The sequence below is a fragment of the Nocardioides dongkuii genome, from assembly GCF_014127485.1.
GTDB classification, from domain to species: domain Bacteria; phylum Actinomycetota; class Actinomycetes; order Propionibacteriales; family Nocardioidaceae; genus Nocardioides; species Nocardioides dongkuii.
Genome location: NZ_CP059903.1, coordinates 2,824,524 through 3,155,000, shown reverse-complemented (window position 1 = coordinate 3,155,000; position 330,477 = coordinate 2,824,524). Strand labels below are relative to the sequence as shown.

Here is a 330,477-nt window from a genome sequence, read left to right as displayed (position 1 = left end):
ATGCGCCGCCCGTACCCCAAACCGACTCAGGTGATCAGGTAGAGAATACCAAGGCGATCGAGCGAACCACGGTTAAGGAACTCGGCAAAATGCCCCCGTAACTTCGGGAGAAGGGGGGCCGGATCCGTGAACCCACTAGCTGGGGGAAGCGGTGATGGCCGCAGAGACCAGGCCCAAGCGACTGTTTACTAAAAACACAGGTCCGTGCGAAGTTGTAAGACGATGTATACGGACTGACTCCTGCCCGGTGCTGGAAGGTTAAGAGGACCTGTTAGGTGGTAACACCGAAGCGGAGAATTTAAGCCCCAGTAAACGGCGGTGGTAACTATAACCATCCTAAGGTAGCGAAATTCCTTGTCGGGTAAGTTCCGACCTGCACGAATGGAGTAACGACTTGGGCGCTGTCTCAACCGTGGACTCGGCGAAATTGCACTACGAGTAAAGATGCTCGTTACGCGCGGCAGGACGGAAAGACCCCGGGACCTTTACTATAGTTTGGTATTGGTGTTTGGTTCGGCTTGTGTAGGATAGGTGGGAGACTGTGAAGTGCTCACGCCAGTGAGTGTGGAGTCAACGTTGAAATACCACTCTGGTCGTACTAGATGTCTAACCTAGGTCCGTAATCCGGATCAGGGACAGTGCCTGATGGGTAGTTTAACTGGGGCGGTTGCCTCCTAAAATGTAACGGAGGCGCTCAAAGGTTCCCTCAGCCTGGTTGGCAATCAGGTGTTGAGTGTAAGTGCACAAGGGAGCTTGACTGTGAGACAGACATGTCGAGCAGGGACGAAAGTCGGAACTAGTGATCCGGCGTCGGCATGTGGAAGCGACGTCGCTCAACGGATAAAAGGTACCCCGGGGATAACAGGCTGATCTTCCCCAAGAGTCCATATCGACGGGATGGTTTGGCACCTCGATGTCGGCTCGTCGCATCCTGGGGCTGGAGTAGGTCCCAAGGGTTGGGCTGTTCGCCCATTAAAGCGGCACGCGAGCTGGGTTTAGAACGTCGTGAGACAGTTCGGTCCCTATCCGCCGCGCGCGCAGGAAACTTGAGAAAGGCTGTCCCTAGTACGAGAGGACCGGGATGGACGAACCTCTGGTGTGCCAGTTGTCCCGCCAGGGGCACGGCTGGTTAGCTACGTTCGGAAGTGATAACCGCTGAATGCATCTAAGCGGGAAGCACGTTTCAAGATGAGGTTTCCCACCCGCTAGACGGGGTAAGGCCCCCAGCAGAACACTGGGTTGATAGGCCGGAGGTGTACAGCAGCAATGCCTAGCCGACCGGTACTAATAGGCCGAGGGCTTGTCTTACAACCACTCAGCTAGACCTACAACGATCTGCGCATGTTCGCGTCCACGAATCCAAGAACCACCCACCAATGACTTGCAATCTAATTGCATAGAGCTTGGTGCCCGGTTCCCCACCACCCCGCATGCGGGATGGTGTGCGAGAACCCGGTACCGCAAGAGTTACGGCGGCCATAGCGAAAGGGAAACACCCGGTCCCATCCCGAACCCGGAAGTTAAGCCTTTCAGCGCCGATGGTACTGCAACCGAGAGGTTGTGGGAGAGTAGGACGCCGCCGGACATACACTCCGTAGGGGCCACCGTTCTCGGTGGCCCCTACGTGCATTTCCCGTCGTACCCGACGCCCCTCTCGGGGGCAGGACCAGGAGCAGGACGCCGTGGCTGAGCAGCGCCGCAACCAGCGACCGTCGCGAGACGGGGGCCGGGCCGGACGCCCGGACTCAGGCAAGCCGCAGGGCCGGGGCTCGACGAGCTCCGGGACCCCGCGCTCCAGTGAGCGTTCCACCGAGCGCTCGAAGAAGTGGACGCCCGGTAGTGACAGTGCGCCCAAGAGCGGCGACCGCCGGGGTCCGAAGCGTGACGACCGCCCGGCTCGCAGCGGTGACCGCCCGGCTCGCAGCGGTGACCGGCTGGCTCGCAGTGGTGACCGTGCGGGTCGCAAGAGCGACTGGAAGCGGCCGTCGGACAGCCAGGCGGACCGCACCAAGGAGCAGGCCCTGTACGACGGGCCCGAGCTCCCCGCGGAGATCACCGGCGCCGAGCTGGACCGCGCCATCACCGCGCAGCTGAAGGGTCTCCCCGAGAAGCTCGCCCAGCGCGTGGCCCGGCACCTCGCCGCCGCCGGCGCGCTGATCGACGAGGATCCCGAGACCGCCTACCAGCACACGCTGGCTGCGCGGGCCCGCGCTCCGCGCCTGGCCGTCGTGCGCGAGGCGTCCGGCGAGGCCGCGTACGCCGCGGGCCACTACGCCGAGGCGCTGGCCGAGCTGCGCGCCGCGAAGCGGATGAACGGCGCCACGGCGTACCTGCCGATCATGGCCGACTGCCACCGCGCTCTCGGTCAGCCGGCGCAGGCGCTCAAGCTCGCCAAGAGCCCCTCGGTGCCGAACTTCAGCCCGGAGGCCAAGGCCGAGATGACGATCGTCGAGGCCGGCGCCCGCCGCGACCTCGGTCAGCTCGACGCCGCCCTGCGCACGCTCGAGCTCGCACCGCTGCAGTCGAAGAGCCGGGCGCCCTGGGTGGTGCGGCTGCGGTACGCCTACGCCGACACCCTCGAGACCGCCGGCCGGCTCAGCGACGCGCTGACCTGGTTCCACCGGACGTACGGGATCGACAGCGAGCAGATCACCGACGCGGCCGAGCGCGCCGAGGCGCTCGAGAAGCGCCTCGAGCAGTCCTGACTCCCGGGGCGGGGCTCAGCGGTCGAGCACCGTGACCTCCGCCGGGGCGCCCGCCTCGCGGGTGCCCCACCGGACCCCCTCGCGGTAGCCGAGCCGGACCCGGTCGACCGAGACCGTGCCCGGCGACGGCGCGACCACGCGCAGCACGATGCTGTCGTCGCCGCCCAGCACCTCCCCGTCGGGCTCCACCAGGTGGGCGCAGAACACCTCCGGGTCGGTGGTGACCCGCACCGATCCCCCCAGGCACAGCAGCGGCGTGACCTCGGCGGCGACGTCGGCGACCACGTGCACCTGGACGCCCGCGAGGTGCAGGGTGCGGCCGGCCTCGCCGCGAGCGACTCCGAGGTAGACGCCCTCGCCCGCGGGGGTCGAGCCCGCGACGGTGTCGTCGGAGGTGGCCAGGGCGGTGGGGCTGTTGACGAACCAGAAGACCAGCCCGAGGACCGCGGCCACCGTGACCACGGAGGCCGCGAGGGTGGCGCGCGGGCGGCGCCGTACCTCCAGGGAGGGTGCCTCGTTCATGCGGTGAGGGTAAGGCAGGCCACGTCCTCGACGCCTTGACCCGCCGGGGACGGCAGGATTCACTGCGGACGAAAAGTCAGGGAGGTGCGGAGTGCTCCGATTCTCGGGGGCCGGGGTGAGCGACGTGGGGCGGGTGCGCCCGCACAACGAGGACTCCGGGTTCGTCGGGCCGTACGTCGCCCTCGTCGCGGACGGGGTCGGGGGCGCGGCCGCGGGGGAGGTCGCGTCGGCGACCGCGGCGTACGCCGTCTCCGCGACCGCGCTGGGCCGCCCCGGCGAGGATCCCGAGGCGGTCATGGTCGCCGCCGCCGAGGCCGCCCGGGTCAGCGTCCGCCGCGGGGTCCAGCGCGACCTCGACCGGCTGGGGATGGCCACGACGCTGACGGCGCTGGTCTGCGACGGCGCCCGCGTGGTGCTCGGCCACGTGGGGGACAGCCGGGCCTACCGCTACCGGAGCGGCGAGCTCGTGCAGCTCTCCACCGACCACACCTACGTCCAGCAGATGATCGACACCGGGAGGCTGCGCCGGGAGGCGGTGGGCACGCACCCGTGGCGCAACGTGGTGCTCCGCTCGATCGACGGCGATCCCGACGACGAGGGCCTGGACGTGGTGCCCGTCGACGCCGTCCTCGGCGACCGGTTCCTGGTCTGCAGCGACGGCCTGACCGACCTGGTCGCCGACGCGCGGATCGCGGAGCTGGTCGCGGCCGGCGACCCCTGCACGGCGGCGGCCGCCCTGACCGAGGCCGCGCTCGAGGCGGGCGGCAGGGACAACGTGACCTGCGTCGTCCTCGATCTCGTCGAGGGACCCGTGTCGGCGGGGGACGGCGAGCTCCTGGGCGCGGTCGGGGACCGCTCGAACATCGTCGACGAGAGTTCCGTGCGGCTGGGCTGAGCCCGTGCCACACTGCGGGGCCATGAGCACCGTGGCTCGTCCCGCCCTCGAGGGCAGCGTCGCCGTCCGAGGCGACCGGCGCTTGAGCTTCGCCGAGTACGGGCACACCCGTGGCCCGGCGATCGTGTGGATGCACGGGACGCCCGGGGCCCGACGGCAGATCCCGCTCGAGGTGCGGGCGCTCGCCGAGGAGCACGGCCTGCGGATCATCGGCATCGACCGGCCGGGGATCGGCTCCTCGACGCCGCACCTCTACGAGGACATCCTGGACTGGACCGCCGACCTCGAGATCCTGATGGACACCCTCGCGATCGACACCGTCCGGCTGATCGGCCTCTCGGGCGGGGGCCCGTACGTGCTCGCGGCCGGCGCGGCGCTGCCCGACCGGGTGCACGGCATCGCGGTGCTCGGCGGCGTGGCGCCGACCCGGGGCCCGGACGCCGCCGAGGGCGGCCCGATCCAGCTGGCGGTGCGCCTGGCGCCGCTGCTGCAGCTGACGCGCGTGCCGCTGGGCCTCGGGCTCACCGCGGCGATCCGGGTGGTCCGGCCGTTCGCCGGCCTGGTGCTCGACGCGTACGCCGTGCTCCAGCCGCCCGGGGACAAGGCGCTGCTGTCCCGGCCGGAGTTCCGGGCGATGTTCATCGACGACCTGCTGAACGGCAGCCGCTTCCAGACCTCCGCGCCGCTCAACGACCTGCTGCTCTTCACCCGCCCCTGGGGCTTCGACCCGGCCGACGTGGCGGTGCCGGTGCGCTGGTGGCACGGCGACGACGACCACATCGTCCCGGTGCACCACGGCCGGCACGTCGTGGATCGGCTGCCCGACGGGGTCCTGACCGTCGTCGACGGCGAGAGCCACCTCGGCGGTCTCGGCATCGCCGAGCAGGTCATCGAGACGCTCCTCGAGCTCGGCCCCCGGCGTACGTCGGCGGCCGGCGGCTGACCGGTCACCCGTCGGGACGGACGGCGCGCCGTGGTCCATACCGCTGGTGCTCAGGCGTCCCATGCGTCACAATGGGGTCACAACGTCACAGATGTCACCACTCTGACTTCGCTCCATATCGAGACCGCTGGGGAAGGCGTAGCTCGCGCCGGAGATCGAAGGAGGTCACGGTGACCGCACGCACTGCCACCCGCACCACGACGAGGGGCGTCCTCTACGTGCACTCAGCGCCGTCCGCGCTGTGCCCGCACATCGAGTGGGCCGTCGGCGGCGTCCTCGGCGTACCCGTGAGCCTCGACTGGACCCCGCAGCCGGCGCAGTCCGGCAGCTACCGCGCGGAGCTGTCGTGGAACGGCGAGGCCGGCTCGGCCGCCGCCGTCGCCTCCGCCCTGCGCGGCTGGAACCACCTGCGCTTCGAGATCACCGAGGAGGCGACGTCCTCGACCGAGGGCAGCCGCTACTCGTTCACCCCCGAGCTCGGGGTCTTCCACGCCGTGACCGGCATGCACGGCGACATCATGATCCCCGAGGACCGGCTCAAGGCCGCGGTCGTCAAGGCCGCGCTCGGCGAGACCACCCTGCTGCTCGAGATCGACAAGCTGCTCGGCAAGCCGTGGGACGACGAGCTCGAGACGTTCCGGCACGCCGGGGACGGCGCCCCGGTGCGCTGGCTGCACCAGGTCGTCTGAGACCTCCGCGAGGGTCCTCCGGGCTCCGGAGGACCCCCACGGGTCAGAGCGGGATGTTGCCGTGCTGGCCCCGGCGTACGCCGACCTGCTGGACCGCGTCGTCGATGGCCCGGGCGATCGCGGAGCGGGTGGCCGACGGCTCGACGACCTCGTCCACGACCCCGATCTCCACGGCCCGCTCCACGCCGCCCGCGATCCGCTCGTGCTCGGCGGCCAGCTCGGCCTCGACCTGCGGGCGGAGCTCGGGGGCGACCTCGGCGAGCTTGCGCCGGTGCAGGATCCGCACCGCGGCGACCGCGCCCATCACCGCCACCTCGGCGCCCGGCCAGGCGAACACCTTGGTGGCGCCGAGCGAGCGGGCGTTCATCGCGATGTAGGCGCCGCCGTAGGTCTTGCGGGTCACGAGCGAGACCCGGGGGACCACGCACTCGCCGAAGGCGTGCAGCAGCTTGGCGCCGCGGCGTACGACGCCGTCCCACTCCTGTCCGACGCCCGGCAGGTAGCCGGGGACGTCGACCAGCACGATCAGCGGCACCCCGAAGGCGTCGCACATGCGCACGAACCGGGACGCCTTCTCCGCGGACAGCGAGTCCAGGCAGCCGCCGAGCCGCAGCGGGTTGTTGGCGACCACGCCGACGGTGCGGCCGCCGAACCGGCCCAGGGCGGTGACGATGTTGGGCGCCCAGCGGGCGTGCAGCTCCTGGGTGGTGCCCTCGTCGAGGACGGCGTCGACGAGCGGGTGGACGTCGTACGCGCGCTTGCGGGACTCCGGCAGCAGCGCCTCCAGGTCGCGGTCGTCGACGTCCTGGACGCGCAGGCTGCCCTGGGCGCCGAGGAGCGAGGCGACGTCGCGCGCCCGGTCGAGGGCCTCGCGCTCGGTCTCGGTGAGGATGTGCACCACGCCGGAGCGGCGGCCGTGCGGCTCGGGCCCGCCGAGGCGCAGCATGTCGACGTCCTCGCCGGTCACCGAGCGGACGACGTCGGGACCGGTGACGAAGATCCGGCCCTCGGGGCCGAGGATGACGACGTCGGTGAGCGCGGGCCCGTACGCCGCGCCGCCGGCCGCCGGGCCGAGCACCACGGAGACCTGCGGGACCTGGCCGGACGCCTGGGTCATCACCTGGAAGATGCGGCCGACCGCGTGCAGCGACAGCACCCCCTCGGCCAGGCGGGCGCCGCCGGAGTGCCAGAGCCCGATGATCGGGACCCGGTCGGTCATCGCCCGGTGGTAGGCGTCGACGACGACCCGGCAGCCCTGGTCGCCCATCGCGCCGCCCATGACGGTGGCGTCGGAGCAGAACGCCACGACGCGGGTGCCGTCGACCTCGCCGACCGCGGCGAGCATGCCCGACTCGTCGTCGGGGGAGATCAGCTCGAGCGTGCCGGCGTCGAGGAGGGCGCCGAGCCGGTGCACCGGGTGGCGCGGGTCCTCCTCGCGCGGCGGCTTCGCCGTCCTCGAGGTGGACCGCTCCGGGGCGACCGTCATCAGACGGTCCCGAACGCGACCGCGACGTTGGCGCCGCCGAAGCCGAAGGAGTTGTTGAGGGCCGCGAGGTCGCCCGCCGGCAGCTCGCGCGGCTTGGTGGCGATGTCGAGCTCGACCTGCGGGTCGAGGTCGTCGAGGTTGATCGTCGGGGGCACCAGCCGGTGGTGGAGGGCGAGCACCGTCGCGATCGACTCCAGCGCGCCGGCGCCGCCGAGCAGGTGGCCGGTCATCGACTTGGTCGAGGTGACCACCACGTCGGAGACGTGGCTGCCGAGGGTGGCGTGCAGCATCAGCCCCTCCGCGATGTCGCCCTGCGGCGTCGAGGTGGCGTGCGCGTTGACGTGGGCGATCGCTTCCGGACCGATCTCGGACTCCGCGAGGGCGCGCAGGATGGCGCGCGAGCCGCCGCGGCCCAGCGGGTCGGGCTGCGCGATGTCGTGGGAGTCGGCGGTGATCCCGGCACCCAGCAGCTCGGCGTAGATCCGGGCGCCGCGGGCCTGGGCGTGCTCCAGGGACTCCAGCACCAGCACACCGGCACCCTCGCCCAGCACGAAGCCGTCGCGGCCGGTGTCCCACGGACGGGAGACCGTGGTCGGGTCGCCGCCGGCCTCGCCGCTCGCGGTCTTGGACAGCGCCATCATGTTGGCGAAGGCGGCCATCGGCAGCGGGTGCACCGCCGCCTCGGTGCCGCCGGCCAGCACCACGTCGGCGCGGCCGAGGCGGATCTGGTCCAGCGCGAGGGCGATGCCCTCGTTGCCGGAGGCGCAGGCCGAGATCGGCGTGTTGACCGCGGCCCGCGCCCCGACGTACAGGCTGATGTTCGCGGCGGGCGCGTTGGGCATCAGCATCGGCACCGCGAGCGGGGAGACCCGCCGCGGCCCCTTCGCCTTGAGGATGTCGTAGTTGTCCAGCAGCGTCGTGACGCCTCCGATGCCGGAGGCCATCGCGACCCCGACCCGGTCCCCGTCGAGGCCGCCGTCCTGGACGGCGCCCTCGAGGCCGGCGTCGCGCCAGGCCTCCATCGCCGCGACCATCGCGAACTGGGAGGACCGGTCGAGCCGGCGGGCCTTGACCCGCTCGAGGACCTCGGTGGGCTCGACCGCGACCCGCGCCGCGATCTTGACCGGCATCTCCTCGGCCCAGTCATCGGTGAGGCGGCGGACTCCGGAACGGCCGTTCACGAGACCGTCCCAGGTGCTCGCCACGTCACCGCCGAGCGGGCTGGTGGTGCCGAGGCCGGTGACCACGACGCGGGTGCGACTCATCTGCTGTTCGACTCCTTAGGAAGGGGTGGCCTCAGGCCTGGGCGCGCTCGATGAAGGCCACGGCGTCGCCGACGGTCTTGAGGTTCTTCACCTCGTCGTCGGGGATCGAGACGCCGAACTTCTCCTCGGCGGCCACGACGACCTCGACCATGGAGAGCGAGTCGACGTCGAGGTCGTCGACGAAGGACTTGTCGAGCTGGACGTCGTCGGCGTCGATGCCGGCGACCTCGTTGACGATCTCGGCGAGGTCGGCGCGGATCTCTTCGGTGGTGGCCATCTGGCGGGGTTCCTCTCGGTGGTGGTGGGTGCTGCTGGGTGGTGCGGTCAGGGGACGGTGACGACCTGGGCGGCGTACGCCAGGCCGGCGCCGAAGGCGATGAGCAGGGCCGTGTCGCCGGGGCGGGCGTCGCCCTCGCGGATCATCCGCTCGAGGGCGAGCGGGACCGAGGCGGCCGAGGTGTTGCCCATGTCGGCGACGTCGCGGGCGATCCGGACGGTGTCGGGAAGCTTCATGGAGCGCGCCAGGGCGTCGATGATGCGCATGTTGGCCTGGTGGGGGACGAAGCAGTCGAGCTCCTCGGCGGTGATGCCGGCGCGGTCGAGCGCCTGCCGGCCGACCTTGGCCATCGCGAACGAGGCCCACCGGAAGACCGGGTTGCCCTGCATCACCAGGTGCGGCATGCGCGGGGACTCCGAGGCGATCACCTCGCGCCAGTCCTCGCGCTGCCGGATCAGGTCGTACTGCTCGCCGTCGGAGCCCCACACCAGCGGGCCGATGCCGGGGGTCTCGCTCGGGCCCACGACCGCCGCGCCCGCGCCGTCGGCGAAGATGAACGCCGTCCCGCGGTCGCCGACGTCGGTCAGGTCGGAGAGCCGCTCGACGCCGATGACCAGCACGTGGCCCGCCGAGCCGGCCCGCACCATGTCGCTGGCCATGCCGACGGCGTGGCAGAAGCCCGCGCAGGCCGCGGAGACGTCGAACGCCGCCGCCTGGTCGGTGCCGAGCTCGTGGGCGATCAGGGTCGCGACGGCGGGGGTCTGCAGCATGTGGCTGACCGTCGCCACGATGACGCAGTCGATCTGCGGGGCGTCGACGCCCGCCTTCGCCAGCGCGTCGCGGGAGGCCGCCACCGCCATCGACTGGACGGTCTCGTCCGGCGTGGCCCACCGGCGGGTCTTGATGCCGGAGCGCTGCTGGATCCACTCGTCGCTGGACTCGATCGCCTCGACGAGCTCCGCGTTGGGGACCACGCGCGAGGGGCGGTAGGCCCCGACGCCGAGGATCGCGGTGTGCTCCGCGCCCCGGCTGGGCCGGATGGTCGCCATCAGGCCGCACCCTCGGGGTGCAGGCGCAGCAGCGGCTGCCCGGGGGAGACCAGGTCGCCGTCCTCGACCAGCCACTCGACGACCTGCCCGCCGTGGGCCGCGGTCACCAGGATCCGGTCGCGGAGGCTGGCGACGTCGCCGATGGCGGCGCCGGCCGGCAGCACGTCGACGTCGGCGGCGTCCCCGGCGATGTGGAAGGTCCCCTTGGCGGGGGAGACCACCATCCGCCAGGTGGGGGAGGTGCCCATCTCGGAGGCCTCGCCGTGCTTCGCGCAGAAGTCGCGGGCGTCGTGGAGCTGGTCGGGGGTCTTCAGCGCGAAGGTCTCGACGCCCTTGAGCGCCCGCTTCGCGATGCCGGTGAGGGTGCCGGCGGGCGGCATCTCGAGGATGCCGGTGACGCCGAGGTCGGCCATCGTCTCCATGCACAGGTCCCAGCGGACCGGGTGCGCGATCTGGCCGACGATCCGGCGCAGCACCTCCTTGCCCTCGTGCACGACCTGGCCGTCGCGGTTGGAGATCAGCCGGGTGCGGGGGTCGTGGACCGAGACCGAGCGGCCCAGGGTGCCGAGGTGCTCGACCGCGGGCGCCATGTGCTCGGTGTGGAAGGCGCCGGCGACGCTGAGCGGGACCAGGCGGGCCTTGGCGGGCGGCGCGGCGGCCAGCGCGGCGAGCTGGTCGCGGGTGCCCGCGGCGACGACCTGGCCGGGACCGTTGTCGTTGGCGGCGGTCAGGCCGTGGGTGGCCAGCGCCGCCAGGATCTCCTCGCGGTCGCCGCCCAGGACGGCGGTCATCCCCGTCGGGGTGGCCGCGGCCGCGTCGGCCATCGCCCGGCCGCGCTCCCGCACCAGGACCATGGCCTGCTCCGCGGTGATGGTGCGGGCACCGGCGGCGGCGGCCAGCTCGCCGACGCTGTGACCCGCGACCGCGCCGATCTGCGCGAAGGCGTCGGAGGGGTGGGGGAACAGCTCGAGGGCCGCGACCAGGCTGGTGGCGACGAGCAGCGGCTGCGCGATCGAGGTGTCCCGGATCGTCTCCGCGTCGGCCTCGGTGCCGTAGTGGGCCAGGTCGAGGCCCGCGACGGTCGAGAGCCACGCGAACCGGGAGGCGAACGTGGGGTCCTCGAGCCACGGGACGAGGAAGCCGGGTGTCTGGGCACCCTGGCCGGGAGCGACGATGACGAGCACGTGCCCCACTGTGCCGGGCCGGGTGGGTCGCGATCTCCTCCAGCACGCACGAAACTTGCCCGCGGAACTTTGTGAGAACCCGACAAAGGTCCTCTCAGTCCGCGGGGGTACCGGTCCGGCCGGACTGGCGACCGAGCACCAGGGCGATCTGCAGCGTGAACGCGTCCCGCGGATGCGTGGGGGAGTACCCGGTCGTCTCCCCGGCCTGGCGCAGCCGGTAGCGCACGGTGTTGGGGTGGACGAACAGTGCGCGGGCGGTCGCCTCGATCGACGACCCCGAGCCGAAGTACGCCGTCAGGGTGTCGATCATCGTGCCCCGCGCGCCGGTGAGGGGCAGGTAGACCGCCTCGACGAGGTGCCGCCGGGCATGACCGTCGCCGGCGAGGGCGCGCTCGGGGAGGAGCTCGTCGCTCAGCACCGGTCGCGGCGCGTCGGGCCAGCCGCTCGCGGCACGGTGGGAGGACGCGGCCGCGCGGGCCGAGGCGTGGGCGCCGGCGAGGTCGGCCGCCACCGGTCCCGCCACCACGGGACCGTCCCCGAACAGCGGGCTGACGGTCTCGGCGGCCAGACGCGGGTCGGTGACGCCGCCCAGCAGCACCACCAGCCGGTCGCCCTGCACCGCGCAGAGGGCGTCCATGCCCGCCGACCGCGCGCGGCGGCGTACGTCGTCGAAGAGGTCGGTCTCGGTGCGGCGTACCGGTGCGCCGCCGAGGACGACGGCCACCTGGCCACCGGCGGACCAGCCGAGCGCGCTGGCGCGGGAGAGCAGCGACTCGTCGGTCTCGGCACGCAGGACCGCGTCGACGACCAGTGCCTCCAGGCGGGCGTCCCACGCGCCGCGCACCTCGGCGGCCCGGGCGTAGACCTCCGCGGCCGCGAAGGCGACCTCGCGGGCGTACCGGAGCACCGCCGCGTGGACGGTCGCGGCGTCGTCGGGCTCGAGGAGGTCGTCGATGTTGGCCTCGACGACCTCGATCGAGAGCCGGACCAGGTCGACGGTGTGCTGCAGGTTGATCACGCCGGCGAGCGCCCGGGGTGCGGCGCCGAAGACCGAGGCGGCCAGGGCGTTCTGGGCGCCGGGCGCCTGCACGGCGTCCTCGCGATACCAGTCGACGAAGCTCCGGATGCCGGCCTGCACGATCGAGCCGACCCAGGACCGGTCCTGGGCGCTGAGGTCGCGGAACCAGGCGAAGTCGGACTCCATCCGGCCCATGGCGGCGGTGCTCAGCGACCCCGTGGCGCGCTGGAGCGTCTCCGACACGCGTGATCGGGGTACGGCGGGGTCGCGGAGAGCCACGGACCGAGGCTAGCCCCCGTGCGACACCGGGCTCGGGGACCGGTCGGTCCGAGCGCCGTCCGACTGAGCGGCGTGGAGCCCGATCCCCCACAGGGCAAGGGGAAACTCTTCCACCGGGCACGCGGGATCCCCTGCCGCAGGGGGTACCGGTCTGGTTGAATCGTCCATCTCACCGCCGTCGAGGAGGACCCCTGTGTCCGAGCAGCGTCACGAGGTCCAGTACCTCACCGTCCACGGGCACCGACGCGCGTTCGTCAAGGTCGGTGAGGGTCCGGCGCTGCTGCTCCTGCACGGCCTCGGCTGCGACCACACGACGTGGGAGCCGGTGATCGACGGGCTCGCCCGGCGCTACACCGTCATCGCGCCCGACCTGCTGGGTCACGGGCAGTCGGCCAAGCCCCGCGCCGACTACACGCTGGGCGGCTACGCCAACGGCATGCGCGACCTGCTGACCATCCTTGGCATCGACACGGTGACCGTCGTCGGCCACAGCTTCGGCGGCGGGGTCGCGATGCAGTTCGCCTACCAGTTCCCCGAGCGCACCGAGCGGCTGATGCTGGTCGCCTCGGGCGGTCTCGGGCCGGAGGTGTCCCCGGGCATCCGCGCGATCACCACCCCGGGCTTCCACCAGGTCATGGGCCTGCTGACCCTGCCCGGCATCCGGCACGCGGGGGTCGCCGGCCTGCGGATGCTCGCGGCCACGGGGGTCAAGGCGGTCCGCGACCTCGACGAGGTCGCGGACATCTACGACTCGTTCAAGGACCCCCAGGCCCGCGCCGCCATCCGGCACGTCGTCAGCGCCGTCGTCGACTGGCGCGGCCAGGTCGTCACGATGGCCGACCGGGCCTACCTCACCGAGGCGATGCCGATGGCGGTCGTGTGGGGCCGCGACGACGCGGTGATCCCGGTGCGGCACGCGAGCAATGCCGCCGCGCTGGCGCCCGCCGCGCGGGTCGAGGTGATCCCCAACGCCGGGCACTTCCCGCACAAGGACCACCCGCAGCGGTTCGTGAAGATCCTCCACGAGTTCATCCGCTCCACCCAGCCCGCGTCGTACTCGCGCGCCCGCTGGCGCCGCCTGCTCGAGGGCGGGCCCGTCGCGCCGGCAAGCCCACTGGCCGCGGTGCCCGACATCGACACCGCCTGACCCCGAAACGCCGAGTCGGCGTGAGTTGACGCCCAGGGCCTCAACTCACGCCGACTCGAGCGTCAACTCACGCCGGCTCGGCGTCAGGCGTCGCCACCCTCTTGCTTCACACCGGCGACGGCGGTCGGGTCGTCGATGCGGTACGTCGCGAACGCCTTCTCGACCTGCGAGCGGTCGATCTGGCCGGCGTCGGCGAGCGCCTGCAGCGCCTGGACGACGACCGACTGGGCGTCGATCTGGAAGAACCGGCGCGCGGCGGGGCGGGTGTCGGCGAAGCCGAACCCGTCGGCGCCGAGCACCCGGTAGTCGCCGGGCACCCAGCGGGCGATCTGCAGCGGGACGGCCCGCATGTAGTCGGAGACCGCCACGACCGGACCCTCGACGTCGACCAGCCGCTCCTCGACGTACGACGAGCGCGGCTCCTCGCCGGGGTGCAGCAGGTTCCAGTGCTCGGCCGAGATCGCGTCACGCGCGAGCTCGTTCCACGAGGTCACCGACCAGGTGTCGGCCTGCACGCCCCACTCCTCGGCGAGCATCCGAGCGGCGTCCTCGATCCACGGGTAGCCGACGCCCGAGCCGAGCAGCGTGACCCGCGGGCCCTCGCCCTCGGCCCGCGTCACCTGGTGCATGCCGCGCAGGATCCCCTCGACGTCGACGTCGTCGGGCTCGGCGGGCTGGTTGATCGGCTCGTTGTAGACGGTGAGGTAGAAGATGACGTTCTCGGCGTCCTCGCCGTACATCCGCTCCAGGTCGGAGCGCATGATGTGCGCGACCTCGTAGGCGTGCGCGGGGTCGTAGTGCACGACGGCCGGGTTGGTCGCCGCGATCAGCGGCGAGTGCCCGTCGGCGTGCTGGAGCCCCTCGCCGGTGAGCGTGGTGCGGCCGGCCGTGGCGCCGATCAGGAACCCGCGCGCCAGCTGGTCGGCCATCGCCCAGATCGAGTCGCCCGTGCGCTGGAACCCGAACATCGAGTAGAAGATGTAGAACGGGATCATGTGCTCGCCGTGGGTGGCGTACGCCGACCCGGCGGCGGTCGCCGAGGCCACCGCGCCGGCCTCCGAGATGCCCTCGTGCAGCATTTGGCCCTGGGCGGACTCCTTGTAGGAGAGCAACATGTTGCGGTCGACCGACTCGTACTGCTGGCCGCCCGGGTTGTAGACCTTCGCGCTCGGGAACATCGCGTCCATGCCGAACGTGCGGTACTCGTCGGGCGCGATCGGGACCAGCCGCTTGCCGATCTCGGGGTCCTTCATCCAGTCCTTGAGCAGCCGGACCGCGGCCATGGTCGTGGCGACCGGGTGCTTGCCGGAGCCCTGCTTGAGCTCGCGGTAGGTGTCGTCCCCGGGGAGCTTGAGGGACTTGGCGCGCTGCACGCGGCGGGGCAGCGAGCCGCCCAGCTGCCGACGGCGCTCCATCATGTACTCGATCTCGGGGGAGTCGGCGCCGGGGTGGAAGAACGGCGCCGCGCCGGTCTCCTCGTAGGCCCGCTCGAGGTCGCGGTCGGAGATCGGCAGGTAGAGCCGGTCCCGGAAGCGCTTGAGGTCCGCCGGGGTCAGCTTCTTCATCTGGTGGGTGGCGTTCTTGCCCTCCAGGGCGTCGATCGTCCAGCCCTTGATGGTGTGCGCCAGGATCACGGTCGGCTGCCCGACGTGCTTGGTGGCGCTGTCGAACGCGGCGTACACCTTGCGGTAGTCGTGGCCGCCGCGCGGCAGCTTCTGGATCTGGGTGTCGCTCATGTGCTCGACCATCTTGCGCAGCCGCGGGTCGCCGCCGAAGAAGTTCTCGCGCACGTAGGCGCCGTCCTCGACCGAGTAGCTCTGGAACGCGCCGTCCGGGGTGGTGTTCATCTTGTTCACCAGCACGCCGTCGACGTCCCGGGCCAGGAGCGGGTCCCACTCACGCCCCCACACGACCTTGATGACGTTCCAGCCGGCGCCGCGGAAGTTGGCCTCGAGCTCCTGGATGATCTTGCCGTTGCCGGTGACCGGGCCGTCGAGCTGCTGGAGGTTGCAGTTGATGACCCAGGTGAGGTTGTCGAGCTCCTCGCGGGCCGCGATCCGGATCGCGCCCAGCGACTCCGGCTCGGCCATCTCGCCGTCGCCGAGGAAGGCCCACACGTGCTGCTGCGAGGTGTCCTTGATGCCGCGGTTCTGCAGGTAGCGGTTGAACCGAGCCTGGTAGATGGAGTTGATGCCGGTGAGGCCCATCGAGACGGTGGGGAACTCCCAGAACTCCGGCATCAGGCGCGGGTGCGGGTAGGACGGCAGGCCCTTTCCGGGACCGTGCTGCACCTCCTGGCGGAAGCGGGAGAGCTGGCCCTCGTCGAGGCGGCCCTCGAGGAACGCGCGGGAGTAGACGCCGGGGGACGCGTGGCCCTGGATGTAGACCTGGTCGCCACCGCCCGGGTGGTCCTTGCCGCGGAAGAAGTGGTTGAAGCCGACCTCGTAGAGGCTGGCCGAGGACTGGTACGTCGCGATGTGGCCGCCGACCTCGAGCCCCTTGCGGTTGGCGCTGGAGACCATCACCGCGGCGTTCCACCGGATGAAGGCGCGGATGCGCCGCTCGGCCTCCTCGTCACCGGGGAACCACGGCTCGCGCTCGGGCGGGATCGTGTTGATGTAGTCGGTGCTGCGCAGGGCGGGCACGCCGACCTGCGTCTCGCGAGCCCGCTCGAGGAGCCGGAGCATCACGTAGCGGGCGCGCTCGCGCCCGCGCTCGGCGACCATGGAGTCGAAGGAGTCCAGCCAGTCGCTGGTCTCGTCGGGGTCGATGTCGGGCAGCTGGGTGGGCAGTCCCTCGTGGATCACGGCCGGGGTGGGGCCGGGACGAGTGCCAGAAGGAGTGGGTGATTCTTCGGTCACCCGTCCATCGTGTCACGCCCCCGGGGACGGAGGAATTTACCCGCCAGTAGGCCCGAATCCCGGTCGCGGGGGGCCTCGGAGGGCGCTCGGGGAGGGCCTCGGCGGGGGCAGACCTGCGGACAGAGGTTGCGCCTGGGCCGCGACTCCGCTGGACTACTCCCCACATCGGGCCGCGAACGGCGGTCGAACCGATCAGGCTGGAGGACGTCAGTGAGCGCGACCGCGGGTGGCGGGTCCACCCAGACAGGAGCTGCAGGGGCGGCCGAACGGCTGGGCTTCAAGCCCGGCATGGTCATCCAGGAGCTCGGCTGGGACGACGACACCGACGACGCCCTCCGGGTCGCCATCGAGGACGCCATCGACGCCGACATGGTGGACGGTGACTACGGCAACGTGGTCGACGCCGTGCTGCTGTGGTGGCGCCGTGACGACGGCGACCTCGTCGACGGCCTGGTGGACTCCCTCACCGACCTCGTGGGCGGCGGTGCGATCTGGCTGCTGACCCCGAAGGTGGGCCGGCCCAGCTCCGTGGACCCCGCCGACATCGCCGAGGCCGCGCCGATCGCCGGCCTCTCGCAGACCACGACCGCGGCCGTGAGCAAGGACTGGGCCGCGACCCGGCTGGTGGCACCCAAGACCCCGGCCTGACCGTCGTACGCCGGCCCGCCGGCGCCCCGTCGTACCGCTCCCTCGCGTCGGATAGGAACTGCCTGTGCTCCAGAAGCTGATCGACCGGGCGTCCTCCGCGGGCACCGGTGCGAAGGTGCTGCTCGGCTCGGGGGTCGTCCGGCCGTACCCGCCCGCCGTGCTGGCCGGCCTGCTGCGCACCGTCCGGGCGTGGGGGACCGGGCCCGCGGGCGGGTTCGCCTCGCTGGCGCTGCGGGAGCCCGACCGCGTCGGCATCGTCGACGACCTCGGGCCGGTGACCTTCGGCGAGCTGCACCGGCGCTCGAACGCGCTGGCCCGCGCGCTGCGTGAGCAGGGCGTGGGGGAGGGCGACGGGGTCGCCCTGATGTGCCGCAACCACCGCGGCTTCGTCGACGCGAGCATCGCGGCCGCCAAGCTCGGCGCCGACGTGCTCTACCTCAACACCGCCTTCGCCGGCCCGCAGCTCGTCGACGTCCTCGAGCGCGAGAAGCCCACCGTCGTGATCCACGACGAGGAGTTCACCGACATGCTCGCGGAGGCCGACGCCGGCACCCGCGTGCTCGCCTGGACCGACTCCGAGGACCTCGGCGACGACGTCCTCACGGTTGCCGCGCTGATCGCCTCGGCCGACGACGCCGACCTCGACCCGCCGGGACGCCACGGCCGGACCATCATCCTGACCTCGGGCACCACCGGGACGCCGAAGGGCGCGCCCCGCAACGAGGCCGGCATCGACGCGGCGATCTCCCTGCTCTCCCGGATGCCGCTGCGCTACGGCTGGCGCACCCACATCGCCGCGCCGCTCTTCCACACCTGGGGCTTCGCCCACCTCGCCCTCGCCATGCTGCTGGGCTCCACGGTCGTGCTCACCCGGCGCTTCGACCCGGAGGCGACGCTGCGGATCGCCCGCGACGAGGAGTGCGACTCGCTGGTGGTCATCCCGGTGATGCTGCAGCGGATCCTCGGCCTCTCCGAGGACGTGCTGCGCCGCTACGACCTGCCCCGCCTCAAGGTGGTCGCCGCGTCCGGGTCGGCCCTGCCCGGCGACCTCGCGGTCGACTGGATGGACCACTTCGGCGACAACCTCTACAACATCTACGGCTCCACCGAGGTGGCCTACGCCTCGATCGCGACCCCGGTCGACCTGCGCGAGTCGCCGTCGTCGGCGGGGATGCCGCCCTGGGCGACGACCGTGAAGATCCTCGACGAGGACGGCCGGGAGGTCCCGGTCGGCGAGACCGGCCGGATCTTCGTCGGCAACGGGCTGCTCTTCGAGGGCTACACCGGCGGCGGGCAGAAGGAGATGGTCGACGGGCTGATGTCGACCGGCGACGTCGGGCGCTTCGGCGACGACAGCCGGCTCTACGTCGAGGGCCGCGACGACGAGATGATCGTGTCCGGCGGCGAGAACGTCTTCCCCAAGGAGGTCGAGGACTGCCTCGCCCGCCACGAGGCGGTCGTCGAGGTGGCCGCCGTCGGCGTCGACGACGACGAGTTCGGCACGCGGCTGCGGGCCTTCGTCGTCCTCAAGGACGGCACGGACGCCTCCGAGGACGACCTCAAGGACTGGGTGCGCCAGAACCTCGCCCGCTACAAGACCCCGCGCGAGGTGGTCATCCTCGACGAGCTGCCGCGCAACTCCACGGGCAAGGTGCTCAAGCGCGAGCTCGCGAAGAGCGACCGCGGGGACGACGGCGACGACGAGGGCGCCGCGTGAGCGGGCTCGCCCTCGGCGGACCGGCACCCGACTTCACCCTGCGCGACCAGTTCGGCCAGGACGTCACGCTCTCGTCCTACCGCGGCACCAAGGCGGTCGCGCTGCTGTTCTACCCGGCGGCGTTCTCCGGGGTCTGCGTGGGCGAGATGGCGGGCGTGCGTGACCGGCTCGCCGACTTCCTCAGCTTCGACACCGAGGTGCTGGCCGTCTCCTGCGACCCGATGTTCTCGCTCCGCGCGTTCGCGGACGCCGAGGGGCTCAACTTCCCGCTGCTCTCCGACTTCTGGCCGCACGGCGAGGTCGCCCGGGCCTACGACGTCTTCAACGAGCGCACCGGCGCGGCGCGCCGCTCGTCGTACGTCGTGGACCGGCAGGGCCTGGTGCGCTGGGCGGTGCACAACACGATGCCCGAGGGACGCGACCTCGAGGAGCACGTGCGCCAGCTGCGCGCCGCCGTCTGACCGGCAGGTCGCGGGGCGGCCGTCCGCTCGTCTAGTGTGTGCGTCGCCTCGGCCCGACCCGGCCGTGGTCCGGGGCGTATAGCTCAGCGGTAGAGCTCCTCGCTTACAACGAGGCGGTCGGGGGTTCGATCCCCTCTGCGCCCACCCCCGCACGTGCCCGGCACGTGCCCGCCCATGGTGCCCACCCAGCGTGCCCGCCGAGGGCCCGGACGTGGCATAGGGCACAATCTCGCGGGTGGCTGAGGCATCGGTACGCGCAGGCTCGACGGCACCGGACTCGGTGGCGGGACGGCTGGCGGGGAAGCACGTGCTCCTGACCGGCGTGACCGGCTTCGTCGGTGAGGCGCTCCTGCACCTGCTGCTGACCGAGGTCCCGGGCGTCCGGATGACCCTGCTGGTGCGCCCGAAGGGCTCCACCTCGGGTGCCGCCCGGATCGCCGGGCTGCTCGGCAAGCCGATCTTCGCCGAGGTCGTCGAGGCGTCCGGCGGCGTCGAGGCGCTGATGGCCGCCCGCATCTTCGTCCTCGAGGGCGACCTCGCCGACACCCCGCCGCTGCCGGCCGGCCTGGACGCCGTCGTGCACTGCGCGGGCGACGTGTCCTTCGACCCGCCGGTCGACGAGGGCTTCCGCACCAACGTCGTCGGCACCCGCGAGCTGCTGGCCCGGGTCCGCGAGGCCGGACCGGACCTCCACTACGTGCACATCTCCACGGCGTACGTCGCGGGCCGGCGCCGCGGCAGCATCCCGGAGGGCCCGGTCGACCTCGAGGTCGACCTGGAGGCCGAGCTCGCCTGGGGGCTCAGCCAGCGGCGCGCGATCGAGGACCGCTCGCGCAGCGCCGAGGTGCTGACGGCCGAGCGCAAGAAGGCCGAGAAGGCGCACAGCCGCGCCGGCGCCCTGACCGCCGCGGCCGCGACCGAGGCGGCGCGCCAGGACTGGGTGAAGAAGGAGCTGGTCGCCGCCGGCGCCGAGCGGGCGCGCAGCCTCGGCTGGACCGACTGCTACACCTTCACCAAGGCGCTCGGCGAGCGGGTGGTCGAGGAGCACGCCCGCACCCACCGCGCCTCGATCGTGCGGCCCAGCATCATCGAGTCCGCCCTCCAGCGCCCCCACCCGGGCTGGATCGAGGGCTTCAAGATGGCCGAGCCGCTGATCCTGGCGTACGGGCGCGGCGAGCTGCCGGAGTTCCCGGCCGCGGCCGACACGATCGTCGACATCGTGCCGGTCGACCACGTGGTCTCCGCGATCGTCGCGGTGCTGGCGCACCCGCCGGAGGTGGGCCGCCCGGCGTACTTCCACGTCTCGTCCGGCGACCGCCAGCCGCTGACCTTCCACCACCTCTACGAGAACGTCCGCGGCTACTTCGACGAGCACCCGTTCCAGGCGGGCGACCGGGGCGCGACCCGGCTGCCCGAGTGGCGCTTCCCGGGCGCGCACGCGGTCGAGCGGGTGCTGTCGTCGGGGGAGCGCGCCTACCAGGTCGCGGACTTCCTGGTCTCCCACGCGCCCCGCAGCGACCGGGCCCGCGAGCTCGCGCGCCGCCTGGAGCAGCAGCGCCGGCGGCTGGAGTTCCTGCGCCGCTACCTCGACATCTACGCCGAGTACACCCAGGCCGAGCTGCGCTTCCACGACGGCCACACCCTGGCTCTCTACCGCTCGCTGTCGGAGGCCGACCGGGAGATTTTCGCGTTCGACACGGCCGTCGTGGACTGGAAGGTCTACCTCCAGGACATCCACTGCCCGGCCGTCACCGCCCCGATCCGGCGCCTCGACGAGGTCCGGGCCGCGCGCCGCAAGACCGCCACCGCGGGCCTCAAGCCGCTGCCCCCGGACAAGCCGGCGGTCGCGGCGTTCTTCGACATGGACGGCACGCTGCTCTCGTCCAACGTCATCGAGACCTACCTGTGGGTGCGGCTGCGCGAGCTGTCCGGCACGGAGCGGCTGGCCGAGCTGGGCCGGATCGCGGCGAAGGTGCCCTCGCTGGTGCAGGCCGAGCGGCGGGAGCGCAGCGCGTTCCTGCGCACCGTCTACCGCGACTACGAGGGCGCCCGCCTCGAGACGCTCGACGAGATCGCCGACGAGCACCTCACCGACCACGTGCTCTCGCGGCTCTCGCCGGCCGCCGTACGCCGGATCCGCGAGCACCGCAGGGCCGGGCACCAGACGGTGCTGATCACCGGCGCGATCCGGCCGCTGACCCGGCCGCTGCGAACGCTCTTCGACCACATCGAGGCGGCCGAGCTCGCGGTCGACGACCGGGGGATCTGCACGGGCTACCTGTCCTCCTCGCCGCTCGTTGGCGAGTCCCGCGCGGCCTGGATGGCGTCGTACGCCGCGGAGCACGGCATCGACATGGGCGCGTCGTTCGCCTACGCCGACTCCCACTCCGACCTGCCGCTGCTCGCGGCGGTGGGCAACCCGGTCGCGGTCCGCCCGGACGTCACGCTGTTCCGCCATGCCCGCAAGCACCACTGGAAGATCGTCGACTGGCAGAGCTCGGGCTCGTCGGCGCGGTCCCTCGACCCGGCCGGGGGCCCCCGATGATGCTCGCGCTCGAGATGTTCCGCTCGCTGCCCCGCACCGTCGCCGGCAAGGCCGTCGGCAGCCGGCTGCCCGGCATCCTGTCCGGGTACGCCGCGCCGCTGCGCCTGATGACCATCGACCCGCCGCGGGTCGACCGGCCCGGCTGGGCGCGGCTGCGCACCCGGCTCTCCGGCATCTGCGGCTCCGACCTCGGCGCGCTGTCGGGGCAGACCTCGCTGTACTTCTCCGCGGTCGTGTCGCTGCCGTTCGTGCCCGGCCACGAGGTGGTCGCGGAGCTCCTTGACGACTGCGAGGACCTGCCCGCCGGCACCCGCGTCGTCGTGGACCCGGTGCTCACCTGCGCCGCCCGCGGCGTCGACCCGTGCGAGGCGTGCGCGACCGGTGCCACCAACCGCTGCGGCCGGATCACCGTCGGCCACCTCGCCCCCGGTCTGCAGACCGGCTTCTGCAAGGACACCGGCGGCGGGTGGGGCCAGCAGCTGATGGCGCACCGCAGCCAGCTGCACCCCGTCCCGGAGGGCTACTCCGACGAGCAGGCGATCCTCATCGAGCCGATGGCGTGCGCCGTGCACACGGCGCTGCGCGCGGGGGTGCGGGCCAACGACCGGGTGCTGGTCAGCGGCGCCGGGGCGGTCGGCCTGTTCGCGACCTTCGCGCTGCGCGAGCTGACCGCCGCCGGCGAGATCATCGTGGTCGCCAAGCACGGCCACCAGCGCGAGCTGGCCGCGGCGCTCGGCGCGACCGAGGTGGTGGCGCCCAAGGAGGTGCTGCGCCGGGTGCGCCGCTCGACCGGCGCCTTCCAGGTCCAGCCCGAGTTCTCCTCGCCGTACCTGCTGGGCGGCGTCGACGTCGCCGTCGACGCCGTGGGCAGCAAGCAGTCGCTGGAGACGGCGCTGCAGGCCACCCGCGCGGGCGGCCGGGTGGTGCTGTCCGGGATGCCCGCGCCCGCCGACCTGTCCGCGGCGTGGTTCCGCGAGCTCGAGGTGGTCGGCACCTACGCCTCCGCCGTCCACGAGCCGCTGCTCACCGGCCCCCGCGCCGGCCGCACGGCGTTCGACGTCGCCACCGAGCTGGTCGCCCACGACGCGGTCGCCCAGCTGTCCAAGTCCGTCGCCAGCTACCCCTTGCACCGGTGGCGCGAGGCGCTCGACCATGCCCACTCCGCCGGCCGCCTCGGCACGGTGAAGGTGGCCTTCGACCCGAGGAGCAGTTCATGAGCAGGCCCGGATTCGTCCTGGAGGTCGACGACCGCACGCCCCCGCTGGTGGTGCACGAGGGGCTGGGGTTCCGGCTGGAGTCCTTCCCGCTCGGCACCCGGGTGGTCTACCCGCCGGAGTCCCTGCCGACGGTGCCCGACGTCGACGAGGCGATCCGCGAGTCGCTGCTGCACCCCGAGGACTCCGACCCGCTGCCGGAGCTGCTCTTCGCCGGCATGCGGCTCACGATCGCCTTCGACGACCTCTCGCTGCCGCTGCCCTCGATGCGCTCGCCCGACATCCGCGGCCGGATCATCGAGCACGTGCTGACGATGGCCGCCGAGGCCGGGGTCGACGACGTCGAGATCGTGGCGGCCAACGCGCTGCACCGCCGGATGACGGCGGGCGAGCTCAAGCACATCGTGGGGGAGCGGGTCTTCCGCTCGTTCTTCCCGCAGGGGAAGCTCTACAACTTCGACGCCGAGGACCGCGACAACCTCACCCACCTGGGCACCACCGACCAGGGCGAGGACATCGAGATCAGCAAGCGGGCCGCCGAGTCCGACCTGCTCGTCTACGTCAACGTGAACCTGGTGGCGATGGACGGCGGGCACAAGTCGGTCGGCATCGGGCTGGCGTCGTACAAGTCCCTGCGGCACCACCACAACCCCAAGACGATGGTGCACTCGCGGTCCTTCATGGACCACAAGAAGTCGGCGATGCACCACTCCGCCTGGCGGATCGGCCGGGTCATCCAGGACTCCGTCAAGGTCTTCCAGATCGAGACCACGCTCGACAACAACGTCTTCGGCAAGCCCTACGAGTTCCTGATGAAGCGCGAGTGGGAGTGGTCGGTCCGCGACCAGGCGTCGATGCTCGCCGCCAAGCGCGGGATGGCGGTCGCGCCGCAGCGGCTGCGGCACAAGCTGTTCCACGACCTGCGGGCGCCGTACGGGCTCACCGGGATCAGCGCCGGCGAGGTCGAGGCCGTGCACGAGAAGACCATCGAGCGGGTGCACCGCCAGCAGCTCGTCGAGGTGCAGGGGCAGTCCGACGTGCTGGTGCTCGGGGTGCCCTACCTCGGCCCCTACAACGTCAACAGCTCGATGAACCCGATCCTCGCGACCTGCATGGGCCTGGGCTACTACTTCAACTCCTACCGCCACCAGCCGGTCGTGCGCCAGGGCGGGGCGGTGATCCTCTACCACCCGCTCAACGAGGGGTTCAACCAGCTGCACCACCCGTCGTACGTCGACTTCTACGAGGAGATCCTCGCCGAGTCGACCGACCCCGCGGTGATCAGCGCGAAGTACGAGCAGCAGTTCGCCGAGGACGAGTGGTACCGCCACCTCTACCGCACCTCGCACGCCTACCACGGCGTCCACCCGTTCTACATGTGGTACTGGGCGGCGCACGCGATGGACCACGTCGACGAGGTGATCTGGGTCGGCGCCGACCGCAAGGTCGCCTCGCGCCTGGGCTTCCGCGCGGCCACGACGCTGGCCGACGCCCTGGAGATGGCCTCGGGGACGGTGGGCTCCAGCCCGTCGATCACCTACCTCCACAACCCGCCGCACCTGCTGGCCGACGTCAGATGAGCGGCTTCCTCAAGGACACCGTCGACGACGTCCGCACCATGTCGCGCGGCTGGCGCTGGGGACGCCGCTCCCAGGTGCCGCGCTCGGCGGAGGCCTACGTGCTCCCGCAGCGCTCGACGGTCTTCCCCTCGGACTGGTCGCGGCGCCGGCCGGCGATGGCGGCCCGCGAGGTCGCGCAGAAGGGCGGCCTGGAGCCGCTGTTCCGCTCGCAGGTGCGCACCCGGGTCGAGGGGCTCGACGTGCTCGACCGGATCCAGGGCCCGGTCATCTTCGCGGCCAACCACGCCTCCCACCTCGACACCCCGCTGATCCTGCTGTCGCTGCCCGACGAGTGGCGGCGGCGTACGGCGGTCGCGGCGGCGGCCGACTACTTCTTCGACACCTGGTGGCGCGCGGTCGGCTCCTCGCTGTTCTTCAACACCTTCCCGATCGACCGGCGCGGCGGCGCGATGGCGACGACGCCCGGCGAGGTGCTGGCCGACGGCTGGAGCCTGGTGATCTTCCCCGAGGGCACCCGCTCGCAGGACGGCTGGACCGGCACGTTCCGGATGGGGGCGGCGTTCCTCGCCCACGAGTACGGCGTCCCCGTGGTCCCCGTCGCCCACCGCGGCACGTTCGCGGCGATGCCGCGCGGCCAGAGCTGGCCGAGCCGCGGGCGGCGCCAGCTCACCGTGCGGTTCGGCGAGCCGCTGCGACCGCGCGATGGCGAGTCGGTGCGCGAGTTCGCGCCGCGGATCAAGGACGCCGTCGGCCAGCTGCTCGACGAGGACGCCACGACCTGGTGGGAGGCCAAGACCCGGGCCGCCGCCGGGCGTACGCCGGACCCCGCCGGGCCGCAGGTCGCCCAGTGGCGCCGGGTCTGGGCGCAGTCGCAGTCGCCGGAGGTCACCGACGAGCCGTCCGGCCGCCGGCTGGCGGCGTGGCGCCGGTGATCGCCCCCCGCTGAGGCCCGCCCTGATCGGTCCAGATGAGAGCCCCCTCATGAGCGGCTCACGGTCACCTCACCGCGGGTGAGCACAGTCCTTCTCGACAGCTTCCACGGGCACCCGCCCAGACGAGAGGACCTCCGATGAGGAACATCATCAGCATCGCGACGCTCGGGATCGCGGGGACGGTCACGGCCGGCCTGGTCGCGTTCCAGATCCCCGCCGTGGCGTCCGGCGACGCGGCGTACACCCGCAAGGACGACACCCCGGACGTCGTGATGGCCGTCGACGACGACGACGATGACGACACCGCCGGCCGGGACCGCGACACCCGCACCAACACCCGCAGCAACTCCCGCACCCGCGGCGGCACGAACACCGGGAACAGCCGGTCGACCCGCGACGGCACGAACAGCCGGTTCACCAAGGTCAGCCGCGACCGCGACCGGAGCCGCGGCGACAAGACCAAGGACTGGACGCGCGACGGGGGCGACCGCACCCGCGACCGCAGCGCGAACCAGACCAACGACCGCTCGCGCAACGACACCCGGCGCTGATCGTGGGGGCGAGCACCGACCCGGCGGGCAGCTGGGGGCTGGCCGAGGGCGACCCGATCTCGGCGGACCTGACCGCCGTACGGCTGCTGGGCGGGGGGTCGTCGTACGAGGCCTACCTGGCCTTCGACGAGGTCACCTACGCGCCGGTCGTGGTGAAGGTCGTCCGGCCCGGTCTCGTGGACGACGAGTCCAGCCTCCGCGGCCTGCGTCGCGAGGTCGAGGCGCTCGCCACCGTCAACCACCCGGTCGTCGTGCGGGGGCTCCGCCACCAGCTCGAGGGGGAGCGCCCGCACGTCGTCCTGGAGCACCTCGACGGGCCGCGGCTCTCGAGCCTGCTGCGCCGGTACGGGCCGCTGCAGGAGCAGCAGTACCTGCCGCTGGCGATCGAGGTCGCCAGCGCGCTGCACTACCTGCGGCACGTCGGCTGGACCCACCTCGACGTCAAGCCGAGCAACATCATCATGGGGGCGCCGGCGCGGCTCATCGACCTCTCGGTCGCGCGGCCGCTGGCCGAGGCCCAGGCGCTCCGGACGCCGATCGGCACCGATTTCTACCTCGCCCCCGAGCAGTGCGACCCGCCGGCGACGGGGCGGCCGGGGCACGCCAGCGACGTCTGGGGGCTCTGCGCCACGCTCTTCGAGGCGGTGGCCGGGTACCGCGCCTTCGGCGACGGAGACCAGCGGTCGCCCGACGTACGCCGCCGCTACCCGCAGCTGGTCGACGCGCCGTACGACCTCCCCGACCGGGTCCCGCACGAGGTCGCGAAGGTCCTCGAGGCCGGCCTCGCCCCGGACCCCGACGACCGGCCGCTGCCCCACGAGGTCGCCGAGGCCCTCGAGCCGGTCCTGGCCCGCCAGCCCCGCGCCCGCCTCGCCGGCTTCAAGGTCCACTGACCCCGATCTGTGGAGAACCCCGCCGAGTCGGCGCACATGTGCGCCGACTCGGCGGGGTTCTCCACAGTCAGGGGCGGAAGCGGTAGCCCATGCCGCGGACGGTCTCGATGGCGTCGGCGCCGAACTTGCGGCGCAGGTAGCCGACGTAGACGTCGACGACGTTGGAGCCGGGGTCGAAGTCGAAGCCCCAGACGTGGTCGAGGAGCTGCTCGCGGGAGAGCACCTGGCCGGCGTTGCGCATGAAGATCTCGGCCAGGGTGAACTCGCGGGCGGACAGGTCGACCTGCCGCTCGCCGACCGTCGCCCGCCGGGTGCGTACGTCGAGCCGCACGCCGCCGGCGTCCAGGACGTCGTCGCGCGGGGCCACGCCCGGCTCGCCCGGCTGGCCCGGCCGCAGCCGCAGCCGGACGCGGGCGACCAGCTCGGCGAACCGGAACGGCTTGGGCATGTAGTCGTCCGCGCCGCCCTCCAGCGCCGAGACCGTGTCGGTCACCGAGTCGCGGGCGGTCAGCACGATCACCGGCATCCGCGACCCCTGCGAGCGGAGCTGGTCGAGCACCGCGAAGCCGTCCAGGCCGGGCAGCCCGATGTCGAGCACCATCAGGTCGAAGTCGCCGCTCAGCGCGTGATCGAGGCCGCCGGGGCCGTCGCCGACCACCGTCGTCAGGTGACCCTCGGCCCGCAGTCCCTTGGCCACGAAGGACGCGATCCGTGCCTCGTCCTCGACGATCAGGATGCGGGCCACGGGTGCTCCTCGGTGCTCGTCAGGGTGGCGGGGAGGGTCAGCACGAACCGGGCGCCGTGGGGCTCGGCGTCCTCGACCAGGACGCGACCGCCGTGCGCGGCGGCGATGGCGCTCACGATCGAGAGGCCGAGACCGAAGCCCTCGTCGCCCTCGGGCACGGGGCCGCGGCCGAAGCGCTCGAAGATCCCGTCCCGCTGCTCGGGAGGTACGCCGGGCCCGGTGTCGCGCACCCACAGCCGCACGCGGGACCCGTCGTACGACGAGCCGATGGCGACGGTGTCGCCGGGTGCCGTGTGCTTGACGGCGTTGTCGGCGAGCTGGAGCACGGCCTGGGTGAGCCGCTGCGGGTCGGCCTGCAGGGTGCCCGCGGCCGCGCCGTCGAGCACCCACTCCCGGTCGCCCAGCCCGCGCGCCTTGGCGACCAGGTCCTCGGTGAGCCCGGCGAGGTCGACCGGCTCGAGGGTGACGAAGTCGGGCCGGTCGCTCTTGGCGAGCAGGATCAGGTCGCCCACGAGGCGCGCCATCCGGTCGACCTCGTCGAGCAGCAGCACGCGGGTCTCGGCGACCTCCTCCGGGCTGCCGGTGTCGAGTAGCTCGAGGTGGCCGCGGAGCACGGTGAGCGGCGTCTTGAGCTCGTGCCCGGCGTCGTCGAGGAACTGCCGCTGGCCGGTGAACGCCGACTCGAGCCGGTCGAGCATGCCGTTGACGGTACGCGTCAGCGCGGTGATGTCGTCGTTGCCCGAGGTCGGGATCCGGCGGGACAGATCGGTCTCGCCGATCTCCTCGGCGGTCTCCCGCAGCACCCGGAGCGGGGCCAGCAGCCGCCCGGACTGCCAGAACGCCACCACCGTCACCAGCAGCAGGGAGAGCGCGGCGACGATCGCGTAGGTGCGCATCGTGTCGAGCAGCTCGGACTGGTCCTCCTCGAGGCGGACGACGACCAGCAGCGCGCCGCGCTCGCCCCCGCGCCGGACCGGCTGGCTGGTGATCATCAGCCGCTCGCCGGCGGTCTCGAGCCGGACGGTGTCGGCCTCGTCCACCAGGGGCGCGGCGGCGGCCAGGAACGCCGGGTCCGCGACCAGGGGGTCCTCGCGCGGCGAGAGGTTGACGACCCGGTCGCCCACCCAGCCGACGAGGAGCTCGTCGTCGTCGGGGACGTTGCGGCGCATGAACAGCTCGAGGAGGTCCTGCACCGAGGCGAAGCCGGCGCCGGTCACCGGGTCCACCCCGCCGCCGTTCAGCCGCGCGAACTCGTCGAGCTCCTGGTCGACGTCGTCGGCGGTCTGCTGCTCCAGGCGCTGGGTCTCGATGGCGTAGACCAGCAGTCCGGCGCCCGCGAGGGTCAGCGCGACGAGCGCCGCCACGGTCGCGGTGATCCGGACGCGCACGGACACGCCCGACCGGCGCGGTCGGGCGGAGGGGGGCCGGGGCGCGGTGTCAGTCGTCGTCGTCCCCGTCGTCGTCCCGGTCGTCGTCCCCGTCGTCGTCGGCCTCGCCCAGCTCGGGCTGGACGACCTCGGGCTCGTCGTCGGGCTCGTCGTCGTCAGCGTCCTCGGACCCGTCGCCCCGGGGCTCCGCGGTGCCGCTGCCGGAGGGCGACGGCCGGCCGGACGGCGTACGGGACGGCGCCGGCCGCTCGGACGCGGTCGGGCCGGGGGAGATCACGATGGGGTCGCGCGGGGTCGGCTCGTCGGCCGACGACGAGGCGAGCGAGCCGACGACGAACGCGGCCACCGGCAGCGTCAGCGCCAGGCCGAGGAGGGTCTTCCACAGCGTGCTCATGACGGTGACGATCCTGCCCGATGGTGGCGGCCGGGTGAGAGCCCGATGAGAGGACTCTCATCGGGCGCTCCGCGGTCAGACGGTGACCGGCTGGCCCCCCGTCACGGCGAGGACCTCGCCGGTGACGTACGACGAGTCGCCGGACGCCAGGTAGACGAACGCCGTCGCCACCTCCGCGGGCTGGCCCGCCCGACCGAGCGGGGCCTGCCTGCCGAAGTCCTCGACCTGCTCCGGCGGCATCGTCGCCGGGATCAGCGGCGTCCAGATCGGACCGGGGGCGACCGCGTTGACGCGGATGCCGTCCTCGGCGACGGCCTGGGCGAGCCCGCGGGTGAAGTTCGCGATGCCGGCCTTGGTGAGCGCGTAGTCGAGCAGCGGCACCGACGGCGAGGACGCCTGCACCGAGGAGGTGTTGATGATCCCGCCGCCCCGCGGCATGTAGGGCAGGCACATCTTGGACAGCCAGAACATCGCGTACAGGTTGGTCCGCATCACCCGGTCGAACTGCTCGGTGGTGATGTCGGCGATGCCGCCCGGCTGCGCCATCTGGTACGCCGCGTTGTTGACGAGCAGGTCGACGCGCCCGAGCTCGGACACGGTGCGGTCGACGAGCTCGCGGCACGCCTCCTCGGAGGTCAGGTCGCCCGGCACCGTGATCGCGGTGCGCCCGGCGGCGCGGACCAGCTCGGCGGTGCGCTGCCCGTCCTCGTCCTCCTCCTCGAGGTAGGACAGCACCACGTCGGCGCCCTCGCGGGCGAAGGCGAGCGCGACCGCGCGGCCGATGCCGGAGTCGCCCCCGGTCACGATCGCGACCTTGTCGCGGAGCCGGTCGTGGCCGACGTAGCTCTCCTCGCCGTGGTCGGGCTCCTCGCCCATCTCGCTCGTGACCGAGCCCGGCTCGCCGGGTCCGGGCAGCTGCTCGCCCGCGGTGTCGGGCTGGTCGTGCTGGCGGCTGGGGTCGGTGGTCATGGCGGCCCGGTTCCCAGACGTTCCGCGCGCACGCCGCCGGTCTCTACAGTGGCGCCTGTCCCCACGGACCACGAGGAGGCCCTCCGGTGATCGTCCCGTTCAGCGTGTCCGACTTCATCGACCGCGCCGTGCAGGTGTACGGCGACCGGGTGGGGGTGGTCGACGAGCCCGACCAGCCCGCGCCGCCCCTCGGCGACCGGGGGGAGCTGACGTACGCCGAGGTCGGCGCGCTCGCGCGTCGCCAGGCCGCGCGCCTCGACGAGCTCGGCATCGGGGTCGGCGACCGGGTGGCGGTCGTCAGCCACAACAGCGCGCGGCTGCTCACGTCGTTCTTCGGGGTGTGCGGGTCCGGCCGGGTGCTGGTGCCGGTGAACTTCCGGCTGCGTCCCGACGAGGTCCGCTACATCGTCGAGCACTCCGGCGCGCGGGTGCTGCTGATCGACCCCGAGCTCGACGAGTCGCTGTCCGGGGTCGAGGCCGAGCACCGGTTCCTGCTCGGCCACGACGAGGACCTGTACGCCGCGCCCGGCGTGGAGCCGGTGCCGTGGGAGCCCGACGAGAACGCCACCGCGTGCATCAACTACACCTCGGGGACGACCGCGCGGCCCAAGGGCGTGCAGATCACCCACCGCAACGTCTGGGTCAACGCGGTGACCTTCGGGCTGCACGCCGCGGTGACCGACCGCGACGTCTACCTGCACACGCTGCCGATGTTCCACGCCAACGGCTGGGGGATGCCGTTCGCGATGACCGGGCTCGGGGTGAAGCAGGTGGTGATCCGCAAGATCGACGGCGCGGAGATCCTGCGGCGGGTCCGCGACCACGGGGTGACGGTGATGTGCGCCGCGCCGGCCGTCGCCGCCGCGGTGCTGGAAGCCGCCCAGTCGTGGGAGGGCGAGATCCCCGGGCGCGACCGGGTGCGGATCATCATGGCCGGCGCCCCGCCGCCGACCCGGACCGTCGCGCGGGTCGAGGAGGAGCTCGGCTGGGAGTTCATCCAGATCTACGGGCTCACCGAGACCTCACCGCTGCTGACCGTCAACCGCAGCCGCGCGGAGTGGGACGACCTCTCCACCGAGGAGCGGGCCGCCAAGCTGGTGCGGGCCGGGGCGCCGGCCCTCGGCGTACGCCTCGCGCTGGCGGAGGACGGCGAGGTGCTGGCCCGGTCGAACGTCGTGCTCGAGGGCTACTGGGAGCAGCCCGAGGAGTCCGCAGCGGCGCTGGCCGACGGCTGGTTCCACACCGGGGACGGCGGCACGATCGGCGACGACGGCTACCTCACCATCAGCGACCGCAAGAAGGACGTGATCATCACCGGCGGCGAGAACGTCTCCTCGATCGAGGTCGAGGACGTGCTGTTCAGCCACCCGGCGGTGGCCGAGGTCGCGGTCATCGGCGTGCCCGACGAGAAGTGGGGCGAGACGATCAAGGCGCTGGTGGTGCTCGCGGACGGCGCGTCGGCGACCGAGGCGGAGCTGATCGCCTGGTGCAAGGAGAAGGCGGCCGGCTACAAGGCGCCGACGTCGGTCGAGGTGCGGACCGACCTCGCCCGCACGGCGACCGGCAAGCTGCAGAAGTTCAAGCTGCGGGCGCCGTACTGGGAGGGCCGGGACCGGACGGTGAACTAGGCCGACGGGCGGACGTCCAGGACGACCTCGAACTCCAGCAGGTCGGCGCCGCTGGCGACCGGCTTGGCGCGCTCGCCGGCGTGGGCGGCCTGGGCGCCGCCGTCGCGCCAGGCGGCGAAGGACTCCTCGTCCTCCCACTGGGTCACGACGAAGTAGCGCTCCTCGCCCGCGACCGGGCGGAGCAGCTGGAAGCCGAGGAAGCCGGGGGACCCCTCGACGGTGCCGGCCCGCGCGGCGAAGCGCTTCTCGAGCTCCTCGTGGGCCTGCGGGGGGACGGAGATGGCGTTGATCTTCACGACGGGCATGCTCCGAGGCTAGACCCCGTCGATAGCCTGCCCGCATGCCCACCGACCTGCCCGCCGACCTGCCTCTGCTGAGCGACGTCGTCGACCTGCTGCACGGCTGGTACCCGCCCGCCACGGCGGACTCCTGGGACGCCGTGGGCCTGGTGAGCGGCGACCCGGACCGGCCGGTCGGCAAGGTGATGCTCGCCGTCGACCCGACGTACGACGTGGCGCGCGAGGCCGCGGAGTGGGGCGCGGACCTGCTCGTCGTGCACCACCCGCTGTTCCTCAAGCCCGTGCACGGCGTCGCCGCCACCACGCCGAAGGGCCGGACCCTCGGCGTCCTCACCGAGGCGGGCTGTGCGCTGCTGACCGCGCACACCAACGCCGACCAGGCGATCGGCGGGGTCTCCGAGGCGCTGGCGACGGCGCTGGGGCTGACCGGTCTCGTGCCGCTGGAGCCCGCGCCGGCCGAGCAGTGCGACAAGCTCACGACCTTCGTGCCGACCGCCGACGCCGAGCGGGTGCGGCAGGCGCTGGCGGAGGCGGGCGCGGGACGGCTCGGCGACTACGAGGCGGCGTCGTTCAGCACGCCCGGGGAGGGCCGGTTCCGGCCGCTGCCGGGCGCCGACCCGGCGATCGGGACCGTGGGGGAGGCCGAGGTCGTCGAGGAGGTGCGGATCGAGGTGGTGCTGCCCCGCCGCCGGCGCACCGCCGTGGTGCGGGCGCTGCTCGCCGCCCACCCCTACGAGGAGCCCGCCTGGGACGTCGTCGAGACCGCGGACGCCGGCCTCGCCGAGACCGGGACCGGTCGGGTCGGCGAGGTGGAGGAGCAGTCCCTGCGGTCCTTCGCCGACCGGGTCGCGGCCGCGCTGCCGGCAACGGCCCACGGCGTCCGCGTGGCGGGCGACCCCGAGCGCGTCGTACGCCGGGTCGCGGTGTGCGGCGGCGCGGGCGACTTCCTGCTCGACAAGGTGCGGGGCCTGGACGTCGACGCCTACGTCACCAGTGACCTGCGGCACCACCCGGCGGGCGAGTTCGCCGAGCACGGCGGGCCCGCGCTGGTCGACGTGGCGCACTGGGCGGCGGAGTGGACCTGGCTCCCGGTGGTGGAGCGGAAGCTGGTGGCGGCGCTGGGCGATACGGTGGGGACCCGGGTCAGCACGCTGTGCACCGACCCGTGGACCTTCCGATCGTGACCGAACCCAGGAGCCCGCGCTGAAAGCCGACCCCTTCGCCCAGCTCAAGCTGCTCGACGTCCAGAGCCTGGACTCCCGCGCCGACCAGCTGCGTCACCAGCGGGCCACCCTGCCCGAGGACGCCGAGATCACCCAGCTGCAGGCGACCCGCACCGAGCTCGACAACCAGGCGCGCGACGCGCGCATCGTGGTCGACGACCTCACCGCGGAGCAGGCCAAGATCGACGCGGACGTCGAGCAGGTGCGCGTCCGCCGCACCCGCGACCAGGACCGGATGGACAAGGGGCTGATCTCCCACCCCAAGGACCTGGAGCGGATGACCCACGAGCTGCAGTCGCTCGAGCGCCGGATCTCCTCGCTCGAGGACGACGAGCTCGAGGTGATGGCCCGGCTCGAGGACGCCCAGCGCGAGCTCGACTCGCTGGCGGGCCGGATCGCCGAGCTCGACGAGCGGATCGCCTCGCTCACCGCCGTGCGCGACGAGAAGGTCTCCGACCTCGAGGCGCTGCTGCTCGACGTCGAGGCGCAGCGTGGGCCCTCGGTCGAGGGCCTGCCGGAGGACCTGCTCGGCCTCTACGACAAGCTGCGCGCCGCCAAGAACGGCGTGGGCGCCGCCGAGCTCCGGCAGCGCCGGTGCACCGGCTGCCAGCTGGGCATCGACAACGCCGAGCTCGCCATCATCAAGGCCGCGCCCGCCGACCTGGTGGTGCGGTGCGAGGAGTGCTCGCGAATCCTCGTGCGCACCCCCGAGTCCGGGCTGTGAGCGACGCGCCGCGCACGGTCCTCATCGAGGCGGACGGCGGGTCGCGGGGCAACCCGGGCCCCGCGGCGTACGGCGCGGTGCTCAAGGACGCCGACGCCGGCACGGTGCTCGCCGAGGAGGGCACCACGATCGGGGTGGCGTCGAACAACGTGGCGGAGTACCGCGGGCTGATCGCCGGCCTGCGGCTCGCGCGCGAGCTGGCGCCGGACGCCGCGGTCGAGGTCCGGATGGACTCCAAGCTCGTCGTCGAGCAGATGTCGGGCAACTGGAAGATCAAGCACCCCTCGATGCGGCCGCTCGCGGCCGAGGCCACCGAGCTGGCGCCGCCCGGCACGACGTACACGTGGATCCCGCGGGAGCAGAACGGGCACGCCGACCGGCTCGCCAACGAGGCGCTGGACGGCACGCGGTCCGGCGTGAGCGTCCGCGACGGGCTCGGCGGCCTCGAGGAGGACTCGCTGATCGAGGAGGTGGAGAGCCCGGCGGCGCAGGAGAGCGCGCAGCGGGGCTGGGCCGCCGACGCCGGGGCGCCGACGACGCTGGTGCTGGTCCGCCACGGCGTCACCGCGCACACGGTCGACAAGCGGTTCTCCGGCGGGCTCGGCGGATCCAACCCCGGGCTCAGCGACGAGGGGCGCGACCAGGTGCGGGCCGCGGCCCGCTGGCTCGGCCCCGTCGCCGAGCGGGTGTCCGCCGTCGTGGCCTCGCCGGTGCGCCGTACGGCCGAGTCGGCCGCGATCGTCGCCGAGGTGCTGGACGCGGCGGTGGAGGAAGAGCCCGGGTTCGCCGAGATGGAGTTCGGCCACTGGGACGGCCTCACCTTCGCCGAGGTCGCCGCGCAGCACGGTGACGAGCTCGGCGAGTGGCTCGGGTCGCTGGACGTCGCGCCGGCCGGCGGGGAGTCGTTCCGGGCGGTCCAGGAGCGGGTGCTCGGCGGGCTGGAGCGGGTGCTGGCGGCGCACGCCGGCCGCACGGTCGTCGTGGTCAGCCACGTCACGCCGATCAAGACGCTGGTCGCGCACGCGATGGCCGCGCCGCTCGAGGCGGTGTTCCGGATGGAGCTCTCGCCCGCGTCGGTCTCGGTGGTGTCGTACTACCCCGACGGCAAGACCTCGCTGCGGCTCTACAACGCGCTGCCGCCGGAGAATGCGGCGTTCGCGGACCCCACGCACTGGTAGGTCAGCTCAGGGGCGGGGGTCGTGCCGGGTCCAGGGCTTCTCGTCGCGCCGCTTGCCCATGCCGGCGGCGCAGCGGTGGCACACGGAGGTGACCTGGTCGGCGTCGCGGCCGGTCGCCGGCTGCACGTCGGCCCAGTCGACGTGCGAGAACCGCCCGAGCCGGGCCTTCTTGATCGGGATCCCGCAGAGCGTCTGGTTGGTCCCCGGGAGCCAGGCGTGCACCTCGCCGGCCGGGGTGCGGAACCCGTCGGGGTCGGTCCAGGACCCGGTGGCGGCCACGGCTGCGCGCATGGCCCCCACTACCCGCGGGTGCGGACGCCATGCGGAAACGCCGAGTCGGCGCTTGTGTTCGCGTGGCGGGCGGACACAAGCGCCGACTCGGCGGGGGGTGGGTCAGAGGTCGGTGACGACCACGTCGAGCTGGGTGCCCTTGGGGGTGGGGTCGGCGACCTCGACGGCCCAGCCGAGGTCGCGGAGCGCGTCGGCGAGGCGGGCGGGGGTGCGCGGGTTGGCGCCGTCCTCGAGGAGGGCGCGGACGATGCGACCCTTGGTCGCCTTGTTGAAGTGGCTGACCACCTTGCGGACGCCGCCGACCTCGTGCAGCACCCGCACGGTGGCGACCCGCTTCGCGGCGTCGGCGGGCGGGCGCCAGAACGCGGCGTACGTGCTGCTGCGGAGGTCCACGAGCAGTCCGTCGCCCACGGCCTCCTCGAACGCCGGGCCGAGCGCGTCGCGCCAGACCCCGGCGACCGGGCCCAGGCCCGGGAGGGAGGTGCCGCCGGAGAGGCGGTACGCCGGGATCCGGTCGCCGGGGCGGACCAGCCCGAAGACGCTAGACACGACCGTGAGGCGGGCCGTCGCGCGGCGGCGGGCCGCGGGGGACAGGGTTGCGACGTCGAGGGCGTCGTACACGACCCCGGCGTACACCTGGTCGGCGCGCGCCGTCGGCGCGGTGCGCAGCCGGGTGTTCAGCGCGACCAGGTCGAGCTGGGTGCTGCCGACGTCCAGGGTCCGCGCGGCGACCTCGGGATCGCCCTCGCAGAGCGCCACGAGCGCGTCGAGGACCCGCTCGCGGGCGGGGGTGAGCACGGGGAACGAGAGCGTCGCGTGGTCGAGGGGTCGGCCTCGCCGCGGCTCGGTCTTGCCCTCGCTGGGCGGTAGCACGATCAGCACGGTGGGTATGTTGCCGTCATGCCGAGCAACCGCGTGGTCCGGGTCCGTGCATCGGGTGAGGGCGTGGCCGTGGCCGCGCTGCGGGAGGGGGTGCGCCGGCTGCAGGACGAGCTCGACGTCACCCCGGACTTCCCGGCCGCGGTCGAGGAGGCCGCCGCGCGTGCGGCGGCCGCCCCACGCCTGCCGGACCTCGACCGCACCGACGTGCCGTTCCTGACCATCGACCCCGAGGGCGCCCGCGACCTCGACCAGGCGCTCCACCTCGAGCGCGACGGTGACGGGTACGTCGTGCGGTACGCGATCGCCGACGTCGCGGCCTTCGTCGAGCCGGGCGGCCCGGTCGACCTGGAGGCGCACCGCCGCGGCGAGACGCTGTACGGCGCCGACATGAAGGTCCCGCTGCACCCGAAGGCGATCTCCGAGGCCGCCGGCTCGCTGCTGCCCGACCAGGTGCGCCCGGCGCTGCTGTGGACGATCCGGCTGACCGGCGAGGGCGAGCGCACCGACGTGACCGTCGAGCGCGCCCGGGTGCGCTCGACGGCGCAGCTGACCTACGAGGAGGCCCAGCGGCTCGTCGACGACGGCTCCGGGCCGGAGTCGCTGACGCTGCTGCGCGAGGTCGGACAGCTGCGGCTGGCCCGCGAGGCCGCCCGCGGCGGGGTCTCCCTCCCGCTGCCCGAGCAGGAGGTGGACGTCGAGGACGACCACTGGACGCTCGCCTTCCGGTCCCTGCTGCCGGTCGAGGAGTGGAACGCGCAGATCTCGCTGCTCACCGGCTTCGCGGCGGCGTCCCTGATGGTCTACGCGCGGGTCGGGCTGCTGCGCACGCTCCCGCCGCCGGACCCGCGCGACGTCAAGCGGCTGCACCGGGAGGCCCGCGCGCTGGGGATCGAGTGGCCCGCCGAGATGCTCTACCCCGACTTCGTGCGCACGCTCGACCCCGCCCGCCCCGACCACGCCGCGATGGTCGTGGCCTGCACCCGGCTGCTGCGCGGCAGCGGGTACGTCGCGTTCGACGGCGAGGTGCCGGCCGACCCGCAGCACGCCGCGCTGGCCTCGGAGTACGCCCACGTCACCGCGCCGCTGCGCCGCCTGGGCGACCGGTACGCCGGGGAGGTCTGCGTCGCGCTGTGCGCCGGGACCGAGGTGCCGGCCTGGGTGCTCGACGGGCTGCACGAGATGCCGAAGACGCTGCAGGACTCCTCGCGCCGGGCGCGCCAGTACGAGCGCGGCGTGCTCGACCTGGTCGAGGCCGGGCTGCTCGCGCACCGGGTCGGCGAGGAGTTCGCGGGCGTGGTCGTCGACGTCCGCGACGACGACCCGCGCCGCGGCGTACTCACCCTGCGGGAGCCGGCCGTCGAGTGCCCGGTCCGCTCCGAGCGGGACCTGCCGCTCGGCACCGAGGTCCGCGCCCGGCTCACCGTCGCCGACGTGGTCGCCCGGAAGGTGGAGCTGGTCGTCGAGTGACGCCGGCGCCGACCCCTCAGAGGTCGCGGTGGAGGTGGTCGGGCGCGGGGTCGGGGGAGTCGGGGTTGGTGCGGTGCAGGTTGAGCAGGGCGAGCCCCAGCCCGCCCCACAGGACCAGCATGGCGATGACCATCATCACGATCGCCTCGGTGTTCATCGGTCGGCCTCCTTCCTGGTGTTGTCGGCAGGTGTGTCCGCGCGCCGGCCGAGGAACGTGACCACGACCGCGGCGGCGAGGACCAGCGCCGCCGACCCCCAGCCGAAGACGTTCAGCATCCAGGCCGGGTAGTCGCCGTACGGCTTTTCGAGGGTGTCCAGGAAGTCGCGGAGGAGCACGAAGCCCAGTGCGAGCGGCGCCACGACCGAGACGAGGACGATCCAGCCCCGGCTGAGCCGGATGGACCCGTGGTGGTTGAGGTGCGTCGCGAGGCCGGGGAGCGCCCGGACGCCCCACGCCAGCACGACCATCGCCACCACGGCCACGAAGAGGATGCCGAAGCGGTTGATGAAGAAGTCGACGATGTCGAGGACGTGCAGCCCGCTCGTGGTCGAGAACAGCACGACGCTGAGCGCCGTCGCCGGGACGCCCACGACCAGGACCGCGGTGACCCGCTGCAGGTCGAACTTGTCGCGGACCGCCGAGACGACGACCTCGAGCACGCTGACCAGCGAGGTGAGGCCCGCGATGACCAGGGAGCCGAAGAACAGCACCCCGATCACCGAGCCGCCCGCCGCCTCGCTGATGATCGCCGGGAAGGCGACGAAGGCGAGGCCGATGCCGCTCTGGACGACCTCGTCGACCGCTGTGCCGTTGGCCTGCGCCATGAAGCCGAGCGCGGCGAAGACGCCGATGCCGGCGAGCAGCTCGAAGCCGGAGTTGGCGAAGCCGACGACCAGGCCGGAGCCGGTCATGTCGGTGCGGCGCCCGACGTACGACGCGTAGGTGATCATGATGCCGAAGCCGATCGAGAGCGAGAAGAAGATCTGGCCGAACGCCGCCGCCCACACCGACGCGTCGGTGAGGGCGCCCCAGTCGGGGGTGAAGAGCGCGTCCAGGCCGTCGGCGGCACCGGGCAGGAACAGGGAGCGGACGACGAGGAACCCGAACGCCAGCACCAGCAGCGGGATGAAGACCACCGAGGTCGCGCCGATGCCCTTCTGCACGCCGAGGCCCATGATGAGCAGCACGGCGGCCCAGACGATCAGCAGCGGCACCAGCACGCCCACGACGACGTCCGCGGTCACGCCCGGGGCGCTGGTCTGCAGGAAGTCGCCGGAGAAGAAGCCTCCGGGGTCCGAGCCCCACGCCTTGTCGACGGAGAAGAAGGTGTAGCGCAGCGCCCAGCCGATGATCGCCGCGTAGTAGACCGCGATCACGAAGCAGATCGCGACCTGCCACCAGCCGAGCACCTCGGTGCGCGGTGACTCACGGGCGAACGACAGGGGTGCGGAGCCACGGTGCTTGTGGCCCAGCGCGTAGTCGACGAAGAGGAACGGCAGCCCGGCGGTCAGGAGCGCGATGAGGTACGGGATGACGAACGCGCCGCCGCCGTTCTCGTAGGCGACGTACGGGAACCGCCAGATGTTGCCGAGGCCCACCGCGGAGCCGATCGCGGCGAGGATGAAGACCCGGCGCGAGGAGAACGCACCGCGTCGCGCCTCCTGCTGCGTCCGCTGGGCGGACTCGGGACCCTGCTCGGGGGGTGGGGTCGCCATGACGGCCTCCTGACGTCGTTGTCCGGTACCGCATGCTAGGCCCGGACGGGCGCGCCGATGCTCCCGGGACCCGAGCTGGTCGCCGGGCGTGCACCTCCTCCCACGTCGACGCCGGGGGCCGCAACTCACGCCGACTCGGGCGTCAACTCACGCCGACTCGGCGTGGGTGGGGGCGTCCGGGAGGGGCGGCGGCAATTGCGTGTCAAGACCGGTTAAGACGGCGTCAAGATGGCGGGCTCGCGCTCCGGGCGGGTCTTGGCTGGGCGACATGAGCCTTGAGAACGGACTGCTCCTCGTGGCAGTCGTCGCCGCAGCGATCTACCTGCTGATCGCCTTGATCTTCCCGGAGCGTTTCTAGTGTCTGACACCGTTGCGGGCCTGCTCTCGATCGCGACCCTGGTGCTGGTGCTCGCCCTGGTCTACCGGCCGCTGGGCGACTACATGGCCCGCGTCTACGAGAGCGCCCGGCACCTGCGCGCCGAGCGCGTCGTCTACCGACTCACCGGAGTCGACCCCGAGGTCGAGCAGAGCTCGCGCTCCTACGCCGTCAGCGTGGTCGGGTTCTCCGCGGTCGGCGTCGTCCTGCTGATGGTCATCCAGCTGGCGCAGGCCTACCTGCCGTTCGACCGGGACCTGCCCGGGGTGCCGTTCTGGATGTCGTTCAACACCGCCGCCTCCTTCGTCGCCAACACCAACTGGCAGTCCTACGCCGGCGAGTCCACCCTGGGCTTCACCGTCCAGATGGCCGGCCTGGCGGTCCAGAACTTCCTCTCCGCCGCGGTGGGGATGGCCGTGGCCGTCGCCCTGGTCCGCGGCTTCGTACGCAGCCGCACCGGCACCATCGGCAACTTCTGGGTGGACCTCACGCGCGGCACGCTGCGGATCCTGCTGCCGATCGCGTTCGTGAGCGCGCTGCTGCTGATCGCCGGCGGCGTGGTGCAGAGCTTCTCGGACACCCCGATGGACACGCTCGCCGGTCACGGCCAGGTGCTCACCGGGGGACCGGTGGCCAGCCAGGAGTCGATCAAGGAGCTCGGCACGAACGGCGGCGGCTTCTTCAACGCCAACTCCGCCCACCCGTTCGAGAACCCGAGCGGCTACACCAACCTGCTCGAGATCCTGCTGATCCTCCTCATCCCGGCCTGCCTGACCCGCACCCTCGGCACCATGCTCGGCAACCGCCGGCAGGGCCTGGCGATCCTCGCCACGATGGGCGTGCTGTTCGCCATCTCCCTGGCCGTGGTCACCGCCGCCGAGGTCGGTGCCCGCTCCCAGGCCGGCCAGGTCGCCGGCGCGACGATGGAGGGCAAGGAGACCCGGTTCGGCGAGTGGGCGTCCGCGCTGTTCGCGGTGGCCACCACCGGCACCTCCACCGGTGCGGTCAACGCCTCCCACGACTCGTTGACGCCCACCGGCGGCGGGATGGTCCTGGTGAACATGATGTTCGGCGAGGTCACGCCCGGCGGCGTGGGCTCGGGCATCTACGGGATCCTCGTCCTGGCGGTCGTGGCGGTCTTCATCGCCGGCCTGATGGTGGGGCGCACCCCGGAGCTCCTGGGCAAGAAGATCGGGTCGCGGCAGATGACCTACGTCGCCCTGTACATGCTCACCACCCCCGCGATCGTGCTGGTCGGGACGGGCCTCGCGATCGCCCTGGACTCCACGGCGGACGCCATGGGCAACCCCGGCGGACACGGGTTCACCGAGGTCCTCTACGCCTACACCTCGGGCGCGAACAACAACGGCAGCGCGTTCGGCGGCATCACGGTGACCTCGGACTTCTTCCAGATCTCCCTCGGGCTCGCGATGCTCCTGGGGCGGCTGGTCCCCATCGTGCTCGTCCTGCTGCTCGCCGGCTCGCTCGCCGAGCAGGCCAAGGTCCCCACCACGGCCGGCACCCTCCCGACGCACAAGCCGATCTTCGTGACGCTGCTGGTCGGCGTCGTCATCGTCTTCACGGCGCTGACCTACTTCCCCGCCCTTTCACTCGGACCGATTGCTGAGGCACTCGCGTGAGCACCACGACCTCCACCACCCCGCCCACGGCTCCCGGCTCCACGGAGCCGTCCGGACCCGCGCCGTCCGGGCTGGTCCACCAGCCGGCCTCCAGCATGGGGCTGCGCGTCCTCCTCGCCCAGGGGGCGCGGCAGCTCCCCGAGGCGCTTCGCAAGCTCGATCCGCGGCACCTGTGGCGCTCGCCGGTGATGTTCCTGGTCTGGCTCGGCTCGGTCGCCACCACCGTCGTCGCCGTCGTCGACCCCAGCGTGTTCGCCTGGTGGCTCGCGGTCTGGCTGTGGCTCACCGTGATCTTCGGCAACCTCGCCGAGGCGGTCGCCGAGGGCCGCGGCAAGGCGCAGGCCGCCTCGCTGCGCGCCACCCGGTCCGACACCGTGGCCCGGCTGCTCGACGACGACGGTCACGAGACCGAGGTGCCGAGCACCCAGCTCCAGGTCGGCGACCGGGTCGTGGTCGAGGCGGGGCAGGTCGTCCCCGGTGACGGCGACGTCGTCGAGGGCGTCGCCAGCGTGGACGAGTCCGCGATCACCGGGGAGTCCGCGCCGGTGATCCGCGAGGCCGGCGGGGACCGCAGTGCCGTCACGGGAGGCACCACGGTGCTCTCCGACCGGATCGTCGTCCGGATCACGGCGGCCGCCGGCCACTCCTTCCTGGACAAGATGATCGGGCTGGTCGAGGGCACGTCCCGGCGCAAGACCCCCAACGAGATCGCGCTGTCGATCCTGCTGGTCAGCCTCACCCTCACGTTCCTGGCGGCGGTCGCGACCCTGGCCCCGATGGCCGAGTACGCCGGCGCCCCGCAGGACCTGGTCGTGCTGATCGCACTGCTGGTCTGCCTGATCCCCACCACGATCGGCGCCCTGCTCTCGGCCATCGGCATCGCCGGCATGGACCGCCTGGTCAGGGTCAACGTGCTCGCCATGTCCGGGCGTGCCGTGGAGGCCGCAGGCGACGTGTCCACCCTGCTGCTCGACAAGACCGGCACCATCACCTACGGCAACCGGCAGGCCAGCGAGCTCGTGCCGACCACGGGCACGACCGCCGAGGACCTCCGCGACACCGCGCGGCTCTCCAGCCTCGCCGACCAGACCCCCGAGGGCCGGTCGATCGTCACGCTCGCCCTCGCCCAGGGAGCCGACGACCGAGACCTGCCGCAGGGAGCGACCTTCGTGGAGTTCACCGCGCAGACCCGGATGTCCGGCGTCGACCTCGCCGACGGCACCGAGATCCGCAAGGGCGCCAGCTCCGCGGTCGCCGCCTGGCTGGGATCCGACCCCGGCGCCGGTGTCAACGACCTGGTCAACGACATCGCCCGCTTGGGCGGGACCCCGCTGGTGATCGCCCGCAGGACGCCGGACGGTCAGGCCTGTGCACTGGGGGTCGTGCACCTCAAGGACGTCGTGAAGGAGGGCATGGCCGAGCGGTTCGCCGAGCTGCGATCCATGGGCATCCGCACGGTGATGATCACCGGCGACAACGCGCTGACGGCCCAGGCGATCGCCGACGAGGCCGGTGTCGACGACTTCCTCGCCGAGGCGACGCCCGAGGACAAGATGGACTACATCCGCAAGGAGCAGTCCGGGGGCCGGCTGGTGGCGATGACCGGCGACGGCACCAACGACGCCCCGGCGCTCGCGGCCGCCGACGTCGGCGTGGCGATGAACAGCGGGACGGCCGCGGCGAAGGAGGCCGGCAACATGGTCGACCTCGACTCCGACCCCACGAAGCTCATCGACATCGTCGAGATCGGCAAGCAGCTGCTGGTCACCCGCGGGGCGCTGACCACGTTCTCGATCGCCAACGACGTCGCCAAGTACTTCGCGATCATCCCGGCGATGTTCGTGGCCGCCTACCCGTCCCTCGACGCGCTCAACGTCATGGGGCTGGCCACCCCGCAGTCGGCGATCCTCTCGGCGGTGATCTTCAACGCGCTGGTCATCGTGGCGCTCATCCCGCTGGCCCTGCGCGGGGTCCGCTTCCGGGCCGCGTCCGCCACGGCCGTCCTGCGCCGCAACATGCTCGTCTTCGGCCTCGGCGGCGTCGTCGTCCCGTTCGCCGGCATCAAGCTCATCGACCTGCTCGTCTCCACCATCCCCGGGATCGGCTGACCATCATGCTCACGGACTTCTCTCGCCAGTCACTGGCCGCGCTGCGCACCATGCTGGTCTTCACCGTCGTCCTCGGCGTCGCCTACCCGGCGGCCGTCTGGGTCGCGGGACAGACCTTTGGGGACCGCGCCGACGGTCAGCCCGTCACGGTCGAGGGCCGGGTCGTCGGCTCCCGGCTCCTGGGGCAGGACTTCGAGGGGGAGCAGTGGTTCCACTCCCGCCCCTCGGCCAACGACTACGACAGCCTCGCCTCGGCCCCCAGCAACCTGGGGCCCTCCAACCCCGACCTGCTCGCCCTCGTCGCGGAGCGCCGCGCCGCGGTGGCGGAGACCGAGTCGGTCGGGGAGAGCGAGGTGCCCCCCGACGCCGTCACTGCCTCGGGCTCCGGCCTGGACCCGCACATCTCGCCGGAGTACGCCGCCCTCCAGGCCCCTCGGGTCGCCGAGGCCAACGGCCTTACCCTGGGGCAGGTCGAGGAGCTGATCGACGAGCACACCGACGGTCGCTTCCTCGGCTTCCTCGGCGAGCCGGGCGTCAACGTCCTCGAGCTGAACGTGGCTGTCCAGGAGGCCGCGCGGGGATGACGGAGCCGGAGGAGTAGGGATGGACCGCGGAAGGCTGCGGGTGTACCTGGGCGCCGCGCCCGGCGTCGGCAAGACCGTCGCGATGCTGCAGGAGGGATGTCGCCGGGCGGAGCGGGGGACCGACGTCGTGGTCGGGTACGTCGAGACCCACGGGCGCCCCAGGACCGCCGAGGTGCTGGAGCCGCTCGAGGTGGTCCCGCGGCGCCAGCTCGCCTACCGGGACACCCACCGTGAGGAGATGGACCTCGACGCCATCCTCCTCCGCTCGCCGAGCGTGGTGCTGGTCGACGAGCTGGCCCACACCAACGTGCCCGGGAGCCGGAACCAGAAGCGCTGGCAGGACGTCCAGGCGCTGCGCGACGCCGGCATCGAGGTCATCACGACCGTCAACATCCAGCACCTGGAGTCGCTCAACGACGTCACCGAGGCGATCACCGGGGTGCGGCAGCGCGAGACGGTCCCCGACGACGTGGTCCGGTCGGCGGACCAGATCGAGCTCGTGGACATGAGCCCGCAGGCGCTCCGGCGCCGGATGGCGCACGGCAACGTCTACCGCGCCGACAAGGTCGACGCCGCCCTCTCCCAGTACTTCCGGGAGGGGAACCTGACCGCCCTGCGCGAGCTCGCGCTGCTCTGGCTCGCCGACCGGGTGGAGGAAGGGCTGGACCGCTACCGCGACCAGCACCAGATCGACTCCACGTGGGCCACGCGGGAGCGCATCATCGTGCCGGTCAGCGGTGGTCCGGAGTCGAGCACGCTGATGCGGCGGGCCGCCCGGATCGCCTCCCGGGTCTCGGCGGGGGAGTGGCACACCCTCTACATCGCTCGGCAGGACGGGCTCACCGGCGTCTCCCCGGACACCCTCGCCGAGCTGCGGAAGAAGGCCGAGCAGCTCGGCGGCACCTTCCACACGGTGATCAGCGACGATCCCGCGGAGGGGATCCTCGACTTCGCCCGTGCCGAGAACGCGACCCAGGTCGTGATCGGCGCGAGCCGCCGGGGCCGGACCTCCACCTTGCTCCGCCCGGGGGTCGGCGAGCGGGTCGTCGCCGGGTCGGGCGACATCGACGTGCACATCGTCACCCACGACTACGCCCGCGGCGCCAACGCCAGTGCCCGCACCCCCGACACGCTCAGTCGCCGTCGCCGGGTGCTGGGCTACCTCTGCGGCGTCCTGGCGCCGGCCGTCGTCAGTGCGCTGCTGTGGTGGACCCACCACTGGCACGGCCTGACCACCGAGTCCATGGTGCTGATGGCGGTCGTGGTCGCCACGGCCCTGATCGGCGGCCTGGTCCCCGCCGTCATCGCGGCCCTCGCCAGCGGGGTCCTGCTCAACTTCCTCTTCGTCTCACCGACCTACGTGCTGACGATCGACGAGCCCGAGAACGTCCTGGCGCTGGTGCTGTTCGTCGTCGTCGGGGTCGCGGTCGCCACCGTCGTCGACCTCGCCGCACGGCGTACCAAGCAGGCCGTCAAGGCCCGGGCCGAGGCCGATGCGCTCACGGTCCTGTCCCACAGCCTCCTGCACGCCACCGACGACCCCTCGGGCCTGCTGTCCTCGGCGTGCGAGCTCTTCCACGCACGCGGGGCAGCGATCCTGCGGCGGGCCGATGAGTCCGTCGTGGCGAGCCACGGGGTTCCTCCAGGATCGATCGCGCAGGCCGACATGGTGGCCGAGATCGACGCCGACACCGTCCTGGCGCTCTCCGGGACGAAGCTGCCGGCCTCCGAGCGCGGGTTGCTGAACGCCTACGCCGCCTACGCCCGCGTCATGGCCGAGCGTCGGGCCGCGACCGAGGCCGAGGTCGAGCGGCTCCGGCTCACCGAGGTCGACCGGACCCGCACCGCCCTGCTGGCCGCGGTGTCCCACGACCTCCGCTCGCCCCTCTCCGCGCTCAAGATCGCCACGGACAGCCTCTGCGCCCCCGACATGACGTGGTCCGACGAGGACGAGGAGGAGTTCCTCGAGGCCATCCGCGAGGCCACGGACCGGCTCATCGCCCTGGTCACCAACCTCCTGGACATGAGCCGCATCCACACCGGCTCGGTCAAGGCCGCGATCACGGAGGTCGCCCTCGCCCCGGCGGTCCGCAGCAGCCTCGTCCCGCTCGCCGGCAGCAGCCGGATCCGGGTCGCCATCGCGGAGGACTGCGTCGTCCTCGCCGACCCGGGCCTGCTGGACCGGGTCCTGGCCAACATCTGCGAGAACGCGCTGAAGTACACCCCGGAGGACGCCGCCATCACCATCGACGCGGCCCCCATCAGCCCCGACCGGGTCGCCCTCCGGATCGCCGACACCGGCCCCGGCGTACGCGACCGGGAGCACGACGAGCTCTTCGTGCCCTTCCAGCGCCTCGGCGACGTGCCCGGAGGCGACGGGGTGGGGCTCGGGCTCGCCGTCGCCCACGGTCTCCTCGAGGCGATCGGTGGCACGATCACCACCGAGGACACCCCGGGTGGCGGGCTCACCTTCGTCCTCGAGCTGAGGGAGGCACGATGACCTTCGTGCTGGTCGTCGACGACGACCCGTCGATCCGTCGCACGCTGTCGGTCAACCTCCGGGCGCGCGGCTACGACGTGGAAGCCGCCGGCGACGGACGGTCGGCACTGCAGATCGTCGACGAGCGGATGCCGGACGCGATCCTGCTCGACCTCGGCCTGCCCGACGTCGACGGGGTCGCCGTCCTCACCCGGCTCCGCACGTTCAGCTCGGTCCCGGTGATCGTCGTCTCGGCGCGCACCGAGCCCGACGACAAGGTCGAGGCCCTCGACCTCGGTGCCGACGACTACATCAGCAAGCCGTTCTCGCTCGAGGAGCTGCTCGCCCGGGTCCGCGTGGTCACCCGACGTGCCGGTCAGGAGACGCCCTCGCCCTGCCTGGAGCTCGACGGGCTGTCCCTCGACATCGACGACTCCCGCGCCTCCCGGGACGGGGAGAGCATCCACCTGACCCCCACGGAGTGGAAGCTCGTGGCGCACCTGGCCCGACGGCGCGGGCAGCTCGTGCGCCAGGGCGAGCTCCTCCACGCCGTGTGGGGGCCGACGTACGAGCGGAACAGCAACTACCTGCGGGTGCACCTCTCCGCGATCCGCCACAAGCTGGAGCGCGACCCCGCCCACCCCACCCTGTTCGTCACCGAGCCGGGGCTGGGCTACCGGTTCGCGCCCCGGTTGACCGACGCCCGCTGACCCGGCGGCCCGGCGCGGTCAGCCCTCCCGCGCGGCCCGGGTCACGGCTCGGTGATGCGGGCATAGACGACGTGGTGGGGGACGTGCCAGCGCAGGGCGAGCGCCGAGCCGGCCCGGACCGCGGCCTTGCGCGTCTGGTAGACGCCGTCGAGGGGCCGTCCGCCCACGACCCGGTTGCGCCAGGTGCCGTTGACGAAGAAGGTCTCGACCGTGCGCGGCTGCTCCATCGCGCCGCTCGCGCCGTCGCCCGGCTGCCGTACGCGCGAGCGCAGCAGCTGCTCGACCGTGCGGGCGAGCTCAGCGGGGCTGAACGGCTTCGGGACGTAGACGCGTGCTCCGAGGGCGTACCCCAGTGCTGCATAGCGCTCGGCCGGCTGGGCGGTGAGCAGGATCAGCGGCGACCAGCGGAGCAGGCCCTCGTGGCGGAGCTGGTCGGCGACCTCGAGGCCGGTCAGGTACGGCATCCGGATGTCGAAGATCAAGATGTCGAAGTGCTCGCGCCGGCAGCGCTCCAGCGCAGCGCGTCCGTCCGCCACGTGGACGACGTCGTGACGTCCCGCGAGCGACTCGGCGACGAGGGCGGCGATGTCGGCGTCGTCCTCGGCGATCAGAACCCGTGCCATGCCGCGCCTCCTCCGCTGCTCGACAGGAGGGACGGTACCGACCCGGCGGGCCCTCGCACGCAGGGCCCCTCGATCGCGTGTGCGTCCTGCCCCTGCGGATCAGCCGGCGGCGCGGGCCGCGCGCAGCGGCGAGCGGGCGGTCACGGAGGTCCCTCGGCCGGGGGTGCTGGAGAGGGTGACGTCACCACCGTGGGCCTCGATGATCTGCTGGGTGATGGACAGCCCGACCCCGAGACCCTGGATCGCGCTGTCGCGGGCCGAGGTCGTCCGGTAGAACCGCTCGAACGCGCGCTTCTGCTCGGCGCGCGACATCCCGATGCCCGTGTCGACCACCTGCAGGACGAACCTGTCGCCGTCCTCCTCGAGGCAGACGTCGACCCGGCCACCGGCGGGGGTGTACTTGAGCGCGTTCGAGACCAGGTTGTCGACCACCTGCTCCCAGGCGTCGGGGTCCAGGTCGGCGCCCACCCCGTCCGCCACCGTGGTGGCCAGGTGGATGCCGGCGGACAGGGCGACGGGCCGGTGCTTGACCACGGCGTCGTGCAGCAGGGCCGAGACGTCCACGGGCCGGGGCCGGATCTCCGGCCCGTCGGCTCCCGAGACCTGCAGCAGCTGGGAGACACGGGACAGCAGCACGCCCGCGTTGCGCTGGGCGACCGAGAGCATGGCCGAGATCCGCTGGCCCTGCTGGTCCTGCGGGTCGAGCTCCTCGGCGATCAGCTCCTGGTAGCCGATGATCGAGGTCAGCGGCGTCCTCAGCTCGTGGGAGACCGTCGTGAGGAACTCCTCGCGCACCCGGACCGCCTCGAGGATGTCGGTGACTTCCCAGCCCACGACGACGGCGCCGAACCGGTCACCGTTGTGGCGGTGGATCTGGCGCGCCGAGAGCATCACCGCGACCTGGTCCTCCGGCGGCCCGAACCAGTAGGTCTGGGGCGAGAACTCCTCACCCCGCCTCGCTCGGGCGCCGGCGTGCTCGTCGCTGGGCACGCGGGTGGTCCGGTCCTCGAAGTAGTAGTGAGGTCCGTCCGAGCCCTCCGAGCCCTTCGAGCCCTCCGCGCCGGTGTCGATCCGTGTGTCGAGGTCGTGGGCGGTGGAGTTCTCCAGGATCACCTCGCCCTCCCGGTCGTAGCCGACGATGCCCGCGTCGACGGAGTCCAGGATCGCCTGCACCATGAGGAGCCGGTCGTGCGCGAGCTCGAGCGCGGTCTCGACCAGCGCCGACTGCTCCTTCATGGCGTCGTGCTTGTCCTGGAGGTCGTCGGCCAGGTGCCGGGCCGCCAGGCACAGCCCGACGGCGACCGCGGGCGCCATCACGAGCTGCGCCCACCCGGCGCCGGAGGTCGGCAGCGACGCCGCGCCCAGGTAGGCGACGCACGCGAGGCCGCCGACCGAGGCGAGGGCGAGGGCCAGGCCGGTCCGGCCGAACTCGAGCGCCAGCCACAGGACGGGGACCGCGGCCAGCAGCACCACGGAGGGCATCACGGCGACCGAGCGGAACTCCATCATGGCGACGGCGACCACCGACAGCACCGGCACGAGTGCTTGCCAGAGTCGGGGCACGCGGGCCCAGGGGACGACACCGGCCAGCACGGTCAGGACGGCGAGGAGGAGGAGGCCGCACCCGGTGGATGCCGGGGCGGACGCCCGGTCCTGGGCCAGGAGGCCGCCTGCCACCACGGCCGCGAGGCACAGCGTGGGCAGCTGCCAGCCCAGGGGCGTGCGGGTCCGGTCGACGGCGGGAGCCCTCAAGAGCATGTCGTGGCCTGTTCCGCTGCGAGCTCGACGAGGCCGCCGTTGCCGGGTCAACGCAGCTGCTCGTGGGTCGCAGAGTACGCCGTGCGCCGGCGCCCCGTCCGGGGAACGGGGTGATCACCGGGGCCCCTGCGCGAACGGGACAACGCCCGGCGTGGATCGGACAATGCGGGTGGTCGCGGACCCCTATGATGACGCCGACGACGTGGCGCTCGGGGCGAGTCAGAGGAGATCGTGACCAGGTTGGGAGACAGCCGCGTGTCGACGTGGCGGACGACCGATCCCGCGGAGGCCGAAGCCGCGGTGATGACGACGTACCAGCTCGACCACCGGCTCGTCATCCCCTCCCCGGAGCACGGACAGTTCCACATGGAGCTCCACGACGTCCGGATCGGGTCGTCGACGGCGGGGCTGCTGTCCTACGGCGCCGGGGCACGGATGCTCACCAGCGCCACCCACGGCTACCACGTCAACCTCACCCTCCAGGGTCGTGCGGCGGGGGCGTCCAACGGTGCCGAGATCGAGACCGCCGTGGCGGGGGAGGGGCTCGTCTACGAGTCCGGCACGGTCGCCGACGCGCGGTGGTTCCGCGGGTCCCGGGTGCTCGCCCTGCTCCTGCCCGAGGAGGTCGTCGAGCGCCAGCTGGAGTCGCTGCTCGGGCACCGCGTGCGCGGACGGTTGGTCCCCGAGCTCAAGATCTCGGCCGACGGGCTGGCCAACGCGCTGGCCCCGGCCGCCCAGCTCGTGCTGCAGCAGCTGGTCAGCCCGACCCCGACGAGCGTGCTGCCCCTGGTGCAGCGCCACGTGGAGGGGCTCCTGGTGGACAGCTTCCTGCTCGCGCACCGCCACAACTACAGCGAAGAGCTCCAGCGGCCGGCGCCCCCCGCGCGCCGGCTGCCCATCCAGCGCGCGATCGACCTGCTGGAGGAGCGTCCCGAGCACCCCTGGACGACGGTCGGCCTGGCGAGCGAGGTCCACCTGAGCGTCCGGGCGCTCCAGGACGGCTTCAAGCGCTCCGTCGACACCGCGCCCATGGCGTACCTGCGCGGGGTCAGGCTCCGGCGCGCGCGGGCCGCGCTGACCGCGACGCGGCCGGGGGAGGCCACGGTCCAGGAGGTGGCGCTGCGCTTCGGGATCCTGCACCAGGGGCGCTTCTCGGTCGCCTACCGCGAGGAGTTCGGCGAGAGCCCCTCGGCGACCCTGGCCCGGCCGGTTCCCTGAGCATCGCGGAGAACTCGCGGCCAGGCGCTGCTGCGGACTCAGCCCGCGACCTCGGGCCCGACCCTGACCGAGGCGAGAAGCTGGAGCATGTCGTCCACCGCGAAGGCGCCGTCGGGGAACTGCACGCGCACCGAACCCCGCGGCTCGCCGTCCAGGGTGGCGGTGGCGAGGGTCGTGTGCCCGGAGTCGCCGCGGATGACGTAGTCGCGACCCTCGATGGTGCCGGGACGGCCGCCGAGAGGGCCGATCTTCTCGTACATGATGACGAGCTTGTCCTCGAACGCCTCCGGGAAGCGGTCGGGGGCGCCGGAGAGCGGCACCATCGTCACGAAGGTCCGGGTGCCGCCTTGGATCTCCCAACCCTCGGGAACGGCGTCGAAGGAGTAGGGGCCCACCACCACGCGGCCGTCGACGGTGCGCGGCTCGTAGTAGCGCGGCCCTTCGTCCGTGAGGCCGTCGTCGGAGGGGGCGGGCTCGCCCTGAGCCCCCGACGGCGTCCCGGGCGGGTCGCTCGGGGCAGTCGGCGACGGGCTGGCGCTCGACGAGGGCTGAGCCGCGACGCCGGGGTCGGTGACCGAGTCACCGCGGTCACCGCCGCCACCACCCCCGTCGAGGGCGGTGGCCGCGCCGACGCCGATCACGGCGAGCGCGGCGACGCCGGCCATGCTCACCGCACCACGGCGGCGCCACTGGCGGCGCAACGCGTCGCGGCCCCGGGTGAGGTCGTCGGCGGGCGGGGCGGCCGGGGCGTCCGGCGCACGTGCGGCAGTGTCGAGCAGGCGGCGTAGGTCGTTCATCGGATCTCCTCAGGGATGGGAAGGGCGGGGACGGCGGTCTCGCCGAGGGCGTCGCGCAGGTGCGCGAGGGCCTTGGCGTTCTGGGACTTGACCGTGCCGTCGCTGCAGTCGAGCAACCGGGCGGTCTCGGCGACGTCGAGGTCGAGCCAGTGCCGCAGCACCACCACGGCCCGCTGTCGCGGCGCGAGCCCCGCCAGCGCGGCCAGGACGTCGCGACGCAGGTCGACGTCGGGCGCACCGTCGAGCACGCCGGCGGTGCGGCCGGCGTCCCCGGCGACGAACGCGTCGTCGCCGGTGCCGCCGGCGGCGACCTCGCGACGCCGGTAGGCGCGGCGGGTCTCGTCGACGAAGGCGTGGGTCAGCGCGGTGCGGGCGTAGCCGACCGGGTTTCCGGCGCGCCGAACCCGTGGCCACGACACGTAGAGCTTGGTGAGGGTCGTCTGGACGAGGTCCTCAGCCCACTCCTGGTCCCCGGCCGTGAGCAGCCGCCCCATCGACACCAGGGCGCTGCGGTGAGCTGCGACGAACTCCGCAAACTCCTGGTCGCGGTCGGTGCGTCTCATCTGGGTCTGTCTCCTCTGCACCGTCGGTCGCCGTCACTCCCTTGACGGGTGTGGCGCTCCGATCGGTTGCCCCGGGCAGCGATACCTCGACGGCCGCGGTCGCCGACACGACCGGCCACCGCGACCCGTCGACGACCCTCCCTCGCCTCGGCGGCGTCCGCACGAGGGCCGGACAGGCCGGGCACGACAAAGCCCCTGACCTGCGTCTCCGCTGGTCAGGGGCTGTATCTGTACGCCATCAGGGACTTGAACCCCGAACCCGCTGATTAAGAGTCAGCTGCTCTGCCAATTGAGCTAATGGCGCCCGCTGTGAAGCGACACGAATACTACCAGCGCCGCACCGGGCGGAGAAATCGGTGGGTGCTCACCGCGACGCCAGGACCGCCTGCGCGGCGTTGTGACCGGCGATCCCCGAGACCGCGCCGCCCCGGCGTGCGCCGGACCCGCAGAGGAGCACGGCGCCCAGGTCGGTCTGGACGCCCCACTGCTGGGCGGGGGTCTCCAGGCGGGCCCGGTTCGACGCCCAGGGCCAGTCCAGGTCCCCGTGGAAGATGTGCCCGCCGGGCATCGCGAGGTCGGCCTCGATCTCCTGGGGGATCTTCGCCTCGATGCAGGGACGCCCCTCGGCGTCGCGGGCGAGGCAGCCCGCGAGCGGCTCGGCGAGGTGGGCGTCGAGGGATGCGATCGCGCGCTCGATCGCGGTGGCCTTGGCCGCGGGGTCGGTCTCGAACAGCGTCGACGGCGTGTGCAGGCCGAAGTAGGTCAGCGTGTGCCGGCCCGCGGGGTCGGGACCCAGGATGGAGGGGTCGGAGAGGGAGTGGCAGTAGACCTCGCCGGGCAGCACGGAGGGCACCCGGCCCGACGCGGCCTCGGCGTACGCCGTCTCGAGGCGGCTGTACTCCTCGTCGAGGTGGAGGGTGCCGGCGAAGGCGACGACCGGGTCGGTGCCCGAGCGCAGGGCGGGCAGCCGGTCGAGCAGGAAGTTGATCTTCAGCTGGGAGCCGACCGGCTTGGTCGTGAGGTCCTCGGGCTCGCCCAGGAGCAGGCCCAGCACCCAGGGCGCGACGTTGGCCAGGACGAAACGGGCTCCGACCGTGTGGGTCTCGCCCGCCGCGTGCCAGGTCACCTCGGCGCCGTCGTCGCTCGCGCGGATGTCGCTGACCCCGGCGGAGGTCAGCACCTCCGCGCCCGCGGTGACCGCGGCGCGGCGGAGCGCGTCCGTGACCGCGCCCATGCCGCCGACCGGCACCCGCCACTCGCCGGTGCCGTTGCCGACCAGGTGGTAGAGGAAGCAGCGGTTCTGCACCAGCGAGGGGTCCCGCAGGGAGGCGAAGGTGCCGATGAGCGCGTCGGTCGCGACGACCCCGCGGACGACGTCGTCGCGGAAGCGCGCCTCCACCGCCGCCCCGAGCGGCTGCTCGACGACGTCGCGCCAGATCTCCGCGCCGACCCGGTCGCGGACCTGGCGCTCGGTGGGCAGCGGCTCCAGCAGGGTCGGTGCGACCACCCCCGCGAGCTGCTCGACCTCGGCGTAGAACCGGGTCCACGCGGCGTGCTCCTCGTCGCCGCCGGTCAGCTCGCGGAAGGACGCCGCGGTCGCGGGACCCTCGGGCCGCTCGATCAGCAGGCCGCCGGTGACCCCGTCCCGGCTCCAGGGCGTGTACGACGCGGTCGAGCGCGAGGTGAGGGTGACGTCGAGGTCGAGGTCGGCCATCAACCGCTCCGGCATCAGGGAGACCAGGTAGGAGTAGCGCGAGAGCCGGGTGTCGTGGCCGGAGAACGCCTTCGCCGACACCGCCGCGCCGCCGGTGTGGTCGAGGCGCTCGAGGAGCAGGACCGAGAGCCCCGCGCGGGCGAGGTACGCCGCGGAGACGAGGCCGTTGTGCCCGCCCCCGACCACGACCACGTCGTACTGCCGACGGGACGCGCGGCCCGGTCCGTTGCTCTGGGAGGTCACCGACCCAACCTAGAGGAGATGACCAGACCAGTGACGTGTCCCCGGGCGTGGCGCGGAACGACGGGGCGCGCGCCCCCGCGCTGTGTTTGGATCATCGGCGACAGGCGGCCGCGGGAGGGTAGGACGTGACTCGGTCATCAGTGCTGCGCGTCGCGCTGCTGCTCGCAGCCACCGCTCTCTTCGGGTGCGCCGCGGTCCTCGCCGCGCCCGACGACGGGTACGGGATCGGGATCTGGCCGGTCGGCCTCGCGACGACCGCGGCCCTCCTGGCCCGCGGACGCCAGGTCGCTGCGGTGGTGGTGACGGTGCTGGTCACGGCGGTGCTGACGATCGCGTGGGTCCGGCCCACGGAGGTCGCCCTCGGGTTCGGCCTCGGCATCGCCGTCGAGACCGTGGTCGTGTGGTGGCTGCTCACCGGCGGCCGGCCCGGCCCGACCGGGTTGCGGACCGACGAGGAGCTGAGCCGGTTCTTCGTCGCCGGGGGTGCCGGCGGCGCGGTGGCCGCCGTCGCGGGTGCGCTCACCTCCCTCCTGACGGGCTGGGGCGACCCGTGGCTGGTGGCGCTGACGCTCGCCAGCGCCCACCTGGCGAGCCAGCTCACGGTCGTCCCGCTCTTCGCGCGGCTGCCGCACCACGGCCCGACGGCCGGGTCGGCCGAGCGGGTCGCGCAGTGGCTGGTGGTCGCGGTGGTGACCCCGCTGGTCTTCCTGCCCCACGACTTCCCCTCGGTGGTCTTCCTCGCCGTGCCGGTCCTGGCGTGGGGCGCGATCCGGCTGGCGCCGCGCGAGGCGGTGCTGCAGATGGGCGCGGTGCTGGGGTTCGCGATCACGATGACGACTCTCGGGCTCGGCCCGTTCGCGGCGGTCCCCGAGGCGTTCGGCCTCCCGGTGGACGCCCGCGGGATCCTGCTCGCGACCTTCGCCAGCACCTGCGCGGGCATCGTCGTCCCGCTGGTCGTGCGGTCCGGGGTGCACCTCGAGACCGCCCGGGAGGCCGCCGCGGAGCGCGACCGGATGCGCAACATCGTCGACGGGACCCAGGGGGTCGCGATCATCGGCACCGACGAGCGGGGGCTGATCACGCTGTTCAACCCGGGAGCCGAGCGGCTGCTGGGCTACCAGCGCGACGAGGTGCTCGGGGAGTCCACCCGCAGGCTGCACTCGGACGAGGCCGTGGCCCGCAAGGCCGAGGAGCTCGGCGTCGACCCCGACTTCGACACGGTGGTGGAGACGATCATGGATCGCGAGCTGGTCGCCACCGAGCTCGGGTTCCTCCGCAAGGACGGGGAGGAGCGCAGCCACGCGATGACGCTCGCGCGGGTCTCCGACGAGCGGGGCCACGTCGTGGGCTACGTGAGCACCTCCGAGGACATCACCGAGCGGCTGCGTACCCAGGGAGCGCTCGAGGAGGCGGTCGAGCGGCTCCGGGAGGTCGACGCGGTCAAGGACGTCTTCGTCTCCAGCGTCAGCCACGAGCTGCGGACGCCGATCACGAGCATCCTGGGCTACCTGGAGATGCTCGAGGACGGCTCGTACGGCGAGCTGACGCCGCTCCAGCGCGACGCCGTGCGCCGGGTGTCGGGCAACAGCGGTCGGCTGCTCGCGCTCATCGACGACCTGCTGACCCTCTCGCGGATGGCGGACTCCTCGCTCGGTGCCACCGAGAAGGTCCTGGACCTGCGCGCCGTCGTCCGGTCCGGGTACGACGTGGTCGTGCCGGTCGCGAAGAGCAAGCGGCTCCGGCTCTCGATCGACCTCCCCGAGGAGCCGGTGCCGGTGCTCGGCGACCCCGACCTGGTCGAGCGGGTCGTGGTCAACCTGGTCGGCAACGCCGTGAAGTTCACCCCCGCGGGCGGGACGGTCCAGGTGGCCATGACCGTGGACGGCGAGACCGCGGAGCTGACGGTCGCCGACTCCGGCATCGGCATCCCGGAGGAGGACCACGAGCGGCTGTTCACCCGGTTCTTCCGCACCGAGCTGGCGCAGCGCAACGCCATCCAGGGCAGCGGGCTCGGCCTGTCCATCGCCCGGGGGGCCGTGGAGAAGCACGGCGGCACGGTCACCGTGACCTCCGCCGTGGGGGAGGGCACCACCTTCTGCGTCCGGCTCCCGGTCGTCGCGTGAGCTAGGTTCCGGCCATGACCGTCCGCACCTACCGCGACGCGCACGGGGTGCCGCACGTGCGGGCGGGGTCGCTGCTGAGCCTGGCCCACGGGCAGGGCGAGGTCACCGGCCGCGACCGGGCCTGGCAGCTCGAGCACCTCCGCCGCCGCGCCACCGGCACGTCGGCGGCCGTGCTCGGCCCGTCCGCGCTGGCCTGGGACCGGCTCGCCCGGCGGGCCACGGTCGCGGCGACCGCGCGCCGGGCCCACGCGGCGCTGGAGCCCGAGACGCGGGCCTTCGTCGCGGCGTACGTCGCGGGGGTGAACGCCGGGCTGCACTCCGACGCCCCCGAGCTGCGCGCGCTCGGGATCGCCGCCGAGCCGTGGGAGGAGTGGACCCCGCTCGCGGTCTTCCTCACCCAGCACCTGCTGTTCGGGTCGCTGCCCGGCAAGCTGTGGGCGCACCGGGCCCGGGAGGTCCTCGGCGAGGACGCCGCGCTGCTCTCCCAGGAGGGCCCGCAGGCCGGCGGCAGCAACGCCTGGGCGGTCGGCGGCGCCCGCACGCGCACCGGGTCGCCGATGATCGGCGGGGACCCGCACCGCGTCATCGAGGCGCCCGGGGTCTACCAGCAGGTCCGGCTGGCCTGCGAGGACCCCGACGACCCGTTCGACGTCGTGGGCTTCACGTTCCCGGGCGTGCCCGGTGTCCAGCACTTCGCGCACGCCGGCGGCGTCGCCTGGGCGATCACCAACGCGTACGCCGACTACCAGGACGTGTACGCCGAGCGGCTCCGCCGCGAGGGCGGCCGGGTCGAGGCGCTCGGCCCGGACGGCTGGGAGACCGCGACCTCCCACGTCGAGACCGTCGAGGTCGCGGACCGGGCGGACGAGGAGGTGGAGGTCGTCGTCACCGCCCGCGGACCGGTCCTGGAGGGCGGCCCCGACGAGGGCGCCGGCCTGAGCCTGCGGGCCGCGTCGGTGGTGCTCGCCGACCTCGGCTTCGACGCGCTGCTGCCGCTGCTCCGGGCGCGCACCGTCGCGGACGTCGACCTCGCGCTGGACCGGTGGGTCGAGCCGGTCAACAACGTCGTGGTCGCCGACACCACGGGCGCGGTGCGCTACCGGGTGGCCGGCCGGATCCCGCTGCGCCAGGACGCCAACCGCCGCGGGATCGTGGACGCCGCCGACCCGGCGACCGCGTGGGGCGAGTGGCTCACCGACCTGCCCCGGCACGACGTGCCCCCCGACGGGCACGTGGTGACCGCCAACGAGCGGCGCGGCCCGGAGAGCGACCGGATCGGCACCGTCTTCGCCTCGCCGCACCGCGCGCGGCGGATCCACGACCTTCTCGACGGGCGGGACCACCTGGTCCCCGAGGACTTCGCGGAGATCCACGGCGACACCCTGTCGCTGGAGGCCGTCGCGCTCACCGGCCTGGTGCGCGAGGTGGAGAAGCCGATCGGGCCGGCCGGCGCGGTGCGCGAGCAGGTGCTCGCGTGGGACCACCGCATGGACGCCACCTCGACCGGCGCCGCGGCGTACGCCGCCTGGCGCTCGGGGCTGGTACGCCGGCTCGCCGCCGACCCCGTCTTCGCGCCGCTGCTGGTGCCGGTCCACGACCAGGTCTTCCCGCCCTGGCTCGACCTCACCACCCGGATCGGGCTGGCGCTGGAGACCCTGTACGCCGCGGGGTCGCCGTACGGCCTCGACCTGCGGGCGCACGCCCGCGCGGCGCTCACCGACGCCGTGGCGCACCCGGAGGCGTGGGGCGCGACCCACGTGGTGACGCCGGTGCACGCGTTCGACCTCGCCACCGACCTCGAGCCGCCGCCGGTCCCGGCGCTGCCGGTCTCGGGGGACACCGACTGCGTGCGGTGCACCGCCTCGGTGCCCGGCGTGACCGACGCCTGCGTGCGCGGCTCGGTCGCCCGCTACGTGTGGGACCTCGCCGACCGCCAGGCCTCGGGCTGGGTGGTCCCGACCGGCGCGCACGCCGACCCCGCCGACCCCCACCACCACGACCAGCTGCCGCTGTGGGTCGCCGGCGGGCTGGCCCCCGTGATCACCGACTGGGACCGGCTGGAGCAGGAGCCGTGAGCCGCTTCTCGAAGAACGCCTGCGCGTACGGGTTGTCGTTGTAGCGGTCGATCTCGACGTACCCCGCCCGCGCGTACATCGCGAGCGCCTCGGTGAGCGTGCGGTGGGTGTCGAGGCGGACCACGCCGTACCCGCGCCGGAGCGCCTCGTCCTCGAGCCGCCGGAGCAGCCGGGAGCCGAGCCCGGCGCCGCGCCAGGCGTCGTCGACCCACATCCGCTTGACCTCGCCGACGCCTTCGCCGATCGGCTGGACGCCGCCGCAGGCCACCGGCGCGCCGTCGCTGACCGCCACGACGAAGGCGCCCGCCGGTGCCGCCATGCTGGAGACGTCGTCGGTGTCGCCGGGGTCGAAGCCGCCGGGGAAGCGGCGGTCGAGCTCGGCGAAGTACTGCGCGGTCGCGGCGCGTGCGGTCGCCGACGCGGGGTCCACGGTCCCCAGCGAGACGGTCGCGGCCCGCACGAGCAGGTCGGCGGTGGCGAGCGCCTCGGTGAGCCGGTCGCGCTGCCGGTCGCTGAGCGGGGCCAGGAGCCGGGCGGCGAGCGCCTCGGACCGCTCGTCCAGGGTCCGGCGGGTACGCCGGCCGGCCGCCGTGGGCGTGACGGTCCGGCGCCGCCGGTCGTCGGGGTCGGGGGCGACCTCGACCAGGCCGCGCTCCTCGAGCCGGCGCAGCACCCGGCTGAGATAGCCGGAGTCCAGCCCGAGCCGCGCCCGGAGCTCCTGGACGCCGGCGCCGTCGCCGACCTCGAAGAGCACGCGAGCCGTCCCGAGCGGCAGGTCGAGCCCGAGGAAGGACTCGTCCAGCGCGCCGATGCGCTGGGTGTAGCTGCGGTTGAACCGACGGAGGGTGGCGGTCGCCGAGGTCATGTACCTGACCTTAGTCAGAGAGGCGTCCGGTGAGCCGGTCGTGCCGCTCGGCGCTGGCGGCGTCCAGCCCCACGATCTCGACGGTCTTGCCCCTGCGGGCGTACTTGGTCGTGATCGCGTCGAGGGAGGCGACCGTGGAGGCGTCCCACACGTGCGACGCCGAGAGGTCGATGACGACGCGCGCCGGGTCCGCGGCGTACTCGAACTGGGTGTAGAGGTCGTTGCTGGAGGCGAAGAAGAGCTCGCCGGTGACCCGGTAGACCGCGGTCGGCACGCCGTCCTCGTCCTGGACCACCTCGCGCTCGGTCCCGGTGAGGTGGGCGACGCGGCGGGCGAAGAGGGTCATCGCGACCAGCACGCCGACGCCGACGCCGATGGCGAGGTTGCGGCTGACCACCGTGACCAGGACGGTCGTGACCATCACCGCGGTCTCGGACCTCGGCATCCGGCGCAGGGTGGCGGGCCGGACCGAGTGCCAGTCGAAGGTGGCGACCGAGACCATCACCATGACGGCGACGAGGGCGGCCATCGGGATCAGCGCGACGACGTCGCCGAACCCCACGACGAGGACGAGCAGGAAGACGCCGGCCAGGAACGTGGAGAGCCGGGTGCGGGCCCCCGAGACCTTCACGTTGATCATCGTCTGGCCGATCATCGCGCAGCCGCCCATGCCGCCGAAGAACCCGGTGATCAGGTTGGCGCCGCCCTGGCCCCACGCCTCGCGGGTCTTGTCGGAGCGGGTGTCGGTGATGTCGTCGACGAGCTTCGCGGTCAGCAGCGACTCGAGCAGGCCGACCAACGCCATCGCGAGCGCGTAGGGCGCGATGATCTCCAGCGTGTCGAGGCTGAACGGGACGTCGGGGAGGAACAGCGACGGGAGGCTGTCGGGCAGCTCGCCCTCGTCGCCGACGTCGGGGACGCCGACCGCGCCGACCAGCGTGAACGCGGTGAGGGCGACGATCGCGACCAGCGGGGCCGGGACGATCGTGGTGACGCGGGGGAGGGCCACGATCACCGCGATCCCGACGGCGACCATCGGGTAGACCGGCCACGGCACGTCGACCAGGTGGTCGAGCTGCGCCTCGAGGACGAGGATCGCCAGCGCGTTGACGAACCCGACCATCACCGAGCGCGGGATGAACCGCATCAGCTTCGCGACGCCCGCGAGCGCCAGCGCGACCTGGATCACCCCGCCGAGCAGCACGGTCGCGATCAGGTGGGCGAAGCCGTGGTCGCGCATCACCGGCGCGATGACGAGGGCGACGGCGCCCGTCGCGGCCGAGATCATCGCCGGGCGGCCGCCGAGGAACGCGATCGAGACCGCCATCGTGAACGACGCGAACAGCCCGACCCGCGGGTCGACCCCCGCGATGATCGAGAACGAGATCGCCTCGGGGATCAGCGCCAGGGCGACGACGAGACCGCCGAGGACCTCGGTGCGCAGCAGCCGCGGGGAGCGGAGGGCGGCGCGCACGGTCGGCTCGATCGCCGTGTCGGGCAGGGCGGTGGACACGAGGTGCTGCTCCGTTCGGGTGGGCGCGAGGCCCCTGACGGGTCGAGCCCCTGACCGCGTCTCCGCAGTCAGGGGCTCGATCGATGGGGTGAGTAACGGGACTTGAACCCGCGACATCTGCGACCACAACGCAGCGCTCTACCAGCTGAGCTATACCCACCAGGTCGGTCCGGGGGCCGGACCGGGGAAGAGTCTAGAGGACGTCGTCCGTACTGGCGGAATCGGGCGCCGACAGCCCGGTCAGCGACCCGCCGTGCTTCTCCGCGAGCGCCCGGGCGGTGTCGCTGTCGGGGCCGGGGGAGGGGACGAAGACGGCGTCGCGGTAGTAGCGCAGCTCCTCGATGCTCTCCTGGATGTCGGCCAGCGCACGGTGGTTGCCGCGCTTGGGGGGCGCCTGGAAGTACGCCCGCGGGAACCACCGGCGGGAGAGCTCCTTGATCGAGGACACGTCGACGATCCGGTAGTGGAGGAACTGCTCCAGGGTCGGCATGTCCCGGGCGAGGAAGGAGCGGTCAGTGGCGACCGTGTTCCCGGCCAGCGGCGGGCGGCTCCCGTCGGGGCAGTGCTCCCGGATGTAGGCGAGGGTGCGCTCCTCGGCCTCCTCCATGCTCACGCCCCCGGCCAGCTCCTCGAGCAGCCCGGACTTCTCGTGCATGGTCCGGACGAAGTCGCCCATCTGGTCCAGGGCCTCGGCCGGCGGCTTGACGATGATGTCGACGCCCTCGCCGAGCACGTTGAGGTCGAAGTCGGTGACCAGGGCCGCGACCTCGATGAGGGCGTCCACCCCGAGGTCGAGTCCGGTCATCTCGCAGTCGATCCACACCAGTCGCTCGTTCACGAGGAGAACCCTAGGTGGTCGCGCCGCGGGGTGCCCCAACGCGGCGCCGTCGCTGCTCGACCACCGGAGGGTCTCGGCCGTCTCTCAGCGAGCACTCAGCCGGGGTCCCTAGGATCATCCGCGTGAGGGAGTGGCTCGGTCTGGTCGCGCGACTGGTGACGGGTGGCGTGTGGATCGTGGCCGGGGGCCTCAAGCTCGGCGAGCCCTACGAGAGCGTGCAGGCCGTGCGGGCCTACGACCTGCTGCCCGAGGCGCTCGTCGAGCCGATCGGCTACCTGCTGCCGGTCCTCGAGGTGGTCGTCGGGCTCGCGCTCGTGGCCGGCCTGCTGACCCGCGGCGCGGCGGCGATCTCGGCGCTGCTGTTCGTGGCGTTCATCATCGGCATCGCCAGCGCCTGGGCGCGTGGGCTCGAGATCGACTGCGGGTGCTTCGGCGGCGGCGGGTACGACCCGGACGCCACCGCGAAGTACCCCGGCGAGATCGCCCGCGACGTCGCGCTGCTCGCGGCGTCCCTCTTCCTGGTCCGGTGGCCGCGCACCCGCCTGGCCCTGGACGACCTCATCTTCCGTCCCCTGTCGACTCCGAGGAGCGAGACCTGATGTCGAAGAAGAACACCGCCACCAGCCGCACCGAGCGGGCCGCCGTCGCGGTCCGCGAGCAGGAGCGGCAGGAGCAGCGGCGCCGGATGACCATGATCCTGGCCGTCGTGCTCGTCCTGGTGGTCGTCGTGGTCGGCGGCACCCTCTGGATGCGGGCCAACGACCCCAGCAAGGACCTCGCCGCGCCCGCCGCGGGCTCCGAGTTCGGTCTGACCATCGGCGAGACCGGCGCCCCGCACGAGGTGATCATCTACGAGGACTTCCACTGCGTGCACTGCGCCGACCTCGAGGCCGTGAGCACCGAGGAGCTGAGCGAGTTCGCCGAGTCCGGCAAGGCCACGATCGAGTACCGGCCGGTCAACTTCCTCTCCGACTACTCCGAGCGCTCGACGAACGCCTTCAAGGTGGTGCTCGACGCGGCCGGCCCGGAGGTCGCGAAGAAGTACCACGAGCTGCTCTTCGAGCGGTACGACGAGGCCAGCGAGAGCGAGGACGGTCTCGACGACGACACGCTGGTCGAGCTCGCGGTCGAGGCGGGGGCCGAGGAGGACGACGTGCGCCCCGGCATCGAGGGCATGGCGGAGCAGGCGTGGGTCGACGAGGCCACCCAGGCGGCGCAGGACGCCGGCGTCCAGGGCACCCCGACGGTGCTGCTCGACGGCAAGCCGATCACCGGCGGGGCCGACGACATCGCGAATTCGCTGGCCGACGCGATCGAGTGACACGCTCCGGCGGGTGAGCAGGAGCATCAGCGAGTTCGTCCGCGGCCTCCCGAAGGCCGAGCTGCACGTCCACCACGTGGGCTCGGCCTCGCCGCGGATCGTCAGCGAGCTGGCCGCCCGCCACCCCGGCACCGTCCCCAGCGACCTCGACGAGCTCCGGCGCTTCTACGAGTTCCGCGACTTCGCCCACTTCATCGAGGTCTACCTGGCGGTCGTGGCGCTGATCCGCACGCCGGAGGACGTCCGCTACCTCACCTACGAGGTCGCGCGCGAGATGGCGACCGAGCAGCGGCTGCGCTACGCCGAGCTCACCTGCACGCCGTACACGTCGGTCCGGCCGGACGCCCCGGGAGTCGGCATGCCGATCGAGGCCTACACCGAGGCGATCGAGGACGCCCGGTTCGCGGCCGAGCGCGACTTCGGCCTGGTGCTGCGCTGGATCTACGACATCCCCGGCGAGTCCGGGATCCCCGCGGCCGACGCCACGCTCGAGTACGCCGTCCGGCACCGTCCCGAGGGGCTCGTCGGCTTCGGCCTCGGCGGACCGGAGGTCGGCGTGGGCCGCGCCCAGTTCCAGCCGCACTTCGACGCGGCCCGGGCCGCGGGCCTCCGCAGCGTCCCGCACGCCGGGGAGACCACCGGTCCGCAGACCGTCTGGGACGCGCTCCGGCTGCTCGGCGCCGAGCGGATCGGGCACGGCACGTCGTCGGCGCAGGACCCCGCGCTCCTCGCCCACCTCGCCGAGACCGGCGTTCCGCTGGAGGTGTGCCCGTCGTCCAACATCGCGACCCGCGCGGTCACGACGCTCGAGGAGCACCCGATCCGGGCCTTCCGCGACGCCGGCGTGACGCTCACGGTCAACTCCGACGACCCGCCGATGTTCGGCACGACGCTGAACCGGGAGTACGAGATCGCCGCCGAGCTCCTCGAGCTCGACGAGGCCGGGGTCGCCGACCTGGCGCGCACGGCCGTGACGGCGTCGTTCGCCCCCGACGACGTGCGGACCCGGCTGCTCGCCGAGATCGACGCGTACGCCGCGGACTGACGCGAGCCCGGCCCGGGACGTGAGCGGCCCCGCACACTCATACTGTGCGGGGCCGCGGCCATTCCACCGCGCGGGGGCGTTGCTCACGGGCGGGACACGCCGGCGCGACGGGTCTAGGCTCCGCACATGAGCCCAGGACCCGTCCGCGTCGCGGTGGTGAACGACTACGAGATCGTGGTCGCCGGGGTCGCCGCGCTCCTGGAGCCGTACGCCGGCCGGGTGGTCGTGGCCGAGATGGATGCCCGGATGCCGGTGGTGAGCGACGTCGACGTCATCCTCTACGACACGTTCGGGCAGGTGCAGGGCGACGGGATCGACCTCGAGGAGCTGGTCGCCGAGGGCGGCGAGGCGAAGGTGGTCGTCTTCAGCTGGAACACCGACCCCGCGCTCGTCCAGCGGGCCCTCGCCCGCGGCGCCGCGGCGTACCTCTCCAAGGAGCTGGACGCCGGCCGGATCGTCGACGCGCTGGAGCGGGTGCACGCCGGCGAGCGGATCGTCCCGGAGCGCGCCTCGCTCGCGGAGACGGTGAGCGGCACCTGGCCCGGCCGCGCCCACGGGCTGACGGCCCGCGAGTCCGAGGTGATCGCGCTGATCACCCAGGGCTTGAGCAACCAGGAGATCGCCGACCGCTCCTACCTCAGCATCAACTCGGTCAAGACCTACATCCGCACCGGCTACCGCAAGATCGGCGTGACCCGGCGAGCCCAGGCGGTCGCCTGGGGGATGCAGCACGGCTTCACGCCGGACCGCTCCCGCCTGGTCGGTCCGCAGCGCTGAGGTCGACCCGGTCCGCGTGCCGCGTGGTCATCACGTAGTCCTTCGCCGGGCCGGTGCTGTGCCAGGTCACCGTCCAGGACCTGCCGTCCGCGTCCACGTCCACCCGGCCGCGGTAGAGATCGGCTCCGCACGGGTGCGCCACGTCGGCCCCGACCGTCCACGGGTGGAACTCGCGGCCGTCGGAGAAGTGCACGAACCAGCCGCCGTCGGACCGGCGGCGTACGTCGAGGGTCCGCTGCACCGGGACCTCGCCCCCCGACCAGCGCAGCACGCCCTCCTCGGTCCAACGGACGTGGTCGGCCGCGAGCCGCGAGAGCGTCGCGGTGCCCTCGACCCGCAGCGTCTCCCCGGCGAGACGGTCGTCGACGGCCCGGGACAACGACCAGGTCCCGAGGAAGTCGGTGGGGGCGAAGGTCACACCCCCATGGTCGCGCACGGCGCGTGCCGAGCGCGCCGGGTGGTTACCGGACTCCCATCCGACCTGAGGAGTGAGCGACATGACCGCCCCGACCTTGGAGCGTTCGCAGCAGCACGACCAGGCCTGGGAAGAGGCGATGGGACTCGCGCTCCTCTGGGCGATCCCCGTCATCGGCTTCCTCGTGGTGCTGCTCGGCCTGGTCTGATCGGCCGCCGCCGCCCTCTAGGCTGAGGGCCATGAGCTCTCCCGTGCGCGTCGCGGTCGCCGACGACTACGCCGTCGTCGTCGCCGGTGTCGCCTCGGCGCTCCAGCCGCACGCGGACCGGGTGCAGGTCGTGGAGCTCGACAGCCGGGTGCCCCTCGAGAGCGACGTCGACATCCTGCTCTACGACAGCTTCGGCCAGCCGCAGGCCGACGACGTCGACGTCGACGTCCTCGCCAACGGCCGGGCGAGCAAGGTGGTCGCCTTCAGCTGGAACGTCGAACCCGAGCTCGTCCAGCGGGCGCTCGACCGCGGGATGGCCGGCTACATCCCCAAGCGGGTCTCGGCCGAGGAGCTCGTCGGGCTGCTCGAGCGGGTGCACGCCGGGGAGCGGGTCGTCCCCGACGTGCCGATCGGCGAGGGCGGCACGTTCGGGTCCTGGCCGGGTCGCGACCACGGGCTGACCGACCGCGAGGCCGAGATCCTGGCGCTGATCACCCAGGGACTCAGCAACCAGGAGATCGCCGGGCGGGTCTACCTCGGCATCAACACCGTCAAGACCCACATCCGCAACGCCTACCGCAAGATCGGGGTCGAGCGCCGCCCCCAGGCGGTGCGCTGGGGGATCGAGCACGGCTTCCAGCCCGACGAGAAGCGGCAGCTTCCGCAGGGCTGAACGACCCGCGGCGGAGACGCCGCAGCCCCCGCCGCCGGACGCCCGAACCGCCCCGGACGAGAACCGGGGAACACCGGTGCTCGGTGCGCACGTTGTGACAGGCTGGGGGGTCGGCCCCACTGGGACCATCGGAAGGCTGCTGTGCGGATCGAGGAGGACATGGTCGTGACGCTCGACCGCGGCCCCGCGGCGGCGCAGGCTCCGGACGGACTCTCGGCGCTGCGCGCCCTCCGGGCGTCCGACTACGTCGTCCTCGACGACCTCGTCGACCTCGCTGCGCGGCTCCTCGACGCCGACGCGGCCCAGCTCTGGGTGGTCGCCGGCCGCGAGGAGGCCCTGAGCAGCGTGGGCGTCGACGCGGACGACCCCGACGCGGTCACGGTGCGCACGGCGACCGTCTCCACCGGTCGCGTGGTGGTCTCGGAGGCCACTGCCGCCGACGGGTCCGGACCCCGCGCCCACCTCGGCGTACCCCTCCTCGGCGGGGGCGGCGAGGTGCTCGGTGCGCTCTGCGTGCTGCACCCGGCCCCGCGCGCCTGGACCGACGCCGAGGTCGGGTTCCTGGCCCGCTTCGCCTCGTCGGTGGTGGCCCAGCTCGAGCTGGTCGCGCTCAGCGCGGACTACGCCGAGGAGCGCGTCGTCTGGCAGCTGGCCGTCGACGCCGCGGGGATCGGCGCCTTCGACCTCGACCTGACGACGGGCGAGCTGCGCTGGGACGACCGCCTCCTGGAGCTCTTCGGGCTCGACCGGAGCACCTTCGGCGGCACCATCGAGGCGTTCCTCGCCGCCCTGCACCCCCAGGACGTCGCGCGCGTCCGGGAGGCGCTGGTGGCGGCCGTCGAGGCGTGCGGCGAGTTCGCTCTGGAGTACCGCGTCGTGCTGCCCACCGGGGGGATCCAGTGGGTCGGCGCGCGCGGCCGGGCGCTGCCGGGCCCGGACGGCACCGCGGTGCGCTTCGTCGGGGCGGCGTACGACACGACCGCCGCCCGGGACGGGGAGATCAGGGTCGTGCGCGTGCTGGAGTCGATGCCGTCGGCGTTCTACCAGCTCGACCACGACTGGCGCTTCAGCTACGTCAACGCCGAGGCGGAGCGGCTGCTCGGGTCGGCGCGGGAGGACCTGCTCGGCGGCGACATCTGGGAGCTGTTCCCCGCGGCTGCGGGCGCCGACTTCGAGACCCACTACCGGCACGCCGTCGCCTCCGGCGAGCCGGTCACCTTCGACGCCTACTACCCGCCGCCCCTCGACGGCTGGTACGAGCTGCGCGCGTGGCCGACCCCCGACGGGCTCTCGGTGTACTTCCTCGAGATCACCGACCGGGTCGAGGCACAGGAGGCGGCCGCGGCAGGCGCCCAGCGCAGCGCCCTCCTCGCCCGGGTGAGCGACGAGCTCGGGAAGACCCTCGACGTCGAGGAGTCCGTGGCCAGGTTGGCCTCCGTCGTCGTCCCCGACCTCGCCGAGTGGTGCCTGGTGACCGTCGTCGACGAGCCGGCGCGCACCGACTGGCGACTGCGGCTGCGCGACGTCGGGTGGTGGCACGCCGACCCCGAGCAGCGTCCGCTGGTGGAGCGGTACGCCGCGCTGCGCGTCCCGGCCCTCACCGACAGCTCGTTCGTCGCCCGCGCGCTGGCCGGCGACGAGCCGGTGCTCATCGAGCGCGACGCCGCCGCGGCCGTCCGCCGGATCCTCAAGCCGGGGGAGGCCGCCGACCTGATGGCGCTGCTCGCGCCGGAGGCGGGCGTCGTCGTACCCCTGCAGGGGCGCGGGCGCACGGTCGGGATGCTCAGCGTCTTCCGCGGCGCCGCCGGCTCGGCGTTCTCGCCCGAGGACCTCGCGACGCTGCGGGACGTGGCGGCGCGGGCCGGCCTCGCGCTCGACAACGCCCGCCTGTTCGGGCAGCAGCGCGACCTCGCCGAGGGTCTCCAGCGCAACATGCTGACCGCCCCGCCGGAGCCGGACCACCTGCACGTCGTCGTGCGCTACGAGCCGGCCGCGCAGGCCGCCCAGGTGGGCGGCGACTGGTACGACTCGTTCCTCCAGCGCGACGGCTCGACCGTGGTGGTCATCGGCGACGTCGTGGGCCACGACACCGCCGCGGCCGCCGCGATGGGCCAGGTCCGCGGGCTGCTCCGCGGCATCGCGGTGCACTCCGGCTCCGGGCCCGCGGAGGTGCTGCGGGGCGTCGACGAGGTGATGGCGACCCTGCAGCTCGACACCACCGCCACGGCGGTCGTCGCCCGCCTCGAGCAGACGCCCGAGGAGCGGCTCGCCGGGCTCACCCGGCTCCGCTGGACCAGTGCCGGTCACCCGCCGCCGATCGTGGTGACCGAGGACGGCGAGGTCCGGACGCTGACCCCGACGGACCCCGAGCCGGACCTGCTGCTCGGCCTGGACCCCGGGACCCAGCGGCGCGAGCACGTCGTCACCCTCGAGCGCGGGACGACCGTGCTGCTCTACACCGACGGCCTGGTCGAGCGCCGCGGTCAGGACCTGGACACCGGCATCGACCTGCTGCGCCAGGTGCTCAGCGACCTGGTCGCGGACGGCACCGCCCTCGACGACCTGTGCGACGAGCTCCTCCGCCGGCTGCTCCCCACCGACCCCGAGGACGACGTCGCGCTCGTGGCGGTCCGGCTGCACCACCAGGACCGGCCGCGCCCGGCCGAGGCCGGTCCGCGGCGGGTGCCGACGATGGTTCCCTGACCACCAGGGACGAGGGTCGAGTCCTCCGCGTCAGGCGGCGGGGTTCCGGGGGCCGTGGTCGTGCCACCGCACGGCCTGGGTGCGGGAGGTGACCCCGATCCTGGCGTAGAGCGCTCGGATGGTGGTCTTCACCGTGTTGATGGTGATGAAGAGCTGTCGGGCGATGGCCTTGTTGGACATGCCGTCGGCGATCATCGCGAGGATCTCGCGCTGCCGAGCGGTGAGGACGTCGAGGTGGGCGGTGGCGGGCTGGTGCTCGTCGGTCGCCTCACCCGCCGCGAGCCGCCGCTCCCGCTCGTCCTGCTCCAGGTCGCGGACGTCCTGGGCGAGCTCGCGGGCGTCCGCGGCCGAGTCCCGGGCGTCGGCGGCGTAGTCGCGACGGTCGGCGGCGGCGTCGCGGTAGTCCACGGTGCGGTCTCGCACCGAGGATTCGGCGTCGTGCCGTTCGCGTATCACGTGGCGATCGTAGCGAGCAGACTTACAACGTTACTCACCTTTGGGGGTGAACGCCGACGGCCGCCGTGGTGCCCCCGGCAGGACTCGAACCTGCGACCAGCGGATTAGAAGGCCGCTGCTCTATCCAGCTGAGCTACGGAGGCGGAGGGCAGGAAGTACAGCTGAAAACCTAGGAAGTACAGCCCTGTGGTTCTGCTGGCCGAGCTCCTGCCCGCGCCAAGTATGCCGTAGCCCACTTCTGGCCGTACCGCCCGGCAGTGGGCCGGCCCGGTCGGCCGCGCGGGGTCGCGGTGGGTCGGTGGTGGTCCAGATGACCGCGGCAGGGACGAGACGGTGGGCGCATGATGGCCGGATGATCGGCCGACGACGCCGAGAGAGGCGCCTGAGGGAACTCGCCGAGCTGGACGCGTTCCGGCACGTGCGCCGCGCCGCCGACGAGGACGTCACCCGCTTCGGCGAGGAGCTGACCGCGCTCCATGTCGACACGCTGACGACCGAGCTCGACGGCCGCACACTCGATGACTACCAGCGAGCCCTGGACGCCTACGAGTCCGCCAAGGCCACCCTGCGACGGTGTGCCACTGCTGCCGACGTCACCGAGGTGACGCGGGCGCTGGCCGACGGACGCTTCTCGCAGGCGTGCGTCCTGGCCCACCGGGACGGGAGGGACCGGCCGGAACGGCGCCCGCCGTGCTTCTTCGACCCCGGTCACGGGCCCGCGACGCGCGACATGGAGTGGGCGCCGCCCGGCGGAGTCCCTCGCGAGGTGCCTGTGTGCTTCCGCGACGCAGAGCGCTTGGACGCCGGCGACCGCCCGGACGTGCGGCTGGTCCGGCTGGGCGATCGGCGGGTGGCGTGGTTCGCCTCCGGCCCGCTGTACACCGCCTGGGCTGCCGGCTGGTACGACGAGCTGATCCGGTCCGGACGTGCCGATGCCACTCGCATCACCATGGCCTACGCCGGCCCCGTGGGCCCGGACAGCTCCCGCGTGACCCTGGGCGTGGCCTGGTCCGACCCCGGGTCCTGGACGGAGGGCGGGATGATCGGCGGCCACGACTACTCGGGGCAGGTCGGGGGCGGCGACGGCGGCTTCGGCGACGGCGGCGCCGGTGGGGGAGGCGGGGACGGCTGACCTGGACCGGCTCACGGGAACCGGGCGTCATCCGAAGAGCGGGGCGCCCAGGGGGTGCGTGCCGTGAAGCCGGGGAGGACCAGGAAGGCGGCCGACGCCGTCGGGTCGGCGTAGCGCGTCAGCCCGTCGTCGGATCGCGACCCCGCCTGGGCTCAGCGCACCCGCCCGCCCGCCAGGTACGGAGGTGAACGAGGAGGGATCGCCGGTCGCGGGATCCGTCGGGCCCCGTGGTCGGATCAGCGCAGCATGACGCCGCCGCCGTCGACCATCAGCGTCTGGCCGGTCATGAACGAGGCGTCGTCGCTGGCCAGGTAGACCGCGGTCCGGCCGATGTCGGCCTCGGGGTCGCCCAGCCGGCCCAGCGGGGCGCCGCGCAGCAGGGCGGCCTCCCGCTCGGGGTGCTCGGCCAGGAACCGCTCGACGCCCTCGGTGCGGGCCAGCGGCGAGATGATGTTGACGTTGATGTCGTCGGGGGCCCACTCGTGGGCGGCCACCCGGCTCATGGCCCGCACGGCCTCCTTGGCCGCGGCGTAGGTCAGCTGGGTGGGGTGCCCGACCAGCCCGGCGCCGGAGGCGAAGTTGATCACCGAGCCGCGGGTCGCCTTCAGGTCCTCGTAGCAGGCGCGCATCAGCCAGAAGGCCGGGTAGAACCCGGTGTTGAACGAGAGCGCGAACATCTCCATCGTGGTGTCGACGAAGGGCGCCTGCCGGCTCGCGTGGGCGTTGTTGACCAGCACGTGGACCGCCCCGAAGGCCGAGACCGCGGCGTCCCGGATGACCGCCGCGTTGGCCTCCTGGGAGATGTCGACGGCCAGGAAGCGGACGGCGTCGCCCAGCTCGGTGGCCAGCTCCTCGCCGCGAGCCTCGTCGACGTCGACGACGAGCACCCGGGCGCCCTCGGCGACGAACGCGCGGACGATTCCCCGGCCGATCCCGTTGGCGCCACCGGTGACGATCGCGGTCCTGTCCTGCAGCCGATCGGCCATGTTCGCTCCTGAGTGCCGTGGCGGAGCCCGGACCGTACGGGCGGGGTCCCCGGCACGCCGACGGCGTCCCGGTGACCGGTCAGCCGGCAGCGTCACCGCAGGTGGCGGCCCATCCACTCCTCGACGTCGGCGGAGGTGCGGGGGAGGGAGTCGGAGAGGTTGCGGCTGCCGTCGGCGGTGACCAGGACGTCGTCCTCGATCCGGATGCCGATGCCGCGCAGCTCCTCGGGCACCAGCAGGTCGTCCTCCTGGAAGTACAGGCCGGGCTCGACCGTCAGCACCATGCCGGCCTCCAGCGTGCCCTTGGCGTAGGACTCCGGGGCGGCCCGGCCGCAGTCGTGCACGTCCATGCCGAGCATGTGGCTGGTGCCGTGCAGCGTCCACCGGGCGTAGGTCTTGTTCTCCGGGTCGAGCGCCTGTTCGGCCGGCACGGGCAGCAGGCCCATGCCCTCGAGACCGTGGGCCAGCACGGTCATCGACGCCTGGTGGATGTCGGCGAACGGGACCCCGGGACGGACCGCGTCGATGCCGGCCTGCTGGGAGGCGTGGACGAGGTCGTAGAGGTCGCGCTGGACCGGGGTGAAGGTGCCGTCGACCGGGAGGGTGCGGGTGACGTCGGCGGTGTAGAGCTGACGGCCCTCGACGCCCATGTCGAGCAGCACCAGCTCGCCCGGCGTGATCGGGCCGGAGTTCTCGATCCAGTGCAGGGTCGTGGCGTGGCTGCCGCCGCCGACGATCGAGTCGTAGCCGATGTCGTTGCCCATCGCGCGGGCGCGCCGGAAGAAGGTGCCCTCGATCCAGCGCTCGCCGTACTGCAGGACCTGCGCCCAGTCGCGGACGCTGTCCTCGAAGCCGAGCGCGGTGATGTCGCACGCCTCCTGCAGCTGCGCGACCTCCCAGTCGTCCTTGACCAGGCGCATCTCGGAGACCACCCGGGCCAGGTCGGCGTCCAGCCCGGCGTCGCCCGCCAGCATCCGGTCCAGGTCGGCCGACACGCCCCGGTGCACCCGGGTCTTCGCGGACCCGCCGAGGTCCTCCTCGAGCCTGCTGACGTGGCGCACCTCGATGCCGAGCGAGTCCGAGATCTCCCGCGCCGAGGGGCGACGGCCGGCCCACAGCTCGCCGTACTGGCGGTCGCGGAAGAACTCGTCGGTGTCGCGGTCCGAGCGCGGCCGTGCGTACAGCACCGCGTCGCCGTCCTCGATCACCAGCACCGCGTCGGTGGTCTGGTTGCCGGAGAAGTAGGTGTGGGCGGTGTCGGGGCGGAAGCGGTAGTCGGTGTCGTTGGACCGCACCTTGTAGGTGCCGGCCGGCAGCACCAGCCGCTCGCCGGGGAACATCGCCGCCAGCCGGGCGCGACGCTCCGCGGCGCGCTCGGCGACCGGCTGCCGGGGGAGGTCGAGCTCCCGCTCGCCCCACCCGGAGCGCATGAACCGGGAGTACGCCTCCGGCACCGCCGGGTCGTGCGACTCGGTGCGCGGCTCGGTGGTCTCGGGGGTCTGCTCGCTCACAGCATCAGTCACAGGGTCACTCACAACGTCACTCTACGCCCGCGCCGACGCGGGTCCGATGGGTCGAACGTTAGGCTGCGCCCGTGCGAGGAGCCCGTCGAGACAGTGTTGCCTTCACGGTCCTCGTGGCCGTCCTGGTGTGCGGAGGCGCGGCGGTGATGCTGCTGGTCCTCGCCCTCTCGGGCGCCCCGGACACGCTGCTGGTCGCCACCACCCTGGCCGCGCTGCCGGTGGTGCCGCTGGTGGCCTGCTACCTCTGGCTGGACCGCTACGAGCCGGAGCCGCGCCGCCTGCTCCTCATGGGCCTGCTCTGGGGTGGGTTCGTCGCCACGGCCGCCGCGATCCTGATCCAGGGCGTGGGTGGGCTGGTCGCCGGGTTCACCCAGGAGGCGAGCCTCGCGGTGGTCGCCCCGGTGAGCGAGGAGCTCACCAAGGGCCTGTTCCTGCTGCTGCTGCTCTGGTGGCGGCGGGCCGAGCTCGACGGCGTCCTCGACGGCATCGTGTACGCCGGCATGGTCGGCGTCGGCTTCGCCTTCACCGAGAACATCCTCTACCTCGCCGCGGCGTACGACGGCACGGACGGCACCGGCCCGGGCGGCACCGAGGCGCTGACCGCGACCTTCGTGGTCCGCTGCCTGTTCAGCCCGTTCGCCCACCCGCTGTTCACGACCTTCACCGGCATCGGGATCGGCCTCGCCGTCGGCTCCCGCAGCGGCGCCGTCCGGGTCCTGGCCCCGCTCGCCGGGTACGGCCTCGCGGTGCTCGCCCACGGGCTCTGGAACGGCGCGACGCTCTTCGGGTTCGGCAGCTTCGCCCTGGTGTACGCCGTCCTGATGTTCCCCGCCCTGGTCGGTCTCGGCGTCCTCGCCGTCTGGGCGCGCCACTCCGAGCGCCGGATGCTCATCGCGGCCCTGGCCGACGCCTCGCAGCGCGGCCTGATCCCGGCGACCGACATCGGCTGGGTCGTCGACCTCCAGGGTCGCCGGCACGCGCGGGCGCACGCCCGCCAGTGGGCCGGGCCCGCAGGGGAGCGCGCGATGCGCGACTACCAGCAGGCCGCCGTCGAGCTCGGCTTCCTGCACCACCGCTTCCTCCGCGGGACGCCCCCGCCCGACTTCGCGGCCCGCGGCCAGGAGCACGTCGCGAGGATCGCGGCCGTGCGCCCCTCCATCGCTTTCCCCGGACAGGTGGTACCCACCCGATGACGACCAGCCAGGGGGACACCGCGGGCGGTGCCCAGATGCTGACCGCGCTGGTGCGGCTGCGCGGCGCCCTGCAAGCCGCCGCGCTGCCGCTCGACGGACCCGGGGTGGAGGAGCAGCGCGCGGCCCGCGCGGCGCTGGTCGACCAGCTCGAGGACTACGTCATCCCGCGGGTGATCGCGGCCGAGGCGCCGATGCTCGTCGTCGTCGGCGGCTCCACCGGCGCCGGCAAGTCCACCCTCGTGAACTCCCTGGTCGGCCGACGGGTCACCCAGCCCGGCGTGCTGCGCCCGACGACCCGGTCGCCCGTCCTGGTCCATCACCCCGACGACCTGGAGTGGTTCGGGCAGGACCGGATGCTTCCCGACCTGCGCCGCGTCGACCACGTCACCGACGACCAGGACGCGCTGCAGCTCGTGGCCGCCGACTCCGTCCCGCGCGGGCTCGCGCTCCTCGACGCTCCCGACGTCGACTCCGTCGAGGAGCGCAACCGCACCCTGGCCGCGCAGCTGCTCGCGGCCGCCGACATGTGGCTCTTCGTGACCTCCGCGGCCCGCTACGCCGACCAGGTGCCGTGGGAGCAGCTCAAGGCCGCCGCCCAGCGCTCGGCCGCGGTCGCGGTGGTGCTGGACCGCACCGCCGAGGACGCCGTGCAGACGGTCTCCACGCACCTGGCGCGGATGCTGGCCAGCCGCGGCCTCAAGGACTCACCGCTGTTCGTCGTCCCCGACGCCACCGTCGACGACGAGGGCCTGCTCCCGCCCGGGCACGTCGCCGAGATCCGGGCCTGGCTGGAGTCCCTCGCCGCGGACAGCGGTGCCCGCGACGACGTCGTGTCCCAGACCCTCGAGGGCACCGTCCGCTCGATCGCCCAGCGCACCCACCCGGTGGCCGACGCCGCCGCCCAGCAGGCTGCGGCGGTCGCGGAGCTCAGGGTCGACGTCGAGGAGACGTACGACGACGCCGCCGGAGCGCTCGGTCGCGCGTGCGTCGACGGCAGCCTGCTGCGCGGCGAGGTGCTGGCCCGCTGGCAGGACCTGGTCGGCACCGGTGAGCTGCTGCGCGGCCTCGAGGACAAGGTCGGCTGGATCCGCGACCGGGTGGTCAACGCCGTGAAGGGCCGTCCGCAGCAGGCCGACCGGGTCTCCGTCGCGATCGAGTCGGCGCTCGAGGTGCTGGTGCTCGAGCGCGCCGAGACCGCGGCCGAGCAGGTCGCGGCCCGCTGGCGGGCCCACCCCGCCGGCGAGAGCGCGCTCGCGGGCGCCGCCGGTCTGGGTCGGGCCTCGCGCGAGCTCCGGCGTGCCGCCGAGCGCGCGGCGCGCGACTGGCAGCAGGACGTCACCGAGCTGGTGCGGGCCCAGGGGGCCGACAAGCGCACCGCGAAGTTCCTGGCCCTCGGGGTGCAGGGGCTCACGGTCGCGCTGATGGTCGTCACGCTGGACCAGGACGCATCCTCCGCGTCCTCCGCGTCCTCGTCCAGCGCGTCCGGGAGGGCGCTGCTCGACGCGGTCTTCGGGGCGGACGTCGTCGCCGGCCTCGTCGACCGGGCGCGCGACCGGCTCGAGCTGCGCACCGCCGGCCTCCTCGAGAGCGAGCGGGGGCGCTGGACGGCGTACCTCGACGGCCTCGGGGTGGACCCCGACCTCGACACCCAGCTGCGCGAGGCGGCCCGCCGCGTCGACGACGCCAGGTTCGCCGCCCAGTCGGGGCGGAACGGGCCCGCCCACGACTGACGTCGGCTCCTCCGGAGGCGCCATCTAAGGTGGCTGCAGCACTGTCGCACGTGGGTTGGAGAACATGACGTCCTTGCTCGAGGGTGCCAAGAACCTGGTGACCCGTGGCACCGAGATCGGGGCCCGGATCGAGGGGCTCGAGACCGCCGCCGCTGCCGCCGAGGGTCGCCTGGACGACGCCGTGGTGGCCGATGCGCGCGCGGTGGCGGAGCGCGCCGCGGGACGGCTGCGCCTCTCCGCTGACCACACCGTGGTCGCGATCGCCGGCGCCACGGGCTCCGGCAAGTCCTCGACGTTCAACGCGCTGACCGGCCTGGAGCTCTCCGCGGTCGGCGTCCGCCGTCCCACGACGTCGTGGGCCACGGCCTGCGTGTGGGGGAGCGACGGCGCCCAGGAGCTGCTCGACTGGCTCGGGATCCCGGCGCGCCACCAGACCACCCGCGACTCGATGCTCGACACCCGGCGGGAGGACACCGCCCTCGACGGCGTCGTCCTGCTCGACCTGCCCGACCACGACTCCACCGAGGTCTCCCACCACCTCGAGGTGGACCGGCTGGTGGCGCTCGCCGACCTGGTGGTCTGGGTGCTCGACCCCCAGAAGTACGCCGACGCCGCGATCCACGACCGCTACCTCCAGCCGTTGAAGACCCACGACGAGGTCATGCTGGTCGTCCTCAACCACATCGACTCGGTCCCCGAGGACCGACGCCAGTCGATGGTCGACGACGTACGACGGCTCCTCGACCAGGACGGTCTGCAGCGGGTGCCGGTGATCGCGGTCAGCGCCCGCGAGGGCATCGGCATCGACGAGCTGCGCGCCGAGATCGCGGGCCGGGTCGAGGCCAAGAAGGCCACTCGCAGCCGGATCGAGGCCGACATCCGGGCCGCCGCGGAGCGACTCCAGGACGCCGGCGGCACGGGTCGCACCCGCACCCTGACCGCCGGACGGGTGGAGTCCCTGGTGGACGCGCTCGGCGAGGCCGCAGGCGTCCCGGCGGTCGTCGACGCGGTCGAGGGGTCCAGCCGGCGCCGCCTCCTGCGCGCCACCGGCTGGCCGGTGATCTCCTGGGCCGCGGGCCTCGGCGGCGACCCCCTCGACCGCCTCGGGCTCGACGTCGGCGAGTCCGGTGCCGAGCTCTCCGGCCGCTCCACGGGTCGCCCCCGGACGGCCGTGGTCGACCGCAACCGGGTCGACACCGAGGTCCGGGCACTGGCCGACGACGTCTCCGACGGCCTCGGCGCGCCCTGGGCCGCCGCCGTCCAGCGCGCCACCGCCCCCCGGGTGCCCGAGCTCGCCGACCGCCTCGACGCCACCCTGGCCGACGCCGACCTCGACGGCACCCGCCTCCCGGGCTGGGCGGCCGCCGTGCGGGTGGTGCAGTGGCTGCTGCTCCTCGGCGTCGTGGCCGGCGTGGTGTGGGCCGTGCTGGCCGCCGTCGACGTCGCGCCGGGCGGGCCGGCGCTGCCCCTGGCCGCCGCGGGCGGGTGCGTCGTGCTCGGGATCGTGCTGGGCCTCGGGTGCCGTGGCCTGGTCGCCGGCGCGGCCCGTCGCCGTGCCGAGGAGGTGGGCGAGCGGCTCGAGTCCGGGATCGCGGCCGCCGCCGGCGAGCTGGTGGTGACGCCGGTGGAGGCCGAGCTGGAGGCCTACACCGCCACCCGCTCGGGGCTGGCGAAGGCGCTGCACTAACCGGGCCACCTGCCGTCCACAGCCGTCTCCCCGGCCGGCGTCCTCCCCAGGGCGCGGCCGTGCCGACGGGGCTGTCGGCGCGCCCCCGGAGTCTCCTGTCATCCGCCCGACGCGAGGCGGTCCGAGACAAGGAGAGACCCATGACCGACACCTTCGTCACCGTGCAGGGCTGGCTCGGCAACGACGTCCAGGTGCGCCAGGCGGGCGACGCCCAGGTCGCGAGCTTCCGGCTCGGCTGCACGCCGCGCCGCTTCCACCGCCGCACCGGCGCCTGGGTCGACGGCCCGACCCAGTGGTACACCGTGGACGCCTGGCGCGCCCTCGGCGAGAACTGCCGCGACTCGCTGCGGCGGGGTGACCCGGTGGTGGTCCACGGCCGGCTCGAGGCCCGGGTCTGGACCAACAGCGCGGGCGCCGAGGTCACCACGATGGTGCTCGAGGCGGCGAGCGTCGGCCACGACCTCGCCCGCGGGGTGAGCCGGTTCCGCAAGGCCGCGCGGGTCGAGACCGCGACGCCGGAGGGACCGTCGGTCGCCGCGCCCGCGGGGGAGCAGGCCGCGGCCCCGGCGGCCTGAGCGGCCCCGCGCCCGGCCGGGGCGGGTGCAGCAACTACGCTCGGGGACCATGGCGGAATATGTGTTCACCCTGCGCAACGTGCGCAAGGCCCACGGCGACAAGGTCGTCCTCGAGAACGTGACCCTGTCGTTCCTTCACGGGGCGAAGATCGGCGTCGTGGGTCCCAACGGCACCGGCAAGTCCTCGCTGCTGCGGATCATGGCGGGCCTCGACCACGCCAACAACGGCGACGCGATCCTCGCCCCCGGCGCGACCGTCGGCATGCTCCAGCAGGAGCCGCCGCTGACCGAGGGCCGCACCGTCCTGGAGAACGTCGAGGAGGCGGTCGCCGAGGTCAAGGCCAAGATGGCGCGCCTCGACGAGCTCTACATGATGATGGGCGACCCGGACGCCGACCAGGACAAGGTCGCGACCGAGGCCGGGGACCTGCAGACCGAGCTCGACGCCGCCAACGTCTGGGACCTCGACAGCCGCCTCGACCAGGCCATGGACGCGCTGCGCTGCCCGCCGCCGGACGCCCTGGTCGACAACCTCTCCGGAGGTGAGCGCCGCCGCGTCGCGCTGTGCAAGCTGCTGCTCCAGCAGCCCGACCTGCTGCTGCTCGACGAGCCCACCAACCACCTCGACGCCGAGTCGGTGCAGTGGCTCGAGGGCCACCTCAAGTCCTACCCCGGCGCCGTCCTGGCGATCACCCACGACCGGTACTTCCTCGACAACGTCGCGGAGTGGATCCTCGAGCTCGACCGGGGCCAGGCCCACCCCTACGAGGGCAACTACTCGACGTACCTCGAGACCAAGAAGGACCGCCTCAAGATCGAGGGGCAGAAGGACGTCAAGCGCGCCAAGGCGCTGGAGCGCGAGCTCGAATGGGTCCGTTCCAACGCCAAGGCCCGCCAGACCAAGAGCAAGTCGCGTCTCGCGCGCTACGAGGAGATGGCGGCCGAGGCCGACCGGATGCGCAAGATCGACACCTCCGAGATCAACATCCCCGCCGGTCCGCGCCTCGGCGACGTGGTGCTCGAGGCCGACCACCTCACCAAGGGCTTCGAGGGCCGCACGCTCATCGAGGACCTGTCGTTCTCCCTGCCGCGCGCCGGCATCGTCGGCGTGATCGGCCCCAACGGCGTGGGCAAGACCACGCTGTTCCGGATGATCACCGGCAGCGAGCAGCCCGACGCCGGGAAGCTGGCGGTCGGCCAGACGGTCAAGCTGTCCTATGTCGACCAGAGCCGTGGCGGCATCGACCCGCAGAAGAACGTCTGGGAGGTCGTCTCCGACGGCCTGGACTTCATCAAGGTCGCCAACTTCGAGATGAACTCCCGCGCCTACGTCGCCTCGTTCGGGTTCAAGGGCCCCGACCAGCAGAAGAAGGCCGGCGTCCTCTCCGGCGGCGAGCGCAACCGGCTCAACCTCGCGCTCACCCTCAAGATGGGCGGCAACCTGCTGCTGCTCGACGAGCCCACCAACGACCTCGACGTCGAGACCCTGTCCTCGCTCGAGGACGCGCTGCTGGACTTCCCCGGCTGCGCCGTGGTCACCTCGCACGACCGGTGGTTCCTCGACCGCATCGCCACCCACATCCTCGCCTGGGAGGGCACCGAGGAGGACCCCGCGCGCTGGTTCTGGTTCGAGGGCAACTTCGCGGCCTACGAGGAGAACAAGATCGAGCGCCTCGGCATCGAGGCGGCCCGGCCGCACCGGGTCACCCACCGCCGGCTCACGCGCGACTGACCTCGGCTCCGGCCGCCCCACCGGGTCTCGACACGCGCGTCGCGACTTCGTTCCTCAGTCGCGGCGCTCGCTCGACCACCATCAGGTAGTCCGCTGGCGCGGCCTACCTCAGCTCCATCTCCGGGTGGGCGGCGACCAGGTGGTCGGAGACGGCGTTCATGACCCGGCCGAGCGCCGCCAGGTCGGCGTCGCCCGCGAGGTCGACGAGGTGCTCGCGGACCCCCTCGACGTGCAGCGGGGCGGCGCGCTCGAGCAGGGCCCGGCCCTCCTCGGTCAGCGCCGCCACGATCCCGCGGCCGTCCTCCGGGGAGCTCGCGCGGCGCACCAGCCCGGCCTTCTCCATCCGGGCGACGGTGTGGGTCACCCGGCTCCGGCTGTGGGCCAGGGCGTCGGCGAGCTGCGCCATCCGCATCTGCCCGTCCCGCTCGGAGAGGCGCACCAGGATCTCGTACTCGACCAGCGAGAGGTCGAACGCCCGGCGCAGGTCGTCGTCGAGCCGGTCGAAGAGCAGGGTCGTCCCCATCACCAGCGCCCGCCAGGAGCGCTGCTGCTGGTCGTCGAGCCACCGGGTGCCGACCTCGAGATCTGCCACGCGCCGCAGTGTATGTCCCGTGGACCCTCCGGGCTGGTAGACCGGGGACATGCCGGACGGCCTGGCCGAGCAAGCAGAACGCCTGGCCACGTTCCGTGGCCAGGCGTTCGCGGGGTTCGTTGACTAGACGCGCTCGAGGATCATCGCCATGCCCTGGCCGCCGCCGACGCACATCGTGATCAGGCCGGTGGACTTGTCGTGCCAGTCCAGGCTGTTGAGCATGGTGTTCTGCAGCCGGGCACCGGTCATCCCGAAGGGGTGACCGACGGCGATCGCGCCGCCGTTGACGTTGAGCCGGTCGATGTCGATGCCGAGGTCCTGGTAGGACGGCACGACCTGCGCGGCGAACGCCTCGTTGATCTCGACGAGGTCGATGTCGCCGATGCTCATGCCCGCGTGCTTGAGGGCGTTCTTGGTGGCCTCGACCGGGCCCAGGCCCATGATCTCGGGGGAGAGGCCCGAGACGCCGGTGGACACGATCCGGGCCAGCGGCTTCAGCCCGAGCTCGGCGGCCTTCGTGTCGGACATGATGATGACCGCCGCCGCGCCGTCGTTGAGGGCGCAGCAGTTGGCGGCGGTGACGACGCCGTCGGGCCGGAACACCGGCTTCAGCTGGCTCGCGGCCTCGATGGTGACGCCCGCGCGCGGGCCGTCGTCCTTGGTCACCACGGTGCCGTCCGGGGTGGTGATCGGGGTGATCTCGCGCTCCCAGAAGCCGTCGGCGATGGCCTTCTCCGCGAGGTTCTGCGAGCGGACGCCGAACTCGTCGAGCTCGGCGCGCGAGAGGCCGCGCAGCTTGGCGACGTTCTCGGCGGTCTGGCCCATCGCGATGTAGGCGTCCGGCAGCACGCCGTCCTCGCGGGGGTCGTGCCAGCCCTGGCCGCCCTCGGCGGTCTTCTCCGTGCGTGCCATGGCGTCGGCGAAGAGCGGGTTCTTGGTGTCGGGCCAGTGGTCGGAGGTGCCCTTGGAGAACCGGGACACGGTCTCGACGCCGGCGGAGATGAAGACGTCGCCCTCGCCGGCCTTGATGGCGTGGAAGGCCATCCGCGAGGTCTGCACCGAGGAGGAGCAGTAGCGGGTGATCGTCGCGCCGGGGACGCTGTCGAGACCCATCAGCACGTTGACGATCCGGGCCATGTTGTTGCCCGACTCGCCGCCCGGGAGGCCGCACCCGAGGTAGTGGTCGTCGATCGTCGTCGGGTCGAGACCGGGGACCTTGTCCAGGGCAGCCTGGATGATGGTCGCGGTCAGGTCGTCGGGACGCAGGTCCTTGAGCGACCCCTTGTTCGCGCGGCCGATCGGGGATCGGGCTGCGGAGACGATGACGGCTTCGGGCATAGGTCACTCCTGGTGTTTGACGGCGCTGTCGTTGCCTGGCAACCCTAGACGCTCGCGGGGTCCGTGAGACGAGGCGTACGTCACGCTCCCGCGACCTCTGGCAGCATCCGGGGATGCGCCACCGCTACGAGTGCCCGATGCGTTGGGCCGACCTCGACCCGCTCGGTCACGTCAACAACGTCGTCTACGTCGACTACCTCCAGGAGGCGCGGGTCGACCTGCTCCGCGCCCACGGTCGCCCCACGGCGACCGCGGGCCTGGTCGAGGGGCTGGTGGTCGTCCGGCACGACGTCGCCTACCTCCAGCCGTTGCACTTCCGGTTCCGTCCGGTGCTCATCGACTGCTGGGTCACCGAGGTGCGCGCGGCGACGTTCACGATGGCCTACGAGGTCTACGACGAGGACCCGGCCGCGCCCGAGGGACGCACCGTCTACGTGCGCGCGACGACCGTGCTCACGCCGTACGTCTTCAGCGAGGAGCGGCCCCGCCGGCTGACCCCCGAGGAGCGGGCGACCCTGGCCGCGCTGCACGAGGAGCCCGCGCCGGTCGCGGCCTCCGAGCCCACCCCCGCCCGGGTGACCGACCTCGGCCACTACCCGGTGCGGGTGCGGTTCTCCGACGTCGACGTGTTCGGCCACGTCAACAACGTCAAGTACTTCGAGTACCTCCAGGAGGCCCGGATCGTGCTCATGTCGCGGCTCTGGGACGACCTCCCCGCCGCGGTACGCCGTCCCGCGGTCGTCGTCGCCCAGACCGAGGTCGACTACCGCCGCCCGATCCTGTTCCGCGAGGAGCCGTACGACTCGTGGTCCTGGTTCTCCCACGTGGGCCGGACCTCGGCGGTGGTGGAGTCGGAGATCCGCGACGGCGACGACGTCCTGGCCCGGGCCCGGGTGGTGCTGGTGTTCGTGGACGAGACCTCCCAGCGCCCCGCGGCGCCGGAGCCCACGATCCGGCAGCGGCTGGTCGCCTTCGCGTCCGCCTGACCCGGCCTCGCCAGCTCAGTCGAAGGTGTTGACCATGAACTGCGCCGCGTGGGTGACGTAGTCCCAGAACTTCTCTTCCTGCTCCGGGGTGAGGTCGACGGCGTCCAGGCCCTCGCGGAAGTGCTGGAGCCAGTGGTCGCGCTCGACGGGTCCGATCGCGAACGGCGCGTGCCGCATCCGGAGCCGCGGGTGGCCGCGCTCCTCGGAGTAGGTCTTGGGTCCGCCCCAGTACTGCACCAGGAAGTCGCGGAAGCGCACCTCGGCCGGACCGAGGTCCTCCTCGGGGTACAGCGGTCGGAGCACCTCGTCGGACCGGACTCCCTCGTAGAAGGTCGCCACGATCCGCGTGATCGTGGCGTAGCCGCCGATCTCGTCGTAGAAGGTGCTCACCGCGCCATCCTCTCCCAGCGGCGCGCCGGGAGGCGAAACCGGGCGTGCAAGACTCGCGGGGGAGCGGAGCCCTCCGCGACCCAGCCCCGACCCACGAGGAGTGATCTGCAGATGCCTACCACCCGACAGGCGACCACGAACTGGGAAGGCACCCTCTTCGAGGGGTCCGGCAAGGTGACGCTCGAGTCGTCCGGGATCGGCACGTACGACGTGTCCTGGCCCTCGCGCGCCGAGGAGGCGAACGGCAAGACCAGCCCCGAGGAGCTGATCGCCGCCGCGCACTCCTCCTGCTTCTCGATGGCGCTCTCCAACGGCCTGGCCAAGAACGACACCCCGGCCACGTCGCTGCGCACCACCGCGGAGGTCGAGCTGACGCCCGGCACCGGCATCACCGGCATCAAGCTGACCGTCGTCGGCACCGTCGAGGGTCTCGACGAGGCGAAGTTCGTCGAGCTCGCCGAGGCGGCGAAGGCCGGTTGCCCGGTCAGCCAGGCGCTCGCCGGCACCACGATCACGCTGGAGGCGTCGCTCGGCTGAGCGCGCTCACCTCTCGCCGGCGGGCTTCTCCTCTGCGGAGGGGGAGCCCGCCGTCGCGTCCTGGGGCTGCTCCTTGCGCTGCTCGTCGCGGTGCCACACGACCCGCTGGGCGAAGGGGATCTCGATGCCCTCGTGGTCGAAGCGGGCCTTGATCCGCTGGCGCAGGGCGCGCGCGACGGCCCACTGCTCGTTGGGGGAGGTCTTGACCAGGACCCGGAGGTTCACCGCGTCGGCGGCGAGCATCTCGACGCCGGTCACCTCGGGCTCCTCGATGATGACGCCGCGGTAGTCCTCGTCCTGCCACAGGTCGTGGGCGATCTCCCGCAGCACCCGCTGCACACGGACCAGGTCCTCGGAGTAGCCGACGCTGACGTCGACGACGGCCCGCGACCAGTTCTGGCTCATGTTCCCGACCCGCATGATCTCCCCGTTGGGGACGTACCAGACCGTCCCGTTGAGGTCGCGGAGCCGGGTGACCCGGAGGCTGACCGCCTCGATGGTGCCGGTCGCCTCCCCGACGTCGACGACGTCGCCCACGCCGTACTGGTCCTCGACGATCATGAAGACGCCGGACAGGAAGTCCTTGACCAGCGACTGGGCGCCGAAGCCCAGCGCGATGCCGATGATGCCGGCGCTGGCGATGATCGGCGCGATGTTCACGCCCAGCTCGCTGAGGATCATGGTGCCGAACATCGCCACCAGGATCCCGGTGATGATGCTCTTCAGCAGGTCACCCATGGTCTTGGCGCGCTGCACCCGGCGGGTGGAGACGAAGACGCTGGGGGCGGGGGACTCCTCGCCGCGCCGCCGCCGGAGCAGGGACAGGCGGGAGCCTCGGGCCGGCAGCACGCCCTCCCCGGCGCGGAGGACCAGCCGGTCGACCAGGCTGTGGAGGACCCAGCGCAGGAACAGTCCCAGGGCGGCCAGGCCGGCGATGGCCAGCGGTGCCCCGATCAGGACGTCCGCGACCTCGGCCACGGTGGCGTTCCCCGTCCACTCCAGGGCCATGTTGCAGATCTGCTCTCCGGGCGCGCACGGTCCGGCGTTCTCGAGGGCGGCGGACATGCGCCCCAGTATTCACATCCGCCCGGGGCACGACGAACCGGCGACCCGGCCCGCGCGCCGGCCCGATATCCTCATCTCGTGACCACGCCCGAGACCTCTCCCGCCGCGACCCGTCTCCGCCGCGCCGTGCTCCTGCTCGGCCTCACCGTCGCGCTCGTCGCGGTGGCCGGACCGGCGAGTGCCGACGTCCCCGAGGGCTGGTCGAACCCCGACGACGTCGACGTCCTGTGGGCGCTGCTGGTCCTGGGCGGCATCCCCCTCGCCCTGGCGCTGCTGATCACGGCGTTCGTCTACATCCCCCCGATGGTGCGCGGCGAGCGGGTCGCCCCGGGCGCCCCCGCCGTGGAGAACCAGTGGATCGGCGGCCCGAGCCGGAGCGCCGCCGAGCTCGCGGGCCCCGACACCGACGTGTCCGAAGCAGGTGGAGCCAGTGCCCGCTGGTGACCCGTTCACCCCGGCGGAGCGCTACGCGCTCGACGCCACGATCCGCAAGGCGGAGGAGCTGTGCCGCCTCGAGTTCTCCGTCTTCGTCGGCAGCGCCGAGGGTGAGCCGCGGCCGTTCGCGACCCGGCTGCACAACTCCCTCGTGGCACCGGCCCGCAGCATCCTGATCATGGTCGACCCCACCCGTCGCCTGCTCGAGGTCGTCACCGGCGGCTACGCGCGACGTACGCTCACCGACGCCGAGGTCGAGCTCGCGGTGATCGCCATGCAGTCGGCCTTCGCCGACGGCGACCTCGTCGGCGGCCTGCGCCGGGGCATCATCATGCTCGCCGAGCACGCCCGCGCGCCGCAGACCCTGCACGTCGGCCCGCAGTAGGGCAGCCGTGGTGCCCGTCGCGCTGTTCGCGGTCCTCGCCGTGCTCGTCGCGGCGCTGCTGGGCTGGGCGGCGTACGCCGCCGCCCACGAGCGGGTACGCCGGGCGCACGCCGAGACCCGCCGGCTCGAGGTGCTGGTCGACGACCTCAAGGAGATCGCCTGGTCCCACCGGGAGATCGACCCCGAGCTCTCCACGATCATCATCGATACGATCCGCACCGCCGAACGGGAGGGCCGCCCGGAGCTCCCGTGACCCCAGTCCGGAAGGTCCCCCATGAGCAGCCCCGCCTCCACGCCCCGGTCCCGCCTCGCCAAGGTGCTCCTGCCGATCGGCCTGCTGCTGCTCCTGATCCTCGTCGCGCTGGTCTTCGTCCGCCCGTCGACGGCGTCGACGGGTCCCGACCAGGTCGCCCTGCACTACAAGGGCGGTGCCTTCAGCTCCAAGCGGTTCTCCGACTGCATCGGCCCGTCGAACCGGGTCTTCGACGGTCCCGGTGACGGCCACTTCGCCTACCCGTCCTCGCAGACCAACTTCGTCTTCGACGCCGACGAGGGCGACGGCGCCCCGATCACGTTCGTGACCCGGGACGGGATCGAGATGACCGTCGAGGGGGTCACGAACTTCCTGCTCAACACCCGCTGCGAGTCCGAGGAGATCGGCGGGAAGACGTACGCCGGGGGCGCGCTGCAGCGCTTCCACGAGCTGATCGGCAACCGCTACCAGGCCTACATGACCGAGGACGGGGTCCGGTCGAGCGGCTGGCGCGAGATGCTCTCGGTCTACATCGCGCGGCCGCTCGACACCGCGATCGACCGCGCGGGCCAGCAGTACACCTACGTCGAGCTCTACACCGACCCCAGCAAGAAGGCCGCCTGGGAGCAGGCCGTCCTCGAGCAGCTCCCCGACCTCGTCAACCGGCAGACCGACGGCGACACCGAGTTCTTCGAGAGCTTCGCGGTGACGCTGCAGAAGCCGGAGCCCCCGCAGTCGATCAAGGACGAGCTGGTCAAGCAGCAGGCCGCGGTGGCGGCCGCCAAGGCCGCCCAGGCCGAGGCGGAGTCGCGGGCCGCGGCGGCGCTCGCGCAGGTCGAGGTGGAGCGCGCCGAGGCCAAGAAGATCCAGGCGCGGGTCGACGTGCTCGGCCAGCAGGGCTACCTGCAGCAGTACGCCATCGACCAGGGCCTCAACCCCTTCCAGCCGTCGACGGGGAGCCTGATCACCAACGGCAACGGCGGCTGACCGGGAGTCCGGTCAGCCGCCGTGTGTCGCGACGAGGTGTCGAGCCGCGATCAGGCCTGCGCGTCCCTGGCCTGGGCGGCGAGGGCGCGGGCGACGTCGGCCCGGCCCTCACGCACGTAGCGCTTCGCGGCCGGCGGGGCCGGAGAGCTCTCCAGCCACGCGTCGTAGAGGTCCAGGAGGTCCTGGCTCACCAGCTGCCGCGGGAAGATGAACTCCAGCGCCGTCGAGGCCCGCTGGGTGCCGAGGCGGTCCCAGATGGTGTCGGCCTCGGTGAGGTAGCGCTCGACGTACGGCGTGAGCACGTCGTCCTGCCCGGCCCGCTGGAAGGACAGGATGATCGAGCGCTGGGTCTCGTTCGGGGTGTCGTCGCGCAGCACCGCGGCGTCCCAGGCGGCGGCCTTGGCCTCCGCGGTCGGCTGGGCGGCGCGCGCACCGGCCGCCTTCTCCTGGCCCGAGATGGTGCCGTCCCGGGTCTCCTCCGCCGCGATCCGGTCCTCGCCCGCGACGCCGGCGGCGGCGAGGGCGGTGAGCAGCGTCCAGCGCAGGTCCTGGTCGACGGCGAGGCCCTCGACCTCCAGCGACCCGTCGAGGAGCGCCTCGAGGTCGGCGAGCGCCTGCTCGGAGCGCGCCGCCCCGGCGTACGTGCGGGCGAAGGTGAGCTGCTGGTCGCTGCCCGGCTCGGCGTCGAGGAGCAGCGCGCGCAGCCCGCTCTCCCAGCGCGCCCGCAGGGCGTCGCGGTTCTCCGGCGCGGAGTACAGCGTCACCGCCTGGGCGGCGTACGTCGGGATCCGGCTCACGCCCCAGGCGTCGGTCTCGGAGCCGATGTTGGCCAGCACCAGGTCGACGTACGCGGTCGCCGACATCTCGGCGTCGCGGGTCATGTCCCACGCGGCGCCCCAGACCAGGGCGCGGGCCAGCGAGTCGTCGAGCCGGGAGAGCCCGCCGACGGCCGTGGCGAGCGAGCGCTCGTCGAGGCGGATCTTGGCGTAGGTGTGGTCGCTGTCGTTGAGCAGCAGCAGGTCGGGCTGCCGGCGCCCGACGGCCTCGGTGATCTCGGTGAGCTCGCCGTCCACGTCGACCTCGACGTGGTCGCGGCGCACCAGGCGGCCGTCGACCTCGTCGTAGAAGCCGATGCCGATCCGGTGCCGGCGCAGGGTCGGCCAGTCCGGGTGCGCCGTCTGGCGCACCGCGAGGCGCGTGTAGCTGCCCTCGTCATCGAGCTCGAACTCCGCCGCGAGGGTGTTGACCCCGGCGGTCTGGAGCCACTCCTGCGCCCAGCCGCCGAGCTCGCGGCCGGAGGCCTGCTCGAGCGCGGCCAGCAGGTCCGTGAACTCGGAGTTCCCGAACGCGAAGTCCTTGAAGTACTGCCGCAGGCCCGCCATGAAGTCCTCGAGGCCCACCCACGCGACCAGCTGCTTGAGCACCGAGGCGCCCTTGGCGTAGGTGATCATGTCGAAGTTGACCTCGACGGCCTGCAGGTCGTGGTTGTCGGCGGCGATCGGGTGCGTCGACGGCAGCTGGTCCTGGCGGTAGCCGGTCTGCTTGCGGGCGTTGGCGAAGCCGGTCCAGGAGTCGGTGTACTCCGTGGCCTCCACCTCGGCGTGGTAGCAGGCCCACTCCGCGAAGGACTCGTTGAGCCAGAGGTCGTCCCACCACTTCATGGTCACGAGGTCGCCGAACCACATGTGCGCCATCTCGTGCAGGATCACCGAGCAGCGGAACTCGTAGAACGAGCGGGGCTGGCGGCTGCGGGGGAGGTACTCGTCGCGCAGCGTGATGCAGCCGGCGTTCTCCATCGCGCCCATGTTGTACTCCGGCACGTAGAGCTGGTCGTACTTGCCGAACGGGTAGGGGTAGTCGAAGGCCTCCTCGAAGAACGCGAAGCCCTGCTCGGTGATCTTCACGAGCTCCTCGACGTCGAGGTGCTCCACCAGCGACTGCCGGCAGAAGTGGCCGAGCGGGATGTCGCCGTGCTTGCCGCGGTAGACGTGCTGGACCTCGTGGTACTCGCCCGCGACGATCGCGGTGATGTAGGTCGACATCGGCTTGGTCGGCGCGAACCGCCACACGCCCGTGCCGTCGCCGGCGTCCTCGGGCTCGGGGCTCGGGGAGTTGGAGACGACCTTCCAGTGCGACGGCGCGGTCACGGTGAACGTGAACGGCGCCTTGAGGTCGGGCTGCTCGAAGGTGGTGTAGACCCGGCGGGCGTCCGGGACCTCGAACTGGGAGTAGAGGTAGACGCGGTCGTCGACGGGGTCGACGAACCGGTGCAGCCCCTCGCCGGTGCGCGAGTAGGTGCAGTCGGCCCGGACCACCAGGACGTTCTCGGCCGCGAGGCCGGACAGCGCGATCCGGCTGTCCTGGTACGCCGTGGCCGGGTCGATCGGCTCGCCGTTCAGGGTGATCTCGTGGACGGTCGCGTCGACGAGGTCGGCGAACGTCGAGGCGCCGGGCTCGGCGCAGGTGAACGAGATGGTGGTCGTGGACGCGAACGTCTTCTCGCCCGTGGTGAGGTCGAGGTCGACGGCGTACGACGTGACGTCCAGGAGCGCGGCGCGGGTCGCGGCCTCGTCCCGGGTGAGGTTGGTTCCAGGCATGCGGGCATCCTGCCACCGGCGTGGGCACCCCCGGCAATCCAGAGAACTACAACAATGTCATTCTCGAACGGCGTGTCAGGCTTGACAATCTTCACTAGAGTGCTCTCGTGCATCAGCAGTCACACGCGTCACGCAAACGCCTCGCGGCGGCCCTGGCCGGCATCGCGCTGCTCCTTGGGAGCGTCCTCGCGCTGCCCTCGGCGCCCGCCACCGCCGACTCGACGTACCTCTGCTCGGGCTACCAGGCGTGCGCCGACCAGGGGTACCCGCACGCGGGCTACCGGGGGAACAGCGCGACGATGTACTGGCAGATGTACGGCGGCCACAACTGCACGAACTACGCCGCCTACCGGATGGTGCGCAGCGGCATGCCCAACAAGCGGCCGTGGAGCGGTGAGGGCAACGCCAGCAACTGGGGCGTGGCGATGAAGCACATCACCGACCAGACGCCCACCGTCGGCGCCATCGCCTGGTGGAAGGCGAACGTGCCGGGCGCCGGGTCGAGCGGCCACGTGGCGTACGTCGAGCAGGTCGTCTCCAGCACCACGATCGTCGTGTCCGAGGACAGCTGGGGCGGTGACTTCCACTGGCGCACGATCACCAAGGAGGGCCGCGGCTGGCCGAGCGGGTTCATCCACTTCAACGACAAGGTGCTCGCGCCGACCGCCCCGCCGAGCATCGTCGGCACCCCGAAGGTCGGGACGCCGGTCACGGCCACCCAGGGCACCTGGAACCCCGCCGGCAACTACGCCTACCAGTGGGCCGCGGGCGGCGTCGCAGTGCCTGGCGCGACCGCGAGCACCTTCACCCCGACGGCGGCGGTCAAGGGCAAGAAGCTGAGCGTCACGGTCACCGCGACCAAGAAGGGCTACGCCGCCGGCACCGCCTCGGCGAGCACGGCGAGCGTCGTCGCGCCCGGCACGATGGTCAACGCCGAGGCGCCGGTCATCTCCGGCACGCCCCAGGTCGACGAGGTGCTGCAGGTCAGCCTCGGCACCTGGACGCCGACCCCGGAGATCCGCCGGGTCCGGTGGTTCGCCGACGGCACCGAGATCCCCGACGCCACGGGCTGGTCGCTCGCCCTGACCCAGGCCCTGATCGACAAGCGGATCACCGCCCGGGTCTCGGTGAAGGCCACCGCCTACGAGACGGTCGCGGTCACCACGGCCGCTACCGCCCCGGTGCTGGCCGGCGTGATCAGCACCCCCACCCCGTTCACGCTCGCCGGCAAGGCGGCGTACGGGAAGGTGCTGACCGTCCGGCCCGGCACCGTCGACCCCGTCGACGCCACCGCCCGCTACACGTGGCTGCGCGACGGCGTGGCCGTCGCCGGCGCGAACGGCCCGTCGTACGAGATCGGGGCGGCGGACGTCGGCCACCGCCTCGAGGCGCGCGTCGACCTCGCCCGGAGCAGCTACCGCAGCCTCGCGGTGCCGCTGCCGGCCCCCGGCGTCGTGACGACCCGGGCGACGGTCACGGCGACCGCGGTCGGCAGGCCCGGCCGCGCCGTGGTGCGGGTGCGCGTCCGCGCCCCCGGCGTCGACGCGCCCACGGGCGAGGTCACGGTCCTCGTCGGCACCCGCAGCGTGCCGGCCCAGGTCGTCGGCGGGCGCGCCCGCGTGGTCGTCCCGGGCCTCACCGCGGGGCGGAAGCCGGTGCGCGTGCGGTTCCTCGGCACGGAGGTCGTGAAGCCGGGCAAGGCCAGGACGCACGTACGGGTCCTGCGTCCCTGACCGTCCTTCGTTGACGAGGTGGGTCCGACCCGCTCCAATGGCGCGGTGCGCCGCGCCAGCAACGACCTCGTCCCGCTGCGCGAGGCCACCCGGGCGTGGTTCCTGATCTCGCTGCAGACCTTCGGCGGTCCCGCCGGCCAGATCGCGGTCATGCAGCGGGAGCTGGTCGACGAGCGTCGGTGGCTCGGGGAGCGGCGGTTCCTGCACGCGCTGTCGTACTGCATGCTGCTGCCCGGCCCGGAGGCCCAGCAGCTGGCGGTCTACGCGGGGTGGCTCCTCAACGGCTGGCTGGGCGGGCTGATCGCCGGTGTCCTCTTCGTGCTGCCGGGGGTCGTCGCCCTGCTCGCGCTGTCCTGGGCGTACGTCGCGCACGGCGACACGGTGGTCGTGACGGGGCTGTTCCTGGGGCTGGCGCCGGCCGTGCTCGCCGTCGTCGTCCAGGCCGTGGTCCGGATCGGCGGGCGCGCGCTGCACGGCCGCACCGCGGTGCTCCTCGCCCTCGGCGCCTTCGTCGGGCTGGCGGTCCTCGGGCTGCCGTTCCCGCTGGTGGTGCTGGGCGCGGGCGTCGTCGGCTGGCTGGTCGGCCGGCGGGACCCGGCGGCGATGACCGCCCCGGCGGTGGCCGACGACGGTCCGCCGCCGGTGGTGCCCGACGACGCGCTGCACCGGGCGGCGCCCTCGGCGCGCCGCAACCTGCTGGTGCTGGCCCTCGGCCTGGCCGTCTGGGTGGCGCCGGTGCTGCTGGTCTGGGCGCTCGCCGGCGGCCGGGAGACCGTGCTCACCGACCAGGGCCTGTTCTTCGGCGGGCTGGCGCTGGTCACCTTCGGCGGCGCGTACGCCGTGCTGTCGTACGTCGCGCAGGCGGCGGTCGAGAGCTACGGCTGGCTGTCCGCCAACGAGATGGCCAAGGGGCTCGCGCTGGCCGAGTCGACGCCGGGACCGCTGATCATCGTCGTGCAGTTCGTCGCGTTCCTCGGCGCCTACCGGGACCCGGGCGGCCTCGACCCGTGGGTGGCGGCGGTGGTCGGTTCCCTGCTCACCGTGTGGGTGACGTTCGTGCCGAGCTTCCTGTTCATCTTCCTGGGCGCGCCGTACGTCGAGCGGCTCCGCGGCAACCGGGCGCTCACCGCCGCGCTGGCCGGGGTCACGGCGGCGGTCGTCGGGGTGATCGCGAACCTGGCGCTGTACTTCGCGGTGCACACGCTGTTCGCGGACACCCGCCGGCTGGGCGCGGAGCACCTCGGGCTGCTCGTGCCGGTGTGGTCCTCGGTCGTCTGGCCGGCGGTGCTGGTCGCGGCGGTCGCGCTGGTGCTGGTCCTGCGGCTGCGGTGGTCGGTGCTGCGCACGTTGGGGGTCTGTGCGCTGCTGGGGCTGGGTCTCGAGGTGCTTCTGTCCTGAGCAACGGGAAGAGCCGGCCCGGTCCCGTTGTTCAGCGGGACATGACGACCACCAACGCCGACTTCTGGTTCGACCCGCTATGCCCGTTCGCGTGGATCACCTCACGCTGGATCCTCGAGGTCGAGAAGGTGCGCGACATCTCCGTCACCTGGCACCTGATGAGCCTGGCTTACCTCAACGAGGACAAGGACATCCCGGACGACTACCGCGAGATGCTGCGGACCGCCTGGGAGCCCGTGCGGGTCGTGATGGCCGCCGAGCAGCAGCACGGCCAGGAGGTGCTGGCGCCGCTGTACACCGCGCTCGGCACTCGCAAGCACGACCAGGGCGGGCAGTACGACCGCGCCACGATCGAGGCGGCCCTCGAGGAGGTCGGCCTGCCGACGTCGCTCGCCGACGCGATGGACGACTCGTCCTACGACGAGGCGATCAAGAAGTCCCACCACCTCGGCATGGACCAGGTCGGCGACGAGGTGGGCACGCCCACGATCGCCATCGAGGGGACCGCGTTCTTCGGGCCGGTCCTCAGCGCGATCCCGCGCGGCGAGGAGGCCGGCAAGGTGTGGGACGGCGCGGTGCTGCTCGCGGGCTACCCGTACTTCTTCGAGCTCAAGCGCTCGCGCACCGGGGAGCTCGACTTCAGCTGATCGCGCTCGTGACCACCGCCGCGGTGGTGGCCACGGCGGCAACCCTAGGATCAGCGCCATGACTTCAGTCCTGTCCGCCGTCGCCTGGCCGTACGCGAACGGCCCGCGCCACATCGGTCACGTGGCCGGTTTCGGTGTGCCCTCCGACGTGTTCAGCCGCTACATGCGGATGGCGGGCCACGACGTGCTGATGGTCTCCGGCTCCGACGAGCACGGCACCCCGATCCTGATCGCTGCCGACGAGGCCGGCGTGACGCCGCAGGAGCTCGCCGACCGCAACCACCGGATCATCGCCGAGGACCTCGCCTCGCTCGGCTGCACCTACGACCTCTACACGCGCACCACCACCCGCAACCACCACGCGGTCGTGCAGGAGCTGTTCCTCGGCGTCTACGAGAACGGCTACTTCGTCGAGCGGACGACGTACGGCGCGATCTCGCCGTCCACCGGCCGCACCCTGCCGGACCGCTACATCGAGGGCACCTGCCCGATCTGCGGGTACGACGGGGCGCGCGGTGACCAGTGCGACAACTGCGGCAACCAGCTGGACCCCGCCGACCTCAAGAACCCGCGGTCGAAGATCAACGGCGAGACGCCGGAGTTCATCGAGACCCAGCACTTCTTCCTCGACCTGCCGGCGCTCGCCGACGCGCTCGAGGAGTGGCTCGACGAGCGCGCCGCGACCGGGCTGTGGCGCCCCAACGTCATCCGGTTCAGCCAGAACATCCTCAAGGAGATCCGCCCGCGCGCGATGACGCGCGACATCGACTGGGGCATCGCGGTGCCGCTCGACGGCTGGCGCGAGAACCCCACGAAGAAGCTGTACGTCTGGTTCGACGCGGTCGTCGGCTACCTCTCGGCATCGATCGAGTGGGCCCGTCGTACCGGCGACCCGGAGCGGTGGCGCGAGTGGTGGAACGACCCCGAGGCGCTGTCGTACTACTTCATGGGCAAGGACAACATCACCTTCCACAGCCAGATCTGGCCCGCGGAGCTTCTCGCCTACTCGGGCAAGGGCTCCCGCGGCGGCGAGCCGCGGGAGTACGGCGTGCTCAACCTGCCGACCGAGGTGGTCTCCTCGGAGTTCCTGACGATGGAGGGGCGCAAGTTCTCCTCGTCGAAGAAGGTCGTGATCTACGTCCGTGACCTGCTCAGCCGCTACCAGCCCGACGCGTTCCGCTACTTCGTCGCCGCGGCGGGCCCGGAGAGCCAGGACTCCGACTTCACCTGGGCGGAGTTCGTCCGGCGCACCAACGACGAGCTCGTCGCCGGCTGGGGCAACCTGGTCAACCGCACCGCCAACCTGATCGCCAAGAACTTCGGCGAGATCCCGCCCGCCGGGCCGCTCACCCCCGAGGACGAGGCCGTCCTCGCCGCCACCGAGGCGGCGTTCGGCACGGTCGGCGACCTGATCGCGCGGCACCGCCAGAAGCAGGCGGTCGGCGAGGCGATGCGCGTGGTCGGCGAGGTCAACAAGTACGTCTCCGACTCCGAGCCCTGGAAGATCAAGGACGACCCCGAGCGGCTCGGCACGATCCTGCACGTCACCGCGCAGTGCGTCGCCGACCTCAACCTGGTGCTCGCGCCGTTCCTGCCGTTCGCCGCCAACGCGGTCGACGAGGCCTTCGGCGGCACGGGGCAGATCGCGCCCATGCCGCGCATCGAGGAGGTCGACGACCTCGACGGCGGCCCGTCGTACCCGATCATCACCGGCGACTACACCACCGCGCCCACCTGGCAGCGGCACCCCATCGCCGTCGGCACCCCCGTCGCCAAGCCCACCCCCGTCTTCACCAAGCTCGACCCCTCGGTCGTCGACGAGGAGCTCGCACGCCTCGCCGGTGGCTGAGCGTTGTCGAATCCGGTGAGCGAACCCCGGGGCCTCGATCAGGGTCGTGGGGACGCTGCGGGGGTCTCGACAACGCTCGTCGCTGGCGCTCCTCGCTGCTCGACCACCGTTGGTTGAGCAGCGAAGGCGCTCTGCGCCTGAGCGTGGTCGAAACCCGGTGACCCGACAGACGGCCCCGACCCCGGCGTATCGAGACCCTGCCGGTGGTTGAGCAGCGAAGGCGCCCTGGCGCCTGAGCGATGTCGAAACCCGGTGACCCGACAGACGGCCCCGACCCCGGCGCATCGAGACCCCGCAAGAGGGTTTCGGTGGTCGAGTAGCCCGCGAGGAACGAGCGGGCGTATCGAGACCTCCGCCCTGAGCTCCGGACGTGCCGAGGTCCCCGCCGTGTCCCCGCCGGTGGTTGAGCAGCGAAGGCGCCCTGGCGCCTGAGCGATGTCGAAACCCGGTGACCCGACAGGCAACCGCAACCGGGCGTATCGAGACCCGCGAGTCGGCGATTGTGTTCGCGGCCCGGGGCGGACATAAGCGCCGACTCGGCGAGTGCTCCGGACGTGCCGAGGCCCCCGCCGTGGTGGTGCGTACGGCGGGGTCCGGGGCTCGGTGGTCAGGTTTCGGTCGGATCGGCCTGGGTGCCGGTGTGGTCGCGGATGAAGATCAGCCCGTGGGGGCTGCGCCATCGGAACGTGGTCTCGTCGAGGGCGGTGTAGGTCCAGCGGCCGTGGGTCTTGACCCGGTGATGTCGCCGACAGAGCGGCGCGGTGTTGCAGGAGCAGGTGGTGCCGCCTTGGGATGCGGCGGTGACGTGGTCGCAGTCGGCTTTCCTGCCCGGCCTGGTGCACCACGGGAACACGCAGGTGTGGTGGAGCAGCACCTGTCGTTCGCGGAGTCGGTCGGGGACCTCGTAGGCACCGGTGGCGATGTGGTCGGTGAGGTCGATGACGGGCTTGACGATGACTTGGGTGTCGGGGTTGGCGCACCAGGCCTTGACCTGGTCGACGTCGATGAAGGAGCGGGTGTTCTCGATCCGCGCCAGGTACAGGTCGCCTGACTCGCTGGTGCCGCCGGTGCCGGTGATCGCGGCGGCGGCGAGGTGGGCGTGCAGCACCACCTGCCGAGGCATGGTCCGCCTGGACCGCTTCTTGCCGGTCTCCTCGGGCTGTTCGGTGTTCAGCTCGAGTGCGAGCTGGCGTCGGGCCAGGTCACCAGCGGCCATCGAGCGCCGCACGTCCAACGACAGGTCTGACCCGAGGTCCGCCAACTGTGCGGCACCGCGCGTCACCGCGGCGTCGAGGTCGATCGCATCACCAAGGTCGAGGACGCCTTCGACGCTGATGGTGCCGTCGTAGGAGAGCTGGCGGGTGTCGATGTCGAACCGGCGACCGTCCGCAGCAGCCAACCGGCGTTCGCGGGCTTCGTCGGGGTCGAACCGCACCCGGGCCTCCTCGATCAGCCGGTCCAGGGCCGCGATGCCGATCTTGTGCGCCACCGGCGCGACGTGCCGGTCGACGTACTCCGCACCGTCCAGGGGCAGCGAGATGGTCTGTTGCGCGATCCGGCGGGCCTTCCACGCCGGGAGGTCCCCGGACTGGACCCGGGTCCAGACCCGGCGGAGCCGGTGGGCGAGCTCGACGGCCTCGCCGAGGTAGCAGGCGCCGGCGTCAGTCGTGATGCCCATCGCGGCGGCGAACTCACACACCGAGAACTCCGCCACCAGCGGGGCACCGGGTCCGGCGACCATGAGCTCGCCCTCGGTGCCGGGCACCACCGCCGCCAGGTAGGAGTCGCGCTCGTCGACGGAGTGGATCCCCGCCCACGCCACCGCCGCGGCGAGCAGGTCAGCAGCGGCCTGGTGCTCGACCTGCCGACGCTCGCGCACCCGCGACAGCACGTCGGCTGCGGTGTCGAGGGCGGGGGCGGTGGTCATGCCCTTATTCTATTCGAACAGAGGTTCGAACAACAGGTCTGGAATGAGATCTGTGGAGGACTTTTTCGGTGGTCGCGGTTGCCTGTCAGGTCACCGGGTCTCGACAACGCTCAGGCGCAGAGCGCCTTCGCTGCTCGACCACCGGTGCTCGACCACCGGCCGCGGGCGCTGCTCGGGTGCCGGTGCTCGTGTTGGATCGTCGGCATGTCCGATCCTGATGCCTGGAAGGCCGACCGCATCGGTGCCGCTCGCGCCGGGACCAACCCGACGGTGCTGGCCCGGATGCCGCAGTCCTACGCCGTCATCGGGGACACGCAGTTCCTGCCCGGGTACTGCGTCCTCCTGGTCGACGACCCCGCGGTGGACCGGCTGACGGACCTGCCGAAGCGGCAGCGCCTGGAGTTCCTCGACAGCATGGACACGCTCGGCCAGGCGGTCGAGACGGCCTGCCGGGCGCTCGACCCGGGGTTCCGGCGGATGAACTACGAGATCCTCGGCAACACCGACGCCTACCTGCATGCGCACCTGTTCGCGCGCTACGAGTGGGAGCCGGAGGACCGTCGCGGGCAGCCCGTCTGGCGCTACGACCCGCAGGAGTTCTACGGCGACGAGTCGGCGCTCGCGCCCCGCCACGACGAGCTCCGCAGCAGGATCGTGGCCGAGCTGGCTGGGTACGGGGCGTCCGTGAGCACCTCGGAGCCCGACGACAGCGGCCGACAGATCGACGCGGCGACCCAGGACGCGGTGGACGCGGTGGCGACGTCGTACGCGCGGGACTCCGCGATCGACGTCGAGGACCGGCTGCGGGGCGAGATGTCCTCGCGCGGCCTGGAGGGCGACGAGCGGTGGTTCGCGGAGGTGGCGGAGGAGATCCGCACCGGCCGGCACGTGGGCGTCACGGACCCGGAGGCGCCGGGGTCGCTCGGCGGTGACAACGGCGGCGCCTGAGCGCCAGGAGGGGGCTCAGTCGAAGAGCCGCCGCGGCATCGCGTAGACCCAGCGCCGGCCGGGGTGCTCGCTCACCGACCAGAGCAGGTCGTCCGACGGCCACCAGGTGAGGTCCTCGGGCCCCATCGGGGCGGCCCAGCGGTGGCGGCGGAACGCGCCGGGCCGGCCGACGTACACCGACCCCGGCGTCCACGGCCCGTGCGAGCGGGTGAGGTAGTAGCGGCCGTCGACGACGACGGCGCCCTGGGTCCGCGCCACGCCGCCCTCGTCGAGGTGGGGGGGGTACGACGCGCGGTCCTCGTCGGCGGCGAGCAGCAGGGAGTCCGGGTCGACGGGGTAGCGCGCGAGCCGGCGGGTCTGCGAGCCGCCGCCGTACTCGCCCACCACGAGCGCGGGCTCCGACCGCTCCAGCGAGACGAACGAGTAGCGCAGCTTCTCGTGGCCCTCGGCGGTCCCGGCGCGGTAGGCGAAGCGGACGGGCAGCACGTACCGGTGCCCGAAGGTCTCGTACGGCGCCCCGTCGGGCACCCGCATGATGTCGTCGAGGCGGCAGGTGACCAGGCCGCGACCGGTGGCCGCGACGTGGAGGTACGGCCCGTGCCAGACCAGGCCACCGGCGTGCACCTTCAACGGTCGTACGCCGGGGGTGCCGTCGGCGTCCAGGGTCGGCTCGACCAGCAGCACGTGCTGGTAGCGCCGACGGTCGAGGTCGAGCACCGTGATCCGCGAGCCGCCGGCGTGCTTGGCGTACCAGCTCACCACCAGCAGCCGACCGGACGCGTCGGGCTCGCCGGCCTCGGCGGACGACGTGATCCCCTGCGGCCACCACTCGTGGTCGCGCCGGTCGCGGTCCTCCCACGTCAGCGCCCGTCGTACGGCGCGGCCGGGCGCCCAGGTACGCCGCGCCCGCCGGTCGAGGTCGGCCAGCACGCCCGCGAGCCCGACCCGTCCGCTGAGGGAAGAGGCGAGCGCGTCGATCTCCGCGACGTTCTCGTCGGTCCTGGTCAGGTGCACACCGGTCGTCGCGGACATGGCCGCCCCGTAACCTCAGCGCTCGTGAAGCAATCATGAAGCCGGTGGTGGGCGCGGCGATCCTGCGCGGCGGCAAGGTCCTGGCGGCCCGGCGTACGGCGCCCCCGGCTCTCGCCGGACGCTGGGAGCTCCCCGGGGGCAAGGTCGAGCCGGGGGAGTCGCCGGAGGACGCGTTGGTGCGCGAGCTCGAGGAGGAGCTCGGCGTCACCGTGCGGGTCGGCGCGTGGCTCGGCCCGCGGGTCCCGATCGAGGGTGGCTGGGTGCTCTCGGTCGCGGCCGCCCGCCTCGTCGACGAGGCGCCGCTCGCGCCGACCGAGCACGACGAGGTGCGCTGGCTGGGCCCCGACGAGCTCGGCGACGTCGACTGGGCCGACCCCGACCGGCCGTTCCTGCCCGAGGTCGCGGTGCTGCTGCGCGAGGCGCTCGCCCGGGCCCGGGGCCCGCGCGCGATCTTCTTCGACGAGGACGACGCCCACGCCGCCGCCGCGCGGCTGGGCGCGGACGGCTGGGTCGCGGAGGTCGAGCGCGAGCGGCTCGCGGGGGAGGACGACGACGAGGACCACCCGTGGGCGGTGCTCTCCGACGCCCCGGAGATGGTGCTCGAGCTCCTCGTCGACGAGCTCGACGGCTGGCTCGACCAGGAGCCGCACGTCCCGAGCCCCCCGGCCGCGGCACCGCCCCCGGCGCCGCTCCCGACGCAGCCGCGCCGGGCTCATCGGGGCCACCCCGATCACTAGGATCGAGCCATGACCGCCGACCAGCGCCTCCTGCTCGTCCACGCCCACCCCGACGACGAGTCCATCGGCCAGGGCGCCACGATGGCGAAGTACGTCGCGGAGGGCCGCGGGGTCACGCTGGTCACCTGCACCGCCGGCGAGATGGGCGAGATCCTGGTGCCCGAGCTCGAGCACCTCGCCGACGACCGCGACGGCGGGCTCGGCGAGCACCGCCGCGGCGAGCTCGCGGCCGCGATGAAGGCGCTGGGGGTGACCGACCACCGCTTCCTCGGCGGGTTCGGCACCTACCGCGACTCCGGCATGAAGTGGCACGAGGACGGCCACGCGGTCGCCGCCGACGAGGTCCACGCCAACGCCTTCTGGCACGCCGACCTCACCGAGGCGGCCGACCACCTGGTCGCGGTGATCCGCGAGGTGCGCCCGCAGGTGCTGGTCACCTACGACCAGTTCGGCGGCTACGGCCACCCCGACCACATCCAGGCCCACCGGGTCGCGACGTACGCCGTGGCGCTGGCCGCCGTGCCGTCGTACCGGCTCGACCTCGGCGAGCACTGGGACGTCCCGAAGGTCTACTGGGGCGCGATGTCGGAGTCCCGGATGCGCGAGGGCCTGCGGGTGCTGCGCGACTCCGGCGACTCCACGAGCTTCGAGGGCATGGACCCCGACGGCCCGCTGCCGCACTTCGTCACCCCCGACGACCAGCTCGCCGCCGGCATCGACGCCACCGACTTCGTCGACGCCAAGATGGCCGCGCTGGCCGCGCACGCCACCCAGATCACCACCGACGGCCCGTTCTTCGCGCTGAGCAACAACGTGGGCGCCACCGCCTGGGGCGTCGAGTACTACCGGATCGCGAAGGGGGAGCGGGGAGAGCTGGACGAGAACGGTCTCGAGACCGACCTCTTCGCCGGCCTCTAGTGGCGCGGGCGCTCGTCGCCCTCGCGGCGCTCGCCGTCGGCGCCCTCACCTCCCTCTCGGCCGTGGCGCTGCACCAGCGCTGGTGGGGCCTGCTGCTGGGGCTGGTCGCCACGGTGGCCACCACCGTCGCCCTGCCGCCCGGCTGGACGACCCGGGTCGCCTTCGTGCTGGGCTGGGTCGCGGCGCTCGCCCTGCTGGCCTCGCGCCGCCCGGAGGGGGACTACCTGGTCACCGCGGGCCCCGCGGGATACGCGCTGGTGGCCGCCGGCCTCGCCCTGCTGGTGGCGGCGGTCCTGACCCTGCCGAGGCGGGGGACCCCCAGGCCGGTGTCACCCGGTCCCTAGAATGAGCGCGTGACGACTGACAAACGCGACCGAGCAGGTGGCCGCGTCGTCCTCCTCGTCGTCCTTGGACTGGCCCTGCTCGTCGCCGGCGGCTGGGCGGCGGCGTACGCCGTGGCCGGTGACAAGGTGCCCCGCGGCACCGAGGTCGCCAGCGTCGACATCGGCGGCCGCTCCCGCGCCGACGCGCTGGCCGCGCTCGAGGACGGGCTCGCGAAGCGGCGCAACCGCACGATCACCGTCACGGCCGGGGACGTGACCGAGCAGGTCCGACCCCGCGAGGCCGGGCTGTCGGTCGACCTCGCCGCCTCGGTGGACGCGGCCGGGGGCGAGCGCAGCTGGAACCCGCGCCGGCTCTGGGACTACTTCACCGGCGGCCAGGACCTCGACGCCGTCGTCGAGGTCGACGAGGCCGCGGTGGACAAGCTCGTGGACCGCCTCGGCGAGCAGGCCGGTACGCCGCCGCGCGACGGCGACCTGGTCTTCGAGGGGTCGTCGGTGCGCACCGTCGAGCCGCGCGCCGGCGAGCAGATCGACCGCGAGGAGGCCGTCCGCGCGCTCGAGGCGGCGTACCTCACCGACGAGCCGACCGTCGAGCTCACCCTGCGCCGGACCGCGCCGGAGATCGACGAGAAGGACGTGCAGGCGGCGCTCGACGAGTTCGCCAACCCCGCGCTCTCCGGCCCCGTGACGCTGGTCTTCGACGGCTCCCCGGTCACCCTGGCGCCCGGCGACTTCGGCCCGGCCCTCGGCGTCCGCGCGGAGGGCGGCGAGCTGGTGCCCGACCTCGACGAGGAGGAGCTCGCCCGGCTGGTCGACGACGTGGTCGCCGACAAGGGCGCGCCCGTCGACGCGTCGGTCGCCCTGGTGAACGGCAAGCCGAAGGTGGTGCCGGGCAAGCCCGGCGTCGCCTACGACCCCGCCGACGTCGCCGACGCCTTCCTGAGCCTGGTCACCCGCCCCTCGGGCGAGCGCGAGCTGGAGGTGCAGGCGAGGGTCGCGGAGCCGGAGTTCACCACCGAGGACGCCCGCGCGCTGAAGATCCGCGAGCAGGTCTCCAGCTTCACGACCTACTACCCGCCCGCGTCGTACCGCGACACCAACATCGGCCGCGCCGCCGAGATCGTCAACGGCACCGTGCTGAAGCCCGGCGAGACCTTCTCCCTCAACGACACCGTGGGGGAGCGGACCATCGAGAACGGCTTCACCGCCGGCACCATCATCAGCGACGGCATCTTCAAGGAGGACCTCGGCGGCGGCGTCTCCCAGATGGCCACCACGCTGTTCAACGCCGCATTCTTCGCGGGCCTCGAGGACGTCGAGCACAAGCCGCACTCGTTCTACATCGACCGCTACCCGGTCGGGCGCGAGGCGACGGTCGCCTGGGGCGCGGTCGACCTCCGCTTCCGCAACGACACGCCGTACGGCGTGCTGATCGAGGCCGAGGTGATCCCCAGCGCCGGCCGCTCGCAGGGCACCGCCCGGGTCACGATGTGGTCCACCAAGCACTGGGACATCGACACCACCACCTCGGACCGCTACAACTTCACCTCGCCCGGCACCCGCACGCTCAGCACGCCGGACTGCTACCCCAACTCCGGGTACGGCGGCTTCGACGTCGACGTGTGGCGGATCTTCCGCAAGCCCGGGGACGACGAGGTCGTCCGCCGGGAGAAGTTCCACACCACCTACACCCCGAGCGACCAGGTGATCTGCAAGTAGCGGCTGGGCGCGACTAGGGCGCGGCCAGGTAGCAGTACCGGTGGTGCTCGGTGAAGCCGAGCCCGTCGTACAGCGCCAGGGCCGGGGCGTTCTCGCTCAGCACCTGGAGGTACGCCGTGGTGGCCCCGCGCTCGGCGCCCCACTCGAGCAGCGCCGCCATCACCCGCAGCCCGAGGCCCTGCCGCCGGTGCTCGGGGGCCACGTGCAGCCCGCGGAACCCCACCCAGTCGCGGTCGTACGCCGCGACCGCGGACGCCCGGTCGCCGATGCGCGCGGTGGCCAGGTCGCCGTCCTCCTCGACGACGACCTCCGGGGCGGCGTCCGCCCCGATCCCGCGGGCGCCGAGCAGCCGCCGGGTGCGGGCGACCCCGGCGACCTGGAAGACGGTGTCGGCGTCGCCGGACTCCGGCCCCCAGCCGCGGCCGCGGAACAGCTCCTCCTCGGCCGAGCCGGACAGGACGGCGGCGATCGGGCGGCCGGTGCGCGCGGCGTAGAAGTCCACGACCCGGTCGAGGTCGTCGGGCACGCCGGAGGGGCCGAAGGCCAGCACCGAGTTCGCCCGGCGCGCCGGGGACGAGGGGGAGTGGCGCAGCAGCCAGGCCCCGAGCGGCTGGGTCTCGAGGTCGGGCCAGAGCGCCAGCGCGCGGGTCTGCGCCTCCACCGGCGGCACGCGGTGGCGCACTGAGGGTCTGGGCGGGACCGGCTTGCCGGAGACGATGTCGGCCAGCGGGATCCGCACGGGGTCGCCGGACTCGGGCTGCACCACGCAGCCGGTGGCGTCCCACGCGGTGCAGGTGCCGAGCAGGTCGGTCATCGCCGGGCCGCCGGAGGGCCCGGTCTCGCCGCGGACCAGCCGCCGCACGACGACGCGCCGGCCCACGACGTGCGGGCCGAGCAGGTGCCGGCCCACGCCCGCCTCTCCGCCCGACTCTTCGCCCGACTCCCCGCCCACATGGTGGTCGTCACGGGGTACACCTCCGGAAGCCACGGCGGGATACTAGGCTGTGGGTAGCTCACCCACCCGATCTGCGCTCCCGAGGCGCGCCCCAGGAGGACCCCGGTGACGTACGTCATCTCTCAGCCTTGCGTCGACCTCAAGGACCGCGCGTGCGTCGATGAGTGCCCCGTCGACTGCATCTACGAGGGCAAGCGGATGCTGTACATCCACCCCGACGAGTGCGTGGACTGCGGCGCCTGCGAGCCGGTGTGCCCCGTCGAGGCGATCTTCTACGAGGACGACGTGCCGGAGGAGGCCAAGGAGTTCTACGACGCCAACGTGCACTTCTTCGACGACCTCGGCTCCCCGGGCGGCGCGGCCAAGATGGGTGAGATCGACAAGGACCACCCGCTGGTCGCGGCGCTGCCCCCGCAGGAGCACGACCACTGACCGGCACCCGGCGGGGCGCCGTCTCCGCACGGCTCCCCGACTTCCCGTGGGACCACCTGACGGCGTACGCCGAGCGGGCGCGCGCCCACCCCGACGGCGCTGTCGACCTCTCGGTCGGCACGCCCGTCGACCCGACGCCCGAGGTGGCCCAGCAGGCGCTCCGCGGCGCCGCGGACTCCCCGGGCTACCCGGTCACCATCGGCCGCGTCGACCTGCGCCAGGCCTGCATCGACTGGCTGGAGCGACGGCACGGCGTGACCGGGCTCGGCCTGGACCAGGTGCTCCCGGTGATCGGGTCCAAGGAGCTGATCGGCTCGCTGGCGGTGCACCTCGGCCTGGGGGCCGGTGACCTGATCGGCTACCCGGAGCTGGCCTACCCGACGTACGAGGTGGGCGCGGCGCTCGCGGGGGCCCGGTCCGTCGCGACCGACTCGCTGACCTCCTTCGGCCCCGAGGTCCCGGCGCTGCTGTGGCTGAACTCCCCGTCCAACCCGACCGGTCGGGTGCTGCCGCCCGAGCACCTGCGCAAGGTGGTCGACTGGTGCCGCGAGCGCGGCACCGTCCTGGTCTCCGACGAGTGCTACCTCGAGTGCGCCTGGGAGGCCTCGCCGGTCTCGGTGCTGCACCCCGACGTCTGCGGCGGCTCGCACGAGGGGATCCTCGCCGTGCACTCGCTGTCGAAGCGCTCCAACCTCGCGGGCTACCGCTGCGCGTTCGTCGCGGGCGACCCCGCGCTGGTGGGCGAGCTGCTCGCCGTGCGCAAGAACCTCGGGCTGCAGATGCCCGGGCCGCAGCAGGTGGCGATGAAGGCGGCGCTCGACGACGACGAGCACGCGCTGGAGCAGCACGCGCGGTACGCCGCCCGGCGGGCCCGGCTGCGCACGGCGCTGGAGGGCGCTGGCTTCCGCGTCGACCACTCCGAGGCCTCGCTGTACCTCTGGGCGACCCGCGACGAGGACTGCTGGGAGACCGTCGCGGCCCTGGCCGACCGCGGCATCCTGGTCGCCCCCGGCGCGTTCTACGGCGCCGCGGGCTCGCGGCACGTGCGGGTGGCCTTCACCGCCACCGACGAGCGGGTCGACGCCGCGGTGGCCCGGCTGTCCTGACCGGCCCCTGGTTACCCAGTGCGAGCGATGCCGCTCCGTGCTGCGCTGCCTAGCGTGAGTCGTCCCATCCTCTCTCGGACAGGACTCGGCCATGAACCCACGCTCCGCACCCGCCGCCCTGATGTCGGTGGTCGTGTTCCTCACGTGCCTGGTCGGCCTCGCCGCGACCTCGACCACCGCGCACGCGACGTACCCGGGCACGGACGGACGGATCGCCTTCGTCCGCGGCACCCAGGTCTACTCCATGGACCAGTCGGGCAGGGACGTCAGGCAGCTGACCTCGACCGGCCGCAGCTCGCGCCCGACGTGGTCCCCCGACGGTCGGCGGATCGCCTTCATCCGCGAGGCGGGCGGGCGCCGCGACGTCTGGGTGATGGCGGCGAACGGCAGCGACGAGCGGCGCGTGACGACCTCGGGCGCCGTCACCAGCGCGGGCGCCACGTGGTCCCCGGACGGCCGGCGGCTCGCCTACGCCGAGCCGGGAGCCGACGGCTGGTCCCAGCTGATGACGATCCGGTCGACGGCGCCGTACGGCGCGCCGCGGGTCATCACGGGAGACCAGACCGGTGGCTTCTGCGGAGGCGACGACGCGGAGATGCAGCCGGTGCGGGTCAACCAGTACCTCGCCTGGTCGCCCGACGGCACCCGGATCGCGGTGCGCACCGACTCCGACTGCCGCCTCGACTTCCGCGTCGACCACTACTACGTCGCCACGGGGGAGTCGCGGATGGTCCTCGAGTCCGGCGGGGACTGCTGCGGGTACGTCGACTACACCAACCTCTTCTGGGGGCCGGGCAACCAGTTCGGCTACACCGAGCGGGACCGGGGCGAGTACGGCGAGGACACGGACGCGCCCACCTACATCGTCTACCCCGGCTTCCAGTCGGTGGCCGGCGACACCGGTGGCGCCCCGTCCCCGTCCGGCGCCTTCCTCGCGCTGAGCACCACCGCGTCCGGCACCTCGGTGATCGTGCGTGCCCGGGCCGACGGCTCAGCCCGCACCGTCCTCACCCGGGGCTCCCAGCCGGACTGGCAGGCGCGACCGCGCTGAGCAGCCGCGGTCAGGCCGGCGCCGGCTTCTCCTCGGGGTCTGCCGGATCGGCAGGCGGGGTGATCGGCGCCGGCGGGTCGGCCAGCGCGGAGAGGTAGCGCAGCGCGACCGCGACCATCGCCGCGACGGGGACCGAGAGGAACGCGCCGGCGATCCCGAACAGCGTCGAGCCGACGGTGACCGCCAGGATCACCACGCCGGGGTGGAGCTGCATCGCGCGCGACTGGAGCCACGGCTGGAGGACGTTCCCCTCGAGCTGCTGGACGAGGATGATCGCGATCAGCACGATGGCCGCGCCCTCGACGCCCACGGAGACCAGCGCGACGAGGACGGCGAGCGCGCCGACGACGAACGCCCCGATGATCGGGACGAAGCCGCCGATGAAGGTCAGCACCGCGAGCGGCACCGCCAGCGGGACGCCCACCACGGCCAGCGCGACGCCGATGAGGATGGCGTCGACGAGGCTGACGATGGCCTGGGTCCGCACGAAGCCGCCGAGCGTCGTCCACACCTGGTCCAGCACCTGGTCGAGGTGGCGGCCCGCCCGTGGCCCGGTCACCCCCGCCGCCCAGGGCCGGAACCGGTGGCCGTCCTTGAGGAAGAGGAAGGTCAGCACCAGCGTCAGCGCCATGGTGACCAGCCACGAGGAGATCGCGTTCACGCCGACGAGGACCCCGCTGGCGATCGAGCCGGCGCTGTCGCCGATCCGGTCACGGACGTCGCTGGCCGCGGTGTCCATCTGGTCCTGGGAGACCAGGTTCCGCTCGACCGCCCAGTCGCGCAGCTGGTCGAGGCCCTCGGTCGCGTCGGAGGCGATCTGGTCGCTCTGCCCGGAGACCGAGGGCGCGATCGCGATCACGCCGCCGCCGATCACGGCGAACGCGCCGAGCATCACCAGGCCGGCGGCCAGGCCGCGGGGGATCGGCGTACGCCGCGCCACGAGGTTGCTGACCGGCTGCAGCACCGACGCCAGGATCAGCGCCAGGAAGGCCGGGAGCAGGGCGACCCAGAGGACGCCGACCAGCCACCCGAGGATCGCCGCCGCGACCGCCACGCCCACCCAGCGCCAGGACCAGCCGGCCAGCCAGCGCAGGCCGGCCCCGACCCGCTCCTCGCGTCCGGGTGTCCCAGGTGTCCCCGGGGCCGCGGCGTCCACGGGGGAGCCGGGGGCGGAGCCCGGGGTGGGCTCGGACGGGGCAGCGTGGGACGTCATGAGCACCGAGTACCCGGAGAGGGCCTCTGTCGGACACGGAGAGGAGCAGGTCCACCCCGCCGGGCGTCAGGCGGCCGTGTCAGTCGAAGACGTCGACGTGCACGTGGTCGCGGTGCTCCAGGATCGCCCGGTCGCCCGAGCGGGACGGGGGGTCGTAGTCGCGCCAGCCGTCCCCGGAGCGCCGGGCCTGCCAAATCTTGGCGTCGAAGATGACGGTCTGCACGCCGAGCCGGTCGGCGTGCGCGACCAGGTACTGCGCGATCGCCCAGCCGCGCACGTTGTTCGACTCGGTGACCGGCCGCACGAAGATGTCGACCGCCCGGCCCTCGTAGTGGGTCGAGCCCTCCATGTGCCCGGTCCGGACGCCGCCCGGCTCGAAGCCGCCGAGGGACAGGTCGCCGAACGCGGCCTCCACGTCACGGCGTACGACGTCGGCGCGGCGGACCAGGCCGCTGGCCAGGAGCCGGTCGGGCGCCTCCTCGGCGTCGTCGTCGATGTCGCAGGAGAACGCGCCCGGCGAGTTGCCGGTGAGCGCGGAGGCCAGCACCCGGGCGTCCGCCTCGTGGTCGGCGTACGCGTCGGGGTACGCCGAGCGCTGCACGGTCTGCGCCGCCTCGGTGACCTCCAGCGAGCGGTAGTCCTCGACCTCGACGAGCTCGTCGTAGAACGCGTTGATCGCGAAGACCGGGTCCAGCACCTCCTCCTCGGTGCCCCAGCCCTGGGACGGCCGCTGCTGGAACAGCCCGAGCGAGTCGGCGTCGCCGTACTCGAGGTTGGCGATCTTGGACTCCTGGTACGCCGTGGCGAGCGCGATCGTCGCGGCGCGCGCCGGCAGGCCGCGGCGGACCGCGATCGCGGTGATGAGCGCGGCGTTCTCGGCCTGCTCCAGGTCGAGCGCCACCGTGGCGCCGTCGACGGTCGCGCTGCACTGCTCGCCCCCGAGCAGGCGGGAGTCGCGCACCGCGTCGACGCCGTACAGGACCGCCGCGGTGCCCACCACCGCGACGCCCGCCAGCGCCAGCCCGCTCCTGATCCTCACGGGACCAGTCTCCGGGCGCGGCGAAACACGGGGACGCAGGGCATCGAGAGGGCCTCGCTAGTTGGCGTGCAGGGCGGCGTTCAGGGCGACGCCCTCCGAGCGCCACGGGACGGCCTCCATCGCGCCGGTGACCGAGTTGCGGCGGAACAGCACGTTGCTCGCGCCGGAGAGGTCCTGGGCCTTGACCACGCGCGGCTTGCCCTCGAGGTCGGTGATCGTGACCTTGGTGCCGGCGGTGACGTAGCACCCGGCCTCGACCACGCAGTCGTCGCCGAGGGAGATGCCGAGACCGGAGTTGGCGCCGAGCAGGCAGCGGCGGCCGATCGAGATGACCTGGGTGCCGCCACCGGAGAGGGTGCCCATGATCGAGGCGCCGCCGCCGACGTCCGACCCGTCGCCGACGAGCACGCCCGCGGAGATCCGGCCCTCGACCATGGAGGTGCCGAGCGTGCCGGCGTTGAAGTTCACGAAGCCCTCGTGCATGACGGTCGTGCCCTCGGCGAGGTGCGCGCCGAGGCGGACCCGGTCGGCGTCGGCGATCCGGACGCCCGACGGCACGACGTAGTCGACCATCCGGGGGAACTTGTCGACACCGTGCACGGTGACGTGCTGGCCGGACGCCCGCAGCCGGGCGCGGGTGAGCTCGAAGCCGGCCACCGCGCAGGGGCCCGCCGAGGTCCACACGACGTTGGTGAGCAGCCCGAAGATGCCGTCGACGGAGATCTCGTGCGGCACGGCCAGCCGCGTGCTGAGCAGGTGCAGGCGCAGCCAGGCGTCCTCGGTGCTCGTCGGCCCGGCCTGCAGGTCGGCGACCTCGACGAGCCGGACCTCGCGGGTCACGCCGCGCACCGCGTCGGGCGTCGCCAGCGCGGTCAGCTCCTCCGGGGCCTCCGCGCCGTCGTGCTCGCCGAGTGACGGCGCCGGGAACCAGACGTCCAGGATCGTGCCGGTGGAGTCGAGGGTGGTGAGGCCGTAGCCGTGGGCGGTTCGGGGAGCGTCGTTCACGCTGTCGGATGCTACCTGCGCGGCCACCCGCGGGTTGAGCCGTGCTCTAGCGTCGGAGTGGTGACTCGTGTAGCGCTGGCCCTCGGCTCCGGTGGCCCACGCGGCTACGCCCACATCGGCGCGGTCCGCGCGATCGAGGAGCGCGAGTGCACGATCGTCGCGGTCGCCGGCACCTCGATGGGAGCCCTCGTCGGGGGCCTGATGGCGGCCGGGCGCGTCGAGGACTTCGCGCGGTGGGCGACCGCGCTCACCCGGCGCGACGTCCTCGGGCTGCTCGACCCCTCGATCACCTCCCACGGGATGATCACCGCGAACCGGCTGATCGACGCCCTCGCCGACATCATCACCGACGAGGCCATCGAGGACCTCGGCGTGCCGTTCACGGCGGTCGCCACGGACCTCGCGGCCCGCCGGGAGGTGTGGTTCCAGCGCGGGCCCCTCCGGGCCGCGGTGCGTGCCTCCATCGCGATCCCAGGCTTCTTCACGCCGGTCATGCTCAACGGCCGGCTCCTCGTCGACGGTGGCCTGATCAACCCGGTGCCGCTCGAGCCGATGGCCGCTGTCCCCTGCGACCTGACCGTCGCGGTCTCCCTCACCGGCCCCCGCCAGGGGCGCGAGCACACCACCCCGCGGCGGGAGTCCGCGGCCCCCCAGCGCCTGGAGGAGTGGCGCGAGCGGTGGCACCGCACCGTCGCGACGCTGACCGGCCGCGAGGAGCGGGACGTCGCGGACGGCGAGGCCGAGCGGCTGGCCGACGTGGAGGCGGGGACCGGCTGGGGGACCGAGCGGCTGCCCACCGACCTCGGGCTCGTGGACCTGACGGCGCAGTCCTTCGAGGCGATGCAGGACCTGGTGGGCCGCTACCGGATGGCCGCCCTGCCCGCGGACGTCCTCGTCACCGTGCCGGTCGACGCCTGCGGGTCGATGGACTTCCACCGCGCGGCCGAGATGATCGCGCTCGGGCACCGGCTCACCAGCGACGCCCTGGACCGGGCCGGGGTCGGGCTCCGTCGCCCGGTGTGACCCGGACCAGGCACCGGAGAATGTCGGCGTTCTCACGCCGCCGTCGACTCCGGTCCCGGGTGGTGGCGTGCCTACCGTAAGGACATGACCGTCCAGTTCCCCCACCTGCTGTCCTCGGGACGCATCGGTCCCATGGCTCTCACCAACCGCATCGTCCTCCCGGCGATGGACATGAACGTGTCCGAGCACGGTGAGATCGAGCAGGCCGAGATCGACCACTACGTGGCCCGCGCCGCCGGCGGCGCCGGCCTGGTGATCACCGGCGCGTGCGCGATCGCCTTCCCCGTCGGCGCGGCCTCCATGAAGGAGCCCGGTCTCTCGGACGACAAGTACATCCCAGGCCTCAGGGCGCTCGCCGACGCCATCCACGCCGCCGGCAGCAAGCTGTGCATCCAGTCGACCCACCACGGCAAGGTCGCCCGGGTCGACGTCGCCAACGGCCGTCCGGTGCTGGCCCCGAACCAGCCGGACTACAGCTATGACATGTCCGCTCTGGCCGACAGCACCCCCGGCGAGCTGGCTCGGATGGGTGCGGCCACGGCCGGCAAGCCGACCGTCTACCAGGACATGACCCACGAGGACATCGCCTGGCTGGTCACCACCTGGGCCGACGCCGCCGAGCGGGTCGCCGAGGCCGGCGCCGACGCGATCGAGATCCACGCCGCGCACGGCTACATCCTCGGCGTCTTCCTCAACCAGCGCGACAACCAGCGCACCGACGAGTACGGCGGATCGCTGGTCAACCGGGCCCGCCTCGCCTGCGAGGTCATCAGCGCGGTCAAGGAGCGGGTGGGCGACCGGCTCGCGGTGCTGGTCCGGGTCGCCGGCGAGGAGTACGGCCAGGACGGCGGCCTCTCGCTCCCGGAGTCGATCGAGGCCGCCCAGCTCTTCGAGGCCGCCGGCGCCGACGCGATCCACGTGACCGGGTGGGGCCGCAACCCCTTCGACAACTTCACCGACGGCCCGCTGCCCGACAAGGTCGGCGCCTACCTGGACAACGCCGCCGCGATCAAGAAGAGGGTCGGGATCCCGGTCATCGCCGTCGGCCGGATGCTGCCGGAGGTCGCGGAGAAGGCCCTGGCCAAGGGCCGGATCGACTACGCCGCGATGGGGCGCCAGCTGCTGACCGACCCCGAGCTGCCGAACAAGCTCCGCGACGGGCGCCGCGACGAGGTCCGCCCCTGCATCAACTGCTACCTGTGCGTCGCGGAGAACTTCTTCGACGACACCCCGTTCTGCGCGGTCAACCCCGCGCTCGGCAACGAGGCGCTGCTCCCGCTGAAGCCGGCGTCGCAGACCAAGCACGTGGTCGTCGTCGGCGCAGGGCCCGCCGGCCTGGAGAGCGCCCGTGTGCTCACCGAGCGGGGCCACCGCGTCACCGTGGTCGACAAGGCCGACCGCCTCGGGGGCACCATGTGGTTCTCCACGATGACCACCCCGGACAACGAGCGGCTGCTGCGCTGGCTGACCTCGGAGATCCAGCGGCTCGGCGTCGCCGTACGGCTGAACACGCTCGCCGACGTGGAGACGATCCGCGCGCTCCGCCCCGACCACGTCGTGGTGGCCACCGGCGCGGTCCGCCCCAAGCCCGACATCCCCGGCGGCGAGCTGCCGATCGTGCAGACCGGCGACACCCTGCGCGCGCTGATGCTCGGCACCGCCACCGCCGAGGAGGCCGGACCGGTGCTGCGCACCCTGGGCAGGGTGGGCCGCCTCTCCGGGCTCACCAAGCGCCCCGGGTTCGTGCGCCGGCTGACCAAGGGCTTCCTGCCGATGGGCAAGGAGGTCGTGGTGATCGGCGGCTCCCTGGTGGGCCTCGAGCTCGCCGAGTTCCTCGCCGAGCGCGGCCGCCGGGTGACCCTCCTGCACGAGCAGCAGCAGCTCGGCCTGCCGCTGGCGATGCCGCGGCGCTGGACCGCGGTGCGCCGCGCCACCGAGCACGGCGTGCGGATCCACCGCAACGTCTCGGTCACCCGGATCACCGAGTCCGGCGTCGAGTGGACCGAGGGCACCGAGAGCCACTCCGCCCCGGCGGACATGGTGATCTACGCCGACGGCACCTCCGCCGCCGCGCCGCTGGCCGACGAGCTGCGCGCCGCCGGTCTCAGCGTCGACGTCGTGGGTGACGCGGGCGAGGTCAACTACATCCACGGCGCCATCCACTCCTCGTGGGAGGTCGCCACCGCGCTGTGAGGCCGTCCGGCCCGCCGGTGGTCCACCATGGGTCCCGGGAGGTCAGCTGACGATGCGTCCGGTCTTCGTGCTGCACGAGCACCACCGCCCACGCCACCACTTCGACCTCCGGCTGGAGGAGGACGGCGTGCTGCGCTCGTGGGCGGTCCCGAAGGGGTTGCCGACGGACTCCCGCCGCGACCGGCTCGCGGTGGCGGTGCCTGACCACGACCTCGGCCACGCGGCGTACACCGACGAGCACAAGGAGATCGCCGACCACGGCTGGTGGGAGCTGCTCGACCGCACCGAGCGGCGGTTCGTGTTCGTGCTGCACGGGACGGCGGGCAGCCGCCGGTACGCGCTCATCGACACGGGCACCGACTGGCTGCTGCACCTCACCAAGGAGCAGCCCTGACGGGCCGGCTCAGTCGTCGTCCTCGTTCTCGACCTCGGTCCCGAGCACCTCGCCGGACGCCGCGTCGACGGTGACGGTCTGCTCGGTCGCGGCGTTCTCGTCGAACTGCACGTCCCAGACGGCCCTGCCGGCGTTCTCGTCGAGGTCGAGGCCGGTGATCGTGCCGGACGAGACGGCGGTCCGCGCGGCCTCCACGGCACCCGCGGGGTCGACGGTGGCCTCGCTCAGCAGCCGCCTCCGCTCGGCGCGGTCGTCGGCGTCGTCGCGGTCCTCGACCGGGTCGACGGTCACGGCGGCGCCGTCGCCGCCGACCGTCAGGTCGAAGAGGCGCCCGTCGCCGTCGACGACCTCCGCCTCCCAGCGTTGGGGCACCTGGTCGAGGCTGTACAGCCTGCCTCCGGGGACCGCGTCGGCAGCCGTCGTCGCCGCCGCGAGCACGACCGCGTCGTCGCCCGCGGGTGCGGCGGTGGTGGGCGAGGCGTCGGTGGGCGAGGCGTCGGTGGGCGAGGCGGGGGTCGGCGTGGGTGTGGGCGTGGGGGCGGCCGAGCTCTCCGCGGAGGAGCCGGTGCCGCCGTCGTCGTCGTCCCCGCAGGCGACCAGCCCCAGGGCGAGTGGCCCGGCGATCAGCGCGGCCAGGACGGAGGTGCGGGCGTTGCGGCCGATGCTCATCGGGCCTCCAGAGGGAGAGGGTGAGCTCCCATCGTCGGGCGGAGCGACCGAGCCGGGGAAGGGTCCTATGGCCGGGGCACCGTGGTCCCGTGCCGGTCGGGCGGGTGCCGCAGGGGTGGGGCGAGCCGGCCGGAACCCGGTGTGCACGTCCGGCCACGAGCGCCTACGCTGGGGCCACAGGCGTTCGAGCCGTCATCAGCGGCGAGCCTCCGGAAGAACGGTCTCGACACGCTCGACCAGCGAGCGAGGGACTCAGTAGAACCGGACGGGTGGGCCCGTCACAGCCGTCGCGAGAGTGGTCCCGCGAGGGGCAAGCAGGGTGGTACCGCGGTCCTCGGATCGTCCCTGCGGTGATCGATCCACTACACCGCAGGAGTGCACCCATGACCTACCCGAAGGTCACGCTGTCCGAGTCCGGCACGGTCCCCTCGAGCCCGGCGTTCCCCGCGCTCGAGGAGCGGGTGCTCGCCTACTGGGACGCCGACGGCACGTTCCAGGCCAGCATCGACCAGCGCGACGCCGGCGAGGACGGCGCGAACGAGTTCGTCTTCTACGACGGCCCGCCGTTCGCCAACGGGCTGCCGCACTACGGCCACCTGCTGACCGGGTACGTCAAGGACCTGGTCCCGCGCTACCAGACGATGCGCGGCAAGCGCGTCGAGCGCCGCTTCGGCTGGGACACCCACGGCCTGCCCGCCGAGCTCGAGGCGATGCGCCTCAACGGGATCAAGACCACCGACGAGATCGTCGAGATGGGCATCGACCGGTTCAACGAGGCGTGCCGCGAGTCGGTGATGACCTACACCGGCGAGTGGCGCGAGTACGTCACCCGCCAGGCGCGCTGGGTCGACTTCGACCACGACTACCGGACCATGAACCCCGACTACATGGAGTCGGTGATCTGGGCGTTCAAGTCCCTCTACGACAAGGGCCTGGTCTACGAGGGCTTCCGCGTCCTGCCGTACTGCTGGAACGACGAGACGCCGCTGTCCAACCACGAGCTGCGGATGGACGACGACGTCTACCAGGTGCGCCAGGACCCGGCCGTCACGGTGGGCTACGACATCGTCTCCGAGGGCGACCTGCACGGGGCCAAGCTGCTCGTCTGGACGACCACGCCGTGGACGCTGCCGTCCAACCTCGCGGTGATGGTCGGCGAGGACATCGACTACGTCGCCGTCCTCGCCGACGGGGTGCGCTACGTCCTGGCCGAGGCGCGGCTGGGCGGGTACGCCCGGGAGCTCGGCGAGAGCCCCGAGGTCGTCTGGCGCGGCACCGGCGCGGACCTGGTGGGGCTGACGTACACGCCGCCGTTCTCCTACTACCTCGGCCACGAGAACGCCTTCCGCGTCGTCGCCGCGGAGTTCGTGACCACGACCGACGGCACCGGGCTGGTGCACACCGCCGGCGCCTTCGGTGAGGACGACAAGGTGGTCACCGACCGCGAGGGCATCGAGGCCGTGATGCCGGTCGGCAAGGACGGGCGGTTCACCCACCCCGTCGTGGAGTACGAGGGCATGCAGGTCTTCGACGCCAACCCGCACATCATCGACCACCTCAAGGCGGCCACCCGGGGCGAGGGCGACGCCGGTGCGGTCACGCCCGGCACCGTGCTGCTGCGCCGCGAGACCTACGACCACTCCTACCCGCACTGCTGGCGCTGCCGGGAGCCGCTGATCTACAAGGGCGTCTCGTCGTGGTTCGTCGAGGTCACCGCGATCAAGGAGCGGATGCTCGAGCTCAACCAGCAGATCCGCTGGGTGCCCGACCACATCCGCGACGGGCAGTTCGGCCGGTGGCTGGAGAACGCCCGCGACTGGTCGATCACCCGCAACCGCTTCTGGGGCTCCCCGGTGCCGGTCTGGAAGAGCGACGACCCGGCGTACCCCCGCCTGGACGTGTACGGCTCGTTCGCCGAGATCGAGCGCGACTTCGGCCGGCTGCCGCGCGGCAAGGACGGCGAGCCCGACCTGCACCGGCCCTACGTCGACGACCTGGTGCGCCCGAACCCCGACGACCCGACCGGCCGGTCGATGATGCGCCGCGTCACCGACGTGCTCGACGTGTGGTTCGACTCCGGGTCGATGTCGTTCGCGCAGGTGCACTACCCCTTCGAGAACGCCGAGTGGTTCGACGGGACCGCGCAGCGCAAGGGCCACTTCCCGGGCGACTTCATCGTCGAGTACATCGGCCAGACCCGCGGCTGGTTCTACACGCTGCACATCCTGGCGACCGCGCTGTTCGACAAGCCGGCGTTCGAGGCGTGCGTCAGCCACGGCATCGTGCTGGGCTCCGACGGCAACAAGATGAGCAAGTCGCTGCGCAACTACCCCGACGTCCGCGAGGTCTTCGACCGCGACGGCGCCGACGCGATGCGCTGGTTCCTGATGTCCTCGCCGATCCTGCGCGGCGGCAACCTGGTCGTCACCGAGCAGGGCATCCGCGAGTCGGTGCGGCAGGTGCTGATGCCGCTGTGGAACAGCTGGTACTTCTTCTCGCTCTACGCCAACGCCGCGCGTGACGGGCAGGGGCACGAGGCGACCGCGCGCACCGACTCCGCGGACCCGCTGGACCGCTACCTGCTCGCCAAGTGCCGCCAGTACGTCGAGCAGATGACCGCCTCGCTCGACGACTACGCCGTCGCGGACGCCTGCGACGCGACCCGGTCGTTCCTCGACGTGCTCACCAACTGGTACATCCGCCGCTCCCGCGACCGGTTCTGGGGCGACAACGCCGACGCCTTCGACACCCTCTACACGGTGCTCGAGGTCGTCTGCCGCACCACCGCGCCGCTGCTGCCGCTGACCACCGAGGAGGTCTGGCGCGGGCTGACCGGCGGCCGGTCGGTGCACCTCACCGACTGGCCCTCGGCCGACGAGCTGCCGGCCGACGAGGCGCTGGTCTCCGCGATGGACCAGGTGCGCGACGTCTGCTCGGCGACATCCGCGCTGCGCAAGGCCGCGGGCCTGCGCAACCGGCTGCCGCTCGCGACGCTGACGGTCGTGGTCGAGGACCCGGCCGCGCTGGCCGGCTTCGAGGGCATCGTCCGCGACGAGGTGAACGTCAAGGACGTCCGCCTGCTGGCCGCGGACGCGCCGGAGGCCGCGTCGTACGGCGTCTCGCGGAAGCTGACCGTCAACGCCCGGGCCGCCGGCCCGCGGCTCGGCCGGTCGGTGCAGGACGCCATCAAGGGCTCGAAGTCCGGCGACTGGTCGGTGGCCGACGACGGCACCGTCACCGCCGGCGGGCTGGTGCTGGAGGAGGGGGAGTACACCCTCGAGACGGTCGCCGGCGCCGCCGACGACAGCTCCGCGGTCGGCATGCTGCCCGGCGGCGGGTTCGTCGTCCTCGACACCGCCGTGACGCCGGAGCTGGCGGCCGAGGGCCTGGCCCGCGACCTGGTGCGCGCGGTCCAGCAGGCCCGCCGCGACGCCGGCCTCGACGTCTCCGACCGGATCGCGCTCGTGGTCGGCGGCTCGGACGCCGTGCAGGCCGCGGCCCGCGCCCACGAGGCGCTGGTCACCGGCGAGACGCTCGCGACGTCGTACGACGTGCGGCCGGCCGCCGAGGTCGTCGGCAGCGTCGCGGAGGTCGCCGTCGGCGACGGCGAGAAGGCGACCGTCTCGGTCACCCGCGCCTGACCCCCACCCCCCAGCAGTAAGCCGAGTCGGCGCGAATGTTCGCTTTCTCCACAGGGAGGGCGGACACAAGCGCCGACTCGGCGTACAACTCACGCCGACTCGGCGTACGAGGGGGTCAGCCGGTGAGGCCGAGGCGGGTGGCCTGCTTGTCGAGGTGGGCGAGCACCTCGTCCTCGGACTTGTCCGGCACGCCCCAGATCAGCTCGGTGACGCCGGCCTCGGCCCAGGCGGCCAGGTCGGCGGGGTCGGGGCGGAACGCGATCAGCACCCGGATGTCCGGGATCCCGTCGCGGCCGGCTTCGGCCCAGGCCGTCTTCAGCGCCGCGATCTGCCCGGAGATGTCGGTCTGGGTCGGGGTGGTCATCCAGCCGTCGGCGTGCTCGGCGATCCAGCGGAACGTCTTCGGCCCGCCGCCGGCGCCGATGATCAGCGGGACGTGCGCCTGGACGGGCTTGGGGTAGGCCCACGAGGGCCCGAACGAGACGAACTCGCCCTCGTAGGAGGCCTCCTCCTGGGTCCACAGCGCGCGCATCGCCTGGACGTACTCCTTGAGGACCGTACGCCGCTTGGCCGCCGGCACGTGGTGGTCGGCGAGCTCGTCGGTGTTCCACCCGAAGCCGGCGCCGATCGTCACCCGGCCGCCGGAGAGGTGGTCGAGCGTGGCGATCGTCTTGGCGAGCGTGATCGGGTCGGACTCCACCGGCAGCGCCACCGCGGTGGACAAGCCGATCCGCGTCGTGACGGCGGCGGCGGTCGCGAGCGAGACCCAGGGGTCGAGGGTGCGCAGGTAGCGGTCGTCGGGCAGCGTCTCGTCGCCGGTGCCCGGGTGCGCCGCCTCCCGCTTGACCGGGATGTGGGTGTGCTCGGGGACGTAGATCGTGTCGAACCCCCGGTCCTCCCCGGCCTTGGCGAGGGTGGCCGGCGCGATGCCGCGGTCGGAGGTGAACAGGACGAGGCCGTTGCGCATGGGCCGAGACTAGAACGTGTTCCAGTGGCAGGGAAGTCGAACTGGACACCTGTCCAGATGGCGAGGCCGGGCCGGCGGCGGGGGCGGCTGGTTGGATGGGCGCCATGACGACCCTGGACCTCTCCGCCGACGCCGTCACCCTCACCCGCCAGCTGGTCGACATCGAGTCGGTCAGCCTCGGCGAGCAGGCGATCGCCGACGCCGTCGAGGCGGCGCTCCGGACGCTGCCCCACCTCGAGGTCGTACGCCGGGGCAACACCGTCGTCGCGCGCACCGACCTCGGCCGCGACGAGCGGGTCGTGATCGCCGGCCACCTCGACACCGTGCCGGTCAACGACAACCTGCCGAGCCGGCTCGAGGACGGCGTCCTGCACGGCCTCGGCACCTGCGACATGAAGGGCGGGGACGCGGTGATCCTCCGGCTCGCCGCCACCGTGCCCGAGCCGGTCCGCGACGTGACCTACATCCTCTACGAGGGCGAGGAGATCGAGGCCGAGCACAACGGCCTCCTGCACCTCGCCGAGAGCGACCCCGACCTGATGGCCGCCGACTTCGCGATCCTGATGGAGCCCTCCAACGCGGTGGTCGAGGCGGGCTGCCAGGGCACCCTGCGCGTCGAGGTCCGCACCACCGGCGAGCGCGCCCACTCCGCGCGGAGCTGGCGCGGGGTCAACGCCATCCACGGCGCCGGGGAGGTGCTGGCCCGGCTGAACGCCTACGAGGCGCGCATGCCGGTCATCGACGGGCTGGAGTACCACGAGGGGCTGAACGCGGTCTTCATCCGCGGCGGCGTCGCGGGCAACGTGCTGCCCGACGAGTGCGTCGTCGAGGTCAACTTCCGGTTCGCGCCCGACCGCAGCGAGGCGGAGGCGGAGCGGTTCGTCCGCGACGTCTTCGAGGGGTACGACGTGCGGCTCACCGACACCGCGCCGGGCGCGCTGCCCGGGCTGGACCGCCCGGCCGCGAAGGCGTTCATCGCGGCGGTCGGCGGCGAGGTCGCCCCGAAGTTCGGCTGGACCGACGTCGCGCGCTTCACCGCGCTCGGCGTGCCGGCGGTCAACTACGGGCCGGGGGACCCGATGCTGGCCCACAAGCAGGAGGAGCACGTGCCGGTCGCGGACATCGAGCGGTGCGAGTCCCGGCTGCGCGACTGGCTGGAGGGACGCTGAGATGGTGCGCTCGAAGTTCAAGGGCCCGGTGATCCAGCGCCGTCAGCAGGTCGACCACAGCACCACCGACCAGCGGCTGCTCGACTCCCGGGGGCCCTCGGACTGGGTGCACACCGATCCATGGCGCGTCATGAGGATTCAAGCCGAGTTCGTGGAGGGCTTCGGCGCATTGGCCGAGCTCGGTCCGGCGATCGCGGTCTTCGGCTCCGCGCGCACGCCCGCCGACCACCCGACGTACGCCCTGGGCGAGCGGGTCGGCCGAGCGCTGGCGGAGGCGGGGTTCGCGGCGATCACCGGCGGCGGCCCGGGGGTGATGGAGGCGGTCAACAAGGGTGCGAGCGAGGCGGGCGGGGTCAGCGTCGGCCTCGGCATCGAGCTGCCGTGGGAGGCCGAGCTCAACTCCTGGGTCGACGTCGGCGTCAACTTCCGCTACTTCTTCGCCCGCAAGACGATGTTCGTGAAGTACTCCCAGGGCTACATCACGCTGCCCGGCGGCCTCGGCACCCTCGACGAGCTCTTCGAGGCGATGACGCTCGTGCAGACCGAGAAGGTCACCTCGTTCCCCATCGTGCTGCTCGGCGTCGAGGAGTGGTCCGGGCTGCTGGCCTGGATGCGCGCGACGATGCTCGCCGACGGCCGGATCACCCAGGACGACCTCGACTCGCTGGTGCTCACCGACGACGTCGACGAGGCGGTCGCGGTGATGGTCGCCGCGCGGGAGGCGAACCCGTCGTGATGTGGCTCTTCGCGGTCCTCGTCGTGCTGCTGATGGGCGGGGTCGCCGTGGTCGCCGCGGGTCGCGGGACCCCGATGGCCGAGGCGTACGACGACCGGCCGGACGCCCTGGTCCCGGCCACCGGCCCGCTGAGCGCCGACGACCTGCGCCGGGTCCGGTTCCCGCTCGCCTTCCGGGGCTACCGGATGGCGGAGGTCGACGCTCTCCTGGACCGGCTCGCGGCCGAGCGGGAGGCCGTGGAGGCCGCGGACGCCGATGGCGACGCACCGCGGGCGTAGGGCAGACTGCCCGCCGTGTCGACCGCCGTCATCGTCTACGTCCTGACCGCGCTGGGCGCCGTGGTCGTGGTCCTCACCCGGCTCCGGCTGGGCCGGGGCGCCGGCGGAGCGGGCCGCCTCGAGGTCGGCCGCCGACTGCTCGACCTGCACACCGGTGCCGGCGTGCTCGCGCTGGCCGTCTGGGTGGCCTTCCTGGTCGCGCCCGCGGACACCGTCGTCGGGGGCAGCGGGGTCGGCATCCTCGCCATCGGGCTGTGGTGGCTGGTGGCGCTCGCCGGCCTGCTCATCCTGGTGCGCTGGCTGCCGAGCCGCGGCCGGCACGCCTCCGAGGGTCGCGGCGACACCTGGTCGGAGGGGCCGGGGCTCTCCATCCTCGCCCACGTCGGCATGGTCGTCGGCGTCGCCGTGTTCACCTGGGCCTACCTCAAGGAGTACGTCTGACCATGCGCCGTCCCGGAGCGCTGCTCGCCGTCCTCGCGCTGGTCACCGGCCTCGCGCCGGCCGCGCCCGCGGCCGCTGCGCCGTCGGCGGCCCCCGACCCCACCGTGGTCGAGCGCCGGGTGCTCGGCGAGTCGGTGCAGGGGCGCGACATCGTCGCCTGGCGCCTCGGCGAGCGCCGCCCCGGCGTCGAGACGGTCGTGCTGGTCGCGACGATGCACGGCGACGAGTCGGCGACCCGCCAGATCCTGCGCGCGCTGGTCGACGGCGGGCCGGTCCGCGACCTCGACCTGTGGGTGGTGCCGACGTACAACCCGGACGGGCTGGCCGCCGGGTCCCGCCGCAACGCGCGCGGCGTCGACCTCAACCGCAACTACCCGTTCAACTGGGTCGACCTCGACGGCCGCTACGAGTCCGGGCCGCGAGCGGCCTCGGAGCCCGAGACGCGGGCGATGATGAGGTTCCTGCGGCGCGTGCGGCCCGACCACGTGCTGAGCTTCCACCAGCCGCTGCACGGCGTGGACACCGACACCAAGCGGCCGCGCTTCGCCCGCCGGGTCGCGCGGGTGCTGGACCTGCCGACGAAGACCTTCGACTGCGGCGGCGTGTGCCACGGCACGATGACCGGCTGGTTCAACCACCGGTTCCGCGGCGACGCGCTCACCGTGGAGTACGGCGCGCGCCCCGGCCGGCGGCTGATGCGCCGCGTGGCGCCCGAGCGGGTGCTGCGGGTCTTCGGCGCCTGGCGCGGCTACCGGACCGTCGAGGAGTCCCCGCACCCCGGCTGAGGGCTCACCGGCCCTCGAAGGCCGGCTTCTCCTTCGCGACGAACGCCGCGACCGCGCGCCGGTGGTCCTCGGTGGCACCGGAGAGCTGCATCATCTCGCTCTCGAAGGCGAGCGCCTCCTCGAAGGTGTGCCCCGCGGCGTACGCCACCGACCGGCGCATCGCGCCGAGGGCGACCGTCGGGCCCGCCGCGAGCCGCTCGGCGAGCTCCCGGGCGCGCGCGGCCAACTCGTCGGCCGGCACCACCTCGGTGGCCAGCCCGAGGCTGAGCGCCTCCTCGGCGCGCACCGTGCGGGGCTGGTAGAGCAGCTCCATCGCCTTGGCGCGGCCCACCAGCAGCGGCAGGTGGTAGCTGGCGCCGGTGTCGCAGGAGAGCGCGACGTTGGCGAAGGCGAGGTTGAAGCCCGCGGTGTCGGCGACCAGGCGCAGGTCGCAGGCGAAGGCGAGGCTCGCGCCGGCGCCGGCGGCGACGCCGTTGACCGCCGCGATGACGGGCTTGGCCATGCCGGCGAGCGCGCCGACGATCGGGTTGTAGTGGTCGTCGACGGTGCGGAACAGGGCGTCGCTGCCGCCGTTCTCGAGCAGCTGCACGTGCTCCTTGAGGTCCTGGCCGGTGCAGAACGCGCGGCCGGTGCCGGTCAGCAGCACGCAGCGGGCGGCGGGGTCCTCGGCGACCTGCTGGACGGTCTCGCGGAGCAGGACCTTGGTGGCCACGTCGAGGCTGTTCATGGCCTCAGGACGGTTCAGGGTGATGGTGGCGACCCCGTCGGTGAGGTCGAGGAGCACGGGTGCGTCGGTCATGGCGCGCAGTCTGCCGCACCCGTTCCCGGACACTGTGGCGCGGGCCACCGCCCGGATAGGGGATAATGGTCCGCGCACACGGCGTGGTGGGCCGCTCCCGGCCCCGCACGTCCCCTGATCACAAGGAAGAGGTGCCGGATGGCGGCGATGAAGCCGCGGACGGGCGACGGTCCGCTGGAGGTCACCAAGGAAGGACGCGGCATCGTGATGCGCGTCCCCCTCGAGGGCGGGGGTCGACTCGTCGTCGAGCTCAACGCCGACGAGGCCGGCGCTCTCGGGAATGCCCTCAAGGACGTCGTGGGCTGAGGTCCGTGACCTCACCGAGCCGCCCCATCCTGCCCCGACAGGTCACCCCTCCGGAGCTCGCGCTCAGCGCGGAGCTCCCGCACGCCGTGCCCGGCGCGGAGGTGGTGGCCGTGCCGGTGCTGCCCTCCGAGGAGGAGGGCGGCACCCCGGTCCTCGGTCCCGGCGCCGAGGAGCTGTCCGGCACGCTCGGGATCGACCTGCTCGCCCTGCTCGAGCAGGAGCGCGCCACGGGCAGAGCCGGTGAGGTCACCGCGGTCCCGGTCGCCGGGGGTGCGGGCGGCCCCGCGCTGGTGCTGCTCGTCGGCGTCGGCGCCCAGCGGCCGGCCGACCTGCGGCGCGCGGGCGCGGCCCTGGCGCGCGCTGTCACCGACCGCGCCACCGTGGCGACGTCGGTGCCGGCGGTCGTCGACGACGCCGGTCTCGAGGCGTTCGTCGTCGGTGTGGTGCTGGGCTCGTTCCGGTTCCACTGGCGCTCCTCGCCGCCCGAGCACGTGCCGGCCGAGCGGGTGGTCCTCGCGGGCCGGTCGAAGGCCGACGCCGCGGTGCTCCGCCGCGCGGTGGCGCTCGGCCGCGCCGGCTGGCGCGCCCGCCACCTGGCTACGGTCCCCTCGAACCTGAAGAACCCGGCCTGGCTCGCCGACCAGGCCCGCCTGGTCGCCGAGGAGGCGGGCCTGGGTCACGAGGTCTGGGACGAGCGCCGGCTCGCCGACGAGGGCTTCGGCGGCATCCTCGCGGTGGGGAAGGCCTCGGCCACGCCGCCGCGGCTGGTGCGCCTGGACTACACGCCCCGCCGGGCCGGCCGTCGTACGCCGACGGTGGTGCTGGTCGGCAAGGGCATCACCTTCGACACCGGCGGGCTCTCCATCAAGCCCGGCGAGGCGATGACGAACATGAAGCGCGACATGACCGGCGGCGCCGTCGTGCTCGCGGTGATGGCGGCGCTCGCCGAGGTCGGCTGCCCGGTCCGGGTCGTCGGCCTGGTGCCGATGGCCGAGAACGCCATCTCCGGGAACGCCGTGCGCCCCGGCGACGTGGTGCGGCACTGGGGCGGGCGCACCAGCGAGATCACCAACACCGACGCCGAGGGTCGCGTGGTCCTCGCCGACGCGCTGGCGTACGCCGTCGCCACGCTCGACCCCGCGGTCGTCGTCGACGTCGCCACGCTGACCGGTGCGATGAAGGTGGCGCTGGGCCAGCAGGTCGGCGGGTTCTTCGCCAACCGCGACGCCCTGGCGGCGAAGGTGGCCGCCGCCGGCGAGGCGGCCGGCGAGCCGCTGTGGCGCTTCCCGCTCGCGGAGGTCTACGAGGAGAAGATCGCCTCCAAGGTCGCCGACGCCGACAACGGCGCCGGGGGACCGGGCGCGATTACCGCCGCGCTGTTCCTCCAGCACTTCGTCGGCGAGGTCCCGTGGGCCCACCTCGACGTCGCCTCGGTCGGCGACGCGCCCGAGGAGAGCTTCGAGTGGACCGCCGGCCCCACCGGCTTCGGGGCGCGGGCGCTGCTGGCCTGGCTCGGCGGCCCGGACCCGCTCGACGGGCTCTGAGCATGCTCGGCCTGACCGTCCGCTGGTCGCTCGTCGGCGCCGCGGACGGGGTCGAGGAGGAGCTCGCGGCGTACGTCGAGGGCACCTCGCACGCCCGGTTCACCGGCAGCGCGGGGCTGCGGTTCAAGACCTGGCGGGTGCGCCGTGGTGAGTGGTTCGAGGGCTGCTATGTCTTCGCCACCGACCAGGCGCGCGCGGAGTTCGAGGAGGCCTTCCGGGCCGGTGCGGACGAGGCCCCCGGCACCCGGATCGTGGGCCGGCCGCCCGAGCTCATCGAGGCGTGCGACATCGTCGCCGTCGCCGAGGGCTGGGAGGGCTTCGAGGCCGCGGCCCGCTACTGATCGGTCGCGGGCTGCTCCGGGGCGCTCACCCGGTCGAACGCCGCGACGGCGCCCCGCAGGTAGCGCTGGACCACCGCGTGCTCCTGCTCGTCGAGCTCCTCGCTCAGCGCGCGCAGCGCCACGAGCATCGGCATCAGGTGCCCGAGCACCTCCTCGCGCCCGCTGTCGGTCAGGTGCACCTCGGTGCGCCGCCGGTCGGCCGAGTGCGCCGTGCGCTGCACGTGCCCGCGAGCCTCGAGCCGGTCCACGATCCCCGTCGAGGCGGCGGCGCTCACCTGGAGCCGCCGGGCCAGCTCGCTGGGGCCGACCGGCCCGTCCGTGAGGTGCTCCAGGGCGACCAGCTCGGTCTCGCTCAGCCCCGAGCGGCGGACGACGGCGTGCCGGAGCCGCACTGCGGCGGAGACGACCTCGCGCAGCGCCACGGTGGTGGGGTGGGGGACCGGACGGCCGTCCATTTTGTTTCACCTACTTGATGACTAGGCTGCTGAATAATCTTTCCACACCCAGCAGCACGACGGCAGGAGTCTCCCATGGCCCACCCCGGCTCCCCTCGACGCGGCTCGGGGCTCGTCGGCCTGATCACCGGGCGGCGGACGGCCTGGGTCGTGGCGCTGGTGCCCCTGCTGCTGGCGGTCCTGGCGCTCGCGGTGCTGGGCGAGGGCGAGCGGACCCAGCGGACGGCCGACCAGCTGCCGAGCGGGCTGGACAGCACCCTCGGGGCCGAGCTGGCCGACCGGCTCCCCGACGAGGGCGCGAGCACGGCCGTGGTCGTCTTCAGCGCGGACGACGGCGAGCTGCCGCGGCAGGCGCTGTCCGGGCTCCGGGACGTCGCCGGCGAGATCGGCGGCGTGCCGACCGGTCCGGACGGGCCGCTGCTGGTGGCCGAGGACGGGACGGCCGCGATCGTCGTCGTCCCCGTCACGTCCGGGTCGGCGACCGACACCGCGGACCTGGTCACCGAGCTCCGCGACCGGGTGGACGAGGCCGTCCCGGACGGGGTCACCGCCCAGGTCACCGGGCCGGCCGCGATCGAGGCCGACCTCGCGGCGGTCTTCGACGGCGCCGACCTCCGGCTGCTGCTGGTCACCGCGGGCGTGGTGGCGGTGCTCCTCGTCCTGACCTACCGCAGCCCGGTGCTGTGGGTGATCCCGCTCGCGGTCGTCGGCATCGCGGACCGGCTCTCGGCGGTGGCCGCCACCCAGCTGATGGCCGCGCTCGACGTGGCCTGGGACGAGTCGACCGTCGGGATCCTCTCGGTGCTGGTCTTCGGTGCCGGCACCGACTACGCGCTGCTGCTGATCTCCCGCTACCGCGACGAGCTGCGCACCACCGAGTCGCGCCACGTCGCGATGGCGGTCGCCGTACGACGGACGGCGGAGGCGGTCCTCTCGAGCGCGACGACGGTCGTGCTGGGGCTGCTCACCCTGCTGCTCTCGCTGACCCCGACGACCCGCGGGCTGGGGCTGGCGTGCGCGGTGGGCGTGGTGATCGCGGCGACGTTCGCGCTGGTCGTGCTCCCGGCGACGCTCGTGCTCTTCGGCCGGTGGGTCTTCTGGCCGCGCGTGCCGCACGTGGGCGAGCCGACCCTCGTCGACACCGACTCGCTGTGGCACCGGGTGGGTGAGCGCGTCGCCCGCCGTCCCGCGGCCTTCGTCACCGGCACCCTGGTGCTGCTCGCGGTCCTGGCCGCCGGCCTGCTGCGCGTCGACACCGGCCTGGACCAGGACGACCAGTTCCTCCGCGAGCCCGAGGCGATCAGCGCGGCCGAGCGCGTCTCGCAGTCCTTCCCCTCCGGCGTCTCCGACCCCACCCAGGTGGTCACGACCCAGGACCCCGAGGAGGTGCTGCCGCTCCTGGAGGAGGTCGAGGGCGTCACCCGGGCCTCGGTCGGCGAGGAGGGCGGGGGAGTGACCCAGATCGACGTCGTGCTGGACGCCGAGCCCGGGTCGGCCGCCGCCCGTGCGGCGATCGAGGACCTGCGCGACGCGCTCGACGGGCTCGACGACACCCACGTCACCGGGACCGAGGCCACCGCCATCGACGAGGGGGAGGGGGCCGCACGCGACCGGCTGCTGATCATCCCGCTGATCCTGGTGCTGGTCCTGGGCGCCCTGCTCCTGCTGCTGCGCGCGGTGGTGGCCCCGGTGCTGCTGGTGGCCACGGTGGTCGCCACGTACGCCGCGAGCCTCGGCGTCTCCTGGTGGGTCTTCACCCGCGTGCTCGGGTTCGACGCCCTGGACTCCGGGACCCCGCTGCTGGCGTTCCTCTTCCTGGTCGCCCTGGGCGTCGACTACAATATCTTCCTGGTCTCACGGGCGCGCGAGGAGGCCGCCGAGCACGGCTCGCGGCAGGGGATGCTCCGGGCGCTGACCGCGACCGGCGGGGTGATCACCAGCGCCGGCATCCTGCTCGCGGCGGTGTTCGCGGTGCTGGGAGTGCTGCCCCTGGTGGTGCTGGCGCAGCTGGGCACGATCATCTGCATCGGCGTGCTGCTCGACACCCTCGTGGTGCGGACGGTGCTGGTGCCGGCCCTGGCGCTGCTGCTCGGCGACCGGTTCTGGTGGCCGCGGAAGGTGGGGCCGGCGACGCCGGCGTCCCAGTCCTAGGCGCGGTCGGGCGCCCACTCCTTCTTGGCGAGCAGCAGGCCGTCGCCCACCGGGAGGAGCACGGGCACCAGGCCCTCGTGCTCGGCGACCTCGCGGCCGAGGTCGCGGATGGCGACGGTCTCCTCGTCGCGGCGGGCGGGGTCGGCGACCCGGTCGTGCCACAGCGCGTTGTCGAACGCGACGACGCCGCCGGGGCGCAGCAGGCGCAGCGCCTCGCGCAGGTACGCGGCGTACTCGCGCTTGTCGCCGTCGCAGAACACCAGGTCGTAGTGGCCGTCGGTCAGCCGCGGCAGCACGTCGAGGGCCGCGCCGGAGATGGTGCGGGCGCGCTGGGTGGGGATGCCCGCCTCGGTGAAGGACTGGCGGGCGAGGCGCTGGTGCTCGGCCTCGATGTCGACGGTGGTGAGCACGCCGTCGGAGCGCATGCCGCGCAGCAGCCAGAGCCCGGACACACCGGTGCCGGTGCCGACCTCGACCACGGCCCGGGCGTCGAGCACGGAGGCCAGGAAGCGCAGCGCGGCGCCGCCGCCGGAGCCGATCGCGGTGACGCCGACCTCCTCGGAGCGGGCGCGCGCCGCCCGCAGGACGTCGTCCTCGGCGACGTACGCCTCGGAGTGGGACCAGCTCGCGGCATTGATCGGCGTCGTCACGACCTCAACGTATCGCGGCCCGGCCGTCGGCCACGGGAACACCGCCGCCGCTCCGGTCGTTCTCCTGCTCACAGGGTTCTTTCAGCAAGGTCACCTAGCGTGAGGCGGGTCCGGACGTGTTCAGGTCGAGAGAGGTCCGCGTGGAGACGCAGCAGGAGAGTCCCGGGGTCCCCTCGTGGGACGAGGTCGTCGAGCTGCACTCCGACCGGGTCTACCGCCTCGCCTACCGGCTCACCGGCAACCGCCACGACGCCGAGGACCTCACCCAGGAGGTCTTCGTCCGGGTCTTCCGGTCCCTGTCGAGCTACACGCCCGGCACCTTCGAGGGCTGGCTGCACCGGATCACGACGAACCTCTTCCTCGACCAGGCCCGGCGCAAGCAGCGGATCCGCTTCGACGCGCTGTCCGACGAGCGGGCCGACCGGCTGACCAGCGCCTCGCCCGCCCCCGACGCGGCGTACTCCGACCAGCGCTTCGACGACGACGTCGAGCGGGCGCTGGCCACCCTGCCGCCCGACTTCCGTGCCGCGGTCGTGCTCTGCGACGTGGAGGGCCTCTCCTACGAGGAGATCGCCGAGATCCTCGGTGCCAAGCTCGGCACCGTCCGCTCCCGGATCCACCGCGGCCGCGCGATGCTGCGCTCCGCGCTCGCCCACCGCGCCCCCACCGCCGGCCGCGCCCGCTACTCCGGCCCGGCCCCAGCCGCCATGCCGGGCTGCGCATGATCGGCGGGCACCTCGGCTCGCGGACCAGCGCCCTGCTCGACGGGCAGCTCTCCGCAGAGGAGACCGAGCGCGCGTGGGCGCACGTCCACCACTGCCACCAGTGCCGCGACCTCGTCGAGCGCGAGGGCTGGGTCAAGACCCGGCTCGCCGGGCTGGACCGGAGTGACACCGCGGCGCCGCCCGGCCTGAAGGGCTCGCTGCTCGGGTCGTGCGGGGTGCGCGGTCCCGCGATGCCGGCGATGACCCCGGGGGACGCCTACCTCGCGCTGCCGTCCTCGTCCGGCCGGTCGCGGCGTACGGCGGGGCTGGTCGCCATCGGCGGCGGCGCGGTCGGCGCGGCGGTGATGGGGGTGCTCGCCCTCGGCACCGCGCCGGCCGACGCCCCCAGCATCGAGCGCCGCGCTCCGGTCACCTCGATCTCCGGGTCCGGTACGCCGACGCCCACCCCCGGCCCGGCCCGCGCCTCGTCGGGGAGCATCCGGCAGCGCTGAGCCGGGTACCGCTCCGTCCGTGCACTTCCGGCGACAGGTGATGATGGTTCCGTGAACGACGCAGGTCAGACGCCTTCCGCGGACGGCGACCCCACCCAGCCGATCGGCGACCCCGTGCCGCCGGTCGACGAGCCGACCCAGCCGGTCGGCGCCCACCGGGCCGCACCGTCCTGGGTGCCGCCGACCCACCAGCAGGCCGGCGGCCCGGCGCCCACGAGCCAGTGGCCGGCCTTCCCGCCCCCGGGCACCCAGTCGATGCCGCTGGGCGCCGCCGCGCGGCCCGCGCCCCCGCGGGGCCGGGTGAGCGGGTGGGTGTGGCCGCTCGTCGCCGGGCTCGCGCTCGTGCTGGGCGTGGCCGGCGGGGTGGTCGGGTCGGTCGCCTACGAGGAGCTGTCCTCGGAGGCCGGCCCGGGCACGGTCAGCGACGGCCTCGCCGGCGTGGACACGGTGGAGGCCCCGCCGCTCGCCGTCGACGACGGCTCGATCGCCGCGGTGGCCGAGGAGCTGCTGCCGAGCACGGTGCAGATCTCGGCCGACCTCGACGGCCAGGCGAACGGCGCCACGGGATCGGGCTTCGTGCTCGACCGGCAGGGCCACGTGGTCACCAACAACCACGTCGTCGCGGACGCCGCCGGCGCGGACGGCAAGATCGAGGTGGTCGACCAGGACGGCGAGCGGTACGACGCCGAGGTGGTCGGCCGCAGCCCGGTCTACGACCTGGCGGTCCTCTACTCCAAGGACGCCGAGGGGCTGACGCCGGCCGCGCTCGGGTCCTCCGGTGCGCTGCGCGTCGGCGAGGGCGTCGTCGCGATCGGCTCGCCCCTGGGGCTGAGCTCGACGGTCACGGCGGGCATCGTCAGCGCGCTGCAGCGACCGGTGAGCACCGGGGACACCGCGAGCGAGTCGTCCTACATCAACGCCGTGCAGACCGACGCCGCCATCAACCCCGGCAACTCCGGCGGCCCGCTGGTCAACCTGCGCGGTCAGGTGGTCGGCGTGAACTCCGCGATCGCCACGACCGGCGGCGGCGGCTTCGGCTCGGAGTCGGGCAACATCGGGGTCGGCTTCGCGATCCCGATCGAGCAGGTGCGGATCACCGCCGACCAGATCCTGCGCACGGGCGAGGCGCGCTACCCCGTCATCGGCGCCGAGGTGCAGACCGGGCAGCGGGACGGCTCGGGCGCCGAGATCGGCAAGGTCGGCGACGGGACCCCGGCCGAGGACAGCGGGCTGCGGGCCGGCGACATGATCGTGGCGGTCGAGGAGGACCGGGTCACCGACGGCATCGCCCTGATCGTCGCGATCCGCTCGCACCAGCCGGGGGAGACCCTGGAGTTCACCGTCATCCGGGACGGCGACGAGCGGAAGTTCACGATCACCCTCGACTCCGAGGTCGGCTGACCCGTCAGGTCGCGCCGGGGTCCGCGGCCGGCTCGGCCTCCACGAACGGGTGCTGGTCGACGAAGGCGGCGGTCTCGGCGTACATCCGCTGGATGTAGTCCTCGAGCACCGAGGCCTCGACCCGCCACTGGCCGCGGCCGCCGATCTTGATGGCGAGCAGCTCGCCGCGACGGACGAGAGCGTAGACCTGGGCGCTGGAGGTGTTCAGCACCTCCGCCACGTCGGCGAGGGTGAGGAAGCGCGGTGCGGCCATGGGTCCATCGTCGCACCCGGCCAAGGCCCCGGCGCGGTGCCACCCGGGGGGTTGTGGACAGCCGGGTGTCCCGGCGGCCCGTCCCGGGCATGATGGCCGCCGTGGCGAGCAGCACCGGCACCCCCACCGCACCGGCACCGCCCCCGGCGGTCCGGTCGACGGCGTCCGCGTGGCGCGACCCGCGTCTCTGGGTGGGCGTCGCGATCGTCGCGGTCTCGGTCGTCGGCGGCGCCCGACTGCTCGCGGCCGCCGACGACACGGTCCAGGTGTGGGCGGTGAGCGACGACATGGGCGCCGGTGACCGGCTGGGCGAGGGGGACCTGGTCGCGGAGCGGGTCCGGTTCGCCGACGAGCAGCGGCTGGGGGACTACTTCACGGTCGACGAGCAGCTGCCCGCCGACCTCGAGCTCAGCCGCGGGGTCGGCGCCGGCGAGCTGCTCCCGCGCGCCGCCGTCGGCAGCGCCGGCGACTCCGGCCGGCTGGAGCTGCCGCTCGCCGTCGACCCCGAGCAGGTGCCGCCGTCGGTGGGCCCGGGCGCGGTCGTCGACGTCTACGTGGTGACCTCCTCGCCGGGCGCCGGCGGCCGGGCCGCGGAGACCGGGCCCGCGATCGCCGCGGCGACGGTCCTCGACGCCCCGGAGCAGGACGCCGGGCTCGCGACGAGCGGCAAGCGTCAGCTGGTGCTCGCGGTCGAGGAGGCGGACGCCGCCCGCTGGTTCGAGCTGGTCGCCGCGACCGAGTCGCCGGTCCTCACGGTCGTCCGGCGGGGGTGAGCGGGTGCCCTCCCCGGTCGTGGTGCTGGTCGTCGCCGCCGGGGCGCCGTGGGAGTCCGCGGCGATCGGGCGGCTGAACGACGCCCGCGGGGTCGTCGTGCTCAAGCGCTGCGTCGACGTCGACGACCTGCTCGCCACGGCGGCGGCCGGGCAGTCCGACGTCGCGGTGCTGGCGCTGGAGGCCCCGGGCCTGGACCGGGCCGCGGTCGACCACCTGCGCCGGCACGGTGTGGCCGCGGTCGCGGTGGCGCCGGGTGCGGCCACCGACGAGGTGTCGCGGCTGCGGGCGACGCGGATCGGCGTCCCCGTCGTGGTGCCGGAGAGCGAGCTCGACGCGCTCCCCGCCGCGGTGGTCGCGGCGAGCGCCCCCGCGGCCGAGGAGGACACGGCCGGCGAGGCGGACGCCGTCCTCGGTGGCCCCAGCGGGCCGCCGCCGCCGGACCCGCCGCCCCTCCCGGGCCGCGTGGTGGTGGTCTGGGGCCCGGCCGGGGCGCCGGGCCGGACCACGCTCGCCACCGGGCTGGCCGCCGAGCTCGCGCGGCGCGGACGGCGTACGACGCTGGTCGACGCCGACCCGCACTCCGCGAGCGTCGCCCAGCAGCTCGGCGTGCTCGACGAGGTCTCCGGGCTGCTCGCGGCCGCGCGCCTCGCGGGCTCCGGCGCGCTGGAGGAGGGCTTCTCGTCCGTGCAGCGCTCGCTGGAGCGTCACCTCACCGTCGTCACCGGGCTGCCCCGCGCGGACCGGTGGGTGGAGGTCCGGGCCGGCGTCCTGGAGGAGCTGCTGCGGCTGGCGCGCGCGGCCGGCGACGTCGTGGTCGACACCGGCGCCAGCCTCGAGGAGGACCCCCTCGACCTCGGCTCGCGGCCGGCCCGCAACCAGCTCACGCTCGAGGCGCTCGCCTGCGCCGACGAGGTGGTGGTGGTCGGTGCCGCCGACCCGGTCGGCCTGTCCCGGCTCGCGCGCGGGCTCGTCGAGCTGCGCGACCGGGTGCCCGGCACCCCCGTGCGCGTGGTCGTCAACCGGATGCGCCCGTCCCTGGGCTGGTCCGAGCGCGACGTCGCCGGGATGGTGTCCGGGTTCGTCCGGCACGCGGGGCTGCACTTCGTGCCCGACGACCGGCCGGCCGCGGACCGGGCGCTGGTCACGGGCAGCACCCTGGTCGCCCAGGGCGACTCGCCCCTCGTGCGGGGCCTGGTCGCGGTGGCCGACGGGCTGGTGGGCCCGCACGTCCCCGAGCCGGGGCGCGGGCTCAGGCGGCGAAGAGCAGGAAGAGCCCGCCCGCGGTGAAGCCGACCATCGCGAACAGCAGCGGGAGCTGACCGGTCAGCTGGTGCCGGCGGGGGAGCAGGGCGATCGCCCGGTCGTGCGCGGCGATCACGCCGAGCACGTGCCCGATGACGACCGCCAGCACCTTGGTGTTGGCCAGCAGGGTCGGGTGGTAGGAGAGCCAGTAGTTGATCTGGAGGTCCGCCGTGCCGAGGTAGTTGCTGCCGTCGCCGAACGGGTCGCTGGCCAGGATCAGCGTCTGCTGGCCCTGCTCGACGAAGTACGTCAGGTAGTGGGCCACGATGTAGCCCACGACGATCGGCACGATCGAGTGGGCGAACCGGTCGGGCAGGGTGCGGCGGTTCTCCACCCCTCCGGTCGCCATGGTCGCGGCCGCGAAGATCACGCCGACCCCGACGCAGAACGTCAGCAGCGCCAGGTTGTTGGCGATCGTCGCGGCGGTCTCGACGCCGAACATCGAGTTCTCGCGGATCAGGTCGTTGCCCTGCAGGAACCGCAGCCAGGTGCCGGAGTCGCGGAAGGAGTCGAAGGCGGTGCTGCCGAAGAGCACCGCGGTCACCCCGACCAGCCCCGGCCGGGGGACCACCGAGGCGAGGTTCGCCAGCGGGCTGAGCACGACCAGGCGGCCCTCGCGGACCGCCCAGGGGGAGAGCTTGGCGACCAGGTCGGAGTAGACCTCGAAGGGGTCGGCCCGCTCGTAGAAGACGTTGCCGAAGAGCGCGCCGCCGATGAGCATCACGGCGACGTAGACCGCGCACCACAGCCGCACCGGACCGAGCTCGGTGGAGAAGGGGTAGACCAGCTCGAGCCACACGAAGGCGAACAGGCCCACGGCGGCGGGCCAGTGGCCGAGCCGCTCGGGGTACCGGAACATCCCCTCCTCGGGGTCACCGCCGGAGATCCGGGCGAACGCCGCGTTGATCGTGCGGACCGGGCTGATCGCGCGCCACACCGGCCCGAGGAGGAGCGAGGCGGGCACCAGGCCCACCCACCACCAGACGTAGAAGATCCCGAAGAACGGGTTCGTGGTCCGGTCCTGGCCCAGCACCGCGACCATCACGGTGTAGAGGAACAGCACGAACCCGAGCACCCGGAGCGCGATCCGGAAGCCGGGGGAGGCGACGAGCGCGTCGAGCCAGGGGGGCGCGGGACGCCCGCTGGTGCGCGCGTCGTACCGCGGGGTGCGCCAGGCGACGGCGAGGACGGTGAAGGAGACCGTCAGCGCGGCGACCGCGCCGGCGATCGCGAGCTCGGGCGAGATGGGGAGGTCCTGTGCCCCCCCGATCCCGTGCGCGAGCGTGGTCCCGTCGACGGCCACCTCAGCGGATCTCGAGGCGGAGGACGACCTCGTCGAGGTCGTGGGACTCGATGTCGATCACCCCGGGAGGCTGGTCGGCGAGGGCCACCCGCACGGTCGTGGTGCCCGCCGCGTAGCTCAGCTGCTGCTCCGGGGAGGAGTGGACGTGCAGCACGCCGGGCTCGTCGGCCTCGACCACGAGCTCGACGTCGCTGCCCTGCGGGACCGTCGCCTCGGCGCCGCTCGGCGAGACGCGGCCCCCCTCGAAGGTGATCTCGAAGCTGGTGGTCCCTCCGTCCGCGGGCGGCTGCTCCTCGTCGCCGCAGGAGACGAGGAAGAGGCTGCACGCGAGGACCGCGAGGCTCGCGACCAGTAGGCGCATCGGAACAGTCCTCCTGAGAAGGCGCTGGGGGTGTGGGTGTGCCGGGCGGTGTGCGGACACGTCTGTCAGAATCCCATGCACGACAAGCAGGGCCCTCGGCGGCCCGGCGCGGGCGAGGAGGGGGCGGTGGGACGATGAGCGAGCGGTTGCGGGCCCGGGACCTGGCCCTGCTCGCCGGGGAGTCCCCGACCACCCCGATGCACAACGCGACCGTCGAGATCTTCGACCCGGCGGAGTCCGGGTTCGACCACGACCGGCTCCTCGGGCTGATCAGCGACCGGATCTCGTTCGTCCCGCGCTACCGCCAGCGCCTGCAGAGCGTCCCGGGGCGGGTCGCGAACCCGGTCTGGGTCGACGACGCGCGCTTCGACCTCGGCTACCACGTACGCCGCTCCGCCCTGCCGCGGCCGGGCAGCCCCGAGCAGCTGCAGGAGCTCGTGGCGCGGATCGTCTCGCGTCCCCTCGACCGCAACCGGCCGCTGTGGGAGATCTACTTCGTGGAGGGGCTCGCCGACGGACAGGTCGCGCTGCTCTACAAGTCCCACCAGGTCCTGGTGGACGGCGTCGACACCGTCGACCTCGGCCAGGTGCTGCTCGACCGCACCGCCGAGCCCAAGGCGCTCGGCGGCGACGAGTGGCGGCCGCAGCACCGACCGTCCCCGACCGCGCTGGTCCTCGACGCGGTGCGCGAGACCGTCGGCGACCGCTCGTCGGCGGTCGACGCGGTGCGCAGCACGACCGGGTCGGTGCTGCGCGGCGTCCAGGGCGCCGGCCGGCGTACCGGCCAGGTCGTCAACGGCCTCGCCGGCCGCCGCCCGGAGCGGACGGGCCCGATCTCGGGGACGCTCTCGCAGCAGCGACGGGTCGTGGTGGCGCACACCGACCTGCAGGACTACCGGCGGATCCGCGACGGGCTCGGCGGCACCGTCAACGACGTCATCCTCGCGACCGTCGCCGGGGGCCTGCGCGCCTGGCTGATGGCCCGCACCGAGTCGCTGCGGGGGATGCGCCAGGTGCGCGCGCTGGTGCCGGTGTCGGTGATCGACGAGGAGCTCGAGGCCACCTCGCTCGGCAGCCAGATCGCCGCCCACTTCGTCGAGCTGCCGGTCGGCGAGGCCAGCCCCGTCGTCCGCCTGCACCAGGTCTCCTACTCCTTCAAGGCGCACCGCGAGACCGGCCGGGGGGTGGCCGCCAACCGGCTGGCCGGGATCGCCGGCTTCGCGCCGACCACGTTCCACGCGATCGGCTCGCGGGTCGCCGCCGCCGAGCAGCACCGGGGCTCCCAGCTGACCGTCACCAACGTGCCGGGGCCGCAGTCCCCGCTGTACGCCGCCGGCGCGCGGATGCTGACCACCTACCCGGTGCCGCCGCTGCTCCCCGGGCACGCGCTCGCGGTCGGCGTCACGTCGTACGACGGCCAGGTGGTCTACGGGATCACCGCCGACCGCGACCTGGTGCCCGACGCCGCCCTGCTCGGGCAGTGCGTCCGGGAGGCGCTGGCCGAGCTGCTCGACACCGTCACCGGCGATCGCCCCCAGGCGCCGCGCGGCCGCAAGCGCACGGACCCGCGATGACGCACCGGGTCTACGTGCCGACGACGGTCGCCGGGCTCGCGGCGTACGTCGAGGCCGGCGCGGTGCCCGCCGACCAGGAGCGCTACGTCGCCCCGGACGACACCGAGGAGGGCGAGTACGCCGCGCTGGTCGCCGCGGGCGTCGCCTCCGCGGGGCTGCTCGAGGGTGCCGGACGGCGGGTCGTGGTGGTCGCGGAGGTCGACGACCCGGACGCCGCGGTGCCGCTGCGCGACCTGGTCGCGGTGCACGCCGACACCGCTCCGGGGGCCGACCCCGAGGACGACCTGGCCTGGTTCGCGACCCAGGAGATCCCGCAGCTGCTCGACGGCTCCGCCTCCTGACCGGCGCCGGCTCCCGAGCCCGCCCCGGGCGGCTTTGGAGCCGCCGTGGATCGGGTGAGAGAGTCGCGGCATGGACGCGATCTCGTTCCCGCCGGCTCCCACCAACGAGCCCACCCTGACCTACGCCCCGGGCAGCCCCGAGCGCGACGCGCTGCTGGCCGAGGTGGAGCGGCTCGAGAGCGCTCCGCAGGACCTCCGCGCCCACATCGGCGGCGCGTGGACCGAGGGCGGCGGCGAGGAGACGCAGGTCGTCCAGCCGCACGACCACCAGCACGTGCTCGGCACCTTCCGCGGCACGACGAAGGCGGACGCCGAGGCGGCGGTCGAGGCGGCGGCGGACGCGGCCCCCGGGTGGCGCTCGCTGCCGATGGACGAGCGCTGCGCGGTGCTGCTGCGCGCGGCCGACCTGCTCGCCGGCCCGTGGCGCCAGCGGATCAACGCCGCCACCATGCTGGGGCAGTCCAAGACGGCGTTCCAGGCCGAGATCGACAGCGCCTGCGAGCTCATCGACTTCTGGCGCTTCAACGCCCACTACGCCAAGCAGATCCTCACCGACCAGCCGATCGCGAACAGCCCCGGCATCTGGAACCGCACCGACCACCGCCCGCTCGAGGGCTTCGTCTACGCGATCACGCCGTTCAACTTCACCGCGATCGCGGGCAACCTGCCGACCGCGCCGGCCCTGATGGGCAACACGGTGATCTGGAAGCCCTCGCCCACCCAGCAGCTCGCGGCGTCGCTGACGATGGAGCTGCTCGAGGAGGCCGGCATGCCGCCGGGCGTGATCAACATGCTCCCCGGCGACGGGCTCGCCGTCTCGGAGGTCGCGCTCGCCAGCCCCGACCTCGCCGGCATCCACTTCACCGGCTCCACGCCGACGTTCCAGCACCTGTGGCGCACGGTCGGCGAGAACATCGCCTCCTACCGCTCCTACCCGCGGATCGTCGGCGAGACCGGCGGCAAGGACTTCGTGCTCGCGCACCCCTCCGCCGACCCCGACGTCGTGCGCACCGCGCTGATCCGTGGCGCGTTCGAGTTCCAGGGCCAGAAGTGCTCGGCGGCCTCGCGCGCGTACGTCGCCCGCTCGGTCTGGGACCGGATGCGCGACGACTTCCTCGCCGAGGTCGAGTCGATCGCCGTCGGCGACGTCACCGACCTGACCAACTTCATGGGCGCCGTCATCGACCGCCGCGCCTTCGACAAGCACCGGGTCGCGATCGAGCGCGCCCGGGCCACCGACGGGCTCGAGATCCTCGCCGGCGGCCAGGTCGACGACTCGACCGGCTACTTCGTGCGCCCGACGGTCGTCGAGGGCGGCGACCCGACCGACGAGATGTTCTCGACCGAGTACTTCGGCCCGATCCTCGCGCTGCACGTCTACGACGACGAGGACTTCGAGCGGGTGGCCCGCCAGCTGGAGAGCGCCGCGCCGTACGCCCTCACGGGTGCGGTGATCGCCCGCGACCGGCGGGCGATCACGTGGGCGAGCGAGGAGCTGCGGTTCGCCGCGGGCAACTTCTACGTCAACGACAAGCCCACCGGCGCGGTCGTCGGGCAGCAGCCGTTCGGCGGCGGCCGGGCGTCGGGCACCAACGACAAGGCGGGCGCGGCGATCAACCTGCAGCGCTGGACCTCGCCGCGGTCGATCAAGGAGACGTTCGTGCCGCCGACCGACTACCGCTACCCCTACATGGGCTGAGCGCCATGCTGCTGCCCTGGCACATGGGTGCGCTGCACCCGGTGGAGCAGGCGCTCACGGCGCTGCTGGCCTTCGGGCCGTTCGTCGTGCTCGCGATCGTGGTGCTGGTCCGCCGCCGGCACGAGGACGCCGAGGAGCCGCCGGCGGACCCGGGGGCCGACCCGCAGGTCGGCCCCGCGGACGGTCAGCGCGAGAGGTAGTCGCGCCCGGTCTCGTTCTCGTTGCGCAGCGACTTGATCAGCATCTCGCCGATCAGGCCCTCGACCTTGCCGCCGACCAGCGGGATCCCAACCTTGATCTCGAGGTCGATCACCTCGGTGGTGCGACCCTCGGACTCCTCGAGCCGGATGGTGCCGGTCATGTCGCCGGGCTTGCCGGGGATCGTGACGACGACGTCGGCACGCTCGCCGTCGGACCAGGTCTCCTTCTGGACGATGTGGATCTCGTCGCCGACCAGCTTCTTCGCGAACGACGGCAGCCCGTCGGCGGGCTGGAACTGGTCGATGACGACCTCCTTGCCCGCGCCGGACGGGGTGACCGTGACGGTCTGGCGCAGCACGCCCTGCCGCCGGCACACCTCCTCGCGGAAGTCGGCATCGCCCAGCATCGCGGCGACGGCGGCCGCCGGCGCGTCGTAGGTCAGCTCGTGGTGGATCTTCTTGCTCATCAAACGCTCCCGTGGGTCGTGTCCGTCCGGCGACTCGCGTGTACCCGATCCGCCGGGTCCTGCTCGGGGCATCCTCGCGGGGACCCGGCCCGCCCAGGTTCCGGGTCTACGGTGCGGACATGAGCGATGAGGGCTTCGTCTCGTTCGGTGAGCAGGGCGCGCAGCTGACCTACGGCAGCTACCTGCGGCTGCCCCAGCTGCTCGACGCCCAGCACCTGGAGTCGGACCCGGCCGCCCACGACGAGCTGCTGTTCATCACGATCCACCAGGTCTACGAGCTGTGGTTCAAGCAGCTGCTGCACGAGGTGACCGCGGCGCGCGACGCGATGCTGGAGGGGGAGCGGCTCTGGTGGGCCCAGCACCTGCTGCAGCGGGTGCACGTCATCGAGCGCACCCTGGTCCAGCAGGTCGACGTGCTGGAGACGATGACCCCGCAGGACTTCCTGCAGTTCCGCCAGCAGCTGGCCCCCGCGAGCGGGTTCCAGTCGGTGCAGTTCCGGGAGCTGGAGTTCCTCTCCGGCGCCCGGGACCCGGCGTACCTCGAGCGCTTCCGCGGCATCACCGACGTCGAACGCGCCCGGCTCGAGCGGCGACTGGCCGAGCCGACGCTGTGGGACGCGCTCCTCGCGGTGCTGCGCGGGCACGGTCTGGCGGCCGGCACCGACGAGGAGGCGGCGGCCTCGCTGCGGGCCGTCGCCCACGACCGCTCGCAGTACGCCGTGGTCTGGGCGCTCGCGGAGGCGCTGCTGCAGCACGACGAGCTCGCCGCGGGCTGGCGGGCGCGGCACGTGGTGATGGTCGAGCGGATGATCGGCGACAAGTCCGGCACCGGCGGGTCCAGCGGGTCGGCGTACCTCCGCTCGCGGGTGCCGCTGCGGTACTTCCCGGTGCTCTGGGAGCTGCGCTCCGCCCTCTGAGCGGTGGTTGAGCCCTCGGTGGTTGAGCAGCGAGGAGCGCCAGCGACGAGCGTGTCGAAACCCCCGCAGCCTGCGAACCGACCGTGACCACCGTCGACCCACCGGGTTTCGACACGCTCAGGCGCCAGGGCGCCTTCGCTGCTCAACCACCGGGAGGCGGGGAGGCCCGGGTTGGTGACCCGTGGCACACCGGCCTAGGGTCGGGGGGTGTCAACGGCGACGCAGGTGGACAAGTCCGAGCTCCTCGAGAAGGCGACCGCGCTGGCGCGGTCCGGGACCGGGTCGGGGGGCCCGCCGCACGACCAGGTGGGCCAGCTGCTGCGCGCCTACTACCGCCACGTCGCGGCCGAGGACCTGGCCGACCGCAACGACGTCGACCTGTACGGCGCCTTCGCGTCGCACTACCGGCTCGCGCAGGAGCGCCCGCAGGGGACCGCCAGCGTCCGGGTGCTGACGCCCACCCTCGCCGAGCTCGGCTGGTCGGCCAACGGGCACTCCGTGGTCGAGGTCGTCGTCGACGACATGCCGTTCCTCGTCGACTCGCTGACCATGGAGCTCTCGCGCCAGCTGCGCGACGTGCACGTGGTCATCCACCCCCACTTCGACGTCGAGCGCGACATCACCGGCGCGCTCCGGGCGGTGCACGTCGTCGACGACGGCGCCGTGGACCCCCACGACGGCGCGGTCCGGGAGTCGTGGATGCACGTGGAGGTCGGGCGGGTCCCCGAGGCCGCCGACCTCGACGCGATCGTCGAGCAGATCCACCAGGTGCTCCGCGACGTCCGCGAGGCGACCGAGGACTGGCACCGCACCCGCGGCCGGATGCTCGAGATCGTCGAGGAGCTCGGCACGGAGCCACCGGCCGGCATCGACGCCGAGGAGGTGCGCCAGACCCGCGAGCTGCTGGGCTGGCTGGCCGAGGAGCACTTCACGTTCCTGGGCTACCGCGAGTACCAGCTCACCGACGACGACCACCTGCGCGCCGTCGCCGGCACCGGCCTCGGCATCCTGCGCGACGACCCCGACCTGTCGGTCGGCACCCGGCTGCCCGAGAAGGTCCGCGCCAAGGCCCGCGAGGAGACGCTGCTGGTGCTCGCCAAGGCGAACTCGCGGGCGACCGTGCACCGTCCGGCGTACCTGGACTACGTCGGCGTGAAGACGTTCGACGCCGCGGGCCGGGTCACCGGCGAGCGGCGGTTCCTGGGGCTGCTCTCCAGCACGGCGTACGCCGAGTCGCTGACCCGGATCCCGCTGCTGCGCGAGCGGGCGGCCGCCGTCCTCAAGCGCAGCGGCTACGACCCGCGCAGCTACGCCGGCCGCGCGCTGATGGACACCCTGGAGACCTACCCGCGCGACGAGCTCTTCCACACGCCCGTCGAGGAGCTCGCGCCGATGGCCGAGGCGGCGATGCACGCGAGCGAGCGCCGCGCCGTCCGCGTGATCATCCGGCGCGACACCTACGGGCGCTACGTCTCGGTGCTGGTCTACCTGCCGCGGGACCGCTACAACACCAGCGTCCGCGAGCGGTTCGCGCGGATCCTCCAGGAGCGGCTCGGCGCGGAGTCGGTGGAGTTCACGGTCCGCATCAACGAGTCGACGACCGCGCGCGTCCACTTCGTGGTGCACCTGCCCTCGGGCACCGAGATCCCCGACGTGGACACCGTCGACCTCGAGCGGCGGCTCGGCGACGCCTCGCGGTCCTGGCGCGACGACTTCGTCAGCGCGGTGATCACCGAGCACGGCGAGGAGCTCGGCGCCGAGCTCGGCCGGCGGTACGTCGACGCCTGGCCGGAGGCGTACAAGGAGGACTTCGCGCCGCGCACCGCGTCGGTCGACCTCGGCCGGCTGGAGGGCATCGAGGGCACCGACGGGATCGACCTGTCCCTCTACGAGCAGCTGGACGCCGGCCGCGGCGAGGCCCGGCTCAAGGTGTACCGGGTGGGCGAGCCGCTCTCGCTGTCCGCGGTGCTGCCGATGCTGTCCTCGATGGGCGTCGAGGTCATCGACGAGCGGCCCTACGAGCTCGCCGGCCTCGGCCGGCGCTGCTACGTCTACGAGTTCGGCCTGCGCTCCGGGCAGAGCCTGCCCGCCGAGTCCCGCGGGCTGTTCCAGGACGCGCTGCACGCGGTCTGGGACGGCTTCAACGAGATCGACGGCTTCAACGCCCTGGTGCTCGGCGCCGGCCTGACCTGGCGGCAGGCGACGGTGCTGCGGGCCTACGCCAAGTACATGCGGCAGGGCGGCTCGCCGTTCGCGCTGGACTCGATCGAGACGGCGCTGCGCGCGAACGTCGACATCACCCGGCTGCTGGTGCGGCTCTTCGAGGCCCGCTTCGACCCGGGCGCCGACCACGTCGCCGCCGACGCCGAGGAGCGCACCCTCCGCGTCACGGAGCTCGAGCGCCGGATCGAGCGCGCCCTCGACGACGTCGTGAGCCTCGACCACGACCGGATCCTGCGCTCCTACCTCACCCACGTGCGGGCGACGCTGCGCACCAACTACTTCCAGAGCATCGAGGGGCGGCCGAAGCCGTACATCAGCCTCAAGCTGGACCCGTCGGCGATCCCCGACCTGCCCGACCCGCGGCCGAAGTTCGAGATCTTCGTCTACAGCCCCCGCGTGGAGGGCGTGCACCTGCGCTTCGGGTCGGTCGCACGCGGCGGCCTGCGCTGGTCGGACCGGCGCGACGACTTCCGCACCGAGGTGCTCGGCCTGGTCAAGGCGCAGATGGTGAAGAACACCGTCATCGTGCCGGTCGGCGCGAAGGGCGGCTTCTACGCCAAGGCCCTCCCGGACTCCGGCGACCGGGACGCCTGGATGGCGGAGGGGGTGGCCTGCTACCGCACGTTCATCTGCGGGCTGCTCGACCTCACCGACAACCTCGTCGAGGGCACGACCGTGCCGCCGGCGGACGTCGTCCGCCACGACGGCGACGACTCCTACCTGGTGGTCGCCGCCGACAAGGGCACCGCGACGTTCTCCGACATCGCCAACGAGGTCGCCGGCGACTACGGCTTCTGGCTGGGCGACGCCTTCGCCAGCGGCGGGTCGGTCGGCTACGACCACAAGGCGATGGGCATCACCGCCCGCGGCGCCTGGGTCTCGGTGCAGCGGCACTTCCGCGAGCGCGGCATCGACAGCCAGGCCGAGGACTTCACCGCGGTCGGCATCGGCGACATGTCCGGCGACGTGTTCGGCAACGGCATGCTCTGCTCGGAGCACATCCGGCTGGTGGCCGCGTTCGACCACCGCGACATCTTCCTCGACCCGCACCCCGTCGCCGCCACGTCGTACGCCGAGCGCCGGCGGCTCTTCGAGCTGCCGCGGTCGAGCTGGCAGGACTACGACCGCGCGCTGATCTCCGAGGGCGGCGGCGTGCACTCCCGCGCGCTGAAGAAGATCGCGATCACCGAGCCGGTGCGCGCCGCGCTCGGCGTCGCCGACGGCGTCGCCTCGATGACCCCGGCCGAGCTGATGCGGGCGATCCTCACGGCGCCGGTCGACCTGCTCTGGAACGGCGGCATCGGCACCTACGTCAAGGGCAGCGCCGAGACCCACGGCGACGCCGGGGACAAGGCCAACGACCCGATCCGGGTCGACGGGGCCGACCTCCGGGCGGCGTGCGTCGGCGAGGGCGGCAACCTCGGGTTCACGCAGGCGGGCCGGATCGAGTACGCGCTGCAGGGCTGCGGCGGGGACGGCGGCCGGATCAACACCGACTTCATCGACAACTCCGCCGGCGTCGACACCTCCGACCACGAGGTCAACCTCAAGGTGCTGCTGGACCGCGTGGTCCGCGACGGCGACCTGACCACCAAGCAGCGCAACCTGCTGCTCGCGGAGATGACCGACGAGGTCGCGGGCCTGGTGCTGCGCGACAACTACGAGCAGAACCTCGCCCTGGCCAACGCCCTGGACCACTCGGCCTCGCTGCTGCACGTGCACGAGGACTTCATGAAGCGCCTGGAGTCCGAGGGCGTGCTGGACCGCGAGATCGAGGGCCTGCCGGACAGCCGCGAGGTGCGCCGGCGGCTCGACCGCGGCGAGGGCCTCACCGCGCCGGAGCTCTCGGTGCTGATGGCCTGGACCAAGATCGTGCTGGCCGACGAGCTGCTCGCGACCGACCTGTCCGACGACCCCTACCTCGACCTGGACCTCAAGGGGTACTTCCCGGGGCCGGTGCGCGAGGGGTTCGCCGCGCAGATCGAGGCGCACCCGCTCCGCCGCGAGATCATCGTGACCCAGGTGGTCAACGACCTGGTCAACGGCGCCGGCATCACCTTCTGGCCGCGGCTGTCGGGCGAGACCGGGGCGGACGCCCCCGAGCTGACCCGGGCCAACTTCGTCGCGCGGGAGATCTTCGGGTCGCTGCCGCTGCGCGAGGAGGTCGCGTCGTTCGACAACCGGCTGCCGGCGGTCGTGCAGACCCGGATGCGGCTGGAGATGCGCACCCTGGTCGAGCGCGCCTCGCGCTGGCTGGTCACCAACCGGCGCCCGCCGCTGGACAGCCGGGCGACCGTCGACCACTTCGCGGGACCGGTGCAGGCCGTGATGGCCGAGCTGCCGGACCTGATGATCGGCCGCGAGCTCGCGTCGTACCAGGCCCGGCGCGACCGGCTCGTCGGGCAGCAGGTGCCCGAGGACCTCGCGTCCCGGGTCGCGGTGCTGCCCCCGGCGTACATGCTCCTCGGCATCGTCGAGAACGCCGTGCGCGAGGGCCGCGACCCCCGCGACGTCGCGCGCGTGCACTTCGCGCTGGGGGAGCGGCTCGGGCTGCCGGGGATGGTGCAGCGGATCCTCGCGCTCCCGCGCCAGGACCGGTGGCAGACGATGGCGCGCGCCGCGCTGCGCGACGACCTGCACGGCGTGCACTCCGAGCTGACCGCCCAGGCGCTGCGGGCGACCTCCGACGACGAGTCCGCCCCCGCCCGGATCGCCAGCTGGGAGGACGGCGACACCGTCGCGGTCGCCCGGGCCGCCACCACGCTGGAGGAGATCTGCGCCGACGACCAGGCCGACCTGGCCCGGCTGTCGGTGGGCCTGCGGGTGGTCCGGGGACTGCTGTCGGCTCGCTGACGCCGGCCCGCGCGGACCAGTAGGGTCTGCGCGTGCCAGCCATCGAGGTCGTCGACCTGACCAAGACGTACGGCGACCTGCGGGCGGTCGACGGGGTCACGCTCGAGGTCGCGGAGGGCGAGTTCGTCGGGGTCCTCGGCCCGAACGGCGCCGGCAAGACCACCCTGCTGGAGATGGTCGAGGGCCTGCGCCGACCGGACTCCGGCAGCGCCACCGTGCTCGGCCTGCCCGCCTGGCCGCGCAACCCCGCGCTGCTCCCGCGGATCGGCGTCCAGCTGCAGGCCTCGTCGTTCTTCGAGCGGCTCACCGCCCGCGAGCAGATCCGCACCTTCGCCGCCCTGTACGGCGTGCCGGCGCGGGCCGCGGACGAGTGGCTGGAGCAGGTGGGGCTGGTCGACAAGGCCGACACGCGTGTCGAGGACCTGTCCGGCGGCCAGGCCCAGCGCCTCTCGATCGCGTGCGCGCTGGTGCACGACCCCGAGCTGGTCTTCCTCGACGAGCCGACCGCGTCGCTGGACCCCCAGGCCCGCCGCAACCTGTGGGACCTGCTCTCGGGCATCAACGAGGCCGGCCGCACGGTCGTGCTCACCACCCACCACATGGACGAGGCGGAGGCGCTCTGCGACCGGGTCGCGATCATGGACGCCGGCCGGGTGCTGCGCCTGGACACCCCCGCGGCGCTGGTGCGCGGCCTGGACGCCGCGACCCGGATCACCCTCGCCGACGGCGAGGTGCTGACCACGCGCGACCCGGCCGCCGAGCTGGCGCGGCTGGCCGGCGCGGGCCGCCTCGACGGCGTCCAGGTGCAGACCGGCACCCTCGAGGACGTCTTCCTCCAGCTCACCGGGCGGGAGTACCGCGCATGAGCCCGTTCGTGGCGGTCTCCCTGGCCATCGTGCGCGGCTTCGTCCGCGACCGCGCGTCGGTGTTCTTCTCCCTGGTCTTCCCGCTGATGTTCCTGGTGCTCTTCGGCGGGCTCTTCGCCGACCAGGGCCAGCCGCGCGTCGAGCTGGTCCAGGTCGGCGACGTGGCGCTGCTCGAGGAGATGCCGGACGACGGGCGCGCCGCGTTCGAGGAGACCTTCGAGGTCGAGAAGTCCGACGACCTGGACGCCGCGCTCGCGGAGGTCCGCAAGGGCGACGCCGACGTGGCGATCGAGATGCGCGGGGACACCCTCGTCGCCCACTACACCCAGACCGACCAGGTCCGGGCGGCCGTGACCCAGGGCGCGCTGCGTGCCTTCGTCGACGGCACGAACGTCGCCCTCTCCGGGGAGCCGCCGCGGTTCGCGCTGGAGACCGAGCCAGTCGAGGACGAGTCGCTGACCTCGATCCAGTTCGTCACCCCGGGCCTGCTCGGGTGGGCGATCGCGATGAGCGCCGCGTTCGGCGCCGCGGCGACGCTGCAGGGGTGGCGCGAGTCCAAGCTGCTGCGCCGCCTCCAGCTCGCGCCGGTCTCGGCGCGCACGGTCGTGGCCGCGCGGATCGCGGTGACGCTGCTGATCGCGCTGGTGCAGATGGCGATCTTCGTGGGCCTCGGCGCGGTCGCGTTCGGGCTCTCGCTGACCGGCTCGTGGTGGATGGCGGTGCCGCTGATCGTGGTCGGCACGCTGTGCTTCATGGCGCTCGGGCTGCTCGCGGGCGCGGTCACCACCACCACCGAGGGCGCCGTGAACGCGGCGAACTTCGTGGTGCTCCCGATGGCGTTCCTCAGCGGGTCGTTCTTCTCGCTCGACGCGGCGCCCGCCTGGCTCCGGGCGGTCTCCGACGTGCTCCCGCTCAAGCACCTCAACGAGGGCATGCTCGACGTGATGGTCCGCGGGGAGGGGCCGTCCTCGGCGCTGGCGCCGATGGCGATCCTGGCGGTCTTCGCCGTCGTGGTCACCCTGCTCGCCGCGCGCCTGTTCCGGTGGGAGACGAGCTGAGGTGAGCCTGCTCTGGACGACCCCGGCCGCCCGGGTGCGCCGGCTGCTGCGCCCGCTGACCGGCGCGCCGAGCCCGCTCGCGGGGCGCACCGTGCTGGTGACGGGTGCCAGCTCCGGCATCGGCGAGGCGACCGCGCGGGCGGTGGCGGCGCTGGGAGCGACGGTGCTGCTCGTCGCGCGCCGGGCCGAGGAGCTCGAGCGGGTGCGGCGCGCGATCGAGGACGGCGGCGGCCGCGCCGCGGCGTACGCCTGCGACCTGACCGACGGCGACGCGGTCGACGCGCTGGTCACGCGGGTGCTGGCCGAGCACGGCTCCGTCGACCACCTGGTCAACAACGCCGGCCGCTCGATCCGGCGCTCGCTGCACCTGTCCTACGACCGGTTCCACGACGTGGAGCGCTCGCTGGCGGTCAACTTCCTCGGGCCGGTGCGGCTGACGCTCGGGCTGCTGCCGGCCATGCGCGCCCAGGGCTCGGGGCACGTCGTGAACGTCGTGACCTGGGGGGTGCAGATGAAGGCGCCGAAGTTCTCGGCGTACATCGCCTCCAAGACCGCGCTGGACACCTGGAGCCGGATCGCCGGCCGCGAGACGTACGCCGACGGCGTGACGTTCACGAACATGCGGTTCGCGCTGGTGCGGACGGCGATGACCGCGCCGACCGAGGCGTACGCCGACCGCGGGATCAGCGCCGAGCAGGCCGCCGCACGGGTGGTGCGCGCCCTCGAGGAGCGCCCGGTCACGGTCGACACCGTCGCCGGCCGGGTCGGCGAGGTGCTGAACATCGCGGCGCCGCGGCTCAGCGACGCGCTGTTCTCGCGGTTCGACCGCCGGTTCCCCGACTCGCGGGCCGCGTCAGGCGAGCATCGTGGCCGCGGCCGAGACGCCGGCGACCACGACCAGCACCCGGAACAGCGTGGGCGGCAGGCGACGGCCGACGCGGGCGCCGGCGTACCCGCCGACGAGCGAGCCGGCCGCGAGCAGCACCACCGCTGACCAGGCGACGTCGGCGACGGCGATGAAGACCATCGAGGCGACGACGTTGCCGGCGCCGACCGCCAGCGTCTTGAGGCCGTTCACGACCCGCAGTTCGAGGTCGGTGCCGAAGCCGAGCACCGCCACCATCATCACCCCGCTGCCGGCGCCGAAGTAGCCGCCGTACACGCCGACGAGGGTCGCGAAGAACGTGGTGACGGGGGAGAGGTGGTGGCGGGCGGCCCGCTCCTCCTGGCCGCGGCGGAGCAGGCGGCTGATCGTCGGCTGGACGCCGACCAGCAGGCAGGTGCCGAGGATCAGGAACGGGACCACGGTCTCGAAGACGTCGGCGGGCAGCCCGAGCAGCAGCGCGGTGCCGAGCACCGACCCGGCGGCGCAGGTCAGCAGCACCACCAGCGCCACGCGGGGGTGCTCGCGCAGCTCGCTGCGGTAGCCGAACGAGCCGCTCAGCCCGCCGGGGGCGAGCCCGACGGTGTTGGAGACGTTGGCGACGACCGGGGGCAGGCCGACGGCGACCAGCACCGGGAAGCTCAGCAGCGAGGCGACCCCGATCGTGGACGTCAGGACGCCGGCCGCGAGGCCGGCAGCGAGGACCGCGAGCTGCTCGAGGCCGCTCACCCGGCAGGCTCGCGGAGCGCGCTCTCGATCCTCACGGCCGCCATCCTATTGACAGCAGGCCCGCGGGGCCGTCGGCTTGCCCCTGAGCCAGCCGCGTGACCGGGGTCACTCCGGGCTCGGCCGCGGCGCTCCGGGAAGGACGGATCATGGGACCGGAATGGGTGGCGATCATCGCGTTGGTCGCCCTGTTCGTCATCGGCACGGTGCTGCCGATCAACATGGGCGCGCTCGCCTTCGTGGCGGCGTGGCTGGTCGGGATGTACTCCCTCGACCTCGACGAGAAGGAGATCATCTCCGGCATCAGCGGTGACCTGATCCTGACGATCGTGGGGGTCACCTACCTGTTCGCCATCGCCCGCAACAACGGCACCGTCGACCTGATCGTGCGGACCGCGGTCAAGGCGGTCGGCGGCCGGGTCGTGCTGATCCCGTGGGTGATGTTCGGCGTGACCGCGGTGCTCACCGGCGTCGGTGCCGTGAGCCCGGCGGCGTGCGCGATCATCGGCCCGATCGCCCTCGGCTTCGCCGGGCGCTACGGCATCAACCCGCTGATGATGGGCATGTTCGTCGTCCACGGGGCCCAGGGCGGCGGTTTCTCGCCGATCAGCATCTACGGCTCGCTGACCAACTCGGTGATGGACGACGCGGGGCTGCCCAACAGCGAGCTGACGATCTTCCTGGCCAGCCTGGTGGTCAACCTGCTGATGGCCGGGATCCTCTTCGTCCTGCTCGGTGGGCGTGAGCTGATGGGCGTGCGCATCGACGCCGACGACCCCGACACCCTCGACGAGGACCTGCACCGCGGCGGCGCCACGGTCCCCGCCCGCGGCATGGGCGCCACCGCCCCGACCGGGACCCAGGCCCTCGGCGTACGTCGCGACCAGGTGCTCACCCTGGTCGCCTTCGTCGCCGTCGCGGGGATCGCGCTGGCCTACGACAAGAACATCGGCTTCGTCTCCATCACCGCGGCGGTCGTGCTCGCGATGCTCTCCCCGAACGAGCACAAGGACGCGATCAAGCAGGTCGCCTGGCCGACCGTGCTGCTGGTCGCGGGCATCAGCACCTACGCCACCATCCTCGAGACCGCCGGCTCCCCGGAGTTCGTCGGCGACTGGGCCGCCGGCCTCGGCGTCGCCGCCCTCGGCGCGCTGGTGCTCTGCTACGTCGGCGGGGTGGTGTCGGCGTTCGCCTCCTCGACCGCGCTCCTGCCCGTGATCATCCCGATCGGGCTGCCGCTGATCGCCGATGGCGGGATCAGCGCGGGCCTGTTCGTCGCCGCGCTGGCGGTGTCGTCCACCATCGTGGACGTGAGCCCGTTCTCGACCAACGGTGCTCTCATGCTGGCCAACAAGCCGGACACCATCACCGAGCCTGTGTACTACCGCCAGATCCTGACCTACAGCGTGATCGTCGTCCTCGCCGGTCCGCTCCTCGTATGGGCAGCCCTCGTGCTGCCGGGATGGTGACGCCATGACCGACCGGACCGAACGCTCCGGGCCGCTGGGCGACGTGCTCGTCGTCGACCTCACCCGCGCGCTCGCCGGGCCGCACGCCACGATGATGATGGGCGACCTCGGCGCGCGCGTGGTCAAGGTGGAGGCGCCCGGTCACGGCGACGACACCCGCGGGTGGGGCCCGCCGTTCGTGGGTCCCGACGACGACCAGCAGTCGACGTACTTCCTCTCCGCCAACCGCAACAAGGAGTCGGTCGCGCTCGACCTCAAGGACGAGCACGACCGCGACCTGCTGCTCCGGCTCGTCGACCGCGCCGACGTGCTCGTCGAGAACTTCCGCACCGGCGTCCTCGAGCGGCTCGGCCTCGGCATCGCCGAGCTCCAGGCGCGCAACCCGCGGCTCGTGGTGCTCTCGATCACCGGCTTCGGGCACGACGGCCCGGAGGGCGGCCGGGCGGGCTACGACCAGATCGCCCAGGGCGAGGCGGGGCTGATGTCGCTGACCGGCTCCGGCCCCGACGACCCGCAGCGGGTGGGGACGCCGATCGCCGACCTGCTCTCCGGCATGTACGGCGCGTACGGCGTGCTCGCCGCGCTGCACGAGCGGGCCCGCACCGGCGTCGGCACCGTGGTGCGGACCTCGCTGCTCGCCTCGGTGGTCGGGGTGCACGCGTTCCAGGGCACCCGCTGGACGGTGGCCGGCGAGGTCGGCCGCGCCCAGGGCAACCACCACCCCTCGATCGCGCCGTACGGCCTGTTCCGCTGCCGGGACGGCTCGGTGCAGATCGCCGTCGGCAGCGAGGGGCTGTGGCGGCGGCTGTGCGAGGGGTTCGGGCTGGATCCCGCGGCGCCCGGGCTGGCGACGAACAAGGAGCGGGTGGGCGCGCGGGACCGGCTGATCGGGGTCGTGGAGGCGGCGTTCGCCGACTGGGACGCCGAGCCGCTGCTCGCGCGGCTGGCGGAGGTCGGCGTCCCCGCCGGCAAGGTGCGGACCCTCGACGAGGTCTACGCCTGGGACCAGACCGCCAGCCAGGGGCTGCTGGTCGACGTCGAGCACCCCACCCTGGGGTCGGTGACGCTGCCGGGGCCGCCGCTGCGGTTCTTCGACGCCGACGGCACCGAGGTCACCCGGCGCGAGCACGCGGCGCCACCGACGCTCGACCAGCACGGCGGGTCCGTGCGGGCGTGGCTGGAGGCGGGGGAGTGAGCGGTCAGCGACGCTGGGGCGCGCAGGACCTGCTCGACCTGGTCCTCGACGAGGGCTCCTTCGAGTCCTGGGACGAGCCGGTCGACACCGGCCACCACGCCGAGGAGTACCGCCGCGCGCTGGCGGCCGCCGCCGACAAGGCCGGCACCGACGAGTCGGTGCTCACCGGCCGCGGGCTGGTCCGCGGCCGGCCGGTCGCGGTGGTCGCCAACGAGTTCCGCTTCCTCGCCGGCTCGATCGGGGTCGCCTCCGCGCGCCGGATCGCCTCCGCCGTGCGCCGCGCGACCGCGGCCGGGCTCCCGGTGCTCGCCACCACCGCGTCCGGCGGCACCCGGATGCAGGAGGGCACGGTCGCGTTCGTGGAGATGGTCGAGATCTCCCGGGCGCTGATGGACCACCGGGCGGCGGGGCTGCCGTACCTGGTCCACCTCCGGCACCCGACCACCGGCGGCGTCTACGCCTCGTGGGGGTCGCTGGGCCACGTGACGGTCGCCGAGCCCGAGGCGCTGGTCGGCTTCCTGGGGCCCAAGGTCTTCGAGGCCCTGAACGGCGAGCCGTTCCCGGCCGGGGTCCAGACCGCGGAGAACCTCGCCGCCAAGGGCGTCATCGACGGCGTGGTCACCCCCGAGGAGCTGCCGGCGCTCGTCGACGCCGCGCTGCGGGTGCTCGTCGACCCGCCCACGGCGCCGACGCTGGAGCGGCGTACGCCGAGGGAGCCGCGCGACCTGCCCGCCTGGGACTCGATCGAGCGCACCCGCGCCGCGGACCGGGTCGGGGTGCGCGACCTGCTGCGGCACGGCGCCGCCGGCACCGTGCGGCTGCGCGGCACCGACGAGGGCGAGCGCGACTCGACGGTCGTGGTCGCGCTGACCCGGATCGACGGGCAGCCCTGCGTGCTGGTCGGGCAGGACCGCAGCCGCCAGACCCGCGAGCACGCGATGGGCCCAGCGGCGCTGCGCGAGGCGCGGCGGGGGATGCGGCTGGCCGAGGAGCTCGGCCTGCCGCTGGTGACGGTGATCGACACCCCCGGCGCGGAGCTCTCGCCCCGCGCCGAGGAGGGCGCGATCGCGGGCGAGATCGCCCGGTGCATCGCGACGCTCACCACGATGACCGTCCCGACCGTGTCGGTCGTGCTCGGCCAGGGCTGCGGCGGCGGGGCGCTCGCACTGCTCCCCGCCCGCACCGTGGTCGCCGCCGAGCACGCCTGGCTCTCCCCGCTGCCGCCCGAGGGCGCCAGCGTGATCGTGCACGGCGACACCACGCACGCCGCGGAGATGGCGGCCTCCCAGCGGGTCCGGGCGCGTGACCTGCTCGCCGCCGGCACCGTCCAGCACGTCGTCCCGGAGATCGACGACGAGCCCGCCGCCGACCTCGCGCTCGCGGTCGCCGCCGAGATCGGGCACCAGCTGCGCGCGGGCGGGTGACGCCGGCGTTGCGGGACGTCATACGGGTTGGCGGTGATCGCGACCTGAGCGGCTGACGTCCCGCGGGACGTCGTACGTCGTGGCGGTGATGGCGACCATGTCGTATGACGTCCCGGGGCGGCGCGGGCGGGTGAGCGCTACCCGTCGAGCTCCTCGTCGCCGCGCCACCGCAGCACCAGGACGGTGCCGACGGCGACGAGGAGCGGCCCGAGGGCGATCACCAGGACGAGGAACCCCTCGCCGCCGTGCAGCGCGCCCATGTGCAGCGGCGTCACGTCACACCCCCACGGGCGCGCCACGGTCCGCGTCGACGCCGGGGCGCGGAGCGCGGGCGTACCGGCTGACGCCCCAGCCGAGGCCGAGGACCAGCAGCAGGCTGCAGAGCAGCACGACCGAGCCGGCGGCCAGCCAGAGCCAGCCGGGGACGTCGTCGTCGAGCTCGCGCTGCAGGACGAGCTTCTCCTCGTCGAAGGCGCGGGCCTCCTCGGCCACGGGGATCTCGGGCTCGTCGAGCGCGGAGTCCTCCGGCAGGTAGAGCGGCATCGCGGAGAGGTCGCGCCCGTCGTGCAGGCGGATCATCGTCTTCCAGGTGCCGTCGGCGGGGAACGGCTCCGTGGTCCGCCACACGTCCGGCGAGACCTCCTCGAGGTGCTGGACGTGCAGGCCGTCGCCGCCGCCGCCCTGCCAGGCGGTCACGGTCACCCACGCGGGGTCGCCGTCGGCCGGCTCGCGGTCGAAGCGGAACTCCGCCTCCACCTGGCGGCCGTCGGCGGTCTGCTCGTCGCTCGTCACGGTCGCCGTGGCGGTGAGCTCCGTGGGCTCGGTGGCGATGACGCCGTTGGTCACGCACCCAGCGATCACGAGCAGCGCGCCGGCGAAGAGCAGCCGCGGGCGGGGGAGGGTCGGGAGCTCGCGGCGCAGCCCCAGCACCATCATCCCGGCGAGCAGGCCGGCCGCGGTCCCGCCCAGCGTCGCGAGCAGGACGCCCTCGACGAGGATGTCGGAGGTCCAGGGAAGCCGGAAGGCGGCCTGGGTCCAGGCGTACTCCGCCGCGAACCCGACCGTCCCGATCAGCACGCCGCTGACGACGCCGACGCGCAGCGGCCGGTGCGCCCAGCGCAGCGCGACCAGCTCCACGATCAGTGCCTCCACGACGTAGAGCGGCACGGCGGCCCACAGCTCGCCGAGCACCGGGCCGACCAGGATGCTGACGCCGCCCCGGACCGCGAGGTAGAAGGCGACGGCGACGAGGGCGCCGCCGCGGCCGACCCAGAGCCGGGCGACCACGAGGCTGAACGCGGCGGCGACCGCGATCAGCAGCGGCTGGAGCACCAGCCGGAACTGCGGGACGCCGAAGTCGAACTCGGCCTGGAACACGCTGGTGCCGATCAGCAGGCCGCCGACCAGGAAGCCACCGAGCAGGTACGACGTCCAGCCGGCGAGCCGGCCGCTGCGTACGCCGGCGGTCCGCCCCTCCTCGAGCAGCACCGCCATCGCGACCAGCGAGAGGCCGGCGCCGCCGATGAGCATCAGGTGGGTGGGTCCCCACAGCGTCACGTCCTGGCCGAAGATCCGGTGCCACACGTCGTCGAGGGGGAAGCCGAGCAGGGCGTAGGTGCCGGCGCCGGTCAGCAGCAGGCCGCCGGCGGGGGCCCGCCAGCCCGGCGCGAGCCGGACGCCGGACGGGCCGACCTCGTCCTGGCGGGGGAGCGCGCAGGCCAGCACCCCGGCGGCGGAGATGCCGAAGAGACCGAACAGGATCGGGTAGTGCGCGGGGTTGGCGAGCGGGCCCTCGTCGCGACCGACGCCGATGTGCAGGGCGATGTCCCAGTACATGCCGATCAGCGCGGTGATCAGCGAGACCATCGCCACCATCAGCGGGATGCTCGCCCAGGCCGCGATCCCGCCCATCCACGGCGATCGGTCCACGCGGGTCAGCAGCCGGTCGAGCGCCTTGAGCCGGCCGGAGCGGTGGCCGAGGACGACGACGGCGAGCACGATCGTCAGGGCCAGGGCCATGCCGGAAGCGATGGCGACCTGGTCCAGGGACGCGGCGCCCGCGGGCCGGTCCTCGACGACGGCGGGGAGTATCGAGATTGCTTGCACGGATTGATGTAACACCGAAATATGCAACATCGCAATGGGTAACATCACACCGTGTCCGAGGAGCCCGAGGTCTTCGTCGTCGAGGAGCTGTCCCGACGCACCCAGGTCTCGGTGCGCTCGCTGCGCTCCTACCAGTCCCGAGGCCTGCTGCCGCCCCCGGAGCTGCGCGGCCGGACCGGCTGGTACGGCCCCCAGCACGTCGCCCGGGTGCGGCTGATCCAGGACCTGCGGGCCGCCGGGATGAAGCTCGACGGGATCGCCCGGATGCTCGACGAGGATCCCGGCGCCGACGAGCAGCTGCTCGCGTTCACCCAGCAGGCCCGCGGGATGTTCGGGGACCCCGCCCCGCGGGTGACCACGGTCGAGGAGCTGATCGAGCGGTTCCAGGTCCGCGACGACGAGGCGATCGCGGTGGTCGAGGCCGCCGTCCGCCTCGGCCTGCTGCGCGAGACCCCGGACGGCCAGGTCGAGGAGCTCGCGCCCCGCCTGCTGGCGGCGGGCGAGGCCGCGATGCGCTCGCTCCAGCTGACCGCCACCGAGGCGCTGGACCTCCTCGGTCGGCTCCGCCGGCACGCCGACGGGGTGGCGAAGATCTACGTGGAGCTCTTCGTGGAGCGGGTCTGGGAGCCGTTCGTCGCCTCCGGGCGGCCTCCGGAGCAGTGGGCGGACGTCCAGCGCTCGCTCGACGCGCTGCGCGACCTGGCCACCGAGGCGCTGGACGCGACGTTCGAGCTCGCGATGTCGCGGCGGGTCGACCAGACCCTCGGCCGCGGGCTGCTGGACCCCGGCGCGGGCTGAGTCTTCGGCGTCAGCCGACGCGGGTCGGCGCCGGCTGCTGCACCGACCAGCGCTCCAGCTCGCGCTCGTCGAAGAACTCCTGCCAGGGACGGCCGGACGCGTGCCACGCCTCGTGGCGGGCCGCGAAGGCCGCCGGGACCTCGGCCCAGCACCGCTGGCAGTAGGAGTGCTCCTCAGGCATGCGGAGACCGTAGGGCCGCGCCGGCCCGGATGCGGGGACATCCGCCGGGTCGACCGCGACCGGTCTGGTCAGGCGCTCAGCTGGCCTTGCGCGCCGCGGCCTTCTTGGTCGCGGTCTTCTTGGCGGTCGACTTCTTCGCGGCTGTCTTGGCGGGGCCGGACTTCTTCGCAGCGGTCTTCTTCGCCCCCGAGGCGGACTTCTTCGCCGCGGGCTTCTCGTCGGAGTCGTCGGCCGCGGTCTCGCCCCGGCCCTTCTTGGCCGCGTCGACCGAGCGCTGCAGGGCCGCGAGCAGGTCGACGACCTCGCCGGAGGACTTGGTGGAGGTGGGGGTGCGCTTGACCTCGCCGCCCTCGACCTTCGCCTTGACCAGGGCCTCGACGGCGCCGGCGTAGTCGTCCTCGAACTCGCTGGCGTCGAAGTCGCCGGCCAGCGTCTCGACCAGCATCGTGGCCATCTTGACCTCGGCGGGCTTCACGTCGCCGGCCTCGATCGAGAAGTCGGGGGTGCGGACCTCGTCGGGCCACATCATCGTCTGGAGCACGATCACGTCGTCGCGCACGCGCAGCACCGCGACGGTGGTGCGCTGCCGCAGCGCGACCGTCACCACGGCCATCCGGTCGGCGTCGAGCAGCGCCTGGCGCAGCAGGGCGTAGGGCTTGGCGCCGGTCTTCTCCGGCTCGAGGTAGTAGGACTTCTCGAACAGCAGCGGGTCGATCTGGTCGCTCGGGACGAACTTCTCCACGGCGATCTCGCGCGAGGACGTCGACGGCAGCTCGGCCATGTCGTCGTCGGTGAGGATGACCATCTCGCCGTCCTCGGTCTCGTAGCCCTTGGCGATGTCGGCGTACGGGACCTCCTCGCCGTCGATCGAGCAGACCCGCTGGTACTTGATCCGCCCGCCGTCCTTGGCGTGCACCTGCCGGAACGAGACGTCGTGGGACTCGGTCGCGGCGTACAGCTTGACCGGCACGCTGACCAGCCCGAAGGACACCGCGCCCTTCCAGATCGCACGCATGGGGGAAGCCTCTCTGGTTGCTTGACCACTGGAGTAACCGACGTGCGGACCGGGCACGCCTCGACGATCCATCGCTCCCCGGCATGATGACGCCATGCGCCCCATGCTCGCCACCCATGCCGAGCACGTGCCGCCCGGCGAGGAGTGGCTGCACGAGGTGAAGTGGGACGGCGTCCGCGCGCTCACCGAGGTGGTCGACGGGACGCTGCGGATGACCAGCCGCAACGAGAACGCCATCACGATCGCCTGGCCCGAGCTCGCCACCAGCCCGCTGGGCGACCGCGACCTGCTCGTGGACGGCGAGATCATCGCGCTCAACGAGCGGGGGCTGCCGGACTTCCGCACCCTCCAGGACCGGATGCACGTGCGCAAGGCGACCTCGGCCGCGCGGCTCGCCGAGCAGGTGCCGGCCATCTACATGGTCTTCGACCTGCTCCGGCTCGACGGGCGCGACCTGACCGACCAGCCGCTCGAGGCGCGCCGCGCGCTGCTCGAGGGGCTCGGCCTCGACGGCGCGTGGCAGGTGCCCGCGGCGTACGACGACGGCGCGATGCTCTTCGACGCCACCCTGGCCCAGGACCTCGAGGGGATCGTCAGCAAGCACCGGACGTCGCGCTACCGGTTCGGGGAGCGCACCACCCTGTGGCGCAAGCACGCCCACCGGCACCGGGTCACGTACGTCGTGGGCGGCTGGCGCCCGCAGGAGGGCACCACCGACCGGCTCGCCGCCCTGCTCGTCGGCGAGCCGACACCCGAGGGGCTGCTCTACCGTGGCCGCGTGGGCAGCGGGATCGGCGCGAAGCAGAGCCGCGCGCTGACCGAGCTGGTGGCCGGTCTCGGGCGCGACGCGAGCCCGTTCGCCGACGAGGTGCCGCGCGTCGACGCCCGCGGCACACACTGGCTCGAACCGGTGCTCGTCGTCGACATCGACACCCACGGTCGTGGGTACTCCCGTCTGCGTCAGCCGTCCTTCCAGGGCGTCCGCACCGACCTCACCCCGGAGGACCTCTGATGCCGTCCGGTACGGAGGTCCACGTCGACGTCGACGGGCGGACCCTGCGGATCACCAACCTCGACAAGGTGCTCTACCCGCGCACCGGCACCACCAAGGGCGAGGTCCTGCACTACTACGCCCAGGTGGCGCCGACCCTCCTCCCGCACCTCGCCGACCGCGCCGTCACCCGGATCCGGTGGCCGCACGGGGTGCAGGACTCCAGCTTCTTCGAGAAGAACACCCCGCCCGGCACGCCGTCGTGGGTGCGCACGGTGACCGTGCCGACCACCGGCTCGCGCGGCTCCTCGCGCCACGGCGACACCCTCGTCTTCCCGGTGGTCGACGACCTCGCGACGCTCACCTGGCTGGTCAACCTGGCCTCGCTCGAGCTGCACGTGCACCAGTGGCGGGTCGGCCGCAACGGCCGGCCCCGCAACGCCGACCGCCTGGTCATCGACCTCGACCCGGGCGAGCCGGCCGGCCTGCACGAGTGCTGCCAGGTCGCGCTGCTCGTGCGCGACCGGCTGGCCGAGCGCGACCTGGACTGCCGCCCGGTGATGAGCGGCAGCAAGGGCCTGCACCTGTACGCCGACCTGCCGGGCCGGATGCCGTCCGAGGGCTCCACGGCGCTGGCCCGCGAGATCGCCGAGGGGCTCCAGAAGGAGCGGCCCGGCGAGGTCACCGCCACCATGACCAAGGCCAAGCGCGGCGGCAAGGTGTTCCTGGACTGGTCGCAGAACGCCGCCTCGAAGACCACGATCACGCCGTACTCCCTGCGCGGCAAGGAGCGGCCCTACGTCGCCGCACCGGTGTCCTGGGACGAGGTCGCCGCCGGCGCCGAGGACCCCCTCGGGCTCGAGCAGCTCACCTTCGACGAGGTGCTCGCCCGCATCGAGGAGCGCGGCGACCTGTTCGCCACGTGATTTCCGGGTGAACAGCGGCCCCGGGGCCGCAGGGTCCTGTTACCGAAGTGTGGATCGACCGTAGAAGCGGCGTTCCTCCACGGTGGCGTCTTCCTCCGTAGCGTTCACGGCGCTGGGCGGGCGTGACCATCACCAAACCTGGCCGACGGTGACGCAGCAGAACCTCGGCCGCGCCGCACTGGGGGGAGTGCGGGACGGCCCAGGGAGACGACGGTTCGTCCGGCGGGTCCGGGGGGAACCGCCGGACGAACCGATCGTCGTCTCCCGACCCTCACCCCGACCCGACCGCACCTGTCACGCCGAGCCACACGAGGACGTCTTGGAGATCGCGCCGGTTCCACGCCGGCCCCCGGTGTCGACGGGAGGCCGCGTCCTCGTGGTCCTCGGGGTCCTCTCCCCGCTCGTGGTCCTGGTCCTCGTCCCGATGATGCTCGGCATGGACCGGTACGTCGTGACCGGCGACGCGATGGACGGCACCCTGGACCGCGGCTCGTTCGTCTTCGAGCGCCCGGTGCCGAGCAGCGACCTCGAGGTCGGCGACGTGATCACCTTCCGGCCGCCGGGCAGCGACCCCGACAGCCGGGTCACCCGCCGGCTCGTTGAGCTCCAGGACGGCATCGCGCACACCCGCGGCGACGCGCTGGCCACGGTCGACCCGTGGACCCTGCGCCTCGACGAGCCGACGACCTCGAAGGTCGTGCTCGTCGTCCCGTACGTCGGCTACCCCTTCGTCAGCGAGGTCGGCCGCCTCGTCTGGGTGGGGGTCACGGTGGCGGCGCTGCTGAGCCTGCTGACCGCCGCATTCGCGCGTCGGCGCCGCCGGACCCCGGCGATGTCACGGGTCCTGGCCTGATCGCATCCCCATGCACCCTATGCTCGCCGCATGGCCCCACGAGTGCTCGTCGTCGAGGACGAGGAGGACATCGCGTTCCCCCTCGTCCGGACCCTGGAGCGCGAGGGGTACACCGTGGTCTGGGTCGACTCCGGGCAGCGCGCGCTCGACGACCTCGTCAAGGCGCCGGCCGACGTGGTGATCCTCGACCTCGGACTCCCCGACATGGACGGGCTCGAGGTCTGCAAGCGCGCCCGCGAGGCGGGCTTCGGCGGGGCGATCATGATCGTCACGGCGCGCGCGGGCGAGCTGGACCGGGTGGTCGGCCTCGACTACGGCGCCGACGACTACCTCTCCAAGCCGTTCGGCCTCGCCGAGCTGCAGGCCCGGGTGCGCGCCCTGCTGCGGCGTACCTCCGGCAGCGCCTTCGGCCAGGACGACGTGCCCGACGGCGGGCTGCGCATCGACGTCGCCGCCCGGCGGGTCTACGCCGGGGACGACGAGGTGCCGCTGACCGGCAAGGAGTTCGACGTCCTCAAGATCCTGGCGTCCAACCGCGACAAGGTCGTCTCCCGCGGCCGGCTGATGGCCGACGTGTGGGACGAGAACTGGTACGGCTCGACCAAGACGCTCGACGTGACGATCGGGCGGCTGCGGCAGAAGCTCGAGAACGTCGGGGTCTCCGAGAAGGTGGTGGCCGTCCGGGGCGTGGGGTTCCGCCTCGAGGGCGCGGCCGATGCGTGAGCGGCTGGTCGCCTGCTTCGTCGTCCTCGCCCTGCTGCTCCTCGTCTTCTTCGGCGCCGTCCGCGGGTACACCCTCGGCAACGAGCTGCGCGAGCTCGAGAGCGCCCGCGTCCACGAGCGGGCCGCCACGCTGGCCGCGGTGGTCGAGGCCCGCGCGGCGGCCGGCGAGAAGCTCGGCCCCCGGTTCCTCGACGGGCTGGTCCGGTCCGACGAGCTGCTCGTGCTGGACACCCGCGGTGCCACGGAGATCGAGGCCCGCGGCCAGGAGTACGACGACGCGGACGGCCTCATCCTCGCGACCTCCGACTCCGACGAGGGCGAGCTGACCGTCGCCGTCGGCGACCACCGAGTGAGCGACCTGATCATCGGCGACCCCTGGGCGCTGGCCGTGCTGGTGGTGCTCTCCCTCCTCGGCGCGGCGGTCGCCGGCCTGCTGGTCGCGCGGGCGCTCGGTGCGCCGTTCCGCCGGCTCGCGGACGCCGCGGGGGCGCTGGGCCGCGGGCGCTTCGACCTGGACCTGCCCACGACCCGGATCCCGGAGGCGCAGGCGATCGCCCGCTCGCTGAGCACCAGCGCCAACCAGCTGCGCGACCGGCTGCGGCGCGACCAGGACTTCGCGGCGCACACGTCGCACTCGCTGCGCTCCCCGATGACCGGCCTGCGGCTGGAGGTCGAGGAGCTGACGCTGCGCGACGACCTGCCGGCCGACGTCCACGAGACCCTGGTCCGCACCCTCGCCGGCATCCAGCACGTCGACCGGGTCGCGGGCGAGCTGGTCGACCTCCAGCGCGGGAGCCTCGTGGAGAGCGCACAGGTCCCGCTCGGCGACCTCGCCACCCAGGTCGCGCAGCGCTGGGCGGACCGGCTGGCGCTCGACGACCGCGAGCTGACCGCCGCGGTCGAGGGCGAGCTCGACCAGTGTTACACCCCGGGACCGGTCGAGCACCTGCTCGACCTGGTGCTGGTCCAGGTGCTGACGGTGAGCCGCGGCGGCGTACGCCTGGTGCTCGACGGCGCCACCGGCGGCCACCTGCGGATCTCGATCACCACCGAGCGCTCCTCGGTGGGCGACGCGGACCCCTTCGACGCGGCCCGAGCGGTGTGCGAGGCGCTCGGCGGCCGGTGGACCGGCACGGAGCCGATGGACGGGCTGACGATCTTCCTGCCTCGTCGCTAGGGGCCTCCTGGGGCCCGGGTCGGCTAGGTTCGCTCGCATGCGACGCGACCACTGGCGGCGGACCAACGACGCGCTCGACCCCGAGACGGCGTACGCCGAGATCTACCGCAACGTCGTCATGCACGAGTTCCCCTGGGACATGAACCAGGCGCTGAGCTTCGCGCTGTTCCGCACCTACGCCGTCCCGGGGATCGGGGCGCTGCTGGACCGCACCGGCGAGTTCACCCAGCGCGTCCAGAAGCGGTACGACGACACCGCGCTGCTGCTCGAGGTGCCGTTCTCGCGGGGCTTCGAGGACCCGGAGGCGCGCGCGGCGATCCGCCGGATCAACCAGATGCACCACGCCTACGACATCCCCGACCACGAGATGCGCTACGTGCTGAGCACCTTCGTCGTGGTGCCGAAGCGGTGGCTCGACGACTACGGCAAGCGCCCCCTCACGCCGGTGGAGGAGCGCGCGTCGGTCAACTACTACCGCCAGCTCGGGGCGCACCTGGGCGTCCGGGACGTCCCGGAGACCTTCGCCGCGTTCGCCGAGCTGATGGACTCCTACGAGGCCGAGCACTTCGGCCACGACCCGGGCGGGCGGCGGGTCGCGGACTCCACGCTGGCGCTGCTGCTCACCTTCCACCCGGCGTTCGCGTCGCGCGCGGTCGAGGTGTTCAGCCGGGCGCTGATGGACCAGCCGCTCCGCGAGGCGCTGGGGTACGCCGCGCCGCCGCGCCCGGTCGAGGCCCTCTCGCGCCGGCTGCTGCGGGCGCGCGGCGTCGCCCTGCGCGCGTTCCCCGCGCGGCGCACGCCGAAGCGGGTCGAGGACCTGCCCTGGATCCGCAGCTACCCCGACGGCTTCCGGGTCGAGGAGCTCGGCTCCTTCCCGGCCCGCGGCTGCCCGCGCTGACCCGGGCGCGGCTCAGCGCTGCGCGGGCGACGGCGCGGTGTCGGCGTCGGTGAACGGGCGCCCGCCCCCGACGGTGTCGCTGACCTGGGCGCCGTCGAGCACGCGGTACGGCGCGGGGCCGCTGGCCGCGCGGGTGCGCAGCGCCGCCACGGGCACGGTGTCGCGCCCGGCGACGAGCAGCAGGTTGCCGGGCCGCCGGCCGCGCAGGGTCGCCGGCTCGGCGCTCAGCATGGTCACCGGCAGCGCCGCGCGCACGGCGGCGACCACCCGGCGGGTCCACGCGAACGGGGCGGCGTCGGTGAGGTTGAGCAGCAGCAGCCCGCTGGCGGCCAGCACCCGCGCGTACTCCGCGGCGCACTCCGCCGTGACCAGGTCGCCCGGCACCCGGCCGTCGGCGAACGCGTCGACGACCACGAGGTCCTGCGACCCGTCGCGGACCGCGGCCAGCCCGCTGCGGCCGTCGACCGGGCGCACCTTGATCCCGCTCTGGCGGGGGAGCGGCAGCTCGCGGCGCACCAGCTCGGTGACGTCCGCCGCCGGCTCGAGCACCACCTGCGCCGACCGCGGCCGCGTGTGCGCGACGTACCGGGGGAGGGTCAGGCCCGCGCCGCCGACGTGCAGCACCCGCGCCGGCGCGCCCGGCGTACCCCACGCGTCGACGACGTCGCCGATCCGGCGTACGTAGTCGAAGGCCAGCCGGCCCGGGTCGTCGAGGTCCACGTGGGACTGGTCGTGGCCGTCCATCCGGAGCACGAACGCGCCCGCGCGCTCGGTGGGCACGATCTCGGCAGGCACCCGTCCATCATCGGGGGTCGAGGCCGCGCCGGTGCACGAGCCACCCGACCACGATCAGCACCACGCCGGACGCGAGGAACGCGAGGTCCCACGAGAGCGGTCCGCCGAGGTCGTCGCGCACGTGGTGGACGCCGAGCAGCTGGTGGTCGACCAGGCCCTCGACGAGGTTGAAGATCCCCCAGCCCGCGATCACCAGGCCGAGGTGGAAGGACCAGCTGGGCGCGAGTCGGCCCTGCCGCCACTGCGCGATCGTCACGATCGAGGCGCCGACGACGATGAACCAGGTGGCGATGTGGAAGAACCCGTCGGCCATCGTGTTCACCTCGAGCCCGGCGAGGGTGCGCGGGGACTCCACGTCGCTGATCATGTGGTGCCACTGCAGGATCTGGTGCAGGACGATCCCGTCGATGAACCCGCCGAGGCCGAGCCCGTACATCAGCCCGGCGGCGCGGGACGGCGGCTCGCCGGCGTGCGTGGTCGTGGCCATGCCCGGTGGTACCCGGCCGCGCGACGCGCACGCGGCGCGCTTGGGGAGGACGCGGGAGGATGGGGGTCATGAGCATGCGCGCGGTGGAGACCTGGCTGACCGACATGGACGGCGTGCTGGTGCACGAGGATGTGCCGATCCCGGGGGCGAAGGACTTCCTGGACGCGCTGAAGGAGTCGGGCCTGCAGTTCATGGTGCTGACCAACAACTCGATCTTCACCCCGCGCGACCTGCGGGCGCGGCTGCTCCGCGGCGGCATCGACGTGCCGGAGGAGGCGATCTGGACCTCGGCGCTGGCGACCGCGCAGTTCCTGCACGAGCAGCGGCCCGGGGGCACGGCGTACGTCGTGGGGGAGGCGGGGCTGACCACCGCGCTGCACGACATCGGCTACGTGATGACCGACCGCGACCCCGACTACGTGGTGCTGGGGGAGACCCGCACCTACTCCTTCGAGGCGATCACCCGGGCGATCCGGCTGATCGACGCGGGCGCGCGGTTCATCGCGACCAACCCCGACCCGAGCGGGCCGAGCCAGCACGGCAAGCTGCCTGCGACCGGGTCGGTGGCGGCGCTGATCTCGACGGCGACGGGGCGGTCGCCGTACTTCGTGGGCAAGCCGAACCCGCTGATGATGCGCAGCGCGCTCAACAAGCTCAACGCGCACTCCGAGACGACCGTGATGATCGGCGACCGGATGGACACCGACATCATCAGCGGCCTGGAGGCGGGCCTGCGCACGATCCTGGTGACCACCGGCTCGACTGCGCCGGAGCAGGTCGAGACGTTCCCCTACCGCCCGACGCGGGTCTTCGACTCCGTCGCCGACGTGCTCGAGCTGGTGCGCGGGACGGTCTGACTGGTGTCCCGATGGCGGTCGTGCCGGTGACGCGCCGACCGGATCTGGCACCCCTCTGTGTCAAGAAGCTGCCGGGAGCGGTGTCTTAGGGTGGGTTCTGGCGGGTCCGGGAAGTGGCTTGTCCGAAGAGTTGGTGTGGGGCTGTGAGCCGGCCGCGCTGGAGTCAGAGTCGTTGCCCCGTTGCCCTCCCGGGCCCGTCCTCGAACCCGCCGCGGCATGGGTGATCGTGTCGTCGAGCATGGTCTTGTAGACGATGTTCGACAGCCGCCGCTTCAACGCCCGCATCGCCTCCATCGACGTCTTCCCTTCGGCTTTGCGGCGGTCGTAATAGGCCCGGCCCTCGGTCGCGTTGCGCAGTTGAACGGTCGCCATGATGTGCACAACCCGGTTGATCTGACGGTTCCCCTTCCGCGACAGCCGGTGCCGGACCTGGTCACCCGAGGATGCATCGATGGGTGCGGTTCCGTTCCAGGACGCGAAGTGGTCGCGGTCAGGGAACCTGGTGATGTCGCCGACCTCGACGAGCAGCCGGGCAGCACCTGACGGTCCGATGCCGTGCAGATCCAACAGGTTGGTGCCGGTCGCCTCGACCAGCTCGGTCAGCTCCTTGTTCGCGGCCTTCTTCCGCGCATAGATCCGTTCAAGGTCGGTGACCAGCTCGGCAGCGACCCGACGGCGGGTCTTCCCGACGACATCGCGGGGTCGGACCTTTGCCAGCAGCGCCTTGGCCTGGGCTGCGGAGAGGTCCTTCTTCGCCCCGCCGGGGATCAGCTCGAGCAGCAGCTGGTGCAGCTGGGAGGTCTTGCGGGTGTGCTCATCACCCAGCGAGCGGCGGCGGTCGACCAGCAGTCGCAGCACCGCGAGCTGCTCGTCATTGACCACCGGTCGTAGCCCGGCCATCCGGGTCCCGACCAGCGCGATGGAGTGGGCGTCGGTGGCGTCGGTCTTGCGTCCTTGCCCGGTTGAGAACGCCCGGATCCGCGCCGACAGCTTCGGTGGCACGTCGAGGACCTCCTCACCGGTAGCGAGGATCCTCATCGCGACGTGGTGCCCGATCCCCGAGCAGCCCTCGATCGCCCAGACACGGTCCGGGAACTGGCTGACATAGCGCCCCATCGCGGCGAACCCGGCCTCGTCGGTGGCGTACCGGCCGCCCCCGAGGAAGGACTCGTCGGCCGTCATCACCTCGATCGTCACCGACCGCTTGTGCGGGTCCATCCCAATCACCACACGGCTGCCGCCGCCAAATGCGTCGATCATCTGCTCCTCCGATGCTCGCTCCATCACTGGGTTGTCGAGCCGGGAGGGCAACGCTGCTTAGAGCCGGGCAATCCCCTCTTGAGCCTCTCCTGGCCCTGGCGACGCCCGGGTCACGCAGGCCAAAAGAGAGCCACACGAACCCATCACTGAGCAGCGTGGGCAGCCGATGTGAGAGCGACGACCCGGGCGCCTGGACCGAGCCTCGCCAGGCAACCGGTCCTGGGTCAATGGAACAAGCAGCCGATGACAGTGCGGCAGGGGTCCTTACCCTGCGACATGTGGCACACACGCTGGCGGATGAGATGCGCCTACACCTGGCCGACCCCTTCCCCGACTCGGTGGAGAAGGGTCTGGACTACGGAGAAGTGGATGCGGTCATGATCGGTGCGGACATCTACGGCTGGGCAGCCAGGGCTGGGTCGCTGTCCGAACTCGACCGGCCGCGGTTGGCACAGGCTGCCGATGAACTTCAACGGTCCATCGGTGCCTTCCCAGCAGATGCCCAGCCGTACTACGAGCGAGTCCTCCGGATCGCTCGGCTGACCCTCATCGCCTGAACCGAACCGTCCGCTCTTGCCGCGCTGCGCGCTCATGGCGATGAGCGGACGCCCTGAACCGTCGGCTAAGTCGCGATTCAGCGCTGGCCACCTGCTAGGCGTCGGCGATAACTACCAACCGCGGCCCACATCAGCGATGCCACGATCATTGCGATCAGGAGCAACAGAGGCGGGCCGGGATCCCAGGCTGCTGCCAACACGACGGCATAAAGAGACACCGCGGCGACGACTACAGCAGGGACGCCAAGCAAGAGTGCAAGAACGGTTCCGCTGCGGACCCGTTGAGCAGGCTTCATGTTCTCAAACTAGGACACGAAACCCGCTCAAGCATCCGGAATCGGGAGGCCGTCCTCGTCGGGATCTGCCGCTTGGAGGGCGGCTCGCCCAGGTCTGCCGCGCGACCCACCCTCAAGCCGTTGAATGGTCGTCGCTAAGGCACACCGGACCGTCGGAGCCCGCGAGGTGCTGGCTAGCATCCAAACGTGTTCGCCCTACGCATCGTTGCCCCTGCGCTGCTCGCCGGCGCGTTGGCTGGCTGCGCCGGACCACCAACGACACCTCTCACTGAGAGCAGCACATCCGACATTCGTCTCGGATGGACCAAAGTGACCAACGGTCCAACCATGGACTTGCCCACAGGAGAAGTCGTTCAGGGGCGGGTGCCGACGTCGAGCGATGGACCCGTTCTTGTGAATTTCTGGGGCAGTTGGTGCGGCCCTTGCAAGAAAGAGATGCCGCTCCTTGAGCGGTTGGCTGACGAAACAGGCGTTCAGGTCATCGGAGTCAGCCGAGATCGCTTCGAGAAGTACGCCAAAGAGTTCCTTGGCATGACGGGTGCCACGTTCCCGAACGTCCTGGACAGCGACGGCAGCTACATGGCTCAGTACTCCGACACTGTTCCCCTACAAGCCTTACCGTCATCCGTCCTGCTCGTGAACGGAACGGTCGTCGCCGCTCATATCGGACCCTTCGAGCAGTGGAGCGACCTCACTACCGATCGTCCCGAGTGACAGGAGGAGGCGACGCCCGCCGGAGGCCACGCAACAGATGCACTCATCTGCCTGAGCGCGCGGTCATGTCGATGAGCGGGTTAAAGCGATGGCTGAGATGCTGGACCACATGCGGCGAGTCACCGATACGGAGTTGGAGGTAATGAACCTCCTCGCGTCTGTCGAGTTTGAAGGCGTCGAGCAGTTGCGAGCACAGATCGCGAGCATTGGTGAGGTAGAGCCCAACTGCTCCTGCGGCTGCCCATCGTTCACGCCGACGATTGACCGCACCGTCGCCCCTGCTTCGCCGTTGCGAACCCTGCTCCCGACCGAGTTGGTCGAGGAAGAGCGCACCGATGGCGTGCCGCGCACAGTGGTCTGGTTCGCGGACGCAGACGGCTACATCGCGAACGTCGAGTGCGTGTACTACGACGATGCGCTCTCCGAGTGGCCAGACCTACGACGGTGCACAGTCCTGGGATAGCGTCGGCCGATCGCCCTCTCATGCCGCGTTGAGGGCGGCTACGCTCGCCCGGATCTGCCTGAATTGCTCGCTCTTCTGCCGAGATAGGTGCCCTCCTGGTGGCTCACCGACGCGGACCTATGTGTGCCTTGAGATAGCTAGGGTCCCTCTGTGGCACCAATGGACAGGCACTGGGCAGAAGCGGTCGCCGCGGCGTGCAACCCCATCTTCGAGGCGGCCGACGTCGGCTTCGAACGGCAACTGCTGTACGCCGACGAAGAGCACACGCAGGTTGACGCGCTCTTGTGGGAGGCGGACCCTCGACGCTTCGCGCATCGCTACCCCGACAGCGGCATCGTGGAGACCTACGGCGACCAGCAGTGGCCCGACGTTCGCTGCATCGACTACTGGGTCTATGTCGACCACGCGAATGGACGCTGTCGTCTGTCCGTCGAAGGCTGGAACTTGCCTGAGTTGTACCTCGACCTGCATGGGAACGGTGGGCGGGATGGCGCTCACATTGCGGACACGTTTGCTCGGATCCTGGCGATTCCATCCCCGCGCGTCTGAGGCGAACATCCGGTTCTGCCGCATAGAGCAGCTCGACCAGGTCTGCCGCGCGATGCCCCTGATGCCGCTGAGTAAGGCTGGATCCAAAGTACGTTTATGCCATGGCAACGGACAGCAGCGGTCATGTGCGCCTGCTGCCCTGGGTGGTCGCCGCAGTCGTCTTCGGCGTCGCCGCTGTTGGCGGTCTCGCGGGCGCTTCTTGGTGGTGGGGAGCCGGCTTCGATCAGGTGGAAACTACCGGGACAGTTACCCCCTCGACAGACGCCGCAATGCTAGTGAGCTCCTGGATTGCGATGGCTGGGCTGGCCGGGATCGCAGTCACCGGCGTTTTGGCCGTTGTGCTACTTCGGCGGCCGCGCAGCTAACTCGAACCGCCTGGATCTGCCGCGAGTAGCGCCGTCGTACCGTTGGAGCGGTTGCAGCTTGGAAGTCCGCCGGATCGGGTGGACACCATCAGCGGTCGTCGTCTCAGCCCTTCCGCCGAGGCCTGCTGAGGTCGCCCACGGACGTCCAGGCGTCGCCGCCATGCCCAGTGCGCGGTGCGCTAACGGAGCGTCTTGCCGTACCAACGATCAGAGAACGGTCCGCCCGAGTGGGCTGGGGTCTGGTGGTAGCCAAGGGACTCGTAGAGCCGCTGCGATTCGACGAGATCGCCACGGGTGTCGAGACGTAGCGCGACGAGGCCCATGCTGCGAGCTCGCTGTTCGACCTCCGACATCAACCGGCGTCCCAGCCCGCGTCGTCGAAAGTTCGGGGCGACGTGCAGCCGACGGACTTCGCCGACGTCACCGGTCACGCGTGCCAGTGCCACGCAACCGCACACGACGCCGATACCTGCTGTCGCCACGAGGAAGACGCCATCGGGCGGGACGAGGTCCTCACTCGGATGCTGTGACAGCGCACTCTCGAGTTCATCGGCACGAGCGGGCCTGCCGTAGTAGCGACTGGCGACATCATGGAGGTACGCGCGCAACGCCTGCTCGGCCGGCGCCGAGGTCGGCGCGACAGCGTGGACCTCGATGTCCGGCCCGACGCAGATCTCGGCGTCCATGCCCTGTTACCTGCCTGGCGTCGTCGTGACAGTGCTCGCGAGCACCCTAGGGGGTCGGCGACGCGCGTTCCGTGCGCCGCTGAGGTCGCTCAGCTGACGCAGAGGCAGAACGGGTGGCCGGCAGGATCGAGGAAGACGCGGAACGTCGTGCCGGGCTGGTGCTCGGCCCGGGTCGCGCCCAGCCGCAGCGCCTCCGCCTCGCCGGCGTCGAGGTCCTCGACCATGAGGTCGAGGTGCATCTGCTGCGGGACGTCCTGGGCCGGCCAGGCCGGGGGCGTGTACCCCTCGACCTGCTGGAACGACAGGCACTGCCCGTAGTCGGAGCGGACGTCGGCCCAGTCGTCCTTGGCGTCCACCTGCCAGCCGAGAAGGGCGCCGTAGAACGTCGCGAGGGTCGTCGGGTCGGGGCAGTCGAGGACGATGCTCGGGAAGCGTGCGATGGCCATGCGCCGCACGCTAACCGGCATTGCGGACGAGCGGCTTCCTCTTCTCCGGCCTAGGGTGCGGTCCACCGATCCCGTCCGGAGGAGCCCAATGACCGACGCACCCGCCCTCGCCGGCTCGACCGCCGTCGTCACCGGATCCTCGCGCGGGATCGGCCTGGCCGTCGCCGAGGCGCTCGCGGACGCCGGGGCGGCGGTGGTGCTCAACGGACGCGACCCGGCCGTCCTGGACGCGGCGGTCCGCGACCTGGCCGAGCGCGGCGGGCGGGTCGCCGGGGTGCCCGGCTCGGCCGCCGACCCCATCGTCGTGGAAGAGCTGGTGGCCGCGGCGGCGGCGCTGGGCGAGGTCGACGTCCTCGTCAACTGCGCCGGGACGGCGGAGCCGCCGGGCTCCTCGATCCTGACGGTCACCCCTCAGGAGTGGCACGACCTGATCGACGCGCACCTGACCTCGACGTTCCTCACCTGCCGGGCGTTCGCGCCGCTGATGGTCGAGCGCGGGGGCGGGTCGATCGTGAACACCGGCTCGCACGCGTTCACCGGCGCCTTCGGCGGGACGGGGTACGCCGCGGGCAAGGGCGGCGTCACCAGCCTCACCTACGCGCTCGCGGCCGAGCTGCGCGAGCACGGCGTCCGGGTCAACGCGGTGTGTCCGGGTGCCCGGACCCGGCTGTCCACCGGTGACGACTACGAGCGGTCCATCGAGGACCTGCACCGCCGCGGGTTGCTGGACGACCTGATGAAGGCCGGGGCACTGGCCCCGGCGGGGCCGGAGCACGTGGCGGCGCTCTACGTCTTCCTCGCCAGTGACCTGGCCGACGGGGTCACCGGCCAGGTGCTGGTGGGCGCCGGGGGCTACCTCGGTCGTTTCCCGGCGCCCGCCGAGCAGCTGCTCGACTACCGCGAGCCCGCGATCTCCCCGGCGTACTCGCTCGAGGAGATCGCGGCGCGGCTCACCTAGGGTCAGCCGATCCGGATGGTGCGCGACTTGCCCGCGCCGCCGACCTTCTTCACCCTCACCTTGAAGGTGTCGGCGCCGGCCCTGTCCCCCTGGTTCTTGCTGATGTCGACGTCGCCCTCGCGGTCGGCGCGGTGTACCCGGTTGTGGAAGCGCGTGCCGTTGTGCCGCAGCACGATGCGCCACCTGCTGCCCGGCCTCGCGTTGTCGATGTCGACGTCCACCTCGAAGCGGCCGTCGTCCCTCTCGACCGAGAAGTCGACCCGGGCGCCGGCGACGCGGAACACGCGTTCCCGGTTGGCGGCGTCGGCGTCGGCGTGGGCCGGGCCCGCGATCACGCTCAGGGGAGCGGCGAGGAGGGTCGTGGCGCCGAGCGTGGCGATGGTGGTGCGGATCTTGGACATGGGGAGCTCCGTTCGTGTGGCTGGTGCTCGTTCTCCGACCCGGTTGAGCCTGGCGGGGGAGAACGAGCGGGGAGTGAGAGGCAGATGAGGCGCCGCTTGGCTGCGGACCGGGACTGTCGGTGGTCTGCTCTAGATTCGAAGACATGTTCGAACACGGCGTCCCCGAGCTGGCCGGGTGGGTCACGGCCCTGGCCGATGCGCCCTCGGCCGGCTCGGACGCGGACCGGGTGGAGCGGATCCGGCTCCTGGAGGAGCTGAAGTGCGCCGCGGAGGCGTTGCAGGCCCGCGACGCGGTCGACCTGGACGCCTCGGTGCGCCAGGTCCAGCGCGCGGGGGTCCCGGCGCGGCGGCTGGGTGAGGGGGTCGCCGCGCAGGTGGGGTTGGCCCGGCGGGTCTCCCCGGTCCGGGCCTCGAAGCTCCTGGGGTTGGCGAAGGTGATGAGCGCCGAGCTGCCGCACACCGCGGAGCTGATGCGCCGCGGGCTGCTCTCGGAGTGGCGCGCCACGATCGTGGCCCGGGAGACCGGCTGCCTGGACCTTCAGGACCGCCGCGAGGTCGACCGGCTGCTGTGCGCCGGCGGGCCCGGGTACGCCCCGGCGATCGAGATGGGCGACCGGCAGCTCGCCGACACCGCCAAGAAGCACGCCTACCGCCTCGACGCGCAGGCCTTCACCGCCCGGGCCGCGAAGGCAGTCGAAGAGCGCACCGTCACGATCCGGCCCGCCCCGGACACGATGACCTGGGTCACCGCCCTGCTCCCGGTCGCCCAAGGTGTGGGGGTGTACGCCGCGCTCCGGGCCGCCGCGGACTCCGCCCGCGCGACCGGTGACCCCCGCAGCCGGGGGCAGGTGATGGCCGACACCCTCGTCGAACGCGCCGCCGGCAGGACCACCGCCGAAGAGGTGTCCGTGGAGGTGCGGTTGGTGATGACCGACCGCACCCTGTTCACCGGCGACGACGAACCCGCCCACCTCCTCGGCTACGGCCCCGTCCCCGCCGGCTGGGCACGAGCCCTGGCCGCCGAGGCTCTGGACACCGCGCAGCTGTGGATCCGGCGGCTCTACACCACCCCGGGCACCGGGACCCTGGTCGCGATGGACTCCACCGCCCGCTGCGCACCCACCGGGTTGGCTCGGTTCATCGAGACCCGCGACCTGGCCACCTGCCGCACCCCCTGGTGCGACGCCCCCGCCCGCGTGATCGACCACGTCACCGACCACCAGCACGGCGGACCCACCACCGGCCCCAACCTCCAAGACCTCTGCGAACGCTGCAACCTGGCCAAACAGGCTCCCGGCTGGAGCGCCACCACCCGCGCCGGACCCGACGCCCGCGGCCGACACGTCGTGGACTGGCGCACCCCCACCGGACACACCCACACAGCCCGCGCCCCCGACCTCCCCGGCACCGACCACACCCGACCACCCCTCGAGGCCTGGCTCCACGACGTCATCCTCGACCTCGCGGTCTGACTCGACGCCGCTCACAGGACCAGCTCTGGCTGCAGCCGGTTCACGGTCCACACGCGCTGTCGTCGCGCGGCCCACGTCGTGAGGAGCAGCGCGACCAGGCCGACGGCGGCGAGCACGCTCACGTCTCGTACGACGATCCGCAGCTCACCGCCGTACAGGGTCTGGCGGAGGCCGTCGACGGCGTAGGTCATCGGGAGGAGCCAGTGCAGGGAGCGCAACGGCTCCGGGATCGTCTCCCAGGGGAAGGTGCCGCCGGCGGTGACGAGCTGCACCAGCATCAGCACCAGCCCGAGGAACTCGCCGACGGTGCCCAGCCAGGCGTTGAGGGCCTGGAGGATGGCGACGAACGCCGCGGAGGCGACCACCAGGATCGCGACGGTGGCGACCTCGTGCACCGGGTCGAGGTCGAGGGCGAGGCGGACGACGGTGAGCATGACCACCATCTGGAACACCCCGACGATCGCCGGGGGCAGCATGCCGCCCAGCGCGGTGCGCAGGGCGGGGCCGTCCGCGGCGAGCGCGCGCCGGGAGAGCGGACGGACCAGGAGGAAGAGGATGTAGGCGCCGATCCAGGCGGCCAGGGACATGAAGAACGGGGCCAGGCCCGCGCCGTACGACCCGGCCCGGGCGAGGGTGTCGTCCTGGACGTCGACCGGGTCGCCGACCGTCTGTGCCATCGCCCGCGAGGTCGGCCGGTCCAGGTCGGGCACCTTGGTCAGTCCTCGCTCCAGTCCCTTGCGGAGCTTCGTGGTGCCCGCGTCCAGCTTCGTCGCGCCGTTGCGGAGCTTCGGGGTCGACCGGGCCAGCCGGCCGGCCCCGCTGGACACCTCACTGGTCCCGGAGGCGAGCTCGGAGGCGCCGCTCGAGAGCGTGCGGGTGCCGCTGGCCAGCGTGCTGGTGCCGGAGGCGACCCGGTCCGCGCCCGACGCGGCCCTCGCCACGCCGCTCGCCAGCTCCGGGGCGGCGTTCGCGAGCTTGCGGGTGCCCGCGGCGACCTCCGCGGAGCCCCGGCTCAGCTTCCCGAGCTTGGCCGCGGCGCCCTCGATGCGGGTGGCCACCTGCTGGACCGGTGCCCCCGCCACGTCGACGAGGCTCGCCAGCCGCCGGGCCTGGTCCCGGGTGAGGACGCCGCGCTCCACCAGACGGTCCAGCTCGGCGTCGAGGTCGGCCCGGACGCCCGCGAGCTGCCGGGCGACCGCTCGCGCCACGCGCGCCGCATCCCGTCCGAAGGCCGCGACGCGCGCGTTGCCCTGCGCCACCCGCTGCGCACCGTTCGCCAGGGTGCGGCTGCTGCCGGGCAGGGACGCCGTGCGCTGCCGGAGGGTCCCGAGCCCGGAGGTCAGCTCGGTCGTGCCCTGCTCCAGCCGGTCGCTGCCGGAGACGAGTCGCGAGGCGCCGGAGGAGAGCCGGGCGGCGCCGCTCGCCGTCCGGTCGGCACCGGACGCCAGCTCGGTGGTCCCCCGGACGAGCTCGACCGTCCCGGTGGCCAGCCGGGAGGTCCCCTTCTCGAGTCGCCGGGCGCCCTTCCCGGCCTTGGTGAGGTCGGTGTGGATCAGGTCGAGGCCCTGGAGGAAGGTGATCGTCGCCGTGGCGCCGACCTGCTCCGCGATGGATTTCCGCACGTCGTCGGCGACCGTCTTGGCGATCGTGGTGGCCAGGTAGTTGGTCGCGTCGTTGGTGAGCAGGTCCAGGCTGGCCTGCCGAGGCTGGTAGCGCTCGGTGGAGGTGAGGTCCTCGGAGAAGCCCGGGCGGATGAACAGGGCGGCGTCGAAGCGCCCGGACTGCACCCCGTCCTCGGCCTCCTGCTGCGAGGTCTCGACCCACCCGAGCCCACCCTCGCCGTCGAGGAGGCGACGGGCCACCTGCTCTCCGTAGTCCACGTCCCGGGTCCGCCCGTCGACCGAGCTGGTCACCGTGGCGCCCCGGTCCTGCACGACCAGCGCGGCGGGCACCCGGCCCAGCGCGCCGTAGGGGTCCTTGTTGGCGTACACGTACAGGCCGGCGTACAGCGAGGGGATCACGACGATCGCGAGGACGGCCAGCTTGGGCAGCGTGCCCGCGCTGATGCGGCGCAGCTCCGTGATGGTCAGGCGAACGGCGATCATCGATCCATCTCCCTCGGCGGTGCGGCTCCCGGGTGCTCGACCGGCAGCAGCCGGGTCGGTGGGCTGTCGAGCTCGAGCTGCTCGGGCGGGGCCTGCAGGCGGACGCGGAGGGTCTCCACGGGCCTGGCGTACTGGTTGCGCACCCCCTGTGCGGGCGGGAGCGCGGCACCGAGGTCCCGGGCCGAGGACCGGTTGCACTGGACCAGCACGCCGTACCCCGCCCCGGCGTACTGCTGGGCGAGGTCCCACCAGTGAGCCGGCTCGTCTCCGTGCCGATCGGGGAGCGTGAGGATGAGGAACCGGACGCCCACGCGCTCGGCCGCCAGTGCCGTGAGCAGGGCGGTGCGGGTCGGTCCGACGAGCGCGTCGACCCGATCCGGCTCCAGCTCGCCCAGGTGCTGCCGGGCGAGCCACCGGCCGGGCGCACGCGGTCCCGCGCCGCGGTGGGCCAGGGCGAGGCCCTCGGCGGTCACGGTCCCGACCGGCACCTCGTCGTCGGGCTCCGAGACCCCGGGGAGGTCCACCACCGCCGTGACCCGGCGCAGCTCGCGCGGGTCGTAGGAGAACGAGCCGCCGTCGTCGACCAGCCGGACCCGCCCGCTCGACGGCGCCATCCGGCCGGTGAGCACCAGCGCCAGTGCGGTGTGGCCCTGGCCCGGCTCCCCGGCGACCAGCACGCACTCGCCGGTCTCCACCGCGAGCCGGTCGAGCTCGAGCAGGGGAGCGCGCCGGCCCTGCACCCGGACGTCCTCGAGCACGATCTGCACCTCAGCGCCCTGACCTGCCGGGGCCGCGGCGTTCTCCCCGAGCGCGACCTTGGCGGCAGATCCGAGGAGACGACATACCGTCATTACCACACCTCGAGGGCCTGGCCACCAGAGACTCATTGCTCTGTGTTGCGCCTCTTGGTCCGGCTCGCCCGGAGGCTCTGGGCGAGGCCGTCACTGAGAGGGTGGAGACCTGATGTCGCACCCCACCCCCGCCGGAGGTGATCGCGCCGCGGCCCAGCCGAGGACGTCGGCGCGTCCGGCGTACCTGCAGGCATCCTCGATCGCGCTGGTCCTCCTCGGGGGCGGCGTCGGGGCCGGCGTCCGCGAGGGACTCTCCCTGCTGGTGCCCGAGGCGGACGGGGTCCAGGTCGTCGTCCCGGTGGTGAACGTGCTCGGGGCGTTCCTGCTCGGCTACCTCTACGAGGCCCTCGTCGCGGCGGGCGCCGGGCCATCGACGACCGCGCGGCTCAGGCTCCTCGTCGGCGCCGGATTCTGTGGTGGCCTGACCACCTACAGCTCGCTGACGACCGCCACGGCGTTGCTGCTCGAGGACTCGCGCTGGGGCTTCGGTGTTGCGTACGCCCTCGGCACGGTCGTCGTCGGGGCGGCCGCGACGATGACGGGCATCGTCGTCGGGTCCAGGCAGCGGCCGCGTCGCACCCCGGCCAGGGGAGCGGACCGATGACCTTCACTCTCTTCCTCCTGCTGGTCCTGGGCGGCGGCACGGGCGCTGCTCTGCGGTACGTCGTCGACGGGCTGATCACGTCCGGCACCGGGAAGACGGCGTTCCCCTGGTCCACCGCGACCATCAACCTCACCGGCTCCTTCCTCCTGGGCTTCCTCACCGGCCTGGTCGCCAGTCGGGTCGCCGACCCCCACATCAGCGCCGTCCTCATCACCGGCCTGCCCGGCGGCTACACGACGTTCAGCGCCGCCAGCTACGAGACGGTCCAGCTGGTCCGCGACAAGCGCCTCGGCCTCGCCGTCGGCTACGGCCTCGGGGTGCTGGTGGTGGGGGTCGCCCTGGCGCTGCTCGGCTACGTCTCCGGCTCGCGGGTGTAGCACCTCCCAGGAGCTGATTTGTCCCGGAACCTAACCTGGGACGCGAGGTCGCCGATGTGGCCGGCATGTCCTCACGGTCCCGCAGGCCAGGTCTCGCCGTCGCCCTCGCGGTGGTGCTCGCGTTCCTCACCTCGTTCCTGCCGGCCGGCACGGCGTCGGCCGGCCTCGCGTCGACAGGCAGCGCCTCGCACGGAAACGCGTCGGCTGTCGCTCGGCCGGCGGCCCGACCGCTGGTGGACCGGGTCGAGTTCGGTGCGTTCGTCGAGGGCATGCAGGACGACCCGTCGCGCCTGCGGGCGTTCGAGTCGAAGATCGGACAGCGTGCTCGGATCGCGTCCTACTACTACGGCTACGGCGACGTGTTCCCGGCCGCACCCGAGCGCCTCTTCGCTGACGGTGGCCGCCGCAAGGTGCTCGTCTCCTGGGACATGGGTCCCACCCGGTTCGCCGAGTGGAGCAGCGGCCAGCACGACGCCTATCTCGACCAGATCGCCGCCGCAGCCAGCACCTACCCCCACACCCTCTACGTGCGGCCGTGGCCGGAGATGAACGGCGACTGGCAGACCTTCCAGCCGACGGCTGACGGCGCCCAACCCCACGGTGGCACCTACCGGGAGTTCACGCAGGCGTGGCGCTACGTCGTGACCTACCTGCAGTCGCGTGGGGCGGACAACCTGCGGTGGGTCTTCAACCCCACGGCCGACACCTATGCCGAGACGACGCGGGTCAAGGCGATCTGGCCGGGGGCCGCGTACGTCGACGTGCTCGGCCTCGACGGGTTCAACTGGGGCAAGGACTCGAGCTGGGGCCGCTGGCGCAGCTTCCGTCAGATCTTCCAGCGCCAGTACCGCAAGCTCACCGCCCTGCACCCCCGCGCGCCGGTGTGGATCTGCGAGGTCTCCTCGAAGGAGCCGAGGGTCAACGACGGGGCGCCGACCAGCCGCGCACACGACAAGGCGAGCTGGGTGCAGAAGATGCTCGCCAATCGCTCCATGCCCCGGATCAAGGCGCTCATCTGGTTCAACGCCGACAAGGAACGCGACTGGCGCGTCGACTCGTCACGAGACGCCCTGAGGGCGGTACGCCGCGGCTTGGCGCGCTGAGCAACGCCCTCGCCGTCAGCTCGCCACCAGGTGCCCGCGGACGTACATCCGCTTCGACGAGCCGTAGCGCGGCCAACAGGTCGTCAGCGTGAGCACGCGCCCCGGGGTAGGTGCCAGGACCCAGTCGGCTGTCGCCGGGATGATCCGAGGGTCGGCGTCGAGCTCGTAGACCCACCGGGCGTCCCCCTGCTCCAGCACGACGCGATCACCGGCCTGCAGGAGGTCGAAGTCGATGAACGGGTCGCCATGACCGGCGCGGTGGGCGGCGAATGCCGAGTTGCCCCGCTGTCCCGGCAGCGGAGTCTGCTCGTAGTGGCCGGGTCCGTCCGCCAGCACGTCCGTCGACGTTCCTTCCAACGCGGCCCAGCGCCAGTCGTCGCCGAACCGGGGGATGGTGATCACGGCGAGCGCGTCGCCGACATCGACGCCCCTGGCCCGCGGGACGGACCCCGACGAGCCTGCGACCACCGTGCTCGGCACCTCGCTGAGCAGCCGCACCTGAGCCTCGGTGGTCCGGTGCCGAGCGAGCAGGTGCTGGCCGCTGAGCACCATCAGGAGGGCGAGGGCACTGGCGACCATCGTCCACCCGATCGCCTTCCTCATCGCTGGGACCGGGGCACCGTCCGCAGGATGGCCATGCCGAGAGCCAGGATGGCGAAGGAAGCCAGGAAGATCCAGATCAGGTTGCCTGCCACGCCCGTCATCGCCAGGCCGCTTCCGCCAGCGCCAGCGCCAGCGCCAGCAGCGAGCGTTCCGGTGTTGTTGTACATCTGTTACCACTTTCTTTCTCGACGCAGGAGCGCGTTCATGAATGCCTGCGCTTGGACCAGCTGCAGGAAGAGGTCGTAGGCCATCTCGATGACCAGGGGAGCGGCGAGGAGCATCTGCCGCCATCCGCGCTGGCGCACCGTGACGACGCGTTCCAGGCAGAACACGAGCGAGGCGGCCAGCCAGAAGGGGTGCAGGTGGATCTCCGTGAAGAGCCCCCACAGGAGGCTCGCGACGTACAGCGCCGTGGCGAGGAGGCCGACCGCGCTGAGCACCTGTCGTCCCCAGTAGGAAGCGGTGACGCGGGTGAACCCGTAGTCGACGATGTTCTCCAGGGCGCCGCGCTTCCATCGCGACCGCTGCCTCGCGAGGTCACCCCACGTGGTCATCACCTCGGTCACCAGGGTGCACTCCCGCGGGGCGAGGATGCCGTACCCGAGGTGCATCAGCGCCAGCGACAGCTCGTTGTCCTCGGTCAGGACGTGGACGTCATAGACGTTCCCCGCGCCGGATCGATCCGGCAGCTCCCCGGCCCGGCGGGCGGCGGCGACCTCGCGCAGGACCTTGACCGTGAACACCGAGGCGGTGCCGGTCAGGACGAGCGCCTTGCCGTGCAGCCGGCGGACGTCGCGGGCGTATCGCGCGTACTCGTTCCGCTGGAAGGTGCCGAGGAGTCCACCTCCCTCGGCCCCGAGGAACGTGCCGCCCACCCCGCCGAGGATGATCCCGCGGCGGTGCGCCCGAGAGCCTGGACGGACCTCCAGGGCACGGCGGGCCCCCTCGAGGAAGGTCGGGTCCAGCAGCGAGTCGGCGTCCATCACCAGGATGAGGTCGTCGGGCTGCATCTGGGGGAGGAGGACGTCGAGGGCCTGGTTCAGACCCCCGGCCTTCTTGTGGACATTTCCTCGTGTCCGGAAGACGGTGGCGCCGAGCTCGGTGGCGACCTGTTCGGTGTCGTCGGTGCAGTTGTCGGCGATCACCACGATGTCGACCGGAGGCTCCGTCTGCCCCCGGAGGGACGCCAGGGCGTCCGGGAGGTTCGCCTCTTCGTTGTGGGCCGGCAGCAGGGCCGTGATCCGGCCCAGACGACGCGCGGGCCTCGGTACGTCGACATTCGGGCGCTCGAGTACGCCAGCGGTGCTGTTGATGGTCCTGCCCCCCATGGTGAGTCTCGCTGCAGGCAGTCGAGAACGACCGCCCGGCGAAAGCCCGGCGAAGATTTGCCGAGAGAAAACCTAAGGAACTGCGACCCACTGCCGACGCACACGTCAGCCACACCAGCCCCACGATTCGTCAACAAAGTAAAAAGATCGCCGGTACGCTTCGCGACCAACGGTCCCGGCACCCGGCGGTTCGGTCACCGTGGCTGCGCCACGGGACCGCCCCAGTCCCATGGCGACGATGGAGGCCGTGAGCGTGGACATGCGATTTCGCCACCTGGCAGCGATGGGTGATTCTTCGGACGTGAAAGCAAGAGCCCTGATGGCCATGCTCTGCCTCGTCCTGGTGCTGGGCCTGGGGGTAGGGGCCACTGCGTTCGTGTCCGCGCAGCCGGGCCCTGAGCCGTCCCCCCGCAAGTCGGCCACGTCGGTGAAGGTGTGCGTCGGCAAGAGAGACGTCGTGGTCGCTGCGAAGTCGACCGGCCGATGCCCGCGCGGGTCGACGCTGGCAACCGTCAGTCGGACCGGCCCGCAGGGGCCACGGGGTCTCCCAGGTCCTTCTGGCGCACCCGGCGCCCCCGGCGCATCTGGAGCGCCCGGGATCGACGGCGCGCCGGGGCCCGTGGGATCACCAGGTCCCCAGGGCCCACCTGGCGACGCCGCCGTGCTTCCCGACGTCATCGACGGCGGCACCCCGTGAGCGCGGACGAGGAGACGCGCAGTCGGCGCGGGTTGCTGGGGCTGCTCCTCGCCGGCACCGCTGCGAGCGTCGCTGTGACGGCGGCACCGGCAGAGGCCGCGGAGGACACCATCGACGGCGGCACCCCCTAGAAGGCGAGCGACATGACCACGATCAAGCTGCGGCGAGGCACGGCAGCTCAGTGGGCGAGCGCCAACCCGGTGCTCGCGCTCGGTGAGCCCGGGTACGTCACCGACACCGGCCTGCTCAAGGTCGGCGACGGCGAGACCGCGTTCGCCACCCTTCCGGGCTTCCTCGACGAGGACGCCCTCCGGGCCACGTTCGCCTCCCTCAACGAGGGCGGCGAGCTCGTCATCGGCGGCGACGTGATCGACGTGGCGAGGCCATCGGGGCGACGGGGCGGCATCACTGTCGCCGCGCCCAAGAGGAGCAGCGGGCTCGTCACCGACACCAGCTCCGGCTTCACGGATTGGTACGGGCAGGGCACGGTCGGCCACACCCTGACCGAGAAGAAGGCCGGCAGGGGCTCGGTCGTGATGACCGTGAGGCCCAACGACACCGGACAGTCGATGATGCTGAAGGAGGTCGACCGCCTCGACCTGTCCCACCGGACCTTCAAGCTGTGGGTCAAGTGCACCGACTGGACGGCCACCGCCCAGGTCCGGCTGCACACGACCCACAACAACGACTTCTTCTACTTCAGCGTCAAGGACGCTTTCGCCTCCACCGAGTGGGTCAACAACGAGTGGATGGAGCTGAGCGTCCCGCGCAGCTCGTTCCGCGTGCAGGGGGCCCCGGCGTGGGACAACATCAACATGGTGTCGTTCCTCGGCTGGAGCAAGGTCGACACCACGCCGACGATCTGGTTCAACCACCTCACGGCACACCCTGACGGTGCGGCGGGCAAGGTCAGCATCACGTTCGACGACGGCTACGCCAGCAACTACAGCGCGGCGACGATCATGGACGAGTTCGGGTACGTCGGGAACACCTTCATCATCCCCGAGCTGCTGGGCACGAGCGGCTACATGACGCAGGCACAGGTCGACGACCTCCACGATCGAGGCTGGCTGATCGGTGGGCACGGGGCGACCAACCTCACCACCCTGTCGGCGGCCGAGGCCGAGAACGCTGTCAGCCGCTCCTACGAGTACCTCGCCAGCCACGGCTACCGGGGCGCGGAGCACTTCGCCTACCCGAACGGCGGCAACAACGACCAGGTCCGGCGCATCGTCCGCCGCTACTTCTCGTCGGCCCGCACCATCAACCCCAACGGCAACGGGCAGGGCTACCTCAACGAGTACCGGATCAACGCTGTCTCGGTGTACGACACCCAGGACGACCGCGAGGTGACCGGCCTCGTCGATGCGGCGGTCGCCAACCACGAGTGGTTCGTCCTGTGCTTCCACAAGATCAACGACGACGCCGACCACACGGCGTGGACCGAGGCCCGCTTCCGCACCCTGCTCACCTACCTCGAGAACAGCGGCGTCAGCGTGGCCCCGATGTTCACCGAGGCGGTGGCCTGATCACTCCTCGCCCAGCCACCCGGCCGCCTGCGCCTGGAGCGCGATCTGGAAGCGGGTGCGGGCGCCGAGCCGGGTGCCGACGTCGCTGACGATCTGCTGCACGGTACGACGGCTCACCCCGAGCACCCGGGCGATGGCGTCGTCCTTCATGCCGAGAGCCATGAACTGGAGCACCCGCGCCGAGCGCGGGTCGATCGCGAGCCGGTCGGGGGGCGGCTGTGACGCCGTGGGCTCGGTCGACCACGGGGCGGCGTGCTCCCACAGCTCGTCGAAGAGCGCCTTGAGCACCCGCAGCAGTGGCGGGCTGTAGACGACGAGCGAGCCGGCGGCCGGGTCGGCCGGCGTGATCGCCATGATCGCGGCCGCATCGTCGAAGAGCACCAGCTTCATCGGCAGCTCCCTGCTGAGCCGCACCTCGCCGCCGAACGCCAGCCCGTCGCGCGCGGTCCGCAGCGAGAGCTCCTCGTCGAAGGTCGAGGCGTCGTACACCGCGCGGAACCGCACCCCGCGCGCCGCCGCGTCAGCCTGGGCGGCCATCCGCTCGGGATGGGCGCTCGTCGCGACCGAGGGGGGCATCACCAGGTGGAGGATCTCGCGCTGAGCCGAGCGGAGCAGGTGCTCGTAGCGCGCGGTCACCCGCTGCGGCGTGTCGAGCACCTCGAACTGGTCGCTGGCGAAGCGCCGGTCGAGGTGCGCGGCGTACTCCTCCTGCAGCCGCTCGGCCTGGAGCTCGACGTTGGCCAGCTGCGCCCGTCGGCGTTGCAGCAGCGCGTCCATGGCCGAGCGCGGCGGGCTGGCACTCCAGCGCGTCGGCCGCCGTCCGACGCGAACGACGAGCAGCTCCTCCACCAAGGCGCGCAGCATCCGCTCGACGGTGGACGCGGTGAGCCCGAGCTCGTCGGCGATCGCTGCGGCCGTCGACTCGGGATGGGTGACGAGGTGCTGCAGCACCCGGCCGGCCGCCGGCGGCAGGCCGACCTCCTGCCACCAGTCGGGCGCCGTCATCGTCCTCCTCCATCACGTCGCGGCCGGCGTCTCGTGGGGAGTCGCGGCGGCCCAGCCGACAGGTCGGACTCTATCGAGCGGCCTCGCTGCGCACTTGCGCAACGGCGTGTATCGGCAGCCGCACAAGGCTTGCTGCGCACGATCTGCCGGCCCGACGCTGTGATCCTCGCGCCGCCAGAGTCGTCGGTGTGGGAGCCGACCCATGAGCCCCCGGCCCTACCGACGATTGGAACACCGTGGACACCAAGAAGCTCCGTCGCCGAACGGCCACCGCCGTGCTGGCTGCCAGCTGTGTGATCGCCCCCGGCATCGCGATGACCTCCGCGTCCGCGGCGACCGTCGACCGGGCGGACGTGGTCGCGGCCGCCGCCCCGGTCAACCTCACGCCGCCGTCGATCATCGGCACGTACGGCTGGATCTACGCAGTCGGCGACACCGTCACGGCCGACCCCGGGACCTGGGACACCGAGGGGGCCGAGTTCTCCTACGAGTGGCGGGTCGGCGGCGCCGCCGTCGGTGTCGGCGACAGCTACACGCCCACCATCGACGACCTCCGCAAGACGTTGACGCTCACGGTCACCGCCAGCAAGGACGGCGCGATGAGCGAGCCGGTGACCTCGGCGGGCAAGACCATCGAGGAAGGCAGCATCACCTACCTGACCTTGCCGTCCGTCACGGGCGACCCGGTGCCCGGTGCCGTCCTGACCGCGGATCCGGGCACCTGGGACATCGCAACCGCGGTTCCCGAGTTCCAGTGGTACGTCGGCGGCGAGCCCGTCGCCGGCGCGACCGCCCGGACCTACCAGGTGAAGCCGCGCGACGTCGGCAGCGACATCTACCTGGGCGTGACCCTCTCCGCGCCGGACTACCTCTGGGCGATGGCCTTCACCGACTCGATCATGGTCCAGCGGGGCACCGTGACCAGTCAGGCCGAGCCCCGGATCGGGGGCGTGCCGGTGGTCGGCAAGACGCTGACCGTGAAGCCGGGCACCTGGAGCAGCACCGACGGCGTGGCCCTGAGCTACCGGTGGACCTCGGGCGGCAAGCCCGTCCCCGGGGCGGACGGCAGGACCTTCACGCTGCGCGCGGCGGACGCCGGCAAGCAGATCGGCGTCATCGAGACCGCCGGTGGCGCCGCCTGGAACCCTGCCTCCCACAGCTCCGCACCGGTGACGGCGACGAAGGCCGCGGCCTCCGTGCGGCTCAAGCTCGGCGCGCCCGCCGCGGGCAAGCTCAAGGTCAGCGTCGTCGTCCGTTCGACGGTGACGGCGACCGGCCAGGTCAAGGTCAAGGTCGGCCAGCGCACCCGCACGGTGACGCTGCGCCAGGGCAAGGCGACCTTCACCCTGGCCAAGGTGGCGAAGGGCAAGGTCAAGGTGACCGCCCGCTACGCCGGCTCGAGCGCGGTGCTGGCCGGCGCCGACTCGGCGTCGATCCGGGTCAAGTAGCCACCCTCACCACCAGACTCGCAGGAGCCTTCCCATGCCGATCCGTCCCTTCCGCAGCGTCGCGATCGCGGGCGTCTCGCTCGCCCTGGCCGCGGCGAGCCTGGCGGTCGCGCCGTCCCCGGCGACGGCATCGCCGTCGGGCAAGGCACCTGCGGTCTCGGAGCCCGAGCGCCCCGCCGCCAAGCTGACCGCGGGCGTACGACGCGAGCTGGCGGGCGGTACCCGCGCGGACTACTGGGTGCGCTTCGACGGCAGCGGCCTGACCGGGCTGGCGGCTGCCGACAGCTGGGAGGAGCGCGGCCACGCCGTCCACGACGCCCTCCGCGCTGCGGCCCGGAGCAGCCAGCGTGACGTGCGCGCCGAGCTCGACGCCCGGGGCGTCGACTACACGGCGTACTGGATCTCCGACGCGATCCTGGTGCACCGCGGCACCCTGTCCCTCGCGACGACGCTGGCCCGGGAGTCCGAGGTCGTCCAGATCCGCCCGACGACGTCGTGGGAGCAGGAGCCGCCGGTGGCGGAGAGCGGCTCCCGGGCCGACGACGGCGTGGTCCCGTGGGGCATCCAGGCCGTGCACGCCGACCAGGCGTGGGCCGACGGCGTCGACGGCCGCGGCATCACGGTGGCCAACCTCGACAGCGGGATCGACGTCACCCACCCGGCCCTGCGCGACCGCTACCGAGGTCTGAAGGCCGACGGCAGCCTCGACAACGACTACAGCTGGTACGACGTCGCCGGCGTCTGCCCCACGACCGACCCGTGCGACGCCGACGGCCACGGCACCCACACGATGGGCACCATGCTCGGCTCGGCCCCGGAGCACCGGATCGGGGTCGCCCCCGGCGCCACCTGGATCGGCGTCAACGGCTGCGCCTTCGGCACCTGCACCGACGAGGACCTGCTGAGCTCGGCCCAGTGGCTGCTCGCACCCACCCGCACCGACGGCACGGGCGCCGACCCCGGCCGGCGTCCCCACATCATCAACAACTCGTGGGGCAGCGACCCCGGCAGCTCGGGGAACCCGTTCTACGACGAGGTGATCGACGCCTGGGACGCCGCCGGCATCTTCAGCTCGTGGTCCATCGGCAACTCCGGACCCTCCTGCGGCACCGCGGCCGCACCTGGCGGCCGCACCACGGGGTACTCGGTCGGCGCCTACGGGCACACCGGTGACCTCGCGTTCTTCTCCTCGCGCGGCCCCGGCCAGGACGGCCTGGCCAAGCCCAACATCACCGCGCCCGGCGTGGGTGTCGTCTCGGCACTGCCCGGTGGGACCTACGGTCCCAACGACGGCACGTCGATGGCCGCGCCGCACGTGGCGGGCTCGGTCGCGCTGCTGTGGAGCGCCCGGCCCGAGCTGATCGGCGACGTCGCCGGCACCGAGCGACTGCTCGACCGCACCGCCCACGACGTCGACGACACGACCTGCGGTGGGACTGCGGCCGACAACTCCTCGTGGGGCGAGGGCACCCTCGACGCCGCGGCCCTGCTGGACGCGGCGCCCACGGTCTTCGGCACCCTCACCGGGTCGGTGGCCGACGCCGACGGGCAGCCCCTGTCGGGCGCCGTCGTCACGGCGTCCGGCGACGGCGAGCGCTCGGCCGCCACCGGGGCCGACGGCAGCTTCTCCCTCCCGCTCGTCCCGGGCTCCTACACGGTGCGGATCTCGGCGTTCGGCCACCGGGCGTCGACCCGCACCGTGGTCGTGCCCGAGGGCGGCGGCACCGCCTCCCTCGGTGTCACCACCCTCATGACCGCGCCGCGCCACCGCGTCAGCGGGACGCTCACCCAGCCCGGCGGCTTCCCGGTGATCGAGACCCGGGTCACCCTCGGCTCCGACGTCGCGCCGGTGACCACCGGTGCCGACGGCGGCTTCACCTTCAGCGACGTGCCGGAGGGCACCTACACGCTCCGCGTGCCCGGCTCGGTCTGCGGCCAGCCGGTGGCCCTGGAGGTGGTGGTCGACGGTGACGAGACGCTCGCCCCGGTGCAGCGCGTCCAGGCCTCGACGGGGTACGCCGGCTGCCGGCGGGTCGTCGGGGGCTTCCGTCCGGGGACCGAGAGGAACGAGTTCACGGCCGGTGCGCACCTGACCAGGAAGCTCCCGTTCCCGTTCGTGTGGTTCGGACGGCCGGTGCAGAGCATCGAGATCTCCCCGAAGGGCTTCCTGCGCTTCGACCCGGGCCAGCCGGACCCGCGCGACCAGCCCGTCACCGACAACTGGGGGATGCCCGACTCGCGGCTGTCCGCGGCCGTGATGCCGTTCTTCGACGACCTGCAGACCGCGGCCGTCTACACCGGCACCACGACCGTCGACGGCGAGCCGGCGTACGTGATCGAGTGGCGCGACGCGTCCTTCACCCCCGTCGACGACCCGGGGACGAGCACGCCGGGGTCGGTGGACTTCTCGGTCACCCTGACCGGCGGCGGCGACGCGATCATCGGCTGGGGCGCCGGCGTGGGCGCCGACCCGGTCCGCGGCGGGAGCTCGGCCAGCATCGGCTTCCAGTCCTTCCCCGACCCCGGACAGAACCTCACGACGATCGAGTACGGCGACCACGCCGACGTCGCCGACGAGGATCGCGGCCTGGTGCTCGACGGTGAGCCGACCGGCTTCGTGCACGTGTCGGTGAGCGACGCCAACGACGACCAGGCGATCACCGGGGCGCGGGTGACGCTGACGCCCGAGACCGGGGCCCCCACCACGGCCACCACGGATGCCGCCGGCGAGGTCACCGTCCAGCTCCCGCTCGGTGCCTACACGGTCACCGCCGCGGCGCAGGACTACACGAGCTCGGCCACCACGGTCACGCTCGGCAGCGAGGCCGAGGTCGAGGACGTCGCGGCTGACCTGGCCACCAGCGCCGCGAAGGTGAAGGCCGCCAGGACGAGCTGGTTGCTCGGACCGCGGGACACCAGCACCGGGAAGGTCACCGTGTCCAACACGGGCACGGTGCCGATGACGGTCTCGTTCGCCGAGACCCGTCGCGACGCGGCCGTCGACCGGGCCACCGGGGCGGCGCGTGCCGTGCCTCGCTCCTCGGTCGCGGTGCGGGCCGACGACGCGGCCCCGCCGGCCATGCGGCGTACCCGGGTGCTGTCGACCTTCAAGACGGCGTACGACAGCAACGCCGGCGTCGCCTACGACGGCACGTCGCTGTGGACCAACGAGCTCTACGGCGAGCGCGTCGCCCGCTACGGGTTCGACGGCACGCTCCGCCAGGAGATCGTCGCGGAGTGGGACCGCACCCACGGGCTGTTGTTCGTCGGTGACCTCGCCTACGACAGCACCACGGGAAGCCTGTGCGAGGCGATCCACGCAGACGGACGCGGCGAGCTGCGCTGCTACTCGCGCACCGACGGCGTCGAGCGCTACGCCCTCGACGGCAGCTGGGCAGCCGTCAGCCCGGGTGGCCTGGCCTACAACGAGCAGGACGACGTCTTCTACCTCAGCGGCAACGGCTACCTGTTCACCGTGAACGGCACGACCCACCCGTCGCCGGGTCGGCTGGTGCGCAGCTGCTCCCTGGCGACCCAGGACAGCCGCGGGCTGGCGTACAACCCCTCCACCGGCATGGTGTGGGAGGCCGGTGTCCGGCAGGACCACCCGGGCGCCCGTGCGCCGCGCTACAACCAGCTGCAGGAGGTCTCGCCGCTCACCTGCGAGACGGTGTCGACCGCCAGCGTGCCCGACAGCATCGGGTGGCCCGGCGGCCTGGAGATCGACCCGGCCGGCCGGCTGTGGATGGCCGACCCGGGCGCGAGCGCCGTCCACTTCCTCGACGTCGACGACGCCGTCACCACCGACCTGCCCTGGCTCACCGTGCCCACCGGCACCGCGACCATCCCGGCGGGGGACTCCCGCACCTTCACCGTGGGCGTGCGCGGAGCCGGCGCCCGCGCGGGCATGCTCGCGGGCAACATCGTCGTCCGCACCTCCTCGGGACGCGCCTCGACCCAGCTCGTGCCGGTCACCGTGGCCCGGTCGGCGTACCGGGTCGGTGTGAACGCGGGCGGCAAGGGCCACCGCGACGGGTCCGGCTTCGCCTGGAGCGGCGACCGTCGGTTCCGCCCCGGTCAGTGGGGCTTCCGCGGCGAGACGAAGGTGGTCACGACCACGAAGGCCATCGGCGGCACCACCGAGGACCGGCTCTTCCGGTCCGCGCGCACCGCCCGGCGCAAGTCGTTCACCTACACCTTCGCCGATGCGCCCGCCGGGAGGTACCAGGTCGAGCTCGGCTTCGCCGAGATCGCCGGAGCCCGGAAGGGACGCCGGGTCTTCGACGTCCGCGTGGACGGGAAGGCCGTGCTGCGCAAGGTCGATGCCGCCCGCTCCGGGCAGCGGCGTGCCGTGGTCAGGTCGCTCGAGGTCAACCACAAGTCGGGCCCGCTGGTCATCACGTTCCTGCGGCCGCGGCACGCCGGCAAGCCGATGGTGAGCTCGATCCGGGTCACCCAGCGCCCGGACTGGTGAGCGCCTGCGCGGCGGCCGAGCTCACGCACGACGCGCCGCCGTTACGCTCCGCTTCATGGTCAGTGTCCTGGCGGTCGTGATCCCGCTGGCCTTCGCGGGCGCCATCAGCCCGGTCATGCTCACTGAGCAGACCGTCCTGCTGGCTGGGCGCGACGGACGCCGCGTCGCGGGGGGCTACGCCATCGGGGTCGGCGGAACGCTGCTCGTGCTCCTGTCGGTCCTGGTGCTCTTCGGCGGTTCCATCGCCCTCCCCGAGGAGCCCAGGCTCAGCGCCTCCCTCGACGTCGTCCTCGGCTCCCTCCTCGTCCTCATCGCTGCCGTGCTGCGGCACCGCCGGCCGCGTACCCCGAAGCCCGAGAAGTCGCGCGACCGCGGGCTCAATCCGAGCCACGCGGTGGGCTTCGGCGTGTTCTCGATGGCGACGAACTTCACGACGTTGGCGCTCATGGTCCCCGTGGCCAAGGAGATCGGCGCCAGTGATCTCGACGTCGCCGGACGCCTGATCGTGCTCTGCATCGTGGTGGTCGTGGCAGCGTTGCCGGCGTGGCTCCCCCTCGCGATGACCCTGGTGGCGCCCGACCCCACGCGCCGCGGTCTGCAGGCGCTGGCCGACTTCATCGACACGCGCGGCCAGCTGGTGACGGAGCTGCTGCTGGCCGCGGTGGGGCTCTTCCTGGTGGGCCGCGGCATCGTGCACATGGCCGGTTGGTGAGGCGTCCCCGGGGTCCGCGGGCCTCCTCGGGTTCTCATCTGTCCCACTAGTCCGTTCTGTCCACAGATTCGCCGGAGGGCATGGCGGATGGTGGTGGGGCTGACCTAGTTTCGGTCCCGGGAACCTGACTCGGCGAAACGGGGTCCGTGATGGCGATGACGCACGCCGATGCGCGCGGGGGGCTGGTCGACCAGCTCGACGAGCACGTGCGCGAGCGGGTGCGCCGCGAGGGGATCGACCCGCAGCGCGATGCCCTGGTGGTACGTCGGATCGCGGAGTCGGTGGTGCGCGACCACGACGAGCGCAGCCTGACCGGTGCGGTGCTGCCGGTGCCCGACGCGGGCGCGGTGGTGGGCGAGCTGGTGGCGCGGGTCTCGGGCTACGGCCCGTTGCAGCCGTTCCTCGACGACCCGGCGGTCGAGGAGATCTGGGTGAACGACCCGTCGCGGGTGTTCGTGGCGCGTCACGGGCGGCACGAGCTGACCAACCTGATGCTGAGTGCTGCGCAGGTCGACGAGCTCGTGGAGCGGATGCTGAAGTCGAGCGGGCGGCGGATCGACCTCTCCCAGCCGTTCGTGGACGCGATGCTGCCCGACGGGCACCGGCTGCACGTGGTGCTGCAGGGCATCAGCCGCGGTTTCTCGGCGGTCAACATCCGCAAGTTCGTGCTGCGCGCGACCCGGGTCAGCGACCTGGTCGAGCTCGGCAGCCTGAGCCCGCGGGCCGCGGCGTTCCTGGAGGCGTCGGTGCGGGCCGGGCTCAACATCCTGGTCGCGGGCGCGACGCAGGCTGGGAAGACAACGATGTTGAACTGCCTCGCGGCGGCGATCCCCGGCGGTGACCGGGTGGTCTCCGCCGAGGAGGTCTTCGAATTGCGCTTCCCCCACCCTGACTGGGTGCCGATGCAGACCCGGCAGGCCGGGCTCGAGGGCACGGGGGAGATCCGGCTGCGCGAGCTGGTCAAGGAGAGCCTGCGGATGCGGCCGAGCCGGATCATCGTGGGCGAGGTGCGAGCCGAGGAGTGCCTCGACCTGCTGCTGGCGCTCAACGCGGGGTTGCCGGGCATGTGCACGATCCACGCCAACAGCGCGCGCGAGGCGCTGGTGAAGATGTGCACGCTGCCGCTGCTGGCGGGGGAGAACATCTCGGCCAGGTTCGTCGTTCCCACGGTCGCGGCCTCGGTCGACCTGGTCGTCCACCTCGGCATCGACCAGCACGGCGTACGCCGGGTCAACGAGGTCGTGGGCGTGCCGGGGCGGGTCGAGAACGACATCATCGAGGCCGAGCCGCTCTTCGAGCGCCGGGGCGGGGAACTGCGCCGCACCCGGGGGATGCCGCCGCGGGTCGAGCTCTACGAGCGCGCCGGCATCGACGTGCACCGGCTCCTCTCCGAGACCGCGGAGGACGTCGGCTGATGGGCGCGCTGGTCGGGCTGGGGGTCGGCATCGGGCTGATGCTGGTCTGGTCGGCGTTCGCGCTGCCCCGCCCGACCCGCGACCGGGGCGCGCGGCGTACCTCCGACCTGCTCATCCGCGCCGGGCTCGCCGAGGTCTCGGCGTCCGGGTTCGTGCTGCTGTGCGTCGCCTGCGCCGCGGCCGCGGGACTGGTGGTGCAGGTCGTCTCTCGAACGGCGCCGGTCGCGGTGGTCTTCGCGCTCGCGGCCGGCTACCTCCCGCTCGCCGTGGTCGCAGGCCGAGCCCGGCAGCGGCAGCGCGAGCTCGCCGAGGTGTGGCCGGAGGCCGTGGACAACCTCGCGTCAGCCGTGCGTGCCGGCATGTCGCTGCCCGACGCCCTCGCCGCGCTCGGCACCCGCGGGCCCGAGCCGCTCCAGCCCGCCTTCGACCAGTTCGCCCTCGACTACCAGGTCACCGGCCGCTTCGGGGAGTGCCTCGACCGGCTCAAGGACCGGCTCGCCGACCCGGTCGGCGACCGCGTCGTCGAAGGGCTGCGGATCGCCCGCGAGGTCGGCGGCGGCGAGCTGGGCCGGCTGCTGCGGAACCTGTCGGGCTACCTGCGCGACGAGGCCCGCACCCGCTCCGAGCTCGAGTCGCGCCAGTCCTGGACCGTCAACGGCGCCCGGCTCGCGGTCGCCGCGCCGTGGCTGGTGCTGCTGATGATGTCCTTCCAGCCCGAGGTGATCCAGCGCTACGGCTCGACCACCGGGGTCTTCGTGCTGGGCTTCGGGGCGGCCACCTGCCTGGTCGCCTACCGGCTGATGGTGCGGTTCGGACGGCTCCCGGTCGAACGGCGGATCCTGTCGTGACGCCCGCGGCCTGGGGCGCGGTGCTGGGCGGGCTGCTGGGCTCCGGCCTGGTCCTGGTCGTCGCCCGGGCGCTCGCGCTGCGGCGTACGCCGATCGCCGTGCGCGTCCTTCCCTACGTCCGTGACCTGCCGCAGGTGGAGCGGCTCGCCCCGCGCGTCGCCTCCTCGACCCCGGCCGCCGTCGGGGTCTTCGGCCCGGTGCTGAGGTCCGCGGCCGAGCTCGTCGAGCGCACGCTCGGCGGGGCCGCCTCCGTCCGCCGCCGGCTCGAGCGCGCCGGCATCGACGCGACCGTCCACGACTTCCGCGTGGAGCAGGTGCAGTGGGGCCTGGCCGGCTTCGGCGTCGCCGCGGCGTACGCGCTGGTGAAGGCGCTCACCGACCCCGGCGGCGTCGCGCTCGGGCTGGTGCTCTGCGTCGCCGGCTTCGTGGTCGGCGTGCTCGCGCGGGACCAGCACCTCTCCGCCCAGGTGACCGCGCGCGAGCGCCGGGTCCTCGCGGAGTTCCCGACCATCGCCGAGCTGCTCGCGCTCGCCGTGGCCGCCGGCGAGGGACCCGCCGCCGCCCTCGACCGCGTCGTACGACGCAGCGGCGGTGATCTCTCCGACGACCTGGCCCGGGTGCTGGCGGCCGTCCGCACCGGCGAGCCGGTCTCCAGCGCCTTCGACCGGCTCGCCGCCACCACCGGCGTGCCGCTCGTCGCCCGGTTCGCGCAGGGCATCGCGGTCGCCGTCGAGCGCGGCACCCCGCTCGCCGACGTGCTGCACGCCCAGGCCGCCGACGTCCGCGAGGCCGGACGCCGCGAGCTCATCGAGGTCGCCGCCCGCAAGGAGGTCCTGATGATGGTCCCGGTGGTCTTCCTCGTGCTGCCGGTGACCGTGCTCTTCGCCTTCTGGCCCGGCGTGCTCGGGCTCTCCCTCACCGCCCCCTGACCCCCGCAGCGCCGACAGAACGGACCCCGCCATGCACCGACTCCTCCTCTCCCTCCTCCGGGCCCAGGCGCTCGTCGTCCTGGTGCTCACCGCGCCCCGGCGCCGCGACGACCGCGACGAGCGCGGCGACGTGCCCGGCTGGGTGATGATCGTGGTGATGACCGCGAGCCTGGTGGCCGTGCTGACCGCCGCGGCGCGACCTCAGCTCAAGAGCATGCTGGACGAGGCGCTCAGCTCGGTGCGGTGAGCGGCCCGCGACGCCGCGACGAGCGGGCCGCCGCGGTCGTCGACCTCGTCCTGGTCCTCGTGGTGCTGGTGCCGCTCGTCCTCGGGATCATCCAGGTCGCGCTGGTGATGCACGTGCGCAACACCCTCGCGGCCGCGGCGGCCGAGGGGGCCCGGTACGCCGCGACGGCCGACCGCGGTCCGGGCGAGGGTGAGGCGCTCACCCGGCGGCAGATCGACGAGGCGGTGGCGGGCCGATTCGCCCGCGACATCTCCGTCGGGCGCACGTCCGTGGGAGGCCGGCCCGCGGTGGTGGTGACGGTGCGGGCCACGGTGCCGGCGCTGGGGCTCGGCGGTCCCGGCGTCGAGCTCGAGGTCACCGGCCACGCGATCGAGGAGCAGCCGTGACCCGCCGGCGTACGCCGCGGCGCGACGAGGCGGGCACGGCGCTGATCGAGCTGGTCTGGCTCGGGATCCTGCTGCTGGTGCCGCTGCTGTGGATCGTGCTGTCGGTCTTCGAGGTCCAGTCCGGGGCGTACGGCGTGAGCTCGGCCGCGCGGGCCGCCGGCCGGGCCTACGCGCTCGCCCCGACCGACGCCGCCGGGCAGGCACAGGCCGAAGCCGCGGCCCGCCAGGCGCTGGTCGACCAGGGGCTGCCCGACGCGCCGGTGCAGGTGACGGTGACCTGCGCGCCGTACCCCCGGGACTGCCACAGCGGCACCTCGGTGATCACCGTCCGCGTCCGGTCGCGGGTCGACCTGCTGATCCCGGACGTCCTGGGCGGCGGACGACCCGCGTTCGCGCTGGACGCCACGCACGCGGTGCCGATCGGGCAGTACCAGGAGGTCGGGTGAGCATGCGGAGAGGTCGCGACGAACAAGGCCAGGTCAGCCTGCTGATCATCGGGTTCGCCGGCGTCATCGCCATGGTGATCGCGGTCGTGGTCGACGCGTCCGCGGCGTACCTCCAGCGCTCTGGGCTGGACACCCTCGCCGACGGGGCGGCCCTGCACGGCGCCGACCTGGGGGCGACGGGGGAGGACGTCTACACCGGCGGGCTGCCCGAGGAGCGGCTGGCGCTGACCGAGCCCGCGGTCCGCGCCGCGGTGGGCGACTACCTGCGCCGGGTCGGGGCGCACCGCAGCTACCCCGGCCTCACCTTCACGGTCGCGGTCGACGGCGCCGAGTCGGTGACGGTTCGGATCAGCGCGCCGCTCGACCTTCCCCTCAGGTTCCCCGGCTCGCCTGCCGACACCACGGTCAGCGCCACGGGCTCCGCGGTGTCGACTGTCGACTGAGTGGTATCCAGCGGTCCGGGGACCGGGCTTTGTGAAGATCCTGCGAAGAACCTGCAGAATTCCTCTAGGAACCTCAGCTCCCGCCGTACTCCCTGGCGTGATGTGGTTCATGCGAGCGGCGGTGGCCGCCTTCCTGGTCCTGACCCTGGGTGCCCTCGTGCCCTCGGCCTCGTCGGCGAGCGATGCCCCGACCGGCGAGCGACGAGCGTCGAAGGTGCTCTACGCCCAGACCGCGCACGCCGCGACCAACGTGGTGCGCACGGTCCGCGGCCTCAAGCCCCTCGGCCGGATCCGCTGCCTGCAGCGGATGGCCAACAAGCAGGCGGGCGCGATGGCCCGGCGCGAGTCGATGTTCCACCAGGACCTCGGCCCGGTCCTGCGGCGCTGCCGGCTCTCCACGGCGGGCGAGAACGTCGCCTACGGGTTCTCGAGCGGCACCGCCGTCGTGGACGCGTGGATGGCGTCCCCCGGCCACCGCGCGAACATCCTCAAGAAGGACTACCGGCTGATGGGGATCGCGGCCCGCCGCAGCGACAGCGGCCAGTGGTTCGTCGCGCAGGTCTTCGGCCGCCGGGCCTGAGCCACCCGCTCAGCCCACCGGCTCGGCGACCACCACGACGTTGCTGAGGTAGCGGCTCCCGTCCCAGTCCTCGCAGGTGATCAGCACCAGCCGGCCGGGCACCTCCTGGCTGAACAGGCGCTCGGCCTCCTGGGCCACCGAGCCCTTGCTGAACACCCGGACCCGCTGCACGACGTACTGGATCCGCTGCTCGTGACCGGTGCGTACGACGACCTCGTCGCCCGCCTCGAGGGTCTCCAGGTCGTCGAGCGCGCCGCCGCCGGTGTGCACGGTGTGGCCCGTGACCAGGGCGCTGCCGGTCTTCGCCCCCGGCATCGCGCCCGCGGACCACCAGCCGAGCTGCTGGGGGTCGTTCGGCGGGACGAGGGTGTTGCCCTGCGTGGTGATCGGGATGACCGGCGCGACCACGCCGAGGGACGGGATCCGCACCTGGTCGGGCGTGCCGGGCTTCCAGGACGCGGCGACCTGCCGCAGCACGGTGCCGGCGACCGTCGCGCTGGGCGGCGCGGTCGTGGTCGTGGAGGGGCTCGTGTCCGTCACGGTTCGCGGCGAGTCGGGCTCGGCGGCCTGGACGGCCCACGCGAGGAGGCCCGCCACCAGGAGGGCGACGCCGAGCGCGACGACGGGCCAGAAGACCCGGCTGGGCGCGCGGTGCATGGTGGAACGCATGGTGACGACTCCTGAGCTGGGCCGGATCCCCCCGGCGTTGCCTTCCGACCCGTCTGCTCGAGCACGGGGTACCCCAGTCGATACCGCCCGGCCGCCGGGCGGAAACGCCACCCCCTGGTGGTCTGGACCAGCGTGCGTCCCTCCCTTTCGACACCGTCGCGCCCCGGCCCGTAACCTTGGTCCTTGTGGCAGGCACTGATTACGACGTCGAGATCAAGCAGCTCCAAGCGACCATGCGCACGATCGAGCAGGTGCTCGACATCGACGGCATGCGCCGGGAGATCGCGGACCTCGGCGAGCAGGTGGCCGCGCCCGACCTGTGGGACGACCAGGCCAACGCGACCCGCGTGACCGGTCGGCTCTCCGACCTGCAGGGCCAGGTCGACCGGTTCGCCGAGCTCTCCACCCGGATCGAGGACCTCGGCCTGATGGTCGAGCTCGGCACCGAGGAGGGCGACGCCGACACCCTGGCGGACGCCGAGCGCGAGCTGGTGAAGATCAAGAAGGCGGTCGAGGGCCTCGAGGTCCGCACCCTGCTCTCCGGTGAGTACGACGCCCGCGAGGCGCTGATCACGATCCGCTCCGGCGCCGGCGGGGTGGACGCCGCCGACTTCGCCGAGATGCTGATGCGGATGTACACGCGCTGGGCCGAGCAGCACAAGTACCCCGTCGAGGTCTTCGACACCTCCTACGCCGAGGAGGCCGGCCTGAAGTCGGCGACCTTCGCGGTGCACGCGCCGTACGCCTACGGCACGCTGAGCGTCGAGGCCGGCACCCACCGGCTGGTGCGGATCAGCCCGTTCGACAACCAGGGCCGCCGGCAGACGTCGTTCGCCGCCGTCGAGGTGGTCCCGGTGCTCGAGCAGACCGACGAGATCGACGTCCCCGACGAGGAGATCCGCGTCGACGTCTACCGCTCCGGCGGCCCGGGCGGCCAGTCGGTCAACACCACCGACTCCGCGGTCCGGCTCACGCACATCCCCACCGGCACGGTGGTCAGCTGCCAGAACGAGAAGAGCCAGCTGCAGAACAAGGCCAGCGCGATGGTGGTGCTCAAGGCCAAGCTGCTCGCGCGGAAGAAGGCCGAGGAGAAGGCGCACCTCGACGAGATGCGCGGCGACGTCCAGGCGTCGTGGGGCGACCAGATGCGCAACTACGTGCTGAACCCCTACCAGGTCGTCAAGGACCTGCGCACCGGCTTCGAGGCCGGCAACCCCAGCTCGGTCTTCGACGGCGACCTCGACGGGTTCCTCGAGGCCGGCATCCGCTGGCGCCGGGGCATCGAGAAGGCCGCCGAGAACTAGCCGACAACCGGCCCGGCGCTGGGTACCCGCTGCCCATGGGTGAGATCCGGGTGGGCATCTCCGGCTGGACGTACGCCGGATGGCGCGGCGACTTCTACCCGCAGGGGCTGGTCCAGAAGCGCGAGCTGGCGTACGCCGCGGAGCGGCTCGGGTCGGTCGAGATCAACGGCTCCTTCTACTCCCTGCAGCGCCCCACGTCCTACGCGCGGTGGCGGGCGGAGACCCCCGACGACTTCGTGTTCGCGGTCAAGGGCGGCCGGTTCATCACGCACATGAAGCGGCTGCGCGACGTCGAGACGCCGCTGGCGAACTTCCTGGCCAGCGGCGTCCTCGCGCTCGGGCCCAAGCTCGGCCCGCTGCTGTGGCAGCTGCCGGAGAACCTGGCGTACGACGAGGCCGTGGCGCGCGACTTCTTCGCGATGCTGCCGCGCACCCACCGCGAGGTCGCGGCGATCGCGCGGCGGCACGACGCCAAGGTGCCCGAGGACCGCGCGCTCACCGTGGCCGAGGAGGCCGAGCTGGACCGGCCGGTGCGGCACGCGCTGGAGTTCCGCAGCGAGACCTGGTGCACCGACGCGGCGTTCGCCCTGATGCGGGAGCACGACGTGGGCTGCGTGATCGCCGACACCGCGCGGCGCTTCCCGATGGCCGAGGCGGTGACCAGCGACCTGGTCTACGTGCGGCTGCACGGCGACACCGAGCTCTACACGAGCGGGTACGGCGACGCCGCCCTCCGCCGGTGGGCCGACAAGTGCCGGGCCTGGGCGGAGGACGGCGGGACCGTGGGTGGCGAGCAGGTGGTCGTCTACTTCGACAACGACGCGAAGGGGTTCGCCCCCCACGACGCGATGGCGCTTCAGGACCTCCTGCGGAGCCGGGGCTCGACCAGCGACGGCGGCGCGTAGCCCCGGTCGGCCTCGTCTGCGCTACTCGCCGGGGGTGCTGGCGTCGGTGGCGGCGGCCACCAGGACGCTCGCGCACCAGCGGCTCGTGCGGTCGGCGAGCCGGCCCGGGGTGGTGTCGGAGGACGCCGGGACCCGCAGCGAGCAGGAGAGCCACGCGTCGCCCCACAGCCCGCCGTACGCCGCCTCGCGCGAGCGCCCGGCCTCGCACAGGACGCCGGCCGACGGCGTACCGAAGGAGGCCGCGTCGGGGAGCCGTGCGCAGCCGTCGGCGCGCAGCGCGTCGCGGGCCAGCTCGCGGGCCTGTCCCGGGGTCACCGGGGGAGCGAAGACCCAGCCGCGGGCCACGGTGCCGTCGGCGGCGGTCCAGGCGCAGCCGTGCTCGTGCGCGACGTCGGTGACGCCGGCGCCCAGGGCGACCCGGTCGCCGTCGTCGTACGCCGCGGCGCGGCTCGGCTCCGCCCCGAGCGCCTCGGCGACCCGCTCGGGGGCGACCGCGGCGCAGAACCCCGCCCGGCGCACGGCGAGCGCGTCGGTGTCCAGCTCCGCCAGCGGGGTGCTGGTGGGGACCGGCGCCGGGGGAGCGGCGGCGTCGTCCTCCGCGGCCGGACCGGAGCCCAGGGTGCCCACCGCGACGACCAGCGCGGTGGCCGCGGCGGCGCCGACGAGGGCGCGGAGGACGGGAGGCACGCGCACACCCTAGGCAGGGGCGGGTTTGCCGGGCCCCCGGGCGGCTCGCGTACCGTCGTTCCCGTGATTCGCTTCGAGAAGGTCACCAAGACCTACCCCGGCACCGCGAGCCCCGCGCTCGACCAGGTGTCCGTGGACGTCGACAAGGGCGAGTTCGTCTTCCTGGTCGGCACGTCGGGGTCGGGCAAGTCCACCGCCCTGCGCCTGGTGCTGCGCGAGACCCGCCCGACCTCGGGCCGCGTCTACGTCGCCGGCAAGGAGATCAACCGGCTGGCCGCCTGGAAGGTGCCCCGCCTGCGCCGCCAGATCGGCACCGTCTTCCAGGACTTCCGGCTGCTGCCCAACAAGACCGTGAGCGAGAACGTCGCGTTCGCGCTGCAGGTGATCGGCCGGTCGCGCTCCGACATCCGCAGCCTGGTGCCCGAGACCCTGGAGCTGGTCGGCCTCGACGGCAAGGGCGACCGGATGCCCGACGAGCTGTCGGGCGGCGAGCAGCAGCGGGTCGCGATCGCCCGGGCGTTCGTGAACCGGCCGATGATCCTGATCGCCGACGAGCCCACCGGCAACCTCGACCCGTCGACCTCGGTCGGGATCATGAAGCTGCTCGACCGGATCAACCGCACGGGCACCACCGTCGTCATGGCCACCCACGACCACGGGATCGTCGACCAGATGCGCAAGCGCGTCATCGAGCTCGACCACGGCCGGGTCGTGCGCGACCAGGCGCAGGGCGTCTACGGCTTCCAGCACTGACCGGGCGGCGCACCCGCCGTACCCCTCCCTCTCCCAGGAGCTCTCCCACCCCCATGCAGCTGCGCTACGTGTTCACCGAGCTCGGCCAGGGCCTGCGTCGCAACCTGTCGATGCACATCGCCGTCGTGCTGACCATGTTCGTCTCGCTGACCCTGGTCGGCCTCGGCGTGCTGCTCTACGAGCAGGCCGGCGCGACCGAGGAGTACTACGGCAACGAGCTCCAGATCGCCGTCACGCTGTGCCGTGACAACGACAGCGAGCCGTCGTGCGCCGGCGAGGCCACCGACGCCCAGATCGCGGCGGTCCAGGAGGTCATCGACGACAACCCCGAGGTCGAGGACTCCCGCTTCGAGACCAAGGAGCAGGCCTTCGAGAAGCTCAAGCAGCTCTACGACGAGGAGCTGTTCGAGGGACCGGACGCCGCGATCACCGCCGACGACATGCCGCAGTCGATCTGGGTCACGCTCGTCGACCCGCAGAAGTACGAGGGGATCACCAGCGCCGTGAGCGGGCTGGACGGCGTCTCCACGATCAACGACCAGCGCGACCTGGTGCGACCGATCTTCGACACCGTGGACGTGCTGCAGGTGGGCTCGTTCGGCATCGCGGCGTTCCTGGTGCTCGCGGCGCTGATGCTGGTCGCGAACACGATCCGGCTGGCGGCGTTCGCGCGCCGCAAGGAGATCGGCATCATGCGGCTGGTCGGGGCGTCCACGCTCTACATCGCGCTGCCGTTCCTCCTGGAGGCGCTCGTGATCGCGCTGGTGAGCGTGCTGATGGCGGGCGGCGCGCTGACCGCGCTGATGAAGTTCGGCGTCATCGACCAGCTCGGCGAGTCGCTGCAGTTCATCCCGTGGATCGGCTGGAGCGAGTTCGGGACCGCGCTCGCGGTGGTCGCCGTCCTGGGTCCGGTGCTGACGCTGCTGCCGACACTCCTGCTCACGCGCAAATACCTCAAAGTCTGATCGCCGCGGGATACCTTCGAGCTGCTCGCTTCCCCGCAACTTGAAGGCAGACCCGGTGCGCTACTTCCCCAGCGCCTCGCGCTCCCGCCTGGCCGCAGCCGTTCTGGCCTGCGCGCTCGGCGGTGGCGTCGTGGCAGTTCCCCTCGCCCAGGCCGCCGACGGCGACGACCTGAAGAAGGAGCAGCGCGACGTCGAGCGCCAGGTCGAGCACGCCCAGGAGGACCTCGAGCACTCCAGCGGGCAGGTACGCCGCGCGACCGCCCGCCTCGACGCCGCCAAGTCGGCGCTGAGCGCCGCGAAGGGCGAGCTCGCCGTGGCCCGCGCCAAGCTGGCGGCCGCCCAGGCGCACGACGCCGAGATGAAGCTCAAGCTCGAGGAGGCCGTCGCCCGCCTGGAGCGGGCCCGCGCCGACCTGGTCGCCGGCCAGCAGGCCGTCGCCGGCCAGCGCGAGCGGCTCGTCGACCGGGTGACCTCGATCTACGAGCAGGGCGACACCCGGCTCACCGCGCTGTCCTCGATCCTGGACGCGCAGGACCCCAACGACCTGGTGCGCCGGATGCAGGCCAACACCACGATGATCGCCAAGGAGGACGGCCAGCTCGACGAGCTGCGCGCCACCGAGGTGCTGCTCCGGGTCCGCGAGACCCGGGTCGAGGAGGCCCAGCAGGCGGTGGCCGAGCAGCGGGCCGCCGCGGCCGAGCAGCTCGTCGTCGTCCAGGGGCTGCACGAGGAGGCCGCCGCGGCCAGGGTCCGGGTCAGCGGGCTCTACGTCGACGCCCGCGCCGCCCGCGTGGACGCCTGGGACGCGCGGCGCGCGGACCGCGCCGCCCTGCAGCAGCTGCGCCAGCGCGAGGCGCGGATCAAGGAGCAGATCCTCGCCGCCGCCCGCCGCGCCGCCCAGCGCGGTGGCGGCTACCAGGGCGCCAGCGGCGGCTTCCTGAGCTCACCGGTCTCGGGCGCGTCGGTGACCTCGCCGTTCGGCTACCGCGAGCACCCGATCTACCACTACTGGGGCCTGCACGACGGCACCGACTTCGGCGCCGGCTGCGGCACCCCGCTCCGCGCGGTCGCCGACGGCACCGTGATGTCGTCGTACTTCTCCTCGGTCTACGGCAACCGGCTCTACCTCAACGTCGGTCGCGCCAACGGCACCTTCCTCACCGCCGTCTACAACCACGCGACCCACTACACGGTCTCGCCGGGCCAGCGGGTCCAGCGCGGCCAGGTCGTCGGGTACGTCGGGTCCACCGGCTGGTCGACCGGCTGCCACCTGCACTTCACGATCCTGGCCAACGGCTCCGCGGTGAACCCCGCCAACTGGCTCTGACGCCGCTCGACCGGTGGTCGAGTCCGGTGGTCGAGCAGGGAAGGCGCGCAGCGCCTGACCGTTGTCGAGACCGGGTGGGCCGACGTACGGCGGTGGTCGGGGTGGGCGCGGATGTTGCGGGGGTCTCGACACCGCTCGTCGCTGGCGCTCCTCGCTGCTCGACCACCGGGCGCTGCTCGACCACCGGGCGTCGCTCGACCGCCGGCGGGGTCTCTAGGGTGTGCGCGTGAGCGATGAGGCGGGCGACCGGCCCCGGGTGGTGGCGGTGGTGGTGACCTTCGACCGGCTCCCGCTGCTGCAGCGGCTGCTGGCCCGGCTCGACGAGGTCGACGGGCTGGCCGAGGTGCTGGTCGTCGACAATGCCTCGACCGACGGCACGGGGGAGTGGCTGGCCGGGCTGGGTGACCGGGACGCCGGCGACGACAAGCCGATGACCCCGGTGCTGGCGCGGACCCTGACCGAGAACCGCGGCGGCGCGGGCGGCTTCCACGACGGGCTCGCCTGGGCCGTGGAGCGCGGCGCCGACCTGGTGTGGCTGATGGACGACGACGGGCTGCCGGACCGCGGCTGCCTCGACCTGCTGCTCGCGCATCGCGGCGAGCTCGACTTCTGGGGGCCGGTCGTCGTGGACGAGGCCGACCAGGACCGCCTGGTCTTCCCGATCCGGCTGCCGGGCGGCACCCGCGTGGTGCACCGCCTCGACGACGTGGCGGCCGCCGCGACCGACGGGCTGATCCGCGACGTGGTCATCCCGTTCAACGGGGTGCTCGTGACCCGCGAGCTCGTCGAGCGGATCGGGCTGCCGCGCGAGGAGTTCTTCATCTGGGGCGACGACCACGAGTACCGCCTCCGCGCCGAGCGCGCCGGCGGCCGGGTCGCGACCGTCGTGGGCAGCCGGGTGCTGCACCCGAGCGTCGGCGACCTCGGCACCCCGATGGCGTTCGGCCGCACGACGTACAACCACAGCCCGAGCGACCTCAAGCACTACTGCATGGCCCGCAACAACCTGCTCAACCTCCGCGAGTACCGCGGCTGGCCGCACGCGCTCGCGTTCGTCGCCAAGACGCTGTGGTTCTACACCCTCACCCGCCCGCAGCCCGCGCGGCTGCGGCTCAGCGTGCAGGCCTGGTACGCCGCCCTCCGCGGCGACTTCACCGGCCACCGGCGGTTCCTCCGGTGACCGGGGCCGAGACCGTCGCCGTCGTCGTGGTGACCTACAACCGCGCCGACCTGCTGGCCCGGATGCTCCGCGGGCTCGCCGCGCTCGACCACGCCCCCGACGCGGTCATCGTGATCGACAACGCCAGCACCGACCACACCCCGCAGGTGCTGGCCGACGCCGCGCTGCCGGGGCTGCAGGTGATCCGCACCGCGGAGAACCTCGGCGGCGCCGGTGGCTTCCACCTCGGCATGCGCACGGCGTACGAGCGCGGCTTCGACCGGATCTGGCTGATGGACGACGACGTCGTGCCCGCGCCCGACTGCCTGGGCGTGCTGATGGCGACCGACGAGCCGTGCCTGATGGCGGTGCGCGAGGACCTCGAGGGCCGCCTGGTCGAGAAGGCCGCGACCCGCTTCGACCTCGACAACCCGCTCGCGCTGCGGCCCAAGACCGCCATGGTCGAGACGGCGTACGGCGAGCGCGCGCGGATGCCCGCGCTGGTCGAGGTGGAGAACGTCGCGTTCGAGGGGTTCATGGTGCGCCGCGACGTCGTGGAGCGGGTCGGCCTGCCCGACCCGTCGTACTTCATCTTCTACGACGACGTCGACTACGCCCTGCGCGTCCGGCGGGCCGGCTACCGGATCTGGGCGGTCCGCGACGCGGTGCTGGTCCGCCAGCTCTCCTTCGACCAGCAGCACGACCTGGCCGGGTGGAAGGGCTTCTACATGTACCGCAACCTGTTCGTGGTGCACCTGCGGTACGGCGGCAACGTGCTGGTCCGGCTCAAGCCCTGGCTGCTCACCGCGGCGGTCGTGCTGCTCAGCCCGCTGCGCGGCGGGCGGGGTGAGGCGCGCAACGTGATCCGGGCCATGGCCTCGGCGCGGGGGATGCGGGCACTCCCTCCGTCGTCCGTAGACTGACGGATCGTGTCCTCCCCTGATTCCGCCGCGCTCCCGGACCTGGTCGTCGTCGGCTCCGGCTTCTTCGGCCTGACCGTCGCCGAGCGCTGCGCCAGCGAGCTGGGCCTCAAGGTGCTGGTGCTCGAGCGCCGCCACCACCTCGGGGGCAACGCGTACAGCGAGATCGACCCCGAGACCGGGATCGAGGTGCACGTCTACGGCACCCACCTCTTCCACACCTCGAACACCAAGGTGTGGGAGTACGTCAACCGGTTCACCGACTTCACCGGCTACCAGCACCGGGTGTTCGCGAAGTACCAGGGGCAGGTCTACTCCTTCCCGATGAACCTGGGCCTGATCAACCAGTTCTTCGGGAAGTCGCACACCCCCGACGAGGCGCGGGCGCTGATCGCCGAGCAGGCCAGCGAGATCGCCACCGCGGACGCCACCAACCTCGAGGAGAAGGCGATCTCCCTCATCGGGCGCCCGCTCTACGAGGCCTTCGTCAAGGGCTACACCGCCAAGCAGTGGCAGACCGACCCCACGGAGCTCAGCGCGGACATCATCACGCGCCTCCCGGTCCGCTACACCTTTGACAACCGCTACTTCAACGACACCTACGAGGGCCTCCCGGTCGACGGCTACACGGCCTGGCTGGAGCGGATGGCCGACCACCCGAACATCGAGGTCCGCCTCGAGACCGACTTCTTCGCGGTGGCCGACGAGTTCAGGGGCAAGGTCCCGATCGTCTACACCGGCCCCGTCGACGAGTACTTCGACAACGCCGAGGGCCGGCTGTCCTGGCGCACCATCGACCTCGAGCGCGAGACCGTCGACGTCGACGACTACCAGGGCACCGGCGTGGTGAACGCCAACGACGAGGACGTCCCGTGGACGCGGGTGCTGGAGTTCAAGCACCTGCACCCCGAGCGCACCTACCTGCCGGGCAAGTCGATCGTGGTGCACGAGTACAGCCGGTTCGCGGAGGAGGGCGACGAGCCCTACTACCCGGTGAACACCGCCGCCGACCGCGAGAAGCTGCTCAAGTACCGCGAGCGCGCGAAGCGGGAGCCGATGGTCCTCTTCGGGGGTCGGCTCGGCACCTACAAGTACCTCGACATGCACATGGCGATCGGCTCGGCCCTGTCGATGTTCGAGAACAAGCTCCGGCCGCACTTCGCCGAAGGCGCGCCCCTGACGAGCGGAGGAGTGGACGAGTGACCACCAGCCCGACGACCGCCCCGGCGGCCACCCACACCACGCCCGGCACGGTGACCCGGCTGCTCCAGCGGCAGATCCTCCCGATCGACCGCGACACCGACGTGTTCCCGCTCTATGTCGACCTCGAGGACGTCAAGCTCGACACCGACCGCTTCGAGGTCGGTGGCGACAAGGCCGCCAAGGACCTCAACAACGCCGCGATCCGCCAGTCGACCTCGACCGGGCGCAAGCTGCACCCCGACCAGATCCGCTCGCGCACCGCGCTGCAGCTCGAGCCGTCGCAACTGCTGTCCTTCGGCACCTACTTCAACGCCTTCCCGGCGTCGTACTGGCGCCGGCACACGGTCGTCACGCAGGTGCAGCTCTCCGTCACGGTCCGCGGCGCCGGGTCGACCGTCACCGTCTACAAGTCGATGGCGCGCGGCCACTCCCAGCGGGTCGACTCGGCCCAGACCGGCGAGGACGCCGAGGGCACGTTCACCTTCGACCTGTCCCTGAAGCCGTTCGTCGACGGCGGCTGGTACTGGTACGACGTCGTCGCGGGCGACCACGGCTGCACGGTCGAGGGCGCCGAGTGGACCGCGGAAGTCTCGGCCGACCGCGCCGAGCACGGCACCGTCGACGTCTGCATCACCACGATGCTGCCTGACATGAGCGCCCAGCTGCTGGGCCAGCTCGGCGCCGCCGAGGAGCTGCAGCCCTACCTCGACACGGTCTTCGTCATGGACCAGGGCAAGGACAAGGTCACCGACAGCGAGTACTTCCCCGCCGCGCGTGCGGGCCTCGGCGAGAAGCTCCACGTCATCGTCCAGGGCAACCTGGGCGGGTCCGGCGGGTACGCCCGCGGCCAGCTCGAGAGCGTCCGCAAGGGCACCGCGACGTACGCGATGATGATGGACGACGACGTGGTCTGCGAGCCGGAGGGCGTGATCCGCGCGGTCACCTTCGGCGACCTCGCCAAGCGCCCGACCATCGTCGGCGGCCACATGTTCAACCTCTACAGCCGCGCCCAGCTGCACTCGTTCGGCGAGATCGTCCAGCCGTGGCGCTTCTGGTGGCAGACCCGCCTCGACGGCTACGCCCAGTGGGACTTCGCCGCGCGCAACCTGCGCTCGTCCCGGTGGCTGCACAAGCGCGCCGACGTGGACTTCAACGGCTGGTTCATGTGCCTGATCCCGCGCGTGGTCCTCGAGGAGGTCGGCCTCTCGCTGCCCGTCTTCATCAAGTGGGACGACTCGGAGTTCGGGCTCCGGGCCAAGCAGGCGGGCTACCCGACGGTGTCCTTCCCCGGTGCCGCCGTCTGGCACGTGCCGTGGACCGACAAGAACGACGGCGTGGACTGGCAGTCCTACTTCCACCACCGCAACCGGATCATCGCTGCGCTGCTCCACTCGCCCTACGAGCGTGGCGGGCGGATGGTGCGCGAGAGCCTCAACCACCAGGTCAAGCACCTCGCCTCGCTGCAGTACTCGACGGCCGAGCTGCGGCACCTGGCGATGGAGGACGTGCTGCGCGGCCCGCACGCCCTGCACGGCGAGCTGGCCACCAAGCTGGGCGAGATCAACGCCTTCCGCAAGCAGTTCACCGACGCCCAGCTGCACATCGACCGCGACGAGCTGCCGCCGGTGCGGCGCAAGAAGCCGCCCAAGAAGGGCAAGGCCGACATCGAGATCCCGAGTCGGCTGAGCACCCTCGTCGCCGCCGGCCTGGCGCCGCTGCGCCAGCTGCGACCGGTGCGGGAGATGGCCACCGAGTACCCCGAGACCGAGCTCACCGCGATGGACGCGGCCTGGTACAACCTCGTGAAGTACGACTCGGCCGTGGTCTCGATGAACGACGGCTCGTCGGTCGCGTTCTACCGGCGCGACCCGGCCCGCTACCGCGACCTGCTCAAGCGGACCATCGACATCCACCGCCGCTTCCACCGCGAGTGGCCCGAGCTCGCCGTCCAGTACCGCGAGGCGCTGGGCGAGATCACCTCGCCGGAGGCCTGGGAGCGCACCTTCGCCCCGTGGACGGATGGTGCGGCCGGCGATGAGTGAGACCGCCACGCAGCCGCACGTGGTCCACGCGCCGCTGACGAACCCGGCGCCGACCGCGGGCCTGCTCGAGGTCTTCCGCCGGCGCTACCTGCTCAAGCTGCTGGTACGCCGGGAGATCAGCGCGCGCTACCAGTCCTCGCTGCTGGGCTTCCTCTGGTCCTACCTGAACCCGCTCTCCCAGCTGTTCATCTACTGGTTCGTGATGGGCGCGATCATCGGTCGCGACAGCGTCCAGATGTTCGCCGTGCACGTGTTCTGCGGGCTGATCGTCGTGCAGTTCTTCGTGGAGACCTTCAACGCCGGCACCCGCTCGATCGTGCGGAACAAGGCGCTGGTGCGGAAGATGGCGATGCCACGGGAGATGTTCCCGGTGGCCTCGATGCTGGTCTCGCTCTACCACATCGGCCCGCAGCTGCTGATCCTCGCGTTCATCTGCGCGCTGTGCGGCTGGACGCCCGACCCGACGTACATGCTCGGGTTCCTGCTGGCGCTGGTGATCATCGCGACGATCGGGCTGGCCCTCGCGCTGATGTTCAGCATCGCCAACGTGTTCCTGCGCGACGTCGGCAGCTTCGTGAACATCCTGACCAACTTCGTGCGTTTCGGCGTCCCGATGATCTACCCCTACACGCTGGTCGAGGAGCGGTTCGGCGCGGTCGCGCCGTACTACCTGTGGAACCCGATCGCGGACGCCGTGCTGCTGGTGCAGCAGGCGTTCTGGGTGGGCACCACCGACGACCCCGCGAAGACCCACGCCGAGCACATCCCCGCCGACCTCTGGACCTACAGCTTCATCGGGGTCGGCGTCGGGCTGGTGCTGCTCGTGATCGGCCAGCTGATGTTCCGCAAGTTCGAGAACAAGGTCCCGGAGCGCCTCTGATGACCTACCCCGACAGCACCTCGATCGTCATCGACGGGGTCACCAAGGAGTTCACGCTCCGCTACCAGCGCACGCTGAAGCAGATGTCGGTGGCGTTCATGAAGGGCCGCGACATCAGCGACACCTTCAAGGCGCTCGACGACGTCTCGTTCACCGTCGAGCAGGGCGAGGCCATCGGGCTGATGGGCCTCAACGGATCCGGCAAGAGCACGCTGCTCAAGCTGGTCCAGGGCGTGATGAGACCGGACGCCGGCCAGGTCCTGACCCGCGGGCGGATCGCCGGCCTGATCGCCACCGGCGCCGGCTTCCACCCCCAGCTCACCGGCCGCGAGAACGTCTTCCTCAACGCCGCGGTGCTCGGCATGACCGAGCAGGAGACCAAGCGGAAGTTCGACGACATCGTCGAGTTCGCCGACATCGGCAGGTTCCTCGAGACCCCGGTCGGCAACTACTCCTCAGGCATGTTCGCCCGGCTCGGCTTCGCGGTCGCGATCCACGTCGACTCCGACATCTTCCTCGCCGACGAGGCCCTCGCCGTCGGCGACCGCCCGTTCAAGAAGAAGTGCATCGAGAAGATGGAGGAGGTCCGCAAGAGCGGGCGCACCCTCTTCTACGTCAGCCACGCGGCCGGCTCGGTCCGCAAGATGTGCAACCGCGTGATCGTGCTCGAGAAGGGCCGGGTCGGCTTCGACGGCGACGTGAACCAGGGCATCAAGTACCTCCGGTACGAGGACGACAACCCGGGTCACGAGCCGGACGCCGACGAGCGCGAGGACGACGAGCTCGGCGCGGACATCTGATCCGTCCCTGAGCGCGACCAGGCGCGACCTTTTCCCGACCCCGGACCCCCGAGGCGGTGGGGGAGGGCGGCGTCGCACGCATGCCCGGACCCCCTCAGAGGGGTGCTGAGGCCTGTCCAGTCAAGTTTGACTTTTCTCGATTCCGTCGGCGTGTCGGGTGGAAATTACACGGTTGTAGTTACTCACGAACTCTTCCGTGCTCGTGTGACTCATGTGAAAGTTGCGGCCAGTGTGAACTTCCCCCGCACCTGAAGGACCCGTCATGCCTGCCTCGAAAAGCCGTTTCGTCACCGCCTGCCAGCAGCTGCTGGCCCTCGGTGTCGTGCTGGCCGTGCTCACCCCTGCCGCCAGCATCGTGACCCTGGACGTGGTCCACGAGGCGCCGCTCGGGGGCGCCGTGCCGGCGGCTCCGACCAGCGGCATGGCGGCGTACTCCCACGTCTCCGCGCAGGCCTCGCTCGTCCCGGCCGCGCCGGTCGAGGCGACGGTCGAGGAGGTGTCGCTGACGGCCCCCGCGACCACGGTCGCCGGCCGCGTGAAGGCGCCCACCCTCGAGGCCCGTCGGACGACGGCCGCCGACGGCGCCGCGGCGCTGACCAGCACCCCGCAGCCGGTGACCGGGTACGGCGCGGTCGGCGTCACCTGGCAGCACGGGCTCGCGGTCGACGACGAGTCGATCGAGTTCGGGGTGCGCACCCTCGACGACGGCGTCTGGTCGGACTGGGCGCCGATGGAGTACCACGACGAGCACGGGCCCGACCCCGACAGCCCCGAGGGCCAGCAGGCCCGCCCGGGCACGACCGAGCTGCTGGTCGGCGAGGTCGACCAGGTGCAGGTGCAGGTCACCGCGCAGGACGCGCTGCCCGCCGACATGAAGCTCGCCGTCATCGACCCGGGCCAGAGCGAGGCCGAGGAGCTGGAGAAGGCCGAGATCGACACCGGCCTCCTCGACGGCGAGCAGCCGGCCCCGGCCCCGGCCACGCCGGCCGCGCCCGAGGCAGCGGAGGACGAGGCCATGGAGCTCTCGGCGGCCATCTACACGCCCAAGCCCACGATCTACTCCCGCGCCCAGTGGGGCGCCGACGAGCGGCTGCGCGACAAGGGGTCGCTGCACTACTACGAGGTGCACGCCGGCTTCGTCCACCACACGGTGAACGCCAACGAGTACAGCAGGGCCGAGGTGCCCGGGATCCTGCGGAGCATCTACGCCTACCACACCCGTTCCCGGGGCTGGAGCGACCTCGGCTACAACTACCTCGTCGACCGGTTCGGCCGGATCTGGGAGGGTCGCGCCGGCGGCGTCGACCGCCCCGTGGTCGGCGCGCACACCCTGGGCTACAACGACTACTCCTTCGCGATGTCGGCCATCGGCAACTTCGAGCTGAAGAAGCCCGGCCGCGCGATGGTCCAGGCGTACGGCGCGCTGTTCGCCTGGAAGCTCTCCCTGCACGGCGTGGCGGCGTCCTCGACCAACCAGGTGGTCGGCCCGCGCACGTTCCCGGGCATCAACGGCCACCGCGACGCCGGCTCGACCGCCTGCCCGGGCAAGTACCTCTACGCCAAGATCCCCAAGATCCGGAAGCTCGCGGCCGGCGCCCAGCAGGGCTGGTCCGGGCGCGAGCTGGAGTCGAACATCGCCGGCTCGCCGCACCCCGACCTGGTGGTCCGGCGCGCGAGCGACGCCCGGCTGATGGTCTGGCCCACGACGGTCTCCGCCACGGGCGTGGCCGGGATGGGCCGGCCGATCGACACCGGGCGCACGATCAAGCGGGTGGACCGGCTGATGAACGCCGGCGACTGGGACCGCGACGGCTTCGGCGACATCGTCATGCGCAAGAGGAACGGCAACCTGCTGGTGCGGCCGGGCAACGGCGCCGGGCAGTTCGGCAAGGCCACCAGGATCGGCACCGGCTTCGGCGGGGTGAAGCTGCTCGCCGCGGTCGGCGACATGACCGGCGACGGCTGGCCGGACCTGATGGGCCAGGTCGGCGGCGTGATGCGGATCTACCCCGGCCGCGGCGCGCAGGCGCTCGGCTCCAGCTACGTCGCGCACGCCAAGATCAAGGGCGCCCGGCTCTCCGGCATCGGCCGCTGGGACACCGACGGCGCCCCGGACAGCCTGGTGCGCAGCGGGCGCTCGCTGGTGCTCTACCCGGGCAACGGCCCCGGCGGCCTGACCGGGGCGCGCACCCTGTCGGGCAACGTGTCGGCGTACGACTGGGTGATCGGCATCCGCGACATCGGCCTGGTCGGGCGCCCGGACGTCGTGGTCCGCGAGAAGGCCAGCGGCCGGTTGCTGCTCCTGCCCGGGACGGCGAACGGGGTCGGCGCCCCCGTGCACCTGGACACCGGCGCCGAGGGGTTCGATCTGGCGGGCTGAGCCCGCAACCCGATCAGTCCTGGTGGTTCCCGCGCGGGAAGCGGGCCGTGGCGCGCTCGGCGGCGTACGTCGCCTCGAGCCGCTCCGGGTCGGCATGGGCCACCAGGACCAGCGAGCCGCTCCTCGCGAGCGGCTCCGCGAAGGAGGCGATCCCCGGTGGGGAAGCCGGGTTCGCCTCCGACAGGAGACGGCCGCCGTCGGTGAGGAGACTCCCGGCGGCGGCCGTCTCCCACAGCTGCGCCTGCGTGGTGGTGACGCCCGCCCAGGACACGGCCGGGTCGTCGGGGGTCGGCGGGTCCCACGGGATGAACGAGTCCGGCTGCGACCAGATCTCCACCCCGACGTCGTGCACGCCGGCCGGCAGCGGGTCGGCGAACCGGACCCCCATCGGCAGCAGCGAGCACGCCAGCACCGGTACGTCGTCCGCCGCGGCCGCCCAGCGCGCGAGCGTCCCCGGTCCGCACACGACCGCGTCCGGCTCGTCGTCGTCGGTCACCACCAGGCCGGCCGCCCAGGCCGCGCCGAGGAAGACCGGCCCCAGCCAGTGGCTCGGGAGGTCGACCCGCAGGGTGCCGCCGCGCTCGAGGTCGTGCTCCTCGACGAGCAGCGAGGCGGCCTTGGCGACCCAGTTGGCGTAGGTCGTCACCGACAGCTCGACCCGCTCCCCGGTGGCGTGGTCGTAGAAGGTCACCAGGGGTCGGCCGGGCTCGGTGCGCAGCAGGCCGTCGAGCAGCCGGGAGAAGGTGGTCACGACCTGGAGACTACGGACCTGCGCCCGGGTGCCACGCCCTAGGCTCCTGGCCATGACGAGCGTCGGGGGAGAGAACACGGACACGATCGAGGGGTTCTGGGCGGTGGTGCCCGCGGGGGGTGCCGGCACCCGGCTGTGGCCGCTGTCGCGGGCCGCCGCGCCGAAGTTCCTCCGCGACCTCACGGGTAGCGGCCGCTCGCTGCTCCAGGAGACCCACGACCGGCTGGCGCCGCTCGTCGACGACCGGTTCCTGGTGGTCACGGGCGCGGCCCACCGCGAGGCCGTGGTCGAGCAGCTCGCGGGGGTGGCCCCGGAGTGCGTGCTCGCCGAGCCCTCGCCGCGCGACTCGATGGCCGCCATCGGCCTGGCCGCCGCGATCCTCGAGCTGACCGACCCGGAGGCGGTGATGGGCTCGTTCGCCGCGGACCACGTGATCACCGACCGCGCCGCGTTCGGGGTGGCCGTGGCGACCGCGGTCGCCGCCGCCCGGGACGGCTGGCTGGTCACGCTCGGCATCGACCCGACGTTCCCCTCCTCGGCCTTCGGCTACATCCGCCTCGGCGACCCGCTCGCGGGCCACGAGGGGGTGTTCGGCGTCGAGGCGTTCGTCGAGAAGCCCTCGCCGGAGGTGGCCGAGGGCTACCTGGCGTCGGGCAGCTACCGCTGGAACGCCGGCATGTTCGTGGTCCGCCCGACGGTGCTGCTGGACCTGCTGGCGGCCGAGCACCCGGAGTTCGCCGTACGCCTGCGGGAGATCGCCGCGGACCGGTCCCGGCTCGCCGAGCTCTGGCCGGACCTGCCCAAGATCGCGCTCGACCACGCCGTCGCCGAGCCGGCCGCGGCCGCCGGCCGCGTGGTGACAGTGCCGGCGTCGTTCGGCTGGGACGACATCGGCGACTTCGACTCGCTCGCCACCCTGCTGCCCGCCACCCCGGGGCGGCCCACGGTCCTCGGCGACGAGGCGCTCGTGCACGCCATCGACGCCACCGGCCTGGTGGTGCCGCGCTCGGGGCGCACCATCGCCGTGGTCGGGCTCGAGGACGTCGTCGTGGTCGACACCCCGGACGCCCTCCTGGTCACGACCCGCGCGCACGCGCAGGCCGTCAAGCAGGTCGTCGCCGGCCTCCAGGACGGGGGCCAGCGCGACCTGACCTGAGGTCCTACTGGACGGTCGGCTCGGGGGAGTCGGTGTAGGGGTAGGTCTTCACGAACTCCTCGAGCGCCTCGCCGCTGGGCTCGCTGCAGTACTGCCACACGCCGACCTGCTTGGTCGGGTCGGTCTCGCCGGCGCCGCCGACGGACCAGTGCGTCATGGCGACGTGCTGGCCCTCGGGGAACTCGCCGCCGTGCGCCTTGTCGTCGTCCTTGGTCCAGGGCGCGACGATGAACTTCGAGCGGTAGTTGCTGGTGCCCTCGAACTTCGCGGCGAACGCGCGGAGGTGGTCGACCGCCTCGTCGTCGTCGGCGATCGTCTCGTCGTACCAGACGATGTTGTAACCGTGCTCGGAGTTGTGGACCAGCGACTCCAGCTCGGGGCGGTCCTCGGCGGTGTAGAACTTCCGCTCGAACGGGGCCGGCGAGCCGAGGGCGTTCCAGTGCGCGCCGAAGGCCGGCGGGGAGTGGTCGTAGGTGACCTGCTGCGCCTCGTCCACGTGGTCGCCGGAGCCCTCGGCGGACTCGGTGACCGGGTCGGTGCAGACCGACGCCGGAGCGCCGATCTCCGCCAGCGGCACGTCGGCGTACTCACCGGCGTCGAGCGAGTCCTTGATCGGCCCCCACGCCGCGGCGCCGACGATGAGCAGCGCCACCAGCAGGCACGCGCCCACGATGGCGAAGCCCCGGCGCTTCTCGGCGCCCTTCTGCTTCTTGCGGATGTCGTCGATGACCGCCTGGCGGTCGGACTTGGCAGACTTCGGGGTCTTGGCCACGGTTGGGGGTTCCTCGCGGTCGATGGGCGGCACGGACGCCCGGGGCGGTGCCGCGCCGGGTCCAGCAGGGGAGTCTACGGACCGACGGGCGTCAGCCGTGCGGCGACGGCGGAATCGCCGGCACGCGTCGTCCAGCCGTGGGCGTACGCGAGCGCCGCGAGGACGGCCGGATCGGCGCCGGTGACGACCAGGTCGTCGCCGTCGGGGTGCACCTCGGCGTCCGAGACCGCGGCCAGCGCGGCCGCCAGCTCCTGGGGGTCCGCGGCGGCGCCGAACGGCGTGCGGTCGGCGGGGTCGCCGGCCAGGGCGCGGACGACGGCCTCGCGGGCGCCGTACCCGAACAGGTCGCCGCCCTCGGCCCGCACCAGCGCCACCGCGCCCGGTCCGGCCTCGCCGGGCGGGAGGACCAGGTCGGCCCGGCCGCGGACGACCGCGAACGGGCGGCCGGCGAGCTTGCCCTGCGCGAGCTCCGCCGCGCCGGCGATCTCGTCGGCGACCGCCGGGGCGGTGACCGCGAGCGGGTTGCCGTGCGGGTCCGTGCGCCCGGCGTAGTCCTCGGCGACGAGCAGCCCGGCGGCGCCCACCGCGAGGTCGGTCTGGCCCTCCCGCCACGCACGGCCGGCCGTGTCGGTCACGACCACCCCGACCGTGCGGCCGGTCCGCTCCTGCAGTGCGGCGCGGAGCGCCCGGGCCGAGGCGTCGGGGTCCTCGGGCAGCAGCACGATCGAGCCCAGCTCGACGTTCGAGGCGTCGATGCCGGCCGCCGCCATGGTCAGGCCGTGCCGGGTGCGGACGATCGTGGTCGGGCCCCGCCGGGCCACGACGCGGACGGTCTCGGCGGCCAGTGCCTCGTCGCGCTCGCCCCGGCGTACCCGCCCCTCGGCCTTGCTGACCACCTTGCTCGTCACGACGACGACGTCGCCGTCGAGCAGGGCGACCTGCTCGCGCTCGAGGGCGGCGAGCAGCAGCGCGGCCACGTCGTCGCCGTCCCGCACCTCCGGCACGCCGTCGGGGGCCAGCACCTCCAGGCGGTTCACCGGCGCACGAGCCCAACGGCGGCGGCGGCCATCGCCGCCGTGGCCTCCGGGTCGGTCATCATCAGCGGTACGGCGGCCGCGGCCAGGCCGGCGTCCTGCAGCCGGCCGAGCTGGTCGGCGTCCCGCTCGTCGACCAGCCACCCGTCGAGGACCCCGCCGGCGGAGCGGGCGCCGTAGTGCAGCCCCACCCCCGCGGCGCTCACCTCGACCCCGATGGTGCCCAGCAGCTGCTCGGCCATGCCGCGCACGTGGCTGCCGCCGACGATGGGGGAGAGGCCGACGACGGGGGCGGACGTCGCCGCCAGCGCCTCGCGCACCTGCGGCACGCCGAGGATGGTGCCGACGCTGACGACCGGATTCGAGGGCGGCAGCAGCACGAGGTCCGCCTCGGCGAGGGCGTCCAGCACGCCCGGTCCGGGGGTCGACTGGTCCAGACCGACGACGAGCACCGCCTCGGCCGGCACCGAGGCGCGCAGCCGCACCCAGTACTCCTGGAAGTGCACCACCCGGCGGCCGCTGGGGCTCTCGGGGTCGGCGATCGCGATGTGGGTCTCCACCCGGTCGTCGCTCATCGGCAGCAGCCGCACGCCGTCGCCGTACGTCGGGGAGAGCCAGCGCCGGCACAGCGCCTCGGTCACCTGGGAGAGCGGGAAGCCGGCCTCGAGCATCTGGGTGCGGACCAGGTGGGTGGCGACGTCGCGGTCGCCCAGACCGAACCAGGTGGGCTCCACGCCGTACGCCGCCAGCTCGGTGCGCACGCTCCAGGTCTCCTCGCGCCGGCCCCAGCCGCGCTCGGGGTCGATGCCGTCGCCGAGGGTGTACATCACGGTGTCGAGGTCGGGGCAGACCTTGAGGCCGTGCACCCAGAGGTCGTCGGCGGTGTTCGCGACCACCGTGACGCGGGCGTCGGCGGCGACGCCGGGGAGGGTGCCGGAGGAGATGCCGTGGAGGAGCCCCTGGAGGAAGCGGGCCCCGCCCATGCCGCCCGAGAGGACCGTGATGTTCTGCATGGTGCCCACTCTTCCCTACGCCCTCCGGCGGCTTGCACGGTTCCCCGGTCGGCCATACCAGATCCGTGCTTGACTTCCGGTGTACGACAGGCATGTAATTCCACCAGTGTCAGCACAGGGTCCCGCAGCACGGCCGGACCGACTCCGGCAGGAAACGCGCAGTGGGGCTTGGACGTGGGTCCGAGCACGACCGGGTCGAAAGGGCGACAGCCGTGAGAGAACTCTTTCTCCTCGACGGGAACGCCGAGGAAGCGGGATGGCAGGAGCGTGCGTTGTGCGCTCAGACCGATCCCGAAGCGTTCTTCCCTGAGAAGGGAGGATCGACGAGGGAGGCCAAGAAGGTCTGCCTCACCTGTGAGGTGCGCGACGACTGCTTGGAGTCCGCACTGATGAACGACGAGCGGTTCGGCATCTGGGGCGGTCTCTCCGAGAGGGAGCGCCGCAAGCTGAAGAAGCGCGCAGTCTGAGAAGCACCACCTGAGCAGCACCACCTGAGAGAGCCCCGGCCGCCACCGCCGGGGCCTTCTCTCATTTCAGGGGGCTCCGGCACACCCCGCCGGGGCGCCGCCCGCGGGTCGTCTAGGGTCGGGAAGCGTGTCTGCACCCCGTTCCGTCGCCGCGCTGGTGGTCAGCCACGACGGCGCCCGGTGGCTCCCGGCGGTGCTCGAGGGGCTCCGCGCCCAGACCGTCGCGGTCGACCGGGTCGTGGCCGTCGACACCGGGAGCAAGGACGACAGCGCCGCCCTGCTGGAGCAGGCCTTCGGCGACGTACGCCGGGTCAGCGGCGCTACGACGTTCCCCGCCGCGGTCCTCGAGGGGCTCGACGCGCTGCGGGCCGGTGCGGCCGAGCTGCCGGAGTGGGTCTGGATCCTCCACGACGACAGCAACCCGGAGCCGACCTGCCTCGCGGAGCTGCTGGCGGCGGCCGACGCCGACCCCGACGCCGACGTCCTGGGGCCCAAGCTGCGCGAGTGGCCCTCGCTGCGGCGGCTGCTCGAGCTCGGCGTCACGATCTCCGGGACCGGCCGGCGCGAGACCGGCCTGGAACGCGGCGAGTACGACCAGGGCCAGCACGACGAGGTCCGCACGGTCCTGGCGGTGCACACCGCCGGGATGCTGGTGCGGCGCACCGTCCTCGAGGAGCTCGGCGGCTTTGACCCCCATCTGCCGATCTTCGGCAACGACCTCGACTTCGGCTGGCGGGCCGCGCAGGCCGGCCACCGCACGATCGTGGTCCCGCAGGCCGTGGTCTTCCACGCCGAGGCCGCCCACCGCGGCGTACGGCGCACGCCCCTGACCGGGCGGCACACCCACTACCAGGAGCGCCGGGCGGCGCTGTGGACGCTGCTGGCGAACGCCCCGACCCGGGCGCTGCCGTTCCAGGTGCTGCGGCTCGCGCTCGGGACCCTGCTCCGCGTCCTCGGCTTCCTGCTGGTCCGCTCGGTCGGGCAGGCGCTCGACGAGCTCGCCGCGCTGGTGTCGGTCTACTCGCACCCCGGCGAGCTGCGCGCCGCCCGCCGGGACCGGGCGGCGGCCCGGGTCGCTCCGCCCGAGGAGGTACGGCGGCTGCTGCCCCCGTGGTGGATGCCCTACCGGCACGGGCTGGACTTCCTCAGCGACCTCGCCACGGCGGCCACCGACCAGGCCGCGGACGTCGCCGAGCGCCGCCGGGCGGCGAAGGCCGAGGCCGACCCGTCGTCGTTCGCCGCCCGCCGGCCCGTCGCTGACGACGACGAGGACGCCTGGTCCGAGGACACCGGCGTCGTGGCGCGGTTCCTGACCAACCCGGTCGCGGTGCTGCTGGCCGGCTTCGTGCTGCTCGCGCTCGTGGGCTCCCGCGACGCCCTGGGCGGCGACCTCTCCGCGGCCGGCCTGTCGCCGGCCCCCGACGGGGCGCGCGACTGGTGGGGCCTGCACCTGGCCACCTGGCACGAGCTGGGCAGCGGGACCGCGGTCCCCGCGCCGGCGTACGTCCTGCCGCTGGCGCTGCTCGCGACCCTGCTCGGCGGGAGCGCGGGCGCCGCCGTGTCCGCGGTGCTCCTGCTCAGCGTCCCGGTGGCGGTGTGGGGCGCCTGGCGGCTGCTGCGCGTGGTGGGCCGGCTGGTCTCCCCGCGCGGCGCGCCGCGCTGGGTGGTCCTGTGGGGCGCCGCGACGTACGCGCTGGTGCCGGTGGTCAGCGGCGCCTGGCACGACGGCCGCCTCGGTCTCGTGGTCGGCGCGGCGCTGCTGCCGTGGCTCGGGCACGCGGCGCTCGGCTTCGCCGACCCCGAGGCGGACCGGCGCTGGCGGGCCGCGTGGCGGACCGGCCTGCTGCTGGCCGTCGTCACCGCGTTCGTGCCGGTCGCCTGGGTGCTGGCCGCCGCCACCGGCCTGGTGGTGCTGGCCGCCGCGACCGCGGTGGTCCGCTCGGCGGTGCGGGACCGGTCGGTCTGGGGCCCGCCGGCCGTCGCGGTCGCCGTGCCCCCGGTCCTGCTGCTGCCGTGGTGGCTGCCCGCCGTCCTCGAGCGCGCCGCCGAGGGTCTCCTGCTCGACGCCGGCCGGCTCCCGGGCCCGACCGCCTCGGGGGTCGGGCTGCTCGTCGGCCGCCTCGACGGGCTCGGCGCGCCGGAGTGGCTCGGCTGGATCCCGCTGGTGCTCGCGGTGCTCGCGCTGGTGCCGCGAGCCACCCGGATCCCCGTGCTGGTCTGCTGGGTGGTGGCGCTCGCCGTCGCCGCCGTCACCGCGCTGCTGGCGACGCTCTCCCTCGACCTCGCCGCGCTGACCGTGCCGGCCGCCACCGGGTTCCCGATGGTCGTCGTGCAGGGCCTGCTGGTGGTGGCGGCGACGCTCGGCGCGCAGGGCGCGGTGCTCGCGGCGCGGCGCAGCCGGTTCCGCGCCTGGCTGGTCGCCGGCGTCCCGCTCGCGGTCGCGGCCGCCGTGGTCCCGCTCGTCGGGCTGGGGTGGTTCGTCGTCGGGGACCACGGCTCGCTCGAGGACGGGCGCGACGACGTGATCCCGGCGTACATGGCGCAGAGCTCGGAGGTCGGGCCGGAGCACGGCGTGCTGGTCGTGCGCGGCGACGTCGCCGACGGGCTGTCGTACGTCGTCCGGCGCGGCGACGGCGTGACCGTCGGCGAGGACGAGGTCCTCGCGCTCAGCGCCGAGGACGCCGACCTCACCCGCGACGTCCGCACCCTGCTCTCGCGGCCCACCCGCGCGGTCGTGGCGGCGCTCGCCGACCGCGGCATCGAGTACGTCGTGCTGCCGGCCCCCGCCGACCCGGACGTGGCGGCCGCGCTCGACGCCACCAACGGCCTGGTGCAGGCGAGCGCCGAGGACCGGCAGACGCGGGCCTGGCAGGTCGACCTGCCCCTCGACCCCGGCGCCGTGGACGGGCCGACGTCCTGGCTGCGCGTGGTGCTGCTGGTCGTGCAGGGCCTGGCCATCGTGGTCGTCGCGGTGCTCTGCGCGCCCACCAGCGAGAGGAGGCGACGATGAGCCGCTCCCACGGGTCCCGCCGGTTCGACCCGACCGTGCTGCTGGCCGTGCTGCTCCCGCTGCTCTGCGTGGGGCTGCTGCTCGTCGCGGGCACCGAGGTCGAGGAGCCCGCCCCCGTCGCGCCGGCGAGCACCGCCCTGGGCACCGCGACGCTGGCCTGCCCCGCTGCCCTCCGGGGCACCCGCGAGGTGGCCGTCGCGACCAGCGAGGACGCCTCAGGGTCGGTCGAGGTCGGTACGGAGTCGGTGCGGGTCGCCCCGGGGCGCACCGCGGTCGCCGACGCGCCGCGCGCGGTCGTGGTGCGCGCCGAGGGTGACCTGGCTCCCGGGCTGGTGGCCGGCCGCTCCGGCACCGCGCCGCTCACGGCGACCGCCTGCCCCGCGCCCAGCGCCGACCAGTGGTTCACCGGCGTCGGCGCCGGGGCCCGCCGCTCCTCGGTGCTCGAGCTCGTCAACCCCAACGCCGGGCCGGCCGTCGCCGACGTGCTGCTGCTCGGCGGGGCCGGCGTCGTGGACGCGCCCCGGCTGCGCGGCGTGCTGGTGCCGGGCGGGGAGACCCGGCGCCTCGAGCTGGCCCGGCTCGCGCCGCAGCGCGGGGAGCTCGCGATGCGCGTGACCACCACCCGCGGGCGGCTGGTCGCGGCCGTCGAGGACACCGAGGACGAGCTCGGCGCGAGCCGGCCGACCACCGACTGGCTCGGCAGCCAGGCCGCGCCGGAGCGCACCAGCGTGCTGCTCGGGCTGGTCCGCGGCCCCGGCCGGCGCACCCTGGTGCTCGCCAACCCCGGGGACGACGAGGTCCGCGCGGAGCTGCGGGTCGTCACCGCCGACTCGGTCTTCGCCCCGAGCGGGCTCCAGGAGGTCCGCGTCGCCCCGGGCTCGACCCGCCGGGTCCTGCTCTCCGACCCGCTGCTGACTGCGACGGCCGACGGCGCCTACGGCCTGGAGGTGCGCGCCACCGCGCCCGTCACGGCCACCCTCCGGACCGTCGCGGACGGCGACCTCTCCCACGCCGTCCCGACCGATCCGGTCACCCGGCGGACCGTCGCCGTCGTGCCCGCCGGGACGAAGCGGCTGCTGCTCGCCGGGTTCGACGCCGTCGGGCTCGTGGACGTCGTCGCCCGGGACGCCGCGGGCCGGCGGGTGGCCCGCGAGCAGGTCGAGACGACCCCGGGCGCCGGCGCCGTCGTCGAGCTGCCCCGGACCGCCGTCCTGGTCGAGGTCGTCCCCGACCGCACCGCGGTGCGCGGCGCGGTGCTCACCACCGGCGACGGCGCGGCCGTCGTCCGGCTCCGTGAGCTGGTCCGCTCCGGGCTGGTCCCGGACGTCCGGCCCGGCCTGCCCTGAGCATCGCCCGGCCCGTCGGTCAGCCCGTCGGTCAGTCGTTCCCGTCCACGTCGTAGCGCGGGTCGACCTCGGCGGCGTCGATGCCGAGCAGCTCGGCGACCTGCTCGACGACCAGCGTCAGCACCATCGCCTCGAGGTCGCTGCGGGTCTCGCAGCGGTGCTCGATGGGCCGGCGGAAGAGCACCAGCCGGGTGGGCGTCGTGCCGGTGCCGCGGACGAGGGAGGACAGCGGGACGGTGGCGGGGTCCCAGTCGTCGGGGACCTGCGGCGCGTCCTCCACGGCGTACTCGACCAGGCCGAGGCGGTCCTGCCAGCGCTCGTCGACCTCGGTGACGATCCCCAGCACCAGGTCGTCGAAGCGCTGGCGGCCGGTGCGCAGCGCGGGCCGTCCCGGCTGGGCGGGGAGCACCCCGGGACCGCGCATGCCGCGGCCGCGGCGGTCGCGGGTGCGGCGGCGCGGGGCGAGCGGGCGGTCCATCCCGCGAGCCTAATCGGGCGTGACCGGGGCGGGAGGTACCGTCTGCCGCGTGAGTCGCACCCGCCGTTGTTCCCGCACCGCCTGCGGTCGTCCGGCGAGCGGCACGCTGACCTACGTGTACGCCGACCAGACGGCCGTCCTCGGCCCGCTCGCGACGTACGCCGAGCCGCACGCCTACGACCTGTGCGACCTGCACAGCGAGCGGCTCTCGGCCCCCCGCGGCTGGGAGGTGCTCCGGCTCGCGGCCGACCCGGCCGCCCAGGGCCCCTCCGGCGACGACCTCCTCGCGCTCGCCGACGCCGTCCGCGAGGCCGGCCGCCCGGCGCCCCAGGCCCGGGTCGCGCCCGCGGAGGAGACCGGTCGCGAGACCAGCCGCAAGGGTCACCTCCGGATGCTCACCACCGACTGACCCCGACCTGACCCGGCGCCGACCCCGACCCCCTAGGGTGCTGCCCATGGCCGACACCCTCGACCCCGCGAACGTCCACGCGATCTTCAAGGCGTACGACGTGCGGGGCACGGTCCCCGACCAGATCGACGAGACGCTGGCCCGGGCCACCGGCCGCGCCTACGTCCAGGTCGTCGGCGCGACCACGGTCGTCGTGGGCCATGACATGCGCCCGAGCTCGCCCGGCATGGCCGCGGCGTTCGCCCGCGGCGCCACGGAGGCCGGCGCCGACGTGGTGATGATCGGCCTGGCCTCGACCGACCAGCTGTACTTCGCCTCCGGCCACCTCGGCCACCCCGGCGTGATGTTCACCGCCAGCCACAACCCCGCGCAGTACAACGGGATCAAGATGTGCCGCGCGCACGCCGTCCCGATCGGGCTGGACACCGGCCTCGCCGAGATCCGCGACCTCGTCGTCGACCCCGGGCCGGTCTCCGGCGAGGTCGGCACGGTCGGGGAGGTCACCGAGCAGGACGTGCTCGAGGCGTACGCCGCCCACCTGCTGTCGCTGGCTCCCGTCACGGGCCGCCCGCTCCGCGTCGTCGTCGACGCCGGCAACGGGATGGCCGGGCACACCGCCCCCGCCGTCCTCGGCCTGCTGGGGGACCGCGTCGAGGTCGTGCCGATGTACTTCGAGCTCGACGGGACCTTCCCGAACCACGAGGCCAACCCGATCGAGCCCGCGAACCTCCGCGACCTGCAGGCGAAGGTGCTCGAGGTGGGCGCCGACGTCGGGCTCGCCTTCGACGGCGACGCCGACCGCTGCTTCCTGGTCGACGAGACCGGCCGCAACGTCTCGCCGAGCACGCTGACGGCGCTGATCGCGGCCCGCGAGCTGGCCAAGGAGCCGGGCGCGACGATCATCCACAACCTGATCACCTCTCGGGCCGTGCCCGAGCTGGTCACCGAGCTCGGCGGCACGCCGGTCCGCACCCGGGTGGGGCACTCCTTCATCAAGGCGCGGATGGCCGAGACAGACGCGATCTTCGGCGGCGAGCACAGCGGCCACTTCTACTTCCGCGACTTCTGGCGCGCCGACTCCGGCATGCTCGCCGCACTGCACGCCCTCGCGGCCCTGGCCGGCGCCGACCGCACGCTGTCCCAGCTGCTGGCCGAGTACGAGCGCTACCCCGTGAGCGGCGAGATCAACTCCGAGGTCGCCGACCAGGCGGCGGTGGTGGACGCCCTGGAGGCCGAGTACGGCACCCGCGACGGCGTCACCACCGACCGGCTCGACGGCCTCACCGTGTCCCACGCGGACTGGACCTTCAACGTCCGGCCGTCCAACACCGAGCCGCTGCTGCGGCTCAACGCCGAGGGGAAGGACGAACCCACCATGGCCACCATGCGCGACGAGGTGCTCGCGAAGATCCGGGGCACGCGATGACCGGGGACACCGCCGGGCTCGACCCCGCCCTGCTGGAGATCATCGTCTGCCCGCAGTGCCGCGGGCCGCTCGAGGTCGTCGGGGGCGAGCTCGCCTGCCAGGGCGAGTGCCGCCTGGTCTACCCCGTCCGCGAGGGCATCCCGGTGCTCCTCGTCGACGAGGCCCGGCGCCCGAGCTGATGGCCCGCTGATGGGCGTCTGGTTCGACGAGTCCCGGCTCGACGACGAGACCGCGCTCGCCGCGGCCGACCTCCGGCTGCGGACGCTGGCCGAGTCCGGCGCGCGGGTACGCCGCGAGGCGGGCGCCGCCGCCGAGGCCATCGACACCGCGGTCGCGCGCAGCCTCGAGCAGGACCGGCCGCGCGCCGTGATCGCCGCCGGCCCGGACAGCAGGCTGCTCCGCGCCGTCCTCGAGCCGTGGTGCCCGGTGCCGTTCGTGGCCTGGCCCGCCCCGGCCCTGCCCGGGTGGGCCGGCAGCCTCGACCTGGTGGTGGTCCTCGCGCCCGAGGGCTCCGACGCCGGGACGGCGTCCGCGGTCGCCGAGGCGGTGCGCCGCGGCTGCCAGGTCGTCGTCGCGTGCCCGCCGTCCTCGCTGGTCGCCGAGCACGCCGCGGGCCGGTGGAGCACGATCCTGCCGACCGCCACCGCCGACCAGCTCGCGACGGCCGTCGCGATGCTGGCCTTCCTCGACCGCGCCTCGCTCGGCCCGCCGGCCGACCCCGAGCAGGTCGCGTCCGCGCTCGACGAGGTCGCCACCGCCTGCGCTCCCCGCCGTGACATCGCGGTCAACCCGGCCAAGGTGCTGGCCATCGCCCTCGCCGACACCAACCCGCTGGTCTGGGGCGGCTCGGTGCTCGCGGCGCGGGCAGCCCGCCGGGTCGCGGAGTCGATCCGGCGCGCCAGCGGTCGCACCGCGCTCGCCGGCGACGCCGAGCACCTGCTGCCGGTCCTCGAGGCGGCCCGGCCGCGCAACGTCTTCGACGACCCGTTCGCCGACGAGGGCGGCGAGCTGCGCCCGATGCTGCTGGTGCTCGACGACGGCACCGAGGACCCGGTGGTCCGGGACCAGCGCGGCCGGCTGCAGACCGCGGCGCAGGCCCGCGGCGTACGCGTCGAGACGGTGACCGCGGAGGCCCCGACCGAGGTCGCCCGCTACGCCTCGCTGCTGCTGCACGGCACCTACGCCGCGGCGTACCTGCGCCTCGGCCTGGTCGAGGACGAGGACTAGTCACCGCCGCAGCCGGGTATCCCGGGGTCGTGCCCGCCCAGCGCGACCCCTGGTTCGACAACGCCAAGATGGCGCTGGTCACCCTGGTCGTCCTCGGCCACTCCTGGACGCTGCTGCCGGAGAGCCGCCTGCACGCGCACCTCTACGACTTCCTCTACGCCTGGCACGTGCCGGCGTTCGTGCTCGTCACCGGCTACCTCTCCCGGTCGTTCTCCTACGAGCGCCACCGGCTCTGGCAGCTGGTGCGCACGGTCGCCGTGCCCTACCTGCTCTTCGAGTGCGCGCTCGCGCTGTTCCGGGTGCACGTCGGCGGGGAGCGGCTCGAGGACCTGTTCACCGATCCGCACTGGCCGATGTGGTACCTCGCCGCGCTGTTCTTCTGGCGGCTGCTCGGGCCGCTGTTCCAGCGGATCCCGGGGGCGGTCCCGGTCGCCGTCGCGACCAGCCTGGTCGCGGGGCTCTACGCCGTGGACACCCTCGACCTGGCCCGGGTGCTCGGCCTGCTGCCGTTCTTCGTGGCGGGGCTGCTGGCCACGCCCGAGCAGCTCGCGCGGCTCCGCTCGCGCGGCGCCCAGGCCGCGGGGGTGCTCGTGCTGGCGGGCATCTGGCTGGCCACGACCTGGACCGACCGGTGGGCCAGCACCGAGTGGCTCTACTACCGCGCGCGGTACGACGAGCTCGCCGTCGGCGACGTGGAGGCGTTCGTGATCCGGGCGGTCGTGCTCGCGGTCGGTGCCCTGGGCGCGCTCGCGTTCCTGGCCCTGGTGCCCCGGACGGGAGGCTGGTTCAGCCGGATGGGTGCCTGGACGCTGGTGGTCTACCTGTTCCACGGGTTCGCGGTGCTGGGCGCCGAGTACGCCGAGTACCCGCGCTGGACCGCCGACCAGGGCGGCCTCGCGCTGCTGGTGACCAGCGCCGCGGCGGTGGGCCTGGCGCTCCTGCTGGCCTGGCGGCCGCTCGCGACCCTCCTGCACCACCTCGTGGACCCCCTCGGCTCCGCCCAGCGCAGCGTCGACCGGGCGGTCGACGTCGCGGTCGCCGAGGCCGAGACCGCCGTGATCAGCGAGGCGATCGCCGGGGCGGCGCTCGCGGCACCCGGGTCCGCGGGCCAGGATCCCGTGCCCGGCCGGTAGCCTTTCCGCCATGCCAGGCACGCAGACAGCGACAGTGGCGGCGCCGTGAGCGCCGGGTTGTTCGGGCTCCTCGACGACGTCGCCGCGATCGCGAGGCTGGCCGCGGCCTCGATCGACGACGTCGGTGCCGCCGCGGGCCGCGCCACCGCCAAGGCCGCCGGGGTCGTGGTCGACGACACCGCGGTGACCCCGCAGTACGTGCACGGCGTCACCGCCGACCGCGAGCTCCCGATGATCAAGCGGATCGCGATGGGGTCGTTCCGCAACAAGCTGCTCATCATCCTGCCGATCGCGCTGCTGCTCAGCCAGTTCCTCCCGGGCCTGCTGACGCCGATCCTGATGATCGGCGGTGCCTACCTCTGCTACGAGGGCGTCGAGAAGGTCTGGGGCAAGATCCGCGGCCACGAGCACCACGTCGCCCCCGTCACCGAGGTCGGCCCCGAGGCGGAGAAGACGATGGTTGCCGGCGCGGTCCGCACCGACCTGATCCTGTCCGCCGAGATCATGGTGATCGCGCTCAACGAGGTCTCCGACGAGGGCTTCTGGGCCCGCCTGGCGATCCTCGCCGTGGTGGCGGTCGTCATCACCGTCGTCGTGTACGGCGTGGTCGCGCTGCTGGTGAAGATCGACGACGTCGGCCTGCACCTGGCCGAGCGGTCCAGCGAGGCGTCCCAGCGGATCGGGCGGGGCCTGGTCCGCGCGATGCCCCACGTCCTGACGGTGATCTCGGTCGTCGGCACCGCCGCGATGCTGTGGGTGGGCGGGCACATCGAGCTGATCGGGCTCGACGAGCTGGGCTGGCACGCGCCGTACGACCTGGTGCACCACCTGGAGGAGGAGGTCCGCCACGCCGTCCCGGGCATCGGCGGCGTCCTGGGCTGGCTGGTCAACACGGTCGCGTCCGCCATCCTCGGCGTGCTGGTGGGCGCCGTGGTGCTGGCGGTCGTCCACCTGCTGCCCTTCGGCCGCAAGGACGCCGCGCCGGCCCACTGAGCGCGAGCGGCCGCGTCGCGAGGATTCCCTGTCGGGCGAAGCAGCGTCCTAACCTCTGGGGACGCGCACCACCGCCTCACCCTCAGGAGCCCCCATGGACTACAAGGTCGCCGACCTCAGCCTGGCCGACTACGGCCGCACCGAGATCCAGCTCGCCGAGCACGAGATGCCCGGCCTGATGGCGATGCGCGAGCGGTACGGCGCGGAGCAGCCCCTGAAGGGCGCCCGCATCGCGGGGTCGCTGCACATGACGATCCAGACCGCGGTCCTCATCGAGACGCTGGTCGCGCTCGGCGCCGAGGTCCGCTGGGCCTCGTGCAACATCTTCTCGACGCAGGACCACGCCGCGGCCGCGATCGCGGTGGGCCCGAACGGGACCCCCGAGGACCCGCAGGGCGTGCCGGTCTTCGCCTGGAAGGGCGAGACCCTCGAGGAGTACTGGTGGTGCGCGCAGCAGATCCTGGTCTGGCCCCACGGCCCGGACGGCGAGAAGCGCGCCGCGAACATGATCCTCGACGACGGCGGCGACGCCACCCTCCTGGTGCACCTGGGCGTCGAGGCCGAGAAGAAGGGCGAGGCGCCGGACCCGGCCACCGCCACCAGCACCGAGCAGCGGATCATCTTCGAGCTGATCAACGCCTCCCTCGCCGAGAGCAAGGACCGCTGGACCCAGGTCGCCGGTGAGCTCAAGGGCGTCACCGAGGAGACCACCACCGGGGTGCTGCGCCTCTACGACATGATGCGCGACGGGACGCTGCTGTTCCCGGCGATCAACGTCAACGACTCGGTCACCAAGTCGAAGTTCGACAACAAGTACGGCTGCCGCCACTCGCTCATCGACGGCATCAACCGCGCGACCGACGTCCTCATGGGCGGCAAGGTCGCCGTCGTCTGCGGGTACGGCGACGTCGGCAAGGGCTGCGCTGAGTCGCTGCGCGGCCAGGGCGCGCGCGTGATCGTCACCGAGATCGACCCGATCTGCGCGCTGCAGGCGGCGATGGACGGCTACCAGGTCGCCACGCTCGACGACGTCGTGGAGACCGCCGACATCATCATCACGGCGACCGGCAACAAGGACGTCGTCATGGTCGACCAGATGCTCCGGATGAAGAAGAACGCCATCCTCGGCAACATCGGCCACTTCGACAACGAGATCGACATGGCCGCCCTGGAGACCTACCCCGGCGTCGTCCGCAAGAACGTCAAGCCGCAGGTCGACGTGTGGACCTTCCCCGAGGGCGAGGGCAACGCGATCATCGTGCTCTCCGAGGGCCGGCTGCTGAACCTCGGCAACGCGACGGGTCACCCGTCGTTCGTGATGTCGAACTCGTTCACCAACCAGGTGCTCGGCCAGATCGAGCTGTTCACCAAGCCCGAGGAGTACCCCGTGGGCGTCTACGTGCTGCCCAAGCACCTCGACGAGGAGGTCGCCCGGCTGCACCTCGACGCCCTCGGCGTCCGGCTGACCACCCTGAGCGACTCGCAGGCGGCGTACCTCGGCGTCGACGTCGCCGGTCCCTACAAGTCCGACCAGTACCGCTACTGAGCGGCCGCCGCGCGGGGTGGCAGGATTGAGCACATGAGCCAGCCCGCCGGCGGCCCCTCGGGGCAGCCCAGCGACTACGCGACCAAGGGACGCATCCTCGTCGTCGACGACGACGCCTCCCTCGCGGAGATGCTCACGATCGTGCTGCGCCAGGAGGGCTTCGACAGCCGGATGTGCACGCGCGGCGACCAGGCGATGGACGTGTTCCGCGACTACCGCCCCGACCTGGTGCTGCTCGACCTGATGCTGCCCGGCAAGGACGGCATCGACGTCTGCAAGGAGATCCGCGCCGAGTCCGGCGTGCCGATCGTGATGCTGACCGCCAAGGGCGACACCGTCGACGTGGTCGTCGGCCTCGAGTCCGGGGCCGACGACTACGTCGTCAAGCCGTTCAAGCCCAAGGAGCTGGTGGCGCGTATCCGGGCCCGGGTCCGCCGCTTCGACACCGCCGGCCAGGAGTCGCTCACCATCGGCGACCTCGACATCGACGTCGCCGGCCACTCCGTCACCCGGGCCGGCGCGCCGATCAACCTCACGCCGCTCGAGTTCGACCTCCTGGTCTGCCTGGCCCGCAAGCCGTGGCAGGTCTTCACCCGCGAGGTGCTGCTGGAGCAGGTGTGGGGCTACCGCCACGCGGCCGACACCCGGCTGGTCAACGTGCACGTGCAACGGCTGCGCTCCAAGGTCGAGCACGACCCGGAGAACCCGGAGATCGTGGTCACCGTGCGGGGCGTCGGCTACAAGGCCGGACAACCGTAGGCCGCGGGATGGCGGGGGTGCGCGGGCCTGGCGGCATGCCGCCGGGCCTCCGGCGCGCGCTCACCTTCTGGCGCCGGTCGATCCAGGCCCGCGTCGTGGCCTCCACCCTCCTGCTGTCCACGGTCGTGGTCGGGGTGGTCGGCTCGTTCCTGCTGCAGCAGACCCGGGAGGGCCTGCTCGAGCAGCGGGTCGACGCGGTCGTCGCTGAGGCCGACATCGAGCGCGCGGACGCCGAGTCGCGGCTGGCCTCGGTGCCCGGCACGGACGTCGACGCCTCCACGCAGCAGGCCGACCTCGTCGACCCGATCATCCAGCGCGGCCAGACCCGCGGCTTCACGGTCGTGCTGGCCGGCCCGCTGGGGGAGAACACCGGGCGGATCGACCAGGGCGGCGCCCGCTCGACCCCCGGCCTGGACACCTCCTCGGTGCCGGAGTCGCTGGAGGACCACTTCCAGGAGGCCGCGGACACGGCGTGGACCTACACCTCGATCCGGATGCTCGGCCCGGAGGGCCAGGTGGTGATCGACGAGCCGGGCGTGGTCGTCGGCACCCAGGTGGCGCTGGTCGCCGACGGCGGCGTCTACACGCTCTACCTCCTCTTCCCGCTCGAGGAGCAGCAGGAGACGTTGGCCCTGGTCACCCGGGCCCTGCTCACCGCCGCCGTCCTCATGGTGGTCTTGGTCGCCGGGGTCGCCTGGCTGGTCACCCGCCAGGTCGTGACCCCGATCCGGATGGCCCGCCAGGTCGCCGAGCGGCTCGCCGCGGGCCGGCTCCAGGAGCGGCTCAAGGTCTCCGGCGAGGACGACCTCGCGCGCCTGGCGACGTCGTTCAACCAGATGGCGGGCAACCTGCAGCGCCAGATCCGGCAGCTCGAGGAGCTGAGCCGGGTCCAGCACCGGTTCGTCTCCGACGTGTCCCACGAGCTGCGCACCCCGCTGACGACGGTGCGGATGGCCAGTGACGTGCTCCACGACGCGCGGGCCGATTTCGACCCCGTGACCGCGCGCTCCGCCGAGCTGCTGCAGGTCGAGCTGGACCGCTTCGAGACCCTGCTCGTCGACCTCCTGGAGATCAGCCGGTTCGACGCCGGCGCCGCCGTCCTCGACGCGGAGGACCTCAACCTGGTCGACGTGGCGCACCGGGTCGTCGAGGCGACCCGGCCGCTGGCCGAGCAGCGCGGCGTCCGGGTCGTCGTCCGCTCGCCCGACCACCCGTGCCTCGCCGAGGCAGACGCGCGCCGCATCGAGCGCGTGGTCCGCAACCTGCTCACCAACGCCATCGACCACGCCGAGACCGGCCGGGGCGAGGAGATCGTGGTCGAGGTGGCCGGCGACGACCACGCCGCCGCGATCACGGTGCGCGACTTCGGCGTCGGCCTCGCCCCCGGTGAGTCGGCGCTCGTGTTCAACCGGTTCTGGCGGGCCGACCCGGCGCGCGCCCGGACCAGCGGCGGCACCGGCCTCGGCCTCTCGATCTCGCTCGAGGACTCCCACCTGCACGGTGGGTGGCTGCAGGCCTGGGGCCGCCCGGGGGAGGGGGCGCAGTTCCGGCTCACCCTCCCGCGCCGGGTCAACGGCGGGCTGCGCCGCAGCCCGCTGCCGCTCGTGCCGTCCGACGCCCGGGAGCCGGTCACGTGACCCGCCGTACCCGTACCCGTCCCCGTGCCCGTCCCCGTGCCCGTCCCCGTCCCCGTGCCGGCCGCCTCGCCGCCGCCGTGCTGACGGCGCTGCTCCTGCTGCTGCCGGCCGCGTGCGTGAGCCTTCCCGAGAGCGGACCGGTCGTGCAGACCGACGCCTCGCGCGACACCGGCCAGGGCACCGGGTTCACCTTCGACCCGCTGCCCCCGCAGCCCGACGCGTCGCCGGCCGAGGTGGTCAAGGGGTTCCTCGACGCGATGACCGCGGTGCCGATCCAGACGAGCTCGGCCGCCCAGTTCCTGACCCAGGAGGCGCGGACCACGTGGCGTCCGCAGCAGCGGACCATCACGTACGGCGCCACCACGGCGCCGGTCGGCACCAGCCGGGTGACCGTGCAGGTCAGCGAGGGCGGCAACCGCTTCGACGCGCGGGGCGCCTGGCTGGGACCGCTGCGCGGGGAGCAGCGCGAGCTGTCGTTCATCATGCAGCAGGACGAGCAGGGGCAGTACCGCATCGCCCGGCCGCCCGACGCGCTGATCGTCCCGGAGTCCTGGTTCGAGGCGCGGTTCGAGCGGCTCTCGCTGCACTTCTTCGACCCCGCCGCCCGGGTGCTCGTGCCGGAGCCGGTCTTCGTCGTCGACGACGACGCGCTCGCCACTCGCCTGGTCGAGGGCCTCCTCGAGGGTCCCCGCGGCGGCGCGGGCGGCTCGCGCACGTTCTTCCCGACCGGCACGCGCAAGGAGCTGTCGGTGCCGGTCTCCGACGACGGCGTCGCGAGCGTGTCGCTGATCGACGTGGGCCGGCAGACGCCCGAGTCGATGTCGCTGATGGTGGTCCAGCTCGCCGCCACGCTGCGCCAGGTGCCCGGGCTCGACGCGCTGCGGGTGAGCGTCGACGGCCAGCCGCTCGTGCTGCCCGCGGGCGACGACGGCCGGTTCCCGATCGACCTCGGCGCCGAGTACGACGCCGCGGTGCCGCACGCCAACGCGGCGGTCTTCGGCCTCCGCGACGGACTGCTGGTCGCCGGGATCCCGGAGGCGATGGACGCCGTCGGGGGACCGTTCGGCACCGCCGCCCAGGGTCTGCGGTCGATCGCGGTGAACCTGGACGGCGACACCGCCGCCGGGGTGTCCGAGGACGGCACCTCGCTGCTCCTCGGTCCGGTGTACGACGACCGGGGCGTCGCTCGCGAGGTGCTGGCCGACGCGACCGACCTGCTCGAGCCGTCCTGGGACCACGCGGGCCGGCTCTGGCTGGTCGACCGCGGCCGGCGCGACGCGCGGGTCTACCACCGCCGCGACGGCGCCACCGAGGAGCTCCGGGTGCGCGGCATCACCGGGACCGACGTCCGGGCCCTCGCGGTCTCGCGCGACGGCTCGCGGCTGGTGGCCGTCGTCCGCCGGTCCGGGCGCGACGAGATCGTCGTGAGCCGGGTGCTCCACGGCGACCAGGGCGAGGTGCTGCGCGCGACCGGGGCGACCTCGATCCTGGGCGGCACGGGGGAGCCCCAGCGGATCCGCGACATCGCGTGGCAGACCCCCGTGACCGTGGCCGCGCTGGTGCAGGTCACCGCCGAGCTCTGGGAGGTGCGCACGGTGGCGGTCGACGGCGCCCCCACGAGCCAGGACAGCGTCGCCACCCTCAACGGGCCGGTGCGCTCGCTCGCCGGGTCGCCGGTCCCCGGCCAGGACCTGGTCGTGCTCACCCGCGACGAGGCCATCTCGGTCGCCGAATCGGTCACCGGCCGGGTGCCCGTGCAGGCCGGTCAGCAGACCCTGGGCTACGCGGGCTGAGGCCCGTCCACAGCCGTCCGCGACCCGGTTGCGGCGGGGGTGCCGGGGTGGTGCGCTGGGCGGATGCGCGACGCCGTCACCGACCTGCTGCTCGGGGGGCGCTGCGTCGCGTGCCGGCGACCGGGTCGGCTGCTGTGCGCCGGCTGCTCGGCACTGCTGCCGGGGTCCGCGCGGCTCGCCTGGCCGGTGCCCTCCCCGCCCGGCCTGGTGCCCCCGTGGGCGGCCGGCGAGTACGACGGCACGCTGCGCGCGATGGTGCTGGGGCTCAAGGAGCGGCGGCTGCTGGCGCTCGCCCGGCCGCTCGCCGGGCTGCTCGCCGTCGCGGTCGCGGCGACCGGCGTCCCGGGACCGGTCCTGCTGGTGCCGGTGCCCTCGCGGCCCTCGAGCGTGCGCGCCCGCGGCCACGACCCGACGTACGCCCTGGCCGCGGGAGCGGCGGTCCGCCTCCGTCGGGAGGGGTACGACGTCCGCGCGGCGCGGCTGCTGCGCACCAGGCCGGGGCTGGTCGACCAGGCGGGCCTGGACCGGGTCGCCCGGGCGGCGAACCTCGCGGGCTCGATGACCTGCCCCAGCGGGCCGCTGCGCCGGCTCTCCGAGCGCGTCCCGCTGGCGCGGGTCGTGGTGTGCGACGACGTGCTGACCACGGGGGCGACCGCCCGCGAGGCGCAGCGCGCCCTGGAGGCGGTGGGGATGCACGTCGCGGCGGTCGCCGCGGTGGCCGCGACGCGCCGGCGAGACCGGGGGCGGCCTTTTGTCCCGTCGGGGAAGTGACTACCGTCGATGCATGGAGTCCGTCCGGGTCCGTGGTTGCGTCGCACGTGCGCCCCAGGCGCGCGAGCGGCAAGCCGATGCCAGTCGCAGGCGAAACGGTCCACGTAAGGCGGCACACGGGGGCTCCGCCCCCGTGGACCCCCCTCGGGGGGTACGCCGATCACGGTGCGGCTTAGAGGTAAGTCCTGCCTCGCCCTCCCCGTCAGATGCGGGGACGGGCGGGAGAAGGCCGGGAGTGGCAGAGAAGCTGCGGAGGCCTCAGCAGGCGGTTGTGGGGTCGAAGACCAGGTCGGCCGGGCGGGCTCCATCTCACCCCGACGGGGCACGGGCCGCGCCCGTGCTCCGGCATGCCTGAAGGACGGCGCGGGTGATGCTGGCGAAGGAAACCAACTGTTCAACGGGAGGTTCAACATGGAAGTTGTGGTCACAGGGCGTCACTGCGAGATCTCGGACCGGTTCCGAGAGCACGCCGCCGAGAAGCTGACCCGGCTCGAGAAGCACGATCACCGGATCATGCGGGTCCAGGTGGAGGTGGACTGCGAACCGAACCCGCGCCAGCACGACCGTTCCGTCCACGTGCAGCTGACCGCCTTCTCCAAGGGCCCGGTGATCCGGGCGGAGGCGGCCGCCGAGGAGAAGATGGGCGCCCTGGACCTCGCGCTCGACAAGATGGCGGCCCAGATGCGCCGGGCCGCGGACCGCCGTCGCGTCCACCGGGGCGCGAAGACCCCGGTCTCGGTCGCGGAGGCGCTCGCGACCGTCGAGCCCCCGGCAGCGGACACCGACGAGGACGCGCCGGGCTCGACCGAGCGACGCGTCGGACCGATCGCCGTGACCGGCGACGGACCGCTCGTGGTGCGGGAGAAGTCCCACCCGGCCACGCCGATGACCCTCGACCAGGCCCTCTACGAGATGGAGCTGGTCGGCCACGACTTCTACCTGTTCGTGGACAAGGAGAGCGACCGGCCCTCGGTGGTCTACCGCCGCCGCGGCTACGACTACGGCGTGATCTCCCTGGACCTCGACGCGGGCTGAGCCCGGTCCGGCACGGCCGGGGTGGCCCGTTCGGGCCACCCCGGACCGTCCGGATGGCATTGAGACGGCAGCCACGAACCGCCCGTACGTGCCATGATGCCCGCGTGGCAGAGATCTCAGTCGACGGTGCGGAGCCGATCAGGGTGCTGGTCGTCGACGACCAGGAGCTGTTCCGGCGAGGGCTGACGATGCTGCTGGCCGTCGAGTCGGGCATCGAGGTCATCGGCGAGGCCGGCGACGGCGTCGAGGGCACCACCCTCGCCACGACCACCGCGCCCGACGTGGTGCTGCTCGACATCCGGATGCCCAAGCGCTCCGGCATCGAGGCGTGCCGGGCCATCAAGGAGGCCGTGCCGTCGGCGAAGATCATCATGCTGACGGTCTCCGACGAGGAGGCCGACCTCTACGAGGCCGTCAAGAGCGGGGCCGCGGGCTACCTGCTCAAGGACTCCTCCATCGACGAGGTCGCCCAGGCCGTCCGCGTGGTCGCCGACGGCCAGTCGCTGATCAGCCCGTCGATGGCGGTCAAGCTGATCGACGAGTTCAAGCAGATGTCGCGCCCCGAGCGCGACCCCGTGCCCGGCCTGCGGCTCACCGAGCGCGAGCTCGAGGTGCTCCGGCTGGTGGCCAAGGGCATGAACAACCGCGAGATCGCCCGCCAGCTGTTCATCTCCGAGAACACCGTCAAGAACCACGTGCGCAACATCCTCGAGAAGCTGCAGCTGCACTCGCGGATGGAGGCGGTCATGTACGCCGTCAAGGAGAAGTTGCTCGACCTGCCCTAGTCCGACCGGCGTGTCGAGACCCGTCTGCCCTCGCGAACACACTGTCCGCGCCCCGCCGTACCCTCCCGCCATGGAGTCCCTCAGCCAGGCGCAGGCCCGGCGCGTCGCGCTGGCCGCCCAGGGCTTCCTCGACACCCGCCACGTGGTGCCCACGATGCGCACCTTCGCCCGCACCCTGGCCCGCACCGGCGTGCTCCAGGTCGACTCGGTCAACGTGCTGCAGCGCGCCCACTACATGCCGCTGTACTCCCGGATGGGCCCCTACGACGTCGGGCTGCTCACCCGGGCCGCGGAGCAGCAGCCGCGGAGGATGGTGGAGTACTGGGCCCACGTGCAGGCGTTCATGCCGGTCGAGCTGTGGCCGCACCTGCAGCACCGGATGGCCGAGTACCGCGCCCGCCGCGGCAAGTGGTGGGGCACGGTCACCGACGAGGCCGCGGCCGGGCTGCTGGCCGAGGTCGCGGCCCGCGGGCCGTCCACGGCGCGCCAGCTCGACGACGGCGCGCCCCGGGCGAAGGAGCACTGGGGCTGGAACTGGTCGGAGGCGCGCAAGGGCCTCGACTACCTGTTCATGGTGGGCGACCTCGCGGTCGCCGGCCGCAACAGCTCCTTCGAGGTGGTCTACGACCTCCCCGAGCGGGTGCTGCCCGCGGCGGTGCTCGCCCAGCCCACGCCGACCCCCGCCGAGGCTCACGTGGAGCTGGTACGACGGGCCGCGGCCTCGCACGGCGTCGCCTCGGTCCGGTGCCTGGCCGACTACCACCGGATGCGCACCACCGACGCGGCGACCGCGGTCGCGACGCTGGTCGAGACCGGCGAGCTGCTGCCGGTGACGGTCCAGGGGTGGCGGCGCCCGGCGTACCTCCACCGCGACGCGCGCCTCCCGCGGCGGGTGGCCGCGCGGGCGCTGCTCAGCCCGTTCGACCCGGTCGTGTGGTTGCGCGAGCGCACCGAGGAGCTCTTCGACTTCCACTACCGGATCGAGATCTACACCCCGGCCGCGAAGCGGGTGCACGGCTACTACGTGCTGCCGTTCCTGCTGGGGGACCGGATCGTGGCCCGGGTCGACCTCAAGGCCGACCGCAAGGCGGGGGTGCTCGTCGTCAAGGCGGCGTACGCCGAGCCCGGGGCGCCCGAGGACACCGCGCCGGAGCTCGCGGCCGAGCTCGACGTGCTCCGCGGCTGGCTGGGGCTCGGCGACGTCGCCGTCGAGCCGCGTGGGGACCTCGCTCCCGCGCTCGCGGTCCTGCTCCGGTAGCGCCCGTCGGGTCCGGCGGGAGTGTCCGGGATGCTCGCCGGGGCACGCGCGCTTCGCCGGCCCGGATAGCATGGTCCGCGGCCCGGACTGGGCCGTGACGTACTACCCAGGGAGACCCCTCTCGTGCCTGCCATCCTCGACAAGCTCCTCCGCATCGGCGAGGGCAAGATCATGCGTCAGCTCGAAGCCGTCGCGAAGGCGGTCAACGCCATCGAGGACGACTTCGTGGCGATGAGCGACGCCGAGCTCCAGGGGATGACCACCGAGTTCAAGAAGCGGCTCGAGGAGGGCGAGACCCTCGACGACATCATGCCCGAGGCGTTCGCGACCGCCCGCGAGGCGGCCAAGCGGGTGCTCGGCATGCGGCCCTTCGACGTCCAGATCATGGGTGGCGCGGCGCTGCACCTCGGCAACATCGCCGAGATGAAGACCGGTGAGGGCAAGACCTTGGTCGCGACCCTCCCGGCGTACCTCAACGCGCTGTCCGGCAAGGGCGTGCACGTCGTCACGGTCAACGACTACCTGGCCAAGTACCACGCCGAGTGGATGGGCCGGCTCTACCACTTCCTCGGGCTCTCGACCGGCGTGATCCTGCCGGAGATGCGGCCCGCGCAGCGGCGCGAGGCGTACGCCTGCGACATCACCTACGGCACCAACAACGAGCTCGGCTTCGACTACCTGCGCGACAACATGGCCGGGTCGATCGAGGAGTGCGTGCAGCGCGGCCACAGCTTCGCGATCGTCGACGAGGTCGACTCGATCCTCATCGACGAGGCCCGGACCCCGCTGATCATCAGCGGTCCGACCCAGGACGAGGTCAAGTGGTACGGCGAGTTCTCCAAGATCGCCGCCCGGCTGGAGAAGGACGTCGACTACGAGGTCGACGAGAAGAAGCGCACGATCTCCGTCCTCGAGCCCGGCATCACCAAGGTCGAGGACCACCTGGGCATCGAGAACCTCTACGAGTCGGTCAACACCCCGCTCATCTCCTTCCTCAACAACTCCATCAAGGCCAAGGAGCTGTTCCGCAAGGACAAGGAGTACGTCGTCATGCAGGGCGAGGTGCTCATCGTCGACGAGCACACCGGCCGGATGCTGTCCGGCCGCCGCTACAACGACGGTCTGCACCAGGCGATCGAGGCCAAGGAGGGCGTGACCGTCCGCGAGGAGTACCAGACCCTCGCCACCGTCACCCTGCAGAACTACTTCCGCCTCTACGAGAAGCTCTCCGGCATGACCGGCACGGCGATGACCGAGGCCTCGGAGTTCGACAAGATCTACAGCCTCGGCGTGGTGCCGATCCCGACGAACAAGCCGATGCAGCGGATCGACCAGCCCGACCTCGTCTACCGCACCGAGGAGGCGAAGTACGAGGCCGTCGCCCAGGACATCGCCGAGCGTCACCAGGCGGGCCAGCCGGTCCTCGTCGGCACCGTCTCGGTCGAGAAGTCCGAGCACCTCTCCGACCTGCTGAAGAAGAAGGGCATCCCGCACACCGTCCTGAACGCGAAGGTGCACGCCGACGAGGCGAAGATCGTCGCGATGGCCGGTCACAAGGGCGCGGTCACCGTCTCCACCAACATGGCCGGTCGAGGCACCGACATCATGCTCGGCGGCTCGGTGGAGTTCCTCGCCGACCAGGCGCTGCGCAAGCGCGGCCTGGACCCCGTCGAGCGCGCCGAGGAGTACGAGGCCGCCTGGCCCGAGACCCTCGAGCAGATCAAGGCGCAGGTCGGGGCCGAGCACGACGAGGTCCGCGAGCTCGGTGGCCTCTACGTCATCGGCACCGAGCGGCACGAGTCCCGCCGCATCGACAACCAGCTCCGCGGCCGCTCGGGCCGCCAGGGCGACCCGGGCGAGTCCCGCTTCTACCTCTCCCTCGAGGACGAGCTGATGCGGCTGTTCAAGTCCGACTGGGTCGACCGCGTGCTGCAGATGCTGAAGATCCCCGACGACGTCCCGATCGAGAACAAGCGGGTCACCGGCGCGATCGCCAGCGCGCAGGGCCAGGTCGAGTCGCAGAACTTCGAGTCCCGCAAGAACGTCCTCAAGTACGACGACGTGATGGACCGGCAGCGCCAGGTCATCTACGCCGAGCGTCGCGAGGTCCTCGAGGGCGCCGACCTGCACGACCAGATCCGCACCTTCATCACCGACGTGGTCACCGGCGTGGTCACCGGGCACACCCAGGGGTTCCCCGAGGAGTGGGACCTCGAGCAGCTCTGGACCGACCTGCGGCAGTACTGGCCGGTCACGGTCGGCCTGGAGCGGGTCCTGGAGGAGGCCGGCGGCGACGCCGCCGGCATCGACCGGGCCGAGCTGATCGAGGAGCTCAAGGCCGACGCGCACGCGTGCTACGACGCCCGCGAGGCCGAGATGGGCGCCGAGGTGATGCGCGAGCTCGAGCGGCGGGTGCTGCTCTCGGTGCTCGACCGCAAGTGGCGCGAGCACCTCTACGAGATGGACTACCTCCGCGAGGGCATTTACCTGCGGGCGTACTCCCAGCGCGACCCGCTCGTGGAGTACCAGCGCGAGGGCTTCGACATGTTCGCGGCCATGATGGACGGCATCAAGGAGGAGGCCGTCGGCTTCCTGTTCAACCTCGAGGTCCAGGTCGAGGACGAGCCCGACGAGGCCGAGGAGGTCGAGGAGGCCTACGAGCCGCTGCTCCAGCCCGAGGGCACCGTCCCGCAGCGCGCCGCGGTCCCGACCATCAAGGCCAAGGGCCTCGACCGGCCCCAGCAGCCGCAGAACCTCGCCTACTCGGCCCCGGCCGAGGACGGCGAGGCCGAGGTCCGCGGCACCACGGCCACCAACGCCGACGACGAGTACGCCGGGGTCGGCCGCAACGACCGCTGCCCCTGCGGCTCGGGCAAGAAGTTCAAGCAGTGCCACGGCGCCCCCGGTGGGCCCACGGGCCTCACCGCCCGCGCCAGCGGCTGACCCCGCACCCGTTGGACGCCGAGTCGGCGTGAGTTGGCACGCGAGTCGGCGTGAGTTGCCCGCGAGGCGCGCAACTCACGCCGACTCGGCGGTTCATTCACGCCGACTCGGCGGTCAGGCGAACTCGAGGGCGGTGCAGACCCAGCGCGGGGCGGTCTCGTGGCGGGCCCGCAGCAGCTCGAAGCGGGCGGCGACGGCGCGCGAGCGGTCGCCGTACCGCACGTGCACGCAGGCCTCGACGACGTGCCGCTCGACGAAGCAGGTGCGGACGCTGAGCACCTTGGGGCGCACCGGCTGCACGCGGCCGGCCGCGGGCTGGTGCCCGCCGGCGCGCGCGACCAGCAGCGCCCGGCGGTGGAGGTCGGCGTAGACCCCCGCGGTGGTCCACCGCACCAGCTGGGAGGCGGGCCGGTCACCGCCCACGATCTCGACGGCCGCCTGCGCGAACCGGTGCGCCCAGCGCTCCACCTCGAGGCGGACCGGTTCGGCGACCGGCGCCGGGTCGCCGGGGCCCACGCCGCGGAGGGCGGGGTACGGCGGCGGCTCGTGCCGCGGCTGGAGGTCGAGCGCCAGGGTGCCCTGGACGCTCGCGATCGGCACGGGCACGCGGAGCGGGACGACGTTCATCGGCGGTTCTCCTCGGGAGGGGCAGGCAGCCGCAGCTGCTGACCGGGGCGGATCAGGTCGGGGTCGGGTCCGACGACGGACCGGTTGAGCCGGTGCAGGCGCCGCCAGTGCCGGTCGACCTCGGCGGGCGAGACGCGGTGGCCCAGGTCGGCGGCCGCGAGGTCCCAGAGCGTGTCGCCGGGGCGTACGACGACCGCGGCCGGCGCGGCGGTCGGGCCGGACGGGCCGGACGCGCTGGGGGCGTGCACGGAGCCGGTGGCGCGGTCCGGCAGCGGCAGTCCGGCCAGGGACCCGGGGTCGGCGAGCGCCGGGGTCGTGACCCCGCCGGCGAGCGCGACCCCGCAGCCGAGGAGCACCGCGCGCCGCAGCCACGCGGGCACCCCCGGGACACGCCCGGCGGCCCGTCCGCGCGCGGCCTGCACGGCCACGGCCGTCGTCGCGAGCCAGCCCCAGGCCGCGCAGCCGAGCGCCACGGCGGCACTGAGGCGGACCAGGGCCTGCTCGAGGTCGGGACCCGGGCCCCCGGCCAGGAGGACGGCGTCCGGGGCCAGGACGAGGCCCGCCAGCACCGCCCCCGCGGTGGCGGCGAGCCACACGGCGAGGCAGCGGGTGAGCGACGGGGCCGAGAGACGCATCGAGGATCCTTGCGTTTGCGTACGTTTGCGTCAGTCAACGCCCGGAAGGCGAGCAGGTCAACCGGTCCTCCACAGCCGGCCCGGCCCGGCTGTGGCAGGGTCGAGGGATGCCGTGGGAGCAGGAGCTGTTCGCGCTGCTCGACGACCTCGAGCAGCAGGCGGACGCGCTGTACGCCGCCGATCGCGAGCTCGAGCTGCTGGACCGGACCCGCTCGGAGTACCAGCAGGTGACGCTGGCCGCCCGGCTGCAGGCCTCGGTGGGCCGGGAGGTCGGCCTGGACGTCCGGGGGGTCGGCGGGGTCACGGGCCTGCTCGACCGGGCGGCGGCGCAGTGGTGCCTGATCCGCGCGGCCGACCAGGACTGGGTGGTCCCGCTGGCCGCGGTCCGCTCGGTCACCGGCGCGTCGGACCGCGCCGTCCCCGAGGTGGCCTGGTCACCGCTGGCCCGGCTCGGCCTCTCCTCGGTGCTGCGCCGGCTGGCCGACGCGGGGGAGCGGTGCGTGCTGCACGACGTCGACGGCGGCCGGGTGGACGGCGTGCCCCGTCGGGTGGGGGCGGACTTCGTCGAGGTCCCGGTGGGCGAGGATCAGCGGGCGGTGCTGGTGGCGTTCGCGACGCTCGCGGCGGTGCAGAGCCGCGACTGAGCGACGGGCCGGAGGGGGATCAGGTCGCGTCGGCGTCGTACGGCGGGACCTCGCCGTCCACGAGGGGGCGGAGGCCGCGGCGGCGGGGGGCGCGGGCCTCGGCGTCGGCGTCCTCCATCGCCTCGATCACGTGCTTGCGCACGATGGTGCGCGGGTCGAGGTCGCGCAGCTCGAGGTCGGAGTACTCCGGGCCCAGCTCCTCGCGGAGCTCGTCACGCGCGGAGTTGGCGAAGTCGCGGACCTTGCGGACCATCTGGCCCGCCTGCCGGGCGAGGTCCGGAAGCCGGTCGGGGCCGAAGACGAGCACCGCGACGAACGCGATGACCGCGAACTCCGGCAGCCCGACTCCGAACACCTCTCAGAACTTACTGGTCGGCGTCAGTCCCAGCTGCATGCCGGCCAGTCCGCGGCCACGGCCGGCGAGCCGGTCGGCGACCCCGGCGAGCTCGAGCGCGGCCGGCGCGGTGGGGTCGGAGTCGACGATCGGCTTGCCGGCGTCGCCGCCCTCGCGCAGCGAGATGTCCAGCGGCACCCGGCCGAGCACCGGGACGTCGTACCCGAACCGGGCCGAGAGGGTCGAGGCCACGCGGTCGCCGCCGCCGGAGCCGAACACCTCGAGGCGGTGGTCCTTGCCCTCGGGGGTGCAGTGCGGGCAGGGCAGGTAGCTCATGTTCTCGATGACGCCCACGACGCGCTGGTGCATCATCGAGGCCATCGTGCCGGCGCGCTCGGCGACCTCGGCGGCGGCCTCCTGCGGCGTGGTCACGACCACGACCTCCGCGCCCGGCAGGTGCTGGCCGAGGGAGATCGCGACGTCGCCGGTGCCCGGCGGCAGGTCGAGCAGCAGCACGTCGAGGTCGCCCCAGTAGACGTCGGCGAGCATCTGCACGAGCGCCCGGTCGAGCATCGGGCCGCGCCAGGCGACGACCTGGTCGCGGCGCGGCTTGAGCATGCCGATCGAGATGACCGAGACGCCCGAGGAGGTCGGCACCGGCATGATCAGGTCGTCGACCTGGGTCGGCCGGGAGTCGGCGATGCCCAGCATCGCCGGGACCGAGTGGCCGTAGATGTCGGCGTCGACGACGCCCACCTTGAGGCCCTGCTTGGCCATCGAGAGCGCGAGGTTGACGGTGACCGAGGACTTGCCGACGCCGCCCTTGCCGCTGGCGATCGCGTAGACCTTGGTGAGCGACCCGGGCTGGGCGAACGGGATCTCCCGCTGCGCCGCGCCGCCGCTCAGCACCTCCTTGAGACCGGCCCGCTGCTCCGTGGTCATCACCCCGAGCGTGAGGTCGACGCCGGTCACGCCGGCGATGCCGGCGACGGCGGCGGTGACGTCGCGGGTGATCGTGTCCTTGAGCGGACAGCCGGCGACGGTGAGCAGCACGGTGACGTGGACCAGGCCGGCGTCGTCGATCTCGACGGAGTCGACCATCCCCAGCTCGGTGATCGGCCGCTTGATCTCGGGGTCGTTGACGGTGCCGAGGGCGGCCTGGATCTGCTCGAGAAGCGGGGTACTCATGGTGCCACCGAGTGTAGTTGAGCCCCCGTCACACCTATCCTTTCCCCCATGCCTGATCCCTTGGTGTTCCTCGCAAGCACGGTGATGGACAGTCCCGAGCACGTGCGGAGGTACGTCGAGGGCAATCTCGCCGGCGGCGTCGACCACCTCGTGGTCTTCCTCGACAAGCCGAGCGGCCCGCGCCAGGACGAGGTCGCCGACTACCTCGACGGGCACCCGGCGGTGACCTGCGTCCGCGCGGGCTCCGGGTGGTGGGCCGGCGCCCGGCCCAAGGAGCTCAACGAGCGCCAGTGCATCAACGCCAACATCACCAAGGACGTGCTCGCCGGGCTCGGCCTCGAGGACGCCTGGATCTTCCACGTGGACGGCGACGAGGTGGTCCGCGCCGGCGCGGCGGCGCTGGCCGGTCGGCCGCCCGGTCCGTCCGGTGTCCGGCTCTCGGTCCGCGAGGCGGTGAGCCGGCGGACGTGGGACGGCGAGCCGACGCTGTTCAAGCGTGAGCTCCCCGAGGCGGACCTGCGGCTGCTCGAGGGCCTCGGCCTGGTCGCCGAGCCGACCAACCAGTCCTACTTCCGCGGTCACCTGATGGGGAAGTCCGGGGTCCGCGTGGGCGAGCGAGCCTGGCTGACCCTGCACAAGGTCGTGGCCGAGGACGGCACCCCGTGGCCGCTGCACGAGGGCGAGGGGCTCGAGCTGTTCCACTACGAGTCCTACTCCGCCGAGGAGTTCATCCGGAAGTGGACCTCGATGGTCGCCTCCGGGCCGGAGGCGAACTACCGGGCCGACCGGCAGCCGGTCGCGCGCACCCTGCGCGTGCTCATCAACCGCGGTCTCGAGCCCGAGGCGCTCGAGCGGCAGCTGCTGCGCTACTACGAGCGCTTCGTCGAGGAGGAGGTCGAGGCCCTGCGCGACCTCGGCGTCCTTGTCGAGACCGACCCGCTCGTGCCGCTCACCCCGGCCGACCCGGCCGCGCCGGCCGCCGTCGTACCCACCGCCGACCTGGCGGCCGCGCTCAAGGGGCGCCGGCGGACGGACAAGCGGGGCTTCTTCAAGGGCACCTCGGCCGTGGCCCCGCGGCCCCCGAAGCCCACCGGGGGCAGGCTCGCCAGGCTGGTGCGACGGCCCTAGGGGTCGGGCTAGGGGTCGGTGCGGTCCGCGGCCCGCTCGTCCAGGTCCGCGAGCAGCGAGCGGAGCTCGGAGCGCACGAAGTCGCGGGTCGCCACGTCACCGACGGACATCCGCAGCGACGCGACCTCGCGGGTGAGGAACTCCATGTCGGCGTGCGCCCGGGCGTTGGCCAGCCGGTCCTGCTCGGCGATCACCTTGTCGCGCTGCTCCTGCCGGTTCTGGGCGAGCAGGATCAGCGGCGCGGCGTACGACGCCTGCAGGCTCAGCGCGAGCGTGAGGAAGATGAACGGGAACTCGTCGAACTTCTGCGCCTCCGGCGCGACGGCGTTCCAGACCACCCAGATCACCACGACGGCGGTCATCCAGATCAGGAACCGGGCGGTGCCCATGAATCGGGCGAACTGCTCGGCGAAGCTGCCGAAGGCGTCGGAGTTGTACGACGGGCGGCGCACCAACGGCGGCCGCCGGGTCTCCCGGGGGGTGTCGAGTCGGGGAGCGCGGTCGCTCATCGGCGCGCCTCCTGCGGCTGGTCGGTGCCGGAGCGGGCGCGGTCGCGCCAGCCCTCGGGGAGCATGTGGTCGAGCAGGTCGTCGACCGTCACCGCGCCGACCAGGTGGCCGTTCTCGTCGACGACCGGGGCGGCGACCAGGTTGTACGTCGCGAGGTGGGCGGCGACCTCGTCGATGGTGGCGTCGGGGCGCAGGGTCTCCATGGTGTCGTCGAGCGCGCCGGCGACCAGCGTCGACGGCGGCTCGCGGAGCAGCCGCTGGATGTGCGCGACGCCCAGGAACCGGCCGGTCGGCGTCTCGAGCGGCTGCCGGGTGACGTAGACCAGCGCGGCGAGGGACGGGGTGAGCTCGGGGTTGCGGATGTGGGCGAGCGCGTCGGCGATGGTGGCGTCCGGCCCGAGGATGACCGGCTCGGGGGTCATCATCGCGCCGGCGGTGTTCTCGACGTACGACATCAGCCGCCGGACGTCGTCGGCCTCCTCGGGCTTCATCAGCGACAGCAGGGTCGCGGCGGTCTCGGGGGAGAGGTCCGCGATCAGGTCGGCGGCGTCGTCGGGGGACATCTCCTCGAGGACGTCGGCGGCCCGCTTGGTGTCGAGGAGCTCGAGGATCTCGACCTGGTCCTCGTCGGGCAGCTCCTCGAGGACGTCGGCCAGCCGCTCGTCGTGCAGGGCCGCGACCACCGCCGAGCGGCGCTCGGGCGGGAGGCCGTGCAGCATGTTGGCGGCGTCGGCCGGGCGCATCTCGTTGAGGGCCGCGATCAGGTGGGTGGCGCCCTGCGCCTCGTCGCGCCGGGAGAGCCCCTCGACGTCGCGCCACTCGACCACGTGGGTCTGCCCGCGCCGGCGCAGGCCGCGCCCGGGCTCCTGGATGGCGATCCGGGAGATCACCCAGTCGCGGTTGCGTGCCTGCTCCATGGCGACGTCGTAGACGGTGCCGGTGATCTCCGTGCCGGAGATGCGCACCTCCCGGTCCAGCATCTGCCCGATCACGAGCGTCTCGCCGGGACGCTGCTCGAAGCGGCGCATGTTGAGCAGGCCCGTGGTGTGCACCTGCCCGCTGTCGATGCTGGTGACCCGGGTCATCGGGACGAAGATCCGCCGCCGGCCGAAGACCTCGGCGACCATGCCGAGGACGCGCGGCTGGTGGGCCTCCGACCGGACCGCCACCACGAGGTCGCGCACCTTGCCGACCTGGTCGCCGGGAGGGTCGAACATCGGCAGGCCCACCAGTCGCGCGATGTAGACCCGGGCCGGCGTGTTGCTCACACAGAGAAACTACAAGCAACCGGGGCCGGGGTACGACGGACGCTCCCAGGTCACGTCGTCGGGGGTGCGCCGGACCGGCCCTTGTAGGGTGACGCCTCGTTGTGGCGCGACCGGTCACCAACAGCGTCGAGGAGAGGTGGGTACGGTGCGCGGGATCCCAGGTGCCGGAGTCCTGCCGGTGATCCCGGACTGGCTCTCCGGCAGGCTCGGGTCGAAGATCACCGTCCTCGCGGTGGACGACGACGGGATCGAGGTCTCGGTCCGCGGGCCCGACCGGGTGGTCGACGTGCTCTTCGACGGACGGCGCATCTGGTCGTTCTGGGTGCTCCGGGACACCACCCCCCGGCACGGTCTCCGGCGGGTCGCCGCCTGGCCGGACCGGATGCGCCGCTTCCTCGACGGCCACACCCGGCTGACCGTCCGGGACCACGTCGCGGAGGAGACCCTCTTCGAGGAGGAGAGGGCGTTCGGTACCGGCACGGAGCGGATCGCGTTCCTCAACCGGTCCGGCCTGGAGATCAGCCTCGACAAGTCCGGGCGCTTCAGCCCGACGTTCTCGGTGCGCAGCGCCGACCACCTCGAGCCCCTGCTCGACGCGATGCAGCGCACCATCGCCGTGCTCGCGGAGCGCGGTCTCACCGGGTTCCCGGCCTGGGGGAGCCTGCTCGGCGCCGTCCGGGAGCAGAACCTCCTCGGGCACGACTCCGACGCCGACCTGAGCTACATCTCCAAGGCGACGACGCCGGTGGACGTGGTCCGGGAGTCCTTCGACCTCCAGCGGCTGCTGCACCACCGCGGGTTCGAGACCTACCGCTACAGCGGGGCCGCGTTCCGGATCCAGGTCCTGGAGCGCGACGGGGCCAAGCGCGGGCTCGACCTGTTCGCGGCGTTCTACGACCACGGCACCCTCTACGTCACCGGGGAGGTCGGCACCGAGTTCCGCGAGGAGTGGCTCTTCCCGTTCGGGACCTGCCGCATCGCCGACCGGGAGTTCCCGGCGCCGGCCCGGCCGGACAAGCTGCTCGAGGCGATGTACGGGCCGACCTGGCGGGTGCCGGACCCCGCGTTCCAGTTCAACACCCCCGAGCACATCCAGGCGCGGCTCAACGACTGGTTCCGGGGGCTCTCGCCCTTCCGCCGGGAGTGGGAGGCCGAGCTCGCGGCCCACGGCACCCTCGCCGGCCGCCCGTCCGACCTCGCCCGGCTCCTGCACGCCGAGGTGCCGAGCGAGGCGCTCGTGATCGAGGTCGGCATCGGCCGGGGCGAGGACGCCCTCTGGCTGGCCCGGCGCGGACACGCGGTGGTCGGCTACGACTACGCCAGCCAGGCCGGCCGGGTGGCGCTGCGGAAGGCGGCCGCCCGGGGCCTGGACCTCACCAAGCGGCGGCTGAGCCTGACCGAGCTGCGCTCCGTCCTGGGGGAGGGCGCGCTGATGAGCCGGCGGCCGGGGCCCAAGGCGCTGCTCGCGCGGCACCTGCTGGACGCCACGACCCGGTTCGGCCGGCGCAACCTCGTGCGGTTCGCGTCCATGACGCTCCGCGGCGGGGGCCGGCTCTATGCTGAGTTCTGGACCGGCCAGGGCGAGGGCGGCTTCGGGCTCCGGCCGGTCGCCCTCGACGAGGTCGTCGAGCTCGTGGAGTCGTACGGCGGCACGATCGTGTCGGCCGAGGAGCTCCTGAACGACGGCGCGAGCGCAGCCGCGCCGACATCCATCGGTCGAGTGATTGCGGAGTGGACATGATCGGCAGGGCAGCGAGACGACGCGGTCGCGACCTCGAGGAGCGCGTGGCGCAGCTGGAGAGCGAGATCGCCGAGCTCCGGCGTCACCACCTGCGGGTGGCGGAGCTCACCGACGTCGTCGCCGAGCTGGTGGTGCCGATGGCGAGCCGTGACCAGGAGCGCATCGACCGCGCCGTCGAGAGCTTCAGCCAGAGCCTCTGATGGGCCTCTGATGGCACGGTCCGTCTACTTCCACATCGGACTCCCCAAGACGGCCACCACCTACCTGCAGACCATCTGCTGGGCCGCGCCCGACCAGATGCGCCGCGACGGGGTCCTGCTGCCGGGGCGGGAGCGCCGCGACCACCTGTGGGCCTCCCGGGTCGTCCGGGAGGAGGGCCGGCGCGGCCGGCGCAGCCAGCGCGAGCTCACCGCCTGGGACCGGATCCGCGAGGACCTGGCGAGCTGGCCGCAGGACGGCCTGATCTCCCACGAGTTCTTCGCCGCCGCCAGTGCCGAGCAGGCGCAGCGGGCGGTGGCCGACCTCGCGCCCGCCGAGGTGCACCTGGTCGTGACCGCCCGCGAGCCCCTGGGGCTGTTCACCGCCAGCTGGCAGGAGAGCCTCAAGAACCGCTCCACCACCCCGATGGCCGACTACGGGCGGACGACGTCCGACCGCCCCAGCGACACCTGGAACTGGCGGGCCCTGGACCTGCGCCTGGTCCTCGAGCGCTGGTCCGAGGCGGTGCCGCCCGAGCGGATCCACGTGCTGCCGCTGGACCGCAGCGCCCCGCGGGACGACATCTGGCGCCGGTTCGCCGGGGTCGTGGGCCTCGACGCCGACGCCTACGACACCTCGCAGTCGTTCCCGAACGAGTCGATGGGGGTCGTGGAGGCGGAGGTGCTGCGCCGGGTCAACCAGCACCTGGGGTCGTTCAACCGGGCCTTCGACAAGGGCGTCTACATCCGCTCGTTCCTCGCCGACGAGCGGCTGGTCCCGCGCCGGGGCGAGCCGTTCTGGCCGCTGCCGGACCAGGTCGAGGACTGCCGGGCGCGCGGCGAGGCCGCGCTGGCCTACCTGGCCTCGCGGCCCTTCGACGTGGTGGGGGACGTCGCCCACCTGCAGGTCCCGGCGAGCCTGCCCCCGCGGCGTACGCCGGACTCGGTCACCGACACCGAGGTGGCCGAGGTGGCGACCGAGCTGGTCGCCGTGCTGCTCGGGGACGTGCGCGAGCTCCGGACCGCGCGCCGGGGCGACGAGGGTCCTGCCGAGCGTGCGGTCAGCCGGTGGCGCCGATGGTGGCCGTCGCGGCGATGAAGAAGTGGTCGCTGATGCGGCGGCTCACCGTCGAGGTGTCGCGGGTGTACTCGCTGAACGTGACGTCCGGCGTGCCGACCACCCAGTCGACCGAGATGGGTCCCGGCTGGACGAGCGAGGGGACCAGGCCGGCGGGGCGGACCACGCGCTGGAGGAACGGCTCCCGGTCGTTCATGTCGCCGGTGATGATGATGGGCAGGCCCTCGGGCTTGAGCCCGTTGACCACCGAGACGATCCGGCCCATGCTCTCGATCCGCTTCGCGACGGTCGCCCGGTCGTGCCCGGCCGGGGGATGGGCGTTGATGAAGTACGCCTCGCGGCCGGTCGCGATGTGCCGCAGCCGCAGCACCGGCTGGGGCCGGTAGCCGGTGCCGTTGGACATCGGGAACGTCGTCGCCGAGACGGCCTCCCAGACCGCGGGGTCGTAGATGATCGAGTTCACCCGGTCGAGCGGGTTGGCGTCGGGGCCGGGGTAGACGGCGAACCCGGTGCCGGTGACGATGCCGGCCAGCTGCTCGGGCTGCGCCTCCTGGAGGCCGACCACGGAGACCCGGTGGGCCCGGATCCGCTCGATGGTGCCGGGGAGCCGGGCGGCCCCGCTCGGCCAGCCGCCGCCCTTGGTGCCGCCGGGCGCGGTGTGCTGGGAGCCGAGGATGTTGAAGCTGCCGACGCGGACCACGGCCGGCGCCTCGGAGGCGATCCGCTCGACCTCGTCGCGCAGCTCGTCCTGCCCGTCCTGGGCGCCGCCGCCGGGCTTCCCGGCGGTCTTCGCGGGCGCGGCGGGCTTCTCCTTCGCCGGCGCCTCGACGACCTCGACCTCGGCCCCCGGGACGACCGACTGGGGCGGCGGCGTGGTGGACGTGGTGGACGTGGTGCGGGCGGGGGTCGGCTCGGCGGCGCTCAGGTCGGCGGCCGGCGTCGAGGACCGGCTCATCACGGCGGTGAGCACGCACAGGGCGATGACGGTGACGCCGATGAGCGTGATGAGGAGCGGCTCGGAGAGCTTCGCGACGCGGTCCCGCCTCCGCCGGCCACCGTGCTGGGGGCTCGGTGTGGGCTGCGTCATGTGGGTAGAGTAACCGACCGAACGGGGACGCCGGACAACACCGGGACCCGCTCTCAGAGAGGGGCGTCGTTGCGGGAGCGGACCGACTTTCGCGGTGACATCCAGGGCATCCGCGCCGTCGCCGTCCTCCTCGTCATCGTCGCGCACGCCGGATTCGGCAGGTTCGCCGGTGGGTTCGTGGGGGTCGACGTCTTCTTCGTCGTCTCCGGATTCCTCATCATCGGCCTGCTGGTGCGCGAGGCCGAGGGGACCGGGCGGATCTCGGTGCTGGGCTTCTACGCCCGCCGAGCCCGCCGGATCCTCCCCGCGGCCACGGTCGTCCTGGTGGCAACGACGGCCCTGGCCGTCTACGTGCTGCCGCTGGTCCGCGCGCAGGAGGTGGTCAAGGACGCCGTCTGGGCGGGTTTCTTCGCCTCCAACGTCCGGTTCGCCGCGGTGGAGACCGACTACTTCGCCGCGGACGACCCGCCCTCGCCGTTCCAGCACTTCTGGTCGCTGTCGGTCGAGGAGCAGTTCTACGTCGTGATCCCGCTGCTCCTGGCGGGCGCCGCCCTCCTGGCGCGGCGTCGCCGGAGCGGGGGAGTCCGGACCCGGGACCTCGCCGTACCGGTCCTGGTGCTCACCGTGGCCTCGCTGGTCTGGTCGGTCCTGCACACCGCCGACAACCCGACCGCCGCGTACTTCTCCACGCCGGCCCGCGCGTGGGAGCTCGGCGTCGGCGGGCTCGTCGCCATCCTGGTCCGGGGCTGGGGCGGCACGCCCTCCCCGATCCGCCCCTGGCAGGCCGCCACGCTCGGCTGGGTGGGGCTGGCCATGGTCGGGTTCGCGACCCTGACCTTCGACGCGGGCACGCCGTTCCCCGGCACCGCGGCCGCCGTGCCGGTCCTGGGGACCGCGCTGGTGCTGGCGGCCGGCAGCACCGCCGCCGGCCAGGGCTCGCTGCTGTCGCGGCTGCTGTCGTGGCGTCCCATGCTGCTGGTCGGCGCCTGGTCGTACTCGCTCTACCTGTGGCACTGGCCGGTCATCCAGCTCGCCCACGAGCACTGGGGGCGCCGGCTGAGCCTGTCGCAGGTCCTGGTCGCCCTCGTGGTGACCTTCGCCCTCAGCGCGGCCACCTTCTACCTGGTGGAGGAGCCGTTCCGCCGGGGCGTCCGGTGGCGGCCCCCGCGCCGCGCCGTGCTCCTCTACCCGCTGAGCCTCGTCCTCGTCGGCGGCACCGCCTGGGGCGGGCAGACCTACGTCGACGACCGGTTCGCCGACCTCGCCGACAACCCGGGTGTCGAGGTGTCCGACTTCGCCCGCGCGGAGCTGAGCGACGACCCCGCCGTGGCGATCGTCGAGGCGTCGGTCCTGGCCGCCGAGGACGGCCGGCCGGTGCCGGGGTCGCTCGCCCCGGCGCTGGGAGCCGCCCGGACCTCGATCGCCCCGCTCGGCGACTGCGACTACCGCGAGGGGATGCGGCGGCTCTGCCCGACCGGCACGCCGGACTCCGACCGCTCGATCGTCGTGGTCGGCGACTCCCACGCCCGGGCGTGGGGGCCGACGTTCACCCGGATCGGCGAGACCGCGGGCTACGCCGTCTACCACCTCGTGTACGCCGGGTGCCCGGCGAACCGCGACAGCCGGCCCGAGCCGGGGACCGGCGCGCAGTGGACGGCGTGCGAGGACTTCCAGGAGTGGACCCGGGAGCAGGTGGCCGCCCTGGACCCGGAGCTGGTCGTGGTGGCGAACAGCGCCTACTCCGCCCGGGCCCTGCCCGACGAGCTCGACGGCCTGGCCTGGGAGATCGAGCAGCTCCGGGAGTCCGCCGGGCGGGTGGTGCTCCTCGGAGACCTGCCGACGCTCCCGCGGGTGCCCGGCGTCTGCCTCTCGGAGCGCGACGCCGACCTGGGCAGCTGCCTGTTCACGCCGAGCCCGGGGACGCACCGGGACCAGCTCGAGTTCGGGCGCGTCGCCACCGGGGCCGGCGCGGAGTTCCTCAACGCGCGGCGCTGGTTCTGCGCCGACGGGAAGTGCCCCGCGGTGATCGGGCACTACGTGCCGATGCGGGACAAGGACCACATCACGGTCGAGTACGCCGAGGCGCTGGCCGAGCCCGTGGGACGAGCGCTGCGGCTGCTCGAGGACGCCGGTTCCTGAGGGTCCCGGAGCCGGATCCCGAATTACAGATCTGTAGTTACTCCCGTTGCCTTGCCCTGGGACGAATGTGACTGGTGTGATCTATGTGTTTAGGCCGCACCGAGCCCTTGAAGGGGAGCACCCAACGATGAGATCCGACCGCCGGGCCCGCGCCGCGTCGTACCGCATGGCCCTCGGGGCGGCGCTCGTGGCGGCCCTCGTCGTCGGGGGCGCCACGCCCGCCGTCGTCGCCGCTTCGGCGCGCCAGGCCGACACGACGTACCGGCCCGTGACGGTCGTCCAGGCCAACATCTCCAAGGACCTGAGCAAGGCGAAGTTCCAGGCCGACGTGGCCACAGTCTTCGCCACCCAGCCCGACCTGATCACCTTCAACGAGGTCCACGGGCGCGACGACGCCCTGCTGGCGCCCCCCGGGTACGCGATGTTCCGCACCCCCGGCCCCCGGACCGGATGGGCGCCGGTCGTCTGGCGCACCGACACGTGGACCGCGGTGAACCAGGGGACCACGAAGATCAGCGACCGTCCGAAGAAGTTCCGGAACAAGCCGGGCATGGTCGGCGTCCGCTACGCGAACTGGGTGACGCTCGCCGCCGCCGACGGGCAGCGCGTCTCGCTGATCAGCGCGCACATCGCGCCGAACAACAAGGACACCGCCGAGCTGCTGGTGCCCTCGCTCCGGCGGCTGCGGGACCTGGCCCTCGAGCTCGGCACGTCCGGCCCGGTCATCCTGGGCGGGGACTTCAACATGGGCTACCGCAGCGACCGCTACCAGCCGAGGTTCCTGGCCGCCGCCGGCCTGGCCTCGACCTTCGACATGACCGGGTCCTCGTTCGTCACGCACCGGCGCGGCGGCACGATCGACTACGTCTTCCTCGGTCCGGACGGCCGGTTCCTCGTCGACGAGCAGTACCCCGTCGTCCTGAACTCCGACCACCGCATGGTCGTCGCCCGCCTGCAGATGCTCTCCGAGCCCTCGGAGCCCTCGGCGGAGCCGCCGCCGGCGTTCGAAGCCGGAACCGTGGTCTCCGACTCCCGCGGCACCGCCGCCGAGCGCTTCGCGATCCGGTCCCTCCAGCTCCGGGCGATCGAGGCCACGCCGCCGGGCCAGGCCATCCACGTCGCCAGCGAGAAGATCCGTGGCGGCGCGCTCCTGCGCGCCCTCGCGGCCGCCAAGGAGCGCGGCGCCGAGGTCACCGTGATCACCGGACGCCGGGACCTCTCGACCCAGGAGAAGGAGCTCCGCACGCTCCTCGGACGCAACTCCGGGGCATCGAGCTACTTCGTCAAGTCCGGCCGGGCCTGGCCGTCGTCGGCCAAGGAGGCCCGGCGCCGCCCGCGCGCCTTCCTCAAGCCCACGGTGCTCCTGATCAGCCAGGCCGGCGCGACGCCGGCGTTCACGCTGGTGGCCGACTCCGACCTGGGCCGGTCGTCGCTGCGACCGAAGCAGCGGACCGTGTCCCGGGCCACGGTGACCACGAGCATGCGGAGGTACGACCGGTCCTACCGCAAGTACCTCAAGGTGCTGGGTCGCACCTACTGAGCCCGGTCAGCGGCGGAAGCGGTCCACGACGCCCGCGAGCCGGCCGGTCGGCCGGGCGGCCGCGGGTGCGGGTGCGGCGGGGACCGGCCGTTGCGCCTCGCGGTTCCGGTCCTCCATGCGGTCGACGAGCAGCTGGGTGATCACCCGGGTGCTGACCTCGGCCACCGCCTTGTGGGAGACCCGGACCGGCTCGGTGCTGAAGTCGGACCGGACGGGGAGCAGGTCGTCGAGGTCGCCGACCACCCGGTAGCCGCCGTCGCGGATGTGGGCGACGTGCTGCTGGGAGACCTCCGAGGTCCAGTCGTACAGGTCGTCGGGGAGCTGGATCTTGGTCCCGGAGTCGTCACCGAGCACCTTGACGGCGAAGTACCGCTTGCCCAGGTCGCCGTACACGTTGCGGCGCTTGAACTCCGGCGGCAGCTGGCGGTTGACCCGCCGCAGCACCTCGGCCTGCTCCGCGCGCAGGCTGCGGTTCCCCCGGGCGCCGGGGTCGACCACGAGCTCGTCGGCCGAGACGCCGAGGACGCTGCAGAACCGGTCGAGGAGCAGCCGCGGCGCCGATCCGCCCGGAGGCACGGTGACCACCGTGATCTGGTCGGCGGGGACGTGCTTGCGCCACCGCTCGAGGATCGCCGGGGCGTCCATGGTGGCCCACATCTTGGCGTCGGTGCCCTGGGTGGACCGCAGCCGCCGTACGTAGCGCCCCAGCGGCTCGGACTTGCCGGTCTGGAGCGTCTGCTGCCACGCGGAGGGGATCTGCCGGCCCAGGTCGCGCAGCGTGACGATCACCCGCACCTCGCGGTCCGCCGTCGCCGCCAGGAGCCGCTCGATCTGCTCGGAGGTGGCGGTGGCGAGGCTCTCCTGCGAGAGCAGGGCGTCCCCGGCCGCGCCGCGCAGCTGATCGGGCAGCCGCTCGACCGACGTCCCGACCGAGGGCGGGTCGATCGCGGGGTTGAACCGCCCGCGGACGTCGAGCATCAGCCGGAAGGTGCCCAGCTTGGTGCCGGGCACCAGGTCCACGCCCTGGCGGGACAGCTCCGGGACGGAGTCCCAGAAGATCCGCTGGAGGTAGGAGGTGCCGGTCTTCTGCAGGCCGATGTGGAGGTGGAGAACGCGCGCCGTCACGCCGTTCAGTCCATCTCCATCTTCGCGTACGGGTCGACCTCGCCGGACGCCACCCGACGCGCGGTGAGGCGCGAGGTCGGCGAGGACTGCGGGAAGTGGTCGAACCAGTAGTTGATGTGGTTCTGGTAGCGCTTGGTGATGCCGGGACGGTTGATGAAGTAGGTGAACGCCTCGTCGGAGACCAGGGCCAGGCCGGAGGTGTTCGAGGAGCCGGCGCTCATCCAGGTCGCCTTCTTGTTCTTCCCGATGACGCCGTTGACCGTGTACGCCTTGAGGTGGAAGTAGCGGTCGAAGACGCCGTCGCCGTCGAAGTCCTGGGTCAGGTGCCGCAGCGGCACCGGACCCCGCGGGCCGGGGCCGCGCAGCAGCTTCGAGACGTCCTTGCCCATGACCGTGTAGCCGATCTTGACGTCGCAGCCGGCGTTCCAGAGGCGCCGCATCTGCCGGGCGACCGTCATGCCGGGCTCGCCGCGGATCACGTCGGGCGCGGAGCGGATGACGGTGCGTCCGTTGGCGTTGCCCGCGCCGCGGGCGGCGCCGCGGCACTTCACCTTCCGGAGCGTGTTGAGCAGCCGGTCCCGCTTGCGGGACTTGGAGTCGGTCGGCGCCCAGGCCACGACGACGCTGCCGCCGTCGGTCGAGTGCTCGAACCAGGGACCCTTGACCGGCTTGTCGCGCCAGGCCTCGTCGAAGACCCTCGCCGCGGCGTCGTAGATGCTGCGGTCGCCGACGAAGGTGTACATGTCGTTCCACTGCAGGTTCGCGGCGGCGTCGCCCCAGTTGGCCGAGGAGTTCATGTAGACGTGGCGGGACTTGCCGGCCTTGCTGAACAGCATGAACTTGGAGTGCGCGCGGCGCCGCCCTTGCCGCGGCACGAGTGGTCGCAGAGCATCGCGGCGCTGCGCCGGGCGCGGGGCTTGCCCTTGTTGCCGGCCTTCAGGCCGTTGCGCAGCCGCCAGAAGTGCGGGTTGTTCTCGACGATGGTGTTCTTCTTGTCCATGATCGCCTGGACCTTGACGCCCCGCTTCTGGGCGTTGAGCAGGGCGGTCACGCCGGCGCGTCCAGATCTTCCAGCTGAAGATCCGGATCCGCTGGCCCTTGCCGGTGTGCGCGATCGCCGAGTTGATCTTGCTGATGATGGCGCGGCGCTTGGCGACGGTGCCGAGGGCGCTGTTGAAGGTGACGCCGGGCCGGACCCGGTACCGCTTCTTGTTCTTCCCCTTGTCGCCGCGGCGGTCCGCGGCGAGGGCGGAGGCAGCGGTGCTCGCGGTGGTCGTGGTGGCCGTGGTGCTCGCCGCGGTCGTGGACCCCGTCGTGCGGGCGGAGGCCGCCTCGGCGGCACTCGCCGGCACCAGGAAGGAGAAGGTCAACATGACCGACAGGAGGGTGATCGTCGCCGAGTGGCGGGCGCGTGACATGCGGGTGCTCCCCAAGAAAGTGTGCTGGCGTCGTCGCCGTGGGCCGCGCGAGCCTAACATCGGGGACCGGTGGGACCGGTCATGCGCGGCAGGAGTAGAGGACGCGCGCGTACGCCTTGTCCTCGTCGAGCCCGGCAGGGGCGTGGCCGATCCGGTGCCCCCGCAGTGCCCAGTAGTGGTCATCGTACGTGACGATCCGCTGGCCCGAGGAGCACTCGACGATCTCGACGGGCACGGTCGTCCCGTCCGCCGCGCAGCCGTCGTAGGCCTTCGGGAGGTCCGCGCCCTCCACCCAGACGGACTCGCAGGAGGGGAGCGCGTCGGCGGACGGGTCGGACGTCGGTGACGCGGAGGACGACCCCGAGGGCTCGTCGGTCGCCCCGGTGCTGGTGTCCTCGCCGCAGCCGGCGGCACCCAGGAGCAGGGCTGCACCCGCCGTGAGGCTGAGGACCGTGCGCAGGGGATGCATGCTGGGAGGATACGCCAGGGCGTACGGCGGCGACGGCGTGAAATGGGTCATGGTTGCCGCGCCTACCGACGGGTAACGTCTGCGCCGTACCGCCCACACCACCGAAAGGGAGACCATGGGTCGCCTCTGCGAGACCGACGGACTGACCGAGGACCAGACGGAGATCCTCAAGGCCGTCCGCACCTTCGTCGACGAGAAGATCCTGCCGGTCGCGACCGAGCTGGAGCACGCCGACGAGTACCCGCAGGAGATCGTCGACGGTCTCAAGGAGCTGGGCATCTTCGGGCTGATGATCCCCGAGGAGTACGACGGGCTGGGCGAGTCCCTGCTGACCTACGCGCTGTGCGTCGAGGAGATCGCGCGCGGCTGGATGAGCGTCTCCGGCGTGATCAACACCCACTTCATCGTGGCCTACATGCTGATGAAGCACGGCACCGAGGAGCAGAAGCAGAAGTACCTGCCGCGGATGGCCACCGGCGAGGTCCGCGGGTCGTTCTCGATGTCCGAGCCGGGCCTGGGCTCCGACGTCGCGGCGATCAAGACCAAGGCGACGAAGACTGACGACGGCTACGAGATCACCGGCCAGAAGATGTGGCTGACCAACGGCGGCTCGTCGAACCTGATCGCGGTGCTGGTGAAGACCGACGAGGGCGCGGACTCGGTCTACAAGAACATGACGACCTTCCTGGTGGAGAAGGAGCCCGGCTTCGGCGAGACCGCCCAGGGCGTCACGATCCCCGGCAAGATCGACAAGATGGGCTACAAGGGCGTCGACACCACCGAGGCCGTCTTCGAGGGGCACCGGATCGGCGCCGAGCAGGTCCTCGGCGGGGAGCCCGGCCAGGGCTTCTACCAGATGATGGACGGGGTCGAGGTCGGCCGCGTCAACGTCGCCGCCCGCGCCTGCGGCATCGCCAACCGCGCCTTCGAGCTCGGCATCGCCTACGCCCAGCAGCGCGAGACCTTCGGCAAGCCGATCGCGCAGCACCAGGCGATCCTGTTCCGGCTCGCGGAGATGGCCACCAAGGTCGAGGCCAGCCACGCGATGATGGTCAAGGCCGCCCGGCTCAAGGACAAGGGCGAGCGCAACGACGTCGAGGCCGGCATGGCCAAGATGCTCGCCGCGGAGTACTGCAACGAGGTCGTCCAGGACTCCTTCCGGATCCACGGCGGCTACGGCTACTCCAAGGAGTACGAGATCGAGCGGCTCTACCGCGAGGCGGCGTTCATGCTGATCGGCGAGGGCACGAGCGACATCCAGAAGATGATCATCGGCCGCAGCCTGCTCAAGGACTACGCCCTCAAGGGCTGACCTCGAAGGCTGATCGCATGGACCTCGTCGCAGCCGTCCGCCAGCAGGCGGGCGGCTGCGCGCGTCTGGGCTCCCCGATGTACGCCGGGCTCTGCGACCGGATCGCGGACGACCTCGAGGCCGGGGGACCGTCGGCCGCTCTGCTCGCCGACCACCGCGACGCGCCGGGGCCGGACGCGGTCGCGCTGCGCCTGCTGGGCAGCGTGCACCGGCTGGTGCTCGAGCGCCGCGCCGGCGCCCTCGCGGCGTACTACCCGAGCGTCGGCGGCACCTGGGAGCCGGACGCGGGGTGGACGGCGTTCCGCGACCTGCTCGCCGACCAGCCGGGCGCCGTGGCCGAGTGGCTCGACCGGCCGCCGCAGACCAACGAGGTCGGCCGCGCCACCGCGCTGATGGCGGGGCTGCGCACGCTCGGCGGGCCGGTGCGGCTCTTCGAGATCGGCTCGTCGGCCGGGCTGCTGCTGCTCGCCGACCACTACCGGTACGTCGCGGAGGACGGCTCCGCCTGGGGCCCGGCCGCCAGCCCCGTCGTCCTCCGGCCCGCGTGGACGGGGCCGGCGCCCAGGGGGGAGCCCAGGATCGTGGAGCGGGTCGGGAGCGACGTGATGCCGGTCGACCCGCGCTCCACCGAGGGGCGGCTCACGCTGACGGCGTACGTCTGGCCCGACCAGCTCCACCGGCACGAGCGGCTCCGCGGCGCCCTGGACCTGGCCGCCCGGGTGCCGTACGAGGTGCGGCGGCAGGGCGCTTCGGAGCTGGTGGACTCGATCGAGCCCGCGGACGGGGCGACGACGGTGCTCTGGCACAGCGTGATGTGGCAGTACCTCCCGGGCGAGGAGCAGGCCGCGGTCACCGCCCGGATCGGCGAGCTCGGCGCCGCCGCGACGCCGTCCGCGCCGTTCGCCCACCTGGAGCTCGAGCCGCAGCGGCCGCGGCCGGGCGCGCCGCACGAGTTCCTCGTCGTCCTGCAGACCTGGCCCGGCGGCGAGCGCCGGGTCCTCGGCACCGCCGCCGGCCACGGGGTGCCGACCCGCTGCGACTAGGCCCTATTGCCGTCGACGTGCTGCGCCGTCCGTGCTTGGCTGGTGCCTCACGCACGACGACTCGGGAGGCACCATGACCGGCCAGGACGCGAACGACGACCTCAAGGCCAAGATGCGGGAGGCGCTCGAACGCAAGCAGGCCAACGACCGCGGCGTACCGCACGACGGCCCGGTCAAGGAGAAGGCGCACGGCTCGGAGGTCGTCGGCGGCGGCCCGAAGATGCACCGGCGGAAGGCGGGCGGAGGCGGTTCCTGACCGAGGCACGAGGTCAGGAGCGGCTCTGCGCCCCGGCCCCGTGAGGTAGCCCACGCGGCGGCAGCAGTGACGAGGGGACGGCACCCGGGCAGGATGTCCGGGTCGCCGTCCCCGAGTCGTCAAGGAGTCCAGGTGCAGTTCGGTCGCAGCTACGAGGAGTTCGAGGTCGGTGCGACCTACAAGCACTGGCCCGGCAAGACGGTCACCGAGTTCGACGACCACATGTTCTGCCTGCTGACCATGAACCACCACCCGCTCCACCTCGACAGCAACTACGCCGAGGAGACCACCCAGTTCGGCAAGAACGTCGTGGTCGGCAACTACGTGTACTCGATCCTGCTCGGCATGTCGGTGCCCGACATCTCCGGCAAGGCGATCGCCAACCTCGAGATCGAGTCGCTGCGCCACGTCGCGCCGACCTTCCACGGCGACACGCTGTACGGCGAGACCCGCGTGCTCGACAAGTGGGAGTCGACCTCGAAGGACGACCGCGGCGTCGTGCACGTGGAGACGGTCGGCTACAACCAGGACGGCAAGGTCGTGTGCATCTTCCGCCGCAAGGTGATGGTGCCCAAGGACAGCTACCTCGAGGCGCGCGGCGGCGAGCAGCCCGGCCGGCCGGTGCCGCAGCCGGACAAGAACTGGCCCGGCCCTCAGGAGGGCTGAGCCGCCCGGGGCGCCGGTGCCGCGGCGGGCGCGAACGCGCGCGCCAGCGGCACCATCGCCAGCACCAGGACCATGGGGACGGCGAAGCCGACCCGCAGGGAGCCCGAGCCCACGAGCCCGGTGAGCACGGAGCCGAGCAGCGCGCCGACGTAGTTGAGCTGGTTGAACCGCGCCACCACCGCGTCCACCCGCGCCTGGCGCACGGCGGGGTCCAGCCCGGCGCCCGCGATCCGTGCGGCGGCCGAGAAGCTCAACGGGGCGATCACCGCGACCCCGGCGCCGAGCACCGTGAACCCGACGATCGCGACCGGCCACGTCGGCGCGACCACGACCACGGCGAGCGCTGCGGCCGCGACCAGGGCGCCGGCGCGCAGCACCGGCGGTGCGCCGTACCGGTGCACGACGCGGTCGCCGACCAGCCGGGTGATCCCGCTGGCGACGAGGTAGGGGAGCGTCGCGAGCGCGACCAGCCCGTCGGGGGTGTCGAAGGTGTCGTCGAGGTAGACCGGTCCCCAGGTCGCCGCGGCCGTGTCGACCATGTAGAAGACGACCATCCCGAGCCCGACCAGCAGGATCGGCCGCCACGGGACGGCGACCGCCTCGGGGTCCAGGCCGGGGGCGGTGACCGGGCCGGGGTCCCGGGGCAGGAACGGCGCCAGCGCGACGACCGCCGGCACCACGGCCAGCACGGCGGTCGCGCCCAGCGGGAGGCCGGCGGTGGCGAGGGTGACGGCGGCGCCGACGACCCCGCCCAGGGTCCAGGCGCCGTGGAAGGACGGCAGCATCGGGCGGCCGTGGGCGTGCTCGACGGCGACCGCCTGCATGTTGGTGCCGGCGTCGACGACGCCCAGCCCCACGCCGTACACCGCGAGGCCGGCGACGAAGACCCACGCCTCGCCCGCCGTGCTCAGCACCGGCAGCCCGACCGCGGAGACCAGCAGCCCTGCGCGGAGCACGGTCGCGCTGTCTCGGCGGCCCGCGAGCCGCTCGGCGAGCAACGACCCGGCTCCCGCGAGCAGGACCATCATCAGCAACAGGCCGGAGAGCTCGACCTCCGAGAGGTGCCAGCGGTCGGAGAAGTCCGGCAGCCGGGTGGTCAGGCTGATGAAGACCAGGCCCTGGGAGAGGAACGCGGCGAGCACGGCCGCGCGGGCCCGGGTGAGCTGCATGGGTCGAACCTAGGGCGAACCGCCCCCGCAGGGGGCGGACATGCGCGACGATCCTCGCCGGGACCGGGACGAGGGAGCACACGCCGCATGGCACGCACGGGGGAGCAGCTGCGCAGGAGGACCGCGCAGGCGGTCCGGGAGAGCGCGGGCGGGGGACCGGCCCGGCGGCGCGCGGGGCCGCGCTCCGGACTCGGCGACCGGCTGCGCTACTGGTTCGACAACAGCATGTCCCGCGGCACCCCCGCGCTCATCGCCTGGCTGAGCGCCGCCACCCTGGTGCTGATCGTGGTGTTCTCGCTGCTGACCATGGCGCTCGGGCTGCGGGAGGGCGACCGCTCCACCGGCGAGGGCTTCTTCGCCGAGCTGTTCCAGAGCCTGCTGCACGCCCTGGACCCCGGAACCGTGGCCGGCGACACCGGACGGTCGTGGCAGTTCATCGTGACGATGCTGCTGCTGACCATCGGCGGGCTGTTCATCGTCAGCGCCCTCATCGGCGTCATCGCCGCGGGCATCGACGCCAAGCTCGCCGAGCTGCGCCGCGGCCGGTCCATCGTCCTGGAGTCCGACCACACCGTGATCCTCGGCTGGTCGGACGCGGTGTTCACGATCGTCCGCGAGCTCACGATCGCCAACGAGAGCCGTCGCCGGCCGGTCGTGGTGGTGCTGGCCGACCGCGACAAGGTCGAGATGGAGGACGAGCTCGCGGCCAAGGTGCCCGACCGCCGCGGCACCCGGATCGTGTGCCGCTCCGGCTCCCCGATGGACCTCGACGAGCTGGCCGTCGCCTCGCCGTCGACCGCCCGCTCGGTGATCCTGCTCGCCCCGGACTCCGGGGACCCCGACGCCGAGGTCATCAAGACGCTCCTCGCGCTGAACCACAGCGCGCCCGACCCGGACTCGGGGCCCCGGATCGTGGCCGAGATCCGCGACCCCGGCAACCTCGCGGCCGCCCGCCTCGTCGGCGCGCGACGTACCGGTCTGCTCGACATCCGCGAGACCGTCGCCAAGCTCCTGGTGCAGACCTCGCGGCAGTCCGGCGCGGCCGCGGTCTACACCGAGCTGTTCGACTACGACGGCGACGAGGTCTACTTCGTCGAGGACCACGGCCTCGCCGGGGTGACGTACGGCGAGGCGCAGCTGTTCTTCGAGGCCGCGACCGTCATCGGCCTGGTCGGCGAGGACGGCGCCAAGCTCAACCCGCCGGCCGACACCGTCGTCGGGGCGCGGACCCTGGTCGTCCTCGCCGAGGACGACAGCGTGCTCACCTCGCCCGTGGGCGCGGCCACCCGGCCGGACCTGGGCGCGCTCGGCACCGGGACCGGCACCGACGCCCACCCCACCGCGGCGGTGCTGATCGGCTGGAACGAGCGCGCGCCGATCGTGCTGCGCGAGCTCGACCACTACGCCGAGCCGGGCTCGACGCTCACGGTGCTCACCGCCCACGGCACCCCGGTGCTCCCCGCGCTGGAGCACCTCGCGGTCACCGTCGTCCAGGCGTCGACCACCGACCGGACCGTCCTGGAGCAGCACGTCGTCGACGGCCTCGACCAGGTGCTGGTGCTCTGCTACTCCGACGACCTCGACGTCCAGGCCGCCGACGCCCGCACCCTGGTGACCCTGCTCCACGTCCGCGACATCCTGTCCCGCTTCGCGGAGCAGCCGCCCGTGGTGAGCGAGATGCTCGACGACCGCAACCGGGTCCTCGCGCAGGTCGCCGACATCGACGACGTCGTCGTCAGCGGCGAGATCACCAGCCTGCTGGTCACCCAGCTCTCCGAGGACCAGCGCCTCGAGGCGGTCTTCGGCGAGCTGCTCGGCTCCGAGGGCAGCGAGATCTACCTGCGGCCGGCAGAGTGGTACGTCGTGCCGGGGCGCGAGGTCAGCTGGGCCACCGTCGTCGCCGGGGCCGTCCGGCGGGGCGAGACCGCGATCGGGCTGAAGTCGGCCGCGCTGGGCGAGGACGGCGCGGAGTTCGGCGTCGTGCTGAACCCGCCGAAGTCCGAGACCGTGGTGGTCGGGCCGGGCGACCGGGTGGTCGTGCTCGGGGAGGTCTGACCGAGCGCCGTCGCCCGATGGACCGATGTGAGACTGAGGGCATGGGCGACGAGCTGTACCTGGTCCGGCACGGACAGACGGAGTGGAGCCGCGACGGCCGGCACACCTCGGTCACCGACCTCCCGCTGCTCCCCGAGGGCGAGGACGTCGCCCGCGGGCTGCCCGAGCGGCTGGCGGGCGTGGAGTTCGCGCAGGTGCTCACCAGCCCGCGGCAGCGCGCCCGGCGTACGGCGGAGCTCGCCGGCTTCCCGGACGCCGAGGTCGACGAGGACCTGGTGGAGTGGGCCTACGGCGAGTACGAGGGCGTGACCACCGCGGAGATCCGCGAGACGGTGCCCGGCTGGACGGTGTGGACCCACGACGTCCCCGGCGGGGAGAGCGCCGCCGAGGTCTCCGCGCGGCTGGACCGGGTGGTCGCGCGCGCCCGGTCGGTCGACGGGCCGACGCTGGTCTTCGCCCACGGCCACTCGCTGCGCGGCCTGACCGCCCGGTGGCTCGGGCTGCCGGTGACCGACGGCCGGCTGTTCCGGCTGGACACCGCGACGGTCTCGGTGCTCGGCGAGGAGCGGGAGAGCCCGGTCGTCCTGCGCTGGAACTCTTGACGGGACCCGCGGTTCTCCCCACGGTGGGAGCCATGCCCGACGACCTCCCGGAGCAGCCGTCCCCCCGCGGCGCCGACGCCGGCTGCCCGCGGTGCGCCACGCCGGTCGCGCCGATCGGCGAGGACGGCACGTTCTCCTGCCCCGAGCACGGTGCCGTCGCGCCGCTGTGGCGGCCGGCGGAGGCGGCGTACGACGCGTTCGCCGCGCACCTGGTCCGCGCCGGCGACTTCCCGACGTACCTGCCGTGGCCGTTGAGCCCCGGCTGGAGCGTCACCGACGTCGCGGTGGTCGGGGGGCCGGGGCGCGCGCGGGCGACGATGACCTGCTGCTCGGGCACCAGCGAGCTGGACGGGCCGGTCGACGTGATGGTGGTGGCCGAGGAGCCCGGCACCGGCCTGGGGGCGCGGGTGGCCGGCACCGGGCACCCCGACCCGGGCCCCGAGGTGGGGGACGGCCCGCCCACCGTGCAGGTGCGGATCTCCAGCCAGGTCGTGCGCCTGTGGCCGGTCTCCACCAGCCGCGGGGCGGGGGAGTGGGACCGCTCCGTGGTGGCCGGCGAGGCCGGCGGGCGCTGGCTGTGGCTGGTGCTCCGGCCCGCCTCGGCGATCCTGCTGCTGCGCGACGACTGGATCCTGCGCGACGTCTCGGGGCTGGGCCCGCCGCTGGTCGAGCTGCCGTTCGCGGGCCCCCGCCCGCCCTGGTGAGCCCCGGGTGGGCCGGGTCACCGAATCGTCCGCGGGGCCACCGCCTCACTAGGCTTGACGGGTGCGCATCGACCTCCACACCCACTCCCGGGCGAGCGATGGCACGGACACCCCGGCCGGGCTCGTGAAGGCAGCGGCGGCGGCCGGGATCGACGTGCTCGCCATCACCGACCACGACACCGCCGCCGGGTGGGCCGAGGCGGCCGCCGCGGCCGAGGAGACCGGCGTCGAGCTGGTCCGCGGCATGGAGATCAGCACCCGGCACGAGGGACGGGGCGTGCACCTGCTCGCCTACCTGCCGGACCCGACGTACCCCCCGCTCGTCGAGCAGCTCGCCGCCGTCCTCGAGGGACGTCGGGCGCGGGTGCCGATGATGCTGCAGCGGCTCCGCGCGCTCGGCGTGGAGATCGACGACGAGGACGTCCGGCTGGCCTCCGTCGGCACCGAGGCCACCGGTCGCCCGCACGTCGCCGACGCGCTCGTGGCCCGCGGCGCCGTCGCCGACCGCACCGAGGCGTTCGACCGCTACCTGGGCGCCGGACGCCCCGCGCACGTGGACCGGTACGCCGCCCCGCTGCTCACCACGATCCGGTACGTCGCGGAGGCCGGCGGCGTCAGCGTGATCGCGCACCCCTGGGGGCGCAGCGTCCACCGGCACGACGAGGCCGACCTGGCCCGGCTGCAGGAGGCCGGCCTCGCCGGGATCGAGGTCGACCACGAGGACCACGACGCCGCGGCGCGCGCGGAGCTGCGCGCGATCGCCCGCAACCTCGGGCTGGTCGTCACGGGGTCCAGCGACCACCACGGGCTCGGCAAGACCGGGCACGACCTGGGGGTCAACACCACCGCCCCCGAGGAGTACGCGCGGCTCCTCGAGCTCGCCGCGGCCGCGTCGGCGGCGTCCGGGCGCACCACGCCGTCGGTGGTCCGGCCCTAGGGTCGCCGGCTCAGCCGCCGGCTCACTTTCGGCCGAGGGACTGGAACCGCTGCAGCACCCGGTTGGGCACCATCCGGGCGGCGGCCGTGATCACCTTGTACTGCGCGCCGGGGATCGAGTAGACCCGGCCGCGGTCGAAGTCGGCGAGCGCCTGCGCGACCAGGTCGTCGGCGTCGAGCCACAGGAAGTCGGGCGCCGAGCCCTGCGCGACGTCCATCCGCGCGTGGAACTCGGTGCGCGTGAAGCCCGGGCAGAGCGCCATCACGGTGACGCCGCGGTCGCGGTACTCCTGCGCCGCCCACTCGCTGAAGGAGTTCACCCAGGCCTTCGCCGCGGAGTAGGTGCCGCGGGGGAGGAACGCCGCGACGCTGGAGACGTTGATGACCCCGCCGCTGCCGCGCTCGGCCATCGGGCCGAGGGCGGCGTGGCTCAGGCGGAGCACGGCGGTGACCAGGACGTCGAGCATCGCGGTCTCCGCGTCGGCGTCGTTGTCGAGGAACCGGTGCTTGAGCCCGAACCCGGCGTTGTTGACCAGCAGCGCGACGGGCCGGGCCGGGTCGCGCAGCCGGTCCTCGACGGTCCGGAGCGCCTCGCGGTCGGCGAGGTCGGCCGGCAGCACCTCCACGGCGACGCCGTACGACGCGCGCAGGACGGCCGCCACCTCCTCGAGGCGGGCGGCGTCGCGGGCGACGAGGACGAGGTCGTGGCCGCGGCGGGCGAGCTGCTCGGCGAAGGAGCGGCCGATGCCCGCGGTGGGGCCGGTCACGAGGGCGGTGCCGGGCGTGCCGGCGGGGGGCGTGGACATGCGGTCAGTCAAGCAGTGCCTCCTCCCGACGGCGGCCCGCGACATCCGGCATGATGTCCCCGATGACGACGACACTCGCGATCGCCAACCAGAAGGGCGGCGTGGCCAAGACGACCTCGGTCGCCTCGATCGGTGCCGCGCTCGCCGAGCTCGGCCACTCGGTGCTGCTCGTCGACCTCGACCCGCAGGCGTGCCTGACGTTCTCGCTCGGCATCGACCCCGAGGACCTCGAGGTCTCGGTGCACCACGTGCTGACCAGGGGCGTGGACGCCGCCGAGGTGATCCTCGAGACCGAGGACGGCGTCGACCTGCTGCCCGCGACGATCGAGCTCGCCCGCGCCGAGGCCGACCTGCTGACCCGCACCGGCCGCGAGCACGTCATCCGCACCGTCGTCGAGGACCTCGGGGACGACTACGACTGGGTCCTGCTGGACTGCCCGCCGTCGCTGGGCGTGCTCACCGTCGCCGCCCTCACCGCCGCCCAGGGCGTGCTGGTGCCGCTGCAGTGCGAGACGCTGTCCCACCGCGGCGTCGGCCAGCTGCTCGACACCGTGCACGACGTACGCCGGTTCACCAACAAGGGGCTCGAGGTGTGGGGCGTGCTGCCCACGCTGTACGACGGCCGCACCAACCACGCCCGCACGGTCCTGGAGACCATCTCGGAGACCTACGACCTCGAGGTCGTGGAGCCGCCGATCCCGAAGACCATCAAGTTCGCCGAGGCCCCCGCCGCCGGCCGCTCGATCCTGGCGACCAGCCGCAGCAGCAAGGGCGCCGCGGCGTACCGCGAGGTCGCGGCCAACCTGGTGCTCCGCGCGCAGCGCCCCCCGGCGCCGCGCGCGTCGACGACGAGGTCGAAGGCGAGGTCGAAGGCGTGAGCCTGCCGTGAGCAGGCACCGCGCGACGCGGACCCGGCCCCGCTACGGACGGATCTCGGTGCTCGGCGTCTCCCTGGCGGTCACCGCGATCGCGGTGCTCGGCGGCACCGGCGTGCTGCCCGCCGACGACGCCGGCTCGGCCGCCGCCGACGTCGGGGGAGCGGTGGCCTCCCCGCAGCCGACGCGCGAGCCGACGCCGGAGGCCCCGGAGACCCCGGACGCCGAGATCCCCGAGCAGGGCGGCGTCACCCTCTCGCGCAGCACGCCGCCCGAGTCGGCGAAGGCGGCGAAGGCGGCCGAGGTGGCGCTGCCCCCGGAGTCGGGCGCGGGCCGGCGAGTGGTCTTCAGCGAGTCGCGGCAACGCGTCTGGCTGGTCGAGCCGGGCGACTGGGTCCGCCGTACCTATGAGGTCTCGGGGAGCATCTACGAGAACCTCGAGCCCGGCACGTTCGAGGTCTACTCCCGCTCCGAGGACGCCGTCGGCATCGAGGACTCCGGCACGATGAAGTACTTCGTCCGGTTCACCCGGGGTCCCTCCGGTGCCGCCATCGGCTTCCACGACATCCCCGTCGACGACGGCGAGCGGGTGCAGACCTTCGCCGAGCTCGGCACCCCGCGCTCACACGGCTGCATCCGCCAGCGCCGCAGCGACGCCCGGCTGCTGTGGGAGTTCGCGCCGCTGGGCACCACGGTGGTCGTCACCGCGTAGCGCGCCCGCGGCGGGACGTCATACGAGGTGGCGGTGATAGCGACCGGGTCGTATGACGTCCCGCGAACCGGCCCGGGAACGTCATACGACCCGGCGGCAATTGCCACCGGGTCGTATGACGTCTGCGCGTGCGGAGCTGGGTCAGGCCGTGGCCGGGGTCCCGGACTGCTCGCCACCGCCGCCGGAGGAGCGGCGCCGGCGCCGGCGGTTGCGGGTCGCGCCGGCGGGGCGCTCGCCGTCCGCGGCGGGAGGAGCATCGGCGGCGGGCGCCGTGGATGCCGTGGACGCCGCGGGCGCGGCCTCGACGTCGTCCCCGGAGCGGGTGCGGCTGCGGCTGCGGTTGCGCGCGGGACGGTCGCCGGAGCGCTCGCCCCGGCCGCCGCCGCTGCCGCCACGGCCACCACGGTCGCCGCCACGGTCCTCGCGGGGCTTCCGCTCCACCGGCGCGGGGTCGACGATGCGGCCCTTGGTGCCCGGCGGGATGCCCTGCTCGTGGAAGAGGTGCTCGGAGGTGGAGTAGGTCTCGACCGGCTCGTCGAAGGGCAGGTCGAGGGTCTTGTTGATCATCTTCCAGCGGTGCAGGTCCGCCCAGTCGACGAAGGTGATCGCGATGCCCGAGGCGCCGGCGCGGCCGGTGCGGCCGATCCGGTGGACGTAGGCCTTGTCGTCCTCGGGGCAGGTGTAGTTGATGACGTGGGAGACGCCGCGGACGTCGATGCCGCGGGCGGCGACGTCGGTCGCGACGAGCACCCGGATCTTGTCCTCGCGGAACTTCGCCAGCGCCTTCTCACGGGCCACCTGGGCCATGTCGCCGTGCAGCGGGCTGGCGCTGAAGCCGCGCTCGGCCAGGTCGTCGGCGATCCGCTGCGACTGCCGCTTGGTGCGCGTGAAGACGATGATCTTCTCCGCGTCCTCGGCCTGCAGGATCCGGCCGATGATCTCGGGCTTGTCGAGGTCGTGGGCCTGGTAGATGAACTGCGCGGTCGCCGGCACCATCGAGGTGTCGTACGACGACTCGGCGCGGATGTTCATCGGGTGCCGCATGTGGATGCGGGCCAGCGAGACGATCGCGGAGGGCATCGTGGCCGAGAACAGCATCGTCTGCCGCGTCTCGGGCGTCATCCGCAGGATCCGCTCCACGTCGGGCAGGAAGCCGAGATCGAGCATCTCGTCGGCCTCGTCGAGCACCAGCGCGTGCACGTGGGAGAGGTCGAGCGCGCGCCGGTTGGCCAGGTCGATCAGCCGGCCGGGGGTGCCGACGACGATGTCGACGCCGGACTCGAGGGCGTCGAGCTGGGTGTCGTAGCCGACGCCGCCGTAGACGGTGAGGACGCGGAGGCCCATGTCCTTGCTGGCGATGGAGAGGTCGCTGGAGACCTGGAGCGCGAGCTCGCGGGTCGGCGCGACGATGAGCGCCTGCGGCTTGCCCTGCGGCAGGTCGGCGTACGCCGGGTCGGACGGCGCGACGCTGCGCTGCATCACCGGGATGCCGAACGCGAGGGTCTTGCCGGTGCCGGTGCGGGCCTGGCCGATCAGGTCGGTGCCCATCAGCGCGACGGAGAGGGTCATCTCCTGGATGGCGAAGGGGGTCGTGATGCCGGCGCGGTCGAGCGCGTCGCAAATCTCGGGGAGCACCCCGAGCTCTCGGAACGTGGTCAGGATCGTTGTCGCTTTCGTGAGTCAGCCGGGATCAACCGAGTGAACGTCGGGTTGCGGCGGACTCGCAGGCGGTCTGCCGCGCACATTGCCGGGCGGCGCCCACCATCGGGGCGGGCGTGCCCTGTCGCTACCAGCCTATCGGTAGGGTGCGCGGGTGGCGCCATCGACGATCGACCAGCCGGCGGGACCGGGTCCCGACGACACGCCGCTGGTCTTCGACGACCCGGTCTACCGCGAGGCGGTCGTCGACCTGCTCGGCGTGATCGCGTACGGCGAGATCTCCGCCTTCGAGCGGCTCGCGGAGGACGCCAAGCTCGCGCCCACGCTCGAGGACAAGGTGGCGATCGCGTCGATGGCCGCCGCCGAGCTGGGCCGGGTCGGGCCGATCCGCCGGCGCCTCGAGGAGCTCGGCGCCGACCCGTTCGCGGCGATGGCGCCGTTCCGGCAGCCGATCGAGCTCTTCCACGAGCACACGGCGCCCTCGGACTGGTACGAGGGCCTGGTCAAGGCGTACGTCGGGGACGGGCTCGCCGATGACTTCTACCGCGAGATCGCGGCGTACCTCGACACCGCGACGCGCGACCTGGTGGTCGCCTCGCTCGAGGACACCGGGCACGCGGCGTTCGCGATCGACCGGGTCCGCGCGGCGATCGCCGCCGACCCCCGGCTCGGCGGCCGGCTGGCCCTGTGGGGGCGCCGGCTGATGGGGGAGGCGCTCATCCAGGCCCAGCGGGTCGCTGCGGAGCGCGACTCGCTCTCGGCGCTGCTCGCCGGCAGCGTGGACCGGCCCGGGCTCGACCTGGCGGCGATCGGCCGGATGTTCGCGCGGATCACCGAGCGGCACACCGAGCGGATGGCCGAGCTCGGCCTCGCCAGCTGACCCGGTCAGCGCCGGTCAGCGGCGCTCAGCGGCGCCGGCGACCGGTCAGGGTCGCGGCCGCGGCGACCAGCAGCGCGGCCGTGGCGATCTGCCAGGCGTGGCGCCACCAGTCGAGCCCGGGCGTCGTCGCCGAGAAGATGCTGGTGTAGACGACGTTGCCGAGCAGCACGCCGCCCACCCCGCACAGGATCGTGATCCAGAGCGGGACGTCGTCGCGGTCGCCCGGGGCGAGCCACTTGCCGAGGAAGCCGACGACGGTGCCGCCCACGAGGGCCCAGAGGAGGTCGCCGACCAGCATGGCTACCGGGTCAGCTGCGGAAGCCGACCTGGCCCGCGACGCCACCGCCGACCTCGACGTAGGCGATCTTGGCCGCGGGGACGATGACCTTGCGGCCCTTGGCGTCGGTCAGCGTGAACACGCCGCCCGACGTGACCGCGTCGGACAGCGTCTTCTCGACGTCCTCCGCCGAGTCGCTGGTGTCGACCACCAGCTCGCGCGGGGTGTGCTGCACGCCGATCTTGACCTCCACGGGTACTCCTTCAGTCTCGGTGCTGCTGGGTGGTGCGGGGGGTGGTGCGGGGTGGTGCGGGGAGCTCAGTGCTCGTCGGCCTTGGGGTAGCCCCGGATGCCGCGCCAGGCGAGCCCGGCGACCAGGGCGGCCGCGTCGGAGCGGGTGATGCCCCCGGCCTCGGTGAGCCAGAACCGCGCGGAGACCTGGGCCATTCCCACCAGCGAGACCGCGAGCAGCCGCGAGGCCGGGTCGGGCAGGCCGGTGTCGTCGTGGATGACCTCGGCGATCAGCGCGGCGCACTCGCTGGTGACCCGGTCGACGTGCCCGCGGACGGCGGGCTCGTTGGTGAGGTCGGACTCGAAGACCAGCCGGAACGCGCCGGTGTCCTGCGCGACGTACTCGAAGAACACGTCGATGGTCGCGGCGACCCGCTGCTTGTTGTCCTGCGTCGACTCCAGCGCCCGGCGGCAGTTGTCGATGATCGTGTCGCAGGAGACGTCGAGCAGCGCGAGGTAGAGGTCGAGCTTGCCCGGGAAGTGCTGGTAGAGCACCGGCTTGGAGACCCCGGCCCGCTCGGCGATGTCGTCCATCGCCGCCGCGTGGTAGCCCTGTGCGACGAAGACCTCGAGGGCCGACTCCAGGAGCTGCGCGCGCCGCTCGCGACGCGGCATCCGCCCGCCCCGCGGCCGGGCGCCGTCGACGTCGTACTGCCCCGCGCTCACCGTGTGCCCACTCTTTCGCTCCTCCATGGTCCTTGCCGCGCTGAACCCTACCCGTCAGGAACAGGGTCCGGATGACGGGACGCGGTGCGGGGGGCCGCGCGGCCGCGGGGGAACATGGACGCGACGCGCGGTGTTATCGATGCGTCCCGATCTTGATCGACGAGGAGAGTGTGTCGTGTCCTTCCCGCCCCTGGTGGAGCCCGCGGACGAGCTGACCATCGACGAGGTGCGTCGCTACAGCCGGCACCTGATCATCCCCGACGTCGGGATGAGCGGTCAGAAGCGGCTGAAGAACGCCAAGGTGCTGGTCATCGGCGCGGGCGGCCTGGGCAGCCCGGCGCTGCTCTACCTCGCCGCGGCCGGCGTCGGCACGCTCGGCATCGCCGAGTTCGACGAGGTCGACGAGTCCAACCTGCAGCGCCAGATCATCCACGGCCAGTCCGACGTCGGGAGGTCCAAGGCGGTCTCGGCCAAGGAGTCGATCAACGAGGCCAACCCGTACGTCGAGGTGGTGCTGCACGAGGAGCGCCTCGACAACGACAACGTCATGGACGTCTTCCGCGGCTACGACCTGATCGTCGACGGCACCGACAACTTCGCGACCCGCTACATGGTCAACGACGCGGCGTACTTCCTCGGGATCCCCTACGTGTGGGGCTCGATCTACCGCTTCGACGGCCAGGCCTCGGTCTTCGCGCCGACGATGGCCGACGACGCCCCCTGCTACCGCTGCCTCTACCCCGAGCCGCCGCCGCCGGGCATGGTCCCGAGCTGCGCGGAGGGCGGCGTCCTGGGCGTGCTGTGCGCCCAGATCGGCTCGATCCAGGTCAACGAGGCGATCAAGGTGCTCACCGGCATCGGCGACCCGGCCATCGGCAAGCTGGTCATCTACGACGCCCTCGAGCTGGAGTGGCGCAAGCTCCGCGTCCGCAAGGACCCGAACTGCGCGCTGTGCGGCGAGAACCCCACCGTCACCGGCCTGATCGACTACGACGCGTTCTGCGGCGCGATCTCGACCGAGGCCGCCGACGCGGCCGCCGGCTCGACGATCTCGGTCACCCAGCTCGAGCACATGCTCAAGGAGCGCGAGGAGGGCACCCGCGACTTCGTCCTCGTCGACGTCCGCGAGCCCAACGAGTACGAGATCAACAAGATCCCGGGCTCGGTGCTGATCCCCAAGGGCGAGTTCCTCAACGGCTCCGCGCTCGAGAAGCTGCCCGCCGACAAGCAGGTCGTCATGCACTGCAAGTCCGGCGTGCGCTCGGCCGAGACCCTGGCGATCGTCAAGGGCGCCGGGTACGCCGACGCGGTGCACGTCGGCGGCGGCGTCGTGGCCTGGGTCAACCAGATCGACCCCAGCCAGCCGTCGTACTGACCCCTGCTCCACCTCTCCGGGCGGCGCCCGGAGCCACCACCCGCCCGTGACCCGGGCGGGTGGTCGTCGTTGTGAGGTCCATGTCGGTCACCACCCGCCGGATCTCCACCCTCGCCGCCGTGGCGGCGAGCGCCACGCTCGGGATGGCCCTGGCCACCGCGGCCCCCGCCGCCGCCGGTCCGGCCGCCGGCTCCGCGGGCCGCGTCGCCTGGGCGCTCGCCGCGTCGGCGACCATCACCCCGGGCGTGCAGATGTACACCCAGGGCGGCCAGTGCACCGGCAACTTCGTCTTCACCGACAAGGCCGCCCACGTCTACGTCGGGTACGCCGCGCACTGCGCCGGCACCGGCGCCGCGACCGACACCGACGGCTGCCGGGCCGCGTCGCTCCCGCTCGGCACGGCGGTCACCTTCACCCGGGGCGGCAGCCCGGTGGGCGAGGGCACCCGGCTCGGGGGCGGCAAGCTCGTCTACTCCTCGTGGCGCACCATGGACCGGCTCGGCACGACCCACGCCAGCACCTGCGACTACAACGACTTCGCGCTGGTGAAGGTCAACGCCGCCGACCGGCGCAAGGTGAACCCGTCGATCCCGTTCTGGGGCGGGCCGACCGGCATCGACACCGACGGCACCGCCGTGGGCGACCGGGTCTACTCCTACGGCAGCTCCAGCCTGCGCGCCGGCATCACGCTGCTCTCGCCCAAGACGGGCATCAGCCTCGGCGACGCGCCGGCCGACGGCGGCTGGTCGCACCCGCTGTACACCGTGACGCCGGGCATCCCCGGCGACTCCGGGTCGGCGTTCGTCAGTGCCGACGGCAAGGCGGTCGGCACCCTGTCGACGCTGGGCCTGGCGCCCCTGCCGCTCTCGAACAACATCGGCGACCTCGCCCAGGAGCTCGCGTTCGCCCAGAAGCACTCCGGCATCCCCGGGTTGAGGCTGGTCAAGGGCACCGAGCCGTTCTCGCCGATCCTCTGAACCCCGCCCGTGCCCGCTCCGGGGCGTAGGTTCGGGGCCGTGCGCCACCCCGAGGAGTACGTCGAGGCCGTGCTGGCCGTCGTCGAGCAGGTCCCGCGCGGCCGGGTGACGACGTACGGCGCGATCGCGGACGCGGTCGGCCGCTACGGCCCGCGCCGGGTCGGCAACGTGATGGCCACGCACGGCGGCGGCGTGCCGTGGTGGCGGGTGGTCCGCGCCGACGGGTCGCTGCCGCCGAGCCACCAGGACGAGGCCCGGCAGACCTACCTCGAGGAGGGCACGCCGCTGAGGTCCTCGGGCAACGTCGACATCGTCGCGGCGTTCTGGCAGCCGCCGGTCACCGGCGCTCCGGCGGGCGACCCGCGGCCCGGCCCCGCGCCAGCTCGGCGAGCCGAGCCAGCGCGGCCGGGAACACCTCCGCGGGCGGGGTGACCAGGCCGGCGCCGACCTGGCCGACACCGGCGACCCGGCCGGCCATGCCGGTGTTGATCTGCGGCAGGATGCCGGTCCGGCAGACCCGGGTGACGTCGATGCCGGTCGGGGTGCCCTGGAAGTCGAGCACCGGCACCGTCCAGCGGGGGTTCTCGCCGAGGGTGATCTCGTGCATCCGCCGGGTCGTGGCCAGCGCGTCGGGGACGGTGCCGCCGACGAGGCGGACGATGGCCGGGGCGGTCGCCATCGCGAAGCCGCCGATGCCGGCGGTCTCGGTGATCGCGGAGTCGCCGATGTCGGGGTTGGCGTCGTCGGGGCCGTAGTCGCCGAGGAACAGCCCGTCGGCCAGCTGGGCCGGGCCGGTGAACCACTCCTCGCCGGTGCCGGCGACCTGGATGCCGAAGTCGGTGCCGTTGCGCGCCATCGCCACCACCATCGTGGACCCCTCGATGCCGCGGGCGGCGTCCAGCGCGAGCTTGCACGCGGGCATGGCGAGGTTGAGGAAGAAGTGGTCGTTGGCGCCGACGAACCGGACCGCCTCGGCGACGTCGGCCGGGTCGTGCCCGCTGGCGATCATCGCGGGCGCCAGGTCGCGCAGCAGCATCAGGGTGCCGGCCCGGTTGCGGTTGTGGGCCTCGTCGCCCATCTGCAGCATCTGGGTGAGGATCCCGGTGACGTCGACGGGCTCGGCGGCGCGCACCGCGGCGCGCAGCAGCGGACCGAGCACGTCGCCCATCCAGCGCAGGCGGGTGAGGACGTCGGGGGAGTAGGCGCCGTAGCGCAGCACCTTGCCGAGCCCCTCGTTGAGCGAGCAGTGGGTACGCCGGCCGGTCGCGGGGTCCTCGAGCACGAACATCCACATGCTCGGGGTGACCACGCCCGCCATCGGCCCGACCGTGCCGCGGTGGTGGCACGGCTCGAGCGAGGCGTCCCCGGACTCGAAGAGCGCGACCGCGTCCTCGGGGTCCTCGACCAGGCCCTCGAGCGCGGCGCCGGCCATCAGCCCGCCCCGCAGCGGCCCCGAGGCGCGGTCCCAGGTGATCGGTGGTCCCGCGTGCAGGAACTCGCCGCGGCCCAGGCCGAGCACCTCGGCTGCCGGGGCGACGTCGACGAGCCGGGCGGTCACGCCCAGCACCGCCGCGAGCGCGCGCTCGTTGGCGGCCGGGCGCGCGGGGTCGGCGGCGACGGTGGCCAGGTCGTCCTCGGTGCCGGGCATCGGGGGGCGCCAGTCGACGCGGTCGACGTCGACCGCCTGCGCGGCGACGGCGTCGGCGAGCAGGTCCGCCCCGGCGGTCACGACCCTCATCCGCGGCTCCCCACGAGCTCGACGGCGCGCCGGGCGGCGCCCGCGTTGGACAGGTGCACCTCGGCGCCCGCCCCGGCCAGCGCGGCGGTCTGGGCCGCGAGGTCCTGCGGGTCGGCGGCGGTGCCGACCAGGCTCACCACGACCGGGAGGTCCAGGTCGGCCAGCGCCGGCGCGAGCAGGGCCGCGGGGTCGGGCTCGGCGCCGTGGCCGAGCACCACGTCGAGCAGCAGCACGGCGGTCTCCGGGTCGGCGGCGGCGCGGGCGAGGTGCTCGAGGCGCAGCGTCGGGTCGATCATCGGGTGGGCGCGGCCCTCGGTCCACGCGTCGTCCCCGAAGTCGACGAAGGTGTGGCCGGCGTCCGCGCCGAGCGCCTCCTCGGCGAGGATCCGCGCCTCCTGGCACAGCGTGCCGCCGACGAACAGCCCGCGCAGCAGCCGCCCGCGGCTGGCCGGGGCCGCGGTGCCGGTCACCGGCCACGGGGGCACGGCGCGCCCCAGCCGCCGCAGCACGGCCTCCGCGGCCGCGGTCAGGTCGGGGCGCCCGGGGCCGAGCAGCGCGAGCTCGACCGGGGTGGCCAGCCCCTCGGCGTACGACCCGACGGTGGCGGCGACCTCGGGCGCGGGCGGCTTGGAGACCAGGACGACGAGCTCGACGTCGGGGTCGGCGTCCAGGCGGCGCAGCGCCTCGGTGGTGGAGGGTCCGCCGACCTCGGCGGCGAGGTCGCGGCCGCCGACCCCGAGGGCGGAGGAGACACCGACCCCGGCGTGGTCGAGCAGCGCGAGCAGCTGCTGGCAGCCGGTGCCGGAGGCGGCGACCAGGCCGACCGGGCCGGGGCGGACGACGTTGGCGAACCCGAGGCCGACCCCGTCGACGACCGCGGTGCCGCAGTCGGGACCCATCACCAGCAGCCCGCGGTCCGCGGCCGCCCGCTTGAGCGCGACCTCGTGGGCGACCGGGACGTTGTCGCTGAAGACCATCACGTCGCTGCCGGCCTCCAGCGCGTCCATCGCCTCGACGAGGGCGTGCCGGCCCGGCACCGAGACCAGGACCAGCCCGCCGGGGGCGTCGCGCAGCGCGGTGGCGGTGGTGCGGTGCGGCGCGAGGTCGGCCGCTCCGCCCTCAGCGCGCCGGCCGGCCCGGTCCAGTGCGTCGGCGACGGCGGCGAGCGCGGCGTCGAGCGTGTCGGCGTCGTCGAGCCGCACCGCGACGACCAGGTCGTTCGGCCCGGCCTCGGCGGGCACGTCGAAGCCCATCCCCTCGAGCACCTCGAGGTTGAGGGCGGTGGCCATCGCGACCTGGGCCGCGACCACGCCGTCGGCCTGTTGCACGGCGCGGCTGACCTGCAGCAGCGCCACGGAGTCGGCGTACGCACCGGGGCGGAGCTCGACGTGGGTGTGGGTCATGCCGCCACCGCGCCGGCCAGCGCGCGGCGCCCGCCCTCCAGCAGTCCGCGGCCGGAGCTGTGCCCGACGGCGGCGAGCGCGGCGGCCGCGGCGGGCTCGGCCGGCGTGCCGACGGCGCGCAGCCACGCGGCGTACTCCGGCAGCACCTCGCCGTGCAGCGCGCAGTCGAGCAGGGCCGCGGAGAGCAGCGTGGTGCGGTGGGCGAGCGCGCGCACCGCGGCGTCCACCTCCGGCGTCGGTACGGCGGCCGCCCGGTGCGCGGCGAGCCAGCCGCAGAGCACGTCGTCGCCGTACGGCGTGAGCCCGTCGCCGGCGCCGACCAGCGAGCGGACCTCGTCGGCCCCGAGCGCGGGCGGCGCCTCGGGGGCGAGCAGCCCGGGGAGCGCGGGAACGGTCACGCGGAGGAACCGGCCGACCTCGAGCGGGCGGCCGTCGAGGTGCAGCACCCCGGCGCGCACCTCGGCCGAGCGTGCCGGGACGTCGAGGAGCGCGCCGGCGGGGGCCCGCACCGCGCACGGGACCTGCGCGGCGCGGTCGTCGACGACGCCGACGCACCGCGCGGTGCCGGCACCGGCCAGCTCGACGTACACGGCGTGCGGGCCGCGGTGGACGACCTCGACCGGTCCGTCGGGGGCGGCGGACAGGCGCTCGTGGACCCGGGGCGGCGCGCTGACCGGGATCGGGCGGGAAGGCCTCACGCCGCCGACCGTAACCGGATCGGACTACGGTGGCCGATGTGGAGTTGTGCCAACGATCCCACGGGGGGTACGCAGATGTTGATAGGCACCGATCGCGGTGACAGTGGTGGCCGCGCGATCGAGGCGCTGGCCCGGGTCGACGCCCTGCACACGGGGCTGACCCAGATCGCGCTCGAGGGCGGCGACCTCCGCGACATCGCCGCCGAGGTCGCCCGGGTGCTCGAGGTCGGCGTGCTGGTCACCTCCACCGACGGCCGGGAGCGCGCGTCCGCGCTCCCCGAGGCGCTCCGCGGCCGGCTCCGCGGGCAGGGCCTCCTCGACCCCACCGGCCGGGTCCGGGTGGAGCGGATCGGCACCCGGGGCGTCCTCGTCGGCGACGGGGAGGTGCGCACGCTGCGGGTCGCGGCCGCCGGCACCGACCTGGCCCGGCTCGTCTGCGTGCGGCCGGACGCGCCGATCTCGCCCGACGACGTGCACGCCCTCGAGCGCGCGGCCGCCGTCGCGGCGCTGGTGATCACCCGGCACCAGGCGGTGGCCGCCGTCGAGCACAAGTACCAGGGCGACTTCCTCCGCGACGTCTTCCTGCGTCGCGCCGGCGACGAGGAGTACGTCACCGAGCACGCCGACACCTTCGGCTGGGACCTGCTCCGCCCCGCCGTCGTGGTGGTCGCCGAGATCGACCCGCTCGCCGCCGACGAGCCGCCGGTGGCGCGCGCCGTACGCCGCCAGTGGCAGGACCGGTTCGCCGCCGCCTGGCGGCAGGTCGGGCACGGGATCGACCCGGGCATCGCGTGCGCCGACTTCTCCTCCGAGGTGGTCGCGCTGCTCCCGGTGGCGGAAGGCGAGGAGCCGGTCGCCGGCGGGGACGTCGTACGCCGCGTGGTGACGGCCGTGGCCGGCGACAAGGGCGGCGGGCGGCGGCCGTTCTCGGTCGGCGTGAGCCGGGTCGCCGCGGGGCTGGACGCGCTCCCAGACGCCTACGCCCAGGCGCGGCGGGCCGTCGAGGTCGGCCGCCGGGTCCACGGCGGCGGGTCGACGACGTTCTTCGACCAGCTCGGGCTGCACCGGCTGATCGCGCTGATCCCCGACGACCGCGAGCTCGCGGCGTTCACCCGCGACGTCCTCGGCCCGCTCGCGACGCAGACCCCGGAGGCCGCCGGGCTGCGGGAGACCCTGCAGGTGCTGCTGGACACCAACTTCAACGTGGCCGAGGCCGCCCGCCTGCAGTTCTTCCACTACAACACGATGCGCTACCGGGTCGCCAAGCTCGAGCGGCTGCTCGGCCCGCTCTCCTCCGACCCGCACCTGCGGCTCGACGTCGCGGTGGCCCTGCGGGTGCTCGAGATCGGGGGCTAGCACCGGGCACAAGTCGTGCCAGCGTGTCCGGCGTTCCTTCGGCAGCACTCGCCGTCGAGGGTGTCTCATGGGTCTGACTACGGTGACTCAGCACTGGCCCTCGGGGACCACCGACGACAGGAGACGTCATGTCGATGTTCAAGTGGGACGTGGTGGACCCGGCCCCCGGAGTGGCCGTCGCGCCGAACCAGCGGCTCTCCTGGGGCAAGACCGTGGGCCTCGGCGGGCAGCACGTGATCGCGATGTTCGGGGCGACGTTCGTCTTCCCGATCCTCATGGGGCTGAACGCGAACCTCGCCATCATGATGAGCGGCATCGCGACGATCTGCTTCCTGCTGATCGTCGCCGGCAAGGTCCCCAGCTACCTCGGCACGTCGGCCTCGTTCGTCGGCGGGGCCGCGGCCATCTACGCCCAGGGAGGCGGGCCGGCGGACGTGACCGGGGCGATCCTGGTCGCGGGTGTCGTGCTCGCGCTCGTCGGCGTGCTCATCCACGTCGCCGGCGCCGGGGCCGTCAACGCGGTGCTCCCGCCCGTGGTCACCGGCGCGGTCGTCATGCTGATCGGCTTCAACCTCGCACCGGTGGCCGTCACCACCTACATGCCTGCGGACCCGTGGGTCGCGATCATCACCATGACCGCGGTCATCCTGATGGCCGTCGGCTTCCGGGGGTTCCTCGGCCGGATCGCCATCGTGCTCGGTCTCGTGGTCGGCTACGTCGTCTCCTGGCTCGCCGACCTCCTGTTCGGCAAGACCTCGCTCCCGACCGCGTCGTCGGCGGACCCCGGCCCGCACCTGCGGGTCGACTGGACCGCGGTCAAGGAGGCCGACTGGTTCGGCTTCCCCTCCAAGACCGCCGAGGGACTCGTCGGCAACCAGACCGAGGCCGGCAACCTCGCCGCCGTCGGCTGGCACCTGCCCAGCTTCTCGCTCACGTTCACGCTGCTCGTCCTCCCGGCGGTCATCGCGCTGGTCGCCGAGAACGTCGGCCACGTCAAGGCGGTCGCCGAGATGACCGGGTCCGACCTGGACCCGGTGATGGGGCGCGCGGTCGCCGCCGACGGGGTGGGCACCGTCATCGCCACGTCGGTCGGTGGCTCGCCCACCACGACGTACGCGGAGAACATCGGGGTGATGGCGGCGACCCGGGTGTACAGCACCGCGGCCTACTTCGTCGCCGCCTTCGTCGCGATCCTCCTCGGCCTGGTGCCCAAGTTCGGGGAGGTCGTCAACCAGACCCCTCCCGCCGTGCTCGGCGGCATCACCCTCGTGCTCTACGGGATGATCGGCCTGCTCGGGGCGAAGATCTGGAAGGAGAACGGGGTCGACTTCGCGAACCCCGTCAACCTCGTCCCGATCTCCGCGGGCATCATCTTGGGCATCGTCCCGGCGAGCACGCTGAAGATCACCGACGACTTCTCGCTCACCGGCATCGCGCTCGGCACCGTCGTCTGCGTCGTCGGCTACCACCTCGCCCGCCTGGTCGCACCCCGGCGTGACGACGAGGGCACGATGATCGCCGTCGGTCACACCGGGGCGCACGCCGAGGACCACGCGGCGCCGCACCGGGGGCGCGGACACGCCGCGCCGTACGACGAGGAGACCACCGGGGAGCATCGCGGGGTCCGGGACGAGTGAAGCCCGCACCCTTCGCGTACCACCGGCCGGCGTCCCTCGACGAGGCGCTGACGACGCTGGCGGGGGACCCGCACGCGAAGGTGCTGGCGGGCGGACAGAGCCTGGTGCCGCTGCTGTCGATGCGGCTGGCGCAGCCCAGCGCGCTGGTCGACCTGGCGGGGATCCCCGGGCTCGACGGCATCGAGGTGGACGAGCACGGGGTGCGGGTCGGGGCGCTGGCCCGGCACAGCGCCGTCCTCGCCTCGGCCGACGTACGCCGGGTGCAGCCGCTCGTCGGCCTGGCGCTGGCCCACGTCGCGCACGCGACGATCCGCAACCGCGGGACGACGGTCGGGTCGGTCGTCCACGCCGACGCGGCCGCGGAGATGCCGGCGGTGCTGGCGCTCCTCGGTGGATCGGTCGAGGCGGCGTCGGTGCGCGGCACCCGCACGATCGCGGCCGATGAGCTCTACCTCGGTCCGCTCGAGTCCTCGCTCGCGCCCGACGAGATCGCGACCTCGGCGTGGTTCCCCGCGCTGCCCCCGGGCGCGGGCGTCGCCTTCGAGGAGGTCGCCCGACGGCAGGGGGACTACGCCCTGGCCGGGGTCGCGGCGGTCGCCGACGACGCGGGGGTCCGGGCGGGCTACCTCTCGGTCTGCGAGGTGCCGACCGTCGTCGACCTCACCGACGTGCCGGCCGGCGGGCGCGGCGACGCGGCGCTGGCCCGGCTCGACCCCGCCGAGGACATCCACGCGACCGCGGCGTACCGCAGCCAGCTGGTCCGGGTGCTCACCGAGCGGGTCGTCGAGTCGGCGCTCGTGTCCCGGCGGGACCGGGCGGGGGAGGGCCGGTGACCGAGGAGCTGCACGACGTCCGGCTGGACGTCAACGGCACGGCGTACGACGTGCGGGTGCCCGCGCGCCGGCTGCTCTCCGACGCGCTGCGCCACGACCTGGGCCTGACCGGCACCCACGTGGGGTGCGAGCACGGCGTCTGCGGCTCCTGCACGGTGCTGCTGGACGGCGCACCGGTGCGCGCGTGCCTGGTGCTCGCGGTGTCGGTCTCCGGCCAGCGGGTCACCACCGTCGAGGGCCTCACCCGCCCGGACGGCTCGCTGGGCCCGGTGCAGCAGGCGTTCGCCGAGTGCCACGGCCTGCAGTGCGGCTTCTGCACGCCGGGCTTCCTGACCACGATCACCGCCGGCCTGCGCGACAACCCCGCGCCGACCCACGACGAGGCGCGGGAGATGGTCGCGGGCAACCTGTGCCGCTGCACCGGCTACCAGAACATCGTCCGGGCGGTCGAGCGCGCGGCCGAGCTGGCCGCCACCGAGGGCAGGCCATGACCACGAAGCTGATGGGCCAGGGCGTCCAGCGGGTCGAGGACCAGCGGTTCCTGCGCGGCCACGGCCGGTACGTCGACGACGTCGCCGTCGACCCCGCGACGCTGCACGCGGCCGTGCTGCGCAGCCCGCACGCGCACGCCCGGATCCTCGACGTCGACGTCGACGCGGTCCTCGACCTCGAGGGGGTGCACCTGGTGTGGACCCACGAGGACCTCGCCGGCCTCTCCGCCCCGATGGCCGACCCGCTGCCGCTGCTGATCCCGCATCCGACGCTCACCCACGGGCGCACCCAGCACGCGCTGGCCGCCGGCGAGGTCAACTACGCCGGGGAGGCGGTCGCGTTCGTCGTGGCCGACGACCGGTACGTCGCCGAGGACGCGCTCGACCGGATCCGGGTGACGTACGACGTGCTCCCGCCCGTGGTCGGCATCGAGGCGGCCCGCGCGGCCGACCGCCTGGTCCACGACGACGTCCCCGGCAACGTCGCGGCCCGGATGGTGCAGGAGACCGGCGACGCGCCGGCGGCGATCGCGGCGGCCCCGCACCGCCTCGCGCTCGACCTCACCGTCGAGCGCAGCGCCAGCACGCCGCTGGAGGGCCGCGGGACGGTGGCCCGCTGGGACCCCGACGTCGGCCGGCTGACGGTGTGGACCTCGACGCAGAGCTCGACGGGGGTCCGGGCCGCCGTCGCGGTCAAGCTCGGCCTCGACCTCGGTCAGGTCGACGTGATCACCCCCGACGTGGGCGGCGGGTTCGGGGTCAAGATCAACCACCCGTGGCCCGAGGAGCTGCTGGTCCCGCTCGCGGCCCGCGCCCTCGGCCGCACGGTGAAGTTCACCGAGGACCGGCGCGAGCACTTCGTCTCCTCGGCGCACGAGCGCGGCCAGGTCCACCACGTCGAAGTCGGCTTCGACGACGACGGGCGGCTGCTCGGGCTCGACGTGGAGTTCTGGCACGACCACGGCGCGTACATCCCGTACGGCCTGATCGTCCCCATCATCACCTCGACCCAGCTGCTCGGGCCGTACAAGCCCGCGGTCTACCGGGTCGCCTTCGAGTCGCTCTACACCAACACCGTGATGGTCACGCCCTACCGCGGCGCCGGTCGCCCGCAGGGCTGCTTCGTCATGGAGCGCACGATGGACGCGATCGCCCGCTACCTCGGCAAGGACCGCGCCGAGGTGCGCGCCGCCAACTTCATCCAGCCCGACGAGTTCCCCTTCGACCAGGGGCTGGTCTTCCAGGACGGCCGGGAGCTGGAGTACGACTCCGGCGACTACCCGGCATCCCTGGAGAAGATCAAGACGCTCATCGGCTGGGACGACTTCCCGACCTTCCGCAAGGCGATGGCCGAGCAGGGCCGCCGGGTCGGCATCGGCCTCGCCTGCTACGTCGAGGGCACCGGCGTGGGCCCCTACGAGGGCGCCCACGTGCACGTCGAGACCACCGGCAAGGTCAAGGTCGCCACCGGGCTGACCACCCAGGGGCAGGGGCACGCGACGGTCTTCGCGCAGCTGGTCGCCGATGAGCTCGGCGTGCGGTTCGAGGACGTCGAGGTGGTCACCGGCGACACCCGCCGGATGCCGTACGCCGTCGGCACGTTCGCCTCGCGCGCGGCGGTGATGAGCGGCTCGGCGATCCACCTGGCCGCCACGCGCACCCGGGAGAAGGTGCTGCGGATCGCTGCGGAGGCGCTCGAGGCCGACGAGCAGGACCTCGAGATCGTCGACGGGGTGGTCTCGGTCAAGGGCTCGCCGGGCACCTCCCTCGACCTCGGCACGATCGCGGTGCTCTCCAACCCGCTGCGCTACGCCTTCGACGAGGCGTCCAAGGCGGCCACCCAGTTCTCGGTCGGTGACCCCGGGCGGCCGCCGGTCCCCGAGGACGACGAGCCGGGCCTGGAGGGGCGCGACTTCTACAGCCCCGAGCGCGCGACGTTCGCCTCCGGCATGCACGCCGTGATCGTCGAGACCGACCCCGACGCCGCCGAGGTCAGGATCCTCAAGTACGCCGTCGTCCACGACTGCGGGCGGCTGATCAACCCGATGATCGTCGAGGGGCAGATCCACGGCGGCGTCGCCCAGGGCGTGGCCGGCGCGCTCTACGAGCGGATGGTCTACGACGAGGCGGGGCAGCTGCAGAACGCCTCGTTCATGGACTTCCTGATGCCCTACGCCACCGAGATCCCCGACGGCATCGACATCGACCACCTCGAGACGCCCAGCCCGCTCAACCCGCTGGGCATCAAGGGCGCGGGCGAGGCCGGGGTGATCCCCTCCGCGGCCGTGTTCGCCGCCGCGATCGAGGACGCCGAGCGCATCCCGATCACCGCCATGCCGATCTCGCCGTCCGAGCTCTTCCACCTGCGCCAGGAGCACACCCGATGAGGATCCAGGGACAGAACACCGTCGCCGCCCCGGTCGCGGACGTCTGGCGGGCGCTGCTCGACCCGGCCGTCCTGGTGCGCACCATCCCGGGCTGCGAGCGGCTCGTCGAGACCGCCCCGCACACCTACGACATGACCGTCACCGCCGGGGTCGCGGCGATCCGCGGCACCTACCAGGGCACCTGCAGCCTCGCCGACCTCGACGAGCCCGCGTCGCTGGTGATGCGGCTGTCCGGGGCGGGCGGGCCGGGCACCGTCGACGCCACCGTCACGGTCGCCTTCGCGGAGGACGACGGCGGCACCCGCGTCTCCTACGACGCCGACGCGGTCGTCGGCGGCATGGTCGGCGGCGTCGGCCAGCGGATGCTCACCAGCGTCTCGCGCCGGATGGCGGGGGAGTTCTTCGACAACGTGGCCCGCTCGTTGGTCGAGCAGGAGGACGCCCCGGCGCCGACCGACGGCGAGAGCCCCGCGGCCCCGCCCTCGACGGTGTTCACCGCGCCCCGTCCCTCGACCGGCTCGACCGGAGACGACTTCGTCAAGGGGGTCGCGGTCGGCGCCGGGCTGGTGCTGCTCGGCGTCGCCGCGGGCGGCCTGGTCACGAGGCGGCGGTGAGCCACGACCTCACCGTCTGGTCGGGCGCCCGCGCGATGGCGGCGGCCGTGCGGGAGGGCCGGGTCTCCGCCCGCGCGCTCCTCGAGCTGCACCTCGAGCGGATCGCCGCCGTCAACCCGGTGCTGAACGCGATCGTCAGCCTCGACGTCGACCGCGCCCGGGCCGGGGCCGACGAGGCGGACCGCTACCAGGCCGCCGGCGGCCGGCTCGGCGCCCTGCACGGCCTGCCGTTCGCGGTCAAGGACACCCACGCCGCGGCGGGCTGGCGCACGACGTACGGGTCCCCGCTGTTCGCCGACCACGTGCCCGACGCCGACGACCTGATCGTGGAGCGGGTACGCCGGGCCGGGGTGGTGCTGATCGGCAAGACCAATGTGCCGGAGTTCGCGGCCGGGTCGCACACCTTCAACCGGGTCTTCGGCACCACCCGCAACCCCCACGACCCGAGCCGGAGCGCGGGCGGGTCGAGCGGGGGAGCGGCGGCCGCGCTTGCGGCCGGCATGGTGCCGCTGGCCGACGGGTCCGACATGGGCGGCTCGCTGCGCAACCCCGCGTCGTTCTGCGGGGTCATCGGCCTGCGCCCGAGCCTGGGGCGGGTGCCGGAGTGGCCGCTGTACAACCAGTGGGAGACCACGTCGGTGAGCGGGCCGATGGCGCGCACCGTCGACGACCTGGCGCTGCTGCTCGGCGTGCTCGCCGGGCCCGACCCGCGCGCGCCGCAGGCGCTCGGCGACCCCGGCCGCGGGTTCGCCCAGCCGGTGCCCCCCGGCACCGACGCGCTGCGCGGCCTGCGGGTCGCCGTCTCGGTCGACCTGGGGGGCGCGTTCGAGGTCGACCACGAGGTCGCCGCCGTGGTCGAGGCCGCGGCGGCGACCCTGGCGCGGGCGGGCAGCCGGGTGGTGTCCGCCCACCCCGACCTGGCGGAGGCCGACGACACGTTCCGCACCCTGCGCGCCTGGCACCTGCAGGCCAAGCTCGGGCCGCTGCTGGCCGCGCACCCGGACGGGCTCAAGGCCTCGCTCGCGGACAACATCCGGCTCGGGGAGCACCTCACCGGCGCCGACGTCGCCCGCGCGTACACCCGGCGCACCACCCTCGGCGAGCGGATGCGGCTGTTCTTCCGCGACCACGACCTGCTGCTCCTGCCGGTCTCGCAGGTGCCGCCGTTCCCGGTCGAGCAGGAGTTCCCGACCGAGATCAACGGGCGGCCGATGGCGACGTACCTGGACTGGATGCGCTCGGCGTACCACGTCACGGTCACCGGCTGCCCCGCCATCGCCGTCCCGGCCGGCCGGACGACCGGGGGGCTGCCGGTCGGCGTCCAGCTGGTGGCGCCGCACGGCGCGGACCGGTGGCTGCTCGAGGTCGCGGCCGCGTGTGCGGAGGCGTTCGCCGGGGCCGGTGCGGACGGGGGTGGGGTGGTGGGTACCTCACCCGGGTGACCGCCGACCTCGTCTACGTCGTCGCGGGAGGCTGTCTGCTCCTCGCGATCGTCCTGCCCGCACTCCTGCACCGCTGGGCCATCTCCGCCCCGATGGTCCTGGTGGGGGTGGGGATGCTGCTCGGCATCACCTCGCTGCCGGACGGGCTCCCGCTCGACCCGCAGGAGAACCGCGCCCAGATCGAGCACGTCACCGAGCTCGTCGTGATCGTCGCGCTGATGGGCGTCGGGCTCGCGCTCGACCGCCCGCTCGAGGTGCGCAACCGGAGCAGCTGGGCCGGGTGGGCGCCGACCTGGCGGCTGCTCGGGATCGGGATGCCGCTGTGCATCGGCGCCGTGGCTCTGTTCGGGTGGCTCGCCGGCCTGCCCGTGGCCGCCGCCGTCCTGCTCGGGGCGGTGCTGGCCCCGACCGACCCGGTGCTGGCCAGCGACGTGCAGGTCGCGGGGCCGCAGACCGGCGACGACCACGAGGTCGACGAGCGCGACGAGCTGCGCTTCACGCTCACCTCCGAGGCGGGCCTCAACGACGGCCTGGCGTTCCCCTTCGTCTACCTCGCGATCCTGCTCGCCGCCGAGGGCTCGCTCGGGTGGTGGGGGCTGGAGTGGCTCGGGTTCTACCTGGTCGCGAAGGTGGTCATCGGCGTCGTCGCCGGCATCGCGATCGGACGAGGCCTGGCGTTCATCGCGTTCCGGGCGAGCAGCCCGTCCCTGCGGGTGGCCGAGCGGGGGGAGTCGCTGCTGGCGCTGGCCGCCCTCGTGCTGTCGTACGGCGTCGGCGAGGTCGTCGGCGGCTACGGCTTCCTCGCCGTCTTCGCGTGCGCGATGACCTTCCGCTCCGCGGAGCGCTCGCACGACTACCACGCCGCGATGCACGAGGTGGTGGAGCGGCTGGAGCGGCTGCTGACGCTCTTCGTGCTGCTCGTCCTCGGGATCGCGCTGACCCGCGGGCTGCTCGAGGAGCTCGACTGGCGCGGGGTCGCGATCGGCCTGGCGCTGCTGCTGGTGATCCGCCCGGTGCTCGGGTTCGTCTCGCTCGCCGCCTTCGCCCGCCGTACCCACCAGACCGGCGGGCTGACCCGCCCCCAGCAGGCCGCCGCGGCGTTCTTCGGCGTCCGGGGGATCGGCTCGATCTACTACCTCGCCTACGCCGCCGGCGAGGACCCCGCCCTCGGCGACAACTGGCTGTGGTCGACCGTCGCCTTCACCATCGTCGCCTCGGTCTTCCTGCACGGCGTCCTCGCCGCCCCGGTGCTCCGGCGGGTCGGCAGCCTCCAGGAGGACTGACGCGGGACGGGCCGGTGGTCTGGACCGGTTCTCCACCAGCGGGGGAGAAACCTGTGGAAAACGCCGGGCGCGGTTGTGGACGAGTTGTGGAGGGCGGGACAAACCATCGGAATGTGGGGAGAACCCTGGCGCGGCGGCTCCCGGGCGGCGTAGAACTTCTCCCACGCACTCCCCTCGGGGAGAGCGGGACGGCTCGGAGACGAGGGTCCGTACGTCGGGTTCGCCCGGCGCGGAGGCGCGGTGGTGGCGCCCCCGGGACCCGAGTCGAGGAGCGGTCGACCGGAGCACCACCGGCCGGTCAGCGTGGCCCCTCCGGGGGCTGCGGAAGGGCCCCTGCGACTCATACCCGCAGGGGCCCTTCGTCTTTCCCGCCGGTAACCACCATGCTGGCCCGCATGGAGGTCTACTCGGTCGTGCACACCGTCGTCGCGCCGACCGCGAAGGCGATCTGGCGGCCGACGGTCCACGGCCTCGACAACGTCCCGCCGACCGGCCCGGTGCTGCTGGCGAGCAACCACCTGAGCTTCGCCGACTCGCTGGTCATCCCGATCGTGGTGCCGCGCAAGGTCTCGTTCCTCGCCAAGTCCGACTACTTCACCGGCACCGGCGTGCGCGGCACGCTCAGCCGGCTGTGGTTCGAGGGGATCGGCATGCTGCCGGTGGACCGCGACGACACCAAGGCCGCGCTGGCCAGCCTCGGCACGGCGCTCGAGGTGCTCGCCGCCGGCGGCGCGTTCGGCGTCTACCCCGAGGGCACCCGGTCGCGGGACGGCCGGCTCTACCGCGGCCGGACGGGCGTCGCGCACCTCGCGCTGACCGCGGGCTGCCCCGTCGTCCCCGTCGGCCTCACCGGCACCGAGCGGCTCCAGCCGGTGGGCGCCCGGCTGCCGCGCGTCGTCCCGGTGACGGTCACCTTCGGCGAGCCGATCGTGCCCGGCGACCGGTTCGACGGCGTACCGCCCGGCCGGGCCCGGCGCGAGCTCACCGACGAGGTGATGGCCGCCATCCAGCGGCTGTCGGGCCAGGAGGAGGCCGGGGTCTACAACGACCGCGCTCCCGATGCGTGAAGGTGTGCCGATGGCCGCGGGGGTGCCGGGACGGTTGGATCGTGGCCATGGCAGCCGCGCGCCGGATCCGGATCGGGATCGACACCGGGGGGACGTTCACCGACGTGGTCGCCCTCGACGAGGACAGCGGCGAGCTGGTCACCACCAAGACCCCCTCGACGCCCGCCGACCCCGCTGACGGGTTCCTCGCCGGCATCGAGAAGGTCCTCGGCCTGATGGGCGCCGACGGCGACGCGGTCTCCGCGGTCAGCCACGGCACGACGGTGGCGACCAACCAGCTCCTCGAGGGCAAGGTGGACCGCCTGGGCTTCATCACCAACACCGGCTACGAGGCGATGCTCGAGATCGCCCGCCAGTCGGTGCCCGACGGCTACGGCAACTCCTACTTCTGGGTGAAGCCGCCCCGGATCGTGCCGCGCGACCTGGTCCGCGGCGTCGAGGGCCGGCTGGACGCCGACGGCGCCGAGGTGGGGCCGTTCGACGAGGACGGCGCCCGCGAGGTGGCCCGGTGGTTCCGCGACCAGGGCGTCTCGACGCTGGGCGTCTGCTTCCTGCACGCGTACGCCGACCCGGCCCACGAGCAGCGGATGCTGGAGGTGCTGCGCGAGGAGCACCCCGACGCGGTGGTCTCGCTGTCCAGCGAGGTGCTGCGCGAGTACCGCGAGTACGAGCGCGCGATGACCACCCTCGTCGACGCGGCGGTCAAGCCGCGGCTCTCGGCGTACGTCGCCGCGATCAGCGAGCGGCTGCGGGCCTACGACAGTCCGCCCTTCCACGTGATGAAGAGCAACGGCGGGGTGCTCTCGGCCGCGGAGGTCGTGCACCAGCCGATCACCACCGTGCTCTCCGGGCCGGCGGCCGGCGCCCTCGGCGCGGCGCTGATCGCCCAGGTCGCGGGCTTCGACCGGGTGCTCACCTCCGACGGCGGCGGGACCTCCACCGACGTCAGCGTGGTCGTCGACGGCGAGCCGACGCTCACCACCGAGGGCTCGGTCGGCGCGTTCCCGTCGAAGATCCCGATGATCGACGTCGTCACGGTCGGCGCGGGCGGCGGCTCGGTCGCCTGGCTCTCGCCGGAGGGAGCGCTCAAGGTCGGGCCGCGCTCGGCGGGCGCCGACCCCGGGCCGCTCTGCTACGGCCGGGGCGGCACCGAGGTGACCGTCACCGACGCCCACGTCGTGCTCGGCCGGATCCCCCCGCACCTGCTGGGCGGCGAGATCCCGCTGGACGTCGAGGCCGCCCGCGCCGGCGTCGCGGCGCTCGCACAGCAGCTGGACCTCTCCCCGGAGGCGTGCGCCGCCGGCGTCCTGGAGATCTCGGCCTGGAACCAGGCCAACGCGCTGCGCCAGGTCACGGTCAAGCGCGGGCTCGACGTCCGCGACTTCGCGCTGGTCACCTTCGGCGGCTCCGGGTCGCTGCTGCTGTGCCGGCTGATGGACGTCCTCGGCGTCCCGACCGTGCTGGTGCCGCCGGACCCCGGCAACGTCTCGGCGTTCGGGCTGCTCACCGTCGACGTCAAGGACGACCACGTGCAGACCCACGTCGCCCTCGCCGACGCCCTCGACCCCGCCGTCGTCGAGCAGGTGTACGACGGCCTCACGGCGCGCGCCGCCTCGGCGCTGGAGGCCGAGGGCTTCGCCCCGGCGGAGCACGTCTTCGCGCGCACCGCCGACCTGCGCTACTTCGGCCAGGCGTTCGAGGTGCGGGTGCCGGTCGCCCCCGGTCCGCTCGACCCCGCGGCGGTCGCCGCGGCCTTCCACGCCGAGCACCGCGCGCTCTACGGCTACGACTTCGCCGGCGATCCGACCCAGCAGGTCGAGTGGGTCAACCTCCGGGTCTCCGGGATCGGGCCGATCACGCGCCCGGAGATCCGGCGGCACGAGGTCGCCGACCGGCAGACGTCCTGGGGGGATCCCACCCGGGCGGTCTGCTTCGACGCCGACGACGGGTACGCCGAGACCCGCATCGTCCAGCGCACCGACCTCCCGCCCGGGGCGACCGTGACCGGCCCGGCGATCATCGAGGAGTTCGGCTCCACCGTGCCGCTGCACCCCGGGTTCGCGGCCCGGGTCGACGAGCACCTCAACCTGATCGTGGGCCGCGCATGAGCCGCCGTGCCCCCACGCAGTTCCCCTTCGGCTTCCTCACCGACGACCGCGGCGCGGCCGCCGACCCGGTGCTGGTCGAGATCGTCCAGGGCTCGCTGGCCAGCGTCGAGCGGGAGGTCGAGACGGCGATCGCGCGGACCAGCCGCAGCCCGATGATCCGCGACGCGCACGACTTCCGCGCCGGCATCCACGACCGGCTGCTGCGCAAGCTCACCGGCCGCTCGTACTCCGCCCTGGTCCACCCGGTCGCGCGCGACTTCCCGATCGCGGAGATGCGCGAGGGCGACGTGTTCTTCCACAACGACGTCTACCGCTCCGAGGGCGGCATCGGCCACCTGCCCGACCTGTGCGTCACCGTCCCGGTCTTCGCGGGGGACGAGGAGGACCGTCGCGTCGTGGCGTTCGTGCAGGCCTTCGGCCACCACGACGACATCGGCGGCGCGGTCCCGGGGTCGATGCCCAGCCACGCCACCAGCGTCTTCGAGGAGGGGCTGATGGTGCCGCCGATCCGGCTGTGGGACGCCGGCGTCCCCAACCGCGCGGCGCTGACGATCATGACCCGCAACAGCCGGATGCCGGAGTCGCTCTCGGCCGACCTCGACGCGGAGTGCTCGGCCTGCCTGATGGGCGCGCGCCGCCTCGGCGAGCTCTTCGACCGGTACGGCGTGGCCGCGGTCGAGGCGTGCTTCGACGCGATCATCGACCGCACCACCACGACGTACCGCCGCGAGATCCTCTCCCAGATCCCGGTCGGCACCTGGGTCTGGGAGGACTACGCCGAGCACGACGGCGTCGACGAGCCGCGGCTGCACACCCAGCGGATCACCCTGACCCGCACGCCCGCCGACGACCCGGGCGGCGAGCGGCTGGTCCTCGACTTCGACGGCACCGGCCCGCAGGCGAAGGGCCCGATCAACCACGCCGGCGACGCCTCGGACGGCGTCTTCCTGGCGAAGTGGCTGGCGCCCGTCCTGCGCAACCTCGCGGAGAGCCCCGAGCGGATGGCCGAGCTCGACGTCAACGAGGGCGTGGTGCCGCTGCTCGAAATGCGGTTCCCCGAGCCCGGGACGCTGCTGACCCCGGTCTTCCCGGCCCCCACCAATGCCCGCACCTTCGTGATCCTCCGGCTGCTCGGCGTGCTCGCCGGCGTGGTCGCCAAGGCGGTCGACGGGCGGATGCCGGCCGACCAGGAGACGATCCGCTACACCGGCGTCTACGGCGAGGACCGCGACGGCCGGCCGTACCTGATGCGCGAGGTGCTCGGCGGCGGCTCCGGCGGTCGCTACTACGCCGACGGCGAGGACACCATCCACGTGGTGCCCGACAGCCGGAACCTGCCGACCGAGTTCACCGAGGCGCGCTTCCCGTTCCGGGTCGAGTCGCTGTCGCTGGCGGTGGACAGCGGGGGAGCGGGGGAGTTCCGCGGCGGGCTCGGGTACGAGAAGCAGGTCCGGATGCTCCGGGACGCGCACTTCATGTCGATCGCGGACCGCTCGATCCTGTCCTGCTGGGGTGTCCGGGGCGGCCGCGCCGGGTCGCCGTTCCGGGTCACGATCGATCCGGGCGGCCCCCGCGAGCGGGAGGTCGACGCGCTCGCCGACGCCGAGCCGGTGGCCGCGGGCGAGCTGATCCGGATCCGCACCACCGGGGGCGGCGGCTGGGGCGACCCGCTGGCGCGCGACCCGGCCCTCGTCGTCCGCGACGTCCGGTGGCACAAGGTCTCGCCGGACGCCGCCCGCGCGTCGTACGGCGTGGTGCTGACCGGCTCGCTCGAGACCGACGACCTGGCGTACGACGAGGCCGCCACCGCCGCCGAGCGCGCCGGCCGCCCCCCGGTCGAGGCGTTCTTCGACCGCGGCCCCGGGTACGCCCGGCTCTCCGGCGGCGCGACGCACGCCGACGTGGACGCGATGTGATCGCGAGAGCGACCGGGTCTCGACACGCCGGTCGCGACCTCGTGCCTCGGTCGCGCGGCTCGCTCGACCACCATCAGCGGATCCGCTGACGCGTCTCCGCTACGGCTCGACCAGCCCCGCCCGGATCGCGTAGCGCACCAGCTGCGTCCGGTCCCGCATGCCCAGCCGGGCGAGGATGTTGGCGCGGTGCCGCTCCACGGTCTTGACGCTGATCGTCAGCGCCGCGGCGATCTCCTTGGACGACGACCCCTCGGCGATCAGCTTGAGCACCTGGTTCTCCCGCTCGGTCAGCGCGGTCATCGGCACCCGCTCGCCGCGCCGCAGCCGGTCGAGGTAGTCGCGCACCAGCGCGCTCATCGCGCCGGGGTAGACGAAGGCCTCCCCGCGCATCGCGGACCGGCAGGCCGCGACCAGGTCCTCGTCGGCCACGGACTTCAGCACGTAGCCGCTGGCGCCCACCTTGAGCGACTCGAAGAAGTACTGCTCGTTGTCGTGCATCGAGAGCATCAGCACCCGCGGCGGCTCGCGGCGGCGGCCGATCTCGCGAGCCGCCTGCAGCCCGGTCATCCGCGGCATCGCGATGTCCAGGATCACCAGGTCGACCGGCACCTCGCGCAGCAGGGCGACCGCCTCCGCGCCGTCGCCCGCCTCGGCCACGACCTCCAGGTCCGGCTCCTGCTCCAGGATGAGGCGTACGCCGCGGCGCACCAGCGCGTGGTCGTCGGCCAGTAGGATCCGGACGCTCACGCCGGTCCGCCCGCGACCGGCACGGTCAGCCGTACCCGGGTGCCGTGGCCCGGGGAGCCGGTGACCGCCAGCTCGCCCCCGACCGAGCGGGCCCGCTCCCGCATGCCGCGCAGCCCGGCCCCGGTCGCGCCGTCGGGCAGCCCGCGGCCGTCGTCCTGGACGACGAGCTCGACGCGGTCGCCGAGCCGCTGCAGGGTCAGCTCGACGTGGGCGGCGGCGGCGTGCCGGGCCGCGTTGGTGAGCGCCTCCTGGGCGACCCGGTAGACCACCACCTCGGTCGCCGGCGGCAGCGCCGGCAGCCCCGGCGCGATCGACCGGCGCACCGCGGCCCCGCCGTGCGCGGAGAAGCCGGTCGCCAGCGACGCGAGCGCGCTGTGCAGCCCGAGGTCGTCGAGCACGCCGGGGCGCAGCTCCCGCGCCACCCGGCGCACGTCGTCGAGGCTGGCGCGGGCGCTCTCGCGCACCAGCTCCAGCTCCTCTACCAGGTCGGCGGGGGCGCGCTGCTGGACCTGCTTGAGCCCGAGCAGCACCACGGTCAGCTGCTGGCCGACCTGGTCGTGCAGCTCCTGGGCGATCCGGTGCCGCTCGTCCTCCTCGGCGGCCAGCGCGCGGGCGTCGCTGCTGCGCCGCTCCTCCTCGAGCCGGTCCAGCATCGCGTTGAAGCTGGCGACCAGCCGCCCGCCGACCCCGCCGCCCCCGGTCTCGAGCCGCTGTCCCGGCTCGAGGAGATCGACGGTGGCCATCTGCCGGGCCACCCGGTCGATGGGCGCGAGGCTGGCGCGGAGCAGCAGCGCGTTGGTGACCAGCGTCAGCGTCAGCCCGAGCGTGAGCACGACGGCCTCGGAGACCAGGGGGCGCTGCGAGACGCTCGCGGGCGAGAGCAGCAGCGCGAGCGTCCCGGCGAGGAACACGGTGCCGTTGATCAGGCACACCCGCCAGTACAGGGGGAGCGTCTCGGTGCGCACCCCGCCACCCTGCCACGAGCGCCGCCGCGGCGCCGGGCGGAGATGGGTGGTAGCCCCCATGGAGAACGGCCGCCCGGAGAAGCAGACTCGACAGTGCCGGACGAGCACGGACAGGAGGCGACATGGAGGAGCCGACGGCAACGGTCCTGGTGTTCCTCCTCGTGCTCCCCCTCCTGGTCGTGCTCGCCGGCGCCAGCGTGCGGTGGACGCCGCCGGACCACGTCCTGGTGGTCAGCCGGCGCGGCGTGGTCCGCCGCGTCGTCGGCGGCGGGCCGACCTGGCGTTGGCCGCTGCTCGACGTGGTCGAGGTGGTGCCGCTCGACGCCGAGCCGCTGGCGGTCACCGTGCGGGCCACGACCCGCGACGGGCACGACGTACGGCTGCTCGCCGAGGCGTCCGTCCCGGTGGAGCCGCCGTGTCCCGGCGACCCCGCCGACGTCCTGGACCGGGCGCGCGCCGACGCGGAGGCCGACCTGGAGGACGAGCTCGCCCGCGCCGTCGGCGACCGGGACGTGGCGGACCTGGGCCGGGTGGCCGTGCGCGACCTGCAGGTCGTCGGGCTCGACGTGGTGCTCAGGCCCGTCCCGTGACCGTCGCCGACCTCGACGTCGTCGTCCTGGTCGGCGCGGTCGTGCTGCTGGCCGCCGTCGCGGCGGTGCGGATCACCAGCCGGGCGGGCCTCCCGAGCCTGCTGATCTACCTGGCGATCGGGCTCGCGCTGGGGGAGGGCGGCCTCGGCCTCCGGTTCGACGACGCCGACCTGACCATGGTGATCGGCACGGTCGCGCTGGCGGTGATCCTCGCGGAGGGCGGCTTCACGACCGACTGGCGGACCGTGCGCCCGGTGGCGGCGACGGCCGGCGTGCTCGCGACGGTCGGCGTCCTCGTGAGCGTCACCGTCACCAGCGGCCTGGTCCTCCTCGTCCTGGACGTCGACCTGCGGACCGCGATCGTGCTGGGCGCGGTCGCCTCCTCGACCGACGCGGCCGCGGTGTTCTCGGTGCTGCGCAGGATGCCGGTCCGGGGCCGGCTGCGCGCCGTGGTGGAGGCGGAGTCGGGCTTCAACGACCCGCCGGTGATCATCCTGGTCACCGTCGTCACCTCGGACGCCTGGAGCACGTCGGGGCCGCTCGGGATCGCGGGGCAGATCGGGTTCCAGCTCCTCGTCGGGGTGCTCGTGGGCGGGCTGGTGGCGTGGGCCGGTGCCTGGGCGCTCGGGCGCAGCGCGCTCCCGGCCTCGGGCCTCTACCCGCTGGCGACGCTGGCGATCGCCTTCCTCGCCTTCGCGGTCTCCGGGGTGGCCGGCGGCAGCCCGATCATGGCGATCTACGTCGCCGGCCTGGTGCTGGGCAACTCCCGGCTGCCGCACCGGTCCGCCACCGCCTCCTTCGCCGAGGGGCTGGCCTGGCTCTCCCAGATCGGGCTGTTCATCCTGCTCGGCCTGCTCGCCAGCCCCGGTCGACTGCTCGAGGCGCTGCCCACCGCCCTGGTCGTGGGCGCCGCGCTCACCCTCGTCGCGCGCCCGGTCTCGGTGCTGGTGTGCACCACGCCGTTCCGGATGCCGTGGCGTGAGCAGGTCTTCGTCAGCTGGGCCGGCCTGCGCGGAGCCGTCCCGATCGTGCTGGCCACGATCCCGATGAGCGTCGGCCTGCCCGGCGCGGAGCGGGTCTTCGACGTGGTCTTCCTGCTCGTCGTCCTCTTCACCCTGCTGCAGGGGCCGACCCTGCCGTGGGTCGCGCGGCGCACCGGGGCCACCCGCCCGCAGAACCCGCGCGACGTCGCCATCGAGTCGGCGGCGCTCGACGCCCTCGACGCCTCGCTGCTGCAGTTCGCCGTCCCCGAACGGTCGCGGATGGTCGGCGTGGAGATCGCGGAGCTGCGGCTCCCGCCCGGCGCCGCGGTCTCCCTGCTCGTGCGCGCCGGCGAGATCTTCGCGCCCAGCCCCTCCACCGACTTGCGCGCCGGCGACCAGGTGCTGGTCGCCGCGCCCCGCGAGGACGGCGCCGCGATCGAGCGGCGGCTGCGCGCCGTCAGCGACCACGGCCGGCTGGCCGGCTGGTACGACGGTGCGCCCGCGCGCCGGTGAGCGCCGCGCTTATAGCGCCCCGGCCCCGGCCGCAACCGGTGACCACAGGTCGAGAAGTTCTGTTAACACCCTGTGACTTCGGGCGAAACAGGCGCATTGTCAGACAGCCTGGCACGCGTTCGACCCGGCCGCGGGCGGCCGGAGCCATCACGGAACACGACAGAATCGAGTCATTCAGTGAGGAAATCACGCGCTCTGATCGGCGTGACCGGCTTGGCCCTCGCGGCCTCGTCGGTGCTGACCTCCGTCGGCCTCCCGGCCGCGGCTGAGCCGGCAGGAGCCGGCGCCACTGCGGACGGCGGCCGCGGCCCCGGCACCGCCACCACCGCCGAGCCCGGGAAGAAGGCGCAGGTCGTGCAGGCGGCTGTGGCCGCCCCGGCCGCCGGCGACCCGATCGACATGCCGACGTCGTACCCCTACCAGCCGGAGCTGCGGCTGTACCGCGACAACCCGGACGACGCCGCGCACACCGCCGCGCTGCTGGGTCACCCCGACCTGGCGCCGAAGCTGGTCGAGCTGATGGGCAAGAGCGACCGGATCTCCACCCAGGTCGTCGGGCAGTCCACCCAGGGCCGTGACCTCTACCTGGTCACCCTCACCGCCCCGGAGCGCGCGGAGGACACCGCGCAGCAGACCGCCTGGCGCGAGAAGATCAAGACCGACCCGACCGCTGCCGCAGCCGACACCGACCTGCTCGCGCAGTACAAGACGCCGGTCTGGATCAGCAACAACATCCATGGCAACGAGTGGGAGGGCACCGACGCTGCGATGCAGTACATCGAGTGGCTCGCCACCGCTCCGATGTCCGAGGTCGGCAGCATCCTGCGCAACAACCGGCTCTACTTCTCCCCGTCGCTGAACCCCGACGGCCGCACCAACGCCACGCGCGCCACGGCGATCGGCCTGGACCCCAACCGCGACATGATCACCAACTCCACGCCGGAGACGCAGTCGTTCATCCGGCAGGCGCAGGCCATCCAGCCGATCTACGCGGCCGACTTCCACGGCTACACCAGCGTGCTCCAGATGGAGCCCACCGGCCCGCCGCACGGCTCGAACTACGAGTACGACCTCTACATGCCGCACAACTACGCGCTCGCGCTCAAGGTCGAGCAGGACGTCGTCGCCGCCGCCATCCCGGGCAACACGTACTTCAACGTGACCACCCGCCAGGTCTCCCAGACCAACACCGGGCCCGACACCGCCCACATCAAGATCCCCTACCGCGACACCCCCGACGGCTGGGACGACTTCCCGCCGATCTTCACCGCGCAGTACGCCGCGTTCTTCGGCGCCGCCTCGGCGACCGTGGAGCTGCCCCTGGGCCGCGGCGCGGCCGGTGGCCGGCAGACCCCGGAGCGGGCGGCGATCAACACCGAGGTCGCCCTCGAGACGATGGAGAGCATCGTCGGCTACATGAACAGCACCGCGAACGCGCGGGAGATGCTGAAGAACCAGATCGAGGTCTTCCGTCGCGGTTCCGCTGGCGAGCCCAAGGACGCCCTGACGGTGGACGAGGTCGGCTCGGTCCCCGGCCCCACCCAGTGGCAGCCGCTCTGGGACGTGGCGGACGACCAGGAGCCGGTGACCCTGCCGCGCGCCTACGTCATCCCCGTCGGCGAGGACCAGCGGTCCGCGAGCGACGCCGCCGCCCTGGTGCGGCAGCTGCTGTTCCACGACATCGAGGTCGGCACGCTGGACGCCGCCACGACCGTCGGCGGCACGACGTACCCGAAGGGTTCCTACGTCGTCGACATGCACCAGCCGCTGCGCGGCCTGGCCAACTCGCTGCTCGACCTCGGTGAGGACATCTCCGCGAAGGTGCCGTCGATGTACGACATCTCGGCCTGGAGCTACTCCTACACGTGGGGCGCGACCGTCGACAAGGTCGGCCTGACCCAGGACGCGCCGCTCGGCGCGACCACCCCGATCACGACCGCCACGGCCAACGCCGGCGTGCCGGCCAAGGCCGACTACCTCACCTTCGACGTCGCCGGTGTCGCGGACTTCCGGACGGTCAACGACCTGCTGGAGGGCGGCGTCAAGGTCTCGATGCTCGAGGACGGCAGTGTCGTCGTCGGCCCCGAGTCGGCCAATGCGGTGGCCGCGGCCGCCGAGGAGAACGACATCGCCGTCGAGGCCGCCTCGAAGGCGGACCTGATGGCGCTCGACGACGAGGGCACCAAGGCGCTCAGCGACCTGACCATCGGGTACGTCGGCACCCAGGACGACCGGCTCTCGCTGCTCGAGCTCGGGTTCGACGACCTGGTGGCGCTGTCCGTGGCCTCGCTTAACGCCGACGCGACGCTGCTCAAGGACGTCGACGTCCTGTGGATCGCCTCCGGCTTCAACCCGGCGAACCCCTCGGTGGCCCGCACGGCCGTCCAGGACTTCGTCAACCGCGGCGGCTCGCTGCTCGGTCGCACGAACAACGGCTTCAACGCCGCGGTCTCCTTCGGGCTGCTGACCGGCACCGTGGTCAACGGCAACGGGTCGGGCAACGGCATCGTCGCCGTCGACACCCCGGCGGACTCGATCCTCGCGCCGTACGCCCAGGACACGTCGTTCATCTACCCGGCGTTCTCCTTCACCGGGCTGGGCGAGGGCGTCGAGGTCGCTCAGAGCTACGACGCCACGGACCCGTTCCTCGCCGGCCACTGGCGCGGCACGAACGCGACCAACGGCCCCGAGGGCGCAGCCGGCAAGGCCTCGGTGGTCTCCAACGAGATCGCCTCGGGTGCCCGAACGGTCGTCTTCGGCACCTCGGTGTTCTTCCGCAACCACCCCAAGGGCGGGATGAGCCAGGCGGCGCGTGCGCTGCACTGGGCCGGCCCGAAGGGCGAGCCTGTGGTCGCCCCTGCGCCGCAGCCGGCCAAGGCGGCGTCGTCGCTGCAGCTGACGGTGAAGCAGGTCGGCAAGGTCAAGAAGGGCCAGGGCAAGGCGAAGGTCACCATCACCTTCAAGGTGCCGGACCTGGCCACCCGCGGGACCGTGGTCCTCTCGGACAACGGCAAGACCGCCAGGGTGGTCAAGGTGTCGTCCGGGAAGTCCAAGACCGTGACCCTGCGCCTGAGCAAGGGCAAGCACAAGATCGTGGCCACGTACGCCGGCTCCGACCAGGTGAAGGCCAGCAAGGCCCGGTTGCAGGTCCGGATCCGCTGACCTGACGCACCACCTGCGGACGGCCGGCACCCCTCGGGGTGCCGGCCGTTCGTCGTGTCCGGGCTGTCCGGAGGATCAGACGTCTTCCCCGTAATCCTGCCTCCGAGGTCCCCGGGGGCCGGTAGCCTCCCTCGTCCTGGTCGGAGCCGGGACGGATGTGCTCCGGCGGCAACGAGCAGGAGGAGCCGACGTGCTCGACCGGCGCAGGCAGGTGCGACGCAAGGTGACGTTGGAGGTGCTGAGCCTCGCCGTGCCGACGTCCGCTGCGGTCTTCCTCTCCGGCCGATGGATCCTCGAGTGGAACCGGGGGGACGCAACGCTCGTGACGGTCGTGACCGCCGCCGTCCTGGGTGCTCTCTGGCTCTGGCGTCGGACGAAGGTGCCCGCCACCATCGAGGTCGAGGTCGAGGCCGATGCCGATGCCGAGGGCGAACGGGAGCTCGGGACGAGCGAGGAGGACAGTGGTGAGGACGGACGCTGGGACCTGAGCTCGGTGCTCCTGGTCGCGGTCGCCGCCGTCGCTGTCGTCGCCCTCGTCGCCGTGGGCCTGCTCGTCCAGTTCCTCCTGCCGCTGTCCGTCGTGCTGCTGTTCTCGCTCGCCCACGGCTCTCCCGGGCTGGCCGACGTCGCGTCGACGGTGGGAGCGACGCTGGCCGTGGCCTTCGTGCTGGAGCTCGTCGTCGTCCTTCCGCTCAGCAGGTGGTGGGGCCTGCCGTTCGACGACTAGAGGCGCCCGTCGTGTTCTGATCGTCGGGTGCGCCCTCACCTCCGTCCCCTCACCCTCGTCACCGGCGGCACCCGCGGCATCGGCCGGGCGGTGGCCCTCCGGCTCGCTGCCGACGGGCACGACCTGGTGCTCGGCTACCACTCCGACGCCGACGCGGCGACCGCGTGCGCCGACGAGGTCGCCGCGCTCGGCGCCACGGCCGTCCTGGTGCCCGGCGACCTCACCGACCCGGACGCCGTCGACACGCTCTTCGCCGCGGCCGCGCGGCCGCTCGCCGGTGTCGTGAACAACGCCGGCGCGACCCTCCACCTCGGGCCGCTCGCGGAGACCCCGGTCGAGGTCGTCCGGCGCACGGTCGACCTCAACCTCACCTCGGCCCTGCTGGTCGCGCGTGCGGCGGTCCGCGCGCTCGGCCGGTCGTACGGCGGCGCCGGCGGGGTGTTGGTCAACATCAGCTCCGGCGCCGCGACGCTGGGCTCGCCGGGGGAGTACGTCCAGTACGCCGCCGCGAAGGCCGGCGTCGACGCCCTCACACTCGGCCTCGCCCAGGAGGTCGCGGCCGACGGGGTCCGGGTCGTCGGGGTCGCGCCGGGCATCGTCCGGACCCGGATCCACGAGGACGCCGGCGAGCCCGGCCGGCTCGACCGGGTCGGGCCGCTGGTGCCGCTCGGCCGTGCGGGGGAGCCCGAGGAGGTCGCGGCGGTGGTGGCGTTCGCGCTCAGCGACGCCGCGTCGTACGTCACCGGGACGACGCTGCGGGTCGCCGGGGGCCGCTGAGGGACGCGCGGTTTGTCGGCAACTTCTGCCAGTGTCCGGCCCCGGGGCGCTCACTAGGTTCGTCGCATGAGGGTCCTGCTCGCGCTCGGCGGCAACGCCATGGCCAGCGCGGAGGGCCGGGTCCGCCCGGGCGACCAGATCGCCGCCGCGGCCGTCGCGGCCGACGCGGTCGCCGACCTGGTCGCGCGCGGCGTCGACGTGGTGCTCACCCACGGCAACGGCCCGCAGGTGGGCAACCTGCTGGTCAAGAACGAGGTGGCCGCCGCGGTCGTGCCGCCGGTGCCGCTCGACTGGTGCGGTGCCCAGACCCAGGCGACGCTCGGGTTCGTCCTGATGAACGCGCTCGACGCGGCCCTGCACGAGCGCGGCGTCGACCGGCGTACGGCGGCCGTGGTCACCCGCACCCTCGTGGCCTCCGACGACCCCGGGTTCGCGCGCCCGTCCAAGCCGGTCGGGCGCTACCTGCCGGCCGCGGAGGCGCAGGTCCTCGTCGAGCACGGCGAGACCTGGGAGGACCGCGGGGAGCGGGGCTGGCGGCGCGTCGTCGCGTCCCCGGAGCCGCTCGAGGTGGTCGACCTCGAGGCGATCGCGGCGCTGGTCGCGGCCGGGTTCGTCACCGTCGCGAACGGCGGCGGCGGGATCCCGGTCGTCGCCGACGAGGACGGCCGGCTGCGCGGCGTCGAGGCGGTGATCGACAAGGACCTGGGCGCGGCCGTGCTCGCGCACGGCCTGGGCGCCGGGGTGCTGGTCGTCGCCACCGACGTCCCGAACGCCGTGCTCGGCCACGGCACGCCCGCTGCCCGGCCGGTCGGGCAGGTCACCACCGCCGCGATGCGGGCGTACGCCGCGGAGGGTCACTTCGCCGGCGGCTCGATGGGCCCCAAGGTCGAGGCGGCCTGCCGCTTCGTCGAGCAGGGCGGCGAGCGGGCCGTGATCACCGACCTGCGGCACATCACCGATGCCCTCGACGGCGCCGCCGGCACCGTCGTCGTACCCGAGAGGAAGCCCTGATGCCCAGCGCCATCGAAGTCCGCAAAGTCCCGATCCACTCCGTCGCCGACGCCGGCGAGCTCGCGAGGCTGATCGACGACGGCGTCATGGAGGCCGCACGCGTCGTGGCGATCATCGGGAAGACCGAGGGCAACGGCGGGGTCAACGACTACACCCGGATCATCGCCGACCGCGCCTTCCGCGAGGTGCTGGTCGAGAAGGGCGCGGACCCCGAGCAGGTCGCGCACGTGCCGATCGTCTGGTCGGGCGGCACCGACGGCGTGATCAGCCCGCACGCCACCGTCTTCGCCACCGTCCCCGACGGCACCTACGAGCCCACCGACGAGCCCCGGCTGACCGTGGGCTTCGCGATGAGCGAGGTGCTGCTGCCCGAGGAGATCGGCCGCACGGGGATGATCACCAAGGTCGCCGACGCCGTCCGGGTCGCGATGGAGCGGGCCGGGATCAGCGACCCCGCCGACGTGCACTACGTGCAGACGAAGACCCCGCTGCTCACGCTGAGCACGATCGCTGACGCCAAGTCGCGCGGCGAGGACGTGTTCACCGAGGACACCCTCTACTCGATGGACGTCTCGAACGGCGGCACGGCGCTCGGCATCGCCGTGGCGCTCGGCGAGATCGAGATGCCCACGGACGAGCAGGTGCTGCGCGACCGGTCGCTGTACTCCGCGGTCGCATCCTGCTCGTCGGGCGTCGAGCTCGACCGCGCGCAGGTGGTCGTGGTCGGCAACGCCACGGGCGTCGGCGGCCGCTACCGGATCGGCCACTCCGTGATGCGCGACGCGCTCGACCAGGACGGCCTGTGGGAGGCGATCCGGGTCGCGGGCCTCGAGCTGCCCGAGCGGCCGCACCCCACCGACCTCGACGGGCGGGTGGTCAACTTGTTCCTCAAGTGCGAGGCCTCGCAGGACGGCACCGTCCGGGGCCGCCGCAACGCGATGCTCGACGACTCCGACGTGCACTGGCACCGCCAGATCAAGGCCGCCGTCGGCGGCGTGGCCGCGGCGGTCACCGGCGACCCGGCGGTCTTCGTCTCGGTCTCCGCGGCCCACCAGGGGCCGGACGGCGGGGGCCCGGTCGCCGCGATCGTCGACCTGGGCTGAGGCGGCGGGGAAAGGTTCATCGGCCGGCCGATGAACCTGGTGCCTGGACGATGAACCTTCGTCGTCCAGGCGAGAGGTTCGTCGGCCGGCCGATGAAGCTCTCGCGCCCAGCGGGGCCGGGGCTGGGCCGCCGCGGACGTCGTGCAGTGCACGACGTCCGCGGCGTCACGGCAAGGTCACTTGCCGGCGACGGCCTGCTTGAACGCCGAGCCGGCCTTGAAGGCGGGCGCGGTGCTGGCGGCGATCTGGATCTCCGCACCGGTCTGCGGGTTGCGGCCCGTGCGCGCGGAGCGCTCGCGTGCCTCGAAGGTGCCGAAGCCGGTCAGCGAGACCTTGTCGCCGGAGGCGACGGCCTGGGTGATCGCGGACAGGGTGGCGTCGAGCGCCCGGTCGGCCTCGGCGTTCGTGAGCCCGGCCTCCTTGGCGATGGCGTCGCGCAGCTCGGTCTTGTTCATCGGGGTCCTCCTGGTGAGTGATGTGTTGCGGTCCGGTACCCGGTTGGGGCGCGGTCCGGCCGTGACCGTACGCCATTTGGCGGCGTGGCGCGGATTCAGGACCGCCAGCCCCACTCCATCTCGGTGACCGTGACGTCCCTCGTACGAGGGCTCGCCAGCACCTCGACGGCGTGCAGCGCGGCGTCGATCCCGGCCGAGACGCCGGCCGAGGTCAGCACCCTCTCCGAGGACCGCACGAAGCGCTGGCCGCGCCGTACCTCGGTGCTGGGGGAGAGGGTCGCGAGCTCGTCGTACGCGTCGTGGTGGGTGGTCGCGGGGAGCCCGCGCAGCAACCCCGCCGCGCCGAGCACCAGCGCGCCGGTGCACACCGACATCAGCAGCTCGACCTCCGCGGCCCGCTCGCGGACCCAGGCCAGCAGCCGCTCGTCGTCGAGGAGGCGGCGGGCCCCGGCGCCGCCCGGCACCACGAGCAGGTCGGACGCCGGCGCGTCGTCGAGGGACCACATGGGCACGACGGTGAAGCCGCCCCGTCCCACCACGGGCTCCCCGGTGGTCCCGACGGAGAACACCGAGAACGGCGCCCCCTCGCCGAGCTCGCCGGCGACGTTGAAGACCTCGTAGGGGCCCGCGAAGTCCAGGACCTCCATGTCGTCGAAGGCCAGGATCGCGACGGTGCGGCCGGTGCTCATGGCGTCATCGTGGCAGGTCGGCCCGTCCTTGTCGGTGCCGCGTGATGGAGTGGTGCCATGAGCAGGACCGGGGCCACCAGGGCGACGAGGGCGGGCGGGGCGGCGGGCGGGGCGGCGGACGCCACGACGTACCGGCTGGCGCGCCCGGAGGTCGCCACCCGCGTCCCGGTCCTCGACGAGCACCAGCAGCGCGTGGTCGACCATCCGGGCGGGCCGCTGCTGGTCCTGGCCGGGCCCGGCACCGGCAAGACCACGACGCTGGTCGAGGCGATCGTCGACCGGGTCGAGGTCCGCGGCGCGCGTCCCGACGAGGTGCTGGCCCTGACCTTCTCGCGCAAGGCCGCCGAGCAGCTGCGCGACCGGGTCAGCGCCCGCATCGGGCGCACGATGGCGACCAGCCTCGGGTCGACGTTCCACTCCTTCGCCTACGGGCTGATCCGCCAGTTCGCCCCCAGCGACCTCTACGAGGGGCCGCTGCGGCTGCTCAGCGCTCCCGAGCAGGACGTCGTGCTCCAGGAGCTGCTCTCCGACGCCCCGGAGGCCGTCACCTGGCCCGCGGGGCTGCGCCGCGCCGTCGGCACCCGGGGCTTCGCCACCGAGGTGCACGCGGTGCTGGCCCGGGCCCGCGAGAAGGGCCTCGAGGGCCCCGACCTGCGGGCGCTCGGGCTCGAGCACGACCTCCCGGAGTACGTCGCGGCCGGCGAGTTCCTCGAGCAGTACCTCACCGTCCTCGACAGCCGCGGCGCGGTCGACTACGCCGACCTGATCCGGCGCGCGGTGCTGGTCGCCGAGGAGCACCGCGACGAGCTGCGCCGGCGCTACCGCCACGTCTTCGTCGACGAGTACCAGGACACCGACCCCGGCCAGGTCGCGCTGCTCCGCGCCCTCGCCGGGGACGGCCGCGACCTCACGGTCGTCGGCGACCCCCACCAGTCGATCTACGCGTTCCGCGGCGCCGAGGTGCGCGGGATCCTCGAGTTCCCGAGCGCCTTCCCGCGCTCGGACGGCGCGCGCGCCGACGTCGTGGTGCTGCGCAACACCCGCCGGTTCGGCGCCGCGCTGCTCCGGGCCTCGCAGCGGGTCGCCACCCGGCTCCCGCTGCTCGGCAGCATCGACGAGGAGGCCCGGCGGGCGTTCCTCGCGCCGGTCGCGGTCGGCGACCACGGCGACGGTCGGGTCCAGGTGCTCACCTTCGACACCGACCGGGCCGAGGCCGAGCACCTCGCCGACCTGCTCCGCCGGGCCCACCTCGAGGACGGCGTGGGCTGGGCGGAGATGGCGGTGCTGGTGCGCTCGGGCCGCACCACCATCCCCGGCCTGCGCCGGTCCCTGGCCGCCGCCGGGGTGCCGGTCGAGGTGGCCGCCGACGACACCCCGCTGGTCCAGGAGCCGGCCGTGCGCACCCTCGTCGACGCGCTGACGGCGGTGCTCCACCTCACCACCGACGACCCCCAGGAGCGCGGGTACGTCGACGCCCAGCGCGCCCACGGGCTGCTCAAGTCCCCGCTCGCCGGGCTGGACGCCGCCGACGTCCGGGTGCTGGCGCGACTGCTCCGGGCGCGCGACCTGGCCGTCGCCGCGGTCGAGGACCGCGGACCGGTCCCGTCGCCCGAGCTGCTCCGCGCCGCGCTGGTCGACGTCCGCGTGCTCGACGAGGTGCGGGCCGCGGGCGATGCGCTCGCCGGCCACCCCGCCGTCGTCCGGGCCTCGGGGCTGGCCCGGCTGCTGCACCACGCCCGGGAGCGGATGCTCGCCGGCGCCACCTCCGAGGAGGTGCTGTGGGAGCTGTGGGCCGGCACCGACTGGGCCGCCCGGCTGCGCCGCGGCGTCGCCCGCGGGGGAGCGGCCGCGCGCAGCGCCCACCGCGACCTCGACGCCGTCTGCGCGCTGTTCGACGAGGCGGCACGCGTCGAGGAGCGGCGCGGCCACACCGGCCTCGACTCCTTCCTCGCCACCCTGCTGGCCCAGCAGATCCCCGGCGACACCCTGGCCGACCAGGGCATCCGCGGCGAGTCGGTCCGCATCCTCACCGCCCACCGGTCCAAGGGCCTGGAGTGGCGGCTGGTTGTCGTCGCCCACGTGCAGGAGGAGGGCTGGCCCGACCTGCGCCGCCGCGCGACGCTGCTGCAGGCCGACCGGATCGGCACCGAGGGCCTGGTCCCGCCGACGACGAGCCGGGAGCTGCTGGCCGACGAGCGCCGCCTCTTCTACGTCGCCTGCACCCGCGCGCGCGAGCGCCTCGTCGTCACCGCCGTCGCCTCCACCGACGAGGACGGCGAGCAGGCCTCGCGCTTCCTCGAGGAGCTCACGCCGCGGGCCGAGCACCACCAGGGCCGGCCGCGCCGGCCGCTCTCGCTCGCCGGCCTGGTGGCCGAGCTGCGCCGCACGGTCGCCGACGAGCGCTGCTCCGAGGGGCTGCGCCGGGCCGCCGCCCACCGGCTCGCCCGGCTCACCGAGGAGCACCGGGCGGGCCGCGCCTGGGTGCCCGCGGCGGACCCGGCCAGCTGGTGGGGCACCCGCGCCTTCAGCCACGCCCCCCAGCCGCTGCGCGACCCCGAGGAGCCGCTGCGGCTCTCGGCCAGCGCGCTGACCAGCCTGGCGCAGTGCCCGGCGAAGTGGTTCCTGGAGTCCGAGGCGGGCGGTGAGCAGGCGGCGAGCCAGAGCCAGGGCTTCGGCAACGTCGTCCACGCGCTCGCCGACCGGCTCAGCAAGGAGGACGACGGCGGCACCCCCGTCGAGACCCTCGTCGAGGAGCTGATGGGCCACGTCGACGCCGTCTGGGAGCAGGTCCCGTTCCGTACGCCGTGGTCCGGCGGCCGCGAGCGCGAGGAGGTCCGGCTCGCCCTCACCCGGTTCCTGGCCTGGCACCGCCGCCCCGATGCGCGCACCGTCATCGGCACCGAGCACCCGATCCGCGCCGAGGTGAAGCTCCCCGACGGCCAGCGCGTGCTGCTGCACGGCTACGCCGACCGGCTCGAGGTCGACGACGACGGGCGGGTCGTGGTGATCGACCTCAAGACCAGCAAGTACGCCCCCAGCGGCGAGGAGGTGCGGGTGCACCCGCAGCTCGGGCTCTACCAGCTCGCAATCGAGCAGGGCGCCGTCGACGACCTGGTCCCCGACGCCGAGCCCGGGGGAGCGGAGCTCTGGCAGCTGCGCCACGAGGCCCGGGCCAAGCTCAAGGTGCAGCGCCAGGAGCCGCAGCCGGCCGACGACGACGGGGTGCGGCCGGTCGAGCACCAGCTGATGGCCGCGGCGGCCGCCGTCCGCGACGAGGTGCTGCCCGCCCGGCCGGGCTCGCACTGCGAGCACTGCGACTTCCAGGTGCTCTGCCCCGCCAAGAGCTCCGGGACGGTGCTGTCGTGACCACGGACCTCACCCCGGGCGCCACCCCGGCCGCGACCCCGGTCCGCATCGACACGCCGGCCGACCTCCAGCGGCTGATGGGCACCGACTACGCCCCCAGCGACCAGCAGTGGGCCGCGATCTCCGCCCCGCTCGAGCCGGCGGTGGTGATCGCCGGCGCCGGGTCCGGCAAGACCTCGTTGATGGCCGCGCGGGTGGTCTACCTCGTCGCCACCGGCCAGGTGACCCCCGACCAGGTCCTCGGGCTGACCTTCACCACCAAGGCCGCCAGCGAGCTGGCCCACCGCATCCGCGGCGCGCTCGTGGCGGCCGGGCACGGCCGCGGCGTGGCGGCCGAGCCGGACGACGTCCTCGAGCCGACGGTCGCCACCTACAACGCCTACGCCTCGTCGCTGCTCACCGAGCACGGCCTGCGGATCGGGCACGAGCCCGACACCCGGGTGATGGCCGACGCGTCCCGCTACCAGCTCGCCGCCCGGGTCATCGACCGGCACACCCGCCCGGTGCGCGAGCTCTCCGACAGCCCCAAGCACGTCATCGACTACATCCTGCGGCTCGAGGCCTCGCTCAGCGAGCACCTGCGCACCCCCGCCGAGCTGCGCGCCTTCGACGCCGCCGAGCTGCCCCGCTTCCGGGCCGGGCTCGCCGACGGCCCGAAGACGACGCTCGACAAGGTCGAGAGCGCCTTCGCCCGCCGCGCCGAGGCGCTCGAGCTCGTCGAGGAGTACCGCGCCCTGAAGTCCGCGCTCGGGCTGATGGACTTCTCCGACCAGATCGCCCTCGCGGCCCGGCTCGCCGACGAGCACCCCGAGGTCGGCTCGCAGGAGCGCGCCAAGTTCCGCATCGTGCTGCTCGACGAGTACCAGGACACCTCGGTCGGCCAGGCGCTGATGCTCCGCAGGCTGTTCGGGGGCGGGCACCCGGTGACGGCGGTGGGCGACCCCAACCAGGCGATCTACGGCTGGCGGGGCGCCTCGGTCTCCAACATCCTGCGCTTCGAGGAGGACTTCCCCGCGGCCGACGGCGGCGGCGTCCCGACGTACCCGCTCACGGTCAACCGGCGCTCCGACTGCCGGATCCTCGAGGTCGCCAACCAGCTCGCGGGCCCGCTCCACGACCAGTTCCCGCAGGTGGCGCCGCTGGAGTCCGGCACCGACGCCGACGGCGAGGTGCAGACCGTCGTGCACGAGGCGTACGCCGACGAGCTGGCCTGGCTCGCCGCCGAGGTCCACGCCGCCCACGGGTCCGGCGACCGCACCCCGTGGCGGGAGATCGGGGTGCTGGTGCGCGACAACGCGCACGCCGCCGACGTCTTCGACAGCCTGACCGCCGCCGGCATCCCGGTCGAGATCGTCGGCGTCAACGGGCTGCTGCGGCTGCCCGAGGTCGCCGAGGTGCTCGCCACGCTCACCCTCCTCGACGACCTGACCGCCAACGCCGAGCTGCTGACGCTGCTCACCGGGCCGCGGTGGGCGATCGGCCCGCGCGACCTGGCGCTGCTGGGCCGGCGGGCCACCGAGCTGACCGGCGCCGGTCCGCGCGGCAGGGAGCGGGCGGCGAGCGTCGGCGACGAGCTCGCCCGGGCGGTCGCCGGCGCCGACCCCACCGAGGTCGCCGCGCTCTCCGACGCCCTCGACGACCCGGGCGACCTGCCGTACTCCCAGGCGGCGCGCGAGCGATTCGCGCTGCTCTCGGCCGAGCTGCGCCAGCTCCGCGCCCACGCCGGCGAGCCCCTGCTGGAGCTGGTGCGCCGGATCATCGAGGCCTGCGGCATCGACGTCGAGCTCGCGTCGTCGGTGAGCGAGGCCGCCCGCGCCCGCCGCGAGAACCTCGACCTGTTCGTCAAGGCGGTCGCGGAGTTCCAGGCCATCGACGGCACCGTCACCCTGCCCTCGCTGCTCGCCTGGCTCCAGGCCGAGGACGAGCTCGGCAACGGCTTGGACGCCGCCACCCCGAGCGAGGCCGACTCGGTCAAGCTGCTGACCGTCCACCGCGCCAAGGGCCTGGAGTGGGACGTCGTGCTGCTGGTCGGCGCGTGCGCCGAGAAGTTCCCGCACACCCGCGGGCGCGGGCTGTGGCCGACCCGCGTCGAGATGCTGCCCGCCCCGCTGCGCGGCGACGAGCGCGACCTCCCGCAGCTGCGCAGCCACGACAAGGCGGGGTTCGCCGAGCTGCAGGAGGACACCAAGCGCCACGAGGCCACCGAGGAGCTGCGGCTCGGGTACGTCGCGTTCACGCGCGCCCGCCACCGGCTGGTCGTCTCCTCCTACCTCTGGCGCGAGGACCGCAAGACGCCGCTCGGCCCCTCGCCGTACCAGCGGGTGGTCCGGGAGACGATCGCCGGCTGGGGCGCGGTCCCGATCGCCTGGCGCGACCTGCCCGAGAAGGGCACGCCGAACCCGCTCCAGGCCGGCGTCCGCGAGGTCCCCTGGCCGGTCACCGAGCACACCGCCGAGGCGCTGCGCCGGCTCGCCGCCGCCGAGCTGGTCGCCGACGCGACCGCGCTCGGCCCCGACGCCCCCGACCCCGCGGACGACCTCGACCTGGTCGACCGGGCGCGGGTCGAGGAGTGGGACTCCGAGCTCGACCGGCTGCTCGAGGAGGCCCGCCGCGACCGGTCCACCGACATCGTGGTGCCGTTGCCCTCCAGCCTCTCCGCGACCTCGCTGGCCCGGCTGCGCGACGACCCCGACGCGTTCGCCGGCGAGCTGGTCCGGCCGATGCCCCGCCCGCCGTCGTCCGCGGCGAAGTTCGGCACCCTCTTCCACGCCTGGGTGGAGGCGCGGTTCGGCCAGCAGCCGCTGCTGGACCCCGAGGACCTGCCCGGCCGCGGCGACACCGGCATCGACGACGAGACCGAGCTGCAGGAGCTGGAGGAGGCCTTCGTCGCGGGGCCGTTCGGCGACCGGGTGCCCCACCAGGTGGAGGCGCCGTTCGCGCTGGTGCTCGCCGGCCAGGTCGTGCGCGGCCGGATCGACGCGGTCTACACCGAGACCGCCGCCGACGGGAGCCCCGGCTTCCTGCTGGTCGACTGGAAGACCGGCCGTGCGCAGAACGCCGACCCGCTCCAGCTGGGGATCTACCGGCTGGCCTGGGCCGAGCTCCACGGCGTCCCGCTCGAGCGGGTGCGGGCCGCGTTCTTCTACGTCCGCACCGGCGAGCTCGTCGAGCCGGCCGACCTGCCCGACCGCGAGGGGCTGGAGCGGCTGGTCGCGGCGGTCTGACCTCCGGGCGGGTCCGGGGCGTCCTCGCTGAGCCACCGCGCGACGCCGCGGGCCGCGGCCCGCCCGGCCCGGTTCGCGCCGATGGTGCTGGCCGAGGGGCCGTAGCCGACCAGCTGCACCCGCCGGTCGGCCACGGCGGTGGTCCCGTCCAGCGCGATGCCCCCGGCCGCCGAGCGCAGCCGCAGCGGCGCCAGGTGCGTGACGGCCGGGCGGAAGCCGGTCGCCCACAGGATCGCGTCGGCGCGCTCGAACGACCCGTCGGCCATCCGGACGCCGTCCGGCTCGACCGCGACGAACATCGGGTGCCGCCGGTAGGCGCCCCGCCGCTCGGCCTCCCGCTCCTGCGGCCGCAGGGCCAGCCCGGTCACGCTGACCACGCTCGCGGGCGGCAGGCCGCGGCGTACCCGGTCCTCGACGAGCGCGACCGCCGCGCGACCGGCCTCGGGGGTGAAGTCGTCGGTGCGCCACACCGGCTCCCTGCGGGTGACCCACAGGGTGTCGGTGACCGGCGCCAGCTCGCCGAGGAACTGCACGGCGGACGCGCCGCCGCCGACGACCACGACCCGTCGGCCGCGGAAGTGCTCGGGGCCGGGGTAGTCGTGGGTGTGCAGCTGCTCGCCGAGGAAGGTGTCCATGCCGGGGTAGCGCGGCACGAACGGCTGGCTCCAGGTCCCGGTGGCGTTGACCAGCGTGCGGGAGGTCCAGGTGCGCTCACCGGCCCGGGTGACCAGGAGCCCGTCCTCGCCGGCGGTCACCGCGTCGACCCGCACGGGGCGGAGGACGGGCAGGCCGTGCTCGCGCTCGTACGCCGCGAAGTACGCCGGCACCGCCACGTTGGCGCGGCCCGCCCGGTCGGTCGGGGGGTCCGCGTCGGGGAGCTCGGCGATCCCGTGGACGTCGTGCATGGTCAGCGAGTCCCAGCGGTGCTGCCACGCCCCGCCCGGGGCGGCGTCGGCGTCCAGGACGACGTGGGTGAGCCCGCGCCGCCGCAGGTGGTACGACGCGGACAGGCCCGCCTGCCCGGCGCCGATCACCAGCGAGTCGAGAACCTCCACAGCGGGTCAACGCCGGGGACCGGCGCGGCCTTCCCCCGGGGCGGATGGGATCCTGGGTGCGTGAGCGACGCCCCGGGCCCGAACTGGCCGCTGCTGTTCCTCGCCCTGCTGTGCCTGCTGCCGGCCGTGTGGGGCGCGCTGTGGGCCTTCGGTGGCGAGGACGGACAGCAGACGCTCGGGCTCGCCGTCCTCGGGTTCTTCGGCGCCGGCGTCGTGGTGCTGGCGCTCAAGGCCCTCAGGCCGTAGCGAGCCGGCCCGCGCCTAGGCTGCTCCGGTGACCCACCCGCACCTCCGGATGACCGTCGACCCCCACGACCGGGTGGCGGTACGCCGCAAGGACGAGGCCTGGCTCGAGGACCGCTGGGCGGATCCCGGCTCCCGGGTGCTCGTGCTGTCCGGGACGCGGGTGCGCCCGGACGACGGCCGGCTGGACTGGGTCTCGCCCGCCGAGGCCCCCGACGGGGTGCGGGTGCTGCTGGGGGAGCGCGACGCCCGGGCCTGGTTCGCGGTGGTCACCGGCCCCGGCCTGGCCAAGGAGGGCGGTGACTGGTTCGGGATCCGCGACCTGCTCACGCCGCTGGCCGACGGCACCCTCGACGGCGGGCCGATGCTCCTGCACGCGGTCGGCCTGGCCGAGTGGCTCTTCGTCACCCGCTTCTGCCCGCGCTGCGGCGGCGCCCTCGAGCCCCGGGCCGCCGGCCACGAGCTGGTCTGCACGCAGTGCGGCCGAGCGCAGTTCCCCCGCACCGACCCCGCGGTGATCATGATCGTCACCTCGGGCGAGCCGGGCACGGACGACGAGCGCTGCCTGCTCGGGCGGCAGGCGGTCTGGCCCGAGGGCCGCTTCTCGACCCTCGCCGGCTTCTACGAGCCGGGCGAGACGCTCGAGGACACCGTGCGCCGCGAGGTGGCCGAGGAGACCGGCGTGCTGGTCGGCGAGGTGGAGTACTTCGGCAACCAGCCCTGGCCGCTGCCGGCCAGCCTGATGCTCGGCTTCGTCGGCCGGGCGACCTCGACCGACATCGAGGTCGACCGGGACGAGATCGAGGAGGCCCGCTGGTTCACCCGCGCGGAGCTGCGCGCCGAGGCCGAGTCGGGGCGCCTGCTGCTTCCCCGCGGCGTCTCGATCAGCCGGTCGCTGGTCGAGCACTGGTACGGCGGGCCGCTGCCCGGCGGCTGGTGACCGGCTGGTGACCGGCCGGTCAGGAGGCCAGCGCGGCCAGCTTCTCCTTGACCTGGGCCAGCGACGGGTTGGTCTGCGCGGTGCCGTCGGCGTAGACCAGCGTCGGCACGGTCTGGTTGCCGTTGTTCGCCGCCTCCACGATCTTCGCGGCCTCGGGCACCTGCTCGATGTCGACGATGTCGAAGGGGATGCCCTCGCGGTCGAGCTGGCTCTTGAGCCGGTGGCAGTAGCCGCACCAGGGGGTGGAGTACATCGTGAACGTGCTGGCCATTCGGTTGTCGCCTCCGGCGTCTAGGGTCTGGAGCTGCTAGCAGATCCAACCACCGGTTCCCAGGAGATGTTCCACCGATGCCCCCCTCGCCCGACCAGCTGCTCGACGCACTGGACCCTGAGCAGCGACGTGTCGCCGAGGCGCTGCGCGGGCCGGTCCGGGTGCTGGCGGGTGCCGGCACCGGCAAGACCCGGGCGATCACCCACCGGATCGCCCACGGGGTCGCGACCGGTGTCTACGCGCCCACCGAGGTCCTGGCCGTCACGTTCACGACGCGGGCGGCGGGGGAGATGCGCGGCCGGCTCCGGGTCCTGGGGGCCAGCGGCGTCCAGGCCCGCACCTTCCACTCCGCCGCGCTGCGCCAGCTGCGCTACTTCTGGCCGACCGTCCACGGGTCCGACCTGCCGAGCCTGATCGACTCCAAGATCGGCCTGCTGGCCTCGGCGGCGCGGCGCCAGCGGCTCTCCGCCGACCAGGCGCTGCTGCGCGACCTCGCCTCCGAGGTCGAGTGGGCCAAGGTCAGCAACGTCCACCCCGACGACTACGCCCGGGTCGCGACGGCCCGCGGCCGCGCCGTCACCGGCCACGACCCCGAGACGGTGGGCCGGGTCTTCGGCAGCTACGAGGAGGTCAAGCGCGCCCAGGGCCGGATGGACATGGAGGACGTCCTGCTCTTCACCGCCGGCATGCTCGCCGACGACGAGCGGGTGGCGGCCCAGGTGCGCCGGCAGTACAAGTGGTTCGTCGTCGACGAGTTCCAGGACGTCTCGCCGCTGCAGTCGGCCCTGCTCGACCTGTGGCTCGGCGGGCGCGACGAGATCTGCGTCGTCGGCGACCCGGCGCAGACGATCTACTCCTTCGCCGGCGCCAACGCCGACTACCTGCGCGACTTCCCCGCGAAGTTCCCCGGCACCACGTCGGTCGAGCTGGTCCGCAACTACCGCTCCACCCCCGAGGTCATCGAGGCCGCCAACACGCTGCTCCAGGGGTCCACCAGCCAGGGCGTCAAGCTGCGCGCCCAGCGCCCCTCCGGGCCGACGGTGAGCTACACGCCGTACCCCGACGAGGTGGCCGAGGCCGAGGCGGTCGCGGCGCGCATCCTGGCGCTGCGCGAGAGCGGCCGGTCGCTGGCGGAGGTCGCGGTGCTGTTCCGCATCAACGCCCAGTCGGAGTCCTTCGAGGAGGCGCTCGCGGCCCGCGGCATCTCGTACGTCGTGCGCGGCGCGGCCCGGTTCTTCGAGCGGCCCGAGGTGCGCGAGGCCGTGACCCGCATCCGCGGCGCGGCACGCTCGGGCCAGGGCGAGGCGAAGGGCGACGAGCTGCTGGAGACCGTGCACGGCACGCTCGCCGGGATGGGCTGGACGTCCGAGGCGCCGACCTCCCGCGGCCAGACCCGCGACCGGTGGGAGTCCTGGCAGGCGCTGGTCGGCCAGGCCACCGAGTACGCCGCCGCCGGGGGAGACCTCGGCGGGTTCGTCGACGAGCTCGACCGGCGCGCGGCCGAGCAGCACGCCCCGGTCGCCGACGGCGTCACGCTCGCGACCTTCCACGCGGCCAAGGGTCTGGAGTGGGACTCGGTCTTCCTGTGCGGCCTCCAGGACGGCACCCTCCCCATCACCTACGCCGACACCCCGGCTGCCGTCGAGGAGGAGCGGCGGCTGCTCTACGTCGGCGTGACCCGCGCCCGGGTCGACCTCTGGCTGTCGTGGGCCCTGGCCCGCAACCCCGGAGGGCGGGCGGGCCGCAAGCCGTCGCGGTTCCTCGACCGGCTGCTGCCCGAGGAGGCCAAGGGCGACCGGGCCCCCGCCCGCAGCCGCAAGGTCGCGAGCTGCCGCGAGTGCGGCAAGCCGCTGTCGACGGGCGCGGAGAAGAAGCGCGGCCGGTGCGCCGACTGCCCCGCGTCGTACGACGAGGAGCTCTTCGAGCGACTCCGCGAGTGGCGCAAGTCCCGGGCCGACGACGAGAGCGTTCCCGCGTTCGTGGTGTTCACCGACGCGACCCTCCAGCTGATCGCCGAGCACCGCCCGCAGTCGCCGGAGGCGCTGCTGCGCATCAGCGGCATCGGCCGGTCCAAGGTCGAGCGCTACGGCGAGGACGTCCTCGGGCTCGTCGGCTGACGCCGGCACGCGTGGCAGAATTTTTGCGAAGAAATGACCATTAAATCGATTGCTCCTTACCGAGCGGCCACGGTAACTTTTTTCCTACCCGCACATCGCGCCCCACGGCCCTGACGACGCCGGCGCACGACTACCCGAAGGAGGTGGCACGCATGTTCAGCACCAAGCTCTCGATGACGGCTCAGAACCCGTCGAGCTTCGCCCTGCCCACGTGTGGCCACGCCTTCTGGGCGACCTTCCGCGGCACCGATCTCGGCGTGATCGCCGGCATCGGCACGTCCGTGACCGCGCGCGTCCGTCAGGCCGTCGAGGGCGGCATGGACATCGTGCCGACCTACGTCCCGGGGACCCTCGCCTGGAGTCCACCGACCAGCTAGCACCAGCTGTGTCGTCGCCTCCAGGCCGCGGATCCCGAACCGGGATCCGCGGCCTTTGTCGTTTTCTCGCACACACCAGACACAGCGATCAGGACTCGAAGGAGGTGAAACATGACCATCAGCGTTCTCGACCGGACCGACGGGGCCACCTTGGGTGAGCTCCACGACCAGGCGGTACGGGTCGACGACGAGCGGCTGCCGTGCCGGGTGAAGAACCCGGAGCTGTGGTTCGCGGAGTCCCCGGCCGACGTGGAGCACGCCAAGGCTCTCTGCCAGGAGTGCCCGGTCCGGACCCTGTGCCTCGACGGCGCCCTCGAGCGGCGTGAGCCGTGGGGGGTCTGGGGCGGACAGCTCTTCCTCCAGGGAGTGGTGATCCCCCGCAAGCGGCCCCGTGGCCGCCCTCGCAAGACCGACGCCGCCTAGGGCGTCGAGCTCCACCTCCGAGCACCATCCGAGCACCGAGACCGAGAGAAGCACCGAGATGAACCTCATGCAGGAGAACCTGGCCCGCGCGCAGATGAGCGCGCGCCTGGGAGAGGCGCAGCAACTGCGTCGCGGCCACCACCTGGTCCGCGCGCACCGCATGACCCGCCGCGCGGAGATCGCCGCGGTTCAGGCACGCACCGCCCTCGCCCGAGCGCTCTGAGCGACCGACACAGAAGGACCGACCACTTCCCATGAACATCCACCGAAACCGGAGCAACGACATGAGTCTGATGAACGAAGACCTGGCCCGCGCACAAATGTCCATGCGCCTGGGAGAGGCGCAGCAGCTTCGCCGGGGCCACCAGATGGTCCGTGCCGCCCGCCTCAGCCGCAAGGCCGAGCAGGCTGCGCAGCGGGCGCGGCTCGCCCTGGCTCGCGCTCTCTGAGGGGCCGAAGGACGCACCCTGATCGCGGGTGTCTGAAGAGAGGAGCCGGGCACGACCACCGACGGTCGTGCCCGGCTCCTGCACGTCCGGAGCCTGCTCCCGACCTATCGTGGCGGCATGCGGACCTGCGACTTCTGCGGCCGGCACGAGCGCGAGGACGACGACCCGGCCACCGCGCTCAGCTGGACCACCGCGGTCGAGAACGGCCGGCGGCGTACCTTCTGCCCCGCCTGCTCCCGCGAGCACCTGCGCGCGATGGAGGGCAAGCTCGACAGCGAGTGGTGGTGAGCGCTCGTTGTCGGCCGACGAGGATGCGTAGCCCCGCGGGGGAGTGGGTAGCACGGCTCCATGGGATGGAACAGCACGATCACCCTCGTCAACGGAGCCACGCTCGCCGACCTCGCCCGCCTCGGTTGGCGGGTCACCGACGAGACGCTCGACTGGGAGGAGGCGACGATGAGCGCGCACGAGGGCATCGCGGCCTGGTCGCAGGGCGACACGCTGGTGCTGGCCAGCGGGGGACCCGAGCTCATCGAGTCGACCGACCGGCTCGCCGCGCTCGGCCCGGTCCGCGCCGGGATGTTCTCGTCGGTGAGCGACACCTACGTGTGGCGGATGGCCGGACCCGACCAGCAACGTGAGTGGGTGTGGTCGGCGGACGAGCAGGTGCTCGACGAGGGTGAGCCGCACCCGGAGGAGGCCGCCCTCGACAGCCTCGACGAGGACAACCTCTTCCACCTGCTCGAGCGCGTCGGCGGCCTGCGCTTCGACGAGCAGCTCGAGGAGGCGAGGTTCGTCGTCGTCGACGCCGATGGTGCCGGCGCCGCTCCCGAGCCGGCCCCCGAGCCTCGGAAGAAGGGGCTCAGGAGATGGTTCGGCTGAGCGTCCTCGCGGGCGACCCCTAGGCGCTGACCTCGTCCCACGCGCACCCGCACGCCGGGTGGCGCGACCACGGCGTACGACGGGCGCGCAGGTCGGCGTCGAGCCGGAGCGTCGCCGACCGCGTCGAGGGCGCCCGTCCCTCCGCCCAGGCCACCAGGTCGGCCACCGCCCAGGCCAACGCCAACGGGTGCAGTGCCGGGTCGCGGGGGACCAGCACGCGGGCCTGCTCCAGCAGCAGCGGCCGACGCGGGTCGACCAGGGCGAGGTGCGCGTCCACGCAGCGCGCGCACGCCGTGCGGCCGGGCTCGACGAACGGGCCGAGGGTCATCGCCCCCGGCTCGGCGCCGACCAGCAGGTGCGGCAGTCCCTCGCGCGCGCACCGGTCGAGGAGCCGTCGGGGGACCGGTCCGTCGCGCACCACGAGCAGCACCGACGCGGGGTGGTCGCGGTCGGCGACGGCGAGCCCCGCGGTCCCGAGCCGCTCGGTGCACGCGCGCACCAGGTCGCCCGGCACGTCGAGGCCGACCCGGACCTCGGCGCGCGCGGCGGCCCGCCGCTCCACCTCGTCGAGGTCGTCGACCAGCCCGGCGGCGACCAGGCGCTCCAGGGCACGGTGCCCGGTCGTGGTCGCGGGCGCCGGGCGGCGACCCGCGCGGAGGTCCTCCACCACCCGGCGTACGTCGGGCTCGTCGGGGAGCACCGCGCAGCGGGGCGGGTCGATCCCGACCTGGAGGTGGTGGTCGTCGCGGCGCACCACCGGCACTCCGGCGGGGAGCGCGGGCCGGTCGGGGAGCATGCGGTCAGGCTCGCACGCGGCGGAGTCCGGTGACCGCCGTCCTCCACAGGTGACAGCGGCCGGGAACAGCGACGGCGGCGCCCCCCGAGGGGAGCGCCGCCGTCAAGTCTCGTGGGGCTGCGGCAGGTCAGGCCTTGCCGAGGATCCGGTTGAGGTTGGTGCTGCAGACGGGGCACACGGCCTTGGCCATGCGGGTGCCCTTGTCGTTCACCTTCACCTCGCCCTCCGCCTCGCGCTTCTCCTTGCACTTCACGCAGTAGAACTCGCCGCTCCAGGTCTCCGCCATGACGGCCTCCTTGGTCTGTCGCACTCGGTCGTCGCGGCGGGAGGGGTGGGGAAGCCCGCCGGAAGCCCTGTGGGATCCCACCGGGCCGCCTCGACCCTATGCCACCCGCGTCGCGCTGCGGGAGAGGCGCGCGCAGCGCTCGTCTAGGGTCCGGTCCATGACCGAGCTCTCGCACCTCCGCCTCGACCGGCCCTCCGACGGGGTCGCGCTGCTGACCCTCGACCACCCCGACCGGCGCAACGCGATGTCCGACGAGATGACGGCGTCCTGGGTCGCCGCGGTCGACGAGCTCGCTGCGGACCGGTCGGTCCGCGTGGTGGTGGTGACCGGCGCCGGCACGGCGTTCTGCTCCGGCGGCGACACCGGATGGATCGCCAGCGAGCCGGACGCGAGCGTCGACCACCTGCGGACCCGGATGATGGCCTTCTACCGGGCCTGGCTCTCCATCCGCCGTCTCGAGGTGCCGACCATCGCCGCCGTCAACGGCGCCGCGATCGGCGCCGGGCTGTGCCTCGCCCTCGCCTGCGACCTGCGGTACGCCGCGCGCGGGGCGAAGCTGGGGGCGCCCTTCGTCAAGCTCGGCATGCACCCGGGCATGGCCGGCACCCACCTCCTCCCGGGAGTCGTCGGCGAGGCGCACGCGCGCGACCTGCTGCTCACCGGCCGGATCGTCGACGCCGACGAGGCGCTGCGCCTGGGCTTGGTCTCCCGGGTGCACGAGCCGGGGACGTTCCTCGACGAGGTCCTCGACACGGCCGCCGGCATCGCCGCGACCGCGCCGATCGCGAGCCGGCTCACCAAGCTCGCGCTCGCCGACGGCGGCCACCGCGACCTGGAGAGCGGCCTGCAGTGGGAGGCGATGGCGCAGCCGATCACCCTCGCCACCGAGGACCTGCAGGAGGGCATCCGGGCGGCCCGGGAGAAGCGGCCCCCGGTGTTCACCGGCCGCTGACCGACCCACGCGGTACCCCGAGTCGGCGCTTGTGTCCGGGCGGGGTACCGCGCTGAGCGAGTGTCAGGTGCTTCTCCTACAGCGTTTCGCCTACAGCAGGCGGCCGCAGTGCGGCCAGGGGGACCGTCCGCGTTGGGAGTAGAGCACCTTGGCGCGGTAGGTCTGCTCGGCCGCGGATGCCTGGTGCGGCATCCCCTTGCCACCGACGCTGCGCCAGGTCCCGACGTTGAACTGGTACAGGCCGTAGTAGCCGGCCGGGTTCACCGCGTGCGGGTTCCCCGAGGCCTCGCAGTTGGCCAGGGCACCCCAGTTGAGGTGGTTCGTGCCGGGCACGGACCGGACGCGGGCGCCCACCAGGACCCGTCGCGGGGCGGGGGCCCTGACGATCCGACGGGTGACGTCGGTGTCGACGTGGCGGCCGTTGCGGATCCAGCGGACGACGCGCTTCTGCGCGATCCCGTGGTGGCCGCGGGAGACGACCTTGCGCCTGCCGGGGGCGAGCTTCCCGGTGGTACGGGTGACCGTGCGCTGCTTGACCGTGTTGCGGGTGACCTTGACGCGGGCGCCGATGCGGACGACCTTGATGGCGTCGCCCGTACGGACCACGCGCTTGGCCTTCGACTCCACGGCGCGTCCGCGGCGAACCAGGCGTATCTCGTCGTGTGGGGTCATCGTCACGCCCGACTCACGCAGGACGGCGGCGGGCCGCCTGGCCTCGGTCGTGACCGACCACGCACGGTTCGGGCCGATCCGGAGCCGGACCTGGGTGCCCGACGGGGGAGCCGTGTCGGCGCTCGAGGCAACCGGTGCGCCCGGTGCGGAGCTCGGGGCGGCGGCGGCGGTACCGGTGCCGAGCGCCACCACGGAGGCGATCGCCAACAGGCCTGCGGCGGCACGCCGGAAGGCGCGTGGACGGGACTTCTGCGCCCGGCCGGTGTGGAAGGTATGTCGCACTGGCATGCGTAGAACCTCAATCGTTTCTCAGACTCCTGCGCCGCGGTCTGTGCGGCCAGGTGGAACAGAGGGACCGGTGCGGCTCGACCTCGTTCTGCAGCCCCTGTGTGGGAGCTCCTCCCCGGCGAAGTGAGGGGTCGGTGGGGGTGCGCCGGGGCGACTCGACGATGCGTGATCTGTCGAGGGCGCGCTGCTGGGCGCCGTCATCGACCATGGCAGGTGCACCCAAACACCACCGACCGCCGGTGGTCGAAACCCGGTGGGCACGCGCCGAGTCGGCGCTTATGTCCCAGGCCGCGAACACAAGCGCCGACTCGCGGGGGTCGGGGTTGTCTGTCGGGTCGCCGGGTTTCGACAACGCTCAGGCGCCAGAGCGCCTTCGCTGCTCAACCACCGGGGGGCTGGCGCTCCTCGCTGCTCAACCACCGGCGCTCCACCACCGCCGGGAATGGCAGAGGCCCCCGGGCCGCCGTGGCGACACTCGCCTTCCCCTTGCGAGTGTCGTGCCAGCGACCCGGGGGCCTTCTGCTGCGCCACGCTAGGGACGGGCGGTGGGGGCGGTCAACGGTGCGGGCGTCTTGCCTGTGGAGGAACCTGTGGACGAACCTGTGGAGAAGTGGCAGAACCCGTGGACGACACGCGGGCGGAGGGGGACAGTCCTGTGGAGAGGCGACCGCCGCGAGCGGCGTACCCTGCCCTGACCAGCGAGAACGGCCGCGTGCGGCCTGTGGAGGAAAAGAAAGTGGGAGCGTGAGCGAGTCGTACGACGGGGGCCCGGTCGCGGCGCTACGCCGGATCGCGTTCCTCCTCGAGCGGGGGCGCGAGGACACCTACAAGGTGAAGGCCTTCCGCGGCGCCGCCGCGGCCCTGCTGCCGCTCACCGACGACGAGGTACGCCGCGGGGTCGACGCCGGCACGCTGACCGACCTCCCCGGGGTCGGTGCGAGCTCGGCCAAGGTCATCACCGACGCGGTGCGCGGCGTGCTGCCCGACCGCCTCGCCCGCGCCGAGCGCGAGCACGGCGGCGACCTCACGTCCGGCGGGCACGAGCTGCGCGCCCTGCTGCGCGGCGACCTGCACTCGCACTCCGACTGGTCCGACGGCGGTTCGCCGATCGAGGAGATGGCGTTCACGGCGATGGAGCTCGGCCACGAGTACCAGGTGCTCACCGACCACTCGCCGCGCCTCACGGTCGCGCACGGGCTGAGCGCGGAGCGGCTCGCGCGCCAGCTCGGCGTCGTCGACGCCATCAACCAGCACCTGTCCGCGGGCTTCACGCTGCTCAAGGGGATCGAGGTCGACATCCTCGACGACGGCGGCCTCGACCAGACCGACGAGATGCTTGCCCGGCTCGACGTCCGCGTCGCGAGCGTGCACTCCAAGCTGAAGATGGACGCGCCGGCGATGACCCGGCGGATGGTCGCCGCGATCAAGAACCCGCGGATGAACGTGCTCGGGCACTGCACCGGCCGGCTGGTCACCGGCGGCCGCGGCACCCGGCCGCCCTCGCAGTTCGACGCGCGCGTGGTCTTCGAGGCGTGCGCGGAGCACGGCGTCGCGGTCGAGATCAACTCCCGCCCTGAGCGCCGCGACCCGCCGACGGCGCTCCTGGAGCTGGCGCGCGACAGCGGCTGCCTGTTCTCGATCGACTCCGACGCGCACGCACCGGGGCAGCTCGACTTCCTCGTGTACGGCGCGGAGCGGGCCGAGGCCGCCGGGATCGAGCCGGACCGCATCGTCAATACCTGGCCGAAAGACCGCCTGCTGGAGTGGGCCAACGGCTAGCCTCCGGTCATGGAGCCGCCGGAGGTGGAGGTCCGCCGGTCTGCGCGCCGGCGCAGCACCGTCTCGGCGTACCGCGACGGCGAGAAGGTCGTCGTCCTCGTGCCTGCCTCGCTGAGCACGGAGGAGGAGGCCGACTGGGTGGCCACCATGTTGGCCCGGCTGGAGCGCTCCGAGCAGCGCCGTCGGCCGACCGACGACGAGCTCCTCGGCCGCGCCCTCGCGCTCAGCGACCGCTACCTCGGCGGCCTCGCGACCCCCGAGTCGGTGCGGTGGGTCGACAACCAGCGTGCCCGGTGGGGGTCCTGCACCCCCGGGGAGCGCGCCATCCGGCTGTCGGACCGGTTGCAGGGGATGCCGCCGTGGGTCGTCGACTACGTGCTCGTCCACGAGCTCGCCCACTTCATCGAGCCCGCCCACGGCGCCCCGTTCTGGGGCTGGGTGGACCGCTACCCGCAGGCCGAGCGGGCCAAGGGCTACCTGCTGGGCTGGTCGGCGGCAGCCGAGCTCGCCCCGCCGCCGGGGTCGACCATCGAGAGCGACCCGGTCGACTGATCCCGGGCGAGCGCCAACGCCGCGAACGGCACCAGCTCAGGGTTGGGCAGGCCGTCGAGGGGCCACCAGCGCACGTCGAGCGACTCCTCGCTCACGGAGTGGGCTGCGCCGACCCGCGCGACCGCGCGGAACATCACGTCGAGGTGCCAGACGCCGCCGTCGCCGCAGAACGGCACGTGGTGGGCGTCCAGGAGCACCGGCGCCGGGTCGAGGTCGAGGTCCGCCTCTCCGATCCCGGACTCCTCCACCGCCTCCCGCAGCGCGGCACCGGCCAGGGTCGCGTCGGCGGGCTCGGTGTGGCCGCCGAGCTGGAACCACCGGCCGGACTTCGCGTGGTGCGTCAGCAGCAGCTGGGTCCGGGCCTCGTCGAGGACCAGCACGCTGGCGGTGACGTGCTCCGGGGCGCAGGAGCGCGCCATCCCGTCGGGACGGCCGCGCAGGTGGTCGACGTACCGGTCCCGCAGCGCCGCCTGCTCCGGGGACGGCGGGACCCAGGACCGGAGCAGGGCGAGCGCGTCGGCGTGCAGCGAGCCGGTCACTCGCCGTCGAGCAGCTTCTTGAGCTCGGCGTCGAAGTCGTCCTCGGTGAGCGCCTCGGGCTTCGAGGCGTCCTCGCGGAAGCCCAGCGGGTCGTCGAGGTCGGCCGCCGTCGGCAGCAGGTCGGGGTGCATCCACACGCCGTCGCGGGCCTCGACGCCCTGGCGGGTGCGCAGCGACCCCCACAGCGTCGAGGCGTCCCGCAGCCGGCGCGGCCGCAGCTCGAGCCCGACGAGGGTGGAGAACGTCTGCTCGGCGGGGCCGCCCGCGGCCCGGCGGCGGCGGAACGCCTCCTGGAGCTTGCCCGCGGTCGGCATCCGCTCCGACGTGGCCTGGTGGACCACCTCGTCGACCCAGCCCTCGACCAGGGCCAGGGCGATCTCGAGCCGCTGCAGGGCGGCCTCCTGGGCGGGGGTCTTGGGCATCTCGAACATCCCGCCCTCGAGCAGCGACTGCATGGCCGCGGGGTCGGTCGGGTCGATGCCGCGCATCTGCTCCTCCATGCGCGCCTGCATGCCCTCGGCGTTGACCTGGATGCCGCGGGCGTAGTCGCACACCGCGCCGATGACGTGCTCGCGCAGCCACGGCACGTGGGCGTAGAGACGCTGGTGGGCGGCCTCACGCAGGGCGAGGTAGAGCAGCACGTCGTCCTCGCCGACGTCGAGGCCGGCGGCGAACGCCGTGATGTTGGTCGGGATCAGGGCGGCGCGTCCCTGGGGGCCGAGCGGCAGCCCGATGTCGGAGACGCTCAGCACCTCGGCCGCGAGACCACCCAGGCCGGAGCCGAGCTGGGTCGCGACGATGGCGCCGACCGCCTTGCCGAGGATGCCGATGAGCGGCCCGGCCTGCGCGCGAGCCTCCGGCGGCAGCGCGCCGCCGATCGCCTCGACCGACTGCTGGGCGACGGGCTCGGCGAGGACCTTCCAGACCTCGAGCGTGCCCTCGACCCACTCGGCGCGGCTCCAGGCCGCGGTCGACTGGACGCCCGAGGGGAACGGGGTGACCGGGTCGAGCCAGTGGTCGGCGAGCCGCAGCGCGTCGGCGATCGCGTCGCGTTGCCGCTGGGACGGCGTGGGGTCGGGCTCAGCGGCGACCTGCCGGCGGGCGAGGTCGGTCGCGAGCGTCCAGTTCACCGGGCCGTCGTAGGGCTGCATCATCGCCTGGAGCTGCCCGAAGAGCTGGTTCAGGTCGGGGAAGCCGGCCGGTCCGCCGGCGGCGCCACCGCCCATCGCTGCGCCGAAGAGCTGCTCGAAGGGTGTTCCCTTGAAGGGGTTCTGGCCGTCGTCGGGGCGGTCCGACGGGTCGTTGCTCATGGCCCCACGGTACGCCGGGGCGGCAACCGGCAGCGCGCCCCGCCCCGCCCGGACTAGGGTCGCTGCGTGAGCCACCCCGCCGTCCGCCTCGCCGAGCTCCGCGAGTCCCCGCTCGACGTCGCGGAGGTGGTCGCCGCGCTCGACGACGCCGCCGCCGGGGGCCTGACCCTGTTCGTCGGCAGGGTCCGCGACCACGACGGCGGCAAGGGCGTCACCGGCCTGGACTACTCCGCCCACCCCTCCGCGCTCGACCGGCTGCGCCAGGTGTGCGACCGGGTCGCCGCGGACCACGACGTGCACGGCGTCGCCGCCGTCCACCGCACGGGGACGCTCGCCATCGGCGACCTCGCGGTCGTCGTGGCGACCACGGCGTCGCACCGGGACGAGGCCTTCCGCGCCTCGCGCGCGCTCATCGACACGCTCAAGGACGAGGTGCCGATCTGGAAGCACCAGCGCTTCGGCGACGGCACGGAGGAGTGGGTCGGCGCGCCCTGACCGGCCCCGGCCCCGCGTCGCCCTACCCTCGGAGCGTGGAGATCCTGCTCTGGCTGGTGCCGCCCGCGGTCGTGACCGCCGTGGCGATGTGCTGGGTCGCGTGGGCGGGCCGCGAGGCGCCGCGCGAGATCGACCGCGACCTCGCCGCGCGCCGGCTCGAGCGCGCGCTCCAGAAGGACCGGCCGGTGCGGTACGCCGCCCGCACCCCCGAGCGCGACCGCAGCACCGGGGTCGCCGTACGCCCCTCCCGCCGCGCGTCCTGACGCGGGCTGTCGGATCGGCCACCCGTCGGGCGGTTGTGCCGTGATGAGAGGCTGTGCGGCATGAAGCAGCGCACCCTGGCCGCCCTGGTGGCGCTGCCGTTGCTGCTGCTGCTCGTGGTGCTGGCCTTCACCCTCCCGCTGCCCTACGCGACGTACGCCCCGGGGCTGACCGTCGACGTGCTCGGCGAGAGCGAGAAGGGCGAGGAGATCATCGAGGTCTCCGGGCACGAGGCCTACCGCGACGACGGCGAGGTGCGGATGACGACCGTCTTCGTCTCCCTGCCCGAGGCCGACAAGCGGCTCCCCGAGCTGCTCGGCGCCTGGCTGGACGACGACGAGGCGGTCTACCCCTACGAGGTCGTGCACCCCGACGGCGAGACCGTCGAGGACAGCCGCCGCGAGGGCGCGGTCGACATGGTGACCTCGCAGGACGAGGCGATCGCCGTGGCGCTCACCGAGATGGGCGAGGAGGTCGAGCCCGCCGTCGGCGTCGCCTTCGTCGAGGACGGCACGCCGGCCGACGGCGCGCTCAAGGTGCGCGACCTGTTCCTCGAGATCGACGGCAAGCCGATCGAGAAGGTCGAGGACGTCGCGGCCGCGGTGCGTGCGGCCGGCGCGGACGACCCGGTCGAGCTCGTCGTGCTGCGCGACGGCCGGCGCACGACCATCGAGGTCACGCCCAAGCTCAAGGACGGCACCCCGACGATCGGCATCACCGTCGGCACCTTCTACCGCTTCCCGTTCCAGGTCTCGGTCGACATCGACCCCGCGATCGGCGGTCCGAGCGCCGGGCTGATGTTCGCGCTGGCCATCTACGACACCCTGACCCCGGGCTCGCTCACCGGCGGCGAGACCATCGCCGGGACCGGCACCATCGACGCCGAGGGTCGGGTGGGCCCGATCGGCGGGGTCCAGCAGAAGATCGCCGGCGCCCGTGCCGACGGCGCCGGGCTGTTCCTGGTGCCGCCCGACAACTGCGCCGAGGCCCTCGGCGCCGAGGCGGGCGACATGCGCCTGGTGCGGGCCGAGACCATGCACGACGCTCGGCTGGCCGTCGAGGCCTGGGCCGAGGACCCGAACACCGAGCTCCCGAGCTGTGAGGCGGCATCATGACCAGCCCCGACGACCTGAGCGACCTCGACGTCGACCCGGCCCTGGCCGCGGCCGTCCTCGAGATCGAGACCCACATCGCCGAGGGCGGCTGGGACCAGCCGGCCCGGCTCTACGCCCTGGTCGAGACCGCGGCCCTCGTCGAGCACGAGCCGGGCCTCGCCGCCGCGATGGGCCTGGACGCCTCCTCCGAGCAGGGCTCGCTGACCGCGGTCGAGCAGGACCAGCTGCGTCCCGACCAGCCCCTCGAGCAGGTGCTGGAGCAGATCCTCTGGCCGGCGGGGGTCTCCGGCTGCGCCGCGGTGGTCGAGCGGCTGGTGCTGCCGCCCGACGCCGACGACGCGATCCCCGAGGACCCCGCCCGCGCCGAGGAGTTCGCGCGCGAGCACCCCGACCGCCAGGAGGTGCGGATCGTGGCCGGAGCGACCCGCGCCGGCTCGACGTACTGTGCTCTGCGACTGCGTGCCCACGACGACGCCCAGTCGGTCGTGGGCGGTGCCGACCTGGTGCCCGGCCTCCTGGCCCTGCTCCAGGCCACGCTGACCGACGATGTAGAAGGACCCGAGGTGACCGAGTGAGCGAGCTCTTCGACCAGGACCCGCGCGACCCCGCGCCCCCGACCCGGAACGGGCGCTCCCGTGCGCTCGTCATCACGGCGGTGGTCCTCGTCCTGGCGTTCTTCGGCCTGACGACGTTCGCGTCGATCTACACCGACCGGCTCTGGTTCGTCGACACCGGGTACGGCGGGGTCTTCTCCACGCTGCTGTGGACGCGGATCGGGCTGTTCCTCGTCTTCGCGGTGGTGATGGCGGCCGTCGTCGCCGTCACCATGGTCGTCGCGTTCCGCACCCGGCCGCTGTTCCACCCGAACTCGCCCGAGCAGACCGGGCTGGACCGCTACCGCGAGGCGGTCACGCCGATCCGCACCGCCCTGGTCATCGGCACCGCTCTGGTCCTCGGTGTCTTCGCCGGCACGTCCGCCGTCGGCCAGTGGCGCACCTACCTGCTGTGGCGCAACGGCACCGACTTCGACCGCGAGGACGCCCAGTTCGGGCGCGACATCGGGTTCTTCGTCTTCGACCTGCCCTGGCTGCACTTCCTGGTCGACTACGCGATGGCGGTGCTCGTCGTCGCGCTGATCGCCGCCGCCGTCGTGCACTACCTGTACGGCGGGATCCGCTTGCAGTCGCCCGGCGACCGGCTCACCGGCGCCGCGCAGGCGCAGCTCTCGGTGCTGCTCGGCCTGTTCGTGCTGGCGAAGGCGGCCGACTACTGGCTGGACCGCTTCGACCTCGCCTACCAGTCCGGCAACCTGATCACCGGCGTCACGTACGCCGACGCGAACGCCGTGCTCCCGGCCAAGAACATCCTGATGGGCATCGCGGTGATCTGCGCGGTGCTGTTCTTCCTCAACGTGTGGCGCCGCACCTGGATGCTCCCGTCGGTCGGCGTCGCGCTGCTGGCCCTGTCGGCGATCCTGCTCGGCATGATCTGGCCCGCCGTGGTCCAGCAGTTCCAGGTCAAGCCGTCGGAGGCCGACAAGGAGGCCGACTACATCGCGCGCAACATCGCCGCGACGCGGGCGGCGTACGACCTCGAGGAGGTCGAGCCGATGGACTACTCGAGCGACACCACCGTCGGCGCGGACGCCAGCGCCGCGCTGGAGGGCCAGACCGCCACCGTGCCCCTCGTGGACCCGGAGCTGGTCCAGCAGACCTTCGAGCAGAACCAGCAGGGCCGCGTCTACTACTCCGTCGCGGACGTGCTCGACGTGGACCGCTACGAGCTCGACGGCGAGGAGCGCGCCCTGGTGCTCGGCGCGCGCGAGCTCGACCAGGCCGGCCTCAACGACAGCGACAAGAACTGGTCGAACCTGCACACCGTCTACACCCACGGCAACGGCATCATCGCCGCCTACGCCAACCAGCGCGGCGGCGACAACGGCACCCCCGCCACCGACATCCAGTGGGCCGAGGGCAACCAGACCAACCCCGACGGCTCGGCGCAGGACGACCTCACCCGGGCGGTCGACGGCTACGAGAGCCGGATCTACTTCGGCGAGCAGAGCCCCGAGTACTCCGTGGTGGGCAAGGCCGACGAGGACGACTCCAGCGTCGAGCTCGGTCTCGCCGGCGCCACCGAGGACGAGGAGCAGACCACGACGTACGACGGTGCCGGAGGCGTGCCGATCGGCTCGACCTTCCGCCAGCTGATGTACGCCATCAAGTTCGGCGAGCCGAACTTCCTGCTCTCGGGTCGTGTGCACAGTGGCAGCGAGGTGATCTACGACCGCACGCCGCGCGAGCGCGTTGAGAAGGTCGCCCCGTGGCTGACGATCGACGAGGACGCCTACCCGGCCATCGTGGACGGCAAGGTGCTCTGGGTCCTCGACGGCTACACCACCACCGACCGCTACCCCGGGGCGGAGCGCGAGTCCTACGAGACGATGACGAACGACGCGCTCCAGCAGACGACGGGGCTGCAGACCCTGCCGACCGACGAGATCAACTACATGCGCAACGCGGTCAAGGTGACCGTGGACGCCTACGACGGCACCGTCGACATCTACGAGTGGGACGAGGAGGACCCGATCCTCCAGGCCTGGAAGGGCGCGTTCCCCGACGTCGTGCAGGAGCGCGAGGCGATCCCGGACTCGCTGCTCGAGCACCTGCGCTACCCCGAGGACCTGTTCAAGGTGCAGCGCTACCAGTACGCCCGCTACCACGTCACCGACGCCGGCGACTGGTACCAGGGCAACGACCGCTGGGAGGTCCCCGAGGACCCGAACCCGGCCAGCAGGGGCGACCTCCAGGCGCCGCACCGGCTCTTCATCGACCAGCCGTCCGCCGAGGGTGAGACCGCCGAGGACGTCTGGTCCCTGACGTCGGTCTTCGTGCCGTACGGCAAGAACAACCTCGCGTCGTTCGTGTCGGTCAACTCCGATGCGACCTCGGAGGACTACGGCAAGATCTCGGTCCTCGAGCTCCAGGACCAGAACACCCGCGGTCCCGGCCTGATTGCCAACGAGTTCAGCAACGACGACGAGGTGCGCGACGCGCTGCTCCCGTTCCAGTCGGGACAGTCGCCACCGCTCTTCGGCAACCTGCTCACGGTCCCCGTGACCGACGGGCTGATGTACGTCGAGCCGGTGTACGCCGTCCGGCAGGGCTCCACGGCCGGCTACCCGATCCTGCGGTTCGTGCTGGTCTCGATCGGCGAGAACATCGGCATCGGGACCACGCTCACCGACGCGATCGGCGACGCCCTCGACCCCGACGGCACCGCGACCGAGGTCATCGAGGACCCCGAGGACGAGCCGACGGACGAGCCTGCGGACCCGCCGTCCGATCCGCCGGCGGGGGAGGAGACCGTCCGGTCGCTGCTCGCGCAGGCCGACGAGGCCTTCGCCGCCGCGGAGCAGGCCCTGGAGGACGACGACCTCGGCGAGTACCAGGACCAGGTGACCCTCGCCCAGGGGTTCATCGACCGGGCCATCGAGCTCTCCGGCGTGGACCCCTCGGCCGCCCCGGCGGGCGAGGACGAGCCGGCGACGGAGGAGTGACCCGACCCGATTTGGTCCGTTCCCGACCCGTGCCGTAATGTTCTGTTCAGCGGCGCGGGGTGGAGCAGCTCGGTAGCTCGCTGGGCTCATAACCCAGAGGTCGCAGGTTCAAATCCTGCCCCCGCTACAAATCAGGACTGCGATCGCAGTCTTGGCCCCAAGCCCTCCAGGCTCAGCCTGGGGGGCTTCCGGCATTTCTGAGCCTTGTTTCCGGGGCCCAGGCGCGATGCCCTGCGATGCCCTGCGATGCCCTGCGATGCCCTGCGGTGCCCTGCGGTGCCCTGCGGTGCCCTGCGGTGCCCTGCGGTGCCCTGCGGTGCCCTGCGGTGCCCTGCGCCACTGCTCTCGGCCCGGGCTCCGGCGAGCAGGTGTTCGACGGCCGCGCTCGGCGCGTCGGCCCAGGGGCCCAGCTGGTTCGGACTAGGTGATCGTCACCGACGCGAGGGCGCCGCCACCTGAGCGAGCCTGATGACACGGCAGCGAACCGGGGCAGCCGGGATGTCCCACCGCCTCGGCACGAAGCGTGGCGCCTCACGGCTGCGGAGGAGCATCACCCGCCCGCCTCGAGCCTCCGCACTTGTAGACACGAAGGGAAAGGCCAGATGACTGCTCCTCCCGTCATCGAACGTCGAATCACCTACGGCGGCGTTGCCGCCGTCCATGAGCGGGTGGCTGACATCGCCGACGCCCGGCCGAGTCGTTCTGGTCGACCACCTCGACGACCTCGACGCCCCCGCGATCCAGCTGGGCTGATCAGTCTCGGTGTCCAGAGCACTGAGCAGGGCTTGGA

310 protein-coding genes, 5 tRNA genes, 2 rRNA genes and 1 pseudogene (1 of these 318 cut by a window edge) are annotated in these 330,477 nt (G+C 73.2%); 211 read left to right on the top strand and 107 right to left on the bottom strand.

All coding sequences use genetic code 11. The annotated features are described in order from the left end of the window. From H4O22_RS15210 to H4O22_RS15200, 3 genes are all read left to right on the top strand, one after another. Positions 1-1,308: ribosomal RNA gene (locus tag H4O22_RS15210) — 23S ribosomal RNA — on the top strand; it begins 1,818 nt to the left of the window's first position. 160 nt (positions 1,309-1,468) lie between these two features. Further along, positions 1,469-1,585, top strand: a 5S ribosomal RNA gene (gene rrf / locus H4O22_RS15205). A 97-nt stretch (positions 1,586-1,682) separates the two neighbouring features. Beyond that, positions 1,683-2,705, top strand: coding sequence for a tetratricopeptide repeat protein (locus H4O22_RS15200; protein WP_182524197.1), 1,023 nt, complete (start codon positions 1,683-1,685; stop codon positions 2,703-2,705). 15 nt (positions 2,706-2,720) lie between these two features. On the opposite strand, the gene H4O22_RS15195 is transcribed toward H4O22_RS15200, so the two are convergent. Continuing rightward, on the bottom strand, positions 2,721-3,227 hold the full coding sequence (locus H4O22_RS15195; RefSeq protein ID WP_182524196.1) for a hypothetical protein: 507 nt from the start codon (positions 3,225-3,227) through the stop codon (positions 2,721-2,723). A 115-nt stretch (positions 3,228-3,342) separates the two neighbouring features. On the opposite strand from H4O22_RS15195, the gene H4O22_RS15190 reads away from it, so the two are divergent. From H4O22_RS15190 to H4O22_RS15180, 3 genes are all read left to right on the top strand, one after another. Continuing rightward, positions 3,343-4,122, top strand: coding sequence for a PP2C family protein-serine/threonine phosphatase (locus tag H4O22_RS15190; protein WP_182524195.1), 780 nt, complete (start codon positions 3,343-3,345; stop codon positions 4,120-4,122). Between the two features lie 22 nt (positions 4,123-4,144). Further along, complete coding sequence (locus H4O22_RS15185; protein WP_182524194.1) at positions 4,145-5,065, top strand: alpha/beta fold hydrolase; 921 nt, start codon at positions 4,145-4,147, stop codon at positions 5,063-5,065. Between the two features lie 170 nt (positions 5,066-5,235). Beyond that, positions 5,236-5,754: a DUF3145 domain-containing protein gene (locus tag H4O22_RS15180; RefSeq protein ID WP_244962993.1), complete on the top strand. Its 519-nt coding sequence runs from the start codon at positions 5,236-5,238 to the stop codon at positions 5,752-5,754. Between the two features lie 43 nt (positions 5,755-5,797). Here the strand turns inward: H4O22_RS15180 and H4O22_RS15175 are convergent, their stop codons facing one another. The 6 genes from H4O22_RS15175 to H4O22_RS15150 form a co-directional block, all read right to left on the bottom strand. Then, complete coding sequence (locus H4O22_RS15175) at positions 5,798-7,240, bottom strand: acyl-CoA carboxylase subunit beta (protein ID WP_182524192.1); 1,443 nt, start codon at positions 7,238-7,240, stop codon at positions 5,798-5,800. Continuing rightward, on the bottom strand, positions 7,240-8,505 hold the full coding sequence (locus H4O22_RS15170) for a beta-ketoacyl-[acyl-carrier-protein] synthase family protein (RefSeq protein WP_182524191.1): 1,266 nt from the start codon (positions 8,503-8,505) through the stop codon (positions 7,240-7,242). Before H4O22_RS15170 ends, H4O22_RS15175 begins: the two co-directional genes overlap by 1 nt. Positions 8,506-8,536: 31 nt before the next feature. Beyond that, positions 8,537-8,782 (bottom strand): acyl carrier protein, encoded by a 246-nt coding sequence (locus H4O22_RS15165; RefSeq protein WP_028645031.1) that lies wholly within the window; start codon positions 8,780-8,782, stop codon positions 8,537-8,539. 47 nt (positions 8,783-8,829) lie between these two features. After that, positions 8,830-9,831, bottom strand: a complete 1,002-nt coding sequence (locus H4O22_RS15160) for a beta-ketoacyl-ACP synthase III (RefSeq protein WP_182524190.1) — start codon at positions 9,829-9,831, stop codon at positions 8,830-8,832. Beyond that, on the bottom strand, positions 9,831-11,015 hold the full coding sequence (locus tag H4O22_RS15155) for an acyltransferase domain-containing protein (RefSeq protein ID WP_182524189.1): 1,185 nt from the start codon (positions 11,013-11,015) through the stop codon (positions 9,831-9,833). The genes H4O22_RS15160 and H4O22_RS15155 overlap by 1 nt, the downstream gene beginning before the upstream one ends. A 94-nt stretch (positions 11,016-11,109) precedes the next feature. Beyond that, complete coding sequence (locus tag H4O22_RS15150; RefSeq protein ID WP_244962992.1) at positions 11,110-12,312, bottom strand: PucR family transcriptional regulator; 1,203 nt, start codon at positions 12,310-12,312, stop codon at positions 11,110-11,112. Between the two features lie 193 nt (positions 12,313-12,505). On the opposite strand from H4O22_RS15150, the gene H4O22_RS15145 reads away from it, so the two are divergent. Beyond that, positions 12,506-13,459: an alpha/beta fold hydrolase gene (locus H4O22_RS15145; RefSeq protein WP_182524188.1), complete on the top strand. Its 954-nt coding sequence runs from the start codon at positions 12,506-12,508 to the stop codon at positions 13,457-13,459. A gap of 83 nt (positions 13,460-13,542) precedes the next feature. Here H4O22_RS15145 and aceE read toward each other — a convergent pair whose 3' ends face one another. Beyond that, positions 13,543-16,320 carry a pyruvate dehydrogenase (acetyl-transferring), homodimeric type gene (gene aceE / locus H4O22_RS15140; RefSeq protein ID WP_182524187.1) on the bottom strand — a complete coding sequence of 926 codons (2,778 nt, stop codon included), beginning with the start codon at positions 16,318-16,320 and terminating at the stop codon, positions 13,543-13,545. A 210-nt stretch (positions 16,321-16,530) separates the two neighbouring features. Here aceE and H4O22_RS15135 point away from each other — a divergent pair, with 210 nt between their 5' ends. The 10 genes from H4O22_RS15135 (at position 16,531) to H4O22_RS15090 (ending at position 26,861) form a co-directional block, all read left to right on the top strand. After that, positions 16,531-16,968 carry a DUF3052 domain-containing protein gene (locus tag H4O22_RS15135; protein WP_182524186.1) on the top strand — a complete coding sequence of 146 codons (438 nt, stop codon included), beginning with the start codon at positions 16,531-16,533 and terminating at the stop codon, positions 16,966-16,968. Positions 16,969-17,032: 64 nt separating this feature from the next. Further along, positions 17,033-18,685, top strand: a complete 1,653-nt coding sequence (locus H4O22_RS15130) for an AMP-binding protein (protein WP_182524185.1) — start codon at positions 17,033-17,035, stop codon at positions 18,683-18,685. Next, complete coding sequence (locus H4O22_RS15125; RefSeq protein WP_182524184.1) at positions 18,682-19,146, top strand: peroxiredoxin; 465 nt, start codon at positions 18,682-18,684, stop codon at positions 19,144-19,146. The genes H4O22_RS15130 and H4O22_RS15125 overlap by 4 nt, the downstream gene beginning before the upstream one ends. A 72-nt stretch (positions 19,147-19,218) precedes the next feature. After that, positions 19,219-19,290, top strand: a tRNA-Val gene (locus H4O22_RS15120). Positions 19,291-19,381: 91 nt separating this feature from the next. Continuing rightward, positions 19,382-21,691, top strand: coding sequence for an HAD-IB family hydrolase (locus tag H4O22_RS15115; RefSeq protein WP_244962990.1), 2,310 nt, complete (start codon positions 19,382-19,384; stop codon positions 21,689-21,691). After that, entirely contained in the window at positions 21,688-22,908 is a 1,221-nt protein-coding gene (locus H4O22_RS15110; protein WP_182524183.1) for a zinc-dependent alcohol dehydrogenase, read from the top strand. The genes H4O22_RS15115 and H4O22_RS15110 overlap by 4 nt, the downstream gene beginning before the upstream one ends. Continuing rightward, complete coding sequence (gene larAH, locus H4O22_RS15105) at positions 22,905-24,485, top strand: NPN-dependent hydroxyacid isomerase, LarAH14/15/16 family (protein WP_182524182.1); 1,581 nt, start codon at positions 22,905-22,907, stop codon at positions 24,483-24,485. Before H4O22_RS15110 ends, larAH begins: the two co-directional genes overlap by 4 nt. Next, entirely contained in the window at positions 24,482-25,417 is a 936-nt protein-coding gene (locus H4O22_RS15100) for a lysophospholipid acyltransferase family protein (protein ID WP_182524181.1), read from the top strand. The genes larAH and H4O22_RS15100 overlap by 4 nt, the downstream gene beginning before the upstream one ends. Before the next feature lie 137 nt (positions 25,418-25,554). Continuing rightward, positions 25,555-25,968 (top strand): hypothetical protein, encoded by a 414-nt coding sequence (locus tag H4O22_RS15095; protein WP_182524180.1) that lies wholly within the window; start codon positions 25,555-25,557, stop codon positions 25,966-25,968. A gap of 2 nt (positions 25,969-25,970) precedes the next feature. Continuing rightward, positions 25,971-26,861, top strand: coding sequence for a serine/threonine-protein kinase (locus H4O22_RS15090; RefSeq protein ID WP_182524179.1), 891 nt, complete (start codon positions 25,971-25,973; stop codon positions 26,859-26,861). A 67-nt stretch (positions 26,862-26,928) separates the two neighbouring features. Here H4O22_RS15090 and H4O22_RS15085 read toward each other — a convergent pair whose 3' ends face one another. The 4 genes from H4O22_RS15085 to H4O22_RS15070 all read right to left on the bottom strand — a co-directional run bounded on the left by H4O22_RS15085 (position 26,929) and on the right by H4O22_RS15070 (position 30,357). Then, positions 26,929-27,606, bottom strand: a complete 678-nt coding sequence (locus H4O22_RS15085; RefSeq protein WP_182524178.1) for a response regulator transcription factor — start codon at positions 27,604-27,606, stop codon at positions 26,929-26,931. Continuing rightward, positions 27,591-29,000 carry a sensor histidine kinase gene (locus H4O22_RS15080; RefSeq protein WP_244962989.1) on the bottom strand — a complete coding sequence of 470 codons (1,410 nt, stop codon included), beginning with the start codon at positions 28,998-29,000 and terminating at the stop codon, positions 27,591-27,593. Before H4O22_RS15080 ends, H4O22_RS15085 begins: the two co-directional genes overlap by 16 nt. A 43-nt stretch (positions 29,001-29,043) precedes the next feature. After that, a complete protein-coding gene (locus H4O22_RS15075; protein ID WP_182524177.1) occupies positions 29,044-29,388 on the bottom strand; it encodes a hypothetical protein in 345 nt (114 codons plus the stop codon). Positions 29,389-29,463: 75 nt separating this feature from the next. Continuing rightward, the gene (locus H4O22_RS15070; RefSeq protein ID WP_182524176.1) at positions 29,464-30,357 is read right to left on the bottom strand and encodes a glucose 1-dehydrogenase; all 894 of its coding nucleotides are present in this window, start codon (positions 30,355-30,357) and stop codon (positions 29,464-29,466) included. Positions 30,358-30,443: 86 nt separating this feature from the next. Between H4O22_RS15070 and H4O22_RS15065 the strand changes: the two genes are divergently transcribed. Beyond that, complete coding sequence (locus H4O22_RS15065) at positions 30,444-31,985, top strand: AMP-binding protein (RefSeq protein WP_182524175.1); 1,542 nt, start codon at positions 30,444-30,446, stop codon at positions 31,983-31,985. On the opposite strand, the gene H4O22_RS15060 is transcribed toward H4O22_RS15065, so the two are convergent. After that, complete coding sequence (locus H4O22_RS15060; protein ID WP_182524174.1) at positions 31,982-32,290, bottom strand: antibiotic biosynthesis monooxygenase family protein; 309 nt, start codon at positions 32,288-32,290, stop codon at positions 31,982-31,984. The two genes, H4O22_RS15065 and H4O22_RS15060, sit on opposite strands and share 4 nt — an antisense overlap. A 35-nt stretch (positions 32,291-32,325) precedes the next feature. Between H4O22_RS15060 and H4O22_RS15055 the strand changes: the two genes are divergently transcribed. The 3 genes from H4O22_RS15055 to H4O22_RS15045 are packed head-to-tail and all read left to right on the top strand — an operon-like array spanning position 32,326 to position 35,409. Continuing rightward, the gene (locus H4O22_RS15055; RefSeq protein WP_182524173.1) at positions 32,326-33,468 is read left to right on the top strand and encodes a Nif3-like dinuclear metal center hexameric protein; all 1,143 of its coding nucleotides are present in this window, start codon (positions 32,326-32,328) and stop codon (positions 33,466-33,468) included. Positions 33,469-33,487: 19 nt separating this feature from the next. Beyond that, positions 33,488-34,231: a zinc ribbon domain-containing protein gene (locus H4O22_RS15050; protein WP_182527168.1), complete on the top strand. Its 744-nt coding sequence runs from the start codon at positions 33,488-33,490 to the stop codon at positions 34,229-34,231. Next, positions 34,228-35,409 (top strand): bifunctional RNase H/acid phosphatase, encoded by a 1,182-nt coding sequence (locus tag H4O22_RS15045; protein WP_182524172.1) that lies wholly within the window; start codon positions 34,228-34,230, stop codon positions 35,407-35,409. Before H4O22_RS15050 ends, H4O22_RS15045 begins: the two co-directional genes overlap by 4 nt. Before the next feature lie 6 nt (positions 35,410-35,415). Here H4O22_RS15045 and H4O22_RS15040 read toward each other — a convergent pair whose 3' ends face one another. Beyond that, positions 35,416-35,700: a hypothetical protein gene (locus H4O22_RS15040; protein ID WP_182524171.1), complete on the bottom strand. Its 285-nt coding sequence runs from the start codon at positions 35,698-35,700 to the stop codon at positions 35,416-35,418. Positions 35,701-35,802: 102 nt separating this feature from the next. Further along, entirely contained in the window at positions 35,803-36,582 is a 780-nt protein-coding gene (gene yaaA, locus H4O22_RS15035; protein ID WP_182524170.1) for a peroxide stress protein YaaA, read from the bottom strand. A gap of 18 nt (positions 36,583-36,600) precedes the next feature. Between yaaA and H4O22_RS15030 the strand changes: the two genes are divergently transcribed. Further along, entirely contained in the window at positions 36,601-38,049 is a 1,449-nt protein-coding gene (locus H4O22_RS15030; protein ID WP_182524169.1) for an RNB domain-containing ribonuclease, read from the top strand. Positions 38,050-38,065: 16 nt separating this feature from the next. Here H4O22_RS15030 and H4O22_RS15025 read toward each other — a convergent pair whose 3' ends face one another. Both H4O22_RS15025 and H4O22_RS15020 read right to left on the bottom strand, forming a co-directional pair. Beyond that, the gene (locus H4O22_RS15025; protein WP_182524168.1) at positions 38,066-38,206 is read right to left on the bottom strand and encodes a methionine/alanine import family NSS transporter small subunit; all 141 of its coding nucleotides are present in this window, start codon (positions 38,204-38,206) and stop codon (positions 38,066-38,068) included. Continuing rightward, on the bottom strand, positions 38,203-39,765 hold the full coding sequence (locus H4O22_RS15020) for a sodium-dependent transporter (RefSeq protein ID WP_182524167.1): 1,563 nt from the start codon (positions 39,763-39,765) through the stop codon (positions 38,203-38,205). The genes H4O22_RS15025 and H4O22_RS15020 overlap by 4 nt, the downstream gene beginning before the upstream one ends. Before the next feature lie 268 nt (positions 39,766-40,033). On the opposite strand from H4O22_RS15020, the gene H4O22_RS15015 reads away from it, so the two are divergent. The 6 genes from H4O22_RS15015 (at position 40,034) to H4O22_RS14990 (ending at position 47,662) form a co-directional block, all read left to right on the top strand. After that, a complete protein-coding gene (locus tag H4O22_RS15015; protein ID WP_182524166.1) occupies positions 40,034-40,123 on the top strand; it encodes a potassium-transporting ATPase subunit F in 90 nt (29 codons plus the stop codon). Continuing rightward, positions 40,123-41,781, top strand: coding sequence for a potassium-transporting ATPase subunit KdpA (kdpA, locus tag H4O22_RS15010; protein WP_182524165.1), 1,659 nt, complete (start codon positions 40,123-40,125; stop codon positions 41,779-41,781). Before H4O22_RS15015 ends, kdpA begins: the two co-directional genes overlap by 1 nt. A gap of 71 nt (positions 41,782-41,852) precedes the next feature. Next, positions 41,853-43,889: a potassium-transporting ATPase subunit KdpB gene (gene kdpB / locus H4O22_RS15005; RefSeq protein ID WP_406603315.1), complete on the top strand. Its 2,037-nt coding sequence runs from the start codon at positions 41,853-41,855 to the stop codon at positions 43,887-43,889. A 5-nt stretch (positions 43,890-43,894) separates the two neighbouring features. Beyond that, positions 43,895-44,473 carry a potassium-transporting ATPase subunit KdpC gene (gene kdpC / locus H4O22_RS15000; RefSeq protein ID WP_182524164.1) on the top strand — a complete coding sequence of 193 codons (579 nt, stop codon included), beginning with the start codon at positions 43,895-43,897 and terminating at the stop codon, positions 44,471-44,473. Between the two features lie 19 nt (positions 44,474-44,492). Further along, positions 44,493-46,973 carry a DUF4118 domain-containing protein gene (locus H4O22_RS14995; protein WP_182524163.1) on the top strand — a complete coding sequence of 827 codons (2,481 nt, stop codon included), beginning with the start codon at positions 44,493-44,495 and terminating at the stop codon, positions 46,971-46,973. Next, positions 46,970-47,662 carry a response regulator gene (locus H4O22_RS14990; RefSeq protein WP_182524162.1) on the top strand — a complete coding sequence of 231 codons (693 nt, stop codon included), beginning with the start codon at positions 46,970-46,972 and terminating at the stop codon, positions 47,660-47,662. Before H4O22_RS14995 ends, H4O22_RS14990 begins: the two co-directional genes overlap by 4 nt. A 41-nt stretch (positions 47,663-47,703) precedes the next feature. Here H4O22_RS14990 and H4O22_RS14985 read toward each other — a convergent pair whose 3' ends face one another. Together H4O22_RS14985 and H4O22_RS14980 are read right to left on the bottom strand one after the other, a co-directional pair. Next, positions 47,704-48,285 carry a response regulator transcription factor gene (locus H4O22_RS14985; RefSeq protein WP_182524161.1) on the bottom strand — a complete coding sequence of 194 codons (582 nt, stop codon included), beginning with the start codon at positions 48,283-48,285 and terminating at the stop codon, positions 47,704-47,706. A 99-nt stretch (positions 48,286-48,384) separates the two neighbouring features. Then, on the bottom strand, positions 48,385-50,037 hold the full coding sequence (locus tag H4O22_RS14980; protein ID WP_182524160.1) for a sensor histidine kinase: 1,653 nt from the start codon (positions 50,035-50,037) through the stop codon (positions 48,385-48,387). A gap of 237 nt (positions 50,038-50,274) precedes the next feature. Between H4O22_RS14980 and H4O22_RS14975 the strand changes: the two genes are divergently transcribed. Then, positions 50,275-51,261 (top strand): AraC family transcriptional regulator, encoded by a 987-nt coding sequence (locus H4O22_RS14975; RefSeq protein ID WP_182524159.1) that lies wholly within the window; start codon positions 50,275-50,277, stop codon positions 51,259-51,261. 38 nt (positions 51,262-51,299) lie between these two features. On the opposite strand, the gene H4O22_RS14970 is transcribed toward H4O22_RS14975, so the two are convergent. From H4O22_RS14970 to H4O22_RS14955, 4 genes are all read right to left on the bottom strand, one after another. Beyond that, complete coding sequence (locus H4O22_RS14970; RefSeq protein ID WP_182524158.1) at positions 51,300-52,058, bottom strand: hypothetical protein; 759 nt, start codon at positions 52,056-52,058, stop codon at positions 51,300-51,302. Continuing rightward, positions 52,055-52,621 carry a SigE family RNA polymerase sigma factor gene (locus H4O22_RS14965; protein ID WP_182524157.1) on the bottom strand — a complete coding sequence of 189 codons (567 nt, stop codon included), beginning with the start codon at positions 52,619-52,621 and terminating at the stop codon, positions 52,055-52,057. Before H4O22_RS14965 ends, H4O22_RS14970 begins: the two co-directional genes overlap by 4 nt. A gap of 231 nt (positions 52,622-52,852) precedes the next feature. Then, a tRNA-Lys gene (locus H4O22_RS14960) sits at positions 52,853-52,925 on the bottom strand. A gap of 60 nt (positions 52,926-52,985) precedes the next feature. Continuing rightward, positions 52,986-54,578 carry a phytoene desaturase family protein gene (locus H4O22_RS14955; protein WP_244962987.1) on the bottom strand — a complete coding sequence of 531 codons (1,593 nt, stop codon included), beginning with the start codon at positions 54,576-54,578 and terminating at the stop codon, positions 52,986-52,988. Positions 54,579-54,703: 125 nt separating this feature from the next. Between H4O22_RS14955 and H4O22_RS14950 the strand changes: the two genes are divergently transcribed. Continuing rightward, entirely contained in the window at positions 54,704-56,701 is a 1,998-nt protein-coding gene (locus H4O22_RS14950; protein WP_182524156.1) for an ATP-binding protein, read from the top strand. Between the two features lie 14 nt (positions 56,702-56,715). Continuing rightward, positions 56,716-58,776 carry a penicillin acylase family protein gene (locus H4O22_RS14945; RefSeq protein ID WP_182524155.1) on the top strand — a complete coding sequence of 687 codons (2,061 nt, stop codon included), beginning with the start codon at positions 56,716-56,718 and terminating at the stop codon, positions 58,774-58,776. Here H4O22_RS14945 and H4O22_RS14940 read toward each other — a convergent pair. The 4 genes from H4O22_RS14940 to orn form a co-directional block, all read right to left on the bottom strand. Next, entirely contained in the window at positions 58,742-59,641 is a 900-nt protein-coding gene (locus tag H4O22_RS14940) for a helix-turn-helix domain-containing GNAT family N-acetyltransferase (RefSeq protein WP_182524154.1), read from the bottom strand. The genes H4O22_RS14945 and H4O22_RS14940 overlap by 35 nt on opposite strands. Before the next feature lie 10 nt (positions 59,642-59,651). Next, positions 59,652-61,154 carry a SulP family inorganic anion transporter gene (locus H4O22_RS14935; protein WP_244962986.1) on the bottom strand — a complete coding sequence of 501 codons (1,503 nt, stop codon included), beginning with the start codon at positions 61,152-61,154 and terminating at the stop codon, positions 59,652-59,654. Positions 61,155-61,238: 84 nt separating this feature from the next. Further along, a tRNA-His gene (locus tag H4O22_RS14930) sits at positions 61,239-61,314 on the bottom strand. A 33-nt stretch (positions 61,315-61,347) separates the two neighbouring features. After that, positions 61,348-61,992, bottom strand: a complete 645-nt coding sequence (gene orn / locus H4O22_RS14925) for an oligoribonuclease (RefSeq protein WP_182524152.1) — start codon at positions 61,990-61,992, stop codon at positions 61,348-61,350. Positions 61,993-62,114: 122 nt separating this feature from the next. Here orn and H4O22_RS14920 point away from each other — a divergent pair, with 122 nt between their 5' ends. The 4 genes from H4O22_RS14920 to H4O22_RS14905 all read left to right on the top strand — a co-directional run bounded on the left by H4O22_RS14920 (position 62,115) and on the right by H4O22_RS14905 (position 65,135). Then, the gene (locus tag H4O22_RS14920; protein ID WP_244962985.1) at positions 62,115-62,591 is read left to right on the top strand and encodes a MauE/DoxX family redox-associated membrane protein; all 477 of its coding nucleotides are present in this window, start codon (positions 62,115-62,117) and stop codon (positions 62,589-62,591) included. Next, positions 62,591-63,313, top strand: a complete 723-nt coding sequence (locus H4O22_RS14915; protein WP_182524151.1) for a DsbA family protein — start codon at positions 62,591-62,593, stop codon at positions 63,311-63,313. Before H4O22_RS14920 ends, H4O22_RS14915 begins: the two co-directional genes overlap by 1 nt. A gap of 13 nt (positions 63,314-63,326) precedes the next feature. Beyond that, positions 63,327-64,358 carry an adenosine deaminase gene (locus H4O22_RS14910; protein WP_244962984.1) on the top strand — a complete coding sequence of 344 codons (1,032 nt, stop codon included), beginning with the start codon at positions 63,327-63,329 and terminating at the stop codon, positions 64,356-64,358. A 126-nt stretch (positions 64,359-64,484) separates the two neighbouring features. Continuing rightward, positions 64,485-65,135, top strand: a complete 651-nt coding sequence (locus tag H4O22_RS14905; protein WP_182524150.1) for a LuxR C-terminal-related transcriptional regulator — start codon at positions 64,485-64,487, stop codon at positions 65,133-65,135. Here H4O22_RS14905 and H4O22_RS14900 read toward each other — a convergent pair. Next, a complete protein-coding gene (locus H4O22_RS14900) occupies positions 65,095-65,553 on the bottom strand; it encodes a DUF6314 family protein (protein ID WP_220451175.1) in 459 nt (152 codons plus the stop codon). The genes H4O22_RS14905 and H4O22_RS14900 overlap by 41 nt on opposite strands. 79 nt (positions 65,554-65,632) lie before the next feature. On the opposite strand from H4O22_RS14900, the gene H4O22_RS20785 reads away from it, so the two are divergent. From H4O22_RS20785 to H4O22_RS14890, 3 genes are all read left to right on the top strand, one after another. Continuing rightward, on the top strand, positions 65,633-65,758 hold the full coding sequence (locus H4O22_RS20785) for a hypothetical protein (RefSeq protein WP_264674297.1): 126 nt from the start codon (positions 65,633-65,635) through the stop codon (positions 65,756-65,758). A 31-nt stretch (positions 65,759-65,789) separates the two neighbouring features. Continuing rightward, positions 65,790-66,431: a helix-turn-helix transcriptional regulator gene (locus H4O22_RS14895; RefSeq protein ID WP_182524149.1), complete on the top strand. Its 642-nt coding sequence runs from the start codon at positions 65,790-65,792 to the stop codon at positions 66,429-66,431. A 165-nt stretch (positions 66,432-66,596) separates the two neighbouring features. Beyond that, positions 66,597-69,134, top strand: a complete 2,538-nt coding sequence (locus tag H4O22_RS14890; protein WP_182524148.1) for a SpoIIE family protein phosphatase — start codon at positions 66,597-66,599, stop codon at positions 69,132-69,134. Between the two features lie 30 nt (positions 69,135-69,164). Here the strand turns inward: H4O22_RS14890 and H4O22_RS14885 are convergent, their stop codons facing one another. Together H4O22_RS14885 and H4O22_RS14880 are read right to left on the bottom strand one after the other, a co-directional pair. Next, the gene (locus H4O22_RS14885) at positions 69,165-69,557 is read right to left on the bottom strand and encodes a helix-turn-helix transcriptional regulator (protein ID WP_182524147.1); all 393 of its coding nucleotides are present in this window, start codon (positions 69,555-69,557) and stop codon (positions 69,165-69,167) included. Positions 69,558-69,656: 99 nt separating this feature from the next. After that, a tRNA-Arg gene (locus tag H4O22_RS14880) sits at positions 69,657-69,733 on the bottom strand. 209 nt (positions 69,734-69,942) lie between these two features. Here H4O22_RS14880 and H4O22_RS14875 point away from each other — a divergent pair. After that, positions 69,943-70,722 (top strand): hypothetical protein, encoded by a 780-nt coding sequence (locus H4O22_RS14875; RefSeq protein ID WP_182524146.1) that lies wholly within the window; start codon positions 69,943-69,945, stop codon positions 70,720-70,722. Between the two features lie 236 nt (positions 70,723-70,958). On the opposite strand, the gene H4O22_RS14870 is transcribed toward H4O22_RS14875, so the two are convergent. Next, positions 70,959-71,708 (bottom strand): SDR family NAD(P)-dependent oxidoreductase, encoded by a 750-nt coding sequence (locus H4O22_RS14870; protein WP_182524145.1) that lies wholly within the window; start codon positions 71,706-71,708, stop codon positions 70,959-70,961. A 92-nt stretch (positions 71,709-71,800) separates the two neighbouring features. Beyond that, complete coding sequence (locus H4O22_RS14865; protein WP_244962983.1) at positions 71,801-73,219, bottom strand: aminopeptidase P family protein; 1,419 nt, start codon at positions 73,217-73,219, stop codon at positions 71,801-71,803. Between the two features lie 83 nt (positions 73,220-73,302). Between H4O22_RS14865 and H4O22_RS14860 the strand changes: the two genes are divergently transcribed. From H4O22_RS14860 to ettA, 5 genes are all read left to right on the top strand, one after another. Beyond that, complete coding sequence (locus H4O22_RS14860) at positions 73,303-74,424, top strand: PrsW family intramembrane metalloprotease (RefSeq protein WP_244962982.1); 1,122 nt, start codon at positions 73,303-73,305, stop codon at positions 74,422-74,424. Then, complete coding sequence (locus H4O22_RS14855; RefSeq protein WP_244962981.1) at positions 74,421-76,154, top strand: dynamin family protein; 1,734 nt, start codon at positions 74,421-74,423, stop codon at positions 76,152-76,154. Before H4O22_RS14860 ends, H4O22_RS14855 begins: the two co-directional genes overlap by 4 nt. Before the next feature lie 64 nt (positions 76,155-76,218). Further along, entirely contained in the window at positions 76,219-77,841 is a 1,623-nt protein-coding gene (locus H4O22_RS14850) for a YfjP family GTPase (protein ID WP_182524144.1), read from the top strand. 140 nt (positions 77,842-77,981) lie between these two features. Further along, a complete protein-coding gene (locus tag H4O22_RS14845; protein ID WP_182524143.1) occupies positions 77,982-78,416 on the top strand; it encodes a single-stranded DNA-binding protein in 435 nt (144 codons plus the stop codon). Positions 78,417-78,465: 49 nt separating this feature from the next. Beyond that, the gene (gene ettA / locus H4O22_RS14840) at positions 78,466-80,148 is read left to right on the top strand and encodes an energy-dependent translational throttle protein EttA (RefSeq protein WP_182524142.1); all 1,683 of its coding nucleotides are present in this window, start codon (positions 78,466-78,468) and stop codon (positions 80,146-80,148) included. Between the two features lie 103 nt (positions 80,149-80,251). Here the strand turns inward: ettA and H4O22_RS14835 are convergent, their stop codons facing one another. Beyond that, positions 80,252-80,740: a MarR family winged helix-turn-helix transcriptional regulator gene (locus H4O22_RS14835; RefSeq protein WP_319804060.1), complete on the bottom strand. Its 489-nt coding sequence runs from the start codon at positions 80,738-80,740 to the stop codon at positions 80,252-80,254. 123 nt (positions 80,741-80,863) lie between these two features. Further along, a complete protein-coding gene (locus H4O22_RS14830) occupies positions 80,864-82,078 on the bottom strand; it encodes an acetyl-CoA C-acetyltransferase (protein WP_182524140.1) in 1,215 nt (404 codons plus the stop codon). Between the two features lie 113 nt (positions 82,079-82,191). Between H4O22_RS14830 and H4O22_RS14825 the strand changes: the two genes are divergently transcribed. Further along, a complete protein-coding gene (locus H4O22_RS14825; protein ID WP_182524139.1) occupies positions 82,192-83,064 on the top strand; it encodes an acyl-CoA thioesterase in 873 nt (290 codons plus the stop codon). Positions 83,065-83,079: 15 nt separating this feature from the next. On the opposite strand, the gene H4O22_RS14820 is transcribed toward H4O22_RS14825, so the two are convergent. Then, on the bottom strand, positions 83,080-83,454 hold the full coding sequence (locus H4O22_RS14820) for a globin (RefSeq protein ID WP_182524138.1): 375 nt from the start codon (positions 83,452-83,454) through the stop codon (positions 83,080-83,082). A 111-nt stretch (positions 83,455-83,565) separates the two neighbouring features. On the opposite strand from H4O22_RS14820, the gene H4O22_RS14815 reads away from it, so the two are divergent. Continuing rightward, on the top strand, positions 83,566-83,991 hold the full coding sequence (locus tag H4O22_RS14815; protein ID WP_182524137.1) for an OsmC family peroxiredoxin: 426 nt from the start codon (positions 83,566-83,568) through the stop codon (positions 83,989-83,991). Positions 83,992-83,997: 6 nt separating this feature from the next. Here H4O22_RS14815 and H4O22_RS14810 read toward each other — a convergent pair whose 3' ends face one another. Then, entirely contained in the window at positions 83,998-85,056 is a 1,059-nt protein-coding gene (locus H4O22_RS14810; RefSeq protein WP_244962980.1) for a mechanosensitive ion channel family protein, read from the bottom strand. A gap of 78 nt (positions 85,057-85,134) precedes the next feature. Here H4O22_RS14810 and H4O22_RS14805 point away from each other — a divergent pair, with 78 nt between their 5' ends. From H4O22_RS14805 to H4O22_RS14790, 4 genes are read left to right on the top strand one after another with little or no spacing between them, the layout of a single operon-like run. Beyond that, positions 85,135-85,500 carry a hypothetical protein gene (locus H4O22_RS14805; protein ID WP_182524136.1) on the top strand — a complete coding sequence of 122 codons (366 nt, stop codon included), beginning with the start codon at positions 85,135-85,137 and terminating at the stop codon, positions 85,498-85,500. Beyond that, on the top strand, positions 85,487-85,876 hold the full coding sequence (locus tag H4O22_RS14800) for a DUF5130 family protein (RefSeq protein ID WP_182524135.1): 390 nt from the start codon (positions 85,487-85,489) through the stop codon (positions 85,874-85,876). Before H4O22_RS14805 ends, H4O22_RS14800 begins: the two co-directional genes overlap by 14 nt. Positions 85,877-85,886: 10 nt before the next feature. After that, on the top strand, positions 85,887-86,129 hold the full coding sequence (locus tag H4O22_RS14795; protein ID WP_182524134.1) for a hypothetical protein: 243 nt from the start codon (positions 85,887-85,889) through the stop codon (positions 86,127-86,129). A gap of 21 nt (positions 86,130-86,150) precedes the next feature. Beyond that, on the top strand, positions 86,151-87,116 hold the full coding sequence (locus H4O22_RS14790; RefSeq protein ID WP_182524133.1) for an SPFH domain-containing protein: 966 nt from the start codon (positions 86,151-86,153) through the stop codon (positions 87,114-87,116). Between the two features lie 50 nt (positions 87,117-87,166). Here the strand turns inward: H4O22_RS14790 and pepN are convergent, their stop codons facing one another. Further along, positions 87,167-89,713, bottom strand: a complete 2,547-nt coding sequence (gene pepN / locus H4O22_RS14785; RefSeq protein ID WP_182524132.1) for an aminopeptidase N — start codon at positions 89,711-89,713, stop codon at positions 87,167-87,169. A 107-nt stretch (positions 89,714-89,820) separates the two neighbouring features. Between pepN and H4O22_RS14780 the strand changes: the two genes are divergently transcribed. From H4O22_RS14780 to metG, 4 genes are read left to right on the top strand one after another with little or no spacing between them, the layout of a single operon-like run. Then, entirely contained in the window at positions 89,821-91,446 is a 1,626-nt protein-coding gene (locus tag H4O22_RS14780; RefSeq protein ID WP_182524131.1) for a CHAP domain-containing protein, read from the top strand. Between the two features lie 18 nt (positions 91,447-91,464). Next, the gene (chrA, locus tag H4O22_RS14775; RefSeq protein WP_182524130.1) at positions 91,465-92,844 is read left to right on the top strand and encodes a chromate efflux transporter; all 1,380 of its coding nucleotides are present in this window, start codon (positions 91,465-91,467) and stop codon (positions 92,842-92,844) included. A gap of 41 nt (positions 92,845-92,885) precedes the next feature. After that, complete coding sequence (locus H4O22_RS14770) at positions 92,886-93,491, top strand: mycothiol-dependent nitroreductase Rv2466c family protein (protein WP_182524129.1); 606 nt, start codon at positions 92,886-92,888, stop codon at positions 93,489-93,491. 58 nt (positions 93,492-93,549) lie between these two features. Further along, positions 93,550-95,340: a methionine--tRNA ligase gene (gene metG, locus H4O22_RS14765; RefSeq protein WP_182524128.1), complete on the top strand. Its 1,791-nt coding sequence runs from the start codon at positions 93,550-93,552 to the stop codon at positions 95,338-95,340. Between the two features lie 607 nt (positions 95,341-95,947). Here metG and H4O22_RS14760 read toward each other — a convergent pair. Beyond that, complete coding sequence (locus tag H4O22_RS14760) at positions 95,948-97,267, bottom strand: HNH endonuclease (RefSeq protein ID WP_182524127.1); 1,320 nt, start codon at positions 97,265-97,267, stop codon at positions 95,948-95,950. Positions 97,268-97,471: 204 nt separating this feature from the next. Here H4O22_RS14760 and H4O22_RS20420 point away from each other — a divergent pair, with 204 nt between their 5' ends. Further along, entirely contained in the window at positions 97,472-98,215 is a 744-nt protein-coding gene (locus H4O22_RS20420; protein WP_220451174.1) for an HIT family protein, read from the top strand. 15 nt (positions 98,216-98,230) lie between these two features. Here H4O22_RS20420 and H4O22_RS14750 read toward each other — a convergent pair whose 3' ends face one another. Beyond that, a complete protein-coding gene (locus H4O22_RS14750; RefSeq protein ID WP_182524126.1) occupies positions 98,231-99,247 on the bottom strand; it encodes a hypothetical protein in 1,017 nt (338 codons plus the stop codon). A gap of 35 nt (positions 99,248-99,282) precedes the next feature. Here H4O22_RS14750 and H4O22_RS14745 point away from each other — a divergent pair, with 35 nt between their 5' ends. The 4 genes from H4O22_RS14745 to H4O22_RS14730 are packed head-to-tail and all read left to right on the top strand — an operon-like array spanning position 99,283 to position 102,965. Beyond that, on the top strand, positions 99,283-99,984 hold the full coding sequence (locus H4O22_RS14745; RefSeq protein WP_182524125.1) for a (deoxy)nucleoside triphosphate pyrophosphohydrolase: 702 nt from the start codon (positions 99,283-99,285) through the stop codon (positions 99,982-99,984). A gap of 9 nt (positions 99,985-99,993) precedes the next feature. Next, positions 99,994-100,902 carry an N-acetyl-1-D-myo-inositol-2-amino-2-deoxy-alpha-D-glucopyranoside deacetylase gene (gene mshB / locus H4O22_RS14740; RefSeq protein WP_182524124.1) on the top strand — a complete coding sequence of 303 codons (909 nt, stop codon included), beginning with the start codon at positions 99,994-99,996 and terminating at the stop codon, positions 100,900-100,902. After that, the gene (locus H4O22_RS14735) at positions 100,902-101,246 is read left to right on the top strand and encodes a hypothetical protein (protein ID WP_182524123.1); all 345 of its coding nucleotides are present in this window, start codon (positions 100,902-100,904) and stop codon (positions 101,244-101,246) included. Before mshB ends, H4O22_RS14735 begins: the two co-directional genes overlap by 1 nt. Before the next feature lie 9 nt (positions 101,247-101,255). Continuing rightward, a complete protein-coding gene (locus H4O22_RS14730) occupies positions 101,256-102,965 on the top strand; it encodes a VanW family protein (protein ID WP_182524122.1) in 1,710 nt (569 codons plus the stop codon). Between the two features lie 13 nt (positions 102,966-102,978). Here H4O22_RS14730 and H4O22_RS14725 read toward each other — a convergent pair whose 3' ends face one another. Continuing rightward, the gene (locus H4O22_RS14725) at positions 102,979-103,953 is read right to left on the bottom strand and encodes a GNAT family N-acetyltransferase (protein ID WP_182524121.1); all 975 of its coding nucleotides are present in this window, start codon (positions 103,951-103,953) and stop codon (positions 102,979-102,981) included. 72 nt (positions 103,954-104,025) lie between these two features. Between H4O22_RS14725 and fdxA the strand changes: the two genes are divergently transcribed. The 3 genes from fdxA (at position 104,026) to H4O22_RS14710 (ending at position 106,509) form a co-directional block, all read left to right on the top strand. Further along, positions 104,026-104,352, top strand: coding sequence for a ferredoxin (gene fdxA, locus H4O22_RS14720; protein ID WP_182524120.1), 327 nt, complete (start codon positions 104,026-104,028; stop codon positions 104,350-104,352). Then, positions 104,349-105,458, top strand: coding sequence for a succinyldiaminopimelate transaminase (dapC, locus tag H4O22_RS14715; RefSeq protein WP_182527159.1), 1,110 nt, complete (start codon positions 104,349-104,351; stop codon positions 105,456-105,458). The genes fdxA and dapC overlap by 4 nt, the downstream gene beginning before the upstream one ends. A gap of 91 nt (positions 105,459-105,549) precedes the next feature. Continuing rightward, on the top strand, positions 105,550-106,509 hold the full coding sequence (locus H4O22_RS14710) for a TolB family protein (RefSeq protein ID WP_182524119.1): 960 nt from the start codon (positions 105,550-105,552) through the stop codon (positions 106,507-106,509). Between the two features lie 10 nt (positions 106,510-106,519). Here the strand turns inward: H4O22_RS14710 and H4O22_RS14705 are convergent, their stop codons facing one another. The 3 genes from H4O22_RS14705 to dapD form a co-directional block, all read right to left on the bottom strand. Further along, a complete protein-coding gene (locus tag H4O22_RS14705) occupies positions 106,520-107,722 on the bottom strand; it encodes an AI-2E family transporter (RefSeq protein ID WP_182524118.1) in 1,203 nt (400 codons plus the stop codon). 79 nt (positions 107,723-107,801) lie between these two features. Next, complete coding sequence (locus H4O22_RS14700; RefSeq protein ID WP_182524117.1) at positions 107,802-108,761, bottom strand: VldE C-terminal domain-containing protein; 960 nt, start codon at positions 108,759-108,761, stop codon at positions 107,802-107,804. Positions 108,762-108,818: 57 nt separating this feature from the next. After that, on the bottom strand, positions 108,819-109,766 hold the full coding sequence (gene dapD / locus H4O22_RS14695; RefSeq protein ID WP_182524116.1) for a 2,3,4,5-tetrahydropyridine-2,6-dicarboxylate N-succinyltransferase: 948 nt from the start codon (positions 109,764-109,766) through the stop codon (positions 108,819-108,821). Between the two features lie 60 nt (positions 109,767-109,826). Here dapD and H4O22_RS14690 point away from each other — a divergent pair, with 60 nt between their 5' ends. The 3 genes from H4O22_RS14690 to H4O22_RS14680 all read left to right on the top strand — a co-directional run bounded on the left by H4O22_RS14690 (position 109,827) and on the right by H4O22_RS14680 (position 113,376). Continuing rightward, the gene (locus H4O22_RS14690; RefSeq protein ID WP_220451173.1) at positions 109,827-110,789 is read left to right on the top strand and encodes a patatin-like phospholipase family protein; all 963 of its coding nucleotides are present in this window, start codon (positions 109,827-109,829) and stop codon (positions 110,787-110,789) included. Positions 110,790-110,873: 84 nt separating this feature from the next. Continuing rightward, the gene (locus tag H4O22_RS14685; RefSeq protein ID WP_182524115.1) at positions 110,874-112,982 is read left to right on the top strand and encodes an NAD(P)/FAD-dependent oxidoreductase; all 2,109 of its coding nucleotides are present in this window, start codon (positions 110,874-110,876) and stop codon (positions 112,980-112,982) included. 52 nt (positions 112,983-113,034) lie between these two features. Continuing rightward, positions 113,035-113,376 carry a DNA polymerase ligase N-terminal domain-containing protein gene (locus H4O22_RS14680; RefSeq protein WP_182524114.1) on the top strand — a complete coding sequence of 114 codons (342 nt, stop codon included), beginning with the start codon at positions 113,035-113,037 and terminating at the stop codon, positions 113,374-113,376. A gap of 9 nt (positions 113,377-113,385) precedes the next feature. Here H4O22_RS14680 and H4O22_RS14675 read toward each other — a convergent pair whose 3' ends face one another. Continuing rightward, on the bottom strand, positions 113,386-114,045 hold the full coding sequence (locus H4O22_RS14675) for a PepSY domain-containing protein (protein WP_182524113.1): 660 nt from the start codon (positions 114,043-114,045) through the stop codon (positions 113,386-113,388). 383 nt (positions 114,046-114,428) lie between these two features. On the opposite strand from H4O22_RS14675, the gene ileS reads away from it, so the two are divergent. Further along, positions 114,429-117,686, top strand: a complete 3,258-nt coding sequence (gene ileS / locus H4O22_RS14670) for an isoleucine--tRNA ligase (RefSeq protein ID WP_182524112.1) — start codon at positions 114,429-114,431, stop codon at positions 117,684-117,686. 115 nt (positions 117,687-117,801) lie between these two features. Here the strand turns inward: ileS and H4O22_RS14665 are convergent, their stop codons facing one another. Continuing rightward, positions 117,802-118,653, bottom strand: coding sequence for an LLM class F420-dependent oxidoreductase (locus tag H4O22_RS14665; protein ID WP_182524111.1), 852 nt, complete (start codon positions 118,651-118,653; stop codon positions 117,802-117,804). Positions 118,654-118,757: 104 nt separating this feature from the next. On the opposite strand from H4O22_RS14665, the gene dapE reads away from it, so the two are divergent. Genes dapE through H4O22_RS14640 form a run of 5 tightly spaced genes read left to right on the top strand, consistent with a single transcriptional unit; the run spans position 118,758 to position 122,062 of the window. After that, positions 118,758-119,822 (top strand): succinyl-diaminopimelate desuccinylase, encoded by a 1,065-nt coding sequence (dapE, locus tag H4O22_RS14660; protein ID WP_182524110.1) that lies wholly within the window; start codon positions 118,758-118,760, stop codon positions 119,820-119,822. A 1-nt stretch (position 119,823) separates the two neighbouring features. Next, positions 119,824-120,558 carry an LOG family protein gene (locus tag H4O22_RS14655; RefSeq protein ID WP_182524109.1) on the top strand — a complete coding sequence of 245 codons (735 nt, stop codon included), beginning with the start codon at positions 119,824-119,826 and terminating at the stop codon, positions 120,556-120,558. Continuing rightward, positions 120,558-120,836, top strand: coding sequence for a DivIVA domain-containing protein (locus tag H4O22_RS14650; protein ID WP_182527157.1), 279 nt, complete (start codon positions 120,558-120,560; stop codon positions 120,834-120,836). The genes H4O22_RS14655 and H4O22_RS14650 overlap by 1 nt, the downstream gene beginning before the upstream one ends. 15 nt (positions 120,837-120,851) lie before the next feature. Next, complete coding sequence (locus H4O22_RS14645; protein WP_182524108.1) at positions 120,852-121,277, top strand: hypothetical protein; 426 nt, start codon at positions 120,852-120,854, stop codon at positions 121,275-121,277. 2 nt (positions 121,278-121,279) lie between these two features. Further along, positions 121,280-122,062: a M14 family zinc carboxypeptidase gene (locus H4O22_RS14640; protein ID WP_182524107.1), complete on the top strand. Its 783-nt coding sequence runs from the start codon at positions 121,280-121,282 to the stop codon at positions 122,060-122,062. A gap of 4 nt (positions 122,063-122,066) precedes the next feature. Here the strand turns inward: H4O22_RS14640 and H4O22_RS14635 are convergent, their stop codons facing one another. Further along, entirely contained in the window at positions 122,067-122,861 is a 795-nt protein-coding gene (locus tag H4O22_RS14635; RefSeq protein ID WP_182524106.1) for an enoyl-CoA hydratase/isomerase family protein, read from the bottom strand. Between the two features lie 138 nt (positions 122,862-122,999). Here H4O22_RS14635 and H4O22_RS14630 point away from each other — a divergent pair, with 138 nt between their 5' ends. From H4O22_RS14630 to H4O22_RS14620, 3 genes are read left to right on the top strand one after another with little or no spacing between them, the layout of a single operon-like run. Then, positions 123,000-123,167, top strand: a complete 168-nt coding sequence (locus H4O22_RS14630; protein ID WP_182527156.1) for a DUF3117 domain-containing protein — start codon at positions 123,000-123,002, stop codon at positions 123,165-123,167. Between the two features lie 5 nt (positions 123,168-123,172). After that, positions 123,173-124,711: a leucyl aminopeptidase gene (locus tag H4O22_RS14625; RefSeq protein WP_244962979.1), complete on the top strand. Its 1,539-nt coding sequence runs from the start codon at positions 123,173-123,175 to the stop codon at positions 124,709-124,711. 2 nt (positions 124,712-124,713) lie between these two features. Beyond that, a complete protein-coding gene (locus H4O22_RS14620) occupies positions 124,714-125,052 on the top strand; it encodes a polysaccharide deacetylase family protein (RefSeq protein WP_182524105.1) in 339 nt (112 codons plus the stop codon). Here H4O22_RS14620 and H4O22_RS14615 read toward each other — a convergent pair. Beyond that, a complete protein-coding gene (locus H4O22_RS14615) occupies positions 125,046-125,507 on the bottom strand; it encodes a MarR family winged helix-turn-helix transcriptional regulator (protein WP_182524104.1) in 462 nt (153 codons plus the stop codon). The genes H4O22_RS14620 and H4O22_RS14615 overlap by 7 nt on opposite strands. A gap of 75 nt (positions 125,508-125,582) precedes the next feature. Between H4O22_RS14615 and H4O22_RS20780 the strand changes: the two genes are divergently transcribed. Next, a complete protein-coding gene (locus H4O22_RS20780) occupies positions 125,583-127,658 on the top strand; it encodes an MMPL family transporter (RefSeq protein ID WP_182524103.1) in 2,076 nt (691 codons plus the stop codon). Here the strand turns inward: H4O22_RS20780 and H4O22_RS14605 are convergent. After that, positions 127,655-128,308, bottom strand: coding sequence for an O-methyltransferase (locus H4O22_RS14605; protein WP_182524102.1), 654 nt, complete (start codon positions 128,306-128,308; stop codon positions 127,655-127,657). The genes H4O22_RS20780 and H4O22_RS14605 overlap by 4 nt on opposite strands. 140 nt (positions 128,309-128,448) lie before the next feature. Between H4O22_RS14605 and sigE the strand changes: the two genes are divergently transcribed. The 3 genes from sigE to H4O22_RS14590 are packed head-to-tail and all read left to right on the top strand — an operon-like array spanning position 128,449 to position 130,925. Then, positions 128,449-129,033, top strand: a complete 585-nt coding sequence (gene sigE, locus H4O22_RS14600) for an RNA polymerase sigma factor SigE (RefSeq protein WP_182524101.1) — start codon at positions 128,449-128,451, stop codon at positions 129,031-129,033. Continuing rightward, on the top strand, positions 129,030-129,524 hold the full coding sequence (locus H4O22_RS14595) for an anti-sigma factor family protein (RefSeq protein WP_182524100.1): 495 nt from the start codon (positions 129,030-129,032) through the stop codon (positions 129,522-129,524). The genes sigE and H4O22_RS14595 overlap by 4 nt, the downstream gene beginning before the upstream one ends. Positions 129,525-129,575: 51 nt before the next feature. Then, complete coding sequence (locus H4O22_RS14590) at positions 129,576-130,925, top strand: S1C family serine protease (RefSeq protein WP_182524099.1); 1,350 nt, start codon at positions 129,576-129,578, stop codon at positions 130,923-130,925. A 4-nt stretch (positions 130,926-130,929) separates the two neighbouring features. On the opposite strand, the gene H4O22_RS14585 is transcribed toward H4O22_RS14590, so the two are convergent. Then, positions 130,930-131,178 carry a helix-turn-helix domain-containing protein gene (locus H4O22_RS14585; protein WP_182524098.1) on the bottom strand — a complete coding sequence of 83 codons (249 nt, stop codon included), beginning with the start codon at positions 131,176-131,178 and terminating at the stop codon, positions 130,930-130,932. A gap of 101 nt (positions 131,179-131,279) precedes the next feature. On the opposite strand from H4O22_RS14585, the gene H4O22_RS14580 reads away from it, so the two are divergent. Continuing rightward, a complete protein-coding gene (locus H4O22_RS14580; protein ID WP_182524097.1) occupies positions 131,280-131,951 on the top strand; it encodes a hypothetical protein in 672 nt (223 codons plus the stop codon). A 4-nt stretch (positions 131,952-131,955) separates the two neighbouring features. Next, complete coding sequence (locus tag H4O22_RS14575; protein ID WP_182524096.1) at positions 131,956-133,239, top strand: CpaE/TadZ family protein; 1,284 nt, start codon at positions 131,956-131,958, stop codon at positions 133,237-133,239. Here H4O22_RS14575 and H4O22_RS14570 read toward each other — a convergent pair. Further along, positions 133,202-134,557 (bottom strand): hypothetical protein, encoded by a 1,356-nt coding sequence (locus H4O22_RS14570; RefSeq protein WP_182524095.1) that lies wholly within the window; start codon positions 134,555-134,557, stop codon positions 133,202-133,204. The two genes, H4O22_RS14575 and H4O22_RS14570, sit on opposite strands and share 38 nt — an antisense overlap. A gap of 1 nt (position 134,558) precedes the next feature. Further along, positions 134,559-134,918, bottom strand: coding sequence for a hypothetical protein (locus H4O22_RS14565; protein ID WP_182524094.1), 360 nt, complete (start codon positions 134,916-134,918; stop codon positions 134,559-134,561). 134 nt (positions 134,919-135,052) lie between these two features. Between H4O22_RS14565 and H4O22_RS14560 the strand changes: the two genes are divergently transcribed. The 4 genes from H4O22_RS14560 to H4O22_RS14545 all read left to right on the top strand — a co-directional run bounded on the left by H4O22_RS14560 (position 135,053) and on the right by H4O22_RS14545 (position 138,732). Then, positions 135,053-136,492 carry a WS/DGAT/MGAT family O-acyltransferase gene (locus tag H4O22_RS14560; RefSeq protein ID WP_182524093.1) on the top strand — a complete coding sequence of 480 codons (1,440 nt, stop codon included), beginning with the start codon at positions 135,053-135,055 and terminating at the stop codon, positions 136,490-136,492. Next, positions 136,489-136,833 carry a DUF6912 family protein gene (locus tag H4O22_RS14555; protein WP_182524092.1) on the top strand — a complete coding sequence of 115 codons (345 nt, stop codon included), beginning with the start codon at positions 136,489-136,491 and terminating at the stop codon, positions 136,831-136,833. The genes H4O22_RS14560 and H4O22_RS14555 overlap by 4 nt, the downstream gene beginning before the upstream one ends. A 70-nt stretch (positions 136,834-136,903) precedes the next feature. Further along, positions 136,904-138,532: an L-glutamate gamma-semialdehyde dehydrogenase gene (gene pruA, locus H4O22_RS14550; protein WP_182524091.1), complete on the top strand. Its 1,629-nt coding sequence runs from the start codon at positions 136,904-136,906 to the stop codon at positions 138,530-138,532. 5 nt (positions 138,533-138,537) lie between these two features. Then, complete coding sequence (locus tag H4O22_RS14545; RefSeq protein WP_182524090.1) at positions 138,538-138,732, top strand: hypothetical protein; 195 nt, start codon at positions 138,538-138,540, stop codon at positions 138,730-138,732. Here the strand turns inward: H4O22_RS14545 and H4O22_RS14540 are convergent. Further along, positions 138,717-139,199, bottom strand: a complete 483-nt coding sequence (locus tag H4O22_RS14540) for a DUF2505 domain-containing protein (protein ID WP_182524089.1) — start codon at positions 139,197-139,199, stop codon at positions 138,717-138,719. The two genes, H4O22_RS14545 and H4O22_RS14540, sit on opposite strands and share 16 nt — an antisense overlap. 119 nt (positions 139,200-139,318) lie before the next feature. Here H4O22_RS14540 and H4O22_RS14535 point away from each other — a divergent pair, with 119 nt between their 5' ends. The 5 genes and pseudogenes from H4O22_RS14535 to H4O22_RS20640 all read left to right on the top strand — a co-directional run. Continuing rightward, positions 139,319-140,116, top strand: a complete 798-nt coding sequence (locus tag H4O22_RS14535) for a tryptophan 2,3-dioxygenase family protein (protein WP_182524088.1) — start codon at positions 139,319-139,321, stop codon at positions 140,114-140,116. A 207-nt stretch (positions 140,117-140,323) separates the two neighbouring features. Beyond that, positions 140,324-145,192, top strand: a complete 4,869-nt coding sequence (locus H4O22_RS14530) for an NAD-glutamate dehydrogenase (protein WP_182524087.1) — start codon at positions 140,324-140,326, stop codon at positions 145,190-145,192. A gap of 32 nt (positions 145,193-145,224) precedes the next feature. Next, positions 145,225-146,058: an ABC transporter ATP-binding protein gene (locus H4O22_RS14525; protein ID WP_220451172.1), complete on the top strand. Its 834-nt coding sequence runs from the start codon at positions 145,225-145,227 to the stop codon at positions 146,056-146,058. Further along, entirely contained in the window at positions 146,055-147,116 is a 1,062-nt protein-coding gene (locus H4O22_RS14520; protein WP_182524086.1) for an ABC transporter permease, read from the top strand. The genes H4O22_RS14525 and H4O22_RS14520 overlap by 4 nt, the downstream gene beginning before the upstream one ends. Position 147,117: 1 nt before the next feature. Beyond that, positions 147,118-147,780: pseudogene (locus tag H4O22_RS20640) on the top strand (SDR family NAD(P)-dependent oxidoreductase); the annotation flags it as partial. Between the two features lie 189 nt (positions 147,781-147,969). On the opposite strand, the gene H4O22_RS20635 reads toward H4O22_RS20640, so the two are convergent. After that, the gene (locus H4O22_RS20635) at positions 147,970-148,728 is read right to left on the bottom strand and encodes a sulfite exporter TauE/SafE family protein (protein ID WP_244962978.1); all 759 of its coding nucleotides are present in this window, start codon (positions 148,726-148,728) and stop codon (positions 147,970-147,972) included. A gap of 146 nt (positions 148,729-148,874) precedes the next feature. Here H4O22_RS20635 and H4O22_RS14505 point away from each other — a divergent pair, with 146 nt between their 5' ends. From H4O22_RS14505 to H4O22_RS14495, 3 genes are read left to right on the top strand one after another with little or no spacing between them, the layout of a single operon-like run. Then, positions 148,875-150,194: an SLC13 family permease gene (locus H4O22_RS14505; protein WP_182524084.1), complete on the top strand. Its 1,320-nt coding sequence runs from the start codon at positions 148,875-148,877 to the stop codon at positions 150,192-150,194. Positions 150,195-150,198: 4 nt separating this feature from the next. Then, the gene (locus H4O22_RS14500) at positions 150,199-151,389 is read left to right on the top strand and encodes a CaiB/BaiF CoA transferase family protein (RefSeq protein WP_182524083.1); all 1,191 of its coding nucleotides are present in this window, start codon (positions 150,199-150,201) and stop codon (positions 151,387-151,389) included. Beyond that, on the top strand, positions 151,386-152,813 hold the full coding sequence (locus tag H4O22_RS14495; protein ID WP_182524082.1) for a carboxyl transferase domain-containing protein: 1,428 nt from the start codon (positions 151,386-151,388) through the stop codon (positions 152,811-152,813). The genes H4O22_RS14500 and H4O22_RS14495 overlap by 4 nt, the downstream gene beginning before the upstream one ends. 137 nt (positions 152,814-152,950) lie before the next feature. On the opposite strand, the gene H4O22_RS14490 is transcribed toward H4O22_RS14495, so the two are convergent. Together H4O22_RS14490 and H4O22_RS14485 are read right to left on the bottom strand one after the other, a co-directional pair. Then, entirely contained in the window at positions 152,951-153,088 is a 138-nt protein-coding gene (locus H4O22_RS14490) for a hypothetical protein (protein ID WP_182524081.1), read from the bottom strand. A gap of 1 nt (position 153,089) precedes the next feature. Continuing rightward, positions 153,090-154,964, bottom strand: coding sequence for a hypothetical protein (locus H4O22_RS14485; protein WP_220451171.1), 1,875 nt, complete (start codon positions 154,962-154,964; stop codon positions 153,090-153,092). A gap of 6 nt (positions 154,965-154,970) precedes the next feature. Between H4O22_RS14485 and H4O22_RS14480 the strand changes: the two genes are divergently transcribed. Beyond that, positions 154,971-155,717: a MerR family transcriptional regulator gene (locus H4O22_RS14480; RefSeq protein ID WP_182524080.1), complete on the top strand. Its 747-nt coding sequence runs from the start codon at positions 154,971-154,973 to the stop codon at positions 155,715-155,717. 10 nt (positions 155,718-155,727) lie between these two features. On the opposite strand, the gene H4O22_RS14475 is transcribed toward H4O22_RS14480, so the two are convergent. Both H4O22_RS14475 and ku read right to left on the bottom strand, forming a co-directional pair. Continuing rightward, positions 155,728-155,898, bottom strand: coding sequence for a hypothetical protein (locus tag H4O22_RS14475; RefSeq protein WP_182524079.1), 171 nt, complete (start codon positions 155,896-155,898; stop codon positions 155,728-155,730). 76 nt (positions 155,899-155,974) lie between these two features. Continuing rightward, the gene (ku, locus tag H4O22_RS14470; RefSeq protein WP_182524078.1) at positions 155,975-156,913 is read right to left on the bottom strand and encodes a non-homologous end joining protein Ku; all 939 of its coding nucleotides are present in this window, start codon (positions 156,911-156,913) and stop codon (positions 155,975-155,977) included. Between the two features lie 94 nt (positions 156,914-157,007). On the opposite strand from ku, the gene ligD (H4O22_RS14465) reads away from it, so the two are divergent. From ligD (H4O22_RS14465) to H4O22_RS14440, 6 genes are all read left to right on the top strand, one after another. Beyond that, positions 157,008-157,925 (top strand): non-homologous end-joining DNA ligase, encoded by a 918-nt coding sequence (gene ligD / locus H4O22_RS14465; protein WP_182524077.1) that lies wholly within the window; start codon positions 157,008-157,010, stop codon positions 157,923-157,925. Further along, positions 157,925-158,830: a non-homologous end-joining DNA ligase gene (gene ligD, locus H4O22_RS14460; RefSeq protein ID WP_182524076.1), complete on the top strand. Its 906-nt coding sequence runs from the start codon at positions 157,925-157,927 to the stop codon at positions 158,828-158,830. Before ligD (H4O22_RS14465) ends, ligD (H4O22_RS14460) begins: the two co-directional genes overlap by 1 nt. Positions 158,831-159,182: 352 nt before the next feature. Continuing rightward, on the top strand, positions 159,183-159,683 hold the full coding sequence (locus H4O22_RS14455; protein WP_182524075.1) for a S24/S26 family peptidase: 501 nt from the start codon (positions 159,183-159,185) through the stop codon (positions 159,681-159,683). 30 nt (positions 159,684-159,713) lie between these two features. Beyond that, positions 159,714-160,406 carry a response regulator transcription factor gene (locus H4O22_RS14450; RefSeq protein WP_182524074.1) on the top strand — a complete coding sequence of 231 codons (693 nt, stop codon included), beginning with the start codon at positions 159,714-159,716 and terminating at the stop codon, positions 160,404-160,406. Further along, positions 160,399-161,583, top strand: a complete 1,185-nt coding sequence (locus tag H4O22_RS14445) for a histidine kinase dimerization/phospho-acceptor domain-containing protein (protein WP_182524073.1) — start codon at positions 160,399-160,401, stop codon at positions 161,581-161,583. Before H4O22_RS14450 ends, H4O22_RS14445 begins: the two co-directional genes overlap by 8 nt. Positions 161,584-161,620: 37 nt before the next feature. Then, the gene (locus H4O22_RS14440) at positions 161,621-162,481 is read left to right on the top strand and encodes an oxygenase MpaB family protein (protein WP_182524072.1); all 861 of its coding nucleotides are present in this window, start codon (positions 161,621-161,623) and stop codon (positions 162,479-162,481) included. Positions 162,482-162,493: 12 nt separating this feature from the next. Here the strand turns inward: H4O22_RS14440 and H4O22_RS14435 are convergent, their stop codons facing one another. Then, positions 162,494-163,276, bottom strand: coding sequence for a spermidine synthase (locus tag H4O22_RS14435; protein ID WP_244962977.1), 783 nt, complete (start codon positions 163,274-163,276; stop codon positions 162,494-162,496). 7 nt (positions 163,277-163,283) lie between these two features. Continuing rightward, complete coding sequence (locus H4O22_RS14430) at positions 163,284-163,763, bottom strand: DUF2243 domain-containing protein (protein ID WP_182524071.1); 480 nt, start codon at positions 163,761-163,763, stop codon at positions 163,284-163,286. 68 nt (positions 163,764-163,831) lie between these two features. Here H4O22_RS14430 and H4O22_RS14425 point away from each other — a divergent pair, with 68 nt between their 5' ends. Then, a complete protein-coding gene (locus H4O22_RS14425; RefSeq protein ID WP_425325966.1) occupies positions 163,832-164,620 on the top strand; it encodes an HAD-IIA family hydrolase in 789 nt (262 codons plus the stop codon). 60 nt (positions 164,621-164,680) lie between these two features. Here the strand turns inward: H4O22_RS14425 and H4O22_RS14420 are convergent, their stop codons facing one another. Continuing rightward, entirely contained in the window at positions 164,681-165,904 is a 1,224-nt protein-coding gene (locus H4O22_RS14420) for an IS110 family RNA-guided transposase (protein ID WP_220451170.1), read from the bottom strand. Between the two features lie 254 nt (positions 165,905-166,158). Here H4O22_RS14420 and H4O22_RS14415 point away from each other — a divergent pair, with 254 nt between their 5' ends. The 4 genes from H4O22_RS14415 (at position 166,159) to H4O22_RS14400 (ending at position 168,459) form a co-directional block, all read left to right on the top strand. Then, positions 166,159-166,437, top strand: a complete 279-nt coding sequence (locus tag H4O22_RS14415) for a hypothetical protein (protein WP_182524069.1) — start codon at positions 166,159-166,161, stop codon at positions 166,435-166,437. A 482-nt stretch (positions 166,438-166,919) separates the two neighbouring features. Next, positions 166,920-167,447, top strand: a complete 528-nt coding sequence (locus H4O22_RS14410; RefSeq protein WP_182524068.1) for a TlpA family protein disulfide reductase — start codon at positions 166,920-166,922, stop codon at positions 167,445-167,447. 88 nt (positions 167,448-167,535) lie between these two features. Continuing rightward, positions 167,536-167,910 carry a hypothetical protein gene (locus tag H4O22_RS14405; protein ID WP_182524067.1) on the top strand — a complete coding sequence of 125 codons (375 nt, stop codon included), beginning with the start codon at positions 167,536-167,538 and terminating at the stop codon, positions 167,908-167,910. 150 nt (positions 167,911-168,060) lie between these two features. Beyond that, positions 168,061-168,459, top strand: coding sequence for a hypothetical protein (locus tag H4O22_RS14400; RefSeq protein ID WP_182524066.1), 399 nt, complete (start codon positions 168,061-168,063; stop codon positions 168,457-168,459). 544 nt (positions 168,460-169,003) lie between these two features. On the opposite strand, the gene H4O22_RS14395 is transcribed toward H4O22_RS14400, so the two are convergent. Both H4O22_RS14395 and H4O22_RS14390 read right to left on the bottom strand, forming a co-directional pair. Further along, positions 169,004-169,510: a GNAT family N-acetyltransferase gene (locus tag H4O22_RS14395; RefSeq protein ID WP_182524065.1), complete on the bottom strand. Its 507-nt coding sequence runs from the start codon at positions 169,508-169,510 to the stop codon at positions 169,004-169,006. Between the two features lie 89 nt (positions 169,511-169,599). Continuing rightward, a complete protein-coding gene (locus H4O22_RS14390; protein ID WP_182524064.1) occupies positions 169,600-169,956 on the bottom strand; it encodes a VOC family protein in 357 nt (118 codons plus the stop codon). Between the two features lie 88 nt (positions 169,957-170,044). On the opposite strand from H4O22_RS14390, the gene H4O22_RS14385 reads away from it, so the two are divergent. Then, positions 170,045-170,914 carry an SDR family NAD(P)-dependent oxidoreductase gene (locus tag H4O22_RS14385; protein ID WP_182524063.1) on the top strand — a complete coding sequence of 290 codons (870 nt, stop codon included), beginning with the start codon at positions 170,045-170,047 and terminating at the stop codon, positions 170,912-170,914. Between the two features lie 2 nt (positions 170,915-170,916). On the opposite strand, the gene H4O22_RS14380 is transcribed toward H4O22_RS14385, so the two are convergent. Beyond that, the gene (locus H4O22_RS14380) at positions 170,917-171,315 is read right to left on the bottom strand and encodes a hypothetical protein (protein ID WP_182524062.1); all 399 of its coding nucleotides are present in this window, start codon (positions 171,313-171,315) and stop codon (positions 170,917-170,919) included. Between the two features lie 143 nt (positions 171,316-171,458). On the opposite strand from H4O22_RS14380, the gene H4O22_RS14375 reads away from it, so the two are divergent. Beyond that, entirely contained in the window at positions 171,459-172,787 is a 1,329-nt protein-coding gene (locus H4O22_RS14375) for an HNH endonuclease (RefSeq protein ID WP_182524061.1), read from the top strand. An 11-nt stretch (positions 172,788-172,798) separates the two neighbouring features. Here the strand turns inward: H4O22_RS14375 and H4O22_RS14370 are convergent, their stop codons facing one another. Both H4O22_RS14370 and H4O22_RS14365 read right to left on the bottom strand, forming a co-directional pair. Then, on the bottom strand, positions 172,799-174,892 hold the full coding sequence (locus H4O22_RS14370) for a YhgE/Pip domain-containing protein (RefSeq protein ID WP_182524060.1): 2,094 nt from the start codon (positions 174,890-174,892) through the stop codon (positions 172,799-172,801). Continuing rightward, complete coding sequence (locus H4O22_RS14365) at positions 174,889-175,743, bottom strand: P-loop NTPase family protein (protein WP_182524059.1); 855 nt, start codon at positions 175,741-175,743, stop codon at positions 174,889-174,891. The genes H4O22_RS14370 and H4O22_RS14365 overlap by 4 nt, the downstream gene beginning before the upstream one ends. A gap of 112 nt (positions 175,744-175,855) precedes the next feature. Here H4O22_RS14365 and H4O22_RS14360 point away from each other — a divergent pair, with 112 nt between their 5' ends. The 3 genes from H4O22_RS14360 (at position 175,856) to H4O22_RS14350 (ending at position 177,827) form a co-directional block, all read left to right on the top strand. After that, positions 175,856-176,347 carry a fluoride efflux transporter FluC gene (locus tag H4O22_RS14360; RefSeq protein ID WP_182524058.1) on the top strand — a complete coding sequence of 164 codons (492 nt, stop codon included), beginning with the start codon at positions 175,856-175,858 and terminating at the stop codon, positions 176,345-176,347. Continuing rightward, positions 176,344-176,724 carry a fluoride efflux transporter CrcB gene (gene crcB / locus H4O22_RS14355; RefSeq protein WP_182524057.1) on the top strand — a complete coding sequence of 127 codons (381 nt, stop codon included), beginning with the start codon at positions 176,344-176,346 and terminating at the stop codon, positions 176,722-176,724. The genes H4O22_RS14360 and crcB overlap by 4 nt, the downstream gene beginning before the upstream one ends. A 65-nt stretch (positions 176,725-176,789) precedes the next feature. Then, positions 176,790-177,827 carry a glycoside hydrolase family 26 protein gene (locus H4O22_RS14350; protein ID WP_182524056.1) on the top strand — a complete coding sequence of 346 codons (1,038 nt, stop codon included), beginning with the start codon at positions 176,790-176,792 and terminating at the stop codon, positions 177,825-177,827. Between the two features lie 15 nt (positions 177,828-177,842). On the opposite strand, the gene H4O22_RS14345 is transcribed toward H4O22_RS14350, so the two are convergent. The 3 genes from H4O22_RS14345 to H4O22_RS14335 are packed head-to-tail and all read right to left on the bottom strand — an operon-like array spanning position 177,843 to position 179,758. Continuing rightward, the gene (locus H4O22_RS14345; protein ID WP_182524055.1) at positions 177,843-178,430 is read right to left on the bottom strand and encodes a sortase; all 588 of its coding nucleotides are present in this window, start codon (positions 178,428-178,430) and stop codon (positions 177,843-177,845) included. Beyond that, positions 178,427-178,597: a hypothetical protein gene (locus tag H4O22_RS14340; RefSeq protein WP_182524054.1), complete on the bottom strand. Its 171-nt coding sequence runs from the start codon at positions 178,595-178,597 to the stop codon at positions 178,427-178,429. The genes H4O22_RS14345 and H4O22_RS14340 overlap by 4 nt, the downstream gene beginning before the upstream one ends. Before the next feature lie 3 nt (positions 178,598-178,600). Continuing rightward, on the bottom strand, positions 178,601-179,758 hold the full coding sequence (locus tag H4O22_RS14335) for a glycosyltransferase family 2 protein (protein WP_182524053.1): 1,158 nt from the start codon (positions 179,756-179,758) through the stop codon (positions 178,601-178,603). Between the two features lie 840 nt (positions 179,759-180,598). Between H4O22_RS14335 and H4O22_RS14325 the strand changes: the two genes are divergently transcribed. Continuing rightward, positions 180,599-181,984, top strand: a complete 1,386-nt coding sequence (locus tag H4O22_RS14325) for a hyaluronate lyase N-terminal domain-containing protein (RefSeq protein WP_182524052.1) — start codon at positions 180,599-180,601, stop codon at positions 181,982-181,984. On the opposite strand, the gene H4O22_RS14320 is transcribed toward H4O22_RS14325, so the two are convergent. After that, a complete protein-coding gene (locus H4O22_RS14320) occupies positions 181,985-182,989 on the bottom strand; it encodes a helix-turn-helix domain-containing protein (protein WP_182524051.1) in 1,005 nt (334 codons plus the stop codon). Positions 182,990-183,225: 236 nt separating this feature from the next. On the opposite strand from H4O22_RS14320, the gene H4O22_RS14315 reads away from it, so the two are divergent. From H4O22_RS14315 to H4O22_RS14265, 11 genes are all read left to right on the top strand, one after another. Next, positions 183,226-184,437: an Ig-like domain repeat protein gene (locus H4O22_RS14315; RefSeq protein ID WP_182524050.1), complete on the top strand. Its 1,212-nt coding sequence runs from the start codon at positions 183,226-183,228 to the stop codon at positions 184,435-184,437. A gap of 34 nt (positions 184,438-184,471) precedes the next feature. Continuing rightward, positions 184,472-188,911 carry a S8 family serine peptidase gene (locus tag H4O22_RS14310; protein ID WP_182524049.1) on the top strand — a complete coding sequence of 1,480 codons (4,440 nt, stop codon included), beginning with the start codon at positions 184,472-184,474 and terminating at the stop codon, positions 188,909-188,911. Positions 188,912-188,966: 55 nt separating this feature from the next. After that, positions 188,967-189,623 carry a GAP family protein gene (locus tag H4O22_RS14305; RefSeq protein ID WP_182524048.1) on the top strand — a complete coding sequence of 219 codons (657 nt, stop codon included), beginning with the start codon at positions 188,967-188,969 and terminating at the stop codon, positions 189,621-189,623. A gap of 155 nt (positions 189,624-189,778) precedes the next feature. Beyond that, positions 189,779-191,038, top strand: coding sequence for a TadA family conjugal transfer-associated ATPase (locus H4O22_RS14300; RefSeq protein WP_227465450.1), 1,260 nt, complete (start codon positions 189,779-189,781; stop codon positions 191,036-191,038). Next, the gene (locus H4O22_RS14295) at positions 191,038-191,886 is read left to right on the top strand and encodes a type II secretion system F family protein (RefSeq protein ID WP_182524046.1); all 849 of its coding nucleotides are present in this window, start codon (positions 191,038-191,040) and stop codon (positions 191,884-191,886) included. Before H4O22_RS14300 ends, H4O22_RS14295 begins: the two co-directional genes overlap by 1 nt. Further along, positions 191,883-192,815, top strand: a complete 933-nt coding sequence (locus H4O22_RS14290; protein WP_182524045.1) for a type II secretion system F family protein — start codon at positions 191,883-191,885, stop codon at positions 192,813-192,815. The genes H4O22_RS14295 and H4O22_RS14290 overlap by 4 nt, the downstream gene beginning before the upstream one ends. A 31-nt stretch (positions 192,816-192,846) precedes the next feature. After that, the gene (locus H4O22_RS14285) at positions 192,847-193,062 is read left to right on the top strand and encodes a hypothetical protein (protein WP_182527256.1); all 216 of its coding nucleotides are present in this window, start codon (positions 192,847-192,849) and stop codon (positions 193,060-193,062) included. After that, the gene (locus tag H4O22_RS14280) at positions 193,059-193,448 is read left to right on the top strand and encodes a TadE/TadG family type IV pilus assembly protein (RefSeq protein WP_182524044.1); all 390 of its coding nucleotides are present in this window, start codon (positions 193,059-193,061) and stop codon (positions 193,446-193,448) included. The genes H4O22_RS14285 and H4O22_RS14280 overlap by 4 nt, the downstream gene beginning before the upstream one ends. Further along, positions 193,445-193,894, top strand: a complete 450-nt coding sequence (locus H4O22_RS14275; protein ID WP_182524043.1) for a hypothetical protein — start codon at positions 193,445-193,447, stop codon at positions 193,892-193,894. The genes H4O22_RS14280 and H4O22_RS14275 overlap by 4 nt, the downstream gene beginning before the upstream one ends. 2 nt (positions 193,895-193,896) lie before the next feature. Continuing rightward, positions 193,897-194,337, top strand: coding sequence for a pilus assembly protein TadG-related protein (locus H4O22_RS14270; RefSeq protein ID WP_182527149.1), 441 nt, complete (start codon positions 193,897-193,899; stop codon positions 194,335-194,337). A 100-nt stretch (positions 194,338-194,437) separates the two neighbouring features. Next, positions 194,438-194,917: a CAP domain-containing protein gene (locus tag H4O22_RS14265; protein ID WP_182524042.1), complete on the top strand. Its 480-nt coding sequence runs from the start codon at positions 194,438-194,440 to the stop codon at positions 194,915-194,917. A 9-nt stretch (positions 194,918-194,926) separates the two neighbouring features. Here the strand turns inward: H4O22_RS14265 and H4O22_RS14260 are convergent, their stop codons facing one another. Further along, complete coding sequence (locus H4O22_RS14260) at positions 194,927-195,586, bottom strand: class F sortase (RefSeq protein WP_227465451.1); 660 nt, start codon at positions 195,584-195,586, stop codon at positions 194,927-194,929. A 185-nt stretch (positions 195,587-195,771) separates the two neighbouring features. On the opposite strand from H4O22_RS14260, the gene prfB reads away from it, so the two are divergent. Beyond that, entirely contained in the window at positions 195,772-196,890 is a 1,119-nt protein-coding gene (gene prfB, locus H4O22_RS14255; protein ID WP_182524041.1) for a peptide chain release factor 2, read from the top strand. 35 nt (positions 196,891-196,925) lie between these two features. Next, positions 196,926-197,795 carry a DUF72 domain-containing protein gene (locus H4O22_RS14250; protein ID WP_182524040.1) on the top strand — a complete coding sequence of 290 codons (870 nt, stop codon included), beginning with the start codon at positions 196,926-196,928 and terminating at the stop codon, positions 197,793-197,795. A gap of 21 nt (positions 197,796-197,816) precedes the next feature. Here H4O22_RS14250 and H4O22_RS14245 read toward each other — a convergent pair whose 3' ends face one another. Next, positions 197,817-198,482, bottom strand: a complete 666-nt coding sequence (locus H4O22_RS14245; RefSeq protein WP_182524039.1) for a hypothetical protein — start codon at positions 198,480-198,482, stop codon at positions 197,817-197,819. 63 nt (positions 198,483-198,545) lie between these two features. Between H4O22_RS14245 and ftsE the strand changes: the two genes are divergently transcribed. From ftsE to H4O22_RS14195, 10 genes are all read left to right on the top strand, one after another. Continuing rightward, positions 198,546-199,235 (top strand): cell division ATP-binding protein FtsE, encoded by a 690-nt coding sequence (gene ftsE, locus H4O22_RS14240; protein ID WP_182524038.1) that lies wholly within the window; start codon positions 198,546-198,548, stop codon positions 199,233-199,235. A 53-nt stretch (positions 199,236-199,288) separates the two neighbouring features. Next, entirely contained in the window at positions 199,289-200,200 is a 912-nt protein-coding gene (ftsX, locus tag H4O22_RS14235) for a permease-like cell division protein FtsX (RefSeq protein WP_182524037.1), read from the top strand. Between the two features lie 55 nt (positions 200,201-200,255). Then, positions 200,256-201,527 carry a M23 family metallopeptidase gene (locus H4O22_RS14230; protein WP_182524036.1) on the top strand — a complete coding sequence of 424 codons (1,272 nt, stop codon included), beginning with the start codon at positions 200,256-200,258 and terminating at the stop codon, positions 201,525-201,527. A 226-nt stretch (positions 201,528-201,753) separates the two neighbouring features. Further along, entirely contained in the window at positions 201,754-202,707 is a 954-nt protein-coding gene (locus H4O22_RS14225; protein WP_182524035.1) for a glycosyltransferase family 2 protein, read from the top strand. After that, complete coding sequence (locus tag H4O22_RS14220; RefSeq protein ID WP_182524034.1) at positions 202,704-203,609, top strand: glycosyltransferase family 2 protein; 906 nt, start codon at positions 202,704-202,706, stop codon at positions 203,607-203,609. Before H4O22_RS14225 ends, H4O22_RS14220 begins: the two co-directional genes overlap by 4 nt. 6 nt (positions 203,610-203,615) lie before the next feature. After that, positions 203,616-204,809: a UDP-galactopyranose mutase gene (gene glf / locus H4O22_RS14215; RefSeq protein ID WP_182524033.1), complete on the top strand. Its 1,194-nt coding sequence runs from the start codon at positions 203,616-203,618 to the stop codon at positions 204,807-204,809. Beyond that, positions 204,806-206,851 carry a glycosyltransferase gene (locus tag H4O22_RS14210; RefSeq protein ID WP_182524032.1) on the top strand — a complete coding sequence of 682 codons (2,046 nt, stop codon included), beginning with the start codon at positions 204,806-204,808 and terminating at the stop codon, positions 206,849-206,851. Before glf ends, H4O22_RS14210 begins: the two co-directional genes overlap by 4 nt. Beyond that, positions 206,844-207,731 (top strand): ABC transporter permease, encoded by an 888-nt coding sequence (locus H4O22_RS14205; RefSeq protein WP_182524031.1) that lies wholly within the window; start codon positions 206,844-206,846, stop codon positions 207,729-207,731. The genes H4O22_RS14210 and H4O22_RS14205 overlap by 8 nt, the downstream gene beginning before the upstream one ends. Further along, on the top strand, positions 207,731-208,531 hold the full coding sequence (locus tag H4O22_RS14200) for an ABC transporter ATP-binding protein (protein WP_182524030.1): 801 nt from the start codon (positions 207,731-207,733) through the stop codon (positions 208,529-208,531). Before H4O22_RS14205 ends, H4O22_RS14200 begins: the two co-directional genes overlap by 1 nt. 262 nt (positions 208,532-208,793) lie before the next feature. Next, complete coding sequence (locus tag H4O22_RS14195; protein WP_182524029.1) at positions 208,794-210,911, top strand: N-acetylmuramoyl-L-alanine amidase; 2,118 nt, start codon at positions 208,794-208,796, stop codon at positions 210,909-210,911. 13 nt (positions 210,912-210,924) lie between these two features. Here the strand turns inward: H4O22_RS14195 and H4O22_RS14190 are convergent, their stop codons facing one another. Next, entirely contained in the window at positions 210,925-211,662 is a 738-nt protein-coding gene (locus H4O22_RS14190) for a TIGR03089 family protein (protein WP_182524028.1), read from the bottom strand. 52 nt (positions 211,663-211,714) lie between these two features. On the opposite strand from H4O22_RS14190, the gene H4O22_RS14185 reads away from it, so the two are divergent. Further along, a complete protein-coding gene (locus H4O22_RS14185) occupies positions 211,715-212,818 on the top strand; it encodes a mannose-1-phosphate guanylyltransferase (RefSeq protein ID WP_182524027.1) in 1,104 nt (367 codons plus the stop codon). A 4-nt stretch (positions 212,819-212,822) separates the two neighbouring features. On the opposite strand, the gene H4O22_RS14180 is transcribed toward H4O22_RS14185, so the two are convergent. The 3 genes from H4O22_RS14180 to cofD all read right to left on the bottom strand — a co-directional run bounded on the left by H4O22_RS14180 (position 212,823) and on the right by cofD (position 215,637). Then, positions 212,823-213,590 (bottom strand): DUF3105 domain-containing protein, encoded by a 768-nt coding sequence (locus H4O22_RS14180; RefSeq protein ID WP_182524026.1) that lies wholly within the window; start codon positions 213,588-213,590, stop codon positions 212,823-212,825. Between the two features lie 74 nt (positions 213,591-213,664). Continuing rightward, a complete protein-coding gene (gene cofE, locus H4O22_RS14175) occupies positions 213,665-214,627 on the bottom strand; it encodes a coenzyme F420-0:L-glutamate ligase (protein WP_182524025.1) in 963 nt (320 codons plus the stop codon). Further along, positions 214,624-215,637: a 2-phospho-L-lactate transferase gene (cofD, locus tag H4O22_RS14170; RefSeq protein ID WP_182524024.1), complete on the bottom strand. Its 1,014-nt coding sequence runs from the start codon at positions 215,635-215,637 to the stop codon at positions 214,624-214,626. Before cofD ends, cofE begins: the two co-directional genes overlap by 4 nt. A gap of 212 nt (positions 215,638-215,849) precedes the next feature. On the opposite strand from cofD, the gene H4O22_RS14165 reads away from it, so the two are divergent. The 3 genes from H4O22_RS14165 to H4O22_RS14155 all read left to right on the top strand — a co-directional run bounded on the left by H4O22_RS14165 (position 215,850) and on the right by H4O22_RS14155 (position 220,460). Further along, positions 215,850-216,104: a WhiB family transcriptional regulator gene (locus H4O22_RS14165; RefSeq protein WP_182527147.1), complete on the top strand. Its 255-nt coding sequence runs from the start codon at positions 215,850-215,852 to the stop codon at positions 216,102-216,104. Between the two features lie 127 nt (positions 216,105-216,231). Next, the gene (locus H4O22_RS14160; RefSeq protein WP_182524023.1) at positions 216,232-219,114 is read left to right on the top strand and encodes a glycosyltransferase; all 2,883 of its coding nucleotides are present in this window, start codon (positions 216,232-216,234) and stop codon (positions 219,112-219,114) included. Beyond that, entirely contained in the window at positions 219,111-220,460 is a 1,350-nt protein-coding gene (locus H4O22_RS14155) for a DUF5719 family protein (protein ID WP_182524022.1), read from the top strand. Before H4O22_RS14160 ends, H4O22_RS14155 begins: the two co-directional genes overlap by 4 nt. A 31-nt stretch (positions 220,461-220,491) precedes the next feature. On the opposite strand, the gene H4O22_RS14150 is transcribed toward H4O22_RS14155, so the two are convergent. Then, complete coding sequence (locus H4O22_RS14150) at positions 220,492-220,938, bottom strand: metallopeptidase family protein (RefSeq protein ID WP_182524021.1); 447 nt, start codon at positions 220,936-220,938, stop codon at positions 220,492-220,494. 49 nt (positions 220,939-220,987) lie between these two features. Here H4O22_RS14150 and H4O22_RS14145 point away from each other — a divergent pair, with 49 nt between their 5' ends. The 15 genes from H4O22_RS14145 (at position 220,988) to secA (ending at position 238,653) form a co-directional block, all read left to right on the top strand. Continuing rightward, the gene (locus H4O22_RS14145; protein ID WP_182524020.1) at positions 220,988-221,347 is read left to right on the top strand and encodes a DUF3499 domain-containing protein; all 360 of its coding nucleotides are present in this window, start codon (positions 220,988-220,990) and stop codon (positions 221,345-221,347) included. Positions 221,348-221,393: 46 nt separating this feature from the next. After that, complete coding sequence (locus H4O22_RS14140; protein ID WP_182524019.1) at positions 221,394-222,773, top strand: phosphomannomutase/phosphoglucomutase; 1,380 nt, start codon at positions 221,394-221,396, stop codon at positions 222,771-222,773. Then, positions 222,770-222,952, top strand: a complete 183-nt coding sequence (locus H4O22_RS14135) for a Trm112 family protein (RefSeq protein ID WP_182524018.1) — start codon at positions 222,770-222,772, stop codon at positions 222,950-222,952. The genes H4O22_RS14140 and H4O22_RS14135 overlap by 4 nt, the downstream gene beginning before the upstream one ends. Positions 222,953-222,962: 10 nt before the next feature. Continuing rightward, positions 222,963-224,000 (top strand): SIS domain-containing protein, encoded by a 1,038-nt coding sequence (locus H4O22_RS14130; protein WP_182524017.1) that lies wholly within the window; start codon positions 222,963-222,965, stop codon positions 223,998-224,000. A gap of 29 nt (positions 224,001-224,029) precedes the next feature. Continuing rightward, the gene (locus H4O22_RS14125; RefSeq protein WP_182524016.1) at positions 224,030-225,133 is read left to right on the top strand and encodes an acyltransferase family protein; all 1,104 of its coding nucleotides are present in this window, start codon (positions 224,030-224,032) and stop codon (positions 225,131-225,133) included. A 45-nt stretch (positions 225,134-225,178) separates the two neighbouring features. Beyond that, entirely contained in the window at positions 225,179-226,126 is a 948-nt protein-coding gene (locus H4O22_RS14120) for a DUF808 domain-containing protein (protein WP_182524015.1), read from the top strand. Positions 226,127-226,220: 94 nt separating this feature from the next. Then, on the top strand, positions 226,221-227,672 hold the full coding sequence (gene ahcY, locus H4O22_RS14115; RefSeq protein WP_182524014.1) for an adenosylhomocysteinase: 1,452 nt from the start codon (positions 226,221-226,223) through the stop codon (positions 227,670-227,672). A gap of 33 nt (positions 227,673-227,705) precedes the next feature. Then, the gene (gene mtrA / locus H4O22_RS14110; protein ID WP_182524013.1) at positions 227,706-228,431 is read left to right on the top strand and encodes an MtrAB system response regulator MtrA; all 726 of its coding nucleotides are present in this window, start codon (positions 227,706-227,708) and stop codon (positions 228,429-228,431) included. A gap of 35 nt (positions 228,432-228,466) precedes the next feature. After that, positions 228,467-230,068, top strand: coding sequence for an MtrAB system histidine kinase MtrB (gene mtrB / locus H4O22_RS14105; protein ID WP_227465453.1), 1,602 nt, complete (start codon positions 228,467-228,469; stop codon positions 230,066-230,068). Next, positions 230,065-231,861, top strand: a complete 1,797-nt coding sequence (locus H4O22_RS14100; RefSeq protein WP_182524011.1) for an LpqB family beta-propeller domain-containing protein — start codon at positions 230,065-230,067, stop codon at positions 231,859-231,861. The genes mtrB and H4O22_RS14100 overlap by 4 nt, the downstream gene beginning before the upstream one ends. A 63-nt stretch (positions 231,862-231,924) precedes the next feature. Continuing rightward, complete coding sequence (locus H4O22_RS14095) at positions 231,925-232,632, top strand: ComF family protein (protein WP_182524010.1); 708 nt, start codon at positions 231,925-231,927, stop codon at positions 232,630-232,632. Between the two features lie 411 nt (positions 232,633-233,043). After that, the gene (hpf, locus tag H4O22_RS14090) at positions 233,044-233,667 is read left to right on the top strand and encodes a ribosome hibernation-promoting factor, HPF/YfiA family (RefSeq protein WP_182524009.1); all 624 of its coding nucleotides are present in this window, start codon (positions 233,044-233,046) and stop codon (positions 233,665-233,667) included. 104 nt (positions 233,668-233,771) lie between these two features. Next, entirely contained in the window at positions 233,772-234,452 is a 681-nt protein-coding gene (locus H4O22_RS14085; protein WP_244962976.1) for a response regulator, read from the top strand. A 70-nt stretch (positions 234,453-234,522) separates the two neighbouring features. Beyond that, on the top strand, positions 234,523-235,710 hold the full coding sequence (locus tag H4O22_RS14080; RefSeq protein WP_182524008.1) for a winged helix-turn-helix domain-containing protein: 1,188 nt from the start codon (positions 234,523-234,525) through the stop codon (positions 235,708-235,710). A gap of 123 nt (positions 235,711-235,833) precedes the next feature. After that, positions 235,834-238,653 (top strand): preprotein translocase subunit SecA, encoded by a 2,820-nt coding sequence (gene secA, locus H4O22_RS14075; RefSeq protein WP_182524007.1) that lies wholly within the window; start codon positions 235,834-235,836, stop codon positions 238,651-238,653. A 114-nt stretch (positions 238,654-238,767) separates the two neighbouring features. Here the strand turns inward: secA and H4O22_RS14070 are convergent, their stop codons facing one another. Next, positions 238,768-239,280: an Rv3235 family protein gene (locus tag H4O22_RS14070; RefSeq protein WP_182524006.1), complete on the bottom strand. Its 513-nt coding sequence runs from the start codon at positions 239,278-239,280 to the stop codon at positions 238,768-238,770. Beyond that, positions 239,277-239,915: a LysM peptidoglycan-binding domain-containing protein gene (locus H4O22_RS14065; RefSeq protein WP_182524005.1), complete on the bottom strand. Its 639-nt coding sequence runs from the start codon at positions 239,913-239,915 to the stop codon at positions 239,277-239,279. The genes H4O22_RS14070 and H4O22_RS14065 overlap by 4 nt, the downstream gene beginning before the upstream one ends. Before the next feature lie 107 nt (positions 239,916-240,022). On the opposite strand from H4O22_RS14065, the gene H4O22_RS14060 reads away from it, so the two are divergent. Further along, the gene (locus H4O22_RS14060; RefSeq protein WP_182524004.1) at positions 240,023-240,559 is read left to right on the top strand and encodes a hypothetical protein; all 537 of its coding nucleotides are present in this window, start codon (positions 240,023-240,025) and stop codon (positions 240,557-240,559) included. A 19-nt stretch (positions 240,560-240,578) separates the two neighbouring features. On the opposite strand, the gene H4O22_RS14055 is transcribed toward H4O22_RS14060, so the two are convergent. Beyond that, complete coding sequence (locus H4O22_RS14055; RefSeq protein WP_182524003.1) at positions 240,579-240,914, bottom strand: sec-independent translocase; 336 nt, start codon at positions 240,912-240,914, stop codon at positions 240,579-240,581. 3 nt (positions 240,915-240,917) lie between these two features. Further along, positions 240,918-242,081, bottom strand: a complete 1,164-nt coding sequence (locus H4O22_RS14050; RefSeq protein ID WP_182524002.1) for an Mrp/NBP35 family ATP-binding protein — start codon at positions 242,079-242,081, stop codon at positions 240,918-240,920. Between the two features lie 48 nt (positions 242,082-242,129). Here H4O22_RS14050 and H4O22_RS14045 point away from each other — a divergent pair, with 48 nt between their 5' ends. Beyond that, the gene (locus tag H4O22_RS14045; RefSeq protein WP_182524001.1) at positions 242,130-243,209 is read left to right on the top strand and encodes a glycosyltransferase family protein; all 1,080 of its coding nucleotides are present in this window, start codon (positions 242,130-242,132) and stop codon (positions 243,207-243,209) included. A gap of 8 nt (positions 243,210-243,217) precedes the next feature. Here the strand turns inward: H4O22_RS14045 and H4O22_RS14040 are convergent, their stop codons facing one another. Both H4O22_RS14040 and H4O22_RS14035 read right to left on the bottom strand, forming a co-directional pair. Further along, on the bottom strand, positions 243,218-243,718 hold the full coding sequence (locus tag H4O22_RS14040) for a DUF1003 domain-containing protein (RefSeq protein ID WP_182524000.1): 501 nt from the start codon (positions 243,716-243,718) through the stop codon (positions 243,218-243,220). Beyond that, on the bottom strand, positions 243,715-244,986 hold the full coding sequence (locus H4O22_RS14035; protein ID WP_182523999.1) for a magnesium transporter MgtE N-terminal domain-containing protein: 1,272 nt from the start codon (positions 244,984-244,986) through the stop codon (positions 243,715-243,717). Before H4O22_RS14035 ends, H4O22_RS14040 begins: the two co-directional genes overlap by 4 nt. A gap of 145 nt (positions 244,987-245,131) precedes the next feature. Between H4O22_RS14035 and H4O22_RS14030 the strand changes: the two genes are divergently transcribed. Genes H4O22_RS14030 through H4O22_RS14020 form a run of 3 tightly spaced genes read left to right on the top strand, consistent with a single transcriptional unit; the run spans position 245,132 to position 248,023 of the window. Then, positions 245,132-246,727 (top strand): class I SAM-dependent methyltransferase, encoded by a 1,596-nt coding sequence (locus tag H4O22_RS14030; protein WP_182523998.1) that lies wholly within the window; start codon positions 245,132-245,134, stop codon positions 246,725-246,727. Positions 246,728-246,771: 44 nt separating this feature from the next. Continuing rightward, entirely contained in the window at positions 246,772-246,927 is a 156-nt protein-coding gene (locus H4O22_RS14025) for a DUF6752 domain-containing protein (RefSeq protein WP_227465454.1), read from the top strand. Positions 246,928-246,937: 10 nt separating this feature from the next. Continuing rightward, on the top strand, positions 246,938-248,023 hold the full coding sequence (locus tag H4O22_RS14020; protein WP_182523996.1) for a hypothetical protein: 1,086 nt from the start codon (positions 246,938-246,940) through the stop codon (positions 248,021-248,023). Here the strand turns inward: H4O22_RS14020 and H4O22_RS14015 are convergent. Continuing rightward, entirely contained in the window at positions 247,986-249,089 is a 1,104-nt protein-coding gene (locus H4O22_RS14015) for an endonuclease/exonuclease/phosphatase family protein (RefSeq protein ID WP_182523995.1), read from the bottom strand. The genes H4O22_RS14020 and H4O22_RS14015 overlap by 38 nt on opposite strands. A gap of 69 nt (positions 249,090-249,158) precedes the next feature. Here H4O22_RS14015 and H4O22_RS14010 point away from each other — a divergent pair, with 69 nt between their 5' ends. Together H4O22_RS14010 and H4O22_RS14005 are read left to right on the top strand one after the other, a co-directional pair. Next, positions 249,159-251,228 (top strand): acyltransferase family protein, encoded by a 2,070-nt coding sequence (locus tag H4O22_RS14010; protein ID WP_182523994.1) that lies wholly within the window; start codon positions 249,159-249,161, stop codon positions 251,226-251,228. Between the two features lie 127 nt (positions 251,229-251,355). Continuing rightward, entirely contained in the window at positions 251,356-252,768 is a 1,413-nt protein-coding gene (locus H4O22_RS14005) for an endonuclease/exonuclease/phosphatase family protein (RefSeq protein ID WP_182523993.1), read from the top strand. Between the two features lie 6 nt (positions 252,769-252,774). Here the strand turns inward: H4O22_RS14005 and H4O22_RS14000 are convergent, their stop codons facing one another. From H4O22_RS14000 to H4O22_RS13985, 4 genes are all read right to left on the bottom strand, one after another. Continuing rightward, on the bottom strand, positions 252,775-253,893 hold the full coding sequence (locus H4O22_RS14000) for a hypothetical protein (protein WP_182523992.1): 1,119 nt from the start codon (positions 253,891-253,893) through the stop codon (positions 252,775-252,777). Positions 253,894-253,898: 5 nt separating this feature from the next. Then, positions 253,899-254,729 carry a hypothetical protein gene (locus H4O22_RS13995; RefSeq protein ID WP_182523991.1) on the bottom strand — a complete coding sequence of 277 codons (831 nt, stop codon included), beginning with the start codon at positions 254,727-254,729 and terminating at the stop codon, positions 253,899-253,901. Beyond that, complete coding sequence (locus tag H4O22_RS13990) at positions 254,687-254,944, bottom strand: hypothetical protein (RefSeq protein ID WP_182523990.1); 258 nt, start codon at positions 254,942-254,944, stop codon at positions 254,687-254,689. Before H4O22_RS13990 ends, H4O22_RS13995 begins: the two co-directional genes overlap by 43 nt. A 446-nt stretch (positions 254,945-255,390) precedes the next feature. Next, entirely contained in the window at positions 255,391-255,780 is a 390-nt protein-coding gene (locus tag H4O22_RS13985; protein WP_182523989.1) for a hypothetical protein, read from the bottom strand. Between the two features lie 115 nt (positions 255,781-255,895). Here H4O22_RS13985 and H4O22_RS13980 point away from each other — a divergent pair, with 115 nt between their 5' ends. The 4 genes from H4O22_RS13980 to H4O22_RS13965 all read left to right on the top strand — a co-directional run bounded on the left by H4O22_RS13980 (position 255,896) and on the right by H4O22_RS13965 (position 259,057). Beyond that, a complete protein-coding gene (locus H4O22_RS13980; protein ID WP_182523988.1) occupies positions 255,896-257,092 on the top strand; it encodes an acyl-CoA dehydrogenase family protein in 1,197 nt (398 codons plus the stop codon). A 17-nt stretch (positions 257,093-257,109) separates the two neighbouring features. Next, positions 257,110-258,135 (top strand): DUF2332 domain-containing protein, encoded by a 1,026-nt coding sequence (locus H4O22_RS13975; RefSeq protein ID WP_182523987.1) that lies wholly within the window; start codon positions 257,110-257,112, stop codon positions 258,133-258,135. A gap of 73 nt (positions 258,136-258,208) precedes the next feature. Next, a complete protein-coding gene (locus tag H4O22_RS13970) occupies positions 258,209-258,391 on the top strand; it encodes a DUF5302 domain-containing protein (protein WP_182523986.1) in 183 nt (60 codons plus the stop codon). 132 nt (positions 258,392-258,523) lie between these two features. Further along, positions 258,524-259,057 carry a MaoC family dehydratase gene (locus H4O22_RS13965; RefSeq protein ID WP_182523985.1) on the top strand — a complete coding sequence of 178 codons (534 nt, stop codon included), beginning with the start codon at positions 258,524-258,526 and terminating at the stop codon, positions 259,055-259,057. Here H4O22_RS13965 and H4O22_RS13960 read toward each other — a convergent pair. Next, positions 259,045-260,226, bottom strand: a complete 1,182-nt coding sequence (locus H4O22_RS13960; RefSeq protein ID WP_182523984.1) for an MFS transporter — start codon at positions 260,224-260,226, stop codon at positions 259,045-259,047. The two genes, H4O22_RS13965 and H4O22_RS13960, sit on opposite strands and share 13 nt — an antisense overlap. Before the next feature lie 87 nt (positions 260,227-260,313). Here H4O22_RS13960 and H4O22_RS13955 point away from each other — a divergent pair, with 87 nt between their 5' ends. The 4 genes from H4O22_RS13955 to H4O22_RS13940 all read left to right on the top strand — a co-directional run bounded on the left by H4O22_RS13955 (position 260,314) and on the right by H4O22_RS13940 (position 264,524). Beyond that, complete coding sequence (locus H4O22_RS13955) at positions 260,314-262,281, top strand: CASTOR/POLLUX-related putative ion channel (protein ID WP_182523983.1); 1,968 nt, start codon at positions 260,314-260,316, stop codon at positions 262,279-262,281. Positions 262,282-262,322: 41 nt separating this feature from the next. Beyond that, positions 262,323-262,883 carry a histidine phosphatase family protein gene (locus H4O22_RS13950; protein ID WP_182523982.1) on the top strand — a complete coding sequence of 187 codons (561 nt, stop codon included), beginning with the start codon at positions 262,323-262,325 and terminating at the stop codon, positions 262,881-262,883. A gap of 32 nt (positions 262,884-262,915) precedes the next feature. Next, entirely contained in the window at positions 262,916-263,587 is a 672-nt protein-coding gene (locus H4O22_RS13945) for a DUF6758 family protein (RefSeq protein WP_227465456.1), read from the top strand. Positions 263,588-263,648: 61 nt separating this feature from the next. Beyond that, the gene (locus H4O22_RS13940; RefSeq protein ID WP_182523981.1) at positions 263,649-264,524 is read left to right on the top strand and encodes a PHP domain-containing protein; all 876 of its coding nucleotides are present in this window, start codon (positions 263,649-263,651) and stop codon (positions 264,522-264,524) included. 22 nt (positions 264,525-264,546) lie between these two features. On the opposite strand, the gene H4O22_RS13935 is transcribed toward H4O22_RS13940, so the two are convergent. Continuing rightward, the gene (locus H4O22_RS13935) at positions 264,547-265,329 is read right to left on the bottom strand and encodes an SDR family NAD(P)-dependent oxidoreductase (RefSeq protein WP_182523980.1); all 783 of its coding nucleotides are present in this window, start codon (positions 265,327-265,329) and stop codon (positions 264,547-264,549) included. A 62-nt stretch (positions 265,330-265,391) separates the two neighbouring features. On the opposite strand from H4O22_RS13935, the gene H4O22_RS13930 reads away from it, so the two are divergent. Both H4O22_RS13930 and H4O22_RS13925 read left to right on the top strand, forming a co-directional pair. Continuing rightward, positions 265,392-266,207 carry a ParA family protein gene (locus tag H4O22_RS13930; RefSeq protein WP_182523979.1) on the top strand — a complete coding sequence of 272 codons (816 nt, stop codon included), beginning with the start codon at positions 265,392-265,394 and terminating at the stop codon, positions 266,205-266,207. Between the two features lie 7 nt (positions 266,208-266,214). Further along, positions 266,215-266,916, top strand: coding sequence for a L,D-transpeptidase (locus H4O22_RS13925; RefSeq protein WP_182523978.1), 702 nt, complete (start codon positions 266,215-266,217; stop codon positions 266,914-266,916). A gap of 141 nt (positions 266,917-267,057) precedes the next feature. Here the strand turns inward: H4O22_RS13925 and H4O22_RS13920 are convergent, their stop codons facing one another. Continuing rightward, entirely contained in the window at positions 267,058-268,551 is a 1,494-nt protein-coding gene (locus H4O22_RS13920; RefSeq protein WP_182523977.1) for a DEAD/DEAH box helicase, read from the bottom strand. A gap of 178 nt (positions 268,552-268,729) precedes the next feature. Here H4O22_RS13920 and H4O22_RS13915 point away from each other — a divergent pair, with 178 nt between their 5' ends. Continuing rightward, positions 268,730-269,455: a ferritin-like fold-containing protein gene (locus H4O22_RS13915; RefSeq protein ID WP_182523976.1), complete on the top strand. Its 726-nt coding sequence runs from the start codon at positions 268,730-268,732 to the stop codon at positions 269,453-269,455. Positions 269,456-269,480: 25 nt separating this feature from the next. On the opposite strand, the gene H4O22_RS13910 is transcribed toward H4O22_RS13915, so the two are convergent. The 3 genes from H4O22_RS13910 to H4O22_RS13900 all read right to left on the bottom strand — a co-directional run bounded on the left by H4O22_RS13910 (position 269,481) and on the right by H4O22_RS13900 (position 270,638). Continuing rightward, positions 269,481-269,753: a hypothetical protein gene (locus tag H4O22_RS13910; RefSeq protein WP_227465457.1), complete on the bottom strand. Its 273-nt coding sequence runs from the start codon at positions 269,751-269,753 to the stop codon at positions 269,481-269,483. Positions 269,754-269,763: 10 nt separating this feature from the next. Further along, complete coding sequence (locus H4O22_RS13905; RefSeq protein WP_182523975.1) at positions 269,764-269,985, bottom strand: DUF3107 domain-containing protein; 222 nt, start codon at positions 269,983-269,985, stop codon at positions 269,764-269,766. 65 nt (positions 269,986-270,050) lie between these two features. Next, positions 270,051-270,638: a TetR/AcrR family transcriptional regulator gene (locus H4O22_RS13900; protein ID WP_220451416.1), complete on the bottom strand. Its 588-nt coding sequence runs from the start codon at positions 270,636-270,638 to the stop codon at positions 270,051-270,053. A 226-nt stretch (positions 270,639-270,864) separates the two neighbouring features. Here H4O22_RS13900 and moeZ point away from each other — a divergent pair, with 226 nt between their 5' ends. The 3 genes from moeZ (at position 270,865) to H4O22_RS13885 (ending at position 273,473) form a co-directional block, all read left to right on the top strand. Then, the gene (moeZ, locus tag H4O22_RS13895; RefSeq protein WP_182523973.1) at positions 270,865-272,064 is read left to right on the top strand and encodes an adenylyltransferase/sulfurtransferase MoeZ; all 1,200 of its coding nucleotides are present in this window, start codon (positions 270,865-270,867) and stop codon (positions 272,062-272,064) included. 80 nt (positions 272,065-272,144) lie between these two features. Next, on the top strand, positions 272,145-273,041 hold the full coding sequence (locus H4O22_RS13890; RefSeq protein ID WP_182523972.1) for a chymotrypsin family serine protease: 897 nt from the start codon (positions 272,145-272,147) through the stop codon (positions 273,039-273,041). A gap of 39 nt (positions 273,042-273,080) precedes the next feature. Next, positions 273,081-273,473 (top strand): MGMT family protein, encoded by a 393-nt coding sequence (locus H4O22_RS13885; protein ID WP_182523971.1) that lies wholly within the window; start codon positions 273,081-273,083, stop codon positions 273,471-273,473. Here the strand turns inward: H4O22_RS13885 and H4O22_RS13880 are convergent. Genes H4O22_RS13880 through H4O22_RS13870 form a run of 3 tightly spaced genes read right to left on the bottom strand, consistent with a single transcriptional unit; the run spans position 273,379 to position 276,880 of the window. Then, complete coding sequence (locus H4O22_RS13880; protein WP_182523970.1) at positions 273,379-274,779, bottom strand: YlbE family protein; 1,401 nt, start codon at positions 274,777-274,779, stop codon at positions 273,379-273,381. The genes H4O22_RS13885 and H4O22_RS13880 overlap by 95 nt on opposite strands. Continuing rightward, complete coding sequence (locus tag H4O22_RS13875) at positions 274,776-276,182, bottom strand: AllF/FdrA family protein (RefSeq protein ID WP_182523969.1); 1,407 nt, start codon at positions 276,180-276,182, stop codon at positions 274,776-274,778. Before H4O22_RS13875 ends, H4O22_RS13880 begins: the two co-directional genes overlap by 4 nt. Further along, positions 276,179-276,880 carry an oxamate carbamoyltransferase subunit AllH family protein gene (locus tag H4O22_RS13870; RefSeq protein WP_182523968.1) on the bottom strand — a complete coding sequence of 234 codons (702 nt, stop codon included), beginning with the start codon at positions 276,878-276,880 and terminating at the stop codon, positions 276,179-276,181. The genes H4O22_RS13875 and H4O22_RS13870 overlap by 4 nt, the downstream gene beginning before the upstream one ends. Positions 276,881-276,955: 75 nt before the next feature. Between H4O22_RS13870 and H4O22_RS13865 the strand changes: the two genes are divergently transcribed. The 11 genes from H4O22_RS13865 (at position 276,956) to H4O22_RS13815 (ending at position 292,014) form a co-directional block, all read left to right on the top strand. Further along, positions 276,956-278,236, top strand: coding sequence for a PucR family transcriptional regulator (locus H4O22_RS13865; protein ID WP_220451169.1), 1,281 nt, complete (start codon positions 276,956-276,958; stop codon positions 278,234-278,236). A 128-nt stretch (positions 278,237-278,364) separates the two neighbouring features. Beyond that, entirely contained in the window at positions 278,365-279,873 is a 1,509-nt protein-coding gene (locus H4O22_RS13860) for a uracil-xanthine permease family protein (protein ID WP_182523966.1), read from the top strand. Further along, complete coding sequence (locus tag H4O22_RS13855) at positions 279,870-280,706, top strand: FAD binding domain-containing protein (protein WP_182523965.1); 837 nt, start codon at positions 279,870-279,872, stop codon at positions 280,704-280,706. The genes H4O22_RS13860 and H4O22_RS13855 overlap by 4 nt, the downstream gene beginning before the upstream one ends. Then, the gene (locus H4O22_RS13850; protein ID WP_182523964.1) at positions 280,703-281,197 is read left to right on the top strand and encodes a (2Fe-2S)-binding protein; all 495 of its coding nucleotides are present in this window, start codon (positions 280,703-280,705) and stop codon (positions 281,195-281,197) included. The genes H4O22_RS13855 and H4O22_RS13850 overlap by 4 nt, the downstream gene beginning before the upstream one ends. Then, a complete protein-coding gene (gene cutA / locus H4O22_RS13845; RefSeq protein WP_182523963.1) occupies positions 281,194-283,584 on the top strand; it encodes an aerobic carbon-monoxide dehydrogenase large subunit in 2,391 nt (796 codons plus the stop codon). Before H4O22_RS13850 ends, cutA begins: the two co-directional genes overlap by 4 nt. Continuing rightward, on the top strand, positions 283,581-284,198 hold the full coding sequence (locus tag H4O22_RS13840) for an SRPBCC family protein (RefSeq protein ID WP_182523962.1): 618 nt from the start codon (positions 283,581-283,583) through the stop codon (positions 284,196-284,198). The genes cutA and H4O22_RS13840 overlap by 4 nt, the downstream gene beginning before the upstream one ends. Beyond that, positions 284,195-285,640 (top strand): amidase family protein, encoded by a 1,446-nt coding sequence (locus H4O22_RS13835; RefSeq protein ID WP_244962974.1) that lies wholly within the window; start codon positions 284,195-284,197, stop codon positions 285,638-285,640. Before H4O22_RS13840 ends, H4O22_RS13835 begins: the two co-directional genes overlap by 4 nt. Continuing rightward, positions 285,637-286,923, top strand: a complete 1,287-nt coding sequence (locus tag H4O22_RS13830; RefSeq protein ID WP_182523961.1) for a cation:proton antiporter — start codon at positions 285,637-285,639, stop codon at positions 286,921-286,923. Before H4O22_RS13835 ends, H4O22_RS13830 begins: the two co-directional genes overlap by 4 nt. A 395-nt stretch (positions 286,924-287,318) precedes the next feature. Then, positions 287,319-287,990, top strand: a complete 672-nt coding sequence (locus H4O22_RS13825; protein WP_182523960.1) for a lysophospholipid acyltransferase family protein — start codon at positions 287,319-287,321, stop codon at positions 287,988-287,990. Positions 287,991-288,037: 47 nt separating this feature from the next. Beyond that, positions 288,038-290,098: a hydantoinase/oxoprolinase family protein gene (locus H4O22_RS13820; RefSeq protein ID WP_182523959.1), complete on the top strand. Its 2,061-nt coding sequence runs from the start codon at positions 288,038-288,040 to the stop codon at positions 290,096-290,098. Beyond that, positions 290,095-292,014 carry a hydantoinase B/oxoprolinase family protein gene (locus H4O22_RS13815; protein ID WP_182523958.1) on the top strand — a complete coding sequence of 640 codons (1,920 nt, stop codon included), beginning with the start codon at positions 290,095-290,097 and terminating at the stop codon, positions 292,012-292,014. The genes H4O22_RS13820 and H4O22_RS13815 overlap by 4 nt, the downstream gene beginning before the upstream one ends. A gap of 99 nt (positions 292,015-292,113) precedes the next feature. Here the strand turns inward: H4O22_RS13815 and H4O22_RS13810 are convergent, their stop codons facing one another. Both H4O22_RS13810 and H4O22_RS13805 read right to left on the bottom strand, forming a co-directional pair. Further along, positions 292,114-292,761 (bottom strand): response regulator, encoded by a 648-nt coding sequence (locus tag H4O22_RS13810; RefSeq protein WP_182523957.1) that lies wholly within the window; start codon positions 292,759-292,761, stop codon positions 292,114-292,116. Further along, entirely contained in the window at positions 292,758-293,726 is a 969-nt protein-coding gene (locus H4O22_RS13805) for a sensor histidine kinase (protein WP_244962973.1), read from the bottom strand. The genes H4O22_RS13810 and H4O22_RS13805 overlap by 4 nt, the downstream gene beginning before the upstream one ends. Positions 293,727-293,848: 122 nt before the next feature. Here H4O22_RS13805 and H4O22_RS13800 point away from each other — a divergent pair, with 122 nt between their 5' ends. The 7 genes from H4O22_RS13800 to bar all read left to right on the top strand — a co-directional run bounded on the left by H4O22_RS13800 (position 293,849) and on the right by bar (position 302,592). Beyond that, positions 293,849-294,316 carry an SPFH domain-containing protein gene (locus tag H4O22_RS13800; RefSeq protein WP_182523955.1) on the top strand — a complete coding sequence of 156 codons (468 nt, stop codon included), beginning with the start codon at positions 293,849-293,851 and terminating at the stop codon, positions 294,314-294,316. Further along, complete coding sequence (locus H4O22_RS13795) at positions 294,313-295,812, top strand: potassium/proton antiporter (protein ID WP_182523954.1); 1,500 nt, start codon at positions 294,313-294,315, stop codon at positions 295,810-295,812. Before H4O22_RS13800 ends, H4O22_RS13795 begins: the two co-directional genes overlap by 4 nt. A gap of 204 nt (positions 295,813-296,016) precedes the next feature. Next, on the top strand, positions 296,017-298,974 hold the full coding sequence (locus H4O22_RS13790) for a M14 family zinc carboxypeptidase (RefSeq protein WP_220451168.1): 2,958 nt from the start codon (positions 296,017-296,019) through the stop codon (positions 298,972-298,974). Between the two features lie 190 nt (positions 298,975-299,164). Continuing rightward, complete coding sequence (locus tag H4O22_RS13785) at positions 299,165-299,701, top strand: hypothetical protein (protein ID WP_182523952.1); 537 nt, start codon at positions 299,165-299,167, stop codon at positions 299,699-299,701. A 27-nt stretch (positions 299,702-299,728) separates the two neighbouring features. Further along, the gene (locus tag H4O22_RS13780; RefSeq protein ID WP_182523951.1) at positions 299,729-300,478 is read left to right on the top strand and encodes an SDR family oxidoreductase; all 750 of its coding nucleotides are present in this window, start codon (positions 299,729-299,731) and stop codon (positions 300,476-300,478) included. 66 nt (positions 300,479-300,544) lie between these two features. Next, positions 300,545-301,489, top strand: coding sequence for a carbamate kinase (locus H4O22_RS13775; protein ID WP_182523950.1), 945 nt, complete (start codon positions 300,545-300,547; stop codon positions 301,487-301,489). Continuing rightward, positions 301,489-302,592, top strand: a complete 1,104-nt coding sequence (bar, locus tag H4O22_RS13770) for a barbiturase (protein WP_182523949.1) — start codon at positions 301,489-301,491, stop codon at positions 302,590-302,592. Before H4O22_RS13775 ends, bar begins: the two co-directional genes overlap by 1 nt. A gap of 176 nt (positions 302,593-302,768) precedes the next feature. Here bar and H4O22_RS13765 read toward each other — a convergent pair whose 3' ends face one another. Beyond that, positions 302,769-303,047 (bottom strand): HU family DNA-binding protein, encoded by a 279-nt coding sequence (locus H4O22_RS13765; protein WP_182523948.1) that lies wholly within the window; start codon positions 303,045-303,047, stop codon positions 302,769-302,771. Between the two features lie 95 nt (positions 303,048-303,142). Beyond that, positions 303,143-303,736, bottom strand: a complete 594-nt coding sequence (locus H4O22_RS13760; RefSeq protein WP_182523947.1) for a DJ-1/PfpI family protein — start codon at positions 303,734-303,736, stop codon at positions 303,143-303,145. A gap of 57 nt (positions 303,737-303,793) precedes the next feature. On the opposite strand from H4O22_RS13760, the gene H4O22_RS13755 reads away from it, so the two are divergent. Continuing rightward, positions 303,794-307,102, top strand: coding sequence for an ATP-dependent helicase (locus H4O22_RS13755; protein ID WP_182523946.1), 3,309 nt, complete (start codon positions 303,794-303,796; stop codon positions 307,100-307,102). Beyond that, positions 307,099-310,326 (top strand): ATP-dependent helicase, encoded by a 3,228-nt coding sequence (locus tag H4O22_RS13750; RefSeq protein WP_244962972.1) that lies wholly within the window; start codon positions 307,099-307,101, stop codon positions 310,324-310,326. Before H4O22_RS13755 ends, H4O22_RS13750 begins: the two co-directional genes overlap by 4 nt. Here the strand turns inward: H4O22_RS13750 and H4O22_RS13745 are convergent. Then, complete coding sequence (locus tag H4O22_RS13745; RefSeq protein ID WP_182523945.1) at positions 310,245-311,381, bottom strand: NAD(P)-binding domain-containing protein; 1,137 nt, start codon at positions 311,379-311,381, stop codon at positions 310,245-310,247. The two genes, H4O22_RS13750 and H4O22_RS13745, sit on opposite strands and share 82 nt — an antisense overlap. Before the next feature lie 60 nt (positions 311,382-311,441). Between H4O22_RS13745 and H4O22_RS13740 the strand changes: the two genes are divergently transcribed. Together H4O22_RS13740 and nudC are read left to right on the top strand one after the other, a co-directional pair. Then, positions 311,442-311,627, top strand: coding sequence for a hypothetical protein (locus H4O22_RS13740; RefSeq protein ID WP_182523944.1), 186 nt, complete (start codon positions 311,442-311,444; stop codon positions 311,625-311,627). Between the two features lie 28 nt (positions 311,628-311,655). Continuing rightward, positions 311,656-312,564 carry an NAD(+) diphosphatase gene (gene nudC, locus H4O22_RS13735; RefSeq protein ID WP_182523943.1) on the top strand — a complete coding sequence of 303 codons (909 nt, stop codon included), beginning with the start codon at positions 311,656-311,658 and terminating at the stop codon, positions 312,562-312,564. A 19-nt stretch (positions 312,565-312,583) separates the two neighbouring features. Here the strand turns inward: nudC and H4O22_RS13730 are convergent, their stop codons facing one another. Next, entirely contained in the window at positions 312,584-312,835 is a 252-nt protein-coding gene (locus H4O22_RS13730; protein ID WP_182523942.1) for a mycoredoxin, read from the bottom strand. A gap of 77 nt (positions 312,836-312,912) precedes the next feature. On the opposite strand from H4O22_RS13730, the gene H4O22_RS13725 reads away from it, so the two are divergent. The 7 genes from H4O22_RS13725 (at position 312,913) to H4O22_RS13695 (ending at position 317,083) form a co-directional block, all read left to right on the top strand. Then, positions 312,913-314,952 (top strand): ATP-dependent DNA helicase UvrD2, encoded by a 2,040-nt coding sequence (locus tag H4O22_RS13725; RefSeq protein WP_182523941.1) that lies wholly within the window; start codon positions 312,913-312,915, stop codon positions 314,950-314,952. A gap of 152 nt (positions 314,953-315,104) precedes the next feature. After that, positions 315,105-315,329, top strand: a complete 225-nt coding sequence (locus H4O22_RS13720) for a hypothetical protein (protein WP_182523940.1) — start codon at positions 315,105-315,107, stop codon at positions 315,327-315,329. Between the two features lie 111 nt (positions 315,330-315,440). Continuing rightward, positions 315,441-315,752 (top strand): WhiB family transcriptional regulator, encoded by a 312-nt coding sequence (locus tag H4O22_RS13715; protein ID WP_182523939.1) that lies wholly within the window; start codon positions 315,441-315,443, stop codon positions 315,750-315,752. 58 nt (positions 315,753-315,810) lie between these two features. Further along, positions 315,811-315,975, top strand: coding sequence for a hypothetical protein (locus H4O22_RS13710; RefSeq protein WP_182523938.1), 165 nt, complete (start codon positions 315,811-315,813; stop codon positions 315,973-315,975). 31 nt (positions 315,976-316,006) lie between these two features. Continuing rightward, on the top strand, positions 316,007-316,201 hold the full coding sequence (locus H4O22_RS13705; protein ID WP_182523937.1) for a hypothetical protein: 195 nt from the start codon (positions 316,007-316,009) through the stop codon (positions 316,199-316,201). Between the two features lie 117 nt (positions 316,202-316,318). Next, entirely contained in the window at positions 316,319-316,489 is a 171-nt protein-coding gene (locus tag H4O22_RS13700) for a hypothetical protein (RefSeq protein WP_182523936.1), read from the top strand. Between the two features lie 60 nt (positions 316,490-316,549). Continuing rightward, on the top strand, positions 316,550-317,083 hold the full coding sequence (locus H4O22_RS13695) for a hypothetical protein (protein WP_182523935.1): 534 nt from the start codon (positions 316,550-316,552) through the stop codon (positions 317,081-317,083). A gap of 19 nt (positions 317,084-317,102) precedes the next feature. Here the strand turns inward: H4O22_RS13695 and H4O22_RS13690 are convergent, their stop codons facing one another. Together H4O22_RS13690 and H4O22_RS13685 are read right to left on the bottom strand one after the other, a co-directional pair. Further along, positions 317,103-317,879 (bottom strand): TOMM precursor leader peptide-binding protein, encoded by a 777-nt coding sequence (locus H4O22_RS13690; protein WP_182523934.1) that lies wholly within the window; start codon positions 317,877-317,879, stop codon positions 317,103-317,105. A gap of 127 nt (positions 317,880-318,006) precedes the next feature. Further along, positions 318,007-318,165, bottom strand: a complete 159-nt coding sequence (locus tag H4O22_RS13685) for a DUF5679 domain-containing protein (RefSeq protein WP_091115022.1) — start codon at positions 318,163-318,165, stop codon at positions 318,007-318,009. 157 nt (positions 318,166-318,322) lie between these two features. Between H4O22_RS13685 and H4O22_RS13680 the strand changes: the two genes are divergently transcribed. Beyond that, positions 318,323-319,117 carry an enoyl-CoA hydratase/isomerase family protein gene (locus H4O22_RS13680; protein ID WP_182523933.1) on the top strand — a complete coding sequence of 265 codons (795 nt, stop codon included), beginning with the start codon at positions 318,323-318,325 and terminating at the stop codon, positions 319,115-319,117. A 90-nt stretch (positions 319,118-319,207) separates the two neighbouring features. On the opposite strand, the gene H4O22_RS20630 is transcribed toward H4O22_RS13680, so the two are convergent. Next, positions 319,208-320,077 carry a resuscitation-promoting factor gene (locus H4O22_RS20630; protein ID WP_182523932.1) on the bottom strand — a complete coding sequence of 290 codons (870 nt, stop codon included), beginning with the start codon at positions 320,075-320,077 and terminating at the stop codon, positions 319,208-319,210. A 744-nt stretch (positions 320,078-320,821) separates the two neighbouring features. Between H4O22_RS20630 and H4O22_RS13670 the strand changes: the two genes are divergently transcribed. Together H4O22_RS13670 and H4O22_RS13665 are read left to right on the top strand one after the other, a co-directional pair. Continuing rightward, positions 320,822-321,856, top strand: a complete 1,035-nt coding sequence (locus H4O22_RS13670) for a PHP domain-containing protein (RefSeq protein ID WP_182523931.1) — start codon at positions 320,822-320,824, stop codon at positions 321,854-321,856. Between the two features lie 9 nt (positions 321,857-321,865). Next, positions 321,866-322,408: a YgjP-like metallopeptidase domain-containing protein gene (locus H4O22_RS13665; protein WP_182523930.1), complete on the top strand. Its 543-nt coding sequence runs from the start codon at positions 321,866-321,868 to the stop codon at positions 322,406-322,408. Here the strand turns inward: H4O22_RS13665 and H4O22_RS13660 are convergent. Both H4O22_RS13660 and H4O22_RS13655 read right to left on the bottom strand, forming a co-directional pair. Then, positions 322,330-322,947 (bottom strand): NUDIX hydrolase, encoded by a 618-nt coding sequence (locus tag H4O22_RS13660; protein WP_182523929.1) that lies wholly within the window; start codon positions 322,945-322,947, stop codon positions 322,330-322,332. The two genes, H4O22_RS13665 and H4O22_RS13660, sit on opposite strands and share 79 nt — an antisense overlap. Beyond that, positions 322,944-324,257 (bottom strand): zinc-dependent metalloprotease, encoded by a 1,314-nt coding sequence (locus tag H4O22_RS13655; protein WP_182523928.1) that lies wholly within the window; start codon positions 324,255-324,257, stop codon positions 322,944-322,946. The genes H4O22_RS13660 and H4O22_RS13655 overlap by 4 nt, the downstream gene beginning before the upstream one ends. A 66-nt stretch (positions 324,258-324,323) precedes the next feature. Between H4O22_RS13655 and H4O22_RS13650 the strand changes: the two genes are divergently transcribed. From H4O22_RS13650 to H4O22_RS13625, 6 genes are all read left to right on the top strand, one after another. Beyond that, positions 324,324-324,752 (top strand): molybdenum cofactor biosynthesis protein MoaE, encoded by a 429-nt coding sequence (locus tag H4O22_RS13650; protein WP_182523927.1) that lies wholly within the window; start codon positions 324,324-324,326, stop codon positions 324,750-324,752. 35 nt (positions 324,753-324,787) lie between these two features. Next, positions 324,788-325,015 (top strand): hypothetical protein, encoded by a 228-nt coding sequence (locus H4O22_RS13645; RefSeq protein ID WP_182523926.1) that lies wholly within the window; start codon positions 324,788-324,790, stop codon positions 325,013-325,015. A gap of 60 nt (positions 325,016-325,075) precedes the next feature. Next, the gene (locus H4O22_RS13640) at positions 325,076-326,128 is read left to right on the top strand and encodes a YlbL family protein (RefSeq protein WP_182523925.1); all 1,053 of its coding nucleotides are present in this window, start codon (positions 325,076-325,078) and stop codon (positions 326,126-326,128) included. After that, positions 326,125-326,703 (top strand): PPA1309 family protein, encoded by a 579-nt coding sequence (locus H4O22_RS13635; protein WP_182523924.1) that lies wholly within the window; start codon positions 326,125-326,127, stop codon positions 326,701-326,703. Before H4O22_RS13640 ends, H4O22_RS13635 begins: the two co-directional genes overlap by 4 nt. Continuing rightward, entirely contained in the window at positions 326,700-329,687 is a 2,988-nt protein-coding gene (locus H4O22_RS13630; RefSeq protein ID WP_182523923.1) for a UPF0182 family membrane protein, read from the top strand. Before H4O22_RS13635 ends, H4O22_RS13630 begins: the two co-directional genes overlap by 4 nt. Before the next feature lie 53 nt (positions 329,688-329,740). After that, positions 329,741-329,814, top strand: a tRNA-Met gene (locus tag H4O22_RS13625). Positions 329,815-330,477: the final 663 nt, after the last annotated feature.

Bases quoted from the DNA above. Each gene is read 5' to 3' on its own strand.
- H4O22_RS15195 (WP_182524196.1), bottom strand. From the start codon at position 3,227: ATGAACGAGGCACCCTCCCTGGAGGTACGGCGCCGCCCGCGCGCCACC.
- H4O22_RS15185 (WP_182524194.1), top strand. From the start codon at position 4,145: ATGAGCACCGTGGCTCGTCCCGCCCTCGAGGGCAGCGTCGCCGTCCGA.
- H4O22_RS15175 (WP_182524192.1), bottom strand. From the start codon at position 7,240: ATGACGGTCGCCCCGGAGCGGTCCACCTCGAGGACGGCGAAGCCGCCG.
- H4O22_RS15170 (WP_182524191.1), bottom strand. From the start codon at position 8,505: ATGAGTCGCACCCGCGTCGTGGTCACCGGCCTCGGCACCACCAGCCCG.
- H4O22_RS15165 (WP_028645031.1), bottom strand. From the start codon at position 8,782: ATGGCCACCACCGAAGAGATCCGCGCCGACCTCGCCGAGATCGTCAAC.
- H4O22_RS15160 (WP_182524190.1), bottom strand. From the start codon at position 9,831: ATGGCGACCATCCGGCCCAGCCGGGGCGCGGAGCACACCGCGATCCTC.
- H4O22_RS15110 (WP_182524183.1), top strand. From the start codon at position 21,688: ATGATGCTCGCGCTCGAGATGTTCCGCTCGCTGCCCCGCACCGTCGCC.
- larAH (WP_182524182.1), top strand. From the start codon at position 22,905: ATGAGCAGGCCCGGATTCGTCCTGGAGGTCGACGACCGCACGCCCCCG.
- H4O22_RS15100 (WP_182524181.1), top strand. From the start codon at position 24,482: ATGAGCGGCTTCCTCAAGGACACCGTCGACGACGTCCGCACCATGTCG.
- H4O22_RS15095 (WP_182524180.1), top strand. From the start codon at position 25,555: ATGAGGAACATCATCAGCATCGCGACGCTCGGGATCGCGGGGACGGTC.
- H4O22_RS15075 (WP_182524177.1), bottom strand. From the start codon at position 29,388: ATGAGCACGCTGTGGAAGACCCTCCTCGGCCTGGCGCTGACGCTGCCG.
- H4O22_RS15070 (WP_182524176.1), bottom strand. From the start codon at position 30,357: ATGACCACCGACCCCAGCCGCCAGCACGACCAGCCCGACACCGCGGGC.
- H4O22_RS15060 (WP_182524174.1), bottom strand. From the start codon at position 32,290: ATGCCCGTCGTGAAGATCAACGCCATCTCCGTCCCCCCGCAGGCCCAC.
- H4O22_RS15055 (WP_182524173.1), top strand. From the start codon at position 32,326: ATGCCCACCGACCTGCCCGCCGACCTGCCTCTGCTGAGCGACGTCGTC.
- H4O22_RS15040 (WP_182524171.1), bottom strand. From the start codon at position 35,700: ATGCGCGCAGCCGTGGCCGCCACCGGGTCCTGGACCGACCCCGACGGG.
- H4O22_RS15030 (WP_182524169.1), top strand. From the start codon at position 36,601: ATGCCGAGCAACCGCGTGGTCCGGGTCCGTGCATCGGGTGAGGGCGTG.
- H4O22_RS15025 (WP_182524168.1), bottom strand. From the start codon at position 38,206: ATGAACACCGAGGCGATCGTGATGATGGTCATCGCCATGCTGGTCCTG.
- H4O22_RS15020 (WP_182524167.1), bottom strand. From the start codon at position 39,765: ATGGCGACCCCACCCCCCGAGCAGGGTCCCGAGTCCGCCCAGCGGACG.
- H4O22_RS15015 (WP_182524166.1), top strand. From the start codon at position 40,034: ATGAGCCTTGAGAACGGACTGCTCCTCGTGGCAGTCGTCGCCGCAGCG.
- kdpC (WP_182524164.1), top strand. From the start codon at position 43,895: ATGCTCACGGACTTCTCTCGCCAGTCACTGGCCGCGCTGCGCACCATG.
- H4O22_RS14995 (WP_182524163.1), top strand. From the start codon at position 44,493: ATGGACCGCGGAAGGCTGCGGGTGTACCTGGGCGCCGCGCCCGGCGTC.
- H4O22_RS14990 (WP_182524162.1), top strand. From the start codon at position 46,970: ATGACCTTCGTGCTGGTCGTCGACGACGACCCGTCGATCCGTCGCACG.
- H4O22_RS14985 (WP_182524161.1), bottom strand. From the start codon at position 48,285: ATGGCACGGGTTCTGATCGCCGAGGACGACGCCGACATCGCCGCCCTC.
- H4O22_RS14970 (WP_182524158.1), bottom strand. From the start codon at position 52,058: ATGAACGACCTACGCCGCCTGCTCGACACTGCCGCACGTGCGCCGGAC.
- H4O22_RS14965 (WP_182524157.1), bottom strand. From the start codon at position 52,621: ATGAGACGCACCGACCGCGACCAGGAGTTTGCGGAGTTCGTCGCAGCT.
- H4O22_RS14945 (WP_182524155.1), top strand. From the start codon at position 56,716: ATGACCGTCCGCACCTACCGCGACGCGCACGGGGTGCCGCACGTGCGG.
- H4O22_RS14940 (WP_182524154.1), bottom strand. From the start codon at position 59,641: ATGACCTCGGCGACCGCCACCCTCCGTCGGTTCAACCGCAGCTACACC.
- H4O22_RS14915 (WP_182524151.1), top strand. From the start codon at position 62,591: ATGTCGAAGAAGAACACCGCCACCAGCCGCACCGAGCGGGCCGCCGTC.
- H4O22_RS14905 (WP_182524150.1), top strand. From the start codon at position 64,485: ATGAGCCCAGGACCCGTCCGCGTCGCGGTGGTGAACGACTACGAGATC.
- H4O22_RS20785 (WP_264674297.1), top strand. From the start codon at position 65,633: ATGACCGCCCCGACCTTGGAGCGTTCGCAGCAGCACGACCAGGCCTGG.
- H4O22_RS14895 (WP_182524149.1), top strand. From the start codon at position 65,790: ATGAGCTCTCCCGTGCGCGTCGCGGTCGCCGACGACTACGCCGTCGTC.
- H4O22_RS14875 (WP_182524146.1), top strand. From the start codon at position 69,943: ATGATCGGCCGACGACGCCGAGAGAGGCGCCTGAGGGAACTCGCCGAG.
- H4O22_RS14870 (WP_182524145.1), bottom strand. From the start codon at position 71,708: ATGGCCGATCGGCTGCAGGACAGGACCGCGATCGTCACCGGTGGCGCC.
- H4O22_RS14855 (WP_244962981.1), top strand. From the start codon at position 74,421: ATGACGACCAGCCAGGGGGACACCGCGGGCGGTGCCCAGATGCTGACC.
- H4O22_RS14850 (WP_182524144.1), top strand. From the start codon at position 76,219: ATGACGTCCTTGCTCGAGGGTGCCAAGAACCTGGTGACCCGTGGCACC.
- H4O22_RS14845 (WP_182524143.1), top strand. From the start codon at position 77,982: ATGACCGACACCTTCGTCACCGTGCAGGGCTGGCTCGGCAACGACGTC.
- ettA (WP_182524142.1), top strand. From the start codon at position 78,466: ATGGCGGAATATGTGTTCACCCTGCGCAACGTGCGCAAGGCCCACGGC.
- H4O22_RS14830 (WP_182524140.1), bottom strand. From the start codon at position 82,078: ATGCCCGAAGCCGTCATCGTCTCCGCAGCCCGATCCCCGATCGGCCGC.
- H4O22_RS14825 (WP_182524139.1), top strand. From the start codon at position 82,192: ATGCGCCACCGCTACGAGTGCCCGATGCGTTGGGCCGACCTCGACCCG.
- H4O22_RS14815 (WP_182524137.1), top strand. From the start codon at position 83,566: ATGCCTACCACCCGACAGGCGACCACGAACTGGGAAGGCACCCTCTTC.
- H4O22_RS14810 (WP_244962980.1), bottom strand. From the start codon at position 85,056: ATGTCCGCCGCCCTCGAGAACGCCGGACCGTGCGCGCCCGGAGAGCAG.
- H4O22_RS14790 (WP_182524133.1), top strand. From the start codon at position 86,151: ATGAGCAGCCCCGCCTCCACGCCCCGGTCCCGCCTCGCCAAGGTGCTC.
- pepN (WP_182524132.1), bottom strand. From the start codon at position 89,713: ATGCCTGGAACCAACCTCACCCGGGACGAGGCCGCGACCCGCGCCGCG.
- H4O22_RS14770 (WP_182524129.1), top strand. From the start codon at position 92,886: ATGACGACCACCAACGCCGACTTCTGGTTCGACCCGCTATGCCCGTTC.
- metG (WP_182524128.1), top strand. From the start codon at position 93,550: ATGACTTCAGTCCTGTCCGCCGTCGCCTGGCCGTACGCGAACGGCCCG.
- H4O22_RS14760 (WP_182524127.1), bottom strand. From the start codon at position 97,267: ATGACCACCGCCCCCGCCCTCGACACCGCAGCCGACGTGCTGTCGCGG.
- H4O22_RS20420 (WP_220451174.1), top strand. From the start codon at position 97,472: ATGTCCGATCCTGATGCCTGGAAGGCCGACCGCATCGGTGCCGCTCGC.
- H4O22_RS14750 (WP_182524126.1), bottom strand. From the start codon at position 99,247: ATGTCCGCGACGACCGGTGTGCACCTGACCAGGACCGACGAGAACGTC.
- H4O22_RS14745 (WP_182524125.1), top strand. From the start codon at position 99,283: ATGAAGCCGGTGGTGGGCGCGGCGATCCTGCGCGGCGGCAAGGTCCTG.
- mshB (WP_182524124.1), top strand. From the start codon at position 99,994: ATGACCGCCGACCAGCGCCTCCTGCTCGTCCACGCCCACCCCGACGAC.
- H4O22_RS14710 (WP_182524119.1), top strand. From the start codon at position 105,550: ATGAACCCACGCTCCGCACCCGCCGCCCTGATGTCGGTGGTCGTGTTC.
- H4O22_RS14705 (WP_182524118.1), bottom strand. From the start codon at position 107,722: ATGACGTCCCACGCTGCCCCGTCCGAGCCCACCCCGGGCTCCGCCCCC.
- H4O22_RS14685 (WP_182524115.1), top strand. From the start codon at position 110,874: ATGACCGTCCAGTTCCCCCACCTGCTGTCCTCGGGACGCATCGGTCCC.
- H4O22_RS14680 (WP_182524114.1), top strand. From the start codon at position 113,035: ATGCGTCCGGTCTTCGTGCTGCACGAGCACCACCGCCCACGCCACCAC.
- H4O22_RS14675 (WP_182524113.1), bottom strand. From the start codon at position 114,045: ATGAGCATCGGCCGCAACGCCCGCACCTCCGTCCTGGCCGCGCTGATC.
- ileS (WP_182524112.1), top strand. From the start codon at position 114,429: ATGACCTACCCGAAGGTCACGCTGTCCGAGTCCGGCACGGTCCCCTCG.
- H4O22_RS14665 (WP_182524111.1), bottom strand. From the start codon at position 118,653: ATGCGCAACGGCCTCGTCCTGTTCACCTCCGACCGCGGCATCGCGCCG.
- dapE (WP_182524110.1), top strand. From the start codon at position 118,758: ATGACGACCCTGGACCTCTCCGCCGACGCCGTCACCCTCACCCGCCAG.
- H4O22_RS14655 (WP_182524109.1), top strand. From the start codon at position 119,824: ATGGTGCGCTCGAAGTTCAAGGGCCCGGTGATCCAGCGCCGTCAGCAG.
- H4O22_RS14650 (WP_182527157.1), top strand. From the start codon at position 120,558: ATGTGGCTCTTCGCGGTCCTCGTCGTGCTGCTGATGGGCGGGGTCGCC.
- H4O22_RS14640 (WP_182524107.1), top strand. From the start codon at position 121,280: ATGCGCCGTCCCGGAGCGCTGCTCGCCGTCCTCGCGCTGGTCACCGGC.
- H4O22_RS14635 (WP_182524106.1), bottom strand. From the start codon at position 122,861: ATGACCGACGCACCCGTGCTCCTCGACCTCACCGACGGGGTCGCCACC.
- H4O22_RS14630 (WP_182527156.1), top strand. From the start codon at position 123,000: ATGGCGGCGATGAAGCCGCGGACGGGCGACGGTCCGCTGGAGGTCACC.
- H4O22_RS14620 (WP_182524105.1), top strand. From the start codon at position 124,714: ATGCTCGGCCTGACCGTCCGCTGGTCGCTCGTCGGCGCCGCGGACGGG.
- H4O22_RS14615 (WP_182524104.1), bottom strand. From the start codon at position 125,507: ATGGACGGCCGTCCGGTCCCCCACCCCACCACCGTGGCGCTGCGCGAG.
- H4O22_RS20780 (WP_182524103.1), top strand. From the start codon at position 125,583: ATGGCCCACCCCGGCTCCCCTCGACGCGGCTCGGGGCTCGTCGGCCTG.
- H4O22_RS14595 (WP_182524100.1), top strand. From the start codon at position 129,030: ATGATCGGCGGGCACCTCGGCTCGCGGACCAGCGCCCTGCTCGACGGG.
- H4O22_RS14585 (WP_182524098.1), bottom strand. From the start codon at position 131,178: ATGGCCGCACCGCGCTTCCTCACCCTCGCCGACGTGGCGGAGGTGCTG.
- H4O22_RS14565 (WP_182524094.1), bottom strand. From the start codon at position 134,918: ATGCGCCTACTGGTCGCGAGCCTCGCGGTCCTCGCGTGCAGCCTCTTC.
- H4O22_RS14560 (WP_182524093.1), top strand. From the start codon at position 135,053: ATGAGCGAGCGGTTGCGGGCCCGGGACCTGGCCCTGCTCGCCGGGGAG.
- H4O22_RS14555 (WP_182524092.1), top strand. From the start codon at position 136,489: ATGACGCACCGGGTCTACGTGCCGACGACGGTCGCCGGGCTCGCGGCG.
- pruA (WP_182524091.1), top strand. From the start codon at position 136,904: ATGGACGCGATCTCGTTCCCGCCGGCTCCCACCAACGAGCCCACCCTG.
- H4O22_RS14545 (WP_182524090.1), top strand. From the start codon at position 138,538: ATGCTGCTGCCCTGGCACATGGGTGCGCTGCACCCGGTGGAGCAGGCG.
- H4O22_RS14540 (WP_182524089.1), bottom strand. From the start codon at position 139,199: ATGAGCAAGAAGATCCACCACGAGCTGACCTACGACGCGCCGGCGGCC.
- H4O22_RS14535 (WP_182524088.1), top strand. From the start codon at position 139,319: ATGAGCGATGAGGGCTTCGTCTCGTTCGGTGAGCAGGGCGCGCAGCTG.
- H4O22_RS14520 (WP_182524086.1), top strand. From the start codon at position 146,055: ATGAGCCCGTTCGTGGCGGTCTCCCTGGCCATCGTGCGCGGCTTCGTC.
- H4O22_RS14505 (WP_182524084.1), top strand. From the start codon at position 148,875: ATGGGACCGGAATGGGTGGCGATCATCGCGTTGGTCGCCCTGTTCGTC.
- H4O22_RS14500 (WP_182524083.1), top strand. From the start codon at position 150,199: ATGACCGACCGGACCGAACGCTCCGGGCCGCTGGGCGACGTGCTCGTC.
- H4O22_RS14485 (WP_220451171.1), bottom strand. From the start codon at position 154,964: ATGTTACCCATTGCGATGTTGCATATTTCGGTGTTACATCAATCCGTG.
- H4O22_RS14475 (WP_182524079.1), bottom strand. From the start codon at position 155,898: ATGCCTGAGGAGCACTCCTACTGCCAGCGGTGCTGGGCCGAGGTCCCG.
- ku (WP_182524078.1), bottom strand. From the start codon at position 156,913: ATGCGTGCGATCTGGAAGGGCGCGGTGTCCTTCGGGCTGGTCAGCGTG.
- ligD (WP_182524077.1), top strand. From the start codon at position 157,008: ATGCGCCCCATGCTCGCCACCCATGCCGAGCACGTGCCGCCCGGCGAG.
- ligD (WP_182524076.1), top strand. From the start codon at position 157,925: ATGCCGTCCGGTACGGAGGTCCACGTCGACGTCGACGGGCGGACCCTG.
- H4O22_RS14450 (WP_182524074.1), top strand. From the start codon at position 159,714: ATGGCCCCACGAGTGCTCGTCGTCGAGGACGAGGAGGACATCGCGTTC.
- H4O22_RS14445 (WP_182524073.1), top strand. From the start codon at position 160,399: ATGCGTGAGCGGCTGGTCGCCTGCTTCGTCGTCCTCGCCCTGCTGCTC.
- H4O22_RS14440 (WP_182524072.1), top strand. From the start codon at position 161,621: ATGCGACGCGACCACTGGCGGCGGACCAACGACGCGCTCGACCCCGAG.
- H4O22_RS14430 (WP_182524071.1), bottom strand. From the start codon at position 163,763: ATGGCCACGACCACGCACGCCGGCGAGCCGCCGTCCCGCGCCGCCGGG.
- H4O22_RS14425 (WP_425325966.1), top strand. From the start codon at position 163,832: ATGAGCATGCGCGCGGTGGAGACCTGGCTGACCGACATGGACGGCGTG.
- H4O22_RS14420 (WP_220451170.1), bottom strand. From the start codon at position 165,904: ATGGAGCGAGCATCGGAGGAGCAGATGATCGACGCATTTGGCGGCGGC.
- H4O22_RS14405 (WP_182524067.1), top strand. From the start codon at position 167,536: ATGGCTGAGATGCTGGACCACATGCGGCGAGTCACCGATACGGAGTTG.
- H4O22_RS14395 (WP_182524065.1), bottom strand. From the start codon at position 169,510: ATGGACGCCGAGATCTGCGTCGGGCCGGACATCGAGGTCCACGCTGTC.
- H4O22_RS14390 (WP_182524064.1), bottom strand. From the start codon at position 169,956: ATGGCCATCGCACGCTTCCCGAGCATCGTCCTCGACTGCCCCGACCCG.
- H4O22_RS14385 (WP_182524063.1), top strand. From the start codon at position 170,045: ATGACCGACGCACCCGCCCTCGCCGGCTCGACCGCCGTCGTCACCGGA.
- H4O22_RS14380 (WP_182524062.1), bottom strand. From the start codon at position 171,315: ATGTCCAAGATCCGCACCACCATCGCCACGCTCGGCGCCACGACCCTC.
- H4O22_RS14375 (WP_182524061.1), top strand. From the start codon at position 171,459: ATGTTCGAACACGGCGTCCCCGAGCTGGCCGGGTGGGTCACGGCCCTG.
- H4O22_RS14370 (WP_182524060.1), bottom strand. From the start codon at position 174,892: ATGATCGCCGTTCGCCTGACCATCACGGAGCTGCGCCGCATCAGCGCG.
- H4O22_RS14365 (WP_182524059.1), bottom strand. From the start codon at position 175,743: ATGACGGTATGTCGTCTCCTCGGATCTGCCGCCAAGGTCGCGCTCGGG.
- H4O22_RS14360 (WP_182524058.1), top strand. From the start codon at position 175,856: ATGTCGCACCCCACCCCCGCCGGAGGTGATCGCGCCGCGGCCCAGCCG.
- crcB (WP_182524057.1), top strand. From the start codon at position 176,344: ATGACCTTCACTCTCTTCCTCCTGCTGGTCCTGGGCGGCGGCACGGGC.
- H4O22_RS14350 (WP_182524056.1), top strand. From the start codon at position 176,790: ATGTCCTCACGGTCCCGCAGGCCAGGTCTCGCCGTCGCCCTCGCGGTG.
- H4O22_RS14345 (WP_182524055.1), bottom strand. From the start codon at position 178,430: ATGAGGAAGGCGATCGGGTGGACGATGGTCGCCAGTGCCCTCGCCCTC.
- H4O22_RS14340 (WP_182524054.1), bottom strand. From the start codon at position 178,597: ATGTACAACAACACCGGAACGCTCGCTGCTGGCGCTGGCGCTGGCGCT.
- H4O22_RS14335 (WP_182524053.1), bottom strand. From the start codon at position 179,758: ATGGGGGGCAGGACCATCAACAGCACCGCTGGCGTACTCGAGCGCCCG.
- H4O22_RS14325 (WP_182524052.1), top strand. From the start codon at position 180,599: ATGACCACGATCAAGCTGCGGCGAGGCACGGCAGCTCAGTGGGCGAGC.
- H4O22_RS14320 (WP_182524051.1), bottom strand. From the start codon at position 182,989: ATGACGGCGCCCGACTGGTGGCAGGAGGTCGGCCTGCCGCCGGCGGCC.
- H4O22_RS14310 (WP_182524049.1), top strand. From the start codon at position 184,472: ATGCCGATCCGTCCCTTCCGCAGCGTCGCGATCGCGGGCGTCTCGCTC.
- H4O22_RS14305 (WP_182524048.1), top strand. From the start codon at position 188,967: ATGGTCAGTGTCCTGGCGGTCGTGATCCCGCTGGCCTTCGCGGGCGCC.
- H4O22_RS14300 (WP_227465450.1), top strand. From the start codon at position 189,779: ATGACGCACGCCGATGCGCGCGGGGGGCTGGTCGACCAGCTCGACGAG.
- H4O22_RS14295 (WP_182524046.1), top strand. From the start codon at position 191,038: ATGGGCGCGCTGGTCGGGCTGGGGGTCGGCATCGGGCTGATGCTGGTC.
- H4O22_RS14285 (WP_182527256.1), top strand. From the start codon at position 192,847: ATGCACCGACTCCTCCTCTCCCTCCTCCGGGCCCAGGCGCTCGTCGTC.
- H4O22_RS14270 (WP_182527149.1), top strand. From the start codon at position 193,897: ATGCGGAGAGGTCGCGACGAACAAGGCCAGGTCAGCCTGCTGATCATC.
- H4O22_RS14265 (WP_182524042.1), top strand. From the start codon at position 194,438: ATGTGGTTCATGCGAGCGGCGGTGGCCGCCTTCCTGGTCCTGACCCTG.
- H4O22_RS14260 (WP_227465451.1), bottom strand. From the start codon at position 195,586: ATGCGTTCCACCATGCACCGCGCGCCCAGCCGGGTCTTCTGGCCCGTC.
- H4O22_RS14250 (WP_182524040.1), top strand. From the start codon at position 196,926: ATGGGTGAGATCCGGGTGGGCATCTCCGGCTGGACGTACGCCGGATGG.
- ftsX (WP_182524037.1), top strand. From the start codon at position 199,289: ATGCAGCTGCGCTACGTGTTCACCGAGCTCGGCCAGGGCCTGCGTCGC.
- H4O22_RS14205 (WP_182524031.1), top strand. From the start codon at position 206,844: ATGAGTGAGACCGCCACGCAGCCGCACGTGGTCCACGCGCCGCTGACG.
- H4O22_RS14200 (WP_182524030.1), top strand. From the start codon at position 207,731: ATGACCTACCCCGACAGCACCTCGATCGTCATCGACGGGGTCACCAAG.
- H4O22_RS14195 (WP_182524029.1), top strand. From the start codon at position 208,794: ATGCCTGCCTCGAAAAGCCGTTTCGTCACCGCCTGCCAGCAGCTGCTG.
- H4O22_RS14185 (WP_182524027.1), top strand. From the start codon at position 211,715: ATGACGAGCGTCGGGGGAGAGAACACGGACACGATCGAGGGGTTCTGG.
- cofD (WP_182524024.1), bottom strand. From the start codon at position 215,637: ATGCAGAACATCACGGTCCTCTCGGGCGGCATGGGCGGGGCCCGCTTC.
- H4O22_RS14155 (WP_182524022.1), top strand. From the start codon at position 219,111: ATGAGCCGCTCCCACGGGTCCCGCCGGTTCGACCCGACCGTGCTGCTG.
- H4O22_RS14150 (WP_182524021.1), bottom strand. From the start codon at position 220,938: ATGGACCGCCCGCTCGCCCCGCGCCGCCGCACCCGCGACCGCCGCGGC.
- H4O22_RS14140 (WP_182524019.1), top strand. From the start codon at position 221,394: ATGGCCGACACCCTCGACCCCGCGAACGTCCACGCGATCTTCAAGGCG.
- H4O22_RS14135 (WP_182524018.1), top strand. From the start codon at position 222,770: ATGACCGGGGACACCGCCGGGCTCGACCCCGCCCTGCTGGAGATCATC.
- H4O22_RS14130 (WP_182524017.1), top strand. From the start codon at position 222,963: ATGGGCGTCTGGTTCGACGAGTCCCGGCTCGACGACGAGACCGCGCTC.
- ahcY (WP_182524014.1), top strand. From the start codon at position 226,221: ATGGACTACAAGGTCGCCGACCTCAGCCTGGCCGACTACGGCCGCACC.
- mtrA (WP_182524013.1), top strand. From the start codon at position 227,706: ATGAGCCAGCCCGCCGGCGGCCCCTCGGGGCAGCCCAGCGACTACGCG.
- mtrB (WP_227465453.1), top strand. From the start codon at position 228,467: ATGCCGCCGGGCCTCCGGCGCGCGCTCACCTTCTGGCGCCGGTCGATC.
- H4O22_RS14095 (WP_182524010.1), top strand. From the start codon at position 231,925: ATGCGCGACGCCGTCACCGACCTGCTGCTCGGGGGGCGCTGCGTCGCG.
- hpf (WP_182524009.1), top strand. From the start codon at position 233,044: ATGGAAGTTGTGGTCACAGGGCGTCACTGCGAGATCTCGGACCGGTTC.
- H4O22_RS14080 (WP_182524008.1), top strand. From the start codon at position 234,523: ATGGAGTCCCTCAGCCAGGCGCAGGCCCGGCGCGTCGCGCTGGCCGCC.
- H4O22_RS14070 (WP_182524006.1), bottom strand. From the start codon at position 239,280: ATGAACGTCGTCCCGCTCCGCGTGCCCGTGCCGATCGCGAGCGTCCAG.
- H4O22_RS14065 (WP_182524005.1), bottom strand. From the start codon at position 239,915: ATGCGTCTCTCGGCCCCGTCGCTCACCCGCTGCCTCGCCGTGTGGCTC.
- H4O22_RS14060 (WP_182524004.1), top strand. From the start codon at position 240,023: ATGCCGTGGGAGCAGGAGCTGTTCGCGCTGCTCGACGACCTCGAGCAG.
- H4O22_RS14050 (WP_182524002.1), bottom strand. From the start codon at position 242,081: ATGAGTACCCCGCTTCTCGAGCAGATCCAGGCCGCCCTCGGCACCGTC.
- H4O22_RS14045 (WP_182524001.1), top strand. From the start codon at position 242,130: ATGCCTGATCCCTTGGTGTTCCTCGCAAGCACGGTGATGGACAGTCCC.
- H4O22_RS14040 (WP_182524000.1), bottom strand. From the start codon at position 243,718: ATGAGCGACCGCGCTCCCCGACTCGACACCCCCCGGGAGACCCGGCGG.
- H4O22_RS14020 (WP_182523996.1), top strand. From the start codon at position 246,938: ATGGCACGGTCCGTCTACTTCCACATCGGACTCCCCAAGACGGCCACC.
- H4O22_RS14015 (WP_182523995.1), bottom strand. From the start codon at position 249,089: ATGACGCAGCCCACACCGAGCCCCCAGCACGGTGGCCGGCGGAGGCGG.
- H4O22_RS14005 (WP_182523993.1), top strand. From the start codon at position 251,356: ATGAGATCCGACCGCCGGGCCCGCGCCGCGTCGTACCGCATGGCCCTC.
- H4O22_RS13995 (WP_182523991.1), bottom strand. From the start codon at position 254,729: ATGCTGTTCAGCAAGGCCGGCAAGTCCCGCCACGTCTACATGAACTCC.
- H4O22_RS13985 (WP_182523989.1), bottom strand. From the start codon at position 255,780: ATGCATCCCCTGCGCACGGTCCTCAGCCTCACGGCGGGTGCAGCCCTG.
- H4O22_RS13980 (WP_182523988.1), top strand. From the start codon at position 255,896: ATGGGTCGCCTCTGCGAGACCGACGGACTGACCGAGGACCAGACGGAG.
- H4O22_RS13975 (WP_182523987.1), top strand. From the start codon at position 257,110: ATGGACCTCGTCGCAGCCGTCCGCCAGCAGGCGGGCGGCTGCGCGCGT.
- H4O22_RS13970 (WP_182523986.1), top strand. From the start codon at position 258,209: ATGACCGGCCAGGACGCGAACGACGACCTCAAGGCCAAGATGCGGGAG.
- H4O22_RS13960 (WP_182523984.1), bottom strand. From the start codon at position 260,226: ATGCAGCTCACCCGGGCCCGCGCGGCCGTGCTCGCCGCGTTCCTCTCC.
- H4O22_RS13955 (WP_182523983.1), top strand. From the start codon at position 260,314: ATGGCACGCACGGGGGAGCAGCTGCGCAGGAGGACCGCGCAGGCGGTC.
- H4O22_RS13950 (WP_182523982.1), top strand. From the start codon at position 262,323: ATGGGCGACGAGCTGTACCTGGTCCGGCACGGACAGACGGAGTGGAGC.
- H4O22_RS13945 (WP_227465456.1), top strand. From the start codon at position 262,916: ATGCCCGACGACCTCCCGGAGCAGCCGTCCCCCCGCGGCGCCGACGCC.
- H4O22_RS13935 (WP_182523980.1), bottom strand. From the start codon at position 265,329: ATGTCCACGCCCCCCGCCGGCACGCCCGGCACCGCCCTCGTGACCGGC.
- H4O22_RS13930 (WP_182523979.1), top strand. From the start codon at position 265,392: ATGACGACGACACTCGCGATCGCCAACCAGAAGGGCGGCGTGGCCAAG.
- H4O22_RS13910 (WP_227465457.1), bottom strand. From the start codon at position 269,753: ATGCTGGTCGGCGACCTCCTCTGGGCCCTCGTGGGCGGCACCGTCGTC.
- H4O22_RS13900 (WP_220451416.1), bottom strand. From the start codon at position 270,638: ATGCCGCGTCGCGAGCGGCGCGCGCAGCTCCTGGAGTCGGCCCTCGAG.
- H4O22_RS13890 (WP_182523972.1), top strand. From the start codon at position 272,145: ATGTCGGTCACCACCCGCCGGATCTCCACCCTCGCCGCCGTGGCGGCG.
- H4O22_RS13880 (WP_182523970.1), bottom strand. From the start codon at position 274,779: ATGAGGGTCGTGACCGCCGGGGCGGACCTGCTCGCCGACGCCGTCGCC.
- H4O22_RS13875 (WP_182523969.1), bottom strand. From the start codon at position 276,182: ATGACCCACACCCACGTCGAGCTCCGCCCCGGTGCGTACGCCGACTCC.
- H4O22_RS13865 (WP_220451169.1), top strand. From the start codon at position 276,956: ATGTTGATAGGCACCGATCGCGGTGACAGTGGTGGCCGCGCGATCGAG.
- H4O22_RS13860 (WP_182523966.1), top strand. From the start codon at position 278,365: ATGTCGATGTTCAAGTGGGACGTGGTGGACCCGGCCCCCGGAGTGGCC.
- cutA (WP_182523963.1), top strand. From the start codon at position 281,194: ATGACCACGAAGCTGATGGGCCAGGGCGTCCAGCGGGTCGAGGACCAG.
- H4O22_RS13840 (WP_182523962.1), top strand. From the start codon at position 283,581: ATGAGGATCCAGGGACAGAACACCGTCGCCGCCCCGGTCGCGGACGTC.
- H4O22_RS13825 (WP_182523960.1), top strand. From the start codon at position 287,319: ATGGAGGTCTACTCGGTCGTGCACACCGTCGTCGCGCCGACCGCGAAG.
- H4O22_RS13820 (WP_182523959.1), top strand. From the start codon at position 288,038: ATGGCAGCCGCGCGCCGGATCCGGATCGGGATCGACACCGGGGGGACG.
- H4O22_RS13815 (WP_182523958.1), top strand. From the start codon at position 290,095: ATGAGCCGCCGTGCCCCCACGCAGTTCCCCTTCGGCTTCCTCACCGAC.
- H4O22_RS13800 (WP_182523955.1), top strand. From the start codon at position 293,849: ATGGAGGAGCCGACGGCAACGGTCCTGGTGTTCCTCCTCGTGCTCCCC.
- H4O22_RS13775 (WP_182523950.1), top strand. From the start codon at position 300,545: ATGAGGGTCCTGCTCGCGCTCGGCGGCAACGCCATGGCCAGCGCGGAG.
- bar (WP_182523949.1), top strand. From the start codon at position 301,489: ATGCCCAGCGCCATCGAAGTCCGCAAAGTCCCGATCCACTCCGTCGCC.
- H4O22_RS13765 (WP_182523948.1), bottom strand. From the start codon at position 303,047: ATGAACAAGACCGAGCTGCGCGACGCCATCGCCAAGGAGGCCGGGCTC.
- H4O22_RS13760 (WP_182523947.1), bottom strand. From the start codon at position 303,736: ATGAGCACCGGCCGCACCGTCGCGATCCTGGCCTTCGACGACATGGAG.
- H4O22_RS13755 (WP_182523946.1), top strand. From the start codon at position 303,794: ATGAGCAGGACCGGGGCCACCAGGGCGACGAGGGCGGGCGGGGCGGCG.
- H4O22_RS13730 (WP_182523942.1), bottom strand. From the start codon at position 312,835: ATGGCCAGCACGTTCACGATGTACTCCACCCCCTGGTGCGGCTACTGC.
- H4O22_RS13725 (WP_182523941.1), top strand. From the start codon at position 312,913: ATGCCCCCCTCGCCCGACCAGCTGCTCGACGCACTGGACCCTGAGCAG.
- H4O22_RS13720 (WP_182523940.1), top strand. From the start codon at position 315,105: ATGTTCAGCACCAAGCTCTCGATGACGGCTCAGAACCCGTCGAGCTTC.
- H4O22_RS13715 (WP_182523939.1), top strand. From the start codon at position 315,441: ATGACCATCAGCGTTCTCGACCGGACCGACGGGGCCACCTTGGGTGAG.
- H4O22_RS13710 (WP_182523938.1), top strand. From the start codon at position 315,811: ATGAACCTCATGCAGGAGAACCTGGCCCGCGCGCAGATGAGCGCGCGC.
- H4O22_RS13705 (WP_182523937.1), top strand. From the start codon at position 316,007: ATGAACATCCACCGAAACCGGAGCAACGACATGAGTCTGATGAACGAA.
- H4O22_RS13700 (WP_182523936.1), top strand. From the start codon at position 316,319: ATGCGGACCTGCGACTTCTGCGGCCGGCACGAGCGCGAGGACGACGAC.
- H4O22_RS13695 (WP_182523935.1), top strand. From the start codon at position 316,550: ATGGGATGGAACAGCACGATCACCCTCGTCAACGGAGCCACGCTCGCC.
- H4O22_RS13690 (WP_182523934.1), bottom strand. From the start codon at position 317,879: ATGCTCCCCGACCGGCCCGCGCTCCCCGCCGGAGTGCCGGTGGTGCGC.
- H4O22_RS13685 (WP_091115022.1), bottom strand. From the start codon at position 318,165: ATGGCGGAGACCTGGAGCGGCGAGTTCTACTGCGTGAAGTGCAAGGAG.
- H4O22_RS13680 (WP_182523933.1), top strand. From the start codon at position 318,323: ATGACCGAGCTCTCGCACCTCCGCCTCGACCGGCCCTCCGACGGGGTC.
- H4O22_RS20630 (WP_182523932.1), bottom strand. From the start codon at position 320,077: ATGCCAGTGCGACATACCTTCCACACCGGCCGGGCGCAGAAGTCCCGT.
- H4O22_RS13665 (WP_182523930.1), top strand. From the start codon at position 321,866: ATGGAGCCGCCGGAGGTGGAGGTCCGCCGGTCTGCGCGCCGGCGCAGC.
- H4O22_RS13655 (WP_182523928.1), bottom strand. From the start codon at position 324,257: ATGAGCAACGACCCGTCGGACCGCCCCGACGACGGCCAGAACCCCTTC.
- H4O22_RS13640 (WP_182523925.1), top strand. From the start codon at position 325,076: ATGAAGCAGCGCACCCTGGCCGCCCTGGTGGCGCTGCCGTTGCTGCTG.
- H4O22_RS13635 (WP_182523924.1), top strand. From the start codon at position 326,125: ATGACCAGCCCCGACGACCTGAGCGACCTCGACGTCGACCCGGCCCTG.